Here is a 366,831-nt window from a genome sequence, read left to right as displayed (position 1 = left end):
CCCGACCGTCTTCCACCCCGACGTGCCGAAGGCGGTCGCCGCGGCGATCCGCGGTCACTGAGTCCGGGGCGGGCTAGCCTGAGCGCATGCCCAGCTTCGCGCACACCGAGACCGTCGCCGCCTCCCCGGAGCACGTCTTCGCGATCATCGACGACTTCACCCGGACCCCGGAGTGGCTGACTCGCTGCACGGGCATCGACAAGCTCGAGGACGGCCCCCAACCACGCCGGCCTGCCCGCTGAAGTACCACTACAAGGACGGCAGCCGCACCGGCACGATGGACGGCGAGGTCGCGGCGCGCGAGCAGGACCGCCACCTCACCCTGCACTTCGTCGACAAGATGACCGACGTGACGGTCGACTTCAAGGTCGCGCCGATGGGTGCCGAGACGTCGCTGACCCACGAGATCACGATCCAGACCAAGGGCTTCGGCAAGCTCTTCACGCCGATGATCAAGCGGGCGCTGCCCAGGCAGACCCTCGACGCGATGACGAAGCTGAAGGCGCTCGCCGAGTCCTGAGCCGGGTCTTGAGCCGGGTCCCCGTCAGCGGGTCGCGCAGAGCGCGGCCCCGACGATCCCGGCCTTGTTGCGCAGTGTCGCCGGGACGATCTCGGTGTCGATGTCGATCAGCGGCAGGAACTCGTCGGACTTCTTGCTGATCCCGCCGCCCACGACGAAGAGGTCGGTGCGAGAAGAGCATCTCCAGGGTCCGGTAGTACGTCGTGAGCCGCTGGGCCCACTTCGCCCAGGACAGGTCCTCGGACTCCCGGGCGCTGTTGGCGGCGCGCTTCTCGGCGCCGTGGCCGTCGATCTCGAGGTGCCCGAGCTCGGAGTTGGGCACCAGCACGCCGTCGTACACCAGGGCGGAGCCGATGCCGGTGCCGAGGGTGGTGACGATGACCAGTCCGTCGCGCCCGCGGGCGGCGCCGTACCGCACCTCGGCCAGGCCGGCGGCGTCCGCGTCGTTGACGACATGCACGTCGCGGCCGGTCGCCTTGGTGAAGAGGGCGTCCGCGTCGGTGCCGAGCCAGGACTTGTCGATGTTGGCGGCGGAGTGCACCACCCCGTGGCGTACGACGCCGGGCACGGTCACGCCGACCGGACCCCGAGAGTCGGGGAACTGCTCGAGGATCCCCGCGAACACCTCCGCCACCGCCTCGGGGGTGGAGGGCTTGGGCGTCGTCGCGCGCACGCGCTCGGCCGCGAAGTCGCCGGTCCCGAGGTCGACGGGCGCGCCCTTGATGCCGGTGCCGCCGAAGGTCGATGCCGAAGGGGAGGTCGCCGCTCATGGGCACAATCTCGCCGTCCGGAGGGCGGGAAGCAACCCCGGAAGCAACCCTCGCGGCCCCGGCTGCGTGCCAGAGATGAGGGCCCGTCCGGGCCCCGGACGGAGGACTACGATGGACATCAGGACCCGCCGGCACCCGATCGCCGCGATCGCCCCCACGGTCGCCGCCGCGCTCGCGCTGGCCCTGGGCGCCCCCACCCCCGTGGGCGCCGCGAGCGCGTCGGTCAACGGACCGTCCTCGGGGGACGTGCGCGTGTGCACCGGCCCCGACCTCACGGCGTCCAAGGGGGCTCTCGAGGGGGCCGCGGGGTCGCGCTTCCTCACGGTCCGCGTCACCAACGCCTCGGAGACCGCCTGCCAGGACGATGGGCTACACGGCCTACCGGTTCCGCAACGCGGCCGGCCCGATCGGGCACGAGTCGACGCCCAACACGGTCACCGACGGCACCGAGGGCGTCCCCGTCGTGATCTCTGCCGGGGCCACGGTGGAAGTCGGTGCTGAGCTGGACCGACCCGGGGCCGACGGTGCCGAGCCAGTGCCACGCCAAGGCGACCACGGCCTTCCGGCTCAAGATCCACGACGTGGACCGCTACTACCGGCTGCCACTGAAGGTCGACGTCTGCACGACGCTGAAGTACCGCCCGCACGCACCCGGCTCCAGTGACGAGCGCCTGACGGGCCGGCCGCCGGACGAAATATCGGAGGCCTGCGGACGGCCGAGGTGTCAGGCTCGTGGCATGCCCACCGAGCTCACCACGCCCCAGCACCTCGAGGGACTGCGTGCTGCCCTGGTCTCCTTCGTCCGGTACGCCGAGCGGGCCGGCCTTCGCGCGCCCCGTCCCGACCTGCCCCGACTGGACCGTCCGGCACCTCGTCGCGCACCAGGGGATGGTGCACCGGTGGGGCCGCGGCGGCGCTCCGCGGCGAGCGGGTCGACCCGGACGACCTCGAACGCGACGGTCGCTCCTCGCCCGACCCGCTGGAGTGGCTGCGCGACGGGGCCGTCGAGGTGGCCGCGGCGGTGACCAGCGCGCCCGAGCGGGTGGCCGCGCCGGTGTTCCTGCTCGACGCCCCGCCGGCCCGGGCCTTCTGGGGCGCGGCGGCAGTGCCACGAGACCACGATCCACGCCGTCGACGCGCTCGCGGCCTCACTGGGTCGCTACCCCCGCGGGTCGGAGACCTGGATCGACCCCGTGCTCGCCCGCGACGGCATCGACGAGCTGCTCGGCGGGTTCCTGCCCCGGCCCCGGTCGCGGCTGCGGCGCCCGGAGGAGACGACGCTGGTGGTGGCTCCCACGGACGGACCCGACTGGTGGCGCGTGCAGATCGGCGCGCACCCGCCGGTGACCACGCGGCGTACGGGCCCGGTGGCGGAGGCCGACGTGACGCTCACCGGCCCGTCGGGTCGGGCTCTACCTGACGCTGTGGAACCGCTCGGACGCCGAGGAGGACTGCGTCGACACGCGGGGCGTGCTGGACGACTGGCGCGACCTGTCGGCGGTCCGCTGGGCCTGACTTTACAAACCAGAACCTCTTGTCAAAGTGGTTTACAAACCCTATGGTCATGTAAACCCCGGCAGGAAGGTTCCCGCATGAGCACCGCCAACGCGACGGTCCCCCTCGGCTCGACCGAGGCGTGGAAGGACAAGAAGCGCTACCTGTGGCTGATCGGCCTCGTCGTCCCGAGCCTGGCGTTCATCGCCGGCGGGATGTGGGCGCTGACCGGGTGGGGCGTGTGGTTCTGGATCGGTCCGATCGTGATCCTCGGCGTCGTCCCGGCGATCGACCTGCTCGCGGGGCTGGACCGCTCCAACCCGCCCGACGACGCGATCGAGGCGCTGGAGAAGGACCGCTACTACCGCTGGATCACCTATCTCTTCCTGCCGATCCAGTACGTCGGCTTCGTCGGCGCCTTCTACGTCATCGCCCACGGTGCCGGCGGCTTCGGCGACCTGACCACGCTCGACAAGCTCGGCCTGGCGATCTCGATCGGCTGCATCGGCGGGATCGGCATCAACACCGCCCACGAGCTCGGCCACAAGAAGGAGGCCAACGAGCGCTGGCTGTCCAAGATCGCGCTGGCGCAGAGCTTCTACGGCCACTTCTACATCGAGCACAACCGCGGCCACCACGTCCGGGTCGCCACCCCGGAGGACCCCGCCAGCAGCCGGTTCGGCGAGAACTTCTACCAGTTCTGGCCGCGCACGGTGATCGGGTCGCTGCGCTCGGCCTGGCGGCTGGAGAAGCGGCGCTACGCCCGCAAGCAACAGCACCCCTTCCGGCTCGGCAACGACGTGCTCAACGCCTGGCTGATGTCCGCGGTGCTGTGGGGCGGCCTGGTCGCCTGGCTGGGCGTGGGGATCCTGCCGTTCCTCGTCGTGCAGGCGGTCGTCGGTTTCTCGCTGCTCGAGGTCGTCAACTACATGGAGCACTACGGGATGCTGCGGCAGAAGGTCGGCGTCGGCGAGCGCCAGCGCTACGAGCGGGTCGACCCCTCGCACTCGTGGAACTCCAACAACATCGCGACCAACGTGCTGCTCTACCACCTGCAGCGGCACAGCGACCACCACGCCAACCCGACGCGTCGCTACCAGACCCTGCGCGACTTCGAGGAGAGCCCGGTGCTGCCCACGGGGTACGCCGGCATGATCGTGCTCGCGATCCTCCCGCCGGTCTGGCGCCGGGTGATGGACCCCCGCGTCCTCGCCCACTTCGATGGCGACCTGACCCGCGCCAACCTCCAGCCCCGCAAGCGCGAGCGCATCCTCGCGGCGTACCCGCCCCCGCCATCGGTGGTTGAGGAGGTTGCTCTGCAACCGTCTCGAAACCAGCCGATCGAGGAGGTTCTCGCGGCCCGCTGCCCCGGCTGCTCCTACACCTACGACGTCAACGCCGGCGACGAGCATGAGGGCTTCGCCGCCGGGACGGCCTGGGCCGACATCCCCGCCGACTGGTGCTGCCCGGACTGCGGCGTGCGCGAGAAGGTCGACTTCATCCCCCTGAGCCGGAGCGAGGCCCTCTGATGCGCATCCACGTGGACCGCGACCGGTGCGAGGGGCTCGGCATGTGCGAGGCGATGGCGCACGAGTTCTTCGAGCTCCGTGAGGATGAGGGAGGTGACGACGTCATGCACCTGCGCGACGAGACGCCGGCCGAGGAGCACCGTGGGCAGGTGGCCGCGGCCGTTGCGTCCTGCCCGGTGCTCGCACTGTCCCTGACCGACTGAGCACGACCGGCTCCCTAGACTGGTGCCGTGACGACCGCCCCCGACCGAGCCCCCCTGACGGCGACGATGCGGGAGCGGGTCGTCGAGGCCGCCGTGGCGCTGACCACCGAGGTCGGCTGGGCCCAGGTGACGATGGCCCGGATCGCCGACCGGGTGGGGGTCTCCCGGCAGACCGTCTACAACGAGGTCGGCACCAAGCCGGGCCTGGCCGAGGCGATGATCCTGCACGAGCTCGACCGCTTCCTCGGCGTGGTCAACCTCGCCTTCGACGACGCCCCGACCGACCTGGTCGAGGCGATCCGGGGGGCGACCCGCGGGGTCCTCGAGCTGGCCCAGGACAACCCGCTCCTGCACGCCGTCGTCTCCGCGACGCACGGCGCCGACACCGAGCTGCTGCCGCTGCTGACGACCCACGCCGAGTCCCTGCTCGCCGCGGCCAAGATCGTCATCAAGGACCGGATCGAGCCCTACGCGCTCGCCCTCGACGACGAGCACCTCGAGGCCGCCATCGACATGGTCGTCCGGGTGGTGCTCAGCCATGTCATGCAGCCCTCGGCCTCCCCGGCCGACACGTCCGCCGACATCGCCTGGATCGCCGCGCGGGTGCTGCGCCCCTAGCCCTCAGCCCGTCGCGCGGCGGGCCCGGGCATGAGCGAGCTCGACGGCCTCGTGGAACCCGCGGGCGACGTACGCCGGGACCTTGAGGCCCTGCTCGCGGGCCCACAGCAGCTCGCGCTCGACCCGGGAGATCTCGCCAGCGAAGCGGCTCGGCTCGTCGGCGATGCCCAGGGTGGCCATCACCTCGCCGAAATCGGCCCGCTGGCCGTCGTGGTTGGCGCCCACTGGGGCGAACGAGAATCGCCGTAACCGGCGCACCAGCCAGCGCTGCCAGCCGGTGAGCTCGCTCCACAGACCGCGCGCGGAGAGCTGGTAGAAGGCGAAGTGGCCGGGCTCCTGGCGACGGATCGGGGCGATCACGGTGTCGGCCACCGCCGTCTCGCCCATCTCCGTGACCCCCCGGTGCAGCAGGTTGTAGGCCAGCACCGCGGAGCGCTCGGTGGCCGCGCCGGTCAGGTAGTAGAGCATCCGCACGACGTCCTGGATCGCGGCGACGTGGGCGAGCATCCCCAGCACCTTGATCTTCGCCCCCACCGTGTCGAGGTCGGGGGTGGCCGGCGGCCGGCCGACCTGCACCTGCAGGCGGTCGAGGATCAGCCCGTGCTGGACCTCCTGCGGCTGCCAGACGTCCGCGAAGAAGCGGCGGTCGACCTCGGGCGGGTCCGGGAGCAGCGTGACGAGCTCGAGGACGTTGCGGTCCACCTCGAGCTCGACCCGGGCCATGTAGTCCAGCACGTGGCCGTAGCGCTCGGCGAGGACGGCGGGCCGGTGCACGGTGAAGTCGACGGACGACAGCTCGATCGGCGGGTGCTCGGCCCCCAGGCGCTCGACGTGGTCGACGAGTCGCTGCTCCGTCGTACGGGCAGGGGCCGCGGCGTGGCGCATAGTGTGGGGCACGTGGAGCATTCGGCGCCGGGCGCGGTCCGGATGGGCACGCATGCCGGACGGGCCGTCGTGGCCGCCGCCCTGCTCGGCTCGGGCATGACCATGCTGGACGGCACCGTCGTCAACGTCGCGCTGCGCACGATCGGCGCGGACCTCGACGCGACGCTCGCCGAGCTCCAGTGGGTCTCCAACGGCTACCTCCTCTCGCTGGCCAGCCTGATCCTGCTCGGGGGCTCGCTGGGCGACCGGTTCGGCCGTGTGCGGGTGTTCAACGTCGGGACCGTCGCCTTCACGCTCGCCTCGGTGCTGTGCGGGCTCGCGCCCACACCGGAGGTGCTGATCGCGGCCCGCGTCCTGCAGGGCGCCGGCGCGGCGCTGCTGATGCCCGGCAGCCTCGCGATGATCCAGGGCGCCTTCGTGCGTGACGACCGGGCGGCCGCGATCGGCGCCTGGTCGGGCCTCGGCGGCATCGCGGCGGCGCTCGGGCCGTTCCTCGGCGGCACCCTCATCGAGTACGCCGACTGGCGCTGGATCTTCTTCCTCAACGTCCCCCTCGGCGCGCTGAGCGTGGTCGTCGCGACCCGGTCGGTGCCCGAGACGCTCGACCCGCACGCCCCCGCGCGGTTCGACGCGACCGGGGCGCTGCTCGCGTGCCTGACGCTCGGCGGGACGACGTACGCGCTCATCGAGTGGGGCCGGCCACTCGTGCCCGTTGCGTTGGGGGTCGCCGTGCTGGCCGCGGCCGCGTTCGTGCTCGTCGAGCGCCGGAGCGACCACCCGATGCTGCCGCTGGGGATCTTCGCCGACCGCACGTTCAGCAGCGCCAACGCGATGACGCTGCTCGTCTACGCCGCCCTCGGCGCCGTGCTGTTCTTCCTCGTCCTGCAGCTCCAGGTCGTGGTCGGGTACGGCGCCCTCCGCGCGGGCATCTCCAGCCTGCCGATCACGGTCTGCATGCTGCTGCTGGCCCGGCGCGGTGGCCGGCTGGCGTCCCGGATCGGGCCGCGGATCCCGATGACCCTCGGGCCGCTGGTGATGGCGGCGGGGGTGCTGCTGCTGACGCGAGTGGGTCCGGGGACGACGTACGTCCTCGACGTGCTGCCCGGCATCACCGTCTTCGGGCTGGGCCTGCCGCTGCTGGTCGCGCCGCTGACGGCCACGGTGCTGGCGGCCGCGCCCGACGAGCACGCCGGCCTCGCGAGCGGGGTCAACAACGCGGTGGCGCGGGCCGGCTCGCTGCTGGCCGTCGCGGCGCTGCCGCTGCTGGTCGGGCTCCGGGGCGACGACTACGCCGACCCGGCCGTGCTCGACGACGCCTACCGCTCCGCGATGGTCGCCTGCGCGGTCCTGCTCGTGCTCGGCGGGCTGCTGTCGTGGGCGACGATCCGGACGCCGGGCGGCCTGGGCAGGTCCGGGGGCAGGTCGCGGTGACGTCACGATCGGCGGACCCGGCTGTGCGGCTTGCCGCATCGACCTAGTCTGACCCGTGAGGGAGGGCACATGCGGAACGCGCGCGCACTGGCGGCACTGCTGCTGCCCCTCGCCCTGCTCACGACGGCCGGCTGCGACGGGAAGGCCGCGGCCCACGACCCGGCCACCAGCCCGGCGGCCGCGACGTCCGGCGCGGGTGACCCGGGCACGAGCCCCAGCAACAGCACCAGCCCCGTCGCCGACGCCGACCACGCGGTCGACCCGCCCGGCAAGCTGAGCGGCCGGCTCTACGCCGCCGACATGCTCGTCTACAGCCAGGACACCCTCAGCCCCGCGGTCGTGAAGCGGATCCAGCACCTGAAGGGCGTCACCCGCGTCGAGAGCCTCTCGATGGCACAGGTCAGCATCGAGAACCACGCCCTCAACGTGGCGGCCGTCGACGCGGGCACCTACCGCAACTGGACGCCGTACGCCTCGGCCACCACGCAGGCCGTCTGGGACCGGGTCGCGGGCGGCGAGGTCGCGCTGCTCCCGGAGCTGAAGAAGCGGCTGCCGATCACCGGCAAGGGCTACCTCCAGCTCGGCTCCAGCAAGGACGCCCCCGAGCTGCACGTCGGGGCGTTCGCGCCGCAGATCCCCAACGCCATCGACGCCGTCGTCAACGAGAAGTGGGCCGACTCGCTGGGCATGAAGAAGGACAACGCGCTGCTGATCTACACCGGCAGCACGTCGCCGTCCTCGCTGCGCAAGCCCGTCGAGAAGGTCGCCGGCACGACCGCGTCGGTCCAGAGCCTCGACATCGTCGCGCGCGCCGGCCTGGACATCCACGCGAAGCAGACGGCGTTCCTCGTCGGCTCGGTCGCCGACGCGGTCGGCACCTTCAACTACACCGTGCTCGGCGGCGGCCGGATCGCACCGGAGGCCTCGTGGGTCGCCTCCCACATCGCCACCCAGCAGGTCCCGATCCTGGGCAGCGTCACCTGCAACCGGCTGCTCTTCCCGCAGCTCACCGCCGCGCTCAACGAGGTCGTCGACCAGGGGCTGGCCGACAAGATCCACCCCGACGAGTACGCCGGCTGCTACTACCCGCGCTTCATCGCCGGCACGACCACGCTGTCCAACCACTCCTTCGGGCTCGCCCTCGACCTCAACGTGCCCGGCAACCAGCGCGGCACCGTCGGCGAGATGGACCGCCAGGTCGTCGCGATCTTCGAGAAGTGGGGCTTCACCTGGGGCGGCCGGTGGCACTACACCGACCCGATGCACTTCGAGATGAACTCGCTGGTCGACCCCCGCTGAATCCACGCGTGAGTCTCAGGCGGGCGACGTACGACGCCTGATCTGTCCGGCGACCATCTCCATGGTCCGTCGCGCCCGGTCGAGGTCGTGCGAGAGGAAGTAGTGGTCGGCACCCGGCGTCATGTCGGAGACGACCTCGATCCCGGCGTTGCGCAGCCGGGCGGCGTACTTGTCGCCGTCGGGACGCAGGGTGTCCCGCTCAGCGGTGAGGACGACCGCGGGCGGCAGCCCCCGCACGGTGTCGGTCAGCAGCGGCGAGGCGTAGGGGTCCGCACGGGTCGCGGGGTCGGGGAAGTAGACCCGGCGCACGAGCCTGCGCAGGGCGGGCGAGATCATCCCGGGCGCCCCGGTGTCGACGGCGGTGGCCATGTCGAGGGCCGGGACGCCGAGCACCTGGAGGACCGGGGCGAAGGAGCCGCGGTCGCGCGCCTGCAGACAGGTGGCGGCGGCCAGCGCCCCGCCGGACGAGAGGCCGCCGACGGCGACGCGGGTCCCGTCGATGCCGTGGTCACTGCCGCGGGTGGCGAGGTGGGCGGCGGCGTCGTGGGCCTCGTGCTGGGCGACGGGGTACCGCACGTAGGGGCCGGCGCGGAAGTCGACGTTGGCGACCACGACGCCCGCCCGGGAGGCGACGTACCGGCACCAGAAGTCGTCCATCTGTGGGTAGCGCATCAGGAAGGCGCCGCCGTGGAAGTGCACGTAGGCGCCGAGGGCGCGCCGGGCCGCGCGGACCGGGCGGTAGAGGTGGACCGGCACGTGGCCGTAGCGCGTGGGCACGCGGACCTTCTCCGGCTTCGGCAGGTCCTCGCCGGCGAAGCGGAGCTCGTCGCCATAGCGGACGGTGAAGCGGGCGAGTGCGTGCATGAGCCCGGCCCGGACGGCGTCGTCGATCCTCACGTAGCCCGTTCGGAGCCGCTCGCGGATCGGATGGGCCGGTCGGCGAGCGGGCCCCGGTCGGTAGCGTGCCGGGCATGCGCGCCGTCCAGGTCATCACGCCCACCGGTCCCAGCGATCTCGAGATCCGCGACGTCGCCGAGCCGACGCCCGGCCCCGACGACGTGCTCGTCGAGGTGCACCGCGTCGGCATCTCCTTCCCCGACCTGCTGCTGAGCAAGGGGCAGTACCAGCTCAAGCCCGAGCCGCCCTTCACCCTCGGCGTGGACTTCGCGGGGGTCGTGGTGTCCGGCGGCGGGCTCGCTCCGGGGACGCGGGTCGCCGGGGTGGCGCCGTACGGCGCTGCCGGTGAGCTGGTCAGCAACCCGGCGGTCTCGACGTTCGCACTGCCGGACTCGATCAGCCTCGACGAGGGGGCTGCGCTGCCCATGAACTACCTGACCGCGCAGTTCGCGCTGGCCGAGCGCGGCGACGTGAAGGCCGGCGAGACCGTGCTCGTGCACGGCGCGGCCGGTGGCGTCGGCACCGCGACCATCCAGGTCGCGAAGGGCTACGGCGCCCGCACGATCGCGGTCGTCTCGACCGAGGAGAAGGCCAAGGTCGCCCTCGACGCCGGCGCCGACGAGGCGGTGCTGCTCGACGACTTCAAGGACAAGGTCATGGAGCTGACCGGGGGCCGGGGCGTCGACATCGTCCTCGACGTGGTCGGCGGCGACGCCTTCACCGACTCGCTGCGGGTGCTCGGGGCGCAGGGGCGGCTGCTGGTCGTCGGCTTCGCGTCCGGCCAGGGCATCCCCGAGGTCAAGGTCAACCGGCTCCTCCTCAACAACATCGACGTCCGCGGCGTCGGCTGGGGCGCCTACGCGATGATGCGGCCGGGCTACATGCACGAGCAGTGGGCCGAGATCCTGCCGATGATGGAGTCGGGCGTCATCAAGCCGCCGATCGGGGCGACGTACGCGCTCGAGGACTTCGGACAGGCGCTGGTCGACATGGACGAACGCCGCACCCTCGGCAAGTCGGTCGTCCGGGTGCGCGACTGACCGATCGGTTACGGTCGGTCCCGTGAGCATGCTGGATGACGCCCGACCGGGCATGAACCCCGACATCCGTCCCCAGGACGACCTCTTCGGACACGTGAACGGGCGGTGGCTCGACGAGACCGAGATCCCCTCGGACCGCTCGAGCTGGGGACCCTTCGTCCAGCTGGCCGACGTGGCCGAGGAGCAGGTCCGCCGGATCATCGAGGACATCGCGTCCGCCGATCCGGCGTCGCTGGACGACGAGGCGCGCAAGATCCACGACCTCTACGCGTCGTTCATGGACACCGAGACCATCAACCACCGCGGTCTGCGGCCCGTGCGGCCGCTGATCGACGCGGTCGCCGCCCTGCGCGACACCCGCGACCTGGCGGCGTTCCTCGGCGAGTTCGAGCGGATCGGCGGGCACGGCCTCTTCGGCAGCTACATCGCCACCGACAACAAGGACTCCGACCGCTACCTCTTCCACCTCGTGCAGGGCGGCCTCGGGCTGCCGGACGAGTCCTACTACCGCGACGACAAGTTCGCCGAGGTCCGGGAGAAGTACGTCGCCTACCTGACCCGGCTCCTCGGCCTCGCCGAGCACGCCGACCCGGCCGGCGCCGCCGCGACCGTCCTGGCGATCGACACCAAGCTGGCGGCCGGCCACTGGGAGCGCGCGGAGACCCGAGACGTCCAGAAGACCTACAACCTCACGACGATGGCCGAGCTCAAGGAGCTGTGCCCGTCCTTCGACTGGGACGCCTACATCCGCAACCTCGGCGGCAACGAGCAGACGGCGGCCGAGTCGTGCGTGCGGCAGCCGTCCTACTTCGCGCACCTCTCGACGGTGCTCGACGAGGTCCCGATCGAGGACTGGAAGGCCTGGATGGTCGTCCACGTGCTGCGCTCGGCGGCGCCGTACCTCACCGACGACTTCGTCGAGACCAACTTCGACTTCTACGGCCGCACCCTCAACGGCACCCCCGAGCTGCGGGCCCGCTGGAAGCGCGGCGTCTCGCTCGTCGAGGGCGCCATCGGCGAGGCGGTCGGCAAGCAGTACGTCGAGCGGCACTTCCCGCCGACCTCCAAGGCGCTGATGGACGACCTGGTCGCCAACCTGCTCGCCGCCTACCGCCAGTCGATCTCCCAGCTGGACTGGATGACCGACGAGACGAAGGAGCGGGCCTACGAGAAGCTCGCGACCTTCCGGCCCAAGATCGCCTACCCCGACACGTTCCGCGACTACTCCGCGCTGCAGGTCTCCTCGGACGACCTGCTCGGCAACGTGGCGGCGGCGTCCGGCTTCGAGACCGACCGCGAGCTGGCCAAGATCGGCGGGCCGGTCGACCGCGACGAGTGGTTCATGCTGCCGCAGACGGTCAACGCCTACTACAACCCCGGCACCAACGAGATCTGCTTCCCCGCCGGCATCCTGCAGAAGCCGTTCTTCGACCCCGAGGCCGAGCAGGCCGAGAACTACGGCGGCATCGGCGCCGTGATCGGGCACGAGATCGGCCACGGCTTCGACGACCAGGGCGCGCAGTACGACGGCGCGGGCAACCTCAACGACTGGTGGACCGCCGACGACAAGGCGGCCTTCGAGGTGAAGTCCAAGGCCCTGATCGCGCAGTACGACGCCTTCGAGCCGCGCGCGCTGCCCGGCGAGCACGTCAACGGCGCGCTGACCGTCGGTGAGAACATCGGCGACCTCGGAGGCCTGACGATCGGCCACACGGCGTACCTCATCGCGCAGGGGGGCTCGGCCTCGGTCGAGGACCGCCAGAAGCTCTTCATGAACTGGGCCTACTGCTGGCGGACCAAGCGCCGCAAGGAGCAGGAGCTGCAGTACCTCACCATCGACCCGCACAGCCCGCCGGAGTTCCGCGCCAACATCGTGCGCAACCTGGCGGAGTTCCACGAGGTCTTCGAGACCGCCGAGGGTGACGGGCTCTGGCTCGACCCGGACCAGCGCGTCCGCATCTGGTGAGCCGCTGACCGAACGACACACCGAACCCCTCGGATCCGCCCTTCCCGGGCTGGATCCGAGGGGTTCGGTGTGTTCGGCGGTCGCCACTCCTTGCACGGGGTCGTAATCTTGATTACATGATTACGAACGAATCCCTGGAGCGGGTCCGCGGCTGGTTCACCGGCCGCCTCCCCGCCGACTGGTCGGCCGGGTCCGAGGGCCCCGCCGAGGTCACCGTCGACCGTGAGGAGATCACGGTCCTGCTCGCCGTCCCCGACGTCGAGCTCTCTGCGGACGCCTCCGACGCCGAGCGCGCCGAGGCCCGCGCCGGCCGCGCCAAGGCGTTCCGCGAGGAGACCCGCGACGCCCGCATCGCCATCGCCCGTGAGGCCGAGCACCGCTTCGAGCGCAAGGTCTCGTGGGGCGTCCACGTCGGCGACCACGCCGAGCTCTGGACGCACGTCGCGGCCCCCGTCATGACCCGCCTGCGCCAGCCCCAGCGGCTGGTCCTCGACACCCTCGTCGACGCCGGCGTGGCGCGGTCACGCTCCGAGGCGCTGGCCTGGTGCGTCCGGCTCGTCGGGCAGCACGAGGAGGACTGGCTCGCCGAGCTCCGCGACGCGATGGGGGCCGTCGCCGACGTACGCAGCAAGGGCCCGGCGGCCTGAGGTCGATCCTGCGGACCCCCTGTGGATGCGGTACGCCGCCTGTCGGGACGCGCTGGTAGACAGGCGGCATGAGCCCCACCACGACCGACGTCCGTGACCGCGCCGAGGAGCACCTGCGGGCGCTGGTCGGTCGTGACGATGCCCGCCTGCGCGAGGACCAGTGGACGGCGATCGAGGCGCTCGCCGTCGACCGTCGCCGGTCCCTGGTCGTCCAGCGCACCGGCTGGGGCAAGTCGGCGGTCTACTTCGTCGCCACGCTGCTGCTGCGCGAGGCGGGGGCCGGCCCGACCGTCATCGTGTCCCCGCTGCTCGCGCTGATGCGCAACCAGATCGAGGCGGCCGAGCGGGCCGGCATCCGCGCGGTGACCATCAACTCCACCAACATCGAGGAGTGGGAGCCCACCCAGGAGGCGATCCGGGCGGGCGAGGTCGACGTGCTGCTGGTGAGCCCCGAGCGGCTCAACAACCCCGGCTTCCGCGACGAGGTGCTGCCGCGGCTGGCCGCGACCTGCGGCCTCCTCGTCATCGACGAGGCCCACTGCATCTCCGACTGGGGCCACGACTTCCGCCCCGACTACCGCCGCATCCGCACCCTCCTGGGCGACCTGCCCGACGGCATCCCGGTGCTCGCCACTACGGCCACCGCCAACGCCCGGGTCACCCAGGACGTCGCCGAGCAGCTCGGTCGAGACGTCCTCGTGCTCCGTGGGTCCCTGGACCGCGAGTCGCTGCGGCTGGGCGTGGTGCGGCTCAAGACCGCGGAGCAGCGGCTGGCCTGGCTGGCCGACCACCTCGCCGAGCAGCCGGGCTCGGGGATCATCTACTGCCTGACGGTCGCGGCCACCAAGGAGATCGCCGACTACCTCCGGGCGCGGGGCCACGACGTCCAGGCCTACTCCGGCCAGACCGACACCACCGAGCGGCAGGCGCTCGAGCAGGACCTCATCAACGGCCGGGTCAAGGCGCTGGTGGCCACGAGCGCGCTCGGCATGGGCTTCGACGCGACGCTCGGCTTCGTGGTCAACATGGGGGCGCCGGCGTCCCCGGTCGCCTACTACCAGCAGGTCGGCCGTGCCGGCCGTGGCACCGACGAGGCCACCGTCGTGCTGCTCCCCGCGATCGAGGACCGCGACATCTGGGCCTACTTCGGCTCGCTCGCGTTCCCGCGGGAGGAGCTGGTCCGCCAGACCCTCGCCGTGCTCGCCGACTCGCCCAAGCCGATGAGCACCGCCACGCTGGAGACCTACGTCGAGCTCAATCGCACCCGCCTCGAGACGATGCTCAAGGTGCTCGACGTCGACGGCGCGGCCCGCCGGGTGCGCGGAGGCTGGGAGGCCACCGGAGAGCCCTGGCAGTACGACGAGGAGCGCTACCGCCGCGTGGCGGAAGCGCGCGAGCGCGAGCAGCAGGCGATGCTCGACTACCTCCGCACCGACCGCTGCCGGATGCTCTTCCTCCGCGACCAGCTCGACGACCCCGAGGCCACCGCGTGCGGCCGCTGCGACAACTGCGGCGGGCTCGCCCTGTCGGCCGAGGTCAGCGAGAGCGCGGTGGAGGAGGCCGGGGCCCGGCTGTCCCGGCCCGGCGTCGTGCTGGAACCCCGCAAGATGTGGCCCACGGCGCTGGCCAACCTCGGGGTCGACCTCAAGGGCAAGATCGCCGACGGGGCGAGCGAGGGCCGCGTGGTGGCCCGGCTCACCGACCTCGGCCACGGCCAGGCGTTGCGCGAGCTCTTCAAGCCCGGCACGCCCGACGGGCCGGTTCCGGTGTCGCTGGCCCGCGCGGTGGTCGAGGTCCTCGGCGACTGGCGGCCGCGGGTCGACGCGATCGTGGTCGTCGAGTCGGCGACCCGGCCCACCCTCACCGCCGACTTCGCCGACGGGCTGTCGCGGTTCCTCAAGGTGCCAGTGGCCGGCCGCTACGCCATCGTCGACCCGTCGGTGGCGCCTGCCCAGGGGGCGATGAACAGTGCCCAGCGGGTGGCGGCCGTCGGTCGTCGCTACCGGTTGGAGGCCGAGGGCCTGGAGGGCCAGGGCGTCCTGCTCGTCGACGACCTCGTCGCCACCGGCTGGACGATGACGCTCGCCGCGCGGGCGATCCGTCGGGCGGGTGCCGCGGACGTCAGTCCCCTGGCGCTGGCCTCGGAGTCCTGAGGCGGGGCCGCTCAGGTCCGGGCCGCCGCTGCCGATGACTCCGGCACCACCACTCGGAAGGTAGGCCCCCCGTGATCAAGCCCCGTCATCTCCTCGTCCCCGCCGTGACCGCCGCCCTGGTCCTCACCGCCGGCGGCGCGTTCGCCGGCCAGAAGTCCGCCACGGACGCCGCGGGTGATGCGCCCGCGACCGCGGACATCACCCGCGTCACGCTGACCAACGGCGACAAGACCTTCACCGTCCGGGTGAAGCTGCACAAGGCCTCGGCCGAGCGGACCCACGTCGTGGCCACGCTGACCCCGGCGACCGAGGGCGCGGCGACGTACGTCGTCCGCACGGTCGACAGCGGTCAGGGCAAGAAGGTCGGCGCGACCCTCGAGACCACGGCCGCCGACGCGACCGAGGCCACGGCCGTCGACTGCGCCGGCATCAAGGCCGCGGTCTCCTCCGGCCGCAACGGCCAGGTTCACGTGCGGGTCCCGCAGTCCTGCTTCGGCGACGACGCCGGCGACTTCACCGTCGACGTCGTCACCGTCACCGGGGCCGGAGACGTCTCCGACGGGACCGACGACCCGATCGAGGTCGAGCAGGGCTGACCGACCTGCCGACCACGGGGCGGTCAGGCCCGCGCGGGCTCCTCGGAGTCGTCCTGCTCCAGGGCGTCCGGCGTGAGGTGTGCGTAGTAGTCGCGCGGCCGGCCGTCCTTGTCGATCATGCTGAGCATCCGCAGTCCGGCGGCCTCGACGGTGCGCGAGCTCAGCCAGGCCAGCGCCAGGCTCGGGCCGATCACGATCGCGAACGTGATGATGAACCACGCCCCCGGACGGGCCGCGGGCAGCAGCCCCATCCAGCCGACGAGGCGCATGACGGGCTCGTGCAGGAGATAGACGCCGTAGCCCAGCCCGCCGACCCAGGCCAGCGGCTTCCAGTCCAGGACCCGGGGCCACGGGCCGTCGTGGAGCACGATCGCGGACATCGCGACGGCGAGGGTGAGGGCGTAGAGCGGGTGCCACCACTCGGTCGCGTTGGAGTCGAACGGGCGGGTCATCACCAGCACGCCGGTGGCAGCGAGGCCGACGACGACCGCGGCGATCCGGGCCGGTCGGCCGAGCCGTACGCCGGCCGCGGCGAGGACCGCGAGACCCATGCCGATGCCGAAGTCGGCGCCGCGGGACAGCGGTGAGAACCACACCGACCAGTTGGTCGGATCCTGGTCGGTCAGCACGATCGACCACAGCAGGTCGCCCAGGCCGACGACCGCGGCCAGCACGGGCAGCACGGAGACGACCGCCAGGCGGCCGGCGCGCGACGTCGTACGGCGCACCGCGCGGTTGACGAACGGCACGGCCAGGGCCATCAGCACGTAGAAGTGGAACTCGACGGCGAGCGACCAGGCGGGTCCGTCGGTCCAGAAGATGTAGGTGTCGGTGTAGACGTGCGTGAACGTCAGGTGCGTCAGCAGGTCCTGCCAGTGGCCGGGCCACACGGGGTTGGTGAGGCCCCACACGATCAGCACGATCGTGAAGTAGAGCGGCACGAGCCGCGCGAGCCGGCGGTAGAGCAGCACCCGGCCAGGGCGCCCTTCGCGGCCCTCGGCGGCGGCGCGGGCGACCGGCAGCCACAGGACCAGGCCGGAGAGCACGAAGAACATGTCCACGAACAGGTCGGTGCCGAGCATCAGCTGGTGTGCCGTGCCCGACCACGGCCAGACGTACGTCGGCCCGGTCCGGTTGTTCTGGTAGGCGTGGAAGAACACCACGAACAGCGCCGCGAGACCACGCAGCCAGCCGAGGGGGTAGACCGGTCGTGCGGGAGCGGGCTGCGCCTCGGTGGGTTCCGGGCGTCGGGGATGGAGCTGGGTGACCGTCATGCTGCGACCTCCTGGGAGGTGGAGTCGGCGGGGGCGTCGCTGGTGCCGGCGCTGCTGGCCGTGCGCGGGGTGACCACCCACTGGTGCTCACCGCGCATCTGCTTGAGCTGGGCGACGCGGTTCACGAGGTTCTTGGCCTCGGTGTAGAAGACGAGGTTGGCGATCGCGGCCATGACGAACCACCGCGGGTGCCGGCGCATCTCCGGCGCGGCGAGGCGCCACGCGGCGAGCGTCTGGAGCGGACCGGAGACGGTCACGAACAGCGAGATCAGCAGGAACATGGGCGAGCCCATGTCGATCCCGCCGTCGCGCCAGGCGAGGAAGCCGAGCAGCGGCCACGCGGACATGGCGATCCAGGGGTAGACCTCGCGCCAGCCCAGCAGGTAGACGACGCCGAGCTTCTGGCGCAGCCCCAGGTGGGAGGAGCGCAGGGTCGAGACCAAGTGCCGCATCGAGACCTGGAACCAGCCCTGGGCCCAGCGGATCCGCTGGTTCCAGAGGGCCTTGGGGGTGTCGGGGGCCAGCTCGTGGCTGACCAGGCCGGGGTCGTTGACGATCCGGCCGCCGGCCTCGAGCACGCGCATGGAGGCCTCGATGTCCTCGGTGAGGAAGGAGCCGCGCAGGCGGATCCGCTCCAGGGCCGAGGCGCGCCAGTAGCCGTTGGAGCCGCCGAAGATGCCGAACCCGAAGGCCGCGGCGCGGCCCGGGTGGGCCACGGCGTAGATCTGCTCGAACTCGACGGCGACGAGCTTGGCCATCGCGGAGTCGGCGCCGTTGCGGATCACGCAGTGCCCCTGGACGACGTCGGCGGGGTCCTCGGGGTCGCCGATCCAGCGCCAGGCGCGGTCGAAGGAGCCCGGCGCGGGGTGGTGGTCGGCGTCGAAGATGCCCACGAACTCGCCCTCGGCCACGCTGAGCGCGGCGTTGACGTTCTGCGCCTTGGAGGTGCTGTCGGCGACCTTGAGCACGGTGAGGTCCTCGTGCTCGAGCTCGAGCGCGCGGAGCTCGCCCTCGACGTCCAGCGGGACGGGGGTGTTGTAGGCGAGCACGATCTGCAGCCCGCCGGAGTAGCCCTGGTCGAGGAAGCGGTGCACGGTCTCGACGATCGTGTCCGCCTCGTTGGGGAGGTACGCCGCGATGACGGCCGTCGCGCGGGGCGCCGGCTCACCGGTGGCGTCGGGCAGCTTCGGCGGATCCAGTGCGAAGGAGCACTCGGTCCAGATCGTCAGGGCGGTCAGGCCCAGCGCGCCGACCAGCACCCAGTAGACCGCGCCGGAGATGTCCAGGCCGATGGCGTAGAAGGCCACGAGCAGGAGGAACGGCACCACGATGGTGCCGACCGTCGCGGCGAGGACCTGGCGGCTGACCGTGAAGCGGTTGATCACCGGCGTGCGCTGGTTGACGTGCAGGCCCAGCTGGCGCGGCTGCAGGTCGCGCTGGCGGGTCGACTCGGCCGCCGCCGTGGTCGCGTGCTCCTCGGCGGAGCGGGCGTCCTGCTTGCGGGTGATCGGCGCCCAGCCGACACCGAGGTCGGTCACCCCGGCCCGGTCGGTCCGGTCGTCCAGCTGGTCGGTGAGCACGTCGAAGACCTCGATGGCGTGGTAGGCCATCTCCTGCAGCCGCACCGGACGGGCGGCCCGGTCCTCGTGGCGGAGCCGGAGGACCAGCTTGCCCGCGGGCGTCGCGGCGACGATCTCGCCGGGCTGCAGGTGGCGGGTGAGCCGCTCGGCGGCGGCCCGGACCGTCGCGGGCTCGGGCCGCACGGGGGTGTTGACGTCGCCGTCCGGTGCGGACCAGACGGGGTCGATCACGGCGACGATCTCGCGTCGACGGATCGGGCCCCCCGGCCGCGTGGCCGCGGGCAGCTCGAGGACGTCGGTGTGCGTCCCGACCCGGCCCGCCGTGTCGGCGGTCGCGCGAGTCTCGGGGCGGTGGTCGGGATGGTCTGGGTGACGAGTGTGGGTCACGGCGGAACCTTTCGGTCGACGGACGTGCTGCTGGCACCGAGAGTCGAGGCGGGTGCGCGGACGTGGGTCCGGCCTCCCGGAAAGGCGCGCTGCGTGAGTCGCGCTGCAGAACTTGATCTTCCACCGTGACCAAAGGGGCTGCCGGGTGCAAGTTCCGGGTGAGTGGCCCACCTCACGAAACGGCGGATCCCCGCGGGGATCCGCCGTGCGGCGCCCTTGAAATGGGTCGGCCGTCACACGTCAGAGGGGCAGGAGATTCGTCGGCCAGCCGACGGATCTCCTCAGGCGATGAGCTGCTGGATCGCCTGCACGACGAGGTCGTCGTCGGGCTGGATGCCGGGGTTGAAGCGGGCCACGACGGTGCCGTCGCCGTCGATGAGGAACTTCTCGAAGTTCCAGGTGATGTCGCCGGCCTCGCCCTTCTCGTTGGGGACCTGCACCAGGGCGTCGTAGATGGGGTGCCGCTCGTCGCCGTTGACCTCGATCTTCTCGGTCAGCGGGAAGCTCACGCCGTACGTGGCGGAGCAGAACTCCGCGATCTCCTCCGAGCTGCCGGGCTCCTGGCCGCCGAACTGGTTGCAGGGCAGGCCCACCACGGTGAAGCCGTGGGCGGCGTAGTCCGCCTGCAGCTGCTCGAGGGCGGTGTACTGCGGCGTCAGCCCGCACTTGCTGGCGACGTTGACCAGGAGCGCGGGCTTGCCGCCGGTGATGTCGCCGAGGGTGGACTCGGTGCCGTCGAGGCGGGCGATCGGGTGCTCGAGGAGGCTCATGTCCTCGAGCCTAACCGGGCCACACGAGAGGTCTCGAGGAACGAACTGTCCCCGGCGCCCGTTAGCGTCTGAGTCCCGCACCGCGCCCGCCCGTCTGGAGGCCCGCTTGTCCTTCGTCCCCGTCACCGGGCCGGCGACCTTCCGGGCCGCGGATCCGCCGCGCGAGGGAGTCGTCGAGTTCAGCGACGACCGGAGGACCGTGGCGCTGCCGATCCGGGCGGCGCTGCCGGTGCTCACCAAGGCGCACGCGCGTGACGACCTGCACCCCTCGGTCGGACTGCTCTCCGGGGCGGTGCTGCTCGGGATGAGGCTGGTGGCCGCCGGCAAGTTCGAGCCCGCGCCCGAGGCCCGGAGCTGGCGGGTCACCGAGCTCGGCGACGACGACACCGACCGGCTGGAGATGCTGGCGAGGTCGACGGCCCACGGTGCCCTCGACGCCGCCGGGGCGGAGGGACTCATCCGGCAGGTGCTCGACGCAGTCGCCGACGCGATGCCGCGCAGCGCCCCGGTCGCGGGCAACACACCCAGGGCCGGCCGTCCCACACCGCGGCGCCGCGGTCCCTCCGACGACTACGCCGCCCGGCTCCAGGCCCGGATCGACCGCCACCGCTCGCTGGCGGCCGACGACCGTCCCCACCTCGTGACCCTCTCGCTCCGGGTCGAGGCGGACGAGGAGGAGCTGGTCGCCGGGGCGGTGCGCCTCGTGCTCCAGGTGCACGACGAGCGCAACCACCTCATGGTCTGCGACGCCGGGGTGCTCTGGACCGAGTCGGGACCGGGCGCCAGCCACGGGTTCGGCGCCCGCGCCCGCACCCACGCCAGCATCGCCCTGCGGGCCGCCGCTGATGCCTGGCCCGTGCTCGACCGGCTCCTGGAGCTGCGGGTGCCCGACGAGATCACGCTCGACACCGACGAGCTCGTCAGCCTCCTCGACGTCGGGGTCGGTGCGCTCAAGGAGCGTGGCGTCGACGTGATGTGGCCCAGGAGCCTGGGCCGCGACCTCACCGCCACCACCGTCCTCGACCGGGCCAGGGCGCCCGGTCCGCCCCGCGAGGGCGACCTCGTGCCGACGATGTTCGGACCCGAGACCCTCTTCGCCTTCAACTGGCAGATCGCGCTCCACGGCGACTCGCTCACCGAGGAGGAGATGGACCAGCTCGCCAGCTCGGCGACCCCGATCCTCAAGCTGCGCGGCAACTGGACGGTCATCGACCCCGCGATCGCCCGGAAGGCCCGCAAGCGGCTGGTCCGGACGGTCAAGCCGGTCGAGGCGGTCGCGGCGGCGCTGACCGGGGTGGTCCAGGTCGAGCAGGCGGAGGAGCAGGTCGTCGTGGGGGCCTCGCTGCTCAAGGTCCGCGAGGAGCTGGTCACCGCCGCCACCCGGGCGCCGGTCGAGCCGCCTGCCGGGCTCGAGGCCACGCTGCGCGACTACCAGCTCCACGGGCTGACCTGGCTGGTGGAGATGACCTCCCTCGGCCTGGGCGCCTGCCTGGCCGACGACATGGGCCTGGGCAAGACCGTCACGCTCATCGCGCTGCACCTCCACCGCCACCAGCACGGCGCGACCGGGCCGACGCTGGTCGTGTGCCCCGCGAGCCTGCTCGGCAACTGGGAGGCCGAGATCGAGCGGTTCGCCCCCGGCGTGCCCGTCCGCCGGTTCCACGGGACGCAGCGCTCGCTCGAGGGTCTCGACGAGCTCGACCACCGGGAAGGGGTCGACCACCGGAGCGACCCGGGGTTCGTGCTCACCACCTACGGCACCATGCGGGTCGACCACGAGACCCTGGCCGGCGTCGGGTGGGACCTCGTGGTGGCCGACGAGGCCCAGCACGTCAAGAACGCCCGCTCCTCGACGGCCCGCGGGCTGCGGGCGATCCCGAGCCGGGCGCGCGTCGCCCTGACCGGCACCCCGGTCGAGAACAACCTCACCGAGCTCTGGGCGATCCTCGACTGGGCCACCCCGGGCCTGCTCGGCAGCCGGATGGCCTTCCGCAAGGTCTGGGCCGGGCCCATCGAGTCGGGTCACGAGCCCACCAAGGCCCGCCAGTTCGGCGACCTGATCCAGCCCTTCCTGCTGCGCCGCAAGAAGTCCGACCCCGGGATCGCCCCCGAGCTGCCGGCCAAGACCGAGACCGACCACCCGCTGGGGCTGACCCGCGAGCAGGTCGTGCTCTACGAGGCGTTCGTCCGCGACACGATGGACCGCATCGAGCGCGCCGACGAGGAGATGCGACGCGGCCTGGTCCTGGCCCTGCTGACCGGTCTCAAGCAGATCTGCAACCACCCCGCCCACTTCCTGAAGCAGGCGTCGAGCCGGCTGGCCGGGCGCTCGGAGAAGCTCGACCTCCTCGACGAGCTGCTCGGCACCGTGCTGGCCGAGGACGGCGCGGTGCTGATCTTCACCCAGTACGTCGCCATGGCCCGGCTGCTGGAGAGCCACCTGACCGCGGCCGGCATCCCCCACCAGTTCCTCCACGGCGGCACACCGGTCCGCGAGCGGGAGGCGATGGTGCGCCGCTTCCAGTCCGCGCCCGACGAGCAGCCCGTCCCGGTCTTCCTGCTCTCGCTCAAGGCCGGCGGCACCGGCCTCAACCTCACCCGCGCCGACCACGTCATCCACTTCGACCGCTGGTGGAACCCCGCCGTCGAGGAGCAGGCGACCGACCGGGCCTACCGGATCGGGCAGACCCGGCCGGTCCAGGTCCACCGGCTCGTCACGAAGGGCACGATCGAGGAGCGGATCGCCGAGCTGCTCTCCCGCAAGCGGGCGCTGGCCGACGCGGTCCTGGCCCGCGGCGAGGCGGCGCTCACCGAGCTCAGCAACGACGACCTGCGCGACTTCGTCACCCTGCGGAGCGACTGATGGCCGGCCCGGTCGTGCACCCGCGCGTGGCCGCACGTCGTGGTGCGGCCCGGGCGACCCGCTGGTGGGGCAAGGCCTGGGTGCGGGCGGTCGAGGAGGCGGCGTACGCCGAGGCCGACCTGGCGCGTGCCCGCGCCCTGTCCCGCTCGGGCCGGATCGGCGGCATCACGACCCAGCCGGGTGGGTTCGTGGCGGCCGTGGAGGACGACCACGGCCTGTGGACCGTCGCCGGGACGGTCCCGGTCCTCGACGACGCCGCCACGGAGGCCCTCGTCGAGACCGTCGCCGCGGAGTCCGGTCGGGTGGCCACCCTGCTCGGCGGCGACCTGCCGCACGACCTGGTCGAGCACGCGGAGGAGTCGGGGGTCGAGCTGCTGCCCTACGGCGGCGAGCTCGGCTCCAGCTGCCCGTGCGAGGCCTGGGTCGACCCGTGCGTGCACGCGCTGGCGGTCCTCTACCAGCTCGCGTGGCTGGTCGAGGCCGACCCGTTCGTGCTGCTCCAGCTCCGCGGGCTGCCGCGCGACGAGCTCCTCGCCCGGCTCCACCAGCGCTCCGACGACACCCCTGCGGACGACGACGCAGAGCGCGACGTCGAGGCCGGTCTCGACGCGGCGCTGCGGGCGGCGCGGGTGCTCGACCTGGTCCACGACCCGGAGGACGCCGACGCGCCCGTGGGCCACCTCTTCTGAGGTGCGCCCCGCGACGACTCAGCGGGCGTCGGGGACGCCGAGCGCGCCGAGGGCCATCTGGCGGAGCAGGTCGTGCATGGGCAGGTCGGGCAGCAGGCCGCTGTGCGGGGTCGAGTTGATCAGGCCGAACGCCGCGTGCGCCATCGCCCGGGCGCCGTCCTGGTCGAGCTCGGCGTGGACCCGCCGGAGCTGTCCGGCCCAGAGGTCGACGTACTCCCGCTGGAGGGCCCGGACCCGCTCGCGGGCCTCGCTCGGCAGCGACTGCCAGTCGCGGTCCTGGACCACGATGAGCGGGCGGTGCCGCAGCGCGAAGTCGATGTGCCACTCCACGAGGGCGCCGATCGCCCCGGGGGCGTCCGCGGACTGCGCGACCCGCTGCTCGCCGACGGTGAGCAGCTCCTGGCTGATCGAGACCAGCATCTCGGCGAGCACGGCGTCCTTGGAGACGAAGTGCTTGTAGAGGGCGGGACCGGAGATCCCGCAGGCGGCACCGAGGTCGGCGACCGAGACGCCGTGGAAGCCGCGCGCCGCGAAGAGCTCGGCCGCCGTGGCGAGGATCTGCTCGCGACGGGTCGGCGGGGTCTCGGGCGGCGGCGCGCTGTCGGTCGCCTCGATGGTCACGCGATCTAGGTTAGCGGTCGTTAACGCACCCGGGAATCGAGTCGGCTACGCGAGGGAGAGGAAGAGCTTCTCCATCTTCTTCACGTCGAGGCTGTCGATGCCGTCGCCGCGGGTCAGGCACTGCTGCAGGCCGGTGGACACGATGGCGAAGCCGGCCCGGTCCAGGGCCTTGGAGACGGCGGCGAGCTGGGTCACGACGTCCTCGCACTCGCGGCCCTCCTCGAGCATCCGGAGCACGCCGGCCAGCTGGCCCTGGGCGCGCTTGATCCGGTTGATGACGGGTCCCATGTACTGCGGGTCGAGCTCCATCAGTCCTCCTGGGCGGCGCGTGCCTCGGCCATGTCGAGCTCGCGGACGGCGGTGAGCACCTGCGCGAGGGCCTCCTTGGGCAGGGCACCCGGCTGCGCGAAGACGAGGGTGCCCTCCTTGAAGGCCATGAGGGTCGGGATCGAGGTGATCTGCGCCGCCGCGGCGAGCTGCTGCTCGGCCTCGGTGTCGACCGACCCGAAGACCACGTCGGGGTTGGCGACCGCCGCCTCCTCGTAGATCGGGGCGAACTGGAGGCACGGACCGCACCACGACGCCCAGAAGTCGACGAGCACGATCTGGTTCTCCGTGACGGTCTGTTCGAAGTTCTCGGCGGTCAGGGTGATGGCACTCATGGATGGGTCCTCCTCGTCCTGGACTTGACGATACCCCAGGGGGTGTTATGTTGGAACCAATGTATACCCCTAGGGGTATTAACGGAAAGGGATGGACCATGCCGGAGATCGATGTCGACCAGCTCGCCGTGGCCCTGCGCGACGGTGCCCACCTCGTGGATGTCCGCGAGGCCGAGGAGTACGTCGCCGGACATGTGCCCGGGGCCCGGTTGGTGCCCCTCGGTCAGCTCCCCGTGCGGGTGAGCGAGCTCGACGCCGCCCGACCTGTCCACCTCATCTGTGCCTCCGGCAACCGCAGCCGGGTCGCCGCCGAGATCCTCGAGGACCGGGGCATCCCGGCCGTCAACGTGCGCGGGGGCACCACGGCGTGGGCGCGTTCGGGTCGCGACCTGGAGGTCGGCCGGTGACCCGTGACCTGACGATCCTGACCATCGAGACGCCCTCGCTGGGCGACCGCAGCTACCTGGTGCACGACGGCGAGGTCGCCTTCGTCGTGGACCCGCAGCGCGACATCGACCGCGTCCTGGCCCTGCTCGACGAGCACGGGGTGCGGCTGACCCACGTCTTCGAGACCCACATCCACAACGACTACGTGACCGGCGGCCTTGCCCTGGCACGGCACACGGGAGCGACGTACCTCGTCAACGAGGACGACGACGTCGCCTTCGAGCGCACGCCGGTGCGCGAGGGGTCGCGGATCCACGTGGGCGACCGCATGCGGGTCACGGCCGTGGCCACGCCCGGGCACACCTTCAGCCACCTGAGCTTCGTCCTCACCGACGGCGTGGACGACCTCGACGAGGCCTTGGCCGTGTTCTCGGGCGGGTCGCTGCTCTACGGCGACACGGGTCGACCCGACCTGCTCGGCGCCGAGCACACCCACGACCTTGTCCGCCACCAGTACGCCTCGGCCCGCAGGCTGGCGAGCCTGCTGCCCTGCGGGGCGAGCGTGCTCCCGACGCACGGGTTCGGGTCCTTCTGCTCGGCCACCCAGTCCGAGGCGACCGAGTCGACCATCGGTCGCGAGCGCGAGGTCAACCCGGTCCTGCGCCAGGACGAGGAGACCTGGGTGGACGAGCTGTTGGCCGGGCTGGACGCCTGGCCGGCGTACTACGCCCACATGGCGCCGGCCAACCTTGCCGGTCCCGCCGCGCCCGCCCTGGAGCCCCCGGCGCCGGCCGACGCCAAGGAGCTGCGCCGTCGGATCGCCGCCGGGGAGTGGGTCGTGGACCTGCGCCACCGGACCGCGTTCGCGCGCGGCCACGCGCCGGGCACCCTGAACTTCGGCCTCGAGGGCCCCTTCGTCACCTACCTGGGCTGGTTGATCCCGTGGGGGACGCCGCTCACGCTGCTGGCCGACCGGGCCGAGGACATCGCCGCGGCACAGCGCGAGCTGGTGCGGATCGGCATCGAGCGCCCGGCCGCCGCGGCGACCGGCGGCCCCGAGCGGTGGGCCGACCGGCTGGCCGGCTTCCCGACGGGGAGCTTCGCCGACCTCGCCCAGGTCCGCCACCACCGCGAGGTGGTGGTCCTCGACGTGCGTCGTGCCTCTGAGTTCGCCGAGGCCAGCCTCGACGGCGCCGTGAACATCCCCCTCCACGAGCTGCTCGACCGGATCGACGACGTGCCCGCCGGGGAGGTCTGGGTGCACTGCGCCGGCGGCTACCGGGCGTCCGTCGCAGCCTCCGTGCTCGATGCGGCCGGGCGCCGGGTCGTGGCCGTGGACGACACGTTCGAGAACGCGTTCAGCTCGTGATCGTTGCGCTCCTGGCTGCCGTGGCGGGTGTCGTCATCGGCCTCGCCCTCGGTGCCCTGGGCGGCGGTGGCTCGGTGCTGGCGGTGCCGGTGCTCGTCGCCCTGGGTCAGACGCCTCTGGAGGCGACCACCGGTTCGCTGGTCGTGGTCGGGACCAGCGCGACCCTGGGAGCGGTGGCCGCCCGACGCCGGGGCAACGTGCTCGTCGGGCGCGGCCTGGGCTTCGGTGCCGTCGCCCTGGGTGGTGCCTGGCTGGGTGCGCACCTGGCCGCTCGCGTCCCCGATCCGGTGCTCCTCGGCCTGTTCGCACTCCTCATGGTCGTCGTCGCGGTGTCGATGGTGCTGCGCGCGCGCCGCCCGCTCCCCGAGCCCGGCGACGCCGACGAGGAGCCGATCATCGGGCTCCACCCGTTCGTGTGCCGCTGCCCCCGTGCGCTCAAGGTGCTGGTGACGGCCACGGGCGTGGGGCTCCTCACGGGTTTCCTCGGGGTCGGCGGCGGCTTCGTCGTGGTCCCCGCCCTGGTGCTGGCCCTCGGCCTCGCTCCGCGCGTGGCCGGCGGCACCTCGCTGGTGGTGATCGCCCTCACCAGCGCCGCATCCCTGCTCTTCCGCGCCGGCTCAGGGGTCCACCCCGCCTGGGGCCTGGTGCTGCTCCTGGCCCTGGCGGCCTCGCTCGGCGCCGTGCTCGGCGCGCGGGTCGCCACCCGTGTCAACCAAGGCCGCCTGACCCGCGCCTTCGCAGGCGTGGTCCTCGCGGCCGCTCTCGTCACCTCCACCCAGGCCGTGCTCGCACACGGCTGACCCGAAAGGACCCCCATGCACCACGCCCTGCCCACCCCCGGACCCTTGGGACGCCTCGGTCTCTGGGTGGCCGAACACGCGCGCGGCACCATGCTCGTGTGGCTGCTCGTGGTCGTCGCCCTGGGTGCCTTCGCCCCCCGCGTCGAGGCCGAGCTGTCCGGTGCCGGCTGGCAGGCTGACGGCTCGGAGTCCGTCGCTGCCCGCGACCTGGCCCAGCAGCACTTCGGGGGCAACGCCAGCTCGGCGATCCAGGTCGTCGTGCATGCGACCGACGGGCAACCGGTCACCCAGGGGGCGGGCAAGCAGGTCCTGGCTGAGGCGACCCGGATGCTCGAAGCCGACTCCCGGATCGCCGAGGTCGTCCAGCCCCAGCCCGGCGCGACCCTGAGCAGGGACGGCTCCACCGCGATCCTCCTCGCCGGCGCCGGCGCGGACACCAACGAAATGGTCCGGGCCGCCACCGACCTCAAGGGCCCCCTGGAGGACCTCTCCGCCCGGGGCATCCAGGTCAACCCGACCGGGGCATCCCTGCTGTGGTCGGACTTCAACGAGGCCAACCTCAGCGCCATGCTGAAGTCGGAGATGTTCTCGTGGCCGGTGACGCTGGCGATCCTCGTCCTGGCGTTCGGTGCCCTGGTGGCCGCCGGTCTGCCGCTGCTCCTGACACTGTCGGGTCTGGTCGCCTCGGCCGGGTCGCTGGTGCTGATCAACCACCTCGTCCCGGTCTCGATCTGGGCGATGAACTTCGCCATGATGTTCGCGCTCGCCCTGGGCATCGACTACGCCCTCTTCCTCGTCGTCCGCTTCCGAGCCGCCAGGATGGGCGACCACGACTCCCCTCGGCAGGCGATCGCCGAGACGATGGACACCGCGGGCAAGGCCGTCCTGCTCTCGGGCGCCACGGTGCTCATCTCGCTGTCCGCGGTGATGCTCGTGCCCTCGCCCTCCTTCCGCTCGATGGCCGGCGGGATCATGCTGTCGGTCGTCTTCGTGCTGGCGGCCACCCTGACCCTGCTGCCCCTGGTCCTGTTCAGGCTCGATGAGCGGATCAACAAGCTCTCCCTGCCCTGGGTGCACACCGGCGAGCACGCCTCGCCGAAGTTCAAGGCGTGGGGCGAGCGCCTGTGGAGGCGCCCGGTGGCGTTCGGGCTCGCCTCACTGGTGGTGCTGCTTGCCCTGGCCGCCCCGGTCCTCGGGCTGAAGACGGCGATGCCCTCGATCAAGGTGCTGCCCGAGGATGCGTCCGCCCGGGTCGGCTACGACCTGGTGCAGCAGGGCTTCGGCGACGGCGCGCCGGGCACCCTGACGATCGTGACCGACAAGGCCGACGCCGCTGCGGCGAGCGAGGTCCTCTCCGGGGATCCCGGGGTGGCCGGCGCGCTGCCCCCGGCCCCCGCCGCCGACGGCACCGACCACGTCCTGATCCAGGCCGTCCCGACCGTCGACCCCTCTGACCCGACGCTGGGCGACACCGTCGACCGGCTGCGCGCCGACCTCCCGCCCTCGGCCGTCGTCGGGGGTGCCGCGGTGGAGAACCTGGACCTGAAGTCCCAGCTCGACGCCTCGACCCCGCTGGTGATCGGCGTGATCCTGACGCTCGGCTTTCTGTTGCTGCTCGTCGCCCTCCGGGCGCCGTTGATCGCGCTGCTCGGGACGCTGGCCAGCCTGCTCTCCACGGCCGCGGCCTTCGGTGTCGCCAGGCTGGTCTTCCAGGAGGGCTGGGGCGCGGGCTTCCTCGGCTTCGAGTCCCAGGGCTTCCTGGACGCCTGGGCCCCGGTGTTCTTCTTCGCGATGATCTTCGCCATCGCCATGGACTACACCGTCTTCCTGCTCGCCTCGGCCAAGGAGCACTACGAGCACACCGGAGACCCGAGGGACGCCATGGTGGGGTCGCTGGCCCACTCCGGCCGCGTCATCTTCGCGGCCGGGGCGGTCATGGTCGCGGTGTTCTTCACCTTCGCGCTCTCCGGGCCGCTGCCGCCCAAGGAGATGGGGATCGTCCTCGGGACCGCCGTCCTGCTCGACGCCTTCCTCGTCCGGCTCATCCTGCTGCCCGTGCTGCTCCGGCTGACGGGCAAGGCAGCATGGTGGGTCCCGGGCTGGCTGGCCCGGCTCCTGCCCGACATCCGCTTCTCCCACAGCTGACCGCCCCGCTCCCGACCGTCACCCACCTCCACAGAAGGAGAACCACCATGTGCCGAGCAGTCCGATGCAAGACCTGCAGCAAGACCACCTGGGCCGGTTGCGGCCAGCACGTCGCGCAGGTGAAGGCCGTCGTCCCGGCCGGTCAGTGGTGCAACGGCCAGCACTCGCCCGCCGAGAAGGCGGCCGCCAGCGGATCGAGCGGCGGCGGAGGCTTCTTCGGCAGGCTCTTCGGCCGCGGCTGAGCACCGCGGCACGGCCGGGCACATGGACGCACTGGTTAACGGTCGCTAACCTTAGCCCCGTGAGCCAGGACATGAGGGCGCTCGTCGACGAGCTGCGAGACCGGCTGGCCGTGGCCCGCCAGGGCGGCAGCGAGGCGGCCCGCACCAAGCACACCGACCGCGGCAAGCTGCTCGTCCGGGACCGGGTCGACCGGCTCCTGGACCCGGGAAGCCCCTTCCTCGAGCTCAGCCCGCTCGCGGCGACGGGGATGTACGGCGCCCCCGGTGCCCCCGTTGGCGAGGAGGCCGTCCCCAGCGCCGGCGTCGTGACCGGCATCGGCCGGGTGAGCGGCCGCGAGGTGGTGGTCGTGGCCAACGACGCGACCGTCAAGGGCGGCACCTACTACCCGATGACGGTCAAGAAGCACCTGCGGGCGCAGACCGTCGCGGCCGACAACCACCTGCCGTGCGTCTATCTCGTCGACTCCGGCGGGGCGTTCCTGCCGATGCAGGACGACGTCTTCCCGGACCGCGAGCACTTCGGGCGGATCTTCTTCAACCAGGCCAACCTGTCCGCGCAGGGCATCCCGCAGATCGCCAGCGTGATGGGCTCCTGCACCGCCGGCGGCGCCTACGTCCCGGCGATGTCCGACGAGACCGTCATCGTCAAGGAGCAGGGCACCATCTTCCTGGGCGGTCCGCCGCTGGTGAAGGCCGCGACCGGTGAGGTCGTGACGGCCGAGGAGCTCGGCGGCGGCGACGTCCACGCCCGCACCTCCGGCGTCGTGGACCACCTCGCCGAGGACGACGCCCACGCGCTCGCGATCGTGCGCAGCATCGTCGACACCTTCGAGCGCCCGGTCACCCGGTCGATCCCGGTGCACCCCGTCGAGGAGCCCCACGAGGACCCCGAGACGCTCTACGACGTCGTCCCGGCCGACACCCGCACGCCGTACGACGTGCGCGAGGTGATCCGCCGGGTCGTCGACGGCAGCCGCTTCCACGAGTTCAAGAAGCTCTACGGCGAGACCCTGGTCTGCGGGTTCGCCCGGATCTGGGGCCACCCGGTCGGGATCATCGCCAACAACGGCATCCTCTTCAGCGAGTCCGCGCTCAAGGGCGCGCACTTCATCGAGCTGTGCAACCAGCGCGGCGTCCCGCTGGTGTTCCTGCAGAACATCACCGGCTTCATGGTCGGCCGCGAGTACGAGAACCGCGGCATCGCCCGCGACGGCGCCAAGCTGGTCACCGCGGTCGCCTGCTCGGTGGTCCCGAAGTTCACCGTCGTCATCGGCGGCTCGTTCGGCGCCGGCAACTACGGCATGTGCGGGCGCGCCTACGACCCGCGCTTCCTGTGGATGTGGCCCAACGCCCGGATCTCGGTGATGGGTGGCGAGCAGGCGGCGTCGGTGCTGGCAACCGTCAAGCGCGACGGCATCGAGCTCAAGGGCGGCGAGTGGTCGGCCGAGGACGAGGAGTCCTTCAAGGCCCCGATCCGCGACCAGTACGAGGCGCAGGGCTCGCCCTACTACTCGACCGCCCGGCTCTGGGACGACGGTGTCATCGACCCCGCCGACACCCGCCGGGTGCTCGGCATGGGCCTGGCCGCCGCGTCGAACGCGCCGATCCCCGAACCCTCCTACGGCATCTTCAGAATGTGACGCGCATGTTGAACTCCGTCCTCATCGCCAACCGTGGCGAGATCGCGCTCCGCATCATCCGCGGCTGCCGGGCCGCGGGCCTGCGCAGCGTCGCGATCTACTCCGAGCTCGACCGCAGCGCGCCGCACGTCCGCGAGGCCGACGACGCCGTGCGCGTCGAGAGCTACCTCGACATCGACGAGGTGGTCCGCGCCGCCAAGACGTCCGGCGCCGACGCGATCCACCCCGGCTACGGCTTCCTGTCCGAGCGGGCCGCCTTCGCGCAGGCCGTCGAGGACGCCGGCATCAAGCTCGTCGGCCCCTCCGCGACCGTCATGGAGCAGATGGGCCGCAAGGACGCCGCGCGCGAGATCGCGGTCGCCGCGGGCGTCCCGGTGGTCCCTCGGGGGACCGGCGACGCGGGCGACGCGATGCAGTTCCCGGTCCTGGTCAAGGCTGCCGCCGGCGGCGGCGGCAAGGGCATGCGGATCGTCCGGGCCGAGACCGACTTCGAGGACGCCGTCGCGGCGGCCAAGCGCGAGGCCGCGTCGGCGTTCGGCGACGACACGATCCTGGTCGAGAAGTACGTCGAGCACGGCCGGCACATCGAGGTCCAGGTGCTCGCCGACGCCCACGGCAACGTCGTGCACCTCTTCGAGCGCGACTGCTCGACCCAGCGCCGCCACCAGAAGGTCCTCGAGGAGGCCCCGGCGCCCACCATCACCGACGACGTACGCCGCGTGGTGACCGAGTCCGCCGTCGCGCTGGCCGCCCACGTCGGCTACGAGAACGCCGGCACGGTGGAGTTCCTGCTCGACGACGACACCGGGGAGGTCTACTTCCTGGAGATGAACACCCGCCTCCAGGTCGAGCACCCCGTCACCGAGTCGGTCGTGGTCGTCACCACTCCGCACCAGCGGGCGACCGGGACGGCCGGGACGCCCGTCGACCTGGTCCGGCTCCAGCTCGCGGTCGCCGCGGGCGAGGAGCTGCCGTTCACCCAGGACGACGTGTCGGTGGTCGGGCACAGCATCGAGGCCCGGGTCTACGCCGAGGACCCGTTCCACGGGTTCCTGCCGCAGGCCGGCACCGCCTCGATCGTGCGCTGGCCCGACGCCGACGCGCCGGGCCGGCAGCGCAGCGCCGGGGTCCGGGTCGACGCGGCCCTCGAGAGCGGCAGCGTCGTCAGCACGTCCTACGACCCGATGCTCGGCAAGATCATCGTCACCGGCGCCGACCGCGAGGCCGCCCGCCGCGGCCTCGTCGCCGCCCTCGACGACACCGCGATCCTCGGGCTGACCACCAACCTGGGCTTCCTCCGGGCGCTGGCGGCCAGCGACGAGTTCCGCGACGCCACCATCGACACCGCCTGGCTGGACACCGCCGAGGTCCCCGCTCCCGCCGCCGACACGGCTCGGGTGATCGCGGCCTGGACGCAGGCCATGCTGGTCGCGACCGACGCCGGGCACCCGTTCCAGGCCGACGGCTGGCGCTCGGCGGGGCCGTCCGCGCCGGTGATCGTCGAGCTGGACCGGCCGGTCACCGTCGACCGTGCCCGCGGCGTCGTCGACGACGGCACGACCGTGCACGAGGTCACCGAGCTGCTGGCCGAGCTGCACACCGTGGTGCTCACCATCGACGGCCGCCGCGAGCGCGCGGTCGTCAACGTGCAACCGCACGTCGTGGAGGTCGCTCACTGCGGCCACCGCCACGTCTTCGAGCGTCCCGACGTCTTCGGCGACCACGCCGCCGACCTCGGCGACGGCACGATCCTCTCCCCGATGCCCGGCACCCTCCTCGACGTCCGCGTCACCGAGGGCCAGGCCGTCGCCGAGGGCGACGTCCTCGGCGTGATGGAGGCGATGAAGATGGAGCTCAGCCTCAAGGCCCCCTTCGCCGGCACCGTCACCGCCGTCGAGGCCGCGACCGGCGACCAGGTCGCCCTCGGAGCGCGTCTCTTCCACGTCGAGGCGGACGGCACGGGGGAGGACGCATGAGGACCCCCACCGTCGTCCCCGCCGCGGGGCTCCCCGAGCGGGTCACGATCTACGAGGTCGGCCCCCGCGACGGGCTCCAGAACGAGAAGGCGCTCGTCCCCACCGAGGTGAAGGCCGCATTCATCGAGCGGCTCCTCGACGCGGGTCTCCCGATCGTCGAGGCGACCAGCTTCGTGCACCCGAAGTGGGTGCCCCAGCTCGCCGACGCCGCCGACCTGATGACGCGTCTGGGCGCGCAGGGCCAGGACCTCCCGGTCCTCGTCCCCAACGACCGCGGCCTCGACCGGGCCCTCGAGCTCGGCTGCAGGCACATCGCGATCTTCGGCTCGGCCACCGAGACCTTCGCGCAGAAGAACCTCAACCGCAGCCTCGACGAGCAGTTCGCGATGTTCGAGCCCACCGTCACCCGCGCGCGGGCCGCCGGTCTCGACGTACGCGCCTATGTCTCGATGTGCTTCGGCGACCCCTGGGAGGGCGGCGTGCCGGTCGAGCAGGTCGTCAGCGTGGGCAAGCGGCTCTTCGACCTCGGCGCCAGCCAGCTCAGCCTCGGCGACACGATCGGCGTCGGCACCGCCGGCCACGTGACGGCCCTGCTCGACGCGTTCGTGGCAGCGGGGATGGGCACCGACCAGCTGGCGATGCACTTCCACGACACCTACGGGCAGGCCCTGACCAACACGTACGCCGCGCTACAGGCCGGGATCACCACCTTCGACGCCAGCGCGGGCGGGCTCGGGGGCTGCCCCTACGCCAAGAGCGCCACCGGCAACCTCGCGACCGAGGACCTCGTGTGGATGCTGACCGGGCTCGGGATCGAGCACGGCGTCGACCTCGAGAAGGTCGTCGCGACCAGCGCGTGGATGGCCGGCCAGCTCGGGCGGCCGAGCCCGTCCGCGGTGGTGCGGGCCCTGGCCACGGCGTGAGGCGGCGTACGGCAGAATCCACCCCATGAGTCGGGTCGTCCACCTGCACATCGGTGCTCCCAAGACCGGCACGACCTATCTGCAGGACCGGCTCTCGCTCAACGCGAAGTCGCTGGCCCAGCACGGCGTGCACTTCCCGACCCGCTCGCCGCTGGTCAGCCCCGGCCTCTTCCACTTCCGGGCGGCCCTCGACCTGCTGGGCCAAGACTGGGGCGGCGCCCCCGGCCACGCCCGCGGCAGCTGGGACGCGCTCATCCGGCGGGTCAACAAGCGCAGCGGCACGGTCGTGATCAGCCACGAGATCCTGGCCCCGGCCTCGCCCGAGAAGGTCGCCCGCGCGATGCGCGACCTGCGGGGCAGCGAGGTCCACATCGTCTACTCCGTGCGCGACCTCGCCCGCCAGATCCCCGCGGCCTGGCAGGAGAGCATCAAGCAGGGCCGCAAGTGGAGCTACCGCCGCTACCTCAACCGCATCGAGCGCGGCGACGCGTGGTTCTTCCGCGCCTTCGACATCCCCAACGTGCTCAGCACGTGGGGCGACGGCATCCCGCCCGAGCGGATCCACGTCGTCACGGTCCCCCAGAAGGGCAGCACCCAGCGCAGCGGCGGCGAGCTGTGGCTGCGGTTCTGCGAGGCCTTCGGCATCGACCCCGCCTGGGCGCCCCAGGACAGCACGGCCACCAACCGGTCGCTCGGCATCGCCGAGACGCAGGTGATCCGCCAGCTCAACCGCCGCATGGAGCGGGCCACCCGTCGTGAGGCGGAGTACGACGGCCTGATCCGCCAGATGCTGGCCCAGGACCAGTTGGTCAACCGGGACTCCGCCGCGGTCCGGTTGCCGCCGCGGCGCTTCCCGTGGGTGCTGGAGCGCACCGAGGAGTGGATCGACTGGGTCCGGGCCAGCGGCGTCGACGTCATCGGCGACCTGGAGGACCTGCGCCCGGTCGTCCCCGCCGAGGACGACGTCTTCGTGCACCCCGACAAGGTCGGCGCCAAGAAGCAGCTCAACGCCGCGATCGACGCCCTCGCGGCGATGACCTTCGAGGCCGCCAGCCGGCCCGACCCCGAGCGCCAGCTGGTGCAGCGGGTCCGGGCCCAGGCCCGCCGGCTCCGCTCCCCGGGCGGCTCGTGAGCCTCGGCGCGGCCCACGAGGACACCCCCGGCGTACGCCGTGCCTGGGCGTGGGTGACTCACCTCCGTGCCGGCGGCACCACCGCCTGGCGGGACTGGGCCGTCGAGGGCGAGGCGCGCGGGCGGATCCTGCCCGGGGCCCAACAGCTCGAGCTCCTGCGCCGGCTCAACGAGGCGGGCCGTCCGAGCGCGGACCTGACCGCGCGCGTGCTCGACGCGTCCGCTCCCGGCCGCGGCCGGCCGGACCTCGAGCTCGTCGGCGTCATCGACCACGCGGCGTTCGGGCCGCCGCCGGTCGACCCGGCCGACCTCCCCGACGACGAGCTGATCCGGGTCGCCACCAGCGTCCTGGCCGACGACGTGGTCGCCGCCGGACTGCCCCGGGCGCGCCCGCGCAGGACGCTCCAGCGTCCGTGGCGCACCCGCTACCGCTTGGTCGGAGACCCGTGGGTGGCCGACCCGGTCCGCGCCGAACTGATCCGCCGCGGCCGGCCGCCGGGCGGACGCGGCTGCGTCGTCCTGGTGGTGGGCCGCTCCGTCGACCGGATGGTCGTGGACGCCTGGACCCACCGCAGCCTCACCGAGGGCGGCCCCGACTGGGGCGACTGGCTGGACTCGGTCACCCACCAGCCCGGCCTGCCGCCCCGCGTCGACGTCCTGGCGCACGCGCGGCGCTGGTCCGACCGGATCGGCACGCCCCGCGTGCAGGTCGTCCTCGACCCGGCCCTGCTCCCGGGTCTCACCGGCACCCGCAAGCCGCTCCCGGCGCCGCTGGAGCTGTCCGCCGACGCCACCGACCTGGCCCGCCGCACCGCCGCCGTCCTGGGCCTCCTCGTCGTGCCGAGCCGCCGCGCGGCCCTGCTGCGGGACACCCTGCGGCCGCGGCTCGCGGCCGACGACGGCCCGCCCCTCGTCGTGCCCCCGGAGCACGCGGAGTGGCTGCGTCGTCGCGCCACGCGGATGCGGGCCCAGCTGCTCCGCGCTGGCTACGCTGTCCACGGCGATCCGGACGCGTTGCTGCCCCGGGACCGGCCGGGCGTGACCGCACCCGCGGACGCCGGCGTCCTGGCGCTGGCGCTGCGGCTGCTGCTGGAGGGTGACCGCGACGGGCGCGGTCCGCAACGAGACGGGGGAGAGACGGCGTGAGCAAGCGGGTCCTGCTGCACGTCGGCACCCCCAAGACCGGCACGTCCTACCTCCAGGACGTGCTCTTCCGCAACAAGCGGACCCTCGGCGAGGCCGACCTGCTCTACCCCGCCGACCGGTTCGACGCGCACTTCCTCGCCGCCCTCGACCTGATGCGGCTGCCCTGGGGCGGCCTGGAGACCGAGGCGATCGGCGCCTGGGAGCGGCTCGCCGAGCAGGTACGCCGCTGGGAGGGCACCGCCGTCATCAGCCACGAGATCCTGGCCACCGCCTCGCGGGCCCAGGCCGGGCGGGCGCTGGAGTCGCTGGGCCACCGGGACGGCACCGAGGTGCATCTCGTGCTGTCGGTGCGGGACCTGGTCCGCCAGATCCCGGCGGAGTGGCAGGAGAACGTCAAGCACCGCTCCACGATCAGCTACGCCAGCTTCCTCGACCAGATCCGGGACCCGGCCCGCGAGAGCCGGATCGCCAACTGGTTCTGGGGTGTCCAGGAGGTCCCGGACATCCTGGACCGCTGGGGCCACGACCTGCCGCCGGAGCGGATCCACCTCGTCACGGTCCCGCCGCCGGGCGGCCCGCGCGACCTCCTGTGGCGGCGTTTCTCCGGCACCTTCGGGCTCGACGGGCTCGACCTTGACCTCGAGGCCGAGCGTGCCAACCCCTCGATGGGCGTCCCCGAGACCGCCCTGCTCCGCCGGATCAACCGGTCGGTCAACCGGGTGCTCGAGCCGCCCGACTACCGCCCGCTCGTGCGCGAGCTGCTCGCCCACCAGACGCTGTCCCAGCGCACGGCGTCACCGCGGCTGGCCCTGCCACCCGACGTGCACCCGTGGGCGCAGGAGGTCTGTGCGTCCTGGATCGAGGAGATCAAGGCGCGCGGCTACGACGTGGTCGGCGACCTCCAGGACCTCATCGGCCCCGAGCCGCCGACCCGCTTCGCCGACCCCGACCAGCCCAACGAGCGCCAGGTCGCCGGTGCCGCCGTCGACGCCGTCCGGGCGCTGCTGCTGGAGAACGCCCGGCTGCGGCAGTCCGAGGAGCGCCTCGGGCGCGAGCTCGACGAGACCCGGGCCGCGCTGTCGCGCTCCTACCTGCGACCGACGTACCGCCTCCGCGAGAAGCTCGTACGCCGGCTCCAGACCGGCCGGGCCGGCCGCGGGCTGCTGAAGGTCTACCGCCGCGCGCGCGGCAGGAGCTCCTTGTCCGCGTAGCGGCCGATCCGCCAGGTCGCATAGCCGTCGGCGCCCATGCCGACCAGGCCGCCCACGACCGGCACCCGGCGCCCGACCGTGATCGCGAGCCGCTTGCCGGCGACCTTCGTGATCAGGTCGGAGGCGACCTCGGCGGAGATGATCCGGTCCAGGTCGGGATCGTGCGCGGGCGCGGTGGCCAGCGCCATCGGCGGTGCGGGCAGCTTGCGCGCCTTGACCAGGGCGTTGACCTTGTCCTCGCCGAGCAGCGAGGTCAGGACGGCGTTGCGGACGCGCGGGTCGTCGAGGTCGTAGCCGCGCAGGTGCGCGATGCCGGCGATCATCCGGCACTGCACCAGGGCGAGCCCCGAGATGTTGGCCGGGATCGTGACCGCGGCGGTGACCAGGCCGCCGATGTTGGTGACGAAGCCCTGGGCGCCGGCGTAGCGGACGTGGTTCTCGATCACCTCGTGGACCGCGCGGTCGACGTTGCCGCGCTGCTCGGCGAGCTGCTTGTCGGCCGCCTTCGCCGCCGGCGGGAACGGCCCGCCGCCGTGGATGGCCCGGTGCAGGGCCTCCCGCACGAACGACGTGGTCAGGCCCGGCGCCACCTGGGTGATGCGCGGTGCCACCTGCTTGCCGAGGCTGCCCTTGATGCTCATGCCGCGATCCTACGGAGGCGACCACTACCGTGGCGGCGTGCCCGTCGAGCCGCCCCCGTCCGCCTGGTCCTTCGGCGACCCCACGTCCTTCGACGACCTCGACGACCTGGTGGCGATCGGCGCCGACCTGGCCCCGGGCACGCTGCTCGCGGCCTACCGGCACGGGCTCTTCCCGATGCCCTCCGGGACGCCGGGCGACCCGATGTACTGGTTCTCGCCGGTCCACCGCGGCGTGCTGCCGCTGGACGGGCTGGTCGTCTCCCGGTCGCTGCGCCGTGCCTGCCGTGACCACGAGATCCGCGTCGACACGGCCTTCGCCGAGGTCCTGGACGCCTGCGCCGACCCGCGGCGCGACTCCGGCTGGATCGACGAGGACATCCGGGCCGCCTACACGCGGCTGCACGACCTCGGCTGGGCGCACTCGGTGGAGGCCTGGCGCGACGACCGGCTGGTCGGTGGCCTCTACGGCGTCGCGATCGGCGGGCTCTTCGCCGGGGAGTCGATGTTCCACCGCGAGCGGGACGCCTCGAAGGTCGCCCTGGTCGGCCTCGTCGAGCGGCTGCGCGACAGGTATGCGGACGACCGGGTCCTGGACGTGCAGTGGTGCACGCCTCACCTGGCGACCCTGGGGGTGATCGAGGTGCCCCGGGCGGCGTACCTTCGACGTCTGCCCGTTGCCCTCGCGGTGCCGGCCGCCGAGGCTTTCGCCTGACCGGCGGTGCATGAACGCCGCGGGATGGGGCAGGGTGACGTACTGACGGACCAACCTTGAGGAGACCCCCCATGAAGCACGCCCTGATCGCCGCCAGCCTCGTGCTCGTGGCCGGCACCGCCGTCGGCTGCGGCGACGGTGGGAGCGGCGGTGCCCCCTCGGACGCCTCCGAGAAGGAGTTCTGCGCCAACTTCGAGTCGATCGCCAAGGACATCACCGCGCTGGGTGCCGACGCCAAGCCCGCCGACATCGTCAAGGCCCTCAAGGACGCCGGCACCAAGCTCGAGGACACCGGCACGCCGAAGGGCATCTCCGACGACGAGCGCAAGGGCTTCGAGCTGGAGGTCCAGAAGATCGGCGAGCTGCCCGACGACGCCAGCACCGAGGACGTCTCCAACCTCGCCGAGGACCTCAGCAAGGACGAGCAGGCGCAGGTGCAGGCCTTCGACGACTACGTCTCGAAGACGTGCCAGCAGTGACCGTCCGATCGCGCGTCGCGCTCGCGGCCTCCGCCCTGGTCCTCGCCGCCTCGCTGACCGCCTGCGGCGACGGTGGCGGCAACAAGGCCTCCGACGCACCGGCGACGGCGTCCAAGGACGAGTTCTGCACGGCGTACAACAGCCTCTTCGACGCCTTCAAGGACAACACGTCCGCGCCCTCGGACAGCGAGACCGTCAAGGCGATCAAGGACTGGGCCGCCAAGATGAAGGAGACCGGGACGCCGGAGGACATCCCCGACGACGCGCGCCGGGGCTTCGAGGCGATCATCGACACGGTCGCCAAGATCAAGGACGACGCCACCCAGGACGAGATCAAGGCGCTCACCGGGGCGCTGAACAGCTCGGACCAGAAGGACACCGAGGCGTTCGGCACCTGGGCCACCGACCTGTGCCCGCTGCCGCTGCCCTCGTCGCCGTCCAGCCCCTGAGGGCCCTCGGTCAGACCACGTGGGGGTCGGCGCCGGACTCGCTCACCATCGAGCGTCCGGCGTCGGCCCACTCGACCATCCCGCCGTCGAGGTTGACCGCGTCGATGCCCTGCTGCACGAGGTAGCCGGTCGCCTGGGCCGACCGCCCGCCGACCCGGCACACCACCAGGGTCTGGCCCTCCGGCAGCTCGGTGAGCCGCTGCGGCAGGTCCATCAGCGGGATGTGCACGGCCCCGTCGATGTGGCCGTGCTGCCACTCCACGGGCTCGCGGACGTCGAGCACCACGAGGCCGTCCGGGATCGGGTCCGGGACGCCGTCGACGGTCACGGTGGGGATCTGCTGGTGCATGGGTCTCCCGATCACTTGAGGAGCTTGGACATCCGGCGGTCCGCGAGGGGCTTGCCGCCGGTCTGGCAGGTCGGGCAGTACTGCAGGCTGGAGTCGGCGAACGACACCTCCCGCACGATGTCACCGCACACCGGGCAGGCCTGTCCAGTCCGACCGTGCACGGCGAGGTTGGACTTCTTCTCGCCCTTCAGCTCGCTGGCGTGCAGCCCGCGCGAGCGCTCGACGGCGGCGCCGAGGGTGTCCCGGATCGCGGCGTAGAGGGTCTCCAGCTCGCCGTCGTCGAGGCCGCCCGCCGGCTTGTACGGCGACATGCGCGCCGCGTGCAGGATCTCGTCGGAGTAGGCGTTGCCGATGCCGGCGATGGTGCCCTGGTGGCGCAGCACCCCCTTGAGCTGCTTGCGGCCCTCGCGCTGGAGGATCTCGCGCAGCACGTCGATCGTGAACGACTCGACCATCGGGTCGGGGCCGAGACTGGCAATGCCCGGCACGTCGAGGGGGTCGCGGACGACGTACATCGCCAGGCTCTTCTTGGTGCCGGCCTCGGTGATGTCGAGCCCGGCGTCGTTGTCCAGGACGATCCGGACGGCGAGGGGGTTCTTGGTGCTCGGCTTGGGCGGGATCGTGGGCACCTCGTCGCGCCAGCGGATCCAGCCGGCGCGTGCGAGGTGCAGGCACAGGTGCAGCCCCGAGGCGTGGATGTCGAGGAACTTGCCGTGCCGCGTCACGTCGTCGACCAGCGTCCCCTCGAGCGCGGACAGCGGCGGGTCGAAGGTCTTGAGCGCGCTGAACGCCGCGATGTGGACCTTGACGATCGCGCGGTCCTGGAGCCGGCCCTTCAGGTCGAGGGCCAGGGCTTCCACCTCGGGCAGCTCGGGCACGGGCGCCAGTCTAGGTGGGTGTCGCCGGTGCACGTGATCGTTCAATTGCTGGGAATGGCACCGGTTCGCGGCCGGAACAGGTGTCAAACCGCGCAATTGAACGATCACGAGCGGGCCCCGGAACTGCTGACAAACGTTGTGACACGGGGGGATGATGGGGACATGGCCACCGCACGACCGCTGCCGGAGGCGGGCTCGATCTTCCTCGACGCCCGCGGTGGCGACCGCGCGCTGCGGGTCTCCTGGCACCACGAGTCAGGTCTGGTCGTGCTCTCCCTCTGGCGCGACAACGTCTGCGCCGGGTCGTTCCGGCTGGCCGTCGACGAGGTGCCCGAGCTGATCAGCATGCTGCGGGCCGGGCTCGACACGGCGTACGAGCGGGTGCTCACCCAGCCCGTCGCGCACCGCACCGCCTGACGGCCGACCACGCTCGGCGCGACACGATCGCCCTCACTAGCTCAATCTAAGGTCGACCGTAGAGTCCGGGATACGGTCTTAGGCGTGACTCCTCACCCGGCGCTCTGCTGCGCGCCGCCCCCTGGGCACCTGGACTGCGTTGTCGTCGGTCGCCGGGACTCCGTCCCGCCTCCCTCCTCCGCCTTGCCAGGCACTCCAGGGGACGACGCTCGCGACGTCCGCCGGTAAGGAGGCACGCCTTTCATGGACCCGATCCGCAACCCGTACGCCCCCGGCGCCGGACAGCGCCCGCCGGAGCTGGCGGGCCGTGACGAGCAGCTCTCGGCCTTCGAGGTCGTCCTCGAGCGCGTCTCCCGCGGCCGCCCGGAGCGCAGCCTGGTCCTGACCGGGCTGCGTGGGGTCGGCAAGACCGTCCTGCTCAACGCGCTCCGCAGCGCCGCCGTACGACGCCACTGGGGCACCGGCAAGCTCGAGGCGCGACCCGACCAGGGGCTGCGCCGCCCCCTGTCCGGCGCCCTGCACCAGGCCGTGCGCGAGCTCGGCCACCCCCAGGCCGACGACGTCGACCACGTCCTCGGAGTGATCCGCTCCTTCGCCCAGCGCGACGCGGGCGCCAACGCCAAGCTGCGCGACCAGTGGAGCCCGGGCATCGAGGCGCCCGCCGTCCGCGGCCGGGCCGACTCCGGCGACATCGAGATCGACCTGGTCGAGCTGCTCACCGACCTCGGCGGGCTCGCGGCCGACGTCGGCAAGGGCGTGGCGATCTTCATCGACGAGATGCAGGACCTCGGGCCCGACGACGTCTCGGCCCTCTGCGCGGCCTGCCACGAGATCAGCCAGTCCGGTCTCCCGGTGATCGTGGTCGGCGCCGGCCTGCCGCACCTCCCGGCGGTCCTCAGCGCCAGCAAGTCCTACTCCGAGCGGCTCTTCAAGTACCAACGCATCGACCGGCTGGCCCGCGACGCCGCCGACCGGGCGCTCAGCACCCCCGCCGAGGACGAGGACGCCGCCTACACCGCCGACGCCCTCACCGCGATGTACGCCGCCACCGGCGGCTACCCCTACTTCATCCAGGCCTATGGCAAGGTCGTCTGGGACCTGGCCACCTCCTCGCCGATCACCGCCGACGACGTCGCGGTGGCCGCGCCGCAGGCCGAGGCGGAGCTGGCGGTCGGGTTCTTCGGCAGCCGGTTCGAGCGCGCCACGCCCGGCGAGCGGGAGTACCTCCACGCCATGGCCGACGCCGCCGTCGCGATCGCCGAGAAGGGCGAGGAGGAGCTCGACGACATCCAGAGCGTGCCGACCGCCGACGTGGCGGCCGCGCTGGGCAAGAAGCCGCAGTCGCTCTCCCCGGCGCGCGACTCGCTGCTCAAGAAGGGGCTGATCTACTCCGGCGAGCGCGGCCGGATCGCGTTCACCGTGCCGCACTTCGGGCGCTACCTGCTCGAGCACGCCTGAGGCGACAACCTCAGCGCGCCTCGAGCTGGACCTCGGCCTCGGTCTCGCCGACCTTCGCGAAGCCCAGCCGCTCGTAGAGCGCCCGCGCCCGCGGGTTGTCCTTCTCGACGCTGATCCGCGCCGGGACTCCCGCCGCCCGCGCCTCGACGAGGAACTGCTCGATCAGGTGCGTCCCGATGCCGTGCTGCTGGTGGGCCGGCAGGAGCTGGATCCCCGCGAGCTCGCGGTGGTCCGGCGCCCGCACCACCCGCAGCCTCCCGGCCCGCTCGCCCTCGATCTCGATGACGTACGTCGTGCTGTGCTCCAGGTCGGCCGGCCGCACCGCGCCCACCTGCTCGGCGGTCCACGCCGCGAAGCCGCTGCGGAACTCGTGCTCGTCGAAGTCCTCGGGCACCCGCCCCTGCGCGATGGTCGCCACCAGCACCACGTCGGTCAGGAAGCCGACGTCGTGCGCGGTCGCCTCGCGCAGGTGCACGGACGGCTGCGGCGTCACCGGGTCGAGGCTCACTCGCGCACCGTACGTCGCGCCCCGTCCCGCTAGCATCCGTTTGCCGACATCGCCACGGTCACGGTCACGGGAGACTCCATGAACATCGTCCAGATCGCCCAGCACGCCGAGGACCTCGAGCGCGCGACCGCGTTCTACGCCGACCTCCTCGGGACGTCGCCGCGCGCGACCTACGACCCGCCGGGCCTGGTCTTCTTCGACCTCGGCGGGGTCCGGCTGCTGCTCGACCGGGTAGCTCCGAGCGCGCTGCACTACCTGGCCGTCGACGACATCGACGCGACGGTCGGGCGGCTGCGTGAGGCAGGGGTGGCCGTGGAGAGCGAGCCGCACGTCATCTTCGGCCACGAGGACGACACGCTCGGCCCGGCCGGCACCGACGAGTGGCAGGCCTTCGTCCGCGACTCCGAGGGCAACCTCGTCGGCCTCGTCGAGCAGCGCGTCCGTTCCTGACCGCCGGGACATCACCGTGCGACCCCAGGTCGTCGCCCATCGCGGCGCCAGCCACGACAACGCCGAGCACACCCTCGGTGCCTACATCGCCGCGCTCGACGCGGGTGCCGAGGCGCTCGAGTGCGACGTACGCCTGACGGCCGACGGCCACCTCGTCTGCGTGCACGACCGCGACCTGCGGCGTACGGCGAGCACGCGGGGTCTCGTGTCCACGATGGAGCTCGCCGACCTCGACCAGCTCGACTTCGCGTCGTGGAAGAACCCCTGGGCCGACCTCGACGAGGAGCGTCCGGAGCGTGACACCGACCTCGACAAGGTGCTCACCCTGCGCAAGCTGCTCGAGACGGTGGCCGACTACGACCGGCACGTCGAGATCGCGATCGAGACCAAGCACCCCACCCGCTACGGCGGGCTGGTCGAGCGCCGGGTCGTCGACATGCTCAAGCACTTCGGCTGGGACCGGCCCGGCTCGCCGGCCCGGGTCATGTCGTTCTCGTTCACCGCGCTGCAGCGGGTCGAGCGGATGGCGCCCGACGTGCCGCTGGTGATGCTGGTCGAGAAGGCCCACCACTGGCCGATGCTGCGCCGCGCCATCGGGCCCGACTGGATCGTGGGCCCCGGCATCGAGGAGCTCACCGAGCACAAGAAGCTCGGCCGCCGGATCGCCGCCGCCGGCCACGACCTGCACGTGTGGACCGTGAACACCCCCGAGCAGCTCGCGCTGTGCCAGGACCTCGGGGTCAAGGCGGTCATCACCGACCGCCCGGCGTACATGCTGGAGCTGCTCGGCGTATAGGTTTCGCCGCATGGCGAAGCGCTCCCGCACCAAGGCCCGTGACACTGAGACCACCCCCGGCGAGGTCGGTCCCCGCCAGCCCTGCCCGTGCGGGTCGGGCCGGCGCTACAAGGCGTGCCACGGTGCGCCGGGCGGTGCCCCGGACGTGTTCGTCGGCCGGCCGTTCCAGGGCCTGCCGTCCGAGTGCGACGTCGTCGCGCTGCGCGAGCTGGTCCCGGCCGCGACCGCACCGCTCACCCTGAAGGACGGCGTCGGCGACGGTCGACCCGTCCAGCTCTGCTCGCTGCTGCCGATGGCCGCGCCCGCGATGGTCCGCGACAGCGGGCAGATCTGGCTCGGCCTCCAGGTCCAGCACAACTTCGGCGACCCTGCCCGCGACCTCGGCGCGGTGCTGCTCAAGGCGTTCGAGTCCGAGCCCGGCATCGTCGGCCTCACCGACGCCCCCGGCGAGGGCCCGCGCCTCCAGGACCTCGTCGAGGGCGACAGCCTCGACGTGACCGTCCACGACGGCTTCGACTACTGGATCGCCGATGTCGACGACAAGGAGTCGATGGCGGCCGCGCTCGAGCAGGCCAACACCGCCGCCTCCCCGACCGCGCGGCTCGCGAGCGTCGAGGCGGCGTACTGGACCAACGTCGGCTCCAAGGAGCACCTGCGCTGGGTGATGCCCGAGCCCGAGAACGAGCTGCTCGACGCCCTCGCCCGCCTGCACGCCGCCGGCAAGGACGTCGTCGCGGAGGGATCGCGCTTCGTCGGGATGTTCCGCGCCCACGGCCTGCTCGCGCCCGTCTGGGACCTCCCGGTCGGCACCGGCGCGGCTGTCCTCGAGGAGCCGGCAGCCCGGTTCGCGGCCGACCTCGCCGAGGCGCTGGCCGACACCTCCGACCTGACCGCCGAGCAGCGGGCCGCCCGCTCGGGCCTGGCCAACCGGCAGGTCACGATCCGCTAGCGCGGCTCCGGCTGGCAGGTGGCCGGCAGGTGAACGGCCACTTTGTCGTGGATCACGCCAGATTGGTCGGACCTGCAGGTTGTGGTCCCCGGGTGGGTCCCGTAGTTTTGTAGTTGCCCGGTCGTTGTTGTGTCCCCCGTCGACAACGGCCGGGCTTTCACATTTCCTCACACCCCGTGCGTGGCTCAGGGCCGGCGCAGCACCCACGAGTGAAGCCGCGAGTAGCCCTTCACCGAGGTCCGCCGCATCCGCCGGAAGCGGTACGTCGAGCTCCCGGCGTCCGCGTGCGTCGCCGCGTCGTCGGCCCGGTCCTCCTCGAGGCCCGTGAGCGCGGCGTAGGCGCCCTTGTCGACCAGCACCGTGTCGGGCCGGGCCACCGAGGTGAGCCGCGCCGCGATGTTGACCGTCGGGCCGTAGACGTCGCCGAGCCTGCTGGTCACCGGTCCGAAGGCGATCCCGGCCCGGACGGCCGGGAAGTCGTCGGAGTCGTCGGCACCGAGCTCGGTCAGGACGAGCGCGATCTCGGCCGCCGCCGCGACGTCGTCGGCCACGAAGAGCACCTCGTCGCCGATCGTCTTGATGATCCGGCCGCCGTGGTCGACCACGATGCCGGTCGCCGCGTCCTCGAAGTGCTCGAGCCAGGCGACCAGCTCGGCCTCGGCGAGGGACTTGCTGCGCGAGGTGTAGCCGACGATGTCGGCGAAGCAGACGGCCAGCTCGGAGACCCCCTGGCCCGCGGACTCCCCGGCCAGCATCCGGCTGCCGGCGCTGGCCAGGTGGCGTCGCCAGACATAGCTCTGGAGCTGGTCGACCAGCGGCAGCACCTGCTCGGAGAGCACCTCCAGCTGGGTGGCCGGTTCGGCGCCGGCCTCCCGGGCGACGTCGGCGAGCAGCAGCGTCTGCCACTCGGCCAGCCGCGCGAAGCTGCGGCCCCACGTGCGGACCAGGGCCGCCTGACGGTCGGGGCCGAGGATGCCGAGGTCGATCAGGTCGCGTGTCTGCCGGAGGGCGACGACGTCCGCCGGGGTGAACGCGACATCGTCGTCGGCCGCGTGGGGGAAGCCGAGCTGGCGCCACAACGCCTCGGCGACCTCCATCGGCACGCCCGCCTGCTCGGCGACCTCGAGCCGGGTCAGGCTGGGCGCCTCGCCCAGCAGCAGTCCCTCGACGGCTTCGAGGTTGTCACCGAGCTCGTCCCCGCCGTCTGCCACCCGGGTCTCAGTCGGCCGCGCGCGTGTGGTCGCTCGCGAGCCGCTCGTCGGTGGCGGAGCTGATGGCCTTCTCGAAGGCCGGGATCTCGCCGCACAGCTCGCGCACCGTCTGGGCGCTGAGGTGGATCAGCTCGAGCGGGGTGAGGGCGACGATGGTCGCCGTGCGGAGCGAGTGGTTGACGATCGCGACCTCGCCGACGATGTCGCCGGGGCCGAGCTGGGCGATCTCGTCGCCGTGGCGGCGTACGGAGACGGTGCCGGACAGGATGATGTAGGCCTTGTCCGCCGTGGTGCCCTCCCAGATGGGGGACCAGCCCTCGGGCACCTTCACCCCCGTGCCGGCGGCGCTGATGCGCGCGACCTCCTGCGGTGTGAACGTGTCGAAGAACGATTCAGCCATGGTGGTGCCTCTCGCGTGGTTGTCCTCCCCGGGCCACATCCTCGCGGACGGGACCGGGGAGGTCCAGCGTGACGATGCTTACCCGGGGCTCACCCGGGGCTCACCCGGCGGGCAGCGGCTCGCGCGAGATCGGGCAGCTCATGCAACGCGGGCCGCCGCGGCCCGAGCCCAGCTCGGAGCCGGCGATCCGCACGACCTCGATCCCGGCCTCCTCCAGGCGGGCGTTCGTCTCGTCGTTGCGCTCGTAGGCCACGGCCACCCGCGGCGCCAGCGCCAGGGTGTTGTTGCCGTCGTCCCACTGCTCGCGCTCGGCGGTGACGGGGTCCAGACCGGTGTCGATCTGGTGGAGGGTGTCGATCTGCATCGCCTTGGCGGCCGCGACCAGGAACGGCTCGGCCTCGGCGACGCGCAGCTCCAGCCGGCCCTCGTCCTCGTGGTCGCTGGTCATCGTCACGGCGTGCGCCATCAGCGAGTCGGCGACGTTGGGGTACATCACGATCTTGTCGACGTCGACCATGGTGGCGACGGTGTCGAGGTGCATCGTCGCGCGCTCCTGCGCGATCGGCACGGCGAGCACGGTGTGGGCCAGGCCGGCGTGGAAGACCTGGCGGGCGAAGCGCTCGACGCCGGCGGGCGTCGTACGCTCCCCGACGCCGACGGCGATCACGCCCGGGGCGAGCAGGAGCACGTCGCCGCCCTCGACGTGCTCGTGGTGCCAGCCGTGGATCTTGCGGGTGCCCTGGAAGCGGGGGTGCTCGGTGTAGATGAGCTCGGTCAGCTGGGTCTCGCGGGTCCGTGCGGGCATGGCCAGCGACGTGATCGCGACCCGGTCCTGGACCCAGACGCTGGAGTCGCGGGTGAAGAGCAGGTTGGGCAGCGGATCGATGAGGAAGTCGTCGCTGGCGAACAGCGAGGTGACCAGGCCGAAGCCGCCGCGGACCTCGTCGTTGCGGATGCCGGCGGTGAGGTAGCCGGTGAGCTCCTCGGGCGAGGCGTCGCGCAGGGCGTGCGCGAGGTAGGTGCGCATCGTGTCGCCGAGGTGCAGGCCGGCCAGGGCGGTCGTGATTGCGTGGTTGCGCGCCACCTCGCTCGCCAGGGTCTCGGTGAGCAGGTCGGTCAGGTACAGCACCTCGACGTCGCGGGCCCGGAGCGCCTCGGCGAAGGCGTCGTGCTCCTCCTGGGCGCGCGCGACCCACGGGATGCCGTCGAACAGCAGCTTGTCGTTGTTGCGGGGCGTCAGGCGCTTCAGCTCCGGGCCGGGGCGGTGGAGCATGACGGTCCGGAGGCGCCCGACCTCGCTGTCGGCGCCGTGCGTGGGGTGACTCATGCGCCGAACTCTAGACGGATCAGGCCAGCAGCTCGTAGGTCGTGATCCCGGCCAGCAGCAGGCACACCGCCGCCCCGACGTAGTGCAGCGCGTGCAGCGACACGAAGCGCATCAGGGTGCGCCCGGAGATCGCGGCGAGCCCGCTGACGACCAGGAGGGCTCCCAGGGCGCCGATGAAGACGCCGACCGGGTCGTCGTACTTGGCGACCAGCGAGATCGTCAGCAGCTGGGACAGGTCGCCCCACTCGGCGGCGAAGAGGATCAGGAAGCAGGTCAGGACGGCCCGCCAGCCGGTGGCGGCGGTCGCCTTCGCGGCGAACTCCGCCTCGTCCTCACTGGCCAGGTGGTGGCTGCGCCCCTCGCGGAAGAGCAGCACCGCACCGGCGAGGAAGATCGCGGCGGCGACCCCGCGGACCAGGTCCTGCGGCAGGAAGGTCACCGCGTGGCCCAGCGCCACGGCCACGACGGTCTGCACGGTGAAGGCCAGGCCGACCCCGATCCAGACGAGGAGGGGGCGGTACTTCGTGGCGAGCACGAGGGTCGCCACGAACGTCTTGTCCGGCAGCTCGACGACGAAGATCGCGGCGAACGTCAGGGCGATGACGGCGAGGTCCATCAGTGTCCTTGCTTGGTGAAGGGGCGGGCGGCGGCGGCCGCGTCGGCGAGCACGTCCACGACCGGGCGGCCGAGGGCGGCGGCCACGCGGGCCACGTCGTCGTACTCCGGCTGGGCGTTGACGACCTCGTCCCCGAGGCGGGCCAGCTTGACGGCGATCCGCTGGCCGTCGACCTCGACCGCGACCATCTCGCGGTCGAGGGCGTGCTTGCCGAGCGGCTGCTCGCGCAGGCCGATGGTCGAGGTGTTGCGGAAGATCGCGGCGCGGACCTCGGCGGCCTTCGCGGCGGCGACGAGGACGCTGAGGGTGTGGGCCGGGCGGCCCTTCTTCATCAGGATCGGGGTGAGCCAGGCGTCGGACGCACCGGCCTCGAGGAGGGCCGCGATCACCGCCGGCCAGACCCGCGGGTCGAGGTCGTCGATGTTGGACTCGATGAGCAGCGGCGGCAGGTCGGTGGTTGAGGAGCGAGCGCCAGCGAGCGTCTCGAAACCCCGACCGACGAGCAACCGCAGCACGTTGGCGTGCCCCTCGGGGTCCCGGCCGCCGGCACCGATGCCGATGGCCTCGGTCGTCATCGGCGGCTGCGGACCCCATCCGGTCGCGAGCGTGGTGAGCAGCGCGGCGCCGGTGGGCGTGCACAGCTCCATGGCCGGGGCACCGGGCGGTCCGGCGTACGACGGCACGCCGCGCAGCAGCTCGGCGACCGCCGGCGGGGGGACCGGCATCGAGCCGTGGGCGCCGCGGACCGTGCCCGACCCGACCGCGACGGGGCTGACGACCACGCTCGCTGGTCGAGCCTGAACCGGTGGTCGAGCCTGCCGAGACCCGAGGTGGACGAAGCCCGCGCACACCCCGACCACGTCGGCGATCGCGTCGAGCGCACCCACCTCGTGGAAGTGCACGTCGAGCGGGTCGGAGCCGTGGACGGCGCCCTCGGCGACCGCCAGCCGCTCGAAGGTCCGGGTGGCGAGGTCGCGGACGGCCTCGTCGAGGGGAGCGGCGGCGAGCAGGTCGCGGATGTCGCGCCACGAGCGGTGGTGGACCGAGTCGGCGATCTCGACGTGGCAGCGGGTCGCGGCGAAGCCGTTGCGGGTCACCTGTTCGACCGACAGCGCCACCGGCTCCGGGGCGATCGCGTCGACCGCGCCCTGCAGCACCTCCAGCGGCACCCCGGCGCCCAGGAGCGCGCCGAGGAGCATGTCGCCGCTCGCGCCCGACGAGGCGTCGATCCAGATCGTCACGGGCGGACCTCGGCACGCCGGGCCACGCGGGCGGCGAAGACGCCGGCGCCGTAGCCGTTGTCGATGTTCACGACCGTCACCCCGGGCGCGCACGAGTTGAGCATCCCCAGCAGGGCGGCGATGCCGCCGAAGGAGGCGCCGTAGCCGACCGAGGTCGGCACCGCGACGAGCGGGACGCCGGTCAGGCCGCCGACCACCGAGGGCAGGGCGCCCTCCATGCCGGCCACGACGACGAGGCAGTCGGCCGTCGCGAGCCGGTCCCGGACGGCGAGCAGCCGGTGCAGGCCGGCCACACCGACGTCGTCGATGCGGTCGACGCCGGCGCCGTGCACGCGGATGGTCAGTGCGGCCTCGGCCGCGACCGGGGCGTCGCTGGTGCCGGCGGCGACGACCGCGACCGTGCCGCGCGGCTCGGGGAGCGGGCCGAGGGTGACCGCGCGCGCCACGAGGTCGATCGTCGCGTCGGGGAGCGCGCGGCGTACGACGTCGAGGGACTCGTCGGACAGCCGGGTCGCGAGGACGGCACGCTCGGGGTGCTTCTCGTGGAGGGCCGACAGGATCGCCACGACCTGGTCGGGGGTCTTGCCGGCGCCGTAGACGACCTCGGGGTCGCCCGTGCGGGCGGCCCGGTCGACGTCGACGCGGGCGAAGCCGAGATCGGCGGTACGGGGGTCGTCCTGGTCCACGCAGAGAACCTACCTGCCTGTTCACCCGCGCGCCGTTGCCAGTGTCGGTGGGCGGGTGTTGGCTGATGGGTGGGGTCGAGACCCACCCGACCGGATGCACGTCCGCAGACACGGAAGAAGGCGCACCACCCATGCCGAAGATCGAGTCCTACACCCAGGGCACGCCCAGCTACGTCGAGCTGATGACCCCCGACCAGCAGGCCGCGAAGGCCTTCTACGGTGCGCTGTTCGGCTGGGACGTCCAGGACGTCCCGCTCGACGACCAGGGCAACGTCTACCTCGCGGCCGAGAAGGACGGCGACTCGGTCGCCGGCATCAGCGGCCAGATGCCCGAGCTCGCCGGGCACCCCGCCTTCTGGGGCGTCTACCTGACCGTCGACGACGTCGACGCCACCGCGGCCAAGGTCGCCGATGCGGGCGGCAAGGTCGAGGCCGGCCCCTTCGACGTGATGGACCTCGGCCGGATGGCCTCCATCCAGGATCCGACCGGTGCCCGGGTCAACCTCTGGCAGGCCGGCGCCACCATCGGGACGATCCGCGCCAACGAGCCCGGCACCCCCATCTGGAACGAGCTGGTGTCCCCCGACCTCGAGACCGCCACGAAGTTCTACGCCGACGTGCTCGGCGTCGAGTGGCAGGCCCAGGACATGCCCGGTGGCTCCTACACGACCCTGGTCTCCGGTGGCCGTCCGGTGGGTGGCGCGATGCTGCCGCCGATGGAGGGGATCCCCCCGCACTGGAACGTCTACTTCAACGTCACCAGCGTCGACGAGACGGTCGCCCAGGCCGAGTCGCTCGGCGGCCAGGTCGTCGCCCCCGCGTTCGACGTGCCGGGCGTGGGCCGCATGGCCGTGCTGTCCGACCCGCAGGGGGCGATGTTCAACCTGATGCAGAACCCGTCCGAGTCCTGAGCCCCGGGGCTCAGGCCCGGAAGTCGTCCGCGGGGTAGACCCCGAGGATCTTCACGTCGGTGGTGAAGAACGCCAGCTCCTCGAGCGCGTTCCTCACCCCGACGTCCTCGGGGTGCCCGTCGACCTCGGCGAGGAACTGCGTCGCGGTGAAGTGCCCGCCGACCATGTAGCTCTCCAGCTTGGTCATGTTCACGCCGTTGGTCGCGAAGCCGCCGAGCGCCTTGTAGAGCGCGGCCGGCAGGTTGCGCACGTTGAAGATGAAGCTCGTGACGACCGGCCCGTTGCCGGGTCGCGCCTCGACGTACTCCCGGGAGAGCACCACGAAGCGCGTGGTGTTGTGGTCCTCGTCCTCGACGTCGTCGGCCAGCACCTCCAGCCCGTAGATCTCCGCGGCCAGCGGCGGCGAGATGGCCGCCTGCGTGCGGTCCCCGGCCTCGGCCACCTCGCGGGCGGCGCCCGCGGTGTCGCCCGAGATGATCGGGCGCAGGCCGTGCTCGCGGATGATCTTGCGGCACTGCCCGAGCGCGTGCACGTGGCTGTGCACGGTCTTGATCTCCTCCAGCGAGGTCCCCGGCACGGCCATCAGGCTGAACCGGATCCGCAGGAAGTGCTCGGCGACGATGTGCAGCCCGGAGTCCGGGAGGAAGTGGTGGATGTCGGCCACCCGGCCCGCGATCGAGTTGTCGATCGGGATCATCGCCAGGTCCGCCTCACCCGACTCCACCGCGGCGAACACGTCCTCGAACGACGCGCACGCGAGCGCCTCCATCGCGGGGTAGTGCTCCTTGCACACGATGTGGGAGTTGGCGCCGGGCTCGCCCTGGTAGGCGATCCGGCGGGTCTGCTCAGCGGTCACGGCGCCAGTTTCCCACGGCCGCACCCCCCGATCCCGTGCTCGACCGAGGGGTGGCGAGCGCGCCTGCGCGGTCCGACCGGATGCCGCTCCTAGGCTCTCCCGGTGACCTTCCTCGCCATTGCCGCCCTCGTCGTCGCCCTGGTGGGGCTGATCTTCTCCGTCATCGCCCTGCGCCGCCTCAGCGCCGGCCGCCGCGGGTCCGGTGCCGACGCCCTGCCCGAGGACGTGCACGGCCTGCGCCAGGAGGTCGCCGCTCTCCGCGCCGAGACCCGCGACGCGCTCCGCCACCTCGCCGTCGTCCGGTACGACGCCTTCGGCGACATGGGCGGCCACCTGTCCTGGTCTGTGGCGATCCTCGACGACGGTGGCAACGGCGTGGTCCTCACCTCGATCCACGGCCGCAGCGAGGCCCGCACCTACGCCAAGAGCATCGCCGGCTGGAGCTGCGAGCAGCAGCTCTCGCCGGAGGAGGACGAGGCGATCGACCACGCCCGTCCCTGACCCCCCATCGAGGGGGTGCGGTCAGCGGGGGACGCGGACCAATGCCCTGCCGTGGATGCACTCCATGCGCAGCTCGCGGCCGGGACCGATCGAGTCGCCGTCGAGCTGGCGGGGGGTGTCGGTGGAGCACCGGATCACCACGGACGAGCCGGTCATCCGGTTGACCAGGTCGTCGGTGTGCTTGAGCTTGAGCAGCACCCGCCAGGCGAGCGGGATCCAGGAGAAGAAGTTGCGCGGGTGCAGGATCACCACGTCGAGCAGCCCGTCGTCGATGGCGGCGTCGGGGAGCAGCGGCAGGCCGGCCTGCAGGAAGCCGACGTTGCCGACCACGACGGTGCGGGCGCGGTGCCGGGTGAACTCCCCGCCGTCGACCGAGACCTCGACCTTCACGGCCGGGAACATCAGGGACTTCAGGCCGGAGAGGACGTAGGCGACCCAGCCGACCCGCTTCTTCAGGTCCTCGTTGACCCCCTCCATGATCGCGGCGTCGAATCCCATGCCGGCCATCACCATGAAGTGGGTGTCCTCGATCTCGTCGCCGCCGACGCGGACCAGGTCGATGGCGCGGTCCTGCCCGGTCAGGGCGACGTCGATCGCGGCGCGCAGGTAGAGCGGGATGCCCAGGTTGCGGGCCAGCAGGTTGCCGGTGCCGGCCGGGATGATGCCGACCGGGATGCCGGTGCCGGCCAGCTCCGCGCAGACCTCGCGGACGGTCCCGTCGCCGCCGCAGACGAGGACCAGGTCGGCGCCCTCGATCGAGGCGGCCTCGGCCATGCCGGTGCCCGGGTCCTCGACGGTCGTGTAGTGCCAGCTCGGCTCGGACCAGCCTGCCTCGCGCGCCATCGTGGACACGATCGACCGGAACTGCCCGACGTCCTCGACCTTGATCGGGTTCAGCACCACCGCGAGCTTGCGCGCGGACGGCAGCACCTCGGGCAGCGGCTCAGCGCTCTCGGCGTGGCTGCGCGGCAGCGGGCTGTAGATCGTCAGGCCCAGCAGCACCATCCCGGCGCCGAGCAGCGCACCGGCGGTGACGTCGCTGGGGTAGTGGCGCCCGAGCAGCACCCGGTCGGCCATCACGACGAGCACGACGACCACGAGGCCGGCATAGAGGAGGCGCCGCGTGCTGGCCCGCCGGATCAGCATCACGATCAGCACCACGCAGATGCCGGCGTACGCCGTCACCGACGACGCGTGGCCGCTGGGGAAGGACTGGCTGTGCAGCAGGTCCTCGGGGTTCTGCCACGGCGGCCGGACGCGACCGAACTGCGCCTTGAGGAACGTCGTGAGCAGCGAGGTGGACACCATGATGACCACGGCGAAGATCGCCGCCCGCCGGTGCCGCTTGAGCAGCATCGCGCCGGCCAGGATCGTGGTCAGCACGGTCATGCCCCAGGTCGCGAAGCAGACCTCGATGACCTTCAGCGGCTGCCGGATCCAGGTCGTGTCGACCGACCAGCTCTCCAGGCCCTTGCCCCGGTCGTCGAAGCTGTCGAGCGGGCCCCAGCCCTGCGTCACGGCGAGCGCGATCAGCGAGAAGGCGGCGAAGCAGGCCAGTGCCCAGCTCAGCGTGACGAGGCGAGGTCGGTCGAGCATTCGCACAGTATGCCGGGGGACGGGCCCCCGACCCGTATCTCGGATGAGCCTCTCCGCGGAGGGCCGTTAGCCTTGCCACATGACCTCACCCCACGACGAGCCTCGCTTCGCTCCCCTCGCCGCAGGGACCCCGAGATGATCGACCCGAAGGTGCTCCGAGACGACCCCGACCGAGTGCGCGCAGCCCAGGCCAAGCGCGGGCTCTCCGCCGACGTCGTGGACCGCGCCCTCGCCGCCGACGCCGCCCGCCGCACGGCCATCGCCGACTTCGAGGCCAAGCGCGCCGAGCAGAAGCAGCTCGGCAAGCTGATCCCGCAGGCGCAGGGCGAGGAGAAGCAGGAGCTGCTCGGCCGCACCAAGACGCTGGCCGCCGACGTGAAGGCCGCCGAGGCCGCCCAGACCGCCGCCGAGGCGGAGTGGCAGGGCGCCCTGCTGAGCATCCCCAACCTGGCCGCCGAGGAGTCGCCCGCCGGCGGCGAGGAGGACTTCGTCCTGCTCGAGACCGTCGGCACCCCGCGGGAGTTCGACTTCGAGCCGCGCGACCACATCGAGCTCGGCCGGATGCTCGGTGCCATCGACCTCGACCGCGGCGCGAAGGTGTCGGGCTCGCGGTTCTACTTCCTCACCGGCGTCGGAGCCGAGCTCGAGCTGGCCCTGATCAACCTCGCCATGGAGCAGGCCCGCGAGGCCGGCTTCACCCAGGTCATCGCCCCGTCGCTGGTCAAGCCCCGCGCCATGGACGGCACCGGCTTCCTCGGCCAGGCCGCCGACGACGTCTACCGCATCGAGGGCCAGGACATGTACCTCGTGGGGACCTCGGAGGTCCCGATGGCGGCCTACCACTCCGACGAGATCCTCGACGGCGCCTCGCTGCCCCTGCGGTACGCCGCGTTCAGCCCGTGCTTCCGCAAGGAGGCCGGCTCGCACGGCAAGGACACCAAGGGCATCATCCGGGTGCACTGGTTCGACAAGGTCGAGATGTTCGTCTACACCACGCCGGAGGACGCCGAGGCCGAGCACCAGCGGCTCCTGGGCTGGGAGAAGCAGTTCCTCGACAAGCTCGAGCTGGCCTACCGCGTCATCGACGTGGCCGCCGGCGACCTGGGCCTCTCGGCGCAGCGCAAGTTCGACTGCGAGGCGTGGATCCCCACCCAGGGCAAGTACCGCGAGCTCACCTCGACGTCCAACTGCACCGAGTTCCAGACCCGCCGCCTCGACACCCGTGCCCGCCACGCGGGCGAGGTGAAGCCGGTCGCCACGCTCAACGGCACGCTCTGCGCGATGACCCGCACGATCGTGGCGATCCTGGAGACCCACCAGCAGGCCGACGGCTCGGTGCGGGTGCCGAAGGCGCTGCAGCCCTGGCTGCAGGGGCGCGAGTTCCTGAAGCCGATCGCCCCGTGACGAGCTGGCGGCCGCTGCTCGTCGCGCTGGACATCGACGGCACCCTGCTGAAGTGGGTGGAGGGCTCCGGCACCACCCACGAGGAGATCGCGCCGGCCGTCCGCGACGCCGTGCGCCGCGCGCTCGACGCGGGCACCCAGGTGGTCCTCGCCAGCGGCCGCTCGGCGCACGGCATGACCCGCATCGCCGACCTGCTGGGCCTGCACGACGAGGAGTCCGAGCGGCTCTGGATCGTGGCCAGCAACGGCGCGGTCGTCTTCCGCTACCCGCCGCTCGAGGTGGTCCACGAGGAGACCTTCGACGCTCGTGCCGCGGTCGAGGCGGTGCTCCGGCACCACCCCGACGCACTGGTCGCGGTCGAGGAGCGCGGCGTCGGCTACCGCGTCAACCGGCACTTCCCCGACGGCGAGCTCTCCGGAGAGATGAAGGTGACCACGGTCGACGACATCGTGTCCGGCCCGGTCAGCCGCGTGATCATCCGCGACCCCAACGCGACGGCCGACGACTTCGTCGAGCTCGGCCGCAAGCTCGGCCTGCACGGCACCAACTACGTCGTGGGCTGGACGGCCTGGCTCGACCTGGCCCCCGTGGGGGTCTCCAAGGCCTCCGGCCTGCAGTACGTCGCCGACGAGCTCGGCATCGCCGCCACCGACACCCTCGCGATCGGTGATGGCCGCAACGACATCGAGATGCTCCAGTGGGCGCACCGCGGCGTCGCGATGGGCCAGTCCGTCGAGGCCGTCCACGAGGCGGCCGACGCCGTCACCGCCTCCGTGTACGACGACGGCGTGGCCGTCGAGCTCGCGCAGTGGTTCCCCAACGGCACCGGCCCCGGGACGCCTGCATGAGCCTGCCCGCCGTCGTCACCACCGAACGCCTCACCCTGCCGCTGTGGACCGCCGCCGAGGTGGCCGACCTGGTCGCCGGGCGCCGCCGCGAGGGCTGGCACCGCGACTTCCCCCGCGAGGACGACCGCGACGCCGCCACGATGTTCCACGAGGGCGACCCGTGGGGGCCGCGCAGCATCGTCCGCGGCGCGACGGTGCTCGGCTCGATCGGCTTCTTCGGCCCGCCCGACCCGGCCGGACCCGGAGGCGGGGTGCCCGAGACCGAGGTCGGCTACGGCCTGGTCGAGGAGGCGCGCGGCTGGGGCTTCGCCACCGAGGCGCTCCGGGCCCTGCTGGCCGAGGCCGACGCCGCGGGCGTGAGGATCCGGGCCAGCGTGCTGCCCGGCAACAGGCCCAGCATCCGGGTGCTCGCCAAGTGCGGCTTCACCGAGCTGCGCGGCAGCGACGAGGACGGCCAGCTCGTGATGGCCCGGCCGCTGCCCCGGTGAGCCTGCCCCGGCTGGTCGCGACCGACCTCGACGGCACCCTCGTCCGCTCCGACGGCACGGTGTCGGACTACACGCGCGGGGTGCTGGAGGAGCTCGAGCGCCGCGGCGTACCCGTGGTCTTCGTCACCGGCCGCCCGCTCCGCTGGGCCGACGACGTCTTCCCCTACGTCGGGGGGCACGGGCTCGCGGTCGTCTCCAACGGCGGGCTGGTCTGGGACGTCGCACGGTCCTCGGTTCACCTGATGCGCCCGATCGAGCCCGAGGTGGGGCTCGAGGTGTGCCGGCTGGTCCGGGAGGCCGTGCCGGGATCGCGGTTCGCGGTGGAGACCCTGGCCGGGATCGGCCTCGAGCCGGACTTCCTCGAGCGGCACGTGGTGCCCGAGGGCAGCCGGCGCGGGGCGGTGGAGGAGATCTTCGACGAGCCGGCCCTCAAGCTGCTGGCCCGCCACGAGGACCTCGCCCCGCAGGAGTTCTGGGACGCCGCCGAGGCCGTCGTCCAGGGCCGCGTGACGATCACCTGGTCCTCGACGACGGCGCTGCTGGAAATGAGCGCGGCGGGGGTCACCAAGGCCTCGACGCTCGCCCTGCTGTGCGCCGACCTGGGCGTCGACGCCGCCGACGTGATCGCCTTCGGGGACATGCCCAACGACCTGCCGATGCTCGACTGGGCCGGCACGTCCTACGCCATGGCCGACGCCCACCACACCGTCACCGAGCTCGCCGACCACGTCGCGCCGGGCCACGACGACGACGGGGTGGCGCGGGTGCTGGCTGGTGTCTTCGACCTGTGATCTGTTTCGATGTCCGGGTGCTCGACACCGTCTCCGCGTCCCTCCCGAGAGCGGCCCGCCGCCTCTTCGCCACCCTGCTGATCGCCGGGTGCAGCGTCGTCGTGCTCGGTCAGGGGCCGGCCTCGGCGTGCCCCGCAGCGTCCGGCAGCGGCACCACCCAGGACCACACGATGAACGTCAGCGACGTCTTCACCGGTGACGTCGCCGGCGTGACCCGCGACGACCGGACGATCACCTACGACGTGCGCGTCGACCGGGTCTACAAGGGCGAGGTGCAGACCGCCGACGTGCTGGTGACGACCTCGGCCAAGGCGCGCAGCTGCACCGGCGTCGAGCTCACCAACGGCCGTAGCTACGTCTTCTTCGCCCAGGCCGACGGGTCGGACCTCTCCATCGCCCGCGCCGACGGCACCGCCCGCGCCGGCGACCAGCTCGTCAAGCAGGTGGAGCGGCTGCTCGGAGACGGCCACGCGCCGACTCCGCCGGAGCCGAAGACCGCGACCTTCACCCGCGTCGCGCACGCCGAGCCGCAGACGCTGCCCCGCCTGGCGGCCCCGGGCCTCGCGCTGGTGCTGGTCGGCCTGCTCGGCCTCCTCGTCGTACGCCGCGTCGGCTCGCGGTAGCAGGCCTAGAGGTACATCCCTCCGGAGTCGCCCGGCTGCGGCGCGGCGTGATCACCGGCGTCGGGGCCCGGGTGCGCCTGCGGCGGCGTCATCCCGCCCGGGGGCAGGGCACGGCGGATCTGCTCGAACTGCGCCCGCGAGGCCATCTGCTGCGCGTAGATCGCGGTCTGGATGCCGTGGAAGAGCCCCTCGAGCCAGCCCACCAGCTGGGCCTGCGCGATGCGCAGCTCGCCGTCGGAGGGGACCTCGTCGTCGGTGAAGGGCAGCGTCAGCCGCTCGAGCTCCTCGACGAGCTCCGGGGCGAGCCCCGCCTCGAGCTCCTTGATCGAGGAGCGGTGGATCTCCTTGAGCCGGATCCGGCTGGCCTCGTCCAGGGGCGCGGACTTCACCTCCTCGAGCAGCTGGCGGATCATGCTGCCGATCCGCATCACCTTGGCGGGCTGCTCGACGAGGTCGGTGATCGCGCGCTCCTCGTCGTCGTCCGGACCGATGAGGACGACCTGCTGCTCTTCGGGCTGTTCCGTCATGCCACCCACCCTAGGAGGCCGGGTGCTCACGTCGTGAGCAGGATCTTCCCCATGTGGTCGCCGGACTCCATCAGCGCGTGGGCGGCGCGCGCCTCCGCGAGCGGCATCGTGCCGTGCACGATCGGCTGCACGAGCCCCTCGGCGACCAGCGGCCACACGTGCTCGACCACGGAGGCGCAGATGGCGGACTTCTCCGCCGTCGGGCGCGACCGCAGGGTGGTCGCGATGATCGCACCGCGCTTGCGCAGCAGGGCGTTGATGTCGAGCTCGGCCCTCGTGCCGCCCTGCATCCCGATGATGACCAGGCGGCCCTCGGTGGCGAGGGTGTCGACATTGCGGCCGAGGTACTTCGCGCCCATGTTGTCCAGGATGACGTCCACGCCGCGGCCGTCGGTCACCTCACGGATCACCTCGACGAAGTCCTCGTCGCGGTAGTTGATCGTCACGTCGGCACCGAGCGCCGCGCACGCGGCGAGCTTCTCGGCGGTGCCTCCGGTGGTGAACACCTTGGCCCCGAGCTCGGAGGCGAGCTGGATCGCCATCGTGCCGATGCCGCCCGCGCCGCCGTGCACGAGGAAGGCCTCCCCGGGCTGCAGCCCCGCGACCATGAACACGTTGGACCACACGGTGCACGCCACCTCGGGCAGTGCGGCCGCGGTCACCAGGTCGACCCCGTCCGGGATCGGCATCAGCTGCCCGGCAGGTACGGCGACCTTCGTGGCGTACCCGCCCCCGGCCAGCAGGGCGCACGCGCGGTCGCCGACGGACCAGCCCTCGACGTCGGGACCGACCGCGGCGACGGTGCCGCTGCACTCCATGCCCATCACGTCGGACGCGCCTGGCGGCGGGGGATAGAAGCCCATCCGCTGCAGGAGGTCGGCCCGGTTGAGGCCGGCGGCGGCCACGTCGAGCACGACCTCCCCGGGACCCGCCTCGGGGTCGGGGAGCTCGGCGACGGTCAGGACCTCGGGGCCACCGGGCTCGGTGGCGATGACGGCGCGCATGCCAGCCACCCTAGGCGGCAGTCCTCACTCCTCCTCGTCGGAGTCCAGCAGGTCCTCGTCGTCGTTCTCGTCCTCGTCGTCCACGTCGGCCAGGTCGGCCGTGTGGTCCACGACGCTGTCGTCGGGGACCGGGTCGTCGATGTCGTCGGGGTCCGGGGCGTCCGCCGGCCGGTCCCAGCCCTCGGCGAGCGCCTGGGCGCGGGCCGCGAGGCGTTCGACCCCGTCGGGGTCGGCCCCGCGCACCCCGGCGGCATAGCCGAGCAGGAAGGTCGTCACGGGTGCGGCGGGCCGCTCCACCTGGTGGGCCACGGTGCGGGCCAGGTCCAGCACGAGGCCCTCGTCGATCTCGGCCTCGAGGTCGAGCGCGTCGCACAGCTCATCGATCCAGTCGTGCAGGTTCACAGGGCTCAGGCTTGCGCGCGGCGGCCTCGCCCGCAACCCCCAACCGCCGCGATCGCGGGGCAATCAGCGATCGGAGGCCAGGTCGCGCAGGTCGGCCCACGTGTCGACGTCCACGCCCTCGTCGCCCTCCGGCGCGATCGTCGCGAGGTCCAGACCGGCGAGGAGCCGGTGGAAGGCCATGCCGTGCTGGCTCTCGTGGTCGGGCCGCACCTCGTCGAGGCGGTCCGCGCGCAGCACGCCCGCGAGCTGGCGCCGTCCGTCGGCCCCGGTGAGGAAGGCGCCGTCGTGCCCCTCCGCGGCCTCGTGCAGCCGTCGGAAGGTCAGGGCGGTCACGCGCGGCATGTCCACCGCCAGCACGCCCACCGTGCGCGGCGCGCGGAGGAGCGCGTCCCGTCCGGTGAGCAGCGCGGCCACGGGTCCGCCGAAGCGTGGGCTCTCGCGCGTGAACGTGACGGGCCGCGTGGTCGGCACCGGGTCGCCGACCACGACGACCTCGGAGGCGTCGACCAGGGCGTCCAGCGCGTGCTCGAGCAGGGTGCGGCCGGCGTACTCGACCGAGGCCTTGTCCGCGCCGCCGAGGCGGACGGCGGTGCCGCCGGCCAGCACGACCGCGCAGAATCCGGTGGTGCCGGGAGGGAGATCCACGACCGTCAGTCTGACAGGCTGGGGACCATGGACCAGCTGCGCGTCGCCCTCGTCCAGCAGGCGTCCGCCCTCGAGCCGGAGGCCAACCGCCGGCTGCTCGCCGAGCTCACCCCCACCGATGCCGACCTGGTGGTCTTCCCCGAGGCGTTCGCCCGCGACTTCGGCGAGGCCGGGTCCGACGTCAGCGCCCACGCCGAGCCGCTCGACGGCCCTTTCGCCACCGAGGTCGCGCGCCTCGCGGCCGAGCGCCGTACGACGATCGTCGCCGGCATGTTCGAGCCGGGCGCCGACCCGGGCCGCCCCTTCAACACGCTGGTCGTGCGCGGCGGGGCCGAGGCGGCCTACCGCAAGATCCACCTCTACGACTCCTTCGGCTACCGCGAGTCCGACCGGCTGACCGCCGGCCCGCTGGAGCCGACGGTCGTCGACGTGCAGGGCTGGAGGGTCGGCCTGATGACCTGCTACGACCTCCGCTTCCCCGAGCTGGCCCGCGCCCTCGTCGACCGGGGCGCCGAGGTGCTGGTGGTTCCCGCCGCCTGGGTGGCCGGCCCGCGCAAGGTCGAGCACTGGCGCACCCTCCTGCGCGCCCGCGCGATCGAGAACACCGTCTTCGTGGCGGCGGCCGGCCAGCCGGGCCCGCGCTACAGCGGGCACTCGCTCGTCGTCGACCCGCTCGGCGACGTGCTCGCCGAGGCCGGTGACGACGACCAGGCCCTGTCGGTCACGTTGGAGCGCGCGGTGCTGGACGAGGCACGGCGTACCAACCCCTCGCTCGCCAACCGGCGTCTGTAACCTCTTCCGTCGTGTCCACGCACGTTCCGCGCCGCAGAGCGATCCGCCCGCCGTCGCGGTCCGAACGCCTGCGTGCGCGCCTCTCCGGCGGGGTCCTCGCGATCCGCCGGTCGCGCTTCCCCTTCCTGGTGTGGGCCGCCGTCGTGGCGGCCGGGCTGGCCGCGCTCGTGACCGCGATGGTCCCGGTCGGGCCGGAGTGGCTCGGCGGTGCCGGAGCGGTGGCCGTCGCCACCGCCTACACGTGGGGGCTCGCCGCGCGCACCGGTGGCCGCCCGGTCATCTTCAGCGCCCTCGCCCTGGCGATGGGCGTCGCGGTCCTGGTCTCCGACGAGCGGGTGCTGCGCACCGGCGCCGCGGTGATGACGTGCGTGGTGTCCGCAGTCCTGGGCGTCACCGCGACGGTCCCCGCGGTGCGCTTCGTGAACGCGTGCCGCGAGGCGTTCGTCGCCACGCTGGTGGCCTCCATCGGCGCGCTCGCCACGGTCGGCTTCGAACCCGTCATCACCCTGGTCCGGTTCGAGTACGCCACCCTCGGCCTGTCCCTGCTCGGCGCCTTCGCCGTGGTCTTCCGGCTCGGTGCCGGCCTCCACGGCCTGGGCCGGCGCGGCATGCTCGCGGTGCTGCTCGGGTCGCTGGTGCTGGCGTTCACGCTCGCCTACGCGGAGCTGATCCGGCGCTACGGCCCGCCGGGACTCGTGGACCACCTCCTCGCGGGCGTGCACTGGAGCCGCGACCACCTCGGCGCCTTCCCCCGGCCGATCGAGGCGATGCTCGGGGTGCCCGCCCTCGCCTGGGGCTGCCACATGCGGGCCCGTCGCCGCCAGGGCTGGTGGGTGTGCGCGTTCGGTGCCGCCGCCACCGCCCCGGTCGCCCAGGCCCTGCTCAACCCCGCGATCTCCTACCTCGAGTGCGGCCTGTCCGTGCTCTACGGCCTGGTCGTGGGTCTGCTGATCGGCTTCGTGGTCATCCGCCTCGACCTGGCCATCACCGGCCCCCGCGGCTCCCGCGCCCGGCGTGCCGAGGAGGCCGCCGCCGTACGCCCCGAGCCGGCGCGCACGCGCGCGCTGCTCTGAGGTGATTCCGGGTACCTGTCGGTAACGGCTAGGTTCGCTGCATGGCCCGCGAACAGGTGACCGAGATTCTCGCGGAGATGGTGGCCAACGTGATGAGCGTGGCCGTGTCTCCCGGAGACGCCGTGGCGGCGGGCGACACCGTCGTGCTCCTGGAGTCGATGAAGATGGAGATCCCCGTGATCGCGGAGGCCGCCGGCACCGTGCGCGGGGTCAAGGTCGGCCCCGGTGACGTCGTCCAGGAGGGCGACGTGCTGATCGAGCTCGTCCTGGGCTGACTGCCCACCCCTTGCTGACGTCGATCCCGCCCACGCTGCGCCGGTACGTCGCGGCCCTCGCCACCGCCGGGCTGCTGGCGGTGCTGACCGGCTGCGCGCCCGTGGTCCATGCCACCGCGCCGGGCAAGCCCGACCGACCCAAGCGGCCCGAGGCCGGTACGGCGCTGGCGCTGCTGGCCACGCTGCCGGTCAAGGGGCGGGCCCCGATGACCGGCTACGACCGCGACCGGTTCGGGCCGGCCTGGCTGGACGTCAACCGCAACGGCTGCGACGAGCGCAACGACATCCTCGCGCGTGACCTGACCGGGACCCGGGAGCAGAACTGCCGGATCCTCGACGGCACCCTGATCGACCCGTACACCGCGCGCACCATCCACTACGTCTACGGCGACGGCGCCCTGGTCGACATCGATCACGTGGTCGCGCTCGGCAACGCCTGGGCGACCGGTGCCTCCCGGTGGTCGGTGCTCAAGCGGGCCGGGCTCGCGACCGACCCGCTGAACCTGCTCGCCGTGGACGCCTCCGCGAACCGGCAGAAGGGCGACGGCGACGCGGCCACCTGGCTGCCCCCGAACAAGGCGTACCGCTGCGCCTACGTGGCCCGGCAGGTCGCGGTGAAGGCGAAGTTCGGCCTGTGGGTGACGGCCCCGGAGCGGAGCGCCATCCAGCGGGTGCTCTCGCGGTGCCCCGACCAGCCGGTGCCGGCGGACTCCGGCGCCCCGGTCGAGGTCACCCACCACATCACCGACCCCGGGGACGGCGACGGGGACGGGTCCTACGCGAGCTGTGACGCGGCCCGGGCCGCCGGCGCGGCCCCGCTCCACCGGGGAGACCCGGGCTACGGGCCGCAGCTGGACGGCGACGGCGACGGGATCGCCTGCGAGTGAAGGCGAGTCCATCGGGCTGGCTGGCAGAGGGGGCGGGATTCGAACCCGCGGTAGGTCTCCCTACGACCGCTTTCAAGGCGGTTCCGATCGGCCGCTCCGGCACCCCTCCGTGTCGCGCGCGTCAGCGCACGAGCACGGGAGCAGTCTAGAGGGGAGGGTCGGGCTACCCGGCGGGCTACTCCGATCCGCCGATCTCCATCTCGACCGCGTCGTAGGCCAGGTCGTGCATCCGCTGCACGTGGCGTGCGGCCTCGCGGAGCAACCGCTTCATCTCCACGCGGATCTCCTCGACCTCGGGGCTCTCGAGGACCATCGGCCCCATCGCGCTGAGCCGGCCGAGCAGCGCGTTGCGCTCGCGCAGGATGGTGCCGCCGCGGGCGGCGAGCCAGCCGTCCTGGGAGTGCTCGCCCTCGGCGATGAGGGCGTCGCGCAGCACGCCCATGCGTTGTCGGACGACCCAGCGCCAGTTGCCGAGCGGGACGCCGGTCTGGCGTGGGGCGTCGAGGGCCTGGTCGAGGCCGTGCAGGGCCGCGGCCATCCCGGCCGTCGGTGTGGACAGAGCGGTCATGGTGCCTCCCGGCGCTCCCGGTGTCGGGTGGAACTTCGAGTGTGACCCGCGCGACGGCCCGTGAACAAGGGCGATTGGCGCCCGAATCAGGTGTCTTGTTCAATCAACTCCATGGCTCTCCCGACCCCGTCCGACTATCGGCTCTCGCCCGCTCTCGGCGCCCGGTTGATGGGCCTGCTGCTGGTCGCCCTGGCGATCCTCCTGTTCGTCCTCACCGCCGCCGTCGCGGTCTTCCACCTGCCGCCCGACCTCCTGGTCGGGCTCGCGGCGCTCGGCCTGGTCGGCGTCTTCGGCGGCGGCTGGCTGCTGACCCGCAGGACGTACGTCGTGCGCCTCGACGCCGACGGCTACCGGGTGCGGTTCGTGCGGGGTGCCGGCGTCACGGCCGCGAGCTGGACCGACGTGGAGGACGCCGTCACGGCCTCCCCGCGCGGCATCCCCTGCGTCGTGCTGCACCTCAAGGACGGCCGCGCCACCACGATCCCGGTGGAGGCGCTGGCCGCGGACCGCGAGGACTTCGTGCGCGACCTGCAGGCCCACCTCCAGCGCGGCCAGGGCCTCACGCCGCTGTGACCCACCCCTGACCCGCCCCTGATTCGTCCCGACAGGTCCGGCCTTGTAGCCTGTGTCCCGCTGTCGGGAGGCGTCGCCTAGTCCGGTCTATGGCGCCCGCCTGCTAAGCGGGTTTGGGGCTACAACCCCATCGAGGGTTCAAATCCCTCCGCCTCCGCCAGTGTCCGACCCCCGGAGACCCACTAGTCTCCGGGGGTCGACCGCATTTCAGGTGCAGGGCGTTTGCAGAAACCTGCAGATGGGCACCCTGAACTGCAGGAATGTGCAATGCACAAATGTGAGCCAACGATTGGCTGCCGCGCCGCACTGAACTGCCACAAACTCTTCCCAGGGCCTCCCGATGGGCCTAGGACATCAAGGTGGAGGGACCCCCCATGAACATTGCACGCAAGGTTGCGATTGCACTCGCCGCTACCGGCATCAGCCTCGGCCTTCTCGGAATCACCGCGCCCGCCCAGGCCATGGACACCAGCTGGGGCTGCGGCGGGTGCATCTCGACGGGGAAGTGACCTTCCCCCACCCACAGTTTTGAGACCGGGACCCAACTCACCCCCCACTTGTTCGGTCCTCGCGCCACCCCCCCGGCCGGTCTCAAACACACGAGGGCAGTGACCATCCGGTCACTGCCCTCGTGATTATTTCGGCTTGAGGTGTCGGCTCAGCCCGACTCGTTGCCCGAGATCCCCTGGCTGCCCATCGTGTAGCCGAGCTGGAAGCGGGTCTCCGCCTCGTACTCCTCCTTGAGGTCGGCGATGTAGCCGGCGTAGGTGCGGGTGCTCACCCCCAGCCGCTTGGCGCTGGCGGGGTCAGCGTGTCCCTCGATCAGCATCCGGATCGTCATCGCCCGCTGCTCGGCGGCGATGTCCTTCATCATGCTGGTCTCGCGGTTGGTGAACGGGCGGGCCCGCTCCCAGGTGCGCTCGAAGATGTCGACCAGGTAGGCCACCACCGAGGGCTCCCGGATCGCCATGACCGCGCGGAGGTCCTCCTGGCCGGGGATGACCGCCACCCGGCGGTCGATGACGATCATCCGGTTGAAGAACTCGTCGAGGGTGCGCACCTCGGCGCCCCGCTCGGTCACCGCGGCGACGTACTTGTGGGTGACCGCGGAGCGGCGGGCGCTGTGCTGGTAGAGCGTGCGCATCTTGACGCCGCGCTCGAGGGCGGTCGTGTCGCGCAGAGCGGCGCGGGCCAGGGTCTGCGGGTCGCGGCCGGTCTGGGGCTGCGCGGTGAGGATCTCCTCCTCGCACTCGGCCACGAGGCCGGCGATGAAGGGGTCGATCGCCTCGTTGCGGATGTGGGTGAAGGGGCCGCGCTCGATGCTCTGCGGCGCCCGTCGCCACGCATGGGACAGGGACCCGAAGGCCTTCGCCCACTGCGAGGACTCCTCCAGGAGCTTGGCGCCCTCCTGGCCCAGCGGCGACACGATGCGCGACTGGACGCTGGTCGGGTCGACCGGGACGTAGACGTCGGCGACCTGACCCGTGCTCAGCAGACCGAGCTCGACCAGCAGCCGGAAGGCCGCGTGCAGCGGCCCGTCGGGAACGACGCGTGGGTCGTGCGCAGAGAGCTCACCCGTCTCCGCGACCTCCTCGTAGAGCGAGGTGGCCTCGGATTCGAAGAGCGCACGATCCTCGGGACCGTAGGTGCCCACCCTGAACTTCCCCTTCTGCACGCCCCCGGAACCACTTCCGCGACCGATGATTCCACATGCGTCCCGCTGGCACCGGCTGCCCCACCATCCCGGCCGCGTCGCGACACGCCGCCGACACGCCGGGAGATGGGCCGGGAGACGCGCCGAGGCCCCGTCCGCGAACGGACGGGGCCTCGGTCGGTGCTGCGGTGCCCCGGGGGGCGTCGGCTCAGGCGCCCAGGCGGGCCTTGAGGCCGTCGAGCTCGGTCCAGAGCACGGCCGGGAGGTCGTCGCCGAACTTCTCGAACCACTCCTGGATCTGCGGGATCTCGGCCTTCCACTCCTCGACGTCGACGGCCAGAGCCGACGCGAGGGCGTCCTCGGACATGTCGAGGCCCTCGGTGTCGAGCGAGCCCGGGGCGGGCACGTGGCCGATCGGGGTCTCGACCGCGGCGGCCTGGCCCTCGATGCGCTCCACGACCCACTTCAGGACGCGGGAGTTCTCACCGAAGCCCGGCCACAGGAAGCCGCCCTCGTCGTCGCGGCGGAACCAGTTGACGTAGAAGATCTTCGGCAGCTTCGCTGCGTCGTTCTCCTTGCCGACCGTGATCCAGTGGTTGAAGTAGTCGCCGGCGTTGTAGCCGATGAAGGGCAGCATCGCCATCGGGTCGCGACGCACCACGCCGACCGCGCCGACGGCGGCCGCGGTGGTCTCCGAGGAGAGCGTGGCGCCGAGGAACGTGCCGTGGGTCCAGTCGCGGGCCTCGAAGACCAGCGGGACGGTCGTCTTGCGACGGCCGCCGAAGAGGATCGCGTCGATCGGCACGCCGCGCGGGTCGTCGTACTCGGCCGCGAGGATGTCGCACTGCTTGATCGGCGTGCAGTAGCGGCTGTTGGCGTGGCTGCTGAGCTCCTCGGACTCGGGGGTCCAGGGCTCGCCCTTCCAGGAGGTCGCCTTGGCCGGCGGGTTCTCCAGGCCCTCCCACCAGACGTCGCCGTCCTCGGTGAGCGCGACGTTGGTGAAGACCGAGTTGCCCTTCTCGATCGTCTTCATCGCGTTGGGGTTGGTGTGGTAGTTCGTGCCCGGCGCGACGCCGAAGAAGCCGAACTCCGGGTTGACCGCCCACAGGCGGCCGTCCTCGCCGACGCGCATCCACGCGATGTCGTCGCCGAGGGTCTCGACCTTCCAGCCCGGGATGGTGGGCTGGAGCATGGCGAGGTTGGTCTTGCCGCACGCGGACGGGAACGCCGCGGCGATGTACTTCACGAGGCCCTGCGGGCTGGTGAGCTTGAGGATGAGCATGTGCTCGGCGAGCCAGCCCTCGTCACGGGCCATGACGCTCGCGATGCGCAGGGCGTAGCACTTCTTGCCGAGCAGGGCGTTGCCGCCGTAGCCGGAGCCGAAGGACCAGATCGCGCGCTCCTCGGGGAACTGCACGATGTACTTGGTGTCGCTGCAGGGCCACGCCACGTCCGCCTGGCCGGGTTCCAGGGGCATGCCCACGGAGTGGAGGGCGGGCACGAAGTCGGCGTTCAGCTCCTCCATGCGCGCGAGGACGGCAGATCCCATCCGGGCCATCACGCGCATCGAGGCGGTGACGTAGGCCGAGTCGGTGATCTCGATGCCGAACATCGGCTTCTCGGCGTCCAGGTGGCCCATCACGAACGGGATGACGTACATCGTCCGGCCCTGCATGCAGCCCTCGTAGAGCTTGCGCATGAGCGCCTTCATCTCGTTGGGGTCCATCCAGTTGTTGGTGGGCCCGCAGTCCTTCTCGTCGACCGAGCAGATGTACGTGCGGTCCTCAACACGTGCGACATCGATCGGGTCGGAGGCGGCGTAGAAGGAGTTCGGCTTGATGGAGGGGTTCAGCCGGGTGAAGGTCCCGGTGGACTCGAGGGCGTTGGTGAGCTCGGTCCACTCCTCGTCGGAGCCGGTGCACCAGTGGATGGAGTCGGGGCGGGTCATCGCGGCGACTTCGTTGACGAAGTCGAGGATGCCCTGGTGGGTGGTGGGTGCCTGCGTCTCGGCGGTCATGCCATGTTCCCTCTCGCGCATTCGCGGTGGTCGCCTCCGTGCGTGGAAGGCGCCGCCGGCCGTCGAGCGTATCGACGGTGTGTCGTGGAGTTGCTGGGTCCGGGGTGGCGTCGCTGCCGGCCCGGTGGGTCGCCGCGAGGCTATCGCGGGCGCTGCGGCGGCCCCTATTGGATCGATCAACGCAACCGGCGACGGAGCCGGCCCCTGACGGGAGCCGGCACCGTCGCCGGTGCGGGTGGTGCGGTGGTGATCAGTCCTCGGCGGCCTCGAGGGCCGCGGCGACGCGGCGGTGCGCCTCCCAGATCTCCTCCGGCAGCCGGTCGAACTGGCGCAGGTGCTCCTCACGGAACCCGATCTCCTGCTTCCAGCGGTCCACGTCGATCGACAGGATGCGCTCGAGGTCCTCGGGCCGCGTGTCCATGCCGTCGAGGACGAGCTCGTCCTCGGTGGGGATGATGCCGACCGGGGTCTCGCGCCCCTTCACCTCGCCGTTCTTGAGCTGCAGCAGCCACAGCAGCGGTCGCAGGTTGTCGCGGTAGCCGTGCCAGAGGAAGTGGCCGTCCTCGGGGTCGCGCTGGAACCAGTTCACGTGGGCGAAGATCGGCTGCTCCTTCGCGGCGCCGACGATCTTGAGGTAGTGCGCGGCGTAGTCGCCCTCGCCGTAGGCCATGAACGGCCGGTTCGACATGGGGTCGTAGCGCAGCTGGCCCTCGACGCCCTCGGCCGCGGCGGTCGCCTCGGCGCCCAGGGTGAGGCCGTCGTAGACGCCCTCGGCCAGGTCGGTGATCGCGCGGATCAGCGGCTCCCGGTCGCGGGTGCGGCCGCCGAAGATGATCGCGTCGATCGGCACGCCCTTCGCCGCGTTGTAGTCGGGCGCGATGTTGGGGACGTTGTCGAGCGTCGTGGTGAAGCGGCTGTTCGGGTGGGCCCAGGGCGAGGTGTCGCCCTCCTTGCGGTCCGAGATCGGCGCGCCCATCCAGTCCAGCCAGCCCTCGACGTCGGCCGGCGGCTCGGGGGTGCGGCCCTCCCACCAGACCTCGCCGGTCGTGGCGTTGTAGGCGATGTTGGTGAAGATCGTGCCGGTGCCCGGGTCCACGGAGTGCAGTGCGGTCGGGTTGGTCACCTCGTTGGTGTCCTTCGCGACGCCGAAGACGCCGTACTCCGGGTTCATGCCGTAGAGCCTGCCGTCGGTCTCGTCGACCCACAGCCACGCGATGTCGTCGCCGTAGAAGGAGACGTGGTAGCGCTCGCCGAGGGCGTCCGGCGCCAGCATCATCGCGAGGTTCGTCTTGCCCGAGGCGCTCGGGAAGCCGCCGCAGACGTGGTAGGTCTTGCCGGTCTCCTTGTCGTGGATCCCGATGAGCATGTACTGCTCGGCCAGGAACTTCTTCGACGTCCAGCCGTCGTACGCCGCCTGGCGCAGGCCGTGGGCGATCTTGCCGAGCAGCGCGTTGCCGCCGTAGGACGAGCCGAAGTGCAGGATCGTGCGCTCGTCGGCGACGGTCACGAAGTAGCGCTGGTCCTCGGGGGTGCCCTGGCCGAGGTTCTCCAGGTCGCCGGTGACGTGCACGGCGCGCACGAAGCTGTCGGGATCCTCCAGGTCGTTGAGGAAGTCGACGCCCACGCGGGACATGCGGATCATGTGCAGCACGACGGTGCGGGTGTCGGTCAGCTCGACGCCGGCTGCCCAGGGCGCCAGCTCGTTGCCGGGAGGCGACATCAGGTAGGGAATGACGTACATCGTCTTGCCCGCCGAGGCGCCGCGCATGCGGTCCTCCAGGAGGGGCTTCATCTCCGAGGAGGGGCGCCAGTTGTTGTAGACGCCCTTGTCCTGCGGGTTGCTGGTGCAGACGATGGTGCGCTCCTCGGAGCGCGCGGTGTCCTTGTGGTAGCTGCGGGAGTAGTAGCGACCCTCGCCGGCCGGGAGCAGCTCGCCGGCGTCCAGCGCTTCCTGGATCAGCCGTGCGTCGTCCGCGGCGGTGACGACCTCGACGCGCTCGGCGCCGGTCAGCTCCGCATAGTGCCGGACGTAATCCCGGACTCGTGGGTTGGTGAGGCCTGCGGCATCCAGTGCCGCCTCGACGTCTGCCATCGTGATCGTTCCCTCTCGCGCTTCCCGGTGCGTCCCTGACGGGCCCGGACCGAGCCGTCGAGCGTATCGACGGAGGTGAAGTGGAGCTGCCGTTCAGATCGCGCGGCGACGTTGGCGGCGACTGGTCGTGCGAGGGTACTCCCGCGTCCGGGGCGCCTCATATTGGAACGTTCAACGCCTTGTGCACGTGGTCACAGCGGGGTAGGGCGCATCGCCGATCCGGATGAAACGGGGCCCGCTCGGGCGCCGTGCGCACCGTCACGTCCCGCGAGCGGCGTACTGATTTCGGCATCGCGCAACGGGTCCGCTATCCTCGACCAGTCGTCGGGGCAACCGGACGGCATGCGCCTGTAGCTCAACGGATAGAGCATCTGACTACGGATCAGAAGGTTTGGGGTTCGAATCCCTACAGGCGCGCAAACCAGAACCGCAGGCAGCCATCGCGCTGACCTGCGGTTTTGTGCATTTCGGGGCGTCGCCGCAAGGCCGAACCGGCCGGTGGATTGGGCCGGTGCTGCAACAGGCGGCTGCAACCGGGTCACTTCTCCTCCTCGAAGAGGCCACCGAGCCGGTCCAGAGCCTCGCGCTTCTCGTCGAGCGTGACGTGGCCATAGACATTCATGGTCATCTCGATCGTCGAGTGGCCGGCGATGTCCATGGCGGTCCGGGGTGGGACGCCGAGTGCCAGGAGAACCGAGACGCACCCGTGGCGGAAGTCGTGCAGCCGGACGATCCTGACGCCGGCATCTCGGCAGGCGTTCTGCACGATGCGGGTGCAGTTTCGGGGATCGATGGGCGTGCCGATCGGAGTGGTGAAGACGTAGCCGAGGTCGGGCCACTTCTCGGCAAGTTCGACGCGTTCCTTCGCCTGCCTCTGTCGGTGGCTGAGCAACGCCTCGACGATCACGTCGGGAAGCGGGATGGTGCGACGGGAACGGGCCGTCTTGGTGGGCATGGAGATCAGCTGGCCGTTGATGCGCTGAAGGCCGCGGCGAACCTGGAGCCATCCGGCGTCGAGATCGACGTCGGTCCACATGAGGCCGAGCGCTTCGCTCCTGCGTAGGCCGAGGAGCGCCAGCACGATGATCAGGGCGATCAGGCGGTCGTCTCGACTGTGTCGCAGCAGCGTCTTGACCTCGTCGACGCTCAACGGCTCGCGCTCGACCTTCTCCGGCCGGGGGACCCGGACGAGCTTCGCGACGTTCCGGTCGAGGAGCTCCTCCCGGACTGCGTCCTCGAGAGCGGCCCGCAGGGTGGCGTGCACGTAACCGATCGTGCGCGCGCCGACGTCACGCCTGCGCATCGACTCGAAGTAGAGCCTGAGGTCGCGCGCGGACAACGCGGACAGACGTTTCCTGCCCAGGTCCGGGATCAGGTAACGCTCGGCCTGGAACCGGTAGGCCGCCAACGTGTTCGCCCGGACACGGTGAATCACGACCTGGCCGAGCCACTCCTGGAGGTAGCTCTCGACCGTGAGGTCGGCGGGTGCGATGCGCCGTCCGCTTGACTCACGCTCGATCAGCTCGGAGATCTTCTTCTCGACCTCGCGCTTCGTGGCCCCCGTGACGGTCCTGCGGACCCGCCTGCCATCGGTCTGGGTGACATAGCACTGTCCAGACCAGCGACCGTTGGGGCGCTGGAACACCGTGCCTTCGCCGTTGGCCTTCTTGGCGGCCCCGCTCATCCGGTCTCGCCCAGTTCTAGCGTGCTGACGTACTCGGACAGGGCTCGAGCCGAGACGCGCCGTAGGGCTCCGACCTTCACCGAACGGATCGCGCCCTGGCGGATGAGGTCGTAGACGCCGTGCCGACCGATGCCGAGCAGCGTGGACACCTGCTCCACCGTGAGGAGGAGGGGTGGCAGCTCCTCCGAGGTCATCAGCCATACGTTCGGCCGGACCGTGACCGTGCCGTCCACCGGTTGCTCGACTGTGCCGAGGTTGAAAAGTTGCTGCTGTTCCATGGTCCCCGTCCTCCCGACGGTCGATGATTCGTCTGGGGTGGTGCCCGTCAAGGGCACTTCGTGTCACTTCGTGATTCGCTCCGCTCACCCCTGACAGGCACCACCCCAGACGAGATCGGCTGGCTGTCGGGAGGACGGGGAGGTCCGTTCGCCGGGCTGGCCCGCGCCTTGGCGGCCTCGTACTGCTTCTTCCAGCGGAGCCGCTCCGCAAGCGCGCGCGTGAGGACCTGGCGGTAGATCGGCGCCGAGGACTGCAGCGGGTCGAAGACCTGCCACTCGTAGCGGGGCCGGCCGTCGGGACGTAGGAGGTCTGCGGCGAATCGTTGGACCTCGGGGACGTCAGCGCCGGCCGCGAGGAGGGTCTGACGAACGACCTCCGCACGGTCGGCCTTGTGCCCACTCAGGGTCTTCCCGGTCCACTTCCGCGAGACCAGCACCCGGCGGCCCCCGCAGCCGAGATGCTCCCGGTCATGGGCCTTCGCCGGGCAAGCGCCGGGTGCCATGTCCGGGCCGGCGTCCTTGGGCTGGATCCCGAACCTCAGCCAGTTCGGGCAACGCGGTGAGCACGGGAGGAATCGAACCTCCGCGTGCAGGCGCTCGAGGTGCCACTTCTGTCGCCGCGAGATCTCGCCGGCCTCGCCGAGCGCTTCGCCGAAGCTCTTCACCAAGTACTTGGTCAGGTAGGCGACCCGCCGATCCGCATCACCCTCGCTCGCGATGATGCCCTGGATGTCGAGCTGCCTGCCGAGACGAATGGTGTGGGCGGGCTCCGCGTCCGGGTCGTCGTCGACCGCGTCGAGGGCCTGGTCCCAAGTGGGCAGCGCATGCCCAGTGGCGGGGTCGACGTACCCCGGGCCCTCCACCCACTCGGGGAGCACCGCGCCCGTGAAGACCGGGTTGTCGTGCGAGGGCCACCACACCTGGTGGTACGTCGCCGAGGCGACCTTCCGCAGCAATTCGCGGGGGATCGCGCCCCTGATCGCGGTGTGCAGGTGGGGCGCCAGGCGGCGCTGCGCCTCGAGCGAGGCGAAGTACTGCACCTGGTAGCCCGTTGCCCGCCGCAGGTTCTGCCAGACCCGGTCGATGAGCTTCGGGAAGTGAAGGGCGTCGAGTGCCGCCCGTCGATAGTCGTAGGTCGAGGGATCCACGGGGGTGCCGTCGGTTCGGACTGGGCCGTACGACGGGAGGGTGAACGTGACGAACATCGAGGGTCGGTAGGTCTTCCCGGAGGGTGTGGTGAACGCAGTGCCGACGGTGCGTTGGTCGACGGGAAGCCGTGGCAGGTCCGGGGCGTCCTGCCGCCGGCGAGTTGATCGGCTGCGACGGCTCGGGGGACCTTCCTCGTCCTCGTCGGCCTCTTCATCCTGGTCGTCCGGGTCAGGTTCGGTCTCGGCCAGCTCCCTCTCTGGCTCGCTCTCGAGATGCCAGCCTTCGCGACACTGCTGCATCCTGAGGACGCGGTTCTTGCGGGCGCAGGGCGGGCACTTGGAGGCCAGCGTGGCGCCGCACGCGGTGGGGATGAGGCGCACCTGTCCCGTCACGGTGTCCGTGACCTCGTGTACGACAGGTCGTATGCAGACGCCGTTGACCTCGGCGAGCTCACGGATCGTTTCGGTGGGCAGCGCGGCCACGATCATGCGGCGCCATCCGCCCGATCAGTGACGTTGCTGGGCGATCGGTCGGCCCCCGCCCAGAAGCCGCTCACAATGCCCTTGCGCAGCACGTAGCCGGCGCAGGCGGGACGCACGGGGCAGGACAGGCAGACGGCGCTCAGGGCTGCCGTGGACGCAGACGTCCGATCTTCCGGCTCGACGATCCAGGTCTGCATGGGGAAGTGGCGGCAGAGCGCCTCGGCCATCCAGGACTCAGTCATCGCGCACCTCCGATGCCCTCGGGCGTCGCGGCCGCCGTGTCGAAGGCTCCCCGCCGTGCTCCGGGACCACGACAGGAATCTGGGTCGACGTGCGGAACCGACTCGCGACCTCCCGGATTGCCTCGTCCGAGGCGTAGCCGGCACGGACCCGCACCGGGTGACCGCCCTCCTCGGGCAGCACGTAGCCGGTGCCAGGGACGTCTCGAGTGATTCGGTGACAGTGAGCACCGCTGAGAACCGCCACTTCGCCCAGGACCATCGAGGTCTCCGACAGGTCCTTGAGGCGCAGCCCCACCATCTGGGTGAACAGACCTCGAGAGGGGATGACCTCCTTTCGTGGGTCCTGGAGGCAGGCGAAGACCATGAACCCGGGGGCTCGGCCCTGAGAGCAGATCAGGTTGATCGCCGTCTCGGCACGTCGCTGCAGGTCTCGGTCAGGGCAGTAAGCGGTCAGTGCTGCAAGCTCGTCGATCATGACGACGTGCAGCGGCTCGTCAGCGGTTGGACGATGGGTACGCAGACGTCCCGCGTACTGCCCCGCACGCTCTTGCATCCAGGCAACGAGCATCTCGAGCACGGCCACTGCCTCGGCCGCGCTGGTGGCCGACGTGGTGAACAGGTCCCTGCCCATGAGGATCTCCATGCCGCCCTTGAGGTCGATCCCGTGGAGTTGGACGCGCCCGTCCCGGACGGCGGGAGCCAAGCCGAAGGCGAACGACCAGAACAGGGACCCTTTCCCGGAGCCTGAGCAGCCCGCGATGAGCGTGTGAGGTCCGACCGGAAGTCGCCACGCTCGCCCGTCCTCGCGGCGGCCCATCGCCACCGATTCGAGCGACGATGCGACATCGCCTGGGCGCGCGTCGAATGCGAAGCGCAGCTCATCCCCGACAGTGAAGGACAGAAGGACGTCGCGTACGCCGTGGGGCTCGACGCGGAGGCGAGAGGCTCCGACGGCGACGCGCAAGGCTTCTGCGGCACCCTCGAAGTCCGACATCTTTTGGCCGAGACCGGGTCGCACCAGGAGATGCACGTGGGGGGACGTCACCCAGGTTCGCCGTACTTGTGGGGCGCCGGGGTCAGCGAGCCCGCAGCGCAGGCACACGGTCTCCCAGTGCCGCCGGATCTGCCATCGCCAGTACCTCGACTGCAGTGGACCCACGAGCCGGGCGAGGGACCGAGGACGGCAAGCCGCCCAGACACGGGCCGCCGCCACAACGGCAAGAGCGACGGCAGTCGCCAGCCCGCCCCACGGCCATGTGAGCCAGACCAGGGCGGAGCCGGTGCAGGCGTACCCCGGGGCCCGCCTGACCACCGTCGTGACGGCGTGGAGCCACCATCGCGCCTCGGGATACGCCTCCTGCATCGGAGTCGACATCGATCAGGCCGCGTCGGGGTCGCCGAGCCGGATGCGCGTGATGACCCCGCTCAAGAGGCCTATCGCCTCGTTGACGCAGGTGCGCGAGACTCGGAGGACGTCCTCGACATCACCGGACGGAGATCCGGAGAGGATCTTGAGGACATGGCCGAGCTCGTCGCTGGACTCGTCAAGGCGTCCGATCATTCGTCGGATCTCGCTCACCGCGTCTTCTCGTGTCTGCGTGTCGAAGAAGCGGAGCCACTCGTGGGCGCCACCGCCGTTCACGATGCGTCACCGGCTTCGAGGGTGACCACGAGCCGCACACCAAGGACCTCAGCCGTCCAGCGCTGGCCTGTGGGGCGCCCGATGAAGCGAACCGGGTACTCACTTTCGGCGATCTCGGTGCGCAGCCTGAACAGGCCTCTCTCGCTCGGGATCACGAGCGTCACCTGGGGTAGCTCCTCGGAGGTCCGCGGGGGCGCTGCCTCGACACGAACGACGTCCGTGGCACGGCCAACCGCGTCGCAGGCGCGACGGAGCACATCGGCCATGTCGCCGAGCACCCACGCGCCCCACTTCCAGTCGGGGACCGCCTCGTTCATCAGGCGCTCGCCTTCTCCGGCGCCGGCTTCGCGCCGCGAGCGGGTGCGTGCACGTCCGCAGCCCGAAGCGACCACGAGATCTTGGAGAAGTCGCCGTTCTCCTCGATGTAGGCCGTGGCCGTGAGCTTGTCGAACTCGACCGGAGTGAACGGAAGTCCGGTGAGGGCCTCCGGAAGCACCGGCTGGACCTTGGCCGTGATCTTGACCGACATCGTGCGGTTGGACTTCTTCGCTTCCGGGTCGCCGTCAACAACCTCGACCGACCAGAGCGGCACGCCGGTGTCCGGGTCGGCCGCCTGGACCACGCGCTCGCGGGTCGACTTGTCGTAGTCGCGGACCGGCTGCACTTCGCCGACGGCGTACGCGCCGTACGGGAAGGCCACGCCGAACTCGACCGGGATCTTGCGGGGCATCGCCATGACTTACTCCTGGGAGTTGGTGGGTGATTGCCTCCACTCCACCGGCCAGCAGTGGGACGCCGTCACCACTCGTCACGGACCTTTTGGGACGTCCGGCCGAGGTCGCAATGTCCTGATATGTCGGGATCGAACGCCCAGCGCAAGAGCCGAAAGTCGGCAAGATCGCCGGCCAGCCGGGAGGCCCCACCGGTCTCAAAGGGTTAGGTTGGCGCTTCGATTGTCGAGTCGGCGAAGCCTTGGAAACTGAGACAGGCGTCGCACCTCGAGGCAGGATGCGCCCATGAGCAACCTGGCCAACGAGCGGTTTTTCCCCGCGCACCCCGACTGGGTCTTTGCCGCGGTCACTCGCGCACTCAAGGCTCTCCGGTGGTCCGTGAAGTCAACTGACGAATACGCTCGGTCAGTCTCTTTCTCGACACCGATGTCTGGCTTCTCGTGGGGCGCAAGCCTATCTGCGAGCGTCATCCCGTCGCCAGAAGGTGGACTGGTCCGAGTCGTCGGCGCTGCCAAGGTTCGAACGAACGTCACTGCCGGGGGAGCGGAGCGGAAGAACATCGCGCGCCTGCTCGACACCGCCAGTCACCATCTGCAGGGAATGCTTGAGCAGGACCCGTCGGGGGCGATCCATCCGCCGCAGGCAGGCGTGTCACGTGCCTCGGGCCAAACGGTTGCTGACCAGCTACAGAAACTGGCCGAGCTGCGCGGCTCCGGCGCACTCACGGACGCCGAGTTCAGGGTCGCAAAAGCGCGCCTGCTCGATTGAGATCACCAAGTCGGCGGTCCCCATCGTCCATGAGTGATCAGCGGTTCGATGACTGCTGACAGGGCCCACCATTCGACCCGCGCCCGCTATGCCAGACGTCAGCGCACCTGTGCGTGGGACGGTGTATCCGCGCAAATCCAAAGCACGACGCCGTCCTTGCCAGGCGCCAGGCAATGGGCCGGGACTGAGTGCGGTTGGTGGGCAATCACGAACGTGGTCCCGGCCCCGAGCAACGCAACAACGCTCAAGGCAGCCATCCAGAGCAGTCGTTCACTGTTCGAGATCCGGGCCCTCCGTACAGACCGCACCGCTGGTGAGGGGCTGTGTGGGATCGGCGCAGCCGTGACCGGGAGGATCGCGGTCTCCGCCGGGACGTCGCTCGTCAGGAAGACCAGGTCGGCGTGCGACGGCGCTACGAGCGCCCAGCCCACGCGGTTCTCCATGTCCTCAAGGGTCAGTGCTCCGCGAACATAGGCATCCTTGAGACGTTCCAGACTCGCATCGCGGCGGGCTTCCGTAGGTCGACTCAAGACCAACCCCTTCCGCTAGCGCCGCTCGCTGGGAGTACCGCGAGGGCTGGTCTTGACGACCGTGACAGGTGAAGTCGTGAATGTGTCGAGTTGGTCGGTGCCGTCCTGGTCGAAGACCGGGATGGTGCGAGTGCTCGCCACCTGGGCCGATTGGCGCCGCGCCTCGGCCCGGGAGTTCGGCGTCGCTGGATAGAGGTCGCGAGAGAGGACATACCCCGAGACCCCGTGGTCGCCCGTGACAAGCACCAGGTCAGGCTCGTTGCTCCGGCCGAAGTCCGAGCCGTACGTCTGCCCGTATTGGTTGACCGGATAGGGGCCGTCGGTGTTCTTCCACGGCAGCGCCGACCGGGGCGACGACAGGGACGGGGCGGATGCGGAGGCCCAGCCTGCTGCGCCCACGGCGCATCCCAGGAACGTCACAGCGATGGCCGTGCGTCGGGCCCGCTTGATATCGACTGAGCTCATGTATCCCCCGTTGATACAGCTGTCGCGACTAAGGACTGCGATTTGTCCACAGACGTGTTGTTGTTGAACCCAGACAGCCCCGGATCTCAGGATCGGGCCGCTGGCGAGGGCCGTCAACCTTCAGGCTGGCGGGCAGCCGGTCGCGACGGGCCCGGGCATAACCACGGGCCGCCGAATTTCGCCGTGAGGAACGCTCTCGCCACGACCGCGCTGATAGCGCATGTCCGGACGTTCCCTAGAACGGCACGGTTGTATCACCTGCGGAGGCCACCACCCAGACCTTTCGGCCGCCTAGTACATGTTGCAGCACTTGCTCGACCGCGCGCTCGTCCTTCAAGGCGCGCCAGTCTTTCTGCGCCAGAACGAAAGCGACCTCATCGCTCGACGTCGGCGGCAGGTGATCAACGCGTCCGGGGTGTTCGTGACCACGCGCGGGTTGACCCGGTTCAGGGTGATGGAGTCGGGATCGGCGTGGACGGAGCGGTGCACCATGCACTCAATGACGCGATAGATTGGAATGCCGGCGACGCCAGGCGAGTCATCAAGGGGTGGAACGTAATGCCGACTGTCGAACGTCGTGCTCGCCACCTGTCCTGGACCAGCGCCATCCTCTCCGGTGTTCTTGTCCTTAGCCTTGATCTGGTGGTGACAGCAAAGGCAGTCGAGTCTGCGACGTCCTCCTCTTGGCTGGTCTACGCGTTGGGGCTTCCTGGTGTCTCGCTCGTCGCTGGGGTGATCCTCCGCAACAGGGGACAGCGGCCTTGGGGGGTGAGTCTCCTGGTCTCAGGTTGGGCCACCCTCCTCATCGAGCTCGTCTGCTTCTTCTACGTTGGCAGTCAACTTCAGTCCTGAGTGCCTGCGGCAGCGATGCGCGCGAATCATTCACAGATCCTGACCGGGACACTGGACCGTCACCAGGACGGACACCTGGTTGTCGCTGGAGGCATGACGCCGAGGCGTAGATTCCCACACGATTCGCCAACGTTTGCCACGCTATGCGGTGCCACAGGCCCGCGGAATGCGTTGGCCCTCTGAGCGTGGGCGCGTCGAGCCCGGACCGGGCGCACATCGGCATGAGCGATAACAGGGAGTGTCAGCGAGTGCGCACGCGCAAGTGTTCGTCGATGGCTGGGGTTCCTCGTTGCCATCCCTGGCTTTAGCTCACCCGACATTCGTCAAGCCTGCGGGCGGTACTGGCTCGCAGTCATGTCGCGAGCGTAGTCCAGAGCGAGGCCAGCGGCTCGTACGGCACTTTACGCAGAGTCGCGCCCCTGGCCGTTCTGGCAACGGTATTGGTGCGACCGCTCAGCGGCATGCCAGCCCGGATCGCGGCACGTGAGTGCGTTTCTTGTGACACGATCCCGCCGTGGATCTCACCTCCTACGAAGAGATCGCCGGGCAACTGCACGGCCTCCTCATCCGCCTGGATGATCGGCTTCCGGGCAAGGACATCACGCTGATCGCCGAGTTCATCGACGCGAACGAACTCGGGCTCGCACTCGAACAGATGGCTGACGTTCTGAGCGAGGACGAGCAGCCGCTCGCCCCAGACGAGCGGGCCGACATGCTCGCACTCGTGGAGCGGATGCAGATGGGCAACCGTGTCGCGGGCGCTCTTCGGTACTGCCCCCCGAAGTGAGGGCCGCTCATCGGCAAGACCGCGCACAACGCGGCAGATGAGTGCGTTTCCTTCAGTCGCGGAGGAGGTTCTCGACAAGCGGGTCTGGGTCCGCCTCAGGGCTCAGAGCCTGACGCACGGCCTGCTTCCAGTCTTCCCAGCGAGCAGGGTCCGACTGCAGGTACTGATGGAAGAGCACCAAGCCCTCGTCGGGGCTGGATTCGATGCCGACGTACAAGTCGGTCAGGAAGAAGGCAGCCCGGTACGCCTCATCGAGGGTCAAAGTCTCGGGCAGGTCAGCGCCGTCGGCCACGCGAAGATGCTCCCACTGTGCGCCCGCTCATCGGCATGATCGCGCTTTCACAATCCGCGGAAGATGAGTGCGGCTACAAGGAGGCTCCCCCGGACGGGGTCTTGACTCGCTAGCGTTCGAATCGCGCAGATGGCTGATGTGCCTAGTCCATGCCTCCGGCAGGAACGGTCCACGAAACATGTCCATGACTTCCACAATTGTCGGCTCGGTTGCGTTCTAGGGGACAAGGGGGGTGATCCGGATCGAAACGACGTCGACCGTCCACGCTGACTGGGACGGACTGGTGACGGTCGCGTCGCCGGGACTGATGAGGCTCGCCTACATGCTGTGCGGGAACCCGCACGCGGCCGAGGACCTGCTGCAGGCCACCTTCGCGCGTGCGTGTCGGAACGGTGAGCGGATCGCAGCCATGGCGGCGCCGACGGCGTACTTGCGTCGGATCATGATCAACGAACACGCTTCGCAACACCGTCGGCGACGACTGGCCACCGTCCCGTTGGAGGGAGACCTCGATCCGCCAGTGCCTACGACTAGTGGAGCCGACGATCGGGATGAGGCCTGGCGCTGGCTGGCCACCCTGCCACCCCGACAGCGCGCGGTCCTGGTGCTGCGGTTCTACGAGGACGTTCCCGACCAGGAGATCGCTCAGCTGATCGGCTGCACTCAGGCGACAGTCCGTTCCCACGCCTCGCACGGGCTTGCGGCTCTTCGCGCATTGCTGACCGGCTGCAAGGAGGAGTCATGAAGGACTGGACCGACGATGACCTGGCCGTCCTGCTCAAGGCCTCAATGGCGGCACGCGAGCGCGACATCGATCCCGAGCGCGCCCGAGAGCTCGCCCAATCGGCCCGGCCAGCGCGGCGCCGGTGGCCAGCCGTGGTTGCGGCGGCGGCCGCAGTGGCGTTGCTGAGCGGCCTGACGGCGTACGTCGCCGCTCACAACGCAGGACGAGGCCCGTCGCCGGCCGGCCAGGCGCCCAGCAGCAGTCCGACGGTGGGTTCGGGTGACATCCCGCAGGGGACGACGGAGGAGAACCGTCGTCGGGCAGTTGCGGCCTCCGAGGCGACCCTGGCCGCGTTCTCGCCACCGGAGGGCTCGGCCCGCCTCGAGGGTCAGCCCGAGGGGTGGCCCGCAGGCGGAATGACCTTGGGAGCCTCCGATCTCGGCCTGAGTCGCACGGCTTGGTGGTCCGTGCCCATGAGCAAGGCCGAGGTCGTCGCCTACCTGAGCGACCACAGCCCAGCGGGGATGTTGAACCGCTCGGGCGTTTCCGATCCGTCAGGTGGCGGGATCGCCTCGACCTCGTACGAGACGACGACGTCGCCGGACCCGGCGGCCTTCACCGCGCCGCTGCTCCTGGTGCAGTTCATGCAGATGGGCGACCGCACCGTGCTTCGCGTCGACACGTTCCTGGCGGCTAGGTACGCCGTGCCGGACGAGGCCAGGATCCCCCCGGACGTCTCGGTGATCCGGATCGACCGCGTTGCCCCACTCTCGACCCGTGGTGGGCAGGGTGGTGATCCTTACCCGGCGCCGGTTCGGTTGACGAGGCCGGCCGACACCGGCCTCATGGATGACTTGGTCGCCGGATTCAATGCCCTCTACGGCAGCATCACCGCGAGTGGCTACGTGGGATGTCCGGCCCCGTCGCTCCCCCTCGCCCGGGACACGGTCACGTTCCAGACTGCCGACACCAACGCCACGCCTCACACCATCGTCGCCGAGCTCGAACCCGACTGCCGAGGCCAGGTCCGGGTGAGCCTCGACGGGACGCAGCTCCCCGTCACGCTCGATCCGGGCGGCTGGGACCAGCTCGTCAACGACACCGCCGACCAAGCGAACTAGCGCCGACTATCCCCGATACAGACCGACGATTCCGCCTGTCCGACGCAGAGCCGCTTGGCGGTCAAGCACGTGGACTTGGCAAGAATCTGACCGTGTCGGTGCTTGGAGAGCAGGTCCGACCCATGCCAATTGAGTTGGCCCTTGGTGTGTGGCTCTAACCCACCCGCTCGTCGACATGACCGCGCGGGTCGCGGCATGAGCGATCGGGTGCAGGCTAGCGCCGAGTTCGAGCTCGAGGTCGGCGATCCGGACGGCCAGGGCACGATGTCGGCCTCGAGCTCGGCGGACCAGGTCTCACAACGGTTTCCTCAGTCGCTTGCATGGCTGGCGTGGGTCCGAGAAATGGGACACGCCCAGTGACCTCTACGTCAGTCACAACGCCGTCGTTCAGTCCCCTCGGTGAGGACACATCACTCACCGGCACCCAGGCGACGTGACTCGACGGCAAGGGGCAGCGATGCACGGCAGAAGGCAGCCACCCCGGCCCGTCACTGGCGCGGCCCGGTAGGCGCCTCCGTCCTTGGAGCGTTCTAGTGCCAGCCCCCACCAAGTAGCCGCTCGACAGCACCGCGTACAAAGCGGACTCAGACGACATTCAGGCATCCCACACATGTAACGCTGCGACATGTAGGGGTGAACACACGCTGCTGCCACCTGGGGGAATGATGCGATCAACACCGTGGACCGATGACCATGACCGACTGCTGAGCGAGACCGTGCCCGAATCGACTGTCCCAGGCCAGGCTGATCTCGATCGCACATGGAGTCGCATCATCGCCAGCATGAGTGCGGGCATGGCAGGGCGCCGACGCGGGCGCCGGCTCGCGGCTGCGGTTGGCATCGGAGTGGTTGTGCTCGGCCCGTCCGGTCTGGCTGTGGCCGACTACTACACCGCCCACACCGGCCACGGCCCCTCGGACTCTGAGGACCGACGACTGGGTGGACCAGGTGAGCGTCTTGACCCTGCGGCCCCGGACTACGGCGCCATCATCGCTGATGAGACCGCAGACATTCCGTTCCCCACCGCCCACGCGCGACAGTTCGCGGTGCAGGACCAGGTTCACGACGCGCGGTTCGCGACGCCTGGTTCTGAGCGGGTCGCTGTCGGTGCCATCCGAGCCTGGATCGCCGACGCCGCTGTGTGCGCCTGGGCGAATCAGTGGGCCGCCGCGACCCGTGACCGAAACGAGGACGCGCGTGTTGAGGCGATCAGGGTGCTCCTGCAGGCGCCGAACTGGCCAGCCGTCACCGCCATCGATCCCCACCCGTACAGCCGCATCGAAACAATGGACTCGGTAGACGCCCAGGGCGACACCAGCTCCCAGCAAGTCCAAGAGGAGAGCCAGTTCTACTACCTGGCTGAGCTCGGCAAAGCCGCCCACGGGACGGATCTTGACGCACTCGCAGAGGTGTTGGCCGCGAACAACGGCTACTGCCGTGCAGAACTGGTGCCCGATCTGCCGAGAGCGAACCCGATGTACCGCGGAGCGGCGAGGTGAAGGGCACGATCACCGCCTCAGAGTTCGAGGAGCTCTACCGCGTCACCGCCCGGGACGTGTTCGCCTACGTGCGCCGGCGTCGCACTGGCGATGCAGAGGAAATCGTGGCTGAGACCTACGCGGTGGCCTGGCGACGACGGAATGAGATGCCGCCCCAGATGTTCCGGCGGGCGTGGCTGTTCGGCGTCGCCCGGAGACTCCTCGTGGCGGCGAGCCGACAGCAACAACGTGAGACCGCCCTCAAGCGGGAACTCACAACCCTGCCCATCCCGGAACACGACACCGCGACGCGCGCTCATACTGCCCAGGTCATGAGCGCCGCACTACGACGCCTCCCACGCGAACAGCAGGAACTTCTTCGGCTTGTCGCATGGGAGGGCCTAACCCCGGCTGAGCTAGCGGTCTCGCTCGGCGTGCGCCCCGGCACGGCCAGGGTTCGGCTCCACCGCGCGCGTCGGGCTCTTGCCTCGGACATTGAAGTGCGTTCGCTCGTCGATGGTACTGCTCGGGAGCCACTGTCGGCTCAGTGAAGAGGGCAACCGCGCCGCGTCAGCGTTCTTCCCGAAGACCTCAGTAGCACGGTCGCTCCTGCCTCTTCCACGGTCCGCGCTGCTCGTGAATCTGAGGGTCGACCTCGGGACCATCTCGCTCCATGTCGCCGAGCGCGAAGTAGCGACCTGACAGGCGACCGCTCATCGGCAGGACTGCGCACAATGCGGCAGATTCGTGCGTTTCGGGGTCAGCCCACCGACTCGACATGGAAGTACCCGACGACCGTCGGTCCCTCGGTCACCACGATCACGTCACCCGCCGCCACGTCGTGTGGGTATCGGTAGTCGCCGACGAGCCAGCCCGCGTCTGCGGCTGATCGCCATGCTCCCGGCGTTGCCGGACGAACCACCAGCGATGCGAGCCCGGTGTCCACGTTCAGCGGTGGAACGAAGCCGTTGGCGGCGTATTCGCGTTCGGCGGTGGGGACCGGCGGTCCGGTGCGCCGTCCGCCCTGGTCTTCGGTCAGCCAGACCACGGTTCCGTGGAAGCGCAGGGGGTCGTAGGGATGCACGGTCCGAGTCTGCTCGACCTCATGCCCATCCGTCCGCTCATCGGCAGGAACGCGCATAACGCGGCATGTGAGTGCGGTTCGTCAGTCGCCCTCTAACGTCATGGGGCCGTCCCATGAGGGTCGGTGAGTCCGGACGGTCAGGTAGTCCGCTATCCACTGCGCCATGCCTGCGGCCACTGGGTCGTCGAGGCGCTCCGCCACGAAAGCGATCTCATCGAGTACGGCCTCGCACCGCGCCCGGTTGAGCCGAACAGGGTCTGGATCATCGAGCAGCGGCAGAGCGTGCAGTTGGTATGCCCCTCTGAGGCGTCGGAGTCAAACACACCCACGACCTCGTGAAACGCCTGCCCTATGGCCCGGACGCCCGTCCCGACCGCCGTTTGTACTCGAAGCGGAGCACAACGTACGTGCCCAGATAGACGAGCACCACGACTGCAACGGGAGCGATGGACCACCACCAAGTCCCAACGATCCCGGCTATCCGCGCCACTGCGCTGAACGCGCCAAACGTCAGCAGCCCCAGGTAGAACCAATATTCGCGGACCAAATAGAAGCGTCGGTCCTGACTCGCAGCCATGCCGCGAGCGTAGCCACGAGCAAGGTTTGCGGCTAGCAAGGGACTTCGCCGCCGCCGAGACCGTGGACCGCGCTATTGAGCCAGACCGCGCCCGCGTCATCGTTGCGGACCCGCAAACGTGGACGAACGACCGCCCCGAAGAGTTTGTCACCCTGGCTGCCGCCGACCACGCACCATCGAGTGACCTTCGGCAGTTGTGGCTCGTTGCCATCGTCCCGCACCCAGCGAGGCCCGACCGCTCATCGGCATGACCGCGCGGATCGCGGCATGATCGTGCGCTTCAGTCCGGCGGGTCGAAGGTGATCTCGCTGGTGCGGAAGGTCTCGGTACCGTCGCTCGGCGCGATGCCTACCAGGAAGTCAGGCAGCGCGTTGGGGCCCGGCAAGCCGTCCTCACCTCTCGCTCCCGGCTCCTCGTCCCAGCCGACGATCGTGGCGCGAACGGCGTAGCGCCCCGCAGGCAGCGAGAGCGTGATCGGACTCGATGGCTCGTCTCCGACTACCTCGACGCCGCTCAGAAAGATCGGACCTCCATCGGCCACCAGCAGGTAGGGCTCGCTGGTCACGACCGTGTACCGGGCCTCACGCTCAGTGGCACCGTCAGGTGCGACCGCGACCCGCACACCGAAGGCTCCGTCACCCTGGATGCCGATCGGCACCAACTCCCCGGACTGGATCGCGTCAACGAGCCGCTCGTTCACACGCTGCTCCCAGGCGTCGTACCCATTGACCTCAGCGAAGGCAGTTCCCCGCCACAGGGCCAGCATCCCGGCGTCGGTGGCGACTGTCGTGACATCGGCGTTTATCACGGGACGAAGGTACTTGCTCTGGTCTTCACCCGACCGCTCATCGGCATGACAGCGCACGGATCGCGGCATGAGCATGCGCTTCGTTCAGTCGCGGTCGAGGTTCTCGGCGAATGGGTCCGGGCTAGCGCCGACCCGAAGTGCAGCACGGCTCCGAGCTTCGAATGACCCGGCAGTGCCCATGCGCTGCCCGTTCGCTGGCCAAGGCAAGGACTTCGCGAACGTCGCGCTTTAGAGGCGAACCACGCCCAGGGCGCGGCGCGCTGGATGACACTGGTCCCGCGACACATGTGGCACGGGCAACGACAGGCACAAAGATCATCCCGCCGGCGTCATGCCACGACCTCCAGCGGCAGGAACGGAGATCAAACATGAACGTGCAGCCTTGGGACTCCGTCGTGTCGTCGCGTGCCCAACGTCGGCTTGCGGGCACGGCTGCCGTAGGAGTGATGCTTCTCGTCCCGAGTTGCGGCGACGGCGGTGGGTCTGACACCGGAGCATCGTCAGCACCCCCACGGGACTCGATTCGCGTCCCGGTATCGAAGGATCATCCCTGCGTGGGCGGCGAACGGTCGACCGAGCAGGAGGCCCGCCGCCGCGCAACGTTGTATGCCCCGAACAGCCCCCGCGCGAATGCGGACATCCTTGAGGGCTACTGGATATGCGGTAGTGGGGCACCTCTCCTGCAGTACCCGGACGTGAGCGTTCACTACGAGAACGGGTGGTCGTCCATCGACGTCGTGCAGAACTTCACGTCCCAGATCAAGGAGTCGGGTGAGGGCGAGGTCATCGACCTTTCGGGTCAGCCAGCACTTATGCGGATCTACGACAACGTCGGGGGTGAACTGCTCGTCCGCGTCAAGGACACCATGATCGACATCTTGGGAGACGCATCGTTCACAGCCGCCGACTACCGGTCGGTGGGCGAGTCGATCATCGCCAAGACGGGCAAGTGAACCCAAGCTCTGCAAGCGGTTTCGAATTGACGGCGGAGAGGTGTGCCGGGTCTCGGCAGGACGGCGCACAACGCGACAGATCTGTGCGGCTCTCGGACGCTAGGGGATCGCTCCCTCTAGTTCGCGGTCAGGCGCCTCGCACTGTACGACGACCCACGAAGAACCACAGCAGTCCACCAACCGGGCCGAGCAACAGAACACCGAGAACCCAACCCCACTGACGGTGAACCACGGTCTCCACAAGCGGCCAGATGACAAGCAGTGCAATAGCGGCCAGCAGCACCAAGAGTTCGACGAAGACGGTGGCGCTGGGGACGAGGTAGTTCGTCTCGAGGGGGATCTGCACGGCGGGAGTATGGCAGGACAAAGCCAATCCTCCCGCATCCTCAATTCGGCATGACAGTGCTAGTCGCCGGTATGAGCGGACGCCGGAATCTTGCGACTGGGTGGCGATCTGGATGCGTAAGCAGGCCTTGTCGTCGGCGGCCCGCCACGACAACCTAGGCGAGGCACAACACGTTCGTGCCGAACCCAGAGTCATGGCCTATTGCCCGTGGCAGAGTGCGGTCTTCCTGACTCGGCGCTGAGCTCGTTCTGACTGGCCCCGTACCGGCAGGCAACCTCTCAGGACAGATGAGTCTCTACATGGGCATGAGGGCAAAGAACCATGCGAAGTAAGCGCCGGGATGCCGAGTTCAGCGCCTGGGCCGCGGATGTCCAGGCACAACTCCTCCGCAAGGCGTACCTACTCAGCGGCGACCAAGAGTCGGCACGTGACCTGGTCCAGCAAGTGCTCTTGAGCACCTATCTGGCGTGGACCCGCGTCGACCACCCGACGGCCTATGCCAGGACGTCGATGCTCCGAGCCTTCTTCAAGATGGCGAAGGTGAGTCAGCGCGAGCTGCCGGCGGAGACCATCCCGGAGCGCATCGAGCAGTCACATCCCACCGACGAGCGGCTCACCCTGTTGAACGTGCTCGCAGCGTTGCCGCCGCGAATGAGAGCAACGGTCATGTTGCGTTTCTGGGATGACCTGTCCGTGGCCGACACCGCCGCCGTCCTGGGCTGCTCGGAGGGGACCGTCAAGTCCGCCACCAGCAGGGCCCTTGCCCAGCTTCGGAGGTGCCTTGGCGAAGACTTCGATGTCGACCTCCCCCTAACAACTGCACTAGGAGGCACCCGATGACCGTCAACCTGCGTGATCGACTTTCGGTTGAGCTGGACAGCGCCGTGGACGTCACCGAGGGTCTCGTGACTGACGTCGTTGTACGGGGGCGAGCCCGGCTGCGTACCCGCAGGGTCTCGATCGCGCTGGCCGCTGCCGCGGTGGCTGTTGGCACGACGTGGACCGGAGTCTCCCTGACCAATCACGACAAGGCTCAGAGCCTGGTGGCAGATGGGCAATCTTCGTCGCGGAGCACCACCGCAACGGAGACCTCGCTCGTCCGCGCCAACTGGGACGCGCTGCTGCTCACCTACTTCGACTCAGCCCTCCCAGAGGGCTTCGCCCCACTCACACAGAACCGAGGCGGCGACACTGGGAAAGTACCGGAGTTCATCACCGACGGGGGGAACGGCCCAGTGCACCTTGCGGCCACCGTCTACATCGCGGCGGGTCTGCCCCCGCAATCGTGTGCTGACACCAACGCGCAGGAGTGCCGCACAGTCGCGACCGGTAGGGGCGGATCAGCAACCATCCTGATCAACCGCTTCCCCGGCCAGCCGAAGGCGCCAGTGGCATCCGAGGTCTTCGTGACCGAGGGCGGCACTCAGACGATCATCAACGTGATCGAGGAAACCCCCGGGCAGAGTCAGTTCTCAGTCGCCGACCTGGCGGGCCTCGCAACGACCAGCGAGTTCGCCAAGGTGATTGAGTTTGCTACCAAGAACGCCGAACCCCTGCGGGCCTACGGCACGGAATACCCGTACTGAGATCGACACTCCCGCTGTCCCGCTGTCGCAACCTCGGGGGGGGGGTCGTGACAGCGGGACTGACAATCCCCTCCACAACCACGGCTTCGAGCTTCAGGAGCCTGACGAATTCAGCGGGACGCTGATGCCGACCATTCCGAATTTCGGAAGGTCCGGTGGGCGCCGGGGCCTTGAAGTGAGCCATCAACGGGGGGGGCTGTCGATGGGATACGCCCAGCGATGACGGCACGGCTTGGCTGCTAGGTCATGAATCAAGTCGGACAACCCTGAGAGACCCAAACCAATACGTGATTCCCACTGCCAGTAGGGCCAGCGAAGCACCCAGCTGACTGGGGCCCGGATATTGGTCGAGAGGCCATGCCCACACGGCCAGCCCGTGGGCGCGGTTGACGTTTCCTAGGGTGATGCACGCCAAGAGGTGAAATGTCGGGAGCAGCCAAGCCAGGCGTAGTCCGGCTAGTCCTGCCAAGGCCAGGCCCTCGCCGGCGAAGGTGGCCCCTGCAGCAAGGGGGACGAGGACGGAACCGTGGGCGGTTGCCTGGGTGAGCGCAGTGCCCACAGCCAGGACAACAAGTACTCGGGCGACGTTCGACAAGTGAGCTGTCCGGGGTGTGGTTGCAAAGAGTGCGGGCGGCGCGGGCTCTTGTGCTGACACAAGGGCCAGCAGAGCGGCGCCCCAGGAGGCGATGACGGCCATCGGGGTGGCGAGTTCGGCTCCGCTGGTCATCTGCGGCAGGTGCAGGAGACGCGGCAAGAACGCGCCGGAGGCGGCAACGGTCACTAGGCCGAGTCCCACAGCAGGGATGTGCCAGCCGAGGAGGAGCGTGCGGGCACGTCGATAGTGGACGCACAGGCAGGACGCGCGCACCTTCCAAACACGGACTGTCCGCATCACTGGCACCGGGCCAAGATGACCAGCCGTTCACTGGCCCACTTACGTTGCGCTGCGACTTGGCGATCGGCCACCGTGATGGCACCGAGCTCGGGAAGCGTAGAGCGAGGATTCAGTCGTTCGTTGATCAATGCCCACAACTCCATGTGGGCCCGATCCGACTCGCGGTCGCAGCCAGCCGGCACTGCGGCGTGGACCGCGGCATTGACGTACCCCGCTCGCTCCCTGAATCCCGGCATCAGGAACGGCCGGGCCCCGTCTGAGGGCGGAATGAGGCCCACTTCGTAGTAGACGCGAGCCAGTGGCATGAGGCTCGCTGACGCCCGCTGGACGTCTACCAGGGCCTTCAATGCGGGGCGTAGCCGTAGTCCGTCCTCGGGCCAGACGCAGAGCTCAGTCGCATCATGGGCTCCACAGGTGCCGGGTGCTGCAGCGCGCAGTTGGGTGTCTCCGGGGCCCGCGAAGTGGAATTGCGTGATGGCAACGATCAGACACCCGAGAGCGGTAACACCAGCTGCAGTCTGGCAGCCCCAACCGGAGAGGTGCAGGGCGAAGCCGACAACCCCCGCTGCCGTCGCAAGAAGGACAAGGGACACAGCGATCACGAGCCGAGCGTTGGGTTCGAGCCACACCTGGTAATAGATGTCTGTGTATACGGGTGACAGTCGGGACCCGCTGACGTCGAGGCGGAACAAGGACACGTAGATGGCCAAAGCCAACACGGGGCCGGTCAGGAACCACGTAGTGCGTGCACCCACCGCCACCCCGATGACCAAGCAAGCAGCGATCAAGATGAGTCCCTGCGTCGGAAGCAGCCACATCGCGCGGGAGAGTGGCCCGGAACGGTCCGCAATAGCCAGCACGGCTCCGGAGAAGAGCGCGAACCCGATGACTAGCCACACGTACGCAGCCAAAGTCGCATGCCCGAGGGCTCGCCAACGACCTTGGGGGGCGGTCGCGGCGAGTGCCAATGTTCCGGAGCGCTTGAGCCTCCCCGCCACCATGACGCCCGCGCCACCGGAGATCGGCGCGAAGATCATGGATGAGGTCAGGGTGAGGTTGAGCGGGTCTGCCCAACCCGGCAACATCTCGGACGTCGACAGGACGGCAGCAAGCATAAGGGCCACGGCGCTGATCACAACGCCGAAGGAGAACGTGACACCCGAGGTCGCCTCCACGATCAGGAGATGGAGGCGACGTTGCGTTCTGGTCCATGAGGTCAAGGCGTCCCTGCTCCCGAATGGACGAAGTAGGCGCGCTCGACGGCTGCGGCATTGACTTCTTCGCGGTGCCCCACCCCACAGAAGGCCTCAATCGTGCCCGCGAATCCCAAGCGCCCCCCAACAAGAAGCACTACGTGGTCAGCGAAGTGGGCGACATCTTCAACCAGGTGGGTGGCCAGGCAGACTGTCGCTGTTTGAGTGACAGTCTTGAGGAGGGTCAGGAACTGCGATCGCTGGCCGGGATCCAGACCGACGGTCGGCTCGTCCAGCAGAAGCAGCTCAGGACGAGAAACCAGGGCCTGTGCTAGGCCCAAGCGGCGGCGCATCCCGCCGGAGAGTTCCCGGACCCTCTTTGACGAGGATTCGGCCAAAGCGACGGCGTGCAGAGCCTCGCTGACTTGGGCTGCCGTCGCGAGCGCCGGGACCTTGCGCAGCCACGCGACGTACTCCAGGAACTCCCTGCAGGTGTAGCCGCCCAAGGCATTGAAGTCCTGCGGCAAGACGCCGATGACGCGGCGGTACACGTCGATTTCTGGGGCCCTTCCCCGCATCCCCCCGTGGGTGCCGACCTCGAACGACCCGGTGGTCGGCTCAAGCACGGTCGACAGCACCCCAAAGAGGGTGGACTTCCCTGCCCCGTTGGGGCCCAGCACCGCGATGGCACTCGAGGAGACGGAGCACGTGAGTTGGTCAAGCACCCACGGCCCACGTGACCGGTACCTATAGGACAGTTCGTCCAACCGGAGCCCACGAGGCGAGTTCAAGGTCAAGGCAGACACACCTCAGCGTCCTCGTTCGCGCAGGGTGGCGCCGCGCGCTCCCTGGACAGTCAGGGCAGCACTGCCGAGCGCCGCGACCGTTAGGACCGCCGCAGCGACGAGGCCGAAGAGCAAGAGCTCGCGGACGTCGATGATCGCGATCAGGCGGGGCGAAGTCACCGAGTCGACATGACCCACGGTGATGGTCCGTAGGACGACGTACTGAGCCAAGGATCCCGCGGCCATCCCCGCCAGGGCGGCGGCTCCCAGGACAGCAGCCAGCTCGCGCGCGGTTGCCGACATCACGGCCCGGCGACTGACGCCGACCACCCGCAAGGCTGCGGCGTCCATCCGGCGCGCGGGCAGCTGGACCGCGGTGCTGATGGCGAGGCTGGCGAGCGCCATGATCAGGACGAGCGCGGCAGCCACGGCGTACAGGCGGAGAGCGAGGGCATAGGCAGTTCCCTCGAGCCTGTCGTGCACTTCGTCGAACGTGGTCTCGATGTAGAGACCGCGTTCGGCGAGCGCCGAGGAGATGGCCTTGGGAGTGTCGGCGTCGGCCAGCACGCGGACTTGCCAGTTCTGTTCGTTCACGGACCGGTTGTTGCTCAGCATCGTGTAATCGATGAGCCCACCGCGGGGCCCGAGGAACGGCAGGCTCTCGGAGGTGGCGAATGCTGCGACGGCCGGGGGCCCTCCCGTGGCGGAGACGGCGGCACCGAGCGGCGTGGTGCCCAGCTTCCCCGCGGCGCGCCCCAGGAGAATCGGGCGCTCGGAGGGAAGGTCACCGGTGGCGAGGCGGGCGAGGCCCGGGCGGTCACCAGAGTCGGTGTCCAGGAGAAGGCGACCCGTCTGGTGTCTCAGTCCAGCCAGTGATTGCACGCCATCGTCGACGGGTGACGGGACCCAGCCGCCGTCGGTCAACACCTGAGGTACTTCGACGTTGTCCATCACAAGCGGCCCCAGCACGAACCGTCCGTGGAGGTCGGCGGGGAGGCCGGCGGGGCCAGCTAGGACCATGCCCTCCACATAACAGTCTCTGGCGCACGGCACGGCTTTGGTTCGCGTGGTGGTTCCGGTGCCGTAGGGCCCCAGATAGACCTCACGCGCGGCGAAGTCACGGGGCCGCAATCGGAGCTGTATGGCCAAACCGTCTTCCCCGGGCGGCGACTCGAGGGTGAGTGAGATTTCGCGGCCCGTGACCAGTGGGACGGGTCCCGGCGCGAGGTCGTGGACTACGTCGCCGACCGAGCGCCCCGGAGTCCACTGTGCCGGCCAGATGCCGACCTGGGCGAGGCGGGGCGTGTCCGCGACGACGTAGTCGCCGTCAACGGCCGTCAGGGTGGCCGCGGCCATCAGCCAGTGACCATGGGGGTCCAGCTCGCGGGTCAGGTCGACCGCGCGTGACATGGGTAGCTCAGTGCTCCACACGGTTGCCGCGGGTGCTTGGGTGGCCGCCACCGAGGTCCGCCAGGCCGAGGAGACACCGAAGACACCGGCACCGAAGACACACACCGCGACGGCGACGGCGAGCGGCAGGATCACGAGGGTGCCCTCGCGTCGCCGCGCGATGGCTCGAACTGCGACGAAGCCGGCTAGTGACCCGGACCTGCGGCGTCGCGCGCGCCATCGGGCCACGGTCGCGGTGCCTCGTGTTGCCGCGAGGCCGGCAACGAGGGCCAGCAGGACCGGGAGCACCAGGTCTGTCAGGTCCATGGCGCCTCTGCCGTCCCCGCTCAGCTTCGAGAGCGTCACCACGGCGGCGAGCGCCACCAGGATCAGGGACGCCAGCAGCGTCGAGCGGCTGGTGTGCCCGGGCCGCTTGACTCCCGCGAGCTGCGACGACAATGACCGCCGCAGCACCATGCTCGCGGCGGTGACCGACACGGCCCCGGCGGCAAGGAGGACGAACGCCACGCTGACCCAGCTCTGCCACGGCACGCGCAGTGGGAGTCCGGGCACCAGCCACAGGTTGACCAGGAGTCTCGACAACCCCGTCCCGAGACCGATGCCGACGGGTGCGGACAGGGCGAGCAGGGCCAGCGGTTCGGACAGGCCGAGCGCCCACAAGCGCCGCGTGGACAGGCCGCGCAGGGAGCCGAGGGCCAACTCCGGCAGACGCAAGTCGCCGGCCGCGAGCAGCAACCGCAGCAACAGGGTCAGTGCGACCAGCACCAGCGACAGCACGGCCGGGGCGATCGAGGACTCCGCGGTACGGCGCTCCTTCTCGACGTCGACTGCGATGGCCGAGAGGTCGTTGAGCGAGACCTCCGTCAGGACCCCGTCGGACAGCCGTTCCGGATCTGTCGCCGCGACAGTCCGGCGAGCCTCCAGAGCAGCAACATCGTCGGGAGTCAGGTCGACAGGTACGTCGAGGCGGCTGTCTGCCCGCACGAGCCACTGCTTGACGGGGAGGCGCTCGAACGTGGCTGCCGTGACGACGTAGGGCGCCGGCCGCCGCGGTTCCAGCGCGTTCGTGTAGCTGTTGTACGACCAGGGCCTGGAGGAGAGCCGCTCCAGGTCGAACCAGTAGCCCGCGGTTCGACTGCCTGCGGCGCCTTGGCCCGGGTGAGGCAGCACATACGTGCCGACGAGTCGCAACGTGCCGATCGGCGCACCGTAGGAGACCTGGTCGCCGATCCTGACACCGTCCTCGGAGGCATCGCTCTCAAGCATCAGGGCCTCACCGTCGGTGTTCGGGCAACGACCCGTCACCACCAGGTGATCGCACGCTCCGTCCTTGGCCAGGAGCAGCACTTCGCCGACGTGACCCGGCACCCGGATCCGATTGGACTCGAGCTGCACGCTCGGCGGCAGGTGGTCGGTCGGGATCCGGGGCTCGATGGCGGCCACGGCGCGGCGCACAGCCTTGGTCGGGCGCCCAGCAAACGTCGCTGCGAGCCGGAACTCCCAGCTGAGACCCGTCAGCTGGTTGGGCGACTCCCGCAGCCGGGTCACCGCATAGGAGTTGGTCACGGCCACGGAGAACGCCGGGCCCAGCACCGCGGAGGCGACGGCGAGGGCGGTCAGGAGGACAGATCCCGCCGACAGCAGCATCCGGGCGCGTAGTCCGTGCGCCAGCAACGTCGCCATCCCGTCCGAATGCAGCCTCATCAGCGCCCCTCCTCACGCAGGATGGACGGCGAGCTGCGTCGGTCGTCCGTGCGTCGTGTGGCCGCCCCGACCAACAGGACCGACACCGCGACGAATGTGGCCACCGCTAGGACCGCCCCCCACCGCGGGGCGGTGTCCAGGGGGATCTGGTTGACCGGTTGGACGATCAATGGGAGTCGACTGAGCAGGAGCAGCACGGCAGCCAGCCCGGCGGCGCCAGCCCCGACGCCACCGACGATGCCCAGAAGCGCGAGCTCGATTCCGGTCGCGCGTCCGATGACGGCAGGGGGCAGCCGCAGCAGCCGCAAGATCGCGACCTGGACGCGACGTTCGCGTCGCTGGCGCGTGACGGGGATCGCCAGTGCGAGCGGGCCGAGCAGGAGGCAGCAGCCCGCCATCAGGGCGTACACCCGGGCCTGGGTCACCCGGGCACCGTCGATGACAGGTGCGGCCACATTTCCCGCCGTGCGCGGCTCCCCGCCACCCAATGCCGCGAGGGCGTCCAGCACCGACGAGGGGGTGTCGGTCCGAGCCAGCACCAAGGACTGGGCTGCAGGCACGGTTGGCGAGGAGTCCTCGAGGGCCTGAGGGAGGTCGCTCACGGTCCCCGCGGTGACGACGACAGGCAACGCTGGGTACACGCCGACAACCTCGGCCGGCCGCGCATCGCCACCCGGTGTCTTGACAACGGGGTTCCCGTCCCAGGCCATGCCCCTGCTGGCCAGCACCTGCAGTGCGAAGGCCGACTGATCCGGGACCAGAGTCGACTGGCCGGCGACACTCGGGTGCACCAGCAGCGCAGTGGGCGAAGCGGAGTAGGTGCCTGGACTTGTGCCGTCGTCGCGCCCCTCGAGATGCCAGGTCTGGCGGATCAGGTTCACCCCACCAAAGTCGGCGTGGGTGATCCTCAGGTCGGGGCGACCGCACAGCCCCAGATCCTTCACGACCTGGGTACACGTCCTGCCCTCGGCGATCGTCAGGCGACTGACACGGCAGCCGTCGCCGCAGCCTGTGAGCCTCACCGAGCCCGAGCGGGACCCACCCGGGGGTATGCGCAGCCGGATGGTCTTGAAGGTCACCCCCCTGGCTCCGACATACTCCGCAGTCAGCGCCACGTCCGCCGTTCGGTTGAACGCACCTGCCGTCACGGTTGTCGACCATCGACCCCTCGTGCTGCGCGGCAGGGCTGGCTTCTCGGCAACGCGGCGTGCCAAGTCACGGACTGCCTGGGAGCCTTCCGAGGCAGGGGTGCCTGCCAGGAAGTTGCCGATGACGGCGTCGTACCGCGAAGAGTCGAGAAAGACCTGTCGAGAGATGCCACGGTCGTCGGCGAAGGTGCGCACCGCGGCCATCAGCCAGCGGCCGTCGGGGTCAACCGCGTGCGTGGCGGCGAGCAGCTGCTGGGCGTCACCGTCGAACTCGACGACCAGGGGTGCCCCGGCGTCGATGCGTGCTGTCTCGTCGACCCAGCGATTGACGGACAAGCTGCCCGTGGCCGCGAGCACAGCCACAACGCCAGCTGCGACCACGAGCCTCAACGCACCGCCGACACCGTCGGAACGCGCCAGCCTCCGCGCCGCAAGGAAGCTCGCCACCCGGTCATCTCCATCGACGCCGACGGCGAACCGGGCGACGGCCCGCACCAGCCACACCGCCACCTGGCCCGCGGCCAGCCCGACCAGCGCCGGACCCGCAAAGGTCACCCAGTCACCGTTCGGGGCCACTCTGCTGCGATAGACCGCCACCAGCGCGGCCACGATGATGAGGACCTCCACGAAGAGGCCCAGCACGCTGGGGGGTCGTGGACGTGCAACCGGGCTCACCTGCTCGGGCAGTGGCTCGCTCAGCGCCTGCAGCATGGCCAGCACAACGCCGCCGAGCATCAGCACCATCACGCACATCACCCCCACGACTGTTGACGTGACGGTGAGGTCGACGGATGCGTGGAGCCAGGCGCGTGCGGCCGTCCGGGTCGCGATGGAACCGAGACCCAGTCCCAAGGCTGCCCCGAAGCTGAGGGTGACGAGCGGCTCGGCCGCCAGCAGCCCCAGCAGCCGTACGCCGGTGACTCCACGCAGCCGGGCCAGACCGAGCTCCTCCCGACGCGCCGCGGCCAGCTCGCTGCCACACGCAGGCACGGCAATCACCGCGAGCATCACCAGTGGAAGTGCCAGCAAGCGCGAGGTGCCGGCGCTCTGCGCGAACGACAGCACCACGACGAGTCCCGACACGGCGACGACCATCACCGCCGCCAACACTGCATGCGTGGCCGCGCGGGCCCGCATCCCGTCGCGGAGCGCCCCGATCATCGCCTCGAGCCCACGCCGTCGGACCAGCGACCGTCACGGGGATCAGCCCCCGCGGTCGGCACGTGAGCCGGGGCCAGATGACCCTCGTCGATGACGACGTGGCGGTCGCTGGCCTCGACCACGGCTGGGTCGTGCGTGGCGACCACCACCACCGCACCGCGCGCGGCTTCGACCCGCAGCTCGCGCAGCACCACGTCGCGGTTGCGCTCGTCGAGCTCGCTGGTGGGTTCATCGGCCAGCAGGACTGGTGCCGCCACCACGAACGCACGCGCGCAGGCAACACGCTGCATCTGCCCGCCCGAGAGCTCTTCGACCTGGCGTTCGCCGAGGTCGGCAATGTCGAAGCGTTCCAGCGCGGACTCCGCGCGGTCATCGGCCTCGCTCACTCGCACGCCGCGGGCCCGCAGGGCCAACGCCACGTTCTCCCTGGCGGACAAGACGGGCACCAGCCCGTAGACCTGCAGCACGAAGACGACCTCGGCAGGCGGGTCACCATCGCCCTGCCACATCGATGCCCCGGCGTAGTCGGTGGTCCCTGAGGTCGGGCAGATCAGCCCGCCAGCGACCGAGAGCAGCGTGGTCTTGCCGGAGCCGCTCGGACCAGACACTGCCGTCACCAGCCCCGCCGGAAACATCACGGACACGCCTGAAAGCAGTAGGCGATCGCGTTCGTAGGTGATGTCCCTGAGGACGAGGTCGGGCGCGCTCACGTGGCATCCGGGTGCGGATGGGCAACCACCTGCTCGTCACCAGGGTGCGAGACAACAATCCTGCGCTGCTCTTGCTCGATCCTGACCAGAGTTCCGGGCGACCACTCCGCGACCATGTGCGCGGGCAGGTGGATGACTCCTTCGTTGCCGATGACGGCGTACTCAGAACCGTTGCGTCCCTCAGAACCCACCCGGCCACCCTTCATGGTCACCGTCCTCGCGAACGACGTGGCCACCTCCGCCTGGTGGGTCACCACCACCACCGTCGTACCCAGGTCCTCGCCGAGCTCGTGGATCAGCCCGACAACGTGGTCGCGATCGCCGTGGGAGAGCTGGCTGGTGGGTTCATCTGCTAACAGCAGCTGGGGCGAGGTCGCCAGCGCACAGGCCAGCGCCAGGCGCTGGCGTTGACCGCCAGACATGGTGTGGACCTTCTGGTCGGCCTGGCCTTCCAACCCAACACGGCTGAGCAGCTCGGTTTCCGGCATCGCGTGGTCTCGGTCCGCCGCGTCCATGCCCAGCCGCGCGAACTTGAGGTTCAACCTGGCGGTCGTGTGCGGCAACAAGTTGCGCGTGGCGCCTTGGAGCATGGTCGACACGCGGCGCGACCTCAGTCGCGCCAGCCGGCGCTCACTCATCCGGGAGATCTCGTCATCGCCGAGGAAGATCCGCCCAGCACTGGGGCGCTGGATGCCCCCGAGGAGGGTGAGCAAGGTCGACTTGCCCGACCCACTAGGCCCTAGGAAAGCCACGCGCTCCCCAGCTTTGATCTCCAGATCCACACCCTGCAGCGCCACTACGTCGTGGCCCTCGAACGTGCGGTACAGGTGCACGACACCCGCGCAGCGGATCCCGACTCCCCTCGACCCGAGCTCGTTCATGGCTTCCCCCGCCTTCCAAGGGGAGCGTGCCCCCAGCCTGGAGAGTTGTCAGGCCTCGAGATCGAGCTGTGACCTGCCAGACCCGTTGCCAAACCACCCACTCGCGGCCTCGTGACCAGACCCCCGCCCTGGTCACGAGGCGCTCCCACGGGAGGAGCCTCGCTTCGACAATCAACTTCTGTCAAGGCATTCTTGACTTTGCGGTGGACAAGGTCGAGTCCAGCTGAGGTGATCGAAGTTCTATCCTCGTGAGGCCCGAGCGCGGTCCGCACTTGGAAGGTGAGAGGAAGCGCGATGGACTTCAGTCCGATCGGAAGGGTGTGCTCCTTCTGCGGCGTTGTCGGCACCCAGGACACCAAGTTCTCGGGTGGCCTTGGAGCGATGATGTGCGCCGACTGCTTGAGCTACTACTACGAGATTTCCCAGTCGCCGGCCCGGATCGCCGCCGTCTCCCGTCCGCCGTGGGAAGGCATGAGTGACGTTGAGATGTTGAGCATGCTGCCCCTGATCTCCGCGACAGCTGACCAGGTGGCAGCGTTTCTGGAGGACTGGGTGCAGTTGGCGCGGGCTCGCAAGATCTCCTGGCGCGAAATCGGCAAGGCTCTGGGCGTCTCGCGGCAAGCCGCCTGGGAGCGCTTCGCGCAGCGAGAAGTCCCAAGTCGCGACTCCAGCGTGTCCCCCGGGTAGCGCTGGTGGCCAAGGTCGACTGAACGGGACTCGAACAGACGTTCGACCATGAGTGATTATGGAGCCATGGCTGGCGGGATGAACAAGCGTGGCAGGTATGGCTCGATGGCCGAACAGGTGGCACGAAGCCAAGGTGCCGACATCGCGACCCCACAGCCGCCCCGGATCAAGCATTGCTGGGTTACCGACCGTCACGGCCGGCTTCCCGGGCTCCTGCTCGAATGGCGCCAACTCGACGGAGTCTGGCGTGGCCGTGTGCTCCACCCAATCCCAGAGGGCGACGGCTGGATCGTGGTGGAGGAGTGGCTGTCGGCCGAGCTGCTCGAACGTGTCGATCCCTAGGAGCCTCCCCATGCGCGTGGTTCTCCACAGGGGGTGTGTCACCACCTAGCGGGGGAGTTTCCGGCGGTCTAGCGTGAGGGTGAAATGTCCCAAACGTCCTCGGGGAACAACGTGGGAAACGAACGACTCCGCAGTCAGATGCAGAAGGCCGGAATGTCATCCGGCGACCTCGCAGGTGTGGTCGAGGTTGATCCGAAGACCGTCGAGCGCTGGCTCGACAATGGGCGCCTTCCTCATCAACGACATCGGCAGCGCGCCGCCCGCGCACTCGAGATCGACGAGGCGTACCTGTGGCCGCAACTCCTGGACGATGGCCGGGCCCGGGCCGCGAGTCAGGCGGAGGTGCGATCGGTCTACCCCCACCGTGGGGCCGTTCCCCCGGATCTCTGGCGCAGGCTTGTGGATGATGCCGAAGAGCAGGTCGACGTCCTGGTGTACGCCGGCCTCTTCCTCGTCGACAGTCACCCCGAGCTGCCCGCGAAGCTGGCTGCGCGAGCCGAGGAGGGGCTGAAAGCACGGCTGCTGTACGGCGATCCAGACTCAGACACTGTGTCGTGGCGAGGGGAAGAGGAGGGCATCGGCGAGAACCTCGCCGCCCGAATCCGGCTGAGCCTGACGTACATGGAGCCGGTTATCGGCGTGCCCGGTGTTGAAGTGCGGCAGCATCAGACGGTTCTCTACAACTCGCTCTACCGCTTCGATGACGAGATGCTGGTGAACACCCACGTGATCGGTTCCCCAGCCCCGCAGAACCCAGTTCTGCATCTGCAACGGCTTCCAAACGGCCACCTCTTCGACCACTACCTGAAGTCGTTCGACCGGGTGTGGGAGTCGGCCGTTCCCTTGGAGACGCGCGGGTCGGCGTGAAAGCGTGCTCGCATGGGACGACGTATCGATTACATCGACGACCCGAATGCTCCTAGGGCCAACAACGTGGTGCCGTCAGTGGTGGCGATCGTCCAGGACCCCGAGGGGCGCGTCCTCCTGATTCACAAGACGGACAACGACCTCTGGGCGCTGCCCGGCGGCGGCCACGAGATCGGCGAGTCCATCGCGGACACAGTGGTTCGCGAGGTCAAGGAGGAAACCGGATACGACGTCGAGGTCCTGAGCATCACCGGGACCTATACGAACCCGGCGCATGTCATGGCGTACGAGGACGGCGAGGTGCGCCAACAGTTCTCGATTGCCTTCTCCGCACGGCTCGTGGGCGGCACGGCACGTACCAGTGACGAGAGCAAGCGGGTCGAATGGTTCTCATCAGACGAAATCGCCACGTTGCCGATGCATCCTTCGATGCGCATGCGCCTCGAGCACGGGCTTGAAGGAAGCTCGCACCCCTACGTCGGGTAGCCGACCCGCTTTGCGGCCCGTGCAGCGCAGGTCTCGAGGTACTCCCGCGACCTGGTCACTGCACGATGGACTGGATGCTGTGCCTCGTACCGCTCGAAGATGGAATCGAGCCGCTGACCGACCGTCACTCGCGCACCGTCGCTGCCGGTGACCAGATCCGCCAGGATCAGCGCATCGATCCATTCCTGGCGTGGCCGGTCGAACTGGATGAGCTTGTCGATCAACCCGCGCTCTTCAGCTTCAAACTCGGCCCCGGTGTGGAACGCGACCAGTGACACGATCTCGCGCGGAGCCCCAGCGAGGTCGAGGAACAGGGCGCCGTCAATAGCGTGCATCCCCGTCTGGTGCAGTTCGGGTGCATACCCGATGTCGTGCAGCCAAGCACTTCCCACGATGAATCCAGCTTCGGCCCCGACTCCCGACCAAGTTGCCGCAGTCTCTGCAACACCCTGCACGTGCTTCCAACGATCGCCGAGCGGTTCGACGAACTCCCTAGCAACAGACTCGCAGTCGGTCGCGGTCCAACTCATGACGACGAATCTATCGGCGTCATCAACGTCGGACTCCTCCAAGCGGGCAACGCGCTTCGGGCAGACGTTCTCCTGCACCCCGAGTGACGCGCTGGCGAGTCCACGCGACGAGCGTTCCCCGGCCGAGGTCGCGCAAGGCCGGTCCAGGCATTCGGCCCACTATCACGCGCCTCCAGTGTCCAGCCGCGCGCAAGGACCGCGTGGGGCACCGGAGCTCATCGGGTGGCCCTACAAGATCCCGGCTCTCGTAGGCCCGCGTCGGGAAACCTTCACCCTAAGGAACTCATTTAGCCTGCGCTTCATGGGAAACGATAACGTGGGCACGTGGTGGCGTAGGGCGTCGCTCGACGACGTCCGGGCCTTGTTCCGCGAGCGGGACAAGTTGGAGCGACAAGTTTCAAGACTTCAAGCTGACTCGAGGCGCCAGGCGGCGCAGCGCCAGAGAGAGATTGAGCTGGGAGCCGCTCGGGCGCAGGCGATCTCGATCGCCCATAGCCGTGTCTTCGATGCAAGACCAGGAGAACTCGACCCTCATTGGGAGTCAGTGCGCGGGATGCTGGCCGAAGCCGGATACGAGATCTTGGTTGAGGGCGTCGAACGAGAAGGATCGGTCTTTCGAGAGTGGGCTATCCGCCGTGCCAAGAAGAAGGCTCGACTCTTTGCTGAAGCGACAGCGATGGCGCTGTCAGACACTTACCTTCGCAAACCAGGATCAGACGCCACTGCAGCACTAGCGGCATCGGTCTCAACTGTGCTGTCCACGGCAGGCGATAGAAAGTGCCTGCACCACTTCGACAACATTGTCATCGGCCAGTTCCGGGATTCAACAGGCGAACTTGTCCAGTTTTCCAAAGAACTGAATCCGCAGGAACGTCGGGCGGTCAACCGGGATTCGTCAATCCTCGACGATCCGAGCAGCTTTCACGTCCGTCTATCCACCGCGACTGCCGCCCTGTCGCCTCCTGTTGATGCATAAGGAGGGATGACTAACGCTAGGCCCACGAGCGCTTCCATCTTGCTCTGCACGCACGTCTTACCGCTGCCTGGGGCCCGCATCCGGGACTGTCATTCGTGAAGACGGGGTAGCTGTGACCGGATGTGAAACGCGAGGAGATATCGGTTCTGACGCGGACGATGCTGTAGGCTCTGGGTCGCGTTGCTAGGCCTTGCGCCTAGGAGACGCATATACGCGGGTTCCCAACCCAGAGTGCGGCGACCATGGCCCAAATACGCGGTCGCAGGTGATAACAAATCGGGGACCAGGCGCTTTGAGACAGATGACTGCTGGGGATTCAAGAGGGCCACCTTCATCCGCGCGTCTCAAAGGTCATCCGTTGCTTGGTTATCTCAACGCACCCAATTGCCCCCCGTCCTCGTTCCTGGGCTGCCCACCCGATGGGTGCCGTCACGGAGTGGGCGGACACCATGATCCAAGTTCCGGGCGGGCCGGCGGGGGTGCTCTACGCCATCGCCGCGATGCTGACCGCCAGCGTTCTGGCCGTGAAAGCCGGTGGCCTCGTCGTCGTCGTCGACTGAACCAAGCGGCGCGCCGAGCAGCAGGCGAGCGCCCGGACGAAGTCGTGACGACCCGTGACCTGAAGGCAATCCAAGGGCCATCGGCGTTTATACGTTCCGGTATTGCCCTTGCATTCTCGATGCTGGCGCGTAGAACTAGCGATGCCTACCACTGGGGTCGGAGGGAGGGGTCATGATCGACGTATCCGGAGCACCACCCGTCGTGGGGGCGGTCGCTGTGTTGGGCTTCGTGGTCATCGGGCTGATCACGGCCTTGGCCAAAGCGTTTCGCACTGCGAGCCCCGAACTCCGCGAGTGGGTCAGGATGCTCCACGAGCAGCGACACCCTGAATTGCTGAAGTTCCGAACCGAGAGAAGCGAGACTTCCTGGAACTGGGTGCGTTCAGATTTGCCCAAGCGCGTCCCATGGGAAAGCGACTCGAGCGTCTAACCTTAACGAGCCCGCTCCGGCAATGACGAGATGACCGTCCGGACGACAGCGTCATTTCGACGCTTCAGCTTTGCCAGAGTTGGCCTTGTCTCTGTGCTGGCGAAGCTGCCTCCGGCTATCAGAAATCGAGGTGGTGAGCTCGGGCCAGGAGGTCCGCGATATGCCCAAGGCCCCGCTGGCGCAGGATAGGAATGAACACGTGCATCGGTGGCGTGTTACTGCGGTACGGGTTTGCGCACGAGCCGGTGTAGAGGCCGCCACCTGGAGACGTGGAGAGTCCTCCACCGCTGGAAGTTGAGAGCCCTCCACCGCTGGACGTTGAGAGGCCGCCTCCGGAGGATGTTGACAACCCCCCGCCAGCTGAGGTGGAAAGACCTCCGCCCGATGAGGTGGACATCCCTCCCCCGCTTGATGTCGACATTCCTCCTCCGCTGGAAGTGGACGCGCCACCTCCGCGCGAGGTTGAGAGCCCTCCTCCGCTCGAGGTCGAGAGTCCCCCACCTGAAGAGGTGCTGCGGTCTCGTGGCCACGTGTTCCGTGACATTGATCCTCGATTCGATGTGGTCCTTCTCGTTTGACAGAACGATAGGTGCCGGCACCGACACGGCTGTCTCGACGCCATCACGCCGTGGCGCGTCTTACGGCCGCCTTCGACTCCCGGGGCCCCGCTGGGTGGGGTAGAGCGTGGTTTGGGCTCAGTCGTCAGAACGCATCGGCTCCACGATGCGGAGCCGCCTGGGGTCTGCCGGCATGGCCTCCCAGACCGCTGCGCCCCCTACCGGGGTCGGTCGCTCGGCCTCGGTGAGGTTCTCGGCGAACAGGGCCAGGGTGTTGCCGCGATGGCTTGCAGAGGGCACGAGAATGCCGTGGCGGCCGAGTTGGTGCGCGGCCTGTGCCACCTGCTGGCAGGCGAGATAGGCGGCACCGGTCTCGGGGTCCTGGGGCTCGCTGTAGACGATGGCCGGGTCCGACAGGCCAGCAGCGAACCTGGCGGAGGCGGCGGTGAGGTCGACGATGTCGGTGACGTCAACATCGACGGTGATGAGCCCCAGCTTCTTGGGCGGGGCGACCTTGTCCTCGGCGGTGTCGGCTACGTGACGGTGCGTCTCGATGACGACGCCTTCGTAGCTGTCGCCGAGGTAGATGACGGGGAACCCGCCGACGGGCCCCCAGCGGCCGCCTGCCGGGGAGCCGTCGAGGGCCCGGTGGAGTCGAGCCTCGGATGTCACTCGGTAGTAGCGCCCGGAAACGCTGACGGGGTTCAGGCTGGCGATGGCTCGTGTCAGGTCCCGGGCGCTCGTCATCAGAAGTTCCCGTCGGCCAGTCGGTCCAGGAGCGTGATGACACGGTCGGTTTCGTGCTGGGCGATGAGGTCGAGGGGTCTCTCGCCGTCGAGCTGACGGTTGCGGGCGTGGAGCCACATTGTGGCGCCTTCGTCGTCGAAGACCTCGGACACGAGGTCGAGGACGTAAGCCAGGTCGAGAAGCTGTCGTAGGCGCTTGGTGTTGGCAGGGGCACCGTGGCCAGTGGCCCAGTTCTGGACCTGCCGGGTGCCGACGCCGACGATCTCGCCGATCTCGGCTGCACTCAGACTTCCGCGCTCCTTGAGCTTCGCGATCAGGCGGGCGACTTGGGGGTCGGAGCTCCTCGCGCGCTCCGCGTGGGCGCTTGAGGGCATGTCACATCTCCTTGGCGGGTCGGAGTTCCATGACGACATCATAGCCATCTTCGTTCGGATTGCTAACGGACTTCGCACGAAACTTCGTGCTAGGCTTCGCATAGCCCACTACGGAGGTGAGGGCATGACCGAGTTGGTCCTGCGCGCGGGTCACAACGACCATGTCGTGCTGAACGAGCTGCTGACCGACCCCGCGGCGCTGCCGCCGCGACACTCGCGCTACATCCGCCGCGTCGTGGTTGACGCCACCGCCGTCGTGCATGAGGACGGATTCACGCGCGCCGCCTACGCCGCAGGCACGCAGTTGCTGATCGACCCGCAGACCATGTTCCTCACTTCTCGGCAGGACCCCACCGACAACTGGGCCGACCTCCCGTACGCCACCTCCGCGCCTGTCGACCCGCGTGCGCTGCTCGACGCTGATGCCCGCGCCGAGCTCATCGAGAGCGTCGTCGAGTTCCAACTGGACCACGGCGCCACCGGAATCATGCCCCCCTATCTCCACCTGACCGACTTCGCCGGCAGCGCGGCGCAGGTGCAGCGCCTGCTGTACAAGGAGACGGCCTCCCACCTGACCTCCCTCGGCCTGATGTTCGCCCTGTTCCCAGTCATCTCGGTCGACCAGCGCGCGGTATCCCTCGACCCCGCCGCCTGGCAGCTCGGGCTGGGGCGAGTGCTGCGTGCGGCACATCGGATCGCGACCGGCCCGGTCGGACTAGGGTTGTCGATGACGACTGGGCCGAATGTGACCAACCTCCACGCGGCGACCCGTATCTGGCGACGTGCCGCCAGCGTGGGGCCGTTCCTCGCTTGGCACGCCGGCGAGTCGGGCCTCTTGGCGGTCACGATGGGCGCGGACGGCTACGAGGTCGGCATGTGCAGCGGTGAGCGGTATGACGTGCGTGGCAAGCAGAGCTCCCGCGCACAGGCGTCCAGCCCTGGCCCTCGTTACATTGGCGCCTACGTGGACTCGATCGGCCGCTCACTAGGGCTCTCCTCGGTGCGGTCGCTCGCAGAGGTCGCCGGTGTCCACCAGGGCGAGCTGGGCTGCCTGGACTCCAACTGTTGCCCGCGCGGGTTCGACAGCATGCTCGGTCCTGGTCGCCGCCAGCACGCCGTTCGATCCCGCCTGCGGGACCTGGAGGCGCTCGACGCCATCGGCACCCGAACTTGGAGGCTTCGACACCTCTCCGACCGGGCCCGAGACTCCGTCGTCTCGGCGCGGCGCATTCGGGTAGCCGCGAATAACACCGGAGTGAGCATCGGGGCCAACCCGGCTGAGCTCGAGGCCATGTACACCGTGACGCAGAACCTCATGGCCACGGCGCGGGTCAGCGGTGGTGGCGGCGTCGCCTGACCCCGGTGAATGGCCTGAATTGGGGGGGATCAACCGGCGGCGGCTGCAGAGCCCTCAATTGCTTGTCATGCCGATGAGGCGCGCCGCTGCCATGCTGCGTCCATGGACGCAGAGCGCGGGCACACCCCGTAGATCGAGGATCGAGGGGCGTCCGCGCATCTCGAAGGTGTACAGGTAGTGCACTAGGGCCTCAAAGAAGGCGATTGCGTCATCTGCGTCTTCGTAGTTGAGGGTCGCGTCTACATCGTGGGCACCCGAGTTTCCGAAGTCACGGACCACGGCGGACCAGTCATGCAGCCGGTCGTCAATGACTCCGGCGTTCTTCAACGCCGTGAGCTTCGCAGCAAGAGAGCCCTGCACTTGTCCATGCTCGGCGCAGATCGCCTCGATGCCCGGCGAGCCATTTGGGTCGCGGCGGTGTAGGCGCGTGCCGCGACGCGCGGATCGATCTCGTGATCGTAGATCGGCCACCGCTCAACGAACTCGAGAGTCGTTGGCTGGTTCGAGCAGCGACAGTTCCAGGCCAACGACTCTCGCTGTCGACCCCACGGGTCAGCGAGGGTCGGAGGCTAGCCGCGTCTGAACACGACGGGGGGTGTTCGGGAGCACGTAAGGACCCGAATGGTGCCTCCATTTCTGCGGCGCAGGCCTGCGTCATTCCGCCGCGAATGCGCCATGGTGTCACTGCCAGGCTAGGTGTTGACTCTTGCCACACTCCCTCAGCGACGCTTGCCGAGACCGGGCAGCCCACCAGAGGTCGTGTGAACGGAGCTCGGTGCTCTGCCCTCCACGGGATGAAGTAGTGACCCGGGGCATCTCGTGGCTTCAGTCGCGATACGCGGACCGAACAGTTCCTCCGAGTTGCCGTCGATATCGTGGACGGAGAAGCGACCCTCACCACCCAGCGTTGGTGCGTCGTTGCCGCACTGATCGCAGACTTGGCTCATGAGTCCGTCTTAGCAGTCGGTGCCGACGTACTCAGGACGACGCGAGGGCAGAGTCATCTTGGCTGGCTTGAGGTCTGACAGTTCGTCGCCGGCCGGACGCGCTGATCTGCCACGTGTTCCACTCGAACCCGGACCGGTGCCGTGTTGCCGCCGCCAACAAGGGGCGTGATGGGCGGCGCGTGAAGTTTTGCCGAATTCACCTCTATCTGGTCAAGGCGGCCGGCTTCGCCGGCCGCGCCGCGGGGGCCCCGCGCTCCGGGCGTGCGGCTGGCGCCGGTCCCTGCGCGCACCCCGCGGCGGTTCCCAACGGTTTCGGCGCGCCGCGTGTGGCAATCGCGATAATCTGGACCCGAGGCCAAGCACTCGTGATACGTTCACGCCACTACATCCCCCACGCCTCTCCGCGATGCGCACTTGGGGGATTTTTTATTGCCTAAGAGAGTTGCATGCGCGATCACCGGCCCCGCGCTCGGGGTACCAAGATCTACTCCAAGCCGCCGCTGAGTCATCAGGCACTCAACAAGCGTATGGCGGAGCGTGGGCTCCAGGTCCCCGATGCCGCTAAGGCGGAGCGCTACCTGCGCCACATCGGCTATTACCGACTCTCGCCCTACATAATTCCGTTCCACTCTGAGCGCGGCGACCACCAGGTGCGGCCTACCGCATCGTTCGACGATGTCCTCGACCTGTACGTGTTCGATCGTGCGCTTCGACTTCTGGTGATGGACGCGCTCGAACGGGTCGAGGTTGGGATCCGAAGCGCGCTGACGGATCACATGTCTCTGAACAAGGGTGGCCCGCATTGGTTCCTGGATGCCGCTCACTTCCGCCGACGCGATCGTCACTCGGGGCTGCTCGAGATTGTCCGAAAGAGTTGCAGCGACCAACTAGACCGTGATGCCGAATCGAACCTCGAGGGTCTCGTTCATCGCTCCGCCCTTGAGCACTACCTGACGACGTACGGGACTCCGGAACTGCCGCCATCATGGCTGATGGTTGAGTCGTTGACGCTCGGCCAGCTCCGAAGTCTGATTTCTAACCTGGCTGATCGATCTGACCGTACCGCCATCGCAAGGTCGCTCGGGCTGAACGAACCGCTTCTGATGTCGTGGTTGCGCTCCTACGTCCGCATTCGAAACATCTGTGCTCACCACGGTCGGCTTTGGAATGCTGGTCTGGGCGTCTACCCGGCGCTTCCTTCCTCGCCCGCGATCTCGTGGCTGCATCGCCCAGAAGTCATCGCAGATAGCCCGATGCGAGCAAAGCGGCTGTACCCCGTTCTTGTGTCTCTCCAGGCGGTTCTCGACACATTGTCGCCGAATAGCTCGTGGGCAGTCCGCCTCAGCGAGCTACTGACGGACCATCCGAACGTTCCACTTCACGCAATGGGGATCCCCGCGGACTGGCGCTCGGACGACTTTTGGTCGCGGCACCTCTTCTAGGTTGCATTGCTGACCAGGCTGTGACATCCTCTGCCGCTTCTACTGGGCCGCGACCTCGGTACCCCAGAAAGGTACGGCAACGGCGTCACTGGCAGCGGCTTCTGGATGACCCGTTCGGGGCGCGCGTGAGCGAGAGACGATGGTCAGCGTCGGAATCGCCGCGAGTTTGCAAGGAGAGGGTCATCACTCGACCCACACCAGGCGTGCCGGGAAGGCCCGAGCGTTCGGCGGCTGCCGCGTGAACATCCAACGGAAGTAGTCCTCTTCGGTCGCAATCTCCACGACGTCCGTGCCGTCAGGAGTTCGCTGAATCTGACTGATCGCACGCATGTCGTACACGAAGCCATCCGGGGTCGAGAGCACCACCCGTTTCCCTTTCAGGGTAGGCACGGTCCTGGCAGGGCGCGGCGTCCGTGGCGGTGGCGCGCCGAAGAAGGGCAGCCGCTCGCTGGACTCAGTTGGGTTCGAACTTTCGCTCGACAACTTGCTCTCCTCATCCGCTCGGCGCGAGCGCAACCCAGACCGGCCGGTGGTCCGAAGCTTGACGGTCGAGACAACCCTGGTCGACGACCCGGAGGTACTGGGGATTGAAGGCGAAGCCATCGATGCGACCTCCTTCGGCGCTTGTGCCGGTGCACGGCTTGCCCGCCTGCCAGTTCGTGGTCAGACCGACTCGGTGCAGCATGGGAACCGGACTCCAGGACTCGCGAGTCGTGTCGAGGGGATGATTCCAGTCGCCGCCGACCACTGGTGGGTAGCCGGCGTCGCTCATGGTGCTGAACAGGTGCTGGTAGTTCCGGGTCATGGTCTGGAAGTAGTGCCTCATCTGGTCGCTCTTCGAGGCGTCCGTCGGCATGTGGAGGCCCACGACGGGCAGGGTTCCCTGATCGGACTCGAGCAGCACCCACGGCATCCAGCGGTCGTATCGGGCCCCGTTGAAGCCGAGCTGTGCCCCGTGGCGCGTCGCGAGGAACTTGGTGGTGTCCCACACAATTGCCGAACCGCCGCGGCTCCCGGGCGGCTGCCAGACAGCCCAACTCCCAGGAAGTGTGGAGACGATCGCCGGCACGTTGCGTGTTGTGACCTCTTGGAGAAGCAGAACGTCGGGCTGTTGTGCCAAGAGATAGGAGATCTGAGCTCGCGCTCGTCCGGGCGAGAGCGTGAAGGGGACGTTCCCGGTGAGAACGGTGACCACGTCGTACATCCCTGAAGACCCGCTGCCGTGGTCGACGGGAAGGACGACCGGAGCGTGTCCGACGTTGTCGTGCAGCCAGATCGTCGGGTTGACGGTGGTGGATCCGCCGTTCGGATGGACCTCGAAGTGGAGGTGACATCCGGTCGCGTTGCCCAGGTCCCCGACCTCCCCAATGCCCTGCCCGGCAGACACGTGATCGCCCGTCGATACGGAGATGGCCTGCATGTGCGCGTACCAGGTCTCGACGTTGCCTGGGCCCGTGCTGATCTCGACCAACCATTTCCCAGCCCAGGACTGGTCGGTTCGGACGGTGACGACGCCGGCTGTCGCGGCGAGCACGGGAGTCCCGCACGCAGTCGAGAGGTCCGTGCCGGTGTGGACGGAGTCCCAGTGAGACCCAGAGTGTCCCCAGTTCTGCAGGTCGACGTAGTGAGCCCACGGGGCGAGCGGAAACACGACATCTCCAGAGAAGGCGGCGGCCGCCGCGCACCCGCCACCGGCAGTGGCCCCGAAGTATGCGGCGGTCTGGGGGGATCCTGCCTCCGCGGGTGCCCCGTGGACGATCGCCTGGGCAAGAGGTACGTCATCCGCATAGGCGTCGGGGTGCGCCGACTTCTGGACCTGTTGTCCCGCCGCACCGATGCTCATGCGCTCCCAGCCGGGAACGGCCAGTAGCCGTGTGTAGAACTTCTCGGCTGAACTGGCGGGATCCATCAGCTCGGGCATGGTTCCCCACCACGGCCACTGCTGTTGGAAGACACCGAGCGATCCGTGGTCGGACCCGACAGCCTCGTGGGGGAGGTCCATCGATCGCCCGATGCCTTCCTGGTCAGGAGCGAGATCGTGGCCGAGTCCGTCGTTGGCGTAGTTCCGGAAGCCGGACTCCTGGTGTGCCACCGCCAGCGCCACCACGATCGCGCGACGCGGAACGGCGAGTCGGAGACCTTCAGAGACGATCGTCGAGGCGTTGGCCAACTGGTTGTCGTCGAGTGCCTCGTCCGCAGCGCCGGCAGCTAGCGCGAGTGGTTCGGAGCCGGGCGCGCACACGTCGCCGAGGTCGGCCGACCCTCCCATCAGGACCATCACCATCAGGAGGGGGACAACCACCAGACTCGCGGCTCCCGTCAGCAGGAGCGCGGTGGCGAGGCCGCTCGTCTTCTTCATTGGAGTTACCGAATCTCGGCACCGGTCGAGTCGACGTCTTCGTCTTCGTTGTCCGGCCGGTAGATCGTGTAGACGTCCTCGCCGTCGTACCACTCGGGTTCGGTCGGCGGGAGGGGGACTCCATCGGATGATGGTGTCGGGACGAAGCCCGGGTTCAATGCTCGCGCTTCCGGCCGAGGCGTCCCGGCCATCGCCGGAATGGGGGCGCGATGCGTCGCGGGTTGCGAGTGCCCGGCGGCAACCCACGGCGGGGGATCTTGGGCTTCAGGTGACACCGGCGGCGACACGGACGAGCCGGCTGAGGGGGCGAACGGAGCCGGTCTGGCCTCCACTCGGTCGGGCGGAGCTGCGCCTTCTTCCTCGTCAAGCACGGAAGCGGCAACGGCGCCGGCGGCAGCTCCTCCCGTGGCAGCGCCGATCCCCGCGATGGCGAGCCGCTTGGCCCAATCACTTCCGGTGTGGACGGCAGAACCGAGGCTCCCGCCGGCCATGCCACGGAAGTGATCGCTGTTCGGGCTGACCATGGACGTGAGTCGCCTGAACGGTCGCAGTGCCATCCACATGATGAAGCTGAACACCGGCATCAGGACGAGGCCGAGCCACGCTGGAGCCCCGCCGCCGGGATGGAACAGGATGCCGAGAACGGCGATGGTCACTCCTGCCCCGATGCCGAAGATGATCGCGTTCACCAGAGCGGCCCCCACCGTGCGGGCGAGTCCGATGACGAGGCCGCGTGACGCTGGGAAGGCGCCCAACGTCGCGAAGGCCGGGAACAGCATCACCGCGAGCCGAACGATCAGGAAACAACCCAGCAGGAGCAGGGCCGAGACCAGCAGGAACGGCAGAGCCAGGAACGCGCCCAGGGCTGACAGGATCGCGTACCCGATGCGAGTCTCGGAGCGCTTGCCTGTCAGGTACTCGTACGCCTCGGGGTCCTCGTCGTGAATCTTGTCGGCGGTGTCCTTCCAGGCCTGCTTCTTGTCCTCGATGATCTGCTTGCCCTTCTCGGGGTCGGACTCGAGGATCGACGCCTCATGCCACGTCAGCGCCTGCGCCTTGAACAGCTCCGGGCCGTACTTCTTGGCCGTCGCGCTGTCGGGGCTACCGAGCGCGCCGGCCAGCCAGGCTCGGTAGAAGATCGACTCGCTGACGTTGGAAGCCACGGCTGTCCCCGGGTCGACTCCCGGACCGTGCCCATCGAGCTGGCTGACGACGGCGCCCAGGGTGCCGGTGACCGTGGCGTCGGCAGCCTGTCCCGCCTCGACCGGCCATCGAAAGAGTGCTGTGGTCACAAAGACCACGATCAGGGCCCAGCCGATGGCCCCGGCAGTGGTGGCCAGCGAGGAGCGGCGAGCCTTCAGGATGATCATTGCGCCGAGGAGCGCAATGATGGCGGGGATCCACGAGGCAAACAGGCTGTCGTGAAGAGCGGACGAGACGTGCTCGACCACGGCATCGAATGATCCAAGGAACGACGGCTCGAAGGCGACCTGCGTCAGCGATCCGGTCAGGGCGGTCAGGGCAATGGGTGCCTGCATGACCCAGTTGCTCATCGCTGTCCCGATGACCGCGTCCGGTGCACGCATCGCGTCGGGTCCGCAGCCCAGGTCATAGGTGTGCCACCGCAGCCCGGCAAAGCCGTATTGCTGATAGATCGTGGTCGTCGAGCCCTCGGCGAACGGATCGCCCTGATCGGGAATCACATCAGGTGGCTGTGAGAAGAATCCGGCGATTCCACGGCCAGGCACCTCTGGGGTCGGCGCCTCCTTGCAGTCCGAGAACCCGGGTATGGACCACGCCGAGGACGGCAGCACCACGCTGACCGCCAGGAGGCAGGCCAACAGCACGGCAACTCGCGCGACAGGGCCTCTCATGCGACCTGCTCCTCGCCGTCCTGGGGCTTGGCTCGGCCAGCCGTCGTGTTCAACGCCTCGAGGAGGCCGGGGTTCGCGGTCAGGTCGACGCGAAGCTTGTCCACGTTGCCGTCGACATCACGCATCACGAACTCGCGTGCGCCGCCGCTTCCCCGGGCGGACGACAGGGTTGCGAGGGCGCGTTCGTAGCCGACACCGGTGGCTACCCGCAGCATGCGGAGCCCATCTCGCGCAGCGTCCTCGTCCTCCAATCTTCCGACGAAGGCTGCGGACATGAAGTTCGCTACGTCCATCCCAAGCACGTCGGAGGGGTTCTGGGACGCGGCGAGCACGCAGGTGTTCCACTTGCGAGAATCCCGGCCCAGGCGAGTGAAAAGGGCACGTCCCGCCGACCACTCGCCCAGGAAGTGCGTCTCGTCGAGCGCGACCAACTTCCGACTCTGCATCTCCCGGCCGTAGACCGCCCGGGTTGCGTACCAGGACGCTAGATGCAGGAGAGGGACGGCGAGCTGCTCCGAGGTGGACCAGTGGTCGCGCGGCACGGAGCGCGGCGGCAGGACGAGGCCGGGCATCGTGAGGACGGTCAGTTTGGCCCCGAACCGGTTGGCGCCCGGCTGAGCACTGGGGAAGAAGAGGCGCGACAACGGCAACTCCGCCATGTCGCTCAGGTAGTTCGCCACGACGCGTCCGTGCGCCGATGGCATGCCCTCGAGGTTGCGCACGACGTCCCACAACGAGGCGTCGCGCTCTCCGTGAGTCGCGCGGACCGCGTCCGAGATGACCAAGGAGGTCTCCGGCAGCGAGTCCACCGACGCAGGCAGCAACATCCGGACGACGTCCATGGCGAGCAGCTTGCGGTCCTGCGCGGCCAGCACCTCAGCCTCCGCGAACGCATCGTCACTCCGGTACGCCGAGCGAATCGGCTCGGCCACCACCTCAAAGGGGTTGAGCGTGCCACTGGCAGCGGTGGTCAGGTCGAGGTGCTCGCTGTGTTCGCGCAGCTCGGGCAGCTCCGTCAACCTGGCGAGCGGCCCTGACGGGTCCAGCACCACCGAGGGGATCCCCCGCCGGACAGCCTCGTAGGTGATCTGGCCGAGGAGCACGCTCTTGCCGGCTCCGAGGCCACCCACGACGGGAACCAGCCCAGACGTCTCCTTGACCTCGGTGGCGTAGTGGGTGTCGAACATGACGGCTCTCCGCGAAGACCCGGCGGTGTAACCGACGTACGGACCACGTCGATCACCCAGCCGACTCGAAGATGTCGGCACGCCTGCGGCCACGTAGAGGACGGGGAGTCGGCGACGGTAGGCCGAGGTCGACACGGGCTCGGAAGGGATGAACTCTCGCAACAGGCCAAACTGTCCGCGGGGGTGCTCGATGGTGACCCTGCGGGCTCGATAGGACGTGGTCACCTTTCGAACCCGCTCCAGGCACTCCTCTCGGGTGGGGGCGGCCACAGCCACTCGGAACCATCCGTGCACCCGGGTGGCCGCCACGTCGGCGCCGCGCGTCATCTGGTCCTCGACTTCTCGAGCGTGGCGAGCCTGGCGATCCAGTGCCAGCGGCTCGTCCAGGTCGTGCTCGGCGAAGTGCCGTTGCATGTCGCGGACCACCAGGAGCTTGCGCTGAATCGCCTTGCGGGCGTCGACCCCCGTCAGAATGTCGAACTGGCACGACCACTCCACGGGGAACGGCAGTCGGTCGGTGTGCGACAACCAAGGCTCGTGAGCTGGGTCCGGGACCTCGATCTCCTCGAGCCGGCCGACGGACATCACCGCCACGTGGCGCTGCACCGGCTCACCCGGCCCGCGACTGGTCAGTTGCACGGTCCTGCCCAGTGGCTCAGCGTCGTACTCAACCTGGTCAGCGAAGCTGTGCAAGTCATCGCTGTCCCAGTCAGGGGCACTGATGGGAGCCAGCTCGTGTGGAGCCGGAAGCCCGAGGCCGAGTGAGCGGCGAAGGAGCCATTCCATCTCGTGGGCAGTCGCCGGACGACCGTCAAGCCCGGGGAGGCCCATGGTCTCGGTGATGCGCTCGACCTGGGGAAGGAGGCGGGCATGCTCGATATTGCCGGGATGCCGCCACAGAGCCCCGATGACACGGTGCGACATCGCCCGGGTTGCGACTCGAACGCCGAGGTAGATCTCCTTCTCGGCCATGGTCTGGTGACGCAGGTGCTTCTGCATCGTGACCATGTGCTCGGTCCACGGCTCAGACCCGGCAGTCACCAACGGATTCGGCGTGAGCTCGTGCAGCCCCCGCGCCCAGTCAGCCGTCGGGTAGGGCCGGGAGGTCACCCGCAGGTGGAGTCGGTGGCCGGCGAGCCAGGACAGGGCGTCGCCGAATCCATAGAGCAACTGCTCCCGTTGGGTGTCAGAGCGGAACGACCACGGCTGGGTCGGCAGGACGTACCACGCCCAAACCTCGTGCTGGCTGAAGCAGAGATGGCCCTCGATATTGCGCAGCGTCAGCCGTGCGTCGACCGAAGGATCATGCGCCTTCTTGCTGAACATGGAGCTCCCTCACTCGGATCGAGGTCGCGGACAAGCGAACGGGACGGTCCGCCCGCTTTCGCCGGCGTGGAGCTCCCAGCTCGACTCGCAGGAGCTCCCACACGGTGATGGGCGGACGGTCGTGATCGATGACTCCTGTCAACGCGTAGGTGGCAAGGATCGTCAGGACGATCTCCCACACGGGGGGAACGTTGACCCGCATCGGGAGAGCGGCCTCGACCAGCAGCACGGATACGAACAACATCAACCAGATGCCGTACGCCGAGTAGCGGGCCGACCAGGGCAGGGTGAAGCCGCGAGGACCGAGCCAGACGGCATCGACGCGGTAGACCTCGTCGTCAGGTCGAATGAGAGCGCGCATCAGCTCGAGAAGACGAAGGTCGCGATGTTGTCCGCGAACCCATAGAACAACGCGGCACCAGCGATGACGACGCATCCCAGGAGGATGTTGGTGACCGTCATGGCGTTCTGGCTCATCTGACCCTTGCGGGCACTGGCGATGATCCCGATTCCGATGAAGAGCAGGACGATGGGAATGATGTTCTTGACGCCCCACGCGACGACGCCGTCCGAGTTGAATTGCGGCGCCATCACGATGATCTGTGCAGCGAAGTCGCTCATGTTCCTTCTACCTTCCGAGATGGACTCGTCGAGGCAGACGGCCGGACAGCCGCCTCTCCCGAGCGAGCGCGGACTACTTGGTTTTGGTTCTGTACTGCTCGGACACGACCATTCCGGAAACACCCCGGGCTGGTGAAGAGGCAAATCGATATCTGTGGATAACTCGCCGGCTCATCGCCTCAGTACAGCCAGTCAGCGGGGACGGCGGCACCACATCGGCAGGACGTTCACGGACGTCCCACGGCGAGAGAGGGTCCAGGTCGAAGAGACCACTCTGACCGGAGGCTGTGGGCGCCTTCATTCGACCGCAGGTGTGGAGGTCGTCGACGCCTCACGTGTCTCAGGACGCTCCGTTGGACCCGATCTGGAGGTCGCCGGTTCTGCCCGACTGATCGGCACCAATCATCACTGTCGACGCCTGATTCCCTGGTCAGCTGCACCACGGGGACGGGCTTGCCGGCCAGCGGCACGGCGGAGGCCACCTCGAGGAGTTCAAGCGGCGTCTCCCGGTCCATCGGTCTGCGAAACCGGTGACGTGTCACCCATATCGCGCAGTCGCCAGCAAAGCCGCCTCGTGTGGCGGAGAATGCAGCCGTGGAAACAATCTCGGGATCGCCCAGCACCGTCGACGCACCCCAGGGTCAGAGTCCGACGCGGGCTACGCCGAGGGTCTCGGCTCCTCGTCGACGACTGATCCTCGCCGGAGTCACGGCGGCTGTGGTCAGCATCTTGATAATGGGCGGCCTGGTCGGGTGGCGGATGTGGACCCATCCGGACGTCTTCCCCGACGGCGTCAGGATCAGCTTGGGGCCGCGTCCGTTGTCCTCGGCAGCCGTCTCCATCCCCGTCACGTGGGACAGCGACGGTGCTCCGACCACAGTGACATTCCACAGTGCGCACGCGTTCTTCGCCACTAACACCGCGGCAGCCCACGTCACGTTCGAGATCTGCCAGCGAAGCCCGGGCAAGATCTTCACCCCGGTTTACGGCGGCCTGAGCCTGGACTGCACCTCCGTGACCCCCCTGACCCCTGGGGTCACCATGACCTACCCGACGCACCCGTTCGCGCACGACTACGTCATGGTCACTGTGACACCCACGCGTCCGGGTGTTGCAGTGCTGAGCAACGTCAGGTTCACCTACTCGCTGCCCAGCCACCACCTGCCCCGTCCGATCACGGACGACGTGGCCATGAACGTGACGATTCCAGTCCGCTGAGATATCCGGTTCTTGCATCGTCTATCGGGATTCGCCCTCTCATGCCGATGTCCGGGCGTCCGGGTCCGGCCGGTCACCTCACGCCTGGTTGCGGAGCGGCGCAAGCGTGGCAAGGACGTGCGTGCGGGCGTCCTGAGCCAGTTCGGGGCGATGCTCGAGGAACAGTTCGCTCGCCGCTGCTGCGGTTGCTGACTCGAACAGGTCCATCGCCGCGGAGATGCCTCGGATGGTGTCCTGAGGGTCGAAGTGCGTGAAGACCGCGCCGGCCGCGTCGTAGTCGGAGGCCGACAGCCACTCGTCCATGTGATGCCCGATGTGCCAGGTGAAGCGTGGGTTGCGGCGGTCGAATTGTGCCTGCCACCCGAGCATGGTCAGCAGGCAGCTGTGCATTGTGTTTTCTCGGAACTTAACCACCCATAGGTCTGCCCGGGCGAGGTAGACCGCGACCTGGGTGGCCTCGAACCAGAACTCGCTCTCCAGGCGGGTGAACTCGGCCTGCTCCGGACGCGGTGGCACCGTGGGAATGCCGGTGGCCGCGGGCAACCCGGTGGTGAGTGCCGTCTTGTCGAGAAGAACTTGGTAGCCGCGGTTGTAGAGATCATTCAGACCGCTTTCGACCATGGTCGTGATCCTCACCTCGGGCCATAGGCTGAAGTCGATCTTTCGTCCCCGCGGCAAGACAACGAGGCGGGTGACCAGGTCCTCCAGGTCGAACGGAAGGATCACCATTGCCTGTCCGACGCACTTAAGCCATTCATCCTGGCGGGCAAGTTCGCGCGGCTCCGGGCCGATGAGTTCCACATCGAGATCTGACCATCGGTCGACGCGATCAGCGCGAGCCCGCGACCCGGTCAGGACCACCGCTGACACACGGGAGTCGCCCTGCGCCCAGTCCAGAATCGTCTCGATCAGCTCATCGGGGTCCTCCATTCGATCCAGGTTATCCCCACTGAACTTGGTCACCCGCAACGCACTGACATGCCGCGATCCGCGCGGATCTGCCGATGAGCGGTCCCTAAGGTATGGGCGTGAGTGAACGCTTCGCAGAGCCGCCCCAGGACGCGTGGACGGAGTTGAGCCAGGTCGAGTACGACGACTACTGGGCGACGTTCGGCTCCCGATTCGGCTTCCGTGCAGGCGTCTCGCCGGATGCGTGGCCCGCGATCAACGAGCCGGTTCCGTCGGTGACGTTCGACCTGGGCGTGATCGCGGACGGACCACAGCGCGGTGCTGCGTACGACGCGATCAACGCGGAGGCTCTCCGAGCGTTCGTGTGGGCCTTGCCCAACGCTGAACTGATCGTCCTCGACTGGCAACACCCTGCCTACCGGTTCTGACCCGCCGATCAGGCACTGACCTGGCAGGCGGACTGGCGTGTGCCGGTGTATCCGGATGGGGACTATTACGCCTTCCTCACGTCGGACTTCACGGAAGGCACCTTCGGGCACCCCTGGGAGAAGACGCTCTGTGTCATCGGAGAAGGGCTGGGAGCATCCCTAGGTCGCTCGTTGGAGACCTGGCTCCCGATCAAGCGCCGAGACGGTTCGACCGTCTGACGCCACGCGTGCACGATCATGCGCGAACGCTCGGATCTGCCGCCGAGGGTGCGCGGCCTTGCTGATGAGCGGGCGGGTGAGGGTTCACCCATGCAACACTCCCAGCCGTGGGGAGTGAGGAAACGAAGGAACTCGACGATCGCTGGTTCCTGGGGCTTCGTGGCTCCCAGGTGGAGTCCGTCACGGTCAACGAGTACAACGTCGTGGTGACCTTCAGCGAAGGCGGCGCGTTGTCGCTCGAAGGACGGGCAGAACTTGCCCAGGTCGGGCAGGCCGGGGTCAGTTTCAACGACGAGGACATCGCGGCGACGGCCGAGGTGTTGGGATCGCTCCCCGGGTCCCAGGTCCTCTCCGGGGTGGCGTTCAAGAGCGGCGCACTCCGAATCGTCCTCGACTCCGGCGCCAAGTTGCGCGTTCCCTTTGCTGCTCACTACGAAGCCTGGCAACTCACTGGGCCCTCGGGCCGCACGTGGGTTTCGCTGCCGGGTGGGGGCCTCCAGACGTATCCCCCGGAGCCCACCTGACAAGGGTTGTATCGCGAACGGACTGCACGCTCATGCCGCGTTGTGCGCGGTCCTGCCGATGTCAGAACGTCTCGTCCAGATGCACTGAATACTTGGCGCATGCGATCCGACCCAGCCGACTTGCAGCGTGTATGGGGCACCGCCAGAGACCGCGCGGTGACCGACGTGGAAAAGGTGGCACGACGCGCCGGTGTGGCAGTAGCCCTCGGTGCCTTGCTGCTCCCAGTCGGGTGTGGGTCGGGCGACTCAAACATTGAGCGAGGGCAAACTCCGTCGGACAAACCGACGTTGGTGATCGAGACCTGTAACGGCACGCCCGTTCGACGCCCGCCATTTCCCTCGGGCACTAGCGAGGCCGCAACTCCCGAGGCGGCGGTCCGGTCGTACATTCTGGATCGAGCGTCAGTTTCCACACTCAGCCGTTCAGTGAAGCGTGCCCACCTGCTCCTCCGAAATTCCAGCGGCGAGGCGATGGCAGTCGTCGACGTCCGCAAGGACGATCGAGGGTGGCTGGTCTCCCTTGTGCTGGAGTGCGGGAATAGCGCTGACTTGCACTTCGCAACCTAGTACGGGCCGCATGGGTTCGACGGCTATCACCCGATGCGCCCTTCGGCTGGTCCTTCCCGCTGGGTGCCGCGATTGTCGCCAGGTCACTCCCCAACATCCGCTCTTGCCGCGAAGCGTGCGCTCGGAGACTTTCGCCTACTGTGTTCAGGAAGGGCCGAGGGCGGCCTGGAGGGCAGCGTCGAGAGTGTCGTCGTTCTCCAGTGACTCCGGGAGCGCGGAGCCGTCGAGGCTGAGTCCCCTTCCGATGCCGCACAGGGCGGCGCCGGGATCGACCTCAAGTGTGTGGCGTGGCCAGTGGAAGGTGACGGCGTAGACGAAGACCAGGCCGGACGGGCTGCCACAGGCCGGGGGGGACGTGTGAGCCATGGCGCCGTTGAGGTCGTTGAAGGCCGACGTGATCCTGGCCAGGAGCTTGGGATCGGTGACCGTGGCGGTCACCGGCGCCCGTGATGGTCCGTCGATGGCCGACTTCGTGATGTCGACGCTGGTCACCGTAGAGGGGACCAGGGTCTCGGCCGTGCGGTCGTAGCGGGCGGCCAGCGTGACGTCCGTGCGGATCGCGGTGGTGTCGTCGTCGAGCCGTGCGTAGGACACCACGACGGCAGGACTCGAGTACGCCTCCGAGGTCTCGTGGGTCTCCCACATGAGGTCGCCTACGGGCTCTGGCGATGTCGAGCCCGGCCCCATGAACGCAGAGTCGGTGTTCGCTGGTGAATGGGTGTCGTACCAGGTCACGAGGTCGCCGTAGGAAAGGGGCACCTCCCACCAGTTCGTCTGCTTGAGGGAGAGGTCCACGTACCCGTCAATCACGCGCAGGTGGCTCAGGCTTCGGGTGGGGGCTGAGTCAACCTTCGTGGATCCGGGAGGCACGGGGATGGTCTCGAGCACGCGCACTGCCTCCGCGAGCGCGCGGTCGCGGTTGGTCGCGTTCGCGGTGGAGGTCCGGTCAACGGTGGGGGGCCGGTTTGACGGTTCCGGGTTCGACCCAGTGGCGTGGACTGCGTAGGTGGCGAGGCCGGCGACGAGCACCATGGCTGCCGCCGCGGCCGCAACCGGGGGCCACGGGCGGCGCCGGGCCGGTTGGGTTGCCAGCGCGATCCGTCGCGCCACCTCGGGGTCGGCCTCGTGCTCGTGACGGGCGAAGGTCTCGGTCAGCCGCGCTACGACGCGCTCGTCGGTCCAGTGCGACATCAGGACTCCAGGGAGTTGAGGCGGGCGCGCAGCGCGGAGATGCCGCGCGAGGCGTGGGATCTCACCGTGGCGGAGCTGCAGCCGACCAGGTCGGCGATCTCGGCGTCGTCGAGGTCCTCGTAGTAACGAAGGACCAAGACGGTTCGCTGCTGCTTCGGCAACGTCGTGAGCCACGGCCACAGGTCGTCTTCGGCCCCCGCTCGGGGCTCAAGAGGAACGGAGGCAGCGTCGGTGAGCGGGACGGTGCGCAACCGTCGCCTTCGTTTGTCGGACGCGTGCTCGTTGAGCATGATCCGGCGAAGGTAGGCGCCGGGCGTCTTCATGGCTGCGATCCGCGATCCGTGCCGCTGGGCCCGGGCAAAGGTCGCCTGCAACAGGTCTTCGGCATCGTGTTGCGAGCCGGCCAGCATGACGGCAAGACGCAGAAGTCCCGGCGCGAACGCCGTAGCCACCTCGGCCCAGTCAGCCTGTGCCACGGCATCGGTCACTTCCATGCACTCCATAACGCGGTTCGTGCCGAATCTGTGGAGCGGAGAAAGGGATTGGCGTCGAATCTCGTTCCATCTCGTCTGCGGGCCGGGTGGCTTCTACGGCGGGCGTGCTCGACGATCATCTTGTGCTCTAAGCGGCTCATCTCGTCGCGGGGCTTCCAGCGCACCGCTGAAGTGTGACATTCGAGCGTCCGCTCATGCCGCGATCCGTGCCCGGAACTGCCGATGAGCGGTCGCGCGATCCGGACGGCTGGGCACTACCGTGGGTGACGTGAGTGGACAGAGTCCGGACTTTGGCGGGATGACGGTCAACGAGCGTCTTGTCGCGGCAGGCTTGCTCGGCCAGTGGGATGCCGCGATCGACGCAGGAGACCGGCGGCTCGCAATCAAGGTCCTCCAGCAGGTTGCGATGAGCGCCGACAGCGCCGCAGCAACGGTCGATGCAGTCCTGGCCAGCCCGTCGTACTACGGATTCCCCCGACCCTCCTGAAACGGCTTATGCCGCGTGGTGCGCGGTTCTGCCCACGAGCGGGAGCTGGTCGTCGCCCAGCCCACGAAGATTCTGATCTCCAACGACTCGTGTGGCGAACAACCCGCGACGCAGGCGAAGCAAGACCCTCTTTGTGCCGATTACACCGCTAATACTCGGCCCAACCGCCCCCGGACTGCGGCAACCGGAAGGACGTCGTGCGCCCATGCTTCATCGGGTCCTTTTGGGTCCGATCAGTTCCAGTCCACTGTCCACGCAGCACCGTCGGCCTCAAACACATGTGGGTGATGCGGGCTGTGTGGTCGGTAGGTGACCGTCTCGGTGCGACCTTGGCCGAGATCCGCGACTCGAGTGCCGAGCAGGCGGGAACCGTCGTAGTTCGGCACCCAGCCTGCGTCGTACCCCACCGGCGTTTCGGGCCAGGACATCAAGCGTTCCAGGTGTGAGCCGTCAGGGTGGGCGCGCCAAATCGCTTGGGAGTCGGAGTTGCGGCCGAATCGGCGGAACACCAGCCAGTGGCCGTTGCCAGAGATGTACATCTGATGGCCACGGCGAATCAGCACCGTCGACCGGCCCTCGCGAAGAAGGCGGATGTCGATCCCGTCGGAGTAGATGATCCCGGCGGCGCTCCACCAGAGGTCGCCGTAGAGCTGGACGCCTGCCCCTTGCCCGCTGTCGAGGAGCGCTCGCCGGTGCAGCTGCGAGCCGTCAGCGTGGATGGTCCACAGGTAGGTGGGATAGAAGCTTCCGGTGCTGGGAGCGTCGATCGAGCCCTCGAAGACCAGGCGACGACCATTGCGCGACCAGCCGATCGACCCGATCGACTCAAAACGGCGGTGCCTGACGAGCAGGTTCACCACGGACCCACCGGTCGAGCGAGTCAGTAGCAACGGAGACCGGCGGGCGTGGAAGTCCGGCGCGAAGGCGAGCCGGCTGCCGTCGGGGCTCAGCGCGAGATTGGCGACATACCCCTTCGCGCTGGAGGCCAACTTGACCTTGTTCTTACCGGCGACCGTGGACGACCAGAGCTCGTACCCACCCCGATGCCGGGCGTCCCACACGACTCGGTGGGCCACCTGATGGCGGTCCGCCACCATGGTGTGCCGGGACGCCGCAGTCACCGGATTCGCCATGGTCAGGCACGCCGCCATGGCCAGCAGGATGGCGCTCATGCGAGGCGCCACCCGACCCCCCGAGATTCTGGTCATGGCGAAATCGTAAGCGGGAACGCGCGCACCGGACGGACGAACAGCAGATCGGATACTTCTTCCTCGCGAAGTACCCACTCATGCCGGCGCACGTGCGCCCGCGGCCATCCGGAACTGTCGCCATCCGCGCGGTCATGCCGATGAGCGCGCACTTGAGGAGTGCGAGGGCACCCTCGCAACATGACCTGAAACCGGATCGAGTGCGGCAACGTCTACTCGTGATGAAACCTCAATGCGGGTCGCATGGGAGGTTCCCAAAGGTTCGACCAGCCGTCGTTTCTGGGACCGGAGTGCAAAGAACCGAGACGCCCCGGCTCCTCCCGACTCAACGGTTGAGACGGTGCAGGTCCCAACGCCACAGGGTGCGGAGGTCCTCGACCCATTCGATGGGTACGTCGAGGTGCTCGACGTGGATAGTGGTCGCCTTGTTGCCGGTGGCGTCGGTGTCCTCTATCAAAGCCATCCGGACGACGCTCGGCGGGTCGAGCAGCATGGAGCCCCGCTCGTGCGGCTTAGCGTCGTAGGGCCGGAGCCAGTTCCACGTCTTGGAAACCATCACCGGCTCATTGACTGCCTCGAAGGTCGCAACGATGAACCCGTACTCGCCGTCGCCGTCCGGGCGGCTGCCGTCCTGTCCCCAGGTGGCTCCGACCGCGATCTCCCCAGCCGACCCACCACGACACGGGGGCCATGCCACAAGCAACGCGGCGCGCGGGTAGACGCGGCGGGCGGTCGAGAACACATGCCCAGTCGCGATGAGATGGCCGCGCCGACCCGACAGCCTGCGCGCGGAAGGTCCGCCCTCCACGTCGGCGAGGATGCGGCGACTGGCTGCCAGTCCGGCCTCGACAATGGTGTCCCTCTCCGAGGCCCGTGCGTCATCAGCCTTGGTCTCGGCCTACAGCAGCCCGGTGTCCTCACGCACGACCAGCCCGTCCGACGCAGCCTCCGCCCACACCTGTAGCAGGTAATGCTCCAGAACCGGACTGTCCTCGTCGAGATCCCAGTCGGCGTCGTCGTCGCGGAGTAAACCCTCGCGGCGGCCCTGTGCGCATACGCGGACACGGAAGTCACCGGCTCGGTCGACCAGCGTCGCGACCGGCCCATCGACCATCTCGCAGACCGTAATCGCGTCGCTGCAGGTCACGCTCAACTCGACCACGTCCAACCAGTCAGGGCTGGCATCCGGCGGCGCGCTGTCGTGCCGCTCAATCGTGATCTCGAAAGGACCCCACTGAGACCCGGTGAGCACCCACACTTCGTGTTGGTCGTCCGTGACTTCGAATTTCACCAGCGAGTTGCCAGGCACCTGAGGTCCCCGCAAGCCGGAGGGGGACTCCTCGCGCAGTACAAAGCAGCGGTACGAGGTCTCAATTGCAGCCGCGCTGGTCGACTCGATCATGCGCCGATTCTGCCAGCGGGGCCTCGTCCAGATCTGCCACTTCGCGGTCCCCGTCCCGAAGGTCACGACGGATAGCAGCGGCTCCGAAGACCTCTAGGCTGCCGCGATCCGCACCATTATGCCGAATTGAGTGCGTTTCGCCAGGCGGGGTCAGAAGTACGTGACATCTTCGGAACGTGCATACTGACGGGGCACCCTTACGGATCACCTCTTGCGTCAGTTCTGACCATGACCGCGACAACGGTGGTTTGCGTTGTTCACGCCTAAGCGTCTTGCCTGTTGAAGGCGTCTCCGAGAACATTTGTTGACTCGATCTCGGGAGATCCCCATGGCCAACCGTGTCCGCCGCCTGTTGCCGCTGACCGCATGCTTGCTGGCGCTAACAGCGTGTAGCGACTCCACGGCTCAGAAGCCCTCGCTGGGTACACACCCGCAGATGTTTGTGACTCCGAGCCTGGCACCTGGGCAGCCATGTCTCGGTGGGGTCGCAAGTTCGATGGAAGCAGCCCAGCAGGACGCACGAATCTTTCTGCCGAACACCAAGGCTTACAACAAGGGGACCATCTCGCAGGTCTGGAAGTGCGCGAGCGGTGCGCCCCTGGTTGAGTGGAAGGGGCTCGCCATCCACTTCGAGGACGGCTGGCGCGATGTGGACGCAGAAGCCGCCTTCAAGCAGATGAACGCGAACAACGGGGTCGGCACCATAGTTGAAGTTGCGGGCCATGCAGCACGGTACGTGCCAGGGTCGAGGGACATCGGCCCGCAATTATTCGTGGTCTTGAGCGACACAATGATCGAGGTCGAGGGTGCGCCGAGTACCTCTGGAGATGAGCTTCAGGCGATTGCCAACTCCCTCCGACCTGACGCATGAAGGACCCGTTAGTCATCGGCCTGGCAGGGGTGCTACGAACTCGGCCGGAGCAGCCCTCATCCCTCAGCGCCACGGCAACCCCGCTGAGGGTCGGACGCTGATCGCTCTCTCGTGCCGCCGTCCGGGTTTACCGGATCTGCCGCATTGTTTGCGCAGGTGATTCGTCGCGGGATTGCCAATCGTCCTAGCATCCGGACATGACGACCTCGACCTCCAAGTACGACGGCTGGCTGGCATGGCTGATCGTGGCAGCCATTGGCGTTGTTGGCCTAGGGGTCAGCCTGTGGGGAGACGAGGGGAGAAGCCGATACCTGGCTCTCGGCATTTGGGGCTTCCAGATCGTGGCCGCACTGAGCCGCTCGTACCGAGCGAAACGTCTGGATCAGATGGCCGAACGGTCCGACAGCGATAGCACTGGTTAACTCCAACCGCGAACGACGTCGTCATCTGCCGCCGTCCAAGCCTTATACGCGTTCGTGGCTCGCGGTGCGGTACCGCCGGATGATCAGGAGCACACCGACGACAACCACGGCCAGCCATATGAGCAGTTCGACCGTGCCAACGCCGAAACCACCCAGCGCCGTCAAGAGAATGACCATGAAGGCCAGGAAGGCCAACAGACTCAGGAGAAGGTTCCATACGCTCGCTCGATTCAACACGGCGTGAAGCCTAGGACCTCTCCCCGCTACTGACGAAACGTGCTCATCTGCCGCGTTGTGCGCGGACCTGCCGATGACGGTGCGGCGCATCCTCGGTCAGGCCGCCGGGGCGCTGTGGCCCGTCAGGCGTGACCCCTAATTGCCCGAGTCAAACATCAGCCAGAAGAACCCGTACAGAAAGGCGACAAAGACGACGATGCCCGCAATGAGCAATCCCAGGAACGACAGCACGCTGTCGAAGCCGTCGTAATCCGTCTCCTCGTCGTTCACACCGTCAGTATGGGGCCGAGATGCCCTAGAGCCGCCTCCGATACACGGACGCTCCTGCCGCGATCAGCGCGGTCCTGCCGATGCGCGGGCGTGCGGAACCACCAACAGGCAGAGTGCGTCCCATGCCTGTGTCGGTGCCGCTGCGATTGTCCGTGGTTCTAGTTGCTTGCACGTTGCTCGGCGCTTGTTCGGGTGCGGATGAGGGCGGCGACTGCACCAGCCACTACGAACCAGTAGCGAGTGCAAGCACCTGGTCTGGCTTGAAGGAAGCGATGCTGGCGAATGAGGATTGGGGTCGCGTCGCGTCGTTGCGGACCCAAGCGCGTGGCCAAGAAGCCGACGGTGGGCCGGGGGACCAAGAAGTCGTGCGCGTCATGGACTTGCTCAATCGTAAAGGGCGACGCCTGGTACAGGTCGATGTGTGGCGTACCGATGGGGCGTGGCGAGCAGGCGCGTGGAGTCAGTGCATTGACTGACGTGGCGAAGTCGAAGTGCTGGCGCCTGACTCGCGGCAAACGTCCGCTTCTGCCGCGGACAGGGAAAGGGCTCTCATGCCGATGAGCGGACGGCGGGCATCGTCGGCTGACACACTGCGAGCGTGTTCGGATTGGACGTTGATACCGACGTGAGCGGGCTGGCGGGGTGCCGGTTGGAGTCGATTGACCTGACCGAACACCAGGTGCAGTTGCGACTGGACAGCCCGAACGGGATCAGGCTGAGCATCGAGTCCGCATTCGCCATAACGCCTGGTGGTGGCGACAGGAGCGTGTTCGAACGTCCACGCGATGCTGCTCAGGCGCTGGCAGATCGACTCGGTGTCGAAGTTGTCGATGCCCGCGTCGCAGAGCCCGGGACGTTGACGCTCCGCTGGCATGACGGGTCGCTCCTTGAGGTCTTCGACTCCAACGAGCACTACGAGAGTTACCAGATCCACCTCGGTGAACGGCTCATCGTCGTCTGACCCAAGCGCACTCTCATGCCGCTGATCGCGCGCCCGTCAGTGCAGCTCATCACAGGTTCTAGGTTGGCGGTGGCGGCCGTCAACTTGGCGGCACACCGACTGCAACACCGTCTGCAACACCGCCGCACTCGACTGCACCCGGCAATTGCCGAACGCGCACTCGGCAGCTCTGGGTACACGGCTCTGCACGCCCCTGCACAGGGCCGCCGAGGCTACGGATCAGAAGGTTTGGGGTTCGAATCCCTACAGGCGCGCAGACCAGGACCGCAGGCAGCCAGCAGGCTGACCTGCGGTTCTGTGATTTTCCAGTCATGTTCGCCCCACCTTGAGAATGCCGACGTACAGTCGAAGGACGCGGCCACTCATGCCCGGACCTCGCACCGACGTAGGCCGCGACGCCTGTGTGGTGTTCTGAGGGCTGATGCCTGCCGCACGATGGTCGTACGACCTCGAGCTGCACCCGCAGCCGCAGAGCGTGGCCGGCGCCCGTCGCTTCGTCTCCGACCACCTGGTGGACCACGACCTGCCCCACCTGGTGGACGACGTGAGGCTGGTGGTCAGTGAGCTCGCCACCAACGCGCTGCTCCATGCCGGCACGTCCTTCGGCATCCTCCTGTGGGCGCGCGGCGGCCTGGTGGTGCTGGAGGTGCGCGACGGGTCTCCGGACGGACCCTCCCTCGGGGCGGCCGCGGACACGGACACCAACGGGCGCGGGATCGCGCTCGTGGGTGCGTTGAGCCGGGACTGGGGGGTCACGGACTACGTGGACGGCGCCAAGTCGGTGTGGGCCTCCTTCGACGGCTGACGCTCGGCGGTGCCGACTGGGCCAGCACGGCCAGGCCATGGACGCCCCCGTGTGTGTGGCGCAGAGTGGAGGTTCGAAGGGCCCGGCCCCCGCCACCGTCGTGCAGAGCGGGAGTGATGCCCATGAACAGTCTGGTCCTGGTCGGGGACGGGCTCTCCATCCGGCTGTACGAGAGCGCCGCGTGGTCCGTGGTCGAGGTCGAGGGCGACCTGGACATGGCCTCGCTGCCGCTCCGTCGCCGCATCCTCGCCGCGAGCGGCCCGCGTGTCGTCTTCGACCTGCGCCGCGTCGCCTTCATGGACGCCAGTGGCCTGGGTCTGCTCGGGGCGAGTCACGATGCCTCGGCCCGCGCCGGTGGCTCCGTGCGCGTCTCCGGCGCGACCGCCCACGTGCGCAAGCTCCTCGCGATCACCCACATGGACCAGGGCATCTCGATCTTCAGCACCCTCGGTGAGGCCCTGGCCGCCCCGGCTGCGACGGGTGCGCCCACCTGAAGGGGGGCGCCGTCGCCGGGCGCCCCCCGGGGGAGGACCGACCGGTGTAGCGTTCGGGCAGCGGTCCGATGTCGACACCGTGGGAGAGAGAGATGTCTGCTCGTCACGGTGCCGCCCTCGACCTGCCCGGCAGCAGCCGGGTCGGACGTCTGACCTGATGCCCACCCCCGGAGAGATCCTCCTGTCGCTGCTCCACCACGGGGACGGCGTCGACTCCCTGCCCGAGACCCTGTGCCGCCGGGCCGCGGAAGACCTGTCGGCCGACGGCGTCGGCCTGACGCTGTTGAGCGACGGGGGGCACCGCCAGGTGCTGGCCGCCACTGCCGGCACGGCACGGGTGGTCGAGGAGCTGCAGGTGACGGCGGGGGAGGGGCCCAGCCTGGACGCCTGGCGCGAACGCCGGGTCGTGCTCCTGTCGGACGTCGCCCGGGTCGCCCCCGCCCGCTGGCCCGGGCTCGCGCCCGCCCTGCTCGAGGCCGGCGTCCGGGCGATCTTCGTGTTCCCGCTCCAGGTGGGCGACATCCGGCTGGGGGTCCTCGACGTGTGCCGGACCACCCCGGGGCGGCTTGAACGAGAGCAGCTCGCCACCGGCCTCACCTATGCCGAGGTGGCGGTGACCGTCCTGCTCCACCTGCAGGAGGAGGGCGGCCTCGCCGCGGGTCTCGACGGCCGGCTGCTCGACCCGCTCGCCAGTGCCCCGCAGATCCACCAGGCCACGGGGATGATCTCGGTCCAGGCGGCCGTGGGCCTCGCCGAGGCACTCCTGCTGCTGCGTGCCCATGCCTTCGTCCACAGCCGGTCTGCACGCGACGTGGCCCGGGACGTGGTGAACCGCACGCTGCACTTCTATCCTGACAATGACGGTGAGGCTGAGAGATGAGTACGACGCTGGGTCCCCCAGGAGGGGACATGAGCAGGGAGGGACGGCTCTCGCGTGTCTTCGTCGAGCTGGCCGACACCCTGGTCGACGACTTCGATGCGCTCGACATCCTGCACCTGCTGACGGAGCGGTGCGTCGAGCTGCTCGAGATCGACGCGGCCGGGATCATCCTCAGTGACCAGCGCGGCGGGCTGCAGTCGATCGCCTCCACCACCCACGAGGTGGGCCTGATCGAGATCTTCGTGCTGCAGAACTCCGAGGGGCCCTGCCTGGACTGCTTCCGGTCGGGCGATCCGATCGTCAACATCACCTTCGAGGAGTCCCAGCGCCGCTGGCCGATGTTCACCGCGGCGAGCACGGCCCTCGGCTACCGGACCACCCACGCCCTGCCGTTGCGGCTCCGCAACGAGGTGATCGGCGCCATGAACTTCTTCTCCGTGGGGGAGACGGAGCTCAACACCGAGGACCTCGCCCTGGGCCAGGCGCTCGCCGACGTCTCGACCATCGCCCTCCTGCAGGCGCGGGCGGTCCACGAGAAGGACCTGCTGGCCGAGCAGCTCCAGTACGCCCTGAACAGCCGGGTCCTGGTCGAGCAGGCCAAGGGGGTGCTGGCCGAACGCTTCAAGATCGACGTGGAGGAGGCCTTCACCCACCTGCGCTCGTTCAGCCGTCGGCACCGGGTGCCGCTGAGCGAGGTCGCCTCGCGCGTGATCGCGGGCACGCTCACGGTCGCGGACCTCGAGAGGTAGGCCGACCCGCTTCACAGGTGACCCACAGGTTCCTCCCACGGGTGGGCCAGCCCGCGCGGTGACTCTGGTCCTCAGACGGATAGACCTGAGGAGACATCGTGAGCGACGAGAAGCCCACCCCTGACGACGCCAGCATCCCCGCCAGCACCCCCGCCAGCGGCAGCCGCTGGGAGCCCGATGCAGAGACGCAGGCCCAGCCCGTCGACCCGCCGGCCGAGGCCGCGGCCGTGCCCCCCGCCGGGCAGCCGCCCCGCCCCCGGACCGGGTGGCGGACGTCGGTGTCGCGGAACCGCGCCGGCCTGGTCGGTGCGGCCGCCCTGCTCCTGGTCGTCAGCGCCGGCGGCGGGTTCGCCGTCGGCCGGGCGACCGGTGGCGGCCACGACGGTCACCGGGACCTCTCCTCCGACCACCGCGGCTTCGACGGCTCGGTGCCCGGCGGCGACCGCGGCCAGCTCCCGCCGCCGGGTGCCCCCCAGGGCCCCGACGACCTGCAGGGACAGGAAGACGGGTGACCACGGTGACCCCTCCACGCGCGTCCCGGCGGCTCGACGCCCCGGCGCCGCTGGGGCGTCGGGCGCGTGCCGACGCGGTCGTCCGGCAGGCCTCGGGTGCCCTGCTGTGGCTGGGTCTCCTCCTCGTCACCTACTGGTGGGCGGCGGGGGGCGGCATCCAGGACCTCGGCGCCTGGGCCTCCGGCCTGACCTCGGTCGGTCGCCTGACCGGCCTGGTCGCCTCGGTGCTCCTCCTGGCGCAGGTCGCGCTGATGGCGCGGGTCCCGCGGCTGGAGTCCGCCTTCGGGCAGGACCGCCTCGCTCACCTCCACCGCATCGTCGGCTTCACGTCCTTCAACCTGATGCTTGCCCACGTCGTCACGATCACGTGGGGGTACGCCGGCGGGCAGCTGCCCGGCACGCCCGGCACGCTGTGGAACCTGACGGTCAACTACCCCGGCATGCTGCTCGCGGTCGCGGGCACCGCCTGCCTCGTCATGGTCGTGGTCACGAGCCTCCGTGCCGCCCGGCGCCGGCTCCGCTACGAGTCCTGGCACCTGCTCCACCTCTACGCCTACCTCGGCGTCGGCCTCGCCCTCCCGCACCAGCTGTGGACCGGTCACGAGCTGACCTCCTCCACCGCGCGCACCGTCTTCTGGTGGGCCGCGTGGGGTGCCGTCGCCGGGGCCGTGCTGATCTGGCGGGTCGGGGTGCCGCTCGCGGTCAACCTGCGCCACCAGCTCCGGGTCACCTCCGTTGTCCCCGAGGGGCACGGGATCGTCTCGGTCTACCTGACCGGCCGCCGGCTCGACCTCCTGCGCGCCGAGGCGGGACAGTTCTTCACCTGGCGCTTCCTGGGCCGGTCCGGCTGGAGTCGGGCCAACCCCTACTCGCTCTCCGCGGCCCCGGACGGCCGCAGCCTCCGCATCACCATCCAGGCCGTGGGCGACGGCAGCGCCGAGGCGCTCCGCCTGCACCCCGGGACCCGGGTCCTGGTCGAGGGCCCCTACGGACGGCTGAGCGCCCGGTCCCGCAGCCGCGGCAAGGTCGCGCTGATCGGCGCCGGCGTCGGGGTCACCCCGCTCCGCGCGCTGGCCGAGGGGCTCGACTACGCACCCGGCGACGCGGTGCTCCTCCAGCGCTACGGCGACGACCGGCTCTTCGCCCGGGAGCTCGACGTCCTGACCCACGAGCGCGGCCTCCGCGTCGTGCCGCTGCCCGGCCACCGCCGCGGCCGCGACTCCTGGCTCGGCGAGGTGGGCCACGGCTCCGACCTCGACCACCTGCACCGGTGGGTGCCCGACATCGCCGAGCGCGACGTCTACGTCTGCGGGCCGACCCCCTGGGCCGACCTCGTCGTCGAGGACCTCACCTCGGCCGGCGTGACCCCTGACCACATCCATCTCGAGACCTTTGCGTGGTGACCCGATGAAGAGAATCGTCCTGTGGTGCCTGAGCACCCTGTCCGTCCTGGTGCTGCTGTTCGGCTACCACACGTCGACGTCCTCGGTGCTGGCCACCAAGTCCCCGACCGCGATCGTGTCGAGCAGCACGTCGAGCCACAGCGCCGCCTCCACCAACTCGAAGTCGACCGGCTCCGGCACGTCGACCCAGGCCGCGAAGACCAGCACCGTCACGGGCGCCGTCGCCCAGACCCAGTGGGGCCCGGTCCAGGTCCGGCTGACCCTGCAGGGCAGCTCGATCACCAAGGTCGAGGTCCTGCAGTACCCCAGCGGCAACGGGACCGACAGCCAGATCAACTCCTACGCGCTGCCGATCCTGGTCCAGGAGACGATGAACCAGCAGAGCTCCAAGATCGACATGGTCAGCGGGGCCACGGTCACCAGCACCGGCTACGTGCAGTCGCTGCAGAGCGCCCTGGACCAGGTGTCGGCATGAGGCGCGTCGAGCACGTGATGGGGATGCCGGTCAGCCTCGTGCTGCGGGGCCGGCACGCCGACGACGAGGCCGGCGAGGCCGCCTGGCAGGACGCGCTGGCCAGCCTGCGCGAGGCCGACCGCGTCTTCAGCACCTGGCGCGAGGACTCCTACATCTCCCGGCTGGGCCGTGAGGAGATCGAGCTCGGCGACTGTCCCCCCGAGGTCGCGGAGGTGCTCGGCCTCGCGGAGGCGGCGCGGCTGGAGTCCGACGGCGCCTTCGACGTACGACGGGTGGCCGCCGACGGCACGCACGTGCTGGACACCGACGGCGTGGTGAAGGGGTGGGCCGTGCAGCGGGCCGCGGCGTGCCTGGCCGCGCTCGAGGGGACCGACTACTGCCTGTCCGCCGGCGGCGACATGGTCTGCCGCGTCGTCGACCCGGACGCCGAGCCGTGGCAGGTCGGGATCGAGGACCCGCGGGACCCGAGCCGGCTGATCGCCCGGATCCCCGTCCGCGACGGCGCCGTCGCCACCTCCGGCTTCGCCCACCGGGGCGCCCACATCGTCGACGCGCGGACCGGTCAGGTGCCGTCCGGCGTCGCCTCGGTCACCGTGGTCGCACCGGACCTCACGTGGGCCGACCTCGACGCGACCTCGGCCTTCGCGATGGGAGACCGCGCCCTGCCCTGGCTGCGGACGCGAGCCGGACGGGTCGGCCTGGTCGTCGCGGCCGACGGCACCGCCGAGGTCTTCGGCGCCGCCTGAGCGAGTCCGGTCAGCGACCGCCCGCCAGGCGTCGCCGCAGGCTCCTCACCTCGGCCTCGAGGGCCATCACCTTGCGGATGCCGGCGAGGTTGAGGCCCTCTCCGAGCAGCTCGCGGATCCGGTGGAGTGTCTCGATGTCGTCCTCGCTGTAGATCCGGGTGCCGCCCTCGGTGCGGCTCGGCCGGACCAGCCCGTGGCGCTCGTAGACGCGGAGGTTCTGGATCGCCATCGAGACCTTCTCGGCCGCGACGGAGATGGCGTAGACCCCGCGAGTGCCCTCGACCATCCGATCTCCTCCTTCTGCCTGCCCGGGAAATTCCAGGGAGGGTCTTGATTTCGACCTGTTCCCCAGACTATAAGAAACCTGTAATCACGAATAGAGGTCTGCGCACCCGGCGTGGATCGAACCTCCAGGAAGGACATGTGATGTTGCTGCGTACGACCGACCCGTTCCGCGACTTCGACCGGCTGGCCCAGCAGCTGCTCGGCACCACCAACCGACCTGCCGTGATGCCGATGGACGCGTGGCGTGAGGGAGACACGTTCGTCATCGAGTTCGACCTCCCCGGCGTGGCCCGGGACTCCATCGACCTCGACGTGGAGCGCAACGTGCTGACCGTCCGGGCCGAGCGCGTCCCGCGCAACGGGGACTGGGAGATGCTCGCCGCCGAGCGGCCGCGCGGCGTCTTCAGCCGCCAGCTGGTGCTGGGCGACAACCTCGACCTGGACCGCATCGACGCGGCGTACGACGGAGGGGTGCTGACCCTGCGCGTGCCGGTCGCCGAGCGGGCCAAGCCGCGCAAGATCCAGATCGGCGGCCGGACCGAGGACCCGGCGGCCCTGGAGGCCTGACGGCGTCAGGAGGGCGGCGTCCGCACGGCCCGGAAGCGGTCGGGCTCGAAGCCGTGGGCCATCGCCCACACGACGGCCTGGGCGCGCGTGGTCACCCCGATCTTGCGGTAGGCCGTGCGGATGTAGGTCTTCACCGAGTTGATGCTCAGGCCGGCGCGGATGGCGATCTCCTTGTTGGGAAGCCCGCGGACGATCAACGCCAGCATCTCCGACTCCCGGGCCGAGAGGCCGACGGTGTCGCCCGGCCAGCGGCCGAAGTCCTCGTCGGCGCGGGTGGCCGGGTCCGGCAGGACCCGCTCACCCGCGGCGATCCGCTCGAGCGCGTCGACGATCTCCTCGCCGGACAGACCCTTGGACAGGTAGCCGGCGACGCCGTGGCTGACCGCACGCTCGATGAGACCGGGGTCGAGGTTCCAGCTGAAGACGACCAGCCGGGCCGTTCCGTGCTGGACGAGCTCCTCCACGTCCAGGGCGTCGCCCTGCACCTGGCCGAAGGTGTCGTGGAGAACGATGTCGACATCGCTGACGACCGGCATTCGGCTGTCCAGCTCGACGACCAGGACCCGGTCGCTGAACGGTCGGAGGACCGCGGCGATGCCGGCGACCACGAGCTCGTAGTCGTTGAGGACGGCGATCCGCAGGGGCATGGGTCGCACTCTAGGCCGGTGGCTCGCGTGGCGAGGGTGCCGGCGGCGCGGACTGCAGTGCCTCCCGTCGGACTGCGTGAGCCCCGCTCGGTCACCGGCCGCCGGCACCCTCGGGAACACCGTCCAGCGGACTGTTCGGGACCAACCACACCCTCACGGGTGGTAGCACCTTGCGGGGTGAGGTGAACAGGTGCGCACACTGGAACCATCGGTCGTGCCGCAGCCACCGGGAGGACCTCATGACCCACCACACCGCCACCGCGAACGCCCACGTCGAGGACGCCGTCGAGACGGTCGACGCCGTCCTCCTCGACCTCGACGGCACGCTGGTCGACTCCGTCTACGCGCACACGCTGGCCTGGAAGTCGGCCTTCCGTGACGTCGGCATGGACGTGCCGGCGCACCGGATCCACCGCGCGATCGGCATCAGCGGCGACCGGCTCGTCGCCCACGTCGCCGGCGACCGGGTCGAGGCCGCGGTCGGCGACGCCGTCCGCGACGCGCACCGCCGCCACCTCGACGAGCGACTCCACGACGTCGTCCCGACCGACGGGGCGCGCGACCTGCTCGAGGCGCTGCGAGAACGCGACGTGACGGTCGTGCTCGCCAGCGCCGGCGGCGCCGAGATCACCGGGCGGCTGCTCGACCTGCTCGAGGCGGCGAAGCTGCTCGACGAGGTCGTGACGGGCTCCGACGTCGACAGCGGGAAGCCGTCGGGCGAGCTGGTGGCAGCGGCGATGGCCGCGGTCGCCGCCGACCGGGCGGTGCTCGTCGGCGACACCGTCTGGGACGTGCAGGCCGCCACCGACGCGGGCATCCCGTGCGTCGGCCTGCTGACCGGCGGCATCGCCGAGTCGGAGCTGCGCGAGGCGGGCGCGATCGCGGTCTTCGACACCCCGCGCGACCTGGCCGAGCACCTCGACGAGGTGCTCCCGAGCGACAAACACCCGTTGGGGTGAGGTCTTCGGCTCGGGGAAACGGCCGATGACTCACTAGCGTCTGGAGCGTGCCTGCGCCCATCACCCTGGGGACCGACGAGTCCTCCGAGCTGGTGACCGCGGGGCTCGGCGCGATGCTCGGTCGGCACAGCGAACGGATTCGGTTCGTGGCCTTCGACCCGGCCGCCCCGCCGGTCCCCGACATCGTGCTCTGCGACCCGCACGCCGCGCCCGGCGGCGCCGTACGCGTGCACGAGCTGGTCGGTCTCGGCGCCCGCGTGGTCGCCTTCTCCTGGCGGGTCGACCCGGTCAGTGTCGAGCGCGCCCTGGCCGCGGGAGCGCTCGGCTACCTGCCGAAGTCGCTCACGTCCGAGGAGCTGGTGGCCGCCGTCGAGGAGGTGCACCGCGACGGCCTCGTCACGCTCCGGCCCACGGTGCTGCCCGGTGAGGAGCTCACGGCGCGCGAGAGCGAGGTGCTCGCGCTGGTGTGCCGGGGGCTGAGCAACGACGAGATCGGTGCCGAGCTCTACCTCTCGATCAACTCGATCAAGACCTACATGCGCCAGATCTACCGCAAGACGGCCGTGACCCGGCGCGCCCAGCTCGTGGCGTGGGGGCTGCGCCGCGGCTACTGAACCGCAGCGCGGCTACCAGCGGTCTGAGAGGGTGTGCCCATGAAGTCCGCCGCACGCCGGATCGTGCTGGAGACCCTCGGCTGGATCCTCGTGGTGGCGGGCATCGCCGCCCTGGTCCTCCCGGGCCCCGGCCTGCTGATGGTGTTCGCGGGCCTGGCGCTGCTGTCCCAGCAGTACGACTGGGCCGAGCGCCGGGTCGAGCCGGTCAAGGAGCGTGCGCTCAAGGCCGCCGCCGAGGGCGTCGAGACCGTGCCGCGGATCGTGATGTCGGTGGTGTTCGCGCTGCTGCTCGTCGCGGCCGGCGTGCTGTGGATCTGGGGACCGGCCGCGCCGGGCTGGTGGCCGGTCGACGAGTCGTGGTGGCTCCTCGGCGGCTGGGGGACCGGCGCCACGCAGGTCGCGTCCGGCCTGATCGCGCTGGCGATGATCGTCTACAGCGTGCGGCGCTTCCGGATCCGCGGAGATAGCCCCGACTGACGGGGCTCCTGGGCCAGCGCCCGCGCGATCACGGTCGTCGCCGGCGGCGGGGCGAGGAGCGGGTCGCAGTCGTAGGGCCCCGGGTGGCCGTTGAGCTCGGCAGCGAGCGCGAGCGAGACCCGGTCCAGGCTGGCGGTGTCCTCGAGGGTGGCCAGCAGGTCGTACTCGTCGAGGCCGGCCGCCAGTGCGAGGTCCAGCAGCTCGAAGCCGTGCCGCTTGCCCCAGCTGCGGAGCAGCTCGGAGGGGATCGCGGGGATCGGGGCGATCAGCCGCCCGGGCGTCGGCGCGATCCGTGGCACCGGGGGCAGCGGTGTGGTCGGAGCGGGCGCCGACGCCCGGGGGCGGACCAGGAGCCCGACCAGTGCGGCGCAGGCCGCGCCGACGAGGAAGAGCCCGAGTCCGGTGAACATGGCCCCCAGCCTCGACGTCGTCGCGTCCCGCCGTCAGGTGCGGAGGTGCCGACCGGCCTAGTGCGTGGGTACCAGGGCCGGGGCGCTGTCAGGGCCCGTCACGACACCGTCACGACCGCGGACCCGCGGCGCGGGACCCAGAAGCGGAGGGTGGACCCGGGCCCGTCGGACTCCAGCCGGCACCAGCCCCCGGTGATCGTGGCCCGGTCGAGCATCGTGGCGAGCCCCCGGTGGCCGGCGCGCGGCTCGATCGTGGGGGGCACGCCGACCCCGTCGTCGATGACGGCCACCTCCACGCCCTCGTCGTCGGGGGTGATCAGGACCCGCACGTGGGTGGCGCGGGCGTGCTTGCGCACGTTGATCAGCGCCTCCTGGCCGATCCGGAAGGCCTGGGTCGCCAGCTCGTCCGGCAGGTCGAGGGAGCCCTCGCCCTCGACCTCCACCGTCCAGGTCATCGGGACGTGGACGAACGTGTGGTCGGCGGCGTCGCGGAGCATCTTGGCGAGGTCGACGCCGGGCACCACCGGCTCGAGGTCGAAGAGCAGGTGCCGCAGGCCCGTCGTGACCGAGGAGACCGAGTCCTGGAGCCGGGCCACGCCGTCCTCGAGCTCGGGCGCGGCCTCGTGGATGCGGCGGCGCAGCAGGCCGAGCCGGAGGTCGACGGCCGCGAGCGCCTGCACGGAGTCGTCGTGGACGTCGGCGGCGATCCGGCCCCGCTCCTCCTCCTGGGCGAGGACGAGGCGGCGCAGCAGCTCGGTGCGCTGCGCGGCCACCTCCTCGAGCCGGTCGCGCGAGTCGAAGGCCTCCAGGGCGAAGGAGAAGTTGTGGGCCACGGCCTCGAGCAGCGCCCTCATGCCCTCGTCGAAGAGGTGCGGGCGGTCCGAGCAGAGGGTCAGCGCCGACACGGCGCGGCCGCCGCAGTGCAGGGGGATGGCCGCGGCGTCGAGGATGCTGGTGGACGTGTCGTCGCGGTAGTCGTCGTACGCCGCCGTGCCGTCGCGCAGCGCCCGGGTGGTGGGCCCGCCCTCGCGCGGGCCGTCGATGTCGCCGGCCGAGGCGACGACCTCGAGCGCGCCGTCGGGCGCGAGTCGGCCGATCCACGCGCCGTGGAACCGGCCGAACTCCACCGCGACCCGGCAGGTCTCCTCGTAGAGGGACTGGGCGTCCGCCGCCCGGACGATGGCGTCGTTGAACCGGGCGAGGGTGAGGTAGGAGCGGTTGAGCTCACGCAGCCGCGCCGCGGCGGCGAGCTGCTCGGTGACGTCGACGATGGTGGCGATGGTCCAGAGGCCGTCGTCGGTGAAGGCCGGGGTCAGGCCGATGTCGCAGGGGAAAGTGGTGCCGTCCTTGCGGATGCCGCGGAAGAGCTCGTGCCCGCCGCGGTTGCGGGCGCCGGGGTGGGCGAAGTACGCCGAGAGGTTGCCCAGGTGGAGGGCGGCGTCCTCCTCCGGCACCAGGATGTCGATCGGCCGGCCGAGGAGCTCGTCCTCGGTCCGGCCGAACGTGGTCAGCGCGGCGGGGTTGGCGTAGTCGATGCGGGCCTGCTCGTCGAACCCGATCACCGCCGGGCCGGCCGCGTCGAGGATGGCCCGGGTCATCGCGTCGATGCCGTGGCGGCGTACGTCGTTGCTCATCCGAACCTCCCCGTGGGCTCGTCAACCGCTGCGGACAGGCCTCACGGTACGTCGGAAGTGGTGGGCGCGGGGGCGTCTGCGAGGAGCTGGCGCAGGGCGTCGACGGCGCCGGGCACGGCCAGCACCACCTCGCCCTCGAGCGTGCGGGCGACCAGGTCGGGGAGCTGGGCGCCGAGGCGACCCTTCCCGAGGTAGCCGGTGGCGCCGGCGCGCAGCATCGCGAGGATCCCGTTGGCGCCGACCTGCGCGGAGACGGCCACCACGACCGGGCCGGTCGAGCCGCCGGTGGCGGGGTCGACGGTGCGGGTCAGCCGCCGGGCGGCCTCGGGACCGCCGCCGGGCATCCGGATGTCGAGGAGCACCACGTCCGGGTCCTGCCGGTCCACCAGCTGCATCAGCTCGTCGCCGGTGCCCGCGATGCCCACGACCACGAAGCGCGGGTCGTCCTCCAGGACGTCGACCAGCGCGCCGCGGAAGGAGAGGTCGTCGTCGGCGACGACGACGCGGATCGGGGGCACAACCTCCATCGTCCTCCGGGTCCGATCGCGCCGTGAGCCCGCTGGCGCACTAGCCCCTCTAGTACGTTGGCACTAGACGGGCCGCGGGACCGCGCGGTCCCGGGCACGTGTCGGGCCACTTTCGGGGGAGGGCGGATGGCGGACTACCCGCAGACCGAGCCGTTGTTCGCGCGGACCTGGCGGTTCCCGTCCGAGGGCTACCCGTCCCGCTCGTCGATGGACGACATGCTCGACGCGCTGCTGCCCGGGATCGAGGCGCTGCCGGGCTACCGGGGTGTGACGGTGCTGGTGGAGCACGGCACCGGGGCGGTGCTGGCCACCGTCTTCTGGGACAGCGAGGAGCACTTGAGGGCCGCGATGGCACGCGAGACCAACGCCGCCCGCGGCACCCTGGTCCTGACCGGCGGCGACGCGTCGGAGTCCGCCACGCATGATGTCCTCATCAACAGGCCGGCCCCGCCGGTCTTCGACCGGGACCTGGGCAGGGTGGGGCGATGAGCGAGACCAGCGACCAGCACGACGCGCCCGTCCGGGTGCTCGTCGTCGACGACCACGAGGTGCTCGCCGCGAGCCTGGCGCACGTGCTCGACGACGAGCCCGACTTCCTGAGCGTCGGCGTCGCCGGCACGCTCGAGAAGGCGCGCAGCATGATCCGCTCGACGGCCCCCGACGTACTCCTCCTCGACCACCGCCTGCCCGACGGTGACGGGGTCGCCGCGATCCCCGAGCTGCTCGCGCTGCGGCCGAGCTTGCGCGTGGTGGTGCTCACCGCGAGCGCAGCCGACCACGTGCTGGTCGCCGCCATCGAGGCCGGCGCGTCCGGCTTCCTGTCCAAGACCCGGAGCCTGGCCGAGGTCACCTCGGCGGTGCGGTCGGCCGCCACCGGCGAGGCCGTGATCAGCCCCGAGATGCTGGCCCGGCTGCTGCCGCGGCTGAGCCGGGGAGGCGGGCGCCGCCACGAGGAGCTCACCGAGCGCGAGCGCGAGGTGCTCGACCTCGTCGCCGACGGACTCACCAACGCCGCGATCGCCGAGAAGCTCGTGGTCAGCGTGCACACCGTCCGCAACCACATCGCCAACCTCTCGGCCAAGCTCGGCGCCCACTCCAAGCTGGAGGCGCTCTCGATCGCCGTGCGCGAGGGCCTGCTGCCGGATCGGTGAGGCAGACCCTCTAGTACATCGGGGCCAGCCCGAGTCGGCACCTGCGTGGCATGTGGGCCGCCGCGGCCCCCAGCAGACTTGGCCGTGGCGTCGGGACGCTCCCCCGAGACCCGGCGCCGCCGGCCCGGCTCGGCGGTTCGTTGGTTTCACCCCTGGATCCAAGCGTCCGTCGGGTCGGGTCCCGAGGTCACCCCCGTGCCTCGGGCGGGTCCCGCCACGTGTCAGCCGCTGCTCCGTGGCGGGACTTCGCACGTGTCCGGGAAGCAGGCCCGACGGCCCTCCGCTGGTAACCTCCCGGGCGTTGGAGGGGAGTATTCCTTCGTCGACGTGTCGTCATCACGGACAGGCCCAGACCTGACCCGGTGCGTCGGGCCAGCCGTGACCGGCCGGCGGAAGAGACCTCCGGAGTCGATCGACGTCCGGAGTCTGCCGTGATCAGTGCCGTGTCCCCGTCCACCTGGGTCCTCACCCTGCTCTTCCTCGCCGCCGTGGTGGTGCTCGACCTGCGCGTCATCGCGCGTCGCACCGGCGAGGTGACGCTCGCGTCCGCTGCCCGCTGGGTGCTGTTCTACGTCGCCCTGGCGCTGGCGTTCGGGGTGGTGCTGCTCGTCGGGCTCGGCGGCGACCTCGGCACGCAGTTCTTCGCCGGCTACATCACGGAGTACAGCCTCAGCGTCGACAACCTCTTCGTCTTCGTCATCATCATGCACAAGTTCGCGGTGCCCGGGCCGGCCCGCGACAAGGTGCTCTACATCGGCATCCTGCTCTCGATGGCCCTGCGCGGCGTCTTCATCCTGGCCGGGGCCGCGTTCATCTCCGCCGCCTCGTGGAGCTTCTACCTCTTCGGCGCGCTGCTGCTCTACACGGCGTACACGCTGCTCGTCGACGACGACGAGGACGCCGACTTCCAGGAGTACGGCATCGTGCGCGGGCTGCGGAAGGTCCTCCCCATGACCGACGGGTACGCCGGGGACGCGATCGTCGTGCGCGACGCGGCCGGCAAGCGCCGCTGGACCCCGCTGGTGATCGCGATCGCCTCGATCGGCGTCGCCAACGTGGTCTTCGCGCTCGACTCGATCCCCGCGATCTTCGGCCTCACCCAGGACGCGTTCGTCGTGATCACCGCCAACGCCTTCGCCCTGATGGGCCTGCGCCAGCTCTACTTCCTCGTCGGCGGGCTGCTGGAGCGGCTGATCTACCTCAACATCGGGCTGTCCGCGATCCTCGCCTTCATCGGCGTGAAGCTGGTGATCGAGGCGCTGCACGGCAGCGGCGTCGACGCGATCGGTTCGTGGGTGCTGCCCGAGATCGGGATCGTGACCTCGCTCGGGTTCATCGTGGCGGTGCTCGCCGCGGCGACGGTGGCCTCGCTGGCCAAGGGGCGGCTGGACGACCGGGTGACCGAGGCGTCGTAGCCTTCGGGCCATGTCACTCCTTCAGGGCCGCACGGCCGTCATCACCGGAGGCGCCCAGGGCCTGGGCCGCGCGATCGCCGAGCGGTTCGTGGCGGAGGGCGCGCGGGTCGTGATCGGCGACGTCGACCTCGCCGCGGCCACGCAGACGGCCGCCGAGCTCGGGGACGGGGTGGCCACCGCGGTGCGCTGCGACGTGACGTCCGAGGAGGAGATGGAGGCGCTGGTCGCGGCCGCGACGGAGCGCTTCGGGTCGCTGGACGTGATGGTCAACAACGCCGGGGTGCTGCGTGACGCGACGATGCGCAAGATGACCCTCGACGACTTCCGGCTGGTGCTCGACACGCACGTCCAGGGCACCTGGCTCGGCACCCGCGCGGCCGCGGCCGTGATGCGCGAGGCGGGGTCCGGGTCGATCGTGAACATGTCGTCGATCTCGGGCAAGGTCGGCAACCTCGGCCAGACCAACTACAGCGCCGCGAAGGCCGGGATCGTCGGGCTGACCAAGGCGGCGGCCAAGGAGGTCGCGCACGTCGGGGTCCGGGTCAACGCGATCCAGCCCGGCCTGATCCGCACCGCGATGATCGAGGGGATGCGGGCCGACATCCTCGAACAGCGGATGAAGGACATCCCCATGGGTCGCTTCGGCGAGCCCGCGGAGGTCGCGTCGGTGGCCACGTTCCTGGCGTCCGACCTGTCGTCGTACATGACCGGCACGGTCCTCGAGGTGACCGGCGGGCGTCACATGTGATGTCGGTGTCGGCCCCTAGGGTCGTCCCGTGACCGTCCACCTCCACCGCGCGCCGCGCACCGACCTGCTCGCCGACGCCCTCGGCGACCTGTTGGCGACCCCGCTGGAGGACCCGTTCGCCCAGGAGGTCGTGGTGGTGCCGGCCAAGGGCGTGGAGCGCTGGCTGACCCAGCGGCTCAGCCACCGCCTCGGCACCGGCCCGCGCGGCGGCGACGGTGTGTGCGCCGGGGTGCGGTTCCTCAACCCCCGCTCGCTGGTGAGCATGCTGCTCGACCGCGAGCGCGACGACGTGTGGGATCCCGACCGGCTGGTCTGGCCGCTGCTCGAGGTCATCGACGCGAGCCTCGACGAGCCGTGGTGCGCCACGCTCGCGACACACCTCGGCCACGGGATGGAGGGCGAGGAGGGGCTGCTGCGTCGCAACCGCCGCTGGTCCGTTGCCCGGCGGCTGGCGGGCCTCTTCTCCTCGTACGCCGTGCAGCGGCCCGCGCTGGTCACCGACTGGCGCGAGGGGCGCGACACGGACGGGGCGGGGGCCACCCTCGACGGCGACCTCGCCTGGCAGGCCGAGCTCTGGCGGCGGCTGGTCGCTCACGTGGCGGAGCCTGCCCCCGACGTCCGGCACGCCGAGACGCTCGAGCGGCTGCGGTCCGGCGGCGACGGACTCGACCTGCCGCCACGGCTGTCGCTGTTCGGCCACACCCGGCTGCCCGTCACCGAGGTCGAGCTGCTCGCCGCGCTGGGGGAGACACGCGACGTCCACCTCTGGCTGCCGCAGCCCTCGCCCGTCCTGTGGGACTCGCTCGCCGGACTCGGGGCGCACCTGCCGCGCGACCTCGACGACTCCGCCGATCTCGTCCACCACCCGCTCCTCGCCTCGCTCGGCCGCGACGCGCGGGAGCTGGCGCGCACGCTGTCGGAGTTCCCCGAGGGATCGTCGGGAGGCGCACCGGAGGCGGAGCGCGAGACCCTGCTCGGCTGGCTCCAGTCCGACCTACGCGACAACACCGCGCCCGACCCGGCCCTACGGGCCGGCCGGCTCCCGGCCGCCGACGACCGCTCGGTCCAGGTGCACGCCTGCCACGGACCGGCCCGGCAGGTCGACGTGCTCCGCGAGGTGCTGGTCGGGCTGCTCCAGGACGACCCGACGCTCGAGCCGCGCGACATCCTCGTGATGTGCCCCGACATCGAGACGTTCGCGCCGCTGATCCAGGCCGGCTTCGGGCTCGGCGAGGTCGTCGACCACGGCCACCCGGCCCACCGGCTCCGGGTGCGGCTGGCCGACCGGGCGCTCTCGGCGACCAACCCGCTGCTGGCCGTCGCCGCGGCCCTGGTGGGTCTGGGGGGCGGCCGGGTCACGGCGAGCGACGTACTCGACCTGGCGGCGCGTGACGCCTGCCGCCGCCGTTTCCGCTTCACCGACGACGACCTCGCGCGGATCACCCGCTGGGTGACCGAGGCCGGCATCCGCTGGGGCGTCGACGCCGAGCAGCGGGCCGGCTTCGCGATGGAGCGGTTCGGGCACAACACCTGGCGGGCCGGGCTCGACCGGATCCTGCTCGGCGTCGCGATGAGCGGCGACGACCACCGCCACGTCGGTCGCGGGCTGCCGCTCGACGACGTCGGCAGCAACGACATCGACCTGGCCGGCCGGCTGGCGGAGTTCCTGCACCGGCTCGAGACCTGCCTGCGCGCGCTCGACGCGGCCGGCGGCGTGGGTGAGTGGATGGCGATCCTGACCGAGGCCGTCCGTGGCCTGACCGACGTGCCGCTCGACGACGCGTGGCAGGTCCCGCAGTTCGAGCGCGAGCTGGCCCGCACGGCCGACTCCGCCGACGGCGGCGCGGTGCCGCTGCGGCTGGCCGACGTGCGCGCGCTGCTGGAGTCCCGGCTCGGCGGCCGGCCCACCCGCGCCAACTTCCGCACCGGCACGCTGACGGTCTGCACGATGGTGCCGATGCGCTCGGTGCCCCACCGCGTCGTGTGCCTGCTCGGCCTCGACGACGGGGTCTTCCCGCGGACCGGCTCGGTCGACGGCGACGACGTGCTCGCCCGCCGGCCGCTCACCGGCGAGCGCGACCCCCGGAGCGAGGACCGCCAGCTGCTGCTCGACGCCGTGCTCGCGGCGAGCGAGACCCTGGTGGTCACCTACACCGGCGCCAACGAGCACTCCGGCGCCGGCCGCCCGCCCGCCGTGCCGCTCGGCGAGATCCTCGACGCCCTCGACCGCACCGCCGCCGCGCCGGTCCGCGACCAGGTGCTGGTGCGCCACCCCCTCCAGCCGTACGACGCCCGCAACCTCGCCGCCGGCGCCCTCACCGGCGACCGCCCGTTCAGCTTCGACGCGGCCGCGCTGGCCGGAGCCCGGGCTGCGGTGGCCGAGCGGATCCCGCCGCAGCCGTTCCTGACCGGCGAGCTCGCCCCGCTGCCGCGCGAGGACGTCCAGCTCGCCGACCTCCAGCGCTTCCTGGCCCACCCGGTGCGCGAGTTCCTGCGCAGCCGCCTCGACGTGTCCGCGCCGCTCGAGGCCGACGAGGTCGACGACGCGATCCCGATCGACCTCGACGCGCTCGCGCTGTGGGGCGTCGGCGACCGGCTGCTCCGCGAGGTGATGGCCGGACAGGACCCCGTCGCGGTGATGACCGCCGAGCAGCTCCGCGGCACCCTCCCGCCCGGCGGGCTCGGCACCACCGCGCTGCAGCAGGTGGTGGAGGAGTCGCAGAAGCTCTTCACCCGCACGGCCCCGCTGCGCGAGGGCCAGGGCCGCTCCCTCGACGTCGACATCGACCTCGGCGACGGCCGCCGGGTGACCGGCACCGTCTCGGGCATCTACGGCAGCAAGGTCGTCTCGCTGGGCTACTCCCGGCTCAAGGCGCGCCAGCGGCTCTCCTCCTGGGTCGACCTGCTGGCGCTGAGCGCCGCCTTCCCGGACGAGTCCTTCACCGCCCACGCCGTCGGCAAGGACCGGGCCGGTCCGCTGCGGGCCCTGTCCGGCCCGCTCGACCACCGGGCGACCACGTGGCTGCGTGACCTGGTCGAGCTGCGCGACCTCGGCCTGCGGCGCCCGCTGCCCGTGCCGCTGGCCACGGCCCAGGCGTGGGCCGATGCCCACGCACGCGAGCTCCGCGGTGACGACCGGCCGCCGGCTCACGCCGCCGCCCGCGCGTGGGTGACCGACCCCAACAACAGCTTCGGGATCCTCGGCGAGGACGCCGACGCGTCCCACGTCCGGGTCTTCGGCGAGCGGGCGCCGCTGTCGGTGCTCGTGGACGCCGGGCTCCCCGAGCTCGCCTGGCGCATCTGGGAGCCGCTGCTCACCGGCGGGGAGAGGGTGGCTGCGCTGTGACGACGACACCGTTCGACATCCGGGACCCGCTGCCCACCGGCACCACCCTGCTCGAGGCCAGCGCCGGCACCGGCAAGACGTGGACCATCGGCGCGCTCGTGACCCGCTACGTCGCCCAGGAGGGCGTCCCGCTCGAGCGGATGCTCGTCGTGACGTTCGGCCGGGCCGCCAGCCAGGAGCTGCGCGAGCGGGTCCGGGCCCAGCTGGTCGAGGCCGAGCGGGCGCTCGCCGACGACCCCTCCCTGCCCGAGACCGGCCGCTCCGACCTCCTCGACCTGCTGGTCGACTGCCCCGACGCGGAGCGGGTGCTGCGGCACCGACGCGTCAGCGAGGCGCTGGCCAGCTTCGACGCGGCCACGATCGCCACGACCCACCAGTTCTGCTCGATGGTGCTCGGCTCGCTCGGCGTCGCCGGCGACACCGACGCCCGGGCCCGGCTCGTCGAGGACCTCGACGACCTGGTCACCGAGGTCGTCGACGACCTCTACCTCCGCGCGTTCGCGTGGTCCGCCGACCGGCCGGTCTTCAGCCGGGGAGAGGCGATGGAGATCGCCCGCACCGCCGTCTTCGACCCGCAGGCCCGCCTCGAGCCCGCCGGTGAGGACCCCTCCACGCCGGTGGGCCGGAGGGTCGCCTTCGGCAACGCCGTGCGGTCCGAGATGGACCGCCGCAAGCGACGGCTCGGGATCCTCTCCTACGACGACCTGCTGTCCCAGCTCGCCCACGCCCTCGAGGACGACGACGCCCCGGCCCGGGCGCGGATGCGCCAGCGCTGGTCGATCGTGCTGGTCGACGAGTTCCAGGACACCGACCCCGTGCAGTGGCAGGTCCTCGACCGTGCCTTCACCGGCCACGCCACGATGGTGCTGATCGGCGACCCCAAGCAGGCGATCTACGCCTTCCGCGGCGGCGACGTCACCACCTACCTCCAGGCCGCCGAGACCGCCTCGACCCAGAAGACGCTCGCGGTCAACTGGCGCAGCGACGCCCCGCTGCTGGAGTCCTTCCAGACGATGCTCGCCGGCGCCGCGCTCGGCGACCCCCGCATCGTCGTCCACGACGTGGCCGCCCACCACGAGAAGGGCCGGCTCGCGGGCCTGCCCCACCCGGCGCCGTTCCGGCTGCGGGTGGTGCGGCGGGACCAGCTCGGCAAGCGCGGGAGCAACCCGCTGACCGTCGGCGACGTGCGGCCCCACGTCGCGCGCGACCTGGCGCTCGACATCCGGGCGCTGCTGGCCTCGGGGGCGACGTTCGAGGGGCGGCCGCTGGAGCTGCGTGACGTCGCGGTCATCACCTACAAGCACGCCGACCTGGCCAACGCCCGCGAGGCGCTGCACGCCGTCGGCGTCCCGGCCGTGATCGCCGGCGGCGGCAGCGTGTTCGCCACCCCGGCGGCGGTCGAGTGGCTCGAGCTGCTCGAGGGGCTCGAGCAGCCGCACCGCTCCGGTCGGGTGCGAGCGGCGGCGCTCACGTCGTTCGTCGGCCACACCGCCCGCGAGCTCGACGAGCAGCGCGACGACCTCACCGACCACGTGGCCGACCGGCTCCGGCAGTGGGGCGAGGTGTTCTCGCTGCGCGGGGTCGCGGCCGTGCTCGAGGCGGCCACGGCCGCCGGGCTGCCCGCCCGCGTGCTGGCCCGGGTCGGCGGCGAGCGCCACCTCACCGACCTGCGCCACATCGGCGAGGCCCTCCACGAGGTCGCGCTCACCGAGCACCTCGGGCTGGTCTCGATGCTGACCTGGCTGCGCGGCCAGGTCGCCGAGGGCCGCGGCGGTCGCGGCACCGAGCGGACCCGTCGCCTCGACTCCGACGCGGCGGCCGTGCAGCTGGTGACGATCCACGCGAGCAAGGGGTTGCAGTACCCCGTCGTCTACCTCCCCGCGCTGGCCGACCGCAACGTCCCCAAGCCGCGCAACCCCCTCTTCCACGACGACGAGGGCCGCCGGTGCGTCAACGTCGGCGGCGGGGGCGGCGCCGGCTGGCAGGACCACGTCCAGCGCTGGCACGCGGAGGAGGGCGGGGAGTGGCTCCGGCTGCTCTACGTCGCCGCGACCCGCGCCCAGTCGCAGCTGGTGGCCTGGTGGTCGCCCACCCGCAACACCCCGGCGTCCCCGCTGCACCGGATGCTCCAGGGCCGTCGCCCCGGCATGCCCGACGTGCCGCTGGAGTTCATGAACCGCACCGACGACGAGGCCGCCGAGATCTTCGAGCGCTGGCGTGCGGCCGGCGGGCCGTCCCCCGAGCCCGCGGTGTGGGCCCCCGCCGGGGCCGAGCCGCCGCGGCCCGTCCCGCCCGACCTGGCCGTCCGCACGTTCAGCCGCTCGGTCGACGTGACGTGGCGGCGGGCGTCGTACTCCTCCCTGACGGCCGTCGAGGCGCCGACCCTCGCGGCCGGCCTCGGCGGTGCGGTCGGCAGCGAGCCCGAGGTGGAGGCGAAGGACGACGAGGCCGTCACCGCGGTTGCGGCGCCCGACTCCGGGTCCGTCGAGTCGGTGCCCTCACCGATGGCGGCCCTGCCCGTCGGTGCGACCTTCGGGTCGCTGGTGCACGCCGTGCTCGAGCACGCCGACCCGGAGGCCGACGACCTGCGCGCCGAGCTCACGGCCCACCTCGCCGAGCAGCTGGTGCACTGGCCGGTCGACGTCGATCGCGAGGCCCTCGTCGAGGCGCTGGTGGCCGTGTGCGACTCGCCGCTGGGTCCGCTGGCCCCCACGACGCTGCGCGAGGTGCCACTGCGCGACCGGCTCCGCGAGATGGAGTTCGAGCTGCCGCTGGCGGGCGGCGACCTCGCCGGCTCGGCCGGCACGGACGACGTACGCCTCGGCGATCTCGCCCCGATTCTGCGTCGCCACCTGCCCGACGGCGACCCGGTGCGCGCCTACGCCGACGCCCTCGACCAGCCGCACCTCGGCGGGCAGGCGCTCCGCGGCTACCTCACCGGCTCGGTCGACGTGGTGCTGCGGCTGCGCACCGACGCCGGGCCGCGCTACGTCGTCGTCGACTACAAGACCAACTGGCTCGGCGCCCACGAGCAGCCGCTGACCGCCCACGACTACCGCCCCGAGGCGCTCGCCGGGGCGATGGGGCACAGCGACTACCCCCTCCAGGCGCTGCTCTACGCCGTGGTGCTGCACCGGTTCCTGCGCTGGCGCCAGCCCGGCTACGACCCGGCGGTCCACCTCGGCGGCGTGCTCTACCTCTACCTGCGCGGCATGTGCGGGCCGGAGACACCGCTCGTCGACGGCGAGCCGTGCGGGGTGTTCTCGTGGCGGCCGCCGGTCGCGCTGGTCGAGGAGCTGTCCGACCTGCTCGACGGGAGTGCCCGATGACCGAGATCTTCGAGCCGGTGTCCGAGCAGGACTGGCGGCTGGTGGCCGGCGCGGCGGGGCTGCTCGGCGACTTCAACCGCGCGGGCGTGGTCGAGTCGACCGACGTGCACGTCGCCACCCGGCTGGGCGATCTGGCCGGCGAGGACGACGAGCGCGTCCACCTCGCGGTGGCGCTGGCCGTCCGGGCCGTCCGGCACGGCTCGGTCGGCGTCGACCTCGCCACGGTGCCTGCCATCGCGCCCGACCTGCCGTGGCCCGAGGCCGACGGCTGGGCCGGAGCCGTGGCGGCCTCGTCGGTGCTGGTCGAGGGCGCGGTGCGGCTCGACCACGGGCTGCTCTACCTCGACCGCTACCACCGGCTCGAGGGACAGGTCTGCGACGACCTGCTCGAGCGGACCGCCCAGCCGCCCCCGCCCGTCGACGAGGCCCACCTCGCGGCCGCCGTCGAGCGGGTCCGCGGTGAGCGGCTCAGCGCCGAGCAGGAGGCGGCGGCGGTGCAGGCCGTCCGCCAGTGGACGACCGTCCTGACCGGCGGCCCCGGCACCGGCAAGACCACGACCGTGGCCCGGATGCTCGCCCTGATCGCCGACCAGGCCCACGCGCGCGGCGAGCGGCTCTCGATCGCGCTCAGCGCTCCCACCGGCAAGGCCGCAGCGCGGCTCCAGGAGGCCGTCGAGGACGAGCTCCGCGGGATGCCCCAGGAGGACCGCGACCGGATCGGCCGGATCGAGGCGATGACGCTGCACCGCCTGCTCGGCTGGCGGCCCGACAACACCACCCGCTTCCGGCACCACCGCGGCAACCGGCTCAAGTACGACGTGGTCGTCGTCGACGAGTGCTCGATGGTCGAGCTGACGATGATGGCGCGGCTGCTCGAGGCCGTCCGGCTGCGGTCTCGGCTCGTCCTGGTGGGCGACCCGCGTCAGCTCACCTCGGTCGGTGCGGGCGCGGTGCTGTCCGACCTGGTCGCCGGCTACGAAGGCCGGCCCGGCAGCCCGGTCGTCTCCCTGACCGAGAACTTCCGCTCGACCGAGGACATCAAGACCCTCGCCGAGGCCCTCCGGATCGGCGACGCCGACGCGGTGCTGACCGCGCTGCGGGGCGGGTCTGCCGAGGTCGAGTTCGTCGAGACCGACGACCCCGGCTCGGCCCTGCGCGCGGAGACGGTGGCCTCGGCTCTCGCCGTACGCTCCGCGGCCGAGGCGGGCGACGCCGCCACCGCCGTGGCGGCCCTGGACCGACACCGCCTGCTCTGTGCCCACCGCGAGGGACCCCACGGCGTCCGCCACTGGAACCACCAGGTCGAGCGCTGGCTGGGCGAGGAGACCGGGCAGGAGATCTGGTCGGAGTGGTACGTCGGGCGGCCGCTGCTGGTGACCAGCAACGACTACGCCCTGGAGATCTACAACGGCGAGACCGGGGCCGCGGTGCTGATGCCCGACGGCCGTCTCCGGGCGTTCATCGCGGGGTCGGGCCGGCTCCACGACTTCGCCCCCGGTCGCCTGGACGCGGTGGAGACCATGCATGCCATGACGATCCACAAGAGCCAGGGCAGCCAGGCCGATGCGGTCACCGTGCTGCTGCCGGACGAGGGCTCGCGGTTGCTGACGCGGGAGCTCTTCTACACCGCGGTGACGCGGGCCCGGTTCACGGTGCGGGTGGTCGGCACCGAGGCCGCCGTCCGCGCCGCCGTCGACAACCGCGCCCAGCGGGCCACCGGCCTGCGCCAGCGCCTGGCGGGTGCCTGACCGGGTGCTGGGCTGCGAAATCCGCCGGCAATCTGGGACGGCTAGGGTCGAGCCAACCGATCTTGGAGTAGACATGCCGTTCCTGCTGCGCGTGGAGCTTCCCGACGTCCCCGGGTCCCTGGGACGGGTGGCGAGCGCCATCGGTGAGGCCGGGGGCGACATCGAGGCCATCGAGATCGTCGAGAAGCGCCACGACGACGGCACGGCCGTCGACGACGTGCTGCTCGAGATCGCGCCGGGGTCGATGCCCGACTCGATCGTGTCGGTCTGCAACGCCCTCGACGGCGTGCAGGTGCTGTGGATCAGCCGGTACGCCGCCGGCGGCAACCTCTTCCTCGACCTCGAGGCCGTGGAGGAGCTGACGACCGATCCCGCCGCCGCGCTCGACCGGCTCGTCGGCCTGCTGCCCGTGACCTTCCGCGCCGACTGGGCCGCCCGGGTGCACCGCGGCGGCAAGGTGCTCGGCCGCACCGAGGCCGCCCCCGAGGACCTCGACTTCGTCGACGTCGACGGGGCCGAGCGGATCAACCTCGAGGACGAGGTCAACATCTACTGCGGTGCCCGACTCGACCAGGACGAGGTCGTGGTCATCGGCCGGCGCGGCGGTCCGGAGTTCCTCGACTCCGAGCTCGCCCGGCTGGCCCACCTGGTCGGGCTCGCCGCCTCGATCGCCCGCAACGCCTGACGCGTCCCGGATTCGCCGACCGTCAGTCGGTGCGCTCGAGCAGGAAGACCGGGATCTCGCGGTCGGTCTTCTGCTGGTACTCCCCGTAGGTCGGCCAGGTCGCCACGGCGTACTCCCACCAGTCGGCGCGCTCGTCACCCTCGACGATCCGGGCCTTGTAGGTGTGCTTCTCCGCGCCGTCCTGGAGGTCGACCTCCGGGTTGGCCAGGAAGTTGAAGTACCACTCCGGGTGCTCCGGCGCGCCGCCCTTCGACGCGATCGCGACGTAGGTGCCGTCGCGCTCCACGCGCATGACGGGGTTCTTGCGCAGGTTGCCGGACTTCGCGCCGACCGAGGTGATCACCACGACGGGGAAGCCGCGGAGGAAGCGGCCCTTCTCGCCGTCGGTCGCCTCGTACTCGGCCACGTTGTCGCGGACCCACTCGGTCTTGCTGGGGACATAGGTGCCTGTCAGTGCCATGCCTCCGACAACACCGTGCGTGAGACGGGGATTCCACGGGCACTAGGTTCTTCACCATGAGTGCGATCGACGGAGTCTCCGAGATCTTCGATGCCGACGCGTGGGAGGTCGTGCCGGGGTTCGAGGACCTGACCGACCTGACCTACCACCGCGCCAAGGCGCACGGGACCGTCCGGATCGCCTTCGACCGCCCCGACATCCTCAACGCCTTCCGGCCGCACACGGTCGACGAGCTGCTCCGCGTCCTCGAGCACGCGCGCATCTCCAGCGACGTCGGCTGCGTGCTGCTGACCGGCAACGGTCCGAGCGACAAGAACGGCAAGTGGGCGTTCTGCACCGGCGGCGACCAGCGGATCCGCGGCCGCGCCGGCTACCAGTACGCCGAGGGCGAGACCGCCGACACCGTGGACAAGGCCAAGCTCGGCCGGCTGCACATCCTGGAGTGCCAGCGGCTGATCCGGTTCATGCCCAAGGTCGTGATCTGCCTGGTCAACGGCTGGGCGGCCGGCGGCGGCCACAGCCTGCACGTCGTGTGCGACCTGACGCTGGCCAGCCGCGAGCACGCGCGCTTCAAGCAGACCGACGCCGATGTGGGCTCCTTCGACGGCGGCTTCGGGTCGGCGTACCTCGCCCGCCAGGTAGGGCAGAAGTTCGCGCGCGAGATCTTCTTCCTCGGCGACGAGTACTCCGCCGAGGACGCCTTCCGGATGGGCGCGGTCAACAAGGTGGTCGACCACGCCGACCTCGAGCGCGAGGCGCTGGAGTGGGGCCGCAAGATCAACGGAAAGTCCCCGACCGCCCAGCGGATGCTGAAGTATTCGTTCAACCTGATCGACGACGGGCTGGTGGGGCAGCAGCTCTTCGCGGGTGAGACCACCCGGCTCGCCTACATGACCGACGAGGCCACCGAGGGACGTGACCAGTTCCTCGAGAAGCGCGAGCCCGACTGGTCCCCGTTCCCCTGGTACTACTGAGGAGCCGTTCGCCCCATGAAGATCCCCGCTCTGAGGCTGGCCGCCGTGACCGTCTGCCTCTTCGCCGCCACCGCCTGCAACGCCGACGTCTCGGTCGGCGGCACCAAGCCGATCTCGCAGGCGGACCTGGAGAAGCAGCTCACCTCCATGTACACCCCGGACGACCCGACGGCCACCATCTCCACCTCCTGCGACGGCGACCTCGACGCGAAGGTCGACGCCACCCAGAACTGCCACCTCGACGTCGGCAAGGAGAAGGCCGACGTACGCGTCACCGTCACCGCGATCGACGGGGGTGAGGCGAAGTTCGACGTCCTGTCCTACGTGCCCGCCGAGACGGTCGCGGCGACCGTCCAGAAGTCGCTGACCGACCAGGGCTACCAAGTCGATTCCATCGCCTGCGACGACGAGCTGATCGGCAAGGTGGGCGAGAAGACCACGTGTACGGCGAAGCCGGCCGACGGCGACGGCAAGATCGAGGCCACGGTGTCCAGCGTCGACGGGCTGATGGTCAACTTCGACTACAAGGTCGTCAGCTGAGAATCGTCGTCCTGACCGGTGCCGGCATCTCCGCCGAGAGCGGGGTGCCGACCTTCCGCGACGCCGACGGGCTGTGGGAGGGGCACCGGGTCGAGGACGTCGCGACGCCCGAGGCGTACGACCACCAGCCGATGGTGGTGCAGCGGTTCTACGACGCCCGCCGGGCCGCCCTGGCCGCCGTCGAGCCCAACCCCGCGCACGCCGCGCTGGCCCGGCTCGAGGGCCACCTCGGCGACGACTTCCTGCTCGTCACCCAGAACATCGACGACCTGCACGAGCGGGCCGGCTCGACGCGAGTGACCCACATGCACGGCGAGCTCCTCTCTGCGCTGTGCCGCGCGTGCGGCGGGCGCAGCCCGTGGGCCGACGACCTCGCCGACCTGCCCCCGTGCCCGCGCTGCGGCGTCACCGAGCTGCGCCCCGACGTGGTGTGGTTCGGAGAGATCCCCTACGCCATGGACGCGATCCAGGTGGCCCTCGCCTCCGCCGACCTGTTCGTCTCGATCGGCACCTCGGGCGCGGTCTACCCGGCCGCCGGCTTCGTCCAGCTCGCCACGGCGTACGGCGCCCGCACCCTCGAGCTCAACCTGCAGCCCAGCGAGGGCACCCACCACTTCGCCGAGTCCCGCCACGGCCGGGCGGGGGAGCTGGTGCCGGCCTGGGTGGACGAGCTGCTGGGGTCGTAGGTCGGGATAGTCCGGCACGTTTCTGTTGTGGAGAACGACTTGGGCTCAAGGGGTGGATGCAACACCACGGCTTGAGGGGTGTTGCAGATGGGCCGTCCGGGATATTGCCGCGAGGTCCGGTCACGGTTCTGGGATGGGATCCGGGCCGGCCTGCTGATCGGGGAGGCCGCGCGAGCCGCCGGTGTGTCGGTCAACTGCGGGCAGGCATGGTTCCGTGAGCGTGGCGGGGTGTGTCCCTCACGCCAAGAGCCCGGGTCTGTTCGCCCCCGGTTGACGCTGGAGCAACGCGAGGACATTGCCGCCTTCTGGTCGGAGGGGATGTCCAAGGCTGAGATCGCCCGCGAGGTCGGTGTGCATCGCTCGACCATCGGGCGGGAGCTGGCAGCCGGCAGCACCTACTTTCCCGACCGGCGGCCCAAGTACCGTGCCACGGTCGCGCAGGCCGCGGCGGACCGGCGAGCGAGTCGACCCAAGACCACGAAGCTGGCCGGCAACCCTGCCCTGGCCGCGGAGGTGGCTCGTCGGTTGGAGGAGGAGCACAGCCCCGAGCAGATCGCGGCACGGCTGAAGATCGACTTCCCCGACGATGAGGACATGCAGGTGAGCCACGAGCCGATCTACCAGGCGCTGTTCGTCCAGGGACGCGGCGAACTGCGCCGGGACCTGCACAAACGGCTACGCACCGGCCGGGTGTTGCGCAAGCCACGTCGACCGGTCGGGCAACGCGGGGGCAGCAAGATCCCGGACATGGTCAACATCAGCGAGCGTCCGCCCGAGGTCGAGGACCGAGCCGTGCCCGGCCACTGGGAGGGCGACCTGATCGTGGGGGCCAGCTCCCGGTCCGCGATCGGGACCCTGGTGGAGCGCGCCACCGGGTTCACCATGCTGCTGCACCTGCCGGAGAACCACGGCGCAGACACCGTCGCCGCTGCGATGATCGAGGCGATGAGCCGGCTGCCCGAGACGCTGCGGCAGACCCTGACCTGGGACCAGGGCCGCGAGATGGCCAGCCACGTCCGGATCGCCGCCGCCACCGACCTGGAGATCTACTTCTGCGACCCGCACTCGCCCTGGCAACGCGGCACCAACGAGAACACCAACGGGCTGCTGCGCCAGTACTTCCCCAAGGGCGCCGACCTCTCCCTCTTCGGCCCCGACTACCTCGAGCACGTGGCCCGAAAACTGAACAGCCGACCCCGCAAGCGACTCGGGTTCAAGACCCCCGCCGAAGCTCTCGACGAACTACTCTCACAACCCACAGATCCGCACGCTGTTGCATCCACCGGTTGAATTCGCCCGACCATCGACAACAGAAACGTGCCGGACTATCGCTCCATTCAGCCCGCCAGCCGCTCCCGCAGCAACGCCTCGAGCCGCCCCCAGTCGTCGGCGAGGGCCACGCGCTGGCAGAAGGCGTGGACGGTGTCGATGAACATCTCGCCGCTGGTGATCACGCGCGGGTCCATGTGGCCGAAGACCTCGAGGGTCACGACGCCGTAGAGCATCGTCCAGCCCTGCATGTAGACCCAGACCAGGCCGCGGTCGGCGGGCGCGATCTTCTCGACCTTGGCGGGGATGAGGGGGTCGCGGACCGCCTCGGCGACGGCGGGGGGCAGCTCGTCGAGGCTGGGGATGGGGAAGCCGCGGTGCTCCCACAGGTCGTGCATCAGGTCGGTGAAGAAGTGACCGGAGCTGGAGGCGGTGAGCAGCTCGCGGCGCAGGCACGAGGAGTCGGCGATCGGGTTGGCGAAGCACAGCGAGAACTCCCGCGCGTTGGCCAGCGCCCACGCCCGGAACTCCACCGACGCGCAGATCAGCCTGGCGGCCGGGTCGTCCGCGGGCGCCGTGGCCGCCGCGGCGACGAGCCGCTCGGTGGCCGCCTTGTCGATCTCGAAGGCGACCAGGTCGACGAGCTCCTGATAGCTCGCGACGTAGCGGTAGAGCGCGGGGGCCGTCATCCCCATCCGGCCGGCGACGGCGCGCAGCGACAGCTCCGCACCCTCGCCGAGGAGCTCCCGCGACGCGCGGACGATCTCCTCGAACGTCGCCTCGCGCTGGCGTTCGCGGCGGGTGGGTTCCTGCGTGCCTGCGGCCACTGGCTGCCTCCTGGTCCCGGCCCGATCCCGGCCCCGAGCGGCGGGATCTTTACTTGACGCGGGAAGTTTACACCGTTTACGGTTTACACCGTTCACTTTCCTGATGTGTGTTCACGAGGAGGCCGCGATGATCGAGCGGTGGGGGGCCTTCGTGGCCCGACGTGCGGTGGCCGTGCTGCTGGCCGGCATCGTCCTGGCGCTGGCCGCGGGGGCCTACGGCCTGGGCGTCTTCGACTCCCTGTCCCAGGGCGGCTTCGACGACAGCAGCTCGGAGTCGGCGCGCGAGCTCGCCGCCGAGCAGGACGCCTTCGGCAACAAGTCCGTCGACGTGGTCGCGATCTACAGCGACGACACCCTCACCGCCTCTGACCCGCAGTTCCGGGCGGCGGTGAAGCAGGTCGTCGCGAGCATCCCGGCCGGCACCACCGCCTCGGTCGTGCCCTACTACGCCGCCCACGACCCGAGCATGGTCAGCGCCGACGGCCACGCGGCCCAGATCGTCATCTCCCTCGCCGGCAGCAGCCAGTCCGACTACCTCGACAACTACGACCGGCTCGAGCCAGCGCTCGAGGCCGACGGCCTCACCACCCACGTGGCCGGCGCGTTCGCGGTGTACGGCGACGTCAACAAGATCACCTCGGAGGACCTCGCCCGCGCCGAGGAGATCTCGCTGCCGATCGTGGTGGTCCTGGCGCTGCTGATCTTCGGCAGCCTCGTCGCCGCGTCGATGCCGGCCCTCGTCGGGGCGCTCGCCGTGGTCGGCGCGCTCGCGCTGGTCCGGGTGATCACGCTGTTCACCGACGTCTCGATCTTCTCGGTCAACGTCATCTCGCTGCTGGGCATGGGCCTGGCCATCGACTACGCGCTCTTCGTGATCAGCCGCTTCCGCGAGGAGCTCGCGAAGCTCCCGGCCGACGACCCCCAGGCCGCCGCCACCGCGATCCGGCGCACGATGACCACGGCCGGCCGCACGGTGCTCTTCTCGGGCCTGACGGTCGCCGCGGCCCTGTCGAGCCTGCTGATCTTCCCCCAGAACTTCCTCCGCTCCATGGGGTACGGCGGCATCGCGGCTGTCGTCATCGCCATGCTCGCGGCCCTGACGGTGCTCCCGGCGGTGCTGCGCCTGCTCGGCCGTCGGGTGGACGGCGGACGCCTCCCGTGGCGCCGGCACCGCGCCGTCTCGGTCGGCGACGACCACGGTTGGTGGGCCCGCCTCGCCCACGGCGTGATGCGTCGCCCGGTGCTCGTGATCGTCGCGACGGTCGCGGTGCTGCTCGCGGTCGCCTCGCCGTTCCTGGGCGCCAAGTGGGGCAGCGTCGACTACCGCGTCCTGCCCTCCGACGCCCCGGCCCACGTCGCGGCCACCAAGCTCAACGCCGACTTCGGCCCCGAGATGTCGACCGCGAGCCTGCTGCTGCGGGGGACCTCGCAGGCCGACGTCGCGGCGTACGTCGACCAGGTCGAGGCGCTGCCCGGCGTCGCCGGCGTGCAGGCGGTCGACCAGCAGGGCGACACCACGCTGCTGCGGGCGGCGTGGCGCGGCAACAGCCAGACCGAGGCCTCGCAGGAGCTGATCCAGCAGGTCCGCGGGATCGACCCCGCGAGCGGCAGCGTCCTCGTCGGGGGCCAGACCGCCAACACCGTCGACCTGGTCGACTCCGTCGGCGCGCACCTGTCGTGGATGGGCCTGATCGTGCTCGTGGTCATGCTGGTGCTGCTGTTCATGGCGTTCGGGTCGCTGGTGCTCCCGGTCAAGGCGGTCGTGATGAACCTGTTCTCGATCACCGCGTCGTTCGGCGTCGTGACCTGGATCTTCCAGAACGGTCACCTGTCCGGGCTGCTGGGCTTCACCTCGATGGGCTTCCTCGACGCGACCAACCCGATCCTGATGCTGGCCATCCTGTTCGGCCTGTCGATGGACTACGAGGTCTTCCTGCTCTCCCGCGTCCGCGAGCAGTACGACCGCACCGGCGACAACGACCTCGCGGTGGCCACCGGCGTGCAGAAGACCGGCCGGATCATCACCAGTGCCGCGCTGCTGCTGGCCGTCGTGATCGGTGCCTTCGGGCTCTCCGGGATCATCTTCATGAAGATGATCGGCATCGGGATGCTGGTCGCCCTCGTGATCGACGCGACCGTCGTCCGCGCCCTGCTCGTGCCCGCGACCATGAAGCTCCTCGGCCGCTGGAACTGGTGGGCGCCCGCGCCGATGCTGCGCTGGTGGGAGCGCTATGGCTTCCGCGAGACCGAGGGCGAACCCCTGCCCGAGCCGGTCCTCAGTAGTCCTGCAGCTGGGTGAAGAACCGGTCCGGGTCGTAGGTCTCGCGCACCGACCGAAGTCGGGGTGCGTTGGCGCCGAAGTACGCCGACGACGGGTCCTCGATCGCCGCGTCGGCGTAGTTCACGTAGGCGTGCCGGCCCCACCAGGGCGACATCGTCGAGCGGAAGCCGCGCACGTAGTCGTCGGCGGTCGCCGGGGGGCCGTGGGTGTACGTCGCGGTGTACTGCACGGTCGCCAGCGCCTCGCGGTGCACGAAGGCCGTCGCGTCGGGTGCGAGGTCGCGGACCCGACCGCCGAGGGCGTCGATCGAGATGCCGGCCTCCAGCAGCCCGGTCGCGGCGGCGTCTTCGACCTGTCCGACCAGCGCCGCGATGCCCGCGTCGGGGAGCGGGTCGTAGGCCACGTGGGACGTCGCCCCGAACGCCTCGCGGGTCGAGTCGTCACCCCCGTAGGCCCGCATCGCGTCGCGGTAGGCCCGCCGGTGGTCCACGCGTACGCCGGGGGCGGGGACGTGGTCGAGGAGGCCGGCGAGCTGCGCGGCGAAGGCGTTCGCCGGCCCGGTCCAGGTGGCCGAGACCAGCAGCACCGGGCCGTCGGGGTGCTCCGTCCCGCCCAGCGCCTTGATGGTCGACCACAGCCGCGGGTCGGCCCCGGGCGCCCACGCCTGCCAGGCGGGTAGCACCTCCGGGGCCGCCGACAGCGGCCATTGCAGGAAGGCTGAGCCGACGTCGGGGGCCGCCGAGGTACGCATCTCGAACGACGTGACCACGCCCAGGTGGCCGCCGCCCCCGCCGCGCAGCGCCCAGAACAGGTCCGGGTCGTCGTCCGCGGTGACCCGGCGGATGCGCCCGTCGGCAGTGACCACCTCCATCGCGGTCACCGCGTCGCAGGTCAGGCCGAGACCGCGCGTGAGGACCCCGACCCCGCCGCCGAGGGTCAGCCCCGCGACGCCGACCGTGGCGCAGGAGCCGCCGGCGATCGCGCGGTCGCGGCTGCCGAGGGTGTCGTAGACCGGAGCGAGGGTGGCGCCGGCGCCGATCGTGGCGGTGCCGTCGGCGGCCAGGTCGACGGTCGAGAGCGCGCGGCAGTCGAGCACCAGCGCTCGTGGTGACCCGCCGCCCGACCAGCCGGGATAGCTGTGCCCGCCCGACCGGATCGCCACCGGCAGCCCGCGCTGCCGCGCAAACCCGATCGCGGTCGCCACGTCGCGCGCCGAGGCCACCGTCAGCACGGCGAGCGGCCGCTGGTCGTCGTAGCGCGGGTTCTGCAGCAGCCGCGCCACGTCGTACGCCGGCTCCCGCGGCAGCAGCAGCCGGCCCTCGACCGAGCGGGCCAGCCGCGCCCAGGTCGGTGGCGTGGGGACCGGCGTGGTGGTGGGCGTCGTGGTCGGCCCGGCCGAGGGGGACGCACCTGGCGACTCGCTCCGGCAGGACGTGACCAGTCCAGCGGCCCCGGCGGCGAGCACACCGCGGCGGGTCCAGGCGGTACCGCCGGAGGAGGTCACCCGATGATCATGGCGCGCCGACCAAGGCGCCGGCGTGCGGCGCGAGCGAGAGGACGGCGTCGGTCAGCGTGACGTCGGGTCCGGTGGCGAAGAGCAGGGTGTCGTCGAGCCCGACCTCGACCGTGACGGGTGCGTCGGCGAAGTTGACCACCATCGTGCTGGGGCCGCGTCGCATCGTGAACAGGTGCAGCACCTCGTCGGCGCTGCACCGGACCGACCCGAAGGCCGGGTCGGTGAGCTCCGGGCGGGTCCGGCGCAGCGCGGCGAGCCGGCGGTAGGCCGCCAGCAGGCGGGTGCCGCGCGCCCCGTCCACCTCGGACCAGTCCAGCCGCGACCGCTCGAACGTCGCCGGGTCCTGCGGGTCGGGCACGACGGCCGGGTCCCAGCCCATCCGCTCGAACTCCGTGATCCGTCCCTCGGCGGTCGCCCGGCCGAGCTCCGGCTCGGGGTGGGAGGTGAAGAACTGGAACGGCGCGGACGCGCCCCACTCCTCGCCCTGGAAGAGCATCGGGGTGAAGGGGCCCGCGAGGGTCAGCAGGGCGGCGCAGCCGAGCTGGTGGTCGTCCAGCTTCGCGGTGAGCCGGTCGCCGACGGCCCGGTTGCCGATCTGGTCGTGGTTCTGGCTGCACACCACCAAGCGCCACGTCGGCATCGCCACGGTGTCGATCGGCACGCCGTGGGCGCGGCCGCGGAAGGACGACCAGATCCCGTCGTGGAAGAAGCCCCGCTCGCAGACCTTGGCCAAGGCGGCGAGCGGCTCGAAGTCCGCGTAGTAGCCGTCGGTCTCCCCGGTCAGCGCCACGTGCACGGCGTGGTGGAAGTCGTCGCTCCACTGCGCGTCGAGGCCGTAGCCGCGCGCCTCGCGTGGCGTGACCAGCAGGGGGTCGTTGAGGTCGGACTCCGCGATCAGCGTCAACGGCCGGCGCTGGTGGGCGGACAGGGCCGCCACCTCGACCGCCATCTCCTCGAGCAGGTGGACCGGCGAGGCATCGGCCAGCGCGTGCACGGCGTCGAGCCGCAGCCCGTCCACGTGGAAGTCGGACAGCCACATCGCCACGTTGTCGAGGATGAAGCGACGCACCTCGGCGGAGTCCTCGCCGTCGAGGTTGACCAGGTCGCCCCACGTGTTGGCCCCGGCCTTGAGGTAGGGCGCGAAGAGCGGCAGGTAGTTGCCCGACGGCCCGAGGTGGTTGAAGACGACGTCCTGGATCACGCCGATCCCGGCCGCGTGACACCCGTCGACGAAGCGCTGGTAGCCGTCCGGACCGCCGTAGCCCTCGTGGACGGCGAACCAGCCGACCCCGTCGTAGCCCCAGTTGTGGCTGCCGTTGAAGGCGTTGACGGGCATCAGCTCGACGAAGTCCACGCCGATCGAGCGCAGGTGGTCGAGCCGGGTCAGGGCGGCGTCGAAGGTGCCCTCGGGGGTGAACGTCCCGACGTGCAGCTCGTAGATGACCGACCCCGCCAGCTGGCGTCCGGTCCAGTCGCCATCTGTCCAGGTGAACGTCTTGGCGTCGTGGGTTCGCGAGCGTTCGTGGACGCCCGCCGGCTGACGCCGCGACCGCGGGTCGGGTCGGGGCGTGTCCTCCTCGTCGATCAGGTAGCCGTAGTCGACCTCCCCCTCCGGCACGGGGCCGACCGGCGTCCACCAGTCATCGGAACCACGTGCCATCTCGACGGTCGCATCGCGCACCGACAGTCGCAGGCGTGCGGGCCGCGGGGCCCAGATGTCGAAGCGGCCGCGGGTCATGCGTCCTCCCGGACGAGCAGGGCGACCGGGTGGGTCGCCAGGATGTCGTCGAGCCGGTCCGAGACGGTGCGGCCGGTGATCACGTCGGTCCACACGCCCTCGGGGAGGGCCAGCGTGGTCGAGCCCCAGCCCCCGCGCTCGGCGAGCCCCACGGGCAGCCGGGTCGCCACGGTGACGGCCCCGCCCCGGTCGAAGGCCAGGACGTGGTCGGCGGCCGGCCCGGTCGCGGCGATCCCGGCGTACGTCGTGAACAGCTCGGGCCGGTCGCGCCGCAGTGCGAGGGCCCGGTGGGTGACCAGCAGCTTGGCGAGCCCGTCGTCGTCGACGGAGTCGGTGAGCCGGCCCGACGATGCCCGCGCGAGCGCCGAGGCCCGCAGGTCGAAGTCGACCGGCCGCCGGTTGTCGGGGTCGACCAGGCTCTGCTCCCACAGCTCGGAGCCCTGGTAGACGTCGGGCACGCCGGGCATCGTGATCGACACCAGCTTGGCCGCGAGCGCGTTGCTCCAGCCCGGCCACGCCAGCAGCTCGACCAGCCCGGCGAGGACGGTCGCCACCGCCGGCGAGTCGAAGGCCGCGTCGACCGCCGCGTGCACGGCCGCCTCGTAGTCGTCGTCGGGCTCGGTCCAGGTGGTCCGGTCGCCGGCCTCGCGCATCGCCTTCTCGGCGTACGCGTGGAGCCGCGAGCGGTAGTCCGGGTGCGGCGACGCGGGCCACGCGCCGACGATCGCCTGCCACAGCAGCGACCCGAAGCCCGGGTCGGGCAGCGGGACGAGCTCCAGCAGCCGGTCGAGCGCGGTCGCCCACTCCTCGGGCAGCTCCGCGAGTGCGGTGATCCGGGCGCGGACGTCCTCGCCGCGCTTGGTGTCGTGGGTCGAGAGCGTGGTCATCGCGGCCGGCCACGACGCCTGCCGGTCCACCATCGCCGCGTGGAAGCCGTCGACGTCGAGCGCGAAGACGCTCGGGTCGCCGCCGACCTCGTTGAGCGACGTCAGCCGCGACCAGCGGTAGAACGCGCAGTCCTCGACGCCCTTGGCCATCACCATCCCGCTGGTCTGCTGGAAGCGCTTGGCCGCGGCCAGGTCGGGGTCGGACAGCCACGGGAGCAGGACGTCGAACGTCTCGTCCAGGTCGGGGCGGTGCGACCGGGCGAGGGCGAAGGCCTCGTCGAGGTGGTGGCGCCCCTCGGGGAGGTAGGAGCGGTAGACCGGGAAGCAGGCGAGCAGCTCGCCGACCGCGTCCTCGGCCCGGTGGGCCGGGACGAGCGGCAGGTGCCGGCGCAGGTCGCGCACGATCCGCTTCACCTCGGAGTGCAGGATCCCGTCGGCCACCTCGCGCTTGGTCGCGTGGATCATCGCGGGCCAGTCGACGGCGTCGCCGCGCAGTCGCGTCTCCAGCGCGTCGAGCGGCGCCTCGCCCGCGGGGTCGGTGAGCACGCGGTCGACGTGCGCGAGGGCGTCGTACCCGGTGGTGCCGGAGGTCGCCCACGAGGCCGGCAGGGCCTCGCCGGGCTCCAGGATCTTCTCGACCAGGACGTAGGCGCCGCCGGTGAGGTCGGCCAGGTCGTCGAGGTAGCCCTGCGGGTCGCGCAGCCCGTCGGGGTGGTCGACCCGCAGTCCGTCGACGAGCCCCTCGTCGAACCAGCGCCGGATCTCGCGGTGCGTCTCCTCGAAGACGGCCGGGTCCTCGACGCGCACGGCCGCGAGGGTGTTGACCGCGAAGAACCGGCGGTAGTTGAGGTTGTCGTCGGCCTCGTGCCAGTTGACGAGGCGGTAGTGCTGCTCGTCGTGGGTGGTCGTGCCGGGCGCGAGCGGGAAGCGCTGGTCGTGGTACCTGACCTCGCCGTCCGCCACGACGATCGCGTCCTCGTCACCGTCGCCGACCACCGGGATCTGGATCTTCCCGTCGCCGACCGTCCAGTCGATGTCGAAGGCCGACGCGTGCTCGGAGTCCTGGCCGTGCTGGAGCAGGTCCCACCACCACGCGTCGGCAGCCGGGGTCGCCACGCCGACGTGGTTGGGCACGATGTCGACGAGCACGCCCATGCCGAGCTCGCGCGCCGCCGCCGACAGGGCAGCGAGCCCCTCGGCCCCGCCGCGCGACTCGTCGATGTGGTCGTGGGCGACCACGTCGTAGCCGTGCTGGCTGCCGGGCTCAGCGGCGAGCAGCGGCGACAGGTAGACCCAGTCGGCCCCGAGGTCGCGCAGGTAGGGCAACCGGGAGGCCGCCGCGAACAGGTCGAAGTCGGCCGTGATCTGGAGTCGGTAGGTGCTCGTCGGTGTCCGCATGCGCTTGCCGTACGTCGCTCTCAGGTCCGGGTGGCCATCGACGCGACCGAGGCCGCGACGGAGTGGTCGGGCGTGGACTCGGGCTCGCCGTGCTCGCGGAGCACCACGAGGCTGCGCGAGTCCATGGTGAGCGTCGTGCCCGCCACGTGGGTGTCCCCGTCGGCCGAGCCTCCGGTGTCGATCACGACGTCCCACGCCGCGGCGTACTCGTCGGGCGGCAGGGTCACCTGGGCCGGGCCGTCGGCGTTGAAGTAGAGCAGGAAGTGGTCGTCGGTGATGGCCCCGCCGCGGGCGTCCTTGCCCTTGATGCCGTGACCGTTGAGGTACATCCCGATCGCCTGCGTGCCGGACTCCCAGTCGCCGTCCTCCATCGGGCGGCCGTCGAGGTGCAGCCAGACGATGTCGTTGAGGCGGTCGCCCTCCTCGCCGACGGCGCGCACGGTGCTGCCGGTGAAGAAGCGCTTGCGGCGGAAGGTCGGGTGCTCCTTGCGCAGCCGCAGCACCGCCGAGGTGAACTCCATCAGCGGCTTGTCGACCTGGTCCCAGTGCACCCAGCTGATCTCGGAGTCCTGGGCGTAGGTGTTGTTGTTGCCCTGCTGCGTGCGGCCCAGCTCGTCGCCGTGCAGGAGCATCGGGACGCCCTGGGAGAGCAGGAGGGTGGCCAGGAAGTTGCGCTGCTCGCGGGCCCGCGCCGCCAGGATCTCCGGGTCGTCGGTCGGTCCCTCGACGCCGTGGTTCCAGGAGCGGTTGTGGCTCTCGCCGTCGTTGCTGTCCTCGCCGTTGGCCTCGTTGTGCTTCTCGTTGTAGGACACGAGGTCGCGCAGCGTGAAGCCGTCGTGGGCGGTCACGAAGTTGATGCTCGCGACCGGGCGACGGCCGCTGTGCTCGTAGAGGTCGGACGACCCGGCGATGCGGGAGGCGAACTCGCCCAGCGACGGCTCGCCGCGCCAGAAGTCGCGCACGGTGTCGCGGTAGGCGCCGTTCCACTCGGTCCACTGCGGCGGGAAGTTGCCGACCTGGTAACCGCCGGGGCCGATGTCCCACGGCTCGGCGATCAGCTTCACCTGGGAGACGACCGGGTCCTGCTGCACGAGCTCGAAGAACGTCGCGAGCCGGTCGACGTCGTAGAACTCCCGCGCCAGCGTGGCCGCGAGGTCGAACCGGAAGCCGTCGACGTGCATCTCGGTGACCCAGTAGCGCAGCGAGTCCATCAGCAGCTGGAGGGAGTGCGGGTGCCGGACGTTGAGGGAGTTTCCGGTGCCGGTGTAGTCGGTGTAGTAGCGGAGGTCGTCCTCCTCCAGCCGGTAGTAGGCGCCGTTGTCGATGCCCTTGAAGCTCAGGGTCGGGCCGAGGTGGTTGCCCTCCGCGGTGTGGTTGTAGACCACGTCGAGGATCACCTCGATGCCGGCGGCGTGCATCGACTTCACCAGCGACTTGAACTCCTGGACCTGCTGGCCCAGCGCCTGCTCGTCCCGCGCGGTCGCGGCGTAGTCGGCGTGGGGCGCGAAGAAGCCGAGGGTGTTGTAGCCCCAGTAGTTGCGCAGCCCCTTGTCCAGCAGCGTGCTGTCCTGGACGAACTGGTGCACCGGCATCAGCTCGATGGCGGTGACGCCGAGCTTGGTCAGGTGCGAGGTGATCGCGGGGTGCGCGAGGCCGGCGTACGTGCCGCGCAGGTCCTCGGGCACGTCCGGGTGCAGCTGGGTCATCCCCTTGACGTGGGCCTCGTAGATGACCGACTCGTTGTAGGGGATGTCGAGGCGGCGGTCGCCCTCCCAGTCGAAGAACGGGTTGATGACCACGCCGAGCGTCATGTGCGCCGCCGAGTCGTCGTCGTTGCGCGAGTCGGGGTCGCCGAAGTCGTAGCCGAACAGCGACTGGTCCCAGTCGATCTCGCCGGCGGTCGCCTTGGCGTAGGGGTCCAGCAGCAGCTTGTTGGGGTTGCAGCGCATCCCGATGCTCGGGTCGTAGGCGCCGTGCACGCGGTAGCCGTAGCGCTGCCCGGGCCGGATCGACGGCAGGTAGCAGTGCCAGACGAACGCGTCGACCTCGGTCAGCTCGATCCGGGTCTCCTTGAGCTTCTTGCCCCGCCCCTTGTCGAACAGGCACAGCTCGACGCGCTCGGCGGCCTCGCTGAAGATCGCGAAGTTGGTGCCACTCCCGTCGAACGTCGCCCCGAGGGGGTACGCCGCTCCGGGCCAGATCTCCACCATGTCGCCTCCACGCGTTCGCCGACCCCCGGTCGTACGACGCGCCGAGCGGCGGTCGCATTCTCTCGGTACCCGGTGATTGGAACGATCAAACCATACGCTGGAGTGGGCTGAGCCACCCTCGGGGAATGCCCTGCGCGGAGGCCCGGTTGGGCCGGGCATGACCGCCTCGGAGGAGCAGACCGCCATCACCCGCGCCAGCGTCGGCCTGCGCAGCGAGCGTGGCCCGGTGCTGCTGGCGGTGATGCTGAGCATCGGCCTGGTCGCGATCGACTCCACGATCCTGGCCACCGCCGTGCCCGCGGTCGTCGGCGACCTCGGCGGCTTCACGCAGTTCCCGTGGCTGTTCTCCGTCTACCTGCTGACCCAGGCCGTCGCGGTGCCCGTCTACGGCAAGGTCGCTGATCTCTTCGGCCGCAAGCCGGTGATGCTGCTGGGCATCGGGCTGTTCGTGGTCGGCTCGCTGCTGTGCGGCGTGGCCTGGGGGATGGGCTCGCTGATCGCCTTCCGCGCGATCCAGGGGCTCGGCGCCGGTGCGGTGCAGCCGATGGGCATGACCATCGTGGGCGACATCTACTCGATGGCCGAGCGCGCCAAGGTGCAGGGCTACATCGCCAGCGTGTGGGCCACGGCCTCGGTCGTCGGCCCGACCCTCGGCGGCGTCTTCTCCGACTACCTCACCTGGCGCTGGATCTTCTTCGTGAACCTGCCGATCGGGCTGGCCGCCGCCTGGATGATCGTCCGCCGCTTCGACGAGCAGGTCGAGCGGCGCCCCCACCGCATCGACTACGCCGGCTCGGCGCTGCTCTCGGTCGGCGGCGTGCTGCTCCTGCTCGGCCTGCTCGAGGGCGGCGTCCGCTGGGCCTGGACGTCCCCGGCCAGCCTGGCCGTGCTCGGGGCGGCGGTCGTCCTGCTCGTGGGCTTCGCGCTCGTCGAGCGCCGCGCCGCGGAGCCGGTGCTGCCGCCGTGGATCTTCCGCAACCGCGTCCTCAACGCGTCGTCGGCCGGGTCGCTGGTGGTGGGCGTGCTGATGCTCGGGCTCACGTCGTACGTCCCCCTCTATGCCCAGACCGTGCTCCACCACGACGCCGTCACCGCCGGCCTCGCCCTCGCCGCGATGACCATCGGCTGGCCGATCGCCGCGACCACCTCGGGCCGCTTCTACCTCTCCGTCGGCTTCCGGGCGACGGCGCTGATGGGGGCCGCCTTCGCGGTCGCCGGCGCGGCGCTGCTGCTGACGGTCGACCCCGGCAGCTCGCTCGTGCACCTCGCGGCGCCGTGCTTCCTGATGGGGATCGGGTTCGGGTACGTCGCGAGCCCGGCCGTCGTGGCCGCCCAGTCGGCGGTGACCTGGAAGGACCGCGGCGTGGCCACGGCCGCCAACATGTTCGCCCGCTCGGTCGGCAGCGCGCTCGGCGTGGCCGCCTTCGGTGCGATCGCCAACGGCGTCGTCGCGGCCCGGGTCGCCGGCAAGGTCCCCGACCTCGAGCGGCTGCCCGCCTCGACGCTCGACCCGGCGATCCACGCGGTGTTCGTCGCCTCGGCGGTCTTCGCCCTGCTGCTCGTGGCCGTCGCGGTCGCGATGCCGCGCCGGGTCGAGCCCGCCACCTGACGACGGGAACCACCGTGGCGGCCGGTCCGTCCGACCGCTGTGGACCTGACTCGCCGCGACACCCTGCGCCTGGCCGTGCTGCTGGGCGCCCTTGTCCCGCTCGCCGCCTGTGACACCCGGGAGCCGTCGGTGCCGCCGACCCAGGGCCCGCTGCGGCTCGAGCTCGCCAGCTCCGGGCTGCGCCGCTCGCCGGGTGACCCCGAGGCCGCGCCCGCGGCCGCGGCCTCGGTCCACGCCCTCGCTGCCGGGCTGTACGGCGCCCTGGTCGCCGAGCCCGGCAACGTCGCCTTCAGCCCCTACTCGGTGGCCGTGGCCCTGACCATGACCGCCAACGGCGCCCACGGCCGGACGGCGCGCGAGATGCTGGACGTGCTGGGCGCCGCCGACCTCACCGGTCTGGACGAGGGCCTGGACGCGCTGACCCAGCAGGTCGAGGCGCTGGCCGGTCCGGTCGACGACGGCAGCGAGGACCCGCCCGAGATCGAGCTGTCTGCGGCGAACGCGGTCTTCGGCCAGCGCGACGTGCGGTGGGAGGACGACTTCCTCGACGCGCTCGCGCGGTGGTTCGGCACCGGGATGCGGGTGGTCGACTACCAGCGCGACGTCGAGGGGGTGCGGCGGCTCATCAACGCGTGGGCCTCCGACCAGACCCACGAGCGGATCCCCGAGATCATCCCCGCCGGCGTCCTCGACCCGCTCACCCGGCTCGTGCTCGTCAACGCGCTCTACCTCAAGGCGCCGTGGGCCGAGCCGTTCATCGAGGAGCAGACCAAGGACCTGGCCTTCGGTCTCCCCGACGGCACCACGGTCGGGGTGCCGACCATGACCGCTGTGCTGGCCTCGACCGCGCTGGGCAGCGGTGATGGCTGGCAGGCCGTGCGGATCCCGTACGCCGGGGGTGGGCTCGCCATGACGGTCGTGCTGCCTGACCGTGGGCGCCGCGCCGACGTGCTCGCCCTGGTCGCTGGGGGCGGACTCCCGGACATCCTCGGGTCGGTCCGGCACACGCCGGTCGAGCTGTTCCTGCCACGCTGGACCTTCCGCTCGACCAGCCCGCTGACGGACGTGCTGCCCGGTCTCGGCATGCCAACCGCGTTCGACCCCGACCACGCCGACTTCTCCGGCATGACCCGGGACGCGCGGCTCTACATCTCGGCCGTGCTCCACGAGGCGTTCGTCGCCGTCGACGAGGACGGCACCGAGGCGGCGGCCGCGACCGCGGTGGTGATGAGCGAGACCTCGGCGATGCTCCCGGACGCGCAGGTCTACGTGGACCGGCCCTTCGTCTTCGTCATCCACGACGTCGTGCACGGCACGCCGCTCTTCCTCGGACGGGTCGACGACCCGCGCGCGTGAGACGGGCCACGACGCCTGTTCGGCTCCGGTTACCCGGCAGTAGGATCGCGGCCATGAAGCGCGAGATCTACGACGAGGACCACGAGGCCTTCCGCAGCTCCGTCAAGGAGTTCCTGGACCGCGAGGTCGTGCCGCACCTCGAGGAGTACGAGCAGAACCACGGCCTGAGCCGCGACTTCTGGCTCGCCGCGGGCGCCCAGGGCTTCCTGGGCCTGGAGATCCCCGAGGAGTTCGGCGGGTCCGAGGCGGGCGACTACCGCTTCAACGCGGTGCTCACCGAGGAGCTGGCCAAGGTCAACATGACCCTGCCGAGCTGCGTGGGCATCCACGCCGACATCGTGGCGCCGTACCTCGTGCACCTGACCACCGACGAGCAGAAGAAGCGCTGGCTGCCGAAGTTCTGCAGCGGCGAGCTGCTCACCGGCATCGGCATGACCGAGCCCGGCGGCGGCTCCGACCTCGCCAACCTCAAGACCACCGCCGTCCGCGACGGCGACGACTGGGTCATCAACGGCTCCAAGACCTTCATCACCAACGGCGGCAGCGCCGACCTGATCGTGGTCGCCGCGCGGACCTCGCCGGAGAAGAAGGCCAAGGGCATCTCGCTCTTCGGCGTCGAGACCGACAAGGCCGGCTTCTCGGTCGGACGCGTGCTCGACAAGGTCGGCCAGGACGAGTCCGACACCGCCGAGCTGGCCTTCGAGGACGTCCGGGTCAGCAACGACGACCTGATCGGCGAGCTCGACACCGGCTTCATCTCGATGATGCAGTTCCTGCCGCAGGAGCGCCTCGGCTCGGCGATCACCAACCTCGCCCACGCCGCGCAGATCCTCGAGGAGACCATCCAGTACGCCAAGGACCGCAAGGCCTTCGGCCAGGCGATCGGCAACTTCCAGCACAACCAGTTCCTGCTGGCCGAGCTGGTCACCCAGATCGAGGTCACCCAGGCGTTCGTCGACCTCTGCATCATGAAGCACACCCGCGGCGAGCTCACGCCCGTCGACGCCGCCAAGGCCAAGTGGTGGACCTCGCAGGTGCAGAACGACGTGCTCGACCACTGCGTCCAGCTGCACGGCGGCTACGGCTTCATGAACGAGTACCGCGTCGCCCGCGCCTGGCGTGACGCTCGCGTCACGAAGATCTGGGCCGGGTCGAACGAGATCATGAAGATGCTGATCGGGCGCGACCTCGGACTGTGACGCAGGCCGGTGAGCCCAGCCTTCCCTTGCTTGCGGGGGACCGACACGGATCCGAGGATCTACCCATGACGACGGACACCGGCGACCTGCCCGACCTCGAGGTCGGCCCGCACGACGACGAGCCCCACGAGAGTGGCATCGGCAACCGCCTCAACTGGCTGCGGGCCGGCGTGCTCGGCGCCAACGACGGCATCGTGTCGACGGCCGGCATCGTCATGGGCGTGGCCGGGGCGACCAGCGACACCAACGCGATCCTGGTCGCCGGCGTGGCCGGCCTCTCGGCCGGCGCCCTGTCGATGGCGGCCGGCGAGTACGTCTCGGTCAGCACCCAGAGCGACTCGGAGAAGGCGCTGCTGGACAAGGAGCGTCGCGAGCTCGTCGAGGAGCCCGAGGAGGAGCTCGCCGAGCTGGCCGACATCTACGTCCAGAAAGGGCTCTCGGAGGAGCTCGCCATGCAGGTCGCGGTCGAGCTCACGGAGCACGACGCCCTGCGGGCGCACGCCGAGGCCGAGCTCGGCATCGACCCCGACGACCTCACCAACCCCTGGCACGCGGCCTGGGCCTCGATGCTGGCCTTCACGGTCGGCGCCCTGCTGCCGCTGCTGACGATCACGCTCTTCCCGGACGGCTCGCGGGTGCCGGTGACGGTCGTCGCCGTGCTCATCGCCCTTGGCATCGCCGGCTGGATCAGCGCCAAGATGGGCTACGGGCCCTGGAGCCGCGCCGTGGTGCGCAACGTCGGCGGCGGTGCCTTCGCGATGGCCGTGACCTACGCGATCGGAGCGCTGCTCGGCACCCACGTGGGGTGACCCCCGCGATGAGGATGTTCGTGGCGCTGGTGCCGCCGGCCGAGGCGGTCGAGCACCTCGACGACTTCCTCGAGCCCCGGCGGGCCGCGGCCGACTTCCGGTGGGCCGCGCCCGAGCAGGTCCACGTGACGCTCGCGTTCCTGGCGCAGGTCGCCGACCGCCATCTCGACGAGCTGGTCGAGCGGCTGGGGCGCGCGGCGGGGCGCCGTACGCCGTTCGACGTGCGGATCGCCGGCGGTGGCGCCTTCCCCAACGTCGCGCGGGCCCGCGTCGTGTGGGCCGGGCTGGACCTCGACGAGCACGGGCGGACCGAGCTGGACCGGCTCGCGACCGGAGCCCGGGCCGCGGCGTCGCGGACCGGGATCGCGGTCGACGGGCAGCGGTTCCGTGCGCACCTGACCCTCGCCCGGTTGGGCCGACCGGCGGAGGTGTCGAGCTGGGTGCGGCTGCTGGACGGCTACGCGGGGCCGGTCTGGAGGGCCGAGCGGGTAGCACTCATCGCCTCGCATCTCGGCGAGGGACCACGCGGCCGGCCGCGCCACGAGGTGGTCGAGGAGCTCCCGATCGGCCGCTGACTGTTGGATCCGTCACGACCACATCGGGTGAGATGCCTGTTCGGCATCCGGAATCTGGCCTAGGTTGCGACGCGTGAAGATCGCTGTAGCCAGGGAGACCCGTGACGGTGAGTCACGTGTCGCGATGGTGCCCGAGCTGGTCGGCAAGCTGACCGAGCTCGGGTACGACGTGGCCGTGGAGCCCGGAGCCGGACAGCCCGCCCTCATCGCCGACGACGACTACGAGCAGGCCGGCGCCACCGTCGAGGAGGGCGCGCTGCACGGCGCGGACCTCGTCGTGTCGGTGCAGCCGCTGAGCACCGCGACGATCCGGACGCTGCCCGCGGGCACCGCCACGATCTCGTTCCTGCCGACCAACCAGGAGCCGGACACCGTGCGCGACCTGCGCGACTGCGGGGTCACGGCGTTCGCGATGGAGCTGGTGCCGCGGATCTCGCGGGCGCAGTCGATGGACGCGCTGTCCTCGCAGGCGCTCGTCGCGGGCTACCGCTGCGCGATCGTGGCGGCCGGGATGCTGCGGCGCTTCTTCCCCCTCAACATGACCGCGGCGGGCACCGTCCCGCCGGCGGAGATCGTCGTGCTCGGCGCCGGTGTCGCGGGCCTGCAGGCGATCGCGACGGCCAAGCGGCTCGGCGCGGTGGTCTCGGCGTACGACGTCCGCGCTGCAGCCGCCGAGGAGATCCGGTCGATGGGCGCCAAGGCCATCGAGCTGGAGCTGGAGACGCTCGAGGGCGCCGGCGGCTACGCCCGGGAGATGACCGAGGACCGGGCGGCGCGGCAGCGCGAGCTGCTCACGCCGTACATCGCCAACGCCGACGCGCTCATCACGACCGCCGCAGTGCCCGGCCGGCAGGCTCCGATGCTGGTGACCGGGGAGATGGTCGAGCAGATGAAGCCCGGCTCCGTGGTCGTCGACCTCGCGGCCGAGACCGGCGGCAACGTCGAGGGCTCGGTGCCCGGTGAGGTGGTGCGGATCGGCAACGCGCAGGTGTGGGGCGGACGCAACGTGCCCAGCCAGATGCCCGGGCCGGCCTCGAGGCTCTACGCCCAGAACGTCGTCAACCTGGTCACGCTGATGACGCGGACCGCCTCGGAGGAGCAGGACCCGGCGTTCGCGCCCGACTTCGAGGACGAGATCGTCGCGGGGTCGTGCGTGACCCACGACGGCACGATCCGCCACGAACCCACCCGCATCGCCCTCGAGGGGGAGTCCGCATGAGCGAGGCCGTCGTCTGGCTGACGATCTTCGTCCTGTCCGTCTTCGTCGGCATCGAGGTGATCTCCAAGGTCTCCTCGACGCTGCACACGCCGCTGATGTCCGGCGCCAACGCGATCCACGGGATCATCCTGCTCGGCGCGATCCTGGTCACCGGCACGACCGACAACAATGTCGCTCTCGTCGTCGGCCTGGTCGCGATCGTGCTCGCCGCGGTCAACATGGTCGGCGGCTTCGTGGTCACCGACCGGATGCTGCAGATGTTCACGCGGAAGAAGCCCAAGGCTGCTGCCGCTCCCGCCTCCAGCGACGGGGGTGCCGCATGACGCCGACCTGGGTCCAGCTGACCTACCTCGCCTGTGCGGTCTGCTTCATCCTCGCGCTCAAGGGGCTGTCCGGGCCGAAGACCGCCCGGATCGGCAACATCATCGGCGCGGTCGCGGCCGTCGTCGCGGTGATCATCCCGTTCCTCTACCTCGACCTGAAGCACGTGCCGCTGATCCTGGTGGCGATCGCGATCGGCACCGCCGGCGGTGTGCTCGGCGCGCAGCGCGTGCAGATGACCCAGATGCCGCAGATGGTGGCGCTGTTCAACGGCGTCGGCGGTGGCGCGGCCGCGCTGGTGGCGCTGCTGGAGCTGCGCGAGCTGGTGCCGGTGCAGGACTCGGTGAACTGGTTCGTGATCGTGGCGACCGCCTTCACGATCGCGGTCGGCTCGATCTCGTTCGCCGGCTCGATCGTCACCTTCGCCAAGCTCCAGGAGCTGATGACGTCGCGGCCCGTGGTCTTCCCCGGCCTGCGCTACGTCTTCCCGATAGCGCTGGCCACCACGCTGGTGCTCTCGGTGCGCCTCGTCATCGAGTCGCACGTCTGGCTCGGTGTCGTGCTGTGCCTCGTCGGTCTGCTGATCGGGCTCCTGCTCGTGCTGCCCGTCGGCGGCGCCGACGTACCGATCGTGATCTCGCTGCTCAACGCCTTCACCGGCCTCACGGTGGCGGCCGGTGGCTACGTGCTGTCCAACGTCGTGCTCCTCGTGGCCGGCACGCTCGTCGGTGCCTCGGGTACGTTCCTGACCCTGCTGATGGCCAAGGCCATGGGCCGCTCGGTCGCCAACATCCTCTTCGGAGCCCTCAAGGGCGGCTCGACCCTCGGCGCCGGCGTGGCCTCGGACCGTCCGGTCAAGTCGGCCGGGCCCGAGGACGTCGCGATCCTGCTGGGGTACGCCGACCGCGTGATCATCGTGCCCGGCTACGGCCTGGCCGTCGCGCAGGCCCAGCACACGCTGCGCGAGCTCGTCGACGTGCTGATCGCGCGCGGCACCAAGGTCGACTACGCCATCCACCCCGTCGCCGGCCGGATGCCCGGGCACATGAACGTGCTCCTCGCCGAGGCGCAGGTGCCCTACGAGCAGCTGATCGAGATGGACCACATCAACGGCGAGTTCAAGCACACCGACGTGGTCCTCGTCGTCGGCGCGAACGACGTGGTCAACCCGGCGGCCAAGACGACGCCCGGCGCGCCGATCTACGGCATGCCGATCCTCAACGCCGACGAGGCGCAGCAGATCGTCTTCATGAAGCGGTCGATGCGGCCGGGCTTCGCCGGCATCGAGAACGAGCTGCTCTTCGACCCGAAGACCACGCTGCTGTTCGGTGACGCCAAGGACTCGCTCGGCAAGCTGCTGAACTCCGTCAAGGCCCTCTGAGCCGGGTGCGGTTGGTTGCCGTTGGTGACCAAACGGCAACCAACCGCCCCGAAAACGTGCCGTTGGTGACCAAACGGCAGGTCGGGCGTTGACAGGGCATGACTGACGACGACGACCTGCGGCCGGGCCCGGACGGGCACCGGTACGACGCCCCCGAGTCCGACGAGACCCGGATCAACAAGGAGTGGGCCTACGCCGCGCTCGGCCTGCTCGTCCTGGTCATCCTGCTGCTCGTCGCGACCGGGACGGTCCAGGTCTTCCCGGGCTGACCGGGGTGGGTCGGGATCACCGGTTAACCGGTGATCCCTCCCGGCTGAGTGCGCAGGATCATCAGGCAGCGCGCGGTCATGATGATCGTGCGCACTCGGGCGGGGTCACCATCGCGCGGTCGCCCGGGCTTCGGCGCTCAGGTCCGCGACATCGAGTCGATCGTCGAGGGAGATCGGCATCGGCCAGCCGGGAGGCGGCATGAGCGTCCAGGACGCATCGTCGCGGCACACGCGTCCCAGGCCGCGCTCACGCGCGTCGACGAAGCGGGCGCCCAGTCGGGCCCGGTCACGCAGATCCGGTTCGAGGACGGTGACGTACTCGAGCCCATGGACCCTCATCAGCTCCTCTCGCCCCACGTCATGGTGTCGGGCGACGGTCGACCTGTGGTCCGACCCGTCGAAATCCACGACCGTCCCCGACTCCGGGTCGAACAGGTCCGGGACCCCGAGCAGCTCGCCATGAAGGGAGAACACGGGCTGGTTGCACAGCGGCGGCGACAACCCGGCGACGATGACCCATACGAGTCGGGTCAGGGTCTCGCGGGCAGACGCGCTGTGCTCGTCGGCGAGGGCCAACATGTCCAGCACGAGCTGCCGGTTCCGACGTCTGGGCCGGCTCGCGACGTACCGCCGCATCCGGGCCAGCGAGGTCAGTGCGGCCGCCATTGCCATGTCCGCCGCGACCACGCCTTCCCACAGGTCGAGGCCGCACATCTCATCGAGCAGGGCGCGCTCGGGCGAGGTGACCCAGACTCCGTGCGCGAGGATGCGCTCGGTGGGTGGAACGGGCTCGCGGAGGGCCCGCACGGCCTCGGACGGGCGCAGCTGGCGGTCCGGGCTCGCGAGCAGCAGGGGGCGCGGCGTGCGCCCGTCGAGGCCGTAGCCGTCGAAGTACGCCGCGCCCTGCAGCCGCAAGCTCGCCCACCCGGTCACGGCGCCGCTCGGCCCGAGCCGCGCCGACTGCTCGATGGCCCGCTGCTCGGGGACGGTGGAGTCCACACCGGCCGGGACGTAGAGGCCCTTGCTCGTCTGACGCCATCGCCCGCGCTGCGACTGACCGCGCGTCGGACCGGTGCGGCCGGTCGAGTCCAGCGGGACGGGTCGGACGAGGCGAGGGGGCGGGTCGCATCGAGGGCGCCAAGGGCTCATGGCTGATCCATGCCCGTGGCGCGCCGTGATGGCACCCGCGGGCGGATTGCCTGTGGACAAAGGGAGGGATCACCGGTTAACCGGTGATCCCTCCCGGGTGCGTGCGCAGGATCATCACGTCCCAGCGGGAAATGATGATCGTGCGCACGCAGAAGCGTGGGGCAGCCTCAGCCGGCGACGCCGTACAACCGGTCACCGGCGTCGCCGAGACCGGGCACGATGTAGCCCTTGTCGTTGAGCTTCTCGTCCATGGCGGCGGTCACGACGGTGACGGGCACGTCGAGCCCCTCCAGGTCGGCCTCGAGGCGGGCGCAGCCCGCGGGGGCGGCGAGCAGGCAGATCGCGGTGATGTGGTCGGCGCCCCGGTCGGTGAGGAACTTGATCGCCGCGGCGAGGGTGCCGCCGGTGGCCAGCATCGGGTCGAGGACGTAGCACTGGCGGCCGGACAGGTCGTCGGGCAGGCGCTCGGCGTACGTCGACGCCTCCAGCGTCTCCTCGTTGCGCACCATGCCGAGGAAGCCCACCTCGGCGGTCGGCAGCAGCCGCATCATCCCGTCGAGCATGCCCAGGCCGGCGCGCAGGATCGGCACGACCAGCGGCTTGGGCGTCGCCAGCTTCACGCCGGTGGTCGGGGCGACGGGGGTGTTGATCTGCGACGGCTCGACGCGCACGTCGCGGGTCGCCTCGTAGGCCAGCAGCGTCACCAGCTCGTCGGCGAGGCGACGGAACGTCGGCGAGTCGGTGTTCTCGTCACGCAGGGCGGTGAGCTTGTGGGCCACGAGGGGGTGGTCGACGACGTGGGTGCGCATGGGCGAAACCCTAGTCGAGTCCGCCCCGACCCCGGACGCCAGCAGTCCCGTTGCACCAGCCCGAAAGGGGCTTGGCCGCACGGATACGTTCTGACAGTCTGGAGACGTCCCCAACCCGAGGACACCAGTGCAGAGGGCGGAGGAGTGACATGTCCGACAGCATCGACGGAGTTGACTTCGCTCTCGCGGCCTACCGCGAGGAAGGCGTCTGGACGGTCCAGGAGCTCGCGCACGACGTGCTCGGCGACATCGACACGCTCTCCCACGCGCTGCGCCGGTTCCCCGGCGACGGCGGCGCGGTCGGGATGGTCGCCATCGACGAGGACTTCTTCCTGATCGTCCGGGTGGCCGGGTCCAGCACCCGCGTCCTGCTCTCCGACATCACCGCCGCCGACGAGTGGGAGCTCGCCGCGTCGGCGATCGCCTTCCTGGGCCTCCCCGAGCCGGAGGACGAGGACGACCAGGTCCCCGCCGGCGACCTCGACCTCCTCGGCGACCTCGGCATGCACGCCATGGACCTCGGCGTGCTGCTCGACGACTTCGACCTCTACCCCGACGAGATGCTCTCCGACGTGGCCCGGCGCCTCGGCTTCGGCGAGCTCTTCGACGACGCGGTCGGCCTCACCAACGCGTGACTGGTCCCTGGCGCGAGCCGATGCTCGCCGCCCTCGACGAGGCGCGCGCCGCCCTCGCCACCGGTGACGTCCCGATCGGCGCCGTCGTCCTCGACCCCACCGGCACGGTCATCGGCACCGGCCGCAACGTCCGCGAGGCCGACGCCGACCCCACCGGCCACGCCGAGGTCGTCGCCCTGCGGGCTGCGGCGAAGGCTCGCGGCGAGTGGCGCCTCGAGGGCTGCACGCTCGTCGTGACCCTCGAGCCCTGCACGATGTGCGCCGGCGCCGCCGTCCTCGCCCGCGTCGAGCGCGTCGTCTTCGGGGCGTACGACGAGAAGGCCGGTGCCGTCGGCAGCCTCTGGGACGTCGTCCGCGACCGTCGGCTCAACCACCGGCCCGAGGTGGTCTCCGGGGTGCTCGCCGACGAGTCGGCCGCCCTGCTGGACGGCTTCTTCCGCGACCAGCGGATGTCGTGAGAGGGCGCGGATGGACACCCCGGACCTGAAGTCCGACCTCATCGGTCATCTCGATCGACTCAACGAGGCTGTGCTCCACAAGCTCGACGGCCTCACGGAGTACGACCTGCGCCGACCCATGACACCCACCTCGACCAACCTGCTCGGGGTGACGCTCCACCTGGCCAGCCTGCAGGCGGAGTACTTCGGGACGACGTTCGGCCGTCCCTTCCCGCGTGAGGGCGAGCTCTACTTCCTCACCGACGACGACGCCGACCCTCAGGACGACCTGTGGGTCCGCCCGGAGTCGACGTCGGCCTGGGTGATCGACCTCTACCGCGCGAGCTGGGAGCACGCGCAGGAGACGTTCGCGCCGCTCGCCCTGGACGCTCCGGGCCGGATCCCCACGAGCCGCCACGCCGAGGTCACGCTCGGCGGGATGCTGGTGCACATGGTCGACGAGACCGCCCGCCATGCCGGGCACATGGACGTCGTACGCGAGCTGATCGATGGTGCCGTCGGCAGGTACGCCGGCGACGGCAACATCATCGACGGCTATGACTGGGCGGCCCACCGCGATCGCGTGGAAGCCGGGGCGCGGGACGCCCAGGAGCGCGCCGGGTCCTGAGGCCCCGGCCGCCGCGTAACGTCACGCCACACAGGGGTGGCCGGGTTGGCCGTCCGCAACACCGTGCTACCTGCTCGGGACGCAACACAAGGAGCCCACGTTGGACAACGAAATCGAGCTGATCAGTGACGGCGATGGCCTGGCCGTCATCGGAGAGTCCTCAGCCGTCGAACGTTTCCTCGAAACGCTGGGCCTGCCGTCGAAGGACCTCGGACTGCCGCGACTCAGCAGGCTCCTGAACCTCGGGTCGGCCGGCCTCCAAGGGGCCTCGGCCCACGCGGCGGCTTCCGCCCAGGTCGCCGACTCCGCCCGTTGGGTCCGGCTGACCGAGGAGTCCGCGCGCAAGATCAAGGAGCTCGGGGGGCTGACCCCGACCAAGACGCCCGGCGTCAGCCACGCCATGATCGGCAAGCCCGGCGCCAGCAAGTCGTGGATCCAGCTCGACAAGGGGCCCGGCCAGCTCCCGGCCAACCCCAAGCTGCTCGCCGGTGCGCCGGCGCTGATGGCCCAGCTCGCGATGCAGCAGGCCATGGACGAGATCACGGACTACCTGGCCGTCATCGATGCCAAGCTCGACGAGGTCCTTCGCGCGCAGCGGGACTCCGTCCTCGCGCAGATGATCGGCGTCGGGCTCCAGATCGAGGAGGCCATGGCGATCCGTGAGCACGTCGGTCGCGTCAACGAGGTCACCTGGTCCAAGGTCCAGGCCTCGACGGGCACGATCGCGGACACCCAGGCCTACGCCCTGCTCCAGCTGGACGCGCTCGCCGAGAAGCTCGAGCGGAGGTCGACGATCGCCGACCTGATGAAGACGGCCAACGATGCCGAGGCCAAGACACGAGAGTGGCTCGCCGTGCTCGCGCGCTGCTTCCAGCTCCAGGAGGGCATCGGCATCCTCGAGCTCGACCGCGTCCTCGAGACGGCGCCCGAGGACCTCGAGGGGCACCGCCTGGGCCTCCGGGCCGCCCGCCAGGACCGCCTCGACACCATCTCGCGGAGCACCGAGCAGCTCGTCGGCCGGATCCAGGCGGCGGCCGCGAGGGCCAACTCCCGGGTCCTCTTCAACCCGATCCAGTCCCCGGCCGTCGTCCAGGCGAGCACCAGCGTCACCACGTCCGTGGGTGACTTCAACGAGCGACTCGGCATCAGCGCCGCTCGGGACTCCGTGGAGACGCGGCGGTGGGCCGCTGCCGCAGCAGAGGTCCGCGACCGGGCGCGGACCAAGGGAGCCGACGCCGTGGGCGCCGGCAAGCGCCTCGGCAGCCAGGCCCGTGAGCGGGCCGCCAACACGTCGGGCAAGGTCGCCAACCGGGTTAGCGAACTCACTCGCCGTCGCCAAGGGTCCGACGACGAAGCGTCAGGCTGAGTCAGGCAGGCCCAGGCATCGGGTGCGCCCCGACGGTGATCTCCTCGCGCTGCGGGACGCGCTCGGCGATGGTCACCGCCGAGACCGCCTCCATGCGGACCACGGCGTGCCGGTCGCCGTTCGAGGCGAGGACGACCCCGAACCCGTCGACCGCAGCGACGACGCCCTTGATCCAGTGGCCGTCCACGAGGAGCTCCACCTCGAGCCCGTTGTCGTGGGCGCGGTTGAGCACGGTACCGATCGTGTAGAGCGTCGAGATGCCCATGGTGACCCCCTCCCAGTCGGTTCCCTTGCCCCCCGAACCGATGACCCGCCACCGTCCTTTCAGGTTAGAGCCAAGGCGGACGCTGGGTGACGGAAATCGGACCATCCGATCCGGCCGGCTGGATCAGCGCGTCGCCGCCACCGCCGCGGCTATCACCTCGGCGCACTGCTGCGGCGCCTCGTCGGGGAGCAGGAAGACCGAGCCGGGGAGGGTCACGATGGTGACGTGGGCCGCCGCCTCGAGGGTGGCGCGCTCGGCGTCCGAGAGGTCACCGTCCCCCTTCTCGGCGTGCATCACCCAGACCGGCTGGCCCGTGGCGACCAGCTCGGCGGCGAAGTCCCGCTCCTGCGCCACGTAGTCGAGGTACGCCGCGCTCACCTTGACCGCGTCGCGCGCCTTGTTCTGCTTGAGGTCGGCGATCAGCTCCCGCTTGTGCGGCTCCCGGATCTTGGCGGACCTCACCATCACGGGCAGGAGGGTGAGCAGGGTGCCCATCGGCCAGCTCCCCACCTTCTGCGACAGCCGGACCACCTTCACGAAGAAGCCGGCCTCGTCCTCGGTGGTCATGCTGATGCCGAGCAGCACTGCCGGCCCGTGGAAGTGACCAGACAGGAGCATCTCCAGGGCCACAGAGGCTCCGTGGGAGAAGCCCACCACCACGTCGCAGTCGTGCTCCTTGGCGAGCTCCCCGGCCCGACGGGCGAGCCCGGGCACGGTCAGGTCGCCAGTCAGCGGAGCGCCGGCCATGCCGGGCAGCGTCGTGGCGACCATGCGTACGCCGGCCAGCGCCGGCTCGGCCATGACGAGATCGAACGAGCGGGCCGCGTTCGCCCCGCCCGGCAACAACAGCACCGATCGGTCGGCATCGACTGGCCCCGAGGTCAGCAGCTCCCAGGCACCCCTCATCTCAGACCTCCGCAACGACGTCCTACTTGTTGACGGTAGACCTCGTCAGAACGCCTGAGAAGACGCACGAAGGGCCCCGACCGCAGAAGCGGTCGAGGCCCTCCGTGGATGGATCAGGAGACGCGGACGTTCTCGGCCTGGGGACCCTTCGGGCCCTTGGCGAGGTCGAACTCGACCTTCTGGTTCTCATCGAGCGACTTGTAGCCGCCGGACTGGATGGCGGAGAAGTGGACGAACACGTCCTCGCCGCCGTCCTCCTGCGAGATGAAGCCGAAACCCTTGTCAGCGTTGAACCACTTGACGGTGCCCTTGGCCATGATCTGTTCCCTTGTTCTCGTGCCGGGGGCGAGGTGCCCCCGAGCTGCTGAAGACATCCACCTGTGCTGATGTCCAGCGAACGGAAACCAGGAGTACGAGACACAAGCCGCGACATCGTGTGCGGCCAGGACGACTTGCAGAGCCGTCCCTTCAACTCCAGCGACGATACGGCATCGGCCGCGTTCCCGGGCTTCGTCAGAGCGCGGAGGCACAGCCGATGCACGTGGCCGCCGCCGGCCGCGCCTCGAGCCGGGCCTTCCCGATGGGCTGTCCGCACCGCTCACAGGTCCCGTAGGTGCCGTCCTCCAGGCGCTGGATGGCGGCCTCGACCTCGGCCAGATGACCCCGCACCTGCAGCACGAGCGCCGAGACCTGCGACCTCTCGAACGCGATCGTCGCGCCCTCCGGGTCGTGCTCGTCGTCGGCGTTGCTGTCCCGGGACGCCGCCACCACACCCTCGAAGTCGCCGGTCAGGGCCGCCAGGCGCAGGAGCGCCACCCGGCGTTCGGCGTCGAGCAGGTCGCGGGCCGTGTCCATCCGCCCATGCTGACATCGCCCGCACAGGGTCTGGGTACGTTCTGAGGGTGACCTCCTCCGCGACGACCGCCCCGAGCCCCGCCGCCCGTCTGACGTCCGGGTCCTGGTGGTTCCGCTCCCCGGACGGGCGGCTGACCCTGTGGCAGCTGCCCAACCCGGCGCTGTGCGTGTGGCTGGCCGCGGTGGTGCTGGGCAGGTTCGACCTCTCGACCACGCACGCGACCGCCGTCGCCGGGATCCGGCACGGAGCGCTGCTGGTGTGGGCGCTCGACGAGGTCGTCCGCGGCGCGAGCCCGTTCCGGCGCGTGCTCGGCCTGGTCGTCCTCGTGGCCCAGCTGGTCTCGCTCGTCCAGGCCTGAGCCGCCCACCTCACCTCGTCGCGGCGATCGCGCTGAGCAGGGGGACGTGCTCCCTGGCCTGCCGACCCGCCTTGCGCAGCAGCGTGGCGGCCGTGGAGGCCTGACCTCCGGCGAGCGCGACCTGCGCCGCGCGCCAGCGGGCGTACGCCGCTTCGTGGGGGCGGTGGATCCTGTCCCACGCGGACGCGGCGGCCACCCAGGGCTCGACCGACTGCTCGCCGGTGAGGCGCGCCAGCTCCGCGGCGTACGTCGCGTCGAAGGCGGACGTGGCCACGTTCCGGATGCAGTAGTCGTCGAGGGGGAGCGCGTCCGCGTCCGCGCGCGCCCGGTGCAGCCGATCCACGAGCTCGGCACGCTGTCGGCGACGGGCGGCGGTGCCGGTCTGCGCGACGATGTCGGCGGCCGCCCGGGCCATGAGCATGAACGTGTCGGAGCCGGGCGGCGGCACGCTCGCCGGGGCCCGCCACTCCAGGTCGGCGAGCAGCTGGTCCAGTGCCTGACGGGGCCGGCCGCACCACAGCTCCACCTCGGCGGCCCAGGGGACGAACCAGGACCGGATGGTGGGGACCATCTCGTCGAGCGCACCGAGCCGGCTCACGGCCCCCGGTTCACCCCGCAGCGCGTCGAGCCGGGCGCGCTGCAGGCGGAGGGGATACCGGTCGTTGCCCGACGTGTCGTCGGTGACCGGGTCGATGAGGGCAGCGGCACGGGCCACCTGTCCCTCGCGCAGGAATGCCTCCGACACGTTGACGAGCAGCATCGACGTCAGGAAGTCCTCGATGCCCCAGGTGGCCGCGGCCTCCAGCCCTCGCCGCGCGGCCTCCTCGACCGTGTCCGCGTCGGCGCCCTCCTGCAGCAGCATGTCGGTGTGGGCCAGGGCCGCCTCGATGTCGCCCACCGGGTCGGGACGGGGGAGGACCAGCGCCGCCTGGGCGGAGATCCGCGCGACCGCGTCCATCCGGTCGCCCGGCAGGTAGTAGTCGTGGCGGGCCTGGGCGACACGGTATCGGCGCTGAGCAGCCGGGTCGTCGAGCGCGAGGCTGACCTCGACCGCCCTGGCGAGGTCGGCCACGGCCTCAGCGGACCGGCCAAGGTTGATCTGGGCCGTGGCCCGCTCGTTGAGCGCTCGCGGATACCCCGCGAACGGTGGCAACTGCTCGTAGAGGGCGATCGACCTGTCCAGCAGCGGCAGCCCCGCCGCCGGTTGCTGGAAGAAGGTGCGGTAGCCGCCCACCCGGCCGTAGAGGTCGGCCGTCTCGTCCGACGACAGGTCCGACGCCCACGCGAGGGCCCCCTCGAGGAGGTCCACGGAACGCCCGATCTGGCCCGAGCCCTCCAGGGCGTCGGCGGTCGCGGCGTACGCCGTCCACCGGCTGATGGGCGGGGAACCGGCGGTCGCGGCGTCGGGCGGCCACAGCTCCAGGACGCGCAGCCACTGCTCCGCGGCGCCGGCCATCGCGAACCGGTCCTCGGCTGCCCGCGCGGCTCGGATCCGCCAGACCAGCTCCTGCGCGGGGTCGTCGGCGGCCTGCCAGTGCGTCGCGATCTCCGCCGGCGACGGGTCCGGTCCCGCGGCGAGCGCCTCCGCGAGCCGGCGGTGCTGTTCCGCGGCCTCGCCGGCGACCAGGCGGCGACGGATCGCCTCGGCGAGGAGAGGGTGGCGCAGCTCGACCTCGCGCGGTCGCGAGGGCTCCGTCAGCAGGCGTCGTGCGGCGAGGTCGCGCAGTCCGCTCGCGAGGCCTGCAGGAGGCAGTTGCGTGACGTCGGCCAGCTGGCTGTCGGTCAACGCCCGGTCGGCGACACCGAGGGCGCCGGCCACGGCCCAGGCCCCGTCTGCCAGACCCTCGAGGCGTCGGTCGAGCAGGTCGACCAGGAGCCGGGGCAGGTCGCCCGAGCCCTCGGGCGTCGCCGAGAGCTGGTCGGTGAAGAGGGGCTGACCCAGCGTGCGCTGGTAGACGCGGTCGACCAGGTCCGGATCGGCAGGGTGGGACAGCAGCAGCGCGAGCTGCTCCCCGGTCTCGTCACGGCTCAACGGGGCGAGCTCGAGGACGTCGGCGTCCGGCAGCCGGCGTACGACGGTGAACCAGTCGAGCGTGGCCGTGGCTGTGGCGGGGTCGTCCAGCCGCCACGTCCCGAGCAACGGCCACCTCGCGCCCCGGGCGAGCAGGTGCTCGAGCAGGTCGAGGGTGCCGGAGTCCGCCCAGTGCAGGTCCTCGATCAGCACCGCGAGCGGCCGGATGCCGGCGAGGGCGCCCAACGTCGCCCCGACGGCGGTGAACAGGCGTTGCCGGGACCAGTCGCCCTGGGGCTCGGCCCCGAGACCGGTCGCGTCCAGCTCGGGCAGCAGTGCCCGCAGCGCCCCGGGCACGAAGGCGGCACACTCGGCCAGCGCCTCCTTGAGCCACTGGCCCTCGTCGACCGCGTGGACCGCCCTCAGCACGTCGGCGATCGGCAGGAACGGGACCTCGGTGGACAGCGGCAGGCAGCTGCCTCGGGCCACGAAGACGTCCCCCGCCTCGACGGTGGCGGCGGTGTCGACGAGCCGGGTCTTCCCCAGCCCGGCCTCGCCGGCCACGAGCAGCAGGCCGCTGCCGGACTCGAGGTGCTTGCGCACGACGGCGAGCTCGCGGCGGCGGCCCGCGATCCTGGGCTGGGCTGGGCCGGTCACTTCGGTCGGCGTGCTGGCGGCGAGCCAGAGGGAGTGGAACTGCCCGACCTCGCCGTGCATCGCCTCGACCAGCACCTCGAGCACGCCCCAGGCGGGCAGCCGGGGTGCGGAGAAGACGCCGGAGACGGTGGTGTGGCTGCATCCCGCCTCGCGGGCCAGGACCCTCAGGCTCGGCCAGCCGGACCGGTGGTGCAGGTCGTGGAGCGCGTCGTTCAGGTCCCGCTGGGCTCCCGGCGGGATCGCGGGTCGCGGCAGTGCACCCACGTGACCTCCCGGGACAGGTACGACACGTCGGATCCAGCATGCGCCGGGACGAGGCGGGTGTCCACGAGCAGTCCGGCCGTCAACTTCTGTCAGCCGGCGTCAACAGGGGGTCGCGGCGCTCGACCTTGGTGGTGTCCCCACTCCGGGGGTCAGTCCCCCGGAGGCCACTCTCCGAGAAGGAGCCACCATGAACGTCACCCTTGCGGCCGTCGTGTCCGTCACCGCTCTCGGCGCCCTCGCCGCCCCGCCCAGCCACGCCGCCATCCCCGTGCCCGACCCGATCGGTCGCGTGGTCACCGACACCAGCCCGACGTCGTCCCCGGCTGACCCCGCCCAGGACCGGCCGTGCTTCGTGTGGCGGGCGCACTGGAACACCGCGCTCGACGGCCCCGAGCCGACCTGTTCGCCGTCGACGAGTCGCTGAACGTCAGCAACCGGGCCGCCTACGGCTGGATCGCCCGCTCCTCGCTGGCATGGCCGGGCTCGAGGTGGGCCGCGCCCGAGACGCGCAGGGGCACGAAGTCGCCGTCGCTGTGGGCCGACACGACCCGGGTGGTGAGGCAGACGTGGTCGCCGCCGTCGTCGAGGAGGGCGATTCGTTCGAGCGACATCCGGCTCGGACACGCCCTGAGCAGCGGGACCCCGTTCGGGTCCACGTCGACGTCCACGTCGGCGAACTTGTCGGTGTCCTCACCGGTCAGCGTGCCGAAGTGCTCCGCCACGGCGAAGTCCTGCGGCGTCAGGTAGTGCACCGCGAAGTGCGTGGCGCGCAGGGCGACGCGGTAGGTGTGGTTCGCCTTCGACAACCACACGCAGTAGTGCTGGGGCGTGATGCTCGACTGGGCGTGGAAGCCCACCAGGCAACCGGCCCACTCGTCGTCGGCCACCGTGGTGAGCACGACCAACGGAGGATCGACCGAGGCCATCAACGTGCTGAAGGCGTCCTCACTCATGTCCACCACCTCCCTGTGACCCGCGCTCGTAGCGCAGGAAGAGCGTGCTGTCCTCCACCATGGCGCCCTTCAGCTCGAACGCCGCGAGCCCACCGCCCGGTGGGGTGACGGCGACCGGGAGCGGGTCGCCGCCCATCACCGGGGAGATGGAGAGGCAGAGCTCGTCGAGGCGGTCCGCGGCAACCAGCTCACCGAGCCAGGTCGGTCCGCCTTCGCAGAGCACGACCCGGTGGCCGAGCTGGGCGAGCGCCTGCATCGCGGCCGCCGGCGTGACGCGGTCCTCGCCGGCCACCAGCACGACCGCCACCTTCTCGGCCTCGGCCCGGCGCACCGGATCCGCCGACGCGCAGGTGATGACAAGGGTGGGGGCGTCCTCGGGCGCCTCGGCGAACACCTTGGCGGTCCAGTCGAAGTCGAGCGACCGGCTGACCACGGCGAGTGGCGGCGTCGATGACCGACCGTCGCGCCGACGCAGCTCCTGGGCCTGCTCGTCGAGCCGCACCGGGCCGTATCCCTCGCGGCGTACGGTCTCGGCGCCGACGAGCACGACATCGGCGATCTGGCGCATCCTGCGGAACAGCGCCTGGTCCGGAGCCGTGGACAGGGAACCGACTCGACCGCCCACCGCCGCCGTGCCGTCGAGTCCGGCGACCATGTGTCCGGTCACCCAGCATTCGTGCTCGGGACGGGAGCGGTCGACGTCGAGGTACGGCGTGAGTGGATCGGACACCGCGGCGCCACGTTGCAGGTCATGCATCCGTTCACCTTAGGGGCGCGAGGCGGAGGCCGACCTCACCCGTCGCGGGCCCTCGCTCAGCCCTCGTGCTGCGTCAGCGGGACGGCCTCGGCCGGCGCGGGGAGCTGCGCCTCGGTCACGGCCTCGGGCTCGGGGACGTGCGCCCGGTTGGGCAGCTTGAGCAGCATGCCGAAGACCAGCGTGGTCAGCGCGACGCCGAACCAGAAGCCCGCCGTCATGCCCCCGACCTGGGCCGTCAGCGGGTCGTCGCCCTGGCCGAGCAGGTGGGTGGTGCGCCAGGCGATCAGGGTCGCCACGATCGCCGTACCCATCGCGCCGGCCACCTGCTGGAGGGCGCCGAGCAGCGAGCTGCCGTGCGAGTAGAGGTGCGGCGGGACGTCGCCGAGGCCGAGGGTGAAGACCGGCGTGAAGATCAGGGCCAGCGAGACCATCAGCAGCACGTGCGCGCCGAGGATCATCGGGATCGGCGTCGTGAGGCTGACCTGGGTGAGGATGCCCAGGGCCGCGATGGCCCCGAGGCCGCCGGGCACGACGAGCGGGCGGCTGCCGTGCTTGTCGAACCAGCGACCCACGCGCGGGCCGAGCAGGCCCATCGCCAGACCGCCCGGCATCATCAGCAGGCCGGTCTGGAGGGTGCTCAGGTCGCGGACGTTCTGGAGGTAAACGGGCAGGATCAGCATCGACCCGAACATGCCGGCGAAGGCGCCCGCCATGGTGAGCAGGGCGAGGCGGTACGTCGGGCGGCGGAGCGTGCGGAGGTCGAGCAGCGGTCGGTCCTCACGCTGCAGGCGCACCTGGAGCAGCACGAACGCGGCCACGAACACCAGACCGACGGCCGCGAAGATCGCGCCCTCGGTGCGGGCGTCGCCGCCGCGGCCGAACTGGGCGAGGCCGTAGACGAGCGTGCCGAAGCCGATCGCGGAGAGCAGGACGCTGGGCACGTGGAGCGACAGGGCGCGGGGTTCACCGACGTTGCGGAGCCGGGTGATGCCGACGATGCCGATGGTGGCGGCGATCGGGAGCACGATGCCGAACATCCAGCGCCAGCTGGCGACCTCGAGGATGAAGCCGGACGCGGTCGGGCCGAGGGCCGGCGCCGCGGACATCGCCAGCGTCACGTTGCCCATGACCTTGCCGCGGTCACCGGGCGCGACGATCGTCATCAGCGTCGTCATCAGCAGCGGCATCATCACCGCCGTGCCGGACGCCTGCACGATGCGCCCCAGCAGCAGCACCCAGAAGACGGGGGCCGACGCACAGATCAGCGTGCCGATGCAGAACACCGTCATCGCCAGGCCGAACGCCTGCCGCGTCGTCACGCGCTGGAGGAACCAGCCGGTGATCGGGATGACCACGGCCATCGTCAGCATGAAGGCGGTCGAGAGCCACTGGGCGGTCGTGACGTCGACGGAGAACTCGCGCATCAGGCTCGGCAGCGCGTTGAACATGACCGTCTCGTTGAGGATCACGACGAACGCTGCTGCCACCAACCAGCGAAGGACGCCGTAGTCGGGGGCCTGGTCCGTGCCCGAGGAGACCGGAGAAGACATGGGGGTCCTTCGTTCGAGAGGTGCTTGTGGTCGGCAACGCCGGACGTTCGCCCCAGCATTCCCGCTCAAGCCAACAGGATCGTGAACGCGGGCTCAACAGGATTGCCAGCCCGTCGATGGATCGCCGACGTGCGCCGGAACGCTACCGTCACTGCGTGAACCGAGTCGGTCGAGTGGTCAACGCCGTCGTCCACGCCGCCTGGCACGGCATCGACCGCGCGGGCGAGATCGTGCCGGGGACGCGCGCGGCCGAGGCCTTCGGGACCTTCGGCGCCGGCAGCAGCATCGGCTTCCCGCCGGCCACGCTCCTCAACACCGGCTCGATCCACGTCGGGGAGGACACGCTGATCGGGCGGCAGGTGACGCTGAGCGTCGGCTACGGCCCGGGCGACACCAACATCCCCGCACGCGCCCTCGTGATCGGCGACCGGTGCGTCCTCGGCGCCCGGACCAGCATCACCGCCCACTCCTCGATCGAGCTCGGCGACGCGGTGTGGTGCGGGCAGGGCGTCTTCGTCACCGATGCCAGCCACGGCTACCAGGACCCGACGCGCCCGATCGGCGAGCAGCTCGGGCCGCACCAGCCGGTGCGGATCGGGTCCGGGTCGTGGATCGGCCACGCGGCCGTCATCCTCCCCGGCGCGCAGATCGGCCGGAACGTCGTCGTCGCGGCCGGGGCGGTCGTCCGCGGGGAGGTGCCCGACCACTCCGTCGTTGCCGGCAACCCGGCTCGGGTGGTCCGGCACCTCGAGCCGGGCGTCGGCTGGGTCGGCACCGGGGGCGACGTACGGCCGGTGCTGGATGCGCTCTGATCAGGCCCGCTGCTGCTCACGTACGCCGCGTAGACCCCGGCGCTCGGCTTGGGCGTGCGCTCGAACGTCTGCCGGTCGACCGCGTGCAGACCCAGCTGGTGGCCGTAGCCGAGGACCGGCACACCGGTCGCCTCGGTGGCCGCCTCGAGCGTCGTCCGCTCGAGCTGGCGGGCGTCGCAGTAGCGGGCGAAGAGAGCCGGCGCCTCGGGGTCGAGCCAGCTGCCGCGCATGGCGGACCAGTGCGGCGACGTGGAGTGGTTGAACGTGACGATCGGGGCCATCCCGACCGATGTCCTCGCGCCATTGCTCGTAGCCGTTGCAGGCCTTGCCGGAGGGGTCCCTGACACCGACGGCACGACCTGCTCGGCGAGCCAGGTGTCGCTGTCGGTGTTGTCGCCCTCGACCTGGAGGCGGGCGACGGCGACGCCCCAGAGGAAGTCGGACGGGAAGGTGCATTCGGTCATGGGCTCAGCATTGGGGCGCGCTCGATGGTGCGGAACGTGGCATCGCCGATACCTGTCATTAGCGCCATCAGCGCCCTCGGTGGTTGAGGAGCGAGCGCCAGCGAGCGTCTCGAAACCCGGTGAACCAATCTGGGGTCTTGTTCGCCGACGTCGAGTGCGGGGCCTCGCGCCTTCGGCGCGTAGATTCATTGATTTCCGTGGTCATCGCAGGGTTCACACAGGGTGCCTCCGGGCCCTGATTCCTGGCTTTCGGCCGCCTGGCTCGACCGTCGTGATCCAGGTTTCAAATTCTCTCGATTCTTTACCTTTCTCGATCGCAAATAGGGGCTCTGGCCTGCGGTTTTGTCGGTGGTCCCTGCTGGAATTGATCCATGACAGCGATGGTCCAGCAGCCTCCTCGACACCAGGTGTCGCGCGCTGTTGCCGCTGTCCACGCAAGCTTGGACGAGGTCTCGGATGCGTCGTTGTGGTCGATGTCGACGGAGGAGGCCGCCGCGACTCTGGCTGAGGCCACCCGGATGGTCGCTCGGGCGCAGGAGATCGAGCTGCGGGTCGCCGCGCACGCCAAGATCGTCGGCGTCGGGGAGTCGGTGGGCGCGACCTCGACGACGAACTTCTGGGCCCACGCCACCCACCAGACCCGGACGTCTGCGCACGGGAAGATGCGCCTCGCGGTCGCGCTGGCCGCAAGGCCCGCCCTGCGTACGGCGGTCGCCGCGGGTGACGTGCTGGTCGAGCAGGCGCGGGTGATCGTCGATGCGGTCGAGGTCCTCCCGACCGAGCATCGCGACGAGGCCGAGGCGTTGCTGATCAAGTTCGCCGCCGAGCACGACGCGCAGGCGTTGAAGAGGCTGGGCCGACGGATCCTGGAGTTCCTGGACCCCGAGGCTGCCGAGGCCCACGAGGCGAAGCAGCTCGAGGCCGAGGAACGCGACGCCGCCCGGTCCACCAAGCTGACCATGACCGATGACGGGCACGGCAAGGTGCACGGACGGTTCACGCTGCCGTCCGCGCAGGCCGCGATGCTGAAGAAGGCGCTGCTGGCGTTCGCGGCCCCGAAGCACCGGGCCGCGGTCGACGGCGGCCTCGGTGAGCGCAGGCCCAGTGCCGAGCGGATGGGGCAGGCGTTCGTCGAGCTGATCGAGCGCTACCCGACCAAGTTGCTCCCCAAGGCCGGCGGTGTGTCCGCGACCGTGGTGGTGACGATGGACATCTCCACCCTGATGGGCGGCCTCAAAGCAGCCTCGTTGGACACCGGTGAGCGGGTCACCGCCGGCCAGGCCCGCCGGCTGGCGTGCGAGGCGGGGATCATCCCGGCCGTGCTGGGTGGGAAGTCCCAGGTGTTGGATCTGGGCCGGAAGCGCCGGTTCCACAGCGAGTCGCAGCGGATCGCGATGGCCATCGAGCAGGGCGGCTGCAACGCCGAGGGATGTGACTGGCCGCCGGGGCTGTGTCACGGGCACCACCCGATCCCCTGGAGTCAGGGCGGGGAGACCAACAAGGACGGGATGCTGCTCTGCCCGCACCACCACGCCCGGGCCCATGATCCGAAGTTCACGATGACCAAGCAGGCCGGCGGGAAGGTCGCCTTCACCAGGAGGACATAGGCCGTCTGACCAATCCTTGGGTGTCGCCGCGCGTCAGATGGGTGGACGCTGAGGGTCGTGCACGAGATTCAGATCGCCCCCGCGGACGTGGACCGCCTCACTGGGCTGCTCTCGCGCGAGCGCAAAGACCAGTTCGATGCGGTGGCTGCCGGTGCGCGCGAGCTCCTCGGGGGCCGCGTCGTCTGGAACGTCAACGCGACCGCCCACGGCGGCGGCGTGGCGGAGATGCTGCAGACGCTGCTGGCCAACGCACGCGGGGTCGGCATCGACACCCGGTGGCTGGTGCTGTCGGGGAGCCCGGAGTTCTTCGCGATCACCAAGCGCCTGCACAACGTGCTGCACGGGGAGCCGGGGGACGGGGGAGAGCTCGGCGCCGCGGAGCACGCCGTGGTCGCGGAGGCACTGCGGCCCGACCTCGCGGACATGGCGACCCTGGTGAAGCCGGACGACGTCGTCCTGCTCCACGATCCGCAGACCGCGGCGATGGTGACGCCGCTGCGCGAGACCGGGGCGAAGGTGGTCTGGCGGTGCCACATCGGTCGCGACACCCCCAACGCGCTGACCGACCTGGGCTGGGCGTTCCTGCGGCCGCTCATCGAGGCGGCCGACGCGTTCGTCTTCTCGCGCCGCAACTACGTCCCCCGGTGGATGGCGTCGGAGAAGGTGCACATCATCACGCCCTCGATCGACCCGTTCAGCGCCAAGAACGCCCCGCTCTCCGACGCCGACGCGGAGGCGACGCTCGGTTACGCCGGGCTGCTCGGCGGGGCCCGTGACCCCCGAGCCCTCACGTTCACCAAGCGCAACGGCACCGTCGGGACCACGCGGCCGCATCGGGGCCTCGACCTCACCGGGGGCACGATCCCGTGCGAGGCCCGGCTCGTGGTGCAGATCAGCCGGTGGGACCGCCTCAAGGACATGACCGGCGTCATGCAGGGATTCGCCGACGCGGGTCTCCCCGGCGACGTACACCTCCTCCTGGTCGGACCCGAGGTGTCCGGCGTCTCGGACGACCCCGAGGGAGCGGGCGTGCTGGCGGAGTGCCGGAGCCGGTGGGACGGCCTGGCTCGCGAGGAGCAGAGCCGCGTGCACCTGGTCTGCCTGTCGATGGACGACGTCGACGAGAACGCCCACCTCGTCAACGCCCTGCAGCGCCGCGCCTCGGTGGTCGTGCAGAAGAGCCTGGTCGAGGGGTTCGGGCTGACCGTCACGGAGGCCATGTGGAAGGCCCGGCCGGTGGTGGCCTCGGCCATCGGCGGCATCCAGGACCAGATCGTCGACGGGGAGAACGGGCTCCTGCTCGAGGACCCCCACGACCTCGACGCCCTGGGGCGCGCCCTGGCCCGCCTGCTCGAGCAGCCCGATCTCGCGGCCGGGCTCGGCAACGCCGCACGTGCCACGGTGCACGAGCGCTTCCTCGGCGACCGCCACCTGGAGGCGTACGCCGACCTCTTCGGGACCCTCCTCGTCTGAGGCATCGCGCCCGCCGATGCCCCGCATCACGACTGGCTGGTTCCGCGCGTGGGCAGGGCGGGTCGGAGCACTCCCGGTCCGCGGACGTCTGCCAGGCCGAGGGCGCCGGACGCTCGGATCGGGCGCCCACGAGCGGACCCCCCGCTCCCAGCAAGCCTCGACGACGATGGTCGACTGGCTCGAACCCCGCAGCGGTCTCGACCAGGACGCCGCGGAGTCGCGCGCGTTCCCGCACCATGATGGAGTCATCGCATGAAGCGGCAGCTGCCCAAGCGACGCGACCTGGCGCCCCTGCTCACGTTCAAGAAGCCGACCCTCTCGCCACGGGAGCGGCGGCTCGCCTCCGCGCTGACGATCGAGGACCTGCGCCGGATCGCCAAGCGGCGTACGCCCAAGCCGGCCTTCGACTACACCGACGGCGCCGCCGACGGCGAGGTGTCGCTGGCCCGGGCGCGGGAGGCCTTCGCCGACGTGCAGTTCAACCCCGCGATCCTGCGCGACGTCTCGCACGTGGACACCTCGCGGGAGGTGCTGGGTGCCCCGAGCGCGCTGCCCTTCGGCATCGCGCCGACCGGCTTCACGCGGATGATGCAGGCCGAGGGCGAGATCGCCGGCGCGACCGCGGCCGGCGCCGCGGGCATCCCGTTCTCCCTGTCCACGATGGGGACCACGTCGATCGAGGACGTGGCCGCCGCCAATCCAGCGTCGTCGGGCGGCCGCAACTGGTTCCAGCTCTACATGTGGAAGGACCGCGACCGCTCGATGGCGCTGGTCGACCGGGCGGCCAAGGCGGGCTACGACACGCTGCTCGTCACGGTCGACGTGCCCGTCGCGGGCGCCCGGCTCCGCGACGTACGCAACGGCATGACGATCCCGCCCACCCTGACCCCGCGCACGGTCGCCAACGCGATCCCGCGGCCGGCCTGGTGGATCAACTTCCTGACCACCGAGCCGCTGGCCTTCGCCTCGCTCGACTCGTGGTCGGGCACGGTCGCGGACCTGCTGGACACGATGTTCGATCCGACCGTGACCTATGAGGACCTCGCCTGGATCCGCGACCAGTGGCCCGGCAAGGTCTCGGTCAAGGGCGTCCAGACCGCCGCCGACGCCCGCCGCCTCGCGGACGCCGGCGTCGACGCGATCGTGCTGTCCAACCACGGCGGCCGCCAGCTCGACCGCGCGCCGATCCCCTTCCACCTGCTGCCGCAGGTGGTCAAGGAGGTGGGGAGCGAACTCGAGGTGCACCTCGACACCGGGATCATGTCCGGCCAGGACATCGTCGCCGCGGTCGCGCACGGCGCCCACTTCACGCTGATCGGCCGGGCCTACCTCTACGGGCTGATGGCCGGCGGTCGGCCCGGCGTCGACCGGGCGATCGAGATCCTCCGCGGCCAGGTCGAGCGGACCATGAGGCTGCTCGGCGTCAGCACCCTCGACGAGCTCGAGCCGGGCCACGTCACGCAGCTGGCCCGGCTCGGCCCGCGCCCGCTCTAGGCGTCCATCAGCCGCGAGCGGACCAGGAACCGCACGCCGTACGGCGCCTCCAGCGAGAAGCCCGCGCCGCGGCCGGGGACCACGTCGATGGTGAGGTGGGTGTGCGACCAGTACTCGTGCTGCGACGCCGACATCCACACCGGCACGGACCGCTCCAGCCCGACATCGAGTGAGCCGAGGTGCACGTCCGCGTCGCCGGTCAGGAAGTCGCCGTCGGGGTAGCACATCGGCGCCGACCCGTCGCAGCAGCCGCCGGACTGGTGGAACATGACCGGCCCGTGGGCCTCTGTGAGGCGGCGGACGAGCGCCGCCGCCTCACCGGAGATGTCGACCCGGTCGCCCATCAGAAGAAGCCGAGAGCGTCCGGGCTGTAGGACACCAGCAGGTTCTTGGTCTGCTGGTAGTGGTCGAGCATCATCTTGTGCGTCTCGCGGCCGATGCCGGACTGCTTGTAGCCGCCGAACGCCGCGTGCGCGGGGTAGGCGTGGTAGCAGTTCGTCCAGACCCGGCCGGCCTTGATCTCGCGGCCGGCGCGGAAGGCCTGCGACCCGTCGCGCGACCAGACGCCGGCGCCGAGGCCGTAGAGGGTGTCGTTGGCGATCTTGAGTGCGTCGGCCTCGTCGTCGAAGGACGTCAGCGACACGACCGGCCCGAAGATCTCCTCCTGGAAGATCCGCATCGAGTTGTCGCCCTCGAAGATCGTCGGCTGCACGTAGTAGCCGCCGGCCAGGTCGCCCTCGAGCACGGTGCGCTCGCCACCGGTGAGGATCTTCGCGCCCTCCTGCTTGCCGATGTCGATGTAGGACAGGATCTTCTCGAGCTGGTCGTTGGACGCCTGGGCGCCGATCATCGTGGCGTCGTCGAGCGGGTTGCCCTGGATGATCTTCTCCACGCGGGTGACGGCGTCGCCGACGAACTCCGAGTACATCGACCGCTGCACCAGCGCCCGCGACGGGCACGTGCAGACCTCGCCCTGGTTGAGCGCGAACATCGCGAAGCCCTCGAGGGCCTTGTCGTAGAAGGCGTCCCGCTCGGCGGCGACCGAGTCGAAGAAGATGTTCGGGCTCTTGCCGCCGAGCTCGAGGGTCACCGGGATGATGTTCTGGCTGGCGTACTGCATGATCAGCCGCCCGGTCGTGGTCTCGCCGGTGAAGGCGACCTTGGCGACGCGCGAGGACGACGCGAGCGGCTTGCCCGCCTCCACGCCGAAGCCGTTGACGACGTTGAGCACACCGGCGGGCAGCAGGTCGCCGATCAGCTCCATCACCTTGAGGATCGACCACGGGGTCTGCTCGGCCGGCTTGAGCACGACGCAGTTGCCGGCGGCGAGCGCGGGCGCGAGCTTCCACACGGCCATCAGGATCGGGAAGTTCCACGGGATGATCTGGCCGACGACACCCAGCGGCTCGTGGAAGTGGTAGGCCATCGTGTCGCCGTCGACCTCGCCGATGCTGCCCTCCTGGGCGCGCAGGCAGCCGGCGAAGTAGCGGAAGTGGTCGACGGCCAGCGGCAGGTCGGCGGCCAGGGTCTCGCGGACCGGCTTGCCGTTCTCCCACGTCTCGGCGACCGCCAGCATCGGGAGGTTCGCCTCCAGCCGGTCCGCGATCGCCAGCAGGATGTTCGAGCGCGTGGTGGTCGACGTACGACCCCACGAGGGGAAGGCGGCGTGCGCGGCATCGAGGGCGGCCTCGATGTCCTCGGCGGTGCCGCGTGCGATCTCGGTGAACGGCTTGCCGTTGACGGGCGAGATGTTCTCGAACCAGTCGCCCTTGATCGGCTCGACCCACTCGCCACCGATGTAGTGGCCGTAGCGGCTCTGGAGAGTGACGAGCGAGTCGGGCTGTCCGGGCGGTGCGTAGACGGTCATCGGGTGCTCCTGGGTCTCGGGTGACTGGAGTCACAGCACAGCCCGCGGCACGTTGCGCGGACGTTGCGGACTACACGAGCTCGCGGTCCAGGCGCGCGATCTGGCCGTCGACCAGCGGCCGCAGGGGAGAGGTCGGCGCGACGACCGCGCGCTGGGCCTGCCACATGTCGTAGTCGTCGCGTCCCCAGGCCGACCGCGTCCACGCCGACATCAGGTCGGGCTCGCGGCTGGCCAGCAGGGCATGGCGGATCGAGCCCTCCAGCTCCTCGCGGAGGCGTACGACGCCGGGTGCCGTCGAGCGCGGCAGCAGCGGTCCGCAATAGGTGCGCATCGCCCCGCGCAGGTCGCCCGCGGCCAGCTGGGCCTCGACGGCCAGCCAGTCACCCGTCAGTCCGGCGGCCAGCCGGTAGGGCCGCGACGCGAGCAGCTCCTCGCCGAGCAGGTGGCGCAGCCGGTTGAGCTCGGCGCGCAACGTCGAGGAGGCGCCGTCGTCCTCGTAGAGCAGCACGGCCAGCTCGTCGCCCGACAGCCCGCGCGGCGCGGCCGCGAGCAGCAGCAGGATCTCGCTGTGCCGCGGGGTCAGCCGGACGGTGCGCACGTGCCCGCGCCCGTCGTCGACGGTGAGCAGCGACTCGGTCCGGCCGAGCGACTCCAGCAGGACGCGTACGCCGTGGGGTGACCCGGTCCGCGGACCGGTCGTCGTCAGCACCTCACGGGCGAGCTCGGCCTCGGCCAGCCGGGCGGCCGCCCGCACCATCGCCATGGTCTGGGGGACCACCACCCGGTCGCCGCCGGTGACGTCAAGGACGCCCAGCAGCTGCGCCGTACGCGGGTCGTGGATCGGCGTCGCCGCGCAGCTCCACGGCTGGACGCTGGCGCGGAAGTGCTCGGCGCGGGTGATCGTGACGGGCTGGTCGAGCGCGAGCGCGAGGCCGGGGGCGTTGGTGCCGGCCAGCCGCTCGTCCCAGTTGCTGCCCTCGACGAAGCCGATCTTCTCGGCCTCGCGCAGCGTCGCCGGCGTGCCGCACACCCACAGCAGGTGGCCGGCGGCGTCGGAGATCGCCATCATCGCGTCGCAGTCGCGGACCGCCTGGCCGAGGACGTCGTCGAGCAGCGGGAAGACCCGGGCCAGCGGATGCGCCTCGCGGAGGTCGCGGAGCTCGTCGGAGGCCAGGATGACGGGGGCGTCGACCCGGTCGGTGGACACGCCGGCAGCCGCCGATCGCTGCCACGACTCGGCCACCTCGGCTCGCATGCCGCGACGGGTCATGAGGTCAGTAGACATGGCCGGGCCGCACCTCGTGAATGGTTCCGTGTGATGGACGTCTCCCGGGCAGGGTCACCCGCCGGAGGTTGCAACAACGTTGCATCGCCCCACCCGGGTGGGTCCGCAGCCCGATTTCACCCGCCGGGAGTGCTCCGGTAATCTCTCCCGCGGTGGCGTGTCCGAGCGGCCGAAGGTGCATCACTCGAAATGATGTGTGGGGTCAAACCCACCGTGGGTTCAAATCCCACCGCCACCGCCATGTGACGAGGACCGGATCCCGATGGGGTCCGGTCCTCGTGTCATTTCCGCCGCGCCCGGACGACGACGTCGTGCAGGGTGGCCGCGCCGCTGCCGCGGTCGGTGAGCCTGCGGGTGGGCTCCCCGGCGGTCACGACCTCCCACCGGTCGGCGTCGAGCAGGGCGGCGACGCGCTCGGCAGTCGCCGTGGCCTCCGCGGGCGGCTGGTGGCCGTGCCCGTGTCCGTGCCCGTGGCCGTGCCCGGCCTCGGCGGACGCCAGGTGCCCGACGACCAACAGCGTGCCGCCGGGGGCGACCCACTCCGCGATCCGCGCGTAGAACGCGAGCTGCGGGATCGCCGGGTGGGCGTAGTGGGTGGTGACGAGGTCGTACGCCGTGTCCGGGGTCCACGTGCCGAGGTCCGCCTCGACCCAGTCGATCCCCGCACCGGCGTCGCCCGTCCGCGCCGCCGCCCGGGCGAGCACCTCCACGGAGATGTCGGCGGCGGTGACCCGCCAGCCCTGCGCGGCCAGCCAGACCGCCTCGGCGCCCTCGCCGCAGCCGGCGTCCAGGGCCGTGCCCGGGGCGAGGTCCGCGGTCTCGGCGACCAGCCACGGGTTGGGCGGGATCGCGGCGCCCGACTCGGCCTCCTGCCAGTGCGTCTCCCAGTACGCCTTGTCGAACTCGTGGGTCATGCGCCCAGCCTGCCAGCCGGGGGCGGGCCGCTACCCGGCGTACACGTCGCTGCCGAAGCCCGTGGCGTTCTGCGCGTAGCCCAGCGGCGCCAGGCCGAAGGTGTCCTCGATGGTGCGCAGCAGGCCGTAGTGGTTGTACGCCGTGTCGTTGGTCGAGCCGGGCGTGATGAACGGCGAGACCAGCACCGCGCCGGTGCGGCCGCCGCCCATGCCGTAGATGCCGGGCATCGGCGAGTTGGGGCCGGGGCCCTCGCCGCAGCACGCGTCGGCGCCGGACGGGCTCCCGGTGTCGGCCTCGTCGAAGGTGACGACCAGCAGGCCGTCCTGCTGGTAGGCCGGCGACGCGAGGATCCGCGGGATCCAGGTGCGCAGCCACTGGTCGGCCGTGGCCAGGCCGCCCGGGCGGCCGTCGACGCAGGGGCTGTCGTGGCCGTCGTTGCAGAGGTTGGGCGTGATGTAGGTCAGGTTGGCGGTCGTCGCGGTCGAGGCCAGGTCGCCCGGGAGCTGCGCGAGGTCCACGTCGTTCTGCGCGCACGACGGCGAGGACGTGATGCTCTTGAAGTAGACGAAGGGGTTGTGCCGGGCGGCGTACTGGTCGCCGACCTCGGCCTTCTGGGTGTCGTCGGCCGCGTTGGCGGCGGGGTGCCGGCAGGGCGTCCCCATGTCCTCCATGTAGCCGCGCCACGTCAGCCCGGCGGTGGTCAGCTGGTCGGCCACGGTCGTCACGGACGTGGGGTAGACGCAGCCCTGGCCGACCGCCTGGCCCGGCGCCACCGTCGCGGTCTGCACGAAGTCGGAGTAGGTCTGGCAGTCGCCCTGGGTCTGCGGGTTGGGCCCCTGGCCGCTGATCTGGGCGAGGTAGTTGGGCAGGCTGTTGTGCGCGGTGCCGTAGTAGTGGGTGAGCAGCTGGCCCTGGCTGCGGAGCTCCGAGCTGAGGTACGGCGCGGGCGAGCCGGGCCCGAACGTCTGGTCGTAGCCCTTGTTCTCCAGGTTGACCACGAAGACGTGGCCGACGGGCGGGTTGGCGGCGGCGGCCTCGGCCGGGGGCGTGCCCCCGGGGAGGTGGCCCGCGGCGGCCAGGGCGGGCGCGGCCAGGGCGATGGCGGCGAGGACGGTGCGGCTCGAGAAACGCATGTCGGGTGGGTGCTCCTGTGCTCGGACTGATCCCCCCGATCGCGGGGACCGTTCCCCGGAGGGACGGGTCCCAAACGACCGCTTCTGGACGGGGGCTGGTCGGTGACCGGCGGGGCCGACAGACTGCGGCGGTGACCGAGGACGACTTCCGGCCCGGCTTCCACTTCACGCCGGCCCGCCACTGGATGAACGACCCCAACGGACTGGTCCACCACGACGGCACCTGGCACCTGTTCTTCCAGCACAACCCCGAGGCCAACGAGTTCGGGCACGTCAGCTGGGGGCACGCCTCGAGCCCCGACCTCGTGCACTGGACCGAGCACCCGGTGGCCCTGCGCGCCAGCGAGTCCGAGCTCATCTACTCCGGCTCGGCCGTCGTCGACGCCCACGACACCTCGGGGCTCGGCGACGGCACGACGCCGCCCCTCGTGGCCGTCTTCACCAGCGTGTACGCCGACCGGCAGGCGCAGTCGCTGGCGCACAGCCTCGACGGTGGCGCGACCTGGACGCCGTACGCCGGCAACCCGGTGCTCGACCGCGCGTCGACGGAGTTCCGCGACCCGAAGGTGTTCTGGCACGCGACCGGCGAGGACACCGGCCACTGGGTGATGGTCGCGGTCGAGGCCGACCAGCGGCTGGTGCTGCTGCACCGCTCCGACGACCTGCGGCACTGGACGCTGCTCAGCACGTTCGGCCCCGGCACCGGTCCCGAGGACTTCTGGGAGTGCCCCGACCTGTTCGCCCTGCCGGTCGACGGCGACCCGGCCGACCGCCGCTGGGTGCTGGTCGTCAGCGTCAACCCTGGCGGGGTGGCCGGCGGGTCCGGGACCCGGTGGTTCCTCGGCGACTTCGACGGCACGACCTTCACCGCGGCCGACACCGCCGCCGACGCCGTGGACGCGCCGGTCCGCGAGCGACGCTGGCTCGACTGGGGCCACGACCACTACGCGGCCGTCAGCTATGACAACGCCCCCGACGACCGGCGGGTCACGATCGGCTGGATGGGCAACTGGGCCTACGCCCACGACATGCCCACCACGCCCTGGCGCGGCGCGATGGCGCTGCCGCGCGAGCTGTCGCTGCGCACCGTCGAGGGGGCGGTGACCCTGGTGCAACGGCCCGTCCCCGAGCTCGCCGTCCTCGAGGGCACGGCGACCGCGTGGGCGGCGTACGACCTCGAGGGGGAGCGCACGCTGCCCGCCGGCGAGCGCTACCGGCTCGACGTGACGTTCGAGCACGGGGACGCCCGGGACTTCGGGCTCGACCTCTGCGTCGGTCCGGGCGCGGCGACCCGGCTGCGTTACGACCCGGCCGCCGGTCTGCTCTCCCTGGACCGGACGGCGTCCGGCGAGACCGCGTTCAGCCCGGCCTTCGCCGCCGTCGACACGGCGCCGGTCGCCCTGGCCGACGGCCGGCTGCGCCTGGAGGTCTGGGTCGACCGGTGCTCGGTCGAGGTCTTCGCGCAGGGCGGCACTGCCTGCCTGACCCAGCTGGTGCTGCCCGACGCGGCGGCCACGGGTCTCGCGTGCGTGTCGACCGGCGGGACCACCCGCGTCGTCGAGCTCTCCCACACCCCGCTCGCCCGCGCCCGCTGACCGGGGCGCCCCGGCGGTTGGTGTGGAATGGCCCCACCAGACCCCAACCCAGCGAGGCGGAGCCCGTGTTCCTGTACGAGTTCGAGGGCAAGCGCCCCACGGTCCATCCCGACGCGTTCGTGGCCCCCACCGCCACCCTGATCGGCGACGTGACCGTCGAGCAGGGCGCCAGCGTCTGGTACGGCGCGGTCATCCGCGCCGACATCTGCACGATCGTGATCCGTGAGGGGTCGAACATCCAGGACAACTCCGTGCTGCACGCGGCGCCGGGCGAGACCCTCGTCGTCGGGCCGGACGCGACCGTCGGACACGGCTGCGTCGTGCACTGTGCCGAGGTCGGCGAGAAGGCCCTGGTCGGCAACGGCAGCACGCTGCTCGACCACGCGAAGATCGGCGCCGGCTCGCTGGTCGCCGCCGGGTCCGTCGTGACGCCGGGCGCCGAGATCCCGCCGGGGGTCGTCGCGGCGGGCATCCCCTGCAAGCCGACCAAGCCGATCGAGGGCACGTCCTCGGAGTTCTGGGTCGAGACCAACCCGCCGTACTACCAGGAGCTCGCCAAGCGCCACGCGGCGTCGCTGGCGGACTAGCCCCGACTATCCCCGGCGCAGCCGGACCGCGATCCCCGGGACGAGCGCCAGGGCGACCGCCACGGCGAGGGCGGGGAGCGGCAGCGCCTCCGTGCCGAGCAGCCGGTGCAGCGGCGGCAGGTAGACACCGCCGATCTGGAGCACCGCCGCGCCGGCGACCGCGATGTCCAGCGCCCGCCGCTCCCCGCGGTGGCCGGGGGCGCGCAGGGCCAGCGCGACCGCGAGCTGGGCGGCGCCCAGCGTCAGGAAGATCGTCGTCTGCACGTCCCAGCCCGCACGGTCGGCGGCCAGGCCGGACAGCAGGCTGAGCGCCCCGATCGTGGCGCCGACCCAACCGATCTGCAGCGCGAGACCGGCGCCCAGCACCGACTCGTCCGGCGGGCGGGGCGGACGCTTCATCGCCGACCCGACCACCGGCTCGGCGCCGAACGCGACCCCGGGCAGACCGTGGGTGAGCATGTTGATCCACAGGATCTGGGCCGGCAGCAGCGGCAGCGCCATGCCGAAGAAGGGGCCGAGGACCACGACCACGACCTCGGCCAGGCCGCCGGAGACGGCGTACCGCAGGAAGTTGCGGATGTTGGTGTAGATCCGTCGCCCCTCCTCGACCGCGGCCACGACCGTGCGCAGGTCGTCGTCGGCGAGCACCAGGTCGGCCGCCTGCCGCGCCACCTCGGTCCCGCCCCGGCCCATGGCCACCCCGATGTCGGCGTTGCGCAGTGCGGGCGCGTCGTTCACACCGTCCCCGGTCATCGCCACGACCTCGCCGCGCTCCTGGAGGGCCTGCACGATCTGCACCTTCTGCTCCGGGCGGATGCGGGCGAAGACGCGGGCCACGCCGAGCGCGTCCTGGCCCGCTCCGGCCGCGAGGTCCGCGCCGGTGACCGTGGTCGAGCCCTCGTCGGTGATGCCGAGTCGCCCGGCGATCGCGCCGGCCGTGACCGGGTGGTCCCCGGTCACCAGGACGACGGCGATGCCGGCGGCGTGGCAGGCCGCGACGACCTCGCGGGACACCGCGCGGGGCGGGTCGGCGATGCCGACGAGCCCCACCAGCTCGAGCGGCTGGTCGTCCGTCGGGGCTCCGTCGTACGACGTGGCGTCGGCGAGGGCGATCACCCGGAAGCCCTGCTCGGCCAGCCGGGTGGTCTCCGCGGCGACCGTCCCGCGCAGCGGCTCGGGCGGGTCGACCAGGTCCAGCACCGCCTCGGGTGCGCCCTTGCAGACCCGGAGCGCCCCCGGACCCGCGGCCGCCCGGTGCGTCGTGGCCATCCACCCGCGGGTTGCCTCGAAGGGCACCTCGCCGGCGCGCGGCCACGCCCGGTGGACGTCCTCGGGCCGGGCCCCGGCCTTCGCGGCCAGGACCAGCAGCGCCGCCTCGAGGGTGTCGCCGGCGGCGCCCCACGCCTCGCCGTCGGCGGCCGGCTCGACGAGCCGGGCGTCGTTGCACAGCACGGCGTCGCGGACCAGCCGCTCGAGGGCGGCCGGTGGGGCGGCATGGCCGTCGGCGACCACGTCGCCGTGGGGCGCGTAGCCGCTGCCGGAGACGTCGTACCGGTGACCGGGCGGCACCCACACGGCCCCGGCGACCATCCGTCCCTCGGTCAGCGTGCCGGTCTTGTCCGAGGCCAGGACCGTCACCGAGCCGAGGGTCTCGACGGCCGGCAGGTGCCGGACCAGCGCGTGCCGCTGGGCCATCCGGTGCGCGCCCAGCGCGAGCGAGATCGTGACCACCGCGGGCAGCGACTCGGGCACCGCCGCGACGGCGAGGCTGACCGCGAGGATCGAGGTCTGGACGAGCGGCTCGCCCCGCAGCAGGCCGAGCACCACCACGACGACGCCGATCGCCAGCACCGCCACCACGAGGTCGCGGGAGAGCCGCCGCAGCCGGCGCTGCAGGGGGGTGTCCCGGACCCGGGCGGTGCTGATCAGCCCGGCGATCCGGCCGAGCCCGCTGTCGGCACCGGTCCGCAGCACCTCGCCGACCGCCCGCCCGCGGGTCGCGACCGTCCCGGCGAGGAGCTCCTCGCCGACGTCCCGGTCGACCGGCTGGGACTCGCCGGTCATCGCCGACTCGTCGATGCTCAGCGCCGCCACCTCGAGCAGCCGCAGGTCGGCGGGGACGATCCCGCCCGCGTCCAGCCGGACCACGTCACCGGGCACGACCTCGGCCGCCGGGACCTCGAGCCGGCGGCCGTCGCGCACCACCTCGGCCACCGGCGCCGTGAGCTGGTCGAGCTCGGCGATCGCCCGGTCCGCGCGCAGGTCCTGGGTGACCCCGACCGCCGTGTTGACGACCACGACCAGGGCGATCACCAGCGCGTCGGTCGCGTCGCTGACCACCACGGTGACGACGCCCGCCGCGAGCAGCAGCAGGATCATCGGGTCGCGCAACTGCGCCAGGATGCGGCCGAACGGCCCCACCCGCGGCGGCCGGGGCAGGCTGTTCGGGCCGACCTCGGCGAGTCGGCGGGCGGCCTCCTCCGAGGTCAGCCCCGAGGCGCCACGGATCAGGGGAGGCATGGCGGGCGGTCAGCCGGGCGCGGCGATGTCGCGGCGGTCGAGGGTCGGCAGGGTCGCCAGCGTGACCACGACGCAGCCCAGCAGCAGCCAGAGGAAGTCGAGCGGCAGCCCGCCGCCGAGGGGTCCGGACGCCAGCGCCTGCTCCAGCGGCGACGCGTGCTGCCAGGGGTCGACCCCCGCGACCAGCAGCCCCGCGACGTAGAGGACGTACGCCGCCACCGCCAGCGCGGCGGGCAGCGCCACGGCCAGCGCGCGGCGCCCGGTCGCGGCCCCGACACCGAGCGCGAGCAGCCCGAACTCGGTGCCCAACAGGACCATTGCGAGGCAGCCGCTGAAGGCCTCCCAGGGGCCGATGCCCATCCCGATCGCCAGGCTGCAGCCGAGGGTGACGACGTACAGGGCAACGCCGAGGGCCAGGACGGACGTGGTGAGCGCGAGCGCCTTCTGCAGCAGGATCCGCCTGCTGGACAGCGGCGTGACCAGCAGGACGTCGAGGGTGCCCTCCTCCTCCTCGCCCGCGACCAGGCGCGCGCCGCGGCCGATCGCGTAGACCAGGAACAGGGCCGGCAGGAGGAGCGTGAACAGCTCGGCGTTGATGAAGCCCAGGCCGCTGGTCATCGCGGAGACGTCGAAGAGCCGCTGCATGTAGTCGGGGTACTGCTCGAAGAGCTTGTCGAGGTCCTGCATGTCCCGGAAGGACGGCCAGATGAGGGATTCGAGCAGGACCACCAGCCCCATGCCGATCGACCAGCCGAGGAGGCCGTGGCGGTGGTCGCGGAGGGTCTTGAGGTAGACGTTGCGCAGGAGGAACGGCGTCCCCGGTGCGGGCGGCGCCATCACGCGACTGGCCATGGCTCCTCCTGCTTCTCGCGCTGGTCGTCCCCCTGCGTCTCGTCGGTGTAGTAGCGGAGGAAGACCTCGGTCAGGTCCGCCTCGTGGGTCTCGATGTTCTCCACGCCGTACGGCGCCACCGCGCGCACCAGCGCGTCGGCCGACCCGGTCAGCACCAGATGGGCCGTCCGGTCGTGGACGCGGACCTCGCTGACCTGGGCGGAGGCCCGCAGGACCTCGACCGGGACCTCGCGGGTGAAGGTCAGGTCCCGGCGGCGCACCACCTGGGCGCGCAGCTCGGGGATGGTCGCGGTGCGGACCAGCCTGCCCTCGCGCAGGATCGCGACCGTGTCGGCGACCGCCTCGACCTCGGAGAGGATGTGAGAGGAGAGGAAGACGGTCGCGCCGCCGCGACTGACCTCCGTCACGAGGGTGAGGAACTCCGCCTGCATGATCGGGTCGAGGCCGCTGGTGGGCTCGTCGAGCACCAGCAGCTCGGGCCGGTGCATGAACGCCTGCACCAGTCCCACCTTCTGCTGGTTGCCGTGCGAGAGCTGGCCGATCCGCCGGGACAGGTCGAGGTCGAACCGCTCGGCGAGGTGCTCCACGTCCGTCCACTCCACGCCGCCGCGCAGGGACGCGAGGTAGCGCAGGTAGTCGTGGCCGGTGAGGTCGGCGTACGCGACGAAGCGCCCGGGCAGGTAGCCGAGCCGGCGCTGCACCTCGTCGGGCCGGCGCGCCACGTCGAGGCCGAGGATCTCGGCGTTCCCGGACGTGGGGCGCAGCAGGCCGGTCAGCAGCCGGATGGTGGTGGTCTTGCCGGCGCCGTTGGGGCCGAGGTAGCCGAAGACCGAGCCCGCGGGGACGACCAGGTCGAGGCCCTCGAGCGCGACCGTCCCGCGGAACTCCTTGCGGAGCCGGTTGGTCCTGACCGCGGCCTCCATCGCAGCCCCCTCCTGCTCGCCTGTCTCAGGCTAGGCCGCGGCGGAGGGCCGGATCAGGGCCCAAGGTCCCGGGGTCCGGGTGCGGTTCGTCCGCTCGTGCCTACGCTGGCCCGGTGACCGTCCACGTCGAACGCTCAGGCCCCGTCACCACCGTCGTCCTCGACCGGCCGCACGCCCGCAACGCCGTCGACGGCCCGACCGCCGCCGCGCTCGCCGAGGCGTTCCGGGCCTTCGACGCCGACGCGACCCAGTCGGTCGCCGTCCTCACGGGCGCGGCGGGCACGTTCTGCGCCGGCGCCGACCTGAAGGCCGTCGGCACGCCCGACGGCAACCAGGTGACCCCCGACGGCGACGGCCCGATGGGCCCGACCCGGATGCGGCTGTCCAAGCCGGTGATCGCCGCGATCGAGGGGCACGCGGTCGCGGGCGGCCTCGAGCTGGCCGCCTGGTGCGACCTCCGGGTCGCCGCGGAGGACGCCGTGCTCGGGGTGTTCTGCCGGCGCTGGGGCGTCCCGCTCATCGACGGCGGCACGTTCCGGCTGCCCCGGCTGATCGGCCACAGCCACGCGATGGACCTGATCCTCACGGGACGCCCGGTCGACGCCGCCGAGGCGCTCGCCATGGGCCTGGTCAACCGCGTCGTCCCGCCCGGCACGGCGCTCACGGCGGCCCAGGACCTGGCCCGGCAGCTCGCCGCGTTCCCCCAGGAGTGCCTGCGCCAGGACCGGCTCAGCGCGCTGGAGTCCGAGGGGCTGACCGAGGAGCGGGCGATCGTCGTCGAGCACGACCACGGCGTCACCTCGCTGCGGGCCGGCGCGCTCGACGGCGCCGCCCGGTTCGCGTCGGGTGAGGGGCGGCACGGGGCGTTCTGAGCGGACTGCGCCGACCCGCCCGGACCGCACGCCCTACGCTGCACGGGTGACCTGGTTCTCCTCACCGACCGACGCCGCGACCCGCCTGGGCGAGCACGGCTACCTGGCCGATCCGGCCACCGCGACGACGGCGTACCTCGCGGGTGCGCTGGAGAAGCCGCTCCTCGTGGAGGGCCCGGCGGGCGTCGGCAAGACCGAGCTGGCCAAGGCCGTGGCCCGCGCGACGGGCGCCGACCTGGTCCGGCTGCAGTGCTACGAGGGCCTCGACGAGGCCCGGGCGCTCTACGAGTGGAACTACAAGAAGCAGCTGCTCCGCATCCAGGCCAGCCAGGGTGACGGGCAGTCGTGGTCGGAGACCCACGACGACATCTTCACCGACGAGTTCCTGCTGACCCGGCCGCTGCTGACCGCGATCCGGCGCGAGGAGCAGACCGTGCTGCTCATCGACGAGGTCGACAAGACCGACGTCGAGGTGGAGGGGCTGCTGCTCGAGGTGCTCTCGGACTTCCAGGTCACCATCCCCGAGCTCGGCACCGTCGAGGCCGTACGTCGCCCCTTCGTGGTGCTCACCTCCAACGCGACCCGCGAGCTGTCCGAGGCCGTGAAGCGTCGCTGCCTCTACCTGCACCTCGACTACCCCGACGCCGAGCGCGAGCGCGAGATCGTCACCTCCCAGGTGCCCGGCCTCGAGGACAAGATCGCCGAGCAGCTGGTCGCCACGATCGGCCGGCTCCGCGAGCTGGAGCTCAAGAAGGCGCCCTCGATCGCCGAATCCGTCGACTGGGCCCGCACCCTGATCGCGCTCGAGATCCGCGACCTCGACGAGAAGGCGATCGCCGACACCCTCGGCGTCGTCCTCAAGCACGCCTCCGACCAGGACCGCGCGGTCCGCGAGCTCAAGCTGCGCTCCTGATGGACAGCGGGCTGGTCGACCGGCACATCGCCTTCCTCGAGGCGCTGCGCGGGGCCGGCCTGCCCGTGTCGCTGGCCGAGGACATCGACGCGTTCGCGGCGCTCGGCGTACTGCCGTGGGACGAGCGAGCCACCGTCCGCGAGGCGTACGCCGCCACGCTGGTCAAGAAGCACGCGCAGCGACCCACCTTCGACACCCTCTTCGACCTCTACTTCCCGCGGATGGTGGGGGACGGCGCCCGTGCAACGGAGGGCCCCGGGGACGAGCCGGACGCCGGCGTGCGCGACAACGCCCAGGCGCTCCGCGACTTCCAGGAGCGGCTGGCCGAGGCGCTCGCCGACGGCGACCGCGAGCGGCTCCAGCAGCTGGCCGCCGAGATGGTCGGCCGGTTCGGCGCGATGCCGGGTCGCGGGCCGGGCCTGTCGTCGTGGTCGGCGTACACCGCCCTCCAGCGGGTCTCTCCTGCCGAGCTCACCGACCGGATCGTGCAGGGGCTGCTCGCCGAGGGTCGCGTCGACGACGAGGCCGCGCGCGTGGCCGGACGCCGGGTCGGCAGCTTCACCCGGATGGTCGAGGACGACGCCCGCCGCCGGATCGCGGAGGAGAAGGGGCCCGACCACGTCGCCAACGTCGCCGTCCGCCCCTCCATCGACCGGCTCGACTTCACCGCCGCCCGCAAGGCCGACCTGGAGGAGATGCGCCGCGAGATCTACCCGCTCGCGCGCCGGCTCGCGACCCGCCTCACCCAGGAGCACCACGCCCGCCGCCGCGGACCGCTCGACTTCCGACGTACGGTCCGGGCCTCCATCTCCACCGGCGGGGTCCCGCTCACCACCCACCACAAGCCCAAGCGCCCGCACCGCACCGAGCTCGTCGTGCTGTGCGACGTGAGCGGGTCGGTGGCCAACTTCGCGCAGTTCACGCTGCTGCTGGTCTTCGCGCTGCGCGACCAGTTCCAGAAGGTGCGCGCGTTCACGTTCATCGACCACGTCCACGAGGTCACCGAGCACTTCAAGCCGGGCGCCGACGTCGTCGACGTGATGACCGACCTGGCGGCGAGCACCGCCCACGCCGCGCTGTGGGGGCGCACCAACTACGGCCGGGCGTTCGCGAAGTTCCAGGAGAACCACGCCGACGCCCTCGGCCCCAAGACCTCGCTGCTCATCCTCGGCGACGCGCGCTCCAACTACAGCGACCTGAACGCCGCGACCCTGCGCGAGATGGCCGACCAGTGCCGGCACGCCTGGTGGCTCAACCCCGAGCACACCCGTCACTGGGACACCGGCGACTCCGCCGCCGGCACCTACGCCGAGATCGTCCGGATGGTCGAGTGCCGCAACCTCACCCAGCTCGGCGAGCTGGTCCACGACATCCTCTAATTGCAGAGCATCCCGCCCCTCCCGGTGTGAGGATGCGCCGGTGCAAATCTCGGAACCTTCACGACCCGTCCCGCGGCGCCGCCGCGGCCGTGCCTCCGCCACCGCCCTGCTCCTGCTCGCCACCGGCCTGTACGCCGGCCTCCACTCGCCCTGGGGCACCAAGCACGCCGAGGTGAAGCAGGGCGTCGCCATGCGTGCCAACGACGAGAACGGTCTCGTCCTGTTCGACGCCGACGACGGCACCCAGGTCGACTTCGACGCCGACCGCATCTGGTGGGAGGCCGGGGAGGTCGGCAGCGACGGCGACCCGCCGTGCCTCCGCGTCCCGCTCCTGCGGACCCGCGTCGAGGTCGGCGTCATCCGGGTCGCCGGCCCGGACGGCGGCTGGCGCACCCAGGCCGCCTGGGTGAAGTGTCTGTAGCCACCCTGCTTCCCGCCGACCAGCCTCGAGCACACATCGGGTGATCCAGGGACGTGCGGCGCCCGCGAGTAGGACGATGCGGCCATGACCATCTCGGACCCCTCGCCCTCCCGTCGGCCGAAGCAGGGGGCCGTCACTGCCGCAACGCTCCTCGTGCCATTGCTGCTGACGGGGTGTGGCAGCGGCGACGCGTCGGACGCCGCCCGCACGGTGCCGGGCTCGTCGCGCGTCCACGACTACAAGACCATCGAGTCCCTCGCGGCGAGGTCCGACGCGGTGGTCGTCGCGCACACCGACTACGACCATCTCGACCCTGACCCGGTCTACACCGACGACGTCGACGCGTTCGCGCTCGTGCCCATGACGGTCGACCGGGCCATCAAGGGGGCCAAGGGTCTCGCCTCGGTCACGGTCTCGGTCGAGGGGGCTCGTGACTCGTCGGGCGCGATCACGACCGACCGGCTGGTGCCCGGCAAGACCTACATCCTCTTCCTGACGGCCATCGGCTCGAAGGAGCCCGGCGCCTATGTCACGACGGGCTACCTCGCCGGCGTCTAGGTCCAGGACGGGTCGACCTTCAGGAAGACCGATGCCGAGAGCCTCGACCTTCCCGCTGAGGTCACCGAGGCGTCGGTGGAGCAGGACTCACAGGGCTGAGGCGGCTCAGCCCGCGAGGTAGCCCAGCTCCTGCAGCCGCCCGATCTCGGCCCGCAGCTCGGCGTGCTCCGCCCGGTCGGCGGCCCGCCCGCCGGCCACGTAGCTCGGCGCGCCCACCGACGACCCGCCGTCGAAGACGACGGTCAGCCGGTGGGGTGCGGCGGCGTTGACGAGCGAGCCGAGGACGGCGACGGGGTCGGCACGGTCCTCCAGCGACAGCACCCGCGTGGACTCCGGGATGCGGGGCACCTGCGCGGAGGGGGCGCCGGCGGTGACGACCTGCTCGATCACGAACGAGTCCGAGGGCTCGGCGGCCGCGAGCTCGGCGGCGAGCGCGCCGCCCTGTGCGGACCCGACCAGCATCACCCGCGCCGCTGGGTCGCCGTCGGTGGCCGACTCCAGCGCACGCACCACCTGGGCGGCGTACGACGCGTGGTCGCCGCTGACGAGCCGCAGCCGCCGCGGGGACCCGCCGTGGGGGCCGGGCAGGTAGGCGATGTAGCGGCTTCCGGAGACCTTCTGCACGGCCACGCCGGACTCGGTGCCGGCGAGGGTCGCCATCAGGTCCTCGAGCGAGGCGGGCGCGGACGAGGAGGACGGGTCCGCCGCCGGGTCCGACGCCGGGGGCTCGACCAGGGCGCCCGCGACGTCCCGGAGCGCGGCGCCCGGGTCGGGCACGAACGTGACGATGCCGGCGGCCCGGAGTCCAGCTCGCGCGGCCAGCCGCCCGGACTCGCCGTGCAGCACGGCCGTGGTCAGCAGCGAGCGCATCTGCAGGCCGTCGATCAGCCCGCCGCCCCCGCTCGTGACGTGGTCCATCAGCTCGGGGTTGTTCTCGGCCAGCTCGCCGAGGTAGGCCGCGACCCCGTCGCGGTCCAGCGCGTCGGTCTCGATCAGGCCGGCGGACACGATCGCCCCGCCGAGCGCGACGCCCGGCGCGAGGTAGCCGACCGCACGCCCGGCGATCGAGCCCAGCGTCTTGTAGACGGCGTCCTGGAGCTCGTCGATCCACCGGTAGGTCAGCACCGTCGCGCGCACGATCAGCGCGTCGGCGTCGAGCTCGACCGACCGCGACAGCAGGCCATGGCGACCGGTCGTCGCCGCGCGTACGTCGCCCTCCGCCTGCGCCCAGGTCGGCCGAGACAGCTCCGCGGAGTCGGCCACGTCCGGGTCGGCGAGGACCTCGGCGCCCAGCTTCGCCCGGACGCGCATCTCGTCGCCCGACGACTCGAACAGGTCGGCCAGGCGCAGCATCCGGTCGTACTTGTCGTCGAGGTCGTCGAGCACCGTGGTGCTGGTGCGCTCGCTCATGCGGTCACCTCCGCGAGGACCGGGGCCAGCTCGGACGCGAGGTCGAAGGGCTCGACCCGGCGCAGGTCGACGCGGTGCACGCCGTCGACGGTGTGGGGGTGCAGGGCGCGCCAGCCGTCGGCGAGCAGCACCCACGAGACGACGCCGACGACGGTCGTGTCGGAGCCCGAGACGTCGGCGACCAGCGCGCGCAGCCGGCCGCGGTGCTCCGTGGTCAGCGCCGCCAGCGCGGTGGCGACGTCGCCGTCGGCGTACGGCGTGCCGGTGGCGTCGAGCGCCTGGCCCGCGTGCTGCGAGACGAGCACCGGCAGCAGGTCGGAGCGGCCGGAGCGGACCGCCTCGGCGGCGGCGTCGGCGAGCTCGAAGGGCAGGTCCAGCGCGACCGGGACGGCCGAGTCGTGCAGCGCCACGTCCTCGGGGACGGCCGCGACCCGGGCCAGCTCGTGCGGCCACTGGTCGGTGGCGAACCACGCGAGCTCGAAGACGATCCCGTCGACGGTGGCGAGCGTCGCCACGGCGCCGCCGGCCTGCCGGTGCCAGGCCTTGGCCTGCACCCCGACGACCGCGACGTCCAGGTCGAGGGCGACCTCGGGCGTGGCCAGGAGTCCGACGGCGCCGACCAGGCCGTCGTCCACCGCACCGTCGGGGGTGCACAGCCCGCGGCGCACCAGCGTGGTGTCCGGGTCGTGCAGGGAGTCGAGCGCGTCGGCGTACGCCTCGTCCTCGATCGAACCCGGTCCGCGGCCGAGGCGACCGTCCAGCGGGTTGCCGCCCATGGGCTCGGTCGGGGCCGTGGGGTCGAAGGGGAGCGGTGCGCCGCCGGCCCGCTCCGCCACGAGCCGGAGCTCGGGCAACGTCAGGGCCACCCGGCGGGGCAGCGCCTCGAGGAGCCCGGGGGTCGGGCGGGGTGGGGTACCGAGGTCGATGGTCGGCATCAGCGCGCCCCCTCGTCGTCGATGGTGACGGCCAGCCAGTCCCGGTGGCCCGAGGGTGGCGGGACGAAGCCGCCGGAGCCCGCGTCCTCGAGCCGGCTCGCCCTGCGCTCGGTGTCGGCGATGGTGTCCTTGAGCCGGTCGACCTCGTGGAGGTGCCGCTCGAGGGAGTCGGCGGCGGTGTCGTGGTGGGCGGCCGCCTCCCGGAGCCGGGCGGCGCGGTCGCGGACCCGCTCCCGCATGGCGTCGGCGGCCCGTCCGGTCCAGCCGATCGACTCGGTCTGCGCGACCAGCTGGTCGGCCGTCGAGCGGATGTCGGCGCCCTGCTCCCGCAGCTGGCTGGCGCGACGACGCATCACGTCGGAATCCCCGTACATCTCTTCACAACCTTTCCGAGACACCGGGCCCATGCCCGCTCCGCCGGACCGCGAAACACGGCGTCCGCAATGCGGCCGCCGTAACCGACGGCCCGGGCAGGTCGTTGCCCAGCCATGCCCCCCGTCCTCGCCCGCGCGTCCGCACCGGTCGTCGCCCTGGTCGTCGCCCTCCTCCTCGCCGGCATCTGGGGGGCTTCCCCCGCCGGCGCCACCGAGCTCCAGCACAAGGGCCCCGACGTACGCCGGATGGTGTTCGTCGGCAACAACTGGGACGGCACCGCCGACATCGTCGACCCCGGGACCTTCGAGAAGGTCGGCCGGATCAACGTCATCCCGGACAAGGACGCCCGGATGCAGGAGATCGCCACCAACCCCGACCGGATGGCCTACTTCCTGGCCATCCGCGAGGAGATTGGCGAGGGCCACGACCAGTACGTCGACGACATGTACTCCTCCAACGACGGCCGGCTGCTGATCGCCTCGCGCCCGTCGTTCGCCGACGTGGTCGCGATCAGCCTGGAGACCAAGCAGATCGTGTGGCGCTTCGCCGTCGACGGCTACCGCTCGGACCACATGGCGATCTCGCCCGACGGCAAGCGCGTCGTCGTCAGCGCCTCGACCGCCAACGTCGTGCACGTCCTCGACGTCGCCACCGGGCAGCAGGTCGGCCAGTTCCCCTCCGGCGGCTCGCCGCACGAGTCGGTCTTCATCGACGGCGGCACCAAGATCCTGCACGCCAGCATCGGCATGGTCTACAGCCCGCTCGACGACCCGGCGCTGGACCCGACCAAGCAGGAGCGGGTGCTGGAGATCGTGGACGCGTCGACCTACGAGGTGCTGCGGAAGTTCGACCTCCGCAAGGCCCTCGACGAGCGCGGCATGACCAAGACGTCGACCGCGGTGCGCCCGATGACGCTCTCGCCCGACGACAAGACGTTCTACTTCCAGGTGTCGTTCTTCCACGGCTTCCTGGTGATGGACCGGGCCAGCGGCAAGATCACGCGGGTCAAGCACCTGCCCAACCTGGTCAAGGACACCCCGCGCGAGCAGTACCTCCTCGACTCCGCCCACCACGGCATCGCGATGAACCCCGAGGGCACCAAGATCTGCGTCGCGGGCACGATGTCGGACTACGCCACCGTCGTGGACGCCCGGACCTTCAAGACCGGCAAGCTGCTCAAGAACGGGCTCAAGCCCTACTGGGTCACCCCCAGCTGGGACGGCACCTACTGCTACATCTCGTGGAGCGGCTCGGACAAGATCTCCCGGATCTCCTACGCCACCGGTCGGGTCGTCAGCAGCGTACGGGTGGGCGACCACCCGCAGCGGGTCCGCAACGCGTTCGTGGCCAAGGACCTGGTCGACAAGCTGTAGCCGCGGTCCCCGTTGGTTGAGGAGCGAGCGCCAGCGCCCTTCGCTGGTTGAGGAGCGAGCGCCAGCGAGCGTCTCGAAACCCGGTGAGCCGGGAGTCGGTCCGGTGTCGGAGGTGTGGCTCGTGCCGGGGTGTGTGTGCACCCGCGCGCGTGGCCTGGCCGGCCGCATGCGCGGGCGCCTCTGGTCTGGTGACTGGGCTGAGGGTGCTGTGTGCGCAGGATCATCATTTCGGGGCGCTCGGTGATGATCCTGCCCACTCTTAGGGGCGGAATCGCCGGTTAACCGGCGATTCCGCCCCCACCGATCCGGCTGGCGCGAACGCACGGCCCGCCACCACCGACACCCGGACCCCACGGGCCGGACCTACCTCGTCACGCCCCTCGGCACGACCTCGCTCAGCTGAGTCAGCGAGGCAGCACCGACGCCAGCCGGTCGAGCGCGAGCTCGATGTCGCTGCCCGGCCCGGCGAAGCTGAACCGCACGAAGCGGCCGCCCTGCTCGGTGTCGAAGTCGATGCCGGGCGCGACCGCCACGCCGGTGCGGGCCAGCAGGTCGTGGGCGAAGGCCATCGTGTCGTCGGTGAGGTGGCCGACGTCGGCATAGGCGTAGAACGCCCCGTCGGCCGGCGCGAGCTCGGTGATCCCCAGCCGGGGCAGCCCGTCGAGCAGCAACCGCCGGTTGACGGCGTAGCGGGCGACGTGGCCGTCGAGCTCGGCGTACGACGCCTCGTCGAAGGCCGCGAGGCAGGCCCGCTGGGCGATCACCGGGGGACAGATCGTGAAGTTGCCGGTGAGGACGTCGGCCGCGCGCCGCAGCCGGTCGGGGACCAGCATCCAGCCGATCCGCCAGCCGGTCATGGAGAAGTACTTCGAGAAGCTGGAGAAGACCACCGCCTCGCGGCTCGTCTCCCAGGCGCTGCGCGCCAGATGGGGCTGGGCGTACTCGATGCCGTGGTAGATCTCGTCGGAGATCAGCTGCACCCCGTGCTCCTCGCACCACGTGGCCAGCGCCGCGAGCTCGGCCGGCAGCAGCATGGTGCCGGTCGGGTTGGCGGGACTGGCGACGACGAGCCCCTTCAGGTCGGGCACTGCCGTGACCTGCTCGACCGTCGGCTGGAAGCGGGTCTCCGGTCCGGTCGGGATCTCGACCACCTCGATGCCGAGTGCGGTCAGCACGTTGCGGTAGCAGGGGTAGCCGGGCCGCGCCATCGCCACCCGGTCGCCGGGCTCGAAGGCTGCGAGGAACGCCAGCAGGAAGCCGCCGCTGCTCCCGGTCGTCACCACCACCTCGTCCGCGCTCACGTCGATGCCGTGCGCCCGCTTGTGGTGGGCCGCGATCGCCTCGCGCAGCTCCACGATCCCCGCCGCCGGCGTGTAGCCCAGCGGGTCGCCGGACCCCAGCAGCCGCACCGCCTCGTCGCGCACCGGCACCGGCGCGCCCGTCATCGGCTGCCCCGCCAGCAGGTTGAGCAGGTCGCCGTGGGTGCGCTGGCGCTCGGTCGCCGCCGCCAGCAGGTCCATGACGTGGAACGGCGGGACGTTGGCGCGGGACGCGACCTCGAGCCTGCTCATGCAGCGACGTTAGCCGCCGGCGGCGTGCCGTCCGGCCCGCCGCCCGAAGAACGAGCCCTCACCGAGCTGGGTGCCCGAGCAGTAGCCCGCCCCGTCCTGGGCGATGTTCGAGGCGCAGGCGCCGGCGGCGTACAGCCCGGGGATCACCGACCCGTCGGGCCGCTGCACCTGGGCGTCGACGGTCGTGCGCATCCCGCCGAGCGTGAAGCCGGCGTAGAGCGCGTGGCCGAGCGTCAGGTCGTAGACGCCCCACGGGGCGACCGCCTGCGGCGCGAGCCAGTCGGGGTGCTTGTGGAAGTCGGGGTCCTCGCCCCGGGCGGCGTGCTCGTTGTAGCGGCCGAGGGTCCGCTCGAGGGAGCCGGCCGGCACGCCGAGCCCCTCCTCCATCTCCGCGAGGGTCTCGTAGCCGTCGAGGAAGGGGACGAGCGGCATCTTCGGGTGCTCGACGTGCTCGCTGTCGACGATGAGGTACGCCGCGTGGCCCGGCTGCGCCAGCACGTGCGCCGACGTGCGCGCGTGATAGCTGTCCTCGGCCACGAACCGCTCCCCGAGCCGGTTCACGATCACCCCGGTCACCAGCACCGACGGCGGGTAGAACGGCGCGGTGATGAACGGCTCGTCCATGTGCCGCAGCTCCGCACCGACCGACTGGCCGAGCCGGATCCCCAACCCGTCGTCGTACGTCGATCCCAGCGTGAACAGCTTGGAGCCCAGCGTCGGCGTGTGCGCGGCCACCATGTCGGCGTTCATCACGAACCCGCCCGCGGCCAGCACGACGGCCCCGGCCCGGACCACGCCGGTCTCGGAGAAGCGTCGCCAGCCGACCCCGACGACCGCCCAGGCATCCGAGGCGATGAGCTGCGTCGCGCCGGTCTCGTAGCGCACCTCGACGCCGGCCTCCTCGACCCGGGCGCGCAGCAGGTCCATCACCAGCCGGGTGCCCTCGGTGTCGCCGGCGACCGGCACCTTGTGCCCGCGGGGGGCCGGCACCGCCTGCTCGCGGTAGGGCCACACCTTCTCGTTGCCGGTGTACATCAGCCCCTGGGTGCCGGGCTGGATGACGGCCTTCTCGGCGTAGTAGGAGCGCTCGAACTCGAAGCCGAGCGACTCCAGCCAGTCGAGGTGCTCGACCGACCCGTCGCAGTAGGCCCGGATCTTGTCGGGCTCGGGCTCCTTGGTGGTGGCCATCAGGTAGGCGTACATCTCGTCGGCGGAGTCCTCGTGCCCGGTCGCCCGCTGCACGGCGGTCCCTCCGCCGAGGTAGAAGTGTCCGCCGGACATGCTCGACGTCCCGCCGTGCACGGACGCCCGCTCCAGCAGCAGCACCCGCGCCCCGGCCCGGGCGGCCTCGAGCGCGGCGCAGCCACCGGCGATGCCGAACCCGACGACCACGACGTCCCAGGACTCCGAGTCCGGGAGCCCGTCGAGCACGGATGCGGGCAGCACGTCGGGGACGGTCGTGCCCGACGTGACGGGGGTGGCGCTCATGCGCCCAATCTAGAACATGTTTCAGTTTCGTGCGATCCTGTCCCGTGCTGACCCTGATCGACGTGGACGGCTGCGAGCACGAGATGGCGGCCGGTCTCGACGACGACGCAGCCCTGGCGGCCGCACTGGGCTGGACCCTCAAGCCGCAGGGTCTCTGCCGCGGCGAGACCTGCGTGCCGCTGCTGGGGCGGTCCGTCCCCGACGCGCTCGGCCTGCTCGTGGCCCGCGACGACGAGCACGAGGTGGTGGCCGTGGCACCGAGCGCCGCGACCCGGGCCCGGGAGCTCGGCGACGGACGGGCGCCGAGCCTCACGCTGCCCGACGTCGACGGCAACCCGGTCAGCTTCGACGACCTCTCCGGCGCCAAGCGGGTCCTGGTCACCTGGGCGTCGTGGTGCGGCTGCCGGCACGAGCTGGCCGGCTGGCAGCGGGTCCAGGACGAGCTCGCCGACACCGGGCTCCGGCTCTTCTCGGTCGCCCTCGACGCCGACCCGGAGGACTCCCGGCCGTGGATCGAGGCCGGCCACCCGACGTACCCCGTCGCGGTCGACACCGCGCACGTGACCGCCGAGCGCTACGGCATCACCAACGTCCCGTCGGTGGTGTGGGTCGACGAGCGCGACCGGATCGTCAAGCCCCCGACCATCGCGCCGGGCGACGACCAGTTCGTCGCGTGGACCCGGATCGACAGCGAGCAGCACCACGACCTGCTGCGGCGGTGGGCCCGCGAGGGGGAGCTGCCCGAGAGCGCCCGGGCCGACGCGCCGGCCCGCACCGACGAGGAGCAGCGGGCCCTCGCCGAGCGACGGGTCGCGGCACACCTGCAACGGCGCTGGCTCACCGACGCCGCCCGCCGGCACCTCGCGGCCGCCCAGGAGCTCGCGCCCTGGGACTGGACCGTGCGCCGCGGCGGGATCGCCATGACCGGCGGCGACCCCTTCCTGGGCGAGGAGTTCACCGCGTTCTGGGAGGAGTGGGACGCCTCCGGGCGGCCGGGCTACACCCCCACGACCTGACCTCGCGGCGGTGTCCGGCGCCGCTCGTGCGACCCCGGCGCAGACCCCCGTCTGGATAGAGTGCGGTAGGAGCCGCCCACGACAGACGCGAGGTGACTTGTGACGTTCGACGTCCACCAGCTCGACACCTTCCTGCTGGTGGGCTCCGCCGTCACCCTGCTGGCCATCCTGGCCGTGCGGTTCTCCTCCCGCACCGGCCTGCCCAGCCTGCTGGTCTACCTGCTGATGGGCGTCGCCCTGGGCGAGTCCGGCGCCGGCATCGGCTTCGAGAACGCCGAGCTCGCGCACTCTCTCGGCTTCGCCGCCCTCGCGGTGATCCTGGCCGAGGGCGGTCTCACCACGAGCTGGCGCGAGGCGCGTCCCTCGATGCCGCTCGGTCTGTCGCTGGCCACCCTGGGTGTCGCCGTCTCGGTCGGGGTGGTGGCGCTCAGCGGCCACTACCTGCTGGGCCTGCCCTGGGAGCTCGCCGTCCTGCTCGGCGCGGTCACCTCGCCGACCGACGCCGCCGCGGTGTTCTCGGTGCTCCGGGTGGTGCCGCTGCCACGACGGTTGACGGGTGCGCTCGAGGCCGAGTCCGGGCTCAACGACGCCCCGACCGTCGTGCTCGTCACGCTGATCTCGTCGGGCGCGGTCGCCGACCACGGCGCCCTCGGCGCGGTCGGGATCGTCGCCTACGAGCTGGTCGCCGGCGCCGGCCTCGGCCTGCTGGTCGGCGTCGGCGGTGCCTGGGTGATGCGCCGCGCGGCGCTGCCCTCCTCCGGCCTCTACCCCCTCGCCGTCATCACGCTGACGTTCCTGGCCTACGGCACCGGCGCCGCGGTGCACGGTTCCGGCTTCGCCGCGGTGTACGTCGCCGCGCTGGTCCTCGGCAACGCCGAGCTCCCGCACCGCGCGGCCACCCGGTCCTTCGCGGAGGGCGTCGCCTGGCTGGCCCAGATCGGGCTCTTCGTCATGCTCGGCCTGCTCCTCTCGCCCGACCGGCTCACGCCGTCGATCGTCGGCCTGGCCATCGTGGCCGGCCTGATCCTCACCTTCGTCGCCCGGCCGCTGTCGGTCCTCGTCAGCGCCGTGGTGTCGCCGATGCCCTGGCGCGAGCTGACGTTCCTGTCCTGGGCCGGCCTGCGCGGGGCGGTCCCGATCGTGCTCACCACCATCCCGCTCGCGGCCGGGGTCGACGGGGCGCAGCGCCTCTTCGACCTGGTCTTCGTCATGGTCGTGCTCTACACGCTGCTCACCGGCCCGACCCTGCCGCTGGTGGCCCGCTGGCTGAAGGTGGCCCGCCGGTCCGAGCCGCGGGGCCTGGAGGTCGAGGCCGCGCCGCTCGAGCGGATCGCGGCCGACCTGCTCCAGGTCTCCATCGCCCCCACCTCCCGGATGCACGGCGTCGAGGTCGGCGAGCTCAGGCTGCCCAAGGGCGCGTCGGTGTCGATGGTGATCCGCGACGGCGAGACGCTGGTGCCCGAGCGGCGCACCGTCCTGCGGCACGGCGACGACCTGCTGGTGGTGACCCCGCGCAAGATGCGGGAGGCGACCGAGCAGCGGCTGCGGCAGGTCAGCGAGGGCGGGCGGCTGGCCCAGTGGCTGGGCGCCGAGAAGCGCCGTACGACGTGAACGTCAGCGGATCGGCGGGCTGCAGATCGTGGTGTCCTCGCGGGCGGTGACCTTGCCCTTGCCCTTCGCCAGCTTGTTGAACGCGTCGCCCACCATGACGACCACGCCGGCGCCGGAGGCGTTGCGACGCACGATCTTCGTCCCCGGGCCGAGCTTGCTCGCCACGAGGAGGACCGCCGGGTTGGTGGGCTCCTTGGTCCAGATCTCCGCGCGGGCGACGCTGGTCCCGTGGGGCGCGTTGCCGCTGTCACCGGCACCGAAGCCCTGGTTGGTGAAGAGCCCCATGGTCCGGCCCGCCAGGCCCTCGCGGGTGCCGGCGTTGAAGACGCTGACCGTCACCTGGCTGGGATAGACCTTGTCGCCGGCCGAGACCGACGTGTCCACGCAGGTCGGGAGGTCGGCCTTGCCGGGGAACGGCTCGGTCAGCGCCGACCATCCCCAGGCGCCGCCGATGAGGAGGAGCAGTCCGAGGACCACCATCGTGGCCGCTGACTTCACGCCCTGGCGCATCAGGCGGCCCTCACGAGGCCATCGTGTGGACGCGGGCGTGCAGCACGTTGCGCTGCTGGAGGGCCGCGCGCAGGGCGCGGTGCAGGCCGTCCTCGAGGTAGAGCTCGCCGTGCCACTCCACGACGTGGGCGAAGAGGTCGCCGTAGAACGTGGAGTCCTCGTCGAGGAGCGCGGCCAGCTGGAGGGTGTCCTTGGTCGTGACCAGCTCGTCGAGCCGCACCTGTCGCGGCGGCACCGTCGCCCAGGCCCGGGACGTCAGCCCGTGGTCGGGGTAGGGACGTCCCTCGCCGACGCGCTTGAAGATCACGTCGCGACTATAACGAGCAACCGGGCGCGCCCGGCACGCTCTACTCTCGGCCCATGACCGAGACGCCCGCGTCCGTGCCCGGCTCCGACACCCCGGCCGACACTCCGGCTGACACTCCGGCTGACAACCTGATCGTGCAGGCCGTCGCGCCGGGCTACGCCTTCGAGGGCGCCGCCCTCGAGCTCGGTGGTCTGATGCTGGACGCCACGACGCTCTCGGACGTGCGCATCCGGATCCCGCTCGCCATGCTCAACCGGCACGGGCTCGTGGCCGGGGCGACCGGCACCGGCAAGACCAAGACCCTCCAGCTGCTGGCCGAGCAGCTGAGCGCCAACGGCGTCCCGGTCTTCGCCGCCGACATCAAGGGCGACCTGTCCGGACTCGGCGCGCCGGGGGCCGTGAGCGACAAGGTCACGGCCCGGGCCGCCTCCGTCGGCCAGGCGTGGACGGCCACCGGCTTCCCGGTGGAGTACTACGCGCTCGGCGGACAGGGCAGCGGCATCCCGCTGCGCGTCACCATGACCGCCTTCGGCCCGACCCTGCTGAGCAAGGTGCTCGGCCTCAACGACACCCAGGAGTCCAGCCTCGGGCTGGTCTTCCACTACGCCGACCAGGCCGGGCTGCCGCTGCTCGACCTCGCCGACCTGCGTGCCGTCGTCAGCCACCTCACCAGTGACGACGGCAAGGCCGACCTCAAGGAGCTCGGCGGCCTCTCCTCGGCCACGGCCGGCGTGATCCTGCGCGAGCTGATCGCCTTCTCCGACCAGGGCGCCGACGCCTTCTTCGGGGAGCCGGAGTTCGAGGCCTCCGACTTCCTCCAGACCACGCCGGACGGCAAGGGCCTGATCAGCCTGGTCGAGCTGCCCAACCTCCAGGACCGGCCCGCGGTCTTCTCGACCTTCCTGATGTGGCTGCTCGCCGACCTCTTCCACGACCTGCCCGAGATCGGCGACGCCGACCGCCCGCGACTCGTCTTCTTCTTCGACGAGGCACACCTGCTCTTCCACGACGCCAGCGACGCCTTCCTCGACCAGGTCGCCCAGACGGTCCGGCTGATCCGCTCCAAGGGGGTCGGGGTCTTCTTCGTGACCCAGAGCCCGACCGACGTCCCCGACGACGTCCTGGCCCAGCTCGGCTCCCGCGTCCAGCACCAGCTCCGCGCCCACACCCCCAACGACGCCAAGGCGCTCAAGGCCACGGTCAACACCTACCCCCGGAGCGCGTACGCCGACCTCGGCGAGGTGATCACCGGGCTCGGGATCGGCGAGGCGATCGTGACGGTGATGAACGAGCGCGGCGCCCCGACCCCGGTCGCGTGGACCCGGCTACGCGCCCCCGAGTCGCTGATGGGGCCGGTCGACCCGGCGCAGATGGCCGCGGTCGTGCAGGCCAGCCCCCGCAACGCCAAGTACGCCACCGCGGTCGACCGGGAGTCGGCCCGCGAGAAGCTGGCCGCCAAGCTCGAGGCCGGCGCGGCCAGGCAGGCGCAGGACAAGACCCACGACGAGGCCGCGCCGAAGGCGCCCTCCAAGCCGACCCCGAAGCCGACCTCGAAGCCCAGGGCGACCAAGCAGGACGAGGGGCTCGTGCACGACGTCGTCACCTCGTCGGCGTTCAAGGACCTGATGCGCACCGCCGCCCGCGAGGTCGTGCGCGGGATGTTCAAGACCGGCCGACGGTAGGCGCCCCACACGCCTGCCGACGACCGGTCCCGTCGTGCTCGGTCAATCCCCCTGAGGTGCTGCTGTCAGGCGGACCACCGCACGGAGTCGTCGACGAAGTCGGCGAGTGCGTGGACGCCGCGGAGGTCCTCGCGGGCCTCCATCAGCGACGTGAGGGCGGCAGAGTGACGGGTGCGCAGCGCGGTCCGCTGCTCCGCCACCTTGTCGAAGCTTCCCTCGATGAGGTTGGTGCTCTCCATGTCGGCCTCCTGACTGGTGTTCGGTGTCGGGACCACCCTCTGCTGCCGACATCGCCGGAAGGTTGACCAGGCGTTACATCCAGGTCAACCGATGCCCGGATCGCTGTGATCTACATTGCGTCCGTGGACCCGACCGCCGACCCCGCCGCCGACATCGCCGCGATCAGCCAGCTGAAGTACCGCTACCTGCGGACCCTGGACACCAAGCAGTGGGACGACTTCGAGGCTTGCTTCCTGCCCGAGGCGACCGCCGACTACAACGGCCTGCGCTTCGAGGACCGCGACGCCCTGGTGGCCTACATGCGCGAGAACCTCGGCCCCGGGATGATCACCATGCACACCGTCCACCACCCCGAGGTGACCGTCGACGGCGACCACGCCACCGGCCGGTGGTACCTCCAGGACAAGGTGGTCGTCGAGGCCTTCCGCTTCATGCTCGAAGGTGCCGCGTTCTACGAGGACACCTACCTGCGCACGGCGGACGGCTGGCGCGTCTCGCACACGGGCTACCGGCGTACGTTCGAGCTGACCTGGAACCTCGACGACCTGCCGGGCCTCACGGTCAAGGGCCCGGGCGAGCACACCCACTGACCCCCGCCGCACGAGCTACAGCGTGTTGTCGGTCCACGCCATCTGCACGACCTCGATGCCACGGTCGCGCGAGACGAGCCGGCCCCGGCCCGGGGGCGCGGGCTGCGGCTTGACGTTGCCGAGCAGCGGACCCTCGTCGGGGCTGCCCGAGAGCAGCAGGCCGGGCATGGCCAGGTCCCGCATCGACTGCAGCACCGGCTCGTAGAGCGCCCGCGAGGCGCCGCCGGACCGCCGCGCCACGGCGATGTGCAGACCGGTGTCGCGGGCCTGCGCCATCAACGGCTGCAGTGCCTGGATCGGCGAGCTCTGCTGGGTGGCGACGAGGTCGTAGTCGTCGACGACCACGAACACCTCGGCGCCGGACCACCAGGACCGGTTGCGCAGCTGCTCGGGCGTCACGTCGGGGCCGGGGATGCGGTTCTCGAGGTAGCTGGCCAGGTCGCGGATCGCCGGTTGTGCCTGGGTCGCGGAGGTCAGGTAGTTGAGGAGGTACTCGTCGGGCACCTCGCCCAGCAGTGAGCGCCGGTAGTCGACGATCACGATCTGCGCCTCCTGGGGGGAGCGCGTCCGCATGACCTCCTTGACGTAGGCGCGCAGCACGGCGCTCTTGCCCGACTGCCCGTCGCCGAAGACGAGCAGGTGCGGCTCGGCGTCGGGGTCGAGCGCGACCGGTGCGAGCTCCTTCTCGTTGATGCCGAGCACCAGGCGCCGGTCCTCGGCAGCGGGCGTCGCCTGCGAGAGCACGGTGTCGAGGTCGATGCGCTCGGGCAGCAGCCGCAGCTTGGGCCCGGACTCGCCGGTCCACGCGGCGGTGACGCGCTTGACCAGCTCGTCGACGCCGTCGCCGAGGCTCTCGGCCTCGGGCCGCCCGTCGATGCGCGGCAGGGCGGCGAGGAAGTGCAGCTTGCCGGGCACCAGGCCGCGACCGGCCCGCCCGGCCGGCACCAGTGCGGCGATCTTGCGGTCGATCTCGGAGTCCATCGGGTCGCCGAGGCGCAGCTCGAGCCGGGTGCCGAACATGTCGCGCATCGCCGCGCGGAAGTCGGCCCAGCGGGATGCGCCGGTGATGATGTGCAGGCCGAAGGTCAGGCCGCGGGAGGCGAGCTGCTGCAGCTCGATCTCGATGTCGTCGAAGTCGGCCCGGAGCGTGCTCCAGCCGTCGACGACGAGGAACACGTCGCCGTAGCCGTCGTCGGTGCGGCCCTGGGCGCGGCGCGACCGGTAGGTCTCGATCGAGTCGATCCCGTTGGCGCGGAAGTAGGCCTCGCGCCGGTCCACGATGCCGATGACCTCGGCGAGGATCCGGCGTACGACGTCGGGCTCGGAGCGGGTGCCGACGCCCGAGACGTGGGGCAGCTGGGCCATCGGCGCGAACGTGCCGCCGCCGAAGTCGAGCACGAAGACCTGGGTCTCCAGCGGCGTGCTGGTCAGCGCCAAGCTGGTGACGATGGTGCGCAGGAGCGTGCTCTTGCCGCTGCGGGGACCGCCGACGACCGCGACGTGACCGCTGGCGCCGCTGAGGTTGACGGTCAGGGTGTCGCGGCGCTGCTCGCGCGGGCGGTCGACCGTGCCGAGCGGGATGACCAGGCCGCCCAGGCCGCGCCACTGCGGCGAGACCAGGCCGAGGACGGGGTCCTCGGTGAGGTCGGGCATCAGGTCGTCGAGGGTGTCGGGGACGTCGAGCGGCGGCAGCCAGACCTGGTGGGCGGCGGGGCCGTGGCCGACCATGTGGTCGACCGCGATGTCCAGCAGCGAGGCCTGCTCACCCTGCTCGGGGGCCGCGACGACCTCCGGCTCCGGCTCGGACACGTCGAGGGTGTGCACCTCGGAGATCGTGAACGGCAGGATGCCCTGGAGGTGGCCGCCCTCGTCACGGCGGACCCGCTGACGACCCGACGGCGGCCCGGAGACGTAGGCCGCCTTGAAGCGCAGCATCGAGGTCGGGTCGGGCTTGAGGTAGCCCAGGCCGGGGATCGGCGGCAGCTCGTAGGCGTCCGGGACGCCGAGCACCGAGCGGGACTCGCCGGCGCTGAAGGTGCGCAGGCCGACCCGGTAGGACAGGTGCGACTCCAGGCCACGGAGCCGGCCCTCCTCGAGCCGCTGCGAGGCGAGCAGGAGGTGCAGCCCGAGCGACCGGCCGAGCCGGCCGATGGCGACGAAGAGGTCGATGAACTCCGGCTTGGCCGACAGCATCTCGGAGAACTCGTCGACCACGATGAACAGCGACGGCATCGGCTCGAGGTCCTCGCCCGCGGCCCGCGCCTTCTCGTAGTCGCGGATCGAGGCGAAGTTGCCGGCCTCCCGGAGCAGCTCCTGGCGGCGCACCATCTCGCCCGACAGGGCGTCCTGCATGCGGTCGACGAGGGTGAGCTCCTGCGCCAGGTTGGTGATCACCGCGGAGACGTGCGGCATCTCGGACATGCCGGCGAACGTCGCGCCGCCCTTGAAGTCGACGAGCACCATGTTGAGCTGCTCGGGGGAGTGCGTCATGGCCAGGCCGAGCACGAGCGTGCGCAGGAACTCCGACTTGCCCGAGCCGGTCGCGCCGATGACCAGGCCGTGGGGGCCCATGCCCTGCTGGGCGGACTCCTTGATGTCCAGGTGCACCATGCCGCCGCCCTCGCCGAGGCCGATCGGCACGCGGAGCCGGTCGCGGGCCGGGCGCGGGCGCCACGCGGCGGCCGGGTCGAAGGTGCGTACGTCGCCCAGCGCGAGCAGCTCCATGAAGTCGGTCGGACCGGTGATCTCGCCGGCGGTGCCCTCCGCGGGACCGGAGGCGATCGTGTGGAGGGGGGTCAGCCGGCGCGCGAAGGCCTCGGCGGTGGCCGGGTCGCACTGGTCGGCCCGCGCCCGGATCGGCTCCTCGCGCAGCCGGAGTGCCGCCACGCTGGGGCGCCCGTCGGCGGCGGGCGGGCCGTCGACCTGGATCCGCAGCCGGCTGGCGTCGTCGAGCTCGTCCCACCGGGCAGGCAGGTCGAGCAGGGTGACGCCGTGCAGGCCGTCGGGCGGGATGACGTGGTTGCCGGGCGGCAGCGTCGCGCCGTCGACGACCAGCAGGATGTGCGGCGTCGCCGGTCGCTCGTCGGCGCCGAACCGCGGTCGCTCGCTCAGGTCCGGCGGCAGCAGGGCGGCCAGGTCGGCGAGGTTGGTCGTCACCAGGCGCATCGGCCCGACGGCGTCGGACTGCCGGCCGCTGAGCGCGTGCGGCAGCCACTTGACCCAGTCCCAGTGGGCGAGGTTCTGCTCCGAGGAGAGCACCGCGACGACCAGGTGCTCGGGGGAGTGGAAGGCGGTGGCCGAGCAGATCATCGCCCGGGCCAGCGAGCGAGCCTCCTCCTCACCGCCGCAGATCTCGACCCGGTCGAAGGCACGCAGGTCGATGGAGGCGGGGAGGTCGGGCTGGAGTCGGTGCACGACCAGGAGCCGGTGCAGCGCGGACGCCGCGGCCGGGTCGACCTGGTCGATGGGCGCGCTCTCCGGCGGCACCAGCTCGAGGGACAGCGGCTGGGCGCACAGGCCGTAGCGGACGTGCAGGAACTGCGGGTCGGTCGCGCCGTGCTCCCAGACCCGGGAGCGCTCCTCGGCGATCGCGGGCAGCGCGGCCGGGTCGGGGTGGTGCCAGGTCAGCGCCCGGCGCTGCTGGTCGGCGGCGTCGCGGGCGATCTTGCGGACGTTGCCGAGGTAGCGGAGGTACTCCGTGCGCGAGCCGGTGACCTGCTGGGTGCGCTGCTTACGCTGCCGGTCGAGCTGGACGATGATGAAGCCGAGCGTGGCGAAGAGGAACATGCCCGCCGCGATGTAGCCACGCCCGCCGGCCGAGGAGCCCATCGACGCGACCAGCACGATCGAGCCGAGGCTGCCGAGCATCGGGATGGCGTTCATGAGCACGCCGCTGGCGCCCTCGTTGGGCTCGATCTCCGGGGGCGGCTGGAGCACGATCTGGCCGGTGGGCATCTCGGGCTCGTCGACCCGTCCCCCGCGAAGCGTCGTACTCACTCATGTCCCCCTGGTGCTGTTCCCCGTGAAGATGATCGGTCCCGATTGCCGCGACCACCTGCGACTGCCCGACGATGATAGGCGCGACTCGTGCCGGGGGACATGGCCGGCGGCTGCTACTTCAGCGCGACGGTGGCGAGGACGGAGTCGATGATCTCCTGGGGATTCTTCAAGGTCTCGTGGAGCTTGAAGACCACGGTGACGGTGTGGCCGTCGTGCTCGAGGCCGTAGGCGTCGTACGTCGTCCCGATCGTGGCCTTGCCGTGCACGTGGAAGGCCGGCTCCCCGGCCACCTCGGCCTCGGGCATGACCTGACCGTGGGTGTAGCTGCCGGTGCGGATGTCGAGCCGGGCCATCTGCTGGAGGGAAGGTTCCGCGCCGAAGGTGCTGATCACGCTGAGCCCCACGACCGAGAGCCCGTTGTCGGTCACGGCGTCGACGGTCTGGTTCTTGACCAGCGTGCTGACGGCCCACCCCTGCGGCGCGTTGACCGAGGCGGTCGCGGTGTCGAGCAGCCCGCCGCTCGCGGGCTCCACCGACGGGCTCGGTGAAGCCGGGGACGAGTCGGACGAGGAGGAGCCCGACGACGCGGGCGGGTCGGCGGCGGCGGCGTCCTTGCTGCCACAGCCGGACAGCATCGAGATGGAAACGAGCAGTGCGGCGGCAGCGCCGAGGATGCGGGCGCCGGGCGTCGCGGGTGGACGACTCATCACTTGAGCACGACGGTGGCGAGGACGGAGTCGACGACCTGCTGCCGATGGGTCGGCGAGCCGGCCAGCGTGAACCCGACGTAGATCGATCGGTCCCCGAGCCGGAACCCGAAACCCTCGTAATGGCGGGTCGAGTCGGCCATCCCGGTGACGTGGTACGCCGCCTGGGCGGCCACCGTCACCGGCTCCTCGACCTTGGGCGACTGCACCGCCGCCGCTTGCAGGTCCTGCCGGGCCAGCTGTTGCAGGGTGAACTCTTGGCCGTAGTTGTCGATGACGTCGAGCTGAATGACCGACAGGGCCGTCTCGTCCTCGGCAAGGACATGGCCGCCGCCTTCGGTGACCTTCCAGCCCGAGGGGGCGTGCAGAGACACCACGTCGCTGTCGAGAAGCGGACCACTCGCCGGAGAGGCGGAGGCGCTCATGGAAGGGTCGGACGTCGAGGATGCATCCGCCGACGCGGTGGGAGGGTCGGCGGCGGCGTCCTTGCCGCCACAGCCCGAGAGCATCGCGGCGGCGACGAGCAGGGCGGTGGCGACGCCGGTGGTGCGGGCGCGGCGTGTCGTGGTCATGTGTCCCCCCCGAGAGATTGGGCTGTGCGGGCGATGATAGGCGGGGCGCCGAGGAGCGACTACCCTGCGTGACGACGGGCGGCGGGCGCCCGTCGTCGACGACCGGGGGGCGACGTGGCGGCAGCGACCGGGGGCAGCCTGGCCCTCAGCGTCCACGGTCCTCTGGGGGTCCTCGACCTCCTCGTGCCGGCCGGAGCGGCCGCGACCGACGTCGCCCGGGAGTACGCCGAGCAGTCCGGCCTCGCCGCGGTCCCCGTCCTCTACACCCGCCTCGGCCAGCACCTGCAGCCGGACGTCGCGCTCGCCGACGTCGGCATCGGCACGGGCTCGGTCCTCGTCGCCACCACCGAGGTCCAGCGCCTCGGTGGCTCGGTGCTCCCCCGGGAGACCCACCCGCGCGAGGACCGGCCCGGCCCGCTCTCCGTGGTGTGGTTCGCGGGAGCGGTCGTCGTGGCCGTCCTCGCGGCCTGGTTCGCCGCCCGGTCAGGCTCCGACGCCCAACGCGAGGCCACGGTCCTGCTGCTGGTCGCCGCGGCGGTCGTGGGCGTCGTACCCCTCGGGCGGTACGCCGCCCACCGCTTGCTCGCCGTGCCGGCGTACGCCGGGTCGGCGGCGTTCGTGCTCGCCTGGGATCCCCAGCCGGCCCGCATCCCCACCGTCCTCGGCGTGGCCGCGCTGGTCGCGGCCGTCGCGGCGGCCGTCGCACGCACCCTCGACCGCCGCAACGAGGAGGCACTGAAGGTCTGGGTGACGGTGGGCGTCGCGGTCTTCGCCGTCACCGGCCTGGCCGCCCTGCTGGGCTTCCCGCCGCGCGTGCCCTGGGCGCTGCTGCTGGTCGCGGCCATGCTGGCCGCGCGCTTCGTGCCCGGCTTCGCCGTGGACGTGCCCGACCAGTACCTCATCGACCTCGAACGTCTCGCCGTCAACGCGTGGTCCGCCCGGGAGCGGGCGACCGGCCGGCGCGGCCGCTCGGTCGTGCCGCCCTCCGCGGTCGCGACCGTGGCCGCCCGGGGCACCCGCATCGTCACGGCGTACGCCGTCGCGATCCTGGCCGTCACGTCCGTCTCCGCGCCCCTGCTCCTCGGGACTGCCACGCTGTCCCTCGACCGGGTGGGTGCCCGGTGCCTCGTGCTGCTCTGCGGCTGCGGCCTGGTCCTGGCCGGACGCAGCTACCGCCACGCCGCGGCCCGAGCCCTGCTCCGCACGGCCGGCCTCGTCTGCTGGTCCGCGGTGCTGGTCTCCGCGCTGGCCTCGTTGCGGTCCGGCGCCGGCACCCCGCTCGCGGGCATCGCCATCACCACCGCGGTCGCGGTGCTGGTCGCGGCCGTCGCCACCGGGCGCGGCTGGCGCTCGGCCTGGTGGTCGCGTCGGGCGGAGATCGCCGAGGCGCTCTGCGGCTCCGCCGCCGTCGCGTCGGTGCTGGTGGCGACCGGCGTCTTCCGCGCGGTGTGGGAGTCCATCCACATGCAGGTCTAGCGGAGGTTTAGTGCCCGGGGCCCCGGGTAAACCGCTGGTGTCGGCTGCGCCACATGGTCGGCACGAGTATCGAACGAAACACCCATCAAATTCTCGAGCGGCGACATGCCGCCACGGGGGAAGGAAATGGCGACATGTCGAACAACGCTCCCGAAATGGGACAGGGCGAGAAGACGCTCTCCAAGGCCGCCGGCATGGTGGTCGACGCAAAGAAGGACTTCGACGGCTTCAGCCGCAAGCTCGACGGCCAGATCGCCGGGCTCCAGGGCAAGTGGGCCGGAGCCGGTGGCTCCGCGTTCTTCCAGCTGCACCAGGCGTGGACCGAGAAGCAGAACGTGATCACGAACGCGCTCAACGAGTTCGAGGCTTCGCTGCAGTCCACCGAGAAGGACAACATGAGCACCGACGAAGCCCAGTCGGCCAACTACAACCGGACCGCCGGCCGCCTCGGCGGCTGAGCCGACAAGGAACAGGAGTGACTGAAATGAGCCTCGACGGACTTCGCGTCAACCACGCAGGCCTCGACACCGCGGCCGAGGACATGGGCCGCACGGTCAAGGACATCGACGACCGCCTCAACCGCCTGGAGCAGGAGCTCGCGCCGCTGCGCAGCGACTGGTCCGGTAGCGCCCAGCAGGCCTACACCACGGCCAAGGCCAAGTGGGACGGCGCCATCCAGGACATGCGCAACCTGCTGGAGGAGACCTCCAAGACGGTCTACCAGTCCAACGCCGAGTACAAGGCCGCCGACCAGCGCGGCGCCGCGTCCTTCGACATCTGATCGATCCGGATCGCGACCTCGACGGGGTCGGTCCACCTGCCGGGTGGTCCGGCCCCGTCGGGGGCGTTCTTCGTCAACACCAGCGGGGTAGGTGAGCGCCCATGGGCTTCATGGGGATCTTCAACAGCATCGAGAACGTGATCCAGTCCATCGCGGACGAGATCAAGGTCGACCAGTCCGTCCTCGACGGCGTGAAGGCGCAGTTGCGGTCGTCGCACCAGGAACTGGAGAGCATTCGGTTCGGCGACGTCGCGCTGCCTGAGTCAGCCTTCGGTGGTGCGCCGTCGGGGAACACCCTCGGGCGGCACCACTCCTTGGCGCATGAAGTCATCAGCGACACATTGACGGGCTTGCTCGAGGACCTCACGCGCTTCCGCGACGGCATCGTCACCGCGGAGAAGCTCATCGAGCAGGCGGACACCTCGACTGCAGACGACCTCACCCGCGGTCGCCAGGCCGTGGAGGCGATCGTCGGCTCGACGCGCCACTCCGAGGCGGATCAGCGCAACCACGAGTCGCGCAACCACTACCTCGGCAACGGAGGTGGCCGGCGATGAACCACGGCCCCCATGAGGCGAAGCTGCGCTCCATCGTCGACACCTCGAGCGAGGAAGCCGTCACGGCGGCCCAGCACGCGTGGAACGTCGGGAGTGGTGCACTCCGGACCATCTCCTTGACGCTGCACAACGCCGCCGGGCCCATGGGTGACCAGCTCGGCGAAACCGGGTCCAGGGCTGAGATCGCGTTTCGGCAGGTTTCGAAGAAGGTCTCCGATCGCGCACAGCAGATGAAGGACGCCAGCGACGCGCTGACGATGGCCCACGGAGCCATCGTTCATGCTCAGAACGTCAAGCGTCAGCTGGACGAGAACCCCCTCGGCCCGGCGCCGACGGCGCCCCAGCCGACTCCAGGCTCCAGCCACCAGGACGACGTCGACCAGCAGCGGGCCTACCACTCCGCACTGGCGACTCACAACGCCGCCGCCTCCAAGCGGGAGAGCGACGCCGCCGCCGCCAACACCCACATGGACACGGTCTACGCCGCAGCCACCGAGAAGATGATGGGGGTCCACGGCAAGCCCGATCCGCAGCCGACCGGCCCCACGAGCCCGACCGGCTCCGGTGGAGGCGGCGGGGGCACGACTCCGGGTGGCGGCTCGCGGACGCCGACGGGCACCCACCACTACACGCCCACCGGCGGGCACGTCCCGACCGGCACCGGGCACCACGTGCCTCCCACGGACGGTGGGGGTGACCCGGGCTACGACCCGCACGACCCGAACCACGACACCGGGGGCGGCACCGGTCAGAGCGGCCTCCCGGCGACCCCGATCGACGGCTACCCGACCACGCCCAGCACCGGCATCCCCGGTGCGAGCGTGCCGACGACCGGACCCGGTGGCATCACCGGCTCGACCGCCGGTGGCATCGCCGGCGCGGTCGGCGGCGGCGCCATCGGCGGCATGACCGGCATCGGCGGCGCCGTACGCGGTCCGATGGCCGTGCCCACCGGCTCCAGCGCCGGCGGCGCCAGCTCCGGCAAGATCGGCGCCAGCTCGCGCAGCGCCGGCGTCGCACGCGGTGCGCTGGGACGCAGCTCCGGCCTCGCCGAGGAGGGCGCGGCCGGCGGCCGCAGCGGGGCCGCCTCGTCGGCCCGCAGCGCCGGCGGCGGGACCCGCGGTGGCGGCAAGGCCGGCTCGCGCGGTGCGGCCGGAGGCCGCGGCACCGGAGCCTCCGGCGGCCAGGGCGGCAAGAACAAGAAGGACCCGAAGAAGAAGGGCACGGAGTTCTTCGACGACGAGCAGGACTGGGTCGATGACGAGGGCGCCGCGCCCGGAGTCATCGACTGATCCACAGCAGCACGTGCGCCCGCCCGGGGCGGCCCTCAGGGGTCGGCCCGGGCGGTAGCATCTCAGCGGTCCGGGCCCGGACCCGCGGCGCGAGCGCCGGCGGGGTCCACACGATCTTGGGGGAGAGACGATGAGTCAGGCGCCCGTCAGCGCATCCGGTCTGGTGCGGGTCACGGTGGCCTCCGGCACCCGTCGCGTCGACCTCGTCCTGCCCGGGGCGGTGCCCGTCGCGGAGCTCGTGCCCGAGCTCGCGCGCAGCGTCGGCCTGCTCGACGCCTCCACCGTCTTCGGCGGCTACCACCTCGTCACCGCCGAGGGGCGCGAGCTCGCCACGGACTCCGGCCTGGTCATCCAGGGCGTCGAGGACGGCGGCCTGCTCACTGTCACCGCCGGCATCGACGACGCCCCGCCGCGCGTCTACGACGACGTCGTGGAGGCCATGACCGACATCGTCGAGCGCGACCTCAAGCCCTGGGAGCCCGCCTCCGGCCGGCGTACGGCGCTCGCCGCCGCCGGACTGCTCATGGCCTTGGGCGCCGTGGCCCTGCTGATCCAGCGCGGGTCGACGCTCGCCGGGGTCGCCGCCGCGGTCGTCGCGCTGGCCCTCGTGACCGGCGGCATCGTGCTCTCGCGGGCCCAGGACGAGCCCGAGGCCGCGGTGGCGGTCGCCTGGATGGGGTCGTTCTACGCCGCGGTCGCCGGGCTGATGCTCGTCACCGACGGACGCTTCTTCGGCCTCCCCGTCGCCGCCGCCGGCGCGGGGGCGCTGCTGGCCGGCCTGGTCTCGCTGGTCGGCCTGGGCGAGGGCCGCACGCTGGTCATCCCGCCGGTCGTGGTCGGAGCCATCTTCCTGGCCACCGGCGTCGTCATGAACTCCGCGACCTTCGACCCGGCGGTCGTGCTGACCGTCGCGCTGGTCCTGGTCGTGATGGCCGGGTCGGTCTTCCCGTGGCTGGCCCTCGGCGCCACCGGCACCAACGTCGACCAGCTCTTCACCACCGAGGACATCACCGCCGACCCCGCCGAGATCGACCCCGGCCGGGTCGGCGCCGACGCCCGGGTCGCCCACGAGATCCTGGTCGCGGTGTCGGCCACGGTCGGCCTGTTGCTCGTGCTCATCGCCCCGCTGGCGGTCTCGCTGGGCCTGGCCGGCACCCTGCTGGCGCTCGTCGCCTGCGTGGTCGTGATGCTGCGGACCCGCCAGTACCGCACCGGCTCCGAGGTCCTGGTCGGGCTCGTCTCCGGCATCCTCGGGCTCGTGTCCGTGGCGATCTCGCTGCTGTGGATGCATCCCGAGTGGCGGCCGACCGCCGCGGTCGCGCTGGCCGCGACCGGCGCCGTGCTGCTCGCGGTGACGCTGCTGCCCGCCACCCCGTCGGTGCGACGCGGCCGGTTCGGCGACATCGCCGAGTCGGTGAGCCTGCTGGCCCTGCTGCCGCTGCTCGTGGTCGCCGTCGGCATCTTCGCCTCGATCCGGGGCTGAGCGATGGCCACCAAGCGCGACCTCGTCGAGGCCCACGCCTTCAGCCGCCGGCGGCTGGTCACCGCCTTCGTCTCCGGCGCCCCCGGCGGCCGCGAGGTCGAGCCCGCCCGCCCCGGCCGCACCATCGTCGGCGGCCTGGCGCTCGCGGTCCTGCTCGTCGCGGGCGCCGCCATCGCCGGCGTCTTCGCGCCGCGCGACGCCCAGGACTGGAACAAGCCCGGGCTGATCCTGTCCAAGGAGACCGGCGCCGCCTACGTCATCCTCCAGGAGAGCGACCACCCGGTGCTCCGCCCGGTCATCAACATCACCTCGGCGCGGCTGATCCTCGAGGGCGACGTCGAGCCGACGCTCGTCTCCCAGCAGACCATCGACGAACAGACCGTCGGGGAGGACATCGGCATCCTCGGCGCCCCGGCCAGCCTGCCGACCCCGGGACTGCTGATCGACGGCGGCTGGACGGCGTGCACCGCCGACGGCCACGGCACCCGCGTCGACGTCGCCGAGGAGCCGCAGGCGCCGCTCGACCCGACGACGGGCTTCCTCGTCGAGAACGCCGGCACCTACTACGTCATCGCGCAGAGCCGCGAGGGCAACGGCGCCACGCCCGGCGCCTACCGCTTCGAGCTCCCGGCGTCGCGGTCCGACGACGACCTCGACAACATGCTGCGCGAGCTCCAGCTGCCGATCCGCGAGTCCGCGACCCGGGTGCCGACGGAGTGGCTCAACCTCTTCCCGGCCGGCGGCGCGCTGGACTTCCCGACCTTCGGCGTCCGGGGGATCGGCGACACCCCGTCGTACGCCGGCGACCCCGGCGTGCCGGAGGACGCCCGCGTCGGCGACGTCATCGTCGACGGCGACAGCTCGCTGCTGCTGACCGCGGATGCGCCGACCTCGCTCGACCCGTTCTCGCTGGCGGTCTACTCCCACACCGAGACTCCCGCGGGTCGCCCGATGCCCGGCACGCACCGGGTCGGCCAGCACCCGTGGATCCAGGAGGCGCCGCTGCCGACCGGTGCCCAGACCGAGCCGCCGTTCGCGGCCGCCCACTGGCCTGCCGCGGCCTTCACCGCCCCGGCGGGCGACCCCTGCGCCCGGCTCGTCACCGCGCCAGGCGAGGCGCCCAGCGTGGCCCTCGCCTCCGCCCCCAGCGAGGCCGCCACGGCGTCGACGCTGCCCGCCGACAAGGTCGTGCCCGTGGTCGACTCGGGCCGCGGCGCCTACTTCCTGTCCGGCGACTGGGAGAGCAGCGACACCGGCTCGCCGTTCGTGGTCGACGCCAAGGGCAACAGCTACCCGCTCGAGGGGCAGGACGCCGCGGCCCGCCTGGGCTACGGCGACCACCCGGTCGTGGTCGTCCCCGACAGCTGGACCAAGCTCTTCGGGGTCGGCGTGCCGCTCTCGGTCGACGACGCGCTGTGCCGGCCGCACCCGGTCGAGGACACCTCGTGCCTGTAGCCCCCCGGATCGCCGCGGTGGCGGCCGCCGCGCTGGCCGCCGTCTCGGTGGGCGCGGGCTCGCCGGCCCACGCGGCGCCGGAGGCCTACTCCTGCATGGGTCTCAGTGACAACACCGCCCGAGTGACCGACTCCTCCACCAGCGTCCCCTACGAGCTGCTGGGCATCGACCGGGCGCAACAGCTGCTCAAGGCCCAGGGCAGGTCGCCCGGCGGTGGCCTCTCGGTCGCCGTCGTCGACTCGGGGATCTCCGACAGCAGCGGCCTGGTCACGGTGGCAGGCCGGAGCCCCTGGCCGCACCGGGACGTCACCGACCCGCACGGCACCGCCGTCGCCGGGCTGATCGCGGCCCGCGCCCGCGGTGACAAGCCGACCGGCATCGCCCCCGGTGCGCGGCTCGTCGACGTCCGCGTCTACGACGGGTCCGACACCGGCGGCGCCGACGACATCGACACCGACGACGTCGTCGCGGGGCTCGACTGGGTCGCCCAGCACGCGTCGGACTACGCCATCCGGGTCGTCAACATCTCCCTGGCGCTGACCCCGACGACCGACCTCGAGCGGGCGGTGCACCACCTGGTCCACGACCTCGACATCGCCGTCGTCGCCGCGAGCGGCAACCGCCCCCAGGACGAGACCGACCTGCTGTGGAGCCGCTTCAACAGCGAGGACGGCACCGACACCGGGCCCGGCGAGGACGCTGCCGACGCGGTCTACCCGGCGGCGTACGACGACGTCATCGCGGTCAACGCCACGCAGGGCGGGCCGGTCGACCGCTCGCAGCCGCTCAGCGCCGCGGTGCTCCCCAACTCCCAGACCGACCTCGCGGCCCCGACGTTCTACGGCGTCAGCATCGGGGTCAACGGCAGCACCTGCCGGATCGACCAGGTCGCCACGTCCTGGGCGGCGGCGGAGGTGAGCGGCGTCGTGGCGCTGCTGCGGACGGCCTACCCGCGCGACACCGTGGCCCAGATCCGCGCCCGGCTGGAGAACACCGCGACCGGCACCCCGCTGGACCGGACGAAGTTCGAGGGCAACGGGGTGGTCCAGCCGGTCGAGGCGCTGACCCGGCCGCTGCACCCGCGCAAGGACGGCACCCTGCCGCGGGCGACCGGCGAGGAGCAGAGCAACGTCCGCGCCACGGCCCCCCGGCCCCAGGCGGACGTGCTCGCCTCGACCCGCCACCACGCCGTCTGGTGGGGGCTCCTGGGCGGCGGCGCGCTGCTCGTGGCCCTGATGCTGCGGCCGGTGCTCGCCCGCCGGCGCGACTGAGGACGGCCGGGCTCAGGCCGGGACGACCGCGATGGGGCAGGGCAGCAGCCCGCACAGGTCGTGGTCGACGGCACCGTGGATGACCCGGGCCAGCCCCGCGTGGGCCGGGCTGCGGCCCACGACGAGCAGGTCCGCGTCCCAGCTGTGCTCGAGCACCTCGTCGAGCGGCCCGCCGTGGTCGGCGTGGAGCTCGACGTCGAGGTGGCCCAGGCCCGCCTCCACCCAGGACTGCAGGCGTTCGGTGGCGACCCGTCCCTGGGCCTCCACGCTGGCCGCCGGGTGCCTCAGCCCACGACCGACGAGGTGGGACTGCCAGGCGTGGACGACGACGAGCGTGGCGCCGCGGCGGCCGGCCTCCCGGGCCGCCCACAGCAGCGTCGGCCGCGACTCCTCGGCGCCCTCGACCGCCACCACCACCCGGCCGCGCAGGGGAGTGGCCGGCCCCGAGGTCGGGACCACCACGACCGGGCAGCGGGCGCCGCGCAGGCACTCGGCGGTCACGTGCGAGACGTGCCCCGCCCCGGCATGGCCGCCCAGCACCAGGAGGTCGGGCGCGGCGGCGAGGAGGGCCTCGGCCGGGCGCCCGTGGACGGCCGCGCTGACCGTGCCGGCCGGTAGGTCCGGGTGCGCGTCGCCGGAGAGGACGAGGGACACCTCGACGTCCTCGTGCCAGGCGTGCAGGAGGGTGAGGCCGGTGTTGCGGAGCCGGGCCGCGTCCGCGGCCCAGCGCACCGGCGCGCCCGTGTCGCGCCTGCCGCTCGTGCCGACCACGACGCCTGCCATGCGGGCTCCCAGGACCAGATCCGAAATCAGAACTGCGTCCCCCTCACTCACCGTTGTAGCGGGAGGGGGACGCAGTTGCAAGGGTCGAGCCCGGTGACCTTGGTCAGGCCTCCGCGACGTCGGCGTGGGCCTTCTTCTCGGTGACGTCCGCACGGGTCACGGAGAGGTAGACGACGGTCACCAGGATGGTGCCGAGGAACAGCACGCTGGTCCACAGCGTGCCCAGCGCCAGGCCGCCCTCGGACTTGTCAGCGCTCAGGAGGTCGCCGATGTTGGCGCCGAGCGGGCGGGTCAGGATGTAGGCCAGCCAGAACGACAGCACCGGGCCCATCCCGATCTTCCAGGCGGCGAGCACGGCCACGATCAGGCCGAGCGGCAGCAGCACGGACTGGCCCGGGCCCCAGCCGGTGAGCTCGAGCGTCCAGTCGCCGACCGCCGTACCGAGGGCGAAGGTGACCAGCACCGTCAGCCAGTAGAACGACTCGCGCGGCGTGGTGACGATCGAGTGGATGGAGAGGGTGCGCTCCCGGGCGTACCAGATGCCGAAGACCGCGGCGAGCAGCACCGCGAAGACCGTCGAGGACACCGCCAGGGGCACGCCCTGGGCGTCGGTCAGGTTGTCGGTGAGCAGCGTGCCGACCACGCTGATCAGCACCACCGCCGTCCAGTAGACGCCCGGCACGTAGCGGTCGAGGCGGAACTGGAAGACCATCACCACCAGCAGGGCGGCCGAGAAGACCAAGGTGGTGTTGGTGAGCCCGAAGCCGAGGGTCTCGTTGATGTAGTCGGCGAAGCTCTCGCCCACCGTGGTGCACAGGATCTTGATGATCCAGAAGAACACCGTGACTTCCGGGACCTTGTTGAGCATCTGGCGGCGCGCGGTGGCGATCTGCGGTGTCGTCGTCATGCCGGCCACCGTCGCTGAGGCGCCCTGCCATCAACCTGACTGGAGGGGTGTCGGTCCCACCCGTCACAGCTTCACCATGAGAAGTGGGTGGGTCTGCACTTCTCACGGTGAACTCACCATGAGAAGTGACGCTTCGCCCACTTCTCATGGTGAAGCGGCGTGGCCACCCAGCCCGAAATGCACTCGAGGGCGCCGACCGCGTCGGCGCCCTCGAGAGTGGCGGAGGTAGGGGGATTCGAACCCCCGAGGGCTATTAACCCAACCCGCTTTCCAAGCGAGCGCCATAGGCCACTAGGCGATACCTCCGCGGAGGAGGCTACCGGTCGGCGTCCGGGCGATGAAATCGGCCTGCCCCGGGTGGCCGTGTTGGTCCGCCCGAGCCCCTCACCTAGACTCTGCGCCAACCCCCCGCGTGGCGGCATCTCACCGAACTCCCCCAGGGCCGGAAGGCAGCAAGGGTAGGCGAGCTCTGTCGGGTACGCGGGGGGCCTCTTCGTCTCCGGAGGTCCCCACGGCCCCGTACGTCGGCCGCCGGTCACCGCGCGCTACCCGGTGTCGGCGCGGGTGGTTAGGGTTCAGGCGTGGAGTCACCCCTCGCGTTGTACCGCCGCTACCGGCCCGAGACGTTTGCCGAGGTCATCGGCCAGGATCACGTCACGACGCCGCTGAGAGCCGCGCTCGCGAACAACCGGGTCAACCACGCCTATCTCTTCTCCGGACCGCGCGGCTGCGGCAAGACCACCTCGGCCCGCATCCTGGCCCGCGCGCTCAACTGCGAGCTCGCTCCGGTCGCCGACCCGTGCGGCGAGTGCGACAGCTGCCGAGACCTGGCGCGCGGCGGTCCGGGCTCGATCGACGTCATCGAGATCGACGCGGCCTCCCACGGCGGCGTCGACGACGCCCGCGACCTCCGCGAGAAGGCGTTCTTCGCGCCAGTGCGCAGCCGCTACAAGGTCTACATCATCGACGAGGCCCACATGGTGACCACGCAGGGCTTCAACGCCCTGCTCAAGCTGGTCGAGGAGCCCCCGCCGCACCTGCGCTTCATCTTCGCCACCACCGAGCCCGACAAGGTGCTGCCGACGATCCGGTCCCGGACCCACCACTACCCCTTCCGGCTGATCCCGCCGCGGTTGCTCTCCTCCTACCTCTCCGAGCTCTGCGAGAAGGAGCAGGTCTCCATCGAGCCGGCCGCCCTGCCGCTCGTGGTGCGGGCCGGTGCCGGTTCGGCCCGCGACACCCTGAGTGTCCTCGACCAGCTGCTCGGCGGCGCCGGGCCCGAGGGCGTGACCCACCAGCTGGCCACGGGCCTGCTGGGCTACACCCCCGACTCGCTGCTGGACGAGGTCGTCGACGCGTTCGCGGCCGGCGACGGCTCGGCGGTGTTCGGCGTGGTCGACAAGGTCATCGAGACCGGTCAGGACCCGCGCCGCTTCACCGAGGACCTGCTCCGCCGCCTGCGCGACCTCGTCATCGTCGACGCCGTGCCGGACGCCCCGGCGACCGGCCTCATCGACTGCTCCGAGGACCAGGGCGAGCGGCTGGTCGCCCAGGCCGCCCGCTTCGGCAGCGCCGAGCTCAGCCGCGCCGCCGACCTCGTCGCCTCCGGACTCACCGAGATGCGGGGTGCGACCGCGCCGCGGCTGCTGCTGGAGCTGATCGTGGCCCGGGTGCTGCTGCCCGGCGCCGACCACTCCACCGACGGCCTCGCCGCGCGCCTCGACCGGATCGAGAAGCGGATCGCGATCACCGGCGTGCCCTCGGCCACCCCCGCGCCCCAGCCCGCCGTCCCCCAGCAGGACCGGCCCGCCCAGGTCCACGTGACCAGCGACGTCGTCGCCCCGACCCCGGCACCGGCCCGCCCCGAGCCGGTCGCCGAGCCGGTCGCCGAGCCCGCGCCCACCCCGGAGCCCGTCCGGGCACCGGCTCCGCCCGAGCCCGAGCCGGCCACCCCCGCCGCCACCCCCGCCACCCCCGCCGCCCCCGCCGCCGCCCCCGCGGCCCCCGCGGCCGGTGGCGGGCTCTCGCTCATCGACGTACGCCGCCTCTGGCCCGACATCGTCGACGCCACCAAGCTGCGCCGCCGGGTCACGTGGATGCACCTCACCCAGAACTGCCAGGTCGTCTCGATCGAGGGCAACGTGCTGACCCTGGGCTTCCCCAACGCCGGCGCCCGGGAGTCCTTCGACAACGGCGGCAGCGCCGAGATCGTGCGCCAGGCGGCGATCGACGTGGTCGGCGCCGACTGGCGGATCGTGACCATCGTCGACCCCGGAGCCCAGGCCGACGCCGGCCAGCGCCCGCCCGCGCCGGCCCCGGCGGCTCCCGACCCGGCTCCGGCCGCGCCGGCGGTGTCCGACGCGCCGGCGCCCGAGCAGGCGGCGGCGCCGGTCAGCCCGCCCGCGTGGGTCTCCGACGAGCCGGAGACCCCGACGGCCCAGGCGCCGACGTCGCCCGCCCCCGAGGCCAGCGCCCCGGAGTCGCCGCCGGCCCGGGAGAAGGCCGGCCCCGAGGCGATCGCGGCGGCCAAGGCCGCCATCCAGTCCACCCGCCAGTCGGGGGAGGAGGCGGCCCGCTCCGACGATGCCGCCGAGCGTGACGCCGACGCCAGCCTCGACGACGTCGACGCCGACCACCAGGGCCTCGCCGGGGCGGAGCTCCTCCAGCGCGAGCTGGGTGCGAGGGTGATCGAGGAGATCCGGCACCAGTGAGCGATCCCGGTCGTTCGACCCACCAGAGCAGCAGTCCTGCACCACCCCACGAGTCAGAGGTGACCTCATGAGCCAGAACCCCTTCGACGCCCTCGGCGGAGCCGGCGGCTTCGACATGAACGCGCTGCTGCAGCAGGCGCAGCAGATGCAGGAGCAGCTCGCCAGCGCGCAGCAGCGCCTGACCGAGACCACGGTCGACGGCACCGTCTCCGGCGGCGCGGTCACCGTGACCGTCAACGGGGTCGGCGAGGTCGTCAACGTCGACATCAAGGCCGGGGAGTTCGACGGCAGCGACGCCGACGACCTGTCCGACCTCGGCGACATGATCGTCGCCGCCTACCGCGACGCCAAGGCCCAGGCCGACGCCCTCGCCGGGGAGGCCCTCGGGCCGCTCGCCGGCGGCGGAGCCCCGGGCGGCATGCCCGGCCAGCTCGGCTTCTAGGAGCACCCACCGTGTACGAAGGCGTCGTCCAGGACCTCATCGACGAGCTCGGCAGGCTGCCGGGCGTCGGTCCCAAGAGCGCGCAGCGGATCGCCTTCCACCTGCTCCAGGCCGAGCCGGCCGACGTCCGCCGTCTCGCCGACGTGCTGATCGAGGTCAAGGCCAAGGTGAAGTTCTGCTCGGTCTGCTTCAACGTCTCCGAGGACGAGCAGTGCCGGATCTGCCGCGACCCGCGTCGCGACGGCACCGTCCTGTGCGTCGTGGAGGAGTACAAGGACGTCGTCGCGATCGAGCGCACCCGCGAGTTCCGGGGCCGCTACCACGTCCTCGGCGGGGCGATCTCGCCGATCGACGGCATCGGCCCCGAGCAGCTGCGGATCCGCGAGCTGATGATGCGGCTGGCTGACGGCACCATCACCGAGACGATCCTCGCCACCGACCCCAACCTCGAGGGCGAGGCCACCGCGACCTATCTCACCCGCATGCTCAAGCCGCTCGGCTTGCGCGTGACCCGATTGGCGAGTGGACTGCCCGTAGGCGGTGACCTCGAGTACGCCGACGAGGTCACCCTGGGACGAGCGTTCGCTGGGAGGCGGTCTGCCGATGACTGAGACACCCGAGAGCCGGATGGACGGCGCGACCGAGGAGTTCGCGACCCAGATCGCCGACCAGGTCGAGAGCTTCCTCATCGCGGTGCAGGCCATCGCCCGCGAGGCCGACGGCGGCCGGGCGATCTCGCTGCTGCTGCTCGAGATCAGCCAGGTGCTGCTGGCCGGCGCCCGGCTGGGCGCCCAGAGCGACTTCTCGCCCCGCGCCGAGTACCAACCCGACGTGGGCCCCGAGCCCGACATCGACGCCCTCCGGCTGCGGCTGGCCGAGATCCTCGGCAACGTCGACACCTACAGCTTCGTGTTCGACCCCTACGTGCCCGAGGCCGCCGTGGAGAGCCAGCTCTCCGACGACATCGCCAGCATCGCCACCGACCTCGAGAACGGCCTGCGCCACTACCGCCTCGGCAACATCGACGAGGCGCTGTGGTGGTGGCAGTTCTCCTACGTCTCCTCGTGGGGCAACCTCGCGGGCGCCGCGCTCAACGCGCTGCTCTCCGTCGTGGCCCATGACCGCCTCGACACCGAGATCGCCTTCGAGGAGGAGCAGCTCGCCGTGGCCGAGGAGATCCTCGAGGCTGAGATGCGGGAGTCCGGGGAGAGCGCTCCCCGCTAGACTCGAGGCCGGTCGCAGCGCAGCGCGGCGTGGCCCGGCCGGTCCGGGCGTGCGACCTCGAGACGCCATCGACCTCCGAGGATCCAGCTGTGGGCATTGTCGTGCAGAAGTACGGCGGTTCGTCCGTCGCCGACGCCGCCGGCATCAAGCGGGTGGCGCAGCGCATCGTCAACACCCGCAAGGCGGGCAACGACGTCGTCGTCGTGGTCTCCGCGATGGGTGACACGACCGACGAGCTGCGTGACCTCGCCGAGCAGGTGACCCCGCTCCCGCCGCCGCGTGAGCTGGACATGCTGCTCACCGCCGGCGAGCGCATCTCGATGGCCCTGGTGGCCATGGCGATCGCGCAGCTGGGGCACAAGGCGCAGTCGTTCACCGGCTCCCAGGCCGGCGTGATCACCGACTCGGCGCACGGCAAGGCCAAGATCATCGACATCACGCCGGGGCGGATCGAGACCGCGATCAAGGACGGCGCGATCGCGATCGTGGCCGGCTTCCAGGGCGTCTCCCAGGACACCAAGGACATCACCACGCTCGGCCGCGGCGCCTCCGACACGACCGCCGTCGCGCTCGCGGCCGCCCTCGGCGCGGACGTGTGCGAGATCTACAGCGACGTCGACGGCGTCTTCACCGCCGACCCCCGGATCGTCCCGACGGCCCGCAAGCTCGACCGCGTCTCCACCGAGGAGATGCTCGAGATGGCTGCCTCCGGCGCCAAGATCCTCCACCTGCGGTGCGTCGAGTACGCCCGCCGCTACAACATGCCGATCCACGTGCGCTCCTCCTTCTCGCAGAAGGAAGGCACCTGGGTGGTCCCCGACTCGCACAAGGGAGAAGAAGACATGGAGCAGGCGATCATCGCCGGCGTCGCGCACGACGTCAGCGAGGCCAAGATCACCGTGGTCGGCGTGCCCGACAAGGTCGGCGAGGCCGCCCGCATCTTCGAGGCCCTGGCCGCGACCGAGGTCAACATCGACATGGTCGTCCAGAACGTCTCCGCCGCCGCCACGGCGCTGACCGACATCTCCTTCACGCTGCCCCGAGCCGACGGCCAGGCGGCCATGGGCGCGCTGGCGCGCATCCAGGACGAGGTCGGCTACGACAAGCTGCTCTACGACGACCAGGTCGGCAAGGTGTCGCTGATCGGCGCCGGCATGCGCTCGCACCCGGGGATCACGGCCAAGTTCTTCGCCGCGCTTGCCTCCTCGGGGGTCAACATCGAGATGATCTCCACCTCCGAGATCCGGATCTCCGTGATCGTCGACGAGGCCCAGGTCCCCGACGCCGTCCGCGCCACCCACACCGCCTTCGACCTCGACTCGACCGAGGTCGAGGCCGTTGTCTACGGCGGGACGGGCCGCTGATCATGGACGCCAACAGGGACGCCAGCAGGGGCATCAACATCGGCGTCGTCGGCGCCACCGGACAGGTCGGCGTCGCCATGCGCCAGATCCTCGAGGAGCGCGCCTTCCCGGTCGACCAGATCCGCTTCTTCGCCTCCGCCCGGTCCGCCGGCAAGGTCCTGCCCTTCACCGGCCCCGGTGGCGAGCGGAGCGTGGTCGTCGAGGACGCGGAGACCGCCGACCCGACCGGGCTCGACATCGCGCTCTTCTCCGCGGGGGCGACCACGTCGCGTGCGCTGGCGCAGAAGTTCGTCGACGCGGGCGTGATCGTCATCGACAACTCCAGTGCCTTCCGGAAGGACCCCGCGATCCCGCTCGTGGTCGCCGAGGTCAACCCCGAGGCGATGGCCGGGGTGGTCGAGGCCGGGCGCGGCATCATCGCCAACCCCAACTGCACCACGATGGCCGCGATGCCGGTCCTCAAGCCGCTGCACGACGCGGCGGGCCTGGTGCGCCTGATCGCCTCGACCTACCAGGCCGTCTCCGGCTCCGGCGTCGCCGGTGTCGAGGAGCTCGCGGGTCAGGTCGCCGCGGCCGGCGACAAGGCCCGTGAGCTGGCCTACGACGGCCAGGCCGTGACGTTCCCGGAGCCGGACAAGTACGCCCGCACGATCGCCTACAACGTGCTCCCGCTGGCCGGCTCGATCGTCGACGACGGCCTCAACGAGACCGACGAGGAGCAGAAGCTCCGCAACGAGTCCCGCAAGATCCTGGGCATCCCGGACCTGCGGGTCTCCGGCATCTGCGTGCGCGTCCCGGTCTTCACCGGCCACTCGCTGGCGATCAACGCCGAGTTCGCCCAGCCGATGCCGGTCGCCCGCGCGCGCGAGCTGCTGGCCGAGGCCCCGGGCGTCGAGCTGTCCGAGATCCCCACGCCGCTCCAGGCGGCCGGTCAGGATCCGTCGTACGTCGGCCGCCTGCGCCAGGACCCGGGCGTCGACGACGACCGCGGGCTGGCGCTCTTCATCTCCAACGACAACCTCCGCAAGGGCGCGGCCCTCAATACGGTGCAGATCGCGGAGCTGATCGCCCGACGCTGAGCCCGACGCAGGGCCCGATCCTCAGAGGTCGGCCGGCTCGATGAAGGCCGTCGTGACCCAGTGGGCGAGGGCGAAGGTGAGCACCGAGAACACCGGGATGACGATGATCATCCACCAGTTGAAGAGCACGTCGACGAGGAACAGCAGCGCGAGGACGGCCAGCAGGCCGACGGCCAGGAAGCTGGTGCTCCCGGGGTCGGTCACCCCGAACGCCCGCAGCAGCAGCGACCCCAGGAAGACCATCGCGATCATGATCGCGAGGAGCAGCAGGAAGCCGGGGCCGCCGCACGAGGACGTGCCCTTGGCGACCTCGCAGAGGTGCAGCGAGGCCCAGGTCAGCCCGACGGTGATGACGCCGACCAGGAGGCCGGTGAGGACCGCGGCGGTCATCCCGCCGACGGCCGGCAGCGTACGGCGGGGCGCGCGGGCGCGGCGGACGCCCGGCGCGGGTTCCGACTCCGGCTCCGGCACCGGTGCTGGCACCGGCGCGGTCACCGGGGCGGGCTCGGGTGCGGGCTCCGGCTCGAAGATCGTCGTGGGCGTCTCGTCGTGCGTCTCGGGCGGTGCGTCAGCGGGTGCGGACTTCCTGCGCCGCCGGCGGCCGAACCCCAGCGAGGGCAGCTCCAGCGACGGTCCGCCGTTTCCCTGATCCTCTTCAGCCATGGCCGTGAGTTTGCCAGATGCTCCCGTCGTCGCGGTGTGACCGTCCCGGAAATGCGTGAGGGGCCGGATCCTGGTGGATCCGGCCCCTCACGGCCTCGGGAGAGACCTGCTGTCGGGCTGACAGGATTTGAACCTGCGGCCTCCTCGTCCCGAACGAGGCGCGCTACCAAGCTGCGCCACAGCCCGAACATGGACCGGATCGACTCGATCCGCCCACGAGCAAGGGAGCATACCCGAGCCCGGACGGGCTCTTGAAATCGGCCCGATCCCTCGGGACGGAGGGGCTCAGGACCGCCGCGCCGTCAGCGTCAGGAGCGTCGCCTCGGGGCGGCAGGCCACCCGGATCCGGGCGTAGGGGCTGGTGCCCAGACCGGCCGACACGTGCAGCCACGCCGACCCGGGGTCGCCGTCGCGGGAGTCGGCCGGGTGCCGGTGCAGGCCCTTGGCGCGGGCCGGCTCGAGGTCGCAGTTGGTGGTCAGTGCGCCGACCCCCGGCAGGCAGACCTGGCCGCCGTGGGTGTGCCCGGCGATGATCGCGTCGTACCCGTCGGCGGCGAAGGCATCCAGGACCCGCAGGTAGGGCGCGTGGGCGACCGCGAGGCGTACGTTGGCGGTCGGGTCGGCCGGCCCGCGCACCTCCTCGAGCCGGTCGTAGTCGAGGTGGGGGTCGTCGACACCCGCGAAGGCGAACGTCGTGCCCTCGACCTCGAGGGCCCCGTGCCGGTTGGTCAGGTCGAGCCAGCCGGCGTCGGTGAACGTCGAGCGGAGCTCGCGCCACGGCAGCTGGGGGGTGTGGGTGTTGCGCTTGCCGTCGTCGGGCAGCAGGTAGCGCAGCGGGTTGCGCAGGCTGGGCGCGAAGTAGTCGTTGGACCCGAACACGAACACGCCCGGCACGTCGAGCAGCGGTCCGAGCGAGTCGCGGACCACCGGCACGGACGCCATGTGGGCGAGGTTGTCGCCGGTGTTGACCACCAGGTCGGGCTCCAGGCCGGCCAGGCCCCGCAGCCACTCCTGCTTGCGGGTCTGGCCGGGCGTCATGTGCACGTCGCTGAGGTGCAGCACCCGCAGCGGCCGGTGGCCGGGAGGGAGCAGCGGCACCGAGACGTTCCGCAGCGTGTAGGCACGCGCCTCCCACGCGGCGTACGTCGTGAGGCCGGCGCCCGCGACCACGCCGGCGGCGGCGAGGCCGCGGAGGGTGCGCAGGACGGGGGAGGGGCTCACCTCGGCAAGGCTGCCACAATGACGTGCATGAGTGCTCTGAAGGACCGTCTCCGCGCCGACCTGACCGCCGCCATCAAGGCGCGTGACGAGGTGCGTTCCTCCACGCTGCGGATGGTCCTGACCGCGATCACCAACGCCGAGGTCGCCGGCAAGGAGGCCCGCGAGCTCAGCGACGACGACGTCATCGGCGTGCTCTCCAGCGAGGGCAAGAAGCGCCGCGAGGCGGCCACCGCCTTCGAGGACGGCGGCCGCGCCGAGATGGCGGCCAAGGAGAAGGCCGAGGCCGAGGTGATCGCCGACTACCTGCCCGAGCAGCTCTCGGCCGACGACATCGCCACCCTCGTGACCGCCGCGATCGCCCAGGTCGGCGCGGCCGGCGAGGGCATGAAGGCGATGGGCAAGGTGATGGGCGTCGTCACCCCGCAGGTCAAGGGGCGTGCCGACGGCGGCGTCGTCGCCGCGGAGGTACGCCGCCAGCTCGCCTGAGGCAGGCTCAGCGGTGCTTGCCGCCGTGCTTGCCCCCGCCACCGTGGTGGTGGCCCGGCGGCTTCGGCGGAGGCGGCGGGCTGCCGGTCGACTGGTAGATCGTCACCGTCTCGCCGCTGCTCGACTCGGACCCGCCGGCCGGGTAGGTGTAGGCCACGGTGTCCTTGGAGTACGTCGAGGGCCGGTAGCCACCCAGGACGTAGGTGAACCCGGCGGCCTCGATCGCCGCCTCGGCCGAGCCGATGTCGTAGCCGTTGACGTCGGGGACCGTGGCCATGACGCCGGCGACGTCGTCGGGCGAGGGCTGGATGAAGTCGTCGTTGGGCAGGGTGTCGTCCACGACGTGCATGGCCTCGGCCCACATCGGGCCGGCAAAGCCTGAGCCGGTGGCGGTGTAGACGTAGTTGCCGCCGACGTACTGGCCGGCGAGCTTGAGCGGCCGGCCCAGCTGGTCGGCACCGGCGATCATGCCCGCGGTCGCGATGTGGGGGGTGTAGCCCACGAACCACACGGACTTGCCGTCCTGGGAGGTTCCGGTCTTGGCCGCCGACGGCACCGTCAGGTTGGTGTGGCCGACGTCGTAGCCGAAGCCGCCCGGCTCCTGGACGCCGCGCAGGACGTCGCTGACGGCGTCGGCGGTGCTCTGCGGCATCACCTGCTGGCACTGGCTCGGGAACTCCTTGATGGTGTTGCCACCGGAGTCCTCGATCGCGGTGATCGGGCGGGCGTCGCAGTGGAGACCGCGCGCACCGAACGTCGCGTAGGCCTCCGCCATCTCGAGCGGGCTGGCGTTGTCGACACCCAGGGTGAAGGTCGGCACGCGCTCGGCGCCGTTGCCGTACTGGTCGCCCTTGGGGTCGGTCAGGTCCACGCCCATCTCGCGGGCCAGCTTGAACGGCTCGCACACGCCGGTGAGCGCCTCGAGCTGGAGGTAGAAGGTGTTGACCGACTTCTGGGTGCCCCGGTAGACGTCCATGACGCCGTCGACGGTGGAGTTGCTGACGTCGAAGGTGCCGGCGAACGGCGGCTCGTTGGGACAGTTGGCGTAGTCGGCCTGGTCGAAGGTCATCGTGTGCTGGGCGTTGAAGGTCTTGGACAGCGGGATGCCCTGATTGATGGCGGCCGCCAGCACGAAGGCCTTGAACGTCGAGCCGGCCTGGAAGCCGGCGGAGTCGCCGTACTTCTGGGGGACGACGTAGTTGAGGTAGGTCTGGCCGGCCTTCCGGTCGCCGCCCATCGGGCGGGACTGGGAGATCGCCTTCACGTCGCCGGTGCCGGGCTCGATCATGGCGAGCGCGCCGATGGCCTGGTCGGTCGGGAAGACGTGCGAGCGGACCGACGCGTCGGCGGCGTCCTGGTCGCGCAGGTCGACGGTGGTGCGGATGGTCAGGCCGCCGGAGTAGAGCAGGCTCTTGCGGTCCTTGACCGAGCGACCCAGCGAGGGGTCGTGGAGGAGCTTGTTGACGACGTAGTCGCAGAAGAACGGCGCCCGTGAGAAGACGCAGCCGTTCTTCGAGGGGATGACGTGCAGGCCGAGCTTCTGCTTCTTGGTCTTGGCGGCCTTCTCGTGGCTGATCACGTTGAGCTCGGCCATCCGGTCGAGCACGACGTTGCGGCGCTCGATCGCCCGGTCGGGGGAGTTGGTCGGGTCGTAGCCGGTGGGGTTCTTCACCAGGCCGGCCAGCACGGCGGACTGCCGGAGGTTGAGGTCCTTGGCGTTGACGCCGAAGTAGTGCCGGGCGGCGGCCTGGATGCCGTAGGCGCCGTCGCCGAAGTAGGCGATGTTGAGGTAGCGCTCGAGGATCCAGTCCTTGGAGTAGTGCTGCTCGAAGGCGATGGCGTAGCGCAGCTCGCGCAGCTTGCGCGCGTAGGTGTCGTCGGTCGCCTCCTTCATCTCCTTCTTGGTCTTCGCCTGGCTCAGCAGCGTCAGCTTGACCATCTGCTGGGTGATGGAGGAGCCACCCTGGACCACGCCGCTGCTGGCCTGGTTGGTGATGAGGGCGCGCAGCGTGCCCTTCAGGTCGAGGGCGCCGTGCTGGTAGAAGCGGTAGTCCTCGATCGCGACGATCGCCTTGACCATGGTCCGCGAGATCTGGTCGAGCGGGACGTTGATGCGGTTCTCGTCGTAGAGCGAGGCGATCACGTTGCCCTGGGAGTCGACGATGCGCGTCTTCTGGGCCAGCGCCTCGGTCTTCAGCTCGGCCGGCAGCGCGTCCATGGTGGTCGCGACGTTGCGGGCCCCGATGCCGATCACGCCCGCGAAGGGGATGGCCAGCCCGGCCACGACGACGCCCATCACGACGGCGACGGCGAGCATGACGCCCAGGTGGGAGGCGATGCGGCCGGCGGAGAGACGCTCGTTGCGGGGCACGGACATGCGCTCCAGAGTACGGGAGCGCCGGAGCCCCAACCTAGTCGTGATCACATCGAACTAGTCACTTCGGACTACGAGATTTGAGTCGAAGAGGTCTGCCTGTCTGCTCGCCCCTCGCCTAACTTCTTTACTTGAGGGGACTCTCCCGGATCGCACGTCATGGGGACGTGAACCGATCCCGGACGATGTGGGGACATCATCATGTGGGTAGAAGATTGGACGCCGGCCGCTGCGTGCCGCCAGGCGCAGCCGGACCAGCTGTTCGTGCGTGGTGCGGAGCAGAACAAGGCCAAGCAGCTGTGCGCGGGTTGCCCCGTGCGCACCGAGTGCCTCGCTGAGGCCCTTGACAACCAGATCGAGTGGGGCGTCTGGGGAGGGATGACCGAGCGCGAGCGCCGGGCACTTCTCCGTCGTCGCCCGGCCGCCTCGTGGCGAGCGGTCCTCGAGGCCGCCCGCGAGCAGGGCAGCCCGGTCACCGCCAAGTCCGGCGCGCTGCACGTCTGACGAGCTCGCCCCGCGGTGACGCGGGGCGAGCTCGTCTCAGGCCTGCTCGCCTGCCAGGAGTGCGCCCACGCGGCGCAGCCCCGACAGGTCGTGCACGTCTCCGGCGAGCGCCGGCACCACCGCCGTGGGCACCTCCGGGTGCGCCGCGGCGAACCGGTCGCGCAGCAGCGCCTCCCGCTCGACCATCCGGGTCTGGTCGGCGTGCAGCCGCAGCAGGCCTGCCGTCAGCGACCCTTCCTCCGCCTTGCGGAGCCGCGCGGAGGCCGCCATCGCCTCGTCGGCCGACAGGGCGCCCTCGGGCTCGGGGCTGGCGCGGTTGACCACCAGCCCGGCCAGCGGCATGCCGTCCTCGCTCAGGCGCTCGACGAAGTACGCCGCCTCGCGCAGCGCGTCCGGCTCGGGTGCGGCCACGACCAGGAACGCCGTGCCGTCGGCCTGCAGCAGCTCGAAGGTCTTCTGGGCCCGCTGGCGGAAACCGCCGAAGAGGGTGTCGAAGGCCGCCACGAAGGTCTGCATGTCCCGCAGCACCTGCGCCCCGAGGATCTTGGTGAGCGCGTTGGTGATCAGGCTCAGTCCCGCCGTCATCACCTTGGCCGGTCCGCGTGCCGGCGCCAGCAGCAGCCGGATGAACTTGCCGTCCAGGAAGCTGGAGAGCCGCTCGGGCGCGTCGAGGAAGTCGAGGGCCGAGCGCGACGGCGGGGTGTCGACGACGATCAGGTCGTAGGTGCCGGTGCGCTGGGCCTCCTGGTGGATCTGGCCCAGCTTCTCCATCGCCATGTACTCCTGCGTGCCCGCGAACGAGCTCGACAGCGCGATGTAGAAGGGGTTCTCCAGGATCTGCTTCGCCTTCTCCGGCGTGGCCTGGCTCTCCACCACCTCGTCGAAGGTGCGCTTCATGTCCAGCATCATCGCGTCGAGCCCGCCGCCGGCCGCGGCGTCGACGCCGACCACCGGCCGCGGGGTGTTGTCGAGCGCCTCGATCCCCATCGACTGCGCCAGACGTCGGGCCGGGTCGATGGTCAGCACGACCACCTTGCGGCCGCGCTCGGCGGCACGCAGGGCCAGGGCCGCGGACGTCGTGGTCTTGCCGACCCCGCCGGACCCGCAGCACACGATGATCCCGGTGTGCGGGTCGTCGAGGAGCGCGTCCACGTCGAGGTGGCCGGCTCGCGAGTCGGACTGCGGCCCGCGGCGCGCGTGGGAGTGGGTGGGGCTCATGCCATGCCCTGCCTCTTCAGCTCGGCGGCGAGCTCGTAGAGCGCGCCCAGGTCGACGCCGCCCGCCAGGCGCGGGAGCTCGTACGACGGCACGTCGAGCCCGGCCACGATCTCGCGCTGCGTGTCCTCCAGGGACCGGCGCTCGGCGTGGTCGGCCGCCTCCGACAGCAGCCCCTCGACCAGGTCGTCGCCGTCCTCGACGCCGGCCTGCTTGAGGTCGGCGCGGACCTGCTCGGCGTCGATCCGGCCCTCGCGTGCCGCCGCGAGGTCGTCGGCGTCGAGGTCGCGGGGCCGGACCAGGTTGACCACCACCCCGCCGACGGGGAGCCCCGCCCGGCGCAGCTCGTCGATGCCGTCGGAGGTCTCCTGGACCGGCATCTCCTCCAGGACCGTCACCAGGTGGACGGCGGTGCGGGGGGAGCGGAAGAGCGTCATGACGGTGTCGGCCTGGCTCTTGACGGGTCCGACCTTCGCGAGCCCGGCCAGCTCGTTGTTGACGTTGAGGAACTGCGTGATCCGGCCGGTCGGCGGCGCGTCCAGCACGACGGCGTCGTACTGGGTCGCCTTCTTGTTGCGGCTGTTGCGCTGGGCGGCCTCGAAGACCTTGCCGGTCAGCAGCACGTCGCGCACGCCAGGAGCGATCGTGGTGGCGAACTCGATGACGCCGAAGCGATCCAGGGCCCGGCCGGCCCGGCCGAGCTTGTAGTACATCGAGAGGTACTCCAGCAGCGCCGACTCGGCGTCGATGTGCAGCGCGTGCAGCGTGCCGGGGGTGCCGTCGGGTCCCTTGAGGCCGGTCGCGAGGCGGCGCTCCTCGTAGGGCAGCGGATCGACGTCGAACATCCGGGCGATGCCCTGGCGCCCCTCGACCTCGCACAGCAGCACGTTCCTGCCGTGGGAGGCCAGGGCCAGGGCGAGGGCAGCGGCGACGGTGGACTTGCCGGTCCCGCCCTTGCCCGTGACGACGTGGAGGCGCACCTTCGGCCAGTCGGACATGTGTCGCAGCGTAGGCGGTCGTCGTCTGGAGTGTGAGTGGCAGCCATACGGGAGTGACCGGCGTCATGACTAGGATCGCCGGAGTCGAACAGGGAGGAACCGGCGTGGACAAGGTCGTGGGCAGTGCTGCCGAGGCGGTCGCCGACATCGCGAGCGGATCGACGCTCTCGGTCGGTGGCTTCGGGCTCTGCGGGATTCCGTCGGTGCTGATCGAGGCGATCCTCGACAGTGGCGCGAGTGACCTCGAGGCGGTGTCGAACAACTGCGGTGTCGACGACTGGGGGCTGGGCCGGCTGCTGATGGCCAAGCGGCTGCGGCGGATGGTCTCCTCCTACGTCGGGGAGAACAAGGAGTTCGCGCGGCAGTACCTCCACGGCGAGCTCGAGGTCGAGCTGACGCCGCAGGGGACGCTCGCTGAGCGGATGCGGGCCGGCGGCTCGGGCATCCCGGCGTTCTTCACCGCGACCGGCGGCGGCACCCAGGTCGCCGAGGGCGGCCTGCCCTGGAAGTACGACGCCGACGGCAACGTCATCGTCTCCTCGCCACCGAAGGAGACCCGTGACTTCGGGGGCCGTGAGTACGTCCTGGAGGAGGCCATCGTGGCCGACTTCGGACTGGTGCGGGCCTGGAAGGGCGACCGCCACGGCAACCTCGTCTACCGCGACTCCGCGCGCAACTTCAACCCGCTCGCCGCGATGTGCGGTCGGGTCACGATCGCGGAGGTCGAGGAGCTCGTCGAGCCCGGCGAGCTGGACCCCAACCACGTGCACACCCCCGGCGTCTTCGTGCAGCGGGTGGTCGCGCTGACCCCCGAGCAGGCCGCCGACAAGCGGATCGAGAAGCGCACCGTGCGACCGCGGACCGAGGAGCAGGCATGAGCTGGACGCGTGAGGAGATGGCCGCCCGGGCGGCCTCGGAGCTGACCGACGGCTCCTACGTCAACCTCGGCATCGGGCTGCCGACGCTGGTGCCCAACTACGTCGCCGACGACGTCGAGCTGGTGCTGCAGTCCGAGAACGGCATCCTCGGCGTGGGCGCCTATCCGCTCGAGGGCGAGGAGGACGCCGACCTGATCAACGCCGGCAAGGAGACCGTCACGCTGCGGCGCGGGGCGTCGTTCTTCGACTCGGCCACGTCGTTCGGGATGATCCGCGGCGGCAAGATCGACGCCGCGATCCTGGGCGCCATGCAGGTCTCGGCCGGCGGCGACATCGCCAACTGGATGATCCCCGGCAAGATGGTCAAGGGCATGGGCGGCGCGATGGACCTGGTCCACGGCGCCAAGCGGGTGATCGTGCTGATGGAGCACGTCGCCAAGGACGGCACCTACAAGATCGTCAACGAGTGCTCGCTGCCCTACACCGGCCGCGCGGTCGTCGAGCGGATCATCACCGACCTCGCGGTGATCGACGTACTCCCCGACGGCGGAGGGCTCAAGCTCGTCGAGCTGGCCCCCGGCGTCACCGAGGACGAGGTCCGGGAGAAGACCGAGCCCGAGCTCGCCTGAGGCCCGCGGGAGGCGTGCAGGACCGGTCGGATCGCCCGAGTAGGGTGCCGGGCATGACCAAATGGGAGTACCTGACGGCGCCGATCCTGACGCACGCCGCGAAGCAGATCCTCGACAACTTCGGCTCCGACGGGTGGGAGCTGGTGCAGATCGCGCCGGGCATGAACCCCGAGAACCTCGTCGGCTACTTCAAGCGTCCGCTGGAAGGGTGAACACCATGAGCACTCCCGAGGAGCGCCTGGCCGCGATCGGCCTGTCCGTGCCCGAGGTGGCCAAGCCGGTCGCCGTCTACGTGCCCGCCGTCCGCAGCGGCAACTACGTCTTCACCTCCGGCCAGCTGCCGATGAAGTCGGGCGAGCTCATGGTCACCGGCAAGGTCGGCGGCGAGGTCACCCAGGAGGAGGCCGTCGCCTGCGCCCAGCAGTGCGCGCTCAACGCGATCGCCGCCGTGAAGGCCGAGATCGGCGACCTGTCGCTGGTCAAGCGCATCGTCAAGGTCGTCGCCTTCGTCGCGTCCACGCCGGACTTCACCGGCCAGCCGCAGGTCGCCAACGGTGCCTCCGAGCTGTTCGGTGCGGCCTTCGGTGACGTCGGCGTCCACGCCCGCTCGGCGGTCGGAGTCCCGGTCCTGCCGCTCGACGCCCCGGTCGAGGTCGAGATCATGGTCGAGGTCTGAGCGACCCGTGCAGCGCATCCCGCTCCCGCAGCAGCTCGTCGACCAGGCCGCGGCGTACGCCGACGGGACGGCGACGCCCGCCGAGCCGCGCGACGCCGCGACCGTGGTCCTGCTCCGGCCCTCGTCCGAGGGACCCTCGGTCTACCTGCTGCGCCGGCAGGCGTCGATGGCGTTCGCCGCGGGGATGTGCGTCTTTCCCGGTGGTGGCGTCGACCCGCGCGACTTCGACCACTCGGTCGCCTGGGCAGGCCCGACGCCTGCGGAGTGGGCGGGGCGGCTGGGGGTCGACGAGCCGAAGGCACGGGCGCTGGTCTGCGCCGCGGTCCGCGAGACCTTCGAGGAGTCCGGGGTGCTGCTGGCCGGCACCGCCGACGAGATCGTCGCCGACACCACCGGCGATGACTGGGAGGCCGACCGCCTCGCGCTGGAGGCCCGGGAGCTGGCGTTCACCGAGTTCCTGGACCGGCGCGGACTGGTGCTGCGCACCGACCTCCTCGGCGTCTGGGCCGGCTGGCTGACGCCCGTCTTCGAGCCGAAGCGCTACCGCACGTGGTTCTTCACCGCGCTGCTGCCCGAGGGTCAGGTGACCCGGGACGTCTCCACGGAGTCGTCCTCGGTCACGTGGCTGCCGGCCATGTCGGCCGTCTCCGCGGTGGAGTCCGGCGACATGTTCATGATGCCGCCGACGTACCTCACCTGCCTGGAGGTGGCACAGTTCGCCGAGCCCGCGGGCGTGCTCGCGGAGGCGTCCGGCCGTGGGGTCGAGATGTTCATGCCCGAGGTGGTCTCGGACGGCGAGGAGTTCGTGCTGTCCGTGCCGGAGCGGTGCGCCGGGTTGCTGGCCTCGCGATGACCTGGTCCGGGGGGACGTTCGGCGAGCGGGGCGCGTGCGTCCTGGCGCCCAACGCCGACATGATGACCCTCGACGGCACCAACACGTGGGTGCTGCGCGAGCCCGACGCCCGGCGCTCGATCGTGGTCGACCCCGGACCCTCGATCCTGTCCCACCTCGACGCGGTGGCCGAGACCGCCGGTGAGGTCGGCATGGTGCTGCTCACCCACCACCACGCCGACCACTCCGAGGCGGCCCGCGAGTTCGCGGAGCGGATGGGCTGTGGCGTGCGCGCCCTGGACCCGGCCTACCGGCTCGGCTCCGAGGGCCTGGCCGACGGCGATGTCGTCGCGCTCGACGGTCTCGAGGTGCACGTCGTCGGCACGCCCGGCCACACGGCCGACTCGCTGTCGTTCCTCCTGCCCGCCGAGCGGGTGGTCCTCACCGGTGACACCGTGCTGGGCCGCGGCACCACGGTCGTGGCGCACCCCGACGGGCGGCTCGGCGCCTACCTCGACTCGCTCGACCGGCTGCACGCGCTCGCCGCCGAGCACGAGCTCGCCGCCATCTGGCCCGGACACGGGCCGGTCATCGACGACGCCCTGGGCGCGCTCGACTACTACATCGCGCACCGACGGGAGCGGCTGGCGCAGGTCGAGGCCGCGGTCGCGACCCTGGGCGGGGGCGAGGAGCCGCTCACCGACGACGAGCTGCCCCGACGCGTGGTCGAGATCGTCTACCAGGACGTCGACCAGGTGCTGTGGGGCGCCGCCGAGCTGTCCGTGCGGGCCCAGCTGGCCCACCTCCAAGGTTGAATCGGGACTTTCTGCCACTCGAGTCGGTACTTCCCGTCAGATGAGTCGGGATCTGTGGCCGTCGACGGGCCATGAGCCGTCCACAGGTGGACCTCGATACGTGGGTCCCCACAGGGTGGGGGAGGACGGACGCGCGAGGACCCGCTCGACGTCGAAGGTCGTCGGATGGAGAGCATCTGGCCCGACCAACCCTTTACCCTCGCTGCAATCCGGGAGCGGAGGCTCCGGCCCTCGGACGTACGCCGGGGACTGCGCCGCGGCGAGCTCAGCTCGCCCCTGCGCGGGGTCTACCTCCGCTCGGACCTGCCGGACACGTTCGAGCTGCGGGTGGCGGCGGTCGCGCAGGTCGTCACGCCCCATCACGTCGTCACCGACCGCACGGCCGCGTGGCTGCATGGTGTCGACGTCCACTCCTTCGCTGAGCACGACGTCCCGCTCCCGGTCGAGGTGTGCGCGCTGCGCTGGCACGAGCCGACATCGCTGCCCGGCGTCGACGGCTGGACCCGGGACCTCGCGCCGGACGACGTGATGACGGTCCAGGGTCTGCACGTCACCACCCCGTTGCGCACCGCGCTCGATCTAGGCTGCTGTCTGCGGCGCCGTGAGGCCTTCGGCGCGATGGTCGCCCTGGCGCACGAGCACGGACTGACCCGGGCCCAGCTCCTCCAGGAGCTTGCGCGCCGCTACCGCCGCCGGCGAGGCGTGATCCAGGCACGGCGGCTGGCGGCGCTGGTCGACCCGCGGATGGAATCGCAGCGGGAGGCCTGGGTGTTCCTCGAGATCGCCGAGGCCGGGCTGGCCCTGCCTGAGCCGCAAGTGTGGATCGAGGTCGACGGCGTGCCCACGTTCCGGCTCGACTTCGCCTATCGCCGCGCGCGGGTGGCGGTGGAGTACGACGGTGAGGAGGCGCACGAGGGCAGCGACCAGCGCGAGTACGACGAGCGCCGTCGCGCCTGGCTGCGCGCCCACGGGTGGACCGTCATCGTCGTACGTGCCGGTGACTTCACCGGGGACGCACTGACCCACTGGCTCCAGCAGGTCAGCGAGGCCCTGCGGTCGTCGTACACCACCCGGAGATGGTGACCGGAACTACCGACTCGAGTGACGAGAGGTCCCGATTCGACTCAGCGGGCGCGGCGGGCCAGTCGCTCGACGTCCATGATCACGACCGAGCGGGGCTCGAGGCGCAGCCAGCCGCGCGACGCGAAGTCGGCCAGCGCCTTGTTGACGGTCTCGCGGGAGGCGCCGACCAGCTGGGCGAGCTCCTCCTGCGTGAGGTCGTGGTGGACGTGGACGCCGTCGTCTGCGGTGCGGCCGAAGCGGTCGGCGAGGTCGAGCAGCGCCTTGGCCACGCGGCCGGGCACGTCGGAGAAGACCAGGTCGGCGACGACGTCGTTGGCCTTGCGGAGGCGACCGGCCAGCTGGGCGAGGAGGCCACGCGCCACGACGGGACGGCCCTCGAGCCAGCGGAGCAGGTCCTCGTGGGAGAGCGAGGCGAAGGACGCGTCGGTGACGGCGGTGACGGTGGCCGAGCGCGGGCCGGGGTCGAAGAGCGAGAGCTCGCCGAACATCTGGCCGGGGCCGAGGATCGCGAGGAGGTTCTCGCGGCCGTCGGAGGAGGTGCGGCCGAGCTTCACCTTGCCGTCGAGGACGACGTACAGCTTGTCGCCGGAGTCGCCCTCGTGGAAGAGCACGTCGCCGCGACGGAGCCGGCTCTCGGTCATGGAGGACCGCAGGGCGGTGGCAGCCTCGTCGTCGAGCGCGCTGAACAGCGGCGCCTGACGCAGTACGTCGTTGTCCACGGGTCCTCCTTGTGACGGTGCCGCCCCACACGGGCGCCGCGCTGATCCTAACCAGTGCAATAGGTCACAGGAACAACCGCGTGCGGGGAGTCGGTCCTCGGGACGGTCCCGGCAGGTGGCCGAGCACCTGACGAAGGGGTCGGTGGTGCGCCGTACGCTGGGGCTCGTGCCCGCCGCCGAAACCAGGACCGGGATGGTCCGCCGCGCCCGGAAGATCGACCGGGTGCTGGCCGAGACCTATCCCGACGCACGCTGCGAGCTCGACTTCGACAACCCCTTCGAGCTGCTCGTGGTCACCGTCCTCTCGGCCCAGACGACCGACAAGCGGGTCAACGCCGTCCGGCCGACGCTCTTCGCGGCCTACCCCGACCCCGAGTCGATGGCGGCAGCCGAGCGGGACAAGCTCGAGCAGATCGTGGGCCCGCTCGGCTTCTTCCGGGCCAAGACCGAGTCGCTGCTCAAGCTCAGCCAGGCCCTCGTCGAGCGGTACGACGGGCAGGTGCCCGGCCGGCTCGAGGACCTCGTGACACTGCCGGGGGTGGGCCGCAAGACCGCCAACGTCGTGCTCGGCAACGCCTTCGACGTCCCCGGCATCACCGTCGACACCCACTTCGGCCGCCTCGTGCGCCGCTTCGGCTGGACCGTGGAGACCGACCCGGTCAAGGTCGAGCACGCGATCGGCGAGCTGTTCCCCAAGCGGGACTGGACGATGCTCAGCCACCACCTGATCTGGCACGGCCGCCGGATCTGCCACGCCCGCAACCCCGCCTGCGGGGCCTGCCCGGTCGCCCGCTGGTGCCCGGCCTACGGTGAGGGGCCGGTCGACCCGGTCGCGGCGGCCAAGCTCGTGAAGACCGAGGGCCGCGCATGAGACGGAGCCTGACGGCGCTCGTGTCGGTGCTCATGGTCGCCGGGCTGGTGGTCCTGGCGGGCTGCACCGCGCCCGAGAAGGCCACGACGAGCCCGAGCGCGTCCAGCGTCGACGTCGACACCCCCACGCTGCGCGACATGCGCAGGGCCGCGGGCGTCGAGCCGTGCGCCGACGGCGGTGCCACGGCGGTCGACGGTGGCCTCCCCGCGCTGACCCTGCCCTGCCTCGGCGGCGGGCCCGACGTGGACCTGTCCTCGCTCAAGGGTCCGCTGGTGGTCAACCTCTGGCAGGCCTTCTGCGGGCCGTGCCGCGAGGAGATGCCCGCCCTGCAGGCGTTCTACGCCGACCACGGCGACCAGGTGGGGGTCGTCGGGATCGACTACCAGGACGTCCAGCCCGAGGCCGCCCTCCAGCTGGTGAAGAAGACCGGCGTGACCTACCCGCTCGTGGCCGACCCGGGCGGCGACCTCAACGGCAACGGCGCGTTCCCGCGCGTCCGCGGCCTGCCCTACCTGGCGTTCGTCGACGCCGACGGCTCGCTCGCCTGGGTCGGGGCCGGCGGCGTCTCCTCGGAGCAGGAGCTGGTGGACCTCGTCCACGAGCACCTCGGGATCGACCTGTGAGCCCCGCGCTCCCGGACTGGCTGCGGCCGGTCGAGGCGGCCGCCGCATCGATCACGGTCCACGACCTCACGCGCTTCATGCCGCCCGACGACCACGACGGCCGCTACGGGGCGGTGCTGATGCTCTTCGGCGAGGGGCAGCGGGGCCCCGACCTGCTGCTCACCGAGCGCGCCCACCACATGCGCTCCCACCCCGGGCAGGTGTCCTTCCCCGGCGGCACGATCGACGAGGGGGAGACCCCGGTCGAGGCCGCCCTGCGGGAGGCCTGGGAGGAGACCGGGCTCGACCCCGACGGGGTGGAGGTCTTCGCCGACCTGCCCGAGCTGTGGCTGCCGCCCAGCAACTTCGCGGTCACACCGGTGCTGGGGTGGTGGCGTGAGCCCACCGAGGTCCGGGTCGTCGACCCCGACGAGGTGCACGCCGTCTACCGCGTGCCGATCAGCGAGCTGGTCGACCCGACCCACCGGATCGCCGTACGCCACCCCGGTGGCTGGGTCGGTCCGGGCTTCCTGATCGGGGAGGACAAGGACGTCATCCTCTGGGGCTTCACCGCCGGCATCATCGCGCGGCTCTTCGAGTTCCTCGGCTGGACACGGGACATCGAGGACGCCCCCGTCCGTGACCTTCCGGGCTACATGCTGCAGGGTGATCCCCCGAGACGGGACTTCAAGCCCAACACCAGATTCGAGGATCGCCGGTGAACCTGCTCGACTGGTTGTTGGTCGTGCTCGTCCTGGCCTACGCCCTCTCGGGCTACTGGCAGGGTTTCGTGACCGGCGCGTTCGCCACCGGGGGGCTGCTGCTCGGCGGCCTCTTCGGCGTGTGGCTGGCCCCGGTCGCACTCGGCAACGCCACGCCGTCCCTGCTGGTGTCCCTCGGGGCGCTGTTCATCGTGATCCTGTCGGCCTCGCTGGGCCAGGCGGTGCTGCAGTTCGTCGGCGCCAAGATCCGCGACCGGATCACCTGGCAGCCGATCCGGGCGATCGACGCCGTGGGCGGTGCTGCGCTGTCGGCGGTCGCGGTGCTGCTCGTCGCGTGGGCGCTGGGTGTCGCCGTGTCCGGCACCCGCATCGGCGGCATCACCCCGCTGGTCCGCAACTCGGTGGTGCTCGCCGAGGTCGACCGGGCGCTGCCCTCGTCGGCGGGCGGCGTGCTCCAGGCCTTCAACAACGTCGTCGGCACCAGCTTCTTCCCCCGCTACCTCGAGCCCTTCGCGCCCGAGCGGATCGTCGAGGTCGGTCCCGGCCCCCAGCGGCTGCTCAAGGACCCCGACGTCGAGAACGCCGGGCCCAGCGTGCTCAAGGTGCGCGGCACCAACGTGTGCGGCCGCGGGGTCGAGGGCACCGGATTCCTCTACGCCAACGACCGCCTGATGACCAACGCCCACGTCGTGGCCGGCGTCCGCCACCCCGAGGTCGAGCTCGACGACGGCTCCGTGCCCGCGCAGGTCGTCTACTACAACCCCGACATCGACGTGGCCGTGCTGTCCTTCGACGACGGGGGCGTCTCGCCGCTGTCCTTCGACGACACCGCCAAGGAGCGCGACGGCGTGGCGATCCTGGGCTACCCCCAGGACGGCCCGTACGACGTGGAGCCGGGCCGCATCCGCTCCGAGCAGCGGCTCCGGTCGCCCAACATCTACGGCGACGGCACCGTGATCCGCGAGGTGTTCTCGCTGCGCGGGCTGGTGCGCCCCGGCAACTCCGGGGGGCCGATCGTGTCGTCGGCCGGCAACGTGGTCGGCGTGGTCTTCGCCGCCTCCGTCACCGACTCCCAGACCGGCTACGCGCTGACGGCCGACCAGGTCGCCAAGAGTGCCGAGGCCGGGAAGGCCAGCGACACCGAGGTGTCGACCGGCGACTGCGCCAGCTGAGCCCGGGGCTCAGCTGGGCTCAGGAACGGCCCTTGAGGGCGGCGGGGATCTGCCGGCCCTGCTGGATCGCCTTCTCCGGCGGGCCGACCTTCTTGAGCTTCTTCACGCCGACGAACACCAGCAGGCCCGCGACGAGCAGGTAGAAGCCGAAGACGATCAGGAAGGCCCAGTGCAGGGCCAGGCCGTGGCCGTTCCAGTTGATGAAGTAGGCGATCGACACCGAGAGCATGATGATCGCCAGCACGGCCAGGAACCCGGCCGCCGCGAACAGCCCGACACCGAGTCCACCGTTGCGGACGCTCACCTTGAGCTCGGACTTGGCCAGCTCGATCTCCTTGGAGATCAGGGTGGAGATGTCACGGCTGGCATCGGTGACCAGACGACCGATGGTCGGGTCGCCTGCCTGGGGCGTGGCTGCCTTGACCGGTTCGTTGCTCAACGTGTGTCCCTCGTCTCGGCCGGATGGCTTGCAGGCCAGACCCTACCCAACAGCTCGGCGGAGGTCAGTCTCAGGCGGGGGCGGTGAACGTCGCGGTCAGCGCGTCCGCCTCGTCGGGGTCGGCGATGACCAGGACGACGTCGCCCGCGCGCAGCTCGCTGTCGCCCCGCACGGGCAGCAGGCGGCCGTCGCGCACGACCAGGCTGAGCCAGGCGTCCTCGGGCAGGCAGTCGAGGTCGTCGATGCGCCGTCCGTCGGCCGGTGAGCCCGGGGTGACGGTGAGCTGGTGGGCGCTCTCGGGCTCGTCGGCGAGGCGCACGCCCAGCGCCCAGGGCTGCGGCTCGGCCGTGCGCATCGGCAGGTGCAGCCAGCCGGCCACCGACGGCACGAGGCTGCCCTGGACGAGCACGGAGAAGAGCACGACCACGACGACGATCGCGTAGAGCCGCTCGGCGCCTGCCACGTGGTCGGCCAGGATGAACGAGCCGAGCAGGATCGGGACGGCTCCCTTGAGCCCGGCGAACAGGACGAAGGCCCGCTCGTTGCGTTCCAGCCGGGCGGGCAGCAGGCACAGGCCGACGAACACCGGCCGGACCACGAAGGCCAGCACCGCCGCGATCGCGACGCCCGGCACCCACACGTCGAGGCGGGTGAGCTCGGCCAGGTCGACGGTCAGTCCGAGCACGACGAAGGCCACGATCTCGCCGAGGCTGGCGAGCGCCGAGTGGAACCGCTCGATCTCCCGCTTGTACGGCGCCCTCGCGTCACCGAGCAGGATGCCGGCGACGAAGACCGCGAGGAACCCGGAGCCGTGCGCGAGGGTGGCTGCGCCGTACAGAACCAGGACGCCGGCGGCCGTGCGCAGGGCGTAGAGCCCCTCGCTGGGCAGCGGCACCGCGCGCATGAACCACAGCAGCGCCCGTCCGCCGACCACGCCGACCAGCGCGCCGACCCCCATCTGCAGGGTGAACTCGGCGGCGATGTGCACGAAGGCTCCGCCACTGACCCCGCCGGCCGCGATCAGGCTGGCCATGAGGGCGATGCCGACGGGGTCGTTGGCGCCGGACTCGCCCTCCAGGATGGTGCCGCTGCGGCCCGAGACCTCGCGCTGGCCCAGCACCGAGAAGACGACCGCCGGGTCGGTCGGGGAGATCGCGGTCGCGATCAGCAGCGACGGGAACCAGTCGAGCCCGACGGCGGCGTGGATGAAGACCGCGATCGCGCCGGCAGTCAGGAACGTGCCGAGCACCCCGATGACCAGGATCGGAACGGCGGCTTCGCGGACCCGCCGAGCGCCCATGTGCAGGCCGCCGTTGAACAGGATGCAGACCAGCGCCACGGTGACCAGCCGCTCGACGGTCCGCTCCGGCGGCTGGTGCACGGCGGGGATGGCCTGCACCGCGACGGCGGCCGCGACCAGGACCAGCAGGGGAGCGGGGATCTTGATCCGCTCGGTGAGGCGGTTGGACAGCAGCGCCAGGATCCCGACCGCTGCGACGAGCAGGACCTGGCTGGCGAATTCGGCGGTGTCGGACATCGAGCTCCGTCGGGTAGGCATGACAAGGACATGCCGACCAGGCTTCCCGGCGCTCCGCAGCCCAGCCTATCGCCGACCGGTCGGTCAGTCCTCGTTGCTGGAGCCGATGCCCTGCGAGATCAGGTTCATCACCGAGGAGTCGGCCAGCGTGGTGACGTCGCCGACCTCGCGGTGCTCGGCGACGTCCTTGAGCAGGCGGCGCATGATCTTGCCCGAGCGGGTCTTGGGCAGCTCGGGGACGATCATGATCTGGCGCGGCTTGGCGATCGCGCCGATCTCCTTCTGCACGTGGCGGCGCAGCTCCTCGACGATGTCCTCGCCGCCGTCGCCGGCGGAGTCGCGCAGGATCACGAACGCACAGACCGCCTGGCCGGTCGTCTCGTCGGCCGCGCCGACCACGGCCGCCTCGGCGACCTTGGGGTGGGAGACCAGCGCGGACTCGATCTCGGTGGTCGAGAGCCGGTGGCCGGAGACGTTCATGACGTCGTCGACGCGGCCGAGCAGCCAGATGGCGCCGTCCTCGTCGCGCTTGGCGCCGTCGCCGGCGAAGTAGAAGCCCTTGCCCCCCACCTTGGACCCCGGGAAGCGCGACCAGTAGGTCTCCTTGAAGCGGTCGTCGTCGCCCCAGATGGTGCGCAGCATGGCCGGCCACGGCTCCTTGACGACGAGGTAGCCGCCGGAGCCGTTGGGGACGGACTCGCCGGCCTCGTCGACCACGTCGGCCTCGATGCCGGGCAGCGGCCGCATCGCCGAGCCGGGCTTGCCGGCGGTCACGCCGGGCAGCGGGGAGATCAGGATCTGGCCGGTCTCGGTCTGCCACCAGGTGTCCACGATCGGGCAGCGCTCGCCGCCGATGACCTCGCGGTACCACATGTAGGCCTCGGGGTTGATCGACTCACCCACCGACCCCAGCAGCCGGATCGAGGACAGGTCGCGCTCGTCGGGGATCTCGCGACCCTGCTTCATGAACGTCCGGATCGCGGTGGGGGCGGTGTAGAAGATGGTGACGCCGTACTCGGCGACGATGTCCCACCAGCGGCCCTTGTTCGGGGCGTCGGGGGTGCCCTCGTACATCACCTGGGTCGCGCCGTTGGCGAGCGGTCCGTAGACGAGGTAGGAGTGGCCGGTGACCCAGCCGACGTCGGCGGTGCACCAGTAGACGTCGGTGTCGGGCTTGAGGTCGAAGACGGCGTGGTGGGTGTACGACGTGCCGGTGAGGTAGCCGCCCGTGGTGTGCAGGATGCCCTTGGGCTTGCCGGTGGTGCCGGAGGTGTACATGACGTAGAGCGGGTGCTCGGCGTCGAAGGGCTCCCAGGCGTGCTCGGTCGAGGCGCTGCCGACGGCGTCGTGCCACCACACGTCGACGGCGTCGTCCCAGCCGTGCTCGCCGAGGTCCTGGCCGGTGCGCCGCACGACCAGCACGTGCTCGACGTCGAAGCCCTCGGAGGAGGTCTTGGCCCGGGCCTCGTCGACGGCCGGCTTGAGGGCGGAGGGGGCGCCGCGTCGGTAGCCGCCGTCGGCGGTCACGACGACCTTGGCCTGGCAGTCGACCAGCCGCGAGGCGAGCGCGTCGGAGGAGAAGCCGCCGAAGACCACGGTGTGCGGGGCGCCGATCCGGGCACAGGCCAGCATCGCCACGACGGTCTCGGGGATCATCGGCATGTAGATCGCGACCCGGTCGCCGGCCTCGACGCCGAGCGCGGTCAGCGCGTTGGCCGCCTGGCAGACCTCGCGCTGGAGGTCGGCGTAGGTGATGGTCCGCTTGTCCTCGATGGGCTCGCCGACCCAGTGCAGGGCGACCTTGTCGCCGCGGCCGGCCTCGACGTGCCGGTCCACGCAGTTGTACGTCGCGTTCAGCTTCCCGCCGGTGAACCACTTCGCGAACGGCGGGTTGTCCCAGTCCAGGACCCGGTCCCACTTCTCGGCCCAGTCGAGGCGCTCCGCAGCCGCGGCCCAGAAGGCCTCCCGGTCCGACGCGGCCCGGTCATAGGCCTCGGCCGTGACGTTCGCGTGGGCCGCGAGCTCGGCCGGCGGCTCGAACGTCCGGTCCTCACGGCTCAGGTTGGACAGGGTCCCACCTTCGATGGACTCAGTGCTCACGACAACTCCCTCAACAGCTTCCTGTGGTGACTCACGCCACCCTAGGACCTGTGCCGGTGGCGGCGTCCAGCCTGCCCCCGCAGGGGTTGCCGGGAGGTTGCGATCCTCAGCGGAAGTCGATGAGCAGCATGTCGGTGTCCGTGCCGTCCGAGACCTCGCCCTCCGGGGCGGGGTCGCCGGCGTCGCCGGGCCCCCCGGGAGCGGCGGGACCGTCGGGGTCCTCGGCGGCGCCGGGGCGCGGCTGGTCGATCACCGTGGCCCGGAAGCAGCTCACGACGTAGGGCAGCTGCATGCCGTCCATGCCCCGGCCGTAGTCGTCGTAGAACGCCAGCACCTCGGCCAGCTTGGCCTCGCGCTCCTCCGGCGGCAGCACCGCGACGTTGGAGCGGCTGAGCACCAGGTCCTGGATGGAGTCGCGGTCGACGATCTGCCACGACTTGAACGCCATGTCCTCGACGAACCCGAACAGCGCCGACTGCACGATCGGCTCGGCGGGCTCGCGGAGCTGGTCCTGGGTGCCGATCAGGTGGCCGAGCTTGCGGACCCAGGGGATCCGCTCGTCGCGCTGGTTCCACACGACGGCCAGCCGGCCGCCGGGCTTGAGGACCCGGGCGATCTCGGGCAGGGCGCGGTCCAGGTCGAACCAGTGGAAGGCCTGGGCGGAGACCACCACGTCGACCGAGCGGTCGCCGAGCGGGATCTCCTCGGCCCCGGCGATCGACGTACGGACGTCGGGGAGGTGGCGACCCAGCACGGCGAGCATCGCCGGGTCCGGGTCGGTGGCGTGCACGTCGTGCCCGAGCGCGACGAGCTGCTCGGTGAGCTTGCCGGTGCCGGCGCCCAGCTCGAGGACGGTGACCGGCTGCTCGCCGACCAGCCAGGCCGCCGCCTCAGGGGGGTACGTCGGCCGCCCGCGGTCGTAGGCCTCGGCCACGGAGCCGAAGGATCGCGCCCAGGCGGCGTTGTCGTCACTCATCATCGGCAGGCTACCGGCTGGGTGGCCGGGCACCGGTCGATAGCCTTCACGTCCATGAGCGCGGATCCCCTTGCCTGGTTGACGTCCCTCGAGGGCGTGCCGTCCGCGTACGCCGCCGCGCGGGACGGCATCGACGTGATGCTGCGCGACCGCGGGCTGCGCCGCACCTCGCCCGAGACGACCGCTGAGTCGCTCCTGCGGGGCGCGCACGCCAGCGCCGCGCTCGAGGGCTCGTCCTCGTCGCTGACCGACGTGCGTGAAGGGACCGGGGACGAGATCGCCCAGGACGCCCTGAGGGTGTCCACCGAGCTGTTGTCGCTGGCGCCGCTGCTCGCCCGGACGCCGCTGCAGGCGCTGGCCCGGATCCACGCGCTGGCCGGCTCCGCGACGCTGCCCGCCGACCAGCTGGGCCGCCCCCGGGACGCCGCGTCCGCGGACCGCCTGCGCGGCCTGGCCGAGCTCCTGACCGCCCCGACCGCCGCCCCGGCCCTGCTGGTGGCCGCGGTCGTGCACGCCGATCTTGCGACCGGGGCGCCGTTCGCGTCCCACAACGGGCTGGTCGCACGGGCCGCCGAGCGGCTGGTGCTCGTGGCGCGCGGCGTCGACGAGAAGTCCCTGGTCGTCCCGGAAGCCGGACACCTGGCCCTGCGGTCGGCGTACGAGTCGAACCTCCGGGGCTACCGCGAGGGCGGCCGCCCCGGTGTCCAGGCGTGGGTGCTGTACGCCGCGGAGGCGTTCGCCGCGGGCGCCGAGGCGAGCCCGCTGCGACGGGCGGCGGAGTAGGCCCAGCTGGTCTGGACATGCGAGCGGCACCCGACTCACCAGGGATTCGGATGCCGCCGCTGACACGTGAACCCGATGGCTACCAAGCGTGCAACATCTAACTGCTGCCCCGGGATTCTCCCGTTGTGGCATGCACCCTAAGGAAGGGTAGATCGCCGCGTGGGTACCCGGATCACGTGCTGCTCTGGAGTTCTGTTCTCGTTTCTACGCGCTCCCGGAGCGACCTTCAACCCTTGACTTTTGAGGTCATCGCGGCGGTCGTCAGGCCCCGAGGCGGCGCTTGCGGGCATTGGCCCAGATGACTCCACCAACCGCGACCACCCCACCGACCGCCAGCGCGGCGAGGGCCGGCTTGGCCGGCGGGAGGGGCACCCGCCCCCGCAGCGCGACCGGCTTGACGAAGACCAGCACGGGCCAGCCCTTGCCGGCTGCGATCTTGCGGAGGTCCCGGTCCGGGTTGACCGCGTGCGGGTGGCCGACCGCCTCGAGCATGTGCACGTCGGTGACCGAGTCGCTGTAGGCGTAGCTGCGGGACAGGTCGTAGCCGACACGCTCGGCGAGCTCGCGGATCGCCCGCGCCTTCTCCTCGGCGTAGGCGTAGTACTCGATGTCGCCGGTGTAGCGGCCGTCCACGATCTCCATGCGGGTGGCGACGACCCGGTCGGCGCCGAGCATCTCGCCGATCGGGCCGACCACCTCGGCGCCCGAGGTGGAGACGATGACGACGTCGCGGCCGGCGAGGTGGTGCTCCTGGATCAGCTGCACGGCCTCGTCGTAGACGATCGGGTCGACGATGTTGTGGAGGGTGTCGGCGACGATCTCGCGGACGGTCGCGACGTCCCAGCCGGCGCAGAGCTGCGACATGAACTGCCGCATCTTCTCCATCTGGTCGTGGTCGGCGCCGCCCACGAGGTAGACGAACTGTGCGTACGCCGACCGCAGCACCGCGCGCCGCGAGATCAGGCCGCCGGCCTGGAAGGGCTTGGAGAACGCCAGGGTGCTCGACTTGGCGATGATCGTCTTGTCGAGGTCGAAGAAGGCCGCGGTCGGGCGGGACGCCATGCGGTCATCGTAGGGGCGCGGGTGGTCGCGCCTCCTCGTGTGGGCCGTCACTCGTCCCGGGCGTGGTGTCCGGCGTGCGTTGTCCACAGGCCGGGCGACCTCCGGATTGGGGTGGCCGGTTGCCCGGGAACCATCCGCGACATGACCACTCCGCTGTTCATCACCCGCGACGACACGCTCCTCGACGACCTGCTGCGGCTCTCCGCGGCCGCGGGGGTGACGCCGGACGTGGCCCACGACGGCGGCGCGGCGTTGCGGGGGTGGACCGGCGCCTCGCTGGTCCTGCTCGGCGCGGACCTGGTGGACGAGGTGGCCCACCTGTCGCCGGCACGCCGCGGTGCGGTGCACGTCGTCACCTGGGGTCCGGCGCCCGCGGAGATGTTCCGGGCGGCCCTGCGGGTCGGCGCGGAGACCGTCACGGACCTGCCGCGGTCGGACGCGTGGTTGACCGAGGTGCTCACCGACGCCGGGGAGGGGGGCCCGTCACGCGGGCACGTGCTGGGGGTGATCGGCGGCTCGGGAGGGGCTGGGGCGACGACCCTGGCCTGCGCCCTCGGCCAGGAGGCGGCGCGCGCGGGGGACGCGCTGGTGGTCGACGCCGATCCCCTCGGCCCCGGGTGCGACCGGGTGCTCGGGCTGGAGGACGTCGACGGGGTCGGCTGGGAGGCGCTGGTGCAGACGACCGGGCGGCTCAGCGGCCGGTCGTTGCGCGAGGCGGTGCCGCGCCGCGGCCCCCTCGGCGTGCTCGGCTGGCGCCCGGGGCGCGGCGTGCACGCCGGACCCGCCACGCTCCAGGCGTTCGCGGTGCGCGAGGCGCTCTCGGCGGCCCGTCGTGGGCACGACACCGTCGTCGTGGACCTGCCCCGCACCCCGGACCCCCTGGTGGACGAGGTCGTGGCCCGCTGCGACCGGGTGCTGGTCGTGGTCGTGCCGACCGTCGGGGGCGTGGCCTCCGCCGCCCGCCTGTGCGCCCGGCTCGCCGATCCGTCCCGGCTGCGGCTCGTGGTCCGCGGCACCGGCATCGCCCCGGAACGGATCGCGCGGGTGACCGGGGTCCCGGTGCTCGCCTCGATGGCCGACCAGCGGGGACTCCCGGAGGCCGTCGACCTCGGGATGGGCCCGGTCCGGTCGCGTCGCGGACCCCTGGGCCGGGCGGTCGTCGACCTGCTGGCCCAGCTGCGCGTGATGGGGGCCGCGGCATGACGGGCGACCTCGAGGCGGTCCGCGAACGGCTGGCGCGCGAGCCGGGCGACCTGACGCCCCACCGGGTCGCGGTCGCGCTGCGCGAGTCGGGCCGGCCGGTCGGTGACGCGACGGTGCTGGCGGTCTACGAGGCGCTGCGGCGCGACGTGGTCGGCGCGGGACCGCTCGAGCCGCTGCTGCGGCTGCCGGGCGTGAGCGACGTACTCGTCAACGGTGCGGAGCACGTCTACCTCGACCGCGGCGAGGGCCTCGAGCCCACCGACGTCCGCTTCCCCGACGAGGAGTCGGTCCGCCGCCTGGCCCAGCGCCTCGCGGCCCTGGGCGGTCGTCGGCTCGACGACGCCAGCCCGTACGTCGACCTCCGCCTGGCCGACGGCAGCCGCTTGCACGCGGTGCTGTCGCCGGTGTCCCGGCCAGGCACCGTGATCTCGCTGCGCGTGCCCCGGGCCACCGCCTTCTCCCTCCCCGAGCTGGTCGAGGCCGGCACCCTCGACGCCGCCACGGCACGGCTCGTCGCGGCGGTCGTCGAGTCGCGGCTGGCGTTCCTGGTCACCGGCGGCACAGGCACCGGCAAGACGACCCTGCTCTCGGCCCTGCTCAGCCTGGTCGACCCGCGGGAGCGCCTGGTCCTAGTCGAGGACGCGAGCGAGCTGCGCCCCGAACACCCCCACGTGGTCGGCCTCGAGAGCCGACCGCCCAACATCGAGGGCGCCGGCGCGATCGACCTCCGCACCCTGGTCCGCCAGGCGCTGCGGATGCGGCCCGACCGGCTGGTCGTGGGGGAGGTGCGCGGGGGCGAGATCGTGGATCTCCTCGCCGCCCTCAACACCGGCCACGAGGGAGGATGCGGCACGCTCCACGCCAACTCGGCGCTGGACGTCCCGAGCCGGGTGGAGGCGCTGGCTCTCGCGGCGGGGCTGGGCCGCGAGGCCGCGCACAGCCAGCTCGCCTCGGCGGTGGACGTGGTCCTGCACCTCGGCCGCGGGCGCGATGGACGCCGCCGGCTGCGGCAGGTGGCGGTGCCGGTGCGGACGCCGGCCGGCCTGGTGGCCATGGAGGCCGCGCTCGACCTGGCGCCCGACGGTGGGGCGGTGCCCGGGCCGGCCGCCGCGCGGCTCGACGCCCTGCTGGCACGGCGGTGGTCGGCGTGATCCTCGCGGCCGGGTGCGCGGCCCTCGCCGTGCTCCTGCTGCTGCCGCGTCGACCGTCCCTCCCGACGCCCCGGGCCGTGCCACTCCCGGCGGCCGTCGCCGGCGCCGGGCTCCTTCTCGCCGGGGCGGCGATCGCCGTGCCCGGCCGCCGGATGGTGCTGCTCGTGATCGGTGCCGGGGTGCTGGCCGGCGCGGCCCACCTCGTGGTCGCACGACGCCGACGGCTGGCTGTCCGGGCGACGGCCCAGCGTGTCCGGGAGACGTGCGAGCTGCTCGCCGCCGAGCTCGCAGCAGGGCAGCCGCCCGGTGCCGCGCTCGACCGGGCCGCCGCCTCCTGGCCCCCCCTCGCACCCGCCGCCGCGGCCTTCCGGGTGGGGGCCGACGTCCCCGCCGCCCTCCGTGGCCTCGCAACCGGCCCGGGCTGCGGGGACCTCCGGCTGGTCGCGGCTGCCTGGCAGGTGGCCCACCGCACCGGGCAGGGCCTCGCCGAGGCGGTCGACCGGGTGGCCCGCGACCTGCGCGCCGCGGCGGCCACCGGCCGCGTGGTGGACGGCGAGCTGGCCTCGGCACGCGCGACGGCGCGCCTGGTCGCCGGGTTGCCCGTGCTGTCCCTGGCGACGGGCTCGGGGGCCGGGGGCGACCCCTGGGGCTTCCTGCTCGGCCACCCGGTCGGACTCGCCTGCCTCGCTGCGGGCCTGGTGTTCGGCTTCGTCGGGCTCGCCTGGATCGAGACCATCGCCCGGGCCGTGGACGCCGGGCCGTGAGCAGCCAGGCGTGGCTCGCCGGCGTCTCCGCGGCCGCGGCCGCGTTCCTCCTCGTGCCCGGGCGGCCCCGTCTGTCGCGTGGGCCGGCCACGGCCGCGCCGCCGACGCCGCGGGCTGGCGGGTTGCGGCGCCACCGGCTCCTGCTCGCTCTCCTCGCCGGGGCGGGCGGTGCGCTCTTCGTCGACGGCCGCGCCGGGCCGGTGGCGGGGCTGGCTGTCGCGGTCGCGGCGTGGGTCGTGGCCGGACGCGCGGAGCCCGCCGACGTACGCCGTCGCCGGGCCCTGGTCCGGCGGGACCTGCCGCACCTCGTCAGCCTGTTCGCCTCGGCCCTCCGGTCCGGCACGGCCCCCGAGGACGCGCTCCGGCTGGTGTGCGCCGCCCTGCCCGGCCCCGCAGCCGAGCGCCTCGACCGGGTCGGCGCCCGGCTGGCCCTCGGCCTCGACCCGGTCGAGGTCTGGGGCTCGCTCGTCGACGACCCCGACCTGGCGCCGCTCGGACGGGCCCTGGCCCGGGCGCAGGCGACGGGCGCCTCGGTCGTGCGCTCGGTGGAGCGACTCGCCGACGAGCTCGGCGAGCGGGCACGGGGCGACGTCGAGGAGCGCGCCCGGGCGGTCGGCGTCAAGGCGGCCGTCCCGCTCGGCCTGTGCCTGCTGCCGGCCTTCGTGCTGATCGGGATCGTCCCCCTGGTGGCAGCCCTGCTCACCTCGCTCGACCTGTAGCGACCAGGCCACGAGTCGTCCACCGCCGGCCCCCGCGAGTCCTCCGTCCCCAGGCGGCGTCCGCGTCCCGGCGCGACGTCCCCGACCTGGCCGAGGGTCGGACCACGAGGCCGCGCCGCGGCCGCCCCTCACCAGGAGGTCCCTCATGACAGCACCGTCCGCCACCACGACCCGGCAGTCCGAGCACGGCATCACGACCGCGGAGTACGCCGTCGGCACCGCCGCCGGCGCCGGGCTCGCCGGCCTGCTCTACAAGCTCCTCACCGGCGGCTTCGGCGACCAGCTGCTGCACACGCTCTTCGACCACGTGCTCTCGCTGCTGGGCATCGGATGAGACGAGCCCCCGGGCAGTGCGGCGCCGCGACGGCCGAGCTCGCCCTGGCGATGCCGCTGCTGCTCGCGGTCACGGTCGGGCTGGTCTGGCTGCTCTCCGTCGGGGCGGCACAGGTCCGGATCGTCGACGCGGCGCGGGAGTCGGCCCGGGCCGCCGCCCGCGGAGACGCGGAGGGAGTGGCGGTGGCGCGTGGGCTCGCCGTCGCCCCCGACGGCAGCCGGATCACACTCGGGTCCGACGGTGATCGGGTGACCGTGACCGCGACCGGTGAGGTGGCGGGACCGGGCGGGCTGTTTCGCTTCGTGCCCGGCGTGCACCTGCACGCCACCGCGGTGGCCGCGGTCGAGGAGCTGCCGTGAGCCGGCGCGACGAGCGCGGTTCGGTCACGCTCGTCGTGGTGGCCTGCGCCGGGGTCCTGCTCGTCCTCGGCGCGGCCCTGGGCGTGGTCTCGGCACTCGTGAAGGCCCATCGCGACGCGCAGTCGGCCGCCGACCTCGCCGCCCTCGCGGCCGCGCAGGCGGCGGCCCGAGGGGGTGACCCGTGCGGCGTGGGATCGGTGTTGGCCTCGGCCAACGGAGCGGTGCTCGTCGGCTGCTCGGTGACCGGTCGGGACGTCCAGGTGCGCGTGCGTGTCGCCGGCCCGCACTGGCTGGGTCAGCTCGCCGATCTCGAGGCCGAGGCGCGGGCCGGACCCGGGTGAGCCGGGGTCAGAGCGAGTGCTCGCCCCGGTGCTCCTCGCGGGTGTCGGTGTCGTCCTCGGCACGCTCGGACTCGACGCGGTCGAGCTTGCGGGAGAGCTCGTTGAGCTTCTTGGCGTCGCGGCGGTGCTGGATCGACCGCTTCGTGCCGAACTTCATGATCGAGAACCCCCACAGCACGGCCACGCCGGCGGCCACGCCGAAGAAGAACACGGCCGCAGCCGACACATCGGTGCCGAGGAACTGCGCCGTTCCGTCGGCCGTGAAGAGGCCGGCGAGCACGACGAGCGCGCCACCGAGCATGAGCAGGAGCCCCAGGATCACCATGGTGGTGACACTACTCGCGACTATCGCAGGGCGCCGCTGTCGGTGCCGAGCAACACGTCGAGGAGGCGGGTCGCCCCGGCCTTGTCGAGCGGGTTGTTCTGGTTGCCGCACTTGGGCGACTGGATGCACGACGGGCAGCCCTCGTCGCAGGAGCAGGACGCGATCGTGTCGCGGGTGGCGGTCAGCCACTCGTGGGCCGCCCGGAAGCCGCGCTCGGCGAAGCCGGCGCCGCCGGGGTGGCCGTCGTAGACGAAGACCGTGAGCATCCCGGTGTCGGGGTGGACAGCGGTCGAGACGCCGCCGATGTCCCAGCGGTCGCAGGTGGCGAAGAGGGGGAGCAGGCCGATCGAGCAGTGCTCGGCGGCGTGGGCGGCTCCCGGCAGGTCCGCCGCGGCCAGACCGGCCTCGTCGAGCACGTGCTGGGGGACGGTCCACCACACGGCACAGGTGCGCAGCGAACGCTCGGGCAGGTCGAGGGGCTCCTCGCCGAGCACGTCGCCACCGGGCTGCCGGCGCTTGAGGAACGACACGACCTGGTGGGTCACGTCGACCTCGCCGAAGGAGAGGCGGCAGCCCGCCCAGTCGCGGTGCTCGCGCTCGCCCACGATCGCGATGTCGGTGACCTCGCGGGCCGAGGTGGAGTAGTCGGGCTCGGCGCGCTCGATGACCGCCACGTGCTCCTCGAGGTCGAGCGACTGCACCAGCCAGGTCTCGCCGCGGTGGACGTAGACCGCGCCGGGGTGGGCCGTGCCGTGGGCGCTGGAGGCGTCGACGGTGCCGATGACGCGGCCGGTCTCGGACTCGACCAGCTGCACGGGCGCACCGCCGGTGGAGCGGATGTCGGCCAGGTCGGAGGCGCGGCGCCGATCGGTCCAGAACCAGCCGCGCGGTCGCTTGCGCAGCAGCCCGGCACCGGTGAGCAGGTCGAGCACGTCGCGGGTGGTCGGCCCGAAGAGCGGCAGATCGGCCTCGGTGAGCGGGGCCTCGTGGGCGGCCGCGCACAGGTGGGGGCCGAGGACGTGGGGGTTGGACGGGTCGAAGACCGTCGCCTCCACGGGTCGCCCGAGCAGCGCCTCGGGGTGGGTCACGAGGTAGGTGTCCAGCGGGTCGTCGCGGGCGACGAGGATGCCGAGCGCGTCCTGGGCGCCTCGGCCGGCCCGGCCCACCTGCTGCCAGAGCGCCGCGCGGGTGCCGGGGAAGCCGGCCATCAGCACCGCGTCGAGGCCGCTGATGTCGATGCCGAGCTCGAGCGCGTTGGTCGCGGCGAGCCCGGTGAGCTCGCCCCGGCGCAGCGCCTCCTCGATCGCGCGCCGCTCCTCGGGCAGGTAGCCGCCGCGGTAGGACGCGATCCGGGAGGGCAGCGAGGGGTCGACCTCGGCGAGCAGCTCGGCCGCGGTGAGCGCGACCTGCTCGGCGCCGCGGCGGGACCGGACGAAGGCGAGGGTGCGCACGTCCTCGGCGACCAGGTCGGCCAGCAGGTCGGCGGTCTCCGAGGAGGCGGCCCGGCGGACCGGGGCGTGGTTCTCACCGGCGTGCGACGTGAAGGGGGGCTCCCACAGGGCCAGCGCGACGCGGCCGCGGGGCGAGGCGTCGTCGGTGACCGCGAGCACGTCGAGGCCCGTGAGCCGGTGGGCGGCCACCTCGGGCTCGGCCACCGTGGCGGAGGCGAGGACGAAGGTCGGCGACGCGCCGTAGAGGGCGCAGATCCGGCGGAGCCGGCGCAGCACGTGGGAGACGTGGGCGCCGAAGACGCCCCGGTAGTGGTGGCACTCGTCGACCACGACGTAGCGCAGCGAGCCCAGGAACGACGCCCAGCGCGCGTGCCCGGGGAGCAGCGAGCGGTGGAGCATGTCGGGGTTGGTGAGGACGTATTCGGCGTAGTCACGCGCCCAGTCGCGCTGGTCGCGGCCGGAGTCGCCGTCGTGGGTGGTCACCCGGACGTCGAGGTCGAGCCCGGCCAGCCCGGCGAGCTGGTCCTGGGCCAGCGCCTTGGTCGGGGCGAGGTAGAGCACCGTGGCACCGCGCTGACCGCGCTCGCCCCGCGCGGAGCGGATCGCCGACAGGGCCGGCAGCTGGTAGGCGAGGGACTTGCCCGAGGCGGTGCCGGTGGCGAGGACGACGTGCTGCCCGGCGTGGGCGGCGTCGGCCGCGGCCGCCTGGTGCTGCCAGGGAAGCACCACCCCGCGCGCGGTGAACGCGGCGACCACGTCGGGCGCGGCCCACGCGGGCCACGCGGCGGTGACCGCGGCGCGCGGCGGGAGCATCTCCAGGTGGGTGAGCCGCCCCTCGCGACCGGGGACGGACGTCAGCCGGTCGACCAGCGCGGCCACCTCGAGGGGGCGTCGGACGAGGGCTTGATCCACCCCTCCAGTGTCGCAAAGGGCGCCGACAGAGCCCTCGGCCGCACGCTCAGGTTTTACTTCTTTGTGCGCGCGGCCACGTCGCGTGGTTTGATGATGCTGGCCGATGATCGACCCTGCATCTGCTTCGCCGATCCGGCTCCGTGAAACCAGTGCCATCAGGAGAGAACCCGTGGACCTGACTCTTGCAACGCGAGACGTCGATGGGAAGACCATCGTCAGTGTCGGCGGCGAGATCGACGTCTACACCGCCCCCAAGCTTCGGGACAAGATCACCGAGCTCGTGGCCGGCGGCGTCTACGACCTCGTCATCGACATGGAGGACGTCGAGTTCCTCGACTCCACGGGTCTCGGTGTGCTCGTCGGCGGCCTCAAGAAGGTGCGTGCCCACGACGGCTCGCTCCAGCTGGTCTGCAACCAGGACCGGCTCCTGAAGATCTTCCGGATCACCGGCCTGGCCAAGGTCTTCGTGATCCACGAGTCGGCAGACGCCGCGCTCGCCGGCAACTGACCGGCGCCTGAGCGCCGACTGACCGGCGGCCCGCGGCCGCTTCGCCGGCCCCGGCTCGCTCCGGCCTGCCCCGACGTACGTCGGTCGGCACCGACGCGCCGTGTGGCCCGCGTCACACCTTCCTGCTGCTGGGACCTCACCCGTGCGTAGACTCCGGCTCGTTCGTGATCTGCATCACTCCCTTGAGCTCGCAGGAGGAATCACATGGCGGGGATCAACCCCTTCGTCGTCGACGTCTCCGGCGGCAACCTCGTCCTGGTCATCGTCGTCGCCCTGATCGCGCTGGGCGCGCTCGCGATGGCGTGGATGTTCCGCCAAGAGGTTCTTGCCGCCGGTGAAGGCACCGACAACATGAAGAACATCGCGCAGGCGGTGCAGGAGGGCGCCAACGCCTACCTGCAGCGGCAGTTCCGGACGCTCGGCATCTTCGCCGCCATCGCGTTCTTCCTGCTCCTGGCCCTGCCCGCGGACGACGCGGCGGTGAGGATCGGTCGCTCGATCTTCTTCCTGGTCGGTGCCGGCTTCTCGGCGACGGTCGGCTACCTCGGCATGTCGCTGGCGGTGAAGGCCAACCTCCGGGTGGCCGCGGCCGCCGAGACCGAGGGGCGCGACCCCGCCATGAACATCGGCTTCCGCACCGGCGCCATGGTCGGCATGCTCACCGTCGGCCTGGGCCTGTTCGGCGCCAGCGTCGTGGTGATGCTCTTCAAGGACCACGCCCCGCACGTGCTCGAGGGCTTCGGCTTCGGCGCCGCCCTCCTCGCGATGTTCATGCGGGTCGGCGGCGGCATCTTCACCAAGGCGGCCGACGTCGGTGCCGACCTGGTGGGCAAGGTCGAGAACAACATCCCCGAGGACGACCCGCGCAACGCCGCGACGATCGCCGACAACGTCGGTGACAACGTGGGCGACTGCGCCGGCATGGCCGCGGACCTCTTCGAGTCCTACGCCGTGACCCTGGTGGCGGCGCTGATCCTCGGCTCGCAGGCCTTCGGTGACAAGGGCCTGGTCTACCCGCTCCTGATCCCCGCCATCGGCGCGCTCACCGCCGTCGCGGGTGTCTACCTCTGCAAGCCGCGTCCGGGTGAGAACGGCCTGACCACCATCAACCGCGCGTTCTACATCTCCGCGGGCATCGCGGCCGTGGCCTCGGTGGTGCTGTCCTTCGTCTACCTGCCGGGCAGCTTCGCCGACTTCACCAACGTGACCGGGACCGACATGGGTGGCGCCAGCGGCAGCCCGCGGCTGATCGCCTCCACGGCCGTCGTCATCGGCATCGTGATGGCCGCCGGCATCCTGGCCCTGACCGGCTACTTCACCGGCACCGAGTACCGCCCGGTCAAGGACGTCGGCAAGACCTCGCTCACCGGCGCGGCCACCGTGATCCTCTCCGGGCTCTCGGTCGGCTTCGAGTCCGCGGTCTACACGACCCTGGTCATCGGTGCGGCGGTCTTCGGAGCGTTCCTGCTCGGCGGCGCGACCCTCACGGTCAGCCTCTTCGCGGTGGCGCTGGCCGGTTGCGGCTTGTTGACCACCGTGGGCGTCATCGTCGCGATGGACACCTTCGGCCCGGTCTCGGACAACGCCCAGGGCATCGCGGAGATGTCCGGCGACGTGTCCGAGCACGGCGCGCAGATCCTCACCGAGCTCGACGCGGTCGGCAACACGACCAAGGCGATCACCAAGGGCATCGCGATCGCCACGGCGGTGCTCGCGGCGACGGCGCTGTTCGGCTCCTACTCCACCTCGGTGGGCGAGGCGCTGGCCAAGGCCAACCCCGCTCGCGACGAGTACGCCCTGCTCAACTTCAACGTCTTCAACCCCGCCGTCCTGGTCGGCATGCTCCTCGGCTCGGCCGTGGTGTTCCTCTTCTCCGGCCTCGCGATCAACGCGGTCGGACGGGCCGCGGGCGCCGTGGTCTTCGAGGTGCGCCGCCAGTTCCGCGAGATCCCCGGGATCATGGAGGGCACCGGTCGCCCGGAGTACGGCAAGGTCGTCGACATCGTCACCAAGGACTCGCTGCGCGAGCTGGTGACGCCCGGCCTCCTGGCCGTGCTGGCCCCGGTCGCCGTCGGCTTCGGCCTCGGCGTCACGGCCCTGGCCGGCTTCCTCGGCGGTGCGATCAGCACCGGCACCCTGATGGCCGTCTTCCTGGCCAACTCCGGTGGCGCCTGGGACAACGCCAAGAAGCTCGTCGAGGACGGCAACCACGGCGGCAAGGGCTCCGAGGCCCACGCGGCCACGGTCATCGGCGACACCGTCGGCGACCCGTTCAAGGACACCGCCGGCCCGGCGATCAACCCGCTGATCAAGGTGATGAACCTGGTCTCGCTGCTGATCGCCAGCGCCGTCGTGTCGATGGGCGTCGGCAAGGACCAGAACGACACGCTCCGCATCGTGATCGCGATCGTGGCGGTGGCGATCATCGCCGTGGCGGTCTACATCTCCAAGCAGCGCGAGGTGGCGATCGGCTCCGACGACGACGCGGTGCCTGCCGCGCCGGTCCCCGTGGCCGACCCGGCCGGCGAGACCCGCGAGCGGGCCTTCGTGCCCGACGCCGGTCCGGCGACCCCGGTCGACCCGGTGGAGGACCCCGACGCCACCCGGCAGTTCCAGCCGCCCGCGCACTAGGCGGCAGCACGCACGAACGACACCGGCCCCGGAGCGCTTCGCTCCGGGGCCGGTGTCGTTCGTGTGCTCCGTCAGGGGATGACCTTCACCTGCACCCGGTGCCGGGCGTAGCGCACGCCGGCGTCGAAGTAGCGGTGGAAGTGCCGGGTCAGGGCCAGGAGGTCGCGCGGCGCCATCTTGATGCAGCCGGCGGAGCGGTAGTCGTTGATCTTCGGCCACTCCCAGCGGCAGATCTGGTCGCCCTTCGTGTCCGCGCACTGCTGGTTGCCCGCGCCTGTCTCGGTGTGGATGAACAGGTCGCGCCGGACCGTGCCGTTGCGGCAGGCCTTGGCGCCGAGGAAGAACACGCGGCCGTGGATCAGGCTGCCGGCGTAGTCGTCGTGCTGGACGAAGGAGTAGCGGCCGTTGGGCAGCCAGCCCCGGTTGCGCACGCACTCGTGGGTGGTGTCGGGCCCGCCGAACCCCGAGCCGGCCCGCCACTCCCGGCGTTCGGTCATCTCCCAGGTGTCGTCGGGGTCCTGGCGGTAGGCCCGCCAGACGACCCGGCTGTCCCACGGGTGCTGCGCGTCCTTGTCGAAGGTGATCAGTGCGCGGACCGGGCGCCGGTCGGTCGCGCCGTCCCCGGCGTACGACGGCGGGCCGGTCGTGGTGCCCAGGAGCAGGAGGGGGAGCAGGAGCAGGACGAGCCGGCGCATGCTGCATTGAAACAGCACGCGCCGGCCCGGTCCGGGAGGTCGCGCCCGGCTACTTCTTCACGGTCAGCTTGAGGACGCGGGAGCGCGAGCCGGCCACGGCGGTCGTGCCGGCGTACACCGCACGCAGCTTGTGGAGGCCGGGCTTGAGCTTCGTCAGGCGCACCGAGGCCTTGCCGGCCGTGAGCCGGACGGTCTTGAGGACCTTGCTGCCGTCCATGATCTTCACCGCGCCCCCCGGCAAGGCCTGGCCGGGGACCTTGAGGGCGAGCTTCACCAGGGCCGCGCTGCCCTTGCGGATCGTGGACTTCGCGAGGCTCGCCGACAGCGTGGAGGCCAGCTTGGCGACGTGGATGTTGGCGGTGGTGAACGACCCGGGCTTGTAGGCCGGACGGGTCGCGGTCACCAGCACGGACAGGTCGCGGCCGGCGTCGGCGGGGGCGACCTGGTACTGCTGGCCCACGGCGCCCGGGATGGCCACGCCGTTGCGCTGCCACTGGAAGGCGTACGCCGGCTCCGCGCCGCCGTCGGTGCCGCCGGTCCAGTTGCCGGGGGCGGCGGTCAGCAACCGGCCGACCCTGCCGGCGCCGGACGCGGTCGGCTTGGTGACGTAGGTGATCGGGTCGCCGACGAGCGGGGTCACCGTGGCGCTGGTGATCGTGGCGTCGGTGAAGCCGTCCTTGTGGCCGGTCACCTTCACGGTGATGGCGTGCCCGAGGTCGAGGGCCGTCAGGTCGTACGTCGCGAGGGTGGCGCCGGCGATCGGTGCGTCGTCGCGCAGCCACTGGTACTTGTTGGTGGCGTCCGCGGGGTTCCAGGTCGGGCCCTGGAGCGCCAGCCTGGTGCCGATCTTCTTCGGGCCGGTCACGGTCACGTCGCCGGCGGGGGTGACTGCGGGGTTCGAGGTGAGCGGGATGCCGAGCGCCTGGCTGGTCTCGGTGACCATCGGAAGCCCGGCGACAGCGCCGGTGAGCTGCACCTGCAGCTGGTGGCCGGCGTCGTCGAGCGTGGGCACGTAGAACGGGTCGTCGGCGCCGGGGATGGGGGCGCCGTCGCGCAGCCACTGGTAGGTCGTGGTGACGCCCGGAAGGCTCCACACCGGCTCGGCCAGGACGATCAGCTGGCCGACCTCGGCCGTGGCGGGCAGGCCCAGGCCGCTCACCAGCGTGAGCACGTCGGTGCCCGGATCCGTGCCGCCACCGCCCCCGCCGCCCCCGCCGCCGGGGTCGGCCGGGACCGGGATCGCGTTGCTGAAGGTGTCCACAGGCAGCTGGCCGAACAGCGTGCCGGTGACCCTGGCCATCACCACGGAGCCGGCGTCGGAGACGACCGGGACGTAGGAGCCACCGGTCGCGCCCGGGATCGGCGCGCCGTCGCTGAGCCACTGGACCGCATTGGTCACGCCCGGGAGGTTCCAGGTCGGCATGGTCAGGTCCAGCGGCGAGCCGACGGCGCCGGTGCCAGCGATGACGGGCGCCGTCACCTGGGCCAGCGGGTCGAGCAGCCCGCGCGCGGCCGGTGGGTGGGCCGGGCCCGGCCGGGCCTCGGCGGCCCCGGCGAACCCGAGCGCCGGAACTGCGAAGGTGGCGGCCACGAGTGCCGATGTCAGTGTCGATCCGATGGCGCGGCGCAGCTTCATGCGGTGCTTCCTCCCGTTGCCCGTGCAGCCCCCGTGCCGCGCGGATTGGTGTGGTGCTGCCCGCGAATCTAGGAAGCGGATCGGACGATCTGGCTCGCTTTGGCCATGAGATGGCCCGTTCGGGCTACCCCACCATGGCCGAGAGGGGGGTCACGTCCCCTTGACCCCGACGGCGACCGGGCGTGCCGGAGACCCGTGGTCGGCCCTACGGTGGTCCGTTGTGACGACGAGCGATCTTCCCCAGCGGCTCCGCAACGCCCTCGCCCTCGCGGGCTTCACCTACGACGCCGTCGCCGAGGTGCTCGGGCCCGTCGGCCACGCGGCCCTCGGGCGCAACGAGACCACGCCCGGTCTCCGGCAGACCGCGGGCGGCTCGCCCCTCGACACCCTGATCCGGCTCTTCCTCCTCCAGACCCCGGTCGACCTGGCCGCCGCGGAGGCGGCCCTCCCCGGCCTGCTGGACCGGCTCTCCGCCGAGGGCTTCATCGAGCAGACGGTCGGCGAGGTGGCCGCGCGGCTGGACGTGCGCCCCTACGCGACCGGCGACCGCGACTTCTGGGTCGTCAGCGACCTGACCCCGGGCCTCGACGGCAGCCACAGCCGGGTCGGCCCCGAGCACGTGCTCGGCATCAGCTCCGCGTCCACGTCGCTGGCGCAGCTGACCCTGCGCGAGCCGGTCGCGACCGCGCTCGACCTCGGCACGGGCTGCGGCGTCCAGGCCCTGCACCTGGCCGGCCACGCGGCCCGGGTCGTGGCCACTGACGTCAACGAGCGGGCGCTGCGCCTGACCCGCTTCAACGCCGCGCTCAACGACCTGGCCGCCGCGATCGACGTACGCGACGGGTCGTTCTTCGAGCCCGTCGCGGACGAGCGCTTCGACCTGATCGCGACCAACCCGCCGTTCGTCATCTCGCCGGCGACCGGGGAGCGGCTCGTCTACCGCGACTCCGGCCTCCCCGGGGACCGCGTCGTCGAGGACATCGTCCGGGCCGCGCCGCGGCACCTCAACGAGGGCGGCGTCTGCCAGGTGCTGGCCAACTGGGTGATCGCACAGGGCCAGCCGTGGGACGAGCGGCTCGCGCCGTGGGTCGCCGACGACTGCGACGCCCTGGTGGTGCAGCGGGAGGTCATCGACCCCGCGTCGTACGTCGAGCTGTGGCTCAAGGACGCCGGGCTGCACGGGGCCGCGGACTACCTCGTCCGCTACGACACCTGGCTGTCGTGGTTCGAGGAGCAGGGCATCGAGGGGATCGGCTTCGGCTGGATCAACCTCCGGCGCCGGGTCTCGACAGGCTCGACCACCGGAGCAGGCTCGACCACCCGGGACTTCCTGTCGTGGCCCTACGAGGTGCAGCAGCCGGTCGCGCCCGCGATCCGCGAGTGGTTCGCGGCCGTCGACGTGCCCGTCGACCTCGACTCCCGGCTCGTCGTACGCCCCGACGTGCAGCAGGAGACGATCGGCCAGCCCGGCGCGGAGGACCCAGAGACGGTCGTCCTGCGCCAGCAGCTCGGCCTGCGCCGGGCCCGGAAGGCCGACACCGTGGAGGCGGCGCTGGTGGGTGCCTGCGACGGCGAGCTGACCGTCGGCCAGATCCTCGACGCGCTCGCCCAGCTGCTGGACCTGGACGTCGCCGAGACCCGCACGACGTACCTTCCAGTCGTGAGGGAGCTGCTCGTCGAGGGCTTCCTCGAGGCGCCAGGCGACAGCTAGGGGTGGACCGACGCGCTACCGTGTTCGGCCGTGAGCCCCATCGCGGGGCGCGGCAACGGATCTGAACCGCATCTGAAGGCAGGAAACAGCAGCCAGTGGCACACAAGTTGGTGATCGTCGAGTCCCCGGCGAAGGCCCGCACCATCGGCGGGTACCTCGGCCAGGGCTATGTCGTCGAGTCCTCCATCGGCCACATCCGCGACCTCCCGAACAACGCCGCGGACACGCCGGCGAAGATCAAGGACAAGCCGTGGGGCCGCCTCGCGGTCGACGTCGAGAACGGCTTCGAGCCCTACTACGTCGTGCCGCGCGACAAGAAGTCGCACATCGCCAAGCTCAAGTCGCTGCTCAAGGACGCCGACGAGCTCTTCCTCGCCACCGATGAGGACCGCGAGGGGGAGGCGATCGCCTGGCACCTCCTCGACGAGCTGAAGCCGAAGAACATCCCCGTGAAGCGGATGGTCTTCCACGAGATCACCAAGGCCGCGATCCTCGCCGCCGCCGACAACCCCCGCGAGCTCGACATGGACCTCGTCGAGGCCCAGGAGGCGCGCCGCATCCTGGACCGCCTCTACGGCTACGAGGTCTCCCCGGTGCTGTGGAAGAAGGTCATGTCCGGCCTGTCCGCGGGCCGCGTGCAGTCCGTCGCGACCCGGCTGGTCGTCGACAAGGAACGCGACCGGATGAAGTTCCGGATGGCCTCCTACTGGGACCTCGAGGGCACCTTCGACGCCGGCAGCAAGCACGAGCAGCGGATGTTCCCCGCCAAGCTGCACTCCGTCGACGGCTCCCGCGTCGCCCGCGGCTCCGACTTCGGCCAGGACGGGCTCCTCAAGGACTCGGCCGACGGCAAGGTCGTCCACCTCGACCGGGCCCGGGCGGAAGCCCTGGCGGCCGCGCTCGAGGACGCGACGTACGACGTCCGCTCGGTGGAGTCCAAGCCCTACCGGCGATCGCCGTACGCGCCGTTCCGCACGACCACGCTGCAGCAGGAGGCCTCGCGCAAGCTGGGCTTCAGCGCCTCCTCGACGATGTCGGTGGCGCAGCGGCTGTACGAGAACGGCTTCATCACCTACATGCGTACCGACTCCACGACGTTGTCGGACTCCGCCGTCGGTGCGGCGCGGTCGCAGGTGCGCGAGCTCTACGGCGCGGAGTACCTCCCGGACAGCCCGCGGACCTACGCCTCCAAGGTCAAGAACGCCCAGGAGGCGCACGAGGCGATCCGGCCCGCCGGCGAGTCGTTCCGCACGCCCGCGCAGACCGGGCTCACCGGTGACCAGTTCCGGCTCTACGAGCTGATCTGGATGCGCACGGTGGCCTCGCAGATGAAGGACGCCGTCGGCCAGTCGGTCACGATCCGCCTCGGCGGCGGGGCTGCCACGGGCGAGGACGTCGTGTTCTCCGCGTCCGGTCGTGTGATCACCTTCCACGGCTTCCTCAAGGCGTACGTCGAGGGCACCGACGAGGACGCCCAGAAGGACGACGCCGAGACCCGGCTGCCCGCGCTGGTCGAGGGCGACGCCGTCACGGCCGCCTCCGTCAGCGCCTCCGGCCACGAGACCAAGCCGCCCGCCCGATACACCGAGGCCACGCTGATCAAGGAGCTCGAGGAGCGCGAGATCGGCCGCCCGTCGACGTACGCCTCGATCATCGGCACCATCCTCAACCGCGGCTACGTCTACAAGAAGGGCACGGCGCTGGTGCCGGCCTGGCTGGCGTTCTCGGTGATCCGGCTGCTGGAGGAGCACTTCACGCGCCAGGTCTCCTACGAGTTCACCGCCGAGATGGAGGACGTGCTCGACGAGATCGCGGCGGGCCGCAAGGACCGCAACACCGAGCTCGGCGAGTTCTACTACGGCTCCGAGCGGCTCAAGGGCCTGCACGCGCTGGTCACCGAGCTCGGCGACATCGACGCCCGCGAGCTGGCGACCTTCCCGATCGGCGACCCCGAGGCCGGCATCAACCTGCGGGTGGGTCGCTACGGCCCCTACCTCGAGGGTCCCGACGACGAGGGCAACCCGATCGGCAAGCGGGCCAACGTGCCCGACGACCTCCCGCCGGACGAGCTCACCATGGCCAAGGCCAAGGAGCTCTTCGAGAACCCCGCCGGCGAGGAGATCGAGCTCGGCGTCCACCCCGAGAGCGGTCTGGAGGTCGTGGCGAAGAACGGCCGCTTCGGCCCCTACGTCACCGAGATCCTGCCCGAGGACGCCCCCAAGAACGCCAAGCCGCGCACCGGCTCGCTGTTCAAGTCGATGTCGCTGGACACGGTCTCGCTCGAGGACGCCGTCAAGCTGCTGTCGCTGCCGCGCGTGGTCGGCGTCGGCGAGGACGGCGAGGAGATCACCGCCCAGAACGGCCGCTACGGGCCCTACCTGAAGAAGGGCACCGACTCCCGGTCGCTGACCTCCGAGGACCAGCTGCTCACCATCACCCTGGACGAGGCGCTGCGGATCTACGCCCAGCCCAAGCAGCGTGGCCGGGCCGCGGCCGCCCCGCCGCTCAAGGAGCTCGGCAACGACCCGGTCTCCGGGCAGCCGGTCGTGGTGAAGGCGGGCCGCTTCGGCGAGTACGTCACCGACGGCGAGTACAACGCCACGCTCCGCAAGGACGACTCCGTCGAGGAGATCACCATCGAGCGGGCGGCCGAGCTGCTCGCCGAGCGGCGCGCGAAGGGTCCGGCCAAGAAGACGGCCAAGAAGGGCGCGAAGAAGGCACCCGCCAAGAAGTCGGCGGCCAAGAAGACGGCCACCAAGAAGTCGGCGGCCAAGAAGACCGCCGCCAAGAAGACCGCCGTGAAGAAGTCCTGACCTCGGCCCGCTCGGCGGGCTGGTTGCGGCCGTAACCGTTCAATTGCTGGGAAAGTGACCTGTTCTCGCCCGGAGACGGTGCCTTTCCCAGCAATTGAACGATCGCGCGCAACCCCGGACCCCGCCACACCCCGGCGAGGGACGGGCTGTGGGTGCCCGCCTCTAGGCTGTGCGGCGTGACGGACTACCCGGGCAGCTACGCCTCCACCGGCGTCTTCGTGTGCTTCGAGGGCGGCGAGGGATCCGGCAAGTCCACCCAGTCCCGGCGGCTCCGCGAGTCGCTGGAGGCCGAGGGCTTCGACGTCGTGCTGACGTTCGAGCCCGGGGACACGCCGGTCGGCAAGGAGATGCGCCGGATCGTCCTGAGCCCCGAGACCGGCGCGCTGTCCGACCGCACCGAGGTCCTGCTGTACGCCGCGGACAAGGCCGAGCACGTCGACACCGTCGTCCAGCCGGCGCTCGACCGTGGCGCGGTCGTGGTCACCGACCGCTACGTCGACTCCACGCTCGCCTACCAGGGCGCCGGGCGCACCCTGCCCGTCAGCGAGGTCGAGTCCGTGGCCCGGTGGGCCACCCGCGACCTGCGGCCGCACCTGACGGTCGTGCTCGACCTGCAGCCCGAGCAGGGGTTGGCGCGCTTCGAGGAGCGCGACCGGATCGAGGGAGAGTCGCTGGAGTTCCATGTGCGGGTGCGCGAGGCGTTCTTGGCCATGGCCGCAGCCGACCCCGACCACTACCTCGTCCTCGACGCGCGCGCCGCCGTCGACGACATCGCGGCCGCGGTCCTCGACCGGGTCCGCCCGCTGCTGGGACAGGCGAGCCGGCGATGACCGTCTGGGACGGCCTGGTCGGCCAGCACCGCGCCGCCGAGGCGCTGCGCACCGCCGCCGAGGGGCACGGGATGACCCACTCGTGGCTGTTCACCGGCCCGCCCGGGTCGGGCCGGTCCAACGCCGCGATCGCCTTCGCAGCAGCCCTGGAGTGCGAGCAGGCCGGCTGCGGCACCTGCCACGCGTGCCACACGGTGCTCTCCGGGTCGCACGCCGACGTGTCGGTGATCCGCACCGAGAAGCTCTCGATCGGCGTCGACGAGGTCCGCGACCTGGTCCGCCGCGCCGCGCTCGCCCCGGTCGGGCGCCGCTGGCAGGTCCTCATCGTCGAGGACGCCGACCGGCTCACCGACCAGGCCTGCAACGCCCTGCTCAAGGCCATCGAGGAGCCCACCGACCGCACCGTCTGGATGCTCTGCGCGCCCACCGTCGAGGACGTCCTGCCCACGATCCGCTCGCGCTGCCGACTGGTCACGCTCACCACGCCGACCGCCGAGGACGTCGCAGCCTTCCTGCGCCGCACCGACGGCGTCGGCGAGGCGCTGGCGTCGTACGCCGCCCGCGCCAGCCAGGGACACATCGGCCGCGCCCGGGCGCTCGCCCGGGACGAGGCGACCCGCAACCGCCGCCGTGAGGTCGTCGGGATCCCGGCGCGGCTCACCACGCTGGGCGCCTGCATGACCGCCGCGGCCAACCTCGCCGACGTGACGAAGGAGGAGGCCGACGCGATCACCAGCGACCTCGACGCGCGGGAGAAGGTCGACCTCGACTCCGCCTACGGCGTGGTCGAGCGCGGCCGTCGCCCCCGGGAGTACTCCCCGGCCCTCGCCGCCCTCGAGCGCGGCCAGAAGACCCGCGCCAAGCGCCGCCACCTCGACGTCGTCGACCGGAGCCTCATGGACCTCGTGTCGGTCTACCGCGACGCGATCGCCGTGGCGACCGGGGCACCCGGGGCCCTGGTCAACGAGGAGATCCGCGGCGACGTCGCGCAGCTGGCCCGCACCGCCACGCCCGAGCTCAACCTGCGGAGGATCTCGTGGATCTTCGAGGCACGGGAGCAGATGCTGGAGTTCAATGTCCCCGTGGCCCTCGCGCTCGAGTCGATGATGGTGGCGCTCAAGGCGCCCGACGGGAGTGCGCGGTGAGGTCGACGGCCGTCAAGGTCGTCGCGATCCTGGTCGTGGTCGGGCTCCTGGTCACCGGCGGCGCCATCGCCGCCCTCGTCGCGTTCCGGTCCGACCCGTCCTCCTCGTCGACCAGCTCCGGGCCCGCACCCACCACGACGCCGCAGCCCGACGCCACCCAGCCGCCCGCCGCCGACCTCGCCGCCTACTACCACCAGAAGCTCGACTGGTCGCCGTGCCGTGACAGCTTCGAGTGCGCGACGCTGACCGTCCCGCTCGACTACGCCCGCCCCGGCGGCACCGTCATCCAGCTGTCCCTCCTCAAGGTCCCCGCCGCCGACCCCGGCGCCCGCGTCGGCTCGCTCGTGGTCAACCCGGGAGGGCCGGGTGCCCCCGGCACGTCCTACGCCGCCTCGGCCAAGGACGTCTTCCGCCAGCCGCTGCTCGACCACTTCGACATCGTCGGCTTCGACCCGCGCGGCACCGGCGACTCCGACCCGGTCGACTGCCTCAGCGACGCGCAGCTGGACACCTACATCGCCTCCGACCCCGACCCGGACACGGCGGCGGAGAAGCGCGCCTACATGCGCTACGTCGACGAGCAGGGCGCCGGCTGCGTCGCCCGCTCCGGCAAGCTCGCCTCGCACGTCTCGACGATCGAGGCGGCGCGCGACATGGACGTGCTGCGCGCGGCCCTCGGCGAGTCGCGGCTGACCTACCTCGGCGCGTCCTACGGCACCAAGCTGGGAGCGACGTACGCCGACCTCTTCCCGCAGAAGGTCGGGCGGCTCGTCCTCGACGGCGCCGTCGACCTGTCGATCGGTCCGCGCGAGCTGGCCCTCGAGCAGGCGGCCGGCTTCCAGACCGCGCTCGAGGCCTACGTCCAGAACTGCGTCGACTCCACCGACGGCTGCTTCCTCGGCAGCACGGTCGACGAGGGGCTGGCGAGGATCAAGGCGTTCCTCGACCAGGTCGACCAGCAGCCGCTGCAGACCAGCACCGACCGCGAGCTCGCCGTCGGCAACGCCTTCCTCGGGATCGTCGCGCCGCTCTACAACCGCGACTACTGGTACATCCTCAGCCAGGCGCTGCGCTCGGGCTTCTCCGGCGACGGCAGCACGCTGCTGCTGCTCTCGGACCTCTACACCTCGCGCAACCAGTCGGGGGGCTACGACGACAACTCGATGGAGGCGCTCTATGCCATCAGCTGCCTCGACGAGCCCTACGCGATCCCGGAGTCGCAGGTCGCGGCCAACCTGCCGGCCTTCGAGAAGGCCTCGCCGACCTTCGGCGACGTCTTCGCGTGGAGCCTGACCAACTGCGGTGGGGTGAAGGCACGCACGACGGAGAAGCCGCGCACGGTCCGGGCGGCGGGGGCCGCACCGATCGTGGTGATCGGCACGACCCGCGACCCGGCCACCCCCATGCAGTGGGCGGTCCACCTCGCCGCGCAGCTGGAGTCCGGGGTGCTGATCCGCCGCGACGGCGACGGGCACACCGGCTACAACTCCGGCAACGACTGCGTCGACGAGGCCGTCGAGTCCTACCTCATCGACGGCACGGTGCCGCAGGACGGGCTGTCCTGCTGATCCGCCCCGGCATCGTCAGCGCGGGTGGATCGGCTCGGCGATGGCCTGGATCCGGGTGGTGGCGAGCTCGATCATCAGCCGGGCGGCGGGGGACAGGGTCGCGCCCTGGCGGTGCACGATCGCGAGCGTGTCGAACTGCCGGGGACGCAGCGAGACCCAGCCTGCCGCCGGGGCGAGCCGGGGGAGCAGTTGCTCGGCGGCGCCGCGCGGGATGACCGAGTCGGCCAGCCCCATGCCGACCAGCTCGACGGCGGTCTCGACGTCCTCGACCTCGATCCGGGTCTGCGGGTTGCGGCCGGTCTCGTGCAGCATCTGGCGCAGCACGATGCGGGTCGAGTCGTCCGCGCGCCACGTCGTCTCGGGCATCACCAGGGAGGCCTGCGAGAGCCGGTGGGCGGTGACCGGCGAGGTCAGCTTCTCGGGGTCCGCGCTGATGTAGACGAGCTCGTCGCGGGCCACGGGGGTGACCTGCATGCCCTCGCTCACGGTCGGTACGGCGATCATCGCGGCCTCGATCCGGCCGCGGCGCAGGTCCTCCTGCACGTCGGTGGAGTTCTGGCCGATCAGCTCGACGCGGACGCCGGGGTGGCGGGCCAGCACGTCGGCCACGAGTCCGGCTCCGGCGTACAGGCGGGCGGTGCCGAACATCCCGAAGCGGATCGTCCCGGTCTCCAGCGAGACCACGCTCTCGGCCGCGCGGCGAGCCTCCTCGGCCGCGGCGATGGTGGCCTCGGCGTGCGGGCGCAGGGATTCGCCGACCGCGGTCGGGACGACGCCGCGGCCGACGCGGTGGAAGAGGGGCGCGCCGAGCGACTTCTCGAGCGTGCGGATCTGCTCGGAGACCGAGGGCTGGGCATAGCCGAGCTCCTCGGCGGCGGCGGTGAGGGAGCCCTGCTCGTAGGTCGCCAGGAAGCAGCGGAGCTGGTGCAGCGAAAGCATAGGAATCTCCTTCGGGTTCTATCGGAAAGAGAGGCTACCCCTATGACTTGAAAGGTCGGATCATTGTGGGTGCACCCGTCTGCCGTCCTCGAGAGGGAGGTCCTCATGTTCGACCACCACTGCACGTCCTGCGACAAGCGCGAGCTGATCTTCCCGAGCCAGGTCACCTCCATGACCAACACCGACCACGGCATCGTCGTCGCCTTCACCTGCTGGTGCGGTGCGGACCAGACGATGACCACCGGTCGCGCCGCCGCGCAGGCCCGTGAGGTCACGCTGGCGGCGTGAGCCTCCTCTGAACCAGTCGTTCGGCACGCGTCCAGCAGTGCCGATCCACCGGGGACGTGCGCCGGTTTCACAACCGGATGGAGACGCACCTATACTTCCCCGGGTTGCCCGGACCCATGGTCCACGGATCGTCCCGGGCAGCGCGCCGCCTTAGCTCAGTCGGTAGAGCATCTCACTCGTAATGAGAAGGTCGTCAGTTCGATTCTGACAGGCGGCTCGGACACGGAACCGCCCCTCACCTGCGCGCAGCAGGAGAGGGGCGGTTCGTCGTCCAGGGGGATCACCGGGGTCGGCGTAGGCTGGGGACAACCACCTGTCGAGGGCGAGCTCGCTGAGCTCCCAAGGGCAGACGAAGGGTGGACGTCATGACGACGTCACCGACCGTCCCGGCGCCGCACACCGCGTTGCGCCTCCAACTCCAGGACCACTCCGGCTCGAGTCCCATCGACGGGGCGTGGTGGCCGCACTCGCGTGACCTGCACGTCGAGGTCGCCGACCTGGTCGACCACTTCCCGATCCTCAGCGGCCGGATCGACCGGCTCCTGTTCTCCCGGCCGGACTGGGACCTCGGCCCCGCGGGGAGCCCCGTGCCACGCAAGGTCCCGACCGCTCGCGGCCCCATCAAGGTGGGCTCGTTCCCCAGTGACGACACGCACCTGATGGTCCTGAAGATGTCCTCGGGGCGGCGTCTGCGCCTGCTGGTCGTGCCGGACGACACCCCGCCCGATCGCGCCCGGGAGCTCATGACCCGCTCCGCGAACGAGCACGGCCACCGCGCCGCTGCCGATCTCCTCGGCATCGCACGCGGTCGCGAGGACCGGGGAAGCCAGGTCTGGGACGACGACGGCGGCGGCTACGGGCCGATGGCGCCGACCGACTGAGCCCGGTCCCGCTCGACGGCGATCACTCTGCGCCGACCGAGTCGTGCACCTCGAGGTGGCCGACGTGGCGGAGGCGGAGGGAGCCGGCGTACCCGTCGACGAGGCCGACCACGACGTCGACCTCGGCTCCCGGGAGCGTGCGGAGCGCGACCGACCAGGCGTTCCGGCCGTGGTCGTGCTGCTCGGCGCTGAGTGAGAGCGAGTCGGCGTCGAGCCCGAAGGCGGTCGCGGCGCCCCGGCGGGCCCGCAGGATGGCCGCGTCGCGGGGGATGGGGGCGGAGTCGGGCGAGCCGGTGGCGGCGAGGAGGCCGTGGAAGGCGCGGATGACCACGTCGGTGGCGACCTGCTCGATCGCGGCCGCGCCGGTCCCGGTGGTGACGAGGACGCCGATCTCCAGCACGCCGGGGCTCGCGCCCCAGCTCGTGTGCCAGCGGTGCTCGTGCAGCGAGTAGTGCCGGGGCGCGTCGGCGTCGAGGAAGAGGACCGGCTCGAGACCGGCGAGGAGGCCCTGTTCGTCGAGGAGGCGGCCGCCGTGTGGGTCGGTCTCGGGCACGGGCAGGTCGAGCAGGAACTGCAGGTCCGCCGGGCTCCCCGGCCGCGTCCGGTAGCCGACCTGGACCCGCACCAGGTCGACCGGGCTGAACCGGAGCAGCGGCGACGCGGACATCCGTGGGTGCCTCCCGAGCCGCGGCACCGGGTGCGCCAGGTGGCTCTCGTCCCATGGAAGCGGTCCCGGGGCCGGGTTCAATCCCCAACTGTGGGGACCGGCGGCCCGACCACGCCGTTCCCGCCCCGCGGAGCCGCGATCCTCCGTGTGGCGGTGCTCGGTGCTCGCCCGACGCCCGGGTCTGGGGAGGCTGCATGGAGGTGGCGACCGACGCGGTGCGCCTCGTCGACCACCATGCCCACGGCGCGCTGCGCGCCGCCCCCAAGCGCCGCTCCGCCTTCGAGGCGATGCTCGGCGGCAGCCCGCTCGACTCGCAGCTCGGCTTCTCGGTCCGGCGGTGGTGTGCTCCGGCCCTGGGACTCGACGAACACGCGACGGCCGAGGAGTACTGGTCCGCCCGCAGCACCTTGGGCGAGCCCGAGGTCAACCGCCGGCTGCTCGGGGCGGCCGCGGTGTCGACGTACCTCCTCGACACCGGGTACGACGTGGGCTCGGTGCTCGCGCCCGCGGAGCACGCCGCGGCGTCCGGCGCCGCGGTCCACGAGGTCGTGCGGCTGGAGAGCCTCGCGGCGTACCTCCTGCGTCGCACCGACGACCCGGTCGCGTTCGTCACGGCCTTCCCCGCCGCGCTGCACGCCGCGACCCGAGACGCGAAGGCGACCGTCGGCGCGCTGGCCCACCGGGCCGGCTTCGACCTCGACCCCGGGCGGCCGAGCGAGGATGCGGTGCGGCAGGCGGCGGACCGCATGCTTCAGGCCGGGGAGGAGCAGGTGACCGACCCGGTGCTCGAGCGGCACCTGCTGTGGTGCGCGATCGACCTCGGCCTGCCCGTGCAGGTGCAGTGCGGGCACGGCGACGCCGACCTGGACCTGCCGTACGCCAACCCGCTGCTGCTGAGCGGCTGGCTGCGGGCCACCGAGGCGAGCGGGGTGCCGGTCGTGCTGCTCCACGGCTACCCGTTCCACCGGGAGGCGGGCTACCTGGCCCGGGTCTTCGTCCACGTCCACGTCGACGTCGGGGCGGGGCTGGCCCAGGTCGGCAGCCAGGCCCGTCAGGTGGTGGCCGAGTCGCTGGAGCTCGCGCCGTTCACCAAGCAGCTCTACTCCTCTGACGCCTGGGGGCCGGCCGAGCTGCACCTGCTCGGTGCCCTGCGCTGGCGGCGCGCGATGGCGCAGGTGCTCGGCGCCTGGGTCGGCGAGGACGAGTGGTCGGCCGACGACGCGCTGCGCGTCCTGCACCTCATCGGCCACGAGAACGCCGAGCGCCTCTACCGACTCTGAGGCTCACTCGTCTCCGCGGGCAGCCGCCGGCCGATCCCGCGCGCCGCGACCTGGAGGGCGGCGACCAGCCGCGGCCGGTCGTTCTTCAGCGAGGGCACGACCATGCCGAGGGCGGCCACGACGCGGGTGCCGCTGCGGATCGGGACGGCCACCGAGCAGGCGCCCGGGCTCATCTCCTCGACCGTCGTGGCGTGGTCGTCGCGCAGCACCCGCGCCAGCTGGCGCTGGAGGGTGCCCGGCTGGGTGATCGTGTACGCCGTGATGCGGGTCAGGTTGCCCAGGACCTCCTGCCGCACCTCCGGCGGGGCGTGCGCGAGCAGGACCTTGCCGACCGCCGTGGCGTGCAGGGGCAGCCGGGACCCGACCGTGCTGACGATTGGCACGGAGGTGTTGCCGCGCAGCCGGTCGAGGTAGAGCACCTCGAGCCCGTCGCGGACCGCGAGGTGCACCGTGGCCAGCGTGGCGCCGTACAGGTCGTGGAGATAGGGCGAGGCCAGCTCGCGCAGGCCGGTCTGCACGGGCGCGAGCAGGCCGAGGTCCCACAGCCGGCGGCCCACGACGTAGTGACCGTCCCGGGTCCGGGAGAGCGCGCCCCACCCGACCAGCTCGCCGACGAGCCGGTGCGCGGTCGGGAGCGGCAGGTCCGCCCGCGCGGCGAGCTCGGTGAGGGTGAGCCGCCGGTGCTCGTCGTCGAAGGCGCCGAGCAGGGCCAGGGAGCGGCTGGTGACGCTGGCGCCAGGCCGCGCGGTGTTGCCTGCCATGGGTGACAGTCTGCCGCGCACTTCCGCTCAGCGGAAGTGACTCGTGGTGACGACCGCCACCCGGGCCGCAGACTCTCCCCATGACCAGCCCCGTCCGCACCCGCACCACCGTCGGCATCGTCGGTGCGGGCCCCGCCGGCCTGATGCTGGCCCACCTGCTCGCGCTCGCCGGCATCGACTCGGTCGCCGTCGACCTGCGCAGCCGCCGCGAGATCGAGGAGACCCACCGCGCGGGCATCCTCGAGCAGGACAGCGTCCGGCTGCTCGTCGACACCGGCGTCTCCGACCGGGTGCTGCGCGACGGCTACGAGCACGAGGGCATCGAGCTGGCCTTCGGCGGCGCCGGGCACCGCATCGACTTCCGCGGACTGGTCGGGGCGAGCGCGCAGCTCTACCCCCAGACCGACGTCTTCATCGACCTCGCGGACGCGCGGGAGCGCGACGGGGGCGACGTACGGTTCGGCGTCACCGACGTCGCCGTCCACGACCTCACCTCACCGCAGCCGGGCCTCACGTTCACCGACGCGGACGGTGTGGCCCAGGAGGTGCGCTGCGACTACCTCGTCGGCGCCGACGGCTCGCGGAGCCTGTGCCGGCGGACGGTCCCCGAGGACAGCCGCCGCCAGTTCTTCCGGGAGTACCCCTTCGCGTGGTTCGGGATCCTCGTCGAGGCGCCGCCGAGCGCTCCCGAGCTGGTCTACAACCACTCCGAGCTCGGCTTCGCGCTGCTCAGCCAGCGCACCGACACCCTGCAGCGGATGTACTTCCAGTGCGATCCCGCCACCGACGTCGCCGACTGGTCCGACGACCGGATCTGGGAGGCGCTCGGTGCCCGCGTCGGCGCCAACGGCTACACGCTCCGGGAGGGGCCGATCACGTCGAAGTCCGTGCTGCCCTTCCGCAGCTTCGTCCAGGAGCCGATGCGGCACGGCAACCTGCTGCTCGCCGGCGACGCCGCGCACACCGTGCCGCCGACCGGCGCCAAGGGCCTCAACCTCGCGCTCGCCGACGTGCGGGTGCTGGCCGAGGAGCTCGAGCGGGCGATCCGCAAGGACGACGCCTCGACGCTGGACGACTACACGACCCGGGCCCTGGCCCGGGTCTGGAAGGCCCAGCACTTCTCCTACTGGATGACCACGATGCTGCACGCCCTGCCCGACGCCACCCCCTTCGACGTACGCCGCCAGCTCGGCGAGCTCGCTCTCGTCACCGGGTCCGAGGCGGGATCGACGTACCTCGCCGAGGCCTACACCGGCTGGCCCGCCACGACCGCCAGGAGCACCCGATGACCGAGACCCAGACAGCCATCAGCGACGAGATCGCCGCGATCGCCAAGGCCCACGAGGCCGCGGGGATCGAGGAGCCCCAGCCGCGCCTCGACTACCCGCCCTACCGCTCGAGCCTGCTGCGCCACCCCACCAAGGACCTGCACCACGCCGACCCCGAGGGGATCGAGCTGTGGGCGCCGGTCTTCGGCGAGCGCGACATCGACCCGCTCGAGGCCGACCTGACCATCCAGCACGGCGGCGAGCCGGTCGGCGAGCGGATGCTGGTCACCGGCCGGGTCGTCGACGGCGAGGGACGGCCGGTGCGCGGCCAGCTCGTCGAGATCTGGCAGGCCAACGCCGGCGGGCGCTACGTGCACAAGCGCGACCAGCACCCGGCCCCGCTGGACCCGAACTTCACCGGCGTCGGCCGCTGCCTCACCGACGCCGACGGCACCTACGCGTTCACCACGATCAAGCCGGGGCCCTACCCGTGGCGCAACCACCGCAACGCCTGGCGGCCGGCGCACATCCACTTCTCGCTGTTCGGCACGGAGTTCACCCAGCGGATGGTCACCCAGATGTACTTCCCGGGCGACCCGCTCTTCGCGCTCGACCCGATCTACCAGGCCATCGTCGACCCGGCCGCCCGCGCCCGGCTCGTCGCGACCTACGACCACGACCTGACGACGCCCGAGTGGGCGACCGGCTACCGCTGGGACATCGTGCTGACCGGCAGCCACCGCACGCTGATGGAGCCCGAGGGGGACCACGCATGAGCACGCTCGTCCCCACGCCGGGCCAGACGGTCGGCCCGTTCTTCCACTATGCGCTGCCCTACCCGGGCGACCGCGACCTGGTCCCGCCGGGCTCGCCCGGCTCGGTCCGCCTCCACGGCACGGTGTACGACGGCGCCGGCAACCCGGTCCCCGACGCGCTCGTCGAGATCTGGCAGCCCGATCCCGAGGGCCGGGTCGTGCAGGCGCAGGGCTCGATCCGCCGCGACGGCCACACGTTCACCGGCTTCGGCCGGTCCAGCAGCGACCGGCTCGGCGGCTACACGTTCACGACCCTGCCGCCCGGCCCGATGGCGCCGGGGAGGCCGGCGTACTTCGCGGTGACGGTGTTCGCCCGCGGGCTGCTCAACCGGCTCTTCACGCGCGCCTACCTGCCGCTGGCGGACGGTGCGAGCGACCCGGTCCTCGACGGGGTCGACCCCGACCGGCGGGCCACGCTCGTCTGCGCGGCCGACGAGCAGGGCTACCGGTTCGACGTGCGGCTGCAGGGCGAGGGCGAGACCGTCTTCCTCACCTATCCGGGACACTGAGGACGTGAGCGCGCTCCTGTGGCCCGGCGACGACCGCGCCGGTGACCTGATGTCGGACGTGGCCGTGCTGGCCGCGATGGTCGAGGTCGAGCAGGCGTGGTTGTCCGCGCTGGTCGAGACGGGCATCGCCCCGCCGTCGGCGAAGGCCGACCTGCGCGGCCTCGTCACCGCCGACGACCTCCCCGCGATCGCCGCGGCCGCGGAGGCCGGCGGCAACCCGGTGATCCCGCTCGTCGCGCTGCTGCGCGACCGCTCCGGGAGCACCTGGGTGCACCGCGGCCTCACCAGCCAGGACGTCGTGGACAGCGCCCTGGTGCTGGCCGCGCGGCGAGCCCTGGGCCGTGTCACGGACCAGCTGCGGGCCCAGGCGCAGACCCTCGTCTACCTCGTCGACGAGCACCGGCCGACCCCCATGGTGGCCCGCACCCTGACCCAGCACGCCGTGCCGACGACGTTCGGGCTCAAGGCCGCGGTCTGGCTGACCTCCGTCCTCGACGCGTACGACGACGTCGCCGCGCTCGCCTACCCCCTCCAGCTCGGGGGAGCCGCCGGCACGCACGCAGCCCTGGTCGAGCTCGGGGGACCGGAGGCCGCCCGGGCCTGCGTGGCCGAGACCGCCCGCACCCTCGGGCTCGCCCCGTCGCTGCCCTGGCACACCACGCGCACGGCGGTGACCCGGATCGGCGACGCCGCCGTGCGGTGCACCGATGCCTGGGGCCGGATCGCCGGCGACGTCCTGGTCCTCGCGCGCCCGGAGATCGGCGAGCTCGCTGAGGGCACCGGTGGCGGGTCGTCGACCATGCCGCACAAGGCCAACCCGGTGCTCTCGACGCTGGTCCGCCGGGCGGCCCTCACGACCCCGCAGCTGGCCGCCACGCTGCACCTCGCCGCCGCCCAGCAGGTCGACGAGCGCGCCGACGGTGCGTGGCACGCCGAGTGGGAGACGCTGGCGACCCTGCTCCGTCGTACCGCCGTGGCCGGAGGGCAGACCTCGGACCTCCTCGCGGGGCTGCGGGTCCGCGGTGACCGGATGTGGGACACCTTGAAGGCGGCCCGGTCCGACATGCTGGCCGAGCAGCGCACCATGGCCGCGCTCGTGGACCGCGAGCCGGCCGAGAGCTACCTCGGGCTGACCGACGACCTGGTCGACGCGGTGCTGGCCCGCGCCTACGCGACCCTCGACCGGACCCACGACCGGAACGACCAAGGAGAACTCCCGTGACCGTCACCGCCGTCCGCCTCGGAGGGCGTCCCGACCTGCCGCTGCTGCTGCTCGGGCCCTCGCTCGGCACCTCCGCCACGGCCCTCTGGTCCGACGCGGCCCGTCACCTGGCGCAGGACTTCCAGGTCGTGGCCTGGGACCTGCCCGGCCACGGCAGCAACCGCACCCCGGTCGAGGACCCGGTCACGATCGCCAGCCTGGCCGCCGACGTGCTCGACCTCGTCGACGCGATGGTCGAGAGCTTCACGCCGGTCTCCTTCCACTACGCCGGCGACTCCGTCGGCGGCGCGGTCGGCCTCCAGCTGCTGCTCGACGCGCCCCACCGGGTCGCCTCGGCCACCCTGCTGTGCACCGGCGCCCGGATCGGCACGGTCGAGTCGTGGACCGAGCGCGCCGAGCTCGTCGGCACCTCCGGCACGCCGGCGGTGGTGAGCGCGTCGGCCCAGCGCTGGTTCGGCCCCGGCTTCCTCGACCGCGAGCCCGACCGTGGCTCCGCGCTGCTGCACTCGCTGGCCGACGCCCGCGACGACGGGTACGTCGCGGTGTGCCGTGCCCTCGCGGCGTTCGACGTACGCGACCGGCTGGGGGAGATCAAGGTCCCCGTCCTCGCCGTGGCCGGCGCCGAGGACGTCGCCACCCCGACCGACGGGCTCGCCGAGATCGCCGACGGGGTCGCCGACGGCCGCCTCGTGGTGCTCGACGGCGTCGCCCACCTCGCGCCGGCCGAGGCTCCCGAGGTCGTGGCGCGGCTGATCCGCGGCCACGCGCACGGCGAGCCGGACCGCGACGACCTGACCGTCGGCCAGGTCCGCGAGCAGGGGATGGCCGTCCGCCGCGAGGTGCTCGGCGACGCCCACGTCGACCGGGCGACCGCCGCCGCGACCGACTTCACGCGCGACTTCCAGGAGTTCATCACCGAGTACGCCTGGGGCGGGGTGTGGACCCGTCCGGGCCTCGACCGCCGGGCCCGCTCGATCGTCACGCTCACCGCGCTGGTCGCGCGCGGCCACCACGAGGAGCTCGCCATGCACGTCCGCGCCGCCCGCACCAACGGGCTGAGCGTGGAGGAGATCAAGGAGGTGCTCCTGCAGACCGCCATCTACTGCGGAGTGCCCGACGCCAACACCGCGTTCCGGATCGCCCAGCAGGTGCTGGCCGAGCTCGGCGACGCCTGACCACGGAGAGCTTGATGACCGAGTCCTACCTGTACGCCGCCGCCCGCACGCCCTTCGGGAGGTTCGGCGGCGCGCTCGCCGACGTACGTCCCGACGACCTCGCCGCCGTGGCCCTCTCCGGGGTGCTCGCCAAGGCGCCCGGCCTCGACCCCGCCGCGATCGGCGACGTCGTGTGGGGCAACGCCAACGGGGCCGGCGAGGACAACCGCAACGTCGGCCGGATGGCCGTGCTGCTGGCCGGCCTGCCCGTCTCCGTCCCCGCCACGACCGTCAACCGGCTCTGCGGTTCGTCGCTGGACGCCGCGATCCTCGCCTCGCGCACGATCGAGTCCGGCGACGCCGACGTCGTCATCGCTGGCGGCGTCGAGTCGATGACCCGCGCGCCCTGGGTGCTGCCGAAGCCCTCGCGCGCCTACCCCGCCGGCAACATGACGGCCGTGTCGACCACCCTCGGCTGGCGGCTCGTCAACGAGCGCATGCCCGCCGAGTGGACCGTCTCGCTGGGTGAGGCCAACGAGCAGCTGCAGGAGAAGTTCTCGATCTCCCGCGAGCGCCAGGACGCGTTCGCCGCCCGCTCGCACCGGCTCGCCGACGAGGCCTGGTCGGCGGGGTTCTACGACGCGCTCGTGGTGCCCGTGCCCGGCGCGGACCTCGCCCGCGACGAGAGCATCCGCCCCGGGACGACGCCCGAGACGCTCGCCGGACTGAAGCCGTCGTTCCGGCCTGACGGCACGATCACCGCCGGCAACGCCTCGCCGCTCAACGACGGTGCTTCGGCGCTCGTGATCGGCTCGGAGGACGCGTCGTCGCGGATCGGGCTCGCGCCGCTGGCCCGGATCGCCGGGCGCGGGGTGTCGGCGCTGGAGCCGCAGCTGTTCGGCTTTGCCCCGGTGGAGGCGGCCGACCGCGCCCTGGCTCGCGCCGGGATCACCTGGGCGGACGTGTCCGCCGTCGAGCTCAACGAGGCCTTCGCCGTGCAGTCGCTGGCGTGCGTCGACGCGTGGGGGATCGACCCGGAGATCGTCAACGCCAAGGGCGGCGCCATCGCGATCGGCCACCCGCTGGGCGCCTCCGGCGCGCGCATCCTCGGCACGCTCGCCGCGCGACTGCAGGAGTCCGGGGACCGCTGGGGCGTGGCCGCCATCTGCATCGGCGTCGGCCAGGCGCTGGCCGTGGTGTTGGAGAACGTCGCATGACGACCCTGCACACGTCGTACGACGAAGCCGTGGCGGACGTCGCCGACGGCTCGACCGTCCTCGTCGGCGGCTTCGGCATGGCGGGCATGCCCGTCGAGCTGATCGACGCGCTGATCCGGCAGGGCGCGACCGACCTCACCGTCGTGTCCAACAACGCCGGCAACGGCGACACCGGGCTGGCCGCGCTGCTCGCCGCCAAGCGGGTCCGCAAGATGGTCTGCTCGTTCCCGCGCCAGTCCGACTCGTGGGTCTTCGACGGGCTCTACCGGGCCGGCGACATCGAGCTCGAGGTCGTGCCCCAGGGCAACCTCGCCGAACGGATGCGGGCCGCGGGCGCCGGGATCGGGGCGTTCTTCTGCCCCACGGGCGTCGGCACGCCACTTGCCGAGGGCAAGGAGGTCCGCGAGATCGACGGCCGCACCTACGTCCTGGAGTACCCCATCCGCGGCGACGTCGCCCTCATCGGCGCCCACGTCGCCGACCGGATGGGCAACCTCGTCTACCGCAAGACCGCCCGCAACTTCGGGCCCGTCATGGCCACGGCCGCGACCACGACGATCGCGCAGGTCGCGCGCGTCGTCGACGTCGGCGACCTCGACCCGGAAGTGATCGTGACCCCCTCCATCTACGTCGACCGGGTGGTGTGCCCCGCATGAGCGCTTCTCCAGTGACCACGTCTCCGCTGACCAAGGACGAGATCGCGGCCCGAATCGCGGCCGACATCCCCGCCGGATCGTTCGTGAACCTCGGCATCGGCCAGCCCACGCTGGTCGCCGACCACCTCGCCGCCGACTCCGGCGTCGTGCTCCACACCGAGAACGGCATGCTCGGCATGGGCCCGGCGGCCGTCGGCGACGAGATCGACACCGACCTCACCAACGCCGGCAAGATCCCGGTGACCGAGCTGCCGGGGGCGTCGTACTTCCACCACGCCGACTCCTTCGCCATGATGCGCGGCGGCCACCTCGACGTGTGCGTGCTCGGCGCCTTCCAGGTCTCCGCCTCCGGCGACCTCGCCAACTGGCACACCGGTGCTCCTGACGCGATCCCCGCGGTCGGCGGCGCCATGGACCTGGCCATCGGCGCCAAGAAGGTCTTCGTGATGATGACCCTCTTCGCCAAGGACGGCACCCCCAAGCTCGTGCCCTCCTGCACGTACCCCCTCACCGGGGTCGGCTGCGTCGACCGCGTCTACACCGACGTCGCGACCTTCCAGCTCTCGTCGACCGGCGAGGTCACGGTGCTCGAGACTTTCGGGATCTCCTTCGACGACCTTGCCGCCCGCCTCGACGTCCCCCTCACTCCCGCTGGTTGAGGAGCGAGCTCCAGCGAGCGTCTCGAAACCCGGTGAGCCGACGTGGGGCCTTGCTCGCCGACGTTGGGTGCGGGACCTCGCGCCTTCGGCGCGTACTTCCAGAATTTGGGTGGTCACGCAGGGTTCGCACGAGGTGCCTCCGGACCCTGATTTCCGGGTTTCGGCTTCTTCGCTCGACCGTCGTGATCTAGGTTTCAAGATTCCTTTCAATCTTTACCTTTGTCGTGCCCGAAAAGGGGCTCTGGCCTGCGGTTTTGTCGGTGGTCCCTGCTGGAATTGATCCATGACAGCGATGGTCACCCAGCCGCCTCGACACCAAGTGTCGCGTGCTGTCGAGGCCATGCAGTCGCAGCTTGCGGAGCTCTCGGATGTGTCGCTGTGGTCGATGTCGCCGGACGAGTCCGCTGCGACGCTGACGGCGGTGACGCGGTTGTCCGCTCAGCTCGCGGAGCTGGAGATGCGGGTGGCCGAGCACGCCAAGACCGTCGGGGTCGGGGAGTCGGTCGGGGCGACTTCGACCTCGAACTTCTGGGCGCACGCGACCCACCAGACCCGGACGTCTGCGCACGGGAAGATGCGCCTCGCGGTCGCGCTCGCGGCGCGTCCGGCGTTGCGGACGGCGGTGGCCGCCGGGGACGTGCTCGTGGAGCAGGCGAGGGTGATCGTGGAGGCGGTCGAGGTCCTCCCCGCCGAGCATCGCGACGAGGCGGAGGCGATGCTGATCAAGTTCGCCGCGGACCACGACGCGAAGGCGTTGAAGGTGCTGGGCCGACGGATCCTGGACTTCCTCGACCCCGAGGCAGCCGAGGCCCACGAAGCCAAGCAGCTCGAGGCCGAAGAGCGCGAGGCCGCGCGATCGACGAAGCTGACGATGACCGATGACGGTCACGGCAAGGTCCATGGCCGGTTCACGCTCCCGGCGGCGCAGGCCGCGATGTTGAAGAAGGCGCTGCTCGCGTTCGCCGCCCCGAAGCACCGCGCCGCCGTCGACGGTTCAGTTGGCGAACGCCGACCGAGTGCGGAGCGGATGGGGCAGGCGTTCGTCGAGCTGATCGAGCGCTACCCGACCAAGTTGCTCCCCAAGGCCGGCGGCGTCAGTGCCACCGTGGTGGTCACCATGGACATCTCGACCCTGATGGGCGGCCTGAGGGCCGCGTCACTGGACACCGGTGAGCGGATCACCGCCGGCCAGGCCCGCCGGCTGGCGTGTGAGGCGGGGATCATCCCGGCCGTGCTGGGTGGGAAGTCCCAGGTCCTCGACCTGGGCCGCAAGCGCCGGTTCCACAGCGAGTCGCAGCGGATCGCGATGGCGATCGAGCAGGGCGGCTGCAACGCCGAGGGCTGCGACTGGCCGCCGGGGCTGTGTCACGGCCACCACCCCATCCCCTGGAGCCAGGACGGGGAGACCAACAAAGACGGGATGCTGCTCTGCCCGCACCACCACGCGAGGGCCCATGACCCGAAGTTCACGATGACCAAACAGGCCGGCGGGAAGGTCGCCTTCACCCGAAGGACATAGGCCGACGTACGACCAATCTTCTGTGAACCTCGATCACGACGGTCGAGCCAGGCGACCGAAAGCCGGCAAGCAGGGCCCGGAGGCACCTCGTGCGAGCCCTGCGGTGACCACGTAATTCTCTGAACCGCGCCGTAGGCGCGGCCACCTGCACCCGACGGGTACGTTCGAGACACCAACGACGGGAGGACCTCGTGATCGAGCTCGCCAAGGGCCAGGAGATGGCGCTGACCACCGCGGACGGCACGCCGCTGACCCGGCTGCGCCTCGGTGTGGGCTGGGACAAGGAGCGGACGGCGGGGTTCATCGGGACCGGGGCGCCGGAGGTGGACCTCGACGCGTCGGTGGTGGAGTTCGCGGAGGGGAAGCTGTTCGACCTCGCGTTCTACAACAACCTGGCGACCCGTGACGGGTCCGTGGTGCACCGCGGGGACAACAAGACGGGGCGCGGCGAGGGCGACGACGAGGTCATCGACATCGACCTCGGGCGGGTCTACGCGAAGGTGGACACCCTCGTCTTCCTCGTCAGCAGCTACCAGGGCCACACGCTGGAGTGGATCAACCACGCCTACTGCCGACTGGTCGACGACCAGGACGTCGAGCTGGCGCGGTTCACGCTGACCGGTGGGGTGCCGCAGACCGGCCTGGCGATGGCCAAGCTCTTCCGCGACGGCGACGGGTGGCGGCTGCGGGCGATCGGCGAGGGCATCGCGGTCAAGGTCCCGACGGAGTCGGTAGCGGCGCTCCAGCGCTTCCTCTGACGACCCCGGCGAATCAGAGCGGGGCGTAGACCCGAGCCAGCTCGCGGAAGAGCTCGCCCCAGCCGTGCGCCACCTCCGTGGCGCCCAAGGCAAGCGCGCGGTGCCGGTCCTCGGGGGTGACCGGCTCCTGGGCGAGTACGACGACGATGGCGCGGGCGTCCGCGGCGCGCATCGTGCGCAGCAGGGTCTCGGCGACGGGGAGCCCGTCGCAGCCGACGGCCCAGTCCGCGATGACGAGGTCCGCGTCGTGGTCGCGCAGCCAGGCGGCGGCCTCGGTGGCCGACCCGACCTGCACCATGCGACTGCGCCCGCCCGAGTCCGCGGCGGCGTCGGCGAGCACCCGGCGACCGTAGGCGGTGTCCTCCGGCGACGAGTCGACCCACAGGACGGTCCGCCCGTCGAGCGCGGCGCCGATCTGAGCACGCGGGTTGGTGGCGTCGTGGATGGCCCGCAGCACGCGGTCGAAGCCGCCCCAGTCGGTGCCCCCGGCGGTGTCGAAGGAGATCGCACCGAGCCCCTCGTGGCTGTGCAGGTAGCGGGCCTGGTGCTCGGCCACGTCCGGGAGGACGGCGTACGCGACCGGCGGGTCCTCGTCCCGCTGGTCGATCATCGCCAGGACCTCGGAGCGGAGCTCGTTGAGGTAGGCGTCGGTGAACGAGACGCCGAGGAACAGGATCGTGTTGGTGGCGAAGAGCGAGCGCAGGAAGGTCATGTACGCCGGGCTGCTGTAGAGCCGCTCGCGGTAGTCGCGCTGGGTGAACACCACGCTGTCGCCGACCGGCCCGACCTCGCCGTGCAGCTTCACGACCGGGGCGCCCGGGGCGTCGTCGCTCCAGTAGCGCGGCTCCCACCAGCGGTGCGGCGGGTCGCGCAGGATCCGCTGGTAGGCGTCCGGCCCGGGCACGTCGCCGACCAGGAACGGGTCGAAGTTGGTGGTCATGATCGCGTCGAACGGGATGCCGGCGAGCAACTGACGGCGCTCGGCGATCGCCTCCGGGTGGCCGTCCTCGGCCAGCACCTCGGCCAGCGCCGGGTCGAAGCCGTCACCCATCGCGGTGTGCAGGATCTGGGCGGCGGCCTCGAGGTCGCGGGAGCCGCCGTTGTCCACGAGGCTGGTCAGCCAGGCGGCCGTCGCGTCGTCGAGCTGCGCGCGCTGCCCGAGCCCGCGCAGCAGCATCTTCCAGGCAGGGACGGCCGGGGCGGCGAAGCCGGCGCCGACGAAGGCGACGCAGCGCCCCTCGATGATCTGGCTGACCAGGTGTTGCGGGATCGCGTCGTCCACCCGCAGGACCCTAGTGTCCTGCGGCGGCCGCGTCCGGTCATCGCGCCAACGTGCGGTGCGCCTCCACCAGTGACGGGCCGTACCAGGTGAGCAGCCGCCCGCTGACGAGCCGGACCGGCGTCCGGGTGAAGGCCTCGGGGCCGTCGTCGGCGGTGAAGACGTACGGCTCGTCCGGGAGCAGTACGGCGTCCGCCGCGGCCGCATCGAGGTCGGCCACGTCCACGTGCGGGTAGCGGTCCTCGTGGCCCGCGTAGACGTTCTCCAGACCGAGCCTCCGGGCCAGGTCGCCGGTGAACGTCCGGCTGCCCACCACCATCCACGGGTCGCGCCAGATCGGGATGACGACCCGCTCGGTCACGGCCGGGAGGGGACCGCACCACAGGGTCCGTGCCTCGGCCAGCCAGGCGGGTTGCGGCCACTGCAGGACCTCGTCGAAGAGCCGCTCGAACGTCTCGACCGCATCGGGGACGGTCTCGATCTCGGTCACCTCCACGCGCACCCCGGCCTCGCGGAGGCGTCGTACGTCGAGCTCGCGGTTCTCCTCCTTGTTGGCGATCACCAGGTCGGGCTCGAGCGCCCGGATCGCCGCCAGGTCGGGGTTCTTGGTGCCGCGCACGCGGGTCACGTCGAGGTCGGCCGGGTGCGTGCACCAGTCGGTCGCGCCGAGCACGGCGTCGCGGCGCACCGAGACCAGCGCCTCGGTGATCGAGGGCACCAGCGAGACGACCCGGGACAGCGCGCTCATGCGCCCGACCGTATCGGCGCGTCATCAATTCAGGTGAGCCCGGCTCGCGTTCCGGCCCGCGATCCGGGGTCGGACCCGAACCCTCGAAGGCATGGACCTTGGGGGGACACGACCGTGGCTGCACGCGCCCTGATCGCGAGGGGGATCGCTGCGGGTGTCGCGGTGCTCGCCGTGACGACGGTGGCGACGGCGCCTGCGAGCGCCGCGCCCGCCCCACTCCTCGACACCCGGACCCACGCGAACGGCGGCGCCCACTGGCAGAAGCCGCGCCACCACGCTGGCCACGGCAGCGACGAGGCCGGGAGCCGTGCGGACCGCGAGGCCGAGGCGGCCGACCGGGCCGTCGCGCTCGCCGCCGCGTGGCACCTCGACCCGGACCTGCTCGTGCCCCACGCGGGCGACAGCGCCGCGACGGCGGCGGCACGTCAGCAGCTCGCCCAGACCTACGCCGCCCTGCACGCGGCCGTCGACGCCTACGACGCGGCCCGCACCGAGGCCACCAGGGCCGCCGCACGTGCGGACGCCGCCGCGAAGGCCCTCGTCGACGCCCGGGCGGCGGCGACGAAGGCCGCCGAGGACTACGAGCGCGAGCGGGCGCTCTTCGTGTCGGCGATCGACCAGGGCTACGTCTCCAGCTCCGTCGGGGCGCTCGGGATGATCCTGTCGGCGGACACCGACGAGGACCTGGTCACCGGGATGGTGGTCCTCGAGCAGCTCAGCAACACCCAGTCCAACGTGGTCGTCGACGCCGAGAAGGCCCGCAAGCGGCTCGAGTGGGCCACGGTCGCGGTCGGCAAAGCCGACCTCGCGGCCCGCACCGAGCTCGCCGCAGCCCGTACGGCGCTCGCCGCGGCCGAGACGGCCCGCAGCAAGGTCGTGGCCGCGATGGCCGTTGCGCGGACCGTCCTGGAGGACTCGGTCATCACCGACCGGCTGTCCACGATCCGCGCGAGCTCGGCGACGGTCGCCGCCGAGGCCGCGGCCGCCTCACGCGCCTACGCCTCGGGCGAGAAGGCCGTGAGCTTCCCGCTGCCCGCGGGCGCGTCGTACCGCGACCAGGACAACTGGGGCCATCGCAGCAAGCACTGGGCGAGCGTCCACACCGGCGACGACTTCTCCACCGCCTGCGGCACACCGGTCCTGGCCGTCACCGACGGCACGGTCACCATCCGCACCGACCAGCGCTGGTCGGGCCCGTGGCTGCTGGTCGACAGCACCGGCGACGGGCAGCTCAGCACGTGGTACGCCCACATGCAGGCGCTGACCGTCAGCAACGGGCAGTACGTGCGGGCCGGCCAGCAGATCGGCGTGGTCGGCGCGCGCGGCAACGCGACCGGCTGCCACCTCCACCTCGAGGTGCACCCGGTCGGGGGCGGCCTCTACGAGGACAGCACCGACCCCGAGACCTGGCTGCACGCGGTCGGCGCCTACCCCGGGTCCTGACCCGGATCCTGACCCGGGCGAGCGTCAGACGTTGCGGCGGTACTGTCCGCCCACCTCGAAGAACGCCTCGGTGACCTGGCCCAGCGAGCAGACCCGCGCCGCGTCGACGAGCACCGCGAAGACGTTCTCGCCGGTGATCGCGGCCTCCTTGAGCCGGGCGATCGCCGCCTCGGCCTCGGTGGCGTGCTCGGCCTGGAAGGCGCGGACCCGCGCGAGCTGGCCCTCCTTCTCGGCGTCCGTCGCGCGCGCCAGCTCGACGTGGACGGGGGTGCCGTCGTCGGCCTTGGGGTTGCGGAACGTGTTGACGCCGATGATCGGCAGCGAGCCGTCGTGCTTGCGGTGCTCGTAGAGCATCGACTCGTCCTGGATCCGGCCACGCTGGTAGCCGGTCTCCATCGCGCCCAGCACGCCGCCGCGCTCGTTGATCCGGTCGAACTCCGCCAGCACGGCGGCCTCGACCAGGTCGGTGAGCTCGTCGATGACGAACGAGCCCTGGAGCGGGTTCTCGTTCATCGCGAGGCCCCACTCGCGGTTGATGATCATCTGGATCGCGAGCGCCCGGCGCACCGACTCCTCGGTCGGGGTCGTCACGGCCTCGTCGTAGGCGTTGGTGTGCAGCGAGTTGGCGTTGTCGTAGATCGCGATGAGCGCCTGCAGGGTGGTGCGGATGTCGTTGAAGTCCATCTCCTGCGCGTGCAGGGAGCGACCGGACGTCTGCACGTGGTACTTCAGCTTCTGCGAGCGGTCGTTGGCGCCGTACTTCTCCTTCATGGCGACCGCCCAGATGCGGCGGGCGACGCGACCGATGACGGAGTACTCCGGGTCCATGCCGTTGGAGAAGAAGAACGACAGGTTGGGCGCGAAGTCGTCGATGTCCATGCCGCGCGCGAGGTAGGCCTCGACGTAGGTGAAGCCGTTGGCGAGGGTGAACGCGAGCTGGCTGATGGGGTTCGCCCCGGCCTCGGCGATGTGGTAGCCGGAGATCGAGACGGAGTAGAAGTTCCGCACCTGGTGCTGGATGAACCACTCCTGGATGTCGGCCATCATCCGCAGGCTGAACTCCGTGGAGAACAGGCAGGTGTTCTGGCCCTGGTCCTCCTTGAGGATGTCGGCCTGGACGGTGCCGCGGACGTTGGCGACGGCGTGCGCGGCGAGCATCGCGCGCTCCTCCTCCGACGGCTCGCGGCCCTCCTTCTCGCGGAACGCGTCGACCTGCTGGTCGATCACGGTGTTGAGGAAGAACGCCAGCACGGTCGGGGCCGGGCCGTTGATCGTCATCGACACCGACGTCGACGGCGAGACCAGGTCGAAGCCGTCGTAGAGCACCTTCATGTCGTCGAGCGTCGCGACGGAGACGCCGGACGTGCCGACCTTGCCGTAGATGTCGGGGCGCTCGTCGGGGTCACGGCCGTAGAGGGTCACCGAGTCGAAGGCGGTCGAGAGGCGCTTGGCGTCGCCGTCGGCCGAGAGGATCTTGAAGCGGCGGTTGGTGCGGGCCGGGTCGCCCTCGCCGGCGAACATCCGGGCCGGGTCCTCGCCGTCGCGCTTGAACGGGAAGACGCCCGCGGTGAAGGGGAAGTGGCCGGGGAGGTTCTCACGGCGCCAGAAGCGGACGAGCTCGCCGTGGTCGGCGTACGACGGCAGTGCGACGCGCGGGATCTTGTTGCCCGACAGGGACTCCCGCGTCAGCCGCGTGTGGATCTCCTTGTCGCGGACCTTGGTGACCATCTCGTCTCCCGAGTAGGACTCCACGACGGCCGGCCAGCCCTCGATCTGCTGCGCGACCTCGGTCGGCAGGTCCTCGCGGGCCTTCTCCAGCAGGGCCGGGACGTCGCCGAGCCCCTCGGTGGTCGAGCCCGTCGAGACCAGCTCGCCGGCAACGAGGTCGAGGCGCTGCACGCGCCGCGCGGCCTCGGCCAGCGTCTCGGTCCGGGCGTGGTACTTCCGCACGGTCTCGGTGATCTCGGCGAGGTAGCGCACCCGGTCGCTCGGGACGACCTGGCGGATCCCCGACGAGTGGCGTACGTCGACCGCCGGCAGCGTGCCCTCGTCGACGGGCAGCCCGCGGTCGGCGAGCAGGCCGCGCAGGTGCTGGTAGAGCGCGGTGACGCCGTCGTCGTTGAAGGTGGCCGCCGAGGTGCCGAAGACGGGCATGTCGGAGGGCTGCTTGCCGAACGCCTCGCGGTTGCGGACCAGCTGGCGACCGACGTCGCGGAGCGCGTCCTTGGCGCCGCGGCGCTCGAACTTGTTGATCGCCACGACGTCGGCGAAGTCGAGCATGTCGATCTTCTCCAGCTGCGAGGCGGCGCCGAACTCCGGCGTCATGACGTACATCGAGGTGTCCACGAACGGGACGATCGCGGCGTCGCCCTGGCCGATGCCGGGGGTCTCCACGATGACGAGGTCGAAGCCCGCGGCCTTCACGACGTCGATGACGTCGCCGAGGTGGGCGGGCAGCTCGTGGGCGCCGCGGGTGGCCAGCGAGCGGAAGAAGACCCGGTCGCCGTCGAGGGAGTTCATCCGGATCCGGTCGCCGAGCAGGGCGCCGCCGCCCTTGCGGCGGGTGGGGTCGACCGCGATGACGGCGACCCGCAGCTTGTCCTGCTGGTCCACGCGGAAGCGTCGTACGAGCTCGTCGGTGAGGGACGACTTGCCCGAGCCGCCCGTGCCGGTGATGCCGAGGACCGGGACCGTGTGGGAGGCGCCGGCCGCGCGGAGCTGCTCGAACATCGCGGCCGGCAGGTTGCCGCCCTCGGCGCCGGTGATGGCGCGCGCGATGGCGAACCGGTCGCCGCTGAGCACCTGCTCGGCTCCGACCTGCTTGCCCGCCCAGAGGTCGAAGTCGCAGTCCTTGACGACCGAGTTGATCATCCCGACGAGGCCCATCCGCTGGCCGTCCTCGGGGGAGAAGATCGTGACGCCGGAGGCGCGCAGCCGCTCGATCTCGTCGTGCACGATCACGCCGCCACCGCCGCCGACGACCTTGATGTGGTCGGCGCCCTGGGCGCGCAGCGACTCGACGAGGTACTCGAAGTACTCGATGTGGCCGCCCTGGTAGGACGAGACCGCCACGCCCTGGGCGTCCTCCTCCAGCGCCGCGTCCACGACCTCCTGCACCGAGCGGTTGTGGCCGAGGTGGATGACCTCGGCGCCCTGGCTCTGGAAGATCCGCCGCATGATGTTGATGGAGGCGTCGTGACCGTCGAAGAGGCTCGACGCCGTCACCAGGCGCACGGGGTGGGTGGGGGTGTGGAGCTCGGGCTTTGCCACGGGTGTCACCTCACGGGTAGGAGTTCACCCAAATAGTAGGACGTCCTACTAAATGGGGCCAGTCGAGGGCGCGCCGCCTCCCGTGGCGGGAGCGGGCTCAGCGCACGGTGACGGCGAGCACGGTCGTGTCGTCGCCCCCGCTGCCGGGCACGGCCGCGAGCACCCGGTCCACCCAGGCCTCGAGCCCGTCCTCGTCCGGGCCGGTCCCGGCCGACTGCTCGAGCAGGCGCAGGTTGTCGAACAGGTCGCTGCCGCGCCGCTCGACCAGGCCGTCGGTGAACATCAGCAGCGTCGCCCCGGGAGGTACGTCGATCGCCAGTGCGGTGGCCAGCCCGGAGCCCAGCCCGAGCACCGGCCGCGCGGTCGGGCGCAGTGTGAGCGTCGGGTCGGTGGAGAGCAGCAGCGGCGCCGGGTGCCCCGCGCTGGCGGCCTCGAGCCGACGGGCCTCCCGGTCCACCACGACCACCAGGGCCGAGGCGATCTGGTCGTCGACGAGGTCGGCCACGAAGCGGTCGAGCTTGTCGAGGCTGGAGCCGATCGCGTCGCCGGTGAGCAGGTAGGCGCGCAGCGCCGCCCGGACCTGCATCATCGCCGCCACGGCCTCGACCCCGTGGCCGGCCACGTCGCCGATCACGAAGGCCGTGCGGCGGTCGTCGATGCGCACGCAGTCCCACCAGTCGCCGCCGAGCTGGTAGGACGCGGCCGAGGTGTAGCGGACGGCGACGTCGAGGCCCTCGAGGCGAGGGGCCCGCTCGGCGAGCACGCTGCGCTGGAGCGACTCGGCCACCTGGATCTGCTCGCGCGACCGCTTGAGCAGCAGGCCGTTGAGCTGGGCCCGCAGGTGGTCGGCCGCCTGGTTGTCCTCGTCGGACCACGGCCGGCTGTGGCCGCGGACCACCTCCCGCCACTTGTCGAAGGACTTGCGCGGCGAGAGCCGCACCGCGGCGCCCTCGCTCGAGGCGAGCTCCTTGTTGCGGGGGTCGCCGCCCCAGTCGACGGTCTGCTCGAACTCCGGTCGCAGCCAGACCAGCCAGCGGTCGGGAAGGGTGCCGATGGCGAGCGCCCCGGCCGGGAGGTCGGCGTACTGCTGGAGGCGCGGGTCCAGTCCCGCGACGTGCTCGGTGCTCCCGATCGAGCTGTCCTCCGGGCCGAGCAGGGCGCCGGCGATGAGCGGCAGCGCGGCGTTCGACGGGACGACGCCGCGGGTCTGCAGCCGGCCGTCGGCCCACAGCGCCATGCCGTTGGCCTGCATCAGGTCGGCCACCTCCGGGTCGTCGAGGAGGGCGTCGAGGACCGGCTCGCTGGTGCCGGCCAGCCGGCCGAGCATGCGGGCGAGCAGCTCGCTGGTCTCGAGCGCGCGGCGGCTGGCGTCGGCGCGCTCCCGCTCCGCGATCTGCTGCGAGGCGACCTGGCTGAGGAACTCGGCGGCGGCGCGGGCGTCCTGGCTGGGACGGTGCGGGCCGGAGTAGTGGTGGCAGGCGACCAGGCCCCACAGCTCGCCGTCCTGCACGAGCGAGAGCGACATCGAGGAGGTGACGCCCATGTTCTGGAGGTACTCCAGGTGGATGGGCGAGACGCTGCGCAGCGTCGAGTGGGACAGGTCCAGCGGTGCCTGGGGGACCGGGTCGAGGATCGGGTGCAGCGGCACCGGCGTGTAGTGGACGTCGGCGATCAGCCGCGTCCAGTTGACGGTGTAGAGCCGCCGCGCCTGGGCCGGGATGTCGGTGGCGGGGTAGTGCAGGCCGAGGAACGGGTTGAGGTCCGCGCGCCGCTCCTCGGCGATCACCTCGCCGTTCCACTGGCGGTCGAAGCGATAGACCATGACACGGTCGAAGTCGGTCAGCGCCGCGACCTCGCGGGCCAGCTGGGCGGCCAGGCCGACGGTGCTCTTCTCGGCGGACAGCCGGGCCATGGCGCTGCGGGCGGACTGGTAGGTCAGGAGCACCGACCGCGGGCGACCGACGGTCTCGATCTCGATCACGAGCCGGGTGGCCGAGCGGTGCAGCGTGACGTCGACCTCGCGGCCGGCCAGCGATCCGGGCAGCGTCTCGGGCAGGCTGATGATCAGCGGCTCGCGGAAGGTCGCCTCGTCGAGCCGGCGGCGTACGGCGTCCTCGACGGCCTCGCCGACGAGGGACGCGAGCGTCCCGCCGACGGCCTCCTCCGCGGCGACTCCCACGAGCTCCTCGCAGTTGGCCGAGGCGACCGCGACCAGCATGGTCGGCGGGTCGACAGCGAGGAGCATCCCGTGGGGCTGGATCGCCCCCGGGATGTGGATCGGCTCGTCCTCGCAGTTGGTGAGGTCTGCGGGGGCGTAGGCCGGCGTGTGCCGGCCGTCCGGGGTCGCGCTCATGTGTCCCTTCCCGAACCGGTCCACGGCCACCGTGGCCGGATCGGGCCACCGTATCCCGTAGCGAGCCCCCGGGCACGACGGATGTGCCCACCCCTGAGGGTGAGCACACCCGTGGGGGTGATGGGGGAAGCGCGATGGATGTCTAGGGTGGGCGCCGTGTTGGAACGGACCTTTGAGGCAGACCTGCTCGACCGGACGCTGCGTGTGCGCGGCGAGGTCGACGACTACGGCATCATCGCGCTGCGCAACCTGCTCGCCGAGCACGGCACTGCGCCGGGCAGCCGGCTGGTGGTGGACCTCAGCGGGGTCGACTACCTGCCCAGCGTCGCGGTCGGGGTGCTGACCCGGGCGCTGGCCTCGGCGGACCGGACCGGCGCCGACCTGTCGCTCGTGGCCGCTCAGGGCTCCGTGGCCCAGCGGGTCCTGATGGTCTGCGCGCTGCCCTACCGCCTCGGCGACCGCGACGACACCCCGCCGGACGCCGACGTACCTGCCTGACGGCTCTCAGGCGAGCGGCAGCACTGCGGTCACTCGCGTGCCGGCCGTGTGGTCGACCCACCACCGGGAGGTGAGGGCCTCGACCATCGCGAGCCCGCGGCCGCGCGCGGCCAGGACGTCGGGGGGCATGACGTGCGGCTCGGTCTCCCCGCCGCCGTCGAGCACGCTGACCTCCAGCGCCTCGTCCTGGAGCGCCCAGGAGACCTCGAGCCCGTCGTGACGGTCGGGACGGCCGTGGTCGAGCCCGTTGGCGACCAGCTCGCCCAGCACGATCGCGGCGTCCTGGACCACCTGGGCGTCGAGGTGCTTGTGGCGCAGGAACCCTGCGAGCAGCACCCGCGCCGCACGGTTGCTGCCCATCTCGAACGGCAGCTCGTGCACCTCGAAGCGGGTCTCCTGCTGGGTGCCCTCGCCCGCGGGCGCGTCGTTCACGGCCGGGCCGCTCAGGACATCTCGTGCGGGAGACCGCAGATCGTCAGCACCCGCTGGGCGACGGAGCCCTCCGCGGCGACGAGCCCGATGTCGATGCCTGCCGCGGCGGCCTTGCGCTGGGCCGCGGCCACCACGCCGACGGCCAGGCTCGGGAAGTAGTCGACCCCGCCGAGGTCGATCCGGATCGGGCGGCTGAACTCGCGGGTGTACTTGGCGATGTCCTCGCGGAGCGCCACGCCCGCGACCTCGTCGATCTCGCCCCGGACGGTCAGGACCGAGGAGGTCTCGTCGAAGCCGCTGGAGTACGCCTGTTCGTCCACGGCCCGAGAATAGTCGCCCGCCGCCCCGACCGACACCCGGCCGATGCCGGGTAGCGTTCGGAGCGTGGACCACCAGCCCCAGCCCGCGCTCTCCGACGCGATGCGCGAGGGTTCCCGACTCGAGCACGAGGAGGCCGAGGCCAGCCCGTTCGTCTCCGACCTCGTCGGCGGCCGGGCCCGGCCCGCGCAGTACGCCGCCTACCTGCGCCGGCTGCGCGTCGTCTACGCCGCCCTCGAGGACGCCGTCCGGGACCGCCGCGAGCACCCCGCCGTCGCCGGGGTCCACGACGACGCGCTGACGCGCAGCGACGCGCTCGAGGCCGACCTGGCGCACTGGGCGCCCGGCCGGGAGCCGGCCGTCGCGTCGCCGGCGGCCGAGGCCTACTGCGCCCGGATCGAGGCGGCCCGCCTGCGCCCGCACCTGCTCGTGGCCCACCACTACACCCGCTACCTCGGCGACCTGTCCGGCGGCCGGGTGCTGGCCCAGGCCCTCCGTCGCGAGTACGCCGACCAGGGGCTGGAGTCCGCCGGCCTGGCGTTCTACGACTTCCCGGAGATCCCCAAGCCGGTGCCCTACAAGCGCGACTACCGCGACCGGCTCGACGCCCTGCCCCTGTCGGACGCCGACCGGGCCGAGGTCGTCGAGGAGGTCCGGCAGGCCTTCCGGCTCAACCGCGACCTGTTCGCCGAGGTGGCCGACCCGCACGTCGACGCCGAGACTGATCCAGCGCTCAGCGGGGCGCTCGACCGATGACGCAGGTCCCGCCGACCTCGTCGTCGGCGGCGACCTCGGCCACCAGGCCGGCCCGGGTCACGAGCGCGGCGGTCGCCGGCGCCTGACGGTCGCTGGTCTCGATCAGGAGCGCGCCGCCCGGCCGCAGCCAGTCGGTCGCTCCCGCGGCCACCCGTGCCTGCAGGTCCGTGCCGTCGGGCCCGCCGTCCAGCGCGACCCGGTGCTCGTGGTCGCGCGCCTCCGGTGGCATCAGGGCGATCGCCCCGGTCGGGACGTACGGCGCGTTCGCGACCAGCACGTCGACACGGCCGCGCAGCCCGCCCGGGAGGGCGTCGTACAGGTCGCCCTCGAGGACCCGTTCGGGCGGCAGGTTGCGCCGGGCGCAGGCGACGGCAGCGGGGTCGACGTCGGCCGCCCACACCTCCGCCGCGGGGTCGCCGGCCAGCAGGGCCGCCCCCAGCGCGCCGGTCCCGCAGCACAGGTCGAGCACCACGCCGCCGGGCGGCAGCAACGCCCGGGCGCGGGCGACGAGGAAGGCCGAGCGCTGCCGCGGCACGAAGACGCCCGGTGCCACCGCGACCCGCAGCCCGCAGAACTCCGCGAACCCGACGACCAGCTCCAGCGGCGTCCCGGCCACGCGCGCCGTCACCATCCCCTCGAGGGCGGCGGCGTCCGCGGCGGCCTCGACCAGCAGTCGGGCCTCGTCCTCGGCGAAGACGCAGCCGGCCGTCCGCAGCCGCACCACGAGGGCGGCGAGGGCGGCCGGGGACAGGGTCAAGGTCGGCTCCGGTGCGAGGCGGGTGGGGGCGCTGGACGATGATGGTCGCATGCCTGACCTGCCCACCACGGCGCTCGACCAGCTCACCTGGGTGTGCGTCGCGTACGCCGCCGTGGTCACCGTCGCCGCGCTCGTCGTGACCCTGCGCCGCATCCCGCGACCGCCGTTGCTCGACTCGACCGTGTGGGTCCTCGAGCTGCTCATGGCCGTGCGGGCCGTCGCAGGCCTGGGCACCATGCTCAAGGGCGACCGGCCGGCCGAGATGTCGGCCCACATCGGCTACCTCGTGGCCTCGGTGTGCGTCCTCCCCATCGCGATGCAGTCGATCGCCGACGACCGCGGCCGCTGGTCCAGCGGCGTGGTGACGGTCGCGGCACTCGCGGTGACCGTGGTCGCCGTACGCCTCCAGATGACGCTCGCCTGACCCCAAGCCCGACAGGAACCACGTGACCGAGACGACCACCCCGCCCGAGCCCGACCACGCCGTCCGCAGCGGCCCGCACAAGGTGCTGCTCGCGTTCTACGCGCTCTTCACCCTGGCCGCCGGCGCCCGCGCCGCCGTCCAGCTGGCCACCGACGCCGACAAGGCGCCGGTCGCCTACACGCTGTCCGCCGTCGCCGCGCTGACCTACGCCGCGGGCTGGGTCGCGATCCGCCGCGCCTCGGTCGGCCACACCGGGCTGGCCAGCGTGCTGCTGTGGGTCGAGCTCGGCGGCGTGCTGACCGTCGGCACCCTGTCGCTGGTGCAGCGCGACTGGTTCCCCGACGCGTCGGTGTGGTCCGACTACGGCATCGGCTACGGCTTCGTGCCGGCGGTCCTCCCGATCGCCGGGCTGCTCTGGCTGCGCCGCCAGAAGGTCGCGGGCGTCACAGCCTCCTGAACGGGGTCGTCCGCCACTGGCCGTCGCCCGGTCGCCCGACGTTCATCCAGGCCGGGCAGCGTCGCGGGGTCTGCCCATCCCCCGAAGGAGACGACCCATGCGACGCATGCCCCTGCGCACCCTTGCCGGCTCGGCCGCCCTGGCGCTCGCCGCCGGCGGCGCCCTCGCCACCAGCGCGACCAGCGCCGGCGCCCCCGGCACGACCGGCACCGACAGCGCCCTGGCGACCGGCTTCGCCCAGACCACCCGCAGCACGCCCTGGACCGAGATCAGCAAGCTGCACCTGGACTTCAACACGTTCCACACCGAGGGCCTGGCGATCACCGACCAGCACATCTTCCTGTCGTCGGTCGAGATCATCGAGCCGACCCAGAAGTACCCCAGCCCCGTCGGCGGCTACGACCGCACACCCGGCAAGGGCGTCGGCCACCTGTTCGTGATGGACCGGCAGGGGCACCTGCAGAAGGACATCGTGCTCGGCGAGGGCGACATGTACCACCCGGGCGGCATCGACTTCGACGGTCGATCCGTCTGGGTGCCGGTCGCGGAGTACCGCCCCGACAGCGCCTCGGTCATCTACAAGGTCGACGCCACCAGCCTCAAGGTCTCCGAGCAGTTCCGCGTGCAGGACCACATCGGCGGCATCGTCAAGGACGACACGACCGGCGACCTGGTCGGCAACACGTGGGGCTCGCGGAAGTTCTACGCGTGGAGCCCGACGGGTCGGCAGAAGTCCACGTGGTCCAACCCGAGCCACTTCATCGACTACCAGGACTGCCAGTACGTCGCCTCCGCCAAGGCGGTCTGCAGCGGCGTCGCCAACCTGCCGCAGACGCCGACCGCCGGCGGCTCGGCCGCGACGTACGAGCTCGGCGGCCTGGCGCTGGTCGACCTGCACACGCACGCCGTCGTGCACGAGATCCCCTTCCAGCAGTGGTCCGAGGCCGGCCACGTGATGACCCGCAACCCGGTCAAGATGGCGGCCGACGGCTCGCACCTCACGCTGTGGGCGGCGCCGGACAACGGCGAGGAGGCCGGCGGCACCGAGCTCTACACGTTCACCGCCGACGTCTCCTGAGGCCCGGTTCTGGAACGTGTTCTAGATTGAGCCCGTGACCGCCGCAGTCCCCGACGTCTTCGCCCCTGCCGTGCTCGGCCCGGTCCGGCTGCGGAACCGGACGGTCAAGGCGGCGACCTTCGAGGGGCGCACGCCGCACGGCCAGGTGACCGACGACCTGATCGACTACCACCTGGCCGTGGCGCGCGGCGGGGTCGGGCTGACCACGGTGGCCTACCTCGCCGTCGCCCCCGAGGGTCGGACCCATCGCGAGCAGGTCGTGGTGGGGGAGTCGACCGCGGCCGGCCTGGCCCGGCTCGCCGATGCCGTGCACGCCGCCGGGGCGGCGGTCGCGGGCCAGGTCGGGCATGCCGGCCCGGTCGCCAACGGTCGCTCCAACGGCGTACGCGCCCTGGCGGCCTCGCGGATGCCCAGCCCGCTGTCGATGCAGATGGTCGGCTCCGCGAGCGAGAAGGACCTGACCCGGATCACGAAGCAGTACGTCGCCACCGCGCGCACCCTCGTGACCGCCGGCTTCGACGTGCTCGAGCTGCACATGGCGCACAGCTACCTCATCTCCAGCTTCCTCGCGCCCGGGCTCAACCGGCGCCGCGACCGCTGGGGCGGCGCGCTGGAGAACCGCGCCCGGCTCGCCCGCCAGGTCGCCCGCGCCGTGCGCGAGGAGGTCGACGGCGAGGTGGCCGTGACGGCCAAGGTGTCGCTGGGCGACGGCTTCCGGGGCGGGGTCACGACCGAGGAGGGGTTCGAGGCCGCCCGGCTCCTGGAGTCCGACGGGACCCTCGACTCGCTCCAGCTCAGCGGCGGCAGCTCGCTGATGAACCCGATGTACCTCTTCCGCGGGGGCGCGCCGGTCGCGGAGTTCGCCGCCGCCATGCCGCTGCCGGTCCGGGTCGGGATGCGGGTGGCGGGCGGGTCGTTCCTCAAGGAGTACGCCTTCGAGGAGGCCTACTTCCTCGAGAAGGCGCGGACCTTCCGGGCCGGGCTCGCCATGCCACTGATGCTGCTCGGCGGCATCAACCGCCGCGAGACGATGGAGCAGGCGATGGCCGAGGGCTTCGACTTCGTCGCGATGGGGCGCGCGCTGCTCCGCGAGCCCGACCTGGTCGACCGGCTCCAGGCGGGCCGCCAGGACGCCGGCGTGTGCATCCACTGCAACCGCTGCATGCCGACGATCTACACCGGCACCCGCTGCCCGGTCGTCGAGGAGACCACCCTTCCGCAAACCTAGAACCTGTTCTAGATTGCTGGCATGGTCTCGACAGGCTCGACCACCGGGCTGCCCCTCAAGGTCGTCGTGTGGTCCACCGGCACGGTCGGCCGGCACGCCATCGCCGGGATCGACCGGCACCCCGATCTCGAGCTCGTCGGCGTCTGGGTCAGCAACCCTGACAAGGTCGGCCGCGACGTCGGCATCCTGGCCGACCTCGGCCGCGAGCTGGGGATCGAGGCCACGAGCGACCGCGACGCGCTGCTTGCCCTGCAACCCGACTGCATCGTGCACACCGCGATGGCCGACGACCGGGTCTTCGAGTGCATCGAGGACCTCTTCGGCTTCGTCGAGGCGGGCGTCAACGTGGTCTCCAGCGGCCCCGTCCTCCTGCAGTGGCCGGACAAGATCCTCCCCGACGAGATGCTGCAACGGCTCGCCGACGCCGGGGCGCGCACCGGCGCCAGCCTGCACGTCAACGGGATCGACCCGGGCTTCGCCAACGACGTGCTGCCGCTGAGCCTGACCAGCCTCTCCCAGCGCATCGACGAGGTACGGGTGATGGAGATCGCCGACTACTCGACCTACTACCAGCCGGTGGTCATGCAGGAGATCTACGGCTTCGGCAAGTCCCTGGACCACCGCCCGATGCTCTGGGAGCCCGGGATCCTGACGATGGCGTGGGGGAGCGTGGTCCGCCAGCTCGCGGCCGGCCTCGGCATCACCCTCGACGAGCCGCTCACCGAGGAGGTCGACCGCCGGGCCGCCGAGGTGGACACCAAGACGGCCAGCGTCGACATCGAGGCCGGGACCATGGGGGCCGTGCGGTTCCAGGTGATCGGCAAGGTCGACGGGGTCCCGCGCGTCGTCCTCGAGCACGTCACCCGCACTGCCGAGGACCAGGTGCCCGAGTGGGCCCAGCCCCCCGAGGGCGGCGGCTGCTACCGCGTCGTGATCACCGGGGAGCCGTTCATGCAGTGCGACTTCGTGCACCACGGCGAGCACGGCGACCACAACGTCTCCGGGATGATCGTCACCGCCCAGCGCCTGGTCAACGCCGTGCCCGCCGTCGTCGCGAGCCCGGGCGGGCTCGTCACCGCGCTCGACCTGCCGCTCGTCACGGGCAAGGGCCTGGTGGCGCACGCATGACGATCCTGGACCGGTTCACGCTCACCGACCACGTCGCCGTCGTCACCGGCGCCGGCCGCGGGATCGGCGCCGCCACCGCGGTGGCGTTCGCCCAGGCGGGTGCCGACGTGGTGCTCTCCGCCCGGACCGCCCACCAGCTCGACGCGGTCGCCGACCAGGTCCGGGCCGCCGGCCGCCGCGCCCTCGTCGTCCCGGCCGATCTCAGCGACACGGACGCCGTGGCCGGGCTCGCGCAGGCGGCGTACGACGAGTTCGGGCGGCTCGACACGGTCGTCAACAACGTCGGCGGCACCATCCCCAACGCCTTCCTCGACACCGACGTGGCCTACCTCGAGGAGGCGTTCCACTTCAACGTCTCGACCGCCCACGCGCTCTCGCTCGCGGCGGTCCCCCTGATGCTCAAGGGCGGCGACGAGGGGCAGAAGTCGATCGTCAACATCTCCTCGATGATGGGCCGGGCCTCCGGCCGCGGCTACCTCGCCTACGGCACCGCCAAGGCCGCCCTGGCGCACTGGGCCCGGCTCGCTGCCACCGACCTCGCCCCGCGGATCCGCGTCAACGGGATCTTCGTGGGCTCGGTGATGACCTCGGCGCTGGAGTTCGTGGCCGGGGTGCCGGAGATGATGGAGCAGATGGAGACCAAGACCCCGCTGGGCCGGGTCGGCGAGGCCGAGGACATCGCGGCCGCCGCGCTCTACCTCTGCTCGCGGGCCGGCCAGTACGTCACCGGCAAGATGCTCGAGGTCGACGGCGGCATCCAGCAGCCGAACCTCGACCTCCACCTCCCCGACCTCACCACCTAGGGTCACGGGGGTGACCAGCACCAGCACCGCCCACGCGATCTCCCCGGACTCCGGCCAGCACTGGACCGAGCCGGGCGCGTGGCGGGTCGCCGAGGGGATCCACCGGATCCCGCTGCCGCTGCCGATGGACGGTCTCCGGGCCGTCAACGTCTACGTCCTCGAGACCGAGCACGGCCTGACGCTCGTCGACGGCGGCTGGGCGATCGAGGAGAGCCGGACGCTGCTGGAGAAGTCGCTGTCCGAGATCGGCTTCGGGCTGCGCGACATCACCCGCTTCCTCGTCACCCACGTGCACCGCGACCACTACACGCAGGCCGCGGTCATCGGCAAGGAGTACGGCGCCCACGTCAGCCTCGGCATCGGCGACAAGCCGACCCTCGACCTGATGCACCACCACGACGACGTCGACGAGGACCCGACCCTCGCCGTGCTCCGCACCGCGGGCGCCCACGAGATCGCGGAGAAGTGGCAGAAGTTCACCGACGGCCGGATGCCCGACCTGTCGATGTGGCACTACCCCGACACCTGGCTCGACGGCGACCACGAGATCGAGATCGGCACCCGCACCCTGCACGCGGTGCACACCCCCGGCCACACCCAGGGCCACTTCGTCTTCGCCGACCACGCCGACGGCATCCTCTTCGCCGGCGACCACGTGCTGCCCACGATCACGCCCTCGATCGGCTTCGAGCCGGTCCCGGTCGAGCAGCCGCTGCGCGACTTCATGGCCTCGCTCACCAAGGTCCGTGAGCTGCCGGACCTGCGGCTGCTGCCGGCCCACGGCCCGCTCGCGCCGTCCTCCCACGCCCGGGTCGACCAGCTCCTCGACCACCACGAGCACCGGCTGGAGCTCTGCCTCGCGGCGCTGGCCGGCGGCCCGGCCACGGCGTACGACGTCGCGGGCGAGCTGCCCTGGACCCGCCACGAGCACCGGCTCGCCGACCTCGACGAGTTCAACGGCGCGCTCGCGTCGATGGAGACCAAGGCCCACCTCGAGCTGCTGGTCGCGCGGGGTCAGGCGACCCGCGAGGTGACCGACGGCGGGGTCGTCTTCACTCGCGCGTGAGCCGCATCGGGACGTGCGGGATGCCGTCCTCGAGGAACTCCGCCCCGTCGGCCACGAAGCCGAACCCGGCGTACCAGCCGGCCAGCGGCACCTGCGCGTCCAGCACCACGTCGCGGTCGGGGCAGACCTGCAGGGCGGTGCCCATGACGAGGTCCGCCAGCCCGCGGCCGCGCGCCTCGGGCGTCAGCACGACGCGGCCGATCCGCCAGGTGCTCGCGTCGTCGAGGACCCGGGCGTAGCCCAGCAGCGCGTCGCCGCTGTCGCGCAGCAGCACGTGCCGCGTGCCGGGCTCGACGTCGCGACCGTCGAGGTCGGGGTAGGGGCACGCCTGCTCGACGACGAACACCGCCTGCCGCAGCCGCCACACGTCGTACGCCGTCCGGGCGTCGAGGGCGGCGAAGGGGACCGCGGTGATGTTCACCGGAGGAACTCCAGCGTCTGCTTCCACGCCCGCCGGGCCTCGGGCACCAGCGGCAGCAGCGGGTAGACGTGGATCAGGTCGGGGGCCTCGACGTAGGTGAGCTCCCACGTCGAGGACAGCGCGCGGTCGGCCAGCATCCGCACCCCGGGTGCCAGCAGGTCGCGGGTGCCGCAGAACATCAGCGCCGGCGGCAGCCCGTCGAGCGGCGCCAGCCCGGGCGACACCTCCGGGCGTCCCAGGTCCTCGTCCCGCCCCGCCCACCACGAGGCGTAGGCGTGGAGCTTGCCGAGGAAGAGCCACGGGTCGCGCTCGGCGAAGGCCGCCGTGTCCGGGGCGCTCGTGGTCAGGTCGATCCACGGCGACAGGAGCAGCATTCGTTCGGGCTGCGGGCCGCCCCGGTCGCGCAGCGCCAGGGCGATCGCCATCGCCAGGCCGCCGCCGGCCGAGTCGCCGCCCAGCACGACCGGCCCGTCGGCGCACCAGCGGGCGGCGAGGTCGACCAGTGCGTCGTGCGAGTCGCGCCAGGTGTGCTCGGGCGCGAGGGGGTAGTCGGGCAGCACGATCCGGGCGCGCAGCGCCCGGGCCAGCCGTGCCACGTAGCGCACGTGGAAGGGGTCGATCGGGGCCATGAACCCGCCGCCGTGCACCCAGACCACGGTGCGCTCGGGCGTGATGCCGCGCGGCGTGACGACGTGCGACGGGAAGTCGCCGGCCGGTCCGGTCAGCGTCTCGGTCGTGACGTCGTACCGGCGCGCGAAGAACGGCACGATCCGGGTCGGCAGGGTGCGGTCCAGCCCGGCGTGCCAGCGCTCGACGCGGGCGCGCTCGGCCTCCTCGGTGTCGAGCTCGCGGGACTTGCGCAGCTTGGGCACGCCCCACGCGAGGAGCTGGTGGGTGGGACTCGGCATGCCGCGACCCTGTCACAGGCCGGTGTCACAGATCGGCGGCGGCCGGTGTCTGGATGGGTGACCGCTCGAAGACACGACACCCAGGAGCACCGATGCCCAGCACCTTCCGGATTCCCCGGGCCACGATCACCGGCCTCTACGGCCGGGTCCTGTCCGCCTACGCCCGACGCACCTACGGGCAGGTCCCCGACAACGCCTACGTCCTGTGGCACCACCGCCCGGTGCTGAAGGCGGTGCTCGGCTTCGAGCAGAAGGTGGCGAAGTGGGACCGCCTCGACCCGACCCTGAAGTCCTACGCCCAGCTCGCCAGCGCCGGGGTCATCGGCTGCAGCTGGTGCCTGGACTTCGGCTACTTCCTCGCCCACGACGAGGGGCTCGACCTCGCCAAGGTCCGGGAGGTGCCGCGCTGGCGCGAGTCGGACGTCTTCACCCCGCTGGAGCGCGAGGTGCTGGCCTATGCGGAGGCCATGAGCCACACGCCGCTGACCGTCACCGACGAGATGGTCGACCGGCTCGTCGACCAGCTCGGGGCCGAGGCCGTCGTCGAGCTCACCCAGATGATCGCCCTGGAGAACATGCGCTCGCGCTTCAACTCCGCCGCGGGGCTCCAGAGCCAGGGATACTCCGACGTCTGCGAGCTGCCGCTCGCTAGTGTCTCGGCAGGCTCGACCAGCGAGGTGTCATGACCACTGCGACCGACGCGTTCGTCGCGCACCGCAACCTGCTCTTCACCGTCGCCTACGAGATGCTCGGGTCCGCCGTGGACGCCGAGGACGTGCTCCAGGAGACCTGGCTCCGCTGGCACGAGGTCGACCTCACCGGGGTGCGCGACGAACGTGCCTACCTGGTCCGGATCACGACCCGGCTCGCGCTCAACCGGATGCGGACGATGGCCCGGCGCCGCGAGCAGTACGTCGGCCCCTGGCTGCCCGAGCCGCTGCTCACCACCCCGGACGTCGCCGAGGACGTCGAGCTCGCCGACAGCGTCTCGATGGCGATGCTGCTGGTCCTGGAGACCCTGAGCCCGACCGAGCGGGCGGTCTTCGTGCTCCGCGAGGTCTTCGACGTCGGGTACGACGAGATCGCCGCCGCCGTGGACAAGTCGCCGGCCGCGGTCCGCCAGATCGCCAGCCGGGCGCGGGCGCACGTCGACGAGCGACGCCCCCGCGCCGACGTCACGCCCACCCAGCGCGACGAGGTGATCGCGAAGTTCCTCGGGGCCACCGCGACCGGCGACCTCCAGGGCCTCATGGACGTGCTGGCGCCCGACGTCGTGCTGATGACCGACGGCGGCGGGTTCAAGAAGGCAGCCCTGCGCCCGATCCTGGGCCGCGACAAGGTGCTGCGCTTCCTGGAGGCCGTGATGCCCGAGGACGGGTCGGCCGAGCTGGTGCTCGTCAACGGCGCCCCCGGCCTGCGACTGCTCGTCGGCGGGGTGGTCGACGCGATCGGCACGATGCTGGTCGAGGACGGCCAGGTCACCGGCCTCTACATCGTGCGCAACCCCGAGAAGCTGGCCCGGCTGGACGGGGTGATCGCCCTGACGCGGTGAGCACTAGTCTGGAGGGACATGACAGGGGAGCACGTCCGACGTGCTGAGAGTGCGGATCCGCCGCAGACCCTATGAACCTGCTCCGGTTAACACCGGCGAAGGGAGTCCCAGATGAAGTCATCGCGCGCGCTCGCGGCGATCTGCACGGTCCTGCTCGTCCCCGTCCTCGGGTCCTGCTCGGTGATCGGCGAGGGCGACGACAGCCCCGCCACCACCGCCGCCGGCAAGATCAAGGACGTCGTGCTGGTCACCCACGACTCGTTCTTCCTGCCGAAGAAGGTGGTCAAGGACTTCGAGGCGCAGACCGGCTACCACCTCGTGGTCAAGGCCTCGGGCGACGGCGGCACGCTCACCAACAAGCTCGTCCTCACCAAGGACGACCCGACCGGCGACGTCGCGTTCGGCGTCGACAACACCTTCGCCTCCCGCGCGCTGGACGAGGGCGTCTTCGCGCCGTACTCCTTCGACGCCCCGGCCGGCGTCTCCGCCTACGACCTCCCCGGCGACGACGACCACGCGCTCACGCCCGTCGACAACGGCAACGTCTGCGTCAACGTCGACGACACCTGGTTCAAGGCCCACGACCTGGCCGAGCCCCGGACCCTCGACGACCTCACCGACCCGGCCTACCAGGACCTCTTCGTGCTGCCGGGTGCGGCCACGAGCTCGACGGGGATGGCGTTCCTGCTCGCCACGGTCTCGGCGTACGGCGACGCCTGGCCGGACTACTGGAAGAAGCTGATGGACAACGGCGCGCGCGTCACCGCCGGCTGGTCCGACGCCTACGAGGTCGACTTCACGCAGGGCGGCGGCAAGGGCGACCGGCCGATCGTGCTGTCCTACGACTCCTCACCCGCCTTCACCGTCCCGAAGGGCGCGACGGCGTCCACCACCCACGCGCTGCTCGACACCTGCTTCCGCCAGGTGGAGTACGCCGGCGTCCTCGACGGCGCCGCCAACGTGCCCGGTGCCGAGGCGTTCGTGCGGTTCCTGACCTCCTCGGAGGTGCAGGAGGCGCTGCCCGAGAGCATGTACGTCTTCCCGGTCGTCGACGGCACGTCGCTGCCGGCCGACTGGGCCTCCTACGCCATGCAGCCCGACCAGCCCTACTCCGTCGACCCGGCCGACGTCGCCGCCCACCGCGACGAGTGGCTGCGCGAGTGGAGCGACGTCACCTCGCAATGAGGCGCGCCCTGACCCTCGCCGCGCTGGCGCTCCTGCCGGTCGCGGTGCTGGGCGTCTTCTTCGTGCTGCCGGTGAGCGGCATGCTGGCGCGCGGCTTCTGGCCGGACGGGTCCTTCGACCCCGGCGGGGTGATCTCCGTGCTCGGCCGGCCGCGGGTCCACCGCGTCCTGTGGTTCACGGTCTGGTCGGCCTCGGTCGCGACGGTGGTGTCGGTGCTGCTCGGGCTGCCGGCGGCGCACGCCCTGCACCGGCGGGAGTTCCCGGGCCGGCGGGTGCTGCGCGCGGCCCTGCTCGTCCCGTTCGTGCTCCCGACGGTGGTGGTCGGCGTCGCCTTCCGTGAGCTTCTGGGGGAGTCCGGTCCGTTGGGCTTCCTGGGCCTGGACGGCACGCCGGTCGCGATCGTGGCCGGCCTGGTCTTCTTCAACGTTGCGGTCGTGATCCGCGCGGTCGGCGCCTCGTGGGAGTCGCTCGACCAGCGGCCGGCCGACGCGGCCGCGGCGCTCGGAGCCAGCCCGGCGCAGGTCTTCCGCACGGTCACTCTCCCGGCGCTGCGCCCGGCGATCGTGTCGGCGGCCAGCGTGGTGTTCCTGTTCTGCGCGACCGCCTTCGGCGTCGTGCTGACCCTCGGCGGTTTGCGGTACTCCTCGGTCGAGACCGAGATCTACCTCCTCACCACCAACCTGCTCGACCTCCAGGGTGCCGCGGCGCTGTCGGTGCTCCAGCTCGTCGCCGTCGTGGCGCTGCTGCTCGTCGCCGGACGGCTGCGGGCCGTGCCGGACCCGTCGGTCTCCCGCGTGCTGCCCCGGCCCCGGCGGCTCTCGCGGCAGGACTGGCCGGGCGCGATGGCGACGCTGCTCCTCGTCGTGCTCGTCGCGCTGCCGATCGGCACCCTCGTGCTCGGGTCCCTGCAGGTCGAGGGGTCCGGCTGGGGCCTGGGCAACTACCGGGCGCTCACCACGCGCGGCACCCACCAGGCCCTGCTGGTCCCCGTGACCGACGCCCTGGTCACCTCGCTGCGCACCGCCGTCGACGCGACCTGGATGTCGCTCTCGCTCGGCCTCCTCGTGGCGGTCGTGGTCACCCGCCGGTCCCGCTCGAGGGCCGAGCGCCGCGTCCGCGCCACCCTCGACGGCTTCTTCATGCTGCCGCTCGGCGTCTCGGCGGTGACGCTCGGCTTCGGCTTCCTCATCACCCTCGACCACCCGCCGCTCGAGCTGCGCGACTCCCCGCTGCTCGTGCCGATCGCCCAGGCCCTCGTGGCGCTCCCCCTGGTGGTCCGCACCATCGTGCCGGTGCTCTCGGGCGTCGACGACCGGCAGCGCCAGGCCGCCGCCTCGCTCGGGGCCGGACCGCTGCGCGCGGTGCTGACCGTCGACCTGCCGGTGGTCTGGAAGCCGCTGCTGGCCGCCAGCGGCTTCGCGTTCGCGGCCTCGCTCGGCGAGTTCGGCGCGACGTCCTTCCTCGCCCGTGACGAGCATCCGACCGTCCCGGTCGTCATCTTCCGGCTGATCGGGCACCCCGGCCCGATGAACTACGGCATGGCACTGGCCGCCTCCGTCGTCCTCGCCGCGACCACGGCCGTCGTGATGCTCGTGGTCGAGCGGCTCCGGGTGCCGTCCGTGGGAGCCTTCTGACGCCATGCTCGAGCTCCAGCACGTCTCCGTGTCGTACGACGGCAAGCCCGCCGTCGTCGACGTCTCCCTCGACCTTCCCGTCGGGGAGGTGCTCGCGGTCCTCGGCCCGTCCGGCTGCGGCAAGTCCACGCTGCTGCGCGCCGTCGCCGGTCTCGAGCCGGTCGCCGGGGGCAGCATCACCTGGGACGGCGCGGACCTGCGCGGTGTGCCGACCCACAAGCGCGGCTTCGCGCTGATGTTCCAGGACGGCCAGCTCTTCAACCACCTCACGGTCGGCCGCAACGTGGGCTACGCGCTCCGGCTCCGCCGCGCCCCCCGCATCCCCGCCCGCGTCGAGGAGCTGCTCGACCTCGTCGGCCTCCAGGGGTACGCCGATCGCCTGCCGTCGACCCTGTCCGGCGGCGAGCGCCAGCGGGTCGCACTGGCCAGGTCGCTGGCCGTCGAACCGCGGCTGCTGCTGCTCGACGAGCCGCTGTCGGCCCTCGACGCGGGGCTGCGCGAGCGGCTGGCCGTCGACCTGCGCGGCATCCTCCGGGCAGCCGGCACCCCCGCGCTGATGGTCACCCACGACCACGAGGAGGCCTTCACGGTCGCCGACCGGCTCGCCGTCATGCGCGACGGCCGGGTCGTGCAGGAGGGCCCGATCGCCGACGTCTGGCGGGCGCCGGCGGACCCGGAGACCGCGTTGTTCCTGGGCTACGCCCGCGTCCTGCGCGACGACGCCGCCCGCACCGTCCTCGCGTCGGCCGGGCTCCCTCCCGCGCCGGCAGTCGCGGTCCGTCGCTCGGCGATCGGCGTACGGGACGGCGGTGGGCTGGTCGGCACCGTGCTGGCCAGCCGGGCCACCCCGGAGCAGGTCCGGCTGGTCGTCCACCTCGAGGGCGTCGGCGAGGTCGACGCGGTCGCGTCACTGGACGCGCACGCCGCACCGGGTGAGACGGTTCACTGTGCGGTGGATGCCACACGACTGGCGATCCTGCCGATGACCGACGCATCCCTAGACTGACGCCCGTGTATCGCCGCGCCTATGCCCTGCTCGTGGGGATCGCTGTCGTCATGGGCGGTCTGGCGATCCTGACGGCGGCCCTCCTCGACAAGAAGCTCGCCGACCCCGACGGCTTCCTCGGGCCCTCGTGGCTGCGGCTGCCGATGCTGGTCGGCAGCGCCTTCCTCATCGACCTCGTCCCCCGGACGCTGTGGCAGTCGAAGGGGAAGCTGCCCCTGATGGCACCCATCTGGCGCGCGCGGGTGCGGACGCACTGGACGCGGGAGCGGATGACGCTCGTGGTGATGGGCGTCGTGTGCTTCTACATCACCTACGTCAGCTACCGGAACCTCAAGTCCTACCTGCCGTTCGTCTCCACGACGAAGTACGACCGCACCCTCCACCTGCTCGACCGGGCCCTGATGTTCGGCCACGAGCCGGGCCTGCTGCTGCACGACATCTTCGGCACCAGCTTCATGGCCTACTTCCTGTCCTACGTCTACCTGTGGTTCCTGCCGCTCGTGCCGCTGGCGCTGACCGCGTGGCTGGTCTGGTCGCGGAACCTCACGTTCGGCTACTGGTTCGCCACCTCCCAGTGCATCGCCTGGGCGCTCGGCACGCTGTCCTACTACGCGCTGCCCACCCTCGGCCCGGGCCTGGCCTACAGCTACGTCTACTCCGACCTGCCGGACACCCCGACCGCGAGCCTGATGGCGTCGTTGCAGAACACCCGGATCGAGGTCATCAAGGGCGGCCTCGAGGGCGTGGTCCAGTCGGTCGCCGGCTTCGCCAGCCTGCACTGCGCGATCACCCTGCTGGTCGCCCTGATGGTGCAGTTCACGCTGCGCTCGAAGATCCTCAAGTGGGTCTTCTGGGTCAACTTCGGCTGCACGGTCGTGGCCACCCTCTACTTCGGCTGGCACTACATCGCCGACGACATCGCCGGCATCATGATCGCCTTCGTCTCCTTCTACGTCGGTGGCGTCGCCAGCGGCCAGAAGTTCGAGCGCCGGGGCCTGCACTCGCACCCCACCTCCACCACGTCGGCCGTTCCCGTCGACCACGACGCCTGACGCCGCACGTCGGTTCCTCGAGAACTACATCGTTGTAGTTCGCAAGCCGACACGCCGGTGGCGCAAGAAAAAGTTGGGGAAGTTGTTTCCTTTGTGACAGAAGTTCACTAACGTTCTTCGAGTGCCTCGGGCGATGGGGAAGTCGCCCGAGGCACTACCAGTCGAAGAGCCAGGGAGACCACACGTGCGGATCATGGGGATCGCAACGGCGGCCGCGCTGACCCTCGCGTTGGGGGTCTCCTCCGGGGTCACCGCGGGGATTGCCGCCGCCGACGACCACGGGATGCCGTCGCGCCAGGACGTGCACGACGCCAAGGTCGCCGTCCGCGACAAGGCCACCGACGTGGCCTCGGTGCGCGCCCAGCTGGTGCTGGCCAACCAGCGGCTCCAGGCCTCGGCCGTGAAGGCGGCCCAGGCCGCCGAGGCCTTCAACGGCGCCCGCTACGAGGCGCAGCAGGCGCGGCTCGCCGCCCACGCCGCGCAGGTCCACTCCGACGTGGCCGCCGCCGACGTCGAGCGCCAGCGGGCCGCCTACAGCGACGCCCTGGTCACCTCCTACGAGCTCGCCCCGGGCCTGACCGCCCTGTCCGCGATCGCGAAGTCCGACGGCATCACGACCGTCATCGAGCGCGCCACCACCATGCAGAACGCCGAGGGCGCGCTCGACGGGCACTACGACGAGTTCCGCGCAGCGGCGACGCTCGCAGACATCGCCACGCGACAGGCCGACCAGGCCCGGGACGCAGCCTCCGCCGCCCAGGACAAGGCCCGAGCCGCGCGCGACACCGCCCGCGCGGCCGCCGCCTCGGCCGCGTCGGACGCCCGCGCGATCGCCGCCCGGAAGACCGAGCTGATCGCCCAGCTCGCGCACCTCCAGCACATCAGCGTCACGCTCGCCGCGCGGCGCCAGGCCGCCCTCGAGGCACGGGCCCAGGCCGCGGCCGCGGCGGCCGCGCAGGCCGAGGCCGAGGCGGCGGCGCAGGCCGCGGCCCAGCAGGCCGCCGCGGCCGCAGCCCAGCAGGCGGCCCAGCAGCAGCAACAGCAGCAACAGCAGGACCAGCAGGACGCTCCCGCGCCGAGCAACCCGACGCCCCCGACGCCCCCGTCGCCACCGCCTGCCCCGCCGGCACCCCCCGCCCCGCCGGCCCCCGCGCGTGGTGCCCAGGGTGCCGTCGACTTCGCCCGCGCCCAGCTCGGCGAGCCCTACCGGTGGGGTGCCGCCGGCCCGGACGCCTGGGACTGCTCCGGCCTCACGATGGGTGCCTGGCAGGCCGGTGGCCGCTCGCTGCCGCACTACTCCGTCGCGCAGTACGAGCAGTCCACGCCGATCCAGCCCTCCGACCTGCAGCCGGGCGACCTGGTCTTCTGGGGGTCCTCCAGCGACCCGTCCTCGATCTACCACGTCGCGATGTACGTCGGCGGCGGCATGATCATCCACGCCCCGCGCACCGGCCGGCCGGTGTCGGAGGAGTCGCTCTACTACTGGATCCCGCCCAACTTCTACGCACGCCCCTGACCGTCCCCGCCCCGTCCCGGTAGCGTTCGGTCATGGCAACCGACACCGCCGCACCACCGGCCTCCGAGGGCGCGAGCGCGCCGCGGCACACCCCGCCCGACGTCGACGTCGCCGCGCTGACCGCGCTGCTCGACGGCAAGTACGCCGAGGTCCGCGGCCTGGTCCGCACCAACCTCGCCGAGTACGCCTCGATCCTCGAGGAGGCCGAGACGCTCGACCGCGACGCGTTCCGCGAGCGGGTCAAGGAGGTCGTGGTCGAGATGGCCTCGACCGGCCAGACCGGCATGGGCTTCCCGGAGGAGTACGGCGGCGGCGGCGACATCGGCGCCTCCGTGGCGGCGTTCGAGACGCTGGCGCTCGGCGACCTCTCGGTCCTGGTCAAGGTCGGCGTGCAGTTCGGGCTGTTCGGCGGCGCGATCCTCCAGCTCGGCACGCAGGAGCACCACGACGCCTACCTCGCGCGGCTGGTCACCGGGGAGCTGATGGGCTGCTTCGCGATGACCGAGTCCGGCCACGGCTCCAACGTCCAGGCGCTCGGCACCGTCGCGACCTACGACGTGGCGACCGAGGAGTTCGTCATCACCACCCACGGCGAGCAGTCCCGCAAGGACTACATCGGCAACGCGGCCAAGCACGCCGAGCTGGCCGTCGTGTTCGCCCAGCTCGAGGTGGGCGGCGAGGGCCGCGGGGTGCACGCCTTCGTCGTGCCGATCCGGGAGAAGGGCAAGCCCTGCCCGGGCGTCCGGATCGAGGACGACGGCGCCAAGATGGGGCTCAACGGCGTCGACAACGGCCGCCTGTGGTTCGACGGGGTCCGCGTCCCGCGCGGCGCCCTGCTCAACCGCTTCGCCGACGTGTCGGCCGCGGGCGTCTACGAGTCCGCGATCGAGAACCCCAACAAGCGCTTCTTCACCATGCTCGGCACCCTCGTCCAGGGCCGGGTCTGCGTCGGCGGCGCGAGCATCAACGCCAGCAAGGTCGCGCTGGCCATCGCGGTGAAGTACGCCCTGCGCCGCCGCCAGTTCGAGGCGTCGTCCGACGACCACGAGGAGCTGCTCCTCGACTACGGCATGCACCAGCGTCGGCTCTTCCCGCTGCTGGCCCGCACCTACGCGCTGCACTTCGCCCAGGAGGTCGTGGCCGCGCAGCTCCACGACGTCTTCTCCGGGATCAGCGACGACGAGCACACCCGTCGCGAGCTGGAGTCCCGCGCGGCCGGCACCAAGGCGCTCGGCACCTGGCACGGCACCCGCACCATCCAGGAGTGCCGGGAGGCCTGCGGTGGCGCGGGCTACCTCGCCGTCAACCGGTTCACCGCGCTCAAGGCCGACAGCGACGTGTTCACGACCTTCGAGGGCGACAACCACGTGCTGCTCCAGCTGGTCGCCAAGGGCCTGCTGACCGACTACTCCAGCGAGTTCTCCGACCTCGACCAGTTCGGCATGGTCCGGTTCGTGGCCGGGATGGCGGTCGAGACCGTCATCGAGCGGACCAACGTCCACAAGCTCCTCGAGCGGGTCAAGGACCTGCTGCCCGGCGGCGACGACTGGGACCAGGAGGCCGGGCTCATGGATCCCGACTACCAGCTCCAGATGCTCCGCTTCCGCGAGGAGCACATGCTCGCCGGCGTCGCGCGCCGCCTCAAGCGCGGGATCGACAACGGGATGAACCCCGGCGTGGTCTTCTCCCGCGTCCAGGACCACGTGATCGCCGCGGCCCGGGCCCACGTCGAGCGGCTCGTCCTCGAGGCCTTCGTCGCGAAGGTCGGGGCCCTGCCCGACGGCGACCTCAAGGTGGCGCTCAACCTGCTCTGCGACCTGCACGCCCTGTCCACGATCGAGGCCGACCGCGCCTGGTTCATGGAGCACGGCCGGCTGACGGTGCAGCGGTCCAAGTCGATCAGCCGCGAGGTCAACCGGCTCTGCCGCCGGATCCGGCCGATCGCCGAGGACCTGGTCGACGGCTTCGGCGTACCTCCCGAGATGCTGCGCTCCCCGGACCTGGTCGGCTGAGCGGGTGCGCCTCCCGGGACTCGGTGGCTGGAGCGAGGACCCGCTCTGGGCGTCGTTCTACGACTGGAGCGTCGAGCACCCGCAGCTCGGCGGGCTGCTGTGGAGGCTGGGCATCGGCAGCGACCTGCGCCGTCTCTACCGTGCCGCCGCCGAGATCGGCCGACAGCCGGCCGGGGCGCGCATCCTCGACGTGCCCTGCGGTGGTGGCGTGGCCCTGCGCGGGCTTCAGCGCGACCAGGGGGTCGAGTACGTCGCGGCCGACATCGCCCAGACCATGCTCGACCGGACGATGCACGCGGCCGGCGAGCGGGGCGTGGCCGACCAGGTCCGGCCGCGGCTGGCCGACGTCGAGGAGCTGCCGTTCGACGACGGGTCCTTCGACCTGGTCGTCTCGTTCACGGGGCTGCACTGCTTCCCCGACCCCGCGCGGGCGATGGTCGAGATGGTGCGCGTGCTGCGACCGGGCGGCGTGATCACCGGGAGCGCCCTGCTCAACGACACGGGCGCCCGCTACCAACCCCTGCGCATGGCGGGCCGGGCAGCGGGCCTGCTCGGGCCCGGCTGCACCGGCGACGACGTCACGCGCTGGATGTCCGCCGGAGGGGTCGGCGAGGTGTCACTGGAGATCAGCGGCGCGATCGGCTACTTCCGAGGCGTGCGCCGCTGACTCCCGCGACGGCTCAGCGGTGGGGTGGCGTCAGTGGATGGCGCCGGGGTTGTCGGCGAGGCGCTTGAACGACGCCTCGACCTCGGCCTCGGCCTCGGTGCGGCCGACCCACTCGGCGCCCTCGACGGACTTGCCGGGCTCGAGGTCCTTGTAGACCTCGAAGAAGTGCTGGATCTCGAGACGGTCGAACTTCGACACGTGCGAGATGTCGCGCAGGTGCTCCTGGCGCGGGTCGGTCGCCGGGACGCACAGGACCTTGTCGTCACCGCCGGCCTCGTCGGTCATGCGGAACATGCCGATCGCGCGGCACTTGATGAGGCAGCCCGGGAACGTCGGCTCCTGGAGGATGACCATCGCGTCGAGCGGGTCGCCGTCGAGGCCGAGGGTGTTCTCGATGTAGCCGTAGTCGGCGGGGTACTGCGTCGACGTGAACAGCGTCCGGTCGAGGCGGATGCGGCCACTCTCGTGGTCCACCTCGTACTTGTTGCGCTGTCCCTTGGGGATCTCCACCAGTACGTCGAACTCCAGCACGTCTTTCCTCCGCCAGCGTCATCGGCCCCTGCGGGCCGGGTGTCCATGGGGCCCAGCGTCTGGGCCGTGGCCAGTCTCCCGCACAATGACCCCAAAAGCGCAGTCGGAAGGGGCAAAGGGTGGCGAGACGTGACACACGCCACTGGCCCGACCCCTTCCTCCGTTGGGTTCCCGTGGTCCTCGTGCTCGCCGTGCTGGTGGCGGCCGGGACGACCTACGGACTGGAGCGGGCGGGGATCGGGGACGCCGACCCGGGCACCGACCCGGCTGCCGTCGCACCGCCCGCCGGGTTGACGCTGCCGGCGTACGCCGCCCCCGCTGCCGTGGCCCAGACCGCCGTCGACGGGCCGCTGGCGCCGGCGAAGGTGCGTCGAGCGCTCGCCCCGGCCCTCGCGGACCCGGACCTCGGGCCCGACGTGCTCGCCCTGGTCACCCGGCTCGACGGGACGCCGGTCTTCTCGCAGGCCGACGGGGCCGCCACCCCCGCGAGCACGATGAAGCTGCTGACGACGGCGGCGGCCCTCGAGGTGCTCGGACCGGAGCACACCTTCCAGACCCGGGTGGTCTCCGGGCGGCACCACCAGGTCGTGCTCGTCGGCGGGGGAGACCCGCTGCTCGCCTCGGCCCCGTCGAAGGACGCCTACCCGGCGACCGCCAACGTGGTGGACCTGGCCCGTCAGACCGCGAAGGCCCTCAAGGACAAGGGGATCCGGCGCACGAGCGTCGGCTACGACACGTCCCTCTTCAGCGGCCCCGGCGCCAGCACCCACTGGCCCGACGACTACCTGCCCGACGGCGTCGTGACCCCGATCGGTCCGCTGTGGGTCGACGAGGGCCACACCCCCAGCGGCCTCGGCCGCGTGGCCGACCCGGCCCTGGAGGCGGCCCGCGCCTTCGCGGCCGCCCTGGCGGATGCCGGCATCTCCGTCGTCGGCCGGCCGACCGAGGCGACCGTCCCGTCGACGGCGCCGCCGCTGGCGTCGGTCGACTCGCCGCCCCTCTCCCAGATCGTCGAGTGGACCCTCACCTGGTCCGACAACGAGGCCGCGGAGGTGCTCGCCCACCAGGTCGGGCTCGCCACCGGCCGGGCCGGCACGTTCACGGGTGGTGCCGCCGGCGTACGCGCCGTGCTGGACGAGCTCGGCGTCCCCCTGGACGGTGCGGTCCTGCACGACGGCAGCGGTCTCTCCCGCCAGGACCTCCTCGACCCCGGCACCCTGGCAGCGGTGCTCCAGGCCGCCGCGTCGGCCGACCACCCCGAGCTCCGGCCGCTGCTCAGCGGGTTGCCCGTCGCCGCGTTCAGCGGCTCGCTGGTCGACCGCTTCGCCGACTCCGTGCCCGCGGGGCGCGGGCGGGTCCGGGCCAAGACCGGCACCCTCAGCGGCGTCAGCGCCCTCGCCGGGGTCACGACCGACCTCGACGGGCACCCGATGATCTTCGTGCTGATGGCCGACCGGGTCGCGCTCACGGACACCGACGCCGCCCGCGAGGCCCTCGACGACCTCGCGGCCTCGCTGGCCGCCTGCCGCTGCGGCTGAGCGCCCCTCATCCGGCTCCGCCCCCTTCGCCTGCCGCGTAGGGTCACGGCATGAACTCGAGCATGGTCGACTGGGACCTCGCGGTGTCGCTGGGCTCGCGCCTGGCGGGGGAGGGCCCCGACGTGACCCGCGCCGAGGCGGAGCGGGCGGTCGCCGAGCTCCGCGCCGGGGCCGACCGGTCGACCGGCCTCGTCCGCGAGTTCACCGGACTCGTCGCGGCCGAGCGCACGGCACCGGTCCTGATCGTGGACCGGCCCGGCTGGGTGCAGGCCAACGCCGACGGCTTCGCCACCATCCTCGCGCCGGTGATCGAGAAGCTGGCCGCCAAGAAGGGCCCCCCGAGCGGCCTGTCCCTGGCGATCGGCTCCCGGGTGACCGGGGCCGAGGTCGGTGCGCTGCTCGGGTTCCTGGCCGGCAAGGTCCTCGGCCAGTTCGACCCCTTCCACGACCCCTCCGGCCGGCTCCTGCTGGTCGCGCCCAACATCGTGCACGTCGAGCGCGAGCTCGACGTCGACCCGACCGACTTCCGGCTCTGGGTCTGCCTCCACGAGGAGACCCACCGGGTCCAGTTCACCGCCGTCCCCTGGATGCGCGACCACCTCTTCGGGGAGATGCAGGCCATCGCCGAGACGATGGAGCCCAGCCGGTTCCTCGACGACGGCCTCAAGCGGATCACCGAGGCGCTCAAGGGTGGCCGGGAGGGCGGCCAGAGCCTTCTCGACATCATCGGGACGCCCGAGCAGAAGGAGATCGTCGACCGCGTCACCGGCGTCATGTCGCTGCTCGAGGGCCACGCCGACGTCGTGATGGACGGCGTCGGGCCGCAGGTCATCCCCTCCGTCGAGCGCATCCGTCGCCGCTTCAACGAGCGCCGCAAGGGCGTGGGGACCCTCGACAAGATCCTGCGCCGGCTGCTGGGTCTCGACGCCAAGATGGCGCAGTACCGCGACGGTGCCGTCTTCGTCCGCGGCGTCGTGGACAAGGTCGGCATGGACGACTTCAACGCCGTCTGGGAGCGCCCGGAGAACCTCCCCTCCAAGGCCGAGATCACCGACCACGCCGCCTGGATGGCCCGCGTCCTCTGAGCCGACAGACCTGACCGGACCCGACCGCATGAGCCTGCACCCCGCCGTCGCCGCCGTCCGCCTCGGCGTACGCCGGAGCCTGGCCGACCTGCCACCCGGAGCGACCGTCGTCGTCGCCTGCTCCGGGGGCGCCGACTCCCTCGCGCTGCTCGCCGCCACGGTCTTCGAGGCAGGCAAGGGCGGCTGGCGCGTCGTCGGCGCCACCGTCGACCACGGGCTGCAGGAGGGCTCGGACGAGCGGGCCGCCCGCGTCGTGGCCCAGATGGCGGAGCTCGGGGCAGCGGAGACCTTCTCGGCACGGGTGCACGTCGAGGGGGGCGGGCTCGGCCCCGAGGCGGCGGCCCGGGAGGCCCGCTACGCCGTCCTCGACGAGATCGCCCAGCGGGTCGGGGCCGAGGCGGTGCTGCTCGGCCACACGCGCGACGACCAGGCCGAGACCGTCCTGCTGGGCCTGACCCGCGGCTCCGGGGGCCGCTCGATCGCCGGCATGCGCCGCGCCTTCGACCGCTACCGCCGCCCGCTCCTCGACGTCGCCCGCGCCGACACGGTGACCGCCTGCGAGGTCGAGGGCATCGACTTCTGGAGCGACCCGCACAACGACGACCCGCGCTTCACCCGCTCCCGCATCCGCACCCGCGTCCTCCCGATCCTCGAGGACGAGCTCGGGCCCGGCGTCGCCGAGACCCTGGCCCGCACCGCCGACCAGCTCCGCGTCGACATGGAGCACCTCGACGGCCTCGCCGACGACCTGCTCCGCGCCGCAGCCCGCCCCGAGGGGCTCGACCTCGACGTCCTCGAGCCCGCCCCCACCGCCGTACGCCGTCGGGTCCTGCGCCTCGCCGCCCTCGCCGCAGGCTCACCGGCCGCGGAGCTCTTCCACGACCACGTCCTCGCCATGGACGCCCTCGTCACCGGCTGGCGCGGCCAGAAGTGGATCGACCTGCCCGGCCACGTGCGGCTCCTGCGCGCCGAAAGGCTGCTCGCCTTTCGGCGATCCGAGTGACCCGTTCGGGCCATTCGCGCCGATTTCCCTGAATTCGGGGTTGCGGAGTCCCTAGCGTCACTCGGTGGCACCACTGCCACGAGAGGAACCGTCATGGGGAAGCACCGCACCGCCGTCGTCCTGACCACCCTGGCGCTGTCGCTGCTGGGCGTCGCCCCCGCGCAGGCAGACGACGCCAACCTCCCGCTGATCCAGGGAGTCGTCGTGGACCAGTTCGGCAATGCCGTGGACAACGTCAACGTGGAGGCCACCCGCCCGACGGGCGAGGTCGCCGCCTCGTCCCTCACCTATGCCAGCCAGTGGCCCAACGGTCCCCAGCACGGCTACTTCTTCCTCGCGGTCGGACACAAGGGAGACTTCGTGCTCACCTTCGAGCGGTCGGGCTTCGCGCCGCTCGAGGTGGACGACGTCCTGGTCAAGCGGCGCCTCCAGCGGGTGTCCCTCGGCGAGGTCACGATGACCAGGCTGCTTCCCACGACCACGACCGCCACCCTGACCGACAACTCGATCCCGGTCGGCGACCGTGGTGAGGTGAACTTCAAGACCGTCAGCAAGCAGGTCGCCCCCGTCCCGGGCGAGGCCAAGGTGACCGTCGACGGCGACAAGGTCGACACCGTGACGCTGAAGAAGGGCGCGGGCAGGCTGACGCTGCCCAAGCTGGGCGCCGGCACCCATGACGTCCAGGTCCTGTTCCTGGGCGACCCCGACACCGGCGTGCTGCCCTCGAAGTCGAAGCCCGTGGAGCTCACCGTCACCAAGAAGAAGAAGCACCACCACCGCTCCGTCGCCCGCCCGAACGCCTGGTGACCCCCTGATCTAGGCTGCTCGGCATGGACGCGTCCCACGTGGAGAACGACCTCGTCAACGTGCTCTTCACCGAGGCCCAGATCCAGGGTCGCCTCGCGGAGCTGGCCAAGGAGATCGAGGCCGACTACGACGGCAAGGAGCTGCTCATCGTCGGCATCCTCCGCGGTGCCGTGATGGTGATGGCCGACCTCGCCCGCAGCTTCGGCCGCCACGTCGAGATGGACTGGATGGCGGTGTCGTCCTACGGGTCGGGGACCAAGTCCAGTGGTGTCGTCCGGATCCTCAAGGACCTCGACACCGACATCTCCGGGCGCCACGTCGTCATCGTCGACGAGATCATCGACACCGGCCTGACGCTGTCCTGGCTGACCTCCAACCTGACCTCGCGCAACCCCGCGAGCGTCGAGATCTGCACCCTCCTGCGCAAGCCCGAGGCCCTGCAGATGCCCGTCGACGTCAAGTACGTCGGCTGGGACATCCCCAACGAGTTCGTCGTCGGCTACGGCCTCGACTACCGCGAGAAGTACCGCAACCTGCGCGACATCGGGACGCTGGCTCCCCACGTCTACTCCTGAGCCGGGCACCGAAATCGGCTCCGTCGCCCCCCGGCTGGCGTCGCCTGCGAGAATGTCGGTAGCCGACGGGCGTGTACCGTCGACCGTTCAGATCAACGCGTCCGAGAGAAGCCTGTGAAGCGCATATTCAAGGGTCCCTGGCTGTGGATCGTCCTCGCCGTGGTGGGCGTCCTGCTCGCCCTGCAGTACCTCGCGCCCAACGGCGGGTACGACGAGGTCGCCACGTCCACCATGAGCGAGTACATCGCCAAGGGTGAGGTCAGTGAGGTCACCTTCGTCGACGGTGACCAGCAGATCAAGGCCACGCTGGACGACAGCGTCGACCGGTCCGGTGGCAACAAGATCACGACCTACTGGATCGACGGCACCCAGCAGACCTTCCAGGACGCCGTCCAGGCCCAGGTCGACAAGGGCACGATCGAGAAGTACACCGACGAGGTCGCCAAGCCGAGCCTCATCGGGTCGATCCTGGCCACGCTGCTGCCGTTCGCGCTGATCATCCTGCTGTTCCTGTTCCTGATGAACCAGGTCCAGGGCGGCGGCGGCCGCGGCGTCATGCAGTTCGCCAAGTCGCGCGCCAAGCTGATCTCCAAGGACATGCCGAAGACGACGTTCTCCGACGTCGCCGGCTGCGAGGAGGCCATCGAGGAGCTCGGCGAGATCAAGGAGTTCCTCCAGGAGCCCGCGAAGTTCCAGGCCGTCGGCGCCAAGATCCCCAAGGGCGTGCTGCTCTACGGTCCTCCGGGCACCGGCAAGACCCTGCTCGCGCGCGCCGTCGCCGGCGAGGCCGGCGTCCCCTTCTACTCCATCTCCGGCTCCGACTTCGTCGAGATGTTCGTGGGTGTCGGCGCCAGCCGGGTCCGCGACCTGTTCGAGCAGGCCAAGGAGAACGCCCCGGCCATCGTCTTCATCGACGAGATCGACGCCGTCGGTCGCCACCGTGGCGCCGGCATGGGCGGCGGACACGACGAGCGCGAGCAGACCCTCAACCAGCTCCTCGTCGAGATGGACGGCTTCGACGTCCGCGGCGGCGTCATCCTGATCGCCGCGACCAACCGTCCCGACGTGCTCGACCCGGCGCTGCTGCGCCCGGGCCGCTTCGACCGCCAGATCCAGGTCGACGCCCCGGACCTCAACGGCCGCCACATGATCCTCAAGGTGCACTCGCGCGGGAAGCCGATGGCCCCCGACATCGACCTGCTCTCGATCGCCCGGCGCACCCCCGGCTTCACCGGTGCCGACCTGGCCAACGTGCTCAACGAGGCCGCGCTGCTGACCGCACGCGGCAACCAGAAGCTCATCACCGACGCGTCGCTGGACGAGGCGATCGACCGGGTGATCGCGGGTCCGCAGCGCCGCACCCGCCTGATGAGCGAGAAGGAGAAGCTGATCACGGCCTACCACGAGGGCGGCCACGCCCTGGTGGCCGCGGCGCTCCCCGGCACCGACCCGGTCCACAAGATCACGATCCTGCCGCGCGGCCGGGCGCTGGGCTACACCATGGTGCTGCCCGACGAGGACAAGTACTCCCAGACCCGCTCGGAGATGCTCGACAAGCTCGCCTACATGCTGGGCGGCCGGGCCGCGGAGGAGATGATCTTCCACGACCCGACGACCGGCGCCGGCAACGACATCGAGAAGGCCACCTCGCTGGCCCGGGCCATGGTCACCCAGTACGGCATGACCGAGCGCCTCGGCGCGATCAAGCTGGGTGAGTCCAACTCCGAGCCGTTCCTGGGCCGCGACTTCGGGCACCAGCGCAACTACTCCGAGGACGTCGCAGCGATCGTCGACGAGGAGACCAAGAAGTTCCTCGCGACCGCCCACCAGGAGGCCTTCGACATCCTCGAGGAGAACCGCGACGTGCTCGACGCGCTCGTCCTGGCCCTTCTCGACAAGGAGACCCTCGACAAGGCCGAGGTGGCCGCCGTCTTCGAGCCGCTGCGCCGACGCCCCGCACGCCCGGCCTGGACCGGCTCCCCGGACCGCAACCCCTCCGAGCTGCCGCCCGTCGAGGTGCCGCAGGAGATCCGTGACCGGGCCGCAGCCAACGGCGCCTCCCACGGCCAGGAGGCCGGTGCGGGCGCGATCATCACGCCCCCCGGCTCCGGTGGCGACGTGCACGGCCAGCCCGGCCTGGGCAACGACGCGGGACTGCCGAACGCCTAGCCATGACCGACAGGATCCACTCGGTGGAGCGCGCTCCCGAGGACGTGCCCCCCTTCGACCACGCCCGCGCCGAGGCGGCCGTCCGGGAGCTGCTCTACGCGATCGGGGAGGACCCCGAGCGTGAGGGCCTGCTCGAGACGCCGGCCCGGGTGGCCCGGGCGTACGCCGAGCTCACCAGCGGCATGCACCTGCGGCCCGAGGACGTCCTCACCACGACCTTCGACATCGGCCACGACGAGATGGTCCTGGTCCGTGACATCGAGCTGTGGTCGATGTGCGAGCACCACCTCGTCCCCTTCACCGGTGTCGCGCACGTCGGCTACATCCCGGCGGAGACCGGCAAGATCACCGGGCTGTCGAAGCTGGCACGGCTCGTCGACGTCTACGCCAAGCGCCCGCAGGTCCAGGAGCGGCTGACGACCCAGGTCGCCGACGCCCTCATGGAGATCCTCGAGGCACGCGGAGTGATCGTCGTGATCGAGGCCGAGCACCTCTGCATGACCATGCGGGGCGTGCGCAAGGCCGGCGCCCGCACCATCACCTCGGCGGTCCGCGGCATGATGCACAACGCCGCCACCCGGTCCGAGGCGATGGCGCTCATCCACCGCAACCGGTGAGCTCGTCGATGTCCCCGGGGATCCTCGCGCCGATCGGCCGGCCCCGGCTGATGGGCGTCGTCAACGTCACCCCCGACTCGTTCTCCGACGGGGGCCGCTGGCTGGAGTCCGACGCCGCGATCGAGCACGGCCGCGAGCTGCTGGCCGAGGGCGCCGACATCCTGGACATCGGCGGGGAGTCGACGCGGCCCGGTGCGACCCGGCCGCTGGTCGAGGAGGAGCTGGAGCGGGTCGTCCCCGTCATCACCGCGCTCGCGGCCGAGGGTGCCGTCGTCTCGGTGGACACGATGCGGGCCGAGGTGGCCGAGGCCGCGGTGGCGGCCGGCGCCACGATCGTCAACGACGTGTCCGGCGGACTGGCCGACGAGCGGATGCTCGCGGTCGTCGCCGACGCCGGGGTCGCCTACGTGGCGATGCACTGGCGGGCCCACAGCGACCACATGGCCGACTTCGCGACGTACGACGCCCCCGGCGGCGTCGTCCGGGCCGTCCGCGACGAGCTGGCCCAGCGGGTCGACGCCGCCGTCGCCGCCGGGGTCGAGGCCGACCGGATCGTGCTCGACCCGGGGCTCGGTTTCGCCAAGCAGGGCGAGCAGAACTGGCAGCTGCTCCGCGGCCTGGGCGAGGTCCTGTCCCTGGGCCACCCGGTCCTGGTGGGCGCGAGCCGCAAGTCGTTCCTCGGGGCGCTGCTGGGCGACGAGCACGGGCCCCGCCCCGTCGACCAGCGCGAGGCCGCCAACGTCGCCCTGACCGTCGAGCTGGCCAGGGCCGGTGTGTGGGGCATCCGCGTCCACGACGTACGGTCCAGCCACGACGCGCTGAGCGTCGTCCACCGCCTGCACGACCCGCGACAGGAAGGCCAGGAGTGACCGACGAGCTCGCCGTCCTCGGCATCGAGTGCTACGGCCACCACGGCGTCTTCGACTTCGAACGACGCGAGGGCCAGACCTTCGTGATCGATCTCGCACTGGGCATCGACACCACGCCTGCGGCCGCCTCGGACGACTTGCGCGACACCGTCGACTACGGAAGTCTCGTTGCCTCGGTGCAAGCCGCCGTGGAGAACGATCCGGTCGACCTGATCGAGACCCTGGCCCAGCGGATCGCGGGTGTCTGCCTCTTGGACATTCGTGTTGAATGGGTGCGGGTCACGGTCCACAAGCCGGATGCACCCATCGAGGCGACGTTCGCGGACGTCGCCCTGACGATCACCCGAACACGTGAGGGCGAGAAGTGACTGAGACCCCCAACCCCAACATCATCGACGCGGACACGCTCACTGGTGAGATGCGCCCGATCCGCCGTGCGGTGCTGGCGCTGGGGTCCAACCTCGGTGAGCGGATGACGGCCCTGCAGGGCGCGGTCAACGCGATCGCGGACACCCCGGACGTGTGGGTCACCGGCGTCTCGCCGGTCTACGAGACCGAGCCCGTGGACTGCCCCGAGGACGCCAAGTCCTACCTCAACGCCGTCGTCACCGTCGACACCACGTTGGCCGCGACGCGCCTGATGGATCGCGCGCTGGCCATCGAGGACGCCTTCGAGCGGGAGCGCAGCGAGATCAAGAACGCCCCCCGCACCCTCGACGTCGACCTGATCGTCGTCGGCGACCGCCGCAGCGACGAGCCCGCGCTCCGCCTGCCGCACCCGCGTGCCTCCGAGCGCGCCTTCGTGCTGCAGCCGTGGTTCGACCTCGAGCCCGACGCCGAGTTCCCCGAGCTCGGCCCGGTCGCGCTCCTCCTCGAGAAGGCCGACAGCAGCGGCGTGACGCGTCGGGACGACCTGACGCTCGAGATCCAGTGACGGTCGACCCGCCCGAGGGGGAACCCTCGGGTGGGCACCTCCGCCCGACGTCCGGTGGCGTCCTCGTCGGGTGGGCGATCGTCGGCCTCGTCGGGGGCTGGCTCCTCCACGGGTACGCCGAGCGCTACATGGCGGCCGCCCCCGTCGTCACTTGGGCCCAGCCGCTGGCCCTGCTCCTGGTCGCGGCCATCCTCGGGACGACCGCCTGGCTGACCTACCGCTCGATCCACGTCCACCACCAGCGGCCCGAGGCGCACCGGATGGTCAACCGGCTGGTCCTGGCGCGCGCCTGCGCGCTGGTCGGGGCCCTCATGGCCGGTGGGTACGCCGGCTACGCGCTGTCCTGGCTGGGGGTCCAGGGCGACCTCGCCTCCCAGCGCGCCTGGCGATCTGCGGCCGCCGCAGCCGCCGGTGTGGCGATCGCCATCACAGCGGTGCTCCTCGAGCGAGCGTGTCGCGTCGGTTCCGACGGTGACGACACCTAACCTGCTTTCATGCCTTCCCCTCAGTCTCGAGCCCCCAAGGCTCGTCGTCGGCAGCGGAGCACCCGCCTCACTGTTGCCGTCGCGCTCATCGTGATCTCGGCGCTGGTCGTCCTCGGCGCCGTCCTCAGCGGCTCGTGGCTGCTGGTCGCCGTCGCCGCCGTGCTCGGCGTCGTCCTCGGCGCCGCGGCCACCCGCATCACCCACTCCGAGCTGATGGAGACCCGACGTGAGGCGGCCCGTGACCGGGCCGAGCAGGCACAGGCCTACCGCGACCTGACCGTCGCCCGCACCGCCGAGCACGCGGAGTTCTCCGCGGCCATGCAGGCCCGCATCGACGCCCACGAGCACTCCATCTCCGAGCTCGAGGTCGCGCTCACCTCGGCCCAGAAGCGGGCCGCCGAGGCCACCCGCAAGATGAACGCCGAGGCCCGCCGCGCCGACGTGGCCGAGACCGAGGGCCGCGACGTCACGCTCCGCCTCGACGAGGCCGAGGAGCGCGCCGCCGAGGCGATCGTCCGGGTGGCCGAGCTGGAGCAGGAGATCGACGTACTCCGTGCCGAGCTGGACGCCTGGCTCTCCACCGGGGTCCGCCGCCACGCCTGAGCAGGCCTCCCGGGGCTGAGACCCAGACCACGCCGACCCGTCCGCTGCCAGCGGGCGGGTCGGTTGTTCTTGCGGGGTACGGCACAATCCGCAGGGTGATCCCTGAGGACAGCAGGTTCGAGAGTGACCCCGACGTCGTCCTGGAGGAGACGCTCGAGGAGTCGGGCCTCCCGAAGGGCTGGACGGTGGGCACGCCCGACCCGTCCGACCGCTTCGACGTCGCCCGCCTGACGCAGCTGCTGCGCGGCCACGAGCGCGAAGGCCGCGGCTGGGCCGCCTCCGGCGTCGACGACGTCATGGTCGAGGTCTCCGAGCACGGCCTCCGGATGCGCGAGAACGTCGTCGTCCGCGACGGCCACGGCGAGATCCGGGCCTGGGGCAGCGTCCACGACCGGGCCGCGGGCCGGATGCTCTTCGTGCACATCGTTGAGCGAGGCATCCCCGACAAGGTCTCCGACGCCTGCTCCGACGTGCTCTTCGAGTGGGCGGTGGGCCAGGCGAAGGCCGTGGGTGCGGCCCGCGGCCTCGACGTCCAGCAGATCGACACCGGCGCGTTCGCCGACGACGAGCGGCAGCACCGCTGGCTGTCCGGCGCGGGCTTCGAGCGGGTCCGCACCTGGTGGCAGATGACCCGCCCGGTCACCCCCGACGAGGCCGACCTGACCGGCGACCCCGACCACTGGGAGAAGGACGGCGTGACGTTCCGCCTGGTCCGCCGCCAGGGCTCGGGCATGCCCGACGAGGACGACCTCCGCGAGCTGCACGAGGTGCTCGAGGGCGCCTTCGTCGACCACTTCAACCACTACGAGGAGACCTTCGAGGAGTTCGTGCACCGGCTCCGCGAGGACCCCGGCCACCGGTGGGACCACTGGTGGCTGGCCGAGCTCACCGACGGCCCCGGCCCGCAGCCGGTCGGCTGCCTGGTCGGCACGGTCTCCGAGAGCGCCCAGGGCCCCGACGGCTCGTACGTCGCCTACCTCGGCGTCCTCGAGGCCGCCCGCGGCCGGGGCGTGGCCAAGGGCCTGCTCCGCACGATCATCGCCGACGCCGCCGCCCGCGGGCGCGACCGCGTCGGGCTGGAGGTCGACGCCGACTCCCCGACCGGCGCCGCCGGGCTCTACACGTCCATGGGCTGGAAGACGAAGTACGTCACCGAGTCCTGGCACCGGGATGTGCCGGTCGACCCGGTGTGAGGAACGAACACCGGGTCGCCGTCCGGCCAGGTTGAGCAAGCCCCGCGACCGAGGAACGAGGTCGCGACGGGCGCGTCGAAACCCATGAGGTGGGCAGCCGCAGTTCCCTCGGACGGTCTCAGTCGGCTAGGGACGCCCGCAACGCCCGATGGATCCCGTTGGGCGTCAGGACCCCCACGAACTGGGCGCCCTGCTTGACCCCCACGACGGCCTTGTCGTCCCGCAGCAGGACGGCCAACGCCTCCTCGAGCGTGGAGGACACGTCGATGGCGGCGCCCAGGTCGCCCATGCTCACGCCGTCGAGCGGCTCGAGGTGGGCGGGGTCGATGGGGGTGACGGCGAGCCGGCGCAGGCCGCGCGTCGAGCCCACGAAGTCGGCCACGAAGTCGTCGGCCGGGCGGCCGAGCAGCTCGGCGGGGGTGGCGTACTGGGCGAGCCGGCCGCCGGCGGCGAACACCGCCACCCGGTCGCCCATCTTCACCGCCTCGTCGATGTCGTGGGTGACCAGCACGACGGTCTTGCCCAGGTCGCGCTGCAGCCGCAGGAACTCGTCCTGGAGTCGCACCCGCACGATCGGGTCGACGGCGCCGAAGGGCTCGTCCATCAGCAGCACCGGCGGGTCCGCGGCCAGCGCCCGTGCCACGCCGACCCGCTGGCGCTGGCCACCGGAGAGCTGGTGCGGGAAGCGGTCGGCGTAGGTCGCGGGGTCCAGGCCCACCAGCGCCATCAGCTCCTCGGCCCGCGCCCGGGCGGTGGCCTTCGACTCGCCGTACAGCAGCGGGACGGTCATGACGTTGGTCAGGATCCGCTGGTGCGGGAAGAGGCCGACCTGCTGGATGACGTAGCCGATGCCGCGGCGCAGCTTGACCGGGTCGACCCTCGTCACGTCGCGCCCGTCGATCTCGATGGAGCCGGTGGTCGGCTCGATCAGCCGGTTGATCATCTTCAGCGTCGTGGACTTGCCGCACCCGGACGGCCCGACCAGCACGACCAGCTCACCCGCCTCCACGTCGAGGTCGAGGGACTGCACCGCCACGGTGCCGTCGTCGTAGGTCTTGCCCACCCCGGCCAGTCGGATCATCGGCTGCTCGTCCCGGAGCCGGTAACGTCCATGCCGTGACCCTACTCGCGCAGGTGGCGACCGCTGCGCAGCCGAGCTGCTACAGCCGCCTGACCAACGAGTGGTTCTGCGGCCAGTACCTCCACGACCGCCGTGCCGACATCGTCGACGCGACCGTGCAGCACCTCCAGATCACGGTGTACGCCGTGGCGCTGGGCATCGCGATCGCCTTCCCGTTGGCGCTGCTGGCCCGCCGCCTGCCACGCCTGGAGACGACCATCCTGGGCGCCAGCACCGCGCTCTACACGATCCCGTCGCTGGCGCTGCTGCCGCTGCTCGTGCCGTTCACCGGGCTGGAGATGCGGACCGTGGTGATCGGGTCGGCGCTCTATGCGCTCACGATCCTGGTCCGCAGCATGCTCGAGGGGCTGCGGTCGGTCCCCGACGACGTGCGCGAGTCGGCGGTCGGGCTGGGCTACGGCGCTTCGCGGCTGCTGCTGCGCGTCGAGCTGCCGCTGGCGCTGCCGGTGATGATGGCCGGGCTCCGCGTCGCCACGGTCTCGACCGTCGCGCTGACCACCGTCGGCACCCTCGTGTCCTACGGCGGACTGGGCAACCTGATCTCGGACGGCGTGTTCACCAACTTCCGGGCCGAGCTGATGGCGGCGGCCGTCCTGTGCGTCGTCCTCGCGGTGGTCCTCGATCTCCTGATCGTGCTGGTCCAGTGGCTGCTGACCCCCTGGACCCGGGGAGCGCAGGCATGAACACCCCACGAAATCGCTCGCTTCGCTCCCGATTCCGCGGGGACCCCGCATGAGGGTCTTCAGCGACACCTGGGCCTACCTCAGCGCCGGCTCGAGCTGGACCGGCGACCGCGGCCTGCTGCACCTGATGCTCCAGCAGCTGCTCCTCACCGGCACCGCCCTCGTCATCGCGCTCGTGCTGGGCCTGCCGCTGGCGCTGTGGCTGGGCCACCTCGGCCGTGGCGGCCTGCTCGCCGTCAACATCTCCAACGTCGGCCGGGCGGTCCCGACCTTCGCCCTGCTCGCCCTCTTCGTCACCGCCGACTTCCCCGGGACCCGCGAGTTCGGGCCCTACGGGCGCGCCGGCCTGGCCACCCTGCTGGCGCTGGCGTTGTTCGCCCTGCCGCCGATCATCACCAACGCGTACGTCGCGGTGCGCGAGGTGCCGGCCGACGTGAAGCAGGCCGCGGACGGCATGGGCATGACCGGACTGCAGAAGTTCCGACGGGTCGAGCTGCCGCTCGCCACGCCCCTCGTCCTCTCCGGGATCCGACTCGCGCTGGTGCAGGTCTGGGCCACCGCGACCATCGCGGCGCTCGTGGCCGGCCCCGGCCTGGGCCGTGTGATCACCGACGGCTTCGCCCGCAACGAGTTCGGCAAGGGCATCGCCGGCGCCGTCGTCGTGGCCGTCGTCGCCCTGGTCCTCGAGCTCGTCGCCGCAGCGGCCCAACGGGCGCTCGACCCGGTGCCGCGCGCGCCGAGACGCAATCGTGACGGCGGAATGTCCGGGGGACGTCCTAGTGTTGCAGCGTCGGACGCCGAATCCGTCGGCGCCTGAGCGCCGTTCCCAGCACCACCGGACACGCGCGGGCCGGACCCGCGGGACACAGAAGGTAGAAGCCCATGAAGCTCCGACGTTCCCTGCTGACGGTGCTCTCCGTCGGCTCGATCCTGCTCGCCACCGCGTGCGCGGGTGACGACCTCTCGTCCAAGGACACCTCGTCCAGCTCCTCGGCCAGCGCCGACCAGGGCGACCTGACGATCGCCAGCCAGAGCTTCGGGGAGGCCGCGCTCGTCGCGGAGATGTACAACCAGCTCCTGACCAAGGCCGGCTACCACGTCGACGTGAAGCTCGTCGACAGCCGCGACGCCTACATCGGGATCTTCCCCAAGAGCGTCGACGTCGTGCCTGAGTACGTCGGCGGCATCGTCAACGAGCTCAACGCCCGCGCCAACGGCGACAAGGCCAAGCCGTTCGAGGCCGGCGACGGCGCGCAGCTCGCCGCCGACGGCAAGCAGCTCCTCGACGACGCGGGCATCACGCTGCTCGACGTCTCGTCGGCCACCGACACCAACGCCTTCTTCGTCACCCAGAAGTACTCCGACGACAACGGCGTCACCAAGCTGTCCGACCTGTCCGGCAAGTCCGTGGTCCTCGCGGCGGCCGACGACTGCGAGGGCCGCCTCGACTGCGAGGCCGGTCTGTCCGACGACTACGGCATCAAGATCAGCAAGCTGCTGCCGCTCGGCTACGCCAGCGACCAGACCTACAAGTCCGTGATCGACGGCGAGTCCCAGCTCGGCGAGACCAGCACCACCGACGGCACCCTCGCCTCCCAGGGCCTGGTGGTCCTCGAGGACGACCAGCAGATCCAGCCGGCCCAGAACCTCGTCCCCGCCGTCGGCACCCAGTTCCTCTCCGACCACCCGGACGTCGCCGACGTCCTCAACCCGCTGATGGCGGCGCTGACGACCGAGAAGCTCACCGAGCTCAACGGCCGGATCTCGGTGGACCGCGAGGACCCGAAGGCCGTGGCCACCGACTTCCTGACCTCCGAGGGCCTGCTCTGAGGGGCGGCGGGCCGACGTCGCCCACCACAGGGACGTGACCCCGGAGCAGGACGAGGCGATCAACCGCACCATCAAGCGGCTGGAGCGGGTCGCGCTGCTGCGCGGCGCGCTTCCGCTCTGCTTCGTGGGGTTCGGCGTGGCCGGTCTCTACGCCTGGGTCGCCAGCACGGGGGACGACGCCGTCCAGACGTTCTGGATCGGAGTCCCGCTCGGCGTCATCGGCTCGGTCCTCGCGATCGTCGGCTATCGCGGTCGGCTCCGGGAGATCCGCAAGCCCGGGGACCCGACCACCAGGCACTACCCGTGGCTGTTCATCGGCTGGGTGGTCGTGGTCGCCGGCCTGCTGATCCCGCCCTACACCGCCGGCTGACCACCTGCTCGAGTCGACGGACCTGTCAGACCTCGTGCTCACGCACGGCGAGGGCCGCGCGGTCGACGGAGTGCCGGTCGATGACCGGGACGTCGATCCGCGGCCCTTCGTCGTCGGTGACCCGGTCGACCGGCCGCCCGAGCCCGGCGGCGTACTCCATCACGGCGGCCGCGTCCGCGCGCCGGTCCTGCTCGACCAGCCAGCCGGTCAGCCGGTGCACGGGCGGCAGGCCGCTGTGCACCAGCGACCGGTCGCCCCACATCTCGACCACGCCTGCCTGCAGCAGCGACCACCACTCGTCGGGGCAGCCGGGGATCTCGGTGAAGTAGCGGTGCAGGTCGCCGGCCAGGACCCGGTCCCGGAAGATCTCCAGCACCCGGGGATCGGCGTACTCCTCGACGGAGCGCAGTGCCATCCGCTTGGTCTCCCAGCGGTCGGCGAGGTCCTGCAGCGACGAGCGCTGCTGGGTGATCGAGGTGCCGTCGTCGCGGATCCGCCAGTGGTAGACGACCTCGGGGAGGACGTCGAAGCGGCCGGCGAGGAACGCCCGGGTCGTCGTCGGCTGGTCCTCGTAGCGGACGCCCTCCGGCCACGACAGCCCGGCGGACTCCCAGAACGACCGGCGGAACATCTTGTTCCAGGCGAAGACGTCGCCGAGGATCTCGGGGTGGTCGGTGATGCCGGCCGCGAGCCGCCGGGTCGCGTGCAGGCGCCGCATCCACGGCGGCTCGTGCAGGCCGTCGGACTCCCACCGCACGATCGAGCCGGTGGCGAAGTCGGACCCCGACCCCTCCAGCGACCGGACGAGCGTCGACCAGGCGTCGCGCGGCACCACGTCGTCGGAGTCCAGGAACGTCACGTAGTCGCCGGTGACGTGCCGCAGTCCCTCGTTGCGCGCCGCGCCCAGCCCGTGGTTGTCGGTGTGCACCACCCGCACGCGGGGGTCACGCGCGGCGTAGGAATCGGCGATCTCCCCGGACTCGTCGGGAGAGCCGTCGTCGACGACGACCACCTCGACGTCGCGGTGCCGCTGCTCGAGGGCCGAGTCGAGGCAGGCCGGCAGCCAGGCCTCGACGGCGTAGACCGGGACGACGACGCTCACCAGGGGCGCGCGGCGGCGTCCGAACCTCATGCGCCGGAATCTACCGACAGGAACGGGTCGACCGAGTCGGTCGCGAGCGGCTCGCCCGGAGCGGCGTACATGATGTCGAGCGTGCGGCCGCCCAGGTCGCCGACGACCTCGCCCATCCCGGCCAGCACCTGCTCGCGGGGGAGCGTGGTGCGCAGGCCGAGGAGGTAGCCCTGCAGTCCGTCGGGGTACTCGATCCAGGCGAGGGTCGCGGTCTCCACCCCACCCAGCCCCGAGAGGTACGTCGACAGCCGGTCGACGAGGCCGTCCGGCACGCTCGCCGGCCGGCCGACGTTGACGGTCGTCTCGGCCTCGACGGTCCGGCTGGGGGCGCCCGGGACGACGCCGGCCATCAGGTCGGACATCTCCGGGACGGTGAACTCCTTGCCGTAGTCGTTGTGCGGGTTGAGCAGCAGCGGCAGGTTGGCGCGCACGAGCATCCCGAAGAGCCCGCGGCCCTCGATCCCGCGCACCTCGTACTGGCCCTCGCCCAATCCCATCGCGGCCGCGAAGGCGGCGTAGCGGTCCGGGGAGGTGAAGGCGACCGCGAGCGGCACGTCGCGATGGTCGTTGATCGTGAGCGGGTGGAACTGGTCCGTGGCGGAGCCGGGGGTGCCGGGCACGCCGAGCATGGTGGTCATCGCCGCGTCCGTGAACCGCTGTGACGCCCGCGCGTCGTCGCGGGAGTCGGCGGCTGCGACCAGCAGCTCCTCGAGCGGTGTGAGTGGGGTCTCGGCGTGCGTCATGGTGCCCACCTTCACATGTCGCCGCCCGCGCGCAGAACGGTAGGCTCCCTGCTCGTGACGACCCCCACCAGTGGCCCCAGCAATGCCCCGACGCCGGCCGACCCCGCGGACCTCTCCCCGGAGGCCTACCCGCGCAAGGTCCTCTTCGTGGCCGGAGCCGGCCGCAGCGGCACGAGCACGATGGCCGGTCTCATGCAGATCCTGGGCCTCCACGTCCCGCAGCCCGAGGTCGTCGCCGACGAGACCAACCCCAAGGGCTTCGGCGAGCCGGCCTGGGCCGTCGAGCACCACGACCGCCTCCTGAAGGAGGCCGGCGTCCAGGTCAGCGACGCCCGTCCCGACGCGTGGTTCGAGACCGGCCGGGTCAGCACCCGCGAGCCGGAGCGGATCAAGACCGCCGAGTGGCTCGAGAGCCACTTCTCCGAGTCCCCGGACTACACCGAGCTGGTCGTGAAGGACCCGCGGCTGAGCTGGTTCCTCTCGCTGTGGCGCGTCGCCGCGATCCGCACCGGCGCGACCCCCGTCTTCGCGACGATGCTGCGCCCGCCGGCCGAGGTCGTGGGCAGCAAGCAGAAGTACTACGCGAACCGGCTGGGCTCGGCCCACCTCGCGGCGTCGTGGCTCAACATGCTCCTGCACACCGAGCGTGCGACCCGCGAGTCCGTCGCCGACGGCGGCCGCTCCTTCGTGCGGTACGCCGACCTCCTCGACGACTGGACCAAGACCACGATGCAGGTCGGGGAGCAGCTCGACCTGCAGCACCTCCTGCACGCCAAGAGCGAGGCGATCCGCGACGGGCACCGCTTCGTCGACCCCGGCCTGCGCCGCGTGACCCAGTCGCTGGCCGACCTCAACCTGCCGCCGCGCCTGCACGAGATCACCGGCGACACCTGGCACGAGCTCAACAAGCTCGCCGATCCCGGCGGCGACACCCCCGAGGTGCACGCCGCGCTCGACTCGCTGCGCGAGGCCTACGTCGAGCTCTACGAGGAGGCCGAGGCCATCTCGCGCTCGTCGGTGGTCGCCGCCGAGCAGCGCGTCCGCAAGCAGGGCAAGGGCGCTGCCCGTCCGGCCACTCCGGCGCCCTCCTCGCTGGTCGACAAGGTGCCGCACGACCTTCGCGCCAAGATCCCGCCGAGCGTGCGCCGCGGCGTGCGCAAGGCACTCGGGCGCAGCCGGTGACGGGGACCCGCACGGCCACCGGGCTGACCAACCTCGAGGGCCACAGCGACTTCGACATCACCTGGCCCTGGACCCGGCCCGGCGGGCTGCGTGCCGGCACGACCGCGGTGCTGCGGGTCAAGGACGAGGCGCCCAGCCTGCCGTTCGTGCTGCCTCCGCTGCTGCGGGCCTGCGACCACGTGCTGGTCGTCGACAACGGCTCGACCGACGGCACGCCCGAGGTCGCGGCCGAGACCGCCGCGAAGGTCGGGCTGGCCGACAAGCTCGCCCAGGCGTCGTACCCCTTCTCGGTGGCGCGCGCCGGCGCCGAGCACCTCGCGCAGCACGAGCTGTCGGTGCACTCGCTGGCCTACTTCTACAACTGGTGCTTCGCCCAGGTCGGGACCCGCTACTCCTGGAAGTGGGACGGCGACATGGTGCTGACCACCGAGGGCGAGGTCTCGATCGCCGACCTCGGCTGGCAGGTCGGCGACGTCCAGTCGATCATCCGCGTGCCGCGCCACGGCCTCTACCTGGCCGACGACCGGACCGGCTATCTCGACCTCGGCCTGCGCAACGCCGAGGAGTGGGGCTTCCCGATCGGGCCGGACTTCATCTACACCAAGGCCTACGAGTGGGAGATCCGGACGACGCCCGAGGGCGTCCGCTCGATCGGCCTGCCGCAGGGCATGTGCGTGGAGCTGAAGTACCTCGACGGCGACGAGTTCGCGCACTGGACCGACCCGGAGTCGTTCGCGACCAGCTTCCGCAACAAGCGCAAGCGCCGCGAGTGGGAGGTCTTCAACGCCCTCAAGGACGGGACCGTCCCCGAGGGTGTCGTGGAGCTCCGCGCCCCCTCCGGCACCCACATCGTCGACTACGTCACCCACGAGTGGCTGCCGCGCGCCCCGCGCCCCCTGCAGGTGGGCCCGCGCTGACGGACCGGTGTCGGACACGTCACGTCCCGGTCCGTTCACAGGCGGGGATGCACCCGCGTACATTCGACGTTGCACTGATGTACCACTGACGAGCACACCGTCCGGTACCCACACCGGCCCCCGCGAGGGGGTGGTCGGAGGGACTGGAACGAAAGGGTTCGCTACATGACGCACCACTTCACCGTGGGCGTCGTCGGCGCTGGACGCGTCGGCGCCGTCCTCGCCTCCGCGCTGGGCGCCGCGGGCCACCACGTCGTGGCCGCCGCCGGCGAGTCCGACGCCTCCCGCGCCCGCATCGCAGCCCTGCTGCCCGGTGCCGTCAACGAGAAGCCGACCGCCGTCGCCCGCGCCTGCGACCTGCTGCTGCTCACGGTCCCCGACGACATGCTCCCCAACGTCGTCCAGATGCTCGCCGCCAGCGGCGCGATCTCCGCCGGCCAGACCGTCGTGCACACCTCCGGCCGCCACGGCCTCGCGGTCCTCGAGCCCGCTGCCGACCTCGGCGCCCACGTCATCGCCATGCACCCCGCCATGACGTTCACCGGCACGGCCGTCGACCTCGACCGGCTCGCCGGCTGCGTCTTCGGCCTCACCGCCGGCCCGGCCGACAGGGCCGTCGCCGAGTCCCTCGTCGCCGACCTCGGCGGCCGCCCGATGTGGGTGCCCGAGGAGATGCGCACGCTCTACCACGCGGGCCTGGCCCACGGTGCCAACCACCTCGTCACCCTGGTGACCGAGGCGATGGAGGTGCTCGCCGCGGCCGGCGCCGACGACCCGGCCGGGACCCTCCGCCCCCTGCTGACCGCCGCCCTCGACAACGCGCTGGCCCAGGGCGACGCCGCCCTGACCGGGCCGATCGTCCGCGGGGACGTCAACACGGTGCGCGCCCACCTCGCCGACATCGCCGCCAACGCGCCGCAGACGCTGGCGTCGTACGTCGCCATGGCGCGCGCGACGCTCGACCGGGTGGTGACCGACGGTCGCCTCCTGCCCATCCGTGCCGCGAGCATCCGGCTCGCCCTCGACGAGGCCGTCGCCACCGCCGCCGGCCGTTCCGGGGTCCCCCTGACATGAGTGCCACCCCTGCCCTGGCCGGCACCCGTGCGGAGCTGGCCGCCCTGCTGTCGGCCGCCCGTGCGTCGGGTCGCCGGGTCGGCTTCGTGCCGACCATGGGTGCCCTGCACGAGGGCCATGCCAGCCTGATGCGGGTCGCCCGCGACGAGGTCGGCGACGGCCCGGTCGTCGTCTCGATCTTCGTCAACCCCCTGCAGTTCGGGGAGGGCGAGGACCTCGACCGCTACCCCCGCACCCTCGAGACCGACCTGAAGCTGTGCGAGCGCGAGGGCGTCGACATCGTCTTCGCGCCGTCGGTCGAGGAGGTCTACCCCGGCGGTGAGCCGGAGGTGACGATCGAGCCCGGGCCGCTGGCGACGGTCCTCGAGGGCCGCACCCGCCCCGGCCACTTCCGCGGGGTGCTGACGGTGGTCGCCAAGCTCTTCGGGCTGGTCGGTCCCGACGTCGCCGTGTTCGGGCAGAAGGACTACCAGCAGCTCGCGCTGATCCGGCGGATGGTGCTGGACCTCAACCTCGCCGTCGACGTGGTCGGCGCCGAGACCGAGCGCGAGCCCGACGGGCTGGCGCTCTCCAGCCGCAACCGCTACCTCGACGAGGAGCAGCGCCGCGAGGCCGTGGTCCTCAGCCGCACCCTGCTGGCCGCCCGCGAGGGCGCCGAGTACGGCGTGGACGTCGCCCTCGACGCGGCCCGGGCGGAGCTGCGCACCTCCACCGTGGTCGACCTCGACTACCTCGAGATCACCGCCCCCGACCTCAGCGAGCTCCCCGCCGACGTACCCGCCGGCACCGAGGCGCGGGTGCTCATCGCCGCCCGCGTCGGGAGCACCCGGCTCATCGACAACATGCCCCTCACCATCGGGGCCGCACCCGCTGCCCGACCGACCCAGGGAGACGCCTGATGCTCCGCACCATGATGAAGAGCAAGATCCACCGGGCCACCGTGACCCAGGCGGACCTCCACTACGTCGGGTCGGTGACCGTCGACGAGGACCTGCTCGAGGCGGCCGACCTGCTGCCCGGCGAGCTCGTCCACATCGTCGACGTCACCAACGGCGCCCGGATCGAGACCTACACGATCGCGGGGGAGCGCGGCTCCGGCGTGCTCGGCATCAACGGTGCCGCCGCGCGCCTGGTGCACCCCGGCGACGTCGTGATCCTGATCGGCTACGGCCAGATGGAGACCGCCGAGGCGCGCGAGCTGAAGCCGCACGTCGTCTTCGTCGACGCCGACAACAAGATCCTCGCGACGGGCTTCGACCCGGCCGAGACCTTCGACGGTGCCGGTCTTGTCCGCGGTGACTCCGTCCAGCCGTCGGGGGCGGGGCGCTAACCTGCGCCCATGGCCGACACACCCGTACGCCGGGTCCCCGGGCGCCTGACCGCGCCCGCCCCGGGCTGGACCACGACCTCCGACGTGGTGGTCATCGGCTCCGGCATCGCGGGGCTCACCGCCGCGCTGCGCCTGCGCGGTCAGGTCGACAAGATCCTCGTCGTCACCAAGGACGTCCTCGCCGCCGGCTCGACCCAGTGGGCACAGGGCGGCATCGCCGCCGCGCTCGGCCCGGGTGACACGCCGGCGCAGCACGAGGTCGACACCCTCGTCGCGGGCGCGGGCGCCTGCGACCTCGAGGCCGTCCGGGCGCTGGTCACCGAGGGGCCCGAGGCGGTGCGCGAGCTGATCGCGCTCGGCACCCGCTTCGACCACAGCCCCGAGGGCGAGCTGTCGCTGACCCGCGAGGGCGGCCACCACCGCGACCGCATCGCGCACGCCGGTGGCGACGCCACCGGCGCCGAGATCCAGCGCGCCCTCATCGCCGCCATCGAGCAGGCCCCCGAGATCGAGGTCGTCCAGCACGCCCTCGCGGTCGATCTGCTGCTCGACGGCCCGGCCGGCGAGGGCGCCATCGCCGGTGTGACCCTGCACGTGATGGGCGAGGGACAGCGCGACGGCGTCGGCCTGGTCCGCTGCCGGGCCGTGGTGCTCGCCAGCGGCGGCCTGGGCCAGGTGTTCTCCCAGACGACCAACCCTGCGGTCTCCACCGGCGACGGCATGGCGGTCGCCCTGCGGGCGGGGGCCGTGCTGCGCGACCTGGAGTTCGTGCAGTTCCACCCGACGGTGATGTACCTCGGCCCCGAGTCCCGCGGGCAGCAGCCGCTCATCTCCGAGGCGGTCCGCGGCGAGGGGGCGTTCCTCGTCGACTTCGAGGGCAACCGCTTCATGCAGGGCGTGCACGAGCTGGCCGACCTCGCGCCCCGCGACGTGGTCGCCAAGGCGATCATGCGCCGGATGATGGAGACCGGGCAGCCGCACATGTGGCTGGACGCCCGTCACCTCGGTGCGGAGTTCTGGGAGCGGCGCTTCCCGACCATCCTGGCGACCGCCCGCGCGCACGGCATCGACCCGGTCATCCAGCTGATCCCCGTCGCCCCGGCCTGCCACTACGCCTCGGGTGGCGTCCGCACCGACCTGTGGGGCCGCTCCAGCGTGCCCGGCCTCTACGCCACCGGCGAGGTCGCCTGCTCCGGTGTGCACGGCGCCAACCGGCTCGCGTCCAACTCGCTCCTCGAGGGCCTGGTCTTCTCCCGCCGGATCGCGACCGTCCTGCCCGGGGAGCTCCGTCCCTGGTCCGAGCCGGTCACCGACACCCGCACGCATGGACTCGTCCCGGGGTCGGTCCGGGCCGAGCTGCAGGAGGTGATGACCTCCCGCGTCGGCGTGCTGCGCAACGCGACCGGCCTCGAGGAGGCCGGCGTACTCCTCGACAAGCTGGCGGGCGTCCCCGCCGAGGCCGTCGACCAGGAGTCCTGGGAGACCACCAACCTCGTGACCATCAGCGCGGCCCTCACCGGGGCCGCCGAGCTGCGCGAGGAGACCCGCGGCTCGCACTGGCGCGAGGACTTCCCCGAGCGCGACGACGTCCGCTGCGCCGGGCACTTCGACACCGTCATGGCCGACGGCGAGACGACGATCGAGTTCGTCCCCGCGGCACCCACCGACCCCTCCCACCCCGCCCCGCAGGAGCACCCGTGATCGCCCGCACGCCGTACGACGCCCTCCCCGCCGAGCTCCTGGAGGAGCTGGCTGCCGCGGGCCTGGACGCCAAGGCCGTCTACGACGCGGTCGTCCTCGCCGTGGCCGAGGACCTCCCCGGCGAGGACGTCACGAGCGTCGCGACGATCCCCGAGTCGGCGCGGGGAGTCGCCGACTTCGCGGCCCGCGAGCCGGGCGTCGTGGCCGGGCTGACGGTCGCTGCCCTGGTCTTCCACTACGTCATGGGCGACGAGGTGGTCGTCGCCGACCAGCTCGCCGACGGCTCGCGCGTCGCCGCCGGCGACGTCGTGATGCGGGTCAGCGGACCCACCCGGGGGTTGCTCACCGCCGAGCGCACCGCCCTCAACTACGCCAGTCACCTCTCCGGCGTCGCCACCGCGACGGCGGCGTGGGTGGACGCCCTCGCCGGCACCCGCGCGCGGGTCCTCGACACCCGCAAGACGCTGCCGACCTACCGCGCCCTCCAGAAGTACGCCGTCCGCTGCGGCGGCGGCGTCAACCACCGGTTCTCGCTGTCCGACATGGCCATGGTCAAGGACAACCACGTCGTCGCCGCGGGCGGCGTGGTGCCCGCCTACGAGGCTGTCCGTGCCGCCTACCCCGACCTGCCGGTGGAGGTCGAGGTGACCGACCTCGACCAGCTGCGGGAGCTCCTCGAGGCGGGCTGCGACAGGATCCTGCTCGACAACATGGACTCCCCGACGATGGCCGAGGCCGTCGCGATCACGGCCGGCCGCGCCACGCTCGAGGCCTCCGGCGGGCTGACCTTCGGGCGTGCCCGCGAGGTCGCCGAGACCGGCGTCGACTTCATCTCCGTCGGTGCCCTCACCCACTCGGTGAAGGTCTTCGACATCGGGCTCGACCTGCAGGACGCCTAGGCCATGCCGCTCCTGGCCGCCGACATCGGCAACAGCCACACCGTGCTCGGCCTGGTCGAGGACGGCGAGGTCGGCGCGGACTGGCGGGTCGCCACCGACGATCGACGTACCTCCGACGAGTGGGCGGTGCTCCTCAACGGGCTGCTCGGCGACCTGCGGCCGACGGTCACGGGCGTCGCGGTCTGCTCGACCGTGCCGTCGGTCCTGCACGAGTGGCGCGAGATGCTGGCCCGGCACTTCGCCGACGTGCCGCACGTCGTCGTCGAGCCGGGCGTCCGCACCGGCGTGCCGGTCCTCATGGACAACCCGCGCGAGGTCGGCTCGGACCGGATCATCAATGCGCTGGCCGCCGCCACGAAGTACGGCGGTCCCGCGATCGTGGTCGACTTCGGCGGCACCGCCACGACCTTCGACGTGGTCAGCACCCAGGGGCAGTACGTCGGCGGCGCCATTGCACCCGGTATCGAGATCTCCCTCGAGGCGCTCGGTGCGCGCGGTGCCCAGCTGCGCAAGGTCGAATTGCTGCGGCCGCGTTCGGTGATTGCCAAGAACACCGTCGAGGCGCTGCAGTCGGGAATGGTTTTCGGGGTCGCGTCCCAGGTCGAGGGAATCGTGGCCCGGATGACCGCCGAGCTCGGTGTCGAGGCGCATGAGATGAACGTCATTGCGACCGGTTATCTCGCGCCGCTGGTATTCGACGAATGCCGGTGTTTCACCGCGTCCGACCCGTGGCTCACCCTGCGCGGCCTCGAGCTGGTGTTCACCCGCAACAGCTGACGCATATCGCGCAGGTCCGGAAAGCGCCTATTCGGCGAGCACGGGGGAATTCTTTTCCTCCTGTGCCATGATGCATTCGAAATCCCCCGTATTCATGCATGCACTTTTATGAATGAGGTAATGCAGATGGCTCAGAAGGTCCACATCGTCCTGGTCGACGACCTCGACGGAAGCGAGGCCACCGAAACCGTTTCCTTCGGCCTCGACGGCACGTCCTACGAGATCGACCTCAACGACAAGAACGCCGCGAAGCTGCGCGACGTCCTGGCCGGCTACACCGGTCACGCCCGCAAGGTCGGCGCCGCCTCCCGCCGTGGCCGCAAGACCTCGGCCGCCTCCGCGTCGGGCCCGAGCGCCCGCGAGATCCGCGACTGGGCCCGCTCCAACGGCTACGACGTGCCCGACCGCGGCCGCGTCTCCGCCGAGGTGCGCCAGGCCTTCGACGCGGCCAACTGACACGTGCGGCGACCGCCGGGCCGACCTATCGTCGTCGCATGCGCTTGCTGACTCGGGCGGCACTCGCCGCTGGCCTGCTGACGATGAACGGCCTGGCGGTCGCCTGCTCGGAGGACAACCCCCTCGACAACGCCTCGACCTGCCCCGGGTCGACCTGCACGGCGGAGCTCCAGGACCTCGTCGACGCCGTCGGGGCCGTCGACGGTGTCCACGCGGTGACCGAGGCGCACCGCGAGCACGTGGTCGGCAAGCCGGAGCGCGTCCTCGTCGAGGTCGACGCGGCCCCGGCCGACGACGCTGCGGGTGAGTCGATCGCCAACGACGTCGCCGACGTGATCGAGGCCTCGCCCATCGCCCCCGAGCAGCTCGCGGTCACCGTGACGTGGCGGCCCGCAGACATGGTCGATCACCCGGTCGAGTTCACCAGCCACCAGGCTCCGCCCGAGGGGCGCTGTGCCGACCCCGGGTGCTCCGCCGAGCTGGCCGCGCTGGTCGACGACCTGCGTGCTCGCTACCCCGATGCCTCGGGAGTCCGGGCCACCCTGGACGGCGGTCGTGTCGACGTGTCGGGACGCTGGGAGGGCGCCGGAGACGCCCCCGCCGTGGCCGTGGCCGGCCTGGTCCACGACTCGGAGGTCCGCGGCTACGACACGACGGTCGTGACCCTGGTGGAGCGGACTCCGCACCAGGTGGAGGTACGCCGCGGCGGGTGGTGACCCCGACCGGCTCTCCACAGGCCGCTGGGGTCGGGGTTTGGCCCCGCTCCGGCTGCGGAATCCCTACGGTGTCCGCTCGGAGACCAGGAGTCAGACATGTACGGGGAACCCAGCAAGATCCGCGAGGTCGCGGAACGGCTCGAACGTCGCGCAGACCAGCTGCGCACGGAGGCCGACGACCTGCACGCAGCCAGCCAGGAGACCGGATGGGTCTCGGTCGCGGCCGACCGCATGCGCGCCCAGGCGACGCAGCGGCGCGACGAGCTCCGGGGCGTGGCCCGGGAGTACGACGAGGCCGCGCAGAAGGTCCGTGACCACGCGGCCGAGGTGCAGCGGCTCCTCGACCTGATCGCCACCATCGAGCACCAGGCCCGCGCCATCATCGCCGGCGCCATCGACCGGGTGAAGGACGCCGTCTCCGACGTGATCGGTGGCATCAAGGACGCCCTCACCCCCGGCGACGAGCACGACAAGCGCCTCGCCGAGACCCCCTTGCCCCCACCCGGGCACAAGGACTGGCTCGACATGCCCGACGTGATCCCCGGGATCCGGCTGTGAGCCCCGTCGTGCGCGTGGCCACGCGCCCCGCGGAGGCCGTCCCGCTCGTCCCGTGGCGGGTCCGGCTGCGCCTGGACGAGCTGGTGCTGGCGGCCCGGCTCGCCGGCGACGTGCCCCTCCCGGTGCGGGTCGACACCGACGGCGGCCACCGGCTCTCCGACCGGCTCTCCGGCACGCCCCTGAGCCAGGCACGCTCCCTGCTCGCCGCCTCCCTCGCCCGGGTCGACGACGACGGCCCGTCCGGGGCCCGGGCGTCGCTGCAGGACCAGGAGCTCCTCGACGGCGACGACGTCGACCCTGCGGTCGCGTCCGCCCTCGTGGTGCTCGCGACCGGACCGCTCGGCCTCCAGCTCGACGTCGCCGCGGAGCGCGCGGCCGGGACCTCGCGGCTCCGCTGCTGGTTCGGCGTCGCGCCCGGCATGGTCGTCCAGCTCTCGACCGGCGACGGGCTGGACTACGAGCTCGCCTGGTTCGACCCGGCCCTGTGGGTCTCCCAGCTCACCCGGGCCGTGACCGTCGAGCCCTGGGCGTCCTCGACGGCGCCGATGGCCCTGCCCGACTACGTCTCCCTGCCCAGCGAGCTGCTGGCCGGCAACGCGAAGGCCCACGACGAGCAGCGCACCGACCTCGTGCCGGCGATGGCCGCGAGCCACGTCGGCCGAGTCCGGCTCGGCGAGCCCGGCGACGTCCACGACGCCGATCTCGAGGAGGTCCTGGCCGTGCTCGGCACGCTGGGTCGGGCCTCCCGCGGACGGCTCCGGCTCCTCGCGCTCCGTCGCGATCGCGAGGAGAAGCCGGCGGTGCTGTCCTGGCTCCTCTTCGACGATGGCTGGCACGAGCTGCGGCCGGGCCGGGACGCGACGAGCGTCCTGCGCCGACGCGACGCCCGGGACGTGGGCCTGTTCAGCCTGCCCGTCGTCGACGCGGTCGCAAGGCCGGCCGCGGGCGCGGGGGAGGAGCGATGAGCACCCCCGACATCACGGTGAGCGGCGGTGCTGGGGGCATCGACGCCCGCTACACCGACATCGAGCGCCTCGGTCACCTCTACGGCGACCTCGGTGGCCGGCTCGCAGGTCAGGCCTGGGACGACAAGCTCGAGGCGGCCGACGGCGACCTGATCGCGTCCGCGATCCTCTCGCCCGGCACGTTCGCCTCGGCCGAGGGGGCCATCCTGGACGCGACGTACGGGCCGCGCGGCCTGGTCGCCCGGGCTGTCGTCCTGGAGGCCGAGAGCTTCTGCTTCGTCGCGGTGGTCGAGATCTACCGCACCGCCGACGACCTGCGTCACGCCGCGATCGAGTCCTTGTCCTACGGTCTCGGCTTCATCGTCGGCGTCGACCTGCCCGGCGTCCTCCTCGCCGGGGCGGTCGTCTACGGTGGGCTGCGGCTGGGCGGGATGAGCAACGAGGACCTGATCGCCTTCCTCGAGGACCACCCGGGGCTCGCGGAGACGCTCGTCAACGGCGGCGGCGGGCTGCTCGACGGCATGTCCGTCAACCCGCTCACCGGCCCGCTGATGGGACTGCTCGGGCTCGACGGCTTCCACCCCGACACGGGCTCGGCCGCCGACGACCTGGGCGACCTGCTCTTCGGCGACTACCACGGCACGCTCAACCCCGACTACACGCCGCCCGACGACTTCCACCTCGGCTCCCCGACCAGCGTCCAGGGCCTGATGGACAACCTCGGCAGCGTCAACGACCTCGAGGACGGCGTGATCAGCGTGCAGCAGGTCGTCGGCCCCGACGGAACCGTGCGCTGGA

The 366,831-nt window shown here is 71.5% G+C and carries 369 protein-coding genes, 7 tRNA genes, 1 other RNA gene, 2 pseudogenes and 1 riboswitch (1 of these 380 only partly in view); of the genes and pseudogenes, 236 read left to right on the top strand and 143 right to left on the bottom strand.

Features of this window, described 5'->3' with window-relative positions; translation table 11 throughout:
• Positions 1-86: 86 nt before the first annotated feature.
• Together FB382_RS19385 and FB382_RS19380 are read left to right on the top strand one after the other, a co-directional pair.
• Positions 87-242, top strand: a complete 156-nt coding sequence (locus FB382_RS19385) for an SRPBCC family protein (protein WP_182541278.1) — start codon at positions 87-89, stop codon at positions 240-242.
• Positions 173-520: an SRPBCC family protein gene (locus FB382_RS19380; protein ID WP_182541277.1), complete on the top strand. Its 348-nt coding sequence runs from the start codon at positions 173-175 to the stop codon at positions 518-520. The genes FB382_RS19385 and FB382_RS19380 overlap by 70 nt, the downstream gene beginning before the upstream one ends.
• Here FB382_RS19380 and ppgK read toward each other — a convergent pair.
• Positions 453-1,244 (bottom strand): polyphosphate--glucose phosphotransferase, encoded by a 792-nt coding sequence (gene ppgK, locus FB382_RS19375; RefSeq protein ID WP_343055685.1) that lies wholly within the window; start codon positions 1,242-1,244, stop codon positions 453-455. The two genes, FB382_RS19380 and ppgK, sit on opposite strands and share 68 nt — an antisense overlap.
• 778 nt (positions 1,245-2,022) lie before the next feature.
• On the opposite strand from ppgK, the gene FB382_RS23135 reads away from it, so the two are divergent.
• The 4 genes from FB382_RS23135 to FB382_RS19355 all read left to right on the top strand — a co-directional run bounded on the left by FB382_RS23135 (position 2,023) and on the right by FB382_RS19355 (position 5,134).
• Entirely contained in the window at positions 2,023-2,637 is a 615-nt protein-coding gene (locus tag FB382_RS23135) for a maleylpyruvate isomerase N-terminal domain-containing protein (protein ID WP_425490128.1), read from the top strand.
• 245 nt (positions 2,638-2,882) lie between these two features.
• On the top strand, positions 2,883-4,313 hold the full coding sequence (locus tag FB382_RS19365; protein WP_182541275.1) for a fatty acid desaturase: 1,431 nt from the start codon (positions 2,883-2,885) through the stop codon (positions 4,311-4,313).
• Positions 4,313-4,516, top strand: a complete 204-nt coding sequence (locus FB382_RS19360; protein ID WP_182541274.1) for a ferredoxin — start codon at positions 4,313-4,315, stop codon at positions 4,514-4,516. Before FB382_RS19365 ends, FB382_RS19360 begins: the two co-directional genes overlap by 1 nt.
• Before the next feature lie 27 nt (positions 4,517-4,543).
• On the top strand, positions 4,544-5,134 hold the full coding sequence (locus FB382_RS19355; protein WP_343055673.1) for a TetR/AcrR family transcriptional regulator: 591 nt from the start codon (positions 4,544-4,546) through the stop codon (positions 5,132-5,134).
• A 3-nt stretch (positions 5,135-5,137) separates the two neighbouring features.
• Here the strand turns inward: FB382_RS19355 and FB382_RS19350 are convergent, their stop codons facing one another.
• Entirely contained in the window at positions 5,138-6,031 is an 894-nt protein-coding gene (locus tag FB382_RS19350; protein ID WP_343055672.1) for a GTP-binding protein LepA, read from the bottom strand.
• On the opposite strand from FB382_RS19350, the gene FB382_RS19345 reads away from it, so the two are divergent.
• Both FB382_RS19345 and FB382_RS19340 read left to right on the top strand, forming a co-directional pair.
• A complete protein-coding gene (locus FB382_RS19345) occupies positions 6,032-7,450 on the top strand; it encodes an MFS transporter (protein WP_343055671.1) in 1,419 nt (472 codons plus the stop codon).
• Positions 7,451-7,519: 69 nt separating this feature from the next.
• Positions 7,520-8,749, top strand: coding sequence for a M15 family metallopeptidase (locus tag FB382_RS19340; protein ID WP_182541273.1), 1,230 nt, complete (start codon positions 7,520-7,522; stop codon positions 8,747-8,749).
• Between the two features lie 15 nt (positions 8,750-8,764).
• On the opposite strand, the gene FB382_RS19335 is transcribed toward FB382_RS19340, so the two are convergent.
• Entirely contained in the window at positions 8,765-9,646 is an 882-nt protein-coding gene (locus FB382_RS19335) for an alpha/beta hydrolase fold domain-containing protein (protein WP_220481425.1), read from the bottom strand.
• 74 nt (positions 9,647-9,720) lie between these two features.
• On the opposite strand from FB382_RS19335, the gene FB382_RS19330 reads away from it, so the two are divergent.
• The 5 genes from FB382_RS19330 to FB382_RS19310 all read left to right on the top strand — a co-directional run bounded on the left by FB382_RS19330 (position 9,721) and on the right by FB382_RS19310 (position 16,048).
• Positions 9,721-10,686, top strand: coding sequence for an NADPH:quinone oxidoreductase family protein (locus tag FB382_RS19330; RefSeq protein ID WP_182541272.1), 966 nt, complete (start codon positions 9,721-9,723; stop codon positions 10,684-10,686).
• Between the two features lie 28 nt (positions 10,687-10,714).
• The gene (locus FB382_RS19325; protein ID WP_220481927.1) at positions 10,715-12,652 is read left to right on the top strand and encodes a M13 family metallopeptidase; all 1,938 of its coding nucleotides are present in this window, start codon (positions 10,715-10,717) and stop codon (positions 12,650-12,652) included.
• A 116-nt stretch (positions 12,653-12,768) separates the two neighbouring features.
• Positions 12,769-13,299: a hypothetical protein gene (locus FB382_RS19320; protein ID WP_182541271.1), complete on the top strand. Its 531-nt coding sequence runs from the start codon at positions 12,769-12,771 to the stop codon at positions 13,297-13,299.
• A 68-nt stretch (positions 13,300-13,367) separates the two neighbouring features.
• On the top strand, positions 13,368-15,452 hold the full coding sequence (locus FB382_RS19315) for a DEAD/DEAH box helicase (RefSeq protein WP_182541270.1): 2,085 nt from the start codon (positions 13,368-13,370) through the stop codon (positions 15,450-15,452).
• A gap of 71 nt (positions 15,453-15,523) precedes the next feature.
• Positions 15,524-16,048: a hypothetical protein gene (locus FB382_RS19310; RefSeq protein WP_182541269.1), complete on the top strand. Its 525-nt coding sequence runs from the start codon at positions 15,524-15,526 to the stop codon at positions 16,046-16,048.
• Positions 16,049-16,071: 23 nt separating this feature from the next.
• Here FB382_RS19310 and FB382_RS19305 read toward each other — a convergent pair whose 3' ends face one another.
• From FB382_RS19305 to FB382_RS19295, 3 genes are all read right to left on the bottom strand, one after another.
• Entirely contained in the window at positions 16,072-17,322 is a 1,251-nt protein-coding gene (locus FB382_RS19305; RefSeq protein WP_182541268.1) for an acyltransferase family protein, read from the bottom strand.
• A complete protein-coding gene (locus FB382_RS19300) occupies positions 17,319-19,289 on the bottom strand; it encodes a glycosyltransferase family 2 protein (protein WP_182541267.1) in 1,971 nt (656 codons plus the stop codon). The genes FB382_RS19305 and FB382_RS19300 overlap by 4 nt, the downstream gene beginning before the upstream one ends.
• A gap of 281 nt (positions 19,290-19,570) precedes the next feature.
• Positions 19,571-20,059 (bottom strand): glutathione peroxidase, encoded by a 489-nt coding sequence (locus tag FB382_RS19295; protein WP_182541266.1) that lies wholly within the window; start codon positions 20,057-20,059, stop codon positions 19,571-19,573.
• A 106-nt stretch (positions 20,060-20,165) separates the two neighbouring features.
• On the opposite strand from FB382_RS19295, the gene FB382_RS19290 reads away from it, so the two are divergent.
• Both FB382_RS19290 and FB382_RS19285 read left to right on the top strand, forming a co-directional pair.
• Positions 20,166-22,922: a DEAD/DEAH box helicase gene (locus tag FB382_RS19290; protein WP_246377257.1), complete on the top strand. Its 2,757-nt coding sequence runs from the start codon at positions 20,166-20,168 to the stop codon at positions 22,920-22,922.
• Entirely contained in the window at positions 22,922-23,611 is a 690-nt protein-coding gene (locus tag FB382_RS19285) for an SWIM zinc finger family protein (protein WP_182541264.1), read from the top strand. Before FB382_RS19290 ends, FB382_RS19285 begins: the two co-directional genes overlap by 1 nt.
• Before the next feature lie 18 nt (positions 23,612-23,629).
• On the opposite strand, the gene FB382_RS19280 is transcribed toward FB382_RS19285, so the two are convergent.
• Genes FB382_RS19280 through trxA form a run of 3 tightly spaced genes read right to left on the bottom strand, consistent with a single transcriptional unit; the run spans position 23,630 to position 24,894 of the window.
• On the bottom strand, positions 23,630-24,232 hold the full coding sequence (locus tag FB382_RS19280) for an SACE_7040 family transcriptional regulator (RefSeq protein ID WP_343055670.1): 603 nt from the start codon (positions 24,230-24,232) through the stop codon (positions 23,630-23,632).
• Positions 24,233-24,277: 45 nt separating this feature from the next.
• Positions 24,278-24,541 carry a metal-sensitive transcriptional regulator gene (locus tag FB382_RS19275; protein WP_182541263.1) on the bottom strand — a complete coding sequence of 88 codons (264 nt, stop codon included), beginning with the start codon at positions 24,539-24,541 and terminating at the stop codon, positions 24,278-24,280.
• Positions 24,541-24,894 (bottom strand): thioredoxin, encoded by a 354-nt coding sequence (gene trxA / locus FB382_RS19270; protein WP_182541262.1) that lies wholly within the window; start codon positions 24,892-24,894, stop codon positions 24,541-24,543. The genes FB382_RS19275 and trxA overlap by 1 nt, the downstream gene beginning before the upstream one ends.
• A gap of 98 nt (positions 24,895-24,992) precedes the next feature.
• Here trxA and FB382_RS21870 point away from each other — a divergent pair, with 98 nt between their 5' ends.
• The 11 genes from FB382_RS21870 to FB382_RS19220 all read left to right on the top strand — a co-directional run bounded on the left by FB382_RS21870 (position 24,993) and on the right by FB382_RS19220 (position 37,864).
• A complete protein-coding gene (locus FB382_RS21870) occupies positions 24,993-25,301 on the top strand; it encodes a rhodanese-like domain-containing protein (protein WP_220481926.1) in 309 nt (102 codons plus the stop codon).
• The gene (locus FB382_RS19265; protein ID WP_220481929.1) at positions 25,298-26,650 is read left to right on the top strand and encodes a rhodanese-like domain-containing protein; all 1,353 of its coding nucleotides are present in this window, start codon (positions 25,298-25,300) and stop codon (positions 26,648-26,650) included. The genes FB382_RS21870 and FB382_RS19265 overlap by 4 nt, the downstream gene beginning before the upstream one ends.
• Positions 26,647-27,450, top strand: coding sequence for a sulfite exporter TauE/SafE family protein (locus FB382_RS19260; protein WP_343055669.1), 804 nt, complete (start codon positions 26,647-26,649; stop codon positions 27,448-27,450). The genes FB382_RS19265 and FB382_RS19260 overlap by 4 nt, the downstream gene beginning before the upstream one ends.
• A 66-nt stretch (positions 27,451-27,516) precedes the next feature.
• Positions 27,517-29,595: an MMPL family transporter gene (locus tag FB382_RS19255; protein ID WP_343055668.1), complete on the top strand. Its 2,079-nt coding sequence runs from the start codon at positions 27,517-27,519 to the stop codon at positions 29,593-29,595.
• A gap of 47 nt (positions 29,596-29,642) precedes the next feature.
• Positions 29,643-29,837 carry a hypothetical protein gene (locus FB382_RS19250; RefSeq protein ID WP_182541259.1) on the top strand — a complete coding sequence of 65 codons (195 nt, stop codon included), beginning with the start codon at positions 29,643-29,645 and terminating at the stop codon, positions 29,835-29,837.
• Between the two features lie 59 nt (positions 29,838-29,896).
• Complete coding sequence (locus FB382_RS19245) at positions 29,897-31,477, top strand: carboxyl transferase domain-containing protein (protein WP_182541258.1); 1,581 nt, start codon at positions 29,897-29,899, stop codon at positions 31,475-31,477.
• 5 nt (positions 31,478-31,482) lie between these two features.
• Complete coding sequence (locus tag FB382_RS19240) at positions 31,483-33,453, top strand: acetyl/propionyl/methylcrotonyl-CoA carboxylase subunit alpha (RefSeq protein ID WP_182541257.1); 1,971 nt, start codon at positions 31,483-31,485, stop codon at positions 33,451-33,453.
• Positions 33,450-34,376 (top strand): hydroxymethylglutaryl-CoA lyase, encoded by a 927-nt coding sequence (locus FB382_RS19235; protein WP_182541256.1) that lies wholly within the window; start codon positions 33,450-33,452, stop codon positions 34,374-34,376. The genes FB382_RS19240 and FB382_RS19235 overlap by 4 nt, the downstream gene beginning before the upstream one ends.
• Before the next feature lie 25 nt (positions 34,377-34,401).
• On the top strand, positions 34,402-35,508 hold the full coding sequence (locus FB382_RS19230) for a hypothetical protein (protein ID WP_182541255.1): 1,107 nt from the start codon (positions 34,402-34,404) through the stop codon (positions 35,506-35,508).
• On the top strand, positions 35,505-36,653 hold the full coding sequence (locus tag FB382_RS19225; protein WP_182541254.1) for a hypothetical protein: 1,149 nt from the start codon (positions 35,505-35,507) through the stop codon (positions 36,651-36,653). Before FB382_RS19230 ends, FB382_RS19225 begins: the two co-directional genes overlap by 4 nt.
• Positions 36,650-37,864, top strand: coding sequence for a hypothetical protein (locus FB382_RS19220; protein ID WP_125036973.1), 1,215 nt, complete (start codon positions 36,650-36,652; stop codon positions 37,862-37,864). The genes FB382_RS19225 and FB382_RS19220 overlap by 4 nt, the downstream gene beginning before the upstream one ends.
• Here the strand turns inward: FB382_RS19220 and FB382_RS19215 are convergent.
• Entirely contained in the window at positions 37,825-38,505 is a 681-nt protein-coding gene (locus FB382_RS19215; RefSeq protein WP_125036972.1) for an EcsC family protein, read from the bottom strand. The two genes, FB382_RS19220 and FB382_RS19215, sit on opposite strands and share 40 nt — an antisense overlap.
• A gap of 37 nt (positions 38,506-38,542) precedes the next feature.
• Between FB382_RS19215 and aat the strand changes: the two genes are divergently transcribed.
• The 3 genes from aat (at position 38,543) to FB382_RS19200 (ending at position 40,145) form a co-directional block, all read left to right on the top strand.
• Positions 38,543-39,217, top strand: a complete 675-nt coding sequence (aat, locus tag FB382_RS19210) for a leucyl/phenylalanyl-tRNA--protein transferase (protein ID WP_343055667.1) — start codon at positions 38,543-38,545, stop codon at positions 39,215-39,217.
• Positions 39,218-39,288: 71 nt separating this feature from the next.
• Positions 39,289-39,696, top strand: coding sequence for a hypothetical protein (locus FB382_RS19205; RefSeq protein WP_182541253.1), 408 nt, complete (start codon positions 39,289-39,291; stop codon positions 39,694-39,696).
• Positions 39,693-40,145: a hypothetical protein gene (locus tag FB382_RS19200; protein WP_182541252.1), complete on the top strand. Its 453-nt coding sequence runs from the start codon at positions 39,693-39,695 to the stop codon at positions 40,143-40,145. The genes FB382_RS19205 and FB382_RS19200 overlap by 4 nt, the downstream gene beginning before the upstream one ends.
• A gap of 10 nt (positions 40,146-40,155) precedes the next feature.
• On the opposite strand, the gene FB382_RS19195 is transcribed toward FB382_RS19200, so the two are convergent.
• Both FB382_RS19195 and FB382_RS19190 read right to left on the bottom strand, forming a co-directional pair.
• Positions 40,156-40,509, bottom strand: a complete 354-nt coding sequence (locus FB382_RS19195) for a rhodanese-like domain-containing protein (RefSeq protein WP_343055666.1) — start codon at positions 40,507-40,509, stop codon at positions 40,156-40,158.
• Positions 40,506-41,372 (bottom strand): DNA-formamidopyrimidine glycosylase family protein, encoded by an 867-nt coding sequence (locus FB382_RS19190; RefSeq protein WP_182541251.1) that lies wholly within the window; start codon positions 41,370-41,372, stop codon positions 40,506-40,508. Before FB382_RS19190 ends, FB382_RS19195 begins: the two co-directional genes overlap by 4 nt.
• Positions 41,373-41,534: 162 nt before the next feature.
• On the opposite strand from FB382_RS19190, the gene FB382_RS19185 reads away from it, so the two are divergent.
• Positions 41,535-41,789 (top strand): hypothetical protein, encoded by a 255-nt coding sequence (locus FB382_RS19185; RefSeq protein WP_125036968.1) that lies wholly within the window; start codon positions 41,535-41,537, stop codon positions 41,787-41,789.
• Positions 41,790-42,032: 243 nt separating this feature from the next.
• Positions 42,033-43,247, top strand: a complete 1,215-nt coding sequence (locus FB382_RS19180; RefSeq protein ID WP_182541250.1) for an ATP-binding protein — start codon at positions 42,033-42,035, stop codon at positions 43,245-43,247.
• A gap of 10 nt (positions 43,248-43,257) precedes the next feature.
• On the opposite strand, the gene FB382_RS19175 is transcribed toward FB382_RS19180, so the two are convergent.
• Positions 43,258-43,755, bottom strand: coding sequence for a GNAT family N-acetyltransferase (locus tag FB382_RS19175; protein WP_182541249.1), 498 nt, complete (start codon positions 43,753-43,755; stop codon positions 43,258-43,260).
• 78 nt (positions 43,756-43,833) lie between these two features.
• Here FB382_RS19175 and FB382_RS19170 point away from each other — a divergent pair, with 78 nt between their 5' ends.
• The 3 genes from FB382_RS19170 to FB382_RS19160 are packed head-to-tail and all read left to right on the top strand — an operon-like array spanning position 43,834 to position 45,950.
• Positions 43,834-44,205 carry a VOC family protein gene (locus FB382_RS19170; RefSeq protein WP_182541248.1) on the top strand — a complete coding sequence of 124 codons (372 nt, stop codon included), beginning with the start codon at positions 43,834-43,836 and terminating at the stop codon, positions 44,203-44,205.
• Positions 44,206-44,221: 16 nt separating this feature from the next.
• On the top strand, positions 44,222-45,001 hold the full coding sequence (locus FB382_RS19165) for a glycerophosphodiester phosphodiesterase (RefSeq protein ID WP_125036964.1): 780 nt from the start codon (positions 44,222-44,224) through the stop codon (positions 44,999-45,001).
• A gap of 10 nt (positions 45,002-45,011) precedes the next feature.
• Entirely contained in the window at positions 45,012-45,950 is a 939-nt protein-coding gene (locus tag FB382_RS19160) for a DUF5926 family protein (protein ID WP_182541247.1), read from the top strand.
• Between the two features lie 185 nt (positions 45,951-46,135).
• Here FB382_RS19160 and FB382_RS19155 read toward each other — a convergent pair whose 3' ends face one another.
• The 6 genes from FB382_RS19155 to larB form a co-directional block, all read right to left on the bottom strand.
• On the bottom strand, positions 46,136-47,161 hold the full coding sequence (locus FB382_RS19155; protein ID WP_182541246.1) for an adenylate/guanylate cyclase domain-containing protein: 1,026 nt from the start codon (positions 47,159-47,161) through the stop codon (positions 46,136-46,138).
• Between the two features lie 7 nt (positions 47,162-47,168).
• Positions 47,169-47,561, bottom strand: a complete 393-nt coding sequence (locus tag FB382_RS19150) for a Crp/Fnr family transcriptional regulator (RefSeq protein WP_182541245.1) — start codon at positions 47,559-47,561, stop codon at positions 47,169-47,171.
• A 100-nt stretch (positions 47,562-47,661) separates the two neighbouring features.
• Positions 47,662-48,888 (bottom strand): arginine deiminase, encoded by a 1,227-nt coding sequence (locus FB382_RS19145; protein ID WP_182541244.1) that lies wholly within the window; start codon positions 48,886-48,888, stop codon positions 47,662-47,664.
• A gap of 19 nt (positions 48,889-48,907) precedes the next feature.
• A complete protein-coding gene (locus FB382_RS19140; RefSeq protein WP_125036960.1) occupies positions 48,908-49,504 on the bottom strand; it encodes a TMEM165/GDT1 family protein in 597 nt (198 codons plus the stop codon).
• Entirely contained in the window at positions 49,504-50,745 is a 1,242-nt protein-coding gene (gene larC, locus FB382_RS19135; protein ID WP_182541243.1) for a nickel pincer cofactor biosynthesis protein LarC, read from the bottom strand. Before larC ends, FB382_RS19140 begins: the two co-directional genes overlap by 1 nt.
• Entirely contained in the window at positions 50,742-51,431 is a 690-nt protein-coding gene (gene larB, locus FB382_RS19130; protein ID WP_125036958.1) for a nickel pincer cofactor biosynthesis protein LarB, read from the bottom strand. The genes larC and larB overlap by 4 nt, the downstream gene beginning before the upstream one ends.
• A gap of 131 nt (positions 51,432-51,562) precedes the next feature.
• Between larB and FB382_RS19125 the strand changes: the two genes are divergently transcribed.
• Positions 51,563-52,342: a VOC family protein gene (locus FB382_RS19125; RefSeq protein WP_182541242.1), complete on the top strand. Its 780-nt coding sequence runs from the start codon at positions 51,563-51,565 to the stop codon at positions 52,340-52,342.
• Positions 52,343-52,352: 10 nt separating this feature from the next.
• Here FB382_RS19125 and FB382_RS19120 read toward each other — a convergent pair whose 3' ends face one another.
• A complete protein-coding gene (locus FB382_RS19120; RefSeq protein WP_182541241.1) occupies positions 52,353-53,198 on the bottom strand; it encodes a prephenate dehydratase in 846 nt (281 codons plus the stop codon).
• 102 nt (positions 53,199-53,300) lie between these two features.
• Between FB382_RS19120 and FB382_RS19115 the strand changes: the two genes are divergently transcribed.
• Positions 53,301-53,699 (top strand): DUF4446 family protein, encoded by a 399-nt coding sequence (locus tag FB382_RS19115; protein WP_182541240.1) that lies wholly within the window; start codon positions 53,301-53,303, stop codon positions 53,697-53,699.
• 21 nt (positions 53,700-53,720) lie between these two features.
• On the opposite strand, the gene FB382_RS19110 is transcribed toward FB382_RS19115, so the two are convergent.
• Positions 53,721-55,295, bottom strand: a complete 1,575-nt coding sequence (locus tag FB382_RS19110) for a bifunctional phosphatase PAP2/diacylglycerol kinase family protein (protein WP_182541239.1) — start codon at positions 55,293-55,295, stop codon at positions 53,721-53,723.
• 135 nt (positions 55,296-55,430) lie between these two features.
• Between FB382_RS19110 and serS the strand changes: the two genes are divergently transcribed.
• The 5 genes from serS to FB382_RS19085 are packed head-to-tail and all read left to right on the top strand — an operon-like array spanning position 55,431 to position 59,449.
• Positions 55,431-56,699, top strand: coding sequence for a serine--tRNA ligase (gene serS, locus FB382_RS19105; RefSeq protein WP_182541238.1), 1,269 nt, complete (start codon positions 55,431-55,433; stop codon positions 56,697-56,699).
• A complete protein-coding gene (locus FB382_RS19100) occupies positions 56,696-57,547 on the top strand; it encodes an HAD family hydrolase (RefSeq protein WP_125036952.1) in 852 nt (283 codons plus the stop codon). The genes serS and FB382_RS19100 overlap by 4 nt, the downstream gene beginning before the upstream one ends.
• Positions 57,544-58,035: a GNAT family N-acetyltransferase gene (locus tag FB382_RS19095; protein WP_182541237.1), complete on the top strand. Its 492-nt coding sequence runs from the start codon at positions 57,544-57,546 to the stop codon at positions 58,033-58,035. The genes FB382_RS19100 and FB382_RS19095 overlap by 4 nt, the downstream gene beginning before the upstream one ends.
• On the top strand, positions 58,032-58,826 hold the full coding sequence (locus tag FB382_RS19090; protein ID WP_182541236.1) for an HAD-IIB family hydrolase: 795 nt from the start codon (positions 58,032-58,034) through the stop codon (positions 58,824-58,826). Before FB382_RS19095 ends, FB382_RS19090 begins: the two co-directional genes overlap by 4 nt.
• 17 nt (positions 58,827-58,843) lie before the next feature.
• On the top strand, positions 58,844-59,449 hold the full coding sequence (locus FB382_RS19085; RefSeq protein ID WP_182541235.1) for a hypothetical protein: 606 nt from the start codon (positions 58,844-58,846) through the stop codon (positions 59,447-59,449).
• 5 nt (positions 59,450-59,454) lie between these two features.
• Here the strand turns inward: FB382_RS19085 and FB382_RS19080 are convergent, their stop codons facing one another.
• From FB382_RS19080 to mobA, 4 genes are all read right to left on the bottom strand, one after another.
• Positions 59,455-59,976 carry a bacterial proteasome activator family protein gene (locus FB382_RS19080; RefSeq protein WP_182541234.1) on the bottom strand — a complete coding sequence of 174 codons (522 nt, stop codon included), beginning with the start codon at positions 59,974-59,976 and terminating at the stop codon, positions 59,455-59,457.
• 26 nt (positions 59,977-60,002) lie between these two features.
• A complete protein-coding gene (locus FB382_RS19075) occupies positions 60,003-60,980 on the bottom strand; it encodes an NAD(P)H-quinone oxidoreductase (RefSeq protein WP_182541233.1) in 978 nt (325 codons plus the stop codon).
• A gap of 24 nt (positions 60,981-61,004) precedes the next feature.
• Positions 61,005-61,382 (bottom strand): DUF6457 domain-containing protein, encoded by a 378-nt coding sequence (locus FB382_RS19070; protein WP_182541232.1) that lies wholly within the window; start codon positions 61,380-61,382, stop codon positions 61,005-61,007.
• A gap of 63 nt (positions 61,383-61,445) precedes the next feature.
• Positions 61,446-62,027, bottom strand: a complete 582-nt coding sequence (gene mobA, locus FB382_RS19065; RefSeq protein WP_182541231.1) for an NTP transferase domain-containing protein — start codon at positions 62,025-62,027, stop codon at positions 61,446-61,448.
• Positions 62,028-62,054: 27 nt separating this feature from the next.
• Here mobA and FB382_RS19060 point away from each other — a divergent pair, with 27 nt between their 5' ends.
• From FB382_RS19060 to FB382_RS23000, 5 genes and pseudogenes are all read left to right on the top strand, one after another.
• On the top strand, positions 62,055-62,819 hold the full coding sequence (locus FB382_RS19060) for a carbon-nitrogen hydrolase family protein (protein ID WP_182541230.1): 765 nt from the start codon (positions 62,055-62,057) through the stop codon (positions 62,817-62,819).
• Between the two features lie 11 nt (positions 62,820-62,830).
• Positions 62,831-63,892: a hypothetical protein gene (locus FB382_RS19055; RefSeq protein WP_182541229.1), complete on the top strand. Its 1,062-nt coding sequence runs from the start codon at positions 62,831-62,833 to the stop codon at positions 63,890-63,892.
• A 41-nt stretch (positions 63,893-63,933) separates the two neighbouring features.
• Positions 63,934-64,167, top strand: coding sequence for a biotin/lipoyl-binding carrier protein (locus tag FB382_RS19050; RefSeq protein WP_182541228.1), 234 nt, complete (start codon positions 63,934-63,936; stop codon positions 64,165-64,167).
• A gap of 101 nt (positions 64,168-64,268) precedes the next feature.
• A pseudogene (locus tag FB382_RS19045) lies at positions 64,269-64,874 on the top strand (HNH endonuclease family protein); the annotation flags it as partial.
• Entirely contained in the window at positions 64,866-65,054 is a 189-nt protein-coding gene (locus FB382_RS23000) for an excalibur calcium-binding domain-containing protein (RefSeq protein ID WP_343055684.1), read from the top strand. The pseudogene FB382_RS19045 and the gene FB382_RS23000, both read left to right, overlap by 9 nt.
• Before the next feature lie 21 nt (positions 65,055-65,075).
• Here FB382_RS23000 and FB382_RS19040 read toward each other — a convergent pair.
• Positions 65,076-65,163 (bottom strand) — tRNA-Ser (locus tag FB382_RS19040).
• Between the two features lie 66 nt (positions 65,164-65,229).
• The gene (locus FB382_RS19035; RefSeq protein ID WP_185736192.1) at positions 65,230-65,622 is read right to left on the bottom strand and encodes a hypothetical protein; all 393 of its coding nucleotides are present in this window, start codon (positions 65,620-65,622) and stop codon (positions 65,230-65,232) included.
• A gap of 111 nt (positions 65,623-65,733) precedes the next feature.
• On the opposite strand from FB382_RS19035, the gene FB382_RS19030 reads away from it, so the two are divergent.
• The 3 genes from FB382_RS19030 (at position 65,734) to FB382_RS22650 (ending at position 66,704) form a co-directional block, all read left to right on the top strand.
• A complete protein-coding gene (locus FB382_RS19030; protein ID WP_182541227.1) occupies positions 65,734-66,195 on the top strand; it encodes a hypothetical protein in 462 nt (153 codons plus the stop codon).
• Between the two features lie 66 nt (positions 66,196-66,261).
• A tRNA-Ser gene (locus FB382_RS19025) sits at positions 66,262-66,355 on the top strand.
• 214 nt (positions 66,356-66,569) lie between these two features.
• On the top strand, positions 66,570-66,704 hold the full coding sequence (locus FB382_RS22650) for a hypothetical protein (protein ID WP_260430753.1): 135 nt from the start codon (positions 66,570-66,572) through the stop codon (positions 66,702-66,704).
• A 149-nt stretch (positions 66,705-66,853) separates the two neighbouring features.
• Here the strand turns inward: FB382_RS22650 and FB382_RS19020 are convergent, their stop codons facing one another.
• The 3 genes from FB382_RS19020 to FB382_RS19010 all read right to left on the bottom strand — a co-directional run bounded on the left by FB382_RS19020 (position 66,854) and on the right by FB382_RS19010 (position 71,958).
• Entirely contained in the window at positions 66,854-67,870 is a 1,017-nt protein-coding gene (locus FB382_RS19020) for a phospholipase D-like domain-containing protein (protein ID WP_220481424.1), read from the bottom strand.
• Between the two features lie 187 nt (positions 67,871-68,057).
• On the bottom strand, positions 68,058-69,866 hold the full coding sequence (locus FB382_RS19015) for a phosphoenolpyruvate carboxykinase (GTP) (protein WP_182541226.1): 1,809 nt from the start codon (positions 69,864-69,866) through the stop codon (positions 68,058-68,060).
• A 250-nt stretch (positions 69,867-70,116) separates the two neighbouring features.
• The gene (locus FB382_RS19010; RefSeq protein WP_182541225.1) at positions 70,117-71,958 is read right to left on the bottom strand and encodes a phosphoenolpyruvate carboxykinase (GTP); all 1,842 of its coding nucleotides are present in this window, start codon (positions 71,956-71,958) and stop codon (positions 70,117-70,119) included.
• Positions 71,959-72,302: 344 nt separating this feature from the next.
• Here FB382_RS19010 and FB382_RS19005 point away from each other — a divergent pair.
• A tRNA-Arg gene (locus FB382_RS19005) sits at positions 72,303-72,375 on the top strand.
• A 121-nt stretch (positions 72,376-72,496) separates the two neighbouring features.
• Here the strand turns inward: FB382_RS19005 and FB382_RS19000 are convergent.
• From FB382_RS19000 to FB382_RS18965, 8 genes are all read right to left on the bottom strand, one after another.
• Positions 72,497-73,642 (bottom strand): tyrosine-type recombinase/integrase, encoded by a 1,146-nt coding sequence (locus FB382_RS19000; protein ID WP_182541224.1) that lies wholly within the window; start codon positions 73,640-73,642, stop codon positions 72,497-72,499.
• Positions 73,639-73,920 (bottom strand): helix-turn-helix domain-containing protein, encoded by a 282-nt coding sequence (locus FB382_RS18995; RefSeq protein WP_220481422.1) that lies wholly within the window; start codon positions 73,918-73,920, stop codon positions 73,639-73,641. Before FB382_RS18995 ends, FB382_RS19000 begins: the two co-directional genes overlap by 4 nt.
• Before the next feature lie 47 nt (positions 73,921-73,967).
• Positions 73,968-75,557, bottom strand: coding sequence for a replication initiator (locus FB382_RS18990; RefSeq protein ID WP_182541223.1), 1,590 nt, complete (start codon positions 75,555-75,557; stop codon positions 73,968-73,970).
• Positions 75,554-75,793 carry a WhiB family transcriptional regulator gene (locus FB382_RS18985; RefSeq protein WP_182541222.1) on the bottom strand — a complete coding sequence of 80 codons (240 nt, stop codon included), beginning with the start codon at positions 75,791-75,793 and terminating at the stop codon, positions 75,554-75,556. Before FB382_RS18985 ends, FB382_RS18990 begins: the two co-directional genes overlap by 4 nt.
• Positions 75,786-76,787 carry an FtsK/SpoIIIE domain-containing protein gene (locus FB382_RS18980; RefSeq protein WP_182541221.1) on the bottom strand — a complete coding sequence of 334 codons (1,002 nt, stop codon included), beginning with the start codon at positions 76,785-76,787 and terminating at the stop codon, positions 75,786-75,788. Before FB382_RS18980 ends, FB382_RS18985 begins: the two co-directional genes overlap by 8 nt.
• Before the next feature lie 384 nt (positions 76,788-77,171).
• The gene (locus tag FB382_RS18975) at positions 77,172-77,354 is read right to left on the bottom strand and encodes a hypothetical protein (RefSeq protein WP_182541220.1); all 183 of its coding nucleotides are present in this window, start codon (positions 77,352-77,354) and stop codon (positions 77,172-77,174) included.
• Positions 77,355-77,431: 77 nt separating this feature from the next.
• Positions 77,432-77,752, bottom strand: a complete 321-nt coding sequence (locus FB382_RS18970) for a hypothetical protein (RefSeq protein ID WP_182541219.1) — start codon at positions 77,750-77,752, stop codon at positions 77,432-77,434.
• Positions 77,752-78,171 carry a plasmid replication, integration and excision activator gene (locus tag FB382_RS18965; protein WP_182541218.1) on the bottom strand — a complete coding sequence of 140 codons (420 nt, stop codon included), beginning with the start codon at positions 78,169-78,171 and terminating at the stop codon, positions 77,752-77,754. The genes FB382_RS18970 and FB382_RS18965 overlap by 1 nt, the downstream gene beginning before the upstream one ends.
• A 280-nt stretch (positions 78,172-78,451) precedes the next feature.
• On the opposite strand from FB382_RS18965, the gene FB382_RS18960 reads away from it, so the two are divergent.
• Entirely contained in the window at positions 78,452-78,934 is a 483-nt protein-coding gene (locus FB382_RS18960) for an SHOCT domain-containing protein (protein ID WP_182541217.1), read from the top strand.
• 98 nt (positions 78,935-79,032) lie between these two features.
• Here the strand turns inward: FB382_RS18960 and FB382_RS23130 are convergent, their stop codons facing one another.
• Entirely contained in the window at positions 79,033-79,464 is a 432-nt protein-coding gene (locus FB382_RS23130) for a DUF1707 SHOCT-like domain-containing protein (RefSeq protein ID WP_182541216.1), read from the bottom strand.
• Positions 79,465-79,479: 15 nt separating this feature from the next.
• Complete coding sequence (locus tag FB382_RS18950; protein WP_182541215.1) at positions 79,480-79,929, bottom strand: hypothetical protein; 450 nt, start codon at positions 79,927-79,929, stop codon at positions 79,480-79,482.
• A 1,366-nt stretch (positions 79,930-81,295) separates the two neighbouring features.
• Here FB382_RS18950 and FB382_RS18945 point away from each other — a divergent pair.
• Positions 81,296-81,568, top strand: coding sequence for a MafI family immunity protein (locus FB382_RS18945; RefSeq protein WP_182541214.1), 273 nt, complete (start codon positions 81,296-81,298; stop codon positions 81,566-81,568).
• A gap of 52 nt (positions 81,569-81,620) precedes the next feature.
• Here FB382_RS18945 and FB382_RS18940 read toward each other — a convergent pair whose 3' ends face one another.
• A complete protein-coding gene (locus FB382_RS18940; RefSeq protein WP_182541213.1) occupies positions 81,621-81,860 on the bottom strand; it encodes a hypothetical protein in 240 nt (79 codons plus the stop codon).
• A 232-nt stretch (positions 81,861-82,092) separates the two neighbouring features.
• On the opposite strand from FB382_RS18940, the gene FB382_RS18935 reads away from it, so the two are divergent.
• The 4 genes from FB382_RS18935 to FB382_RS18920 all read left to right on the top strand — a co-directional run bounded on the left by FB382_RS18935 (position 82,093) and on the right by FB382_RS18920 (position 85,734).
• Positions 82,093-82,605, top strand: a complete 513-nt coding sequence (locus tag FB382_RS18935; protein ID WP_343055665.1) for a SigE family RNA polymerase sigma factor — start codon at positions 82,093-82,095, stop codon at positions 82,603-82,605.
• Entirely contained in the window at positions 82,602-83,705 is a 1,104-nt protein-coding gene (locus tag FB382_RS18930) for a hypothetical protein (protein ID WP_182541212.1), read from the top strand. Before FB382_RS18935 ends, FB382_RS18930 begins: the two co-directional genes overlap by 4 nt.
• Positions 83,706-84,580: 875 nt before the next feature.
• Positions 84,581-85,204 (top strand): hypothetical protein, encoded by a 624-nt coding sequence (locus FB382_RS18925; RefSeq protein WP_182541211.1) that lies wholly within the window; start codon positions 84,581-84,583, stop codon positions 85,202-85,204.
• Entirely contained in the window at positions 85,201-85,734 is a 534-nt protein-coding gene (locus tag FB382_RS18920) for a sigma-70 family RNA polymerase sigma factor (RefSeq protein ID WP_182541210.1), read from the top strand. The genes FB382_RS18925 and FB382_RS18920 overlap by 4 nt, the downstream gene beginning before the upstream one ends.
• Positions 85,735-85,943: 209 nt before the next feature.
• Here the strand turns inward: FB382_RS18920 and FB382_RS18915 are convergent, their stop codons facing one another.
• The gene (locus tag FB382_RS18915) at positions 85,944-86,267 is read right to left on the bottom strand and encodes a hypothetical protein (protein WP_182541209.1); all 324 of its coding nucleotides are present in this window, start codon (positions 86,265-86,267) and stop codon (positions 85,944-85,946) included.
• Positions 86,268-87,124: 857 nt separating this feature from the next.
• A complete protein-coding gene (locus FB382_RS18910; protein ID WP_182541208.1) occupies positions 87,125-87,652 on the bottom strand; it encodes a hypothetical protein in 528 nt (175 codons plus the stop codon).
• Between the two features lie 554 nt (positions 87,653-88,206).
• Here FB382_RS18910 and FB382_RS18905 point away from each other — a divergent pair.
• Positions 88,207-88,605: a hypothetical protein gene (locus tag FB382_RS18905; protein ID WP_182541207.1), complete on the top strand. Its 399-nt coding sequence runs from the start codon at positions 88,207-88,209 to the stop codon at positions 88,603-88,605.
• Positions 88,606-88,732: 127 nt separating this feature from the next.
• On the opposite strand, the gene FB382_RS18900 is transcribed toward FB382_RS18905, so the two are convergent.
• A complete protein-coding gene (locus tag FB382_RS18900) occupies positions 88,733-88,951 on the bottom strand; it encodes a hypothetical protein (RefSeq protein ID WP_182541206.1) in 219 nt (72 codons plus the stop codon).
• Positions 88,952-89,272: 321 nt separating this feature from the next.
• Between FB382_RS18900 and FB382_RS18895 the strand changes: the two genes are divergently transcribed.
• Both FB382_RS18895 and FB382_RS18890 read left to right on the top strand, forming a co-directional pair.
• Positions 89,273-89,791, top strand: a complete 519-nt coding sequence (locus FB382_RS18895) for a SigE family RNA polymerase sigma factor (RefSeq protein WP_182541205.1) — start codon at positions 89,273-89,275, stop codon at positions 89,789-89,791.
• Entirely contained in the window at positions 89,788-90,537 is a 750-nt protein-coding gene (locus tag FB382_RS18890; protein ID WP_182541204.1) for a hypothetical protein, read from the top strand. Before FB382_RS18895 ends, FB382_RS18890 begins: the two co-directional genes overlap by 4 nt.
• An 891-nt stretch (positions 90,538-91,428) precedes the next feature.
• Here the strand turns inward: FB382_RS18890 and FB382_RS18885 are convergent.
• The 6 genes from FB382_RS18885 to FB382_RS18860 form a co-directional block, all read right to left on the bottom strand.
• A complete protein-coding gene (locus tag FB382_RS18885) occupies positions 91,429-92,607 on the bottom strand; it encodes a hypothetical protein (protein ID WP_182541203.1) in 1,179 nt (392 codons plus the stop codon).
• 41 nt (positions 92,608-92,648) lie between these two features.
• A complete protein-coding gene (locus FB382_RS18880; protein WP_182541202.1) occupies positions 92,649-93,305 on the bottom strand; it encodes an ATP-binding cassette domain-containing protein in 657 nt (218 codons plus the stop codon).
• Between the two features lie 129 nt (positions 93,306-93,434).
• A complete protein-coding gene (locus tag FB382_RS18875; protein WP_182541201.1) occupies positions 93,435-96,524 on the bottom strand; it encodes an ABC transporter permease in 3,090 nt (1,029 codons plus the stop codon).
• Positions 96,524-98,833 carry a hypothetical protein gene (locus tag FB382_RS18870; RefSeq protein WP_182541200.1) on the bottom strand — a complete coding sequence of 770 codons (2,310 nt, stop codon included), beginning with the start codon at positions 98,831-98,833 and terminating at the stop codon, positions 96,524-96,526. Before FB382_RS18870 ends, FB382_RS18875 begins: the two co-directional genes overlap by 1 nt.
• The gene (locus tag FB382_RS18865) at positions 98,830-99,543 is read right to left on the bottom strand and encodes an ATP-binding cassette domain-containing protein (RefSeq protein WP_182541199.1); all 714 of its coding nucleotides are present in this window, start codon (positions 99,541-99,543) and stop codon (positions 98,830-98,832) included. The genes FB382_RS18870 and FB382_RS18865 overlap by 4 nt, the downstream gene beginning before the upstream one ends.
• Positions 99,540-100,424, bottom strand: a complete 885-nt coding sequence (locus tag FB382_RS18860) for an ABC transporter ATP-binding protein (RefSeq protein ID WP_182541198.1) — start codon at positions 100,422-100,424, stop codon at positions 99,540-99,542. The genes FB382_RS18865 and FB382_RS18860 overlap by 4 nt, the downstream gene beginning before the upstream one ends.
• A 294-nt stretch (positions 100,425-100,718) precedes the next feature.
• Between FB382_RS18860 and FB382_RS18855 the strand changes: the two genes are divergently transcribed.
• The 4 genes from FB382_RS18855 (at position 100,719) to FB382_RS18840 (ending at position 102,806) form a co-directional block, all read left to right on the top strand.
• The gene (locus FB382_RS18855) at positions 100,719-101,111 is read left to right on the top strand and encodes an AsnC family protein (RefSeq protein ID WP_182541197.1); all 393 of its coding nucleotides are present in this window, start codon (positions 100,719-100,721) and stop codon (positions 101,109-101,111) included.
• Between the two features lie 66 nt (positions 101,112-101,177).
• Positions 101,178-101,453 carry a hypothetical protein gene (locus tag FB382_RS18850; protein WP_182541196.1) on the top strand — a complete coding sequence of 92 codons (276 nt, stop codon included), beginning with the start codon at positions 101,178-101,180 and terminating at the stop codon, positions 101,451-101,453.
• Between the two features lie 153 nt (positions 101,454-101,606).
• Positions 101,607-102,320, top strand: a complete 714-nt coding sequence (locus FB382_RS18845) for an XRE family transcriptional regulator (RefSeq protein WP_220481421.1) — start codon at positions 101,607-101,609, stop codon at positions 102,318-102,320.
• A gap of 12 nt (positions 102,321-102,332) precedes the next feature.
• A complete protein-coding gene (locus FB382_RS18840; RefSeq protein WP_182541194.1) occupies positions 102,333-102,806 on the top strand; it encodes an NUDIX hydrolase in 474 nt (157 codons plus the stop codon).
• Here the strand turns inward: FB382_RS18840 and FB382_RS18835 are convergent.
• A complete protein-coding gene (locus FB382_RS18835) occupies positions 102,794-103,336 on the bottom strand; it encodes an HD domain-containing protein (RefSeq protein WP_182541193.1) in 543 nt (180 codons plus the stop codon). The genes FB382_RS18840 and FB382_RS18835 overlap by 13 nt on opposite strands.
• A gap of 301 nt (positions 103,337-103,637) precedes the next feature.
• On the opposite strand from FB382_RS18835, the gene FB382_RS18830 reads away from it, so the two are divergent.
• Complete coding sequence (locus tag FB382_RS18830) at positions 103,638-104,312, top strand: hypothetical protein (RefSeq protein WP_182541192.1); 675 nt, start codon at positions 103,638-103,640, stop codon at positions 104,310-104,312.
• A gap of 1,685 nt (positions 104,313-105,997) precedes the next feature.
• Here FB382_RS18830 and FB382_RS18825 read toward each other — a convergent pair.
• Both FB382_RS18825 and FB382_RS18820 read right to left on the bottom strand, forming a co-directional pair.
• The gene (locus tag FB382_RS18825; RefSeq protein WP_182541191.1) at positions 105,998-106,606 is read right to left on the bottom strand and encodes an RES family NAD+ phosphorylase; all 609 of its coding nucleotides are present in this window, start codon (positions 106,604-106,606) and stop codon (positions 105,998-106,000) included.
• Positions 106,606-106,980 carry an antitoxin Xre/MbcA/ParS toxin-binding domain-containing protein gene (locus tag FB382_RS18820; RefSeq protein WP_182541190.1) on the bottom strand — a complete coding sequence of 125 codons (375 nt, stop codon included), beginning with the start codon at positions 106,978-106,980 and terminating at the stop codon, positions 106,606-106,608. Before FB382_RS18820 ends, FB382_RS18825 begins: the two co-directional genes overlap by 1 nt.
• 124 nt (positions 106,981-107,104) lie before the next feature.
• On the opposite strand from FB382_RS18820, the gene FB382_RS18815 reads away from it, so the two are divergent.
• Positions 107,105-108,337: a hypothetical protein gene (locus FB382_RS18815; protein WP_182541189.1), complete on the top strand. Its 1,233-nt coding sequence runs from the start codon at positions 107,105-107,107 to the stop codon at positions 108,335-108,337.
• A gap of 54 nt (positions 108,338-108,391) precedes the next feature.
• Here the strand turns inward: FB382_RS18815 and FB382_RS18810 are convergent, their stop codons facing one another.
• The gene (locus FB382_RS18810; protein ID WP_220481420.1) at positions 108,392-108,808 is read right to left on the bottom strand and encodes a DUF4145 domain-containing protein; all 417 of its coding nucleotides are present in this window, start codon (positions 108,806-108,808) and stop codon (positions 108,392-108,394) included.
• Between the two features lie 922 nt (positions 108,809-109,730).
• Between FB382_RS18810 and FB382_RS18805 the strand changes: the two genes are divergently transcribed.
• Positions 109,731-110,726 carry an Abi family protein gene (locus tag FB382_RS18805; RefSeq protein WP_182541187.1) on the top strand — a complete coding sequence of 332 codons (996 nt, stop codon included), beginning with the start codon at positions 109,731-109,733 and terminating at the stop codon, positions 110,724-110,726.
• 183 nt (positions 110,727-110,909) lie between these two features.
• On the opposite strand, the gene FB382_RS18800 is transcribed toward FB382_RS18805, so the two are convergent.
• The 6 genes from FB382_RS18800 to FB382_RS18775 form a co-directional block, all read right to left on the bottom strand.
• Positions 110,910-111,092, bottom strand: coding sequence for a hypothetical protein (locus FB382_RS18800; protein ID WP_182541186.1), 183 nt, complete (start codon positions 111,090-111,092; stop codon positions 110,910-110,912).
• Positions 111,093-111,219: 127 nt separating this feature from the next.
• Positions 111,220-113,085, bottom strand: coding sequence for a peptidoglycan DD-metalloendopeptidase family protein (locus FB382_RS18795; RefSeq protein WP_182541185.1), 1,866 nt, complete (start codon positions 113,083-113,085; stop codon positions 111,220-111,222).
• Between the two features lie 5 nt (positions 113,086-113,090).
• A complete protein-coding gene (locus FB382_RS18790) occupies positions 113,091-114,959 on the bottom strand; it encodes a hypothetical protein (RefSeq protein ID WP_182541184.1) in 1,869 nt (622 codons plus the stop codon).
• Positions 114,956-117,472, bottom strand: coding sequence for an ATP-binding protein (locus FB382_RS18785; RefSeq protein WP_182541183.1), 2,517 nt, complete (start codon positions 117,470-117,472; stop codon positions 114,956-114,958). Before FB382_RS18785 ends, FB382_RS18790 begins: the two co-directional genes overlap by 4 nt.
• Positions 117,450-117,833 carry a hypothetical protein gene (locus tag FB382_RS18780; RefSeq protein ID WP_182541182.1) on the bottom strand — a complete coding sequence of 128 codons (384 nt, stop codon included), beginning with the start codon at positions 117,831-117,833 and terminating at the stop codon, positions 117,450-117,452. The genes FB382_RS18785 and FB382_RS18780 overlap by 23 nt, the downstream gene beginning before the upstream one ends.
• On the bottom strand, positions 117,833-118,093 hold the full coding sequence (locus FB382_RS18775; RefSeq protein WP_182541181.1) for a hypothetical protein: 261 nt from the start codon (positions 118,091-118,093) through the stop codon (positions 117,833-117,835). Before FB382_RS18775 ends, FB382_RS18780 begins: the two co-directional genes overlap by 1 nt.
• 735 nt (positions 118,094-118,828) lie before the next feature.
• On the opposite strand from FB382_RS18775, the gene FB382_RS18770 reads away from it, so the two are divergent.
• Complete coding sequence (locus FB382_RS18770) at positions 118,829-119,311, top strand: hypothetical protein (protein WP_182541180.1); 483 nt, start codon at positions 118,829-118,831, stop codon at positions 119,309-119,311.
• Positions 119,312-119,389: 78 nt separating this feature from the next.
• Here FB382_RS18770 and FB382_RS18765 read toward each other — a convergent pair whose 3' ends face one another.
• Positions 119,390-120,241, bottom strand: a complete 852-nt coding sequence (locus FB382_RS18765; RefSeq protein WP_182541179.1) for an aminoglycoside 6-adenylyltransferase — start codon at positions 120,239-120,241, stop codon at positions 119,390-119,392.
• Between the two features lie 92 nt (positions 120,242-120,333).
• Here FB382_RS18765 and FB382_RS22375 point away from each other — a divergent pair.
• Positions 120,334-120,867, top strand: a pseudogene (locus FB382_RS22375) (DUF2716 domain-containing protein).
• A 107-nt stretch (positions 120,868-120,974) separates the two neighbouring features.
• Positions 120,975-121,391: a DUF6188 family protein gene (locus tag FB382_RS18755; protein WP_182541178.1), complete on the top strand. Its 417-nt coding sequence runs from the start codon at positions 120,975-120,977 to the stop codon at positions 121,389-121,391.
• Positions 121,392-122,102: 711 nt separating this feature from the next.
• On the opposite strand, the gene FB382_RS18750 is transcribed toward FB382_RS18755, so the two are convergent.
• Positions 122,103-123,149: a hypothetical protein gene (locus FB382_RS18750; protein WP_182541177.1), complete on the bottom strand. Its 1,047-nt coding sequence runs from the start codon at positions 123,147-123,149 to the stop codon at positions 122,103-122,105.
• Positions 123,149-123,643 (bottom strand): SigE family RNA polymerase sigma factor, encoded by a 495-nt coding sequence (locus FB382_RS18745; RefSeq protein WP_182541176.1) that lies wholly within the window; start codon positions 123,641-123,643, stop codon positions 123,149-123,151. The genes FB382_RS18750 and FB382_RS18745 overlap by 1 nt, the downstream gene beginning before the upstream one ends.
• 298 nt (positions 123,644-123,941) lie before the next feature.
• Between FB382_RS18745 and FB382_RS18740 the strand changes: the two genes are divergently transcribed.
• A complete protein-coding gene (locus tag FB382_RS18740; protein ID WP_182541175.1) occupies positions 123,942-124,130 on the top strand; it encodes a hypothetical protein in 189 nt (62 codons plus the stop codon).
• A gap of 233 nt (positions 124,131-124,363) precedes the next feature.
• Here the strand turns inward: FB382_RS18740 and FB382_RS18735 are convergent, their stop codons facing one another.
• The 3 genes from FB382_RS18735 to FB382_RS18725 all read right to left on the bottom strand — a co-directional run bounded on the left by FB382_RS18735 (position 124,364) and on the right by FB382_RS18725 (position 126,740).
• The gene (locus tag FB382_RS18735) at positions 124,364-125,302 is read right to left on the bottom strand and encodes a TolB family protein (RefSeq protein WP_182541174.1); all 939 of its coding nucleotides are present in this window, start codon (positions 125,300-125,302) and stop codon (positions 124,364-124,366) included.
• A gap of 361 nt (positions 125,303-125,663) precedes the next feature.
• Entirely contained in the window at positions 125,664-126,080 is a 417-nt protein-coding gene (locus tag FB382_RS18730) for a hypothetical protein (RefSeq protein ID WP_182541173.1), read from the bottom strand.
• A gap of 156 nt (positions 126,081-126,236) precedes the next feature.
• The gene (locus tag FB382_RS18725; RefSeq protein ID WP_182541172.1) at positions 126,237-126,740 is read right to left on the bottom strand and encodes a hypothetical protein; all 504 of its coding nucleotides are present in this window, start codon (positions 126,738-126,740) and stop codon (positions 126,237-126,239) included.
• 496 nt (positions 126,741-127,236) lie between these two features.
• Here FB382_RS18725 and FB382_RS18720 point away from each other — a divergent pair, with 496 nt between their 5' ends.
• Together FB382_RS18720 and FB382_RS18715 are read left to right on the top strand one after the other, a co-directional pair.
• Positions 127,237-127,611, top strand: a complete 375-nt coding sequence (locus FB382_RS18720) for a hypothetical protein (RefSeq protein WP_182541171.1) — start codon at positions 127,237-127,239, stop codon at positions 127,609-127,611.
• Between the two features lie 197 nt (positions 127,612-127,808).
• Complete coding sequence (locus tag FB382_RS18715) at positions 127,809-128,033, top strand: hypothetical protein (protein WP_182541170.1); 225 nt, start codon at positions 127,809-127,811, stop codon at positions 128,031-128,033.
• A 42-nt stretch (positions 128,034-128,075) separates the two neighbouring features.
• Here FB382_RS18715 and FB382_RS18710 read toward each other — a convergent pair whose 3' ends face one another.
• Both FB382_RS18710 and FB382_RS22645 read right to left on the bottom strand, forming a co-directional pair.
• On the bottom strand, positions 128,076-128,270 hold the full coding sequence (locus tag FB382_RS18710) for a hypothetical protein (RefSeq protein WP_182541169.1): 195 nt from the start codon (positions 128,268-128,270) through the stop codon (positions 128,076-128,078).
• A 135-nt stretch (positions 128,271-128,405) separates the two neighbouring features.
• Complete coding sequence (locus FB382_RS22645; protein ID WP_281379872.1) at positions 128,406-128,540, bottom strand: hypothetical protein; 135 nt, start codon at positions 128,538-128,540, stop codon at positions 128,406-128,408.
• Between the two features lie 598 nt (positions 128,541-129,138).
• On the opposite strand from FB382_RS22645, the gene FB382_RS18705 reads away from it, so the two are divergent.
• The 9 genes from FB382_RS18705 (at position 129,139) to FB382_RS18665 (ending at position 135,565) form a co-directional block, all read left to right on the top strand.
• A complete protein-coding gene (locus tag FB382_RS18705) occupies positions 129,139-129,501 on the top strand; it encodes a DUF6188 family protein (protein WP_182541168.1) in 363 nt (120 codons plus the stop codon).
• Positions 129,502-129,922: 421 nt separating this feature from the next.
• On the top strand, positions 129,923-130,306 hold the full coding sequence (locus FB382_RS18700) for an ATP-binding protein (RefSeq protein ID WP_182541167.1): 384 nt from the start codon (positions 129,923-129,925) through the stop codon (positions 130,304-130,306).
• Between the two features lie 122 nt (positions 130,307-130,428).
• On the top strand, positions 130,429-130,800 hold the full coding sequence (locus tag FB382_RS18695) for an STAS domain-containing protein (RefSeq protein ID WP_182541166.1): 372 nt from the start codon (positions 130,429-130,431) through the stop codon (positions 130,798-130,800).
• A 157-nt stretch (positions 130,801-130,957) separates the two neighbouring features.
• Positions 130,958-131,680, top strand: coding sequence for a GAF domain-containing protein (locus FB382_RS18690; RefSeq protein ID WP_182541165.1), 723 nt, complete (start codon positions 130,958-130,960; stop codon positions 131,678-131,680).
• Between the two features lie 29 nt (positions 131,681-131,709).
• Positions 131,710-132,429: a GAF and ANTAR domain-containing protein gene (locus FB382_RS18685; protein WP_125037729.1), complete on the top strand. Its 720-nt coding sequence runs from the start codon at positions 131,710-131,712 to the stop codon at positions 132,427-132,429.
• Between the two features lie 98 nt (positions 132,430-132,527).
• Positions 132,528-132,941, top strand: a complete 414-nt coding sequence (locus FB382_RS18680) for a hypothetical protein (protein ID WP_182541164.1) — start codon at positions 132,528-132,530, stop codon at positions 132,939-132,941.
• A gap of 5 nt (positions 132,942-132,946) precedes the next feature.
• Entirely contained in the window at positions 132,947-134,344 is a 1,398-nt protein-coding gene (locus FB382_RS18675) for a ferric reductase-like transmembrane domain-containing protein (protein WP_182541163.1), read from the top strand.
• Positions 134,345-134,348: 4 nt separating this feature from the next.
• Positions 134,349-134,819: an FMN-binding protein gene (locus tag FB382_RS18670; protein WP_182541162.1), complete on the top strand. Its 471-nt coding sequence runs from the start codon at positions 134,349-134,351 to the stop codon at positions 134,817-134,819.
• Entirely contained in the window at positions 134,816-135,565 is a 750-nt protein-coding gene (locus FB382_RS18665) for an FAD:protein FMN transferase (RefSeq protein WP_182541161.1), read from the top strand. Before FB382_RS18670 ends, FB382_RS18665 begins: the two co-directional genes overlap by 4 nt.
• Before the next feature lie 10 nt (positions 135,566-135,575).
• Here FB382_RS18665 and FB382_RS18660 read toward each other — a convergent pair whose 3' ends face one another.
• Positions 135,576-135,851, bottom strand: coding sequence for a MerR family transcriptional regulator (locus tag FB382_RS18660; RefSeq protein ID WP_182541160.1), 276 nt, complete (start codon positions 135,849-135,851; stop codon positions 135,576-135,578).
• A 140-nt stretch (positions 135,852-135,991) separates the two neighbouring features.
• Here FB382_RS18660 and FB382_RS18655 point away from each other — a divergent pair, with 140 nt between their 5' ends.
• Positions 135,992-136,417 (top strand): Hsp20/alpha crystallin family protein, encoded by a 426-nt coding sequence (locus FB382_RS18655; RefSeq protein ID WP_182541159.1) that lies wholly within the window; start codon positions 135,992-135,994, stop codon positions 136,415-136,417.
• A gap of 5 nt (positions 136,418-136,422) precedes the next feature.
• Here FB382_RS18655 and FB382_RS18650 read toward each other — a convergent pair whose 3' ends face one another.
• Entirely contained in the window at positions 136,423-137,064 is a 642-nt protein-coding gene (locus tag FB382_RS18650; RefSeq protein ID WP_182541158.1) for a response regulator transcription factor, read from the bottom strand.
• A 239-nt stretch (positions 137,065-137,303) separates the two neighbouring features.
• On the opposite strand from FB382_RS18650, the gene FB382_RS18645 reads away from it, so the two are divergent.
• From FB382_RS18645 to FB382_RS18635, 3 genes are read left to right on the top strand one after another with little or no spacing between them, the layout of a single operon-like run.
• Positions 137,304-138,023, top strand: coding sequence for an HAD family hydrolase (locus FB382_RS18645; protein WP_182541157.1), 720 nt, complete (start codon positions 137,304-137,306; stop codon positions 138,021-138,023).
• 47 nt (positions 138,024-138,070) lie between these two features.
• Complete coding sequence (locus tag FB382_RS18640; protein ID WP_182541156.1) at positions 138,071-138,637, top strand: LuxR C-terminal-related transcriptional regulator; 567 nt, start codon at positions 138,071-138,073, stop codon at positions 138,635-138,637.
• Between the two features lie 39 nt (positions 138,638-138,676).
• Positions 138,677-139,114, top strand: a complete 438-nt coding sequence (locus tag FB382_RS18635; protein ID WP_182541155.1) for a PGPGW domain-containing protein — start codon at positions 138,677-138,679, stop codon at positions 139,112-139,114.
• Here FB382_RS18635 and FB382_RS18630 read toward each other — a convergent pair.
• The 3 genes from FB382_RS18630 to FB382_RS18620 all read right to left on the bottom strand — a co-directional run bounded on the left by FB382_RS18630 (position 139,069) and on the right by FB382_RS18620 (position 141,676).
• Positions 139,069-139,524, bottom strand: a complete 456-nt coding sequence (locus tag FB382_RS18630; RefSeq protein ID WP_182541154.1) for a hypothetical protein — start codon at positions 139,522-139,524, stop codon at positions 139,069-139,071. The genes FB382_RS18635 and FB382_RS18630 overlap by 46 nt on opposite strands.
• A gap of 98 nt (positions 139,525-139,622) precedes the next feature.
• Positions 139,623-141,158 carry a PAS domain-containing sensor histidine kinase gene (locus tag FB382_RS18625; protein ID WP_182541153.1) on the bottom strand — a complete coding sequence of 512 codons (1,536 nt, stop codon included), beginning with the start codon at positions 141,156-141,158 and terminating at the stop codon, positions 139,623-139,625.
• Between the two features lie 41 nt (positions 141,159-141,199).
• Complete coding sequence (locus tag FB382_RS18620; RefSeq protein WP_182541152.1) at positions 141,200-141,676, bottom strand: response regulator; 477 nt, start codon at positions 141,674-141,676, stop codon at positions 141,200-141,202.
• Positions 141,677-141,811: 135 nt separating this feature from the next.
• Between FB382_RS18620 and FB382_RS18615 the strand changes: the two genes are divergently transcribed.
• The 8 genes from FB382_RS18615 (at position 141,812) to FB382_RS18580 (ending at position 154,107) form a co-directional block, all read left to right on the top strand.
• Entirely contained in the window at positions 141,812-142,174 is a 363-nt protein-coding gene (locus FB382_RS18615; RefSeq protein ID WP_182541151.1) for a hypothetical protein, read from the top strand.
• Positions 142,171-142,836, top strand: coding sequence for a response regulator (locus FB382_RS18610; protein ID WP_182541150.1), 666 nt, complete (start codon positions 142,171-142,173; stop codon positions 142,834-142,836). Before FB382_RS18615 ends, FB382_RS18610 begins: the two co-directional genes overlap by 4 nt.
• A 443-nt stretch (positions 142,837-143,279) precedes the next feature.
• Complete coding sequence (locus FB382_RS18605) at positions 143,280-144,251, top strand: TerC/Alx family metal homeostasis membrane protein (RefSeq protein WP_182541149.1); 972 nt, start codon at positions 143,280-143,282, stop codon at positions 144,249-144,251.
• Positions 144,252-144,261: 10 nt separating this feature from the next.
• Positions 144,262-144,999, top strand: a complete 738-nt coding sequence (gene fabG / locus FB382_RS18600; RefSeq protein ID WP_182541148.1) for a 3-oxoacyl-ACP reductase FabG — start codon at positions 144,262-144,264, stop codon at positions 144,997-144,999.
• A 28-nt stretch (positions 145,000-145,027) separates the two neighbouring features.
• A complete protein-coding gene (recC, locus tag FB382_RS18595) occupies positions 145,028-148,345 on the top strand; it encodes an exodeoxyribonuclease V subunit gamma (RefSeq protein ID WP_182541147.1) in 3,318 nt (1,105 codons plus the stop codon).
• Entirely contained in the window at positions 148,342-151,674 is a 3,333-nt protein-coding gene (locus FB382_RS18590) for a UvrD-helicase domain-containing protein (RefSeq protein ID WP_182541146.1), read from the top strand. Before recC ends, FB382_RS18590 begins: the two co-directional genes overlap by 4 nt.
• Positions 151,671-153,422 carry an exodeoxyribonuclease V subunit alpha gene (gene recD / locus FB382_RS18585; protein ID WP_182541145.1) on the top strand — a complete coding sequence of 584 codons (1,752 nt, stop codon included), beginning with the start codon at positions 151,671-151,673 and terminating at the stop codon, positions 153,420-153,422. Before FB382_RS18590 ends, recD begins: the two co-directional genes overlap by 4 nt.
• Before the next feature lie 73 nt (positions 153,423-153,495).
• Positions 153,496-154,107 (top strand): ACT domain-containing protein, encoded by a 612-nt coding sequence (locus tag FB382_RS18580; protein WP_182541144.1) that lies wholly within the window; start codon positions 153,496-153,498, stop codon positions 154,105-154,107.
• A 22-nt stretch (positions 154,108-154,129) separates the two neighbouring features.
• On the opposite strand, the gene FB382_RS18575 is transcribed toward FB382_RS18580, so the two are convergent.
• A complete protein-coding gene (locus FB382_RS18575) occupies positions 154,130-154,567 on the bottom strand; it encodes a nitroreductase family deazaflavin-dependent oxidoreductase (protein ID WP_182541143.1) in 438 nt (145 codons plus the stop codon).
• 56 nt (positions 154,568-154,623) lie between these two features.
• On the opposite strand from FB382_RS18575, the gene FB382_RS18570 reads away from it, so the two are divergent.
• The 4 genes from FB382_RS18570 (at position 154,624) to FB382_RS18555 (ending at position 158,057) form a co-directional block, all read left to right on the top strand.
• Positions 154,624-155,541: a 1,4-dihydroxy-2-naphthoyl-CoA synthase gene (locus FB382_RS18570; RefSeq protein WP_182541142.1), complete on the top strand. Its 918-nt coding sequence runs from the start codon at positions 154,624-154,626 to the stop codon at positions 155,539-155,541.
• A 15-nt stretch (positions 155,542-155,556) separates the two neighbouring features.
• On the top strand, positions 155,557-156,081 hold the full coding sequence (locus tag FB382_RS18565; protein WP_182541141.1) for a DUF4333 domain-containing protein: 525 nt from the start codon (positions 155,557-155,559) through the stop codon (positions 156,079-156,081).
• Positions 156,078-156,767: an NAD-dependent deacylase gene (locus tag FB382_RS18560; protein WP_182541625.1), complete on the top strand. Its 690-nt coding sequence runs from the start codon at positions 156,078-156,080 to the stop codon at positions 156,765-156,767. Before FB382_RS18565 ends, FB382_RS18560 begins: the two co-directional genes overlap by 4 nt.
• Positions 156,768-156,854: 87 nt before the next feature.
• The gene (locus FB382_RS18555) at positions 156,855-158,057 is read left to right on the top strand and encodes an IS30 family transposase (protein WP_220481207.1); all 1,203 of its coding nucleotides are present in this window, start codon (positions 156,855-156,857) and stop codon (positions 158,055-158,057) included.
• 47 nt (positions 158,058-158,104) lie between these two features.
• Here FB382_RS18555 and FB382_RS18550 read toward each other — a convergent pair whose 3' ends face one another.
• On the bottom strand, positions 158,105-158,863 hold the full coding sequence (locus FB382_RS18550) for a WHG domain-containing protein (RefSeq protein ID WP_182541140.1): 759 nt from the start codon (positions 158,861-158,863) through the stop codon (positions 158,105-158,107).
• A 103-nt stretch (positions 158,864-158,966) separates the two neighbouring features.
• Between FB382_RS18550 and FB382_RS18545 the strand changes: the two genes are divergently transcribed.
• Positions 158,967-161,162: an MMPL family transporter gene (locus FB382_RS18545; protein WP_182541139.1), complete on the top strand. Its 2,196-nt coding sequence runs from the start codon at positions 158,967-158,969 to the stop codon at positions 161,160-161,162.
• On the opposite strand, the gene FB382_RS18540 is transcribed toward FB382_RS18545, so the two are convergent.
• The 4 genes from FB382_RS18540 to glgX are packed head-to-tail and all read right to left on the bottom strand — an operon-like array spanning position 161,140 to position 168,893.
• Positions 161,140-162,648, bottom strand: a complete 1,509-nt coding sequence (locus FB382_RS18540; protein ID WP_182541138.1) for an FAD-binding protein — start codon at positions 162,646-162,648, stop codon at positions 161,140-161,142. The two genes, FB382_RS18545 and FB382_RS18540, sit on opposite strands and share 23 nt — an antisense overlap.
• A 7-nt stretch (positions 162,649-162,655) precedes the next feature.
• Positions 162,656-164,398 (bottom strand): malto-oligosyltrehalose trehalohydrolase, encoded by a 1,743-nt coding sequence (treZ, locus tag FB382_RS18535; protein WP_182541137.1) that lies wholly within the window; start codon positions 164,396-164,398, stop codon positions 162,656-162,658.
• Positions 164,395-166,683, bottom strand: a complete 2,289-nt coding sequence (gene treY, locus FB382_RS18530) for a malto-oligosyltrehalose synthase (protein WP_182541136.1) — start codon at positions 166,681-166,683, stop codon at positions 164,395-164,397. Before treY ends, treZ begins: the two co-directional genes overlap by 4 nt.
• A 20-nt stretch (positions 166,684-166,703) precedes the next feature.
• Positions 166,704-168,893 carry a glycogen debranching protein GlgX gene (gene glgX / locus FB382_RS18525; RefSeq protein ID WP_220481417.1) on the bottom strand — a complete coding sequence of 730 codons (2,190 nt, stop codon included), beginning with the start codon at positions 168,891-168,893 and terminating at the stop codon, positions 166,704-166,706.
• Between the two features lie 157 nt (positions 168,894-169,050).
• Between glgX and FB382_RS18520 the strand changes: the two genes are divergently transcribed.
• The 9 genes from FB382_RS18520 (at position 169,051) to FB382_RS18480 (ending at position 177,631) form a co-directional block, all read left to right on the top strand.
• Positions 169,051-170,502 (top strand): MDR family MFS transporter, encoded by a 1,452-nt coding sequence (locus FB382_RS18520; protein WP_182541135.1) that lies wholly within the window; start codon positions 169,051-169,053, stop codon positions 170,500-170,502.
• Positions 170,503-170,541: 39 nt separating this feature from the next.
• A complete protein-coding gene (locus tag FB382_RS18515; RefSeq protein WP_182541134.1) occupies positions 170,542-171,858 on the top strand; it encodes a serpin family protein in 1,317 nt (438 codons plus the stop codon).
• 53 nt (positions 171,859-171,911) lie between these two features.
• Positions 171,912-173,057 (top strand): acyl-CoA dehydrogenase family protein, encoded by a 1,146-nt coding sequence (locus tag FB382_RS18510; RefSeq protein ID WP_125036884.1) that lies wholly within the window; start codon positions 171,912-171,914, stop codon positions 173,055-173,057.
• Between the two features lie 65 nt (positions 173,058-173,122).
• On the top strand, positions 173,123-173,866 hold the full coding sequence (locus FB382_RS18505; protein WP_182541133.1) for a VIT1/CCC1 transporter family protein: 744 nt from the start codon (positions 173,123-173,125) through the stop codon (positions 173,864-173,866).
• Positions 173,863-174,441, top strand: coding sequence for an RNA 2',3'-cyclic phosphodiesterase (gene thpR / locus FB382_RS18500; RefSeq protein WP_343055664.1), 579 nt, complete (start codon positions 173,863-173,865; stop codon positions 174,439-174,441). Before FB382_RS18505 ends, thpR begins: the two co-directional genes overlap by 4 nt.
• Positions 174,442-174,514: 73 nt before the next feature.
• Complete coding sequence (locus FB382_RS18495) at positions 174,515-175,660, top strand: Re/Si-specific NAD(P)(+) transhydrogenase subunit alpha (protein ID WP_182541132.1); 1,146 nt, start codon at positions 174,515-174,517, stop codon at positions 175,658-175,660.
• The gene (locus tag FB382_RS18490) at positions 175,657-175,983 is read left to right on the top strand and encodes an NAD(P) transhydrogenase subunit alpha part 2 (protein WP_182541131.1); all 327 of its coding nucleotides are present in this window, start codon (positions 175,657-175,659) and stop codon (positions 175,981-175,983) included. Before FB382_RS18495 ends, FB382_RS18490 begins: the two co-directional genes overlap by 4 nt.
• Positions 175,980-177,362, top strand: a complete 1,383-nt coding sequence (locus FB382_RS18485; protein ID WP_182541130.1) for an NAD(P)(+) transhydrogenase (Re/Si-specific) subunit beta — start codon at positions 175,980-175,982, stop codon at positions 177,360-177,362. The genes FB382_RS18490 and FB382_RS18485 overlap by 4 nt, the downstream gene beginning before the upstream one ends.
• Positions 177,363-177,460: 98 nt before the next feature.
• Entirely contained in the window at positions 177,461-177,631 is a 171-nt protein-coding gene (locus FB382_RS18480; protein ID WP_182541129.1) for a hypothetical protein, read from the top strand.
• A gap of 105 nt (positions 177,632-177,736) precedes the next feature.
• Here the strand turns inward: FB382_RS18480 and FB382_RS18475 are convergent, their stop codons facing one another.
• Both FB382_RS18475 and upp read right to left on the bottom strand, forming a co-directional pair.
• The gene (locus tag FB382_RS18475; protein WP_182541128.1) at positions 177,737-178,546 is read right to left on the bottom strand and encodes a hypothetical protein; all 810 of its coding nucleotides are present in this window, start codon (positions 178,544-178,546) and stop codon (positions 177,737-177,739) included.
• Between the two features lie 401 nt (positions 178,547-178,947).
• Complete coding sequence (gene upp, locus FB382_RS18470) at positions 178,948-179,589, bottom strand: uracil phosphoribosyltransferase (RefSeq protein ID WP_182541127.1); 642 nt, start codon at positions 179,587-179,589, stop codon at positions 178,948-178,950.
• A 149-nt stretch (positions 179,590-179,738) separates the two neighbouring features.
• Between upp and FB382_RS18465 the strand changes: the two genes are divergently transcribed.
• From FB382_RS18465 to FB382_RS18450, 4 genes are all read left to right on the top strand, one after another.
• Positions 179,739-180,224, top strand: coding sequence for a tRNA adenosine deaminase-associated protein (locus FB382_RS18465; RefSeq protein ID WP_125036879.1), 486 nt, complete (start codon positions 179,739-179,741; stop codon positions 180,222-180,224).
• A gap of 20 nt (positions 180,225-180,244) precedes the next feature.
• On the top strand, positions 180,245-180,682 hold the full coding sequence (locus FB382_RS18460) for a nucleoside deaminase (protein WP_182541623.1): 438 nt from the start codon (positions 180,245-180,247) through the stop codon (positions 180,680-180,682).
• Positions 180,683-180,692: 10 nt separating this feature from the next.
• Positions 180,693-181,289 carry a DinB family protein gene (locus FB382_RS18455; protein WP_182541126.1) on the top strand — a complete coding sequence of 199 codons (597 nt, stop codon included), beginning with the start codon at positions 180,693-180,695 and terminating at the stop codon, positions 181,287-181,289.
• 100 nt (positions 181,290-181,389) lie between these two features.
• Positions 181,390-182,655, top strand: coding sequence for a hypothetical protein (locus tag FB382_RS18450; RefSeq protein ID WP_182541125.1), 1,266 nt, complete (start codon positions 181,390-181,392; stop codon positions 182,653-182,655).
• A gap of 1 nt (position 182,656) precedes the next feature.
• Here FB382_RS18450 and FB382_RS18445 read toward each other — a convergent pair whose 3' ends face one another.
• The 4 genes from FB382_RS18445 to FB382_RS18430 form a co-directional block, all read right to left on the bottom strand.
• Positions 182,657-182,920, bottom strand: coding sequence for an RNA chaperone Hfq (locus FB382_RS18445; protein WP_182541124.1), 264 nt, complete (start codon positions 182,918-182,920; stop codon positions 182,657-182,659).
• Positions 182,921-183,043: 123 nt separating this feature from the next.
• The gene (locus FB382_RS18440) at positions 183,044-183,826 is read right to left on the bottom strand and encodes an alpha/beta fold hydrolase (protein WP_182541123.1); all 783 of its coding nucleotides are present in this window, start codon (positions 183,824-183,826) and stop codon (positions 183,044-183,046) included.
• Positions 183,827-183,939: 113 nt separating this feature from the next.
• Positions 183,940-184,143 (bottom strand): cold-shock protein, encoded by a 204-nt coding sequence (locus FB382_RS18435; protein WP_125036838.1) that lies wholly within the window; start codon positions 184,141-184,143, stop codon positions 183,940-183,942.
• A gap of 196 nt (positions 184,144-184,339) precedes the next feature.
• Positions 184,340-184,681, bottom strand: a complete 342-nt coding sequence (locus tag FB382_RS18430; protein ID WP_182541122.1) for a TraR/DksA family transcriptional regulator — start codon at positions 184,679-184,681, stop codon at positions 184,340-184,342.
• Between the two features lie 47 nt (positions 184,682-184,728).
• On the opposite strand from FB382_RS18430, the gene FB382_RS18425 reads away from it, so the two are divergent.
• On the top strand, positions 184,729-185,040 hold the full coding sequence (locus FB382_RS18425; RefSeq protein WP_182541121.1) for a hypothetical protein: 312 nt from the start codon (positions 184,729-184,731) through the stop codon (positions 185,038-185,040).
• 10 nt (positions 185,041-185,050) lie between these two features.
• Here the strand turns inward: FB382_RS18425 and FB382_RS18420 are convergent, their stop codons facing one another.
• Positions 185,051-187,972 (bottom strand): AAA family ATPase, encoded by a 2,922-nt coding sequence (locus FB382_RS18420; protein WP_182541120.1) that lies wholly within the window; start codon positions 187,970-187,972, stop codon positions 185,051-185,053.
• Between the two features lie 187 nt (positions 187,973-188,159).
• On the opposite strand from FB382_RS18420, the gene FB382_RS18415 reads away from it, so the two are divergent.
• A complete protein-coding gene (locus tag FB382_RS18415) occupies positions 188,160-188,396 on the top strand; it encodes a hypothetical protein (protein WP_182541119.1) in 237 nt (78 codons plus the stop codon).
• A gap of 19 nt (positions 188,397-188,415) precedes the next feature.
• Here FB382_RS18415 and FB382_RS18410 read toward each other — a convergent pair whose 3' ends face one another.
• From FB382_RS18410 to FB382_RS18400, 3 genes are read right to left on the bottom strand one after another with little or no spacing between them, the layout of a single operon-like run.
• Positions 188,416-188,925: a flavin reductase family protein gene (locus tag FB382_RS18410; RefSeq protein WP_182541118.1), complete on the bottom strand. Its 510-nt coding sequence runs from the start codon at positions 188,923-188,925 to the stop codon at positions 188,416-188,418.
• Entirely contained in the window at positions 188,918-189,682 is a 765-nt protein-coding gene (locus FB382_RS18405) for a pyrimidine reductase family protein (RefSeq protein WP_182541117.1), read from the bottom strand. The genes FB382_RS18410 and FB382_RS18405 overlap by 8 nt, the downstream gene beginning before the upstream one ends.
• Before the next feature lie 56 nt (positions 189,683-189,738).
• On the bottom strand, positions 189,739-191,232 hold the full coding sequence (locus FB382_RS18400; RefSeq protein ID WP_182541116.1) for an MDR family MFS transporter: 1,494 nt from the start codon (positions 191,230-191,232) through the stop codon (positions 189,739-189,741).
• Between the two features lie 155 nt (positions 191,233-191,387).
• Between FB382_RS18400 and FB382_RS18395 the strand changes: the two genes are divergently transcribed.
• From FB382_RS18395 to FB382_RS18380, 4 genes are all read left to right on the top strand, one after another.
• Positions 191,388-192,044, top strand: coding sequence for an acyltransferase (locus FB382_RS18395; RefSeq protein ID WP_343055663.1), 657 nt, complete (start codon positions 191,388-191,390; stop codon positions 192,042-192,044).
• 937 nt (positions 192,045-192,981) lie between these two features.
• The gene (locus tag FB382_RS18390; RefSeq protein WP_246377248.1) at positions 192,982-194,115 is read left to right on the top strand and encodes an HNH endonuclease signature motif containing protein; all 1,134 of its coding nucleotides are present in this window, start codon (positions 192,982-192,984) and stop codon (positions 194,113-194,115) included.
• A gap of 57 nt (positions 194,116-194,172) precedes the next feature.
• Positions 194,173-195,588: a glycosyltransferase gene (locus FB382_RS22995; RefSeq protein ID WP_182541113.1), complete on the top strand. Its 1,416-nt coding sequence runs from the start codon at positions 194,173-194,175 to the stop codon at positions 195,586-195,588.
• A 252-nt stretch (positions 195,589-195,840) separates the two neighbouring features.
• Positions 195,841-197,082: an alpha-hydroxy acid oxidase gene (locus FB382_RS18380; protein ID WP_182541112.1), complete on the top strand. Its 1,242-nt coding sequence runs from the start codon at positions 195,841-195,843 to the stop codon at positions 197,080-197,082.
• On the opposite strand, the gene FB382_RS18375 is transcribed toward FB382_RS18380, so the two are convergent.
• From FB382_RS18375 to FB382_RS18365, 3 genes are all read right to left on the bottom strand, one after another.
• Positions 197,079-197,426, bottom strand: a complete 348-nt coding sequence (locus tag FB382_RS18375) for a DUF779 domain-containing protein (RefSeq protein ID WP_182541111.1) — start codon at positions 197,424-197,426, stop codon at positions 197,079-197,081. The genes FB382_RS18380 and FB382_RS18375 overlap by 4 nt on opposite strands.
• Complete coding sequence (gene exaC, locus FB382_RS18370; protein ID WP_182541110.1) at positions 197,426-198,949, bottom strand: acetaldehyde dehydrogenase ExaC; 1,524 nt, start codon at positions 198,947-198,949, stop codon at positions 197,426-197,428. The genes FB382_RS18375 and exaC overlap by 1 nt, the downstream gene beginning before the upstream one ends.
• Before the next feature lie 70 nt (positions 198,950-199,019).
• Positions 199,020-200,234, bottom strand: coding sequence for a helix-turn-helix domain-containing protein (locus FB382_RS18365; RefSeq protein WP_182541109.1), 1,215 nt, complete (start codon positions 200,232-200,234; stop codon positions 199,020-199,022).
• Positions 200,235-200,385: 151 nt separating this feature from the next.
• Between FB382_RS18365 and FB382_RS18360 the strand changes: the two genes are divergently transcribed.
• A tRNA-Ser gene (locus FB382_RS18360) sits at positions 200,386-200,475 on the top strand.
• A gap of 40 nt (positions 200,476-200,515) precedes the next feature.
• Here the strand turns inward: FB382_RS18360 and FB382_RS18355 are convergent.
• Positions 200,516-201,148: a class I SAM-dependent methyltransferase gene (locus tag FB382_RS18355; RefSeq protein ID WP_182541108.1), complete on the bottom strand. Its 633-nt coding sequence runs from the start codon at positions 201,146-201,148 to the stop codon at positions 200,516-200,518.
• A gap of 30 nt (positions 201,149-201,178) precedes the next feature.
• Complete coding sequence (locus tag FB382_RS18350; RefSeq protein ID WP_182541107.1) at positions 201,179-202,282, bottom strand: alkaline phosphatase family protein; 1,104 nt, start codon at positions 202,280-202,282, stop codon at positions 201,179-201,181.
• Positions 202,283-202,413: 131 nt separating this feature from the next.
• On the opposite strand from FB382_RS18350, the gene FB382_RS18345 reads away from it, so the two are divergent.
• Both FB382_RS18345 and FB382_RS18340 read left to right on the top strand, forming a co-directional pair.
• Positions 202,414-203,877, top strand: coding sequence for a GH32 C-terminal domain-containing protein (locus FB382_RS18345; protein ID WP_220481415.1), 1,464 nt, complete (start codon positions 202,414-202,416; stop codon positions 203,875-203,877).
• Positions 203,878-203,942: 65 nt separating this feature from the next.
• On the top strand, positions 203,943-204,464 hold the full coding sequence (locus tag FB382_RS18340) for a gamma carbonic anhydrase family protein (RefSeq protein WP_125036799.1): 522 nt from the start codon (positions 203,943-203,945) through the stop codon (positions 204,462-204,464).
• 6 nt (positions 204,465-204,470) lie between these two features.
• On the opposite strand, the gene FB382_RS18335 is transcribed toward FB382_RS18340, so the two are convergent.
• The 3 genes from FB382_RS18335 to FB382_RS18325 are packed head-to-tail and all read right to left on the bottom strand — an operon-like array spanning position 204,471 to position 208,759.
• Positions 204,471-206,984: a cation-translocating P-type ATPase gene (locus tag FB382_RS18335; protein WP_182541106.1), complete on the bottom strand. Its 2,514-nt coding sequence runs from the start codon at positions 206,982-206,984 to the stop codon at positions 204,471-204,473.
• Positions 206,985-206,993: 9 nt separating this feature from the next.
• Entirely contained in the window at positions 206,994-207,836 is an 843-nt protein-coding gene (locus FB382_RS18330; RefSeq protein WP_220481413.1) for an ABC transporter permease subunit, read from the bottom strand.
• Positions 207,821-208,759 (bottom strand): ABC transporter ATP-binding protein, encoded by a 939-nt coding sequence (locus FB382_RS18325; RefSeq protein ID WP_182541105.1) that lies wholly within the window; start codon positions 208,757-208,759, stop codon positions 207,821-207,823. The genes FB382_RS18330 and FB382_RS18325 overlap by 16 nt, the downstream gene beginning before the upstream one ends.
• Positions 208,760-208,872: 113 nt before the next feature.
• Here FB382_RS18325 and FB382_RS18320 point away from each other — a divergent pair, with 113 nt between their 5' ends.
• The 5 genes from FB382_RS18320 to FB382_RS18300 all read left to right on the top strand — a co-directional run bounded on the left by FB382_RS18320 (position 208,873) and on the right by FB382_RS18300 (position 212,902).
• Positions 208,873-209,631, top strand: a complete 759-nt coding sequence (locus FB382_RS18320) for a crotonase/enoyl-CoA hydratase family protein (RefSeq protein WP_182541104.1) — start codon at positions 208,873-208,875, stop codon at positions 209,629-209,631.
• Between the two features lie 46 nt (positions 209,632-209,677).
• Positions 209,678-210,544, top strand: a complete 867-nt coding sequence (locus tag FB382_RS18315) for an AAA family ATPase (protein WP_182541103.1) — start codon at positions 209,678-209,680, stop codon at positions 210,542-210,544.
• Positions 210,544-211,923 (top strand): vWA domain-containing protein, encoded by a 1,380-nt coding sequence (locus FB382_RS18310; protein WP_182541102.1) that lies wholly within the window; start codon positions 210,544-210,546, stop codon positions 211,921-211,923. Before FB382_RS18315 ends, FB382_RS18310 begins: the two co-directional genes overlap by 1 nt.
• A gap of 40 nt (positions 211,924-211,963) precedes the next feature.
• Positions 211,964-212,344, top strand: a complete 381-nt coding sequence (locus FB382_RS18305; protein ID WP_182541101.1) for a hypothetical protein — start codon at positions 211,964-211,966, stop codon at positions 212,342-212,344.
• Between the two features lie 84 nt (positions 212,345-212,428).
• Positions 212,429-212,902, top strand: coding sequence for a hypothetical protein (locus FB382_RS18300; protein ID WP_182541100.1), 474 nt, complete (start codon positions 212,429-212,431; stop codon positions 212,900-212,902).
• Between the two features lie 105 nt (positions 212,903-213,007).
• Here the strand turns inward: FB382_RS18300 and FB382_RS18295 are convergent, their stop codons facing one another.
• Genes FB382_RS18295 through FB382_RS18285 form a run of 3 tightly spaced genes read right to left on the bottom strand, consistent with a single transcriptional unit; the run spans position 213,008 to position 215,621 of the window.
• Positions 213,008-214,312 carry a hypothetical protein gene (locus FB382_RS18295; RefSeq protein ID WP_182541099.1) on the bottom strand — a complete coding sequence of 435 codons (1,305 nt, stop codon included), beginning with the start codon at positions 214,310-214,312 and terminating at the stop codon, positions 213,008-213,010.
• Positions 214,309-215,247: a hypothetical protein gene (locus FB382_RS18290; RefSeq protein ID WP_182541098.1), complete on the bottom strand. Its 939-nt coding sequence runs from the start codon at positions 215,245-215,247 to the stop codon at positions 214,309-214,311. Before FB382_RS18290 ends, FB382_RS18295 begins: the two co-directional genes overlap by 4 nt.
• Positions 215,247-215,621 (bottom strand): putative T7SS-secreted protein, encoded by a 375-nt coding sequence (locus tag FB382_RS18285; protein WP_182541097.1) that lies wholly within the window; start codon positions 215,619-215,621, stop codon positions 215,247-215,249. Before FB382_RS18285 ends, FB382_RS18290 begins: the two co-directional genes overlap by 1 nt.
• 114 nt (positions 215,622-215,735) lie before the next feature.
• Here FB382_RS18285 and FB382_RS18280 point away from each other — a divergent pair, with 114 nt between their 5' ends.
• Entirely contained in the window at positions 215,736-216,995 is a 1,260-nt protein-coding gene (locus FB382_RS18280; protein ID WP_182541096.1) for a YncE family protein, read from the top strand.
• Between the two features lie 404 nt (positions 216,996-217,399).
• On the opposite strand, the gene FB382_RS18275 is transcribed toward FB382_RS18280, so the two are convergent.
• Both FB382_RS18275 and FB382_RS18270 read right to left on the bottom strand, forming a co-directional pair.
• Complete coding sequence (locus FB382_RS18275; protein ID WP_182541095.1) at positions 217,400-218,566, bottom strand: pyridoxal phosphate-dependent aminotransferase; 1,167 nt, start codon at positions 218,564-218,566, stop codon at positions 217,400-217,402.
• Positions 218,567-218,575: 9 nt separating this feature from the next.
• The gene (locus FB382_RS18270) at positions 218,576-220,054 is read right to left on the bottom strand and encodes an FAD-binding protein (RefSeq protein ID WP_182541094.1); all 1,479 of its coding nucleotides are present in this window, start codon (positions 220,052-220,054) and stop codon (positions 218,576-218,578) included.
• A gap of 83 nt (positions 220,055-220,137) precedes the next feature.
• Here FB382_RS18270 and FB382_RS18265 point away from each other — a divergent pair, with 83 nt between their 5' ends.
• Both FB382_RS18265 and FB382_RS18260 read left to right on the top strand, forming a co-directional pair.
• Positions 220,138-221,070, top strand: coding sequence for a redoxin domain-containing protein (locus FB382_RS18265; RefSeq protein ID WP_281380018.1), 933 nt, complete (start codon positions 220,138-220,140; stop codon positions 221,068-221,070).
• Positions 221,071-221,169: 99 nt separating this feature from the next.
• Complete coding sequence (locus FB382_RS18260) at positions 221,170-222,681, top strand: potassium/proton antiporter (RefSeq protein WP_182541092.1); 1,512 nt, start codon at positions 221,170-221,172, stop codon at positions 222,679-222,681.
• Between the two features lie 3 nt (positions 222,682-222,684).
• Here FB382_RS18260 and FB382_RS18255 read toward each other — a convergent pair whose 3' ends face one another.
• Complete coding sequence (locus FB382_RS18255) at positions 222,685-223,191, bottom strand: LytR C-terminal domain-containing protein (RefSeq protein WP_182541091.1); 507 nt, start codon at positions 223,189-223,191, stop codon at positions 222,685-222,687.
• A 10-nt stretch (positions 223,192-223,201) separates the two neighbouring features.
• Complete coding sequence (locus FB382_RS18250; protein WP_125036784.1) at positions 223,202-223,498, bottom strand: type II toxin-antitoxin system VapB family antitoxin; 297 nt, start codon at positions 223,496-223,498, stop codon at positions 223,202-223,204.
• Between the two features lie 53 nt (positions 223,499-223,551).
• Here FB382_RS18250 and FB382_RS18245 point away from each other — a divergent pair, with 53 nt between their 5' ends.
• The gene (locus FB382_RS18245; protein ID WP_182541090.1) at positions 223,552-225,180 is read left to right on the top strand and encodes a helicase HerA-like domain-containing protein; all 1,629 of its coding nucleotides are present in this window, start codon (positions 223,552-223,554) and stop codon (positions 225,178-225,180) included.
• Positions 225,181-225,245: 65 nt separating this feature from the next.
• Here the strand turns inward: FB382_RS18245 and FB382_RS18240 are convergent, their stop codons facing one another.
• Positions 225,246-225,419: a hypothetical protein gene (locus tag FB382_RS18240; RefSeq protein WP_182541089.1), complete on the bottom strand. Its 174-nt coding sequence runs from the start codon at positions 225,417-225,419 to the stop codon at positions 225,246-225,248.
• 123 nt (positions 225,420-225,542) lie between these two features.
• Here FB382_RS18240 and FB382_RS18235 point away from each other — a divergent pair, with 123 nt between their 5' ends.
• Entirely contained in the window at positions 225,543-226,010 is a 468-nt protein-coding gene (locus FB382_RS18235) for a nuclear transport factor 2 family protein (protein WP_182541088.1), read from the top strand.
• A gap of 15 nt (positions 226,011-226,025) precedes the next feature.
• Here the strand turns inward: FB382_RS18235 and eccCa are convergent, their stop codons facing one another.
• From eccCa to FB382_RS18220, 3 genes are all read right to left on the bottom strand, one after another.
• Complete coding sequence (gene eccCa, locus FB382_RS18230; RefSeq protein ID WP_343055662.1) at positions 226,026-230,006, bottom strand: type VII secretion protein EccCa; 3,981 nt, start codon at positions 230,004-230,006, stop codon at positions 226,026-226,028.
• Between the two features lie 116 nt (positions 230,007-230,122).
• Complete coding sequence (locus tag FB382_RS18225) at positions 230,123-230,716, bottom strand: hypothetical protein (protein ID WP_182541087.1); 594 nt, start codon at positions 230,714-230,716, stop codon at positions 230,123-230,125.
• Positions 230,716-231,288 (bottom strand): hypothetical protein, encoded by a 573-nt coding sequence (locus FB382_RS18220; RefSeq protein WP_182541086.1) that lies wholly within the window; start codon positions 231,286-231,288, stop codon positions 230,716-230,718. Before FB382_RS18220 ends, FB382_RS18225 begins: the two co-directional genes overlap by 1 nt.
• A 114-nt stretch (positions 231,289-231,402) precedes the next feature.
• On the opposite strand from FB382_RS18220, the gene FB382_RS18215 reads away from it, so the two are divergent.
• From FB382_RS18215 to FB382_RS18180, 8 genes are all read left to right on the top strand, one after another.
• A complete protein-coding gene (locus tag FB382_RS18215) occupies positions 231,403-232,764 on the top strand; it encodes a hypothetical protein (RefSeq protein WP_182541085.1) in 1,362 nt (453 codons plus the stop codon).
• Positions 232,765-232,919: 155 nt separating this feature from the next.
• Positions 232,920-233,222, top strand: coding sequence for a WXG100 family type VII secretion target (locus FB382_RS18210; RefSeq protein ID WP_182541084.1), 303 nt, complete (start codon positions 232,920-232,922; stop codon positions 233,220-233,222).
• Between the two features lie 26 nt (positions 233,223-233,248).
• Complete coding sequence (locus FB382_RS18205) at positions 233,249-233,545, top strand: WXG100 family type VII secretion target (RefSeq protein ID WP_246378285.1); 297 nt, start codon at positions 233,249-233,251, stop codon at positions 233,543-233,545.
• Positions 233,546-233,646: 101 nt separating this feature from the next.
• A complete protein-coding gene (locus FB382_RS18200; RefSeq protein ID WP_182541082.1) occupies positions 233,647-234,102 on the top strand; it encodes a hypothetical protein in 456 nt (151 codons plus the stop codon).
• Positions 234,099-235,394: a hypothetical protein gene (locus FB382_RS18195; protein ID WP_182541081.1), complete on the top strand. Its 1,296-nt coding sequence runs from the start codon at positions 234,099-234,101 to the stop codon at positions 235,392-235,394. Before FB382_RS18200 ends, FB382_RS18195 begins: the two co-directional genes overlap by 4 nt.
• A gap of 130 nt (positions 235,395-235,524) precedes the next feature.
• Positions 235,525-236,877, top strand: a complete 1,353-nt coding sequence (eccD, locus tag FB382_RS18190; RefSeq protein WP_182541080.1) for a type VII secretion integral membrane protein EccD — start codon at positions 235,525-235,527, stop codon at positions 236,875-236,877.
• A gap of 3 nt (positions 236,878-236,880) precedes the next feature.
• A complete protein-coding gene (gene eccB, locus FB382_RS18185) occupies positions 236,881-238,332 on the top strand; it encodes a type VII secretion protein EccB (RefSeq protein ID WP_182541079.1) in 1,452 nt (483 codons plus the stop codon).
• Positions 238,323-239,603, top strand: a complete 1,281-nt coding sequence (locus tag FB382_RS18180; RefSeq protein WP_182541078.1) for a S8 family serine peptidase — start codon at positions 238,323-238,325, stop codon at positions 239,601-239,603. The genes eccB and FB382_RS18180 overlap by 10 nt, the downstream gene beginning before the upstream one ends.
• Before the next feature lie 12 nt (positions 239,604-239,615).
• Here the strand turns inward: FB382_RS18180 and FB382_RS18175 are convergent, their stop codons facing one another.
• The 3 genes from FB382_RS18175 to FB382_RS18165 form a co-directional block, all read right to left on the bottom strand.
• Positions 239,616-240,386, bottom strand: coding sequence for a universal stress protein (locus FB382_RS18175; RefSeq protein WP_182541077.1), 771 nt, complete (start codon positions 240,384-240,386; stop codon positions 239,616-239,618).
• Positions 240,387-240,489: 103 nt separating this feature from the next.
• Complete coding sequence (locus tag FB382_RS18170) at positions 240,490-241,293, bottom strand: COG4705 family protein (RefSeq protein WP_246377245.1); 804 nt, start codon at positions 241,291-241,293, stop codon at positions 240,490-240,492.
• Positions 241,294-241,510: 217 nt separating this feature from the next.
• Positions 241,511-241,599, bottom strand: a tRNA-Ser gene (locus FB382_RS18165).
• 96 nt (positions 241,600-241,695) lie between these two features.
• On the opposite strand from FB382_RS18165, the gene ffs reads away from it, so the two are divergent.
• The 7 genes from ffs (at position 241,696) to FB382_RS18130 (ending at position 248,113) form a co-directional block, all read left to right on the top strand.
• Positions 241,696-241,786, top strand: an RNA gene (ffs, locus tag FB382_RS18160) — signal recognition particle sRNA small type.
• An 88-nt stretch (positions 241,787-241,874) separates the two neighbouring features.
• Positions 241,875-244,004, top strand: a complete 2,130-nt coding sequence (locus tag FB382_RS18155; RefSeq protein WP_182541076.1) for a DNA polymerase III subunit gamma and tau — start codon at positions 241,875-241,877, stop codon at positions 244,002-244,004.
• A 67-nt stretch (positions 244,005-244,071) separates the two neighbouring features.
• Positions 244,072-244,446 (top strand): YbaB/EbfC family nucleoid-associated protein, encoded by a 375-nt coding sequence (locus FB382_RS18150; protein ID WP_182541075.1) that lies wholly within the window; start codon positions 244,072-244,074, stop codon positions 244,444-244,446.
• An 11-nt stretch (positions 244,447-244,457) separates the two neighbouring features.
• Positions 244,458-245,057 carry a recombination mediator RecR gene (gene recR / locus FB382_RS18145; protein ID WP_182541074.1) on the top strand — a complete coding sequence of 200 codons (600 nt, stop codon included), beginning with the start codon at positions 244,458-244,460 and terminating at the stop codon, positions 245,055-245,057.
• Positions 245,050-245,670 (top strand): DUF5063 domain-containing protein, encoded by a 621-nt coding sequence (locus FB382_RS18140; RefSeq protein WP_182541073.1) that lies wholly within the window; start codon positions 245,050-245,052, stop codon positions 245,668-245,670. Before recR ends, FB382_RS18140 begins: the two co-directional genes overlap by 8 nt.
• 89 nt (positions 245,671-245,759) lie before the next feature.
• The gene (locus tag FB382_RS18135; protein ID WP_125036767.1) at positions 245,760-247,034 is read left to right on the top strand and encodes an aspartate kinase; all 1,275 of its coding nucleotides are present in this window, start codon (positions 245,760-245,762) and stop codon (positions 247,032-247,034) included.
• 32 nt (positions 247,035-247,066) lie between these two features.
• Entirely contained in the window at positions 247,067-248,113 is a 1,047-nt protein-coding gene (locus tag FB382_RS18130; RefSeq protein WP_425490137.1) for an aspartate-semialdehyde dehydrogenase, read from the top strand.
• Between the two features lie 21 nt (positions 248,114-248,134).
• Here the strand turns inward: FB382_RS18130 and FB382_RS21855 are convergent, their stop codons facing one another.
• From FB382_RS21855 to FB382_RS18115, 3 genes are all read right to left on the bottom strand, one after another.
• A complete protein-coding gene (locus FB382_RS21855) occupies positions 248,135-248,776 on the bottom strand; it encodes a hypothetical protein (RefSeq protein WP_220481412.1) in 642 nt (213 codons plus the stop codon).
• A gap of 112 nt (positions 248,777-248,888) precedes the next feature.
• A tRNA-Pro gene (locus FB382_RS18120) sits at positions 248,889-248,962 on the bottom strand.
• A gap of 99 nt (positions 248,963-249,061) precedes the next feature.
• The gene (locus FB382_RS18115) at positions 249,062-249,997 is read right to left on the bottom strand and encodes a metallophosphoesterase (protein WP_182541071.1); all 936 of its coding nucleotides are present in this window, start codon (positions 249,995-249,997) and stop codon (positions 249,062-249,064) included.
• Between the two features lie 27 nt (positions 249,998-250,024).
• On the opposite strand from FB382_RS18115, the gene FB382_RS18110 reads away from it, so the two are divergent.
• Entirely contained in the window at positions 250,025-250,483 is a 459-nt protein-coding gene (locus FB382_RS18110) for a GatB/YqeY domain-containing protein (protein ID WP_182541070.1), read from the top strand.
• A gap of 7 nt (positions 250,484-250,490) precedes the next feature.
• Here FB382_RS18110 and FB382_RS18105 read toward each other — a convergent pair whose 3' ends face one another.
• Positions 250,491-252,860 (bottom strand): penicillin-binding protein, encoded by a 2,370-nt coding sequence (locus FB382_RS18105; RefSeq protein WP_182541069.1) that lies wholly within the window; start codon positions 252,858-252,860, stop codon positions 250,491-250,493.
• A 198-nt stretch (positions 252,861-253,058) separates the two neighbouring features.
• Here FB382_RS18105 and FB382_RS18100 point away from each other — a divergent pair, with 198 nt between their 5' ends.
• On the top strand, positions 253,059-253,361 hold the full coding sequence (locus tag FB382_RS18100) for a WhiB family transcriptional regulator (protein ID WP_125036761.1): 303 nt from the start codon (positions 253,059-253,061) through the stop codon (positions 253,359-253,361).
• A gap of 36 nt (positions 253,362-253,397) precedes the next feature.
• Here the strand turns inward: FB382_RS18100 and bagB are convergent, their stop codons facing one another.
• The gene (bagB, locus tag FB382_RS18095; RefSeq protein WP_182541068.1) at positions 253,398-254,579 is read right to left on the bottom strand and encodes an ArsA family ATPase; all 1,182 of its coding nucleotides are present in this window, start codon (positions 254,577-254,579) and stop codon (positions 253,398-253,400) included.
• Positions 254,576-255,583 (bottom strand): ATPase BagA, encoded by a 1,008-nt coding sequence (gene bagA, locus FB382_RS18090; protein ID WP_425490136.1) that lies wholly within the window; start codon positions 255,581-255,583, stop codon positions 254,576-254,578. The genes bagB and bagA overlap by 4 nt, the downstream gene beginning before the upstream one ends.
• Positions 255,584-255,678: 95 nt before the next feature.
• Between bagA and FB382_RS18085 the strand changes: the two genes are divergently transcribed.
• From FB382_RS18085 to FB382_RS18055, 7 genes are all read left to right on the top strand, one after another.
• Entirely contained in the window at positions 255,679-256,452 is a 774-nt protein-coding gene (locus FB382_RS18085) for a CoA transferase subunit A (protein ID WP_125036758.1), read from the top strand.
• On the top strand, positions 256,449-257,081 hold the full coding sequence (locus FB382_RS18080; protein WP_182541066.1) for a 3-oxoacid CoA-transferase subunit B: 633 nt from the start codon (positions 256,449-256,451) through the stop codon (positions 257,079-257,081). Before FB382_RS18085 ends, FB382_RS18080 begins: the two co-directional genes overlap by 4 nt.
• Positions 257,082-257,134: 53 nt before the next feature.
• Positions 257,135-257,293, top strand: coding sequence for a Sp36 family protein (gene sp36 / locus FB382_RS18075; RefSeq protein WP_167880347.1), 159 nt, complete (start codon positions 257,135-257,137; stop codon positions 257,291-257,293).
• A 5-nt stretch (positions 257,294-257,298) separates the two neighbouring features.
• A complete protein-coding gene (locus FB382_RS18070) occupies positions 257,299-257,757 on the top strand; it encodes a RidA family protein (protein ID WP_182541065.1) in 459 nt (152 codons plus the stop codon).
• Between the two features lie 7 nt (positions 257,758-257,764).
• A complete protein-coding gene (locus FB382_RS18065) occupies positions 257,765-258,610 on the top strand; it encodes an NUDIX hydrolase (protein WP_182541064.1) in 846 nt (281 codons plus the stop codon).
• Positions 258,607-259,404, top strand: a complete 798-nt coding sequence (locus tag FB382_RS18060) for an MBL fold metallo-hydrolase (RefSeq protein WP_182541063.1) — start codon at positions 258,607-258,609, stop codon at positions 259,402-259,404. The genes FB382_RS18065 and FB382_RS18060 overlap by 4 nt, the downstream gene beginning before the upstream one ends.
• A gap of 165 nt (positions 259,405-259,569) precedes the next feature.
• Positions 259,570-260,487 carry a DUF559 domain-containing protein gene (locus tag FB382_RS18055; RefSeq protein WP_182541062.1) on the top strand — a complete coding sequence of 306 codons (918 nt, stop codon included), beginning with the start codon at positions 259,570-259,572 and terminating at the stop codon, positions 260,485-260,487.
• A gap of 41 nt (positions 260,488-260,528) precedes the next feature.
• Here the strand turns inward: FB382_RS18055 and FB382_RS18050 are convergent, their stop codons facing one another.
• A complete protein-coding gene (locus FB382_RS18050; RefSeq protein ID WP_125036752.1) occupies positions 260,529-261,206 on the bottom strand; it encodes a Crp/Fnr family transcriptional regulator in 678 nt (225 codons plus the stop codon).
• 193 nt (positions 261,207-261,399) lie between these two features.
• Between FB382_RS18050 and nth the strand changes: the two genes are divergently transcribed.
• The 4 genes from nth to FB382_RS18030 are packed head-to-tail and all read left to right on the top strand — an operon-like array spanning position 261,400 to position 264,573.
• Positions 261,400-262,077: an endonuclease III gene (gene nth, locus FB382_RS18045; protein WP_182541617.1), complete on the top strand. Its 678-nt coding sequence runs from the start codon at positions 261,400-261,402 to the stop codon at positions 262,075-262,077.
• Complete coding sequence (locus tag FB382_RS18040; protein ID WP_182541061.1) at positions 262,074-262,700, top strand: TlpA family protein disulfide reductase; 627 nt, start codon at positions 262,074-262,076, stop codon at positions 262,698-262,700. The genes nth and FB382_RS18040 overlap by 4 nt, the downstream gene beginning before the upstream one ends.
• Positions 262,697-263,401: an NUDIX hydrolase gene (locus FB382_RS18035; protein ID WP_343055661.1), complete on the top strand. Its 705-nt coding sequence runs from the start codon at positions 262,697-262,699 to the stop codon at positions 263,399-263,401. Before FB382_RS18040 ends, FB382_RS18035 begins: the two co-directional genes overlap by 4 nt.
• Positions 263,398-264,573: a MarP family serine protease gene (locus FB382_RS18030; RefSeq protein WP_182541060.1), complete on the top strand. Its 1,176-nt coding sequence runs from the start codon at positions 263,398-263,400 to the stop codon at positions 264,571-264,573. The genes FB382_RS18035 and FB382_RS18030 overlap by 4 nt, the downstream gene beginning before the upstream one ends.
• Before the next feature lie 19 nt (positions 264,574-264,592).
• Here the strand turns inward: FB382_RS18030 and FB382_RS18025 are convergent, their stop codons facing one another.
• From FB382_RS18025 to FB382_RS18010, 4 genes are all read right to left on the bottom strand, one after another.
• Positions 264,593-265,012, bottom strand: a complete 420-nt coding sequence (locus FB382_RS18025; protein ID WP_182541059.1) for a phage holin family protein — start codon at positions 265,010-265,012, stop codon at positions 264,593-264,595.
• A 70-nt stretch (positions 265,013-265,082) separates the two neighbouring features.
• Complete coding sequence (locus FB382_RS18020; protein WP_182541058.1) at positions 265,083-266,549, bottom strand: cation:proton antiporter domain-containing protein; 1,467 nt, start codon at positions 266,547-266,549, stop codon at positions 265,083-265,085.
• A gap of 84 nt (positions 266,550-266,633) precedes the next feature.
• Positions 266,634-268,649, bottom strand: coding sequence for an acetate--CoA ligase (gene acs / locus FB382_RS18015; protein WP_343055660.1), 2,016 nt, complete (start codon positions 268,647-268,649; stop codon positions 266,634-266,636).
• Positions 268,650-268,755: 106 nt separating this feature from the next.
• Positions 268,756-269,625: a class I SAM-dependent methyltransferase gene (locus FB382_RS18010; RefSeq protein ID WP_182541057.1), complete on the bottom strand. Its 870-nt coding sequence runs from the start codon at positions 269,623-269,625 to the stop codon at positions 268,756-268,758.
• Between the two features lie 54 nt (positions 269,626-269,679).
• On the opposite strand from FB382_RS18010, the gene FB382_RS18005 reads away from it, so the two are divergent.
• Positions 269,680-270,408, top strand: coding sequence for a Fic family protein (locus tag FB382_RS18005; protein WP_182541056.1), 729 nt, complete (start codon positions 269,680-269,682; stop codon positions 270,406-270,408).
• A 261-nt stretch (positions 270,409-270,669) separates the two neighbouring features.
• On the opposite strand, the gene FB382_RS18000 is transcribed toward FB382_RS18005, so the two are convergent.
• Positions 270,670-271,470 (bottom strand): HAD family hydrolase, encoded by an 801-nt coding sequence (locus FB382_RS18000; protein WP_125036741.1) that lies wholly within the window; start codon positions 271,468-271,470, stop codon positions 270,670-270,672.
• Positions 271,471-271,611: 141 nt separating this feature from the next.
• On the opposite strand from FB382_RS18000, the gene ssd reads away from it, so the two are divergent.
• The 7 genes from ssd (at position 271,612) to FB382_RS17965 (ending at position 276,341) form a co-directional block, all read left to right on the top strand.
• Positions 271,612-272,673 (top strand): septum site-determining protein Ssd, encoded by a 1,062-nt coding sequence (gene ssd / locus FB382_RS17995; RefSeq protein WP_182541055.1) that lies wholly within the window; start codon positions 271,612-271,614, stop codon positions 272,671-272,673.
• Positions 272,670-273,824: a TadA family conjugal transfer-associated ATPase gene (locus FB382_RS17990; protein WP_182541054.1), complete on the top strand. Its 1,155-nt coding sequence runs from the start codon at positions 272,670-272,672 to the stop codon at positions 273,822-273,824. Before ssd ends, FB382_RS17990 begins: the two co-directional genes overlap by 4 nt.
• A complete protein-coding gene (locus tag FB382_RS17985; RefSeq protein ID WP_182541053.1) occupies positions 273,821-274,588 on the top strand; it encodes a type II secretion system F family protein in 768 nt (255 codons plus the stop codon). Before FB382_RS17990 ends, FB382_RS17985 begins: the two co-directional genes overlap by 4 nt.
• Positions 274,585-275,307: a type II secretion system F family protein gene (locus tag FB382_RS17980; protein ID WP_182541052.1), complete on the top strand. Its 723-nt coding sequence runs from the start codon at positions 274,585-274,587 to the stop codon at positions 275,305-275,307. Before FB382_RS17985 ends, FB382_RS17980 begins: the two co-directional genes overlap by 4 nt.
• Positions 275,308-275,452: 145 nt before the next feature.
• Positions 275,453-275,641, top strand: coding sequence for a DUF4244 domain-containing protein (locus FB382_RS17975; protein ID WP_182541051.1), 189 nt, complete (start codon positions 275,453-275,455; stop codon positions 275,639-275,641).
• Positions 275,638-276,000, top strand: coding sequence for a TadE family type IV pilus minor pilin (locus FB382_RS17970; protein ID WP_182541050.1), 363 nt, complete (start codon positions 275,638-275,640; stop codon positions 275,998-276,000). Before FB382_RS17975 ends, FB382_RS17970 begins: the two co-directional genes overlap by 4 nt.
• A complete protein-coding gene (locus FB382_RS17965) occupies positions 275,997-276,341 on the top strand; it encodes an Rv3654c family TadE-like protein (protein WP_182541049.1) in 345 nt (114 codons plus the stop codon). Before FB382_RS17970 ends, FB382_RS17965 begins: the two co-directional genes overlap by 4 nt.
• 7 nt (positions 276,342-276,348) lie before the next feature.
• On the opposite strand, the gene FB382_RS17960 is transcribed toward FB382_RS17965, so the two are convergent.
• Both FB382_RS17960 and FB382_RS17955 read right to left on the bottom strand, forming a co-directional pair.
• On the bottom strand, positions 276,349-276,666 hold the full coding sequence (locus FB382_RS17960) for a hypothetical protein (protein WP_182541048.1): 318 nt from the start codon (positions 276,664-276,666) through the stop codon (positions 276,349-276,351).
• Positions 276,667-276,686: 20 nt separating this feature from the next.
• Complete coding sequence (locus FB382_RS17955; RefSeq protein WP_343055659.1) at positions 276,687-279,029, bottom strand: DEAD/DEAH box helicase; 2,343 nt, start codon at positions 279,027-279,029, stop codon at positions 276,687-276,689.
• Between the two features lie 169 nt (positions 279,030-279,198).
• Between FB382_RS17955 and FB382_RS17950 the strand changes: the two genes are divergently transcribed.
• Positions 279,199-279,537: an anti-sigma factor antagonist gene (locus FB382_RS17950; protein ID WP_125036732.1), complete on the top strand. Its 339-nt coding sequence runs from the start codon at positions 279,199-279,201 to the stop codon at positions 279,535-279,537.
• Positions 279,538-279,741: 204 nt separating this feature from the next.
• Positions 279,742-282,168 (top strand): sodium-translocating pyrophosphatase, encoded by a 2,427-nt coding sequence (locus FB382_RS17945; RefSeq protein WP_182541047.1) that lies wholly within the window; start codon positions 279,742-279,744, stop codon positions 282,166-282,168.
• Positions 282,169-282,239: 71 nt separating this feature from the next.
• On the opposite strand, the gene FB382_RS17940 is transcribed toward FB382_RS17945, so the two are convergent.
• Both FB382_RS17940 and FB382_RS17935 read right to left on the bottom strand, forming a co-directional pair.
• On the bottom strand, positions 282,240-282,863 hold the full coding sequence (locus tag FB382_RS17940; protein ID WP_182541046.1) for a hypothetical protein: 624 nt from the start codon (positions 282,861-282,863) through the stop codon (positions 282,240-282,242).
• 49 nt (positions 282,864-282,912) lie between these two features.
• Positions 282,913-284,499, bottom strand: a complete 1,587-nt coding sequence (locus FB382_RS17935; protein WP_182541045.1) for an Ig-like domain repeat protein — start codon at positions 284,497-284,499, stop codon at positions 282,913-282,915.
• 220 nt (positions 284,500-284,719) lie between these two features.
• Here FB382_RS17935 and FB382_RS17930 point away from each other — a divergent pair, with 220 nt between their 5' ends.
• From FB382_RS17930 to FB382_RS17910, 5 genes are all read left to right on the top strand, one after another.
• Positions 284,720-286,210: a DUF7059 domain-containing protein gene (locus FB382_RS17930; RefSeq protein WP_182541044.1), complete on the top strand. Its 1,491-nt coding sequence runs from the start codon at positions 284,720-284,722 to the stop codon at positions 286,208-286,210.
• Positions 286,211-286,305: 95 nt separating this feature from the next.
• Positions 286,306-289,023, top strand: coding sequence for a type I DNA topoisomerase (gene topA / locus FB382_RS17925; protein WP_182541043.1), 2,718 nt, complete (start codon positions 286,306-286,308; stop codon positions 289,021-289,023).
• A gap of 176 nt (positions 289,024-289,199) precedes the next feature.
• On the top strand, positions 289,200-289,853 hold the full coding sequence (tmk, locus tag FB382_RS17920) for a dTMP kinase (protein WP_343055658.1): 654 nt from the start codon (positions 289,200-289,202) through the stop codon (positions 289,851-289,853).
• Positions 289,850-290,998, top strand: coding sequence for a DNA polymerase III subunit delta' (locus FB382_RS17915; RefSeq protein WP_182541042.1), 1,149 nt, complete (start codon positions 289,850-289,852; stop codon positions 290,996-290,998). Before tmk ends, FB382_RS17915 begins: the two co-directional genes overlap by 4 nt.
• The gene (locus tag FB382_RS17910; protein ID WP_182541041.1) at positions 290,995-292,566 is read left to right on the top strand and encodes an alpha/beta fold hydrolase; all 1,572 of its coding nucleotides are present in this window, start codon (positions 290,995-290,997) and stop codon (positions 292,564-292,566) included. Before FB382_RS17915 ends, FB382_RS17910 begins: the two co-directional genes overlap by 4 nt.
• A gap of 15 nt (positions 292,567-292,581) precedes the next feature.
• Here FB382_RS17910 and FB382_RS17905 read toward each other — a convergent pair whose 3' ends face one another.
• Entirely contained in the window at positions 292,582-293,505 is a 924-nt protein-coding gene (locus FB382_RS17905) for a LysR family transcriptional regulator (protein WP_182541040.1), read from the bottom strand.
• Between the two features lie 105 nt (positions 293,506-293,610).
• Between FB382_RS17905 and FB382_RS17900 the strand changes: the two genes are divergently transcribed.
• From FB382_RS17900 to FB382_RS17890, 3 genes are all read left to right on the top strand, one after another.
• Positions 293,611-293,793 (top strand): hypothetical protein, encoded by a 183-nt coding sequence (locus FB382_RS17900; RefSeq protein ID WP_182541039.1) that lies wholly within the window; start codon positions 293,611-293,613, stop codon positions 293,791-293,793.
• Between the two features lie 144 nt (positions 293,794-293,937).
• Positions 293,938-294,010 (top strand) — tRNA-Thr (locus FB382_RS17895).
• Positions 294,011-294,158: 148 nt separating this feature from the next.
• Positions 294,159-294,674, top strand: a complete 516-nt coding sequence (locus tag FB382_RS17890; RefSeq protein WP_182541038.1) for a DUF5994 family protein — start codon at positions 294,159-294,161, stop codon at positions 294,672-294,674.
• Between the two features lie 22 nt (positions 294,675-294,696).
• Here the strand turns inward: FB382_RS17890 and FB382_RS17885 are convergent, their stop codons facing one another.
• Entirely contained in the window at positions 294,697-295,341 is a 645-nt protein-coding gene (locus FB382_RS17885; protein ID WP_182541037.1) for a hypothetical protein, read from the bottom strand.
• Positions 295,342-295,535: 194 nt separating this feature from the next.
• On the opposite strand from FB382_RS17885, the gene FB382_RS17880 reads away from it, so the two are divergent.
• The gene (locus FB382_RS17880) at positions 295,536-296,621 is read left to right on the top strand and encodes an amidohydrolase family protein (RefSeq protein ID WP_182541036.1); all 1,086 of its coding nucleotides are present in this window, start codon (positions 295,536-295,538) and stop codon (positions 296,619-296,621) included.
• On the opposite strand, the gene FB382_RS17875 is transcribed toward FB382_RS17880, so the two are convergent.
• Complete coding sequence (locus FB382_RS17875) at positions 296,609-297,382, bottom strand: IclR family transcriptional regulator (protein WP_182541035.1); 774 nt, start codon at positions 297,380-297,382, stop codon at positions 296,609-296,611. The genes FB382_RS17880 and FB382_RS17875 overlap by 13 nt on opposite strands.
• Positions 297,383-297,462: 80 nt before the next feature.
• Here FB382_RS17875 and FB382_RS17870 point away from each other — a divergent pair, with 80 nt between their 5' ends.
• The 10 genes from FB382_RS17870 to FB382_RS17825 all read left to right on the top strand — a co-directional run bounded on the left by FB382_RS17870 (position 297,463) and on the right by FB382_RS17825 (position 307,159).
• Positions 297,463-298,671: a 4-hydroxybenzoate 3-monooxygenase gene (locus tag FB382_RS17870; RefSeq protein ID WP_182541034.1), complete on the top strand. Its 1,209-nt coding sequence runs from the start codon at positions 297,463-297,465 to the stop codon at positions 298,669-298,671.
• The gene (gene pcaH / locus FB382_RS17865; RefSeq protein ID WP_182541033.1) at positions 298,668-299,426 is read left to right on the top strand and encodes a protocatechuate 3,4-dioxygenase subunit beta; all 759 of its coding nucleotides are present in this window, start codon (positions 298,668-298,670) and stop codon (positions 299,424-299,426) included. The genes FB382_RS17870 and pcaH overlap by 4 nt, the downstream gene beginning before the upstream one ends.
• Positions 299,423-299,974 carry a protocatechuate 3,4-dioxygenase subunit alpha gene (gene pcaG / locus FB382_RS17860; RefSeq protein ID WP_125036715.1) on the top strand — a complete coding sequence of 184 codons (552 nt, stop codon included), beginning with the start codon at positions 299,423-299,425 and terminating at the stop codon, positions 299,972-299,974. The genes pcaH and pcaG overlap by 4 nt, the downstream gene beginning before the upstream one ends.
• Positions 299,975-299,978: 4 nt before the next feature.
• Positions 299,979-301,196 carry a lyase family protein gene (locus FB382_RS17855; RefSeq protein WP_182541032.1) on the top strand — a complete coding sequence of 406 codons (1,218 nt, stop codon included), beginning with the start codon at positions 299,979-299,981 and terminating at the stop codon, positions 301,194-301,196.
• Positions 301,193-302,371 carry a bifunctional 3-oxoadipate enol-lactonase/4-carboxymuconolactone decarboxylase PcaDC gene (gene pcaDC / locus FB382_RS17850; protein WP_182541031.1) on the top strand — a complete coding sequence of 393 codons (1,179 nt, stop codon included), beginning with the start codon at positions 301,193-301,195 and terminating at the stop codon, positions 302,369-302,371. The genes FB382_RS17855 and pcaDC overlap by 4 nt, the downstream gene beginning before the upstream one ends.
• 14 nt (positions 302,372-302,385) lie before the next feature.
• On the top strand, positions 302,386-303,567 hold the full coding sequence (locus tag FB382_RS17845; RefSeq protein WP_182541030.1) for a thiolase family protein: 1,182 nt from the start codon (positions 302,386-302,388) through the stop codon (positions 303,565-303,567).
• Positions 303,564-304,223 carry a 3-oxoacid CoA-transferase subunit A gene (locus FB382_RS17840; RefSeq protein WP_182541029.1) on the top strand — a complete coding sequence of 220 codons (660 nt, stop codon included), beginning with the start codon at positions 303,564-303,566 and terminating at the stop codon, positions 304,221-304,223. Before FB382_RS17845 ends, FB382_RS17840 begins: the two co-directional genes overlap by 4 nt.
• Positions 304,220-304,882, top strand: a complete 663-nt coding sequence (locus FB382_RS17835) for a 3-oxoacid CoA-transferase subunit B (protein ID WP_182541028.1) — start codon at positions 304,220-304,222, stop codon at positions 304,880-304,882. The genes FB382_RS17840 and FB382_RS17835 overlap by 4 nt, the downstream gene beginning before the upstream one ends.
• A 340-nt stretch (positions 304,883-305,222) precedes the next feature.
• Complete coding sequence (locus tag FB382_RS17830) at positions 305,223-306,401, top strand: HNH endonuclease signature motif containing protein (RefSeq protein WP_246377243.1); 1,179 nt, start codon at positions 305,223-305,225, stop codon at positions 306,399-306,401.
• Positions 306,402-306,592: 191 nt separating this feature from the next.
• Positions 306,593-307,159: a TerD family protein gene (locus tag FB382_RS17825; RefSeq protein ID WP_182541026.1), complete on the top strand. Its 567-nt coding sequence runs from the start codon at positions 306,593-306,595 to the stop codon at positions 307,157-307,159.
• 13 nt (positions 307,160-307,172) lie between these two features.
• Here FB382_RS17825 and FB382_RS17820 read toward each other — a convergent pair whose 3' ends face one another.
• Positions 307,173-308,441 carry an SIR2 family protein gene (locus FB382_RS17820; protein ID WP_182541025.1) on the bottom strand — a complete coding sequence of 423 codons (1,269 nt, stop codon included), beginning with the start codon at positions 308,439-308,441 and terminating at the stop codon, positions 307,173-307,175.
• A 37-nt stretch (positions 308,442-308,478) separates the two neighbouring features.
• Positions 308,479-309,186, bottom strand: coding sequence for a helical backbone metal receptor (locus tag FB382_RS17815; protein ID WP_182541024.1), 708 nt, complete (start codon positions 309,184-309,186; stop codon positions 308,479-308,481).
• A 114-nt stretch (positions 309,187-309,300) separates the two neighbouring features.
• Between FB382_RS17815 and FB382_RS22990 the strand changes: the two genes are divergently transcribed.
• Complete coding sequence (locus FB382_RS22990; protein WP_182541023.1) at positions 309,301-310,629, top strand: peptidoglycan DD-metalloendopeptidase family protein; 1,329 nt, start codon at positions 309,301-309,303, stop codon at positions 310,627-310,629.
• 24 nt (positions 310,630-310,653) lie between these two features.
• Here FB382_RS22990 and icmF read toward each other — a convergent pair whose 3' ends face one another.
• Both icmF and FB382_RS17800 read right to left on the bottom strand, forming a co-directional pair.
• Positions 310,654-313,899, bottom strand: a complete 3,246-nt coding sequence (icmF, locus tag FB382_RS17805; protein ID WP_182541022.1) for a fused isobutyryl-CoA mutase/GTPase IcmF — start codon at positions 313,897-313,899, stop codon at positions 310,654-310,656.
• A gap of 97 nt (positions 313,900-313,996) precedes the next feature.
• Positions 313,997-316,252 carry a SpoIIE family protein phosphatase gene (locus FB382_RS17800; RefSeq protein ID WP_182541021.1) on the bottom strand — a complete coding sequence of 752 codons (2,256 nt, stop codon included), beginning with the start codon at positions 316,250-316,252 and terminating at the stop codon, positions 313,997-313,999.
• Between the two features lie 156 nt (positions 316,253-316,408).
• Between FB382_RS17800 and FB382_RS17795 the strand changes: the two genes are divergently transcribed.
• Positions 316,409-316,750: an STAS domain-containing protein gene (locus tag FB382_RS17795; protein WP_182541020.1), complete on the top strand. Its 342-nt coding sequence runs from the start codon at positions 316,409-316,411 to the stop codon at positions 316,748-316,750.
• A gap of 6 nt (positions 316,751-316,756) precedes the next feature.
• Here the strand turns inward: FB382_RS17795 and FB382_RS17790 are convergent, their stop codons facing one another.
• Together FB382_RS17790 and FB382_RS17785 are read right to left on the bottom strand one after the other, a co-directional pair.
• Positions 316,757-317,182: an ATP-binding protein gene (locus FB382_RS17790; RefSeq protein ID WP_125036701.1), complete on the bottom strand. Its 426-nt coding sequence runs from the start codon at positions 317,180-317,182 to the stop codon at positions 316,757-316,759.
• A gap of 11 nt (positions 317,183-317,193) precedes the next feature.
• Positions 317,194-317,502, bottom strand: coding sequence for an STAS domain-containing protein (locus FB382_RS17785; protein WP_182541019.1), 309 nt, complete (start codon positions 317,500-317,502; stop codon positions 317,194-317,196).
• A gap of 64 nt (positions 317,503-317,566) precedes the next feature.
• Here FB382_RS17785 and FB382_RS17780 point away from each other — a divergent pair, with 64 nt between their 5' ends.
• Entirely contained in the window at positions 317,567-318,256 is a 690-nt protein-coding gene (locus FB382_RS17780) for a biliverdin-producing heme oxygenase (protein ID WP_343055657.1), read from the top strand.
• On the opposite strand, the gene FB382_RS17775 is transcribed toward FB382_RS17780, so the two are convergent.
• Entirely contained in the window at positions 318,234-319,013 is a 780-nt protein-coding gene (locus tag FB382_RS17775; protein WP_246377241.1) for a putative protein N(5)-glutamine methyltransferase, read from the bottom strand. The genes FB382_RS17780 and FB382_RS17775 overlap by 23 nt on opposite strands.
• Before the next feature lie 49 nt (positions 319,014-319,062).
• Between FB382_RS17775 and FB382_RS17770 the strand changes: the two genes are divergently transcribed.
• The 7 genes from FB382_RS17770 (at position 319,063) to FB382_RS17740 (ending at position 325,197) form a co-directional block, all read left to right on the top strand.
• Positions 319,063-319,437 (top strand): hypothetical protein, encoded by a 375-nt coding sequence (locus tag FB382_RS17770; protein ID WP_125036697.1) that lies wholly within the window; start codon positions 319,063-319,065, stop codon positions 319,435-319,437.
• 22 nt (positions 319,438-319,459) lie between these two features.
• On the top strand, positions 319,460-319,894 hold the full coding sequence (locus FB382_RS17765) for a hypothetical protein (protein ID WP_182541016.1): 435 nt from the start codon (positions 319,460-319,462) through the stop codon (positions 319,892-319,894).
• A gap of 97 nt (positions 319,895-319,991) precedes the next feature.
• Complete coding sequence (locus tag FB382_RS17760; RefSeq protein ID WP_182541015.1) at positions 319,992-320,972, top strand: DUF6454 family protein; 981 nt, start codon at positions 319,992-319,994, stop codon at positions 320,970-320,972.
• 34 nt (positions 320,973-321,006) lie between these two features.
• Positions 321,007-322,200 (top strand): oxidoreductase, encoded by a 1,194-nt coding sequence (locus FB382_RS22985; RefSeq protein ID WP_182541014.1) that lies wholly within the window; start codon positions 321,007-321,009, stop codon positions 322,198-322,200.
• A gap of 21 nt (positions 322,201-322,221) precedes the next feature.
• Complete coding sequence (locus tag FB382_RS17750) at positions 322,222-323,328, top strand: NAD(P)H-dependent amine dehydrogenase family protein (protein WP_220481408.1); 1,107 nt, start codon at positions 322,222-322,224, stop codon at positions 323,326-323,328.
• Positions 323,325-324,131, top strand: a complete 807-nt coding sequence (locus tag FB382_RS17745; protein WP_182541013.1) for an SDR family oxidoreductase — start codon at positions 323,325-323,327, stop codon at positions 324,129-324,131. The genes FB382_RS17750 and FB382_RS17745 overlap by 4 nt, the downstream gene beginning before the upstream one ends.
• A 10-nt stretch (positions 324,132-324,141) precedes the next feature.
• Positions 324,142-325,197, top strand: a complete 1,056-nt coding sequence (locus FB382_RS17740; protein ID WP_182541012.1) for an MBL fold metallo-hydrolase — start codon at positions 324,142-324,144, stop codon at positions 325,195-325,197.
• Here the strand turns inward: FB382_RS17740 and FB382_RS17735 are convergent.
• Positions 325,184-325,618: a GNAT family N-acetyltransferase gene (locus FB382_RS17735; protein WP_182541011.1), complete on the bottom strand. Its 435-nt coding sequence runs from the start codon at positions 325,616-325,618 to the stop codon at positions 325,184-325,186. The genes FB382_RS17740 and FB382_RS17735 overlap by 14 nt on opposite strands.
• The gene (locus FB382_RS17730) at positions 325,615-326,526 is read right to left on the bottom strand and encodes an alpha/beta hydrolase (protein ID WP_182541010.1); all 912 of its coding nucleotides are present in this window, start codon (positions 326,524-326,526) and stop codon (positions 325,615-325,617) included. The genes FB382_RS17735 and FB382_RS17730 overlap by 4 nt, the downstream gene beginning before the upstream one ends.
• 92 nt (positions 326,527-326,618) lie before the next feature.
• Here FB382_RS17730 and FB382_RS17725 point away from each other — a divergent pair, with 92 nt between their 5' ends.
• The 9 genes from FB382_RS17725 to FB382_RS17685 all read left to right on the top strand — a co-directional run bounded on the left by FB382_RS17725 (position 326,619) and on the right by FB382_RS17685 (position 337,150).
• On the top strand, positions 326,619-327,212 hold the full coding sequence (locus tag FB382_RS17725; RefSeq protein ID WP_182541009.1) for a carboxymuconolactone decarboxylase family protein: 594 nt from the start codon (positions 326,619-326,621) through the stop codon (positions 327,210-327,212).
• Positions 327,209-328,078: an RNA polymerase sigma-70 factor gene (locus tag FB382_RS17720; RefSeq protein WP_182541008.1), complete on the top strand. Its 870-nt coding sequence runs from the start codon at positions 327,209-327,211 to the stop codon at positions 328,076-328,078. The genes FB382_RS17725 and FB382_RS17720 overlap by 4 nt, the downstream gene beginning before the upstream one ends.
• A 13-nt stretch (positions 328,079-328,091) precedes the next feature.
• A riboswitch (TPP riboswitch) is annotated at positions 328,092-328,199 on the top strand.
• Positions 328,190-329,263: a thiamine ABC transporter substrate-binding protein gene (locus FB382_RS17715; RefSeq protein ID WP_182541007.1), complete on the top strand. Its 1,074-nt coding sequence runs from the start codon at positions 328,190-328,192 to the stop codon at positions 329,261-329,263. (Overlaps the previous riboswitch by 10 nt.)
• Entirely contained in the window at positions 329,260-330,897 is a 1,638-nt protein-coding gene (locus FB382_RS17710) for an ABC transporter permease (RefSeq protein WP_182541006.1), read from the top strand. The genes FB382_RS17715 and FB382_RS17710 overlap by 4 nt, the downstream gene beginning before the upstream one ends.
• Before the next feature lie 4 nt (positions 330,898-330,901).
• Positions 330,902-331,903, top strand: coding sequence for an ABC transporter ATP-binding protein (locus tag FB382_RS17705; RefSeq protein ID WP_182541005.1), 1,002 nt, complete (start codon positions 330,902-330,904; stop codon positions 331,901-331,903).
• 5 nt (positions 331,904-331,908) lie between these two features.
• Positions 331,909-332,955, top strand: coding sequence for a phosphatase PAP2 family protein (locus FB382_RS17700; RefSeq protein ID WP_182541004.1), 1,047 nt, complete (start codon positions 331,909-331,911; stop codon positions 332,953-332,955).
• A gap of 193 nt (positions 332,956-333,148) precedes the next feature.
• Positions 333,149-334,471, top strand: a complete 1,323-nt coding sequence (locus FB382_RS17695; protein WP_182541003.1) for a C40 family peptidase — start codon at positions 333,149-333,151, stop codon at positions 334,469-334,471.
• Between the two features lie 32 nt (positions 334,472-334,503).
• Positions 334,504-336,483, top strand: coding sequence for an acyl-CoA dehydrogenase family protein (locus FB382_RS17690; RefSeq protein ID WP_182541002.1), 1,980 nt, complete (start codon positions 334,504-334,506; stop codon positions 336,481-336,483).
• A 4-nt stretch (positions 336,484-336,487) separates the two neighbouring features.
• On the top strand, positions 336,488-337,150 hold the full coding sequence (locus FB382_RS17685) for a methyltransferase domain-containing protein (protein WP_182541001.1): 663 nt from the start codon (positions 336,488-336,490) through the stop codon (positions 337,148-337,150).
• A gap of 30 nt (positions 337,151-337,180) precedes the next feature.
• Here the strand turns inward: FB382_RS17685 and FB382_RS17680 are convergent, their stop codons facing one another.
• Positions 337,181-337,678, bottom strand: a complete 498-nt coding sequence (locus FB382_RS17680; RefSeq protein ID WP_182541611.1) for an inorganic diphosphatase — start codon at positions 337,676-337,678, stop codon at positions 337,181-337,183.
• A gap of 176 nt (positions 337,679-337,854) precedes the next feature.
• Here FB382_RS17680 and dacB point away from each other — a divergent pair, with 176 nt between their 5' ends.
• The 13 genes from dacB to FB382_RS22980 all read left to right on the top strand — a co-directional run bounded on the left by dacB (position 337,855) and on the right by FB382_RS22980 (position 349,559).
• A complete protein-coding gene (gene dacB, locus FB382_RS17675; RefSeq protein WP_182541000.1) occupies positions 337,855-339,219 on the top strand; it encodes a D-alanyl-D-alanine carboxypeptidase/D-alanyl-D-alanine endopeptidase in 1,365 nt (454 codons plus the stop codon).
• A 50-nt stretch (positions 339,220-339,269) separates the two neighbouring features.
• Entirely contained in the window at positions 339,270-340,304 is a 1,035-nt protein-coding gene (locus tag FB382_RS17670) for a zinc-dependent metalloprotease (protein WP_246377239.1), read from the top strand.
• A 28-nt stretch (positions 340,305-340,332) separates the two neighbouring features.
• A complete protein-coding gene (gene tilS, locus FB382_RS17665) occupies positions 340,333-341,307 on the top strand; it encodes a tRNA lysidine(34) synthetase TilS (RefSeq protein ID WP_182540999.1) in 975 nt (324 codons plus the stop codon).
• A gap of 93 nt (positions 341,308-341,400) precedes the next feature.
• Positions 341,401-342,114 carry an Ig-like domain repeat protein gene (locus FB382_RS17660; RefSeq protein ID WP_182540998.1) on the top strand — a complete coding sequence of 238 codons (714 nt, stop codon included), beginning with the start codon at positions 341,401-341,403 and terminating at the stop codon, positions 342,112-342,114.
• 23 nt (positions 342,115-342,137) lie between these two features.
• The gene (gene hpt / locus FB382_RS17655) at positions 342,138-342,689 is read left to right on the top strand and encodes a hypoxanthine phosphoribosyltransferase (RefSeq protein ID WP_125036678.1); all 552 of its coding nucleotides are present in this window, start codon (positions 342,138-342,140) and stop codon (positions 342,687-342,689) included.
• A gap of 114 nt (positions 342,690-342,803) precedes the next feature.
• On the top strand, positions 342,804-344,858 hold the full coding sequence (gene ftsH, locus FB382_RS17650; RefSeq protein WP_182540997.1) for an ATP-dependent zinc metalloprotease FtsH: 2,055 nt from the start codon (positions 342,804-342,806) through the stop codon (positions 344,856-344,858).
• Between the two features lie 23 nt (positions 344,859-344,881).
• Positions 344,882-345,475: a GTP cyclohydrolase I FolE gene (gene folE, locus FB382_RS17645; RefSeq protein ID WP_425490119.1), complete on the top strand. Its 594-nt coding sequence runs from the start codon at positions 344,882-344,884 to the stop codon at positions 345,473-345,475.
• A gap of 8 nt (positions 345,476-345,483) precedes the next feature.
• Positions 345,484-346,344 (top strand): dihydropteroate synthase, encoded by an 861-nt coding sequence (gene folP, locus FB382_RS17640; RefSeq protein ID WP_182540995.1) that lies wholly within the window; start codon positions 345,484-345,486, stop codon positions 346,342-346,344.
• Positions 346,341-346,712 carry a dihydroneopterin aldolase gene (gene folB / locus FB382_RS17635; protein WP_125036674.1) on the top strand — a complete coding sequence of 124 codons (372 nt, stop codon included), beginning with the start codon at positions 346,341-346,343 and terminating at the stop codon, positions 346,710-346,712. The genes folP and folB overlap by 4 nt, the downstream gene beginning before the upstream one ends.
• Positions 346,709-347,278, top strand: a complete 570-nt coding sequence (folK, locus tag FB382_RS17630; protein WP_182540994.1) for a 2-amino-4-hydroxy-6-hydroxymethyldihydropteridine diphosphokinase — start codon at positions 346,709-346,711, stop codon at positions 347,276-347,278. The genes folB and folK overlap by 4 nt, the downstream gene beginning before the upstream one ends.
• The gene (locus FB382_RS17625; RefSeq protein ID WP_182540993.1) at positions 347,275-347,763 is read left to right on the top strand and encodes a DUF3180 family protein; all 489 of its coding nucleotides are present in this window, start codon (positions 347,275-347,277) and stop codon (positions 347,761-347,763) included. The genes folK and FB382_RS17625 overlap by 4 nt, the downstream gene beginning before the upstream one ends.
• A 9-nt stretch (positions 347,764-347,772) precedes the next feature.
• Entirely contained in the window at positions 347,773-348,366 is a 594-nt protein-coding gene (locus FB382_RS17620) for a hypothetical protein (protein WP_182540992.1), read from the top strand.
• 95 nt (positions 348,367-348,461) lie between these two features.
• Positions 348,462-349,559 (top strand): GNAT family N-acetyltransferase, encoded by a 1,098-nt coding sequence (locus FB382_RS22980; protein ID WP_220481407.1) that lies wholly within the window; start codon positions 348,462-348,464, stop codon positions 349,557-349,559.
• A 118-nt stretch (positions 349,560-349,677) separates the two neighbouring features.
• Here the strand turns inward: FB382_RS22980 and FB382_RS17610 are convergent, their stop codons facing one another.
• The gene (locus FB382_RS17610; RefSeq protein WP_182540991.1) at positions 349,678-350,640 is read right to left on the bottom strand and encodes an ABC transporter ATP-binding protein; all 963 of its coding nucleotides are present in this window, start codon (positions 350,638-350,640) and stop codon (positions 349,678-349,680) included.
• Between the two features lie 35 nt (positions 350,641-350,675).
• Here FB382_RS17610 and FB382_RS17605 point away from each other — a divergent pair, with 35 nt between their 5' ends.
• From FB382_RS17605 to FB382_RS17590, 4 genes are all read left to right on the top strand, one after another.
• Entirely contained in the window at positions 350,676-351,383 is a 708-nt protein-coding gene (locus FB382_RS17605) for an ABC transporter permease subunit (RefSeq protein WP_182540990.1), read from the top strand.
• 49 nt (positions 351,384-351,432) lie between these two features.
• Positions 351,433-352,200: an ABC transporter permease gene (locus tag FB382_RS17600; protein WP_125036668.1), complete on the top strand. Its 768-nt coding sequence runs from the start codon at positions 351,433-351,435 to the stop codon at positions 352,198-352,200.
• Between the two features lie 65 nt (positions 352,201-352,265).
• A complete protein-coding gene (locus FB382_RS17595) occupies positions 352,266-353,213 on the top strand; it encodes an ABC transporter substrate-binding protein (protein WP_182540989.1) in 948 nt (315 codons plus the stop codon).
• A 34-nt stretch (positions 353,214-353,247) separates the two neighbouring features.
• Positions 353,248-353,583, top strand: a complete 336-nt coding sequence (locus FB382_RS17590) for a hypothetical protein (protein ID WP_182540988.1) — start codon at positions 353,248-353,250, stop codon at positions 353,581-353,583.
• Between the two features lie 25 nt (positions 353,584-353,608).
• Here FB382_RS17590 and FB382_RS17585 read toward each other — a convergent pair whose 3' ends face one another.
• Together FB382_RS17585 and FB382_RS17580 are read right to left on the bottom strand one after the other, a co-directional pair.
• Positions 353,609-354,715: a glycosyltransferase family 2 protein gene (locus FB382_RS17585; RefSeq protein ID WP_182540987.1), complete on the bottom strand. Its 1,107-nt coding sequence runs from the start codon at positions 354,713-354,715 to the stop codon at positions 353,609-353,611.
• Entirely contained in the window at positions 354,712-355,458 is a 747-nt protein-coding gene (locus FB382_RS17580; RefSeq protein WP_182540986.1) for an enhanced serine sensitivity protein SseB C-terminal domain-containing protein, read from the bottom strand. The genes FB382_RS17585 and FB382_RS17580 overlap by 4 nt, the downstream gene beginning before the upstream one ends.
• Positions 355,459-355,512: 54 nt before the next feature.
• Here FB382_RS17580 and FB382_RS17575 point away from each other — a divergent pair, with 54 nt between their 5' ends.
• The 13 genes from FB382_RS17575 to FB382_RS17515 form a co-directional block, all read left to right on the top strand.
• On the top strand, positions 355,513-356,640 hold the full coding sequence (locus FB382_RS17575) for a sulfotransferase family protein (protein ID WP_182540985.1): 1,128 nt from the start codon (positions 355,513-355,515) through the stop codon (positions 356,638-356,640).
• The gene (locus FB382_RS17570) at positions 356,637-357,557 is read left to right on the top strand and encodes a glycosyltransferase family protein (RefSeq protein WP_182540984.1); all 921 of its coding nucleotides are present in this window, start codon (positions 356,637-356,639) and stop codon (positions 357,555-357,557) included. Before FB382_RS17575 ends, FB382_RS17570 begins: the two co-directional genes overlap by 4 nt.
• Before the next feature lie 165 nt (positions 357,558-357,722).
• On the top strand, positions 357,723-358,631 hold the full coding sequence (locus tag FB382_RS17565) for a Rossmann-like and DUF2520 domain-containing protein (protein WP_182540983.1): 909 nt from the start codon (positions 357,723-357,725) through the stop codon (positions 358,629-358,631).
• Positions 358,628-359,530: a pantoate--beta-alanine ligase gene (gene panC / locus FB382_RS17560; RefSeq protein WP_182540982.1), complete on the top strand. Its 903-nt coding sequence runs from the start codon at positions 358,628-358,630 to the stop codon at positions 359,528-359,530. The genes FB382_RS17565 and panC overlap by 4 nt, the downstream gene beginning before the upstream one ends.
• Complete coding sequence (gene panD, locus FB382_RS17555) at positions 359,530-359,961, top strand: aspartate 1-decarboxylase (RefSeq protein WP_182540981.1); 432 nt, start codon at positions 359,530-359,532, stop codon at positions 359,959-359,961. The genes panC and panD overlap by 1 nt, the downstream gene beginning before the upstream one ends.
• A gap of 9 nt (positions 359,962-359,970) precedes the next feature.
• A complete protein-coding gene (locus FB382_RS17550) occupies positions 359,971-361,662 on the top strand; it encodes an L-aspartate oxidase (protein WP_182540980.1) in 1,692 nt (563 codons plus the stop codon).
• A complete protein-coding gene (nadC, locus tag FB382_RS17545) occupies positions 361,659-362,561 on the top strand; it encodes a carboxylating nicotinate-nucleotide diphosphorylase (protein WP_343055656.1) in 903 nt (300 codons plus the stop codon). The genes FB382_RS17550 and nadC overlap by 4 nt, the downstream gene beginning before the upstream one ends.
• A 3-nt stretch (positions 362,562-362,564) precedes the next feature.
• Entirely contained in the window at positions 362,565-363,338 is a 774-nt protein-coding gene (locus FB382_RS17540) for a type III pantothenate kinase (protein ID WP_125036653.1), read from the top strand.
• A gap of 126 nt (positions 363,339-363,464) precedes the next feature.
• Positions 363,465-363,794, top strand: coding sequence for a histone-like nucleoid-structuring protein Lsr2 (locus tag FB382_RS17535; RefSeq protein WP_182540979.1), 330 nt, complete (start codon positions 363,465-363,467; stop codon positions 363,792-363,794).
• Positions 363,795-363,832: 38 nt separating this feature from the next.
• On the top strand, positions 363,833-364,510 hold the full coding sequence (locus FB382_RS17530) for a hypothetical protein (RefSeq protein WP_182540978.1): 678 nt from the start codon (positions 363,833-363,835) through the stop codon (positions 364,508-364,510).
• A gap of 96 nt (positions 364,511-364,606) precedes the next feature.
• Complete coding sequence (locus FB382_RS17525; protein ID WP_125036650.1) at positions 364,607-365,068, top strand: WXG100 family type VII secretion target; 462 nt, start codon at positions 364,607-364,609, stop codon at positions 365,066-365,068.
• Positions 365,065-366,033 carry a hypothetical protein gene (locus tag FB382_RS17520; protein ID WP_182540977.1) on the top strand — a complete coding sequence of 323 codons (969 nt, stop codon included), beginning with the start codon at positions 365,065-365,067 and terminating at the stop codon, positions 366,031-366,033. Before FB382_RS17525 ends, FB382_RS17520 begins: the two co-directional genes overlap by 4 nt.
• A protein-coding gene (locus FB382_RS17515) for an alpha/beta fold hydrolase (protein WP_182540976.1) crosses the window boundary here: on the top strand, positions 366,030-366,831 show its 5' portion. 605 nt of this gene lie beyond the right edge of the window; the window shows 802 of its 1,407 coding nt (coding positions 1-802); it begins with the start codon at positions 366,030-366,032; the stop codon falls past the right edge of the window. The genes FB382_RS17520 and FB382_RS17515 overlap by 4 nt, the downstream gene beginning before the upstream one ends.

The organism is Nocardioides ginsengisegetis (genome assembly GCF_014138045.1).
Lineage (GTDB): Bacteria > Actinomycetota > Actinomycetes > Propionibacteriales > Nocardioidaceae > Nocardioides > Nocardioides ginsengisegetis.
This window is presented reverse-complemented; position numbering and strand designations above follow the sequence as displayed.

Bases quoted from the DNA above. Each gene is read 5' to 3' on its own strand.
- FB382_RS17670 (WP_246377239.1), top strand. From the start codon at position 339,270: ATGAACTCGAGCATGGTCGACTGGGACCTCGCGGTGTCGCTGGGCTCG.
- FB382_RS17725 (WP_182541009.1), top strand. From the start codon at position 326,619: ATGCCCAGCACCTTCCGGATTCCCCGGGCCACGATCACCGGCCTCTAC.
- FB382_RS17710 (WP_182541006.1), top strand. From the start codon at position 329,260: ATGAGGCGCGCCCTGACCCTCGCCGCGCTGGCGCTCCTGCCGGTCGCG.
- FB382_RS19170 (WP_182541248.1), top strand. From the start codon at position 43,834: ATGAACATCGTCCAGATCGCCCAGCACGCCGAGGACCTCGAGCGCGCG.
- FB382_RS17970 (WP_182541050.1), top strand. From the start codon at position 275,638: ATGAGACGAGCCCCCGGGCAGTGCGGCGCCGCGACGGCCGAGCTCGCC.
- FB382_RS21855 (WP_220481412.1), bottom strand. From the start codon at position 248,776: ATGGCTGAAGAGGATCAGGGAAACGGCGGACCGTCGCTGGAGCTGCCC.
- FB382_RS18975 (WP_182541220.1), bottom strand. From the start codon at position 77,354: ATGATCGGACGCCTTGACGAGTCCAGCGACGAGCTCGGCCATGTCCTC.
- FB382_RS19215 (WP_125036972.1), bottom strand. From the start codon at position 38,505: ATGAGCATCAAGGGCAGCCTCGGCAAGCAGGTGGCACCGCGCATCACC.
- FB382_RS19330 (WP_182541272.1), top strand. From the start codon at position 9,721: ATGCGCGCCGTCCAGGTCATCACGCCCACCGGTCCCAGCGATCTCGAG.
- FB382_RS19150 (WP_182541245.1), bottom strand. From the start codon at position 47,561: ATGGCTGAATCGTTCTTCGACACGTTCACACCGCAGGAGGTCGCGCGC.
- exaC (WP_182541110.1), bottom strand. From the start codon at position 198,949: ATGACCGTCTACGCACCGCCCGGACAGCCCGACTCGCTCGTCACTCTC.
- FB382_RS19035 (WP_185736192.1), bottom strand. From the start codon at position 65,622: ATGACCGCTCTGTCCACACCGACGGCCGGGATGGCCGCGGCCCTGCAC.
- FB382_RS18690 (WP_182541165.1), top strand. From the start codon at position 130,958: ATGCCCACCCCCGGAGAGATCCTCCTGTCGCTGCTCCACCACGGGGAC.
- FB382_RS17535 (WP_182540979.1), top strand. From the start codon at position 363,465: ATGGCTCAGAAGGTCCACATCGTCCTGGTCGACGACCTCGACGGAAGC.
- FB382_RS18575 (WP_182541143.1), bottom strand. From the start codon at position 154,567: ATGGCACTGACAGGCACCTATGTCCCCAGCAAGACCGAGTGGGTCCGC.
- pcaH (WP_182541033.1), top strand. From the start codon at position 298,668: ATGACCGAGACCCAGACAGCCATCAGCGACGAGATCGCCGCGATCGCC.
- FB382_RS18380 (WP_182541112.1), top strand. From the start codon at position 195,841: ATGAAGCGGCAGCTGCCCAAGCGACGCGACCTGGCGCCCCTGCTCACG.
- FB382_RS18665 (WP_182541161.1), top strand. From the start codon at position 134,816: ATGAGGCGCGTCGAGCACGTGATGGGGATGCCGGTCAGCCTCGTGCTG.
- FB382_RS18855 (WP_182541197.1), top strand. From the start codon at position 100,719: ATGGACTTCAGTCCGATCGGAAGGGTGTGCTCCTTCTGCGGCGTTGTC.
- FB382_RS19095 (WP_182541237.1), top strand. From the start codon at position 57,544: ATGAGCCTGCCCGCCGTCGTCACCACCGAACGCCTCACCCTGCCGCTG.
- FB382_RS18890 (WP_182541204.1), top strand. From the start codon at position 89,788: ATGACCGTCAACCTGCGTGATCGACTTTCGGTTGAGCTGGACAGCGCC.
- upp (WP_182541127.1), bottom strand. From the start codon at position 179,589: ATGCGCACCCACGTCGTCGACCACCCCCTCGTGGCCCACAAGCTCACC.
- FB382_RS18270 (WP_182541094.1), bottom strand. From the start codon at position 220,054: ATGAGCGCCACCCCCGTCACGTCGGGCACGACCGTCCCCGACGTGCTG.
- FB382_RS17935 (WP_182541045.1), bottom strand. From the start codon at position 284,499: ATGAAGCTGCGCCGCGCCATCGGATCGACACTGACATCGGCACTCGTG.
- FB382_RS18980 (WP_182541221.1), bottom strand. From the start codon at position 76,787: ATGTCGGACTTCGAGGGTGCCGCAGAAGCCTTGCGCGTCGCCGTCGGA.
- FB382_RS17760 (WP_182541015.1), top strand. From the start codon at position 319,992: ATGCGACGCATGCCCCTGCGCACCCTTGCCGGCTCGGCCGCCCTGGCG.
- FB382_RS18960 (WP_182541217.1), top strand. From the start codon at position 78,452: ATGAGCAACCTGGCCAACGAGCGGTTTTTCCCCGCGCACCCCGACTGG.
- FB382_RS19275 (WP_182541263.1), bottom strand. From the start codon at position 24,541: ATGGAGCTCGACCCGCAGTACATGGGACCCGTCATCAACCGGATCAAG.
- panD (WP_182540981.1), top strand. From the start codon at position 359,530: ATGCTCCGCACCATGATGAAGAGCAAGATCCACCGGGCCACCGTGACC.
- tilS (WP_182540999.1), top strand. From the start codon at position 340,333: ATGAGCCTGCACCCCGCCGTCGCCGCCGTCCGCCTCGGCGTACGCCGG.
- FB382_RS18435 (WP_125036838.1), bottom strand. From the start codon at position 184,143: ATGGCCAAGGGCACCGTCAAGTGGTTCAACGCTGACAAGGGTTTCGGC.
- FB382_RS18970 (WP_182541219.1), bottom strand. From the start codon at position 77,752: ATGAACGAGGCGGTCCCCGACTGGAAGTGGGGCGCGTGGGTGCTCGGC.
- pcaG (WP_125036715.1), top strand. From the start codon at position 299,423: ATGAGCACGCTCGTCCCCACGCCGGGCCAGACGGTCGGCCCGTTCTTC.
- FB382_RS18325 (WP_182541105.1), bottom strand. From the start codon at position 208,759: ATGGAGGCCGCGGTCAGGACCAACCGGCTCCGCAAGGAGTTCCGCGGG.
- FB382_RS18405 (WP_182541117.1), bottom strand. From the start codon at position 189,682: ATGCATGACCTGCAACGTGGCGCCGCGGTGTCCGATCCACTCACGCCG.
- FB382_RS18615 (WP_182541151.1), top strand. From the start codon at position 141,812: ATGGCGGACTACCCGCAGACCGAGCCGTTGTTCGCGCGGACCTGGCGG.
- FB382_RS18635 (WP_182541155.1), top strand. From the start codon at position 138,677: ATGAAGTCCGCCGCACGCCGGATCGTGCTGGAGACCCTCGGCTGGATC.
- FB382_RS18790 (WP_182541184.1), bottom strand. From the start codon at position 114,959: ATGAGAGGCCCTGTCGCGCGAGTTGCCGTGCTGTTGGCCTGCCTCCTG.
- FB382_RS18150 (WP_182541075.1), top strand. From the start codon at position 244,072: ATGAGCCAGAACCCCTTCGACGCCCTCGGCGGAGCCGGCGGCTTCGAC.
- FB382_RS17830 (WP_246377243.1), top strand. From the start codon at position 305,223: ATGCAGTCGCAGCTTGCGGAGCTCTCGGATGTGTCGCTGTGGTCGATG.
- FB382_RS18785 (WP_182541183.1), bottom strand. From the start codon at position 117,472: ATGTTCAGCAAGAAGGCGCATGATCCTTCGGTCGACGCACGGCTGACG.
- FB382_RS18630 (WP_182541154.1), bottom strand. From the start codon at position 139,524: ATGTTCACCGGACTCGGGCTCTTCCTCGTCGGCGCGGCCTGCGCCGCA.
- FB382_RS18310 (WP_182541102.1), top strand. From the start codon at position 210,544: ATGGACAGCGGGCTGGTCGACCGGCACATCGCCTTCCTCGAGGCGCTG.
- FB382_RS18220 (WP_182541086.1), bottom strand. From the start codon at position 231,288: ATGACCACGACACGCCGCGCCCGCACCACCGGCGTCGCCACCGCCCTG.
- FB382_RS18195 (WP_182541081.1), top strand. From the start codon at position 234,099: ATGAACCACGGCCCCCATGAGGCGAAGCTGCGCTCCATCGTCGACACC.
- FB382_RS17870 (WP_182541034.1), top strand. From the start codon at position 297,463: ATGACCAGCCCCGTCCGCACCCGCACCACCGTCGGCATCGTCGGTGCG.
- FB382_RS18720 (WP_182541171.1), top strand. From the start codon at position 127,237: ATGGAAGCAGCCCAGCAGGACGCACGAATCTTTCTGCCGAACACCAAG.
- glgX (WP_220481417.1), bottom strand. From the start codon at position 168,893: ATGGTGGAGATCTGGCCCGGAGCGGCGTACCCCCTCGGGGCGACGTTC.
- FB382_RS18765 (WP_182541179.1), bottom strand. From the start codon at position 120,241: ATGGAGGACCCCGATGAGCTGATCGAGACGATTCTGGACTGGGCGCAG.
- FB382_RS18520 (WP_182541135.1), top strand. From the start codon at position 169,051: ATGACCGCCTCGGAGGAGCAGACCGCCATCACCCGCGCCAGCGTCGGC.
- FB382_RS18645 (WP_182541157.1), top strand. From the start codon at position 137,304: ATGACCCACCACACCGCCACCGCGAACGCCCACGTCGAGGACGCCGTC.
- FB382_RS18005 (WP_182541056.1), top strand. From the start codon at position 269,680: ATGAGCGCGGATCCCCTTGCCTGGTTGACGTCCCTCGAGGGCGTGCCG.
- FB382_RS18070 (WP_182541065.1), top strand. From the start codon at position 257,299: ATGAGCACTCCCGAGGAGCGCCTGGCCGCGATCGGCCTGTCCGTGCCC.
- FB382_RS18445 (WP_182541124.1), bottom strand. From the start codon at position 182,920: ATGGGCATCTCGACGCTCTACACGATCGGTACCGTGCTCAACCGCGCC.
- FB382_RS18650 (WP_182541158.1), bottom strand. From the start codon at position 137,064: ATGCCCCTGCGGATCGCCGTCCTCAACGACTACGAGCTCGTGGTCGCC.
- FB382_RS18950 (WP_182541215.1), bottom strand. From the start codon at position 79,929: ATGAGCTCAGTCGATATCAAGCGGGCCCGACGCACGGCCATCGCTGTG.
- FB382_RS18460 (WP_182541623.1), top strand. From the start codon at position 180,245: ATGCTCGCCGCCCTCGACGAGGCGCGCGCCGCCCTCGCCACCGGTGAC.
- FB382_RS18570 (WP_182541142.1), top strand. From the start codon at position 154,624: ATGAGTGCGATCGACGGAGTCTCCGAGATCTTCGATGCCGACGCGTGG.
- FB382_RS19240 (WP_182541257.1), top strand. From the start codon at position 31,483: ATGTTGAACTCCGTCCTCATCGCCAACCGTGGCGAGATCGCGCTCCGC.
- FB382_RS18735 (WP_182541174.1), bottom strand. From the start codon at position 125,302: ATGAGCGCCATCCTGCTGGCCATGGCGGCGTGCCTGACCATGGCGAAT.
- FB382_RS19145 (WP_182541244.1), bottom strand. From the start codon at position 48,888: ATGAGTCACCCCACGCACGGCGCCGACAGCGAGGTCGGGCGCCTCCGG.
- FB382_RS18860 (WP_182541198.1), bottom strand. From the start codon at position 100,424: ATGAACGAGCTCGGGTCGAGGGGAGTCGGGATCCGCTGCGCGGGTGTC.
- FB382_RS18490 (WP_182541131.1), top strand. From the start codon at position 175,657: ATGAGCGAGGCCGTCGTCTGGCTGACGATCTTCGTCCTGTCCGTCTTC.
- FB382_RS18335 (WP_182541106.1), bottom strand. From the start codon at position 206,984: ATGCCTCCCCTGATCCGTGGCGCCTCGGGGCTGACCTCGGAGGAGGCC.
- FB382_RS18725 (WP_182541172.1), bottom strand. From the start codon at position 126,740: ATGATCGAGTCGACCAGCGCGGCTGCAATTGAGACCTCGTACCGCTGC.
- FB382_RS18110 (WP_182541070.1), top strand. From the start codon at position 250,025: ATGAGTGCTCTGAAGGACCGTCTCCGCGCCGACCTGACCGCCGCCATC.
- FB382_RS17600 (WP_125036668.1), top strand. From the start codon at position 351,433: ATGAGGGTCTTCAGCGACACCTGGGCCTACCTCAGCGCCGGCTCGAGC.
- FB382_RS18780 (WP_182541182.1), bottom strand. From the start codon at position 117,833: ATGCGCGCTCTCATTCGACCTGACGACGAGGTCTACCGCGTCGATGCC.
- bagB (WP_182541068.1), bottom strand. From the start codon at position 254,579: ATGAGCCCCACCCACTCCCACGCGCGCCGCGGGCCGCAGTCCGACTCG.
- FB382_RS18610 (WP_182541150.1), top strand. From the start codon at position 142,171: ATGAGCGAGACCAGCGACCAGCACGACGCGCCCGTCCGGGTGCTCGTC.
- FB382_RS19140 (WP_125036960.1), bottom strand. From the start codon at position 49,504: ATGGACCTCGCCGTCATCGCCCTGACGTTCGCCGCGATCTTCGTCGTC.
- FB382_RS17550 (WP_182540980.1), top strand. From the start codon at position 359,971: ATGGCCGACACACCCGTACGCCGGGTCCCCGGGCGCCTGACCGCGCCC.
- FB382_RS18995 (WP_220481422.1), bottom strand. From the start codon at position 73,920: ATGGAACAGCAGCAACTTTTCAACCTCGGCACAGTCGAGCAACCGGTG.
- FB382_RS18415 (WP_182541119.1), top strand. From the start codon at position 188,160: ATGAACGTCACCCTTGCGGCCGTCGTGTCCGTCACCGCTCTCGGCGCC.
- FB382_RS18480 (WP_182541129.1), top strand. From the start codon at position 177,461: ATGACTGACGACGACGACCTGCGGCCGGGCCCGGACGGGCACCGGTAC.
- FB382_RS17900 (WP_182541039.1), top strand. From the start codon at position 293,611: ATGTTCGACCACCACTGCACGTCCTGCGACAAGCGCGAGCTGATCTTC.
- FB382_RS18830 (WP_182541192.1), top strand. From the start codon at position 103,638: ATGGGAAACGATAACGTGGGCACGTGGTGGCGTAGGGCGTCGCTCGAC.
- FB382_RS17815 (WP_182541024.1), bottom strand. From the start codon at position 309,186: ATGAGCGCGCTGTCCCGGGTCGTCTCGCTGGTGCCCTCGATCACCGAG.
- sp36 (WP_167880347.1), top strand. From the start codon at position 257,135: ATGACCAAATGGGAGTACCTGACGGCGCCGATCCTGACGCACGCCGCG.
- fabG (WP_182541148.1), top strand. From the start codon at position 144,262: ATGTCACTCCTTCAGGGCCGCACGGCCGTCATCACCGGAGGCGCCCAG.
- FB382_RS18845 (WP_220481421.1), top strand. From the start codon at position 101,607: ATGTCATCCGGCGACCTCGCAGGTGTGGTCGAGGTTGATCCGAAGACC.
- FB382_RS17610 (WP_182540991.1), bottom strand. From the start codon at position 350,640: ATGATCCGACTGGCCGGGGTGGGCAAGACCTACGACGACGGCACCGTG.
- FB382_RS19360 (WP_182541274.1), top strand. From the start codon at position 4,313: ATGCGCATCCACGTGGACCGCGACCGGTGCGAGGGGCTCGGCATGTGC.
- FB382_RS17885 (WP_182541037.1), bottom strand. From the start codon at position 295,341: ATGTCCGCGTCGCCGCTGCTCCGGTTCAGCCCGGTCGACCTGGTGCGG.
- FB382_RS18055 (WP_182541062.1), top strand. From the start codon at position 259,570: ATGGAGAGCATCTGGCCCGACCAACCCTTTACCCTCGCTGCAATCCGG.
- FB382_RS19060 (WP_182541230.1), top strand. From the start codon at position 62,055: ATGGACCAGCTGCGCGTCGCCCTCGTCCAGCAGGCGTCCGCCCTCGAG.
- FB382_RS17770 (WP_125036697.1), top strand. From the start codon at position 319,063: ATGCCTGACCTGCCCACCACGGCGCTCGACCAGCTCACCTGGGTGTGC.
- FB382_RS18205 (WP_246378285.1), top strand. From the start codon at position 233,249: ATGAGCCTCGACGGACTTCGCGTCAACCACGCAGGCCTCGACACCGCG.
- FB382_RS18750 (WP_182541177.1), bottom strand. From the start codon at position 123,149: ATGTCGCACTGGACCGACGAGCGCGTCGTAGCGCGGCTGACCGAGACC.
- FB382_RS17525 (WP_125036650.1), top strand. From the start codon at position 364,607: ATGTACGGGGAACCCAGCAAGATCCGCGAGGTCGCGGAACGGCTCGAA.
- FB382_RS18965 (WP_182541218.1), bottom strand. From the start codon at position 78,171: ATGGCGATGCCCCGCAAGATCCCGGTCGAGTTCGGCGTGGCCTTCCCG.
- FB382_RS19295 (WP_182541266.1), bottom strand. From the start codon at position 20,059: ATGAGCCTCCTCGAGCACCCGATCGCCCGCCTCGACGGCACCGAGTCC.
- recD (WP_182541145.1), top strand. From the start codon at position 151,671: ATGACCGAGATCTTCGAGCCGGTGTCCGAGCAGGACTGGCGGCTGGTG.
- FB382_RS18510 (WP_125036884.1), top strand. From the start codon at position 171,912: ATGAAGCGCGAGATCTACGACGAGGACCACGAGGCCTTCCGCAGCTCC.
- FB382_RS19250 (WP_182541259.1), top strand. From the start codon at position 29,643: ATGTGCCGAGCAGTCCGATGCAAGACCTGCAGCAAGACCACCTGGGCC.
- FB382_RS18555 (WP_220481207.1), top strand. From the start codon at position 156,855: ATGGGCCGTCCGGGATATTGCCGCGAGGTCCGGTCACGGTTCTGGGAT.
- FB382_RS18695 (WP_182541166.1), top strand. From the start codon at position 130,429: ATGAACAGTCTGGTCCTGGTCGGGGACGGGCTCTCCATCCGGCTGTAC.
- FB382_RS17745 (WP_182541013.1), top strand. From the start codon at position 323,325: ATGACGATCCTGGACCGGTTCACGCTCACCGACCACGTCGCCGTCGTC.
- FB382_RS18715 (WP_182541170.1), top strand. From the start codon at position 127,809: ATGACGACCTCGACCTCCAAGTACGACGGCTGGCTGGCATGGCTGATC.
- FB382_RS19110 (WP_182541239.1), bottom strand. From the start codon at position 55,295: ATGCTCGACCGACCTCGCCTCGTCACGCTGAGCTGGGCACTGGCCTGC.
- FB382_RS18805 (WP_182541187.1), top strand. From the start codon at position 109,731: ATGCGCGATCACCGGCCCCGCGCTCGGGGTACCAAGATCTACTCCAAG.
- FB382_RS18300 (WP_182541100.1), top strand. From the start codon at position 212,429: ATGACCATCTCGGACCCCTCGCCCTCCCGTCGGCCGAAGCAGGGGGCC.
- FB382_RS18330 (WP_220481413.1), bottom strand. From the start codon at position 207,836: ATGGCCAGTCGCGTGATGGCGCCGCCCGCACCGGGGACGCCGTTCCTC.
- FB382_RS18700 (WP_182541167.1), top strand. From the start codon at position 129,923: ATGCCTGCCGCACGATGGTCGTACGACCTCGAGCTGCACCCGCAGCCG.
- FB382_RS19075 (WP_182541233.1), bottom strand. From the start codon at position 60,980: ATGCGCGCCGTCATCGCCACCGAGCCCGGTGGCCCCGAGGTCCTGACC.
- FB382_RS19015 (WP_182541226.1), bottom strand. From the start codon at position 69,866: ATGACCGCCGAGACGCAGGCACCCACCACCCACCAGGGCATCCTCGAC.
- FB382_RS19340 (WP_182541273.1), top strand. From the start codon at position 7,520: ATGCGGAACGCGCGCGCACTGGCGGCACTGCTGCTGCCCCTCGCCCTG.
- FB382_RS18895 (WP_182541205.1), top strand. From the start codon at position 89,273: ATGCGAAGTAAGCGCCGGGATGCCGAGTTCAGCGCCTGGGCCGCGGAT.
- FB382_RS17705 (WP_182541005.1), top strand. From the start codon at position 330,902: ATGCTCGAGCTCCAGCACGTCTCCGTGTCGTACGACGGCAAGCCCGCC.
- FB382_RS22650 (WP_260430753.1), top strand. From the start codon at position 66,570: ATGAACATTGCACGCAAGGTTGCGATTGCACTCGCCGCTACCGGCATC.
- FB382_RS18430 (WP_182541122.1), bottom strand. From the start codon at position 184,681: ATGGACACGGCCCGCGACCTGCTCGACGCCGAACGCCGGGTGGCGCTC.
- FB382_RS19030 (WP_182541227.1), top strand. From the start codon at position 65,734: ATGGCTCTCCCGACCCCGTCCGACTATCGGCTCTCGCCCGCTCTCGGC.
- FB382_RS17975 (WP_182541051.1), top strand. From the start codon at position 275,453: ATGACAGCACCGTCCGCCACCACGACCCGGCAGTCCGAGCACGGCATC.
- FB382_RS17905 (WP_182541040.1), bottom strand. From the start codon at position 293,505: ATGCTTTCGCTGCACCAGCTCCGCTGCTTCCTGGCGACCTACGAGCAG.
- FB382_RS18660 (WP_182541160.1), bottom strand. From the start codon at position 135,851: ATGGTCGAGGGCACTCGCGGGGTCTACGCCATCTCCGTCGCGGCCGAG.
- FB382_RS18350 (WP_182541107.1), bottom strand. From the start codon at position 202,282: ATGCGTTTCTCGAGCCGCACCGTCCTCGCCGCCATCGCCCTGGCCGCG.
- FB382_RS17720 (WP_182541008.1), top strand. From the start codon at position 327,209: ATGACCACTGCGACCGACGCGTTCGTCGCGCACCGCAACCTGCTCTTC.
- treZ (WP_182541137.1), bottom strand. From the start codon at position 164,398: ATGACCCGCGGCCGCTTCGACATCTGGGCCCCGCGGCCCGCACGCCTG.
- FB382_RS17695 (WP_182541003.1), top strand. From the start codon at position 333,149: ATGGGGATCGCAACGGCGGCCGCGCTGACCCTCGCGTTGGGGGTCTCC.
- FB382_RS17890 (WP_182541038.1), top strand. From the start codon at position 294,159: ATGACGACGTCACCGACCGTCCCGGCGCCGCACACCGCGTTGCGCCTC.
- FB382_RS18670 (WP_182541162.1), top strand. From the start codon at position 134,349: ATGAAGAGAATCGTCCTGTGGTGCCTGAGCACCCTGTCCGTCCTGGTG.
- FB382_RS17750 (WP_220481408.1), top strand. From the start codon at position 322,222: ATGGTCTCGACAGGCTCGACCACCGGGCTGCCCCTCAAGGTCGTCGTG.
- FB382_RS17620 (WP_182540992.1), top strand. From the start codon at position 347,773: ATGCCTTCCCCTCAGTCTCGAGCCCCCAAGGCTCGTCGTCGGCAGCGG.
- FB382_RS17800 (WP_182541021.1), bottom strand. From the start codon at position 316,252: ATGAGCGCGACCCCGGACGGCCGGCACACGCCGGCCTACGCCCCCGCA.
- FB382_RS18410 (WP_182541118.1), bottom strand. From the start codon at position 188,925: ATGAGTGAGGACGCCTTCAGCACGTTGATGGCCTCGGTCGATCCTCCG.
- FB382_RS19325 (WP_220481927.1), top strand. From the start codon at position 10,715: ATGCTGGATGACGCCCGACCGGGCATGAACCCCGACATCCGTCCCCAG.
- FB382_RS17595 (WP_182540989.1), top strand. From the start codon at position 352,266: ATGAAGCTCCGACGTTCCCTGCTGACGGTGCTCTCCGTCGGCTCGATC.
- FB382_RS18850 (WP_182541196.1), top strand. From the start codon at position 101,178: ATGGCTGGCGGGATGAACAAGCGTGGCAGGTATGGCTCGATGGCCGAA.
- FB382_RS18775 (WP_182541181.1), bottom strand. From the start codon at position 118,093: ATGAGCGACTTCGCTGCACAGATCATCGTGATGGCGCCGCAATTCAAC.
- panC (WP_182540982.1), top strand. From the start codon at position 358,628: ATGAGTGCCACCCCTGCCCTGGCCGGCACCCGTGCGGAGCTGGCCGCC.
- FB382_RS18745 (WP_182541176.1), bottom strand. From the start codon at position 123,643: ATGGAAGTGACCGATGCCGTGGCACAGGCTGACTGGGCCGAGGTGGCT.
- FB382_RS18835 (WP_182541193.1), bottom strand. From the start codon at position 103,336: ATGAGTTGGACCGCGACCGACTGCGAGTCTGTTGCTAGGGAGTTCGTC.
- FB382_RS19185 (WP_125036968.1), top strand. From the start codon at position 41,535: ATGGCCACCGCACGACCGCTGCCGGAGGCGGGCTCGATCTTCCTCGAC.
- FB382_RS19315 (WP_182541270.1), top strand. From the start codon at position 13,368: ATGAGCCCCACCACGACCGACGTCCGTGACCGCGCCGAGGAGCACCTG.
- FB382_RS18505 (WP_182541133.1), top strand. From the start codon at position 173,123: ATGACGACGGACACCGGCGACCTGCCCGACCTCGAGGTCGGCCCGCAC.
- FB382_RS18265 (WP_281380018.1), top strand. From the start codon at position 220,138: ATGGCGGCCGGTCTCGACGACGACGCAGCCCTGGCGGCCGCACTGGGC.
- FB382_RS19050 (WP_182541228.1), top strand. From the start codon at position 63,934: ATGGCCCGCGAACAGGTGACCGAGATTCTCGCGGAGATGGTGGCCAAC.
- FB382_RS17565 (WP_182540983.1), top strand. From the start codon at position 357,723: ATGACGCACCACTTCACCGTGGGCGTCGTCGGCGCTGGACGCGTCGGC.
- FB382_RS18400 (WP_182541116.1), bottom strand. From the start codon at position 191,232: ATGTCTTCTCCGGTCTCCTCGGGCACGGACCAGGCCCCCGACTACGGC.
- FB382_RS19285 (WP_182541264.1), top strand. From the start codon at position 22,922: ATGGCCGGCCCGGTCGTGCACCCGCGCGTGGCCGCACGTCGTGGTGCG.
- FB382_RS18465 (WP_125036879.1), top strand. From the start codon at position 179,739: ATGTCCGACAGCATCGACGGAGTTGACTTCGCTCTCGCGGCCTACCGC.
- FB382_RS19365 (WP_182541275.1), top strand. From the start codon at position 2,883: ATGAGCACCGCCAACGCGACGGTCCCCCTCGGCTCGACCGAGGCGTGG.
- FB382_RS18930 (WP_182541212.1), top strand. From the start codon at position 82,602: ATGAAGGACTGGACCGACGATGACCTGGCCGTCCTGCTCAAGGCCTCA.
- FB382_RS17990 (WP_182541054.1), top strand. From the start codon at position 272,670: ATGACGGGCGACCTCGAGGCGGTCCGCGAACGGCTGGCGCGCGAGCCG.
- FB382_RS19385 (WP_182541278.1), top strand. From the start codon at position 87: ATGCCCAGCTTCGCGCACACCGAGACCGTCGCCGCCTCCCCGGAGCAC.
- FB382_RS18685 (WP_125037729.1), top strand. From the start codon at position 131,710: ATGAGCAGGGAGGGACGGCTCTCGCGTGTCTTCGTCGAGCTGGCCGAC.
- FB382_RS17845 (WP_182541030.1), top strand. From the start codon at position 302,386: ATGACCGAGTCCTACCTGTACGCCGCCGCCCGCACGCCCTTCGGGAGG.
- FB382_RS18825 (WP_182541191.1), bottom strand. From the start codon at position 106,606: ATGACGAGCGCCCGGGACCTGACACGAGCCATCGCCAGCCTGAACCCC.
- FB382_RS18170 (WP_246377245.1), bottom strand. From the start codon at position 241,293: ATGACGACGACACCGCAGATCGCCACCGCGCGCCGCCAGATGCTCAAC.
- folP (WP_182540995.1), top strand. From the start codon at position 345,484: ATGTCCCCGGGGATCCTCGCGCCGATCGGCCGGCCCCGGCTGATGGGC.
- FB382_RS17690 (WP_182541002.1), top strand. From the start codon at position 334,504: ATGGCAACCGACACCGCCGCACCACCGGCCTCCGAGGGCGCGAGCGCG.
- FB382_RS18870 (WP_182541200.1), bottom strand. From the start codon at position 98,833: ATGATCGGGGCGCTCCGCGACGGGATGCGGGCCCGCGCGGCCACGCAT.
- FB382_RS18375 (WP_182541111.1), bottom strand. From the start codon at position 197,426: ATGGGCGACCGGGTCGACATCTCCGGTGAGGCGGCGGCGCTCGTCCGC.
- FB382_RS19180 (WP_182541250.1), top strand. From the start codon at position 42,033: ATGGACCCGATCCGCAACCCGTACGCCCCCGGCGCCGGACAGCGCCCG.
- FB382_RS17875 (WP_182541035.1), bottom strand. From the start codon at position 297,382: ATGGCAGGCAACACCGCGCGGCCTGGCGCCAGCGTCACCAGCCGCTCC.
- FB382_RS18020 (WP_182541058.1), bottom strand. From the start codon at position 266,549: ATGTCCGACACCGCCGAATTCGCCAGCCAGGTCCTGCTCGTCGCAGCG.
- FB382_RS18820 (WP_182541190.1), bottom strand. From the start codon at position 106,980: ATGCCCTCAAGCGCCCACGCGGAGCGCGCGAGGAGCTCCGACCCCCAA.
- FB382_RS19080 (WP_182541234.1), bottom strand. From the start codon at position 59,976: ATGACGGAACAGCCCGAAGAGCAGCAGGTCGTCCTCATCGGTCCGGAC.
- FB382_RS18010 (WP_182541057.1), bottom strand. From the start codon at position 269,625: ATGAGTGACGACAACGCCGCCTGGGCGCGATCCTTCGGCTCCGTGGCC.
- FB382_RS18485 (WP_182541130.1), top strand. From the start codon at position 175,980: ATGACGCCGACCTGGGTCCAGCTGACCTACCTCGCCTGTGCGGTCTGC.
- FB382_RS18080 (WP_182541066.1), top strand. From the start codon at position 256,449: ATGAGCTGGACGCGTGAGGAGATGGCCGCCCGGGCGGCCTCGGAGCTG.
- FB382_RS18565 (WP_182541141.1), top strand. From the start codon at position 155,557: ATGAAGATCCCCGCTCTGAGGCTGGCCGCCGTGACCGTCTGCCTCTTC.
- FB382_RS18000 (WP_125036741.1), bottom strand. From the start codon at position 271,470: ATGGCGTCCCGCCCGACCGCGGCCTTCTTCGACCTCGACAAGACGATC.
- FB382_RS19235 (WP_182541256.1), top strand. From the start codon at position 33,450: ATGAGGACCCCCACCGTCGTCCCCGCCGCGGGGCTCCCCGAGCGGGTC.
- FB382_RS18580 (WP_182541144.1), top strand. From the start codon at position 153,496: ATGCCGTTCCTGCTGCGCGTGGAGCTTCCCGACGTCCCCGGGTCCCTG.
- treY (WP_182541136.1), bottom strand. From the start codon at position 166,683: ATGCGGACACCGACGAGCACCTACCGACTCCAGATCACGGCCGACTTC.
- FB382_RS18655 (WP_182541159.1), top strand. From the start codon at position 135,992: ATGTTGCTGCGTACGACCGACCCGTTCCGCGACTTCGACCGGCTGGCC.
- FB382_RS19000 (WP_182541224.1), bottom strand. From the start codon at position 73,642: ATGAGCGGGGCCGCCAAGAAGGCCAACGGCGAAGGCACGGTGTTCCAG.
- FB382_RS18355 (WP_182541108.1), bottom strand. From the start codon at position 201,148: ATGACCCACGAGTTCGACAAGGCGTACTGGGAGACGCACTGGCAGGAG.
- FB382_RS18625 (WP_182541153.1), bottom strand. From the start codon at position 141,158: ATGAGCAACGACGTACGCCGCCACGGCATCGACGCGATGACCCGGGCC.
- FB382_RS17580 (WP_182540986.1), bottom strand. From the start codon at position 355,458: ATGACGCACGCCGAGACCCCACTCACACCGCTCGAGGAGCTGCTGGTC.
- FB382_RS18365 (WP_182541109.1), bottom strand. From the start codon at position 200,234: ATGTCTACTGACCTCATGACCCGTCGCGGCATGCGAGCCGAGGTGGCC.
- FB382_RS17540 (WP_125036653.1), top strand. From the start codon at position 362,565: ATGCCGCTCCTGGCCGCCGACATCGGCAACAGCCACACCGTGCTCGGC.
- FB382_RS18295 (WP_182541099.1), bottom strand. From the start codon at position 214,312: ATGAGCGAGCGCACCAGCACCACGGTGCTCGACGACCTCGACGACAAG.
- FB382_RS18770 (WP_182541180.1), top strand. From the start codon at position 118,829: ATGGGCGGCCTGGTCGGGTGGCGGATGTGGACCCATCCGGACGTCTTC.
- FB382_RS18060 (WP_182541063.1), top strand. From the start codon at position 258,607: ATGACCTGGTCCGGGGGGACGTTCGGCGAGCGGGGCGCGTGCGTCCTG.
- FB382_RS18245 (WP_182541090.1), top strand. From the start codon at position 223,552: ATGACCGAGACGCCCGCGTCCGTGCCCGGCTCCGACACCCCGGCCGAC.
- FB382_RS17915 (WP_182541042.1), top strand. From the start codon at position 289,850: ATGACCGTCTGGGACGGCCTGGTCGGCCAGCACCGCGCCGCCGAGGCG.
- FB382_RS18040 (WP_182541061.1), top strand. From the start codon at position 262,074: ATGAGACGGAGCCTGACGGCGCTCGTGTCGGTGCTCATGGTCGCCGGG.
- FB382_RS17585 (WP_182540987.1), bottom strand. From the start codon at position 354,715: ATGAGGTTCGGACGCCGCCGCGCGCCCCTGGTGAGCGTCGTCGTCCCG.
- FB382_RS18990 (WP_182541223.1), bottom strand. From the start codon at position 75,557: ATGATCGTGGCCGCGCTGCCCACCGAAACGATCCGTGAGCTCGCCGAG.
- FB382_RS18390 (WP_246377248.1), top strand. From the start codon at position 192,982: ATGTCGACGGAGGAGGCCGCCGCGACTCTGGCTGAGGCCACCCGGATG.
- FB382_RS19320 (WP_182541271.1), top strand. From the start codon at position 12,769: ATGATTACGAACGAATCCCTGGAGCGGGTCCGCGGCTGGTTCACCGGC.
- FB382_RS18795 (WP_182541185.1), bottom strand. From the start codon at position 113,085: ATGAAGAAGACGAGCGGCCTCGCCACCGCGCTCCTGCTGACGGGAGCC.
- FB382_RS17880 (WP_182541036.1), top strand. From the start codon at position 295,536: ATGGAGGTGGCGACCGACGCGGTGCGCCTCGTCGACCACCATGCCCAC.
- FB382_RS17940 (WP_182541046.1), bottom strand. From the start codon at position 282,863: ATGCGCCGGCTCGTCCTGCTCCTGCTCCCCCTCCTGCTCCTGGGCACC.
- FB382_RS18175 (WP_182541077.1), bottom strand. From the start codon at position 240,386: ATGGCAGGCGTCGTGGTCGGCACGAGCGGCAGGCGCGACACGGGCGCG.
- FB382_RS18255 (WP_182541091.1), bottom strand. From the start codon at position 223,191: ATGCGCCAGGGCGTGAAGTCAGCGGCCACGATGGTGGTCCTCGGACTG.
- FB382_RS17715 (WP_182541007.1), top strand. From the start codon at position 328,190: ATGAAGTCATCGCGCGCGCTCGCGGCGATCTGCACGGTCCTGCTCGTC.
- FB382_RS17840 (WP_182541029.1), top strand. From the start codon at position 303,564: ATGACGACCCTGCACACGTCGTACGACGAAGCCGTGGCGGACGTCGCC.
- eccD (WP_182541080.1), top strand. From the start codon at position 235,525: ATGAGTCAGGCGCCCGTCAGCGCATCCGGTCTGGTGCGGGTCACGGTG.
- FB382_RS18140 (WP_182541073.1), top strand. From the start codon at position 245,050: ATGACTGAGACACCCGAGAGCCGGATGGACGGCGCGACCGAGGAGTTC.
- FB382_RS18455 (WP_182541126.1), top strand. From the start codon at position 180,693: ATGGACACCCCGGACCTGAAGTCCGACCTCATCGGTCATCTCGATCGA.
- FB382_RS19305 (WP_182541268.1), bottom strand. From the start codon at position 17,322: ATGACGGTCACCCAGCTCCATCCCCGACGCCCGGAACCCACCGAGGCG.
- FB382_RS18280 (WP_182541096.1), top strand. From the start codon at position 215,736: ATGCCCCCCGTCCTCGCCCGCGCGTCCGCACCGGTCGTCGCCCTGGTC.
- FB382_RS18440 (WP_182541123.1), bottom strand. From the start codon at position 183,826: ATGAGGGGTGCCTGGGAGCTGCTGACCTCGGGGCCAGTCGATGCCGAC.
- FB382_RS18225 (WP_182541087.1), bottom strand. From the start codon at position 230,716: ATGAGTCGTCCACCCGCGACGCCCGGCGCCCGCATCCTCGGCGCTGCC.
- FB382_RS17730 (WP_182541010.1), bottom strand. From the start codon at position 326,526: ATGCCGAGTCCCACCCACCAGCTCCTCGCGTGGGGCGTGCCCAAGCTG.
- FB382_RS18740 (WP_182541175.1), top strand. From the start codon at position 123,942: ATGACGGTCAACGAGCGTCTTGTCGCGGCAGGCTTGCTCGGCCAGTGG.
- FB382_RS19205 (WP_182541253.1), top strand. From the start codon at position 39,289: ATGAAGCACGCCCTGATCGCCGCCAGCCTCGTGCTCGTGGCCGGCACC.
- nth (WP_182541617.1), top strand. From the start codon at position 261,400: ATGGTCCGCCGCGCCCGGAAGATCGACCGGGTGCTGGCCGAGACCTAT.
- eccB (WP_182541079.1), top strand. From the start codon at position 236,881: ATGGCCACCAAGCGCGACCTCGTCGAGGCCCACGCCTTCAGCCGCCGG.
- FB382_RS18985 (WP_182541222.1), bottom strand. From the start codon at position 75,793: ATGACTGAGTCCTGGATGGCCGAGGCGCTCTGCCGCCACTTCCCCATG.
- hpt (WP_125036678.1), top strand. From the start codon at position 342,138: ATGGACGCGTCCCACGTGGAGAACGACCTCGTCAACGTGCTCTTCACC.
- FB382_RS17835 (WP_182541028.1), top strand. From the start codon at position 304,220: ATGAGCGCTTCTCCAGTGACCACGTCTCCGCTGACCAAGGACGAGATC.
- FB382_RS18545 (WP_182541139.1), top strand. From the start codon at position 158,967: ATGTGTGTTCACGAGGAGGCCGCGATGATCGAGCGGTGGGGGGCCTTC.
- FB382_RS19010 (WP_182541225.1), bottom strand. From the start codon at position 71,958: ATGGCAGACGTCGAGGCGGCACTGGATGCCGCAGGCCTCACCAACCCA.
- FB382_RS18275 (WP_182541095.1), bottom strand. From the start codon at position 218,566: ATGAGCAGGCTCGAGGTCGCGTCCCGCGCCAACGTCCCGCCGTTCCAC.
- FB382_RS18840 (WP_182541194.1), top strand. From the start codon at position 102,333: ATGGGACGACGTATCGATTACATCGACGACCCGAATGCTCCTAGGGCC.
- FB382_RS18100 (WP_125036761.1), top strand. From the start codon at position 253,059: ATGTGGGTAGAAGATTGGACGCCGGCCGCTGCGTGCCGCCAGGCGCAG.
- FB382_RS21870 (WP_220481926.1), top strand. From the start codon at position 24,993: ATGCCGGAGATCGATGTCGACCAGCTCGCCGTGGCCCTGCGCGACGGT.
- FB382_RS17660 (WP_182540998.1), top strand. From the start codon at position 341,401: ATGGGGAAGCACCGCACCGCCGTCGTCCTGACCACCCTGGCGCTGTCG.
- FB382_RS17960 (WP_182541048.1), bottom strand. From the start codon at position 276,666: ATGGTGATCCTGGGGCTCCTGCTCATGCTCGGTGGCGCGCTCGTCGTG.
- FB382_RS18875 (WP_182541201.1), bottom strand. From the start codon at position 96,524: ATGAGGCTGCATTCGGACGGGATGGCGACGTTGCTGGCGCACGGACTA.
- serS (WP_182541238.1), top strand. From the start codon at position 55,431: ATGATCGACCCGAAGGTGCTCCGAGACGACCCCGACCGAGTGCGCGCA.
- FB382_RS18290 (WP_182541098.1), bottom strand. From the start codon at position 215,247: ATGCCGACCATCGACCTCGGTACCCCACCCCGCCCGACCCCCGGGCTC.
- FB382_RS18815 (WP_182541189.1), top strand. From the start codon at position 107,105: ATGACCGAGTTGGTCCTGCGCGCGGGTCACAACGACCATGTCGTGCTG.
- FB382_RS18105 (WP_182541069.1), bottom strand. From the start codon at position 252,860: ATGTCCGTGCCCCGCAACGAGCGTCTCTCCGCCGGCCGCATCGCCTCC.
- FB382_RS18285 (WP_182541097.1), bottom strand. From the start codon at position 215,621: ATGTACGGGGATTCCGACGTGATGCGTCGTCGCGCCAGCCAGCTGCGG.
- FB382_RS19160 (WP_182541247.1), top strand. From the start codon at position 45,012: ATGGCGAAGCGCTCCCGCACCAAGGCCCGTGACACTGAGACCACCCCC.
- ssd (WP_182541055.1), top strand. From the start codon at position 271,612: ATGACCACTCCGCTGTTCATCACCCGCGACGACACGCTCCTCGACGAC.
- FB382_RS17530 (WP_182540978.1), top strand. From the start codon at position 363,833: ATGCGCTTGCTGACTCGGGCGGCACTCGCCGCTGGCCTGCTGACGATG.
- FB382_RS18210 (WP_182541084.1), top strand. From the start codon at position 232,920: ATGGGACAGGGCGAGAAGACGCTCTCCAAGGCCGCCGGCATGGTGGTC.
- FB382_RS18240 (WP_182541089.1), bottom strand. From the start codon at position 225,419: ATGGAGAGCACCAACCTCATCGAGGGAAGCTTCGACAAGGTGGCGGAG.
- FB382_RS17945 (WP_182541047.1), top strand. From the start codon at position 279,742: ATGGCGGGGATCAACCCCTTCGTCGTCGACGTCTCCGGCGGCAACCTC.
- FB382_RS19125 (WP_182541242.1), top strand. From the start codon at position 51,563: ATGCCGAAGATCGAGTCCTACACCCAGGGCACGCCCAGCTACGTCGAG.
- FB382_RS19230 (WP_182541255.1), top strand. From the start codon at position 34,402: ATGAGTCGGGTCGTCCACCTGCACATCGGTGCTCCCAAGACCGGCACG.
- FB382_RS18200 (WP_182541082.1), top strand. From the start codon at position 233,647: ATGGGCTTCATGGGGATCTTCAACAGCATCGAGAACGTGATCCAGTCC.
- trxA (WP_182541262.1), bottom strand. From the start codon at position 24,894: ATGAGTGCCATCACCCTGACCGCCGAGAACTTCGAACAGACCGTCACG.